Consider the following 381,012-nt stretch of genomic DNA (forward strand, 5'->3'; position numbering starts at 1 on the left):
CCCAATTGCTCTACGCTCTCGAGCTCTTCGACAGCACACAGGCTCACTTCCTGCACTAGCAACTGTGCAACTCGCTCACCGCGTGTCAGCTCAATGGGCTGTTCAGGATCCAGGTTGATCAGGCATACCTTGATTTCCCCGCGGTAGTCCGCATCGATCGTCCCCGGGGCGTTGACGATGGAAAGCCCCTTCTTCAGTGCGAGCCCACTGCGCGGGTGTACCAAACCCACCGTGCCTACGGGCAATGCGATCGCAATGCCTGTCCCGACCAGCTCGCGGTGCCCAGGGGCTATGGTCACATCCTGAGCGGTGTAAAGGTCGATGCCGGCATCCGTCGGGTGGGCGCGTCGCGGCAAGGGCAGCTCCTTGTCTAAGCGAACGATGCGCAGCGGGGCGTCATTTCCATCTAGTCCATTTTGCTTAAGGGTCACGGTCTCCAAGACTACAAGTACCCAACCGAAGTTACGATGTCCGAAACCCCACGGGCTAGAATTACTAGACAGCACGCAAAGCGAACAGATTTATCAGGAGTTATTCAATTGGCATCGGGCACTCAGCAGGAAGAGCTGCTGTATTCGGAGCACCAGCGCGTACCCCTAGTGTGGTGGCTGTTCGCCGCGGGAGTAGTCGCAATCATTGCGTGGCAAGCGCAGATGGGTCGTCCGATGTGGGTCTTTTACGTCGCCCTCGTGATCTCCGGTGCGCTGGCCGTATGGGCATTGATTTACTTCTCCCGCACAAAGGTGGAGGTCAGGGAAGATAGCTCTGGCGAACGGTGGCTGCATGTCGGGCCGGCAAAACTGCCCGCAAGTGTGGTTAGCCGCAGCCTAGTTATTCCCCCGACCGCCAAGCGCGCCGCAATGGGCCGCCAATTGGATCCGGCCGCTTATGTCGTGCACAAGAATTGGATCCCGACGATGGCGATGCTCGTCCTGGACGATCCGGACGACCCCACCCCCTATTGGCTGATCTCCACCAAGGAACCTCAGGAAGTTCTGGAGACGCTTGGTCGCCCGATCTATTAAGGCAGACTGCTAGGCAGACTAGCCAGCTTAAGCGGCCTAAGCACAGTCCTTGCAGATGTACTCGCCGTCGGCGACGGTTTCTGCAATGCAGCTGCGGTGCTGAACCAGGAAGCAGACGCTACAGGTGAATTCGTCGCTCTGGCGCGGGATCACCGAGCCGGACAGCTCCTCGCCGGACAGATCCGCCATGGGTACGTCGAAGGGCTCAACGATCTCTCCATCATCCGTATCGGAAACGGACGGCTCGGCCTTCTCGGCGGCCTTCAGGCCCTCCAGAGAGTCGGTCTCGATGTCGTCTTCGGAACGTCGGCGCGGCGCGTCGTAGTCAGTGGCCATAAGGGGTCCTTACTTACGTCGGTTGTGTCGATCAGATGGAGTGCAAAACAGCCAGCGGGACTGGCTGAAAATTGCCTTAGTTCGTCTCACTGTTCGCGGATCCTAGAGCACATGTACACCCCTTGTCACCTTCACGCGCGCTCTGCCGCTCGATTGGGGTAAAAGGATCCCCCCGTGGCTATTCCACCAGCAGTTCAGCCAGTTCCGCGGCCACCCCCGGCTTCACTGCCAAGACAAGCGCCTTCTCCTCCTTCGTCACGTCGTAATCCGGGGCCACGCTGATAGCCCCGGCACGCGCGGCAATCAGGCACCCCGCCGCGTGATCCCACGGACCCAACCCGTGTTCAAAGTAGGCATCTACTTCCCCGCTGGCCACGCGACACAGGTCCAGTGCCGCCGAACCGATCCGTCGAATATCGCGAACCTTCGGCAGCAGACGGGTCAGCCGTTCCGCCTGGCGGCGGCGATCTTCAGCCACGTACGAAAAGCCGGTAGCAACCAGCGCCTTCCCCAGCGCTCTGTCGGGCGCTGCCGCCCGCTCTACCGGTTCCACGATCAGGGTGTCGACCCCGGTGGCGTTGGCTTTCCAACGACGCGCCGTCCCGCCTGCGTGTGCCACATAGGCCACCTGTGCAGTCACGTCTACCACCACGCCGGCTACTGGCTGTCCATCTACCACTGCGGCAATACTCACGGCGTAGGCCGGAACCCCGTAGAGAAAGTTAACTGTTCCATCGATCGGGTCGACGATCCATAGAATCTCCCCCGGGCCGCTGGCTTCACGGCTCAGCCCGCCTTCCTCTCCGAGCACACAGGCCCCCGGCACTCGGGCCAGCAACTGCTCCATAATGAGATTCTCGCTGGCCTGGTCTACCTCCGTCACGGGATCCACCTCGGAGGTCTTCGTCCCCACCACGCCAACGTGACCATGCTCGTCGGCCAATTCGCTCCGGCGGCGTCGTATAAGAGCGGCCGCCTCGAGCGCCACCTCGAGCGCTGTTTCCTCCAGGTCGGCAGGGCTAAGGTTTTTTTCGTTTTGGGACGCCCCAGCCTCCCCCGCCGTCGACACCTCGTCGAACACTCTCAGGGTTGCCCGCTCGGGCTGTGCCTGCTGCAGAATCGCTGCTACCTCACGCGCCTGTGCGCTCAAGTTTGCTGAACCCGTGGTTTCCATGGTCTCCACCTTGCCATTCTTGATCATTCTTGACAGCCATCCTTGCTGCCGCGCGCCGCCGAATATATTCAAGGTAGTGTTATGGGCATGACTGAGGACATGGCAGAACAGAACCTGAGTTTCGGCGTAGACATCGGTGGATCTGGTGTGAAAGGCGCAGTTGTAGACCTCAACACCGGCGAGTTGGTCACCGAGCGTTTTAAGATCCTCACCCCAAAGCCCTCTACCCCGGACGCAGTGGCGGAAGTCGTGCGCAAGCTGATGGATATGGCCGAGTGGGACGGCCCGGTGGGCGTGACGGTGCCTGCCGTAGTCAAGGATCAGAAGGCACGCTCCGCGGCAAACATCGATGAATCCTGGATCGATACCGATATGCAGGAGCTGTTCAAGCGCCACCTCGGCGAGAGGGAAATCGCTGTTCTTAATGACGCCGACGCAGCCGGCCTGGCGGAGGTGAAGTACGGCGAGGAAAGCGCGAAGCAAGGCGCAGTACTGATGCTCACCTTCGGCACCGGCATCGGTTCGGCCATGCTGTGTGATGGCCACCTGTTCCCCAACTCCGAGCTCGGCCACCTGCCGCACGACGAGAACGGTGACGTCGAGTGGTATGCCAGCTCCGCTGCAAAAGATCGCGAGGAGTTGTCCTATAAGAAGTGGGCCGCTCGCGTGGACGAGGTTCTGCACGCCTACAGCGCCCTATTTAGCCCGAGGACCTTTATCGTCGGCGGCGGCATTTCTCGCAAGGCTGACAAGTGGGTTCCGCTGTTGACCGTCGAAGAAAACGTCATCCCGGCGAAGTTGCGCAACCAGGCGGGCATTATCGGCGCTGCAATGGCCGTGCAGGATGGCATCAAGCCTTAGTATTCGCTAGAAAAGCAACCGCTCTATCCCCGGGATGGTTGCAACGCTGTGCTGATATTTGAGTTATAATGGGCGGTCGATTAGCACAGCAGGGGTTTCAACAACCCTCCTAGACCATCGGTTGTGGGTATGCCGCAACCTGGTGCACCCCAATTCCTCCTCGGAATGTGGCCTTAAAGGGCGGCCATTTCAGTGCACTATGCAATACGAGTGAAAGGGCTTCAGTGGCAGCGAACGACTCGACCACCACCGGCGAAGACAACACCGACGGTGTTGTGCGCAAGGTTGCAAAAAAGACGGCAGCGAAGAAAACTGCCCGAAAGGTGGCGAAGAAGTCGACGGTTGCCAAGAAGGCCACCGCGCGGAAGGCTACGGCAATGGCTGCCGAACCCGCTGCCGATTCGGAGGAGCAGGCGTCCACTCCTGTAAAGAAGGCGGCTAAGAAAACCGCGAAGAAGGCTGCCAAGAAGACCGCACGCAAGGCCGCGAAGAAGACGGCTAAGAAGGCAACCAAGAAAACTGCCAAGAAGACTACGCGTAAGGCCACAAAGAAGACGGCCAAAAAGACAACTGCCAAGCGCGGCACGAAGGCAGCGAAGGCCGCCGGGGAGGTCCTCGAGGAGGACGCAGCTGCAACCGCCACCACCGCTATTTCGGCCCCGGAACAGGATGCGCCGGATACCGCGGAAGAGCGCGACGACTTCGTCGAGGATGCCGACGCTCCCGAGGATCTCGATGCTCTCGAGGACATGGATGAAGACGATGACCTCGACGACCTGGATGACCTCGACGACCTCGACGACGATGACGATGACGATGACGATGACGATGACCTCGATGATGATGACGAGGACGACGAAGATTCCGAGGATTCCGACGAAGAAGCCGACAAGAAGGACGGCAGCTTTGTCTGGGATGAGGACGAATCCGCAGCACTGCGCCAGGCCCGGAAAGATGCCGAGCTCACGGCTTCCGCGGACTCCGTACGCGCGTACCTTAAGCAGATCGGTAAGGTCGCGCTGCTGAATGCGGAACAAGAGGTCTCCCTGGCCAAGCGCATCGAGGCAGGCCTGTACGCTGCTTATCGTCTGCAGGAGCTCAAGGAATCGGGCGAGAAACTCTCCCCGATGCACCGCCGTGATCTGCGCGAGATCGATCGTGACGGGCGCCGCGCAAAGAACCACCTGCTGGAAGCCAACCTGCGCCTCGTGGTCTCGCTGGCCAAGCGCTACACCGGCCGCGGAATGGCATTCCTGGATCTGATCCAGGAGGGCAACCTGGGTCTTATCCGCGCGGTCGAGAAGTTCGACTATGTAAAGGGCTACAAGTTCTCCACGTACGCCACCTGGTGGATCCGTCAGGCCATCACCCGCGCCATGGCAGACCAAGCACGCACCATCCGCATTCCGGTGCACATGGTCGAAGTCATCAACAAGCTGGGCCGCATCCAACGGGAGCTGCTGCAGGACCTGGGCCGCGAGCCCACCCCGGAAGAGCTAGCGCGCGAAATGGATATCACCGTGGACAAGGTGCTGGAAATCCAGCAATACGCCCGCGAGCCGATTTCCCTGGATCAGACCATCGGCGACGAAGGCGACTCCCAGCTGGGCGACTTCATCGAGGACTCGGAGGCCGTCGTGGCTGTCGACGCAGTCTCGTTCACCCTGCTGCAGGACCAGCTGCAGGATGTGTTGCACACTCTGTCCGAGCGTGAGGCCGGCGTGGTGAAGCTGCGTTTCGGCCTGACCGACGGTATGCCGCGCACTTTGGACGAGATTGGCCAGGTCTACGGAGTGACCCGCGAGCGCATTCGCCAGATCGAGTCGAAGACGATGTCCAAGCTGCGCCACCCGTCGCGGTCCCAGGTGCTGCGCGACTACCTGGACTAGTTCTGGTTGTTCTTCACGCAGTCGGAGAACTCCGTGCCGCGTAGATCTTCGCACCCCTCCATGCTCTTCATGGCCACCTGGGTGAAGAAGATCGCGATAGCCATGGCCAATACCCCCAGTATCAAGCCGATAATCGCGTAGCTGCGCTGGGTTCCCCTGCGGTTCGCGATAACCACCGACGTGATTCCCACCAGGATCGCCACCGCGGCCACCACGATGCCGATAAGGGGGAACATCGCGGCTGGGATAGACAGAATGCCCACAATCAGGGCGGCCAGGCTCAGCCCGCTGACCTTGCGCGGCGCGATCTTCTGGAGCTCAGCCTCCTGCGCGTTGGACCTATCCAGATCGATGTAGTCTTCTCGAGCCATCGTGCCGTTTCCTTCCCTCCGAGGTCGCTTGGCATAAAAGCTTCCGGCGATACACCGCCGATATACAACCCGGTGTATCTTACCTCACTTTCCCGGTCTCTCCCGTATCAGTTCTCACCAGTCTCTTAGGTATGCGATGCGGTCGCGCAGCTGCTGTGCGGTGCACAGCGCTGTGGACGGCCCGCCGCAGTTTCTCCGCGCATCGTTGTGGATCTGCCCATGTGGCTTGCCGGTGCGGGCGGACTTCATAGACACCAACGCATTCAATTCCTTGCGTAGAGCCGGAAGCTCCTCACTGGCCACGCGCTTATTGCGCAAGTCCGCGCCACTTCCCTCGGAGGCCGGCTTCCGCTGCTCCTGTTTGCGGCGCAGTTCCTCTTCCTTCGCCCGCGCATCCAGCTGCTCGGCTTGGCGTTGACGCAGCAGCGTGCGCATCTGTTCGGCGTCCAGAAGACCGGGTAGGCCCAAGTATGCCTGCTCCTCCTCCGATCCGCTTAAGGTCGCCGTGCCGTAGGTCGAACCGTCGTAGATGAGGCTGTCGAGCTCGGCTTCGGCACCGACGGACTCGTAGCCCTTGTCTTCTTCCGGCTCGTTTTGCTCCTGGTTAGCCTGTTGTAGGAGCTGGTCGTCCCAGCCCTCGTTTTGTCGGTGGGGCTTGCCGAGCACGTGGTTGCGCTGCTGCTCCATCTTGGAAGCTAGCTCGAGGAGTACGGACACACTGGGGAGGAAGATTGACGCCGACTCCCCCGGCCGCCTGGATCGTACAAAACGGCCGATGGCCTGCGCGAAGAACAGTGGTGTGGAAGAGGATGTCGCGTACACGCCCACAGCCAAGCGCGGCACATCCACGCCCTCGGAGACCATGCGCACGGCCACCATCCACTCGTCAGTGCTGGCAGAGAACTCCTTGATTCGTTCGGAAGCCCCCGCCTCGTCGGAGAGCACCACCGTCACTGGGGTGTTGCTGATCTGCTCCAGAATCCGTGCGTAGGCACGCGCCGTAGTTTTGTCGGTCGCGATCACCAGGCCCCCCGCGTCGGGAATGGTCTCGCGCAGCTGCTGCAGACGCGTCTGCGCGGCGTTGAGCACGGCGGGAATCCAGTCGCCCTTTGGGTCCAGCGCAGTGCGCCATGCCCGGGCAGTTTGCTCTGCGTTCAACGGCTCGCCCAGGCGTGCCTCGAATTCCTCGCCGGCGGAGTTGCGCCAGCGCGCCTGGCCGGAGTACGCCAGGAACACCACTGGGCGAACCACGCCATCCTTCAGCGCGTCCGTGTAGCCATAGGTGTAGTCGGCGGAGGACACGAGCGCGCCGTCGGCGCCCTCCACGGCTTCGTAGCGCACGAAGGGGATCTGGGAATCGTCAGAGCGGAAAGGCGTACCTGTCAGCGCCAGGCGGCGTTCCACGTGCTCGTAGGCCATGCGCACGCCGTCGCCCCAGCTCTTTGCGTCGCCGGCGTGGTGGATCTCGTCCAGGATCACCAGCGCCTTCTTCGCGGTGGCGACCTGGTAGTGCTTCGTGGGCTTCATGCCCACCTGGGCATAGGTTACGCACACGCCGTCGTAGGCGTTGTTGAACGGCGAGGAGTTCGTGAACTCAGCGTCGAGTGCGATTCCCCGCTCCGCGGCGGACTGCGCCCACTGCACCTTCAGGTGTTCGGTGGGCACCACGATAACCAGTCGGTCTACCGCACGGGTATCCAGTAGCAACCGTGCAATCGTCAGGGCGAAGGTCGTTTTACCTGCGCCTGGGGTCGCCACGGCCAGGAAGTCTTTCGGGCTGGCCTCGACGTATTTGTTCAGTGCCTCCTGCTGCCATAGGCGGAGGTGCTTCACTTCTTGCGCAGCCCCTTGTAGATCTGCTCGCAATCCGGGCAGACAGGCGATCCCGGCTTAGCCTGCTTGCGCACAGGGAAAGTCTCGCCGCACAGCGCTACGACCAGCTTGCCCATCACGGCGGATTCGACGATCTGATCCTTCTTCACATAGTGGAAGAACTTCGGTACATCGTCATCCGTCGTCGTATCCGTGTTGACTTCGGGGCGCTCAATCATTGTCGTACTTGGGTTACTCACAGTTCACCATCATGCCCCTGAATCTGCTTGTTTTCCAGCTGCGTACTAGCGTTGGTTCTATGGCTGATGCACGAAAGAAGAAATCGGGAGGTGAATCCCGGGCCAAGCGAGCATCAAAGGTGGAAATCATCACGGATGCCAAGAGTTCGCGTTTGCAGGGATGGCACCACCGTCGAAAGCTCTATGCCGTGCTGCAGCTTCTGCGCATCCCAATTCTCGCCCTCGCCGCACTGGTGATGTTGCTCACCCACAACCCTGCCCTAGCGGTGTGCGTGGCGGCGGTCAGCCTGCCTCTGCCCTGGATCGCCGTGCTGCTGGCCAACGAATCCGGTCAGGTCGACGAGACCACGAACAAGGTCTACAAGCCCGCTCTCGTGCGCGAGCAGCGTCGTGCCCAGCGAGCAGCTCTTGCCGGGGAAACTTCCCGCCCTGTGCTGGAATCGAACTCCTCGCACCCAGACATCATCGAGTACAACCCTGATCAGCCCTCTTCCTAGCAAGGAATCAGCATGTCCTACTTTCCACTGTGCACTCCCGGTAAAGCCACCGAACAGCTAGTTCGCACCCTTGTCGACCGGGGCTACGGATCTGCTCTGATCTTGGAGGCGCTCGGTGTAGAAGGCGTGGCCGCCGCCCAGTCTGGTTCGCCCGCGGCCGCCACGTGGCACCTGTCTCAGCGCGACTCTACGGCTGCCCAGCTCGTCGCTGCTGTTTATTTACGACGCCCACAGCCCGCGGCCTTCTTCCGGGATCTCGTCGGGGCCGAGCTCACCTCCGGCTTGGTGACAGAGCATGCACTGATCCCTGTGGAACAGCAATCCGCGCCAGGCGGAGATTACGATGCCGAGTCGCTGTGCCTGAACCTAGACATCCGGCCTGCCCATCACCCGGCCCACGGCGACGCGGAGGTGCTGGTGCTCTCGGACCCGGATGCTTCCTTGGAAGACCGCGTCCCCGGACCGGGCCACGTTCCCGGAGTCGGCAACGCTCCCCTGTCGCTGCTTAACGCCATCCCGCAGCTGGCTGCTAATGCGCGAGTGCTGGACCTCGGCACGGGCTCCGGCGTACTCGCATTAGTGCTAGCCGCCAACGCTGGGCACAAGCCACTAAAAATCTTTGGCAGCGACATTCACGGCCGCGCCCTGGACTTTGCCCGCGTGGCCGCAAAGGCACAAGGGCTGGAATCGCCACTGGTGAACTGGGTGCAGGGATCCTGGTTTGAACCCTTTAGTGCTGAAACCACCGCCCCTGAGTCAGCTAACACTGGCGCTTTCGACGTCATCGTCGCCAACCCTCCCTTCGTCATCGGCCCTTCCGTGGACCTCGATGCCGATGAAGGGCACGTGTACCGCGACTCTGGCCTGCCACTCGACGCAGCCAGCAATCTGGTCGTCGAACAATCCGTTCAGCACCTGGCACCGGGAGGCCACGCGCACCTGCTGATCGGCTGGGCGCTCGGCGAGGAAGACAGTGATTCCGCCAGCTCTGCCGCCGAGCGGATCCTCGGCTGGCTGCCCGACGAAGGCGCTCGCGCCTGGGTTCTGCAGCGCGACGAGGTGGACGTTGCCACATACGTCACCACCTGGCTGCGCGACGAAAGCATCGACCCCCGCAGCGCTGCCGGCCAGCGTCGCACCACGGACTGGCTGGACTTCTTCGCCCGCCACCAGATCACCCGCATTGGCCTGGGCTGGATCCACATTGAAAAGTTCGAGGGTTCCAGCGAGCTGACCGTCGAATCGCTCGACCATGCACTGCCAGCCGGGGCATACCTCGGCCAGGAGGCCGCCCAGTGGTTCGCCCGCTGCAAATGGATCGATCGGCTCGAGGTGCCGGGCCGGCCCGCTGCTACAGCGGTGGAGGAGAACCGCTACCGGCTGGGACGTGGCGTCATACTAGAAAAAACAGCAACCGCTGCCGACCAGGGGTTCGGCGAGGAGAGAGCGCGGCTAACTCGCACCGATGGTCCGGGTTGGTCCCACGAGGTTGACGGTGTGCTGGCGACGATTCTGGCAGGGCTCAGCTGGGAGGGGCTCAACCTACGTGACGTAGCCGAGTTTTATCACGCGGTACACGGCGACGAGCTGGGGATCAGCGCCGAGGAGCTGGTGGATCAACTGGTGCCGATCGCGGTGGATCTGGTGCGGCACGGGATGATCGTGCCGGAAGGTTTGCGTGAGCAGTACTAGAGCCCCCCGGGGACCTAGAACCCCAGAACAGGAACAACGAGTGATTTTTAGGAAGGCGGATCGACAGTGAAAGCGGTAGTGAGCACAGTCAGCAGCGCCGAGGTGACCGTCGACGGCGAAGTCGTTGGATCGGTACAAGGCCCTGCTCTGCTGGCGCTCGTCGGCATCGGAGTTGGCGACATTGCCAACGAGAGCGTGACCGAGGCGGCAGTGGAGAAAATGGCGCGGAAGATCGCCGAGCTACGCCTGCTGCCCGCTGCTGACGAGCCGTGGGATAGCCCGCGCAATCACTCGGTTGAGGAAGTAGGCGGGCAGGTACTGCTGGTCAGTCAGTTCACGCTCATGGGTGAAACGAAAAAGGGGCGACGACCTTCCTGGGCGAATGCGGCACCGGGCGAGGCCGCGCAACCAGTGTTCAACCACATAGCCGAACTACTGCGCGAGCGGGGAATAGTTGTAGAAACAGGCCGATTCGGAGCCATGATGAAAGTCTCCAGCGTAAACGAGGGGCCATTCACCGTGCTGGTGGAAACTTAGCCAAGCCCGCCATTTCTACTATTGCGCCAGGTGGAGGGGTATATCTGAGACCGCATTTGCGATCAATTACGGCGGCAAACCCTATTGCGGGGGTAAGCGCAGTTCCCTTCTAAGGGGTGGGTCGGGAACAATTCATCGAAGATGTCCGTTAACCCCTTAGAGCTTCGGCAAAAAACGAGAAAATCTTGAAGAGTCTTGAAGAGCTTGAGCGCTATCGAGCCACGGGAGGCACACCAGCACTATGAAAAACTCCATGATTGATGACGAGTACAACGGCATCAACAGCGGTAGGGGTAGGGGCAGCGGCGGTTCGGCCGACGATAGCGATAAGAAAGAAGACAAGGGCCGGCGGCGAGGAAACAACGAGAACCCGTCGGCGGACTTGGTTCGCGTTTACCTCAACGGCATCGGCAAGACCGCGCTGCTGACTGCCGAAGACGAAGTCGAACTGTCGAAGCGGATCGAAGTTGGCCTGTACTCCGAGTACCTGCTGGCCAACGCCGAAAAACTAACCCGCGCAAAGAAGCGCGACCTAAAGGTTCTGGCCCGCGAGGGCAAGGCAGCCCGCAGCCACTTGTTGGAGGCAAACCTGCGCCTGGTAGTCTCCCTGGCGAAGCGCTACACGGGCCGCGGAATGCCGCTGCTGGACCTGATCCAGGAGGGTAACCTGGGGCTGATCCGCGCAATGGAGAAGTTCGATTACACCAAGGGCTTTAAGTTCTCCACCTACGCAACCTGGTGGATTCGTCAGGCCATCACCCGTGGCATGGCCGACCAGTCCCGCACCATTCGTCTTCCCGTCCACCTCGTCGAGCAGGTCAACAAGCTGTCTCGCATAAAGCGCGAGATGTACCAGCAGCTGGGTCGCGAGGCTACGAATGAAGAGCTGTCGGAGGAGTCCGGCATCGAGGAGTCCAAGATCGAGATGCTGCTGAAGCAGTCCCGCGATCCGGTGAGCCTGGACATGCCAGTCGGTAGCGACGAGGAAGCCCCGCTGGGTGACTTCATTGAGGATTCCGAGGCTACCGACGCGGAAACCGCCGTGGTGGCTTCCCTGCGCCACTCCGATGTGCGCGCAGTACTGGGCACCCTGGAGGAGCGCGAGCAGGATGTGATCAAGCTGCGCTACGGATTGGATGACGGGATGCCCCGCACCCTGGACCAGATCGGTCGTCGTTTTGGGCTGTCCCGCGAGCGCGTGCGCCAGATTGAACGCGAAGTTATGGCGAAGCTGCGCGAAGGCGACCGTGCGGATAAGCTGCGCGAGTACGCCGTCTAACCCCGCAGAAAAAGCAAGTACCTACACTTCTGCCCCGTTCCCAATGTGGACGGGGCTATAATCGTGTGAAGTCAAGAAACAAAGAAAGGGCGTAGCGCACGTGAGGGATCTCGTCGATACCACTGAGATGTATCTCCGAACGATTTACGAGTTGGAAGAAGAGGGCATTCCACCGCTGCGCGCTCGTATCGCCGAGAGGCTCGACCAGTCCGGCCCGACCGTAAGCCAGACAGTCGCCCGAATGGAGCGCGACGAGCTTCTGACGATTGAGAAGGATCGCTCTCTCAAGCTAAGCGCCCAGGGGCGTGCACTGGCCACGGCTGTGATGCGCAAGCACCGCCTAGCCGAGCGCCTGCTCACCGACGTAATCGGCCTGCCGTGGGAAAAGGTTCACGACGAGGCTTGCCGTTGGGAGCACGTCATGGGTGACGAGGTCGAAGTGCAACTGGTGAAGGTACTTAGCGAGTACGCCACCTCGCCTTTCGGCAATCCGATCCCAGGGCTCGACGAGCTAATGGAAGGCATCCCGGAAGCCGAGCGCGCGGAGATGTTGGAGAAGGTTAATACCCTGCAGGAGGGTACCTCGCAGCGTGCCTCCGATATCGAGCCTCTGGAGCCGATCCAGGTGAAGATCCTGAGCATCAACGAAATCATCCAGGTAGAGCACAAGTTGATGGCCAAGTTTCATGCGCTTGGTATGCGCCCGGGCAGCGTTGTGAGCCTGGTAGCTACCGAGGACGGTCTGGAGTTCAGCAACGACGACGGTGCCATGGTGATTCCGGAAGAACTCGGCCACGCCGTGCGAGTGGAAAAGTTTAGCTAATCAGTGCGGTAGCGTGGGACATGTGAGTAGCATCGATCTTTCCAATTCCGCCCTGTCCCCTTCCTCCCACATCGTTGTCACCGGTGGTGCCGGATATGTCGGCAGCGTATGTGCCAGTGTGCTGTTGGAGCACGGCTTCCGCGTGACCGTCGTCGACGATCTATCCACCGGTAACGGCTACGCCGTCCCGGAGGGCTCTACCTTTGTCCAGGGTGACATTCGCGATGTCATTTCCGACGTCTTCGCCGACGGTGACGTTGCCGCCGTGATGCACTTCGCCGCCCGCTCCTTGGTTGGTGAGTCGGTGGAGAAGCCGGACATCTACTGGCATCACAACGTGGGAACCAGCTTGTACCTGCTGGACCAAATGCGCGAACACGGGGTGAAGAATCTCGTATTCTCTTCCACTGCCGCTACCTACGGGGAGCCCGAGCAGGTACCAATCACCGAGGATATGCCCACCGCCCCCACCAACCCCTATGGCGCATCCAAGCTGGCGATCGACCACATGATCACCTCCTATGCCAACGCCTACGGGCTGGCTGCGACTTCCCTACGCTACTTCAACGTCGCCGGCGCGTATGGCGACATTGGAGAGAACCACAAGGTAGAGACGCACCTGATCCCGCTGGTGCTGCAGGTTGCCCTCGGCCACCGGGAGCACATTTCCATCTTCGGCACCGACTACCCCACCTCTGATGGCACTGCGGTGCGCGATTACATTCACATTCGAGATCTAGCGGACGCACACCTGCTAGCCGCGGCCTCTAACGCTGCCGGCCAGCACCGCATCTTCAACCTCGGTTCCGGCGATGGTTTCAGTGTGCGCCAAGTGATCGACACCTGCCGCGAGGTAACTGGTCACCCGATTCCGGCCATCGAATCCCCGCGTCGTGGAGGTGATCCCGCCACCCTCATCGCCTCCTCTGCAAAGGCGAAGGCAGAACTCGGCTGGAACCCGACCCGCTCCGACCTGCCCACGATCATTTCGGATGCGTGGGCGTTTAGCGGACAACTGGGTGATAGGTTGCATTCCGCACAGCGTTAACCGCATCCCAGTCCACGGTCTGTAGCAGACGCTCGTACTCCCAGGCGAGGTCCAGTCCGGCGTACTCCCGTACGGTCACGTAGGTGCGCTCTGGAACCCAACCGGGGCCCTCTGACTCGCCCGGGTCTCCCGGCTCACCCTGCTTACGCGGGTCATCTGGGTCGTCCGCTGCGTCCAGATCCATCTGCACATTGGCCATGACAGTACACGCGGCACGCACTGCCTTGGACAGCAGCAACTTGATCTTTCCTCTCTGGTGCGCGTCCAGCGCCGCGATCGCGATGTCCGCGGTGAACTCGTCGAGTGCGCTGAGGCGTGGCTGAATGTCGGAGGCATCGGATTCCTCGACACCGCGCAGCAGGTCTGCCAACGCTTCTTCTGGGTCGACCGCCATCTCATCACACTTCTCAGGCTCGTCCGATTCGGCTACATCGTCGGGATCGCCCGTGCACTCCAGCAGGTCGAGCTTCGCGCACGCATCCTCCGTGTAGAGGTCCGCCTCGAGCTCCTCCAGCAGGCGCGTCAGCGTGTGGTAGGCCAGCACTCCTTCGTCGTTAGCTGACGCCACCAGTGCCAGAATCAACATCACCCGTCGACGCACCCCGCCCGTCGTCCGCCGCGCGGTACTTGCCAGCATCTCCCGCAGAATGGCGCTGTTGGCACCGAGCGACCATGCGATGACGACCGTGTGTAGGAACTCGTCACAACAGATCGCGGCGAGGCTGTCGATCAGGTACTCGTCTTCGCATTCTTCCTCCAGCACTCTCTGGCCTTCCGCCACTGCAGCCACCCCGACTAGCACCTGGATCAGATCGACCGTCGTGGCCTCCCCGCGATCCTGCAGCATCCAATCCGGTACTGCGATGTTCGCGGGGTCCAGCCAGCGTTCCATTTCCTCCCTGGCTCCCATGCGGCGGGCTCCGCTGAGTGCGCTGATGTCCGCCAGCTCGTTGGTTTCCACGCTTGCCACGGTCCCGGCCTCCCCGTCCAACACGTCGGTCCACGCCTCCCCCGTGGCGATGCGCGACACCTCCAGCGCAGATTGGACCTCCACGCATCCATCCTGCAGCTGCTTAATGGCGGAGGCCACACAGGCACGCAGACGATCATCCATGTCGCCGATGGTGAGGATGATGGCCTCTGCCGCTGGGGCGTCACAAAGAATATTGGTGAGACCGCGAACCGCCTCGGTCACGGCTGCGGGGACAAGATCGCAGCGTAGAACGGGACCGATGCGGAAGCGACGATGGTTCACCGGCAGCGGTGCGGAGCCTGCGGTGCTGGAGTTGATCGGTTCGGTGGGTTCGGTGGAGGCGACGAGGCCGATGATGACCATCGAGTCGACAGGTGGGAAGCCCAACAGCGACGGGATGGCCGCAATGAGCTTTCCTTTGTCGGCCCCGAGGTGGACCGAAGGCGCTGGTATCGCGGAGGCGGCGGACGTGGGAATAGATTGTGCGTTCTGGTCGTTGTGTTCTGGTGAGTTACTCATGCCACAGATACTCACCGAGAAGAGTTTTCCCCGCGGTCAGAATGGCCGTTCGAGCGAGTGTTGCCCCAGGGGCCTGTGGATAACTCAGAACTGTGAATACAGGTTTCTGGCTGTTCGACATACGTGCCGTCTCGGCCTGGGTTGTCCGAACTGCCTGATAGGCTTGGCAAACAATGCTTGGTTGGACAAAGGTTCCGCCGGAAGGGAGAGCGAAACTATGCATGGCCGCCACGAAGGGAAGGCTGCGGGCCGGATGTACGAGATGGAGTATCCGGCTCCGATACAGTTCGATCGCCCCTCCATTACGGACGCAACCGCGGGGCTAGATGGCACTGCGGACGGAGCTGAAGAATTGCCGATGCTGGTAGCGCTGCAGGGCTATGCCGACGCGGGTCAAGCCGTTTCCAGCGCCAGCTCCCACCTGCTCGCAGCCCTGGACCACAGCCCGGTGGCCTCGTTCAAGGTTGATGAGCTGATCGATTACCGTTCCCGCCGCCCCGGTGTGATCATCGATAACTCCAAGGTTGTGGATAGCGACGACGTGCGACTGGATCTGCACCTAGTGAAGGACACGCAGGGTCGCCCGTTCCTGCTGCTCAGTGGGCTGGAGCCGGATTTGAAATGGGGCGCGTTTAGCGATGCCGTGGTGGATCTTGCCCGGCGTGGCCAGGTAGGCATGGTTGCCTCCCTGTACTCGGCACCAATGACTGTGCCGCACACCCGGCCGCTGGTGATCTCCGCGCACGCTTCGGATTCCTCGTTGATCCAGGACTTCCACACCTGGGAATCCCGGATGATCGTCCCGGGCGCTGCTGCGCTGGAAACAGAGAAGAAGCTGAACCGACACGGGTTCGAGACGATCGGACTGACCGCCCACGTACCGCACTACATCGCGGCCTCGGACTACCCGGAGGCGACTCTGCGGCTACTACAGGCGTTCGCTGACGTGGCGGACCGGGACCTGCCGTTGAAGGCGCTGGAGAAGGAATTGGAGCGGGTGAAACACCAGCTGCAGGACCAGGTGGAAGACTCCCAAGAGATCGCCACGGTCGTCAGTGCTCTCGAGCACCAGTACGACGCAGAGATGGAGCGCATGCGCCGCAAGCGGGAAAATAACCTGCTAAAGCCGGGGCAAGACATTCCTACCGGTGAGGAGCTGGGTGCGGAGTTCGAGGCGTTCCTGCAGAACATGTCCGATGAAAATGGCGCCGACACCGGCCAGGACGACAACGCTGCCGACACTGACGAGCAAGAGGATAACTAGAACACAGTGGGTATTGCCGCCGAACTCGCAGAGCTGCTTCCGGACCTGGACGAGGTTCCAGAGTCGCTGATCGACGACGCAATCCTGGAGTCCTTTCTCGGCTGGACGCGCGACCGCGGCATAAGCCTCTACCCTGCCCAAGAAGAGGCGGCCACGGCACTGGTTGCCCAAGACAACGTCATCCTGGCCACCCCCACTGGCTCCGGAAAGTCCATGGTCGCCATTGCCGCGCACTTCATCGCCATGGCACGCAAGCAGCGCAGCTTTTACACCGCACCGATCAAGGCTCTGGTGAGCGAAAAGTTCTTCGATCTGTGCCAAACCTTCGGCCCGGAGAACGTCGGGATGATGACTGGTGACGCCACAGTGAATGGCGGGGCACCGATCATCTGCGCCACCGCCGAAATCGTTGCGAACATCGCTCTACGCGATGGCGCGAAAGCGAAGATCGACCAGGTAGTGATGGACGAGTTCCACTACTACTCGGAGCCCGACCGTGGCTGGGCTTGGCAAGTTCCGCTGCTGGAGCTCCCTAAAGCTCAGTTCCTTTTAATGAGCGCCACCCTGGGCGATACGAAATGGCTGGAGGATGACCTCACCGAACGCACGGGTCGCCAGACAACCCTGGTGACGGGTACTACCCGACCTGTGCCATTGGACTTTCACTACGTATACACACCTGTCCACGAGACAGTGGAAGAGCTGATCAACGACGGCAAATCGCCGATCTACATCGTCCACTTCACCCAGCGCGAGGCCATCGAGCGCGCTCAAGCCTTGACCAGCATGAAGCTGGTGAACGACGAAGCAAAGGCCGCCATCGCCGAAGAGATCGGCGACTTCCGCTTTACCTCCGCCTTCGGCAAGACTCTTTCCCGCCTGCTGCGCAAGGGCATTGGCGTGCACCATGCGGGCCTGCTGCCGAAGTATCGGCGCCTGGTGGAGCGTCTATCCCAGAAGGGTCTGCTGAAGATCATCTGCGGCACAGACACCCTGGGCGTGGGCATCAACGTGCCGATCCGCACCGTGCTGATGACAGGGCTGACGAAGTATGACGGGGTGAAGCACCGTGTACTGAAGTCTCGGGAGTTCCACCAGATCGCCGGGCGAGCAGGACGCGCGGGCTACGACACAGAAGGCACCGTGGTGGTACAAGCCCCGGAACACGAGATCGAGAACTTCCGCCTGCGCCAGCGCGCGGGAAGTGACCCGAAGAAGATCAAGAAGCTGCGCAAGCGTTCGGCACCGGAGGGCCAGGCCACCTGGAGCGAGTCGACTTACGAACGGCTTACGCACGCAGAGCCAGAGGAATTGACCAGCCAATTCCGCATGAGCAACTCTATGCTGCTGAACGTGGTCGCCCGCGATCAGTGGACCTTCGAGGCACTCAAGCACCTGCTGCGCACCAACCACGACACGCGTTCGAAGCAGAACAAGGCGATCCTGCGAACGATCGAGCTCTATCGCGGGCTTATCAACGCCGAAGTGGTCGAGGAGTATGCGGCGGACACGCCCAGCGGCACGGATGCACGTCTGACCGCGGATCTGAGCCGCGACTTCGCACTAAACCAGCCACTCTCCCCCTTCGCCCTGGCCGCCCTGGAGCTGCTGGATCCGGAGTCCGAAACCTTCGCCCTGGACGTCATCTCGACATTTGAGGCTGTGCTGGAGGATCCCCGACAAGTGCTTATAGCCCAGCAGAAAGCGGAGCGGGGCGAGGAAATCGCGGCGCTAAAGGCAGAGGGCGTCGATTACACCGAACGCATGGCCATTGTCGAAGACATCACCTGGCCCATGCCGCTGGCCGACGAGCTAGACCAGGCATACGACACCTTCTGCGAAGGAAACCCCTGGGCTCGCGACTTTCAGATCAGCCCGAAATCCATCGTGCGCGACATGGTGGAAAAGGCCATGACTTTCTCCGACTTCGTGTCCACCTACGGGCTAGGCCGTTCCGAGGGGGGCGTGCTGCGCTACCTGACGGACGCCTACCGTACGCTGGAGCACTCGGTGCCGGAAGCCTACCGCTCGGAGGAATTCGACGACATCCTCGTATGGTTAGGCGAACTGATCCGCCAAGTCGATTCCTCTCTTATCGACGAGTGGGTGCAGATGGCCGACCCGGATGCTCCGCTGACCGAGGATCAGGTCGCCGAGCACGCCTATGGGGTAGAGGATACGAACCTGCTGTCCGCCAACCCGCAGGCACTGACCCGCATGGTGCGCAACTACTTCTTCCGCCACGTGGAACTCTTCGCCTTCGAGAAAGAACGCGAGCTTGCGGAGATGGACGAATACCTGGACACGCCGCCGGACTGGCCCGCCGCGATGGACGACTACTTCGACGAGTATGCGGATGTTGGTGTGGACGCCGCCGCGCGGTCGAATAAGAACATTCTCATCAAGCGGGGCACCGGCTCCGAGGCCGGAAGCTGGTTCGTCCGTCAGATCATCGACGATCCGGAAGGCGACCACGGCTGGGCGCTGGAAGGCGTAGTGGACCTCGCTGCGACGGACGAGGCCGGTGAGATCCGCCTGTCGGAGCTCACCATCGTGCAGGGTTAAGCCCGCAAATTTAACCCCGGGCTTAACCCGTTGACTTAGAGGAAGGTCTCCAGCACGCGGCGGCTATCCTTCGCAACGTGGTTGAAGGACTGCGCCACGATCTCACCCAGCGCCGCGTAATCGTCGATGCGCGTAGAGCTGGAACGGTAGGCCATGCCGATCGTGCGGCCGGCCCGTACAGCACCGCCGGCGAACGTCGCGAGGGAAATGCCCGGGCGCTGGCACTCCACAGCCACTGCGGATAGCGGCACGAGGGTGGCGCCTAAACCGGCGGCTACCAGCTGGATTACCGTGGACAGGCTTGCGGCGCGGGTCACAGAATGGCGCGGGTCGTTGGCCATGTCCACGGTGCGGCACAGCTCCAGGATCTGGTCGCGCAGGCAGTGCCCGTCGTCCAGCAGCAACAGCTCGATGTTTTTCAGCTCGTCGACTGCCAGATCCTTCCGACCGGCCAGAGGGTGGCCTTCAGGCAGGACCAGCACGAACTCTTCGGTGTACAGGTCGACGGTGTTCAAGCCGCCTCCCTCGCCTGGCATGCCGAGCACGGCAACATCGATCTTGCCCTGGCGCAGTGCGTCCACCAGCAGCGGGGACTTCTCCTCCACGATCCGCGGCTCCAGCTTGGGAGCCACGTCGTTAACCGTGTGCAGCACGTCGGGCAGGATGTAGGGCGCAACGGTGGGGATCATGCCGATCGCCAGCGAGCCGACCAGGCCGCCGTGGGCGCCGCGGGCGTGGGTGACGAAGGTCTCCAGGCTCTCCAGCGTCGCCTGTGCGAAAGGCAGCAGCCCGCGCCCCACCGGGGTGACGATGACCTTGCGAGTAGACCGTTCGATCAGCTGCACGCCAAGCCCTGCCTCCAGCGCTGCTAGTGCCTGGGAGAGCGACGGCTGGGAGATCCCCAGGTGCGAGGCGGCGGTGCCGAAGTGACCGTGTTCGGCGATGGTCACGAAGGTACGTAGTTGGGCAACTGTTGGTCGATACTCTCTTTGAACCACGTCCTCAACTGTACAGCAATTATTAGAAAAGTATAATTACAACCGGAAAAATAAGTACCTTTGCCCTATATCTAGCTCACCTGTAGTTCAGCGGTTCCCTCGAAGGGAGAAAGCTTGCCCAGGAAAGCCTTCCAATCTCCCTTGAGGCGCACCGTGTACTTGCCGGGCTGTACATCGCTTGTGCCCCACTCGACGGTGGTTCGTGTCTGCCCAAAGGAGTTTTCAAAGGTGATTAGAGTGTTCTCGCTGGAGTCGTCCGCGACCACCTTTCCGCTGGCGTCCTCGATCGTCACATAGCCCTCGCCGTGGCGCATGTCGTTGTTCGGGTTCGCGCCCACAAAAACCACCCGCGCCGGCGAGCCGGCCTTCACCTCTCTGGGTGCCTCCAGCACTTCGCCGAACTTCTTGCCCGGTGGTGGCGCATCCATCCAGTTGTCGCTGCCCGGCACGTTCGGGATCAGCCCCGTCAGGTCACCTGCGGGCTGCCCGACCTCCACCGGCTTGCCCTCCTTGAGCGCTCGCGCCATCTCGTCGAGCACGTCCTGGAACGCGGGCAACTGGTACTGGCCAAAGATTGTCGCGCCACCCTCGTAATTCTGCGCCTCATACTCTTCGGGCGTTGTGATGTAGTGGCCGTAGGCGTTGGTGTATCCCTGCACCACGATCGCGTTCTCCGACACACCCAGCGCCGCAGCGACCGTGCGCTTCATGCGCAAGCCACTGGTGACCGTCGGCTCGAAACCTAGACTCACCAGAACAAACGAGCCCAGGCGGTGGATCGTGAACGGGTGGACCTGCTGAATCATGCCATCGATGTAGCCCATCGGCAGCAGGCCCTCCTTCGGACCGTGGATATCCTTGAGCTCCTGAGGAGAAAGGAAGTTGTTGAGGTCGCGCACCCACGGATTACCGCCGCGCTCGCCTTCATTGAAGCCCAGGATGGGCACCCCGCCGCCATCTTCCTGTGAGGACGCCGCAAAGGCCGCGCCCAGAATCGCCGGACCCAGCTTGTGCTCCTTCTTGTCCGGAGTAAAGCGCGGGCTCGCCACCAACTGCGGGCAGTTCACCCATCGCATACGTCCGTCGATTCCGCCTTCCGACCAATCCTTGCCCAGGTCGTCGGTCGCCGCCATCATCCTCTCGCCGAGGATCTGCGCGGAATCACGCTCATCTGCTCCCGGCCCAGAGTTGGGCGTCAACCCCATATTCGGTGTGATGTCACCAGGCGTCATGTTGGCGAAGGCAGCGACGAAAGGTGCCTCCTCGGGGTAGCGGTGAACCACTCCGTGGGCTTCCTCAGTCGCCCAGGCTGCGTAGCCCTTGTTGTCGCCTGCGATGTGCTTGTACTCCGCGCCGAAGCTAGTCGGGTGCAGCGAGTACCAGTTGATCAGGCCGACCTGTTTGCCACCACGCGATACATGGAGGGTCACACTACGGGTGTCCACGCCGTTGGGTAGTGCCTTCTTGTCCTCTTCGGGGTTACGGTCCCACGAGGTCTTTGACCTATTGACGCCCGCATCAGCAACCTTTGTCTCAGCAACCGTCACGTCTGAAGGTTGGATGTCTGCGTGCGCGCGTTCAATGGCGTTAACAATGCCCGCAACCGTGGCCTCGAAGGTCTTCGGGCGGAAGCCACCGTGGGTGATGTCGACCATCAAATGCTGAGACGTGCCGCCTGGAGCCACGTGAGTGTGGGTGGCTGTGAGCACGACGTTGGTTTGATCGTAAAGATCCCCGAACTTCTCCTTGAGGCGGCGGAGCACCTCCAGGTGGATGGACTGGAACATAAGTCCAACATCGCAGGTGACGTGAACGAAACGAGAGCTGTCATTGTTGGCGTCAACGAAAATGAATGCCCGTGCGTACTGGCGGCGCTGAATACCGACGGTCTTTTGTTCGTCCACGGCATAGCCGAACATGCCGGCGCCCCATGGCTCGCCGGTCATGTCCGCCAGACCGCGTCCTACATGGAAGCCTCCCCCACTGCCGCCACTAGCTTCCTGCGCGCTTGCTCCGGGCGCGCCGGTGGAGGCCCAGAGTACGGTGCCAGATACCGCAGCCATTCCACGGAAGAATGTGCGGCGGCTGAGCTGGGACTTCAGCGGACTCTGCAGATGGTTTGGGGTGGTGTCCTGTCCGTGTTCACACATGAGGTCTCTCGTTTCTCAAAACTACTTAAAAAATTAGATTGTTTTGACTAGCGAAAGACTAGACCGAATCCATGTGACTGCGGGATAGTTTGCATATATTAAGCAAACATTTATGATCCTCTAACCTTGTTTGGGGGTAAAAAGCACACAGGGGTGCAGGTTCCCCTTGTGGGGGCACGTTGCTAGAATCGGCCTGTTCAGCCCCACAAACACGGGGAGATTCTGGCAAGCGAGACGGGTGATTCACACATGACGGACGCGCACGGGTCGGCCTCCCCCACCAACGAGGGCCGTCCTCAGGGCAAGCCGCAGGGGCGCAGGCGCTCCCGGCGACGCTCAAACAAGCGCCGCCGCCCGCAGTTCATCCGGATCATTCCGCCGATTACCTACCCCGACCTGCCGGTCTCCGAGCGGCGGGAGGACATCAAAAAGGCCATCGAGGACAACCAGGTCGTCATCATCGCAGGTGAGACCGGCTCGGGTAAGACCACCCAGATTCCCAAGATGTGCCTGGAACTCGGACGCGGTCGAACAAAGGTTATCGGCCACACCCAACCGCGCCGCATCGCGGCCCGCAGCGTGGCCGAGCGCATCGCGGAGGAACTCGACCAGCCGATCGGCGACGATACTTCCCTGGTCGGCTACAAGATCCGCTTCGACGATACGATCTCCAAGCACACCGCCGTAAAGCTCATGACCGACGGTGTGCTGCTCAACGAGATCCAGCGCGACCGCCTCCTGCGGGACTACGACACGATCATCGTCGACGAGGCCCACGAGCGCAGCCTCAACATCGACTTCCTGCTCGGCTACCTGAAGCAACTGCTGCCGAAGCGGCCCGACCTGAAGGTCATCATCACCTCCGCGACGATCGACCCCGAGAGCTTCGCGGAGCACTTTGCGGACGCTGACGGCTCCCCCGCCCCCATCATCGAGGTCTCGGGGCGTACCTACCCGGTGGAGATTCGCTATCGCCCGCTCGTGACGGAACGGGAGAACCCGAAAACCGGCGAGGTCATCGAGGTGGAGACAGATCCCCTGGACGGACTCGTCGCTGCATGTAAGGAACTGATGCGCGCCGGCGAGGGCGACATCCTGTGCTTCTTCTCCGGCGAACGCGAGATCCGCGATGCCGCCGAGGCACTGGAAGATGAGTTTGCCGGCGCCGGCGGGGCACGCAAAGTAGATGTGCTGCCACTGTTCGGCCGCCTTTCAAACGCCGAGCAGCACCGCGTGTTCCGCACCGGGCCACGCCGCCGCATCGTGCTGGCCACCAACATCGCGGAAACCTCGCTGACGGTTCCGGGCATCCACTACGTGGTGGACACCGGCTATGCCCGCATCTCCCGCTATTCCAACCGCACCAAAGTTCAACGCCTGCCGGTGGAGCCCATCAGCCAGGCCAGCGCCAAACAGCGCTCCGGCCGCTCCGGCCGTATCGCGGACGGCATAGCCATCCGCCTGTACTCCGAGGAGGACTTCGAGGCACGCCCGGAGTTCACCGACCCGGAGATTCTGCGCACCCACCTGTCCAGCGTGATCCTGTCCATGGCCGCACTCGGCTTGGGCGAGATCGAACGCTTCCCGTTCCTTCAGCCACCCGACAGCAAATCCATCCGTGACGGTGTGGCTCTACTGCAAGAACTCGGAGCGTTGGCGTCAACAAAGGACACAGCGCTTACCCCCATCGGCCGCGACATGGCGCGCATCCCTACCGATCCGCGGCTCGCACGCATGCTGGCGGCCGGGCATGCGAACAACATTATCGAGCCCATCGCGGTCATCGTGTCCGCCCTATCCATCCAGGACGTGCGCGAACGCCCCCTGGAAAAGCAGCAACAGGCCGACGAAATGCACGCGCGTTTCAAGTCGAACTCCGACTTTGTGAGCCTGCTGAAGCTCTGGAACTACTTGCAGGAACAGCGGCAAGAGCTGTCCGCGAACAAGTTCCGCAAGCTGTGCCAGAGGGAGTTTATCCACTACGTGCGCGTCCGCGAATGGATGGATTTGGTGCGCCAGATGCTTTCCGTCGTGCAGGACCTGAGCTGGAAAATCCCGAACATCCGCCACGTGAGGGAGCTCGTTTTTGAGTCAGAAGCAATCGACGAGGATCTGGTTCACAAGTCCATACTCACCGGACTTTTGACCCACGTGGGAATGCGCGAGGGCAACTCCAAGCAGTTCACCGGCACCCGCGGTTCGCACTTTGTGGTGCATCCTTCTTCGCATGTGTCCAAGAAGCCCCCGCAGTGGCTTATGGCCGCTGAGTTGGTGGAAACCTCGCAGGTCTTCGCCCGCACCGTGGGGCCTATCGATCCGAGCTGGATCGAAGCGATCGCTCCGCACATGGTGAAGTACAACTATTCCGAGCCGGTGTGGTCATCTTCCCGTGGGGCGGCAATGGTGCACGAAAAGGTGCTGCTTCTGGGGTTGCCGATTGTCGCCGACCGGATGGTCAATGCATCGAAGGTGGATCGGGTCTTGGCGCGCGAGTTGTTCATTCGGCATGCGCTTGTGGAGGGTGATTGGAGAACCCGCCACCACTTCTTCGCCCACAACCAAAAGCTTCTCTCCGAGGCCACCGAGCTGGAGGATAAGGCTCGCCGCCGCGATATCGTTGTCGACGATCAAACGCTCTTTGATTTTTATGACGCCCGCTTGCCAGAGAAAATCGTTTCCTCCCGGCACTTTGATTCCTGGTGGAAGAAGGCTCGCCATAAAGACCCGCACCAGCTGGACTTCACACTCGACGCGCTGATCGACTCGGAGGAGGCCGCGAAGGCCGCCGACGAGTTCCCCGACGTGTGGAGGCAGGGCAGTCTGGAGTTCGAACTTAGCTACGTCTTCCTGCCGGGCGACCCGGACGACGGCATGACGATGCGCGTGCCGATCCCTCTGCTGGCGAACGTCTCCGAGCCGGAGACGCGGTGGCTGGTTGCCGGTATGCGAGAGGAACTGGCCATCGCCCTGATCCGTTCTCTGCCCAAGCCGCTGCGCACGAGTGTGGTACCAGCCAGTAACTTCGCCGCCGCGGCCCTGCGGAAGATGGTTCCTTTCGACGGTGAGTTTGGATTCGCGCTGGCTGAGGCACTGCGCGAGCTAGGTGGCCAGGGGATTTCCGCGCAGGACTTCGACTGGTCCCGGGTTCCCGGGCACTTGCGCATGCAGTTCGCCGCCATCGACCGCCGCGGCAACGTGATCGAGAAGTCGCGCGACCTGCAATACCTGCAGCACAAGCTGGCCGGACAGGTCACGTCTGCCATTGCGCAGGCCGCCGCCCGTTCCAAGACCGCCGCTCCCAGCGAGGCCGCGCAGCACACGCCGTCCCGCCGAAAGAGCTTGAAGAAGCAGGCCGGAACCTCCACCGGTGTGCTAGCCACTGCAGATGGGTGGACCGCGGACGGCATCGGCGTGCTGCCGGAGACAGTGGAGACGGTGGTGGATGGCCAGACCCTCAACACCTACCCCGCGATCGTCATCGCTAAGGGCGGTGCAACGGGTGCAGTGAAGAGCAGGGTGACCTTGAAGGCCTTTCCCACCAAGCAGGCGGCGGATGGCCAGCAATTCACCACGGTTCTGAACATGATGGTCGGTGCTTGCACGGTATCCCCGAAGCAGATGATTAAGGGGCTGCCGCTGCGCCAGCGGGTGGCCATGGAGAATACTCCCGGGGGCGTGGATGGCCTAGTAAACGACGTTGTGGCGCTGGCATGCCGCGATATGTTGATGAAGTTGGGGCCGGTTATCCGCGATCCGGAAATGTGCGAGGAGGTCATTTCAGTTGCTCGCTCCCAAGGCCCCGGACGAGTGCGCCAGTATGTGGTTGCCCTGGCTCCTGCGGTGCTGGCGGTAGCCGATATGTCTGCGGAACTTAAGGGCTGGTCGGGTGAAGCTATCGACGATATGCGCTCACAGCTGGAATTCTTCCTGGGCAAACATGCGATCGCCCGGAATGGCGTTGAGCACATGCGCCATGTTCCGCGCTATGTGGAAGCGATGCGCGCACGCCTGGAGCTGATGAAGACGGATCCGGATAAGGAGGAGGATCTGGACGATGAGGTCCAGGAGGCCTTCGAGTTGCTGGAGAAGACCAAGAAGCGCCTGCCGACGGCGCGGGCTGCCTCGCCGCAAGTTAAGGAGGTGCGCTGGATGATTGAGGAGCTTCGCGTCAGCCTTTTCGCCCAGAATCTCGGTACGGCTCATTCTGTTTCCCTGCAGCGCATCCGCAAGAAGCTGGAGAAGATTCGTTAGTTTTCCTCGCCGCTAGTTTTCATCGTCGCTGGGTTCCAGTTGAGGCTCAGTTAAGGCGTGGCGGTGCGCCCGCAGGGATTCGATCTCCTGCTCGAAGTCTTCGGCGCAGTTGAAGGACTTATACACCGAGGCAAAGCGCAGGTATGCAACCTCGTCTAGGGTGCGTAGTGGGTCGAGGATCGCCAAGCCGATCTGGTTAGCGGGGACTTGTGAGCCATGTGCCACGCGCACTGCCTGTTCCACCTCGTGTGCAAGGCGCTTCAGGGCATCATCAGAGACATCGCGGCCTTGGCATGCCCGCCGAACGCCCTTGATGACTTTCTCCCTACTGAACTCCTCGGTCACTCCGTTTCGCTTGACCACCAAGAGAACGGATCTTTCGATGGTCGTGAAACGAGTCTGACACTCGCTGCACTCACGGCGACGGCGAATGGATACGCCCATTTCGATGGAGCGCGAGTCTACTACGCGGGAGGATTCAGAACTGCAAGAGGGGCACAACACGCCCCCAAGCTTAGCCCTTCACTACACCAGGACAGAAGCTAGAAAAGCTAAATGCTTAGCCACAGGCCTTAAGGAATTAGTATGGGCGCGAGACCAATCAGTGCAGACATTGCACCCAGGGACACCATGGCTGCTCCCGGAGAGTGAACCACGCGGTCCACACGCGCACGAAATGTCTCAACACGACTAGAACGCTCCTCGAACACCCTTTCGTTAGATCCAGCGATCCGCGCCGCTCTATTCCTAGATATCGAACGGACTACAGGTGCTGCAGGGTAACCATAGGTGTTCGATTTCACTTCTACGCCCACTTGCTCCCAATCTGGCTTGAGAACCCGCGGCTGACGCAGAGGTGCTACCCGATCATGCCGCGTTACCCGGTGGCGCGTTGCGGACGGGCGGAACGTTGCAGACTGGCGGAACATCGAAGGACGTACAATTGAGGTGGTCATATGCTAACTCCTTAGTGGATCGGCACCATCTTTTAGGCAGTGCTCAAAACTTGCTTCGCTGTGGTTCACAGTGAACCATCCGCGCCAGACAGGTTGTGGTTAATTATTAGAACGCTAGATCATGTGTTCTAATTTTGGTTACGCTCGTGAATTTAGCACGCCTGTTCGAAGGTGTCTAGTGAAATTCCGAACTTTTCGAACACATACACTAGAAATTCCGGTTTTATCGGGTAAAGTCAGTGGAGACAGCTAAAGCGAACAGCTAATGCCCAGTACCGAATCAACACCGAATACCGAGTGAGGTAGATCCCGTGAGCACCGACGATTCCACCGATAGCTCCACACCGCGCCCACGGCTTGGCCGTCCGCCGAAGTCGGAGGCCGACAAGCGTGCGGAGAAGCAAGCGCAGAAGGACGGCCAGAAGCCAGCCTTGAGCACCCGTCAGCGCCGAATTCTCGAGGTCATTAAGGACTCGACGGTCATCCGTGGCTATCCGCCGAGCATCCGGGAGATTGCGGATGCAGTAGGGCTACATTCCACTTCCTCCGTCTCCTACCACCTCACTCAGCTTGAGAAGCGCGGCTACCTCCGCCGCGACGGCAAGCGTCCCCGTGCCGTTGACGTACGTGCGTTCGACGGCGGACAACTGGACAACGAGGGTACTAAGGGCAACGCAACCAAACCCAAGGCGAACGCTTCAGCCTCGGAGCAGACGGTCGACGGTGAGGCCATGCCAGAGGCAACCTATGTTCCAGTTGTCGGCCAGATCGCTGCCGGTGCTCCAATCCTCGCAGAGCAAAACGTCGAAGCTCACTTCCCTCTCCCCCAGGAGCTCGTGGGCAATGGCGAGCTTTTCCTGCTCCAGGTCGTGGGTGAGTCAATGCACGACGCAGGTATTTTCAACGGCGACTGGGTGGTTGTTCGCTCGCAATCCGTCGCGGAGTTCGGCGACTTCGTGGCGGCAATGATCGACGGCGAGGCAACAGTCAAGGAGTTCCAGAAGGATTCCGACGGCCTGTGGCTGATCCCCCACAACCCGCTATTCGAGCCCATTCCCGCCGAGGAAGCGACGATCCTGGGTAAGGTCGCCGCGGTCCTGCGCAAGATCTAGGTTCCCCCCCCCATTGGTTCTGACGCCGCCGTTTCCCGCCCGCAAGCAACTAAAGTGACGCTTATGGAATCAGCAGAACGGCGCCGTCAAATACTCTCCCTCACCGCCATTCACGGCAGGGTAACTGTGAATGAGCTGGCGGAGAAGTTCGGCGTCACTGCAGAAACAATTCGCCGTGACCTCGCGATCCTCGACGACGGCGGCGAACTCTTCCGCGTCCACGGCGGCGCCGTACCCGTACAAAACTTCCGCACCGACTTCACCACGCTCGCCACCAGGTCAAAGGCCGCCCTCGGGGCCAAGCGCACCATCGCCCAGGCAGCGGTGAAGCTACTTCCGCCCTCTGGCACCATCTTCATAGACGCTGGCACCACTACCGGTGTGTTCGCCGAGGCGATCGCAGATGCCAACGCAACGAACGATCCGAAGCTCATGGCACCGAAGTTGAACATCGTGACGAACTCGTTGTTCATCGCCACTACTCTCGCGGAATCCCCTCGCTGCGATGTGCAGTTGATCGGTGGGCACGTCCGGGCGGCCTCCCAGGCCGTGGTCGGAGACCTAGCCACCCGCGCCCTGGGCGTATTGCATGCGGATGTGGCCTTCATCGGCACCAACGCGCTCACCATCGACCACGGTCTTTCTACTCCTGACGCCCAAGAGGGGGCCATCAAGCGCGCCATGGTCGCCAACTCCGATTCGGTAGTCACCCTGTGCGATTCCACCAAGTTCGGCCTCGATTACCTCGTCAGCTTCGCCAGCATTGACGACATAGCCGCCATCGTTACCGACCGCGGTGCCCCCGAGCCCTATGTCAACGAGCTAAGAAACTTAGGCATCGACGTCACCTTCGCAGACTAGTTACTCGGTGACGACAAACTCCTCCAGCTCCGCCACAACCACCTTCGGCAGACGCACATCCAGACGAGTTCCGTCCGCGTCGTAATCCTCGCCAATAACCGTTCCCAGCTCGTGGACCTTGGCCACCACATCGCCACGGTCAAACGGCACATGCAGGATCACGTGAGAATCCAGCGAGTTGAGGAATAACTCCAGCTGGGCCTCCAATTCCGGAATGCCCTCCCCCGTCTTCGCGGACACGTACACTGCATCCGGTATGCGGTGGCGCAGCTCCGCCAGCACCAGTGGGTCGGCGGCGTCGATCTTGTTGATGACCAAGATCTCCGGCGGAGCCTCCTGCCCGGATTCCTCTACGATCCCACCGATCACGGTGTTCACCGCCTTGATCTGCTCCAGCGGGAACGGGTCGGAGCCATCCACAACGTGCAGCACCACATCGGCGGCCAGTACTTCCTCCAGAGTGGAACGGAACGCCTCCACCAGCTGCGTGGGCAAGTGGCGGACGAAGCCCACCGTGTCGCTGAACACCACTGTGCGGCCATCCGCCAGGCTGGCGCGGCGCGTCGTCGGGTCCAGGGTGGCGAACAAAGCGTTTTCGACCAGCACACCCGCTCCCGTCAGCGCGTTGATCAGAGAGGATTTGCCCGCGTTCGTGTAGCCCGCAATCGCGATCTGGGGAATCGCAGAGGCGTCGCGGCGCTCGCGTTTGATCTCGCGGGAGGTCTTCATCGCCGCGATCTCCTTGCGCAGCTTCGCCATGTCGGAGCGCAAACGACGGCGATCCGCCTCAATCTTCGTCTCACCAGGTCCGCGCAGTCCCACGCCGCCGTTGGATCCCGCGCGACCGCCGGCCTGTCGGGACAGTGTGCTACCCCAACCGCGCACCCGCGTGATGAGATACTCCATCTGTGCCAGAGAGACCTGCGCCTTGCCCTCCTTGGACTTCGCATGCTGGGCGAAAATATCCAGAATCAGCATGGTCCGGTCGATCACCTTGACGTCCAGCGCCTTCTCCAGCGCGATCATCTGACCTGGGCTCAATTCACCGTCGCAGACTACCGTATCGGCGCCGGTTTCCTGTACCACGGACTTCAGCTCCTCGACCTTGCCGCGGCCGATGTAAGTGCCGGAATCCGGCTTGTCGCGCCGCTGGTAGAGCATCTCCGCCACCTCGGAGCCTGCGGTTTCTGCCAGGGCTCGCAGCTCCTCCAGGCTCGCCTCCACCTGCGCGATCGTACCGGTGGTCCACACGCCAACCAGCACGACCTTCTCCAGCCTCAGCTTTCGATACTCAACGTCGTAACCGTCGGACTGCTCGTCTGTGTAGGTATTTACACCGCGGGATAGCCGTCGGAGGCTCGAGCGCGCCTCCAGATCGAGTTCGCCGACCGTGGGCGCCGCATGCGAATCATAAAGGTGTGTAGTGTGTTCGGCTTTATCCGTCTTTTCCGTCATTACGCTCTATTTTTACCTGTCAGGGGCGGTAAATAGGAAATTTGGTGCGGCGGACTAGAGTGGTGGGCATGATTCCTGAACTCCGCAGCATTGGTATGGATTTCCCCAAGTGGCAGCAGGCCCTCGAGTCCGCCTATAGCTCCGGCAACCTGGGCGTGTCGGGTGAGGTCCGCGGCGGCCAGGTTCTGCAGTTCGACGATCCCTCGGGCGCCCGCATGGTTGTGCTCGCCGTTGAGCCCTTCGGCTCCTTCGCCAGCTACACCGGGGGACTACCCGCCACCGCGCATCTGTCGATGCTGAACGACATCATCGGCGTGCTCGATGTAGTGGACGACAGCCCGATGCTGCAGATCTCCGGCCAGCAGGCACCGACGATTGCCTCGCTCACCGCCACCATCGCTCAAGGGCCTTTGCTTGTGGACGCCCCCTCGTTGGAGTACCACCAGTTCCACATTGGGGCTCTGGCCAACTCCGTACGCGTGTATGGGGATTCCACTGAGTTCGCCAAGGACGGCGGCCTGAAGGTTGGCGTGGTGGATTCGAAGGGATTGCAGGACATCAACTCTCCGGCCACTGCCCCGCATGCCACGGCGGAGATCGCGGTGGAGGCCTCCGGCTGGTCCCTCAAGGTCAACTCTCTGACGGGACAGAAGTTCTGGACCGCGACAGTGACCTCTCCCTTCGAGTTCACGGTGGTTCTTCCCGAGGACGCGGTCGACGAGGAGCTCGCACAGTCAGATGCCCCGCTGATCGTGGCCGGTACCGTGCAATTCACCGCCAGCACCGTGGACTCCGCTGGCTGCGGCGGAGCCTGCGGCTCCGGCAGCTGCGGCTGCGGTGGCCACTAGAAAGCCGTTAAAGCACAGTCTTTCCCCAGGCCACGATCGCCGAGGGCCCGCGGAGGATCGAACCGTCCTCGGAGATCTCCACCTGCACGGCTCCCCCTGGAACGTGCACGGTGACGGTGCCTGTGGCCAGTTCGGCGTCAGCAAGGGCAGAAACAGCGGCGGCGACGGTACCGGTGCCACACGAGCGAGTTTCCCCCACACCGCGCTCGTGGACGCGCATGTGCACCGCGTCCGCATCGTCCAGAGGCGTGAGAACCTCCAGGTTCACCCCTGCCGGGAAGAACTCAGGATCGAACTGCACCTGCTGGTCGATCGGCAGCTTCTGCAGCTCCAGCGTCGTGAGGTTGGGCACCACCGCGGCTAGGTGCGGGTTGCCCATATCCACGCCTAGCCCCGCGACCTTCATGTCGCCCACCTGTGCGGTAGAAACACCCAGCACTTCCGGGGTGCCCATCTCCACGCTCACGATCGCGTGTTCCTGGTTTTCTCCACTCAACTCGTGCACTTTCACCAGCTTGCGGCCCGCCCGGGTGCCAATGCCGAACTGTTCGCCGACGGTAACTTTCCCCTGTCGGCACAGCACGTGGGCGAAGGCGCGCACGCCGTTGCCACACATCTCCGCCAGGGAGCCGTCAGCGTTGCGGTAGTCCATGAACCATTCCTGACCGTGCACGCCCGCGGGAAGCTCGGCCAGAACGCCCGCGCTCACCAGGGCGTCACCGGTGGCAATGCGAATCACCCCGTCGCCGCCGATCCCGGCCCGCCGGTCTGTAAGGTGTCGCACGCGATCCTCAGTGAGGTTCACCTCGATTGCCTCGTCCATCAGGACAACGAAGTCGTTCTCCGTGCCGTGGGCCTTGATGAATTCGATCATGCAGAACACTCCCTTGCTTACTGCTGGCTGACAATCCCTAATGCTTCCGTTGCCGCGCGGACCGGGTCGGGTGAGTTGGCGTCAATCCAAATAATGCGCTTATCCCTGCGGAACCAGGAACGCTGCCGTCGAGCATAGCGACGGGTGCCGGTGATGGTGCGATCCACAGCTTCCTCAAAGGTGAGTTCGCCCGCGAAATAATCCAGCACCTGCGAATACCCGATCGCCTGGCCGGCGGTAGACTCACGGACCAGGCCATCGGCAACCAGAGTCCGCACCTCCTCGACTAGGCCTTGGTCGAACATCTGGCGCACGCGTAGCTCGATGCGGGGGTTCAGCCACTCGGCGGGCGCGTTCAGCCCCAGCAGGCGCATGTTCCAGCGGGGCGTGGAGTTCTTCGGTGGCTGTGAGGCCGCAAAGGGCTTGCCGGTCAGCTCGATGACTTCGAGGGCGCGGACGGTACGGCGCGGGTCGTTATCCTCAATGATGCGAGCAGCCTCGGGGTCGATCGTAGCCAGGTACTGATGCATGGCCGCTACCCCGCGGCTGTCGAGCTCGCGCTGCCACTTCTCACGCACCATCGGATCCGTGGGCGGAAAGTCCCACTCGTCCACCAGTGCCTGAATGTACATCATGGAGCCGCCGACGATGATGGGCGTCTTGCCCCTAGCAAGAATTTTTTCCACCGTCTCGATCGCCCCCGTGCGATACTCCGCCACGCTTGCGGGCTTGGTAACCGACCAAATATCCAGCTGGTGGTGCGGAATCCCCTGCCGCTCTGCCGGCGGAACCTTCGCCGTTCCGATATCCATGCCGCAGTACAGCTGCATGGAATCGATGTTCACCACCTCCCCGTCCAGCCGCTTGGCCAGCTCCAGGGAGATCGCCGTCTTGCCAGAGGCGGTGGGACCAACGACTGCGATCGGTCGGATCTCAGTGGAAGAACTCATGGAAACCCAGTCTAGCGGTGCGGCTGGTGTAATAATTACTTCATTGCCCTATACGAGGCTAAAAGGCTACAAGGCGTATAAGGCGATTGGCATGTTTTGGTTTTAGGTAGGAGTACCCGCAATGACTGATCCCACGAATCCTCGTCCGGTCCCGAAGCCCGGCCCAAAGCCGGGTCCCAAGCCAGGCGCCAAGCCTGGGCTGAAGGGAGTGCAGACCGGGGGTGTCAGCATCCCCAAGAACGACCCCGCGAAATTCGGCCGTGTGGACGCTGACGGCGTGGCATGGCTGAAGACCGCCGACGGCGAGCGCCAGATCGGAGAGTTCAAGGCCGGTACCCCCGAAGAGGGGCTGAAACACTTTGGCGCCCGCTACGACGACCTGAGCACTGAAGTGCAGATGCTCGAGGCGCGTCTGCAAAGCCACCCGGAACAAGCCCAGACCATCCGTCACGACGCGAAGATTCTGCAGGATTCCCTTCCCACCACAGCCGTCATCGGCGACATTGCCGCCCTGGAGGCCCGCCTAGAAAAAATTTCCCAGCACGCCCAGACCGCCGAGAAGCAGGTCGCGGAGGCGAAGCAGGAGCGCCGCGATTCCGCGCTGGCGCAGAAGGAAGAGCTGCTGGGAGAAGTCGAGGGCATCGCCGCAGCCGACCCGTCGACGCTGAACTGGAAGCGCTCCGGCGAGCGCATCCGCGCGATCGTCGAACAGTGGCGCGGCATCAAGGGAGTCGAGCGTTCCACCGACGACGAGCTGTGGAAGCGCTTCTCCAAGGCACGCTCCGAGTTCAACCGCAAGCGTCAGGCGCACTTCGACGAGCTGGACCGCAACCGCGAACGGGCACGGCTGAAGAAGGAAGAGCTGATCGAGCAAGCCGAGGCGCTACAGGATTCCACAGAGTGGGGGCCAACCAGCGCTAAGTACCGCGACCTGATGAGCCAGTGGAAGGCTGCCGGCCGCGCACCGCGCAACGTCGACGACCAGCTATGGGAGCGGTTCCGCAAGGCACAGGACGTGTTCTTCGCCGCCCGCAAGGCGGATTCTGCCGAGCGTGACAAGGAGTTCGAGGCCAACGCAGACGCCAAGCAGGCCCTCATCGACGAATACTCCCCCAAGGTTGATCCACAGGCGCACGGTGTGGACAAAGCCCGCAAGGTTCTGCACGAGCTGCAGGAAAAGTGGGAGCAAATCGGCTTCGTCCCGCGCGGTCGTGTGCGCGAGTTCGAGGACAAGATCAAGGCCATCGAAGCCCGCGTGGAGGAGGCTGCGGATGCCGAGTGGCGCCGCACCGACCCGGAGGCTCAAGCGCGCGTGGCCCAGTTTCAGGCGAAGGTGGACCAGTTCAACCGCGAGGCCGAGGCCGCGGAGAAGGCGGGCAAGTCCGCTAAGGCAGAGAAGCTGCGTGGCCAGGCCGCGCAGTGGCAGGAGTGGGCGGACGCCGCCGCTGCCGCCGTGGAGGGCTAGTCCTCCTCGCCCTCCTGCTTTTCGAGCTTGGCCTTGCGCTCACGGCGGGCCTTCGCACGGGCGCGGCGGTCATCCACGATCACCGCATCCTCGCGATCCTCGATACCGGTGCGTAGGCGCTGCTGCGCCAGGCGGGATTCTTCGTCGCGGTGTGCTTCCTCGCGCCGCGCCGCGGCCAGCGCCCGCTGCAGGGGGTTCTTTTGGAACACCACCGCGGACAGCGCATAGAAAAGCACCGTTAGCCCCACCAGGCTGATCAGCAGCGGGATTGCCGGACCGTCACCCGACTCCGTCGGCGGTTGCGTCTGGCGCACCCAGATCGCAAACACGTTGTACCACCAGGCCACACCTGCAAAGGCCCAGTTCACCCAGGCCACAATCCACGACTTCGAAACCAGTGTTCCGATGGTCAAAAGGATCGCCACGAGGCGCAGCCAAGAGAAAATCATCTCCGGCTTAGCCGTCGCGCCGTCCTGCGCCACCTGGGTGTTAAACAGCACGTCGTAGCCGCGTACATCCCCCGCGTGCGTTAAGAAGATCATCACGAGGGGTACCAGGAAGCCGAATACAATCAGCGGCACGTAGCGTCCCAGCACCACGCGCCCGGCAATCTTTCGCTCAGCGCCGCTGAGGTCACCCCGATACTGTGCCAGCGCGTCGTCCGCGACCTCCTGTTCGGAACTCTTGGTGCTGCTCTTGGCGCTCTTGTTATCACTACTCACAGCCGCATCCTCCCGTGCTGCATCCATCCGCCGCGGTCGCCTCGGGCTTCTTTATGCTCGGCATTCCTAGTCCAACGCCCACAGGCGCCGTAGTCGGGGTCTCCCCCAACTCTGTCATGTCCCCCGCCCGGGTGCGCGTGTGGCTCGCGACTCCGCCGTCGGCGATAAGGAAGTGCGGCGCGGCGTCAGTAATAACAACCTCCACTACGTCACCTGCCCGGATGTCGCCTTCGGGCGTGAAGTGCACGAGGCGACCGTCTCGGGAGCGGCCCGAACGGCGGTGGGTGCGGTCGTTCTTTCGTCCATCGGCCTGCACCAGCAGTTCCTGCGTGGTCCCGATGAGTTTGCGGTTCTCCTCTTCGCTGATGCGCTCCTGTAGTGCGAGAAGGCGCTCGTAGCGGTCCTGCACGACGGCCTTGGGTACCTGGTTTTTCATCTCCGCGGCCGGGGTTCCGGGGCGCGGTGAGTACTGGAACGTGAAGGCACTCGAAAAGCGGGCTTTCTCCACTACGTCCATCGTCGCCTGGAAGTCCTCCTCAGTTTCGCCGGGGAAGCCAACGATGATGTCGGTGGTGATCGCCGCGTGCGGGATACGTTCGCGCACCTTGTCGAGGATCCCCAAGAACTTCTTGGAGCGGTAGGAGCGCTTCATGTCCTTCAGTACCTTGTCCGACCCGGACTGTAGCGGCATGTGCAGCTGCGGGCACACGGCGGGGGTCTCGGACATCGCGTCGATCACGTCGTCGGTGAACTCGGCCGGGTGGGGGCTGGTGAAGCGGAGGCGTTCCAGGCCTTCGATTTCCCCGCAGGCGCGCAGAAGCTTAGAGAATGCGGTGCGGTCACGTTCGAGGGTTTCGTCTGCGAAGTTCACGCCGTAGGCGTTGACGTTCTGTCCGAGCAGCGTGACTTCGCTAACGCCTTGGTCTACCAGCGCCTTGACCTCAGCCAGGATCTCGCCGGGACGGCGGTCCTGCTCCTTGCCGCGCAGCGAGGGCACGATGCAGAAGGTGCAGGTATTGTTGCAGCCGACGGAGACGGAAACCCAGCCAGCGTAGGCGGATTCGCGCTTGGCGGGAAGTACGGAGGGGAATTCTTCGAGTGCGTCGAAGATCTCCACTTCTGCCTTGTGGTTGTGCGCCGAGCGCTCCAGCAGCGTGGGCAATGAGCCTAAGTTGTGGGTGCCGAAGACCACGTCGACCCATGGGGCTTTGTCCACCACGGTCTGCTTGTCCTTCTGCGCCATGCATCCCCCCACGGCGATCTGCATGCCGGGGTGCTCGTCCTTGATGGCCTTCATCTGGCCAAGGGTTCCGTAGAGGCGTTTGTCCGCGTTCTCGCGGACCGCGCAGGTGTTGAACACCACGACGTCCGGCGTGGCGCCCTCATTTGCGGGCACATACCCGGAGTCTTCCAGTAGGCCGGACAGTCGCTCGGAATCGTGGACGTTCATCTGGCAGCCGAAGGTGCGCACTTCGTAGGTGCGACCGGCGCCAGAGTTCTCGCTCGTTTGCGTCTGAATCGTCTGTGTCACGTGGATTACCCTACCCCTTTGCCCGCCGCGTTTAGAAAAGTGAGGTCCTTGCTAGTGGCGCCCCACTACAGCTCCTCTATTCGCGCATCCAGCGCGCGGCGTGCGTATGTCATCGCTATGCCCTGCGGGAATCCGCGACGCGCGGCCACGCCCACTACGCGGCGCAGCGCCTTGTCGTATTCCTTGCGGTCGGCGGGGCGGGTCTTTACGCTGCCTGCCTTCTTGGTCACGAGGTATTCCAGGATCTGTTCCTGGGATTCCTCGTCCACTTGTGCCAACGCATCCTCGATCAACGCCTGGGCAATGCCCTTGCGTTGCAGCTCTCGGCGCAGCACTGCGACAGACTTCTTCTGGTTTTTCTCCCGCTGCCGTACCCACTCTTTGGCAAACTCCGCGTCGTCCAGCATTCCATTAGCCCTGCAGCGGTCGATTACCTCCTCCACCCCCTCGGGTTCAAAGTCGGCGTCGAGCAGCCTCTGGCGCAGCTCCGCCGTGGAGCGTGCTCGATGGTTGATCAGCCGCACTGCCTTGGCCTTGATCGGCGCGAGCTTTTCCTCCTCCGCCGCATCCAGAAACACCTCGCCCTCTCCCGGCGAATAGTTGGCGATCGCCTGTCGCAGCGCTTCTATCTTCTGCTCGCGCTTCTTATGCCTTGTCGGCATCATTAGTTGGCATCGTCATCGTCGAAGTTCGGGCTCAGGTCGATGGGCTTATCCTCATCCGACTGGTCTCCAGCAGCTTCCCCAGCCGGCTCGTCCTTCATCTTGGCGTAGGGGCCAATCTTCAGTTCGCGCGCAATGCGATCCTCCAGCTCCGCGGATAGATCCGGGTTGTTCCTGAGGAATTCGCGGGCCTTCTCCTTGCCCTGGCCCAGCTGGTCGCCGTCGTAGGTAAACCAGGAGCCAGACTTCTTGATCAGACCGGTCTCCACGCCAAGGTCGATGATGGAGCCCTCCCGCGAAATACCTTCGCCGTAGAGGATGTCGAACTCCGCGATCTTGAACGGCGGCGAGACCTTGTTCTTCACGATCTTCAGGCGGGTTCGGTTACCCACCACGTCCTGGCCATCCTTCAACGCCTGGATGCGGCGAATGTCGCAGCGCACGGAGGCGTAGAACTTCAGCGCCTTACCACCGGTGGTGGTCTCCGGAGAGCCGAACATCACACCGATCTTCTCGCGCAGCTGGTTAATGAAGATCGCTGTCGTACCCGTCTGGTACAGCGCACCAGTCATCTTGCGCAGAGCTTGGCTCATCAGGCGGGCCTGCAGGCCAACGTGCGAATCGCCCATTTCGCCGTCGATCTCCGCCTTGGGGGTGAGCGCCGCCACGGAGTCCACCACGATGATGTCGATGGCGCCCGAACGGATCAACATGTCCGCGATCTCCAGCGCCTGCTCGCCCGTGTCCGGCTGGGAAACCAACAGCGCGTCCGTGTCTACGCCCAGCGCGCGGGCGTACTCTGGGTCCAACGCATGCTCCGCATCGACGAATGCCGCGATGCCGCCGGCACGCTGAGCCTCTGCGATTGCATGCAGCGCCACGGTGGTCTTACCGGAGGACTCCGGCCCGTAGATCTCCACCACGCGACCGCGCGGGAAACCACCAATGCCCAGCGCCGCGTTAATTGCGATGTTGCCGGAAGAAATTGCCTGGATTGGTGGGCGGGTATCGTCGCCCAGGCGCATGATCGCGCCCTTGCCGAAGTCCTTCTCGATCTGCGCCATCGCAAGCTCCAGCGCCTTCGACCGATCCTTCCCCGCCGCGGCGGTCTGCTTCTTCTTCGGTGGCATAGAGTTGCTGCTCCTTACATCTGCTGTGACGTCCGGTGTTTTCAGTTCCGGTGTGTTCAATATCGTCATCTTCTTCGCACCCCCGATCTACTTAGACCGGCAGTGCTCCGAAAAGGTTCATTGATAGTTGTACTCGACCGCGCGGACAACCATCGTTTCCGACACACACCCTACACGAACCTGTGTTCGATTGTTTAGCTGACCTTCCCACAAGAACGAACCGTGGGCGTCAATAGACAAAAAGCTAGATATCCTCACCCAAGCGACGCTCTTCAGGCACATCGAAGTCATCGCACAGCGCCAACCACACATCACGGGGATCATACCCTTGTTCGATTAGCGCGGCAGGCGTATCCCCCAGCGAGCTCAGCACATGAGTATCTGCAACAAAGGCTCGGAAGCTATCTCCGAACTCGCCCAAAGTCAGCCGATCAAACTCTGTTCTGCGCATGGTCTACCAATCTACACCCCCGCCCAAGAACCCCGCCTTGAACGGTGTTCAAGTTCTGAGATATCTGGGTTATTATCATATTTATGTCACACTCAGAAACTACAAAGATTAAGGCAGTAGACCTCGCATACATCGCCGTGTTCGCCGCCCTCATCATCGTGCTCGGCGGCGTGCAGTTGCCCATCGGCGTAGCCGGCGTACCCATCGTCCTACAAAACATGGGCATCGTCCTGGCTTCCCTCATTCTCGGCTTCTGGCGCGGCGGCCTGGCCACCACCCTATTCATCGCAGTGGGCTTCGTTGGCGTACCGAACATGGCCGGATGGAAGCCCGCCGCCGCAGCCGTCGCAGGCCCCACCGTCGGCTACATCGTCGGCTACGTCATCGCCGCTTTCGTCATCGGCCTTATCGCTCAGTACGCCCCGCGCAACACCAATGCGCGCGCCGCCGTGTTCTTCCTCGCGGGCATCCTGGGCGTGATCATCCAGTACCTCTGTGGATCGATCGGCCTGATGGCGCGCCTCGGCTACGACCTCGGCACAGCCCTGGCAGCCAATACCCCGTTCATCCCCGGCGACCTCATCAAGGTCACGCTCGCCGTCGCCATCGCTCTGGCTGTCACCAAGGCGGTGCCAGACCTGCTGCCAACCAAGCGCAAGGCTTAAAACATGCCCCTCATCGAATTCGAGAATGTGGGCGTCACCTTCGATACCTCTACAGGCCAGCGCACCGTCCTCCAGAACATTAACCTCTCCCTCGACGAACGCCGCATCGGCATTATCGGCGCCAACGGCTCCGGCAAGTCCACCCTGGTGCGCCTCATCAATGGCCTTACGGAACCCAGCAGTGGAAGGGTGCGCGTCGCGGGGCTCGATGTGGCCAAGCGCGGGCGCGAGGTGCGGCGCAAGGTAGGGTTTGTTTTTAGTGACGCCGACAACCAGATCATCATGCCCACGGTCGCCGAGGACGTCGCGTTCTCTCTGCGTTCAACTACCAAAAGCGGCCGCGAAAGGGAGGAAAAGGCAGCTGCAATGCTGCACACCATGGGGCTGGAACACCTAGCGGACGCCTCCCCCCACTTCCTTTCCGGCGGCGAGAAGCAACTGTTGGCGCTGGCCTCTGTACTGGTCGTAGAGCCAGAGCTGGTGATCGCCGACGAACCCACTACCCTGCTGGATCTCGGCAACCGCCGGATGATCGCTCGCAGGCTGGCCGACCTCCCGCAGCAACTGATCGTGGTTACGCACGACCTAGAGTTGCTGGAAAACATGGATCGCGTTCTGTGGATCGCCGACGGCGACGTACGGGGGGATGGCCCGGCCGAACGCGTCATCTCCGACTACGTAGCGAGCTTCGGCGGGTAGGTAAGCAATGGCAAAGTCCCTCCACATCAATGTCCCGCTGTCGGTGTACCACCCAGGACAGTCGATTCTGCACCGCGCCCGGCCGGGGCTAAAAATTTTGTTGCTCTTCTTGTTCCTGGTCGGCAGCGCCATCTGGGCAACTGTGCCGTGGCAGGCAGGGGTGGTAGCCGCCTTCACCATCGCGTGCTATTTGGTGGCGCGCATCCCCGTGGGCTTGGCGCTGCGCCAGTTGTTCGCGCCCGCCGTACTGCTGCTAGCCTTCGCCGCGCTGCTGTGGTGGCAACGGGACTTCCCTACAGCGCTGACCTACTTCGTGGTGATCCTCTCCGCGGTGGCCATGGCAACTCTGCTGACCCTAACGACCACCATCGGACAGCTCATGGACGCTGTCGAGGCCGGCCTGCGGCCCCTGGGCAGGATCGGCCTGCCGGTAGAAACTATCAGCCTACTGGTGGCACTGACCATCCGCCTGATTCCGCTGACGGCACTGACGGTCAACGAGGTACTGGACGCAAGAAAAGCACGGGGCGCGTCGCGCTCCGTGCTTGCCTTCGGCGTGCCGGTGATTGTTCGCAGCCTTTTGCGAGCCCGTCGCCTCGGAGAGGCGCTGAAGTCCCGCGGGGTCGGTAACTAGCCGGAAGAACTAGCTTTCGCCACGCAGCTGGCGCATGCGCTCGGCCACTGCATCCTGGCTGACGTTGCCCGCCTGCGGCTGGGCCTGTTCGATGGCCTCCTGCTGCTGTGCTCCACTCAGCTGATTCTTCGCGCCACCTTGCATCTCTGCACGGATCTGCTCCAGGCGGGAGTGTCCGGCCATCTGGATTCCGGCCTGCTCCACCTCCGCCATGCGGCCCTGCACAGAGTTCTGTGCCAGCTCGGCCTGGCCGAGGGCGTTGGCGTAGCGGCGTTCGACCTTTTCGCGCACCTGGTCCAGGTTCGGGGATCCATTGGAGGTAACGGCATTCATGGACTGCAGGGAGTCGGCAACCTTCTCCTGCATCTTCGCCTGCTCCAGCTGGCTCAGCAGCTTGGTGCGCTCCGCGGCCTTCTGCTGCAGCTGCATGGAGTTGCGCTCCACGGCCTGCTTGGCCTGCGCGGCCTGCTGCAGGGCCTGGTCGTGCAGGCTCTTCATGTCCTCCACCGACTGCTCCGCCGTCACCAGCTGTGCGGCGAAGGCTTCGGCAGCGTTTTCGTACTCCATGGCCTTCTGCTGGTCACCCTGAGCGCGGGCCTTGTCGGCGAGGTTCAGCGCCTGCTTGGTGTTGGCCTGCAGCTTCTCTACCTCTTCGAGCTGGCGGTTCAGCTTCATCTCCAACTGACGCTGGTTGCCGATAACCGCCGCTGCCTGCTGGGATAGTGCCTGGTGCTGCTTCTGCGCCTCTGCGATGGCCTGTTCGATCTGAATCTTCGGATCGGCGTTTTCTTCGATCTTGTTATCGAAGAGCGCCATCAGGTACTTCCACGCCTTCACGAACGGATTGGCCATGAGCTATTGCTCCTTCATTGAGAGGTTAAAACGGGCTAAAAGTATTTCTTTTGCGCGGATAATACTACCAAGAATCCTCCGCGCACCCTTGCACTTAGGCTCGTTCGACGGCCCCCGCTGCCATGTTCGCAGCCAGCTCGGCGGCCGCCGCATCCAGAGCCATCATCGACGCAGCTTCCAAGATCACCGAAGCCACCGAAACGGCCATTGCATGGCACACGCTGGCCAGCAGCTCAGAGGAAACTTCCTTGCGGCCGCGCTCCAGCTCCGAAAGATAGCCCGGGCTGACATTTGCCAGCGAGGCCAACTGGCGCAACGTAAAACCGTTGTTGGTGCGGTATTCCTTCAGGGTCGCACCCAGTGCCTCCCGCAGCAGCGGTTCGTCCGCGGGCATCCGCTCGGACGGACGCTCCACCGCAACCGTATCCATGACCATAGTATTGTGATTCATCAATCATCCCAACGTCTCGGGCGACGAATTTGTTCCCGCCAGTTTACGCGCAAGCCATTTCCAGCGCGCGGTTTACGCTGAACCGGCGAATCTCTGCCCGCAGCTGCGCCGCATCCAGCCCTGCGAACTCGCCTTCGTTAACCAGCCGCGCATACTCTGCGTACAGATTTTCCACCCGCGCTCCCCGCACACTGTCGTAGACGGCAATGAAGACCTCTCCCGCCGGGTGCCCATCTTGTGGGTCGGGACCGGCCACGCCCGTCAGCGCCACGCCAACATCTGCTCCGCAACGCCGCGCCGCTCCCGCTGCTAATTCCGCCGCGGTCTCCGCCGCCACCGGTCCATGTGCGCGCAGGGTTTCCTCGTTCACTCCCGCCAGGTCGTGCTTGAGTTCTGTTGCATAGACAATGACGCCACCGCGTAGGACCGCCGAAGCCCCAGGTACCTCTGCAACCGTGGCCGCGCACAGACCTGCGGTTAGGGATTCTGCCGTCGCGATGGTCAGCCCCCGCCGGGTGAACTCCCGGACTAGGTGTTCGGCGGCGGGGTTCACCGTCATCTAGGCGTTTTCCTTGCGTGAATCCAGGATGTACTGCACCCCGGTCACTACTGTCTGTACCACGGCAACACCCATCACAATCACGGCGATGGTCTGCACCACCCCGCCGAACGGAAGAATGTAGAGGAACACCGCCAGGGTCTGCAGAACCGTCTTCAGCTTGCCGCCCTTGGAGGCCGGAACGACGTTGCCCTTGCGCGCCAGCACCATGCGCCAAACGGTGATGCCCAACTCACGCACCACGACGATCGCGGTAACCCACCACGGCAGCTCGCCCAAAATATTCAAGCTGACGAACGCGGAGATCATCAGTGCCTTATCTGCGATCGGGTCGGCCAGCTTGCCGAAGTCGGTGATGACCTCGTAGCGCCGAGCCAGGTAGCCATCCAGCTGGTCGGTGAACATCAACAGGCTAAAGGCAAGCAGCGCCCACCAGCGGTGAGCCAAATCTGGTTCGGCCCCCGGCACTGCCCAGTCCCCGGAGGTCAGAATCAGCCAGAGGAACACCGGGATCAGAGCAATGCGAATGCACGTGAGTACATTCGGCAAGCTCACGCTGTGGACGAAGGTGCCGAACGAAGATCGCGGTGCTGAAGTGTTCACAAGTACCTATCCTACCGTGGAGCTCTTCTCGTTTTCGGCCTGCTTCTTCTTGCCCACCGTCATGCTCAACACAGTGGTTACGACCAGCACGCCGACGATAACGATAAGCGACAGTTCCACGGAAACCTCGGGAACAGCAACCCCCTCGCCTCCGTTGATAAACGAAAGATTGTTCTCGTGCAGAGCGTGGAGAATCAGCTTCGTGCCGATGAAAGCCAGGATAATAAAGAGTCCATAACCCAGGTACACCAAACGTTCCAGCAGGCCGTCCAAGAGGAAGTACAGCTGTCGCAGCCCCATCAGAGCCAAGGCGTTGGTCGTGAACACGATGTACGGCTCACTAGTGATGCCGTAGATGGCGGGGATAGAATCGAGGGCGAACAGTACGTCCACGAAGCCGATGGCCACCAGGGCGATGAAAAGTGGCGTCAAGACCTTCTTGCCGTTTTCCTTAAACCACAAACGGTCCGACTCGTAGTGATCCGAGACATGGATAAACTTCCGGGTCATCTTGATGACCATCATGTCCTGCGGGTCCTTTTCCTCCTCGCCAGAGACCTCGTCCCACAGCAGCTTCGCCGCGGTCCACAGCAGGAACAGGCCAAACAGGTAGAACACGTCGGACCATGCCTCGATGATCGCCGCCCCCAGGGCGATGAAAATACCGCGCAGGATTAGCGCCAACGCGATGCCGATGAGCAGCACCTTTTGCTGGTACTTGCGGGGGATCTTAAAGGAGCTCAGGATCAGGGCGAAGATAAACAGGTTATCCACGCTCAATGCCTTCTCGGTGATGTAACCGGCGAAGAACTCCAGGCCGTGCTGGTGCGGGTTGCCAGGCTCCCCCCAGGTCAGCCAGAGGAAACCGCCGAAAAGGCAGGCGAGTGCCACGTAGAACAGGCTCCACAGTGCCGACTCCTTGATGCTCGGCTCGTGGGGTGTTTTGACGTGGCTATAGAAATCAAAGACGAAGAACCCGGCGACCACCAAGATGGTGATGGTCCACGTTAGGGCATTTACTTCCATGGAAAACCTCCGGTCGATAAAAACTCATCACTAAATAGACCGGAGGTCTCCCCTGCCCGTTCCATGAAAGTTGCGGGCCGACATGACCGGGAGGTTCGCGGATACTCCGCAACCGGCCGTGCTGACGATCAATGTCGAGGGCACCAAGCAAGCTTGGCGTTAGGGTACTCCCCTCCAACTGCCGACTACTCTACACCCTGCAGAAGCCAGCTGCGCTATAGGGGGCTACACGGCACCGCTCGGCGGGTTAGCTGCGACCACGCGCGTCCCGCCATCGCTGCCACCCTCGGCCGCGTCGGCACCATCAGCATCCGCCTCCATGACTTCCTTGGGAGCGTCCTCAGGGTTTGCTCCCTTAATCATCCAGAGCATCGTGTCGAGCTCCTCAGGCTTGACCAGCACCTCACGCGCCTTCGACCCCTCGGAGGGTCCGACCACGCCGCGGGTCTCCATCAGATCCATCAGTCGTCCGGCCTTGGCAAAGCCGATACGCAGCTTGCGCTGCAGCATGGATGTAGAGCCGAACTGGCTGGTGACCACCAGCTCCACGGCTTGCAGCAGATCCTCCAAGTCGTTGCCGATATCCGGGTCGATGTTCTTCTTCGCCTCGGCGGCCTTGTCCTCGGTAACACCCTCCGTGTAGTCGGGATCGGCCTGGTCCTTGGCGGCCTCCACGACGGCGGTGATTTCCTCATCTGTCACGAAAGCACCCTGAATGCGCTGCGGCTTGCCCGCGCCCTGCGGGATGAACAGCCCATCGCCCATGCCAATCAGCTTCTCTGCGCCGCCCTGGTCCAGGATCACGCGGGAGTCAGTGGAGGAACTGGTGGCGAAGGCCAGTCGGGAAGGAACGTTCGTCTTGATCAGGCCGGTGACCACGTCCACGGACGGGCGCTGTGTTGCCAGCACCAGGTGGATACCGGCGGCACGCGCCTTCTGGGTGATGCGCACAATCGAGTCCTCGATCTCGCGCGGGGCGGTCATCATCAGGTCAGCCAGCTCGTCGACCACGCACACGATGTACGGGTACGGGCGGTACTCGCGCTCCGAGCCCAGCGGGGTGGTGATCTCCCCGGACTTAACTTTGCGGTTGAAGTCCTTAATATGGCGCACGCGGCTGGCCTTCATGTCCATGTAGCGCTGCTCCATCTCCTCCACTAGCCAGGTCAGGGCGGCGGCCGCCTTCTTCGGCTGGGTGATGATGGGGGTAATCAGATGCGGGATGCCCTCGTAGGGAGTCAGCTCCACCATCTTCGGATCCACCAGGATCAGACGCACCTCGTCCGGAGTGGCACGAGTCAGCAGCGAAACCAGCATGGAGTTCACGAAGGCCGACTTACCGGAGCCGGTGGAACCCGCCACCAGCAAGTGTGGCATCTTCTGAATCGAGTGGGCCACGAAGTCGCCCTCGATATCCTTGCCCAGGCCAATGACCATCGGGTCGGCATCCCCGCACACCTTCGGTGCCTCCAGCACGTCGCCGAGGCGCACCATCTCGCGGTCCGTATTGGGCACCTCGATACCGACAGCGGACTTGCCCGGGATCGGGGTCAGTAAGCGCACGTTGTCGGTGGCTACCGCATAGGCCAGGTTGGACTGCAGGTTTGTGATCTTGGAGACCTTCACGCCCGGGCCGAGCTCAACCTCATAGCGGGTAACTGTCGGTCCGCGGCTAAAGCCCGTCACCTGCGCGTCGACGTTGAACTCCTCGAACACTTCAGTGATCGCCTCGATCATCCGATCGTTCGTTTCACTGCGGGTCTTCGGCGCATCTCCATTGAGCAGCAGGTTCGTCGACGGCAGCGCGTAGTCGCTGTCTTCCTTTTTCTCTGTAGCCTTTTTTGTGACGCCCTCAGACACATCCTCTTCCAGCTCCGATTTAGGCGTGGAGGCTGGAACGGCGGCAGCGTCAATCCCCGAGCGGGCGATGATGGCCTGTCGCACCGAGTCACTGGAGTCGACAACGGGATCCCGCTTGGGCTCCGGCTTGGACTCTACCTGGGGCTCCGGGTCGTCGTCCTCCAGCAGCTCTGCGACGTCCTCCACCTGTGGTGCAGGCTTCGGTTGACTGCGCTTCGATTCCGTGCGCTTTGACTGGGTACGCTTGCGCCGCTGCGGCGTACGAGAAGCCGTCGTATCGAGCACCAGGGTCTCGTTGGAATCAGCAGCGACGGAGTCATCCACATCGCCTCCCTGCTCCTCCACCGGATAATTGTCCATCGGCGTCCGGCGAGCAGCACGGGTGATCTGACGGTCGACGTGGCCGTACTGATCGTCCTCATCGACGTCATTTGCGTGGTCTTCGTAGTCGTCGTAATCATCGCTACCGCTGCCCTCGCGCCAGCTGCCCACACCCAGGAAGTCCGCTGCGAGGGTATAGATCTGCTTTACCGTCAGACCCGTGAGCTGCAATGCGCCGTACACAATCGCTAGTAGCAGTAGAGGAACGGCTAGGTAGGCGCTAAAGCCAACGGCCATCGGGGTACCAATGGCCTGGCCAACCAGGCCACCCGCGCTCGCCTTTCCGGCGCTGTCGGTGGGCTGGCCCGCGAAGATGTGAATGAGCCCCAGCATCGGCAGAACCACCAGCGCTAAGCCGATCCACAGGCGGACGGTAGAACGCTGAGTGCGCTCGATGCCAACCATCAGCACCCACGCAGCGAAGGCCATAGCGATCGGGACGACGTATCCGCCCGCGCCGATGATCCAGGTAAGAATCCCCGCGATGCCGTTGCCCACGGCACCGCCCACTCCAAACCACAAGGTCCCAGCGAGGATCAGAGCTACGGCGAACACGCCGATGGCGGCACCGTCATAGGAGCCGCCGATGCGCCTCGATCCGGCACCCTCGTTGGGTTCTTGGGCGTTGAAGTCGGCGTCAAAACCATCGTCCTCGGTGTCTGGCGTCCAGCCGTCGCTAGCGCGCGAACCGCGGCCAGCGTCAAGTCTGTTAGCTTGACCATTGCGGGATTTCCGCTGCTTTCCCCGCTTAGAGATCACCTGGGTTTCCGCCTCCTCTAGAAAATCTGCATCGTCATAAGAATCAAAGTCACCCGCGTTGCTGCGAGTCGTTAGGCGGCGGGTTAAGCCACCAATACCCCGTGCCGCACCACTAAACGCAGACCCCAGCGAATGGCCGACCACGCCAAAGGCGCTGCCGGTGCGTTCGAAGTCCTCGCCCCCGGCATAGCCAGAATAACCGGCACCGACCGGCGCGGAAGATCGCGAGTCTTCGAATCCACCGCGGCGGCCGGAGCTCGGCCGGTTGGCATGTGCACCCCTTCCTCGGGGCGCAGAACTGCGAGAAGGACTAGTAACAGACATGGCCACCACTTTAGTCGCACTGATCACAGTAGTCACATGAGCAACACGCGCTTTGTTCTAAAAAGATGCTCAGATTCGACGGACAATGTCTAAAACACGTGGCGCTTAACGCGTACGGTCGTGTCCTCATCCGCCGGGTTCAGAACAACGTCCACGGCGCCGTCACGTCCATACAGCCACAGCAGCAGCTCCCCGGCTTCGCCGCTTACCCGTACTTCGTCGGTGCTGTCGGCACCCGCACGGACCACAGCCGGCGCGGCGGCGTCGCTACGCTCCAGCACCACGTGAATCGTCGAGGAACGCAGGAAGAACTTCGCCATCTTTGACAGCGCCTTCCACAGGTCATCCCGCGCGGATTGCGGCAGATCGCGGGGAACGTACTCCCCTCCCCCACGGCGCAGATCCTCGTGGTGAACGAAGTTCTCGGCTAGGTTGGCGTACTTGTCCGCCAGGCGCAACGGATTCCACGTCGGCGGACCGTTGCGGTACATCTCCACCAGCTCACCATACGGCTTGGACTCGTAGTCGTGGCTGACGGAATCCAGGCGATTGGCAAGCCCCTTGAAGAACATGCCAGCGGCAGCATCCGGACGGTACTCGCGGATAACGAGATGGACCACCAAATCGCGAGCAGTCCAGCCCGCGCACAACGTAGGTGCGTCGGGACTGGACTGCTGTAGAAGGTTTGCCAGGGCTTCGCGTTCCGCTTGGGAGGTGTTCATGTTGTGTTCCATGCCACCCCAGCGTAGCGAAACCTTAGGCTAGACGGATTCGCGCGACTCTTCTTCCTCGAGTTCCTCGACAATCTCGGAACTCATCGGCACGACGGTCGGCACGATCATCGGCTTGCGGTTCCACTTGTCGGAGATCAGCTTGCCCACCTTGCGGCGGATAGCCTGCGCCATGCGGTAGGGATCGTTCTCGCCTTCGCCGGCCAGGTCGATCATGATGTTGTCGACCTTCTCCTGTATCTCCTTGAGCATGTCGCGGGCATCGTCGGAGAAGCCCTTGGCTTGCACGCTCGGAACCTCCAGCGGACGTCCGGTGCGGTTGTCGATGACGGTGGTAATGGAAATGAGGCCACCCTCGGACATCGCGGTGCGGTCCTCCAGGACGCCACTGTCGATATCGCCCATGCGGGTGCCGTCGACGTACAGGTTACCGACGGTGATCTGGCCGACCACCTTGGCGTGCCCATTGTGCAGATCGACAACCACGCCGTTCTGCGCCAGCGGGATGTTGTTCGGGTTAACACCGGTGCTGATTGCCAGCTCCTTGTTGGCGCGCAGGTGGCGCCACTCGCCGTGCACCGGCATTGCGTTGCGCGGACGGGCGGCGTTGTACAGGAACAGCAGCTCGCCCGAGTAGCCGTGGCCGGAGGTGTGCACCTTCGCGTCGCGGCCCGTGATCACGGTCGCGCCGATCTGGGAAAGCATGTTAATCACGCCGAACACCGCTTCCTCGTTACCCGGAACCAGGGAGGAGGACAGGATGATCAGATCGCCGTCGCGGACGGTGATCTGACGGTGCTCACGGCGAGCCATGCGCGACAGCGCGGCCATCGGCTCGCCCTGCGTACCGGTAGTAATCAGCACGACCTTGTGCGGAGCCATCTTGGAGGCTTCGTCCATAGAGACGATGGTGCCGCGCGGGACGTTCAGGTAACCCATGCGCTCTGCGATCTCCATGTTGCGGATCATGGAGCGGCCGTTGAAGGCAACCTTGCGGTTGGCCGCCACGGCCGCGTCCACGGCCGACTGCACACGGGAGACGTTCGATGCGAAGGAGGCGATGATGACGCGCTGCTTAGCGTCGCGCACCAGGCGCTTCAGCGTTGGCGCGATGTCAGCCTCGGAGCCGGATACGCCCGGGGTGGTGGCATTGGTGGAGTCACACAGGAACAGATCCACGCCCTCGTCGCCGAACCGAGACAGCGCGGGAAGATCCGTCGGACGTCCGTCCAGCGGGGTCTGGTCCAGCTTGATGTCGCCGGTGTGAACCAGCAGGCCAGCGCCGGTCTTCAGCGCGATGCCCAGGCAGTCCGGGATGGAGTGGTTCACTGCGAAGAAGCGCAGGTCAAACGGGCCACGACTCTCGTGGGAGTTCTCGTCGACCTCAATCAGCTTCGGGCGCTGGCGGTGCTCCTGAGTCTTCGCTGCGATCAAGGCGCACGTGAAGCGGGAGGCGATAATCGGAATGTCCGCGCGCTGCTTCAGTAGCCACGGGATAGCGCCGATGTGGTCCTCGTGACCGTGGGTGATGACCAGCGCTTCCACGCGGTCCCACTTGTCCTCCAGGTAGCTGAAGTCCGGCAGGATCAGGTCCACGCCCGGCTCACCGGAGCTCGGAAACAGCACACCACAGTCGATGATCAGCAGGCGGCCTTCGTACTCAAAGACCGTCATGTTGCGGCCGATCTCGGAGATACCGCCCAGCGCGACAATACGCAGGCTGCCCTTCGGCTGCTTCGGCGGCTTCGGCAGGCGCTGCGTCAGGTCCGCGCCCTGCATGGCCTTCAGTGCGCCCTTGCGACGGTCGCCACCGCGACCCCGGCCACGGCCCTTGCCACCGCCGTTGTTCCGGTTGCCACCGTTGTTGTTGCCGTTGTTGCCGCCGATGCCGCGGCCCCGACCACGGGAGCGACGGTTACGGTTGCGGTTCCCGCCACCGTTGTTGTTCTTGTTGCCGCCGTTGTCGGCAGAGTCGTTGTTATCGGTGCCGCCGGAGTTGTTGTTGCTGTTGTTCTTAGCGACGCCACCATCGTTGAAAACCGTCGCAGCCTCAGAGTTAGAGACCGGGGTGTTGTCCGATTGTGCTTCCGCTTCGGCGCTCGGCGGAGCGGCCTTCCGAGTAACCTTGCGGCCTCGGGAACGTTGTTCAGTCATATTTTCCCTATACCCCTGCTGCCTGCAGGTCTTGAGCCAGCTGATCCATCTCAGCGGCTGTTGGTTCGATAATGGGAAGACGCGGTGCACCCACGGCCTTCCCCTTTAGCTTCAGTGCTGCCTTCGCGAATGTCACGCCTCCGAGGCGGGCCTGTGCCTTCTGTAGCGGCTGCAGTTGCACTGCGATGCTACGGGCGGTGGCGATGTCGCCTGCGTCGAACGCATCCCTCATCTGCTTGAGCTGTCGCGTTGCTACGTGGCCAATCACAGAGATGAAGCCAGTGGCACCTGCGGCCAACCAAGGCAGGTTCAACGGGTCATCGCCCGAGTACCAAGCCAGGTCGGTGTTCTCAATCAGTTCCATGCCGGCGGCCAGGTCGCCCTTTGCATCCTTGACGGCTGCGATCTGTGGATGATCGGCCAGTCGGTGCAGGGTCTCCGACTCCACCGGGACGACGGATCGAGAGGGAATGTCGTAGACGCACACTGGAATATCCACCGCGTCCGCAACGGTCGTAAAGTGCTGGTAGATGCCCTCTTGGCTGGGACGAGAGTAATAAGGAGTCACAACCAGCAGAGAGTCAGCCCCCGCCTCTTGCGATGCACGAGACATTTCTACGGTGACAGCTGTGTCATAAGATCCGCTTCCGGCGATCAGTTTTACGCGGTCGCCGAGCTCGGATCGTACTGCTCTGAGCAGGTCAAGCTTCTCGGTCGCACCCGTGGTGGGTGATTCTCCGGTAGTTCCGGCCAAGACCAAAGAATCGCAGCCCTCATCCACGAAGTGGCCAGCAAGTGCCACGCCCGCGTCCAAGTCGATGGAACCGTCCTTCTTGAAGGGGGTCACCATCGCAAGAGAGATAGTTCCGAAGTGCGCGGATCCCCTTGTTGCTGCGTTACCTGTACTCATGACTCCCCAGACTACCTTCCTTCACGAGAAACTCACGTATTTGGGTGTTGTTTTCGGCGGGTTGTACTCAATGGCCCTAAGGTCCGCCATCCTTAAGATTCACCGACGTACGGGCTCGTCGCCATCTCCCCGCCGTCGTGCAACTGCGTGATCGAGAAGTCCTCAAACACGTTCGGCGCTACTTCCTGCAGTTTACGCAAGCACGCGACAGCGATCCGGCGGATCTCCGGATCCGCATGCTCGGCGGCGCGCATGGCGATAAAATGCCGCCAGCTGCGGAAGTTGCCACTCATGACAAAACGAGTTTCAATGCAGTTCGGCAACACTGCTCGGGCCGCCTGCCGTGCCTGCTTCGTGCGCAACACGGCGTTTGGCTCCTCGGCGAAGTCCTCGCCCAAGCCATCCAAGATCTCCCGGTAGGCGTCGTAGGCCACGTCCGCGGTCTGCAGGAACAGCTTCTTCAAGTCCTCATTGCCGGCTACCGCTTCGGGCACTACGACCCGCGCCTCGTCGGCAGGTACGTAGCGCTGCGAAAGCTGGCTGAAGCTGAAATGCCGGTGGCGCATGATCTCGTGACCACACGAGCGAGAAACTCCGCGCAGGTACATCGAGGCACTGGCGTGCTCCAGCAGCGTGGTGTGGCCGACGTCCATGATGTGGCGGACGTACGCCGCATTCGTCGCAGTGTGCGGGTTGGGCTTGTCCCACGTTTCGTAGCAAGCCCTGCCTGCGAACTCGACCAAAGCGGCACTATCATCCACGTCAGTTTGCCAGTTCAGGTCTGGCGCTGAGTCAAAGGCGGTGTGACCCACGAGGTCGATCTGTAGGGGTGCAACAGTAGCCATGAACTAGGCCTTAGCACCGCCGTTGACATCGCCGTCCAGTCCCAGGAACTTCTCCAAACCGATGGTCAGGCCCGGGTTCTCACCAATCTTCTCCACGCCGATCATGATTCCCGGCACGAAGGACTCGCGGTCGTAGGAATCCTGCTTCAGGGTCAGAGTCTGCCCCTTGGTGCCGAAGATGACCTGCTCGTGGGCGACCATGCCGGTCATGCGTACGGCGTGTACCGGCACTCCCTGTACATCAGCGCCACGCGCCCCGTCCAGGGACTGCGTGGTGGCGTCGGGCTGCTCGGCCAGACCGGCTGCCTTACGAGCCCGCGCGATACCTTCCGCGGTGTGCACCGCAGTACCCGAAGGCGCGTCCACCTTGTTCGGGTGGTGTAGCTCCACGACCTCGGCGGACTCGAAGAAGGGCGCGGCAATCTCCGCAAACTTCATGGTCAGCACTGCGGAAATAGCGAAGTTCGGTGCGACGAGCACCCCGGTCTCCGGAGATTCCTGTAGCCAACCGCGGACGGTCTCGAAACGCTCCTCCGTCCAGCCGGTGGTACCGACGACGGCGTGGATGCCGTTGTTGATGCAAAACTCTAGATTGCCCATCACGGCATCCGGAACGGTGAAGTCCACCACGACCTCAGCCTTGTTATCCACCAGCGCTTGCAGGTCGTCACCGTGGTCGATGGCGGCCACCAGCTCGTGGCTCGCGTCAGCCTCAACGGCGGCTACAACGGCGCTGCCAACACGCCCGCGGGCACCCAAAACACCAATGCGAGTCATAGATCAATCGCTCCTTTATAGCTCGAATTTAGCCCGTAGCAAGTGGTTAGTTGTCTTCAACCAGAACCAGGGAGATCTTGCCACGGTTATCGATGTCCGCGATCTCCACCTCGAGCTTGTCGCCCACCGAGACCTCGTCCTCAACGCGCTCGATGCGGCGATCGCCGCCCAGGTTCGAGATGTGAATCAGGCCGTCCCTACCCGGCATCAGAGAAACGAACGCACCGAACGCGGTGGTCTTCACTACTGTGCCCAGGAAGCGGTCGCCCACCTTCGGCTGCTGCGGATTCGCGATGGCGTTGATCTTCTCCTCCGCCTCGCGCGCAGCCTCGCCTCCGACGGCGGAGATGAACACCGTGCCATCGTCCTCGATGGTGATGTTGGCGCCAGTCTCCTCCGTGATCTGGTTGATGGTCTTGCCCTTCGGGCCGATGACCTCCCCGATCTTGTTCTGCGGAATATTGATGCTGGTGATCTGCGGAGCCAAGTCGCTCATATCATCCGGAGAGTCAATGGCCTCGTCCATCAGCTGCAGGATCTCCAGGCGTGCGGTGCGCGCCTGCTGCAGCGCCTCGGCCAGAACGTCGGACGGGATGCCGTCGAGCTTCGTATCCAGCTGCAGGGCCGTCACGAAGTCGGGAGTGCCCGCGACCTTGAAGTCCATGTCACCGAAAGCATCCTCGGCGCCCAGGATGTCGGTCAGCGTGACGTACTTGTCCTTGCCGGTCTTGCCAACCTTTCCAGTCACCAGGCCCATTGCAATGCCGGCCACCGGTGCCTTCAGCGGCACACCGGCGTTGTACAGGCTCAGGGTCGAGGCACACACGGAACCCATGGAGGTCGAGCCGTTGGAGCCCAGTGCCTCCGAGACCTGGCGGATGGTGTACGGGAAGTCATCGCGGCTGGGGATCACGGGCGTCAATGCGCGTTCCGCAAGCGCGCCGTGGCCGATCTCGCGGCGCTTCGGGGAGCCCACGCGGCCGGTCTCTCCGGTGGAGTACGGCGGGAAGTTGTAATGGTGGATGTAGCGCTTCGTGGTCTCCGGCCCCAGCGAGTCGATCTGCTGCTCCATCTTCAGCATGTCCAGCGTGGTCACACCTAGGATCTGGGTCTCGCCGCGCTCGAACAGGGCGGAGCCGTGCGCACGTGGCAGCAGATGGACGACGATGCCCAGGTCGCGGATCGTGGTGCTGTCGCGGCCGTCGATGCGGAAACCGTCCTCCAGGATGCGGCGGCGCACCACCGTCTTGGTGACTTCATTGTGCGCAGCGCGGATCTCCGTCTCGCGCTCCGGGAACTCCGGCAACAGATCATCAACGCTGGCCTGCATGTTCGCAGCCAGTGCCTCGTCGCGCTCCTGCTTGTCGGCGATGGACATGATGTCTTCCAGCGCATCCAGCGCTTCCGCCTGGACAGAGGCGAAAACATCCTCGCCATAGGGCGGGAACAGTTCGAATTCGCGCGTCTCGGCGTCCACAGCCTTGGCAAGAGCGTCCTGCGCCTCACAGAGCGTGGCAATGAATGGCTTAGCGGCCTCGATACCCTGCGCCACAACCTCTTCGGTCGGCGCCGGCGCGCCCTCGGCGATGCGCTCAACGACGGTGTCGGTAGCGCTCGCCTCAACCATCATGACGGCAACGTTCGGCTCGCCGCTACCTGCCCCATTGCCACGACCGCGACCACGGCCACGGGCCGGCTTCACCGGCTCGGTTACACGGCCGGCCACGACCAGCTCGAAGATGGCCTGTTCTTCCTGCTCGCGAGTCGGGAAGGCAACCCACTGACCCTCCGGGTGGTCGGCGTCCACGACGAGCGCCATGCGCACGCCACCCACCGGGCCGGAAACCGGCAGACCGGACAGCTGAGTGGAAGCGGAAGCGCCATTGATGGCCAGCACGTCATAGCGATCCTTCGGATCCATCGACAGGACGGTCACGATGACCTGCACCTCGTTGCGCAGGCCGCGAACGAAGGTGGGGCGCAGCGGACGGTCAATCAGGCGGGCGGCCAGGATCGCATCCGTACCCGGGCGGCCTTCGCGGCGGAAGAAGCTCCCCGGGATGCGACCGACGGAGTACATGCGCTCTTCCACGTCCACGGTCAGCGGGAAGAAGTCGATGCCCTCGCGCGGCTGGCGGGAGGCGGCGGTGGTGGACAGCAGCATCGTGTCCTCGTCCAGGTAGGCCGTCACTGCCCCATCGGCCTGGCGTGCCAGCAACCCGGTTTCAAAGCGGATGCTGCGGGTGCCAAAATCGCCGTTATCAATGGTGGCCTCTACTTCCCACACACCGGCATCCGGGTCAACGAGCTCTGCTTGGATGTTCTGCTTCTTCGTACTCATAATGGAGTTTTGCAATCGCCTTTCTGCGTTACCTTGCGTTGCACTCCACGGCGGTTGCCTGTTCGTCTGGTCTTCGGTGCCGACGCCACCGACGTGGAATTTTCTTAAACTATTCGACTGGCTTTTAGGATTTAACCGGAATCAAGACTAGCACGAAAAAGCACAAACGCCCGCCACCTCGTCTTTTGAGAGGTGGCGGGCGTTTGATTTGAAGCTTTAGCGACGCAGACCCAGGCGCTCGATCAGGGAGCGGTAGCGGTCAACGTTGTTCTCGGCCAGGTACTTCAGCAGGCCCTTGCGGCGACCAACCAGCAGCAGCAGGCCGCGGCGGGAGTGGTGGTCGTGCTTGTGGTACTTCAGGTGCTCGGTCAGCTGACGGATGCGAACGGTCAGCAGTGCGATCTGAGCCTCCGGGGAGCCCGTGTCGGTCTCGTGCAGGCCGAACTCCTTGAGAGTCTCGGTCTTCTGTTCCTTGGACAGTGCCATGGATGAATCTCCTTGATAGTTATTTCAGTCCGCGCGAAAGGTTTAACCAGCGACTACCGCAGACCACAGTCGCTAGACCTGGGGAGTCTAGCACGCCCATGCCCCTGTTCCCAAAACGCTTAGCCCAGCGCCTTGCGGGTTTCGGTGACATCCCGGCCGATGGCCTCGATCAGCTCGTCTAGCGAGTTGTACGTTTCCATTCCCCGCAGGTGGTGTACGAACTCCACGGCGATATCCAGGCCGTATAGGTCGGCGTCGTGATCCAGAATGAAGCTCTCCACACTGCGCGGCTCGTGGCCGAAGGTGGGGTTGGTGCCGACGGAGATCGCGGCCGGCAGCCGCTCGCCCACCGGCATGGTTCCGATGGTCGCCCCGGCGGAAATCCCGTGCCCGGGCAGGATCGTCACATAGCCGGCGTAAACGCCGTCAGCGGGCAGCGCGAACTTCTCGGCGAAGTAGAGGTTCGCCGTGGGGAATCCCAGCGCCCTACCACCGCGGCCAGCACCGTGGGTAACTTCCCCTGCTACCCGGAAGCTCCTTCCCAGCGCCTCGTTCGCGCCGTCCACATTGCCCTCGGCCAGCGCCTGGCGGATCCACGTAGAACAGACCACGTGGTCGCCGTCTTCCAGCAGCTCCAGCACTTCCACCCGCATGCCGCGTTCCTCGCCCAGCTCGCGCAGCGTCTCGGGCGTGCCCGCTGCCTTGTGGCCGAAGGTGAAGTTATCCCCCACCACCACGGCCTTGGCGTTCAGCATCTTCACCAGCACCTGGTCCACGTATTCCTCCGGCGACCAGCTGGCGATCTCTTTGGTGAAAGACACGACGACCACGTGGTCGATGCCGTACTCGTGCGCCAGTTCCGCGCGGCGGCGCACGCTCGACAGCAGTGGTGGCACCGCCTCCGGCCTGAAAACGACGGTCGGGTGCGGGTCGAAGGTGAACATCACGCTCGGCACTCCCCGTTCGCGTGCCAGCTCCACCGCCCGCTGCAGCAGTTCTTGGTGCCCGCGGTGCACGCCGTCGAACACGCCGATGGTTACGACGGTGCCGCCGGCAGCCAAGTGTTCGGGAATTCTGTCCAGTCCGTACCAGATACTCACACGCTGCATGCTAGTCGATAGTCTGTGGGTATGAACCAACGCAGTGCCCGTTCCGTCCTGAGCCGCTCCGGGGTCGTCCTCGTGGACAAGCCCTCCGGCCCCACCTCGCACGACATGGTGGCCAAGCTTCGGCGGATCATGGGTACACGCCGGGTCGGCCATTCGGGCACCCTCGATCCGCTGGCCACGGGGTTGTTAGTTGTGGGCGTCGAAAGAGGGACAAAGTTCTTGGCCCACGTCGTCGCCCACGACAAGCGCTACGAGGCAACCGTTCGTTTGGGCTCCGCCACCCACACCGACGATGCGCAGGGCGACGTGGTCTCCACCGCCCCTCCCCAAGGCCTGCAGGCGCTCACCGAACAGCAGGTCCGCGAGGCTTTCGCCGCGCAGCGGGGCGACATCATGCAGCGCCCGACCTCGGTTTCTTCCATCAAGATTGACGGCAAGCGCGCCCACAAGCTCGTCCGCGAGGGGCACGACGTGGTGCTGCCCGAACGGCCCGTCACGATCTTTTCTCTGGAGGTGCTCGATGTTGTTGTTGATGACGCCAACTCTTGCATCGATGCCCGCATCTCCGTGCACTGTTCCAGTGGTACCTACATCCGGGCAATTGCCCGGGACGTCGGCGAGGCTTTGGGTGTGGGCGGACACCTGACACAGCTCCGTCGTACTGCGGTGGGTCCCTTCGACGTCTCCGAAGCACGCACGCTGGAGCGGCTCGAGGAGGATCCGAGCCTGACACTCACCTTGGACGAGGCGATGGTGCGCTGCTTCGAGACCCGCGAGATCAGCGAGTCGGAGGGAGTAGACCTTTCCCTCGGCAAGTGGCTGGAACCCGTTGGCAACCAGGGAGTGCGAGCAGCGGTCACGCCATCCGGTCAAGCCATCGCCCTGATCGAGGAGAAGGGCAAGCGCGCTTCCAGCGTGTTTGTCGCCCGCCCGGCGGGCATGGACTAGCTGGCTGGAACGGCCGCAGCGGTGATCACGTAGCCGTTGCGGATGGTCCAGCGCCCTTGGATGAACGGCACCGGCACCGGGCGCGCCAGCAGGTACGAGGTGAACGTGCCGTCGGGGCGCAGGTCGATGTCGGCCTGATCGAAGTCCAGGAAGCGGTGCGTCAGCGGGAACCAAGTCTTGTAGGTGGCTTCCTTCGCACTGAACAGCACGGTATCCAGCAGTTGCAGATCCTCGGAGCGCATCGCCTTGTGGATGCGACGCTGCTCGCCCAAATTGGCGATCGTGTTGAACACGCCCTCCGGCAGCGGGCGTGCCACTTCTACGTCGATACCGACGGACGCCCAGCGGTCGGATGGCGCCAACAGTGCCGCACGGAAACCGTCGGTGTGGGTCAAGGATCCGGAGATCCCCTGCGGAAACAGCGGCATCCCGCGCGGCCCACGCAGGATGGGCGGGTGCGCGTCCATGAAGTTCTTCAGCGCCTGGTGGGCGCACCAGCGCGAATCGCCGAAGTCGGCCTTGCGCCGGTCCACTGCCCCATTCACCAGGGCTTGCTCCTCTGCCGGGAGGGCGTGAAACTGGCTCAGATCCCCCTGAACACTGTGCAGCTCTGCGCAGACCGTACCCTGGGGCAGCAATCCGCGCGGAATGGTCGGCTGCTGCGCGCCGAAGGTTTCTACGATCGCCCGATCCCCTGGCGCCGTTGCGAGCGCTCCGTTGTGCCTCATGCTGTCACCTCCTCGACGAGTACTGGGTAGGGCCACAAGTTCTTTTCCAAGCGGGGCGGAAGGCTAACCTTCCTCTCTCTCGGATAACCGAGTGAAACTTCCGCATGTGTTACATTGCCGAGCGAAAATTCTACCGGAATGTGCAAATGGCCATAAATCACTGCACGCGCCCGATAGCGCTCTGGCCATTCCTGCGTGTGCCGAGTTCCCGACCACAAACCGATCTCCTGGTGCCGGACGTTACTCATCGCCTCCCGCGCCAGCGGCCAGTGGTTCACCAGGATGGTCGGCCCCTTCACAGACGCCAGCCGACGTACCGAGTAACGCAACCGTTCACGGCACCACAGAATCACGTCTTCATACGGTGCAATCGCCAGGTCGTCCATCAACACGATGCCTTTTTCTCGCGCTGCCGCCAGCGCGGCAGTGGGCGTCATGGAAGGGGCGCGCCACGAGTGATCGTAGAGGGTAAACAGCGGCACCACGGTGTGGCCCGCAAACATCGGAAAAGGATCCTCTGGGGTGAGCACTCCGAGGCGCTGGGCGATCGCGATCACGGCATCGTACTTCGCCCGGCCGTGGGTGGCATCGCTGGTGCGGCTATAGAGCTCGTGGTTGCCGGGAGTGTAGATGACCTGGGCGAAGCGGCTCTGCAGTAACCCCAGCGTCCGCTCGATGGTAGGCAGGTCCTCTGCGATATCCCCGGCGACTATGAGCCAGTCGCCCGCGTTGGCAGGCCGGACGTGCTCGCGGACCAGATCCAGGTTGCCGGGGGCGCGCACGTGCAGGTCGCTGACAGCCCATAGGGTTCGGGACATCGGGGCGCTCCCCCTCTCTGAACTAGATCACAACAGTTAGCAAGTTTAACACTAGCTAACCCACTTATCACCGGCGAAGCGCCACGTAACAAAAGCCAGGCGGATCAGAATGAAGCTGAAAAGGCCCCACCAGATGCCGACCAACCCCCAGCCAAAGATCCAGGAAAGCCACACCACCGGAATAAACCCGGCCAGCACAGAGACGATGGTGGCGGTGCGCAGGAAGGCTGCATCAGCAGCTCCGAGCAGCACGCCATCCAGGGCAAACACCACACCCCCGGCCAGCACCAACAGCACCAACAACCACCATGGGCCACCGATCGTGGCCAGCACATCGGCATCCGCCGTAAAGATGCGTGGGATTATATGAGCGCCCGCAGCCAGCCCCGCAGCCAGCACCAAGCTGGCACCGACGGAGAAGCGCAGCACGGACACGCCAACCTTCCGGGCCGTCGCAGCCGAACCCGCACCCAGCGCCGCCCCCACCAGCGCCTGGGCGGCGATGGCAACCGAATCCAGCACCAAAGTCAGGAAGTTCCACAGCTGCAGCAGCACCTGGTGGGCAGCCAGCGGCGCCGGCCCCATGCGCCCGGCCACCGCTGCCGCAGAAATGAAGGCCACCTGGAAACTCAGGCTGCGCAGGATCAGATCGCGCCCCATCACAAGCTGCGACTTAATCACCGGCCAATTCGGAGCCAATGATTTGCCGTCCCCCTCCGCGCGCCAGTACACGACCAGCGCTCCCAGGAAACAGGCGGCGATGATGACTTCCCCCAGCACGTTGGCATATGCCGAGCCGACCAGCCCGTATCGTCTCACCGCCAGCGGCACGATCACCGCCATCGGAATCACCCCGGCCAGCGTAAACCACAGCGGCAGCTTCGTATTGGACATTCCTCGCAGCCAACCATTGCCCGCCATGGTGCACAGCGCCGGGATAATCGACGCGCACGTCACCCGCATCCACTTCGTGGCCTCGGAAACGACGGTGGCGTCACTAGAAAAGAAGCCCATGATCGCCGGGGCGAACGCGAAAACAACACCCGCCAACAGCGCCCCCACGGCCAGGGCAACCCACGTCGCCTGCACTCCCTCGTAGATCGCGTTGGCACGGCGACCGGCGCCATAGTGACGCGCGGCGCGGGCAGTCGTGCCATAGGAAAGGAACGTCAGCTGGGTGGTGACGGTGCCCAACACCGTAGCGCCTGCAGCCAGAGCGGCCAGATCGGCAGCACCTAAACGGCCAACGACCGCCGTGTCCAGCAGCAGATACAGCGGCGTGGCCGCCAGTACGACGAGAGCCGGCCAGGCCAGCCCCAAGATAGTGCGGGCATCGGCCTGGCCGGTAGCAGAGTGTGCAGTCACTACGACTTGTACGGATCCTCGTCGCCTGCCGGGCGGGCACCCGCGGACTGCGCACGCAGAGCCTCGTCCTGAGCCTTCGCCCGGGCCAGCAGCTCCTCAAAGTGCGCGGAAGCCTCCGGAACCGTGTCCAAGCTAAAGCTCAAGGTCGGGGTAAAGCGCACGCTCAGCTGATCGCCGACAATCTTGCGTAACTGCCCCGTAGCCTTAGCAAGCGCCGCCTCCGCTGCATCCGTATCCGGTTCCGCATCCACGGTCTTACCACGCACGGTGTAGAACACCGTCGCGTCGTGGAGGTCGCCGGTAACGCGCGCGTCCGTGATGGTCACGAACTCCAGGCGCGGGTCCTTAATCTGCCGCTCGATGGCCGTGGCAACAATCTGCTGAATACGCTTGGCCATGCGCGCAGCACGCGCGTGATCAACCATTAACTTCTCCTTCTAAAGACCTTGGCCACTAAACGGTTTAGGTGCGCGGCACCTCAACCAGCTCGAATACCTCGATGATGTCGTCGACCTGGATGTCAGGGTACGACAGCACCATACCGCACTCGTAGCCTGCGGAGACCTCGGTGACGTCGTCCTTCTCGCGGCGCAGCGACTCGATAGTCGCCTTCTCCGCCACGACGTTGCCGTCGCGCACCAGGCGCGCCTGAGCGTTGCGGCGCACGTTGCCGGTCTCCACCTTGCAACCTGCAATAAGGCCTACGGAGGATGCCTTGAAGATCTGGCGGATCTCCGCGGTACCGATCTCCTTCTCCTCGTAGATCGGCTTCAGCATGCCCTTCAGCGCTGCCTCTACCTCCTCGATCGCCTTGTAGATGATCGAGTAGTAGCGGATATCCACGCCCTCGGCGTTGGCCACCTCGGTAGCCTTGCCCTCGGCGCGGACGTTGAAGCCGATGATCACCGCGTCGGAGGCGGCTGCCAGGTTGACGTTGGTCTCCGTCACTGCACCGACGCCACGGTCGATGATGTTCAGATCCACTTCGTCGTCGACCTCGATCTTCAGCAGCGCGTCTTCCAGGGCCTCGACGGTACCGGCGTTGTCGCCCTTCAGAATCAGGTTCAGGGTGTTGGTTTCCTTCAACACCGCGTCCAGATCCTCCAGGGAAACGCGCTTGCGACTGCGTGCAGCCAGCGCGTTGCGGCGACGGGCGTCACGGCGGTCCGCGATCTGGCGCGCAGTGCGATCCTCGTCGACAACCAGCAGGTTATCGCCAGCACCGGACACGCTGGTCAGGCCGAGCACCTGAACCGGGCGGGACGGGCCGGCTTCCTTAACGTCGTTGCCGTGCTCGTCGATCATGCGGCGCACGCGGCCGTAGGCGTCACCCACAACGATGGAATCACCGACGCGCAGGGTACCGCGCTGGACGATGATCGTGGCAACCGGACCGCGGCCGCGGTCGAGGTGCGCCTCAATGGCCACACCCTGAGCGTCCATATCCGGGTTAGCGCGCAGATCCAGCGACGCATCGGCCGTCAGCAGGACGGACTCCAGCAGCTGGTCGATGTTGGTGCCCTGCTTTGCAGAGATGTCCACGAACATCGTCTCGCCGCCGTACTCCTCCGGAATGAGGCCGTATTCCGTCAGCTGGCCACGGATCTTGTCCGGCTGGGCGCCTTCCTTATCGATCTTGTTCACCGCAACCACGACCGGAATGTCAGCGGCCTTGGCGTGGTTGATTGCCTCCACGGTCTGCGGCATCACGCCGTCGTCCGCGGCGACCACCAGGATCGCGATATCGGTGGACTTTGCACCACGGGCACGCATGGCGGTGAACGCCTCGTGGCCCGGGGTATCCAGGAAGGTGACCAGGCGGTCCTCGCCCTCCATGTTCACGGAGACCTGGTAAGCACCGATGTGCTGGGTGATGCCGCCGGCCTCGCCGGAACCGACATTGGCCTTACGGATCGTGTCCAGCAGGCGGGTCTTACCGTGGTCAACGTGACCCATGACGGTAACCACCGGCGGACGGTGTGCAAGGTCCTCGTCCTCGCCCTCGTCCTCGCCGAACTGCAGGTCGAAGGATTCCAGTAGCTCGCGGTCCTCGTCCTCTGGGGAGACAACCTCGACCTTGTAATCCATTTCCTCGCCGAGCAGCATCAGGGTTTCGTCGGAGACCGACTGGGTTGCGGTCACCATCTCGCCCAGGTTGAACAGCGCCTGGACCAGTGCTGCCGCATCCGCCTTGATCTTCTCGGCGAAGTCCATCAGGGATGCACCACGAGCAAGGCGAATCTTCGCGCCCTTGCCATTAGGCAGCTTCACGCCGCCAACGACGCTTGGCGCCTGCATTGCCTCGTACTCGTTGCGCTTCTGACGCTTCGACTTGCGCCCCTTACGCGGTGCGCCACCCGGACGGCCGAATGCACCTGCGGTGCCGCCGCGACGCCCACCGCGTCCACCGCGCGGGCCTCCCGGACCACCGGGGCCACCGGGACCGCCGTGACGTCCACCGCGACCGCGGCCGCCACCGAAGTTGTCGGACTTCGACGGCATCTGAGCCGGGTTCGGATGGCTCGGCATCATAGCCGGCGACGGACGACGGCCGCCGCCCTGCTTAGCTCCTGGCTTCGGGCCAGACTTCTTGGCGCCACCCGGGCGGTTGCCCGGACGCGGCATGTCGCCCGGACCAGCCTGCCCACCGCGCGGACGCGGTGCAGGACGCTCTGCCGGAGATCCGGAGGAAAACGGGTTGTTGGCCACACGCGGGGCGCGGCCGCCCGGCTTCGGACCCGGCTTGGCTCCTGGCTTCGGGCCTGGCTTGGCACCCGGCTTCGGCCCCGGCTTGGCGGTGGGCTTCGGGCCTGGCTTAGCGCCCGGCTTCGGTACTGGCTTCTCGCCTGGCTTCACAGAGGAGGTGGGCTTGGTGCCAGCGCCCGCGACCGGGTTGGTGTTCTTCACTGGCTTCGGCCCCGGCTTGGGGCCGGGCTTCGGCCCCGGCTTGGCGGCGGCCTTCGGAGCTGTCTTAGCAGCAGGCTTCGGCCCCGGCGTCGTTGCGGGCTTCGGGGTAGCTGCACTCTCCTTGGCAGACTCTTCACCCACCCCGTAGTACTTCTTCATCTTCTTTACGACGGGCGGCTGCACCGTCGAAGAAGCGGTCTTAACGAACTCGCCTTGTTCCTTCAGAGTGGCGAGCAACTCCTTGCTCGTCACTCCGAGTTCCTTGGCCAACTCGTGTACGCGTAGCTTTCCGGCCACTACTCTCCTTCATGTTTGCGGAGCCGTAGTGCGCTCTAGCGTGCAGGTGCGCCTGCAGCCGGGCTACTTACGACTCCCGTACTTGTAGATACTCATCGCTGATGCTGCTTCATCGCGTGCTCATCAGGGCTGGTTGTTCTTCATGTCGACGTAACTTCCTCGTCTTTACTTGTCACTGTCACTGGCAGTGTGACGATGTATTCACGTACAGGGTCTGCATCCACATTGGCGGATACCCTCAACGCACGGCCAAAGGCCCTGCGTTTCACGGCGATTTCCCATGCCTCCACTGTGGGGGTGATCCACGCGCCTCGCCCGGGAAGTTTCCGACCCGGATCGGGGACAACCTGAAGTTCACCCTCGGCATCTTCCGCACGTTTCCGCACAACGCAACGCAACAGCTGATCTATTCCCATCACCTGCTTCGTTGCAATGCACGTCCTTAGCGGAATGTGCTTGCTTGTGGGACACTCATGGAATACCACCAGTCCAGTGTATCGCGCCGGCCCCCGAAACGGTTAACTGGGCGTGTCCTCCGCTGCGGCGTCCGTCTCCGAGCGAATGTCAATCTTCCACCCGGTCAGGCGCGCGGCGAGTCGAGCGTTCTGTCCCTCGCGGCCAATGGCGAGGCTCAGTTGATAGTCCGGCACAACAGCGCGAGCGATCTGCATCTCCGGGTCAGTTACCTTTACACTGACAACCTTCGACGGCGACAGCGCATTGCCGACAAAAGCCGCCGGATCGTCGGAGTAGTCGATGATATCGATCTTCTCCCCACCCAGTTCCTGCATGATGTTGGACACGCGTTGTCCACGCGGACCAATGCATGCGCCCTTGGCGTTCAGTCCCTTGACGGTCGAACGCACGGCGATCTTGGTGCGGTGCCCGGCCTCGCGCGCCACGGAGACGATCTCCACGGAACCATCGGCGACCTCCGGAACCTCCAGGGCAAATAGTCCCTTAACCAGCTCCGGGTGTGTGCGAGACAGGTTGATCTGCACCATGCGGTTGGCGTTGTTGATCACGTCCGTAACAAAAGCTTTCACACGCATGCCGTGCTCCAGCTCCTCACCTGGGATGTGCTCGGCGGGCAGGATCTGCCCGTCTTGGCCGTTAGCCTCGGTACCCAGGTGCACGATCGTCACACCGCGCTCGTTGGCGCGGGCATCGGCGGAAACCACGCCGGAGACCACGCGGTAACGTAGCTCGGCGTACTCGTCGTAGCGGTTCTGCACACGGGCGGAGTTGATGCGGTAGCGAATGGCTTCACGCACGGCCAGCGCACCGTCGCGTCCGAAATCTTGTGGAGTGTCGTCGAGGCGTCCGGTGACGTTGCCCTCTTCGTCCTTTTCCACCTGATAGATGGTGACTTCACCGCTGATCGGGTCGATATCCACATCGACCGATCCGGTGAACTGACTGTTCGCCCGGTAAGCCTCGCGCAGTCCCCGCTTAACCCCCTCCAGCAGATCGTCGAAATCCACCGACTCCTGCTTCTCGACGGCACGCAGTGCGGCCATATCAATATTCACTTGTTACTCCTAGTTTTCCGCGGGACTATCCTGCTGATCTTCTGCACCGGGCAACCCGTAGGCGTCAATAGCCAATCCGACAAGATCGGCCTCGGCGGCGGGTGCCTGTGAGAATTCCACTTCTACCACCGCACCAGCTACATCTGCGAATCGCACGCGACGCACGCTGGGCTGTTTCTTTCCCGGTGTGATCAAAACGACATCGTCACCGTCTACTTGCGCGATGCGCTCCACTCCGTCAGCCAGTCGCACGAGGCGCCCGATGTTGCGCGCCCAGTGGCGTTGCTCCACGAGAGGGAAATCGACGCCAGGAGTCGTCAACTCCAGGGTGTATCCAGCCCCGAAGCTCATCTCCCCCGCTGCCTCGGCGTCATCCAAATGCTTGGAAACCTCGCGGCTCAGTTCTTCCAACTGGTCCAGGTCCGGGCGCTCGGCGCGGGGTTCGGCGGTATCCACTGCGATCCTGATCGCGGACTTCGCTCCCGCCTTCGTGATCTTGATGTCTTCGATCACTAGTCCGAATTCTTTTATCAATCCGCGCAGCGAGTCTTCGAGCTGCTCCTTGTTTGGAAATGCCATGACCATGCAGTCTAGCAGCAGCGGACTTCTAGTAGACTCCTAATCTTGATGAATATGACCAGCTCTCGCCCCCTCCTCACTCGCCGCCGCTTCCTGGGCGCCGGCACGCTTTTTGGCGCCGGCCTGGCGATATCCGCCTGTGATTTCGGCGAGGAGCCCCAAGCAAACGAGCAGCTCATCGAGCTCGCCACTGCATTGCGTAGCGCCCAAAAAAATTCGGAGGCCAAGCGGGCGAAGAAATGGTCCGAGCTCCTCGGCAAGCAATACGATCTGGTCACGGAGGAAACTCTGCGCCAGTGCGGCACCGATAGCGAAGGAAACTCACCCCAGGGCTGCGAAGAGAAAATTTCCGAGACCAAGAACGCGCCCAGGAAGGCTGTTTCCCTAGACAAGGCCTACGCTCGCACCCTCACAAGCGAGATGGGCACCCAGGCCTCCCTCATCGCCGGACTTTTCGCCGCGTACAAGGCGGCCGGCGACAACAAACGCCCCGATCATCCAGCCGAGGTCAAAGCGGAGGTTATCGAGGGCTTTTCTAACCCGGATGTCGATGTGGCAGCAGAGTTTCGTACTTTGTTGACGCTGGCTTACGGCGCGATCTACGCCTCGGGCGTCGCACTGGCCAAGAGCCCAGAGGACAAGACCCGTTCGCGCATCCAATCCTTGGCCGATCAGCTGCGCGTACTACGTGACCTCACGACTGAGGTCTTGGAGGAGCTGGGTTCGGGGGTTCCCTCCCCCGAGGCCGGATACACGCAAAACGAAGCCGACGGGAAGTCAGATGCTGTGGAGTACTTCCACCCCACTGTGCAGCCCATCACCACTCAGCTTCGTCGCATCACGGAGTTGGCCACCAACGAGCAGGCCGTCACCTACGCCGCCGAATGGGTAAAGGCCAACGCCTGGGGCGAAGCCTCCCTAGAGCGGCTCCAGGGGAAGGATCCTAAGGACGTACCTCTTCGCGGAGAGCCCGCTTAGCCTCCGGCAGCGCATTCGCGTAGTCGACCTCGTAGGTCTCGCCGGTCAGGCGGTTACGCAGTTCTACCTTGCCGTCGGCGAACCCACGGCCAACCACGACCACCAGGGGCATGCCCAGCAGTTCAGAGTCCTTGAACTTCACGCCCGGGGAGACCTTCGGACGGTCGTCGAAGAGGACCTCCAGGCCGTCGTTGGACAGCGTCTCCACTAGCTCCGCTGCTGCTTCGCCCGCGGCTGCATCCTTGTTGGCGATTACCACGTGCACGTCGAAGGGCGCGACGGACGCAGGCCAGCGCAGCCCGGAATCGTCTAGCATCTGCTCGGCGATCACGCCCACCAGGCGGGACACGCCTACGCCGTAGGAGCCCATCGTCGGCACGGAACGCTTACCGGACTCGTCCAGTATCTTCACATCGAAAGCCTCGGTGTACTTGCGACCCAGCTGGAAGATGTGGCCGATCTCGATGCCACGAGCCAGCGTCAGGGTGCCGTTGCCATCCGGCGACGGGTCGCCCTCCAACACCTCGGCGGCCTCGATGTACCCGTCCGGAGTGAAGTCGCGGCCTGCAACCAGACCCACGACGTGGCGGTTCTTCGCGTCTGCGCCGGTGATCCAGGAGGTGCCCTCCACCACGCGCGGGTCGGCCAGCACGCGCACGCCGTTGTCTGCCAACCCCTTGGGGCCTACGTACCCCTTGACCAGGAACGGGTTCTTCTTAAAGTCTGCCTCATCGGCGAGCTCCACCTGTGCGGGCTCCATGGATGTCTCGAGGCGCTTCATGTCCACCTCGCGGTTGCCCGGAACCAGCACACCGGCCAGGGACTCGCCCCGCGGCTTGCCGTCCTCGTCCAGTGTCGGGTCGTTGACCTTGATCACGATGCACTTCAGCGTGTCCGCGGCCTCGACAGCGCGGCCGTCGATGGTGATGCCTTCGCTGTTGGCCCAGTCCACCAACGTTTCGATGGTCTCGCTGTCCGGGGTCTCGTAGTCCTTGGCCTCCGGCTGCCCCTCAATTGGCTGAGCCGGCGGGACCTGCGTCACTACCGCCTCGACGTTCGCGGCGTAGTCGCTCTCGGTGGAGCGCACGAAGGTGTCCTCGCCGGTGTCGGCCTCAGCCAGGAACTCCTCGGATGCCGAGCCGCCCATAGCGCCAGAGGTCGCAGAACAGATCGCGTACTTGATGCCCAGGCGGTCAAAGATGTTCTGATAGGCCCTGCGGTGCAGCTGGTAGGACTCCTCCAGCCCCTCGTCGTCCATATTGAAGGAGTAGGAATCCTTCATGATGAACTCGCGGCCGCGCAGGATGCCGGCGCGCGGGCGTTCCTCGTCGCGGTACTTCGTCTGCACCTGGTACAGGATCACAGGGAAGTCCTTGTAGGAGTTGTACTCGGACTTCACGACCGAGGTGAACATCTCCTCGTGCGTCGGCCCCAGCAGGTAGTCCGCGTCCTTGCGGTCCTTCAGGCGGAACAGCGCATCACCGTACTCGACCCAGCGGCCGGTCGTCTCGTAAGGCTCACGCGGCAGCAGTGCGGGGAAGGAAATCTCCTGCGCGCCGATGGCGTTCATCTCTTCGCGCACGACCTCTTCGACGTTGCGCAGCACCCGCAGGCCGAGCGGCAGCCACGAGTACACGCCGGGGGCCACGCGGCGGATGTATCCCGCGCGTACCAGCAGCTTGTGGCTGGGCACCTCTGCGTCTGCGGGGTCGTCACGCAGGGTGCGCAAGAAGAGTTGTGACATCCGAGTAATCATGAGTCATGACTTTACCTTTTCCCCCTTTGACTTGTGTCGTTCGGTAGGGGTTTTGGCTAGTCTGTGGGAATGCTAATCGTGCTTCCCCCTTCCGAAACCAAGGCTCCCGGTGGCTCGCTGCCCGCCGGAGAACCGTTGCACTTCCCGGAACTCAACCCCATCCGCGAGGAGATCACCCGCGATCTGGTCGCCCTGTGCACCGAAGATTCGGAGGCCGCCATGCAGGTCCTGGGCCTTTCTGAGAAGCAGTACGGCGAGGTCGAGGCCAATCAGGTGCTGCGCACCGCCCCGACGATGCCGGCCCTGCACCGTTACACGGGCGTGCTCTACGATGCACTCGATGTGTCTTCTCTTTCTAACGCCACTACGCCCCACCTAGCCATCGGCTCAGCCCTGTATGGCCTGGTCATGGGTGGGGACCCGATCCCCCACTACCGACTTTCAGGCGGCACTAAGCTCACCCCCGGCACGACCATGAAGAAGCGCTGGGGTTCCGCCATCACCGAGGCACTGCAGCGCGCAGAGCAAGAACACGGCCTGGTGGTGGACCTGCGTTCCGGGGCCTACCAGCAGCTCGGCAAACTGAAGACTGCGGTGACTGTGCGGGTGGAATCCGTGCAACCCGATGGCAGCCGCAAGGTCGTCAGCCACTTCAACAAGCACTACAAGGGTCTTCTCGCCCGTGCGTTGGCCCGGAATCCCAGCGGCAGCACCGCCGCCGAGGTTGCCGACATCGCCCGCGCCGCAGGTTTCACCGTGGAGCAGGACTCCACAGAGCTCACCCTCGTCGTCTAGAGGCCAGCGACCTCGCCGATCACGTACACCGCCGGCGAGCCGACCTCGTTAGCTTCGAAAGTTTCGGCCAGTGTACCCAGGGTGCAGCGGAATCCTCGCTGTTGGTCGGTAGTGCCCTCCTGGATCACGGCTGCCGGTGTGTCGGCGGTCAATCCCCCGGCCTGCAGCTCCGCAGCAATCGCGGCCACGTTTCGCACGCCCATGATCACGCACAGTGTGGCCCCCGATGCCGCCAGCGCGCGCCAGTCCACCAGGCTGCTCGGATTATCCGGCGCCACGTGGCCAGAGACCACGGTGAAGGCATGCACTACGCCCCGCTGGGTCACGGGGACACCAATGGCCGCCGGCACGCTCACGGCACTGGTCACGCCCGGAACAACCTCACAGGTCACGCCCACTGCAGCGCACGCCTGCACTTCCTCGAATCCACGCCCGAACACGAACGGATCCCCGCCCTTGAGCCGGGCGACAGTCTTGCCCGCCCGTGCGTGCTCCACCAGTAGCTCGTTGGTCTTCTCCTGGCTGACCTGCCTGGAGTACGGCAGTTTCGCCACGTCGATGACTTCCTTGGTCTCCACGTCGCACAGCTTGTCCAGCTCGCTGGTGGGCCCCAGGTGATCGGTCAGGATCACGTCGGCTGCCTGCAGGGCCCGCATCCCACGCACCGTTATCAGGTCCCATGCCCCTGGGCCACCGCCGATCAGCACCACTTTCCCTGTGTCACTCATGGCAATTCAGCCTACCCCTACAATGGGCAACACCATGAATACGTTCGCCGAGCAATTCCCGGAACTCGCACTCCCCTGCAGTGGGGAGGTCTTCCCCGACCCGCAGATCCTCGTGCTCAACGAGCCCCTCGCCACCGAGCTGGGTTTGGATCCACAGTGGCTCCGCAGTCCGGAAGGCATCGCATTCCTCACCGGCCAGAACGGCGGCCATGCACTTGGCTACGCCGGCCACCAGTTCGGCCAGTTCAACCCGCGCATGGGGGATGGCCGCGCACTGCTGCTCCGCGAGAACGGGTGGGATATCCACGCCAAGGGCATTGGCCGCACCCCCTTCTCTCGCGGGGGCGACGGCCACTATCCCCTCGATGCCGCCCTCAAGGAGTATGCCTTCGCCGAGTCCCTTCACGCCCTGGGCGTCCCCACCGCCCGTTCGCTGGCCGTCCTCTCCACCGGTCGCACTGTGCGGCGCCACCGCCTCCACCCGGGCGCGGTCGGCGTGCGTGTCGCCGGCTCCCACATCCGCATCGGCACCTTCCAATACGCCGCGCTTATGGGCCCGCAGGTCACCGAACGCCTCGTCGACTACACCCTCGCCCGCCACTTCCCGCAAGGCACTTCACCGCTCGATCTTTTTGATGCCACCGTCTCCCGCCAAGCCGAACTCGTCGCCAGCTGGATGCGCTTCGGCTTTATCCACGGGGTGATGAATACCGACAACATCGCAATCTCCGGGGAGACAATCGATTTCGGCCCGTGCGCTTTCATGGATTACTTCGCCACCGACGCGGTGTATAGCTCCATCGACACCCGTGGCCGCTATGCATACGCTCAGCAGCCCGCGATCATGATGTGGAACCTCGCGCGCCTAGCTGAGGCGCTCTTGCCGCTGGTGGATGAGGGCGTCAAAAAATTTACAGAGCAACTACAGCACTTCCAACCGCAATATGCCGCGGCGTGGGACAAACAGATGGCCGCCGCGCTGGGAGCCCCGGACTGCGCCGAGCAGTTACTCGACCTGCTGCAGGTCGCGAGCCCCGACTACGGCGCGCTGCTGGCGAACTTGATCCCCGGCAAGATCCCCCAGGGCTTAGAAACCACCCCCGGTGCCGCCGAGTGGACCGAGCGCTGGACGGCGCAGAAGCCCCACCCGCGCAACCCCATCTACCTACCGCGCAACCACGGCATGCAGGTCGCGCTCGAGCAGGCCGAGGCTGGTGACTTTAGCCGCTACAAGCTAGCTCTGGGGGCGCTTCGCAGCCCCTTCGAATGGGACGAAAAATACAAAAAACTCGGCCTCCATGCGGCGGTGCCGCGTGCGGAAGCCGAGTTCACGACCTACTGCGGTACTTAAACCAGCTTCAGAGTCTTCTGGGAGCGATCCCACTGCTCGTTGAACAGGTTGGCATCCTTAGACAGGCGGGTGCCGTAGGAAGGAATCATCTCCCGCAGCTTCGGTGCCCAGTCGGCGATGCGGCTGCCGAAGCAGCGCTCCAGCACCTCCAGCATTGCGGACGGGGCGATGGAAGCACCCGGGGAGGCACCCATCAGGCCGGCGATGGTGCCGTCGTTGGAGTTGATCAGCGCGGTGCCGAACTCCAGGGAGCCGAACTTCGGCGCACCGATCGGCTTGATGACCTGCACGCGCTGGCCGGCGGTGACCAGCTCCCAATCCTCAGCACGTGCCTCCGGCATGTACTCGCGCAGGGATTCCACGCGGGCTGCCTGGTCCTTCAGCACCTCCTCGATCAGGTACTTGGTCAGGCCCATCTCCTGCACGCCCACGCCCAGGTAGGACGGAAGGTTGCCCACGCGCAGGGACTTGAACAGGTCCAGGTAGCTGCCCTTCTTCAGGAACTTCGGGGTCCAGCCTGCGTACGGCCCGAACAGCAGGCCCTTCTTGCCGTCGATCACGCGGGTGTCCAGGTGCGGAACGGACATCGGCGGAGCGCCGACGGAAGCCTTACCGTAGACCTTGGCCTGGTGCTGCTCCACCAACTCCGGGTTGGTGCAGCGCAGCCACTGGCCAGATACGGGGAAGCCACCGTAGCCCTTGATCTCCGGAATGCCGGACTTCTGCAGCAACGGCAGAGCCATACCGCCGGCGCCGACGAAGACAAAGTTCGCGGTAACCACGGAGGTGTCGCCGGTGTGCAGGTTCTTGGTGGTGATCTTCCACTTGGAACCGTCGCGGTTGATGTTCTTGACCTCGTTGCCGTAGCGAACCTCAACACCCTGAGCGGTCACGGCGTCCAGGTACTGGCGGGTCAGCGCACCGTAGTTGATGTCGGTGCCTTCGTCGAACCAGGAGATCGCGACCGGGTTGTTGAAGTCACGGCCACGAGCCATCAGCGGCAGAAACTCGGCGAACTTCTCGTCAGAGTCGCTGAACTGCATGTTCGGGAACAGCGTGTGGTCCTTCAGCGCCTCGTAGCGGGCCTTCAGGTAGTCCACCTGGTCCATGCCCTGTGCGAAGGAAACGTGCGGAACCTTGTTGATGAACTCGGACGGGTCGCCCAGCACGTTCTGCTCGACCAGGTAGCTCCAGAACTGGCGGGAGACCTGGAACTTCTCGTTCACACCGACGGCCTTGGAGATGTCGATCTTGCCGTTGACCTCGGGGGTGTAGTTCAGCTCGCACAGCGCCGAGTGGCCGGTACCGGCGTTGTTCCACGGGTCGGAGGATTCCGCACCAGGGGTGTCCAGACGCTCGATGATCACCTGGCTCCAGTCCGGCTGCAGCTGCTTCAGCATGACGGACAGGGTGGTGGAGATAACACCCGCACCAATTAGTGCGACGTCCACAGAATCTTTATGTGCCACTATCTATTCATTCCTTCAAAGGCGAAAAAGTCAGACCGTTATTGTGTCACATTTACTCTACGCCTATAGGCCAATGTTTCAATGATCTATGTCTGTTCGTGGCGCTAGCATGAGTACATGCCTAATAGCCCCGTACTCCCTTCCTCCGCTGCCGATCTCGAATTTTTTCCCGATGAACTGGGAGAAGACTTCGGCCAAAGCTTTATCGAGCTGGGCGACGACCCAGATGGTGAGTCCCCCATTCGTTGTACCCTGGTGCGTTACTGCCCGGATGCGCCCGACGAATCCTTTTTCTCTCGCCCCGCCATGCTTTTTGTCCATGGAATGACGGACTATTTCTTTCAGGATCACGTGGCCCGCCATTTCCACGACTCCGGCTTTGCTGTCTATGGCCTGGATCTGCGCAAGTGCGGTCGTTCCTGGCGGGAGGGGCAGTCTTGGCACCATGTCAGCGATCAGTCGCTCTACGACGTAGACCTCTCTACCGCCACTTCCCTCCTCGCCGCCGCCCACACCGCGGTCGTTCCTGTTGGGCACTCGACCGGCGGGTTGGATGTGACGATGTGGGCTCATCGCCTTTTTGACGCCGGCTCCCCCCTCCACAATTCCATCGCCGCCATCGTTTTGAACTCGCCATGGTTTGGCCTGCAGTTCAACCCGGCTGTTCGCTTCATTATCAACCGCGTGCTGCCGGTCGTTCACAAGCTGCAGCCCAACATGCTGCTACCCGGCGGGATCAACCCGACTTACGGCCGCTCCCTGCACGTCACCGAGGCCGGCGAGTGGAATTACAACCTGCGACTCAAGCCCTTGGAGCCCCGCCCGAAGTATCTGCAGTGGCTCCTGGGCGTGGCTCGGGAGATCCGCCGCCTCCACTCCAGCAAGGGCGACACGGGCGTGCCCACGCTGCTGCTGACCAGCCATACCCATCACTTCTCCAAGAAGCTTTCCCGCGAGTCCTACAATGCCGACCTCATCCTCATGCCGAGCCAGATGTGGCAGCAGGCCTCCAACGCTTCTTCCCTGTCCACTACCATCGTCATCGAGGGCGCGCTGCACGACGTGTTCCTCTCTCGCCCCAAGATCCGCGCTAAGGCCTTCGCCGCCACCGACGAGTGGCTTAGCGACGTCTTCAACGAAAGGAAGGTTCACCGTGCCTGATTTCGACCTCATCATCGTCGGCACTGGCTCCGGCAACTCCCTACCCAGCCCCGCCAACGACCAACAGAAGATCGCCATCGTGGAGAAGGGCACCTTTGGCGGCACCTGCATCAACGTGGGCTGCATCCCGACCAAGATGTTTGTCCACACCGCCGACGTCGCTCGCAGCTTCTCTGAAGCCTCCCGCCTGAGCCTCACCGGCGAGCTCCAGCACGTCGACTGGAAGGACATCCAGCGCCGCGTCTTCGCCGAGCGCATCGATCCCATCAGTGAGAGCGGTGCTGCCTACCGCGCGGGCGACGAAACCCCGAACATCACTCTCTTCGAAGGCACCGCCCGCTTCGTTGGCCCCCGCACCCTGCAGATCGGCGACGGCCCCACCATCACCGGCACCAACATCGTGCTGGCCACCGGCGGCCGCCCGCGCATCCACCCCGTCCTCGCCGACGTGCGCTACCGCACCAACGAGGACATCATGCGCCTGGATGAACTGCCGAAGTCCCTCATCGTCGTCGGCGGTGGCATCGTCGCCGTGGAGTTCGCCGCCATGTTCTCTGGCCTCGGCACGCAGGTTACGCTCATCAATCGCTCGGACAAGCTGTTGCGGAAGTTGGACGCCGACATCTCCGAAGCCTTCACCACCCAAGCCAAGCAGCAGTGGACGAACCACCTGGGGCGCACTATCACCGCCGCCGAGGAATCTGCCGATGGCCAGATCACCCTCACCCTTGACGATGGAACTACCGTTACGGCCGAAGAGGTCCTCGTTGCGATGGGGCGCGTCAACAATTCGGACACGTTGGACTGCGAAGCGGGTGGCGTCAAAACCCGAAAAGATGGCCTAATCGAGGTCGACGAGTACGGCCGCACCAGCGCCGACGGCGTGTGGGCGCTGGGCGATGCGTGCAATGACTTCGAGCTCAAGCACGTCGCCAACGCCCAGGCACGGGTGGTGGCGCACAACCTGGCCCACCCCGATGATCTGCAGAAGTTTAACCATGACGTGGTGCCCAGCGGCGTGTTCACGCACCCGCAGATCGGCGTGGTGGGCATGACTGAGCAAGAGGCGCGCGAGTCCGGTCGCCCTATCACCGTGAAGATCCAGAAGTACGGCGACGTGGCCTATGGCTGGGCGATGGAAGATACAACCGGGTTCTGCAAGGTCATCGCCGACCGCAGCACTGGCGAGATCCTCGGGGCGCACATCATCGGCCCGGAGGCAAGCTCGCTGATCCAGTGCTTCGTCACCGCCATGACCTTCGGAATTAATGCCCGCGATTTCGCCGAAAAGCAGTATTGGCCCCACCCCGCTCTGACAGAATTGGTCGAGAACGCCCTGCTTGGGTTAGATCTCGAAAACTAACAAAGGAGCTTTCTCGCCATGTTTGCAGTAGTCACCGGAGCAGCCTCAGGTATCGGCCGGGAGGTGGCACTGCAACTAGCTGAACACGGCTTCGCAATTGCCATCAGCGACCGCGACGAGGAAGGCCTGGCCATTACTGCCAGCGACATCACCTCCCGCGGTGGCACCGTCGCCGACCAGCGCGCCGTGGACGTAACCGACGTGGAAGCCGTAAAAGCCTGGGCGGACGACGTGGTTGCTACTCACGGCGCCCCGGACCAGGTGCACCACGTCGCCGGCATCGCCATCTGGGGTGACGTGCGCCAGATGCCGCACGAGAAATGGCAGCGCGTGATCGACGTGAACCTAATGGGATCAGTGCACATGGTGGAGGCCTTCGCGCCGAAGATGATGGAGGACCAGCCGGTGCGTCGGCGCCGCCGCGACCGCCGGAAGTTGGTGTTCGTATCCTCCGCCGCGGGCATTATCGGCCTGCCATGGCACGCGGCCTACTCCGCTTCCAAGGGCGGCGTGCTGGGCATGTGCGAGGTGTTGCGCTTCGACCTGGCCCCCTACGGCGTAGATGTGCACGCAGTCGCCCCGGGCGCGGTGGACACTCCTCTGGTTCGCACCATCGACATTCACGGCGTGGATCGCTCCAAGAAGCGCATCCAGAAGGCAACCGCACTGTTCCAGGGCCACGCCGTAAGCCCCGCCAAGGCGGCTCAAAAAATTTTGAAGGGCGTGGATAAGGGCAAGTACCTCATCAACACCAGCCCCGACATCCCTGTGGCCCGCTGGGCACAAGTTAACACCCCCTGGGCCTACAAGGGAGCGATGAAGGCGCTTAACGCTGGGTTCCGATGGGCGTCAAAATAAAAAGGGCAACGAGATAGAGGCGAGCAACACGAGCGCAATAAAAGCGAGGAACGCCTTGCCCTGCCAGTGGGCGTAGTTGAAGTCCATGCCGCCCCCGAAGCGCTTGTCTACCATCACGGCCGGATCCTCCGGGTTGTAGTAGAACATGCCCCACTTGTAGTGCTCGTCGTTGTCCCTACCCTCGCCGCTCGTGTTCGCTAGCGCGGACTGTTTCCCCGCCAGCGCCACGACCATGGCCAGGCAAACCCCAAACACGAGCACGAGCGAACCGATCATGGCCGGAGCCACCCAGTCCGTGTGCAGCACGGTCACAACCTGCAGGCTAGCGAACATAATGGCCAGCGCAACGTTCATCACCGCCAGCCACATCGCCGTATGACGCCGAACAATCTTCTGCGAAACCTTCCCCCGCAGCGACGTATCAGCTCGGGCTGGCACGCTGGCCCGTAGCGTTGCGATCGTAATCAGCGCAAAAAGCAGCACCATTCCCATACCAAAGAACGTCGGGAAGAACACCGAACCCACAGACTTGTTATCCCAGCTATCCGGTTCGAAGCCACTGCCGAAGTGAGTGGCGAAGCGCTCCGGAATATCACCCCACCGCGCGGCCACATACCCGGCCGCGACAGCGAGCACAGCCAGCGCTGCCCAGGTGAAGGCCCATGCACGTTGCGGGAATGTGTCCTCTGCCGGCGTGATCTCCCCGGCCACCACCGTGCGCACGTCGTCGAACCAGCCTTCCCGCTGCTTGGCCTCGCGTATTGGCTGCCCGGCCTGGTTGAGATTCCACATAAAGAAGCCCACCGGTACGAGGGTCAGCATTGCGCCAACCACTGGCACCACAGCGGCTGGTATCGCCAGTAGTGCAGAAACCACAGCCGCTGCAACCTGGCGTTTAACGAACGTACCCTCTTGTCGCCGCACAACATCGTCGCCCCAATGTGTCTCCGGCACGCGCACGCCCAACCGTACGCCCGGCGACGACAGCTTCGGCGTGTACACCAGGATCAGCCCCACAAGCAGCGCTGTCAGGCAGAACACTCCTGCAAGGAATGGATCGAATGCAATCATGATGGTTCTCCTATTCCCACTTCACAGTGAGGTCGTCAACCGTCGCGCAAATGTCATCAGTCTTGAAACCCTGCGCGAGCGCCCGCCACACCGTGGCTCGGAGGTCCTCGCGCAGCTGTTCACGCTGCTGTGCACTAGGCCGCTTAGGCCGCGTAATCACGGTGCCCGATCGCGCCGCCGTGAGCACTAGCCCGTCTTCTTGTAGCTGGTCGTATGCCTTCTTCACTGTTGCGGGATTGACGCCATATTCCACCGCCAACCGCCTCACCGAAGGCAAGGGTTGTCCGTCTTGCAGTTCGCCGGAGATAATCCCCGCCACGATTCCGCCGTGGATCTGTTGAGCGATCGGCACAGGCGAGTCGGGCTCCACGATGAGATACATGGGACGAAAACCTCCTTTAGAATCTGTATTACAGATAGTAACACAAACTGTATCGCTATGAGCAATACAAAAGAATCTGCTAGCCCGTTGTTCGATTTTTCTAGCTTCTATGCAAGGGGGGTGTCCGAGGTGGTTTGTATACTGCAAGCACAAGCCAGGAAAATTTTTTGACTACACCACAAAACCACCTCCGAACAGGCAATAAGGGGAAAGACCATGTTCGAGCATTCCACCACACCCTGCTGGCGCATCACCGACCCAAACGATCCACTAAGCGCCGCCGCGTGCGAAGTAAACCGCGGGCACGTAAACCTCGCCGTGGCCTGCACGCCCGAGATGAACGAGTGCGTCATCGACGTATCCACCCGCCTAGCCGTGCGCCTCGGCCTAACGGAATACCGCGCGCTAACACTGGTAGAAATCGGCCACATGTTCCGCCGCTTCCCAACCATCCTCGAGCTCGCCCGTACCGGCGCCTACTCGCTTGACCTGCTGCGATGCATGGCCGAATACCTCAGCCCCGTCAGAACAGACGTCCCCGAAATCTTCGAGGAAAAAATTTTTAAGGCGATCTCCCCGACCATCCCGAACCAGGCCATGCTGGCCAGAGCAACCATCCGCAGCCGCATCGAGAATGTGATCCGCAAGCACGATCCCCAGGCCCTACCGGATGAACCGAAGAATGCGGATGCAGGCTCTTCCGCGCGCCTCGACATCGACGATCGCCCCGATACCACCACTGTTTTCTTCTTGACGCTACCTAAGCTCGAGGGGCTCGAGATACTCAAAGCGGTCAACAGTGTTTCCAAGAGCAGTTCCTGTTCCCGCGCCGAGGCGCTGATGAGGCTCGTGCGCAGGCAGACCACGGCGGAGGTGACGCTAAACCTGTACCGCAGTGTGGACGAACCGGACTCACAGATCTGGGCTGCAGGGGGCTGGCTCAGCTCGCTGGCCACGCCGGCGTGGATGAAGCGGGTGACGCACGTCCAAGTTCCGGGAGCCGCGAGCAACGAGGGCTACTCCCCCACACCCCTGGTGCGGGCCAGCGTGGAAGGCCGCGATGGAACGTGCCGCTTCCCAGGATGCTCGGTGCCTGCACACAAGTGCCAGTTGGATCACGTGCAGCGCTACGACCACGAAAACCCACAGGAGGGTTGCCTAGCGCGGCTCGTCGACTGGAACCCCCATGACGTCCAGCGCCGTGGCCAGACCGTCATAGTTGGTGACCAGCATGACGAACGCAACCTGCTCACGCTCGCTCAGCAGCCCCCGCAGCCGCTGGGCCATGTCGTCGGAAAGCCCGCGGTCGCGGACGAGCTGCTCGGCTGCGTCCAGCAGAGTGCCGTGGCGGCCGGACCGGCCATGGTCGGGCTGGAATAGGGCGTCAATATCCTTGACCCCAACCTTTGCAGCGAGGGCACGGTGCTGGTCGGCTTCGTAGGCGCTTCCGCGCAGGTAGGCGACGCGCAGAATGATCATTTCGGTTTCGACGCGCGAGAGGTAGCCGAAGGGCATCATCGAGCCGCCGTACAGCAGCCAGAAGAAAAATAGGCGCGGAGCGCGGCCGATGGTGGCGAACACTCCGAGGTTCTTCTTCTTGGTCACGCGGGCGCCCACTCGCGTGGCGAAGGCGCCGAACGGGCCGAGGCGGCGCAGGTGTTCAGAACGTTGAGCAGGGCCGGGCCCCAGAGGTGTAGTTTTGTCTCCCATACTTCTGGGAGGTTAGCCGGTCAAGCTAGCCCTCGCTGGGAATTGTCAGAACCTCGTAGCCGTCTTCGGTGACGACTAGGGTGTGCTCGAACTGCGCGGTCCACTGGCGATCCTTGGTCTGGACGGTCCAGTCGTCGTCCCAGACTTCATAGTCCAGGCCGCCGAGGTTGATCATCGGCTCGATGGTCAGGGTCATGCCCGGCTCGAGCAGGTCGGTGTACATGGTTGGGCGGTCGTAGTGCAGCACAACAAGGCCGTTGTGGAAGGTCGGACCAACGCCGTGGCCGGTGAAGTCCTCCACGACGTTGTAGCCGAAGCGCTTGGCGTAGCTTTCGATCACGCGGCCGATGACGTTGATCTGCCGACCGGGCTTCACGGCCTTAATGCCGCGCCACATTGCCTTTTCGGTGCGTTCGACGAGCAGGCGGTGCTCCTCGGAGACGTCACCAGCTAGGAAGGTTGCGTTGGTGTCGCCGTGCACGCCGTTCTTGTAGGCGGTGATGTCGATGTTGACGATGTCGCCGTCCTGGATCACGGTGCTGTCGGGGATGCCGTGGCAGATGATCTCGTTGAGGCTCACACAGCTGGACTTCGGGAAGTGCCGGTAGCCAAGCGTGGAGGGGTAAGCGCCGTGGTCGCACATGTACTCGTGCGCCACGCGGTCGACCTCATCGGTAGTCACGCCGGGGGCAACGGCAGCGCCTGCAGCCTGCAGAGCATCGGCGGCGATGCGGCTGGCCTCGCGCATCTTTTCGATGGTCTCGGGAGTCTGCACCCACGGCTCGCCCACGTTCTCCTGCACGCTGTCCTTCCAGGCGTACTCCGGCCTTTCGATGTGGGCCGGGACGGAGCGGATGGGCGTGGGGTTACCGGGGGTCAAAGGTGCTCGAGTCATGGCTCCCTATCTTACTCTTGACGCCCTTCCGCTTCCGCTTCCGGGCCATCCAGGTTCTTGAAGAAGTCGGCGGTCACGGAGGTAGCGTGCTCCGATCCGCCCCCCAACACAATGAGGGTGGCAAAGGCCAGATCGCCGCGATATCCGGCGAGCCAGCTGTGGGACCCCTCGTTGATCTCGGCCTCACCGGTCTTGGCATAGACCTCGCCGGCGCCGGCGACTCCACTTCCGGAGCCGTTGGTGACCACGGCGCGCATCATGTGGCGGAGTTCCCCGATGGCCTTCGGATCCAGCTTCTTCTTGGCATCCTTCTTGGCCTCGTCGTTCTTGGCTTCCGTGTGGTGGTTCTCGCCAGCGATGAGGTACGGGGTGGGTGCCTTGCCGGCTGCCACGGCTGAAGCAACCAGAGCCATGCCGAAGGGGCTGGCGAGGTCGAGGCCTTGGCCGTAACCAGCTTCGGTGCGGTCAAGCATCTTCTCGCCTTCGGGCACGGAGCCGGTGATGGTCTCCAATCCCTCGATGTCGTAGTCGGCGCCCAGGCCGAACTGCGCTGAGATGTCCTTCAGTTCGCCCGGCTTCAGCTTGGTCGAAATGTCCGCGAAGGTGGTGTTACACGACTTAGCGAAGGCGTTTTCCAGCGGGGTGTTGCCCAGCGAGAAGCTGTTGTAGTTAGTGACGATGCGCCCGCCGATGTCCTGGGTGCCGGGGCAGCCGACGATCGAATCTGGGCTGAGCCCCTGCTTCTGCAGGCCCGCGTATGCGGTGAGCATCTTGAACGTAGATCCCGGCGGGTATTGGCCCATCAGGGCGACGTCGCCGTCCTCGTCGGCCTTCTCCGACTGGGCGACTGCGAGCACCTCGCCAGTCGATGGGCGCATAACCACCATCATCGCCTTGGAATCGGCGCGGGTATCCACGGCCTTCTGAGCGGCCTCCTGCACCTTGCGCGACAAAGAGACGTGGACGCTCGGGGAAGACTTCGGATCCTCGCCGCCGACCTTGGCAACCTCATTGCCCTCGCTGGTGGCGGCGACGACCTTCCAGCCGCTCTCGCCCTGCAGATCCTTCTCCACTACACCCCTGACGCGCGCCATGATGTCGGGAGCGAAGGAGGGGTCAGGGCGCACGAGGGCGGGCTCCTCGTTGAGGCGTACTCCTTCGACGTTGCCGAGGGCGCCCTGCAGACGCTTGCCCTGGCCCTGGTTAACGGTCAGGACGGAGTACTCCCCGTCCACATCAGCGGCCTCTTCGGCCTTCTCCACCGGGTCGATGCGGGGCACAGATTTATCGCTTCCCCGCAGCGAATCCAGCTCGCCGGCGATGCGCTGCATGGCGCTCTGGACGCTGGCAACCTTATTCGGATCGACGAGGACGCGATACTGGGTACCCGGCTCCAGCAGCACCGCACCGTCAGAACCCACCACGTTGGCGACAGTGGCGGGAACGCTGCGCAGTTCCAGGTGCTGGTTGGCACCCAGCTCCGGGTGCAATACCGCAGGCTGCCAGCGCACGGACCAGTCGTCGCCGGTGCGGGTGAGGTTCATCGAGGAGTCATAGGAAAACTCGCGCCCGCCCGGCAGATCCCAGCGCATCGAATACTGCGCGGTGGCCTGGTTGTCCTGGGTATTGACGTTCTTCAACTCCGTCTGCAGGCCCTCAGCCTGCAGAGACTCCCAAGCCTTCGCGATGGCATGGGTTGCCTTGTCGGGGTTATCGGTCTCCCCTCCAGCCTGCGAGGCTTCGCCCGGATTGGACAGGGCGGCGAGGAAGGCCTGGGCGGCGTCATCAGCAACATCGGGTTTCGGCGTACAAGCCGCAGCGCCCAGCACTAGGCCAGCCGTCGTGACGGCCGCGGTGATGCTCCGGCGAGGGGTCCAAGAGGTGGTGCGCATAGGCACAGAGAATAACAGGGTTAATCGATGATTCCGCGTTCCCTCGCCACGGCGACGGCAGCTGTTCTGTTTCTCACATTGAGCTTGGAGAAAACGTGCGCCATGTGGGACTTCACGGTCGCCTCGGTGAGGATGAGGTCCTTTGCGATCGCCCGGTTGGACTTGCCCTGACTGGCGAGGGTGAGCACCTCCTGCTCGCGGTTGGTTAGTGACTCGAAAGGGTTGGCCAGCCGGCCGCGGAGCTTGCCCATGATGTTCTTGTTCATCACCGTCTGCCCGCGAGCGGCCTGGCGGATGCCCTCGGCCAACTCGTCGGGGGCGCAATCTTTGAGGAGGTAGCCCACCGCGCCGGCGGAGATGGCGCCGAGGACATCGCTGTCGGTGGAATAGTTCGTCAATATCAGCACCTGCGGGGCGGGCTTGCGCTTGCGGATCGCGCGGGTGGCACGCACTCCCCCGGACTCTGCGCCCTCGCTGCTGGGGCTTTCTCCGAAGCGCAGATCCATAAGCACCACGTCGGGCTGTTCCTCAGCGCAGATGGTGACGGCGCGGTCGGGGTCGCCGACAGAGGCCACGATCTCCACGTCGCCCGTTCCGCGCAGCATCGCCTCGATCCCGGCGCGCACCACGGGGTGATCGTCGCAGATCAGGACACGTAGCTGGTCTGGCACTGTCTAAACTCCTAACGAATCGGCACCTGGATGGATACACCACAGCCGGCGCCCGGCGAGCTTTCCACGTGCATGGTCGCGCCGATCAGGTTGGCGCGGCGCCGCACGCCCGCCAGGCCGACCGGCGACAGGCTCATCTTGTCGGCGGCGATCTTGCTGACTAGTTCTTCGTCCATGCCCCGGCCGTTGTCCACGACATCGAGGCTGAGCAGGTCGCTCTGGTAAGTCAGGGTGACCCGGGCGCGCGTGGCCTCCGAGTGCTTCACCACGTTAGAGACGAGGGACTGCGCAATGCGGGTGAGCTCCTGCTCCACCTTCTCATCCAGGTCATAGAGCTCACCCTCGACCTCGAAGCTCAAGGCCTCGCCCAGTGGGGTACCGGAGCTCACGCGCGCCAGGGCTATTGGCAGGTCGCCGCCGACCAGCGGGCCGGGTTGCAGTGCGGCGATGATGCGCCGGGTTTCGGCCAGGTTGTCCTCGGCGGTGGTACGGGCAAGACGCAGGTCCTCCAACACCTCCGGGTCCTCCACCCGCTTCTCTACAGCCTGCAGAATCATGTGAATGGAGCTTAGACCCTGCGCGATAGTGTCGTGGATCTCCCCGGCCAGGCGCGTGCGCTCGCCCATTTCGCCTGCGTGACGGCTGGCTGCCTCGCGGGCGCTGGCTTCGTCGCGCAGTTCCTTGAACCCCACGCCGACGACGGTGGCGACCACTGCGGCGACGATCGGCCCCAGTGCCTCGCCACCCTGATAGACCGACAGGGTGGTCACCACTGCGTTGCACACGATCGCCGGCCACAGTGGCAGTACGCCGACGCATAGGAAGAACAGCGCGAATGCCATGAAAACGGCGCTCGGAGCCACCAGCAGCAGGCACGCCCAGGTGGCGATGACCAACGTCAGCCACAGCCAGGTGGGGCGCAGCCACAGGCCCATAACGTAGATGAAGCACAAGGCCACCGCGTTCCACGACCAGCCGTCCCTGATGATGACCACGGCCATCAGCAGGGCCATCAGCAGGTGGAGCCCCATACCCAGGTAAGCCCAGGCACGGTTCAGTGCAACGACTTTGTTTGACTTGGCTTTTTGTATCATGATCGCCACCAAGTCTAGTGGCCGAAAGGTGCTATCCGCCTCCGCCAAAAGTATGAGGCAAAGACTACTCCTTAGCCCGATGTGTTCCTTCTATAACGCGCGAAGAATAGGAACCATGCTAAGTAATAGGTCGTTAACCCCGGTTCGGGGATTCATGTTTCAGGGGATCCGCGAGCTGCGCGTATCCCGTGGCAAGACGGCGCTGATCATCACGACCGTCCTGCTCATCACCGCAATGGTCACGCTCCTGAGCTCCATGTCGGCAGGCCTGAGCTATCAGTCCGCCTCCGCCTTGGAGCACAAGGTCGGCAACGATTGCCAACTCGTGCTGAACGATTCCGGCGGCACTGTGAACTTGAGTACTGGTTCTCTTACTGACGCCCAAGTCAGCGAGGTTGAGAGCCGTGGCGGAGAGGTCGTCACGATGGCCCGCTCGAAGGATGCGGAGGGTCAGGCTTTCATCGCGATGTCCTACGAAGGCGACAAGCCCAGCGAGGACCTCTACCTCGAGCACCAGCCCATCCACTGGATGAGCACCGCCGAGGTGGAGAACCTGCCCGGAGCCTCCGCCTTCGGTGTCGTCGCCGAGGATGCAGAACCGGTCGACGGCGCGGTCATGCTGAAGGGCAAGGATGCACTGGAAGCCAGTGCATCCTACAAAGGCGAGCAGTCTTCCCTGAGCCTCATGATCGTGCTGCTCTACATGATCTCCGCCCTGGTGCTGGGTGCGTTCTTCACCGTATGGACGATGCAGCGCCTGCGCGGCGTGGCGATCACTGTGGCGCTCGGCGGCACGCGCTCCAGCATCCTAAGCGACGCGGTCGGCCAGGCGCTGGTCGTGCTCTTCGTAGGCATCGCCGCAGGCACCCTCCTCACCGTCGGCGTCGGCGGGTTCATGGAAGGAATCCCCATGGACGTCACCGCCAACACCACCCTCGTCCCGGCCGCCATCCTGCTGGCAGCAGGCCTGCTCGGCGCCGGCCTGTCCATCATCCCCGTAATGAAGGTCGATCCGCGAAAGGCAATGAACTCATGATCTTCCCAGCACTCGAAGTAAAGAACATCTCCCTCGAGATCACCGACGGAACCACCAAGCGCAACCTGCTGACGGACGTCACCTTCGACGTGGATCCTGGCGAGGTCGTAGGCATCACCGGCCCCTCAGGTTCCGGTAAGTCCACCCTGCTGTCCATCATCGGCTGCCTGGAGACCGCCACCTCCGGCTCCGCCACCCTGCACGGCGCGGACGCCCTAGAGCTCGGTACCGTCTCCGGCCGCCAGGCCGCGGAGATCCGCCGCCGTCACCTGGGGATTGTGTTCCAACAGCCGAACCTGCTGCCGGCACTGACGGCCAAGGAACAGCTCATGGTGATGAGCCGCCTGGATAAGCCATTCGGCATCAGCGGCAAGACGTGGCGTCAACAAGAAGAAAAGGCCGAGCACCTACTCAAGGAAGTGAGCCTGGAAGGGCGAGAGAATGCGAAGGTTTCCGAGCTCTCCGGCGGCCAGCAGGCGCGCGTGAACCTGGCTCGTGCCCTGATGAACGATCCAGCACTGCTGCTGGTCGACGAGCCGACCGCGGCGCTGGATACCGCCAACGCACAGCGCGTCACCGAACTGATCTTGGACCTGGCCCGCGAGCGCAACACACCGGTGCTGTACGTCTCCCACGACCAGGAGCAACTTGCCACGCTGGACCGCCGCATCGAGCTGGTAGACGGCAAGGCCAGCGAGGCAGAGCTGGCGACTACTTAGTCACCCGCACCTCGGCCTTCTGGCCCTCGACGGCCTCCAGGCCCTCCTCCTCGGCGATGCGCATAGCTTCCTCGATGAGGGTTTCCACAATCTGATCCTCCGGCACGGTCTTGATGACCTCGCCCTTGACGAAAATCTGGCCCTTGCCGTTGCCGGAGGCCACGCCCAGGTCAGCATCACGCGCTTCGCCTGGGCCATTCACCACACACCCCATGACGGCCACGCGCAGTGGGAACTCCATGCCCTCCAGACCCGCGGTGACTTCGTCGGCCAGCTTGTACACATCCACCTGCGCGCGACCACAGGAAGGGCAAGACACGATCTCGAGCTTACGGGGGCGCAGGTTCAGTGACTGCAGGATCTGGTCGCCGACCTTGATCTCCTCCACCGGGTCCGCGGACAGGGACACACGGATCGTGTCGCCGATGCCCTCGGCCAGCAGGGCTCCGAAAGCCACAGAGGACTTGATGGTGCCCTGGAAGGCCGGGCCGGCCTCCGTGACACCCAGGTGCAGCGGGTAATCCGACTGGGCGGCGAGCTGGCGGTAGGCCTCCACCATCACGACCGGGTCGTTGTGCTTCACGGAGATGGCGATGTCGCCGTAGCCGTGCTCCTCAAATAGGCTGGCTTCCCACAGCGCGGATTCGACCAGCGCCTCGGGCGTGGCCTTCCCGTACTTCTCCATGATGCGCTTGTCCAGCGAACCGGCGTTGACGCCAATACGGATCGGAATGCCCGCATCCCCGGCGGCCTTCGCAACCTCCTTGACTCGGCCGTCGAACTCCTTGATGTTGCCGGGGTTCACGCGCACCGCCGCACAACCTGCGTCGATAGCGCTGAAGATGTACTTCGGCTGGAAGTGAATGTCCGCGATCACCGGGATCGGGGACTTCGCGGCAATCGCGGGCAGAGCCTCGGCATCCACCGTCTTCGGGCAAGCCACGCGGACGATGTCGCAGCCGGAGGCGGTCAGCTGGGCGATCTGCTGTAGCGTCGCATTAACGTCGTGCGTCTTCGTGGTGGTCATCGACTGCACCGAGATCGGGTGGTCGCTGCCGACTCCTACCCCGCCGACCATAAGTTGGCGAGTCTTGCGCCGCGGGGCCAGAACCGGAGGCGGACCGTCGGGGATACCCAGGGAAATACCAGACATGTACGAAGACAACCTTTCAGTCGTGAATGCCGTTGAAACTCTCACCAATTCTACGCGCCCATCGGCGGGTGCAGAGGCGGGCGTCAATTAACTAGAAAATACGGATCGGGTTAACCACATCGGCGACGATCACGATAATGCCAAACACCAGCAGCACCGCCGTGGCCGCATACGTCAGCGGCATCAGTTTCGTATAGTCGGCCGGTCCGCCGGGCTGCTTGCCGCGCAGGCGGCGGAAGAAGTCGCGGATCTTTTCGTAAATCACCACAGCGATGTGCCCGCCGTCCAGCGGTGGCAGCGGCACCAGGTTGAAGGCGGCCAGGAAGAGGTTCAGGCTCGCCAAGGTCATGAGGAAGCTCATCCACTGCTGGTACTGCACCAGCTCGCCGCCGACGCGGGAGGCGCCGACCACGCTCATCGGGGAATCGTCCTCGCGGTTGCCGCCGAAGATGGACTCGACCACGCCCGGCACGCGCTGCGGCAGGGCTATCAGGCCGTGGAAGGTGTCGTTGACCATGCCGCCGGTAAAGGACAGCGTGCCGCCCACCGCGCTGGCGGGGTTGTACTGGTTGATCACGAGCTCCGGGCGCTTGGCGCGGATGCCGACGGCGCCGGAGGTCATGGTGTTGCCGGCGGAGTTCATGCGCTCGACCAGTTCAATCTGTAGGTCGAGGTTCTTGTGCCGTCCGTTGCGGTCGACGACTGCCGGGACCGTGATGCGGTCGCCGACCTGCTTACCGTCGTCGGCGGCGCGCTCGGCCTCGGTGGCGATGGCCTTGGTGAACTCCCGGAAGTCTTCTGTCTCTTCGCCGTTTACGGAGAGGAAGGTATCGCCGGTTTGGACGCCAGATTCCGCCGCGGGACCGTCTCCCGAACACTCTTGCAGAGTGCCATCCGAATTTTGCTTCGCCGGTGCACACTGGGTGGATTCGACGGTGGGAGTAAAGACCACGTTGCGGTCCGGCAGCCCCCAGGCCAGCGCCACCCCGTAGAGGATGCCGAGCGCCAGCAGGATGTTCATGATGATGCCGCCGAGCATGACGAAGATGCGCCGATACGCCGGCTTGTCGTACATGGCATACGGGCGCTCTTCGTCGGTCATCTCGTCCAGCTTCGTCATGCCCGCGATGTCGCAGAAACCACCGAGAGGTACTCCCTTCAGGCCGTATTCGGTGTGGCCTTTGCGGAAGCTAAAGATCGTCGGGCCGAAGCCGATGAAGTAGCGCCGCACGCGCATGCCGGACATGCGGGCGGCAATCAGGTGCCCCGCCTCGTGCAGGGCGATGGATAGAGCGATGCCTAGGGCGAAGAGAAGGACCCCTAGTCCAAAAGCCACGTGGCCATCCTTTCGTGCGCCTTGGCTCGGGCTTCGCGCTCCGCAGCCAGGACATCTTCCAGATCGTTGGGTTCGGCAGACAAGTGCTGGCAAGCCTCCATGGTTGCCGCAATCGTGTCCACAATGCGGGGGAAGCTGAGCCTGCCGTTGAGGAACTCGACAGCCGCTTCCTCATTCGCAGCATTATAAACCGCGGGCATCGTTCCCCCGGCAGTGACCGCCTGGCGTGCCAGGATAACGGCCGGGAAGACCTCGTCGTCCAGCGGTTCGAAGTGCCAGTCGGTTGCTTGGGAAAAGTCCAGCTTGGGCTGTGCGTCCGCGATCCGGTCGGGCCAGCCCAGGGCCAGGGAAATCGGCAGTTTCATCGACGGCGGGGAGGCCTGGGCGATCGTCGCCCCGTCAATGAAGGTGACCATGGAGTGGACGATCGACTGCGGGTGAACCGTCACATCGATCTTCTCGGCGGGGATGCCGAACAGCAGGCTGGCCTCAATCAGTTCCAGCCCCTTGTTGACCATCGTCGCGGAGTTAAGGGTGTTCATCTGCCCCATCGACCAAGTTGGATGGTTGGCGGCCTGCAGCGGGGTTACGTCCTCCAGCTGAGCGCGCGTGTAGCCGCGGAAAGGGCCGCCCGAGGCGGTGAGCACCAGCGAGTCCACCTCGTCCACCCGCCCGGAACGCAGGCACTGCGCCATAGCGGAGTGTTCGGAATCCACGGGGATCAGCTGCCCCTCGTCCGCCGCCCTCAGCACCAGCTGGCCGCCTGCGACGAGGGATTCCTTGTTCGCCAGCGCCAGCTTCGCCTTAGTACCCAAGGTGGCCAGGGTCGCGTCGAGCCCCAGAGAGCCGACTAGGGCATTCAAGATAACGTCGCCCTCCCCCAGTTCCGGCCCTATGGCCTCGACCAGCTCACGGGCGGAATCTTTGCCACGGATGCAGTGGGCGCCGAACTCCCCGTCCAGCCACTCCGCCGTGTGCTCGGAGGCCACCGCCACGCGCGCAAGATCCAGTCCAAAGTCGCGGGCCTGCTGCGCCAGCACGTCCGGCTTGGAGCCGTGCGCGGAAATGCCAACCAGCTCGAAGCGCTCTGGGTTATCCGCCATCACCTCCAGCGCTTGGGTGCCGATGGATCCGGTGCTGCCTAGTACTACTACTCGCGTTTTCACGCGGTCCATTCTATTTCTTTTCTTTATGGCGCCCCGTCTCCCCACCTAAATTGGGTACTTTCCTGGCCACGCCTGCGCACGGATAGGGACATTCTTGTCCCGATGTGTCAAAATAGCGGGGATAGAATTTTTTTGACTTTCAGGAGGAAACGGTGGCGCAACACTCTAAGGAAGCTGAAGTTTACAACGGCGTATCCACCGCGGACGTTCCGTCTGCGGCTTGGGGCTGGAGCGAGCTTCCGCGTCGCGGAATCATTACCGCCGGTGTCATCGGCGGCCTGTTCTTGCTGGGCATGCTTTTCGGCAACCACAAGGGCAACGTTGAGAACATCTGGCTGATCGTGTTGGCAGTCGTGGTCTTCCTCGGCGTTGGCCTGTGGGTGGCCCGCCCGACCTTCAAGCAGCGCACGACCGTTACCGCTCGCAACAAGCCCGAGGACCATGTGGAGCCGGTCTGGTCCGCTGACCAGCTGAACCTGACGGGTGCTTACGCCGACCTGAGCGACGATGAGCTGCGCAGCCAGAACATCGACCCGGCTACGCTGAATCGCTAGCTCTGATCCGCTAGTTTTTAGCCCCCAAAAAATTTTTACTGCGCAGGCTGCTTTAAAGCCTGCGCAGTTTTTTTATCGCTCTTCTGCCGCCAGCTGGCCACAGGCCGCGGCGATCTCCTGGCCCTTCGTGTCTCGCACGGTACAGGGCACGCCCTGGGCTTCCACACGGCGGACGAACTCGTCCTGCCGGTCCTTCGGGGAGGCATCCCACTTGGAGCCGGGCGTGGGGTTCAGCGGAATCAGGTTGACGTGCACCTTCGTGCCCAGCGCTCCACGTAGCTTCTTCCCCAGCAGGTCCGCGCGCCACGGCTGGTCGTTCATGTCGCGGATCAGTGCGTACTCAATGGAGACGCGACGGCCGGAGGTATCCGCGTAGTAGCGCGCGGCGTCCAGCACCTCCTCCACCGACCAGCGGTTGTTCACCGGGACGAGCTCGTCGCGCAACTCGTCGTCCGGGGTGTGTAGGGAGACGGCCAGGCGAACCTTCATCTCCTCGTCCGCCAGCTTGCGGATCGCCGGGGCCAGCCCGACCGTCGACACGGTGATGTTGCGCTGGGAAATGCCGAAGCCATCCGGCGCTGGTGCGGACACCTTGCGGATGGTGTCCACCACGCGCTTGTAGTTGGCCAGTGGCTCCCCCATTCCCATGAACACGATGTTGGACAGGCGACCACCCTCCTCCTGCATCGTGCTAGCCGCCGCGCGAGCCTGCTCCACCATCTCGCCCACGGAGAGGTTGCGATCCAGGCCGCCCTGGCCTGTCGCGCAGAATGGACAAGCCATGCCGCAACCCGCCTGGGAGGAAATGCACAGCGTGGCGCGCCCCGGGTAACGCATCAGCACGCTTTCCAGCATCGTGCCGTCGTGCAGGCGCCACAGCGTTTTGCGCGTCTCGCCGTCGTCGGCCTCCATGTTACGCATGGGGTGCATCAGCTCGGGGAAAAGAGCATCCTTTACCGACGCGCGCTTGGGCTCGGGCAGGTCGGTCATCACCATCGGGTCGCCCTGCAGGCGGCCGTAGTATTGACGTCGAATCTGATCCGCCCGGAACTTCGGCAGGCCGAGCTCCTGCACCCGCTCCTTGAGCGTCTCCTCATCGAGATCCGCCATGTGCACTGGCGGCATCCCCCTTTTGGGTGCTGCGAACTGAAGTTTTACTGGTGTAGCCATGATGCGCCCATTATTGCACGTAACGGGGGTAACCCTCACATTGCGAAAATCTGAACCCCACCAGGTTATGCCGTTGAATGGTAGGTATGAGCGACAACAACCGGAAGTCCATACCGCAGCCGACCAACAAGCAACCGGCTAACATTCCTTCGCACCCGCCGACAACGCACACTAAGCCTCCAGCTGGAACCTCGGCGCAGAATCCGGCGTCACCAAAAAAGAACAGCGAGCACCGCGAGGTGAAGAAGACCCTGGCGGGAACGACGTGGGTGGCGCTTATCGTCGGCGTGCTGCTGCTGATCCTGTTGCTAGTGTTTATCCTGCAGAACCAGGAATCCGCCGAGCTGCAGCTGCTGGGCTGGACGATGACCTTCCCGATCGGTGTGGGCATGCTGATCGCCGCGATTGTCGGTGCGCTGATCATGGCGCTGGTCGGCGGCGTGCGCATCGTGCAACTGCGCAAGCAGGTTACGGAATAGCTACACGCCGCTGAGCATATTCAGCACAACCCAGGTGATCATCGCCGAAGGCAACATGCCGTCCAGGCGATCCATCAGGCCGCCGTGCCCCGGCAGCATGCCCGACATGTCCTTGATCCCGAGGTCGCGCTTGAACTGCGACTCCACCAGGTCGCCGAGGGTGGCGCAGCAGGCCAGGCCGGGGCCCAGCAGCAGTCCGACCCAGAACGGGCCGGAAAGCAGCAACGTCACGCAGGCCACGCCAATGGCGGTGGATAGGATCAGCGAGCCGACGAAGCCCTCCCAGGACTTCTTGGGGCTGACCGCGGGCGCCATCGGGTGCGTGCCGAAAAGGACGCCGGCGATGTAACCGCCCACGTCGGAGCCCACAACACACAGCATGAACGTGACGATGAAGGCCCAGCCGTCGATGTGATCGCGCTCCATGCGCGACAGCATGGCTGCGAAGCTGCCGAACAGGGGGATCCACGTCAGCACAAAGACGCCGACCGCCGTATCCCGAAGATAGTTATGCGGTGGCGAGGAGCGCCCATGGTGGAATAGGCGCGTCACCATCAGCAGCAACACGCTGATGACGAAGCCCGCCAGCGCGCCCGTCGGCCCGAAGGGCCACGAGAGCCACACGATCACCTGCGCGCCTAAAAAGAGGACGGGCAGGTTCAGCACATAGCCGCCCTCGTAGAGCCGGCGCCAGACTTCATAAACCGCCAGCGACAAGGCCAAGGCCACCAGCGGATACCATGCGAACGGTGTAAAGAGCCCCGCAATGGCGATGGCGCCCAGAAATACGCCGACAGCGATGGCCTGTTTCAGATCCCGGCCGGGACCATTCTTGGGTTTCGGGCGAGCAACGATGGGAAATCGGCCTTTCGTGCGCGGGGGCTGGCAGGCGCTCGAGTTAAACCTCGAGCAGTTCCTTCTCCTTGGCCTCGACCAGGGAATCAACCTGCTCGACGTAGTTGTGGGTGATCTTCTCCAAGTCCTTTTCGGCCGCGCGAACCTCGTCCTCGCCGGCCTCGCCGTCCTTCTGGATCTTGCCCAGCTGCTCCATGCCCTTGCGGCGGATGTTGCGGATGGCGATCTTCGCGTCCTCGCCCTTGGACTTGGCCATCTTGACCATTTCCTTGCGGCGCTCCTCGGTGAGCTGCGGGATCGTTACGCGCAGTACCTGGCCGTCGTTGGTGGGGTTGACGCCCAGGTCGGAGTTGCGGATAGCGTTCTCGATCGCATCCATGGTGGACTGCTCGTAAGGCTTGATCAGCAGCATGCGGGGCTCCGGAACACTGATGGTGGCCATCTGGGTAATCGGAGTGGGAACGCCGTAATACTCGGCGACAACGCCGTTGAACATGGAGGGGTTGGCGCGACCGGTGCGGATGGTCGTCAGATCCTCGCGGGCGTACTCCACGGAGCTAGTCATGCGCTCTTCGGACTCAAGCAGAATATCGTCAATCATGATTAGAAATTTACCAGCTTAAGGTGTGGATATGGGTTTAGGGATCAGGTTATGTTGGCTCTTTAGCGGGCACCGACGTTGCCATCGACCAGGGTGCCGATGCGCTCGCCGTTGATCGCACGGGCGATATTGCCCTCGGTGAGCAGGTTGAACACCAGGATCGGCATCTTGTTGTCCATGCATAGGGAGAACGCGGTGGCGTCGGCAACCTTGAGCCCCTTCTCGATGACCTCCCACGGGGTGATCTCGTGAAAGAGCTCCGCATCCGGGTTGGTGCGCGGATCGTCGCTGTACACGCCGTCGACGGCCTTGGCCATCAGTAGCACCTCGCAGCCGATCTCCAGGGCGCGCTGGGCGGCGGTGGTGTCGGTGGAGAAGTACGGCATGCCCATGCCCGCGCCGAAGATAACGACACGCCCCTTCTCCAGGTGGCGGGAGGCGCGCAGCGGCAGGTAGGGCTCTGCGACCTGCGTCATTTGGATGGCGGTCTGCACGCGGCAGTCCACGCCCTCCTGCTCCAGGAAGTCTTGCAGGGCCAGGCAGTTCATGACCGTGCCGAGCATGCCCATGTAGTCGGAGCGGGAACGGTCCAGGCCGCGCTGCTGCAGCTCTGCGCCGCGGAAGAAGTTGCCGCCGCCGATGACTACGGCGACTTCCACGCCGGACTTGGAAACCTCCGCGATCTGTCGTGCCACGTTCTGTACGACGTCGGGATCGATGCCGACCTTGCCGCCGCCGAACATCTCACCCCCCAGCTTCAACATGACGCGCTTGTAGCCTTCGCGGTTTTCGGCTGTAGTCACCGGGGAATCTCCTTTGTCGACGTGTTTTGCACTGCTGGCCATACTACCCCACCCAAGACATAGGAAAAGGCCTCGGCACCCTTTCGGGCCGAGGCCTTGAAATGCGAGGCTTCATGCCTGGCGATAGGTGGCTATGCCTGGCCAACCTCGAAGCGCTTGAAGCCCTTCAGGGTTACGCCTGCCTCGTCCATAACCTGCTTTACAGACTTCTTGGACTCGGTGACGGACGGCTGGTCCAGCAGGCAAACGTCCTTGAAGTAGCCCTTCAGGCGGCCCTCGATGATGTTCGGCAGAGCCTTCTCCGGCTTGCCCTCTTCGCGGGCGGTAGCCTCGGCGATCTCGCGCTCCTTAGCGACGGTCTCAGCCGGGACCTCGTCGCTGCTCAGGTACTTAGCCTTCAGAGCGGCAACCTGCATAGCGGCGGCCTTGGCTGCGCCCTCGTCGTCACCCTCGTAGGCAACCAGCACGCCAACTGCCGGCGGCAGGTCAGCGGAGCGGTGGTGCATGTAGACAGCAACCTTGTCGCCCTCGATGGTGGTGGCGCGCTTCAGCTCCAGCTTCTCGCCGATCTTTGCGGACAGCTGCTGCAGAGCGTCGACAGCCTTCTGGCCATCAACCTCAACGGCCTCGAGCTCCTCGCGGGAGTTAGCCTTGACCTCGGCCGCAGCGGCTGCGACCTTGTCGGCGAACTCGATGAATTCGGAGTTCTTGGCCACGAAGTCGGTCTCAGCGTTGACCTCGATCATGGTGTTGCCGGAAACGGCGATCAGGCCCTCGGAGGCGGAGCGTTCTGCGCGCTTGCCCACGTCCTTAGCGCCCTTGATGCGCAGGATCTCAATGGCCTTGTCGAAGTCGCCTGCGGCTTCTTCCAGGGCCTTCTTGCAGTCCATCATGCCGGCGCCGGTGATCTCGCGGAGCTTCTTAACGTCTGCAGCGGTGTAGTTCGCCATGTGGGGCGATCCTCCTTCTGGTGGAAGTGTTCATCGTGGCTGAAATAACAGTTTCTAAATTCAGTCCTGTTTTCCAGCCTAGGTTACAAGTAACGCCCACGCCCGTCGGACACGGGTCTTAAACTGTGTCCCATACGGGGGTGGGCGCTATGTCGCTAGCACTAAAGCAGCTTATGCCTCGGTCTTGTCCTCGGCCTTTGCCTCGGTCTTCTCAGCCTCAGCCGGTGCCTTGTCAGCGTCGCCGGCAGCTTCCTTGGCTGCAGCCTCCTGGCGCTCGGCACGGGCCTGGCGGCCAGCCTCGACTGCGGAGGAGATGATGCTAGTCAGCAGGTTTGCGGAGCGGATAGCGTCGTCGTTGCCCGGGATCGGGTAGTCGACAACGTCCGGGTCGCAGTTGGTGTCCAGGATTGCGACAACCGGGATGTTCAGCTTCTGTGCCTCGGAGACAGCGATGTGCTCCTTGTTGGTGTCGACGATCCACAGAGCGGACGGGGTCTTGGTCATGTCTGCGATGCCGCCGAGGACGCGCTCCAGCTTGTTGCGCTCGCGTGTCAGCATCAGAACTTCCTTCTTGGTGCGGCCCTTGTAGCCGTCCTCAGCTGCGTCCATTGCCTGCAGCTCCTTGAGGCGGTGCAGACGCTTAGCAACGGTTTGGAAGTTAGTCAGCATGCCGCCGAGCCAGCGGTGGTTGACGTAGGGCATGCCCACGCGCTCTGCCTCGTTGGCAACTGCTTCCTGAGCCTGCTTCTTGGTGCCGACGTACAGGATGTTGCCGCCGTGTGCGACGGTCTCCTTGACGAACTCGTATGCCTCGTCGATGTAGGTCAGGGTCTGCTGCAGGTCGATGATGTAGATGCCGTTGCGGTCGGTGAAGATGAAGCGCTTCATCTTCGGGTTCCAACGACGGGTCTGGTGACCGAAGTGGACACCAGCGTCCAGCAGCTCGCGCATAGTAACAACAGCCATGGTGTTACAGGGGCGTATTTCTTCTAGCCGGCCGTGTGGTCGGCGCCGCCCCTTCCTCGCTTTCAAAGTTTAGGGTTTGACGGTTTTCCTCACGATGCACTCGACACTCACTCTACGTGCGTGGCTTATGCACCATCCTGGCAGATAATCCCCGGTGTAGCTGTGGCTCGCCATGTTCGCCCGCTTCTTCTAGCGGGACCGTGCTGGTGAGCCATTAGGTGGGGTGCGAATATCTACGCGTAGTCAGTCGCCTTACTTCGCCTCTCGGTCTTCGCGAAACCGAGTGCACTTCCCTGACATCGTGCGCATCAGGAAATTGCGGCAGACGAATCCGGGCATACTGCGCCTGCTACCCTACCCCCATTCACGCTGCCTAAACAAGTCCAACTTCCGCGCGTTGTGCCGTTTCTGTGGACAACTTTTAGTTATCCACAGCCTCGCCGATTTGCCATTTCTTTTTGGTGACGCCCCCACGCATCATCTTTAGCCATGATCCCACGGCTAAACCGCACCGTATCCTTAATGCTTGCGCTGGCTTTCCTCTGGGTTGGCGCCCCGCCTGTCCCCTTGCCGCTTGCCGCTTCCGAGCCCGCCACTCCTCAATCTGACGCTCCCCAACCCGCAGCGTCCCGCATAGTCCGCTCCCATAGGCTGCCGACTGCGAGGGGTGCACAGGTGATCCGCGCTGCGGACATTCCGGATGCTGTGTGGGAACCGGGACACCGTGGTGTGGATCTGCAGGCATCTCCCGGCCAAGTGATCGTAGCCAGCCGGGGTGGCACCGTTGCTTTCGCTGGTGTGGTCGCCGGCACGCCGGTGGTCTCCATCAGCCACGCAGATGGGATACGCACCACTTATGAGCCCGTCGTGGCGCGCGTGCGCGCCGGTCAAAAGGTGCGCCGGGGCGAGGTCATCGGCGTGCTGGCGGATGTCGCCAACTTGCCTGAGCATGCCCGGAAATCGCCAGGGCTGTCCTGGGGCGCGCGCTTCGAAGGCAAGGGGCGGGTGTACATCGACCCGATGACGCTTCTCGGTTCCGTGCGGGTCAGGCTCTGGGATGCGCCTGATTAAAGACGGCCTTCAGACGCTCGGTGCCGACGTGGGTATAGATTTGCGTGGTGGACATATTCGAGTGGCCGAGAAGCTCCTGCACCACGCGGAGGTCCGCGCCGCCCTCCAGGATTGCCGTGGCCGCGGAGTGCCGCAGCCCGTGGGGAGACAGGCGCGGGCCGGGGCCGGCCTGGGTCACGCGGTTCACCACGGTGCGCACCTGGCGGGGGTCAATGCGCCTACCGCGCACGCCCACGAAAAGAGCCGGGGTTCCCATGGCCATGTCGCCGCGCACCTCGAGCCATTTCTCCAGGGCCGTCACCACGGTGGCTCCGAAGGGAACCACGCGAGTCTTGTTGCCCTTGCCTGTCACGCGGAGGAGGCGGTTGGAAAAATCCACGTCGTCTACGTCGCAGCCCGTCAGCTCGGAGACGCGGATGCCAGTGGCATACAACAGCTCGACCATGGCCCAGTCGCGGATGGTACTGGGCGTGGTGGAGCCCTCCTCGGGCTGCAAGCCGTTGAGCATGTCGGAAGCTTGGTCGGCGCGCAGTACGCGCGGCAGCGTGCGCTGCGGCTTCGGAGCCTTCAGCGCGGCGACCGGGTTGGCCTGCACGAAGCCGCGGTGGGCAAGGAAGGCTCCGAAGCCCCGCATGCTGGAGGCCAGCCGGGAAAGGCTCGCCCGGCTGGCTCCGTTATCCACCGCCCAGCCCAGCACGTCGCGGGCGCGGTCCAGGTCGAACTCCTCAATGCGCTCCAGGCCTTCCAGCGCGCTGTCGAGGTCCCGTCGGTAGGCGCGGATTGTGTTCTCGCTGCGTCCGACGACGTGGCGCAGGTGCTGCTCGTAGTCGTCCAGCGCAGACCACAGCGGTGCTGCAGTACCAGAGGGACGGGAGTTACTCATGTGACCAATCTAGCCGGTCACTCGACCCTAATCCAGCGGTCCGCCTCCCTCCGGAGCCTGCCCATTGCCTCCAGGTCGCGTAGGCAGCGGATCACCGTGCGGGCGGGCAAACCGGTGGCCTCCACCAGCTGCGGCAGTCTGCCTTCGGGACCTTTGCCGCTCGGCAAGGCTGCGGCGTCAATAATGGCGAGGTGCTCCCAGCTAGGCAGGAACGAACGATCCTCCTGGCCTAGCCCCAACGCCATCTGCTCGCCGAGAGGGGTGAGCTCCTCGATCAGGTCACGGGCGCTGACGGCCACCGTGGCGCGGTTGGTGCGGATGCGATCGAGGCATCCGAGGGAAGCGTGGGAGGTGACGGGGCCGGGGACGGCAAAGGTAGGCTTCACCAACGCTTCGGCCCAGTTCAGGGTGTTGATCGCCCCACTGCGCAGCGGCGCCTCGACCACCAGGGTCGCCTGCCCGAGAGCCGCGGCCAGGCGGTTACGGGTGAGGAAGCGATGGCGGGCCGGCGGGGTGCCCGGCGGATACTCGCTGATAAGCATTCCACCGGCGGCGACTATCTGCTCAAACAGGTTCCCATGCGCCTTGGGGTAGGAAACATCGAGGCCACAGGCCATGACCACGACGGTGGGCATCTTGGATTCGAGGGCCGCGCGGTGGGCGATGGCGTCGATGCCGATCGCACCCCCGGAGATCAAGCTAAAGCCCGCGTCCGCCAGGTCTCCGGCGAAGGACTGGGTGACCTGCTCACCGTAGCGCGTGGCGGCGCGGGTGCCCACGACCGTGATCGAGCGGCGCACCAGCGCATCCAGGCGCACGTCCCCGCGCACCCACAGGGCGAAAGGTGCGGCCGCCTGGCCGCGGACGGAGGAATCGTGATCCGCGCCCGAATCGCCCATCCGCACGAAGCTAGCAGTCAACTCGGCGGGCCACTCGTCGTCCTCCGGGGTGACCAGCCGCCAGCCACGGGCGGTGGCCAGCTCCGCGTCGCGGGCAGGGTCCTGCTCGTAGCGCTGCGACGTCGAGTCCGCCAACGCGCCCGGTAGCTCCCCGCCCCGGCGTGCCAATGCGTCCGCGACAGCCTGCACCTCTGCGGGACCGGCCTGCTCCCAGCCGTTTGGCCAGAGCATGTCCAGCACGTCGATGCGCGAGGCTTCTATAACTCGGCGCACGTAGACCCATTCCAAAAAATTTTTCTGGGTCGTCATCGCTGTACCTCCACCAATTCCCTGTCTGCTCCGAAGAGTTCCACCGCATCGCTGATGTGCCCCAGGTGCGGGGCGGACGCCCGGTCGAGATCCGCGAGAGTCCAGGCGACACGGATGGTTCGGTCCACTCCCCGCTGCGTGATGGTGCCGGTCCGCAGCATGTCCTCCAGCAGAACGGAGCCGGATTCATCCACGCCTACCTGCCGCAAAATTTTTCCGGACACTAATGCGTTGCTGGCGGTGCCCCACCGCTGGCGGGCGCGCTCCCTGGCCTCGGCCACCCGTTCGGCCACGGCGGAGCTGGTCTCTCCAGGACTGCTTAGCCCCTCAATCTGGGGCCTGCCCGTGGTGGTGGCGAACACGTCCACTCGGTCACGTAGCGGACCGGATAGCTTCGCCTGATACCGCAGTCGCGCCCCGGAGGGGCAGATGCAGTCAATCGGCAGTTCCGCGCCACACGGACAGGGGTTGGCTGCCATCACCAGCTGAAAGTCGGCGGGAAAGCTGGAGATTCTGTTCGCCCGCATGAGCTCCACGCGGCGCTGTTCCAAAGGCACGCGCAGGCACTCCAGGCTATCCCGGCGCGCCTCGCTGACCTCGTCGACAAACAGCACACCGTGGTGGGCCAGACTCACGGCCCCGGGGACAGGCACGCGCCCGCCGCCGATGAGTGCCGCCGGGGTCACGTTGTGGTGCGGCGCAATGAACGGCCGCTGACCCGCGAGCACTTCCGGCAAGCTCCCCTTTACTCCCGCCAGGGAGTGCACGCTCGCGGCCTCCACCCGCTCGGTATCGGTCATGGGCGGCAGGATCCCCGGCAGACGTTCGGCCAGCATCGATTTGCCGCTTCCCGGCGGCCCCGTCAGCATCAGGTTGTGCCCTCCGGCCGCGGCCACCTCCACCGCCCGGCGGGCAGCGGGCTGCCCCACTACTTCCGCCAGGTCCCCCACTTGCCGGGGCGGGGCATACTCCCCCGGGCACGCCTCCGGCAGCTCTCCTCCGCGCAGCCAGTCGATAACCGTACCCAGATTCTGGGCCACCAGCACGCTCACACCCCCATCGCTCGCTGCTGTCTGCGCAGCCTCGGCTGCCTCGCTTTCGTTTCCCACGGGCACCACGACAGTGGAGAATCCCTCCATCGCCGCGGCCAGCACCAGCGCGAACACTCCCTGCACCGGGCGGATCTGCCCATCCAACCCCAGCTCCCCCACCAGAATCGTCTGAGCTAGCCGTCCCGCTGCTAGCGCATCGTCAGCAACCGCAGAGAGCATCGCGCACACCATCGCCAGGTCATAACCGGCCCCCTGCTTCGGCAACCCGGCAGGCGACAAGCTCATCACGGTCCGCGACCCCGGCCACCCCACGCCGGAATTCTTCAACGCCGACCGGATGCGGTCCTTCGCCTGCACCACCGCGGTATCCCCCATACCCACGATTGATATTCCGGGTAGCCCCCTGCTCACGTCGCACTCGACGGTGATCACCGTCCGTCGGGTCCCCTCCAGCGCTATCGACTGCGCATGCCCCACGGCCATTGGTCACCACACCCCCTCGACGTGCTCGCGCACGCCGTCCGGTCCGACGTCGATCACGTCCACGCGCAGTCCCCCGGAAAACTGCACCCCCTCGCGATTCTGCTCCAGCCACAGTCCGGCCAGCGTGCGGATCCGCCTGAGCTTCCGCGACCCCACCGCCGCCACTCCGCCCCCGTCGGAGTCCGAGGTGCGATACTTCACCTCGATGAAAGCCAGGTCGTCCTCGGGCGTCCGCGCCACCAAGTCCAGCTCCCCATAGCGGGTATAGAAGTTGCGGTCCAGCACCTCATAACCCGCCCGCTGCAGATACTCAGCCGCCAGATCCTCACCCAGGTTTCCCACTGCTCGCTTGTTCGCCGCCGTCACTAGTCGCCCTCCCCTTTTCCGTGATCCGGCACCGGTTCTTCACGCCCGGTACCTGGTTCACAAGTGTGGGGCATCATCCCCGTGGGGTGGCGTCATAAAAAGAAATAGAGACAACAAAAGCCCAGGGGGCTGTGGATAACCCCTGGGCTGTGAATTAGAGGAAAGTCGCAGGTCAGTCGGGCAGTTGGAGCTCGGGCTTGTCGAGCTCCTCGATGTTTACGTCCTTGTAGGTGATTACGCGCACGTAGCGGACGAAGCGGGCGGGGCGGTACATGTCCCACACCCAGGCATCGGACATACGAACCTCGTAGTATACCTCCCCGCCGGAGTTGCGCGGGATCAACTCGACGGCGTTGGCCAGGTAAAAGCGGCGCTCGGTCTCCACAACGTAGGAAAACTGGCTGACCACGTCGCGGTACTCGCGGTACATCGACAGCTCGACGTTTGCCTCGTAGTCGTCTAGTTCCTCAGCGCTCACGGACTTACCCTCGATCCTTCCCTTTAAGCCACTGCTGGTGCGCAGCGGCCACGTTCTTGTAACTGTAACGGTGATAAGGGGTGCCACCATGTAGGCTCACCGCAGTCATGTGCGCCTTGGTGCCATAGCCCTTGTGACTAGCCAAACCATACCCCGGGAACTCCTCGTCGAGCGTTCGCAACACTCGATCCCTGGAAACCTTTGCCAGCACACTTGCCGCGCTGATGCACTTGGCCATCTGGTCGCCCTTCACCACGGGCAGGTGCGGCATAGGCAGGCCGGGGACCTTCACCGCATCCGTCAGCACGTATCCGGGCTGCACCTCCAAAGCTGCCACAGCGCGGCGCATGCCGGAGACGTTCGCGTGCTGAATGCCGAAGCGGTCGATGTCTTCGGCGCTGATGTGAATAATCGAGTAGGAAACGGCGACGTCGCGGATGACGTCATACAGCCGCTCGCGGGTCTTCTCCGTGAGCTTCTTCGAGTCGGTCAGGCGGTCCAGCCCGGCCCCGTCCAGGTCAGAGGGCAGGATGCACGCCGCAATCGAGATGGGCCCGCAGCACGCACCGCGCCCAGCCTCGTCCACCCCCGCGACAGGCCCCAGCCCCGCGGCCTCTAGCTCGCGTTCCAACTTAACTCTTGAGCGACTCTAGCGGCTCTAGTCCTGGATGGGCAGGGGGTCCACGCCACCGATGCGACTGAACGGCAGCAGGATGGACTCGACCTCGCCGACGATGTTCTCCACAGGGATGGTTCCCTGGTGCTCGTCGCCCATGTGCGCGCGGGAATCCAGCGAGTTGGTGCGGTTGTCGCCCATCACCCAGACAGCGTCGTCCGGCACGGTAACGGGGCCGAAGTAGTCGCCCTGGCACTCCTTGGAGCCCGTGGTCGGGTCGATCGGGTTGGCCGGTGGGTCCATCGTGTAGGAATCGTCGACCTTCTTGCCGTTGACCATGATGCCCGGGTCGCCTTCCTGGCACTGCACGGTCTGCCCACCGGTGGCGATCACGCGCTTGACCAGTGTGTTTTCGTCCGGCGCGACGATGCCGATGGTGGCGCCAAGGTTCTGCAGGCCGCGCACCACATCGTTGGAGCTGCGGCGGGAAGTGTATTCCTCGTTCCAAGACTCAGTTCCGACGAAGACGACGACATCGCCCGGGTCCGGCATTTTGTCGCCGCGGTAGGCCAGCTTGTTCACGAAGATGCGGTCGGGTGTACAGCCCACGCAGCCGTGCAGCGTCGGCTCCATCGACTCGGAAGGAATCAGGTACATGCGACCCACAAAGTTATTGAAAGCGCCCAGCACCAGCATCGTCACCAGGATGATGATCGGCATCTCGACCCACCAAGGGTAGGTCTTCTTCTCCTTCTTCTTTTTTGGTGACGCCCCCTGCTCCGGCTGCGCGGCAGCCTCATTGGGCACGTTGGGGTCGTTGGGTTCCTGTCGATGAGTCACAAGGAACGAGGATACCAGTGGGGCGAACAGCAAAAAACCCAGCCACGAAAGTGTGACTGGGTTGATAGCACTTAGGGGGTAAGTACTAGATGCGCTCCTTGATGCGGGCTGCCTTGCCGCGACGCTCGCGCAGATAGTACAGCTTCGCACGGCGGACCTTACCGCGGGACAGGACGTCGATGCGGTCGATGTTCGGGGAGTGAACCGGGAAGGTACGCTCCACACCGATGCCGAAGGAAACCTTGCGGATGGTGAAGGTCTCGCGGATGCCGGAGTTCTGGCGGCGGATCACAACGCCACGGAAAACCTGCAGACGGGACTTGGAGCCCTCGATAACCTTGACGTGAACGTCCAGGGTATCGCCGGCGCGGAACTCGGGAATGTCGTCGCGCAGCTGAGCTGCGTCAACCTTATCAAGAATGTGCATGGATGAAATCCTTTTGCTCGTCTGGATAGAGGATCCTCGCGGCTTTTCGCGTGACGTGCGCGCCTACGGGTTCGTACCCACAACAGAAATTAACTTGAGTAGTATGACACCGACTAGCGGCTTTGTCCAAATCCTGCGTTCTTCAGCGCGGCGGCCATACTGCCCTGCGGGGCCTGATTGCGGGGGTTGGGCTTCCTCCGCGCACCCTTCTTCGGCTTGGACTTGCCGTTGGCTGTGGGGGCCTTGGGTTCGTCCTGCAGGCGCAGGGAAAGGCCAATGCGGTTGCGCGGAACGTCCACGTCAACGACACGCACCTTCACCACCTCGCCAGAGCTGACCACGTCGTGCGGATCCTTTACGAATTGCTCGCTCATGGCGGAGACGTGAACCAGGCCATCCTGGTGCACGCCGATATCCACAAAGGCTCCGAAGGCGGCGACGTTCGTGACCGTGCCCTCTAGCACCATGCCCGGCTTGAGGTCCTTGATGGTCTCGATCCCCTCGGCGAGCGTGGCAGTCTTGAACGTCGGGCGCGGGTCGCGCCCCGGCTTGTCCAGCTCCGCCAGCACGTCCGTGACGGTGGGGATGCCGAACTTCTCGTCGGCGAAGTCCCCCGCACGCAGCTTGCCCAGCACGGCGGAGTTGCCTACGAGCTGCGCAACCTCCACGCCGGTCGTGTCTACGATGCGGCGCACCAGCGGGTAGGCCTCGGGGTGTACAGCTGAGCCGTCCAGCGGGTCGGCAGCTCCGTTGATCCGCAGGAAGCCCGCGGCCTGCTCGAACGCCTTCGGCCCCAGGCGCGGCACCTTCAGCAGTTCCTTGCGGGATTTGAAGGCGCCGTTCTCATCGCGGTAGGCCACGATGTTCTCCGCCAGGGTCGGGGTAACTCCTGCCACCCGGTTGAGCAGTGGCGCACTGGCCAGGTTCACGTCCACGCCGACGGAGTTCACCGCATCCTCCACCACGGTGTCCAGACCGGCGGCCAGCAGCGCCTGGTTGACGTCGTGCTGGTACTGCCCCACGCCGATGGATTTCGGGTCGATCTTCACCAGCTCCGCCAGCGGATCCTGCAGGCGGCGGGCAATGGAAACGGCCCCGCGCAGCGAGACGTCCATGCCCGGGAACTCCTGGGCGGCCACCTCGGAGGCAGAGTAGACCGACGCGCCTGCCTCGGAGATGACAACGGTTTGGGGCTTGGTGCCCTCCGCCAGTCCGGCGATCTCCTTTGCCAGCTTCTCGGTCTCGCGGCTGGCGGTGCCGTTGCCCACTGCCAGTAGCTCCACGCCGTGCTTGTTCACCAGCGCGCTGAGGATCGTGCGGGCCTTATCCCACTGGCCAGAGTGCGGGTAGACCACGACCGTATCCAGCACCTTACCGGTGCCGTCCACGACTGCACACTTCACGCCGTTGCGGTAGCCCGGATCCATGCCCAGGGTCGACCGGTGACCCGCGGGCGCCGCCAGCAGCAGATCCTTCAGGTTCTTCGAGAACACGCTCACGGCGGCCTCGTCGGCCTTCTCCTTCAGACGCATACGCACATCCACCGCGGAGCTGACCGCCAGCTTCGTGCGCCAGCCGAAGCGCACGCATTCGGCGCGAAACTTATCGGCAGGATCGCCCTGAGCCTGCAGGCCGGTGCGATCGGCAATGATGCCCTGGTAGAACTCGTCGTCCTCCCCCGGCGCAAAGTTCACCCGCAGCACGCCTTCGTTCTCACCGCGCAGCAGTGCCAGCACGCGGTGGCTCGGCAGATCCCCGAAGGGTTCGTCGAACTCGAAGTAGTCGCGGTACTTCTGGCCTTCTTCCTCCTTGCCCTCAATCACGGCGGATTCGGCACGGCCTCGCTGGAAGTATTCCTCCCGGATCTCCCCCACCAGATCCGCGTCGGTGGAAATGTCCTCGACCACAATGGCCCTGGCGCCAGCCATCACCGAGGTGGCGTCAGCAAAACCCTCCTGGACGTAATCCGCGGCCAGATCGGGACTGCCTCCGGCGAGCAGCTTCTCGACCAGCTCGCCCAAGCCGGCCTCGCGCGCGATGGCGGCCTTGGTGCGGCGGGACTTCTTAAACGGCAGGTACAGATCCTCGAGGCGGGCCTTCGTATCCACGGCCAGGATCTTCTCACGCAGGTCGTCGGTGAGCTTGCCCTGCTCTTTGATGCTTTTGAGGATGGTCTCCTTGCGGGCGGCGAGCTCGCGCAGGTAGTCGAGGCGCTGCTCGAGCTTGCGCAGCTGGCTGTCGTCCATACCGCCGGTGACTTCCTTGCGGTAGCGGGCGATAAACGGCACGGTCGCCCCGCCGTCCAGCAAGTCGATGGTGGCCTGCACCCGGGGCTGATCCACCCCGAGCTCGTAGGCAATGATGCTAGCGATGCTATCGGTCATTCCCCACATTCTAGAGGGGCTACTGCTTGCCGAAATCCTCGCCCCACTCGGGCCGCATCGCTTCTTGCCCGCTGACTTTTCCTATTCCTTAAACCACCCCGTCACCGCTGGCGCGATGTTGGTGTAGACGTGCTTGTGCTCTTGGTACTCGGCCAGGCCGGTGGGGCCGAGCTCGCGGCCGTTGCCGGACTGCTTCATTCCGCCCCACTCCGCCTGCGGCAGGTAGGGGTGGAAGTCATTAATCCAAATAGTCCCGTGACGCAGCTTACGTGCGACCCTTTCCGCCTTACCGGCGTCAGTGGTCCACACGGCTCCGGCCAGGCCGTACTCGGTGTCGTTGGCGATGGCCACGGCCTCGTCCTCGGTGGTGAAGGTCTCGATGGTCACGACCGGACCGAAGGCCTCGTCGTGCACGCAGTCCATCTCTTGCGTGCAGCCATCGATGATCGTCGGCAGGTAGAACACGCCCTGGGTCAGATCCGTGTTGCCCGTCGCGTGGGAGCCCTGGTTGTCCTCGGCCGTCGGGATGCGACCGCCGCAGAGGATCTTCGCGCCCTGCTCGCGGGCGCGGTCGACGTAGGCCGCAACCTTGTCGCGGTGATCGACGGAGATCAGCGCGCCGGTCTCGGCGGCCTCGTCCAGCGGGCCGCCGACCTTGATCTTCTCGGCCTTGGCCACCAGAGCCTCGACGAACTGGTCGTGGATGGACTCCTCCACCACTATGCGGGAGCCCGCAGAGCACACTTGGCCGGAGTGGACGAACGCGCCGTTCAGTGCGTTATCCACCGCAGCGTCGAACTCCGCGTCGGCGAAGATGACGTTCGGGTTCTTGCCGCCCAGCTCCAGGGCCACGCGCTTGACGGTCTCCGCCGCGTTGCGGGCGATCAGCTTGCCGGTGACCAGGCCGCCGGTGAAGCTGACCATATCCACATCCGAGCTCTGCGACAGCGGGTTGCCGCAGTTGGCGCCCGCGCCGGTGATCAGGTTAGCCACGCCGGCCGGCAGCCCCAGCTGGTCCAGGACCGTCATCAGCATCATGGCGGTGTGCGGGGTAAGCTCCGCCTGCTTCAGCACAAAGGAGTTGCCTGCGGCCAGGGCCGGGGCGACCTTCCAGGCCACCTGCAGCAGCGGGTAGTTCCACGGGGTAATCAGGCCGCATACGCCGACGGGTTCGGCGTCAATACGAGAGCGAACATTTGCATCGCCCGGGTCCACGACGCGACCGGCCTGGTGCTGGGCAAGAGTGCCGAAGTACTCGAAAGAGTTGGCGATGTCGTCCATGTCGATCTCGGACTCGGCCAGGCGCTTGCCCGTGTCGGCGGACTCGGCGCGGGCGAAGGCATCCTTGTTCTCGCGGATCTTGTCGGCGACCTGTAGCAGGAGCTTGCCGCGCTCGGCGGCGGGCACGTCGGCCCACACGCGGGAGTCGAAGGAGGCACGGGCAGCGGCGATGGCCTTGTTCGTGTCCTCGTCGGAGGCCTCGGAAACCAAGCCCACGGTGGAGTTATCGGCGGGGTTTGTGATCGTGCGGGTCTCGCCCCTTTCAGCCGCTCCCCACTGGCCGTTGATGAACAGCGAGGCGGGAGCGCCCTCATTCTTGTGCACCCCGGCCAGCAGTTCGCAGGTGGTGGGGTCGAACAGTACAGCGTTCATGGTTGTGATTCTCGCTTTCTGTATTTGGCCTTTTAGTCCAGTTGGTCCAGGTTTTAGTCTTCGGTCCAGGTGCGCACGGGGTCCGCGCCGTCGGAAATGTCGGAGGTGCCCGGAAGGTCACGCTGCATGTGCAGGAACTCCAGGTGGCGCTCGTAGAGGTCCAGGACGTTATCGATCAGCTGCTCCGTGGTGTAGCCGTAGATGTCGTAGCCCAGCGAACCGGTGTTGTCGAAGACCTCGAGACGGTAGTAGTTCTCCCCATTACTGGTGCTGCGGGTGAAGCTCGGCACCGGGTGCTCCAAGGGGTAGATCTGGTAGCGGAAGTCTTGCTCTTCACCCAGGTGGATGGTGAGGTCCAGCTGGTTTACCGGCAGGTTCGGCACGTCGGCAGCCACCAGCGTAGTGTCGATTCCCTCGTCCTTCAGCTCGCGGGCAACGGCCTCCAGCGCAGGCTGCGCCACGTTAGTGAGGTACTCGTTGGCCTTGGCCTGGCTCGGCCAGGTGGATGCTCGAGACAGGCGCTTGCGCCAGGACTGCTTGTCCCCGCCGGCACCGGAGCGGCCGGACATGGCGCTGTGCAGGGAGATACTGCGAGCCTCAGTGGCGTAGCTCTCCAGGCGCAGGGAGCGCCATAGTCCGAACATGATGAGGTAGATCACGATCGTGAACGGCAGACCCATCACGATGGTTGCCAGCTGCACTGTTTCGACGCCGTTAACTTGCAGCATGACCAGCGTCAGCACGCCGACCAGCACGGCCCAGAAGATACGGGACCACTTGGCACCGTCCTGGCGGGAATCCTCGATCTTGGAGGTGAAGTTGGCGGTCACCAGCGCACCGGAGTCGGCGGAGGTGATGTACAGCAGCAAGCCAATCATGGTGCACAGGACGATCAGCACCGCGCCGCCGTTCATGTCCTGCAGCAGCGCATAGAAGCCCTGCTCCGGAGCTTCCATGGTGTTGTTGGCGAAATCCATGTCGCCACTGACAACGCGCTTCAGGGCGGTGTTTCCGAACAGGCTCATCCACAACAGGATGAACAGGAACGGGATGGTCAGTACGCCGACGACGAACTGGCGCAGGGTGCGGCCGCGGGAAATGCGGGCCAGGAACAGGCCGACGAAGGGTGCCCAGGCTACCCACCAGGCCCAGAAGAACAACGTCCAGGCGCCCATCCATTCCTTGGTGGCCTCCGGGTCCTCGGAGAAGGCAAAAGTATCCATCGTCATGCCCGGGAAGGAGGAGACATAGTCGCCGATGTTCATCACGAGGGCGTCAAGAAGGAAGGCAGTCTGGCCCGTGACGGTGACGTAGAGGACCAGCCCGATGGCCAGCAACACGTTGATCTCACTGAGGCGCTTAATACCCTTGTCTACGCCGGAGATGGCGGATAGGGTGGCGATGCCGACAGCGAAGATGATCAGGCCGGACTGGACGGCCACGCCCTGATCCCAGCCGAAGATGAGGTGCAGGCCGTAGGTCAGCTGCACCACGCCGATGCCCAGGGAAGCTGCGATGCCGAAGACGGTGCCCAGCACGGCAGCGATGTCCACTGCACCGCCGATGGGGCCATGGATGCGCTTACCGATCAGCGGGTAAAGGGCGCTGCGGATGGCCAGCGGCATGTTCAGGCGATAGGCATAGTAGCCGAAGGCCATGCCCATCAGGGCATACAGGGCCCAGCCGGTCACGCCGTAGTGGAACAGAGCCCACACGACTGCCTGCTCTGCAGCCTCGCGAGTCTGCCCATCCCCTACTGGTGGCGCCATGTACTGGGTGACGGGCTCTGCGACGGCGAAGAACATCAGATCCACGCCAATGCCGGCGGCGAAGAGCATCGCCGACCAAGAGAAGAGGCGGAACTGCGGACGGGAGTGGTCCGGCCCCAGGCGAATGTTGCCCGACTTCGAGAAGGCGACCACTAGGACGAAGATCACAGCGACCGTCGCGGTGACGATGTAGAACCAGCCGAGGTTGGTGGAGATCCAGCCGGTGACGGTGCCCAGGGTGTCCTTGGCCTGCTCACGTCCGAAGAAAGCGTAGAGGGCGACGGCCAGGATGCCGAGTGCCGAAACGATAAAGACGGGCCAGTTGGTCTTTGGGTCCGTAACTTCACCCGGCGCATAGCTATCACGGTCGTTAACATCAAAAGAGCCGACGATCACTCGCGGGGCAGAGGCTTTTTTCCTGTTCACGATGCGCCGGGAGGCGCTTTCGGCCGCCTCCGGTTGATGGTCGTTTTCGGGATTTGTCATGTAGTTCTCCTCTTGTTCTCCACGATCGCTACTACGCCAAAGGGAGTTCATTTTCTCAGAAATACAATTTCCTAGAATACACAGGTCTTTCTAATTTTCCAGCATTCCCCCTCACATAGGTGTCTATTTACACTTCACTAGTGAGGTAGATTAATCATGCTTTCTACCTGCCATCTAGAGATCTATAAAAGAAAATGGCATACTAGTTTACGTTCAGTCATTTAACTAGGAGGCGAGTGAAAAGATGAGCTTCATCGACAAGCTGATTCCAGGAAAGAAGAACGACACCACAGGCCAGGTAATCGAAGACCGTCGTCGGGATATCGTCATCGTCGGCGGCGGATCCGCTGGCTCCGTATTGGCCAACCGACTCTCCGAAGACTCCACCAAGGACGTCATGGTCCTGGAAGCCGGTCGCCCGGATTCCCTATGGGATCTGTTCATCCACATGCCGGCGGCGTTTTCCTTCCCCATCGGCGACAAGCACTACGACTGGCAGTACGAATCCGAGCCAGAACCGGAGATGAACGGCCGTCGTATCTACCACGCTCGCGGCAAGGTGCTGGGTGGCTCCTCCTCCATCAACGGCATGATCTTCCAGCGTGGCAACCCGATGGACTACGAAAAGTGGGGCAAGCTGCCCGGCATGTCCAACTGGGGCTGGAGCCACGTCCTGCCCTACTTCAACAAGATGGAAACCGCCCTGGGCGCCGACGCTAACGACCCGCGCCGCGGCCACAACGGTCCGCTGAAGCTGACCCGCGGCCCGGCCACCAGCCCACTGTTCCAGGCCTTCTTCAAGTCCGTCCAGCAGGCCGGCTACAACCTCACCAACGACGTCAACGGCTACCGCCAGGAGGGCTTCGCTCCCTTCGATCGCAACATCTTGGGCGGCAAGCGCCTGTCCGCCGCCCGCGCCTACCTGCACCCAGTCATGAACCGCAAGAACCTGGACGTGCGCACCCGCGCCTACACCACGCAGGTCATCGTCGAAAACGGCAAGGCCGTAGGCGTGGAGTACCAGTGGAAGGGCCAGACCCACCGCGTCTTCGCCGACAAGGTCATCCTCTGCGGTGGCGCCTTCAACACCCCACAGCTGCTGGAGCTGTCCGGCATCGGTGACCGCGAGGTGCTGGAAAAGGCCGGCGTCAAGGTCAAGAAGCACCTGCCCGGCGTGGGCAACAACCTGCAGGACCACCTCGAGGTCTACGTGCAGTACAACTGCACCCAGCCGGTGAGCTCCCAGCCGTATTACAAGATGATCAACCGCCCGTTCATCGGCCTGCAGTGGCTGCTGACCCGCCGCGGCCCGGTTGCTTCCTCCCACTTCGAGGCCGGCGGCTTCGCCCGCTCCAACGAGAACGAGGACTACCCGAACCTGATGTTCCACTTCCTGCCGATGGCGATCCGTTACGACGGTTCCCAGCCGGAGGGCGAGCACGGCTTCCAGTTCCACGTCGGCCCGATGTACTCCGACACCAAGGGCCACGTGCACATTAAGTCGAACGACCCGAAGGACAAGCCGGAGATCCTGTTCAACTACCTGGCCACCGAGCAGGACCGCCGCGAGTGGGTCGAGGCCGTGCGCACCTCCCGTAAGCTGCTGGACACCCCGGCGATGAAGGAATTCACCGACGGCGAGATCTCCCCCGGCTCCGCTGTGGAGACCGACGAGGAGATCCTGGAGTGGGTACGCAACGACGCAGAGACCGCTCTGCACCCGTCCTGCACCGCCAAGATGGGCCCGGCGGACGACGAGATGGCTGTTGTCGACCCGGAGACTATGCAGGTCCACGGTGTTGAGGGCCTGTACATCGCCGATGCATCGGTCATGCCGATCATCACCAATGGCAACATCTACGCACCGGTCATCATGCTGGCAGAGAAGGCCGCCGACCTGATCAAGGGCGACAAGCCCCTGGATCCGATCGACATCCCCTTCTACCACGCTAAGCAGGACATGCCGCTGTACGCAGAAGGCGACGAGCCCCGCGATCACGTCAACGCCATCCCGGGCGCTGACCACTAGTTGCTAGGGCTCTAGCCTGTCCAGATACGCCCGATCTGCCTTGGATAGCTCCACGTTTTCCAACAGGTCCCGGCGTATTTTTTTGGTTCGGGCGAGGGACTGTTCACGCCGCCACTGCGCAATCTTCGCGTGATTTCCACTGAAGAGCACGTCGGGCACGTCTAGCCCGCGCCACTGCCGGGGGCGCGTGTAGCTGGGGCCTTCCAGCAGCCCATCCTGGAAGGAATCCTCCTGGTGGCTGGCTTGGTTGCCCAGCACGCCGGGGATCAGCCGCACCATCGCCTCGGCCATGACCAGCACGGCGACCTCCCCGCCGATCAGCACGTAGTCGCCAATGCTGACTTCTTCCACGCGGTAGCGGTTCTGTGCGTCCTCCACCACTCGCTGGTCGATGCCCTCGTAGCGGCCGCAGGCAAACACGACGTGTTCTTCGGTGCTCCACCGTTCTGCCATGTCTTGGGTGAACGGTTTTCCTGCGGGTGTGGGGACAATAAGCAGAGGTTTTGTGACGCCACCTGCCTCCTCCCCTAAAGGCTCAGCATCGCCATTGGTAGTGGCTGGGCGCAGGTTGCGCTTGTGCTCCGCGGAGCTTTCCAGGTCGCTGACTGTGGCCGCCGGGCCGGTGCCGGCCGCGACGTCGTCAAGAGCAGGCCCCCAGACCTCGGGCTTCATCACCATGCCGGGGCCACCGCCGCACGGGGTGGAATCCACTGACTGGTGGACGTCGCTGGTCCAGGCGCGCAGGTTATGCACGCCAACGCTTAGGATCCCCTGTTCGATGGCTTTACCCAGGAGCGCGTGGCGCAGCGGCTCTAAATATTCGGGGAAGATCGTTACTACGTCTAGGCGCAAAACTAGCTCAGCTCCAAAAGCCCCTCAGGCGGGGTGAGTACGAGGATCTCCTCTTCCAGGTCTACAATCGGGACAATCTGGTGGCGGAAGGGTACGAGCACTTCCTTTCCAGCGGTCGGCAGCTGGGATTCGGCGTCAATTAGAATAGCGAGCAACTGCCCGGCCGGAGTGTGCTCAACGGCAACAACTTCTCCGACCAGATCCCCAAGCTGGATCTCGTCGCCCTTCAGGTCTGTGCTGGGGGCGAGGAGGTAGGCGGTGAGACCTTCGAGTTCGTGGTCGTAGAAACCATCGTCGTCCTCATCGTGCACGGGAGCGGCGAAGAAGCGCACGCCGCGCAGGGACTCGGCAGCCGTGCGGTCGGCGATCTCCTCGAAGGTGACCAGCAGGCGCCCCTGGTGCGGGCGGGAGGAACGGACGGTCAAGGACAGCTCCTTGCCCGCTTGCTTACCCTTCAGAACCTCGCCGGTGGCGAAACGCAGTTCGGGGGTGTCCGTCGTGGGATCAACGACCACCTCTCCCCGCACGCCGTGGGGCTTGATCACCCGGCCGATCTGCAACTCCATAGGCTAGATAACACCCTGTGCCAGCATTGCATCGGCCACCTTGCGGAAGCCGGCGATGTTGGCGCCGAGGACGTAATCGTCTTCGCGGTCATATTCCCGGGCCGTCCTATCGCAACGCTTGAAGATTCCACGCATAATGTCGCGCAGGCGCTTGTCCGTGTAGTCGAAGGTCCAGGAATCGCGGGAGGCATTCTGCTGCATCTCCAGAGCAGAGGTAGCCACCCCACCGGCGTTGGCAGCCTTACCTGGGGCGAAGAAAATCTTGCGCTTGCGGAAAGTCTCTATAGCCTCCGGGGTGCACGGCATGTTCGCACCCTCAGCGACGTAGCGGCATCCGTTGTCGGCGAGCAGTATTGCCGACTCGCCATCCAGTTCATTCTGGGTGGCGCACGGCAGAGCCACGTCGGCCTCAACCTCCCAAATGTTGCCACCCTCGTGGTACGTCACCCCGTCGGTCTCCTTGGCGTAGTCAGAAAGGCGAGCGCGGCGCACCTCCTTGATGTCCTTCAGAAGTTCGATATCCACGCCTTCGGGGGTGCACACATAGCCAGAGGAATCAGACATAGCCACGACAGTTGCCCCGAGCTCCTGAGCCTTCTGAGCCGCGTAGATGGCGACGTTACCGGAACCGGAGACGATGACCTTGGCACCGTCGAAGCGATCGTCGTGGGCACCCATCATTTCCTGAGTGAAGTACACGGTGCCATAGCCAGTGGCCTCGGTGCGAACCAGGGAGCCACCCCAAGTCAGGCCCTTGCCGGTGAGCACGCCGGACTCGTGGCGGTTCGTCATGCGGCGGTACTGGCCGAACAGGTAACCGATTTCGCGACCACCCACGCCGATATCACCGGCGGGAACGTCGACCTCTTCACCGATGTGGGTGTGCAGCTCCGTCATGAAGGACTGGCAGAAGGACATGATCTCGCGGTTCGACTTACCCTTCGGGTCGAAGTCGGAGCCGCCCTTACCGCCGCCGATCGGCAGGCCGGTCAGGGAGTTCTTGAAGATCTGCTCGAAGCCGAGGAACTTGATGATGCCGAGGTTCACCGAAGGGTGGAAGCGCAGGCCGCCCTTGTAGGGACCAAGCACGGAGTTGAACTGCACGCGGAAACCTCGATTGACGCGAACTTCGCCCTCATCCGTGATCCACGGGACGCGGAAGATGACCTGCCGTTCCGGCTCACACATGCGCTCGATGAGTGCGTAGTTTGCGTAGTGCTCGTCCTTCTTCAGGACGTACGTCAAGCTGTCCAGCACCTCCGCAATGGCCTGGTGGAACTCAGGCTCCCCCGCGTTGCGTTGAATGATCTGCTGGTAGTAACCGCTGACGGTTTCTTCGACGTTCATAGAGACTTGCCTCTTTGCCCTCTTGCATAGGTTCAGATTCGGCTTTAGCCGCTTCTGTGATGACAGCTACTAACCTTACTCCCTATGATCGACGACACCTTCACCGCTGTGCATACGGGGGCAATGAGGCCGCATTCAGGCATGCAAAAACCCCAGATGAGCGATGCGCCCACCTGGGGTTAGTTAGCCGCTAGTGCAAAGGAACTCTGCGAACTACTCTGCAGACTCAGCCTCAGCCTCGCCCTCGGAGTCAGCAGCCTCAGCCTTCTCGGCCTCCTCAGCTTCCTTGGCAGCGGCCTCTTCAGCAGCGGCAGCCTCAGCAGCGGCCTTAGCCTCTGCCTCTTCCTTGGCCTTGCGCTTCTTCTCGGTGATAGCCTCAGCAGTCGGGCCATCGGCAGCCTCAGCCAGAGCCTCGTTGAACAGGTCCAGCTTGGACTTCTTCTCCTCGGCCACCTTCAGGGTGCCCTCGGCGCCCTCGATGCCCTTGTGCTTCTGCCAGTCGCCGGTGATCTTCAGCAGAGCCAGAACCGGCTCGGTCGGCTGTGCACCGACACCCAGCCAGTACTGTGCGCGCTCGGAGTCGATCTGGATCAGGGACGGCTCCTGGGTCGGCTGGTAGATGCCCAGATTCTCGATGATCTTTCCGGAACGCTTGGTGCGAGAATCCTGAACGACGACGCGGTACTCCGGGGTACGGATCTTACCCAGGCGCTGCAGCTTAATCTTGACGGCCATGTGATGGCTCCCTTTCTTCTAGTTGGTCACTGGGCAGTTCAGACACTCTGCGAAAAATCTCTGCGGAAACCCGCTGAAAATTCTTCTGGCCAGAGCCGGTTCAACCCTTCGTATTTTTGCTGCGCGTGACCACCGGCCGACCGTGGTCGGGGACGGTGTTACACAGACAACCAGAATAAGTGTAGTAGCCGGCACCCACGGGAACCAAATCCCCTGCTGGAGGTGCCGGCTACTTCGGTAAAGACTACTTCAGTGCCCGCTACTTCTTCGGAAAGTTCATCTTCGACAGGTCAATGCCTTCGAAGCCTGGGGGAAGCTGCTCCTGCATCTTCTCCAGATCCTTCATGCTAGGCATTCCGCCACCCATGCCCGGCATGCCCGGCATCCCCTGGCCGCCGGGCATGCCCCGGCGCATGTTCTTGCGGTTCTTGTTCTTGGCGTTCTTGCCCTTCTTTCCCTTCTTTCCCTTGCGGTGCACCTTCTGCTTCTTGGTCGCAGACCGGCCGCCCATGCCGAACTGGCCAGCCATCTTGCCCATCATCTTCTTGGCCTCGAAGAAGCGGTCCACCAGCTTGTTGACGTCGGAAACGCTCACGCCAGAACCGTTGGCGATGCGCTTACGGCGGGAGGCGTTCAGGATCTTTGGGTCCTGGCGCTCAGCCGGGGTCATACCGCGGATGATGGCCTGGATGCGGTCCAGTTCCTTTTCATCCACCATGTCGGCCATCTTCGACATCTGGGAGCCACCGGGCATCATCTTCAGGATGTTGCCCAAGGGACCCATCTTGCGGATCATCAGCATTTGCTCGAGGAAGTCCTCCAGCGTCAGGTCGCCGGAGGCCATGCGCATGGCGGAATCTTCGGCCTTTTCTGCGTCCAATACCTGCTCGGCCTGCTCGATCAGGGTGAGCACGTCACCCATGCCGAGGATGCGGTTGGCCATGCGGTCCGGGTGGAAGACGTCGAAGTCTTCCTGCTTCTCGCCGGTGGAGGCGAACAGGATCGGCTTGCCGGTGACCTCACGAATCGACAGCGCAGCACCACCGCGGGCGTCACCATCCAGCTTCGTCAGGACGACACCCGTGAAGTCCACGCCATCGCGGAACGCCTCGGCCGTAGTAACGGCATCCTGGCCGATCATGGCGTCAATAACAAAGAGCACTTCGTCGGGCTCCACCGCATCGCGAATGTTGCGCGCCTGGCGCATGAGCTCCTCGTCAATACCCAAGCGACCCGCGGTATCGATGATGACGATGTCGTGCTGGCTGCGGTAAGCCTCCTCGATACCGCGCTGCGCGACGTCGACGGGATCCCCGTGGCTAGTGCCCATCTCGTGATCGTGGGAATCCAGGCTGGTGCCCGGGTCCGGAGCGAAAGTCTTCACGCCGGCGCGCTCACCGACGATCTGCAGCTGCTGCACCGCACCCGGGCGCTGCAGGTCACAGGCCACCAACATGGGAGTATGGCCCTGCTTGGCCAGGTGCAGGGCCAGCTTGCCGGCCAGGGTAGTCTTACCAGCACCCTGCAGACCGGCCAGCATAATGACTGTCGGCGGGTGCTTAGCCAGATTCAGCCGGCGGGTCTCGCCGCCGAGGATCTCCTTGAGTTCCTCGTTGACGATCTTGATGACCTGCTGTGCCGGGTTCAGCGCCTCGGATACCTCTGCCCCGGCGGCGCGCTCCTTGATGCGCTTAATAAAGGCGCGCACCACCGGGAGGGATACGTCTGCCTCCAACAGCGCAAGGCGGATCTCGCGCGCGGTGGCATTAATATCAGCCTCGGACAGCTTGCCCTTGCCACGAAGACCCTTCATGGCAGATTGCAGGCGGTCTGACAAAGACTCAAACACTATTTAGTGCTCCCTTGTAGGTATCGGAGGTTGGCTTATAACTCCCCTAGCTTAGCCAGTGGCCTACACGACAGTCACATTTCACCGGTGTTTTACAGCGTTTTACAGTGCTGCTTTACAGCGCATCCTCTCCACGCTCGCCGGTACGCACGCGGATCACCTCGTCAACCGGGGTGATCCAAATCTTTCCGTCGCCGATCTTTCCGGTGCAGGCAGCACTGACGATCGCGTCGACGATGCTATCCACCGAGGCGTCCGCCGCAGAACGATTGCCATGCAGGCGATGACGCCACCTATGAATCCAATGACGATGGAAGTTAGGGGCGTCAACGTTCCAGCCGCCGGTGTGATCGTCACCAGACCTGCCACGGCGCCAGAGGCAATGCCCAGGGAGGTAGCGGCGCGGTCGCGGATAGTTTCACAGAGCATCCAGCCGAGCATCGCGGCCGCAGTAGCGACCGTGGTGTTGATCCAGGCCAGACCAGTCATGCCGCCGTAGAACAGTGCAAGGCCTGGGGTCATGAGCAGCACCAGCGACGCGCTGATGAGCATCCAAGCCGAATTTCCGGAGGTCAGTACAAGTTGATCTGGGGTTATTTTTCACATCCATATCTGTGAGTCTCAGCACTTGTGCTGCAAAGAATAAAATGCTGAAAACTCGCATTCAGGAAGGAAAAAATTTTTGAGACGCAGATCCCTGAACTTTTGGCCGGTCAACGCGAATAACCCCGTACGCTGCACACATACGGGGTTATTTACGTAAATTTTTTAATTTTTTCCTGTCCGAAGGGGCTTATTTTCTACCCCAGCAATGCATCGACGAAGCTCTCGACCTCGAACGGAGCCAGGTCGTCCGCGCCCTCGCCGAGGCCCACCATCTTCACTGGCACGCCGAGTTCTTCCTGTACCTGGAAGACGATGCCGCCCTTTGCGGTGCCGTCGAGCTTGGTGAGCACCACGCCGGAAATGTCCACGACCTCGCGGAACGTGCGCGCCTGCATGAGGCCGTTCTGGCCCACGGTCGCGTCCAGCACCAGCAGCACCTCGTCGACCTTCGCCTTCTTCTCCACCACGCGCTTGACCTTGCCTAGCTGGTCCATCAGGCCCACGCTGGTGTGCAGGCGGCCGGCGGTATCGACCACGACGACGTCTACGCCGGCATCGATGCCCTTCGCCACCGCGTCGAACGCAACGGAGGCTGGGTCTGCTCCCTCTGCGCCGCGTACCGTTTCTGCCCCCACTCGACGCCCCCACGTCTCCAGCTGGTCAGCTGCAGCCGCACGGAACGTATCCGCCGCGCCGAGCAGAACCTTGTGGCCCATGCCGATGAGCACGCGGGACAGCTTACCGGTGGTGGTGGTCTTACCGGTTCCGTTGACGCCTACGACCATGATCACGGCCGGCTTGCCCTCGTAGGGCATGGCCTTGATGGAGCGGTCCATGTCTGGCTTGCAGGCGTCGATCAGCGCCTCGCGAAGCATGGCGCGGGCTTCTTCCTCGCTGGATACGCCATTGACGGCGATGCGCTCGCGCAGGTCGTCTACGACCTTCATTGTGGTTGGGGTTCCCAGGTCGGCCATCAGAAGGGTGTCTTCGATCTCCTCCCATGCGTCCTCGTCGAGGTCGCCGGCACTCAGGATACCGAGCACACCGCGGCCGATGACGTTCTGGGACTTGGACATGCGGCCGCGCAGCTTACCCAGGCGGCCCTGGACGGGCGCGATCTCCTCGCGCTGTTCCGCGGGGGCTGGCTCGGGCTCTGGCTCGGGCTCCGGATCTGGCTCGGGTTCGGGTTCCGGCTCGGGCTCAGCGACAGGCTCTGGCTCCTCCACCGACTCTGGCTCGGCAGTGGGAGCCGGAGCCGGGGTGGCCTTCGGAGCCTCTGGTTCGGGAGTCGGCTCGGGCTCAGGGGTTGTTTCCGGCTCGGGAGTCGCTTCTGGCTCGGGCGTTGCCTCTGGGGTTGCCTTCGGGGTTTCCTTCGGGGTTTCCTTTGGCTTCTTCAGCTCCTGGTCCGGGCGCAGTTCCGGCTGCTTCTCGGCGGTCGCGGCACCGGCTCCGGCGCCTCCGCCGGCGGTGAAGTTAAACCCGCCCTGGGCCTTGTAATCGCCACTGCTGGGCTTCTTCTGTTCAATCTCCTCCTTCTTCTCGAAGGAAACCTGCTTCGCCTTGTTCCGGCGCAAACCCAGAACGACAAGAATCGCCACCACGATGGCGAGAACCAAAAGTCCAATGAGGACCCACATCAAGACAGTATTCATAGCCTCCAGTGAATCAGAACTTCGCGGCTAATGCCGACTCACGGTTAGACAGTCGGCCCAAACACACCGCGCACCATGGCATCTGCCATGACGATGTCCCCGGTCACTAGGTCCGGCACCAGCCGCGCCATGGCCGCCCATCCCGGATACGCGCTGAGCAGTTTGCCCAGGCTGGACATCTTCTTATGTGCGTACATACGGGTGGCTAAGGCGAAAACCATGGAGATCACGGGCGCCAACGCCCAGCGGTTTTCCGGAGTGTCGGTATCCACACCCTCCAGCCGGTCGAAGCGCACGCGCGCGGAGAGGTACAGCTGCCGGTTCGCGGCCTTCACCTTGCGCAGCAGCGTGACGGCGGTTTTCATCAACTCCGGGTCGCCCAACAGTTCGGAGAGTTCGGCGCGCTTGTCGAAGCTCTCGAACACGGCGACGAGGCGACTGTTCTCCTCGCTCAGTGCGCCCGGCACCACCCCGGCCTTGCCGAAAAACATGTCCAGCACGGCCTTCTGCTGTGCCGGATCCATGTGCGCGATCTGCACGGTGGTGCTGTCGATACATGCGGTATCCAGGGATACGTCGCGGCCAGTATCGACCGTCTGCACAGCGGGCTGCCCGGCGACCTTCTTGAGCTCTTGCCGCAGGCGCTTGTCTTGTTCTTTTTGTTCTGACGCCCCTTCGGGGTCAACCAGCGACATGTCCCCCAGGATCTCGAGTGCTGCGATCCACGGGGTATTCGAACGTTCGGATTCATCCCCCACCAGGGTGGAGTGCACCAGCCCGGACAGGATGAACTGCGCGGGGCGGTCGGCGGCGGGAACCAGGGACTGCGACATCGCGTGGACGGATTCCCGCGGGTTGTTCGTCAGCGCGGTGCGCAGGTTGTCCAGTGCGTCGAAACGTCCGCGCAGCCAGCCGGCCTGCACGTCCCAGAGGGTGGACAGCGTGGCGGTATCGCTGGGGAGCTCTTCGGATTCGCCCGCCAGGAAGGCGGCCAGCTGCACCCACGGGTCTGTGTCGGCGTCTTCCTTGTTGGCTCCGAAGTAGCCCTCGGCTTGTGCGACGGCGGCGTGTTGGCCAGCGGCGACGGGGGCTCGCAGGTAGTTGAAACGATCGCGGCCGAACAGTTGCACACTCAACGGGCCGGCTCCCACAAGCTCGGCAGGCAGGGTGCCCTGGGCTAGAGTGCCCTGCGCCAGGGAGCCCTTCGCACTTGGCGTGGCCTGCAGCTCCACGAAGTATGCGGGTTGCCAGGGCGCGGTGATGGGCCAGACCCACGCGCCGGCGCCCGGTACGCCGAACTGCACCGGGGTCTCCTCGGATTCGTCCTCGCCGTGGATGAACAGGGCATCCCCGTCGACGGAGGCGGTGTAGTCGAATCCGGGCACGATGCGGGCCAGGCGAACGCTTACGCGGCGGTCCTCTACGAACTCCAGCTCGATGGCTCCAGAGGTCAACGTGGCCAGGGCCCCGGCAGCGTTCGAAAGGTCTACAAACCAGGTGACCTCGTCTATCGTTTCCAGCTTCAGGGTGCGCACGGGCGAGCCGTGGTGGTTGCGGATCACCACGCGGGCGTCATCCATCAGCGCCAGGTTCTCCGCCTTGGATCCCATGCCGGGGCGGAAACCGGGGCGTACACGGAAGCGGGTCTGCGTGTCGATGGCACGGGCGGAGACTTCGATGGGGTCGGTGCGCCACATCGGATCCTCCCCCTGCATCGTCAGCTGGTAGCGCAAGCGGGAGGGCTTGACGATGACGGGCAACGCGTCGCCCGCGTCGGTCTGTACGACGGTGGTGCTAAAGCGGTCGGTGGGGCCGAGCTTTTGCGGCGCGATCTTCTCGAAGGGCTTCTCCCCCGGCAGCAGGCGGACCGTCACGGGGCTTAGTCCCCCGGCCATCGGCAGGCGAGTTTGGGTACTGGGCCCGCCGAACTCCATCTCCAGGGAGAGTCCCTCCACCAAGGCGTATTCATGGCGGAAGGATTCGTTGCGAGGGCCGCGCAGGCGCACCAGGTACTCGCCCACCCAGGGGCTATCCCACGCCTCGGGGTCGAAGACGTCGAACACGCCGCCCTCGGCGGGCACCTCTAGCGGTTCCTCGTCGGAGACGGCCTCGCCGGTCTCCCCGGGGCCAGCATAGGCGGAGACAGACAGGTACCAGATCTCGTCCGCGCCGGAAATCGTCGGCGGGAATTCCACCTGCAGGCTCTGGGAATGGATCACCTTGCCCGTGGTGGTCTCCACGCCGCCCACCACGTCATCGGGCTCCACGAACTGGGCGCGCTGGCGCGGATCTACGGCACGCACTCCGGCCATGGACGGGCTGCGCTCACCCGGCTTGGCGATGTGCAGGCTCAGGCATTCGCTCAAGTCCAGCCGGCGGATGACCCACCCGTTCCAGCTCTTCATCGGCTGTTCTTCCAACACTGGGATGTCCGCCCCGGTCACCGGATCCACGGCGGAAGTCTCGGCGGGAACCACCACGTACACCTGCTCGTGATGCAGGGAAACCCGGTCGGTTAGGTCCGTGCCGCGGATGGTGAACACCAGCACCGGATCCTCGGTATCCACCAGCGGCAGCTGCCAGTGCTGGCCGTCGTTGGCGTTACGCACGCTGACCTTGCGCAGCGGCTGGCGCACAGGAATGTCCAGGATCTCGGTCACGGCCCTTCCTGCGTTGTCCGCGTGCATGGTGCGGAAGGCCGCGGGTTCGCCGTCGAAATCCAGGCGCCAACGCACCTCGGTGTGCACCTCCCCCTCGCTCTCCAGGGGCTGCGAGGGCAGGCGCAGAACCACGCGCTGGCGCAGCGTATCTAGCTGCAGGCGCGGCTGGTCTTCGCGGTGTGCCACGCCCACACTGTGACGCCGATCCTGCGTGCCCACCGGCCTTTCCCGCAGCTCTTCAATCACATCCTCCAGAATGAGTGCGGGCAGCTCCACGGCGGGAAGCGTGTACTCCCAGGAGTCCGGGTGCGCGGCGGCGTGGGAGACGATCTCCACGATCGGGGCGATCAACTTTACCGCCGCCTCCGGCAGGGTGGCACACAGCGGACCTACCTGGCGCGGTTCATCGGCTAGCTCGGCCACGACTGCCCGCGCAATACCCGCAGCTTCGCCCCTCTCCCCACTGTCCTCACTGGCTTCACTGTCCGCCTGGTGGTTATCCACCAGCTCGATCAGCTCCGGCACCCAGTCCGAGGCGATCCCCACGTGGGCAAACAGGCGCCCGAGCTCCCCGTCCGGCCCGCCGGATACCGCATCCATGGGATCCAGCCCAGCGGCGGAAAGTAGTTCCCCAAAGCGCCCCTCGATCAGCTGGGTACGTGTGGGCGTCGGCTCCAAACCAAGGCCGTACCAGTACTCGGCTGGCAGTTCCGAGACCTCGTGGAACCGCGCGGCGCGGGAGAGCAACGTGGCGATCGTCAGCGCGGGACAGGCCTGCAGCAGGGCCTCCTCTGTGGAACCGGCGGCGACTTGGCGGGCGATGAAGGTGCCGAAGAATCGGCTGGTGCGCTCCAGCTCGTCACCGTCGATGTCTAGCTCTACGAAAAGTTCCACGTCGGCCAGCTTCCCGGCCAGCGCCGCCTCGGTGGACGAGGCCCACGGCAGGAGCGAATCCTGCATGTCGGAGATCGGGCTGGTGGTAGGTGCTGCGCTGGCTGGGATCTTCTCGCTGGAACTCACGCGACCATCCTACGTCACCGGTCAGGCGGTCTTCTCGGGAGCCATCCTCTGCGAAATCACCCTGGTCACGCCATCGCCGCGCATTGTCACGCCGTACAGCACATTCGCTACGTCCATGGTGGGCTTCTGGTGGGTAATAACGATCAGCTGGGAATCCTTCCGCAGCTCCTCGAACAGGGCGAGCAAGCGCCGCAGGTTCACGTCGTCCAGGGCGGCCTCGACCTCGTCCATCACATAGAACGGGCTCGGGCGCGCCTTGAAGATCGCCACCAGCATCGCCAGCGCGGTCAGGGACTTCTCGCCACCGGACAGCAGCGACAAGCGCTTGACCTTCTTGCCCGGCGGGCGGGCCTCGACCTCAATGCCGGTGGTCAGCATGTCATCCGGGTCGGTGAGCACCAGCCGGCCCGCGCCACCCGGGAACAGGGTGCTGAAGACCTGCGGGAAGGCAACCTCGACATCCTGCCAAGCCTCGGTGAACAGCTGCAGGATCGTGGCATCCACATCCGCGATCACCTCATGCAGGTCATTGCGCGCCCGCTCCACGTCGTCCAGCTGCTGGGCCAGGAAGTTGTAGCGCTCCTCCAGCGCCTTGAACTCCTCCAGCGCCAACGGGTTCACCTTGCCCAGGGAGTTCAGCGCCTTCTCGGCCTTCTTCAGCTCGGCCTTGGTGGCGGCCGCGTCGAAGTCCTCCGGCAGTTCCTCGGCCAACAGCTGCTCGGCGGTGAGCCCCAGCTGCTCCATTGCCCCAGCCACGGCCTGTTCGATCTTGACCTGTGCCTGGGTGCGTGCCAGCTCGGCGGAGTGTGCGTTGTCGTTCATGCGCCCCAGGTGCGCGGTCAGCGCGGAGACCTTGTCGCGCTGCTGTGCCATCGTGGATTGCCACTGCTTGTGCGCCTGCTCGGTGTGCGAGCGGTTGGCCTCGGCGGTGGCCAGCGCGTCGGCGATGCGTTCGGCGATGCGCTGGGCCTGTTCGCGCACGCAGGTGGCCATCTCGCGGGCAGCTGCCCGGCGGGCTTGTTGCTGTTGGTGGTGCTTGCGCGCGGCCTCTTCCGCTCGGGCCTGTCGGCGCAGGTTTTCTGCCCGGCCGCGGGTGGATTGCGCGCGCTCCTCGGCAGTACGCTGCGCCAGGCGGGCCTCCATCTCCATGGCCTTGACCTGCGAGAGGTGCAGAGCGGCGGCATCTCGCTCGGCCGAGGAAGGCTCGGTCGTGTGCTCTTCGTCGTCCACGCGCGCCACGCGGTCGGCCAGCTCGTCGAGTTCCTCGGTGGCCTTAGCCAGGCGCTGTTCGGCGGATTGTTGTTCGGCGGTGCTGCGCTCCAGCTGGCGTTGCGCGGCCTCGCCCTGCTTCTGCAGTGCGCTCAGGCGCTTGGCCGCCGCATCACGCAGTGCCCGATGCTCCTGTTCCGCCGCCCGCGCCGCAGCCGCGGCGGTACGCAGGTCGCTGGCCGCGTCAAGCGCACCGGATAGTGCGGCCTGCAGGTCGCCTAGTTCCTTCTTTTTCTTTGTGACGCCCTCTGTCTCCGCCGCAATCTTATCCGCCAACTCGACAGGAGTTGTCCCGCCGGAGCCGCTGGCGACCCACCCGGCGCCGTAGACGGAACCTTCCTTCGTCACCGCGCGCAAGCGCGGATCCGCGGCCACGACCTTCCGGGCTTCCGCGGCACTGCCCACGGCCACGACGTCCACCAGCAGGGCTGTCAGGGGGCGCAGCAGGTCGGCGGGTACGTCCATCAGATCCAGTAGCCACTTGCCTGCGGAGACGTCCGTATCCAGGCGGAACGTCGCGCTGGTATCCCCCTCCGGGGCTCCCGGGTCCAGCAGCACCGCGCGGCCTTCGCGGGCATCGGTGAGGGCGGAGATGAGGGCGTCAGAAAGAGGGGCAACAATTCCCGAGCTCGCCGCATCGCCCAAAACGGCGGCCGCGGCGGCACCCCATCCGTCGTGAATGTGCAGCTGCTCGGCCAGGCGGCGGGTGGCGATGTCCTCCTTGTCGGCGGCGCGGACAACCACCGCAGCGCCGTCAGTGGGTGTCAGGCGGTCCTGCCAAGCGGCAATGGTGGCCTCGGCGGTGGCGATGTCGCGCTCCAGCTGCAGCTGCTCGGCGCGCAACTGTTCGGCGCGCTCCTCCGCACCGGCGGCCTCGCGGTCGGCCTGGGTGCGGGTTTCCTCCAGGTCGCCGCCGGAGGCTTCGGTCTCGCGCAGAGCCTCCTCCGCCTCGGTGATGTCCTCCATCAGGCCGTCGAGGGTTTCCTGCTGCTCGGCAGCATTTTCTTGCAGGCGCTCGACCTCCGCGGCGGCGTTGTCGCGCTGGGTGGCGGCGGCCTCGTGCTGGGCCAGCAGGCGCACCACGCCCTCGCGCCGGTCGGCAATAGCGCGGACCTGGGCGAAGTGTTCTTGTTCGGCGGCGCGGGCGGCTTCCTCGGCCTCGGCGACCTGCTCAGCGATCGTCTCCAGCTTCTCAGCGGCGATCTCCACGTTCTCTTCCAGCTCCGCCTGCTCCTCGGCAGCGCGCTCGGCGCGTTCCAGCAGCTCTTGCGGGTCGGGGCCCGACCATTCGGCGACCTGAGCCTGATCCGCACGGTCGGTGGCGATACGCAGGGTGGCGGAGTTCTTCTCCTGCACTGCGGACAGCCGGTACCAGAGGTTTTTCGCCGCCTCGGCTTCCTCCAGGGCTGTGCGTAGTTCTTCCTCGGTGACGGCCAGAGTCTCGCTGTGTTCCTCCAGCTCCGCCTGCAGTTCAGCGCGCTGTTCGGCCAGCATTTCACTGCGCCGCGTCGAGTCGTTGAGCTCTTCGGATAGCTGCTTGACCTTGTGCGCAGCCAGCTGCACGCGCGTGCTGCGGATGGTGGCCTGCACGGCGGAGGCCTTCTGCGCGGCCTCTGCCTGGCGCGCCAGCGGCCCGAGCTGTTTGCGCAGCTCGTCGGTCAGGTCGTGCAGGCGGTCGAGGTTGGCCTGCATGTTGACGAGCTTGCGTTGCGCCTTTTCTTTTCGACGCCGATGCTTCAGCACGCCGGCGGCCTCCTCGATGAAGGCGCGGCGCTCCTCGGGCCGCGATTCCAGGATCTGCGATAGTCGGCCTTGCCCGACGATCACGTGCATTTCGCGGCCGATGCCGGAGTCACTCAGCAGCTCCTGGATATCCATCAGGCGGGCCTTGGCCCCGTTGATCTCGTATTCCGACGCGCCGTCGCGGAACATGCGGCGGGTAATGGAAACCTCGGAATATTCGATGGGCAGTTTGCCATCGGAGTTGTCGATAGTCAGAGTGACTTCCGCGCGCCCCAGTGGCTTGCGGTCCCCCGTTCCGGCGAAGATAACGTCTTCCATCTTCCCGCCACGCAGGGTCTTCGCCCCCTGCTCCCCCATGACCCAAGCCAAGGCATCCACAACATTGGATTTTCCGGAACCGTTGGGTCCCACCACAGCGCAGATGCCCGGCTCTAATTTCAGGGTCGTCGCGGACGCGAAGGACTTGAATCCTTTGAGCGTCAACGACTTTAAGTGCATTGCCTGATGCTATCAAACAGCTAGGCGGTTGCCTCGTTGTGAACCTCGCGGCGCTGGCACTCCGGGTCCGTACCATCCCAGCACTCGACGTTCTTCAACTCCGGCAGACTGTCGCGGTGGAAGATCGGATCCATGCCCGCGGCCTTCTGCTTGGAGAAATCTCGCAGCAGCTTGATGGCCACGCCTCCCAGCGGGACGATGGCACAGAGGTTAATCAGAACCATCGTGGCCGCAAAAGTGTCGGCCAAGGACCACACCAGCGGGACGGTACCGATGGCGCCGCCGAACACACAGAGCACGACGAGCACGCGGAAAATGTTCAGCTTGGTCTTGGACTTGGTGAAGTACTCCACGTTCGCCTGGGCAAGGTAGTAGTTGCCCAGCACGGAGGAAAACGCCAGGAAGAACAGAATGATTGTAATGAAGTGAGTGCCCCACTCACCCACCTGCGCCGACAGCGCGCTTTGAGTCAGGTTGGCCGTCTGCACACCCTCGCCATAGGCCGGATTGGACAGCAGGATGATGAAGGCCGTGATGGTACAAACCACCAGCGTGTCGAAATATACGCCCAGGGTCTGCACCAGGCCCTGCTTGACCGGGTGGGATACCGCCGCGGTGGCCGCTGCGTTCGGGGCGGAGCCCTGGCCGGCCTCGTTGGAGAACAGGCCACGGCGCATGCCGTTCATGAACGCCGCACCCAGGGTGGCACCGGCGATCTCCTTGATGCCAAGAGCATGCTCCACGATGGTGGCGAACATCGCCGGAACTTCGCTGATGTTGATGGCCAGCACGATCACGCCCAACAGAATGTAGGCACTGGCCATAAGCGGGACGATCACCTGGGTGGCATTAGCGATGCGCTTCACGCCGCCGAAGATAACCAGCGCGGTCAGAGCGGCCACCAGCAGGCCCGTAGCGATCTTCAGCCAGGTGGCATCGGGCGCAATATTGGGGTTCAGGGAGTGCAGGGAGGAACCCGCGGCCTCCGCGATGGAGTTGGTCTGCACGGCGTTGTACACAAAACCGTAGGTGATGGTGATGGCGATGCCGAAGATCAGCGCCAGCGGCTTCACGCCCAGCCCCTTGGTCATGTAGTACGCCGGGCCACCGACGTAGCCATCCTTATCGCGGGTCTTCCACAGCTGCGCCAGCGTGGCCTCCACGAAGGCAGTCGCGCCGCCGACGAGGGCGACGATCCACATCCAGAACACCGCGCCCGGGCCGCCCAGGGTAATGGCGATAGCCACGCCCACCACGTTGCCTGTGCCCACGCGGGACGCTGCCGAGATGCTGAAAGCCTGGAATGCGGAGATGTTCTCTCCGCTCTTGCCGACCGCCGGTTCCTTCACCGAGCGGAACATGTCCGGCACCATGCGGATCTGCACTACCAGGGTGCGAATGCCGAAGTAAGCTCCGGCTGCGAGCAGGAAGACGGGGATGATCTTCCAAATATTTTCGTTTAGCGTATTTGCCACGAAATTTTCAATTGTTTCCATGCGCAGAAATTTACCCGAAACCCACGCCAGAAAATAAATGCCCCCGATCCTCTTTATCTACCTATCCTTGCAGCTCAGGAAGCTTTAAGGTTTAGCCGTCCACCCGCGCTACCCCTACTTCTGGCACGTCGCGCAATAGTGCGTCGATCGCCCGCCGACGACAACCCGCTTGATCGGCGCCCCGCACCTCTTACAGGGTTCACCGCCGCGCCCGTACACGTTCAGCGAGCGCGAAAAGTACCCCGACGCACCGTTAACGTTCACATACAGCGAATCAAAACTGGTGCCGCCCTGCTCCAAGGCGCGCTCCATCACCTCCGCCGCCGACTGCAACACCCGGTGCAGGGTGGGTCTACTCAGCAGAGCCGCGCTGCGCCGCGGACGCACCCCGGCCAGAAACAGCGCCTCGTCGGCGTAAATATTGCCGATGCCGGAGACGACCTCCTGGTTCAGCAATACCGTCTTCACCGCCGCGCGCTTGGCCTTCATCCGCTCTACCGCCGCCTGCGCGTCGAAGGCAGGCTCTAGCGGATCGGCACTGATGTGGCTGACGTTCTGGGGTAAAAAATTTTTTGGTGACGCCACCCCAGCCCCCACTGCCCACGGATCCGGCACGGCCTTTTCCAACCGCCACTCGCCGAAGGTTCGCTGATCCACGAAGCACAGCTCACGCCCATCGGATAGTCCCGCCCGGATGCGCACGTGCGGGGATTGCACCTGGCCGGGCTCGGCCACGAGCATCTGGCCACTCATGCCCAGGTGCACTTGCAGCAGGAAATCCTCTCCGAAGTCCAACCACAAAAATTTTCCGCGGCGTTTCACTGCGGTGACGGTGGCGTCACGAAGAAAAGAAACAAGAACTTCCGGGTCCCCGGAGCGGACAGCACGTGGGTGACAGACCTCGACGTCGGTAAAGCGGCGGCCGACCAGGTGTTCTTCGAGGCCGCGGCGGACGACCTCAACCTCGGGGAGCTCAGGCACGTTCGTTGAGTTTCTGCACGGCCTGTTTGGCGGCGGCGTGCTCGGCGACCTTCTTCGTGTGGCCCTCGCCGTGGGTCACCAGGTCCTCGATGGTGACGGTGGCATAGAAGGTCTTGTCGTGCTCCGGGCCTTCGCCGCGCACCTCATAGGTGGGCAGGGGCAGTTTCATGTTGGAGAGCTTCTCCAGCAGTACGGTCTTCCAGTCCATCGTCAGGCCGGTGGTGGGAGCCTCGGTGATCTTGTCGGCGAACAGACGCAGCACCGTGGCGCGGGCAACCTCGAAGCCGTGGTGCAGGTAGATCGCGCCGAGCATGGACTCCACGGAGTCCGCCAGGATGGAGTGCTTATCCTTGCCGCCGGTCAGCATCTCGCCGCGGCCGAGCAGGATGTACTCGCCCATGCCGAGGCGACGCGCGACATCCGCCAGGGCGTACATGTTCACCACTCCGGAGCGCATCTTCGAGATGTCGGATTCCGCGCGCTCCGGGAACTGGCGGTACAGCTGCTCCGCGACGGCCAGGCCCAGCACCGCGTCGCCCAGGAACTCCAGGCGCTCGTTGTTCGGCAGGTGGCCGTTTTCGTTGGCGAAGGAACGGTGGGTCAGCGCCAGTCGCAGCAGTTCATCGGGCAGCTCCACGCCCCACGCCTCCAGTAATGGTGCGTGGTCAGACTTGCCATAGGCGGCGTTGAGGGCGGCCTCGCCGGTCAATCGGCGTTTACGAGCCATGTGGTTTCGGGATGCCTTTCTTTAAGGGCTATAAGGGGGCTTCTTGCGGCTTTAGAGGTTCTTGAACTTCTCCAGGCCGGCCCAGCGCGGATCCGGGCGATCCTCTGCCTCGGCTTCCTCGCTGATGCCGTCCGGCGCCGGAGTGTCCTCGCGGCATTCGGCACCGAAGTCGGCGCACACGGGGCTGAACGGTGCGTTCAGGCCGGCCTCGTCGATGACCAGCTGGGTGATGTCGATGGCGTTGTCCTGCACCAGCAGCGGCTCTTCCTCGTCTTCAGCATCGTCGCCCTCGGGGCTGTCATCGGTGATGAAGTCCGGGGTCAGACCGAAAACGTCGCTGATGGAGTACTCCAGGGTGGTGGACAGGTCCTGCAGGCAGCGGGAGCACGTTCCCTCGGCCTCGCCACTGACCTGCAGGTTGGCCATGATTGCCTCGCCCAAGTTCGCCAGGGTTCCATGAACTTCGACGGGTGCGCCCTCTGCCACGCCCAGCATGTTGCCGCCCCACGGTACGGGGGACGCCCCCTGGGCGTCGACCGGCTCGCTGAGTCCAGTTGGGATGTCGCCGACTGCAAGAACGAAGGGGTTACTCATACCCTTCTTTCTACCCGTCTATCGCTGCTGACGGTAACCGTGGGGGTCGGGGTCGTTCTGGTATCCGGAAGTTCCATTCTGGTAGCCGGAGGCACCAGCGCCCTTGCGCAGTGCGGAACGGTCGCGGTTGACGGTGCGCAGTGTGGTGGTGAGGGTGTCCTCAAACTCGGCCAGGGTGGAATCGACGTAGCGATCACATTCGGTGCGCAGCCGGTCGGAGTCCGCATGGGCGGATTCAACAATGCGGTTGGCCTCGGCCTCTGCGTTACGGACGACCTCGGATTCGGAGACCAGGCGGCGCTGCTCGGCCAGACCTTCGTCGACGGAGCGCTGGTAGCTGGCGTTACCGTCGCTGACCAGGCGCTCGGCTTCGTCGGCAGCGCGGGTAGTGACCGTCTCGTACTCGCGGCGAGCGTCACTGACCAGGCGGTCGGCCTGATCCTCGGCCTGGGCGACGGTGTTGGTTGCACGATCCTGTGCATCCTGAAGGATTTGGTTGGCGCGTTCCTGCGCATCCTGCACGATCGCGTCAGCCTCGGAGTTGGCGCTGGAGATGGTTGCGTCGGCCTGATCCTGTGCGTCGGCGATAATGTCGTCGCGGTGGTCGAGGACGTCCTGCGCGTCGTCCATCTCGATCGGGATCGCGTTGCGCATTTCGTCGAGAATGTCGAGCACCTCGCGCCGCGGAACCATGCAGTTGGAGGTCATAGGCACGCCGTAGGCCTGCTCTACCATTTGCTGAAGGTCATCCATACCCTGGAATGTCTTGTACATGGCCTCCACTGTGCCATCACTTGACCTCAACTACAGGTTTAGACACGCCTTGACGGGCGCTAGCCGCGGAACTTCTCCTCCACCGCCGCGACGACCGGCTCCGGCAGCAGCCCGGAGACGTCGCCGCCGTACTTGGCAACCTCCTTGCACAGGGTGGAGGACACGTACCCGTACTCCGGGGAGGTCAGCAGGAAGTACGTCTCCGCACCCGACAGGCGCTGATTCATCTGCGCCATCGGCAGCTCGTACTCGTAGTCCAGGGAGCTACGCAGCCCCTTGACCATCGCCTGAATATTGTTCTCGTTTAGGTAGTCCACCAGCAGCTTGTCCCACGTATCGACCGTGATGTTCTTCGGCCCATTGGGGATGGCGGCGATGGACTTCTCGATCAGCTCGATGCGTTCCTCGGCGGTGAACAGGCCGTTCTTGTTCGGGTTATAGGTCACCAGAACCACGACCTCCTCCCAGTTGGCAGCGGCGCGGGTGAAAATATCCAAGTGACCCAGCGTGATGGGGTCGAAAGATCCGGGGCAAACTACTCGCATGGCACCTAACCTAACCCTCGCCCCGCCAAATCGCCATGTCGAAGCGGGCGATTCCGTAGGTGCGCTTCTTGAGCTTCTGCCCGGTCGGCTCGAAGCCTTCCGGCCACGCGGTTTCGGGTGAGGAACTATTGCGCTCGACCACCACGACGGCGTCACTAGTAAGAACAGGAATCAGCGCCTCCACCATCTCGGCGACAGCCTCGTCGGTGAGCTCGTAGGGCGGGTCGGCTAGCACCATCGTGTAGTGGTTGCGCGGGGCTCCGGCCAGGAAGGACGACGCCTTAGCCTCCACCACCTGCACCTTCGCCTCGGGCACGACGCGCGCGTTGTCCTTGATCGTCTTGACCGCCGCGTCGCTATTGTCCACCAGGGTGACCTCCTTGGCCCCGCGGCTCGCGGCCTCCAGCCCGAGGGCACCGGAGCCGGCGAAGAGGTCCAGCACGACCTCGTCGACGAAGCCAAAGCGGACCTGCAGAGAGGAGAACAGCCCTTCGCGGGCGCGATCCGAGGTGGGACGGGTGCCTTCGCTGGGCACCTTGATGCTGCGGCCGCGGGCGGTTCCGGAGATGATGCGTGTCATTGTGCTTTGCAGTCCTGCCTTGATTTTTGCTCGTGGTCGATACTAGTGCCGGCCTTATTGGGCCTCGACCCGCAGAATCACGTCCCCGCCGTGCACATCCTCATAGTCCTGCGAGTTCGTCCTGCGCACCACCCCGGGCCCCGGCGCGAGCACGGGCACTTCCAGCTTCAGCGATTCCACCGTGCACAGCGCGTCGCCGGTGTCTACGGTCTCTCCGTCGACGACGAGGAAGTGCACAACTCCCGCGAATGGGGCACAGATTTCCATGCCCCAGAGTCTAGCAACTGAGTCGGAGAGTTCTTCTCCCCTAGCTCTTCTCGATGTAGTCCTGGTCGTCGATCTCGATGTCCACCACCAGCGAGCGCGCCAGCTGCTCGTCGTAGGCCACCAGCGCTTCTGCGTAGTCGCGCGCCGATTCGATGATCTCGCCGTCGGTGCTGAGGTCTAGTAGTGACGCCCTTCGCGCCGACCGCCCCGACTGGTCTTGGCCCAGGATGTCTCCTTCGGTGCGCATCTTCAGGTCTTCCTCCGCCAGGCGGAATCCGTCGTTGCTTTGCGCCACCACCTGCAGGCGGTGGAAGGAGGGGCTATCCGGCGCGGCGGTGGTGTGCAGCAGGCACAGCGAGTCCCGGCGCCCGCGACCGATGCGCCCGCGCAGTTGGTGGAGCTGGGAGAAGCCGAAGTTCTCTGCCTCCAGGATCATCATCATGGAGGCGTTGGGTACGTCCACGCCGACCTCGATGACGGTGGTGGCGACCAGCACGTCGATCTTCCCGGCGGCGAAGTCCTGCATCACCTGGTCCTTGTCGGCGGGGTCCATCTTGCCGTGCAGCATCGCCACTCGGCAGCCGGGCAGTTCCTCAGTGGCGATCCGCTCACACCATTCCTCCACACCGGAGCGACCCTCGATGCGGGGCGCGACCACGTAGGCCTGGCCACCGGCCTTGATCTCCTCGCCCATGCGCTCCCAGGCGCGCCGCACCCAGCGGTATTTGTCGGCGGGTACCACCACTGTTTCGATCGCCCCGCGCCCGCCGGGCTTGCCAACCAGCGTGATGGGCGTCAGGTCTCCGAACATCGTCATGCCCACAGATCGCGGGATCGGGGTGGCGGTCATGACCATCATGTGTGGGGTGGCATCCACCGGCGCGGATTCCCGCAACTTATTGCGCTGCTGCACGCCGAAGCGGTGCTGCTCATCAACGATGACCATGCCCAGACGGTAGAACTCCACCGAGTCTTGGATCACCGCGTGCGTGCCGACCACAATGTCGGTCTGGCCGGAGACCAGGTCCAGGAGCGTGCGCTGCTTCTCTGCCTGCTTCTGGCTGCCGACCAGTACGGATACCCGCACGTCGGTGTTTTCCAGCATCTTCACCAAGCTGCGTGCGTGCTGCACGGCCAGGATCTCGGTCGGCGCGATAAAGGCACACTGATAGCCGGAGTCCACGGCCCAGAGCATGCTGATCAACGCCACCATCGTCTTGCCGGAGCCGACCTCACCGTGCAGCAGTAGGTTCGCCGGGGTGGTTCCGCCCAGGCGGGAGCCGATGTCCTCCAGCGCCATCTTCTGCCCCGCGCTGAGGTCGAAGGGCAGCCCTGCGATCAGCTTTTCCACGTTCTCGCCCGGCGCGAGTGCCATGCCGACGCGCTTGGTGGCGTCATTGCGCCGTAGAGCCATGACCAGCTGCAGCTCGAGCGCCTCGTTGAACTTCAGCCTACACCGGGCAGGTTCGGGGCCGGCTTCGCTTGGCTGGTGGATGTGCCGTAGTGCGTCGGCGAAGCTAATCAGCGGGCGGCCCCTTCCATCCGTGGGCCAAGCGGGCGCGCCGGGGTTGCGGCGAGGAAGGGGCAGGAACTCTCCGGGTTCGTCCATTACCCGCAGTACTTGGTCCATCACTCCCAGCATCTCCGCGGTGGAGGTGCCGGGGCGGCGCTTGTATCCGGCCATCCACGGCTTGGCCAGCAGCTCCTGGGCGGCGGTCTCGGAGCCCATGACGTCCACGATTGTCTTCAGCGGCCCGAACATGCCGAACTCCGCATCCAGGGCGGGCAGGATGGATACGTAGCTGGGGTTTTTCAGCTCCCACTGGCCGTTGAATTCGGAGAGCTTGCCGTGCAGCAGCATCATCGAGCCCCGCTTGATTCGCTTTCGGTGGTAGGCCACATTCCCGAATAGCGCGGAGCGGAAGCTCCGCACACCGTCGGTGAAGGTAAAGGTCAAAAATTTTCTGGGCCCCCGCCCGGAGTGGTTGTCTTTCTCCCCCACGCTGAGGATCTCCCCGGCACAGGTGTACTTCTCCCCGACTCGCAGCTCGTCGAGCCCCTGCGGCGAGCCGAGCCGCGCGTAGGTGACGGGGAAGTTCAGCACTGCATCGGCGATGGTTTTGATGCCGGGCTTGTCGGCCAGCCGCTTCGCGCGGTCGTTGGAGATCGCAACCGATAGTGGGCGCGAGTCCTGCCACCCCAGCATGGGCTACTCCACCCCGATCTGCACCAGGCACGGGTCGTAATCGTTGCCTTGAAGTTCGATGTGGTGGTCGTCGATCTGCACGTCTGGGTATAAGTCGGCGAAGGTTGCTTTCAGCCCATTAATGGCGGTCTGGTCAGTCGCCGGGTCGCTCCACAGCAGGGTCACCAGCTCGCCACCGTCGGCCAACATGGTGCTGAGGGTATCGACCATCGTGTCGGGCGGGCACGTGGCGAAGCGTTGCGCCTCTACCGCGTCGATCATTTCCTCGACATTGTCATCCCAGTCCACGGTGGGGTCGTTCACCGCAAGCGCCGCCAGCCCGCCGACCAGCGATTTCGTATCGATGATATCGACCTCTCGCGTCCCGTCTAACCCCTGCAGCGCGGCAACGTTCTGCCCGTTGGTCAACACGGCAACCGGCCCGTCGCCCAGTTCCTGCACCGCTTCGCCCAGGGTTTTGTTGTTTGGTGACGCCACCGCCACCGCCCCCGCAGCCTCGAAAAGTCGCGCGACTCCGCTGGTGGGCGTGAGCGCGACGATGAACGGTCCTTGGCTTTCCGCCCGAGCTTGGGTACCCACGGGGGTTGGTGTAATTGGGGTTCCGCTGTCGCCGGTTTCCCCACCGGCCGGCAGAACCTCGATGCGCAGGTCGGTGACAGTGCCCAGGGCGAAGGCCTTCTCGATGACCTCGCCCGCTCGGTTGGTGTGCACGTGCGCGGTGCCTGCCTCCGGCCCTAGGGGTCCGACGATGACCGAGTTGCCGTGGGCCTCCAGCAACTCCCGCAGGGCGTCCAGGTTCCCCTCGAAGAAGAACATCACCTCGACCTCTTGCTGGGTTCGCTCATGGTCTGGCGTGGGGGCGTCCTCAATAAGACCTGCACCGTCCAGAACATCGACCAAGGCCTGCAGGATCACCACGAGGCCCTGGCCGCCCGCGTCCACCACCCCCGCTTCGGCGAGGACGGGCAGCTGGTTGGGGGTGTTGGCCAGGGCTTCCTCGGCGGCGTGGAGGGCGCGGGTGGCGACGTCCGCGAGGTTCGGCTCGGCTTCGTGGGCGGCGGTGGCGGCGGCATCGAGAACACTGATGACGGTGCCCTCGACGGGCGTGGAAATTGCGGTGCCGACAAAGCCCACCGACTGCGAGAGAGTATCCGCCACGGCTGGGCCGTCGATGTGACCCTGCGAAGCCGCCTCGGCGAGAGCGCGCATCACCTGGCTGAGCACCAGGCCGGAGTTTCCGCGGGCGCCACGAACTGCGCCGGTCGCCAGGGCGATGGTGACCTCGGGGAGGCTGGCGCCTTCCTCCAGCGCCTCGACCGCCGAAACTGCGGTGGTCATGGTGTGCGCCATGTTGGAGCCGGTATCGGAATCCGGGATTGGGAAGACGTTTAGGGCGTTAATAGCCTGGCTCTGCTCGCGCAGCCGGCTGGCCGAGAGGCGAGCCCACTGGGCGACAACACGCGCGTCGAGCTGAGCGGGCGCCTGTTTTATTGGTTGTGCTTCAGCCACCGGCTGCGCCTCTGCCTTCCTGGATTTCACTCCCACTACCCTAGCGAACCAGCCGGACAGCAGGGCGGTTTGCGGGATCGTGGCGCGTTAGGGGGATACGGGCTGGGCTACAGGCACCAGTCGACGCGCGCGCCACCCGATGCCTCCAGGATCGCGTTTGCCCTGCTGAAAGGGTGCGAACCGAAGAATCCACGATAAGCGGACAGCGGCGAGGGGTGTGGGGACATCACGCAGCGCTCCGCGCCGATGAGCGGTGCCAGCTGCTGGGCCTGCTTGCCCCACAGGATCGCGGCGAAGTGCGGGTTGGCGGCGACTTGGCGGACGGCGGCCTCGGTGATGGCCTCCCAGCCGCGGCCACGGTGGCTACCGGCATTCCCCGCCTGGACGGTGAGCACGCGGTTAAGCAACAGCACACCCCGTTCGGACCAGGGCGAAAGATCCCCGCTGGTGGGGGCCGGTAGGCCGAGGTCATCTGCGTACTCGGTGTAGATATTCTTCAGCGACTTCGGCAGCGGTTCGCCTTGGGGAAGCTCCGCGGAGAACGCCAGCCCCACCGAGTGCCCAGGGGTCGGGTAAGGGTCCTGCCCGACGATTAGCACTTTCACCTGGGTGGGGTCGGCCTCAAAGGCGCGCAAAATTCTTTCCGGGGCAGGCAGAATCTGCTCCTGCTGGCCCGCCCGCAGGTGCTGCCCCTCAGCCAGAGCGCCCTCCAGCACCGACTGCAGCCCCGGCAGATACCACGCCGGGTGAATCCGCTCGATCAGCTGGTGCGCCTGCTCCCGTACAGAATTCACGCCTTCTCCCTCGCCTTGCTGTGCCGTTTCAACTACACCGACTGCCAGCCGGATGTAAACGGCGGGCGCCCGCCGTCGACCAGCACATAGTCTCCCTCATCCGAGAGGCTGCGCACAGTCCCGATGCGGCGGTAGCCACTGGGCATGCGGGCGTCCGTAGTTCCCAGAAGAGTATGGTCCTCGCCGCCGGTGTAGATCCATTCCAGTGGATTCTTGCCCGTCATCTGCGCGGCATGCCGCAGCTTCTCGTCGGGCGCCAGAGCCGCCCCGTCCAGGTCCAGGCACACCCCGGAGCGCTCCGCGATGGCGCACAGGTCCACGATCAGCCCATCGGAGTTATCCGTCATGGCGCTCGCACCAGTAGCGCGGGCGACGGAACCGCGGCCCGGCTCCAGGCGTGGTGCGCAGTGCCAATCCACCAGCTCGTTGAGGATCGGATCATTCGCCGGGATCGCCTTGCGCGAACCATAGTGGCGGAGGATCGCAAGGCCCGCCGCGCTATAGCCGATCGGTCCGCTGGCGATGACCCTCTGCCCCACGCCCGCGCCGTCCAAAGTCAGCGCTGCAGCAGGCCCGGAGATCTCGCCCAAGGCGGTGATGGAGATGACCAAGTCCTTGCTGGTCACAACGTCCCCGCCGACTAGCTCCGCCGCCCACGGGGAAGCTCCCTCGTCAATGCCGCGCGCAATATCCGCCACCGTCTGCAGCGGCAAATCCCCCGGCGTGGCGATCGCCATCAGGATCGCGGTGGGGCGTGCTCCCATCGCCTGAATGTCCGCGAAGTTCTGCGTCACTGCCTTCACCCCAACCTCCCACGGAGTCGAGTAGTCGAAGGTGAAGTGACGGTCCTGAACGAGGATGTCCGTCGAGCACACGTGCCGTGAATTGGTGCCTGTGGGTTCCAACACTGCGGCGTCATCGCCATTAAGAGAACTCGGTGCGGCCTGGCGGATCGCCGCGATGGTGGCGGCCTCCCCTGCCTCGGCGACGGTCAGTGAAGTGCGCATGCAGCCTTTCGGTCGAGTGATGCTTGGGGTACCGCGACAAGTCTAATTAAGATAATGCGCTATGAGTGACGAATCCACTTCCCCCGTGTCCGCCCCGCGGTATCTGCTGGTGTTGTCGACAGTGCTGGCCATTCTGCTGATTGTTGTGGTGATCGTGGCGGCGAAAATCACGATGGATAAGAAGGTTTACGCGCCGGTGGCTCTGGGGCCGGTGGATGCTCCGGAGGCATCGTCGCAGGTGTGCGCCGATTTCGTGGCGGCGCTGCCGCGGGACTTGGATCGTTTCCGTTCCGTGGAGGTTCGCGACCCGGCGCCGGATGGGGTTGCGGCTTTTCGTGATTCTTCGGGTGCGGAGTTGTCTGTGCGCTGCGGGGTGAATGTGCCGGATCAGTACACGGTGCTGTCGCCGGTGTTTACTTCTGGTGATGCGCGCTGGACCGCCGTTTCCGATGCTACACCGGGCTCTGACATGCAGACTTGGTACGCGGTCGGGGGTTCTCCTGCGGTCGCGGTGACGGCTTCTTCCGACGTGGGCAGCGCGCTCGAGGGGGTTGGTTCTGCTCTGTCTTCTCTTTATGACGCCGACTCTCCAGCAAAACCCGCCCCCTACCCACTGTCCAAGGCTACGGTGGCCGGCGGCTCCGGAGGTTCCGGCAAGACTGACGGTTCCGGTGAGGCAGGCACATCCGGTGGTGCGACCGAGTCCCCGGTGTGCCGCAAGTTCCTGGAAACTCTGCCGGATTCGCTGGGTGACTGGCGACTGGTTCACATTTCTGCCGGCAGCTCCAAGCTGAAAAACGCAGATGCGCTACCCGAGGGCGTGGACGAGTCGGTGTTCGACAAAGCGCCCAGCGGCTCGGCGACCTACCTGGCTGACGGACACGAGCCGGTGGTCATTCGCTGTGGCCTGGAGATGCCTGAATCCTATGAGCCGGGGGCCAACCTGACGCAGGTAGATGACGTTCCGTGGTTCTCTGACCCCTCGCTGTCGCGCGGGTCGACCATGGGCCACTGGTACGCCCTTGGCCGGGAGCAGATTGTGGGTCTGGCGATGCCGCAGTCCGCCGGCGAGGAGGTTATCTCTTCCGTGACCAGCGCAATGTCCGATTCCCTCAAGAAGACTGAGAAGCAGCCCGCCGCTGCCCAGCAGTAGCGGGCACACCCCACCTGCCACAGGAGCCTCACGTGCACCATGCCAAAAGTGCCAGCTAAGCCAGGGCGCGGGCAATCAGCGCGCTGACCAGGTCGCCGAAGCTCACGCCGTCAGCGGCGAACATCTTCGGATACATCGAGATCGGCGTAAACCCAGGCATCGTGTTGATCTCGTTCAGCACGGGCCCGTTCTCCGTGGCAAAGAAGTCCACGCGCGCGATGCCGTCGCACCCCAGCGCGTTGAATGTGCGAATGGCCAGTTGGCGGATCTCCTTCAAAGTCTCCGCAGGTAGCGGCGCCGGAATGGTGGCGGAGACGGTCGAGTCGACATACTTGGCGTCAAAACCATAGAATCCTTCGGCACCATCCTCAGTGCCGTTCAGCATCGCCGGAACAGAAGACACGATCGAGCCGTCCGCGTGCTGCAGCACACCGCACTCGACCTCGGCGCCGTGGATCATGGCCTCCACGATCACCTTGTTGTCGTGGGAAAAGGCCACGTCAACAGCGGTGTCGAACTCCTCCCAGGTGTCCACCTTGGAGATGCCGATGCTGGATCCGCCGCGCGCGGGCTTCACGAACACGGGCAGCCCCAGCCGCTCCTTCTCCTCGGCAGTCAGCTCGCGGGGCTGGATCAGGATCAGCTCCTCGCCCACCAGAATGCCAGCCTCGCGCGCCAGCCGCTTGGTGAAGTCCTTGTCCATGCCCGCCGCCGAGGCCAGCACGCCGTTGCCGACGTACCGCACGCCAGCCAGATCCAGCACGCCCTGCACGGTGCCGTCCTCGCCGTTCATGCCGTGCAGCACCGGGAAAACAACGTCCACCTGCGCAAAGACTTCGCCTGCCTGCGGCCCGGTCACGTAGCGCATCTCGCCCGCCGCACCAGAGCCCGCAGAGCCGGCCGTACCAGCCCCGCCGAACGTCAGCTGCACGTGCACGCCCCCGTCTTCCACGCGCGGCATGTCCCGCCCGTCGGCGCGCAGCTGCGAGGTGTCGGTCGTCCCGGGCACCCATGCGCCGGCTTCGGTGATCCCCACGGGAACCACCTCGTAGATCTCCGGGTCCAGGTGGTCGATCACCGCACCTGCGCTGATGCAGGATACGGAGTGCTCAGTCGACTGGCCGCCGTACAGGACGGCGACGGTGGTGCGTGCGTGCTTCTTGGCTTCGTTACTCACGGCTTTTTACCTTAGCCGTTTTTATGACGCCACATCCCCACCGCCCCGCCCCTTCAACCGAACTGCCAGTCTGCTTAGGTCTACTCGGCCTTCTTGCTGCGTCCAAGCAGTCCCATCATTACCTGCTGCACGTCCGCGCCTTCGTGGCAGACTCCCACGACTGCGTCGGTGATGGGCATTTCCACGCCGACCTTCTCCGCCAGTTCGGAGACGGATTGGCTGCTGACCACGCCCTCGGCGACTTGTCCCTTGGTGGACGCGGCGGCCTGTTCCAGGGTTTCTCCCTTGCCCAGGTGCTCCCCGAAGCGGCGGTTGCGCGACAGCGTAGATGTACAAGTAGCAACGAGGTCTCCCATGCCCGCCAGGCCGCTGAGGGTGCGTGCGTCGGCGCCGACTTCCAGGGCCAGGCGGGTGGTTTCCGCCAGGCCGCGGGTGATGACGGTGGCGGCGGTGTTGTCGCCGAATCCCATGCCCGCGGCGATGCCCGCCGCCAGCGCGATGACGTTCTTGCAGGTGCCAGCGATTTCGCAGCCGATGACGTCCGTGTTGGTGTACGGGCGGAAGTACGGCGCGGCCACGGCCGCCTGGATCAGCTTCGCGCGGTCCATGTCGGTGCAGGCCACCACGGTCGCGGCGGGTTGGCCCTGGGCCACTTCGCGCGCCAGGTTCGGGCCGGTCAGCACGGCCACGCGCTCGCTGGGCACGTCCGCCACTTCGGAGATCAGCTGGCTCATCCGCAGGCCGCTGGAGTGTTCGATGCCCTTGGCCAGGCTCACCAGGGAGGCGTCCGGGCCGATGAGGTCCTTCCAGTTCTGCAGGTTTTCGCGCAGCGACTGCGACGGCACTCCCAGCACCACGATCTCTGCGCCGTTCAGTGCCTCGGCGGGGTCGGTTGTGCCGGTCATCGCGGCCGGTAGTTCGATGTCCCCCAGGTAGGCGCTGTTTCGGTGGTTGTCGCGCACGTCCTCGGCGACTTCGGTGCGGCGCGCCCAGAGGCGGACCTCGTTACCGGCGTCAGCAAAAACCTTGGCAACCGTCGTGCCCCAGGAGCCCGCGCCCATCACTGCTACTTGCACCATCTGCTTGTCGCCTTCCCGCTTGCACTGCGCTTACTTTTGTACGCTTTCTTGTCTGCCTGAGTTCGGTATAACTTTTGGGTTCGTTATACGATTGTCGGCAATAGTCTATCGAAAGGGATCCCTTTAAAAGTGATCACTCACACAGGAACTGGCGATCTTTCTACGTCCCTGGCCATGTCGCGGCACGATCAGGGGCACGTGACCCGCATCGGATCCCGTCCCAGCGAGGAGTTCGCCCGTCCGACTTTCGCCGCGGGTGCGGTTATTTGGCGTTTTTCTTCGGACGCCGCCGCCTCCACCCCTAACTCCCCCGAGTCCACGGACGTGGAGATCGCGATCATCCACCGTCCCCGTTACGACGACTGGTCGCTGCCGAAGGGCAAAGTCGATCCGGGCGAGAATCTTCCCGGAACCGCCATGCGCGAGATCTGGGAGGAGACCGGCTTCAGCGTGCGCCTGGGCTGGGTTTTGGGCTATGTCCACTACCCAGTTGGTTCGCGCACGAAGGTGGTTTATTACTGGACTGCCCAGCACTTGTCTGGTGAGTTCGAGCCGAATGAGGAGTCCGATGAGCTGCGCTGGGTTTCCCCGGAGGAGGCCAAGGAGCTGCTGAGCTACGAGGCCGACCTGAAGGTCGTGGATGCCGCCATGGGTGTGCTGAAGCTGGGGTGTGACCGCCGCGTGCTGTACGTTCGCCACGCGAAGGCGCACGCCCGCGAAGGGTGGGCCGGCGACGATGACCTGCGCCCGCTGAGCAAGAAGGGCCGCCGCCAGGCGGAGCTGCTGGTCTCTGAGCTGTCGGGGTACCGCCCGGAGACGATTTCTTCGGCCGTGCCGGTGCGTTGCGAGCACACGGCCGCGCCGATTGCTCAGGACTTAGGGTTGGAAGTTACTTTTGACGCCAACTTGGGCGATGCCGGGTGGGCTGCCGATTCGGATGCAGCGGTGGATGCGTTCCACGCCGCCACGGCCGCGCCTGTGTCCATGGTTGTTGCCCAGGGCACGGTGATCCCGGGTGTGCTGGCCCGCGTTGCGGGCGAGCACGACGTGGAGATTGAGGATATGCGCGTGAAGAAGTCCAGCACCTGGGTGCTGCACTTCGCCGGCGACAAGCTGCTGGGGCTGGATTACCTGGCCAGCCCGCTGTCCGTTAAGTAAGCGCTAGCTGGCGGGAATCGTGCGCGGCTTGAAGCTGGCGCGCTGGGATTCGAAGGCCTGGATGGCCTCTTCGTTACGCAGGGTCAGGCCGATGTCGTCCAGGCCCTCCATCAGGCGCCAGCGGGTGTAGTCGTCTACGTCGAAGCCGAAGGTGTGGGTGCCCAAGGTGACCGTGCGGTCTTCCAGGTTCACGGTGATTTCCGCGCCCGGCTCCTGTTCCAACAGCTTCCAGATCAGCTCGATGTCGCTTTGTTCCATCTGGGCGGCCAGCAGGCCGGCCTTGCCCGAGTTGCCGCGGAAGATGTCCGCGAAGCGGGAGGATAGAACCACGCGGAAGCCGTAATCCATCAGCGCCCAGACGGCGTGCTCGCGGGAGGAGCCGGTGCCGAAGTCCGGGCCGGCCACCAGCACGGAGGCGTTCTTGTAGGGCTCCTGGTTCAGGATGAACTCCGGGTCCTTGCGCCAGCCGGCGAACAGGCCGTCTTCGAAGCCGGTGCGGGTCACGCGCTTCAGGTAGACGGCGGGGATGATCTGGTCGGTGTCGACGTTAGAGCGGTTCAGCGGTGCCGCCACGCCAGTGTGGGTGTTGAACTTTTCCATGGTGTTCTCTTCTGCTTTCTGCTCCCCCACCTGCTATTTAGTTCGCTGGCGGGGAGGCTCGAAAAAATTTTTGGGCGGGTCTTGTGCGGGTATCTAGCGGTCTGTTTTACAGATCCGCCGGGCCTGCAAGGTGGCCCGTCACGGCGGTGGCGGCGGCAACTGGCGGGGAGACCAGGTGCGTGCGCCCACCCTTACCCTGGCGGCCTTCGAAGTTTCGGTTGGAGGTGGAGGCCGAACGCTCGCCCGGGGCAAGCTGGTCCGGGTTCATGCCTAGGCACATGGAACAACCTGCGGTGCGCCACTCCGCCCCGGCGTCAATAAAGATTTGATCGAGCCCCTCTTCTTCCGCTTGCATCTTCACCCGCGTGGAGGAAGGAACAACGATCATGCGCGTACCGTCGGCAACAGAGCGGCCCTTGACGACCTCCGCGGCGGCGCGCAGGTCCTCGATGCGAGAGTTGGTGCAGGAGCCGAGGAAGACCGTGTCGATCTTGATGTCGCGCAGCGGGGTGCCTGGCTTGAGGTCCATGTACTCCATGGCGCGCTCGGCGGCGAGGCGGTCGTTGTCGTTGGTGAAGTCCTCCAGCTGCGGGATGGATTCTGCCAGCGGCAGGCCCTGGCCGGGGTTGGTGCCCCAGGTGACGAAGGGGGTCAGCGCGGAGCCGTCGATGTGGACGACGGTATCGAACTGCGCGTCGTCGTCGGTGCGCAGGGACTTCCAGTACTCCACGGCTGCGTCCCAGTCCTCACCCTTCGGCGCGTGCGGGCGGCCTTCGAGGTAGTCGAAGGTGGTCTGGTCGGGGGCGATCATGCCCGCGCGGGCGCCGGCCTCGATGGACATGTTGCACATGGTCATGCGGGCTTCCATGGACAGCTTCTCGATTGCCTCGCCCCGGTATTCGATGATGTGCCCCTGGCCGCCGCCGGTGCCGATCTTGGCGATGATGGCCAGGATCAGATCCTTGGAGGTCACGCCCGGCTGCAGTTCGCCGGAGACTTCGATGGCCATGGTCCTGAAGGGCTTCAGCGGCAGGGTCTGGGTGGCCAGTACGTGCTCGACCTCGCTGGTGCCAATACCCATGGCGATGGAGCCGAAGGCGCCGTGGGTGGAGGTGTGCGAGTCGCCGCAGACGACGGTCATGCCGGGCTGGGTCAGGCCCAGCTGGGGGCCGACGGTGTGGACGATGCCCTGTTCGATGTCGCCCATGGAGTGCAGGCGAATGCCGAACTCTTTAGCGTTGTCGCGCAGGGTGGATACTTGCAGGCGGCTGGTGGGCTCCTGGATTTCCTGCAGGTCGCCGGTCTTCACGCCAATGGTGGGGACGTTGTGATCCTCGGTGGCAATGGTCAGGTCCGGACGGCGAACCTTGCGACCGGCCTGGCGCAGGCCGTCGAATGCCTGGGGCGAGGTAACCTCGTGCACCAGGTGCAGGTCAATGTACAGCAGGTCGGGGCCGCCGTTTTCTCCGGCTGCAACAACGTGGTCGCGCCAGACTTTTTCCGCGAGGGTTAGGGGTTGATTCGTCACGGTCTCTCCTCTGTGTCCGCTATACAGTTCCACTGGATGGAATGTATAGTATCAAATCATGGGACACAATACGGAAATTCCCGCAACAAGCGGCATTCAAGTTTTGGACCGTGCGATCTTCATTCTAACGGTCATCGCAGCAGAACCCCGCAACCTATCCGATCTGTGCGCCATCACCGGCTTGCCACGCGCCACGGCGCACCGTATCGCCGTCGCGCTAGAGAAGCACAGGTTGATCGAGCGCGGGGTGGACGGTGCGTGGGTCACTGGACCCGCCCTGTCCGAGATGGCGCCGTCTACCTCTTCTCGTCTTGAGGACGCCGCAGAGTTCATCCTGCCTGACCTCATGGCAAAGACGGGTGAGTCCGTGCAGCTATATCGCCTCTCCGGGATGGAGCGCGTGTGCATCGCCAATGCTGAACCTGCTACCGGCCTGCGGGATACGGTGCCGGTGGGCCACCGGATGACGTTGACCGCGGGCTCCGCGGCCAAGCTGCTGGTTGCCTATGCACCGGAGGCGTTCCAGAACCAGGTCCTGCCGGATGCCGCGTACACGCGCGAGGACTTGGAGAAGATCGCCGCCGAGGGGATCGCGGAATCCTCCGCCGAGCGCGACCCTTCCCTAGCTTCGGCCTCCGTGCCGGTCTACGGGGCGGACACGCAGAACCGCACCGTGATCGCCTGCCTTTCCATCTCTGGCCCCGTGGCCCGCATGGGCGAGCACCCGGCAGAGAAGTTCGGTGCGGACTTGAAGGAATCCGCCCGCCAGCTGGAGAACTTGCTGCGGAAGTAGCGAAAAAATTTTTAGAGACACAATACCGCACAGCCCCTTAGGAGAATCACAATCATGACCAGCGAAAACCCCGCAAGCCAGAATCCGGCCACCGACGACAAGCGCTACGACGCGGGCATTCAGGTCCGCCGGGAAGTAATGGGCGACGCATTCGTGGATGCCGCCCTGGAGCGCAATGCCGGTTCGGATGGCGAGGCGCTGCAGAAGCACGTCACCGAGACCGTGTGGGGTTCCGTATGGACCCGCGACGGGCTGGCTCGCCGCGACCGCAGCCTGCTGAACATCGGCATGCTGGTGGCGCTGCGCGCGACTGAGGAGCTGCGCGGGCACGTCCGCGGTGCGCTAGAGAACGGCCTGACACGCACGGAGATCACGGAGGCGATCATTCACGCCTCCGGCTACTGTGGCGCGCCCGCTGCCCTGTCGGCGATGAAGGTCGCTCAGGAGGTCTTGGTCGCGGAGCTCGGCCCGCTGGAGAACGACGACAAGTAGCGGCGGGTCGGATGCGCTAGGTACGGGGCAGTTCGCGCCACTCCACGGTCAGCTCGCTGGCGCGGGTGGCACGTTCGGCAAGAAACTCGTAGAGGTTCTGTGTGCCGTCCTCGATTCCGTCGGCCACGTCCTCACCGGCGGAGGTGATGTCCACCAGCGCCGGGCTATTCGTGTCGTCGGGGTTGACCAGCTCGGCGCCCCAGCCTCCCTCGCCCCGCCGGCCGTTCTCATCCGCAGAGAGGGTACGGAGCCAGGCTTCGGCTGAAGTGTGGGCGTCATCACCAAAAAGCGCGGCGCGAACGGTGGCGGGCGTGCCGTCATTGCCGGGCGGGGTGCCCCAGAGCCAGTCCAGGTTTACGCGATATGGAGAGAGAATGGGGGACTCCTTTAGTAGGGTAAGACCATGAGCGAGTACAAGGACAAGCGCTGCACCGACCAGGAACGATCCGCCGCCGTAGACGCGCTGTCCAGGGCGATGGCCGATGGGCAATTGACCCTCACGGAGTTCGACGAAAGGTCGGGCCAGGCGCATGCTGCAACCCAGCGTAGCGAGTTGGTGGACTTGCTCGACGATCTGGTGGACGAGCCTGCGGGGTTGCTCTTTGGACCTGGCGCGGGCACTGCGGTTGCGCACCGCGCGCCGAGTGATGTGGAGTGGGCTACTCACCAGGCTTCGGACGCCCAACGCCACCGCGAAATGGTACTTGCGCGGTCGCGTTCACTGGTGACTGGCGGGGGCTCCGAGACAGGTTTCAGCCTGGCGATATTCGGCGGAGTAACGAAGGCGGCATGGCAGGTACCGAAGGCTCACTGGAACTTCAATATCTTCGGAGGTTCGGACTTCGACCTGCGGGATTGCCGGTTCAGCGGTCCGGTGACCACGCTGTGGCTGAATAGCTGCTTTGGTGGCGCGGATGTGCTGGTGCCGGAGGGCGTGCGCGTTGATATGGGTGGCCTGGGCATCTTCGGCGGCAACGAGCTGGTGGTGGAGAACGGCGCGATCCACCCGGGCAGCTTGCCGGCGGACGCTCCCCTGCTGCAGGTCCGCGGGCTGTCAATCTTCGGCGGCGTGACCGTGAAGGTTGTGCGGGGTTAGGGAAGACTTCGACAGGATTATCGAGACGACCTCATCCAAAAGAGCAACGAATTGCGTAATCAATCTGACACTAGAGCGACCACCAAAATAGTTTTCTTTCAGCGAAGCCGGGGTACAGGAGCTAAAGGACTTTCGCGAAGAGAATGACCGTGTGGGCGCCTACAGAGATCAAGACATCAAAACCGACGAAGATCTTCTTTACAATTTTCCGGTCGTTTATGTCATCAGAGACGAGAAAAGCAGCAATACTAAGCAGTACACCGCTTACGTGGGCGAGACCACTGATATTGTGCAACGCACAATCTCGCATCTGAAGAATACACGAAAAGACGATATAGACTGGACGAAGCTCAAGAATTCTAAGAACAGCAACCTAATTGTGCTCGGCCATGAGCTATTTAATAAGTCGTTGACACTGGACGTCGAAAATCGTCTAATGCTGATGCTCTCAAGTGTAGATGCGGTAAAGAAGCTCGAGAACCGGCGTAGCAACGACCAGCTAGATTACTACACCAAAGAGCGATTCAACGAGGTATTTCACGAAATCTGGGAACAGCTCCAAACCATTGATTCGAATCTGTTTCCAGAGCTGGAGAAAATCTACGATTCCGCACTGTATAAAGCCTCCCCTTTCCACAGCTTGACCGAGGAGCAAGTTAAGGCAAAGCGCGAGATCATGGAAGTCCTCTACGAAAAGGTCCATGCAGACTCGCAAGGCAATCTTGTCATGGTTGAGGGCGAGGCTGGTGCCGGCAAGACGGTGCTTCTGAGCAGCCTGTTTTACGACATCATGCAAAACCCTGTAACCACGAAAGACGGTGGCGAGCATCAGCTGGATGCCTACCTGATCGTCAATCACGACGAACAGGTGAATGTCTACACCCAGATCGCTGAAAAGCTGGGACTCCACTCGAAGAGCAACGAACGGGTCTTGAAGCCGACTAAGTTCATCAACCAGACTCCACTCGGTGAGAAGGTTGATTTGGCGCTGATCGACGAGGCGCACTTGTTGTGGACACAAGGCAAACAGAGTTACCGAGGCGAAAACCAACTGTTAGACATCATCAAACGGGCAAAAGTTACCGTTGCTGTTTACGACGCCAGGCAGGTTTTGCAGGCAAACCAGTGGTGGGAGAAGGAACCCCAAGAACTTGTGCCTGAGGAGAAGCGTTCACAGATTCTCTTAAAGAATCAGATGCGGATGTCTGCTTCCCAAAGCACTCTTAAATGGTTTGAGACTTTCTTCGAAGAACGGAAGATTGATGGTCTGAAGCTAGATACGAATCATCAGGATTCCAAGGGCTATCACGTTGAATTCTTTGCAGATGTCGAAGCTATGCGAAACGCAGTCAACAGGAAAGCCTCCAACACAGATCGTGGCTTAAGCAGAATAGTGGCGACTTATGACTGGCCATATAACGCTGCTAAAAAACCTGATAATGGCGGTTCTTGGGGAGTTTCTATCGGTGACTTCTTTATGCCCTGGAACAGGGAAATCACCATTGACGCTGCGACTAGGCGGAAAAGCTGGCCTGGGCAGAACAACCTCAAACTATTGGCGAGGTTGGTTCAGTTTATACGATTCAAGGCTTCGACCTAAACTACGTGGGCGTCATTATCGGCCCGTCAGTGAAGCTCCGCGATGGACAGATTGAAATCTCGCCGGACGAGAGTTTCTTTAGGGCTGCAACCAATATGCGGACGATGAGCGATGGCTCCGGTAAGGAGGTTCTGTCAGATACGCTCCTGTGGAACCAGCTTTATGTACTGATGACGCGCGGTGTACACGGTCTGTTCGTTTACGCATGCGATAAAGAACTTCGGGATGCACTCCTAGAGGCTCAGAAAACTATGCGTAGCTAAGATATTTCCTTGGAGAATCCGAAAGAATCAAATTCGTGAAGCTCCCTCGGTTCTTCGGCACCCTACATTACGGGTGGCCTCGAGCTCTATATGTTCAAGGAACATGGTTGGGAGCTAGTCCCCAAGACAGTGAGTCTGATAACGGATTCGGTTCATTGGCTACTCGGAGCGTTACTTGCGCGAAATGGGCGTACCGAACTGAAGCGTCCTGGTTTTCGTTCCGCTTATTTAACGCCCAACGTTTGAGCGCCTGATCGTTGATAGTAGGCGTCCTCCATCTCCTGTGGAGTGATATATCCCAGGGATTGATGAAGTCGCTGGTTGTTCCACCAGTGCACCCAGCGAAGAGTGGCGATCTCGACTTCACCGACCGATGTCCACGGCCGGTGGGGATAAATCAGCTCTGTTTTGTCGAACCCGTTGACCGTTTCAGCCAACGCGTTGTCATAGGAGTCGCCAACGGTGCCGACAGATGGATCGATACCCGCCAAGGCGAGCGCTTCACCGTAACGGATCGACGCATATTGCGAGCCGCGGTCACTGTGGTGGACTAGCCGTTCTGAGCGAAGATCATCAGCGTGGTACAGGGCGTGCTCAAAGGCCTCCAGCGGAAGTTCATCGGTACGCATGCTCGCCCGAGTCGCCACACCGACGATCTTCCTGGAGTACACATCGGTGATAAACGCGGTGTAGGCAAAACCAGACAAGGTGCGCACATAGGTGATGTCAGCGACCCACAACCGGTGCGGTGCGGGGGCAGTGAAGTCACGGTTGACCAGGTCAGGGCAGCCATCCGGCACGTTGGCCCGAAGCGTTGTCATCGGTGTGCGGCCACGCCTGCGGCCGTAAATGCCAGCTTGCTTCATCAAACGCGCGGTCTGATCACGACCGATGTTCCAGCCGGCGCGCTGCATAGCCTTCCACATCTTGCGGACCCCGTAGACGCTGAAGTTGTCCTCGTAGACCCTCACCAATTCAGGAATGAGCAGCGCATCCGACAAACTCCTCGCCGACGGCGCTCGTGTTTTCGCTGCTCGGTAGCCACGAGAGGTGATGAACCCACATTCTGTCTCTTTCAATGTGCGACAGATAGCCTCGACCCCGAAGCGATCGCGATACGCATCGATGTATTCGATCATCTTCTGGTGGGACGGTCGAGTTCCGCCGCGAAAAAAGCTGACGCGGTTTTCAAGATCTCATTAGCCCTGCGTAGCTCCTTAATCTCTTTCCGGAGCCGCTTCAATTCGTCAGCCATTGACTCGCCGGCGCCAATCTCAACATCGGACGAGGCCATATTCGGCTTCAACCAGTCGTTGAGCGTGTGCGCTGGAATGCCGAGCTTTTCACCGATCTCTACGGCTGCACCCCATTTCGAGCACTCTTCGAGCTCAACGAGGTCCTCAGCCAAACGCACTGCCTTGGCCTTGAACTCGTCACTGTACTTCCTTGGCATGATTCCAATCCTTCTCTAGAAATGATCGGAACTAAACCCAGGACACTTCGGTGGTCTCCGATTCACGCCACCGCGCAACAAGGATCAGCGGCAGGCCACTGAAGACGGCCAACGTCACCATGGCGGCGCTCCAACTCACGCTGCCCGAGATCAGCAGCAGCAGGCCGCCGCCGACAATCTGTGCGAAGGAGGCCCCTGCCGATTGGATTCCGTTGCCGATGCCGCGATCCTGTGGGTCTAGCAGCCGGGTTGTGGCGGCATCCGTGGCGACATCCTGTGTGCCGGCGAACAGGAAGATCAACGCGAAGACAATCATGATCGACGCGAAGTGTCGGCCCGGGTCGAGGGCTGCGAGTGCCAGGGCGCCGATCGTCAGGGCCGATTGACACGCGATGATCCACCCGCGGTAGTGCCCCAGGCTGCGTGACCCGACTCGGTCGACCAACGGCGCCCAGACGAATTTCAGCACAAGGATCATCGCGACGCCGGTGGCGGCGCCGATGAGTTCGAGGGAGACACCCGCGTTCTGCGCTGCGATCAGGAAGGTGTAGTTGAACGCTGCGAGTGACAGGTTCTGCGTGCTGTAGAGACTCGCGATCAGTGCGAGTCGTGAGCCGCGAGCCATGGTTTGTGATCTCGTGCGGGAGGATCCCGCGGGATCCTGCAGGGCAGTGTTGTCGGCCATCGACTGGTCTCCTGTCGGGCAAGCGCTACGCCGGATCGGGCAGTTGCGACAACCCTAGGCGATGTGGTTAAGTAAGGCAAACCTAAAGTTATGTCCGTCCAGCCCGGAGAACGAAGCGGAGTCCCATGCCTGATCACGTGCAAGCAAGCGGGCAGCAGCGCATCGCCCACACGATTGGCCGACGCAAGGGTGCCCTGATCGCCAGTGCGATCCTGGCCATCGTCGGAGCATTGCTGGGGCTGGCGCCGTATCTGATCGTCCACCTCGTGGCGACCGAACTCTTCCTGAGCGACGAACCGGATCGTTTCGCGTTGATCACGCTCGCGGTCTGGGCAGCGCTGGCGGTCATCGCCAAGGTGGTGTTCAAGGCACTGGCCAATGCTGTGTCGCACAACGCCGCCTACCGGATCCTCGCTGATCTCCGCGTCGCGCTGGCCGAGCGGTTGGCCCGCATGCCGCTGGGCCGCGTTCGCGCTCGAAGCGCTGGTCACCTCAAGAAGGTTCTGCAGGACGATGTGGAACAACTGGAGCTCGGCCTGTCGCATGCCATCCCCGACATCGCCGCGGCGATCGCGGTGCCGGTGGCAAGCATCATCGTCATGTTCATCATGGGCTGGCAGGTCGGTGTGGCGGCTGTTCTCGTGGTCGTGCTGGCTGTTGCGCTGATCGTTTGGGGAGTCAACCGTTCTGCTGGGTTCGCCGAGCAGGAATCGACGATCAAAGCCGACCTCAACACCAGCGTCATTTCGTATTTGCGCGGAATGCGCGTCCTGCGCGGCTTCCTGGCGGGGCGGGCCGGCCACGGTGCCACCGATGCCGCTATAGCGGCGACCGCAGATATCGAGAACCGGAAGGAGGCCCGGGGCAAGTGGCAGGCTGTGGCCAGCACGGCGCTGTCGTCGAGTCCGGTTCTACTCATCCTGCCCGTCGGATTGTGGTGTACCGCGCAGGGCATCATCAGCCCGGCGACGCTGGTGTTCTTCCTGCTGGTGGGTACTGGCTTCGCGCAACCACTTATGGGTCTGCTGATCAGCCTCGCGGTCCTGCAGTATCAGGTCGAGGCCGGGTTGAAGAACATCGCCGAGATCCTTGACGAACCCGATCTGCCGGTGCCGAACGAAGCCCATGAGCCGGAGGGGTTCGCTCTGGAGTTGCGCAATGTGTGGTTCCGGTACGACGACGATGAGCCCGATGTGCTCTCCGATGTGAACCTGGACATCCCGGAGAACACCTCGTTGGCAATCGTCGGCCCCTCTGGGGGCGGCAAGTCGACGCTGCTCGGCCTGCTGGCTCGGTTCCACGATGTCTCCGAGGGCTCCGTGCGCCTTGGTGGTGTCGACGTGCGTGATCTCGACCCGGTCGAGCTGATGCGGCGCGTCGCCTACGTCCAGCAGGACGACTACCTGTTCGCCGACACCATCATGGAGAACATCCGCATGGCTCGCCCCGGGGCCAGTGACGATGAGGTGATCGCCGCGGCCGACCGGGCGCGCGTAAGCCAGTTCGTCGCCGAACTGCCCGAGGGCTGGCACACCGTCCTGCCCGCCGGTGGTGGTCAGCTCTCGGGCGGACAGCGTCAGCGGCTCTCGGTGGCCCGGGCCCTGCTCAAGGGTGCCAAGATCGTGCTGCTCGACGAAGCGACTGCTTTTCTGGATGCGGAGAGCGAATCGGCTGTGAACGAAGCCCTTGCCGAGCTCCGCGCCAGCGCCACGATGATCACGGTCGCCCACCGGCTGGGCACCATAGCCAGCCATGACCGTATCGCCTACCTCGCCGAGGGGTGCATCGTGCATTGCGCCCCCCACGACGAGATGATGCAGGACTGCCCAGACTATGCCGAACTCTGGTCGGACTACCTGGATGCCCAGGGCTGGCAGTTGACCGGTGGCGCGGGCGAAACCGGCATCCACGCTGACCGTTCCGAGCGCTCGAGCGATGCGTCCGACATCGACAGGTCGGCGAACCGTGACCGAGAACTCGGTGAGACGCCTCGTGTCCATGGTCTGGGCTCCATGAATCCGGTACGGCAGTGGCTGGCGATGCTCGGCCACCAACGCCGCGACCTGTGGCGTGGTGGGCTCTGGCTCATCATCGCCGACGGCATGCTCACCAGCGCACCCATCGTGGTCGTGGTGCTGGCCCTGCTCGATGTGCTCGGTGGTGAGCCCTCCGCGGGGGCCTGGTGGCGTCATGGCCTGATGTTGCTGGGGATCTTTCTGCTGCGATGGTTCATCGGCGTTGGGCTGGCCAGCACCTGGTGGCCGAAGGCCAATCGGGCCTGGATGCAGTTGCGTCGCTCGGTGCTGGGACATCTGCGTCGCATTCCGTTGGGTGAATACGACCGCCTCGACGTCGGGCGGACAGCGACGCTCGTCGTGTCTGACCTGCCGCTGGTCGACTTCATCAATCTGCCGGCGAAGATCATCGTGGGCCTGCTGCAGCCGCTGCTGGCAGCCGTGGTCCTGTTCATCTTCGATTGGCGTCTTGCCGTGGCTGCACTCGTGGGCGTGCCAGTGTTCGGGGTCCTGCTCTGGGTCTCCGATCGAGTCGAAAAGAATGTGCTCGCACGTGTGATGCAAGTGCGTTCGCGCGCCAGTGGCGACCTCCTCGAGTTCGTGCAGGGCACCGCTGTGATCCGAGCCAATCCCGACGCGCCCCAAGCGGGTCGTTATCGCGCCACCGTCGAGGAGCTGCGTCGCCGAAGCGTCGCCATGGCCGTGCGTACCAGCCCGCTCACATCGCTGGCGTCGGCCGTGCTGGAGTTGGGATTCGCTGCGCTGATCTGGGTGGTGTGCCTGCGGCATCTCGATGGGGGATTGCCCCAGCAAATCGCGCTGCTGATGCTCGTGGTCTCGTTGAGTCTCTACCGGCCCTACCAGGAAATGTTGGAGCTCTCGAGCTACCGACACCTGCAGGGGCGCATCGCCGAGCACATCGGCGAGCTGTGGGACATCGAGCCGCTACCTGAGGGCCACCTCGAAGCTCCCGTGCACGCCGAGAACGGCGTGCCGGTGGAATTGCGTGATGTCGGCTTCTCCTATCGCGACGGTCACCGGGTGCTCGACGGCGCCAGCATGATTGCTCGACCCGACACCGTCACTGCGCTCGTGGGCCCGTCGGGTTCCGGCAAGTCCACCGTCGCCAACCTCGTCGTCCGTTTCTGGGACGTCGACGATGGATCGGTACGGTTCGGTGACACCGATGTGCGGGACTTGACCTCGGCAGGGCTGGCTGCCCAAGTGACAACCGTGTACCAGGACGTCTACCTGTTTCCCGCGACCGTGCGCGACAACCTCACAATGGGGACAGCCATCAGCGATGACAACCTGTGGCATGCTCTCGAACTTGCCCAAGCACATGATTTCGTTGCCGCCATGCCCGGCGGACTCGACGCGATGATCGACGAGGCCGGTGGAAACCTCTCCGGTGGCCAGCGTCAGCGGCTCTCCATCGCTCGTGCCCTTGTCAAGGACGCCCCGGTCCTACTGCTCGATGAGGCCGTCGCGTCGGTTGATCCCCGGACAGAGGTGCGCATCCAGCGAGCCCTCTCCTCGCTAGTCGCCGGCCGCACGGTGATGATCATTGCCCACCGGCTGAACACCATTCGCTCCAGCGAATGCATTGTCGTGCTCAGCGAACATGGCGTGGAAACAACGGGCACCCACGAACAACTCCTGAGCAGCAGCCCCACCTACCAACGGCTGTGGCGTGCCCACGAGTTTGCCACGGCCTCGGCCGGTGTGGTTTCAACGCCTGCTTTTCCAGTCGGAGATCCAGGGAAAGACCCGCGTTGACGTGGTCCACGGAATGGCCAGCTGGCCTGGATGCCAAAGACTCGCGTACATGCACCGCTGAATGTGCTGGCCTGCGTCGTCGGTGCGGTTCGTTGATGACCCGTCCATCCCGCTACCCAATGGAGGCAATGTGAGCGCCACTGCGAATGCTGCGCGGCTCCCGGGCGTTGGTTCCAAGCCGAGCGGACTCAAAACTCGGCGACCAGCTCTGGGCGCCGTCGGAGCTCTGGTCACCTTGGTTATTCTGGAGCTCGCCTCGATCACTGGAGTGCTTCCGGCCAGCGCGCTTCCGCTAGCGTCAAAGGTGATCGTGGACGTGTTCGGGCTCCTTGTAGATCTGGCGTTCCTCCAAGATGTCGGAGCGACGTTGGTGGCCTGGTTCATCGGGCTCTCCATCGCGTCCGTCTTTGGTATCGCACTCGGGCTCGTGCTGGGGTCTTTTCGTCTCTTGTTCGAGGCAATGGGAGCGGTCATTGAGTTCTTGCGGCCCATTCCATCGGTCGCGCTGCTCGGGTCAGCGGCAGAAATGTGTGTATGGCTGTCGGCGTGTCATGGGTGCCAGCGGCCTGCCCAGCCCTTCTGGATGCCATTGCCGTCTTCCCATGAGAATGCGGTGCCGGGTTGTGGCCCGTCGGGTTCGTCGATGACGCGCCGTGTGGTCTTGGTTGGTGTCCATTGGTGAGGCTGGGCCAGTGACCATGGGTCGTGGGGGAACTGGCACCAGGTGTTGAGGAGCCATTCGATGCCGCGTCGGGCATGGTCTTCGGGCAGGCCCCGGTGGACGCGCAGAAGGTCCTTGATGGCCTTGTTCGGCCCACCCTCGAGCGGTGAGGTGGTCCTCGGCAGTGGGACATTGCCGAGGGTCAGCCAGGTGAACAGTTCGTTGCGGTGGAGAAGGCCGCGGAACAAGGCACGGCATTTGCGGAGTTCGCGGTGGGTGTACCACCAGTGTTGATGGGCGCCGAGCCAAGCAGGGCGTTCCTTGTGGGTTCCGGGGTAGCTGCGGTGTTTGAGGAACTGATCCCACTGGGCTTCCCAGGCCAGGTACTCCACGATCCAAGCTCTGGCCTGGTCAAGGTCTTCGACCTTCATCAACGCTTTCGTCAGCACGCGTAGTTGCTTGCCAGCATCGAGTCGCGGGTTCATTGTCAGGTGCCGGGTGATGGTTTGGAAGATGTGGAAGTAGCAGCGTTGCACCTGGGTGGTGGGCCAGCATTCCGACAGCGCGGCCGCTACCCCGCGGCCACCATCGACGACCACCATCTCCGGGGCCGGGAGGCGCTCCAGCAGTGCGGTCCAGGCCGGCTTGGACTCCCGATCGCACCACTGCCAGCCCAGCACGTGCTGGCCGGAGAACGCGATCAGCAAGCACCAGCCCTGCAGGTAGGTGCCGTCGAGCATGACCGTCGGCAAGACCTCGCCGGTGACCGTCGGCTGGGGTACCTCGACGTTCCAGCACCACGCCGTCGATGCACGAAACGAGCGTCCCGTCCCCCCGAGGCTGCACTGGGGCGAAGGGTTCAGCAACCACCCGACGAAACGGTCGAGCTGGGCACGCCGGGTAACGTCTACGCGGCTGCGTACCGTCGACGCGCCGCATGCTTTGCATCGCCATCTCGTGCGCCCCGCGCTGGTGGTGCCGTTCTTGACCAGCTTGGTGCCACATACACCGCACCGGGGGTGATTCCTCGCAACTTGCACCGAACATGCTCCCAGAGCATGTTCAACCCCGCATCACGCCTAGCCGTCGCACATGAAATCAGTCATTCCATACACACATTCCTGCCTATAACCCCCCATTGTTTTCTAGGAGCTGTCGCGCATGCGTGAACTCTTCATTGACATCGAGACCTTCTCGCCGGTGAACCTGGCGAAATCCGGTGTGTACCCCTACGCCGACCACGACGATTTCGAGCTCCTGCTGCTCGGCTACTCAATCGACGGCGGCCCGGTCGAGGTCGTCGATCTCGCCAACGGACACCAGCTCCCCGAAAAGGTGCTGGCCGCACTCGTCGACCCGCACGTAGTGAAGTGGGCGTTCAACGCCGCATTCGAGCGCATCTGCCTCTCGGCCTGGCTCCACCGCCACCACCCAGAATTCATGACGGGCCGCAGGTTTCTGGATCCTGCCCAGTGGCACTGCACCATGGTCTGGAGCGCGTACCTGGGCTTGCCGATGAGCCTGGAGCAGGTCGCCACCGCCCTTGACCTGCCGGTGCGCAAAGACAGTGCAGGTAAGAAACTCATCCGCCAGTTCTGTACCCCGGCCACACCCAGCGTCTTCAACCTGGGCGGGATGCGTAACCCGCCTGCATCCGACCCGGACGGGTGGGAGCAGTTCATCTCCTACAACCGCCGCGACGTCGAGGTGGAGCTCGCGATCCACGACAGGCTGGCTGACTTCCCGCTTCCAGCGTCCGAGTGGGACACCTACGCCCTGGACCAGAACGTCAACGACACCGGCATCCGGCTCGACCGGGTGCTCGTGGATCACGCGGTGGCGTGCGACCGGCAGCATCGCGCCACCACGCTGGCCCGTGCACAGGAACTCACTGGACTGGAGAACCCGAACTCGCCGATCCAGCTGAAAGAGTGGCTCGCCGCTCACGGCACGCCCCTGCAGTCACTGACGAAAAACGAGGTGGCCGCTGCGCTCGACACCGCTACCGGCGAGGTGCGTGAGGTCCTCCTGCTGCGCGGTGAGCTCGCGAAGTCGTCGGTGAAGAAGTACGAGGCCATGCAGCACGTGGCAGGTCGTGATGGGCGCGGACGCGGGTTCCTCCAGTTCTACGGGGCAGGGCGCACCGGGCGTTTCGCTGGCCGCCTCGTCCAAGTCCAAAACCTGCCCCGCAACTACCTACCAGACCTCAGTGAGGCCAGAAGCCTGGTGCGGGCCGGAGACTTTGAAGCCGTCGAGCTGCTCTACGACTCCGTGCCCGACACCCTCTCGCAGCTCATCCGCACCGCATTTATCCCCGCCGACGGTCACCGGTTCGTGGTAGCCGACTTCTCCGCGATCGAGGCTCGGGTCATCGCCTGGCTTGCAGATGAAACCACCACGCTTCAGGCCTTCCGCGACGGGAAGGATTTGTACTGCGAGACCGTGAGCCGCATATTCGGAGTCCCCGTCGACATGGACGGAGCAAACGCCGAGCTGCGCCAGAAAGGAAAGATCGCTGTGCTCGCCTGCGGCTATCAAGGAGCCGTCGGTGTCCTCAAAGCCATGGAGGCACTGCGGATGGGGCTCGCTGAATCCGAACTCCAGCCGCTGGTCGATGCGTGGCGGGCAGCCAACCCCAGCGTGGTGCAGCTGTGAGCCGACATCAACGCCGCCGTCATCGAGGCCATCTCTACCCGCCAGCCGACCAGTGTTGGTGCGCTGACCTTCACCGTGGAGTCCAGAATCATGTTCATCCGCCTACCCTCCGGACGTCGCCTGGACTACGTCAAACCCAAGCTGGGCGAAAACAGGTTCTGTGGCACCAGCATCACCCACGAGAGCATCACGACGGGTCGCAAATGGGGACAATTGGAAACCTAAGGTGGGAAACTCACCGAGAACATCGTCCAAGCCGTCGCCCGAGATCTGCTCACGTTCGGCATGCACCAGGTCGATCGCGCTGGGCATCGGATTGTCATGCACGTCCATGACGAGATCGTGGTGGAGACCGCCACGGCCACCGTGGACGAGATTTGCGAGCTGATGGCCACCGTGCCCGACTGGGCAGCAGGGTTGCCGCTAGCAGCAGACGGGTACTCGTGCGATTTCTACATGAAGGACTGAGCCAGATACTCACGCACCAGCTCGTAGAGCTCCTGGGCCTGTGGGCGCGGGTCGCAGCGCAGCTGGTAGCTCCACTCGAAGACCATCTCCTCATCCATCAGCTCCAGCACCTGCATCACGGTCGCTTTATCCATAGCGGCGAGTCTGCGTGCCAGGTGGCTTGGTTGTCGGCTGGGTAAACCCGGCCGTCCAGAGCTGCTTCGCGTCTGGTGTCCGGATTCTTACATGCTCAGGGGCGTATGCGTGAGAGCCCGACGCGGCCGCACCCGTGGCTTGCTGGAATTCACGTCAATCCTGGCTCTTAGAAGGAGCCAGACATGGCTACGAGAGATCTTCAGGTATTCACCAACGATGCCTTTGGAACGATCCGAACTGTCGAGCATGAGGACAAGGTGTATTTCTGTGGCCGTGATGTGGCCACCGCCTTGGGCTACAAGGATCCGACCAACGCGATCAAACAACACTGCAAGGGGGTGGCGATTCACCACCCCCTTGAAACCGCTGGTGGCGTGCAGGACACCCGGTTCATCACCGAAGGTGACCTGTACCGGCTCATCTTCTCTTCCAAGCTCCCCGCAGCCCAGGACTTCGAAGCCTGGGTTGTCAACAAGGTCCTCCCCACGATCCGCCGCCATGGCGTCTACGCCATCGACGAACTGTTGGACAACGACGAGTTCCTCGAGCACGCCATCATCCAACTGCGCTCCGAGCGGGCCAAGCGACTGGCAGCCGAGCAAGCCCTGCTCGAGGCCGCCCCGAAGGTCTCCTACTACGACGTGGTGCTCCAGTCGGACTCGCTGCTGACCATCACGGAGATCGCCAAGGACTACGGCCTGTCAGCGAAGAAGCTGAACTTGCTGCTGCACGACGCCGGGGTGCAGTTCAGGCAATCCGGCCGCTGGTTCCTCTACGCCCGCTTCGCCGAGCAGGGCTACACGCAGTCCAAGACCCACGAATACGACGAAGGCAAGACCCGCACACACATGTACTGGACCCAAAAGGGTCGCTTGTTCGTCTACGACTTGCTGAAGAACCAGTTCGGCTTGCTGCCGGTCATCGAGCAGGACGGCGGTGCGGCATGACGACGACTGGTCTCACCACCGACCTGGGTTTCTCGCCCCACAACACGGAGGGCTACCCGGACCCCACCGCATTCACAGCGCTGAAGAATCTCCAGCGCTCTGGCTTCGGCTACCGGCCCGTGGTCTAATTCTGCTCCCCGTACTCCGGTGACATCGAGAACAACGTAGAGCTGGCTCGCGCCTTGTGTGCTCACGCAGTGTTCCGGCACAAGATCCCGCTCGCACCACACCTGTTGTTCCCGCAGTTCATGGACAACACCGACTCGAGCGACCGTGAGCTGGCGATGTTCTTCAACCGAATTCTTCTTAGCAAGTGCGAGGCAATCTGGGTCTACACGGCCCGTGTCTCAGCAGGGATGCGCGCCGAGCTCGAATGGGCCCATCACCTCGAGCTACCGATTACCTATTTCGACGCCGACTTTGAGGAGGTCACCCTATGAAGGCGATAGCGATGTTCACCGCGCAGGTGGCAGGCCAGCAAAACAACGCCCACTACCCACACCCGCACACCGTGACCACGGCAGCCGACCTCGAAGCGGTCGCCAGGTTGGATCATGTGGTTGCCGAGTACGTGGGTGGCAGGCGCTCGGCCGGCAGTTTCGTGGCCTCGAACTGCCTGGTCATTGACGTGGACAACCCCCACAGCGAGGAACAGGCCAAATGGGTTACCCCAGCATCGCTGACTTTGCGGCTGGCGGGTGTGGCGTTGATGACCGCCCCTCCCGCAACCGCCAGAGGCCGAATGGTGCCCAGTCGGCCAGACCCCGCTTTCACGCCTACTTCCCAATTGACCCCGTAGCCGATGCTGAAGCCTATGCGGGACTGAAGAAGCAGCTTGCTGCCAGGTTTGAGTTTATCGACCCCAACGCGATCGACGCAGGCCGCTTCATCTACGGCTACGATGACCCGAGTATCACCGTGGTCGAGGGTGAACGCCCCACCAACGACCCCACCGCTCCCTCAAACCCCAGGCGCGTACCCTGGTGGCCATGAGCGAATTCTTCCCAACCGAAACGTTTAGCAAGCGTCTCTCAACCGTCCGCGACATCGCCGCACAGGCGGGCCTGGACGGCGTGATCGCCACCCCTGGCCCGGACATGGAGTACCTGATCTCGTCGAAGATCAGCACCCACGAGCGGTTCACGGCTCTGGTTCTTACTAAGGACGCCACCCGCATCATCGTCCCCGGCGTGGATGTCGCAGACCTGAAGAAGTCCGTGGCGGGCAAGCTCGGTGTGGAGATCATCGGGTGGAACGACGGCGAAGACCCCTACGGCTACATCACCGAAGGCTCCTACGCCGTCAGCGCTGCCATGACTGCCGACCACCTGCTGGAACTGCAATCCCGCGGCATTTCCACTGTGAATGCCACCCAGGTGCTCGCCCAGGCGTTCATCCGCAAGGACGACGAAGAGCTTGCAGAGCTCCGCCGCGCAAGTGCCGCCATCGACGAAGTTCACCGCCAGGTCCCGAACCTGCTGCGCGCAGACGTGACCGAAAACGACGTGGCCAAGGAACTGGAACGCCTGATCCTCGAAGAACATGAGGTCGTGGACTTCATCATCGTCGGCTCCGGTCCGCACGGCGCCGACCCACACCACGATTACTCCGACCGTGTGATCGAGTCCGGCGACGTGGTTGTTGTCGACATCGGCGGCACCCTGGCCAGCGGCTACCACTCGGACTGCACCCGCACCTACGTCGTCGGCGAGCCCACCGACGAGCAGCAGAAGATCTACGACGTGCTGCAGCGCGCTCAGGAGGCCGGGCTGGAGTTCGCCAAGCCCGGTGTCACGGCAGGCGAAGTGGACAAGGTCGTCCGCGACATCATTGAGGAAGCCGGCTACGGCGAATACTTCATCCACCGAACCGGCCACGGCATCGGGCTTTCCTGCCACGAGGAGCCGTACATCATCGTCGGCAACGACTTTGTGATTGAAGAAGGCATGGCCTTCTCTATTGAACCCGGCATCTACATCCCCGGTCAGTGGGGCGCACGTATCGAAGACATTGTGATCGTGGCGTCAGAAAAGGTAGAGCCCATCAACACAACACCCCACGAGCTAGTGCGCGTGGGGTGAGAGGGGGAAACCTAGTTGGAAGTTAGTGGACGTCCACGAACTTCTTAACGATCCACTTCCGTGCCAAGAGGATCAACGCGCCGAGGGCAATCATGACCGCGAACATCGCCAGGAAGTAGGTGCGCTCCGCGGAGGCATCCTCCGGGTTGTAGAAGCCCGCCAGGCTGCCCGAAAGAGCAGTACCCAGGCTGATGGATAGCAGCCACAGGCCGAACATACGGGTGGGGAACGCCTTCGGCGCCAAACGGGTGGCCATGGAGTTACCCACCGGGCTGAGCATCAGCTCGCCCATCGTGAACAGGAACAGAATCAGCACCATCACCCACATCGGCGTGGAGTTCGCGCCACCACCGGCGAACGGGATGAACAGCAGCAGCGCCACGCCGATCAGGCCAAGGGCCATGGAGAACTTCACTGCGTAGGAAGGCTGCTTGTCCCCCAGCTTCGTCCACAAAGCGCCAAACACGGCGGCGAACAAAATAATGAACAGCGGGTTGATGGACTGCACCATGCCCGGAGGAACCTCGATGCCGAACAAGTTGCGGTTCAGGCGCTCGTCGGAGTACAGCGCAATCACGGTGAACTGCTGCTGGAACAGCGACCAGAACGCGACGGATGCCACGAACATGGGGACAAAACCAACGAGGCGGGAACGTTCAATATCCGTGGTCAGAGGGGAACGGTACATCTGAATCCACAAGACGATGGCGATAACCGCGGCGAGCAGAGCCGCAATGTTGGACAGCTGCGCTACCTTCAGCACGCCCGTGACGAACAGCAGAACGAAAGCAGCCACCGCTACAACAGCACCGAGGAAGACCGGGAGGTACTTCTTGTGCGGTAGCGGGTTCACAACATCGTGACCCGCATCGCGGATGGTCTGCTTACGCAAAGCGGTGTACTGGATCAAGCCGATAGCCATCATCACGGCGGCGGCACCGAAGCCCCAGTGGAAACCCTTCCAGCCCCACAGCGCGTTGGTGATCAGCGGGCCGAGCAGGCCACCGATGTTCACACCCATGTAGTAGATAGAGAAGCCACCGTCGCGACGGGGATCATCATGCGAGTACAGAGAACCGAGGACCACCTGGGAAGTCGTCTTCAGAGCACCGGAGCCAACGGCGATGAACACCAGACCGAGGGTCACACCGACATAGCCCGGCAATAGCGCCAAGCTGATGTGGCCCAACATCACTAGCACTGCGGAGTAGAACAGCGTGCGTTCCGCAGAGAGGATGCGGTCGGCCACCCAGGCGCCCGCCACGCCGGTCAGGTACACCAGGCCACCGTAGGCACCGACGATAGAGAGGGCGGTGGACTTTTCCATCCCCAGACCACCGTCAGCAACGGTGTAGTACAGGTAGTACGCCAGCAGCGCCTGGAGGCCGTAGAAGCTGAAGCGCTCCCACATCTCCACGCCGGAGAGGTTAGCTAGGCCGAAGGGGTGGCCGAAGAGAGTCCGTTCGTTCTGGTGCGCGCTAGAAGAATGCGCGGTTGCTGTGGAGGCTCCATCTGGTGCGGGAGAATCCTCCGGGTTTGCTTGAGAAGTCATTCGTTAATTCCATCACACCCATTGCGGATTAACGAAGCTATTCGCTGAGCTTTCTGTAGATTGGTGGGATTTGGCGGCTAGCTCAGGCACAGTGGCAGACCAAGTAGGGCAGACCAAGTAGCAAGAAAAGAAAAAGCACGGCCCGCAAGCCGTGCTAGAAGATTTGTACCCCGTACGGGATTTGAACCCGTGTTACCGGCGTGAGAGGCCGGCGTCCTAGGCCGCTAGACGAACGGGGCGCGTGCGCCACATGATCGGCGCGCGTGCTTTTGCAAGCAGCAAGAAAGAACTCTACACAGTAGTTCCTTTTCCCACCTAATCCGCAGGTGGCGTGGTTTTTTCAGCCACGCCGGAGCAACACCTACAGCGCACGCAGTTCCGCGACCTTCTCTTCCAGCGCCGCGACCAACGGGTTGTCCGGAATCCGATTGGCCGCCACCTCGCTCACCGCGCCGTACCACCACTGCTGCTTGTCCTTACCGGAGTTGAAACGACCCCACAGCTCGTCGCCGATCTCGGAATGGTCGGCCAGGATCGAAAGCAAGTTGTGCAGCTTGTCAGCCACAGAAACGATCACGGAGCCCTCATCGGCGCCGGAAAGGTGCGCCAGGTAAGCATCGGAGCGTTCCTGCCAGTCAGTGATGCTGTCGTCCTTCGTCACCCCCAGCACCAGCTCCACTACGCGGTCGCCGAAATCCTCCCGCATCTGCGCCTCGGAATACTCCTCCGGCACGTCCTCCAGGACGTCGTGGAACAGCGCAGCAATGAGCACGTCCTCGTCGTCCGTGACCGTGCTGGCCAGGTGCATCACGCCGAAGATGTGAGAAACATACGGAATGTCAGTGCCCTTACGGGTGTGGTTACGGTGCGCGTACGCCGCCACGTTGATGGCGCTCAGCAGTCGCGGCGAGGTCGCCACATCCAGCAGCTGCGCACCCACTTCTGCGCGAGTCGTTGCGTCAGTCATCGTCTACCTTCTTTCCAATCAGCCCGGCACTTCCCGGGAACACTCATGACTATAGGGAGGCACTCGGACACCCCCCTCGCCCGGCGCGTTTCCCTGTTCGATTTCTTTGTGACGCCACCACGCCGCGGCCTGCCACAAAATCACCTATCACCAGGTATCTTCAATAGCTGATGAGTGTTGAAGATTCCCCGGACGAGCATACCGCCGACGAACGCATCGTTCCCACCCTCGGTGGGCAGGTGGCCCCGGAGCTTCCTTCCGGGACGTATCACACAGAGGTCGTGCGGGAGCACCGCTGGCTCGACTCCTCCACGTGGAAGGTGATCGCCAAGCGCCTCTACTTTGAGATCTTCTTCAACGCACTATTCGACAAGGGTGCCACGCTGAGTTTCTTCACCCTGCTCACCGGGCTGCCAACCTTACTGGCCTTTTACGCAATCACGACGCTGGTGCTCGACCAGAACCGCGACCAGGTCACGGCCCTCACCGACGAGTTCATCGCGGAGAACATCCCCGATAACTTCCAAAGCAATGCACAGACCGTGGTCAACACGGTCATCGGCTCCACGGAGCAGTCCATCACCATGTTGGTGATCAGCGTGCTGTTCGCCCTGTTCTCTTCTTCCGCATACGTCCGCGCGTTTTCACGTATGGCCAACGAAATGTACGGGCGGCGCGAAGGTCGCAGCCTCGTCAGAACCTGGGCGGCCATGTGGGGAATCACCTTGGTTTTGGTAATCGGACTGGTCTTCATCGCAGGCGCCTACTTCCTGCGCGAAGACATCGCCCGGCCGCTGCTGGACAAGATCACCGAGCCCCTTAACTGGCAGGGCTTCACTACTTTCGTCCTGGAGCACTTCCTGCCGATCTGGCAATACGTCCGCTGGCCGGTAATCTTCTTGGTCGCGGTGGTACTCATCGCCATCCTCTACAACGGCGCCCCCAACGTGCGCTTCGGGCGCATCCGCTGGCTGACGGTCGGTTCCGTGTTCGCACTAATCAGCATCACCATCGTGGGCCTGATACTGCAGGTTTATCTAAAGAACTTCGGTGCCGTGGGCCTCTACGGCGCGCTGGGAGGCATCATCGTCGGCCTCACCGGCTTGGTGATCAGCAACTCCCTGCTACTCCTCGGCGTAAAGCTGGATGCAGAGATAGCCCGCACGCGCGAGCTGCAAGCCGGCATGAATTCCGAGCACATCATCCAGGTACCACCCCGCTCCTCCGCTGCAGTGGAGGGCTTCAGCCAACTCCACGATCGCATCGAGGAACAGGCCTCGCAGCTGCGAAACGAATCGGCGTCAAAAGAACAGCCCAAAGAACAATCCGAAGAACCTTAACCCCCGCCCCTCGCCCGACCAGCGAGTTCCCCACCAGCACCATAGAATCAGTACCTATGAGCCACGAACTGAACTCCACCACCGTAGGCGGCCACGTCCGCGCCGCCGCCGGCACCAGCCCCGAGCACGCTTCCACCCGCAAGTTCTGGGCAGGCCTGTCCCGCAACATCCAAGAACGCATCGCCGACGATTGGGAACGCACCCGCCAAACCTACAATGCCACCCGCCAGCAGCACTACTTCTCCGCGGAGTTCCTCATGGGCCGCGCGCTGCTGAATAACCTCACCAATTTAGGCCTGGTGGAAGAAGCCCAGGCCGCTGCCCGCGAGCTCAGCCACGAGCTCACCGACGTCCTGGAAGTGGAAAACGATGCTGCCCTGGGCAACGGTGGCCTGGGTCGCCTGGCCGCCTGCTTCCTGGATTCCGCCGTCACGCAGGATTACCCCGTCACCGGCTACGGCATCCTCTACCGCTATGGCCTGTTCCGCCAGACCTTCGACAACGGCTTCCAGGTCGAGCGCCCGGACCCGTGGCGCGAGGAGGAATACCCCTTCACCATCCGCCGCGCCTCCGATCAACTGGTTGTGCACTTCGATGATATGAAGGTCCGCGCGATCCCCTACGACATGCCCATCACCGGCTACGGCACCCACAACGTGGGCACCCTGCGCCTGTGGAAGGCCGAGCCGTGGGAGGAGTTCGACTACGACGCTTTCAACTCCCAGCGCTTCACCGAGGCCATTATCGAGCGCGAGCGCGTCAGCGACATCTGCCGTGTGCTCTACCCGAACGACACAACCTACGAGGGCAAGAAGCTGCGCGTGCGCCAGCAGTACTTCTTCACCTCCGCCTCCCTGCAGGCGATGATCCGCAGCCATCTGGCCCACCACGGGCACCTGAGTAACTTCGCGGAATACCACTCCGTGCAGCTGAACGATACCCACCCGGTGCTGGCTATCCCGGAGCTCATGCGCCTGCTGATGGACGAGCACGGCATGGGCTGGGAGGAAGCCTGGGAGATCGTCTCCAACACCTTCGCCTACACCAACCACACTGTCCTCACCGAAGCCCTGGAGCAGTGGGATCAGCAGATCTTCCAGCAGCTGTTCTGGCGTGTCTGGGAGATCATCGCCGAGATCGACCGTCGCTTCCGCATCGAACGCTCGGCGGAGGGTATTGATGGCGTCACCATCCAGAGAATGGCCCCGATCCAACACGGCGTGGTGCACATGGCGTGGATCGCCTGCTACGCCGCGTACTCCATCAACGGCGTGGCCGCGCTGCACACGGAGATCATCAAGCGCGATACTCTCGGCGATTGGCACGCGCTGTGGCCGGAGAAGTTCAACAACAAGACCAACGGTGTTACGCCGCGCCGCTGGCTGCGGATGATTAACCCTCGCCTGTCTGCGCTGCTTACTCGTCTTTCGGGTGGTGACGCCTGGGTCACCGACCTCGACAACCTCAAGGAACTGCGCAGCTACGCCTCCGACGAGAGCGTCATGCAGGAGCTCCGTGAGATCAAGGCTGCCAACAAGCACGACTTCGCCGAGTGGATCGCCGAGCGCCAGGGTGTGGTGATCGACCCAGATTCCATCTTCGACGTGCAGATCAAGCGCCTGCACGAGTACAAGCGCCAGCTGCTGAATGCCCTGTATGTGCTGGAACTGTACTTCCGTATCAAGGAGGATCACCAGCGCGACCTGCCTCCGCGCACCGTCATCTTCGGTGCGAAGGCAGCGCCGGGCTACACGCGGGCGAAGGCCATCATCAAGCTGATCAACGCGATCGCGGATCTGGTGAACAACGATCCGGTGGTTTCCCCGCTGTTGAAGGTCGTGTTCGTGGAGAACTACAACGTCTCCCCCGCCGAGCACATCCTGCCGGCCTCCGATGTTTCGGAGCAAATCTCGACCGCGGGCAAGGAGGCCTCCGGCACCTCCAATATGAAGTTCATGATGAACGGCGCGCTGACGCTGGGCACCATGGACGGCGCGAACGTGGAGATCGTGGATTCCGTTGGCGAAGAGAACGCCTACATCTTCGGCGCCCGCGAGGAGGAGCTGCCGGAGCTGCGCGCGGACTACAAGCCCTACGAGCTGTACGAATCCGTGCCCGGCCTGAAGCGCGCCCTGGACGCGCTGGATAACGGCACCCTGCACGACGAGTTCACCGGCTGGTTCTACGACCTAAAGCAATCACTGATCCACGGCTACGGCGAGGGCGCCTCCGATACCTACTACGTGCTGGGCGACTTCGCGGACTACCGCGAGGTGCGCGACCGCATGGCCGCCGACTACGCCGCAGACCCACTGGCCTGGGCGCAGAAGGCGTGGGTGAACATTTGCGAATCCGGGCGTTTCTCCTCCGACCGCACGATCCGCGACTACGCCACGGAGGTCTGGAAGTTGGAGCCCGCGCCGATTGACGAATAATCCTCGACCTGTACCAGCGCAGGTTGGGGCGTCAAAAGAAGGTGTAAAACAGGGGCGTTAAGAAACCGTAAAGAGTCATTAGCACGGGGCACCACCGGTGTTGTTATATCTACATGCTTTATGACTTTTTAATGGTTGCAGTAACCTGCGCGCTGTTCGGCGCAATGGGTGCCGCCTTGAAGGCGGTGGACAAGCTATGAGCTGGGAACTGATCGTCGGTGGGATCCTCGGGATCCTGGCCATCATCTACCTTTTGGTTGCCCTGTTGAACCCGGAGAAGTTCTCATGAGCGGGGCCATCACAGGGTGGATCCCTGTCATCATGGTCATCATTGCCCTGGCGGCCTGCTACATGCCGCTGGGCAACTACATGGCCGCCACGTTCACATCCAAGAAGCACAATGCTTTTGAACGTGGCTTCTACCGCCTGATTGGTGTAAACCCCGACGGCCAGCAAAAGTGGACCCGCTACTGCGCGAGCCTGCTGGCGTTTTCCGCCATCAGCGTAGTGTTCGTCTACCTACTGCAGCGCGTGCAGCAGGCGCTGCCCCTGAACCACGGCAAGGAGCCCGTGCACTGGGACCAGGCGTGGAACACCGCCGTATCCTTCACGACTAACACCAACTGGCAGTCCTACTCCGGTGAGACGGCCATGACCATCCTCACCCAGATGGCGGGCCTTGCGGTACAGAACTTCGTGTCCGCCGCGGTGGGCATTACCGTGGCCATCGCGCTGATTCGTGGCCTGGCCAACCGCATGGGCAATGGCCAGATCGGAAACTTCTGGGTCGACCTGACCCGTGCGGTCTTCCGCGTCCTGCTGCCGATGGCGATCATCGGCGCGATCCTGCTGATCTCTCAGGGTGCGATCCAGAACTTCCACGCTCCGACTACCGTGGACACGATCACGGGTGGCCAGCAGACCATCCCGGGTGGCGCGGTGGCCTCGCAGGAGGTCATCAAGGAGCTGGGCACCAACGGCGGTGGCTACTTCAACGCCAACTCCGCCCACCCGTTTGAGAACCCGAACGCGTGGACCAACATGCTGGAGATCTTCCTCATCCTGGTGATTCCGGTCAGCCTGACGCGTACCTTCGGCAAGATGGTGAACGACACCCGCCAGGGTTGGGCTGTGCTGGCCGCCATGGCCGTGCTGTACTTCTCTTCCCTGGCAGTCGTGATGTCCAGCGAAACCTCCCTGGCTGCGTTCCAGGGCGGTGGCATGGAAGGCAAGGAGTACCGTCTGGGCGTGCTTCCTTCCTCCTTCTTCGCCGTCACCACGACGATGACGTCGACGGGTGCGGTGGACTCTTTCCACTCCAGCTACCACCCGTTGGCAGGCGGCATGCTGATTCTGGACATGATGCTGGGCGAGATCTCCCCTGGTGGCGTGGGCACTGGCCTGTACGGCATGCTCATGATCGCCCTGCTCAGCGTATTTGTCGCGGGTCTGATGGTCGGCCGCACCCCGGAGTACCTCGGCAAGCGCATCGGCGTTTCCGAAATCACGAAGGTCAGCCTGTACATCCTGGTCATGCCGACGTTGGTGCTGGCAGGCGTGGGTATTTCCACCATGCTGTCTTCTACCCGCGACTCGGTTTCTGCCGACGGTCCGCACGGCTTCAGCGACATTGTTTACGCCTACACCTCGGCCTCTAACAACAATGGTTCCGCGTTCGCCGGCTTTGGTGCAGACACCCCGTGGTTCAACATCACCCTGGGTCTGTGCATGTTGCTGGGGCGCTTCCTACCAATCATCTTCGCGCTGGCACTAGCCGGAAGCTTCGCTAAGCAAAAGCCGGCTGCCGAAACCGCCGGCACTCTACCCACCCACCGCCCGCAATTCGTGGGAGTGATGGTCGGTATCGCCATCATCGTTGGCGCCCTGACATTCCTGCCCACCCTGGTCCTCGGCCCATTGACGGAGGCACTGTCATGACAACCCTAAATGCTCCTTCGCGCTCCGAAGCGAAGCGTGCGACGGCTCCGGCCAAGCACGATAAAAAGAAAAACGAGGGCGCTTTTTCCGCAGCCCAACTAAAGCAGGCTTTGCCACTGGCGCTGAAAAAGATGGATCCGCGCCTGCTGTACAAAACACCAGTGATGTTCCTGGTGGAGGTCGGCGCGCTGTTCACCTTTGTTTTGGCGATCGCGCATCCTTCCCTGTTCACCTGGTCCATCACCGTGTGGCTGTGGCTGACCGTACTGTTCGCCACCTTGGCCGAGTCTGTGGCCGAGGGGCGCGGTAAAGCGCAGGCGGACGCCCTGCGTGCCACCCGCACCCAGTCGAATGCTCTCAAGTTCACCGGCTCCGACGTGAACGATCCCCACCTGGCACCGGCGTTGGAGAACTCCGGTGCGGGCATGCGAGAGGTTACCGAGGAAGTCTCCAGCGAGTCCCTTCTGCCAGGAGACATCGTGCTGGTCAGCGCCGGTAACGTGATTCCCGCCGACGGCGACGTCATCATGGGCGCCGCCAGCGTCGACGAGTCCGCTGTTACCGGCGAATCCGCACCCGTTATCCGTGAATCCGGCGGTGACCGCTCCGCCGTCACGGGTGGTACCCGTGTGCTCTCCGATGCAATTGCTATCCGTGTAACCAGCAAGCCGGGCGAGTCCTTTATGGACCGCATGATCGGCCTGGTCGAGGGAGCGGAGCGTAAGAAGACCCCGAACGAGTTGGCCTTGGGCACCCTGCTGATCGTGCTGACGATCATCTTCATGATCGTAGTGCTGGCTCTGGCCCCGATGGCTGCGTTCAACGGCGCCGAGCAGTCCCCCGTGGTACTGGTCGCCCTGCTTGTCTGCCTGATCCCCACCACCATCGGCGCGCTCCTGTCCGCCATTGGCATCGCGGGCATGGACCGCCTGGTGCAGCACAACGTCCTAGCCATGTCCGGCCGCGCCGTCGAGGCCGCGGGTGACGTAGCCACCCTGCTGCTGGACAAGACGGGCACCATCACCATCGGTGACCGCCAGGCCAGCGAGTTCGTCGCCATGGAAGGCATCAACCAGGAAGAACTCGTCTACGCCTGTCAGCTATCTTCCCTGGCCGACGAGACCCCGGAGGGCCGCTCCATCGTGCAGCTCGCCGAGAAGCAGTCCGGTCTGGCCATCCCGGAAGAGACCTTCCGCGACGCAGAGTTCATCCCCTTCACCGCGCAGACCCGTATGAGTGGCATCCAGCTGCCCGCCGGCGCCGGAGAGCACACGGAGTGGTCCACAGGCCACCAAGCTGCGCACCGCAAGATCGTCAAGGGCGCAGCCTCCGAAGTTGCGAAGCTCGTGACGAACCTTGGCGGAGACGTCCCGCCGTCCATCACCGACGTGGTCAACGACATCTCCAACAGCGGTGGCACCGCACTGGTCGTGGCAGAAATCGCCCTGGACTCCCAGGGTGAAGACGTCACCGGCCGAGTGTTGGGCGTCATCCACCTCAAAGACGTAGTCAAGCCGGGCATGACAGAGCGCTTCGAGCAGCTACGCAAGATGGGCATCCGCACCGTCATGGTCACCGGCGATAACGCCCTGACAGCGAAGGCCATCGCTGCCGAGGCGGGCGTGGACGACGTCCTCGCGGAGGCAACCCCGGAGCAGAAGCTGGAGCTGATTCGCAAGGAACAGGCCAAGGGTCGCCTCGTGGCCATGACTGGCGACGGAACCAACGACGCTCCCGCCCTGGCCCAGGCCGACGTGGGCGTGGCGATGAACACCGGCACCACCGCGGCTAAGGAGGCCGGCAACATGGTGGATCTGGATTCCGACCCGACCAAGCTCATCGACGTTGTGGCCATCGGTAAGCAGCTGCTGATCACCCGCGGTGCGCTGACCACCTTCAGTATCGCCAACGATATTGCGAAATACTTCGCCATCATCCCGGCGATGTTTGTCGTTGCCTTCCCCGGCCTGTCCGCGTTGAACGTCATGCGTCTACACTCCCCCGAGTCCGCGATCCTGTCCGCCGTGATCTTTAACGCGCTGGTGATTATCGCACTGATCCCGCTGGCCTTGAAGGGCGTGAAGTATCGCGCGGGTTCCGCAGCCTCCCTGCTATCGCGAAACCTGACCATCTTCGGCCTCGGTGGTGTGATCGTGCCGTTCATCGGCATCAAGATCATCGACCTGATTATCTCCGGAGTCTTCGGACTCTAACCCTGCGGGTCTGCTTTTGCCGACCCCTTTTGAAAGGAAACACAGTAATCCCATGGCACGCGCAACATCTGGCAATGGCCTGCGTCTGGCCTCTACAACAGTGCGCATCTTCTTCCTGCTCACCCTGATCCTGGGCATCGTTTACCCTGCGTTCATGGTGGGTGTGGGGCGGATTATGCCCGCCAAGGCGGACGGTTCGATGATCACCAATGCGTCAGGCCAGCCCGCCGGTTCCACCCTTATCGCCCAGGAAGTCACAAAGCCGGGCTTCTTCTTCCCGCGCCCTTCTGCTGCTGGAGATACTGGTTATGACGCCATGTCGTCCTCCGCCACCAACCTGTCCCCCTACAGCAAGGAGTACCAGGAGGCCATCGCCTCCAAGCGCGACGAGGTTGCCCAGCGCGAGGGTGTCTCCCCCGACGAGGTTCCGGTGGACGCCGTGACGTCCTCCGGTTCCGGCCTGGATCCGCACATTTCCACCGCCTATGCGAAGCTGCAGGCTCCGCGTGTGGCGAAGGAGCGCAAACTGGACCAGCAGAAAGTGGAGCAGCTGGTAGCGGAGGCCACCGAGGGCAACTACACCGGTAGTGCCGACGGTGCGCCGGTGAACGTGGTGAAGCTGAACAAGGCGCTGAGTGAGCTGTAACGGGCGAGCTGTAACAGGCGAGCTGTAGCGAGGCTGTAGCGGACGCGGACACGTGCCCGCAAAACCCAGGCGCGGTCGGCCTCAAGGTGTAAAACAGGCACTAGCGCTCGGACGCGTGGCGTCCAAAAAAAATTTTCGGCGCACGATAAAACAGGAGTAACAACAATGACTAAGCGTGGCACGCTGAAGGTGTACCTCGGCTTCGCCCCTGGCGTGGGCAAGACGTGTGCCATGCTTAGCGAAGCGCACGACCTGTACGACCGCGGGCGGGACGTGCTGATCGGCATCGTGGAGGATCACGGCCGCGAGCGTACCCGGAAGCTCACAGAAGGGCTGCCGATCCTCCCGCGCAAGACGGTCCCACACCGCGGTGGCAACTACGAGGAGCTGGATCTCGAGGCGGCGCTCGAAGCGCACCCGGAGATCATCCTGGTCGACGAGTTGGCGCACACCGTGGTGGGCGAGCACAACGCGGATAGCAGCCGCCCGGCCGAGGCAGCCAAGCGCTGGCACGACGTGTACGCGCTACTTGATGCTGGCATCGACGTCATCTCCACGATGAACATCCAGCACCTGGAATCCCTCAACGACGTGGTCTCGGCCGTCACCGGTACGCGCCAGCTAGAGACGGTGCCGGACCAGGTTCTTCGGGACGCCGACGAGATCGAGCTAGTGGACCTCTCCCCCGACGCGCTACGCATTCGCCTGGCCCGCGGTGAAGTCTATCGCCAGCAGCAGGCCGAAACCGCGCTGAACAACTACTTCCGGGTGGGTAACCTGACCGCCCTGCGCGAGCTGAGTTTGCTATGGCTGGCCGACAAGGTCGACGAAGGTCTGGAGAAGTACCGCGAAGACAAGAAGATCGAGGAAAACTGGCCGACCCGCGAGCGCGTGGTAGTGGCCGTACGCGGCGATGAGGTGTCCGAGGCGCTGATCCGCCGCGGGGCGCGCATCACCCAACGCGTAGCCGGGCGAGAGATGCTGGTGGTGTACGTCTCCGGCGCCGATGAGGCTCTGGGGGCCGATCTTCCCCAACGTCTGCGGCGGCTGCAAGAACTCACCGAATCCCTGGACGGCCAGTGGCGGGTGATCGAAGGCGACAATGTTGCCGATACCCTGCTGGAGTTCGCCCGCACGGTGAATGCCTCGCAGCTGGTGATTGGCCTGGGCACACGAATGAGCCGCCTGTTCAACTCCACCAGTCACAAAATCATCGACGGCTCAGGACGCATCGACGTACACATCGTTTCTACATCTAGTGTCTCGTCCGACGACGGTGCCACGAAGATGTCTAAGAGAGTGCTTCGGAAAGCTTCCCAGTTAATGGGGCTCACCCGGGATCGCGGGACGGGCCTGGATACTTCGAAGCAGCTCAGCCCCACTCGCCGCTGGATCGGCTGGTTGCTGGCCGTGCCAGGCCCCATCCTCTTAACGCTCCTCGTACTGCCATTCTTCCGCGAAAACGGAGCCTTGGGTTCGATCCTTTTGGGCTATTTGACGATCGCAGTTTTCGCAGCCCTGGCCGGTGGATTCGGCCCGGCTATCGTGGCGGTGATCATCGGCTCGGTCATGGCCAACTGGTTCTTTACACACCCCTATCACACCCTCACGGTGACCGAGCCGGCAAACCTGGTGCAGATAGTCCTGTTCTTTGTCATTTCTGCAGCGGTGGCGGTGGTCGTGGATATTGCAGAGAGGCGCCGCGCCATTGCCAACCGGCGCCTCGGCCAGGCCGTTGTGCTCTCCGACTTAGCACGCGGTGCGCTGGACGAAGGCGACGACATCCGCAGTCTGCTTGCTCGCTTGCGGGAAACCTTCAACCTGGAGCGGGTAGACCTGCAGCAGTATTCGAAGGAACGCAAGAAGTGGGTCACGATGGCAACCACCGATCCGGGTGGTATCGGTGTGCCGTGGCCTAGCAAGAAGGCACCGTCGCATGTTGGTGCAGGTGATGGCATGCGCTTCGTCCTCGACGGGCGCGACCTGACCCCTGCCGAGGATGCGATGATCGAAGCTCACGGCGCCCGCATCACCGCGATTTACGACCGCGAGGAGATCGATGCAATGCGCCGGGCAACGGCCGCGCTGGAGGCCGGCAACCGTGTGGGCACCGCTCTGCTCACCGCGGTGTCCCACGACTTGCGCACTCCCCTGGCCGGTATCAAGGCCGCAGTCAGTGCGCTGAACATGGACGACATGGAGTTGGATGAAGAATCCCGATCGCTGCTGATGGAAACCATCGAATCCAGCACCGATCGGCTGGAGACCGTCATCGGCAACCTGCTGGACATGAGCCGCGTGAATTCCAACACCGTCGCCGTGCACCGCGCCAAGGTGCACTACAACACCGTGGTCGACGCAGTTCTGGCGGAGCTGCCCGAGGCAGCACAGCACGTCGATTCTTTTATTGACGCCACCGTTCCGCCCGTCTTAGGCGATGCCGGTCTAGTGCAGCGCATCATTGCGAACATTGTGGTTAATTCTCGCACCTACGCGCCGAATTCCCAGATCGAGCTGCACGCCCAGCAGGTTGCAGCGGGCGCCGACGATCTGGCGGGCGCCGACGATAAGACAGGCGCAGAAGCTAGCACCGTGGAGCTTGCAATTGTCGACCACGGCCCAGGCTTCCCCTCGGAGCACCTTACGGACGTGTTCACTCCCTTCCAGCGCCTCGGCGATCAGTCGGCCAACCAGAACGGGCTCGGGTTGGGTTTGGCTGTCGCCCACGGCTTTGCCGAAGCCATGAACGGAACCCTCGAAGCCCGTAACACCCCAGGTGGAGGCGCCACACTGGTCCTTTCCCTGCCAACGGCAACGGGGGAACTGGAAGACGGTGAAGAGCATGGCGTCCAGAAGAAAGTACAAGGAGAAGCGCCATGAGCGGCGAAAAGATTTTGATGGTCGAAGACGACGTGGCGCTGGCTAACGCGGTGCTAGTGACTCTGCGGGCGCGTGGCTACAACGTACAGGTGGCGACGACGGCGACGAAGGCGATTCAGGTGGCCTCGAAGTGGCACCCGCAGGCGGTGCTGCTGGATCTGGGGCTGCCCGATCTGAGTGGCCTGGAAGTGCTGCGCGCGCTGCGGAATTGGACGGATATTCCCGTGCTGGTGGTTTCCGCACGCCACGACGAATCGGGCAAAATCAACGCGCTGGACGAGGGCGCGGACGATTACGTGACCAAGCCATTTTCCGTCGGCGAGCTGCTGGCCCGGCTGCGGGCGGCGCTGCGAAGGGCGCCCGGCGCGCCGATTCCGGAGGAGCCCGTGGTGGAGACCTCCGACGGACGCGTGGTGTTTGATCTACCGAACCAGCGGGTGACCGTCGACGGGCAGGACGTGCATCTGACCCCGCGGGAATGGGGCATTGCCGAGCACATGATCCGCCACCGCGGAACCCTGGTGACAAAGGTGGAGCTGCTGCAAGCGGTGTGGGGGCAGGCCTACAAAAAGGAGACGAACTACCTGCGGGTCTATATCTCTCAGCTGAGGTCGAAGCTGGAGGTCGATCCGAGTAACCCGCAGTATTTCACGACCGAGACGGGCATCGGCTACCGCCTGGTGCTGTGACGGGGTGCCGCCAGCGCCGGCGAAGGGTCAACCAACACCGCGAATGAGTTCACCTGACGGCCATGTTGCCGTAAACCTGGCGCAAAAAAGAGATGGAAACATGTGTCTGGTTTTATTCATAAATTACACATAGATAGGCGCGGCTCTTCATGCAGCTCAACAACTTCAAAAACTCGATCTCCCAGCGTGCACAGCGTGCTCGGCGCTCCCAGCGCAAGGTCGCAGGGATTTCCCTGGCTCTAGCGGTGATTCCCTTCGCCGCAGTCCCCGCAGCGCACGCAACCGTAGGCTCCGAGACCGTGGTCGAATCCACCCTGGGATCTTCCAGTTTCGGCTCCTCGGCTGGGTCTTCTGCTGGGTCTACTGCCGGCTCATCCCTACCTGGTTCCAGCGCACCCGGTTCCAGCGGCCTTGCTGGCTCCTTGCAGCCGGGCAACCCAGGTAACCCAAGCACCCCGGACGCACAGTCCACGTTTGAGCGCACCGCCACCTACCCGGTGTACGAGAACCGTCCCGATGGTGAGGACAAGTCTGCGGAGACCGTGGCGGAGATCTCCACGGTCTCCAAGGACGGCAAGACGCTAATCCACACGGATGCCCTGGCACAGCGCATCGGATTCATCGACATCAGCGACCCGAACGCTCCGAAGGGCCTGGGCACCCTGGATCTGAAGGCACAGGGCCACGCCAAGGACGAGCCGACCTCTGTGGCCGTGTACGGCGATTACCTGCTGGTGGTTATCGACGAGACGGCCGGGGACTTCGCGAACCCGAAGGGGCGTGTGGATATCGTGCGTATCTCCGACCGCACCCGCGTTTCTTCCATCGACTTGAAGGGCCAGCCGGACTCTATCGCCATCTCCCCCGCTGGCGCACCGGGCAAGCCGACGGCCGCGATCGCTATGGAGAACCAGCGCGACGAGGAGCTGAACGACGGCAACCTGCCGCAGCTGCCCACCGGCTTTGTGCAGACCATCGACCTGTCCGGGGATGCCAAGGACTGGAAGGCCACCCCGATCCGCTTCGAGGATGACAACGGCAAGCTGCTGAACGCAGTAAAGAAGGCCGGGCTCGACACCCCAGAGGACCTGGAGCCGGAGTACGTCAGCATTAACGGCAAGAACCAGCTGGCCGTCACCCTGCAGGAGAACAACGGTGTGGCCATCATCGACCTGCAGACCAACCGCATCACCAACGTCTTCAGCGCAGGCAGCGCCGAAGTCAAGGGCGTGGACACCCAGTCCGACAAGCTCATCAACCCCACCGACACTCTGCCAGCCACCCCGCGCGAGCCGGACGCCATCGCCTGGATCGACGATAACCACGTAGCCACCGCCAACGAGGGCGACTGGAAGGGCGGCACCCGCGGCTGGACCGTCTTCGATGCCAGCGGCAAGATCGTCTGGGATGCCGGCAACTCCGTGGAGAACCTGGCCATCCGCCACGGCCTGCACAACAACAAGCGCGCCAAGAAGAAGGGCGTGGAGATCGAGGGCATCGCCACCGCCAAGATGAACGGCACCAACTACGCCTTCGTCGGCTCCGAGCGCTCCAACTTCGTTGCCGTGTACAACGTCAACGATCCGGCGAACCCGCAGTTCGTGCAGATGCTGTTCACCACCAATGGTCCGGAGGGAATCCTGCCGATCCCGGAGCGGAACATGCTCGCTGTATCCAGCGAGGTCGACGAGGCAGACAACGCCGTGCGCAGCGCGGTGACGCTATATCGTCTGGGTGGCCAGGAATCCCAGCCCTCCATTGTTTCCGCTGATGAGGGCGATGCGCCGATCGGCTGGGGTGCGCTGGGTGCTCTGACCGCCGATCCGAAGGACGCCAACCGACTATACGCAGCCTCCGACTCCGCATACGCGAACGGCTGGGTTTACACGGTCGATGCCTCCAAGCAGCCGGCCGTGATCACCGAACGCCGCGCCGTGAAGCGCGACGGTGCCCCGGCTGAGGATCTGGACATCGAGGGAATTTCCGTTGCCGCCGACGGTGGCTTCTGGATCGCTTCCGAGGGCAAGAAGGGCAAGGATAACCGCCTCTTCCACACCGATAAGGACCTCAACATCACCTCTACCGTCGAACTACCTGCCGACGTTGCTGAGCACATCGGCAAGTGGGGACTAGAGGGCGTCAGTTCCACAAAGGACGCCAACGGCGTGGAACAGATCTTCGTCGCCGTGCAGCGCCCACTGTGGAAGGATCCGGAGGCGAAGAAGCTCGAGGCGGCAGAGGGCGAGAACACCACGCGCATCGGCAAGTACGACACGAAGACCAAGACGTGGCAGTGGTTCGGCTACGAGCTGGAGAAGCCCGCTGGCAAGGGCGACTGGATGGGTCTGTCGGAGATCACCGCGCTGGATGACAAGCACCTGCTAGTGATCGAGCGTGACAAGCTGAACGGCCCTGATGCGAAGATCAAGCGCGTGATGAAGGTGACGCTGCCGGAGGGTGCGGGCGCTGGCGAAAACGCGCTGCCGATGGTGAAGAAGGAGCTGGCCGTGGACGTGCTGCCGAAACTGCGTGCCACCAACGGCTGGACACAGGAGAAGCTGGAGGGCTTCACCATTGCGGCGGATGGCCAGATGTACGCGGTGACGGATAACGACGCGCTGGATGATGCCACCGGCGAGACGGTGTTGTTGCGCCTCGGCAAGCTGAAGTAGCGAAGCGGGCCTCGGTGTCGTATTAAGCCGTAGCCTGGGAGTTATGGATCTTCTACTCGCTTCATTTCTGCACCCCAAAATTGGCGACTTCCTGTCCGGCAAGGTTCTGTACATAGACGATGCCGCTTCCGAGATGAGGCAGGCTCCGTTCGCACAGGAAGAACTCAATGCCATCAGGGACGTCGCCGACACGGTGGTTCCCATCACGGTAGCGGCGACAAGCTCCGCTGCTTTCCTCGATGAACTGGATGCTGCGGATTGTATCTACGTAGCCGGAGGCGAAAGTTTTCGTCTGCTCCACGGACTAAAGTCCTCCGGGGCTGACCGGGTGCTCGTTGAAGCGGTTCGGAACGGAAAGCCCTATGCAGGCAGTTCCGCGGGCGCAATTATTGCTGGGCCATCCATCGAACCGGCATCGGTAATGGACGACCCGACTGTGGCTCCGCATCTCACGGACTATTCTGGCCTCAATCTCACTGAATTTGTCGTTGTCCCCCATGCACAGGGCACGACTGGACCATATCCCATTGAGATCATCAGCCAAACAGTGGAAAAGTATGGCAAGGAATGGAAGCTTGTACTGCTTCGGGATGGGCAAGCTCTGCATGTAAGCAGCCGCGGTTCAATGCTGATTTAGTGCCTCGATTACCGGGCGAATCCTGCCCGGTCCCCTGCCGTTGTCCAAAATTATCGAGTTAATGAAAGTAGCATACCTGAAGCTTTTTTCGCGACGCTGTGACCTGCAGGAATAGAATAGTTATATTCTAAGATATGGAATTTTGGACATTTCGCCCGCCGCGGGAAGTCTTTACACTCGCTCCAGCCCCCTGGCCACACCCCATCCCCCGCATCCTCCACAGCCCCTCTCCCGGCGAACGCAAAAACGCCCTCGGATTTCTCCGAGGGCGTCCCATTTTGTACCCCGTACGGGATTTGAACCCGTGTTACCGGCGTGAGAGGCCGGCGTCCTAGGCCGCTAGACGAACGGGGCGCTGGCCTACCAGGACTCGAACCTAGAATGACGGTACCAGAAACCGTAGTGTTGCCAATTACACCATAGGCCATCGTTCGTCGAACAAAACTCGCACGTCACACGCCCTTTGAATGCAGAGCATTTAACGCAGCGAACCTCGTTCGCAACGAGGAATACTATAACCAGAACAGTGAATCACAAGCAAATCAGCTGCTCAGCGCGCCTTTTCTGGCAGTGACCGACCGCGTTTCGGCTATGGCTGCCCGCGTCTCGGCAATGACCGCCCCCTTCTGGCGACAGCCCACCCGCTCCCAGCTTCAGCCAGCCACTTCCCCGCCCGTGGGAACCACCTACTGCTGCGCAGGCGCGAACGGAGTCTGCTCGCGGGCGGCCTTCAAGCGCGCCAGCGTGGACTCCTTGCCCAGCAGCTCCATGGACTCAAACAGCGGCGGGGACACAGCAGCACCACTGATGGCCACACGCAGAGCGCCGTAGGCCTTGCGCGGCTTCAACTCCATCTCCTCGATCAGCTTCGACTGCAGCGCCTTCTCAATGACGTCGGTCTTGAACTCCCCGTCCGCGATTGCCTCCAGCTGAGCGATGGCAACCTCGAGAACCTCCACCGCGTCCTCCTTCAAGTTCTTCCTCGCGGCCTTCTCATCCAAGGACAAGTCGGCGTCAGAAGTAATCAGGAAGCGCAGCAGACCGTCAGCGTCCGAGAGCGTCTTGATGCGCGTCTGCACCAGCTCCGCGGCGAAAGCAAACGTATCCGCGGGGTAATCCGCCGGGAAGCCCTTGTGCTCCTCCAGGTAGGCGCGCAGGCGCTCGGTGAAGTCGCCCAGCTCCAGCATGCGGATGTGGTCGGCGTTGATGGCCTCCAGCTTCTTCTGGTCGAAGCGAGCCGGGTTGGGCTTCACGTCCGCCACATCGAAGTTGTCGATGAGCTGCTGCATCGTGAAGATGTCCTCGTCGGCAGACAGCGACCAGCCCAGCAGCGACAGGTAATTCAGCATGCCCTCCGGGATGATGCCGTTGTCGCGGTGGTTAAACAGATTCGACTCCGGGTCGCGCTTGGAGAGCTTCTTGTTGCCCTCGCCCATCACAAACGGTAGGTGACCGAATGTAGGTACCTGTTTAGCGACGCCCACCCGTACCAGCGCCTCGTAGAGTGCGATCTGTCGCGGTGTGGACGGCAGCAGATCTTCACCTCGCAGGACGTGCGTGATCTCCATCAACGCATCGTCCACCGGGTTAACAAGGGTGTACAGTGGCTGGCCGTTCGAGCGAGCGACCACGAAGTCCGGCACGGTCTTGCCGTCCACGCTCATGTCGCCGCGCACGAGGTCATGCCACTCGTAGATGCGGTCGTCGGGCATGCGCAGGCGCCAGACCGGCTCGCGGCCTTCGGCCTGGAACTGCGCGATCTGCTCTTCGGTGAGGTCGCGGTCGTAGTTGTCGTACCCCAGCTGCGGGTCGCGGCCTGCATCCTTGTGGCGGGCCTGGACTTCCTCGTTGGTGGAGTAGGCCGGGTACACGTCGCCGGATTCCTTCAGCTTCTCCAGGACATCCGCGTAGATATCCATGCGCTGGGACTGGCGGTAGGGCTCGTGGGGGCCGCCGACCTCGATGCCTTCGTCCCAGCCGAGGTTCAGCCACTTCAGGGAATCGATGATGGCCTGGTAGGACTCTTCGGAGTCCCGCTTCGCATCGGTGTCCTCGATACGGAAGACGAGCCTACCTTCGGTGTGGCGGGCATAAGCCCAGTTGAACAGGGCCGTGCGCACCATGCCGACGTGCGGGGTGCCGGTGGGTGACGGGCAGAATCGAACGCGAACTTCGCTAACTTCACTCATGGTCTTTAACTGTACCTTCCCGCCTTCTGGCCTTCGCGTTTGCTCCGCGCGGGCAAATCAAAACCCCCGCGCGGTGGCGGGGGTGCGGGTCACCGTCTAGGCATGGCGGTGGCGCGACAGGAAGTGCCACGCAGCCTTCGGCGAGTCCGGAGTGAAGGCATGCCAGTTATGGCCACCAACGTTTGCGCGCCACAGGACGGTGGAAGCGCGGCAACCGTTGTAGGTGAAGCCACTTGCCAGGGCGTGAGCGCGAACCCCATGCAAAGTCCGCATGTTGCAGGAGTTACGGCGCGCAGCGTTGTCGAAAGTAGCGCGGGCACTGTAGTAATGCATGCCGTGGCGCTCGCCGCCACCGTAGTGCATCAGGGTGTCGTGCACACCGTGGATCAGCATGGTCGGCACGTTGCGCCCACGGCAGTCGTTCATGGTGGCGTCATAGTAAGCACCAGAAACAGACACGACAGCAGCGACCAGATCCGGAGCCTGGCAGGCCAGGTTCAGCGCCATGCCACCACCGTTGGACAGGCCGGCTGCGTACACGCGACGAGTGTCGACGTTGTAGCGCCTAGACAGGGAGCGGACCATCTCGCGGACGAAAGCGACGTCCTCTCCGCGGCGGGTCTTGGAGTACGGGGTACCTTCCCACGATCGGCCAATGCCCTCGGCGTGGACGACGACGGCATAACGGCCAGCCACCGCATTGAGGCGCGACATGTTCTTCATGTCCGCCGCAGATTGGCCGCGACCGCCGAACACAAAGAAGATCGGCTTCTTGCGTTTCGCAGAGTTCACCGGAACATCGACAATGGCCTTGCGAGCCTTCCCCTTGACGTTGAAGGTTTGGTAGTTGTTCAACGGGCGGGGGCTCAGGGAACCGACGATACCACTGACACTGCCGGAAAGACTTCCCACCAGGCTGCTTGTGACGGCACTGGCCTGCGGAGTTGCAGACTCGTTACCGGCGGCAGTATCCAGAGCCGGACCAGCCAGGGAGCTTGCGCCGATACCGAGGGCTACAGCCAGAGACAGCGTGAGCTTGCGGAAACGACCACCACGACGGACCGGGCGGGATGCGAAGGATGCGCCAGAAACTGCAGAATCTACAGAATCAGCGTGAGCAGCCGCGGAAGAAGAGTGAGTGTTCGCGGCTTTCGTGTGAGTAAAACGTGACGGAAATTCTTGCACTGCTCAAACATACACCGGGCGGTTAAAATTAGGAACTTTTTCTTACAAAATCCTAAAACCCGTCAAAGCTCTAGCCAGCCCTAGCTGGCCGCACCCGGCAGCGTCTTGTTCTGGCGAGCCAGGAAGTTCCAGGCCTCATTCGCCACGTCGGGCGCGAAGTGCCAGTTGTGCCCCTGGTCGTTGATGCGCCAGAACACCGCCTCGTCGCGGCAACCCGGGTAGCCAAACTGGGTGACGTTGTTCGGCTTCTGCTCCACCACCGGCTGCGGGGCGCAGCCGCTGCGCAACGCACGCGAGTGGATCAAACGCGGCGCGGGCAGGTAAGGCGCGTTGTGCAGCGTGCCGCCGTTGTAGTGGGTGAGCTCGTCCTGCTGACCGTGGATCAGAAACGTCGGTACGGACTCTGGCGCACAGCCCTCGTTAATAGGGTTGTAAAAGGCGCCGGAGACGCTCACTACCCCGGCGATAAGGTCGGGCGCCTGGCACGCCAGGTTCATCACGAACCCGCCACCGTTGGACATTCCCGCAGCGTAGATCCGGTTGCGGTCGACGTTGAACTTCCTGTCCAGCTCGTTGACGACCTGTCGCACGAAGTCGACGTCCTGGCCACGCGTGCTGGTGGCATACGGTGCGCCCTCCCAGGCGTTGTCGATGCCGCGTGGGTAGACCACGATAGCCTCGCTGGCCGCACCGGTGTTAGAGAAGCGCGAGTAGCTGCGGTAGTTCTCCGGAGTATCGTCGCGCCCACCGAACCCAAACAGCACGGGCGTGGGCTTGTGCGGGTCATAGTTCGAGGTCACGCTGACGATTGCGCTGCGGATGCTGCCGTCGGGTCGGGTGAACTCGATGTTCTCTGGTTGCCCGGGGTGTGCCCTATCAATTGTTGACGCCAGCTTCGGCGCCGGTGCTGTTTTCGGTGCAGGCTTGGGCGCAGGGGCTGGAGCTGGTGCAGGCGCGGGCGCCTCTTGCGCGCTGGCCACACCATTTCCGCCGACAAGCATGGCAGCAAGCATCGTCAGGGTCATGGCGACGGATACGGCCACGACCAGGGCAAAGCGCGCGGCACTTCGGGCAGCTACAAAGCTAGCTCCCTTAACATCTTTAACAGCAGTCGCATGAGTCACAAACGTAACATTAAACACAAGTTCTGCTGCCTACCTGCTGCAACACGCCGAAAAGTGCGCAAACTCTTCAGCTTCTACTCAGCTGGCCATGTTCGCTAGAAGTGTTCGAGAACAACCTCGCCCTCATAGCCAGCCGCACACAACTGGTTAACCCATTCTTCCAGCGGCACTTCGCCAGTCCCCGGCGCCCCGCGGCCTGGGAAGTCCGCGATCTGCACATGCTCCGGCCACATCTCGTTCCCCGGTCCCCGGTCAGCGAGCCAGGTCCAGTCTTCACCATTGGCGGCGAGGTGGTAGGCGTCAAGAAGAAGCCGACCCCCCGCAGCAACTAGGGGCGCAGCCTCCTTAATACTGGTCACAGGATAGTTTTCAATGCCGCTCAGTGGCTCGATCAGGGCCACGCCACCGAAGCGCGCCAGGCGCTTAGCCACTGCGGCGAACGCGCGGACCTGGCGACGCTGCAGCGCGCGGCCACCACGGCCGACCAGCACGTTGAAGCGACGCACACCAGTCAGGCGATGCAGATACTCGACGGCGTTCAGGTGCTCAATCAGCTCCTCGGTGATCGCGGGATCGCCGTCGGCATCCACGTCACCGCCTGCACTGTCAGGGTTCGCCACATCCCCTGCGCGCTCAACCTTGCCAGCCCCATCCTCCGGGGCGACCAAGTGCAGCACTCCCCGATCGCCCGCAGCCAGGTCACCGGCCCACAGGTTCAGTGCCACGAGCTGGCGCGGGTTCTCCTGGCGCCCCTTGGCCAGCGCATCCACCAGCTGGCGCATCTGCTGCTCGGATGGGTGGGGCGTATCCCACGGCCACCACAGCTCCACCTTGTCATAGGGAGAATTCGCAACGGCCTCAAGGGCATCCGCGCCGGTCGGCGCGCCGAGGGAATGGTTTCTCGCGGTGGCGAAACTCACCTGATGTGCACCTGATTCTGTATTCATAAGCATCATCATTCCACGTAGAGGCGCTAATCCAGAATTGAAGTCAGCTTCTTGCCGCGCACAACCCGCATACAACCCGCCCTCAACCCAGGGCGAGGCATCCCGCTGTCTTGCCGGGAAGTAAAATGGCAGCCATGACCCATGAGCAGCGACCGGCCACCGCCCCGGATTTCCTGCTTTCCCGCCCAGATCGCAGTATCCGCACCCAGGGGCGCAAGGCGACCTTCCCGGATCCGTTCGAAGCCTCCACTGCGCTTCGAAACAAGGAAGCAGACTTGATTGTCGGTGCTTTCCCCTTCGATACATCCCTCCGCGCGGCTCTCATGGAACCGGAGACCGTCGTCCGCGCCGAAGGCCCGCTGGAGCCGCCGGCTTTCTTCCGCGGCAGGGACGCCGCCCGCACCCTGACGGTCGAGTCCGTCGAAGCGCAGACCACCGTCGAGGAGCACACCGCGATGGTCGCCGCCGCCGTCGCCACGATCCAGCAGTCCCGCCTAGAGAAGGTGGTGCTGGCCCGCGCCGTGGACATCACCTACGCCGAGACCGTGGACCCGCTGTTGATTGCCGCCCGCCTGATCGACCTGTCCGCCTACCGCGACGGGTTCGCCGTGGACCTCTCCGCCACGGGCCGCTCCGAGTACCAGGGTGCGATGTTCGTCGGCAGCTCGCCCGAGATGCTGATTCGCCGCGATGGCCGCCAAATCTCAGCCTTCCCCTTGGCCGGCTCCGCGCCGCGCACCGGAAGTCTTTCTATTGATGACGCCACAGCCCGCGAACTCGGAAGCTCCGACAAGGATTTACGCGAGCACCACTTTGTAGTGGAGCACTACCGTCGTGTGCTGGAGCCATTGTGCGAGACGCTGGACATCCCGGCCACCCCGGAAATCCATGAGACCAACGAGATGATCCACCTGGGAACCCAGATCTCGGGCACTTTGAAGGATGATGAGTATTCCGCGCTGGATCTGGCCTTGATGCTGCACCCTACCCCGGCTATCGGCGGCACCCCGACGGACGATGCGCTGGGGGTTATTGCGCAGGAGAAGTCCCCGCGCGAGTTCTACTCCGGCGCCGTGGGCTGGTGCGATTCCAGCGGCGACGGGGAGTTTATGCTCTCTATCCGCTGCGCCATCGTGGAGGACAACACCGCCCGCGCCTGGGCCGGCGGCGGAATTGTCGTGGATTCAATTCCCGCCATGGAGGCGGAGGAAACGTCCGCAAAGCTGCAAACAGCGCTGCGGGCACTTAACGTGCCTGCAGCGCTGCGGGAGGTATAGGGGTTGAGTAGTAGACAGTGGAGCGTCCTGGGTTTAATTCCGTTGCTCGATCAACTCGATTTCTAGTAGTCTCGGGCTACGCAAGATGCTTCGCGAGAAAGGGGGCAGTATGGGAAGAAAAGTTGCCGTTATCGGTGCTACCGGAACCATCGGATGCGCTGTTGCCGATCGTTTCGAAAAGCACTATGAGGTTCTTCGCGTTTCTCGACACTCGACTCCACAAGTAGACATGTCTGATGTGAACTCGATTCGTGCCTTTTACAAAGAAGCTGGTCCGCTTGACGCGATAGTAATCTGCGCAGGGTTTGCGCCCTTTAGTCACCTTACGGAACTTTCCCGTGAGGATTTTTCAGCCGCAGCAACTGGAAAGCTGTTGGGACAGGTTAGCTTGGTTACCGAAGGGCTTTCATATCTTAACGACGGTGGATCGTTTACCCTTACGACTGGGATTTTGTCTCAGCATCCTATTGCCGGCAGTGCTGCAGCGTCGATGGCTAATGGTGGTGTTGAATCGTTTGTCACCGCAGCTAGCACTGAGCTTCCACGCGGACAGCGAATTAATGCGGTAAGCCCAACAGTACTCAAAGAAGCTACCGGGTTTCATTCCGCTTTTCCTGGGTTCAAACAAGTTCCTGCGACAGAGGTAGCCGACGCATATGTACGCTCTGTAGAAGGAGTCGAAACAGGTACAGTGTTCCAGGTCTGGAACTAGACAACTTCACCCCATAGTGTTCTGGGCGTTGAAGAACGTGTAAGCGACGCAGTCGTGAGGGTAAACCAGTGCAAGCGGTTTCGCGGAATGCTTCGCCTTGTTTGCAGATTTGGCAGCCTATTTCGCCGCACTGAGCGCCCGAAGGGTGCGTGGAGCATGTGCACCGTGGCGGTCGCATCGGCTATTGCTGCGTGCGCGTCCGGATTGTCCTGGGGTTAGTGCCGCTTCTCTAACCGACGTCCTAGGACCTTGTTAATGAATGGTTTTCAGCCTCGTAGAGTCCGTTGATTGTTTCGGCTAGAACATTGCCACAAAGATCACCAACTGTTCCCACACTTGGCCGGATCCCGGCTTCGGCCAAAGCTGTGGAATACTTCGGTGAAACGTACGGGCTGCCCTGATCGCTGTGGTGAATCAACTGGTTTCCATGAATTCGCCTTGCAGTCATTAACGCATGCTCCAAGACCTCCAATGGCAGCGCATCGGTACGCATTGTAGAGCGTGTTGCAGAGCAAACAATTCTTCGGCTGTAGACATCCACGATAAGCGCGGTGTAAGCAAATCCCGACAGGTTGCGAACGTAAAGAATGCCGGCTCCTCAAAACCTTCCTGGTGCTTGTACTTGGAAGTTTCGCTGTACAAGGTCCGGGCGATGATCCGGTGCCTTCGGGCTGATCGTCGTCACGGGGGCGTCCACTCTGCGGCCTGAAACACCTGCACGGGTAGTGGCTTTACGGTAGCCACGTGAAGTGACGAATTCACGATCTGCTTTTTTAAGGACTCGGCGGATGGCCTCGACCCCAAACTGATCTTTATATGCGTCGAAGTAGAAGATCACCCGGTCGTGGGACGGTCGAGTTACACGTTGCGAAAAAGCCGAAGCAGTCTCAAGAATCCCGTTTGCTCGTCTCACCTCGCGGTTTTCGCGGCGCAGACGCCCGAAGTTCTTCTTCCATTGTTTCGCCGCCTGACGCATCAGAATCATCACGTACTGAGGCGCAGGCACAGTTCAAGCCCGCAGCGTGCGGTGGGATAACCCAAAAAGCTAACCAACCTTCGTGTAAGCACGTTGCAGTAAGCAAGACTCCAGGCGGACCATTTCGATGATCTGATGGACCAATTTCTTCTTGAACTCGACGGAAAACCTTCTACGCATAGTTCAATCCCTCTTTAGCTGAGGTAGAAACGAAACCCTGGAAGCATCGAGGCATACCACTCGCTTCTATACCTATCCCGCAATAACTGGTTGTTTATCTACCTGCAGCCCCACCAAAAGCACTCGCCCCAGCCCGGTAGGCAGCAACTAAGAAAAGTCTTAAAGGCCGGGTTCAACGCTCAACTCAAAACGCATCGCTGATGCACCGTGGCAAAGCAGGAGAACCGCAACGCAAAATGCTCGAGTGGTACCTGCCTCAAAAACAGCCGCCCGACGATCCACTTAAGATCGCCATGCAGTGCAATTTCGGACGGGATCAACTCGCCAAAGTCAACGCCCTCGTCCCTGAAGACCACAACAAAGCCGACCGGTGCTGACCACGCGGCTGGCGAGCCGGGGCGCGCGAGAAGCCACCGGCCGCACGCTGGGCCTACTTGCCGTAGGCCTGAACCGGGTTGGCCAGCTTGCCTAGCCCCGGAATCTCCACCTCAATCCGGTCGCCCGGAACCATCTCTGCGGTGCCGGCGGGCGAGCCGGTGCAGATCACATCGCCCGGCAGCAGCGTGAATGCGGAGGAAACCCACTCGACGATCTCCGGGATGGACTTGATCATCTGGTTGGAGTTGGAATCCTGCTTGGTTTCCGTCTTGCCCTCGTGGGTGAGGTGCGCCAGGATCGGCTGATTGTCGATGTCGATGCTGTCCACAGCCGTTTCGATCCACGGGCCCAGCGGGCAGAAGGAATCCAGACCCTTCGCACGGGACCACTGACCGTCCTGGAACTGCAGGTCGCGAGAGGAAACGTCGTTGACGACGGTGAACCCCAGCACTACGTCCTTCCAGTTGTTCCGGTTGACGTCCTTGCACGGGCGGCCGATAACGATCGCCATCTCGCCTTCGAACTCCACGCGCGTGGCCCATTCGGGGATGCGGATGGGAGCCTCGGGGCCAACGACGGCTGTCGGGGGCTTCAGGAAGATCGTCGGCGGCAGGTGCTCGGCACTCTTGTTGAACACCTCCTCGACGTGGTCAGCGTAGTTGCGCCCGACGGCGATAACCTTCGACGGCAGGATCGGGGCCAGCAGTCGAACGTCTTCGATAGGCCAGGATTTTCCGGTGAATTCGGGCTGTCCGAACGGGTGGCCTGCGATCTCGCGGAGGGTAGCGCCGGTGCCGTCCGGCTGGCCGCCTTCCACGATCGCGAAGGCCATGCCCTCGGGGTGTGCAATTCGAGCAATACGCATGTTTCCATACCCTACTCCATTGCCCCTTCTACCTCTTGCTATGCCCCTTCTTTGCGGTCTTGTACCTGTATTTTTTTATGACGCTCCTTTCTCCCCGCCTATTAACCATGAATTTGTTTTCACGTAATCCGCGGTTTACGCGCTTGCCACGGCTGCGACAGTTTTAGCCGTTAGCTTGGCCACTATGACGAATCGCAGTGTTAATCCACAACTCCCTAATTCCTCAACCCCTTCCCATCCCTCAACTCCTTCCAACTCCCGCAGCACCACCCGCCGCACGTTCCTGGCCGGCGCCAGCGCCACCGGCGCCGCGCTGCTGGGCACGGGCGTGGCGCACGCTCTCGGCTCGCACGCTGGCAGCGTGGCTGGCTCCGCCGCCGGATCGTCGGTAGGTTCCAGCGGGGCAATCGGCTCGATTGGGCTACAGCGCACCCGGCCAGTGATCACTCATGGCGTCGCTACCGGCGATGTACGACCCGACGGCGGCCTCGTCTGGGCGCGCGTCGATCGACCGGCGCGCATGGTTGTAGAAGCATCGACGGACCCAGCGTTTCCGCGACACAAGACCAAGACTTTCCGCGGCGCCACGCTCACCCCGGATAGCGACGGCACTGGGCGGTTGCGCCTGGTCGGCATGGAGCCGGGTCAGAAGATCCACTATCGCGTGACAATGGAGGATCAGCACACTGCGGCGCGTTCCGTGCCGGTGATCGGCAGCTTCACCACCGCGCCCTCCACCAGCCAGGCGCCGAAGAACATCCGCCTGCACTGGTCCGGTGACGTGGCGGGCCAGGGCTACGGCATCAACCCGGACATCGGCGGCATGTACTGCTGGAAGACGATGGCAGACCGCAACCCGGATCTGTTCATCCACTCCGGCGACACGGTCTACGCCGATGGGCCGATCGAGGAAAACCACAAGATGGACGACGGGCGGGTATTCAAGAACCTCACCAGCCCGTACAAGAACAAAGTTGCCGAAACCCTAGAGGAGTTCCGCGGACAGCACGCCTACAACCTGCTGGACGAGAACTACAAGCGCTTCAACTCTCAGGTCGCGCAGGTGGTGCAGTGGGACGACCACGAGACGACGAACAACTGGTATCCCGGCGAGATCCTGGATGACGGCAAGTACCAGGTCAAGGACGTGAACCTGCTAGCACAGCGCGGCTTCCAGGCATTCCACGAGTGGCAGCCGCTGGACCGGAAGATGGCCGTGGATGGTCGGGTTTACCGCAAGATTTCCTACGGCTCCCTGCTGGACATCTTTGTGCTGGATATGCGCAGCTACAAGGACCGCAACCCGGACAGCGGAGCTTCTGCCACCCAGCCGGGACAGATCCTGGGAGCCAAGCAGGAAAAGTGGCTCATCGAGGGCGTGACGAACTCCACCGCCACGTGGAAGATCATTGCCAACGACCTGCCGCTGGGCATCGTGGTTCCGGATGGGGACGACCAGGAGGGCGTGTCCAATGGAGCGGGTGGCAAGGCCGTCGGCCGCGAGGCGGAGATCGGGCGCGTACTCAGCGGAATCAAGGATGTGCGCAACGTGGTGTGGCTGACGGCTGACGTGCACTACACCGCCGCCCACCACTACTCGCCGGATCGTGCGGATTTCCAAGACTTCGCGCCGTTCTGGGAGTTCGTCACCGGCCCGCTGAACGCCGGAGGCTTCGGCCCGAACGACATGGACGGCACCTTCGGCCCGGAGGTCGTGTACGTGCACGCCCCGGCGAAGGATAAGCAAAACTCCTCGCCGTTGGATGACTTTCAGCACTTCGGAGAGGTGGACATCGACGGCGGATCGAAGGATCTCACCGTCCGGCTGTTCACCACCCGGGGCAAGGAGTTGTGGTCGAAGACGCTGCGCGCGCAGTAGTCACAAGCTACAGGCGTGGCAGCAGGGCGCACCGCGAGCGGGCGCGGGCTGCCACCAGCTCGTCGTCGGCCTACTTGAGGTTTGCGACCACGCGGTCGCCGACCTCCGCGGTCTTCACCGGGCCTCCGTCGCGTGAGCCGGCCTCGGCCAGCACGGCTGCCTCGATGCGCTCTGCGTTGGCATCGTCGCCCAGGTGGCGCAGCATCAGCGCCACCGACAGGATCGCCGCGCACGGGTCGGCAATACCCTGGCCCGCGATGTCCGGCGCGGAACCGTGCACCGGCTCGAACATGGAGGGATTCTTTCGCGAGGGGTCAATGTTGCCGGAAGCCGCCAGGCCAATGCCGCCGGTGACGGCGCCCGCCAGGTCGGTCAGGATGTCGCCGAACAGGTTGTCGGTGACGATCACGTCGTAGTCCTGCGGCTTGGTGACCATGTAGATCGTCGCTGCGTCGATGTGGTTGTAATCCACCTGCACCTCGGGGTACTCCTGCCCCACTGTCTCGATGGCGCGCTGCCAAAGAGAACCAGCGTTCACCAGTACGTTCGTCTTGTGCACCCAGGTCAGCTTCTTACGCCTGCTCTGCGCCCGCTCGAACGCATCGCGCACCACGCGCTCCACGCCGTAGTGGGTGTTTTGGGATACTTCGGACGCCACCTCGTGGTCAGTGCCCGCGCGCAGTGTGCCGCCGTTGCCGCAATAGAGGCCCTCGGTCCCCTCTCGCACGACGATGAAATCAATATCGCCCGGGTTGGCCAGGGGGCTGGAAGAACCCGGGTACAGCTTCGACGGACGGAGGTTCACCGCGTGGTCCAGCTTGAAGCGCAGCGGCAGCAGCAGGCCGCGCTCCAGCACGCCGGCGGGCACGGTACGAGGGTCGCCGATGGCGCCCAGCAGGATAGCGTCGTGCTCGCGTAGAGAGTCCAGGTCATCGTCGGTCAGGAGTTCACCATTGCGCAGGTAGCGGCGGGCGCCGAGGTCGTAATCGGTGGTCTCCACGTCGTCACGCAGAGCGTGCAGAACCTTCAGAGCCTCGGCGGTCACTTCGGTGCCAATACCATCGCCGGCAATCACTGCGAGTTTCACTGTATGAACCCCTTTATCTCACTAGTTGGTCATTTAGAACAATAGCATGTCATCCGGACAACACCTGCGAACCAACATAAAATGGCGCGCATGACTTTTCAGCCATATCCCTCACACTCATCCCCCAACGCGGAGATTGGCGACGCAGCGCTAGTCATCCGCAATCTTGTAAAGACATTCGTAGGCAAAGTCGCGGTAAATAGCCTCAACCTGACCGTGCCGAAGGGCAGCTTCTACGGCATCGTCGGCCCCAACGGAGCGGGCAAGACCACTGCCATCCTCGCAGCAACGGGCATCATTCGGCCCGACAGCGGCAACTCCTGGGTCGCCGGTCACCCACTGTGGGCAGACCCCGCTGAAGGCACCCGGGTGGAAGAGGAAGTGCTGGCAGCCAAGCGCAGCTACGGACTGCTGGTCGACGGCCTCCCCGTGTTCGAACGCCTCAGCGGCAAGGAGTATCTGGAATACCTGGGCTACCTACGTGACATCCCCGGCGAAGAACTGCAGCAGCGCATCGCAGACCTGCTGCAGGCACTCGATCTAGAGGATGCCGGCAAGAAGTACATCGCCGACTACTCCGCAGGCATGAAGAAGAAGATCCTGCTGGCCGGCGCCCTGCTGCACAGCCCGGAGGTTTTGATCCTGGACGAGCCCTTCGAGGCCGTGGACCCGGTATCTGGCGAAGTGATCCGCACAATCCTACGGCGCTACGTGGATGCCGGCGGCACCGTGATCCTCAGCTCGCACGTGATGGAGCTGGTCGAGGGACTCTGCGACCACGTGGCAATCATCAACCAGGGCACCGTCGTTGCCGCCGGAACCACCGAGCAAGTCCGCGCCGGCAAGTCTCTATCCGAGCGCTTCGTAGAAGCCGTGGGTGGCAAGCAACTGGACACGGAATCCTTCGGCTGGCTACGCGGCGGACCGCAGTCAGCGCACGGCACGAAGGCGCACGGGCCACACGAAGGGCAGACCGGTGTCGAAGACTAAAACCCTCCTCAAACTCCACTGCAAACTGTGGGCGCACGCGTTCGTCGGCAACCTGCAGATGATCATCGCCTCGGTGGCCATAACCATCACTGCAGTGATGGGCTGCATCGGGCTAGGCTTCAGCAGCTACGGGGTGCTTGTCAACGATGGAGACCCAGCGATGTTCGTGCTGACGATGGGGCTCGGCAGCGTACTCTACCTAGCCATGTCGGCCATCTTCCCCAGCGAGGAACGGATGCTGGACCCGCGCATGTTCAGCTCCCTGCCACTAACCGACCGCGACATCTTGCCGGGCATGGTCACTGCCATGTTCATCAACTCGCGGGCGGCGATCTCGCTGGTGAACACCATCATCATGGCCACCCTTGGATACCTCGCGTTCGCGGAGGTAGCCTCCGCGGGCGCGGGCGCACTGTGGGTACTGGCATGTGTACTCCAGCTGGTAATCACTTTGCTTGCGGGCGAGGCGCTGGCCGCCGCGCTCAGCAGCATTGCCACTAAATTCAACGAACTGTGGGGCAACGTCGCCGGGTTCGTCTTCACCTTTGGCTTCCTGGCGCTGTACCTCTTGCCTCAATTGCTGGCCGACGGAACCGATCCCACCGCGGCCATCAATACCAGCGCCGACATCCTCTCCTGGACACCCTTCGCCGCCGCGGCCGGAGCCGCCGCCGACATGGCCAACATCGGAGGCGGTGGCGTCAATAATGGCAGTACCGGAACCGCCTTCGGCACCGACCTCGGCACCGGCCTCACCAAGGGTGCGATCTGCCTCGTGGCGATCCTCGCCGTGGCGTACATAATGCGCGTGGCCGTCAAGCACGACCTCAACAACCCACTGCCGACACAGCACGCCACCCGAGCGGCGAAGGGCGATAGCCTACTACTGCCGCGCGTCCCCGGCTCCCCCGTCGGCGCCCTCTACTCCCGCGAGATCCGCTACTGGCGCCGCGACAACCGCTTTATGATGAGCCTGATGGTCGTGGTTGTCCTCTGCGGACTGTACCTACTGATGGGAATGCTCGACGAGGCCAACCGCTGGATGCTGTGGTTCGCACTGTTCTTTGTGTCCCTTGGGCCACAGCAGGTCGCGGGCAACTCCCTGGGCATGGACGGCCCATCCAACTGGGTGCACATGGTCACCGGAGTGCGCGGCAAGCAGATCGTCGCCAGTCGCAGCCTCTCCACCGTGACGGTACTACTGCCGATCTGGCTAATCGTCTGCATCGCCGCCGGAGCCATCGACGGCTTCAGCGCCATCTGGCTGCTGGTTAGCCTTCTCACCCTGGGGTGCATCCTCATCGCCTCCGCAATGGCGAACTTCAGCGCCACCCGCTTCCCCGCTCAAACCACCGCGCCAGGCACAAACGCTTTCAAACAGCGCAACGGTGGCAGTAGCGCAATAATCTCCGCGCTGGTGACGATGCTGATCCTGACATTTTCGTTCCTGCCAGGCGGGCTGCTCGCACTGATCCCTCTGGCCATGGCGGACGGAGCAAACAACAGCATTGCCGCCATTCCCCTGCTCAGCTGGCTGGGCGTGTTGCTGCACTGGGTGATCGTCGTCTGCGCCGCCTGGATCATGAATCGTCGCGCCTCCCGCAGGCTCGACCTCGAGTGGCCAGATATCGCGCAGAAGGTGCAGCAGTACCTGTAGCCACGCGGCATGGGGGCGTCCATAAAAGATCAATCCATAAAAGAACGCAAGAAAAAGGCCGGGCAACGACTGCCCGGCCTCACACGTACTGAGCGTGAAGCCCAGCCTCGCGGTTTAGAGGTTCAGAACGAACGCGTTGGAGGCGTCCAGCTCTGCCTTGACCTCTTCAACCAGCTGCTGGTCCAGTTCCTCACTCACGCGCAGAACCAGAGTTGCCGTCTGCTCATCGTCCGTCGGGGACAGTGCAGCGGCGTCGATGTTGATGCCCTTGTTGCCCAGCAGCGTACCGACCTTGCCCAGCGCGCCCGGCTGATCCGGGTATGCCAGGAACAGGTTCGTGCCGGTGGCACGCAGGTCCAGGCCGCGGTGGTTGATGCGGACGATCTTATCCACGTGCTCCAGGCCGGTCAGCGCGCCAGCGACGGTGGCGGTGGTGCCATCGGCTGCGACTACCTGAACCTCCAGGATGGAGCGGTGGCTGACGGACTCGTCCTGGGTCTTCACGTCCAGCTCCACGCCGCGCTCCTCGGCGATCTGCGGAGCATTAACAAAGGTGACCTGCTCGTCGATCACGCCGGAGAACACGCCACGCAGGCCAGCTAGACCCAGCGCGTCGACGGACTCGGTGGACAGCTCGCCGCGGGCGGTGACGGTCACAGTGTTCGGAGCGCTGTTCAGCAGCTCGGAGGCAACGCGACCCAGGTTGGTGGCCAGGTTCAGCCACAGGGCAACTTCCTCGGAGACCTTGCCGCCGGAGACGTTCACGGCGTCCGGGACGAAGTCGCCGGCCAGAGCCTTCAGAACGGATGCGGCAACGTCAGTGCCCGCGCGGTCCTGTGCCTCCACGGTGGAAGCGCCCAGGTGCGGGGTAACGACGACCTCTTCCAGCTCGAACAGCGGGGAGTCAGTGCACGGCTCGGAGGCGTACACGTCGAAGCCGGCGCCGCGGATGTGGCCGGACTTGATGGCCTCCGCCAGGGCCGCCTCGTCCACCAGGCCGCCGCGGGCGGCGTTGATGATGATCTGCCCCTTCTTGGACTTTGCCAGCAGGTCCGCGTCAAACATGCCCGCGGTTTCCTTAGTCTTCGGCAGGTGGATGGTCACGAAGTCGGAGCGGCTCATCAGCTCTTCAAGCTCCACCAGCTCCACGCCCAGCTGTGCGGCACGGGCAGGGTGGGCGTACGGGTCGTAAGCGATGATTTCCGTCTCGAAAGCGGCCAGGCGCTGTGCAAACAGCTGGCCGATGTGGCCGAAGCCGACGATGCCGACGGTCTTGCCCAGGATCTCCACGCCCTTGAAGGAGGAACGCTTCCACTCGCCGTCGCGCAGGGTCTTGTCGGCGGCGGGGATCTGGCGGGCAGTAGACAGCAGCAGGCTAATTGCGTGCTCGCAAGCGGAGTGGATGTTGGAGGTCGGAGCGTTGGCGACGATCACGCCGCGGGAGGTGGCGGTGTCGATGTCAACGTTGTCCAGGCCCACGCCAGCACGGCCGACGATCTGCAGCTTCGGCGCTGCCTCGAGCACCTCTGCATCGACGGTGGTTGCAGAGCGGACCAGCAGCGCGTCTGCGTCTGCGACTGCCTTCAGCAGCTCGGGGCGGTTGGGGCCGTCGACCCAGCGAACCTCGACGGAATCACCGAGGGCATCGACGGTGGACTGGGACAGCTTGTCGGCGATGAGGACTACCGGACGGGTGTTACTCACGAATGTTTCTCCCTAAAGTGCGACATTGCCTCGCCCACGCCGAAACGACCGCGCCGACGCGGGAAGGGACCACGCCATCCAAATGTGACGTGCGACCCTTACAGCATAACTCTTACCTCTGCGTCACTCAGCATTGCCTTAAGGAATTGTTGTACCGCTCTGTCTGTATCGAAATTGACGCCAATAAGTACCACCTCGCTGGAGGGGGTCAGCCCCACTTGGCGCCACCCACCTGCCGGCTGTATCCGCAGGTCGGGGCCCGCTTGGTGCCAGACATGGGCAAGCTCCGGGCGGTCGGCGATCCAGCAGTATCCCTTGGAGCGCACCAGCCCGGTCGTGGAGCGCAGAGCCTTAATCAGGCGCTCCCTGTCGAAGGGGCGGTCCCCACGGAAAACAACAGAGCTGATGCCGTACTCTTCCGTCTCTGGAGTGTGCGGGTTCTCCAACTCGTCGAGGTAGCCCTCGTAGGCACGGGCCGTCGCTTCGTCGTAGAGGTGTGCGCCAAGAATGTCGTCGACCGCCGACCGCCCCTCAGCTGCGCCGTCGGCCGCCACACTCGCAGTATCAGCCGCGTCAGGGGCGTCCGCGCCGGCGCCTGTTGGGGCGTCGGACTGGTGGGCGACGATGCGGCCGTGGAGGAGCTTTTCAATGCGCGCCCGCGGGTTCATTCTGCGCAGCAGCGCTACCGTCGCGCGGTAGCGCTCTTCACTGACGAGGTCCGACTTGGTGACGTAGATGACGTCCGCGAACTCAACCTGATCGACCAAAAGATCCGCGATGGTGCGTTCATCGTCCGCAGTCGCCTGCAGGTCCGCGTCTGTAAGCAGCTTCTTCTGCCCTATTTGTGCTAGGAACTGGGCGGCGTCTACAAGAGTGACCATGGTGTCGATCGGCGCAACGTCCGCGAGGCGAGTGCCGTCCTCCCAACGCCATTCGAAGGTTGCGGCGACGGGCATGGGCTCGGAGATTCCCGTGGATTCGATGACGATGTGGTCAAAGTTGCCGCTGCGCGCGAGCGTGCCGACGGATTCCACCAGGTCTTCACGCAGTGTGCAGCAGATGCAGCCGTTAGTGAGTTCGACGAAGCGGTCTTCGCCGCGTGTGAGGTGGCCTTCGCCTGCGATGAGGGCGGCGTCGATGTTGATTTCCGAGAAGTCGTTGACGATCACCGCGATGCGCCGTCCGCCCCGGTTGGCGAGCAAGTCGTTGAGCAGTGTTGTCTTGCCCGATCCGAGGAAGCCGGACAACACCGTGACAGGTGTGGCGCTCGCGGCGGTGGCAATCGGCGCGACGTCCGCAGGCACCCCACTTCTCTGGCGCAGGGCCTCGCCAGAAGCAGCAACTTCGGAAGCTGGATGGTCGGAAGAATGGCGATGTGTATGTCTCATAGCCCGTCACCCTACACGTTATTGCAAGCCGTTTTCATTAGTGGCTCGGGGGGTGGCGCTCCAAAACATCTAGAGCGGACTTATTTCTGAAGTCTCTAGCGGGTCACTAGCGATACGGGATCGGCAAGACTCTCCCTGTTTCCGGATCCCGCACTTCCAGGCAGGAAATCCCGAAAAGCTCCTCAACGAGCTGCGCAGACATAACTTCCTCTGCCTTCCCTGCCGCCAGCACCTGACCGTCACGCATAGCGACAATCGAGTCTGCGAAGCGGGCCGCGTGCGTCATATCGTGTACGACCATCACGACAGTCCGTCCGGCGGCATTGAGATCTCGCACCAAATCCAGAATCGCGATCTGGTGGGCGGGATCGAGGTACGTCGTCGGCTCGTCAAGAAGCAACACCGGAGTCTGCTGAGCCACGGTCATTGCCACCCACACTCGCTGACGCTGACCGCCCGACAGATCCGTCGCTGGTACGTCCAGCAGGGCGGTCACCCCGGCGCGTTCCGCCGCCTCCTCCACTGCGCGGTGGTCCTCCGCTCCCAACGACGCAAACGCCCCGGTATACGGGTACCGGCCGTACGCGATAACTTCCCGCACGCTCACCCCCTCGGGAGTAACCGGCTGTTGCGGCAAGAACGCAACGTGCCGGGCAAACTCACGCGCGCTCATCTTGCTGATGGAGCGATCGCCTAGGTAGACCTGTCCCTTCGAGATTGGTTGTTGACGCCCCAACGCTCGCAGCAGCGTAGATTTTCCGCAGCCATTGGGGCCTATGAGGGCGGTAATCTTCCCCTCCGGAACCTGGAGAGAGACATATCGCAAGACATCTGGGCCGCCGTAGCTCACCGTGATGGCCTCGGCATGCAGAGCAGGTTCGCTCACCGGGAACTCCTTTCAACTGTCGTGGGCACCGCAGAGGCGCGGGACACTCCCACAGGGGTGCGAGACATACGCAGCAGAAGATAAATGAAATACGGGGCGCCAACAACGGAGATCAACGCACCCACAGGGATTTCGGTGGGTGCAAATGCCCAGCGGCCAAGGGCGTCACAGAAAACGACCAACCCCGCGCCAGCCAGCGCAGACACTGGCAACACTCGCCTGGCAGCACCACCAACCAGCAGTCGAGCAGCATGCGGCACGACTAATCCTGCAAATCCCAACACTCCCGCCGCAGCCACTGCGGCGGCTCCCAACAGGATCGCGAACAGCACCGCCACAGTACGCCACGCTCGCTCACTCACGCCTACTCCCGCCATGGCAGAAGAGTCTAGGTTCAGCATGTCCAAGTGCCTCGAGAGCATGATGGCTACCACTATGACCACAAACACCACTGGCCCAACGACTTGCGCATCCGCGAGAGTGCGGGCGTAAAGCGACCCCTTGAGCCAGGTCATCGCTGCGCCGGCTTCCGGCGCAGCCTTGACCAACAACAGTTGAGTCAGCGCACCCAGACCTACAGAAACCGCTACTCCAGTGAGGGTGAGCCGCACCGGATCCGTTGCTCCCCTTCCCGCGAGCACCAGCACCAGGCCTGCACCCACCAGTGCACCAACAAAAGCCACGGGAGTCAGTGCCTGCGCCGGCAAGGAACCGACACTCAACAGAGCTGCCACGGCCGCCAAGCCCCCTCCTGCGGTGACGCCCACAGTGTCCGGAGCCGCCAGCGGATTACGCAAGGCTAGCTGCAGCAACGCGCCGGAGACCGCCATCGCTGCACCAGCGAGGATCCCCACGAGCACGCGGGGCATGCGGTAGCGCCATATGAGTTTCCCGCCGGTGAAGATGTCATGGATGGTCTCTGCCGGGGGCTTCATGACGGCGCCGACGCTTAATCCCAGAACGATCGCGAACGCCAGCAAAGCCAGCAGCGCTGCATACACCGCTACAACGCGGACCACGCAGGCATTAGTACGCCGCGGCACTGAAGCGACTCCCGGCGGCGCCGCAGTATCACACCGCGGCGCTGCAGTATTACCCTGCGGCGCTACAGTGTCACTCTGCGGCGCTGCAGTGTCATTCTGCGGCGCTGCAGTTCCGGGCTGAAAAACGCCCCTACGGAGAATTCGTTTGCGATTCAGCCTGCGGTTCATCGGCGCTCACCTCCCGGTTGCAAACGATTAATTCCCCACAGCAGCAAAGGCACGCCTGCGATGGCAGTAACCACGCCCACTGGAGTTTCCGCCGGCGCCCACAGAGCCTGCGCAACGGAATCCGCCACCAGCAGAACCGCCGCACCCACCACGGGGGCGATCACTAAGCTCAATCGGTGACGCGGGCCTGCCACCCGATACGAGACAACCGCCGCCATCAAGCCAAGGAAACCAATAGGCCCAGCAGCCGCAACTGCCGGTGCGATCAACAGCACTGCGCCCACCACTGCCAAAATGCGCAGGCGGTGGGGGTTCGCGCCGACGGAAGACGAGAGGGCGTCACCAGCAAAAAGCGTATCCAGCCCCCGACCAGCAGCAATGGTAAACGGCAGGACCACCGCCACCGCAATAATGCAGGGCACTATGTCCGGGAGACGAACCCCACCCAAGCGGCCTGAAAGCCAGGACAGCACGGTCGAAAGCTGAGCCTCATCGATGACCAACGTGATCGCGGTACACGCCGAGAACAATGCAGAAACGGCTATGCCCAGCAAAATCATCCGCTGCACCGACTGAGCACCAGTCGGGTCTCCCACCGTCACGCGCATTCCAATGCCTACCGTGATCAGAGCTCCAAGCGCTGCACCACACAACGCCCCCGGCAGCACAGCTGCGCCCGACACAGATCCCGTGATCGTCGTGCACAGCACAGCGCCAAACGCCGCACCGGAATTCACGCCGGTGATTTCCGGATCCGCCAGGGGGTTGCCTGTAGCCGTGCGAAGCAGCACGCCTGCCGCGCCCAAAGCCATGCCGATCACCGTCGCCGCCAAGAGCCGGTCGCGCATAACGGAGTGCATCTCCCCTGCGAGTTCTGGCGCGTTAGTCGGCACCTCCACGCTGTTCATGCGCCAGACCCATACTGCAAGAATGACAGCCAATCCCAGCGCCAGCAGAATCGCTAGTTGTGTAAGGCGTGGTTTTAGCCCTCGTTGCACTTAACTTCCTTCGGTCGTAAACGCACGAAGGTGCGCCTACTTACGAGCGTTCTCCGTTTCAATGATCTGATCCAGCATTGCCTCTGCGGCCAGCGGACCACGAGAACGAGACCAGGTGTCCTGCTCCACGTCCACGATGTCCTTCACCACATCCTTGTACGGGCTGGACTTGAAGCCCTCGATGTCGTTGTACAAGTACATCCGATCCAGCTTCATTGAGGGGAGCCTATCACCCGTCATTTCGGCAACGTCAGTCTTGGACTCGATAGCGGTACGGGAACCGTCGTAGCCATAGACGTAGCCGGCGTCAGAAAGAAGAGAGCCCGCAAAGGAATCCTTGATCCAGGTGTAGAGGGTGCCCTTCGACCATCCGACCAGCGCTGCACGAGTGTTCGGCTTGACGAGCTTCTTTGCCTCTTCGACCTTGCCTTCGATACGCTCACGCACTTCCTTAGCTTTATCTTCCTTGCCCAGCTTCTTTGCGATGTCATCCATGGAGTCGAGGACGTCGGTGTAGCTGGCGTCACTGTAGGACTTCGTCTCTGCAATTTCCTCCAGCTGCGGCATGATCGATTCCTGCCGCGTTGGGCTAGCGAGGATCAGGTCGGGCTCAAGAGACTGAATGACCTCCAGGTTCGGCTGCTTTGCCTGTCCAACCGATTCGATGCCCTCGAGCTTGCCCTCCAGAGTCTTCGGCCCGGCGGACTTGCCGATCTCTACAATGCCGACAGGCTTTACGCCCAGCGCCTCGAGGATTTCCTCATATCGCCAGTCCAACGCGATCACCCTTGGCTCGCCTTCCTTACCGCCTCCTCCGTTGTCACCGTCACCGGCGCCACAGGCAACAAGGACCGTGGCGCCGAGAATCGTCGCAACAAGGAGGGCCAGGGCGCGACGTAAAGAGCCGCGCTGAGAGTTTCGAGAGTTCATCATTCCCCGAAAGCTACCAGACTTAGGCTACCCTAAGCAAGGTGAACCTACCCTCTCAGGTCGGCTCCGGTTGCTAAGAGTTTCGTCAACCGTTAGCGGTCGTTATCGACCCAGCCGGCGCCGGCCGTTGTTTATCCAGCCGTTGACGGCCGTTGTCACCCCTACCGTTAGCGGCCGTTATTTACCCAACCGCCCGCGGCCATTGCCTATCTATCCGCTAACAAACGTTCTGCGAGCCCTCGTGGTCGGCGTGGCTGACGCGCTCCACCTGAATGGTGGCGTGCGCGATCCCCCGCTCCTGCAGCGCGGCCTGTGCCGCGCATAGCACCGCGGCCGGGTCGCGATCTTCCGGAACCACCAAGTGCACGGAAGCCAACGCGCTCGTGCCGTCCAGCGACCACAGGTGGAGATCGTGCACGTCCAGCACACCGTCGACCTGCCGCAGCAGAGCATCGATCTCGGCAGGCTGGTAACCCGGGGGCGCTTGCTCGAGGAGAATCCGCAGCGCCTGCATCATCAGCTGCCAGGCGCGCGGCAGCACCAGCGCGGCAATCACCAGCGAGGCGACAACATCCGCATACTGCCAGCCGGTCAGAATGATCACGCCGCCAGCCACGAGTACTGCAACCGAACCCAACATATCTGCCAGCACGTGCAGAAATGCGCCCTGGACATTGACCGAATGCTCCCGCTGGTGGTTCAAGATCCACGCGGAAATGATGTTGGCCAGCAGCCCGATCACCGCGACGATCATCATTGGGCCAGCCATGATCTCCACCGGCTCGCTGAGCCGCTGGAACGCCTCGACCACGATCCATGCCGAAATTCCCAGCACAGTGACAGCATTAACAAGCGCGGCGAGCACCTCCACCCGGCGATAACCGAAAGTCGCCTGCGCGGTGGCGGCCCTGCGACCGATGAAAATGGCGACGACCGCAATGATTAGGCCGGCGGCGTCCGAAAGCATGTGCATCGCATCAGCCAGCAGCGCGACGGAGCCGGTGATCAGGCCGCCGATCAGCTCTGCAAAGAAGACTGTGCCAGTGACGCCCAGCACGATGAGCAGCGCGCGCAGCGGAGCATCCGTCGGCGCAGAATGCGAATGCCCGTGGGAGTGTGCGTGACCGGAGTCGTGCGAATGTGCGTGGCCGGAATCGTGGGAGTGTGCATGGCTGCGCGAACGCCCGCGACCACCCTCAGATACGCCGGCGGGCGCGGGCGCGCCGCCAGCAGGCGCGGGCGTGCCGCCAGCGGTCGACGCGGGCGTGCTGCAACGCGCAGGACCGTGGCGGTGCACGTCGGCACCACCACGGTCCTGTGGTTGTTGCTGAGCTGCGCTTGCGGGGTCGTTCATAACCTCACTTTAGCAGCCACATCCCTTATTGACAACTTACTGAAAACAAAGACGGGAAGCCAGAACGGCTCGCCATTGGTGACCGGCACATGGGCTCCCCGCTAAACAGATTCCAAATTCAGAATCCCTAAACTTGGAGATCTAAAGCATTCAGTTATTCAGCCAGACCGCTTTAAGCAGGCTGTTTCGGTCGGGCAGTTTCGACCGGGCTGTTTCGGCCAGACCGCTTCGGCCGAGCCGCCTTAAGCTGTCTCGGCGCGAGCGTCGACCTTGACCCAGCTCATCAGGTCGCGCAACTTGGCGCCCGTCTTCTCGATCTGGTGATCGTTGTAGGAAGCGCGCAACTCCTCCAGCTCCTTGTTGCCCCCCTCAACGTTGGCAACCAGGCGCTTGGTGAAGGTGCCGTCCTGAATGTCGGTCAGAATGTCCTTCATGCGCTTCTTGGTGTCCGCGTCGATGACGCGCGGGCCGGACAGGTAGCCACCAAACTCTGCCGTGTCCGACACGGAGTAGTTCATGTTGGCAATGCCACCCTCGAACATCAGGTCCACGATCAGCTTCATCTCGTGCAGACACTCGAAGTATGCCATCTCCGGCTCGTAGCCAGCCTCCACCAGAACCTCGAAGCCTGTCTTGATCAGCTCCTCGGTGCCGCCGCACAGAACGGCCTGCTCGCCGAACAGGTCGGTAACAGTCTCCGCCTCGAAGGTCGTCGGGATCACGCCAGCGCGTGCACCACCGATGGCAGCTGCGTAGGACAGTGCCAGGTCGCGGCCGTTGTTCTTCGGGTCCTGCTCAACGGCGATCAGGCACGGAACGCCCTTGCCGTCGACGAACTGGCGGCGAACCAGGTGGCCCGGACCCTTCGGGGCAACCATGCCGATGATGATGTTGCCGGCCGGCTCGATCAGCTTGAAGTGGATGTTCAGGCCGTGGCCGAAGAACAGTGCATCGCCGTCGTTCAAGTTCGGCTCGATGTCCTCGGCGAAGATCTTCGCCTGGGAGGTATCCGGAGCCAGCAGCATGATCACGTCGGCCCACTCGGCAGCCTCTGCGTTGGTCTTCACGGTGAAGCCGGCTTCCTCAGCCTTGGCGCGGGACTTGGAGCCCTCCCGCAGGCCGATAACAACCTCCACGCCGGACTCGCGCAGGTTCTGGGCGTGTGCGTGACCCTGGGAGCCGTAGCCGATGATGGCTACCTTGCGACCCTGAATGATGGACAGATCAGCGTCGTCGTCGTAAAAAACATCAATTGCCATGGGGAGCTTCCTTTCGTTGACTGTCTACCTTTATAGCAGACTTTATTTCATTTAGTGAGACTTTCGCGTCCACATAGTGAACTCTGGCGGGGCTGCTGCCCTCTTTCGTAGGTAGTGACGCCCACCCGGCTGCAAGCTGAAGGCGTCACCAAAAAAACCTAGAGATTCGCCGGGTACATGGCGCGAGGACCGCGACTGATCGCAGTCGGCGACGCCTCGACAAGCTCACGAATACCGAACGGCTCCAAAACGTCCAGCAGAGCCTGCAACTTCGACGGCGTGCCGGTGCACTCAATGATCACCGACTCCGGTCCGACATCCACCACGTGAGCGCGGAACAGCTTCGCGGACTCCACCACCTGGGTGCGGTTGGCGTTGTCAGCGGAAACCTTCACCATCATCAGGCCGCGGGAAACGATGGTCTCCGGGTCGTGGCGCGTGACTTTAATAACGGGGATCAGCTTATTCAGCTGCTTCGTGATCTGCTCCACCACGTGATCCTCGCCCTCGACGATGATGGTGATGCGGTTGATGCCCTCGACCTCCGTGCGACCAGAGCTGATCGACAGGATGTTAAACGCGCGGCGGGTAAACATGCCGGAGATACGCGAGATGATGCCGTCGACGTCCTCACACAGGACGGACAGGGTGTGGACCTGTACCTTGTTCGTGCTCATTAGTCTTCTTCACCTTCCTGGGTGACCTCGTGGATCTCCGCGGGCGATTCTGCCGCCGAGGATTCCTCGTCGAACAGCGGCCGCAGGTTGCGTGCGTACTGGATTTCCTCGTTGGACGTGCCGGCGGCGACCATCGGCCATACCTGCGCGTCCTCGCCGACGATGAAGTCGATGACGACGGGGCGGTCGTTGATCTCTTCGGCCTTGCGGATGGTCGGCTCTACATCCTCTGGCTTTGTGACGCGGAACGCCGCGCAGCCCATGGACTCAGCCAGCATCAGGAAGTCCGGCAGGTAGGTTTCCCCCGGCTTCAGGTTGGTGTGCGAGTACCGCTGGTCGTAGAACAGCGTCTGCCACTGGCGGACCATGCCGAGGTTTCCGTTGTTGATGAGGGCGACCTTGATCGGCAGGTTCTCCACCGCGCAGGTGACGAGCTCCTGGTTGGTCATCTGGAAGCAGCCATCACCGTCGATGGCCCAGACGGAAGTGTCGGGCTTGCCGGCCTTTGCACCCATGGCAGCGGGCACGGAGTAGCCCATCGTGCCGAGGCCGCCAGAGTTCAGCCAGGTGCGCGGGTTTTCGTAGTCCACGAACTGCGCCGCCCACATCTGGTGCTGTCCCACGCCGGCGACATAGATAGCGTCCGGGCCGACGGTCTTGGACAGAGTTTCGATAACGTACTGCGGGGCGAGCTTGCCGTTGGGCTGCTCGTCGTAGCCGCGGGGGAAGTCCTGCTTCAGCTTGTCCAGGTAATTCAGCCAGCCGGCGGTGGCGGGCTTCTTCAGGTCCAGGTTCCGCATCGCCTGGTGGAGTGCGGAGAGTACCTCGCGGGCGTCGCCGACGATCGGCACGTTGGCTTCGCGGATCTTGCCGATCTCCGCCGGGTCGATGTCGGCGTGGATGACCTTCGCATCCGGGGCGAAGCTGTCCACGTGGCCGGTAACACGGTCGTCGAAGCGGGCGCCGATAGTAATCAGCAGGTCGGAGCGCTGCAGGGCTGCGACCGCCGGAACACTTCCGTGCATACCGGGCATGCCCATGTACAGCGGGTGGGAGGCCGGGAAGCTACCCAGAGCCATGAGGGTGGTGACGACTGGGATGTCGTTGGCTTCTGCAAACTCCAGCAGTTCTGCGTGTGCTTCCGCCTTGATCACGCCTCCACCGACGTACAACGTCGGGCGCTTCGCCGCGCTGATCATGCGCACGGCTTCCTCTACCTGGCGCGGGTGCGGACTGGTGACCGGCCGGTAGCCGGGCAGCTCGTACTTCGGCGGCCAGTTGAATTCCAGCTCTGCGTTCTGCACGTCCTTCGGAATATCCACCAGAACCGCGCCGGGGCGACCGGTGGAAGCCACATGGAAAGCCTCGGCGATGGCGCCGGGGATGTCCTCGGGGCGGGTCACCATGAAGTTGTGCTTGGTGATCGGCATGGTCACGCCGCGAATGTCCGCCTCCTGGAAGGCGTCAGTACCCAAAAGACCCTTACCAACCTGGCCCGTAATAGCGACCAGGGGCACCGAGTCCATGTTGGCGTCAGCGATGGGGGTGACCAGGTTCGTTGCACCCGGGCCGGAAGTTGCGATGCACACGCCCACGCGGCCGGTGACCTGGGCGTAGCCGGTGGCGGCGTGGCCGGCGCCCTGCTCGTGGCGGACGAGGATGTGGTTCAGCTTCTCGGAGTCGTACAGCGCCTCATAGAGCGGCAGCACAGCACCTCCGGGCAGGCCGAATACGACATCGGTGCCTAGCTCTTCTAGGGAGCGGACTACGGCCTGTGCGCCGTTAATTCGCTCTGGCCGCTTGCCGCGGGGATTGTTCGCCAAGGTGGCGGGGCTGGGTTGCGAGCGTGATGTGTGTGTCACGTTTTCCTTCGCTCCTTGAGTCCTTGAATCCGTCCTGCCTTCAATTCTTTGCCCCCTCCGCTTCCCGGTTGCCTGCCGCAGCAGCGCCGCGACGTGCGCCACGCGCATCAACGTCTGCCTCAGCACGCGCTGCGCATCAACACAGCGCCACGCTGAGCTGACGCAAGCCGCTGGGCGCCTCAATGCGCCTCAACACGCGCTGCGCATTAGCGCAACGCCGCGCATTGCCACGCGGCACACGCCTCAGCGCCTGCCACAGCACATCTCAACGCTGGAGTGCGCGATCCGAGCCGCAGCGATCGCACTTCGGCGAGCTGGCGTCACCAGGAAGCGATAGGGCCGAAAAATCTTCGGTGTGGAATCGCTTGTTCGGTTAGGTGCATGTCCTCCACACAACAAAAGCCCCCAACTTGCCGACGCTGCTGCGTCAGTTGTCGGGGGCGCCGTGTCGAGCTCGACGAGGTAGCTAGTGGCGCCCCTCGATAATGAATACTCGTACTAGTTGCGTGAATTCCATGGCTCTAAATTTAGCGACTTTCCCAAAAGTAGTCAAGCCGTTGACCACTTGTTTCCCAAAGTATGATGCCCCCATCTCATCTACTGGACGGCACAAAACGGCTCCGACCTGTACTTCATCCCGTCCGCGCCCCGCGGCGCGGTAGCCACGATCGCCCGCAAGCCGCAGGGCGCGCGTCTGAACGTAAGCCGTGAATCCGACTGGGAGCCCGACTGGGATCGAATCAGAATCTGGTCAAAATCCCGTCAGAATCCTGGCGGGCGCACACTCCCCGACCTTCCGGGACTACGGTGGGAAAGCATGTTGAAGTTCTTTGCTTTCCAGCTCTGGGAATGGCTGGTCGTCCACGGCCTTCCCTTGGCTGCACTGGTAATTATCGCAATTTTGATCCCCCGCGTGGGGCGTTTGGCGATTCGCATTGTCAGCAACCGTTTCGATGAGGGCGAGGAGGCCACCAAATCCCGCCTCGCCCTGGTCGGTGCACTGGTGTACGTGCTGCAAGCGATTGCGTACTTCGTGATCATCATGCTGGGACTGACCAACCTGGGTGTACCCGCCATGGGCGCCGCCCTGCCCGCAACGGTCGTTTCGGCTGCTATTGGTTTCGGCGCTCAGAACGTGATCGGCGATTTTCTGGCGGGGTTTTTCATCATCTCGGAGCGTCAGTTCGGCGTTGGAGACTTCGTTGCCTTTGACGGCACGTCCAGTGATATTTCGGGCACAGTTGTGGCGCTGACCTTGCGCGCGACGAAGGTCCGTACTGCCTCCGGCGAGGTGGTGACCATCCCGAACGGCTCCGCGGGTGTGATCACAAACTATTCACAGGATTGGTCTCGGGCGGTGGTGAACTTGGCTGTTCCCCTGCAGCCGGGCGAGTCCATGTCGCAGCTGACGGATCGCGTGGAGGCCACGGCTGCGAGGGCTTTGCAGGATCCGACTATCGCCGGGGACGTCACCGGCGAGCTCGAGGTTCTGCCGGCTACGGATATCGTCGCTCCTTCTGCGGCGGGTCAGTCGTGGCAGGTGAACTTCCGAGTGATGGTCGTGGTGAACCCGGCGCGTCAGTGGGCTGTGGAGCGTGTTCTGCGCTCGGCTTTGGTGAATATCTTCTGGGACCGTTATGACATGCCGCGAGTCTTTCTTGATGGTTCTGACGCCCACTCCTCCCCCGCTGCCGATCCCAGAAAGGCTGTGGCTGCGGAATCCGCGCTGGCGCCCACGGAGGTCTTGCCCGCCCAGCACGCGTCGCGCAACCGGTCAGCTTCGGTGGCTGATGGTTCACAGAGCGGCACTGCAGGAATCGCTGATACAGTGAACGGAGACAAGGCGCACGGGTCCGCAGCAGGGAGCGAGGCTTTAGCGGCGCACGGAACCGCGTCGGCGTTTGAAACTGCCGCTATGGATGCCGTGCAGGCTGAAGGGGCTGACCGGGCTGGCCAACTAGCACAGCCCGACCAGGCTGAACCGACTGACAAGTCTGAACAGACTAGCCAGCGCGAAAAGACTAATCTGCCCGCGGAGGCTCCTACGACTGACGGCCCTGGAGTCCGTCCCCTCGACAGCGATGGAACCATCGGCCAAACGCGGGCGGCTCCCTCACAGCACACTCGCTCGGGCGCAAACACTCGCGCTGGCGCGAACGCTCGCATTAGCGCTAATGCCAATTCCGCCTCCGGTTCTGACGAAGACACCGGCCTAACGGAGGCCCACGGCGACGGTTCGGATATCCCCGTTGGTGCGAAGGACACTGAAAAGGACACTGAAAAGGACACTGAAAAGGACACTGAAAAGAAGGAGAAAATCCAGGGCATCTGGCGCAACAAGGAATACTCCTCCAAGTTTAAGAGGATCATGAGTGTCGGTGGCCGCACCCGCCCTTCCACCACCGGACTTATTCTGGCGCTACTTCTAATCGGCGGTCTGGCGCTAGCCTCTTCGAACCCAGAGGGCGGAGACGCCGGCTGGCTCTCCCCCGACCACTGGCGCGACCGCCCCTCCAACAGCGCATCCACCGAAAACTCCGAGAACTCCGAAGTAAACGACCAATCCGGCGATAGCTCCACCGATCAGAACAACCCCACCGGCGACCCAAATTCTGACCCCAATTCCAACGCAAACACCGACTCCAACAGCCAGCCCACTAACAGCCAAAACAGCGGCTCAAACAACGGCTCGCCCAGCGAAGAGACCAACGAACCGACCAGCGACTCCAACGTCAACAGCCCCGAAACGAACTCCGGCGCAGATTCCAGTAGTCAACCCTCGCAACCAGCCGGCCCCCAAAACTCCAACAACAATTCCAACAGCGGCACCGGCGGCAACAGCGTGAACGGCGCTGCACCTCGCGCCATGGGTGCGATGGGTGCGCCCAATGCGACCGACACCACCCACGGCTGATTAAATGAACACCATGAACTCGAAGGTTTTCCACCCCAGCCGCGAACACATCCTCGGCGGGTTCGTCATGTTCCTGATCTGCCTGCTTTTCACTGGCTACAAGGTCGCCTGGTTTTTCTGGGTTCCGCTAATACCACTAGTGTTTATTCTGTGGACTTTGTGGGTACGCACCACCGTCACTGACAGAGCCATCACCACGCGCTACCTCTTCCGCGCAGGCAAAACCATGCAGTGGGAAGACTTCCGCGCGCTCCGCTTCAACCGAGCCGGACGCGCCTACGCTGTGGACAACCAGGAGAACAGCATCTGGCTTCCCGGCGTGACCTTCAACTCCCTGATCGACCTGCACAAGGTCAGCGGCGGGCGCATCCCCGATCCCGTCAGCCCAGCCCGCGCAGCCACGGACGACAAGGTGCAGGTCGTCAACAAGGAAGGCTACGCCGTACTCATGGACAAGGACGAGTACAAGGAATACGAAAGGCAGCGCCGCCGCGAAGCGGGAGTCGACGCGCCAGATGCTGATGCGCCGGACAAAGGCGCACACAAATCCACCACGCCGGGTGAGCGCGCGTCCGGAACCGACGCGCAAAACACAAGCGCCCCAGAAAGGGACAACACCAGCGACTGACCGCCTGGCTCGTGCTGAAACTTTGCCGCGCTAACCAGCAAACGGCAAAAAGAGATCACAGAAGAAGAGACTTTCCGAAATAAGCACTTCAGAGCAAGAACTCGAGAGCAAGAACGACGAGAAGAGAACCGTGAATAGTATGAACGCCATCCCATTGAGATCCGCCGTCACCACCCAAGGCCGCAACGCCGCCGGCGCCCGCGCCCTGTGGCGAGCGACAGGCATGACGGACCAGGACTTTGAGAAGCCCATCATCGCCATCGCGAACTCATACACGCAGTTTGTACCGGGCCACGTGCACCTGAAGGACGTGGGAGACATCGTCGCTGACGCCATCCGCGAAGCCGGCGGCGTTCCCCGCGAGTTCAACACCATCGCCGTCGACGACGGCATCGCTATGGGACACGCGGGCATGCTCTACTCGCTGCCCAGTCGCGAGGTTATTTCTGACGCCGTCGAATACATGGTCAACGGCCACGCCGCCGATGCGCTGGTGTGCATCTCCAACTGCGACAAGATCACGCCCGGCATGCTGAACGCCGCCATGCGTCTGAACATCCCGGTGGTGTTCGTCTCCGGCGGGCCGATGGAGGCTGGCAAGGCCGTGGCAGTAGATGGTGTCGTACAGGCTCCCACGGATCTCATTACCGCCATCTCCGCCTCCGCGTCCGACAAAGTCGACGCGCAGGCACTGCTGGAAGTTGAGTCCGCCGCCTGCCCGACGTGCGGCTCCTGCTCCGGCATGTTCACCGCCAACTCGATGAACTGCCTGACCGAGGCACTTGGCCTGTCTCTGCCGGGCAATGGTTCTACCTTGGCGACTCACGCCAAGCGGCGCGACCTGTTCACCAAGGCCGGCACCACCATCGTTGAGCTGTGTCGCCGCTACTACGGCGAGGGAGACGCCTCCGTCCTGCCGCGCAACATCGCCACCCGCGAGGCCTTCGAAAACGCCATGGCGCTGGACATGGCCATGGGCGGATCCTCCAACACCGTGCTGCACATCCTCGCAGCCGCCCAGGAGGGTGAGGTCGACTTCGACCTGCACGCCATCGACCAACTGTCCCGCGAAGTGCCATGCCTGTCGAAGGTGTCCCCGAACTCCGACTACCACATGGAAGACGTCCACCGCGGAGGCGGCATCCCCGCCATCCTCGGCGAGCTCTACCGCGCCGGCCAGCTGAACGAAGGCGTGCAATCCGTTCACTCCGCCACGCTAAAGGAATGGCTGCTGTCCTGGGACATCCGCTCCGGCGCTGCAACCGAGGAAGCCATCGAGTTGTTCCACGCCGCCCCCGGCGGAGTCCGCACGACCGAGCCATTCAGCACTAAAAACCGTTGGTCCAGCCTGGACACCGACGCAGAAGGTGGCGTCATTCGCGATGTAGAGCATGCGTACACCGCCGATGGCGGTCTAGTTGTCCTCCGCGGCAACCTCGCCGAAGACGGCGCCGTGATCAAGGCCGCGGGTGTTGATCCATCGATCTGGCACTTCGAAGGCACTGCACTGGTCGTCGAATCCCAAGAAGAAGCCGTGCGCGTGATCCTGGACAAGAAGGTCAAGCCGGGCCACGTCGTGGTCGTACGCTACGAAGGCCCCGCCGGCGGGCCGGGTATGCAGGAAATGCTGCACCCGACCGCTTTCCTCAAAGGCGCCGGGCTCGGCAAGGAGTGCGCGCTGATCACCGACGGTCGCTTCTCCGGTGGCACGTCCGGACTGTCCGTCGGCCACATCTCCCCTGAGGCTGCGCACGGCGGCCTGATCGGTCTGGTCCGCGACGGGGATCCGATCACCATCGACGTGCACGAGCGCCTTCTGCAACTGAACGTCTCCGACGAGGAGATCGAGCGCCGCCGCGCCGAGATGGAAGCTTCCGACAAGCCGTGGACTCCCACCACTCGCCAGCGCAAGGTCACCAAGGCGCTGCGCGCTTATGCCGCGATGGCAACCTCCGCCGACCGTGGAGCTGTCCGCGAAGTAAAGTAGCCACCGCGCCGCCCGGTTGCCGACGCGCACGGGGCCGTAGGCGTGCGGTCGCACGTCCCAGCGGGCGCACGCCTTAGCCGGCGGCGCTGACGCCCAACCGGGGCGCTGACTCCCCGCCAAAGCCAGCATCCTCCGGGGTCGCGGCCTCTCGAGCGGCCGTAGGCTGGAGGGCATGCATGATTCACATCTCCAGCCCGATGCAGAGGGCGCAGACTCCAGCGCACTAGAGGCGGACAGCGCTCGCCGGAGCCATAGTGGCGGCTCCACTATCAGCAGCTACCACGCCGGCGGTGTCGGTAGCGCTCGCGGTAGCGGCGCCTGTGACTGCGCCAGCATCGACGAACGTAGCAGCAGAACCGCACACATCGGCGGGGCCGGCGAAGATGGAATGATCCGCGTCCGCGACGCCCACCTGCGCAACCTCAAACACCAAGACGTCTCGCTGCCGCGCAACGCCCTGGTGGCGGTGACGGGCGTATCCGGGTCGGGGAAATCTTCGCTGGCGTTTGGCACGCTGCACGGGGAGGCTCAGCGGCGGTATCTGGAATCGGTCGCACCGTTCGCGCGCCGACTGATCGGCGGGGCCGTCGACCCGCGGGTGGGGTCCGTGGAGGGGCTACCGCCGACTGTCGCGCTGCAACAGGGAGCGCAGGCGGGCGGGGCGCGCTCGACGGTGGGTACCGCATCGAACCTGTCGAACACGATCCGCCTGCTGTATTCCCGCTGCGGCGATTACCCGGCGGAAGTGCGCGAACGCCACGGCGGGCGTCTGGACTCGGATAGCTTCTCCCCTAATACGACAGCAGGCATGTGCCCGGAGTGTCAGGGCACGGGCGTGGTGCATGAGCCGACGGAGGAGTCCATGGTTCCGGATCCGTCGCTTTCGATTGACGAGGGGGCTATTGCCGCTTGGCCTGGCGCGTGGTTGGGGAAGAACTTCCACGATATTGTCGCGGAGCTCGGCTTCCCTATGGACATTCCGTGGCGAGATATCCCGCGGGCCGACCGGGATTGGATTCTCTTCACGGACGAGCGGCCGGTGGTGACGATTCACCCTCACCGGGGTGCAGATCAGATTCAGCGGACGTATGAGGGCACTTGGCGTTCGGTGGCCTCTTATTTGCGGAAGACGTTGGCGGAGACGGGTTCCGATTCCACGCGACGCCGCGTCCTGTCGTTTATGAAGTCTTCCCGCTGTGGGATGTGTGATGGTCGTCGCCTTATTGTCGACGCCCTTTCCGTGGACTACCTCGGCCTCCCCATCGATAGCCTTGGGGCGCTTCCTTTGGAGGAGGTTCTCTCTCGCTTCGCGGAGCGCCGTGCCTCTGTGCCCGCAGACACTGCCCGCGGACAGGCCGGAATCCGCGCCACGCCGGGGCGAAAAGTAACGCAGCACGCGCCAGCGCAGCGAAAGGCCGAGAGGCGAGAGGCAACTGAAACTTCAGTAACTTCAGACACTGAGGCCACAACGTATGCTGCGGAATCCCCCGCCGGCGGAGGTTCCAGCACGGCCGCACCCGCCGGCGGAGGTTCCAGCACGGCCGCACCCGCCGGCGAAGGTTCCAGCCCGTCCGGAACCGCAACTGTGAATTCAGTGCACGGCACGAATCCCGCCGGCGCGGAGGCGGAGCGGATTCTGCTGGACCAGGCGATCCCTACGCTGGAGTCTGTGGTGGATCTCGGCTTGGGACATCTGAGCCTGGATCGTGCCACTTCCACCCTGTCGGCGGGTGAGCTGCAACGGCTGCGGTTGGCGTCTCAGCTGCGGTCGGGACTTTTCGGAGTCGCATATGTTTTGGACGAGCCGTCCGCGGGTCTGCACCCCGAGGAGCGCCGCGCAGTGATGCGGCTGATCCGAGGTTTCCTGGACGCGGGCAATAGTGTCCTTCTGGTGGAGCACGACATGCACCTGGTTGCGAAGGCCGACTGGATCGTCGACGTCGGCCCCGGCGCAGGCGAGCTCGGCGGGGAGATCCTCTACTCCGGCCCGGTCAAGCCCCAGAACCCGACCAAACTCCGGGACCCGAACGCCCCCCAGGCTGAAAGTTGCTGCCCGACCCCATCCCAAGGCTCAGCGACCACTGCTGCCCTGAAAGCAACCCAACATCCAGTTGTACCCCAGAGCCGAGTGACAGCCCGGTACCAGGCAGCAGACGCCAGCCTGGCAGGGGACGCAGCCCCAGCCGGGGGTTCCAGCTCGGCCGGCACTGGAGACACGGACACCGCTGACCGCGCTGATGCTGGCCGTGCTAAAGACTGCCGTTGCTCTGAAACTGGCAGCGCCGGTGGCGCGGACGTCGCCGGCGGCGCCGGCCTGGCGGGCCTGGACTGCCCCACGGGGCAGGCCCTCGCCGCCGGGCCACTGAAACTGAACACCGACGCCGACGCGCGCACCCCCTCCGGCACACTCAGCCTCACGGGCATCAACGAACGCACCCTGAAAAGCCTCGACGTGGAATTCGGCCTCGGCACATTCACCGCGATCACGGGCGTCTCGGGTTCCGGCAAATCCACACTTTTGTACACGCTGGCCAACTCACTGCGCGAACGGGTGAAGACATCGGTCGACGACGGAGACGTGGCGTCAAAAAGTAAGGGCCCCGCAGAGAAAACAGGCTCCGCAAGAGCAACAACGGCCCAACTCAACGCTGACCTCAACTCAGACATTGCCATCAACCGGGTGGTGCAAATCTCACAGAAGCCCATCGGCCGGACACCCAGATCCTGCCTCGCAACCTACACCGGGCTATTCGACCGCGTACGGAAACTCTTCGCGCAGACCGACGAAGCGAAACGGCGTGGCTGGACCGTCTCCCGGTTCTCGTACAACGTCACCCAAGGACGCTGCCCCACCTGCAGTGGAGAAGGGCAAATAGAAGTCGAGCTAGTGTTCCTGCCCGGCAGCTACACCCCCTGTCCCGACTGTCACGGCGCGCGCTACAACGCTGAAACGCTGGAAGTCACCTGGAACGGGCGGACAATCGCGGACGTGCTGGAATTGACCGTCGCTGAGGCGCGGGAGGCCTTCGCCGATGAAAAGGCAATCGCCCGGGCGCTGCAGGCTCTGTCGGCTGTCGGGTTGGATTACCTCCGGCTCGGGCAGCCGGCCACGGAGTTGTCCGGCGGCGAGGCACAACGGATCAAGTTGGCCACGGAACTGCAGCGGGCTCAGCGGGGACACACTGTGTACCTCATGGATGAGCCGACCACCGGCCTACACCCTGCGGACGTGGATCTGCTTGTGACGGAGCTCCAGCGGTTGGTCGACAACGGGAACACCGTGGTGGTTGTGGAGCATGATATGCGAGTTGCCGCGCAGGCGGACCGGGTGCTCGAAATGGGCCCGGGGGCTGGCGCGCGGGGCGGTCAGGTTGTGACAGACGGAAGCCCCGCCGCGGTGGCTCAGACGGACACCGCAACGGGGCGAGTATTGGCGGAAAGAAGCTAGTTAGTTGAACGGGTTGCCTCCGCCGACGCCGAGCCACAGCCCGGCGGTGGTCGCCGCTGCGACTACGAAGAAAATCCATGCAGACGCCAACGGTCGGGTTGCCCATCCCCTACTGCGATCGAGGCTGATTCGGCCGGGGCCGAGGAAGATGAGGCTTATTGACACCACCGTCAACGCCGCCCACAGTTGGACGTGAGGGTTCAGGCCGTATGGCCATAGGGTTCCCTGGAAGCTGTCGAGGTTGTGGAACGCCATGAATCCGCCGACGATAGTGGCGAGTGCCGCACCGAATGGTGTGACGAGGCCGAGGAGCAGTAGCCCGCCGGCGACAACCTCCGCGACGGGGATGCCGATGGCGAGGATGTCGGTGAAGTTGTAGTTCTCCAGCTGGCTCTGGAATACGTCGACGCCCGGGTCTCCGCCGAAGGCGAACAGCGTTTGCAGGCCGCGTACCAAGAGGTACGCGCCCAGCACCGCGCGCAAAATGAACAGTCCGAAGCTGGTGGTACCGCGCTTAACTTCTGCGCCAGCGCCGGCCGCGCCGGCCGTCGCGTCAGCGCCGCCAACTTCAGCACCGGCGGCCGCAGCTGCATCACGATCCCGGTCGGCACCTGCCACTGCGCCCGTGCCGGCCGCGCCAGCCCCAGCGGCCGCAGCTGCATCACGATCCCGGTCAGCGTCTGCCGCCGTTTCAGGGACGGTAACCGCGCCAGTAGCCGATCCCGGCGTGTCGGTGCCGCCAAACTCAGAACCATCAGCGGCACTCACCGTGCCCGCGCCGGCCGCGCCGGCTGCGCCGGTAGCGTCAGCTGCAGCGCCAGCTCCAGTCACACCAGCACCAGCAGCCCCAGCATCCGCGCCGGCAGCACCCGCACCCGCCGTGCTGCGGTCAGTGTCCGCGCCAATCTTCGCCTGTCGGATGAAGGCCTGATCGTTTGTTGAAGCGGTGGCCTGCTCCGCCGGGTTGGCGTCATCAACCTTGCCCCAACGGTCGGACGGACCGTGAGTATCTCCGGCATTAGCGCGAGCGTCAGCGTTTGAGTCAGCCCCAGCCACACCCGCTCCCGCAGCGGACTGGGAGGCGTCCAGCTTCGACAGGTCCACTTCCGGCTCCGGCGGGCGGCTCTCAATACGCTGCGGACGGGCCCGGCCAAGCACTGCATAAATGTCCCGCTTGGCTGGCTTTTCCTCTACAGGGGCCTCAGCCTCTGGGGCCTCAGCCCCTGAAGCTTCAGCCGATGCGCCAGCTGACGGATCCGCCGAAGCACCGTCTGAGCCAGTGCCCTTGTTCGAACCGTCCTCGGCCGCCACAGCTGCCGCAGAGTCCGACTCGACTGGGTCTGACGTTTTCGCCGACTTCGCCCCTGGCTTGGAGGCCGTCAGCTGCGCTGGGGGTTCAGGCTTGGCATCCTCTGCTGCTGACGATTCCACGGTTTCCTCGCCGACAGTTTCCCCGCCGGGCTTGTCAATTTTGGTCGCCTTGGCGGGAGGCGTTGAGTCAGCGGGCTTCTGTGCGTCCCGACGGTAGACGGGCACGTCGATATCGTTGTTCAGGTCATCCGTTAGATCATCCGCGGAGTTGCCGAACAAAGCGTCGTCTGGACTGTTGGGCTTCGCGTTGTTATTCACGCACCCCAGACTATTCTGACCAGCGCGATTTCCGCGGGAGGTCGCTCGGCATGTCTTCGATGGCATTCTCCATCGGCTGTGTTCGCACTGACCAGCTGCTGCTCTGGCGATTCCGGCCGGTCCGATAGTTCCGGCGAGCCCGGCAGGTTCGACAGTTTCAGTCGCAGCTACATTTCGTCTCCGCCGCCTATTAGGCTCAGACGCCGCTAGCTGAGCTTCTTAGCGATCAGCTGGTTCACCTGTGCGGGGTCTGCCTTGCCCTTGGTGGCCTTCATGACGGCACCGACAATCGCGCCGGTGACCTTCTTATTGCCCGCGCGGAACTTTTCGACGATGTCCGGGTTTGCAGCCAGGGCTTCGTCGACGGCTGCTTCAATGGCACTGTCATCGCGCACGACTTCCAGGCCGCGGGCTGCGACGACCTCGTCGACGTCACCTTCGCCCGCCAGCACTCCGTCAACTGCTTGACGTGCAAGCTTGGTGGTGAGCTTGCCTTCGTTTACTAGTGACGCCACCCGCGCCACCTGAGCCGGCGTGATGTCGAGACTGGTAAGTTCTACGCCTTGTTCGTTTGCCTTACCCGCGAGGTAGGAGACCCACCAGGAGCGAGCTTCGTCCGGCTTGGCACCTGCTTCGACGGTGTCGACCACTAGATCCAGGGCACCGGCATTGACCAGGTCGCGCATTTCCTCGTCCTTCAGGCCCCACTCCTCCTGGATGCGGGCGCGGCGGATCCACGGCATTTCCGGCAGGGTGGCGCGGATTTCTTCGACCCACTCGGCGGGGGCGAGTACGGGCGGCAGGTCCGGGTCGTTGAAGTAGCGGTAGTCCGCCATGGTTTCCTTCGGGCGTCCCTTGGAGGTGGTGCCGTCAGTTTCCTGGTAGTGGCGGGTTTCCTGAACGATTTCCACGTCGTTGACGAGGCAGGCTGCTTGGCGCTGCATTTCAAAGCGTACGGCCTGTTCGACGGACTTCAGCGAGTTGATGTTCTTCGTTTCGGTGCGCGTGCCGTATTCGGTGGTTCCGATGGGGCGCAGGGACAGGTTGGAGTCTACGCGCATGGAGCCTTGGTCCATGCGTGCGTCGGATACGCCGAGTGCCTTGACGAGGTCGCGCAGTGCGGAGACGTATGCCTTCGCAACTTCTGGTGCGCGTTCGCCGGCGCCTTCGATCGGCTTGGTCACAATTTCAATCAGCGGCACGCCTGCGCGGTTGCAGTCCACCAGGGAGGCGGTGGCGCCGTGGATGCGGCCGTCTGCGCCGCCGAGGTGGGTCAGCTTGCCGGTGTCTTCTTCCATGTGGGCGCGTTCAATCTCCACGCGCCATTCGGTGCCGTCTTCCAGTACGACGTCGAGGTATCCGTCGTAGGCGATGGGCTCGTCGTACTGGGAGATCTGGTAGTTCTTCGGCTGGTCTGGGTAGAAGTAGTTCTTGCGTGCGAAGCGGGACTTCGGAGCAATCTCGCAGTTCAGCGCCAGGCCGATCTTGATGGCCCACTCCACGCCTAGCTTGTTTACGACGGGCAGCGCGCCCGGCAGGCCGAGGCTGCATGGGTCGACGTTGTTGTTTGGTGCGTCGCCAAATTCCGCGGAGGACGTGGAGAACATTTTCGTCTTCGTGGCGAGTTCGACGTGAACTTCCATGCCCATTACCGGGTCGAAGCGCTCCAGCACTTCGTCGAAGTCCATCACATCATCGGAGTAATCGTAGACAGGCGCAGTCATGCCAGCCATCTTAATACGTCTGCGTAACTGAGTGGCGTTAGGGTCGCTGGGCGCCCGCGGCCGCGCCTCCGCACACCTCCCTCGCATTTCAGCGTCCCTAGTCCTTCCATCCACGATGTCCGCCTGGTTCCCGCTCCCCGCGCCCCGGCGAGCCCGGCGGGCTCGGCGGTTCCCCGCGCCCCGGCGGTCCCGGCGGTTCCCCGCGTCCCGGCGGTCTCGGCGGTTCCGGCGGTTCCCCGCGTCCCGGCGGACTCGGCGGTTCCAGCGGTTCCGGCGGTTCCCCGCGTCCCGGCGAGCCTGGCGGGAGCCAGGTGACGCGCCCGTGCTCGCGCGCCATCCGCCCACGTCCGCGTTGCCCGTTCACGCCATTGTGATACGGGCACAGAAGTGTCATGTTTTCAGGATTCGTTTCTCCGCCTTTTGCAAATTCCTGCAGGTGGTGAACTTGGCATTCACTCGCCGGACGCCCACATCCCGGCCAGGCGCACCGTGACGTTTCGGCTTCCAACATTCGGCGCTGTTTTGATGACGCCAACCGCTTCGCCCTGTACAAATTCACCGGCCCCTGCTCCGGAGCTATCAGGGTGATGCAATCCCCATCCTTCAACATCACGCCTGCCGTCTTCGCCTCGCCCGCAACACCTGCCGCACCCGCTGAACGCGCCGTAAGCGTCATCTCCGCCGGGCCCGCCGAGGTGCTGCCTGCCGCCCCGGCCGAGCCCGCCATATTCGCCACTCTGGCCGCCTCCACCGAAGTGCTGCCTGCCACCCCGGCCGAGCCCGCCGAAGTGCTGTCTGCCACGACAGCGTCGGCGATTGAGGCCTCGGCAATTGGCGTGGATAGCTGGCGGGAAGACACAGCGTCTTCTAAACGACGGGCGACGTATTCCGCCCCGGTGAGGACGGCCCCGTTGGTGGCACACAACTCGATCTCATCCCCTCGGCCGCTAAGTATCTGCATGTAGTCATCCAGGCTGACCACGACGTTGGTGGTCAGCGTGCTGCGTTGAATGGTGCGATTCTCCGTGAGCCATGCCAGTGGGTCCAGACGTGCAGACTCCCAGACCTCGGACATGCGGTGCGACGGCCCCGTGAACTGGATAGTGGTCTTCGTGCCGTGCATGATACGGCGTCCTCCGTCGTCGGGCACCCGCGGCCCCTGCATTTCCCGCCGCAGTTGCGTCGCCCGGCGCGAAATCGCTGCATAGTCTCCAGTGGTGTTGCACAGTGCTTCAGTGAACACGTAACGCTGCTTGATCCCCAGCGCCCGAGCTCGCTCGGCAATAAGTATCAGCACGTCCAGGCCGTGTCCGTTGCGCTGGGCGGCTTCCAGTGCCCGCTTTTTATAGCGCGAGTACGCCGCCCCGGAGAAGTGTTCCGCGGCCCGGGCCACGCTCCGCGCATACTCGCGTTCCAACGGCAGCTGCTCGGCGGGCGTGCCAATGGCTTCTGTCAGCAGCTCCACGCCGTGGCTCTGCGCGTCCGCCACTTGGCGCTTGAGCTCCGCGAGCTGCTGCAACTTTTCCATGCCCCGAACGCTAAACCATGCGCAACATCTTTGCCCCGCACTACGCAACTTCCTGTGGATAACTCGCCCCCTTTGCCAGCGTTTTCCACAGGCATTTCAACTCCCCCTTGACAATTCTCCGCCAGGCGTGCTGCACCGCATTGCAGCACCGCCCGGCGCTGGCTAAACGCCGGCCATACAGCGCGCCCTGCCTGTGGCGCCTGGCTCTGTCGCCATTGCGCCGCGCCAGGCTGCTCGCGCGCCTCCGCCGCCCTGCACCCCTTCGGCGTCCGCGGCGTCTGTGATGTCCGCGGCGTCCGCTAGCCGAACAGCGAGCGCGCCGTTTCGTAGCGCTTCTCGGGAACTTCCTTCAGCGTGCCGACGGCCTCTTCAAAGTCGATCAGCTCGATGCTGCCGCCCTTGAGCGCTACGACCTTGCCGAATTCTCCTCGGATTGCGGCCTTGGTGGCATTCACTGCGAAACGCGTTGCCAGCACGCGGTCAAACGCAGTAGGAGTTCCGCCGCGCTGGATGTGCCCCAGCACGGTGGAACGTACGTCGGTATCCAAGCGGTTTTCGATCTCCTTGGCGATCAGCGCGGACATGTCTTGGAACTTCTCGTGGCCAAACTGGTCCACTTCGCGTTCGGCGACGTCCAGGGTGCCTTCCTTCGGCAGTGCGCCTTCGGCGACGACGATAATGCCGTACTTCTCCCCCAACTGGAATCGGCGAGCCATGCGGCGGCAGACGTCGTCGATGTCGAAGGGGAACTCCGGGATCAGAATTTCGTGGGCGCCGCCAGCCATGCCTGCGTGCAGTGCGATCCAGCCGACGTGGCGGCCCATGACTTCCACGATCATCACGCGGTCGTGTGATTCGGCGGTGGTGTGCAGGCGGTCGATGGCGTCGGTGGCGACGGCGACGGCGGTATCAAAGCCGAAGGTGTAGTCGGTTCCATTGACGTCATTGTCGATGGTCTTCGGCACGCCGATCACTGGCACGCCGTTGTCGTGCAGGAAGCGCGCGCCTTTCAGGGTGCCTTCGCCGCCGATGGGGATCAGTGCGTCGATGCCTGCGTCCGCGAGGTTGGCTTTGACGCGGTCGATGCCGGCCATGAAGTCGTCGGGGTGCAGGCGTCCGGTGCCGAGGATGGTGCCTCCGCGGCGTAGGATCCGGTCGATGAAATCATCGTCGTAGAGTTGCACGCGACGGTCTTCCAGCAGTCCCTGCCAGCCGTCTTCGAATCCGACGACGGTATGGCCTTCCCCGGCCGCTGTCCGTACGATGCCTCGGATGACGGCGTTCAATCCTGGGCAGTCTCCACCACTGGTCAAGGTCGCAATACGCATGTTTTAAAGTTTAGCGATACCCCGCGGGATCTGCTGGGCGGGATTATTTCGCGACGGTTTCGGGGGTTTAGCTGGCCTCTACTGGTTTTTCCGGTCTTTATTGTCTTTATTATTGACGCCTACTCGTCTCCGCGACTGCCCTCTGGCCGAGCCATTCCGGAGGCCACTGCGCCGAGGATCAGCATGATCACCGCGGGCAGCAGGGAGTCGCCGAAGGCTTGGGGGCCGACTACGCTGACGCGTGCTTGGACGACGGCGGCGATAACGGCGGCTCCGGTGACGGCGCCGAGTTGGCGGGTGGCGTTGTACATTCCAGAGCCGGCGCCGGCGAACTGGGGCGGCAGGTCGCGCAGGGTGGTGGTGGAGTTCGGGGCCCAGACGAAGGAGTTTCCGAATCCGAGGATCACGAACGCTCCGATCATCATCCATAGTGGGCGTTCGGGGCGCATGGAGAACACCAACGTGGCCACGCCGGTGGCCATTAGGCAGAACCCGAGGACGGCGAAGCGCCTAGGCTCGTGGCGGTCGACCAGCCGGCCGACGAACGGCGCCATAATTCCAGCGATGATGGCCATGGGGGTCACAACAAAGGACGCCTTCATCGGGCTGAAGAGGTGGACTTCCTGCAGGTACATCATCACTGGCACCATCATGCCGGCGACGGTAAACCCCATGGTGAAGATGGATGCGTTGCCGAATGCGAAGTGGCGGCGTGTGAACAGGGAGATCGGAACCAGCGCGCTGCCGGCGGATAGGCGGGATTGCAGCCAGACGAAGGCCACCAGCAGCGCCACGCCTCCGAGTAGCAGTGCCCAGATCCACGGCGCCCAGCCGGCGGGGTCGCCTTCTTGGATGCCGTAGATCACCATCGTCATCGCCACCATGGAAAGCAGGATCGACGGCACGTTGATGCGTTCGTCGGTCGGCTGGAAACGTGGGACCCAGCGGGCGACCATCACCACGGACAGCACGCCGATGGGTACGTTGATGAAGAACACCCACTGCCAGGTTGTGTATTGGGTAATGAGGCCTCCGAGCAGTGGCCCGGCGAGCGTGGATATTCCCGCCGTGGCGCCCCAGATGCCCAGTGCTGCCCCGCGCTTGTCGCGCGGGAAGATGCGGTTGATCACGCTCATGGTCTGGGGCGTCAATAGAGATCCGCCAATACCTTGCACGGCGCGGGCGGCAATCAGTGTTTCGATGCTGCCGGCCAGTCCGCAGGCAAGTGAGGAGAGCGTGAAGATCGTCATGCCCGCGATGTAGAGGTTTTTCGGGCCGAAGCGGTCACCGAGCCGGCCGGTGACCATCAGCGGCACGGCGAACGCCAGCAGGTAGGCGCTGGTGACCCAGAGCACCTGGCCGTAGTCGGCGTGCAGGTCGGCTTGGAACGCTGGCGTGGCGACGGCGACGATCGTTTGATCCAGCAGGATCATAAAGAAGCCGATGCACAGCGCCACAAGGGCGCGCCATGCTTGTGGCAGTGGAAGCGGCAGCGCGGGGTATTTCACTTAAAGGGAGTCTACTGCTGCCCGGATGGCGGGCAAACTGGCCTTGAACTCCGGCATCAGTGGCAGTTCTTCCAGCTGATCGATGGGCTGCCACAGTAGCTCCAGTGATTCGGCGGTCGGGTGCAGCTCCAGATGTTCGGAGCAGGTGGCCAGGACGGTGGTGTATGTCCACTCGTTGATTTCCGGGTTTTCGTATTGCCACCAGAATGTGCCGCCGAGTCCGAAGATTCCGTGGGCATTTAGCGATGCGTCGAGGCTGGGGTGTCGGACTGGAAAGTCCTGCAGGGCCTTGCGGGGGTCTCCGTTCCGTTCGATGATTTTTTCGATGTCGGCGAAGAGGTGCCACTCGTCGTCGCGGACGGGCAGGCGGCAGTACGCAACCTTTACGGGCACGGTGGAGGTGACGATTTCTTGGTGCACCTTTACCGATGACGCCCCCACGCCTGTCTCTTCCCACGTTTCGCGGAGGGCGCCGTCGGTGGGTGTTTCGCCGACGTCGATGGCGCCGCCGGGCAGAGCCCAGGTGCCGCCGCGGTTGGTCCACTTGGCGCGGTGCTGCATCAGGACGTGGCGGTCGTCGGTGACGAGGAACAGTCCCGCCGCGCCGAGGACTCCCCAACGTCGGGATCCGTAGGGGTCTTCGACGAAGCCGTCGCCTGTGTAAAGTTCGGGAATTTTACCCATGTCCCCCACCATACGCGGATCCGTGGCCTCCGCCGCGGGTCGCCCGGGCCTGACCATTGCCGCACGCCGGCCACGGATGTGCTCGTCGAGGCCTCCGTCGCCGGCAGCTTTACCCGGTCGGTTTGCGGCCGTCCGCCCTGGCCGCCGACTCTGGGGCAACCAGCTATGCGCGACCGGCTAGGCGCGGCCGGCCTCGAATGCCGCGCCGACGCGGTATAGGCGGTCGTCGCCGTGCGCCGGGCCCATGATCTGCAGGCCGGTCGGCAGGCCGGAGTCGCTGGCGAAGCCACCGGGCACGGACATGCCGCACACGCCCGCCAGGTTCAGCGGCAGGGTGAACAGGTCGAACATGTACATTGCCAGCGGGTCGTCGGCCTTCTCGCCGAGCTTGAAGGCAGTGGACGGCGTCACGGGCGCGACGATCGCGTCGACCTGCTCGTAGGCCTTGGCGAAGTTCTGGGAAATCAGGTTGCGGACGCGCTGAGCCTGCAGGTAGTAGGCGTCGTAGTAGCCGACGGACAGGGCGTAGGTGCCCAGCATGATGCGGCGCTTGACCTCCGGGCCGAAGCCTTCGGCGCGGGTCTTGCTCATCACCTGGTCGGCGGAGCGGGTGCCGTCGTCTCCGCGGCGCTGGCCGTAGCGCATGCCGTCAAAGCGGGCCAGGTTGGAACTGACCTCACAGGGCAGGATCAGGTAGTAGGCGTTTAGTGCGTGGTCGAAGTTCGGGCAGTCGACCTCCACCAGCTCAGCTCCCTGGGACTTCAGCTGCTCCAGGTTGGCGTGGTAGGTCTCCAGCACGCCTGGCTGGAAGGCCTCGGCCCGCTCGAACTGCTTAACCACACCCAGCTTCACGCCGCTCAAGTCTCCGGAGGCACCCTGCTTCGCAGCCTCGACAACAGGCGCGACGGCGTGGGAGGAGGACGTCGAGTCGTTGGCGTCGTGCCCCGCAATAACCTCGTGCAGCAGCGCGGTATCTAGGACTGTGCGCGCCGTCGGACCGCCCTGGTCCAGCGAGGAGGCGCAGGCCACCAGGCCGTAACGGGAAACGGTGCCGTAGGTCGGCTTCACGCCGACGGTGTTGGTCAGCGCGGCGGGCTGGCGGATGGAGCCACCCGTGTCCGTGCCGATGGCCAGCGGAGCCATGCCCGCGGCCAGCGCTGCCGACGAACCACCGCCGGAGCCGCCTGGAGTCCGCTCCAGGTCGTAGGGGTTCTTCGTCGGACCGTAGGCGGAATTCTCGGTGGAGGACCCCATGGCGAACTCGTCCATGTTTGTCTTGCCCAAGACCGGGATGCCGGCGGCGCGCAGACGCATGGTGACGGTTGCGTCGTAGGGGCTCATGTAGCCCTCCAGCATCTTGGAGGCACACGTGGTCGGCGCGTCGGTGGTGGTGAAGACGTCCTTCAGGGCCAGTGGCACGCCGGCCAGCTTGCTGGTCGGCTGGTCGCCGGCGGCCAGTGCGTCGTCAACGTTGGAGGCAGCCGCCAGCGCTTCGTCGGCGCCGACGTGGAGGAATGCGTGGATATCGCCGTCGAGCTCACCGATGCGGTCCAGGTGGGCCTGCGTAACTTCCTGGGAGCTGATCTCGCGCGCGTGGATCTTCTCCGCCAGTTCGGCGGCGGTCCAGGTGGTGAAGTCCGAGTCGTCCCGGGAACCGACGATGTACTTGTTCTCAGCCATGAGTGTTCCTACAGTTCCTTTGGTTCTTTAAGTTCTTTAGTTCTAAACGTTCGTTGCTCTAGCGGTCTTTTAGCTTTTTGACGCCACCCGCCGCAACTGTGCCGCAGCCCCAGTGACGCTAGCGTTCCTGAGAGGCTGTCCTAGTCCGCGAGGATCTGCGGCACCTCAAAGCGCTGCTCGCTCTGCTTCGGCGCCTGATCAAGGGCCTGCTCTGCGGTGAGGCTCGGAACGACCACATCTTCACGCATGACGGCGACATCGCCGTCAACGTTCTGAGTGGGGTGGCTCAGTGGCTCAACACCTTCGGTGTCTACCTTCCCGATCGCGGCCACGTGATCGACGATCCCGTCGATCTGAGCTGCGTATTCATCCAATTCCTGCTCCCCCAGGTCCAGGCGGGCCAGGCGGGCCAGGTGGGCAACATCTTCGCGCGAAATCTCAGACATGGGTTCTACTCTAGCCAAGGCAAGTAGCCCCCGTGGACTTCAGGTGGCGCTAGTATCGGTGCCATGTCTTTCCTTATGCGTGTGCGTATGCCCGATACCCCCGGCTCCCTTGGTCTGCTGGCCATGGCACTGGGAACTGTCGGCGGTGACATTCGCGGTGTGGATATTGTCGGACGCCCAGAACAGGATGAGCCCGACTTCGTTATGGACGACATTGTCGTCTCCCTGCCGTCTGGGCATCTCCCCGACAGCCTGATCACGGCCACACAGGAGCTCGACGGTTTCTACGTCGACTCGATTCGCCCCTTTACAGGTTCTATCGACCGACGCGGCCAGATTCAGATGCTGTCCGGGGTGGCGGAGAAGCGGCGTCACAAAGAAAAGGCGCTAGAGATCATGATGCAGGACCTGCCGCGCTCTATGACGGCAGGCTGGGCGGTCGTGCTGGATACGTTGCCGCGGACTCACCGGGTGGCGGCTTCGCCTGCCGCGCCGGAGGACAACGGCAAGGAGCTGGCCCATCCGCCATTGGACGAGGCGCGCGTGCTGAACCCAGAGCGCGAGGATTGGATTCCCGAGAACTGGGTGGTCATGGATTCTGCACTGGCGGGCACGCCAATCGAGGGCACGAGCCTACTGCTGATCATTGGTCGTCCGGGCGGGCCGGACTTTCTGCTCAGCGAGGTTGAGCATTTGCGCCAGCTCGGAGCGATCTTCGGCGCGTTCTTCAGCTAGCGCTGCACACTTCGGCGTACCACCCGCGTGCCGCGCTATTCGGCGCTGATGAAGAAGTCGTAGGCCGGGCTGTCCGTCACGTCCGTGGCATGATAGCCGAGCTGCTGCAGGTGCTCCTGAAATTCTGCGTCGCCGGAGACGTCCTCGAACGCCGCCAGCACGCGGCCGTGGTCCATGCCGAAGCTGCGGTAGTGGAAACCGGTGATGTCCCAGCGGGTTCCCAGGACTTCCAGGAAGTGCAGCAGGGCTCCCGGGTTTTCGGGGAATTCGAAGCTGTAGGCGGTTTCGTCGACGTGCTGGCCGGGGGTGCCGCCGATCATGTAGCGGACGTGTTCCTTGGCCACGTCGTCGTCGGACAGGTCGACCACGCCGTAACCTGCCTCGTGGAGGTCTTCGACTATGGCCTTGCGCTCGTCCTCGCCGTTCTTGAGCTTGACACCCACAAAAATGCGGGCGGGCTTTTCCCCGTCGCGCTGGCCGACTCGGTAGCTGAATTCTGTGACGGCACGGTGGCCGAGGATTTTGCAGAACTCGAGGAAGGCTCCCTCGCGTTCGGGGATGCTCACACCGAAGATACCTTCGCCACCTTCACCAATTTCCGCGCGTTCGGAGACGTAGCGCAGGGAGTGGAAGTTCACGTTCGCGCCGGACAGGACGTGTGCCAGGGTCTCCCCTTCGATCTGGTGGTCGACGGCGTAGCGCTTCAGGCCTGCCAGGGCGACGGCGCCGGCTGGCTCGGCGATGGCGCGTGTGTCGTCGAAGATGTCCTTGATAGCGGCGCTGATCTCGTCGGAGCTGACGGTGATGACGTCGTCGAGGTATTCGCGGCAGACTCGGAAGGTCTCACTGCCGATCTGCTTGACGGCCACGCCTTCGGCGAAGAGGCTGACGTGGTCGAGGGCCACGGGGTGCCCGGCGGCGAGCGCGTGGGTGAGGCAGGCGGATTCCTCGGGCTCCACGCCGATGACCTGGATGTTGGGGTCTAGTTCTTTGAGAAGCACGGAGATTCCGGCGGCCAGTCCACCGCCGCCGACCTGCACGAAGACGCGGTCCACGTCAGGGCGGGATTGGAAGATCTCCAGCCCGGCGGTGCCTTGGCCGGCGATGACGGCTTCGTCGTCGAAAGGGGCGACCCACACCATGCCCTCAACCTCGGAGAGTTCCATGGCCTTGGCCTTGGCTTCGTCGAAGTTCGCACCGTGCAGCAGCACTTCCCCGCCGAAACTGCGGACTGCGTCGATTTTGATGCTGGGCGTCACTTCCGGCATGACGATGACGGTGCGGATGCCGAGTTCCGTGCCGGAGAGCGCTACGCCCTGGGCGTGGTTGCCGGCGGAGGCGGCGACGACTCCGCGGGCGCGCTCTTCGTCCGTGAGCTGGGACATGCGGTTGAATGCGCCGCGGATCTTGAAGCTGTGCACGGGTTGCAGGTCTTCGCGTTTGACCAACACCTCGTTACAGATACGCTTCGACAGCGTTTCCATGTTTTCGAGTGGCGTGTTCGTGGCCACGCGGTAGACGGGGGCGGAGACGATCTTCTTCAGATACTCCGCGCCGGAGATGGCCTCCGTGCCGGAGACCGTCTCTGTACCTACGGTGGAATCAGCACCGGCGGCGGCTCCAGCTGCGGTGGCTTCCGCGCCGGCGTTTTCTTCCGTGTTTGGGGCCTGCCCTGCCGGGGCGTTCCCCCCGCTTACGGGATGTGAAGCTTCATGTGACATGCGCTTCAGTATAGTCCTGCCGGTGATCCCCCTTACGCGGCAGTCCCCCGCTGCCGCGCCCCACCCGGGCTGCTCTTTCCCACCAACCGCCGACCGCGGTCTCCGCCGCCAGCCGGGGCACGGCCAGCGGTCGGACATGCCCAGCGCCTACTGCGCCGTGTCCGAGCCGCGCCCGCCGCGCACCCACACCCGGCAGGTTACCGCCCGCCGCCGGGCTGCTGCTGGCGGTAATCGTCCAGGTTTACCTGCGGGGTGGGCTGCAGGTGTGCCGTGGCCGGGTTCTTCACCGACGGGTATTTGAGGTCGACGTTGTGGTCGTCCCCGGCATCCACGTATGGATCTTCACCGTTCAGCACCCGCTTGACCTGCTCCTTGTCGATGGTGTGCGTCCATTTGCCGACCAGCAGGGTGGCCACGGCGTTGCCGGAGAAGTTGGTCAGCGCGCGAGCTTCGGACATGAAGCGGTCGATGCCGACGATGATGTCCACGCCGCCCAGCAGCTCCGGGCGGTGGGACTGCAGTCCGGCTGCCAGCGTGGCGATGCCCGCGCCGGACACGCCCGCTGCACCCTTGGAGGCGATGATCATGAACACCAGCAGGCTGATCTGGTCGCCAAGCCCCATGTGGATGTTCATGGCGTCCGAGATGAAGATGGCGGCCATCGTCAGGTAGATCGCGGTTCCGTCCAGGTTGAAGGAGTAGCCCGTCGGCACGACGATGCCCACCGTGGACTTGTCGACACCGATGTGCTCCATCTTGCGCATAAGGTTCGGCAGTGCCGACTCGGAGGAGCTGGTGGCGAAGATCAGTAGGTATTCGCGACCCAGGTACTTCGCCAGTTTGAAAATGTTGAAGCCCGTGAATACCCGCAGGATGAGGCCCAGGATGCCGAATACGAAGATCACACAGGTGATGTAGAAGCCGAGGATCAGCACGCCTAGCTGCAGAACTGCCTTGATGCCCGTGCCGCCGACTACGCCCGCCATGGCGCCGAAGGCGCCGATCGGGGCGAGCCACAGGATCCAGGACAGGATCTTGAATACCAGCTTCTGCAGCGTGGCTACGAAGCTGAGGATCGGCTCGCCGGCCTTACCCATCGATTGCGTGGCGAAGCCCACCAGTAAGGCAATGAAAAGCACCTGCAGAATCTGGCCGCTGGTAAAAGCGCCGAAGAAGGTGTCCGGGACGATACCCTGGACAAAGCCCACCAGTCCTTCGGCTTGCTGTTCTTCGCCGTTGCCGAAGGTGCTGCTTCCGCCGGTGCTCAGGTTCAGGCCATCGCCTGGCTGCAGGATGTTGCCGACAACCAGGCCCACTGCGAGGGCGAAGGTGGACATCGTGACGAAGTATCCCAGTGCCAGGCCGCCTGCTTTACCTACTGACGCCGCAGACCTCACCGAACCAATTCCCAGCACAATCGTGCAGAAGATCACCGGTGCGATGATCATCTTGATCAGGCTGACGTAAGTGGTGCCCAGCTCTTTGAATCCCTTGGCGGTATCGGGCGCCACTAGGCCAAAGATGATGCCGGCGATCACGGCGATAATCACGCCGATGTACAGCCAGTGAGTGTTGTCTTTCTTCTCCCTTTTAGACTCGGCGATCTGCGGAGCAGAAGCGACGGCGTATCCAGGGGCGGCCTGCTTCTCCTGGAAACTCTTCCCGGCTGAGCTCTGTCCAACTGAACTCTGCTCGGCTGGAGCCTGTCCCGCCGAGTGCTGTTCAGTGTCGTGCTGCCCACTTGTGTGTTGTGCAGCTGAGCGCCCGTCAGCTGAGTATTGCCCAGTTCCGCTGAGTTCAGCGCCATTGCGCCCTGCGCCCTGGGGATTGTTCTTATCGTCCATGATCCCTAGTGCCCCATTTCGGTGTATTCAGATGTTTTCTGTATTCAGCTGTCTTCTTCAGGCGTTTACCTTCTTGAAGCGTCTGCCTTCTTGAAGCGTTGGCTCCCATCCCCTGCCGCGACAGTGACTTCCCTTCGGGCTCGGCTGGAGCCGAGTGGGCGTCAATAAGAACGTCGATACGAAACAGGGGGAAGAACCACAACACCTTTATTGTGCTCCTAGGGGGAGATAAGAAACAAATGGGCGCTGCGATAGGCTTTCGTCAGACTACTCAGCGAGAGGCCAAGCGGTGTTGACCTGCACTTCTTTACCCTTCTTCTGGAACCACTCTTGCAGCCCCTTTTGGGACTCGTAGAACCATGTGGCCTGGGAAAGCATCAGTTCATCCGCTGGCATCTGCGTTAGCTCGGGATACTTGCGCGCCAGCATCCACGCCACACGGGCGGCGGCCACCGCATCCGCCGTCGCCTCGTGGGCATTGTCCAAATTCACGCCATAGTGCTGGCACACGCTTTCCAGGGTGCGCTTACCCTTGCGGTACTGATCCTTTGCCCTATCAACCACATAGGGATCGAATACCGGGCCGTCGACAGTGAAGCTGGGCTCCAAGGCACGCAGAACGCTGAGGTCATAGGCGGCGTTGTAGACGATCAGCGTGGCACCGGAGCGCCATGCCTCGCGGATGCCCTCGATGGTTTTTGTCAGCACTTCGCCGTGATCCTGGCCGTGCTCGCGGGCGTACTCGGTAGTGATGCCGTGGACGTCGGAAGCCTGCTGGGGAATCTCCACGCCGGGATCGGCGAGCATCTCAATGTCGTTTCGCTCGCGCCCCTTGATGGTCACGAGTGCGCTGGTGACGATACGAGCGGTCTTTGGGTCTACTCCAGTGGTTTCCAGGTCGAAGCTCAGCATGTGTGCCGGGTCAAAATGCGGTGCAGTCATAGTGACCACTTTATAGGCGCCACCGGACACCCCCGTTATCGTTCAAAACAGTACGTTCTTCATGCGGGTCAGAGCTTCTTTTCCTAGTATTTTCTTCACAACAAAATTCTTTTACCGGGAACTTTTTCCGCGCTGGGAACATTATGCGCCCGCGTTGCGTCCCACCCTCGTAAAACAAAACTTCGCAGTAATTAGAAAGGCGCTGATCCCCCTTGCACCCAGCGAGCCACACTCCCAAAGCCACAACGAAACAACCCACCACAGCGAAACAACCCACACCCCGGCGCCTCACCCTCGCACTACTCGCCTTCCTCACCATCATCGCCCTCCTACCCATCCTCGCCGTCAACGCCAACGCCGAAGACAACAACGACAGCGACGGAAACACCAGCAGCAACGGCACCGCCGGCGGCGACAGCAAAGTCGCCGTCGTCCTCGACGCCTCCGACTCCATGGCCGAAAAAGACACCGGCGACGGCGGTACTCGCATGGACGCAGCCAAAAAAGCCGCCAACGAAACCATCAACACCCTCGCCGATTCAGCCCAAACCGCAGTCATCGCCTACGGCTCCGAAGAATCCAACGCCCCCGACAACCGCGAAAAGGGCTGCCAAGACATCACCACCCTCGCCTCCCTCGGCAACAACAAACCCGAAGACCTCGAAGACAAAATCAACGAACTAGAACCCAAGGGCTACACCCCCATCGGCAACGCCATCAAACAAGCCGCCGAAGAACTCGGCGATAACGGCACACGCAACATCATCCTCGTCTCCGACGGCATCGACACCTGCGCCCCACCACCAGTCTGCGACGTCGCCGAAGACATCGCCGGCGACGGCATCGACCTCGCCATCCACACCGTCGGATTCAAAGTCGACGACAAAGCCCAAAAAGAACTCGAATGCATCTCCGACGTCTCCGGCGGCACCTACACCTCCGCAGACGACACCGAAGCACTCACCGAAGCCCTCACCGACGCCGCCCAACGCGTCGCCGGAAACTACGAATCCGCCGGCACCCCAGTCCAACTCGCCGACAACGCCACCGACGGGTTCTACCTCGGCGAAGGCCTCTACCAAAGCACACTGCCCTCCCCTAAGGGATCCAACAACGACGGCGACGACAAGTGGTTCAGCATCAGCGTCCCAGAAGGCAAGAAGGCACAGGTAACCGCAAACCTGGTTCCCGTAGGCTTCGAGGGCGGCGACCACATCTACTACAACATCAACGTTGAATATAAGAACGACAGCTGCAGCGACAAGGGCTCCGGCTACTTCGGAAGCTCCAATTGGCCCGGCCCGCCGGAAGCGGAGTCCGTCACTATCGACCCTGAAGAGGACTGCGATCCGACGAAGTATCGCGTGAAGCTGAACCACTCCGGCACCGAATTGGATCGTGACCTGCCGGTTGAGATCATGGTCGGGTTCGCACCTCAAGTCGATGGCTCCGATGCCGGCCCGGAGAACGACCGAGAGACCCCGGAGGGCAAAGACAAGGATAAGGTCAAGGTGCCCAGCACCACTCCGAAGCCAACCCCCGGTGGCAACTCCTACAACAACGCAACCGAGATCACCCCGGGTACTGTATCCGACACCCTGGTTCCCGGAGAGACGAAGTTCTACCGCATGAACGTCGACTGGGGCCAGCGCCCCATCGCGGAAGTCGAGTTCGACAAGAAAAACACGGATGACTCCCGTAACGGCGACATCTACGTAGCGTCGCCGCGCCGCGAAGTCACGTCTGAGGAGACCACACAGACCCTCGACAAGGATGTCCCCACCACCGCACGTGCCGTAGGTACGCCGTACGTTTTCTACCGCAACCGTGAAGAAAATGTGGCACATCAGGAAGCTTCGGATGCCGGCCAGTGGTATGTCATGGTCACCCTAGAGGGCTACAAGGACAACGGAAAGCAAGCAAAGGACATCGAGTTCCGCCTGTCCACTGCGGTGGAAGGTAACAAGGTCGATGGACCGGAGTGGCGTCAAACCCTAGAGCCCGGACCGGAGCCCACCCCCGAGCCGCCAGGAACCAACGACGACGGCAACGACGGGCAGGAGAACAACGGCAACTCCAGCGACGAGTCCGACGCCCAGGCCAAGGACATCGACAACGCCTCCCAGAGCAACACGATCCTGTACATCGGCCTGGGAGTCCTAGTCCTCATCTTGCTCGCCGCCGTAGCGGTCTACTTCACCGCCGTCCGCCGCAAGTAGATCTCCCGCAAGTAGACTAGCGGGGGTGAGTACTCGATCCCGCTGGCAAGAACTCGCTGACCAGGTGCGCCACCACCGGCAGCTCTACTACTACGGCGAACCGGAGATCTCGGACGCGGACTTCGACGCCCTGCTGCAGGAGCTCAAAGACCTAGAGCAGACCCACCCGGAGGTCGTCACCGGCGCGTCCCCCACCGAGGAAGTCGCCCCCGCCCCGCCCACCAGCAGTCCGTTCCGCAACGTCGACCACCGCGAGCAGATGCTCAGCCTGGACAACGTCTTCGATACCGAGCAACTCGCCGGCTGGCTGGACCGCACCCCCGCGAAGACATACCTGACGGAGCTGAAGATCGACGGGGCGTCAATAAACCTCCTTTACATCGACGGCCAGCTGGAACTTGCGCTGACCCGCGGCGACGGTACGACGGGCGAGGACATCACCCACAACGCGCGGACCCTCGACGACATCCCGGATACCCTCCACGGCACGGACGAGTTCCCCGTCCCGGCTCTGGTGGAAATCCGTGGCGAAGTGTTCATCGACGTCGAAGATTTCGCCACCATGAACGCCCAGCGCCAGGCCGAGGGGCTGAAGATGTTCGCCAACCCTCGCAATGCCGCCGCCGGCGCGATGCGGCAGAAGAATGCTGCGGATACGGCCAAGCGCCCACTGAAGTTGATTTGCCACGGTATCGGCGCGCGCGAGGGCTTCTCCCCCGCGTCCCAGCACGATGCGTACCGCGCGATTGCCGCGTGGGGACTGCCAGTCAGTCCGTACACCAAGCAGGTTCACTCCGCCAAGGAGGTCCAGCAGCAGGTCGAGTACTGGGGCAAGCACCGCCACGACGCGGCGCACGAGATGGACGGGCTGGTCGTCAAGGTCGATTCCTTGGAAGAGCAGCTGGAGCTGGGCCACACCAGCCGCGCCCCGCGCTGGGCGATCGCGTATAAGTACCCGCCGGAAGAGGCGATGACCACGCTGCACAACATCCGCGTCGGCATTGGCCGCACGGGTCGCGCCACGCCTTATGCCGTCATGGCGCCAAAGTACGTCGCGGGCTCCACGGTTTCGATGGCCACGCTGCACAACCCGACGGAGGCCCACCGCAAGGGCGTGATGCTGGGCGATACGATCACCATCCGCAAGGCCGGCGAGGTCATCCCGGAGGTGCTGGGCCCGGTCGAGGACAAGCGCACGGGCGCGGAGCGGCCTTTCCTGTTCTCGACGTTCTGCCCCGAGTGCGGCACCCGTTTGGCTCCTTCGAAGGTTGGTGACGCCGACTGGCGTTGCCCCAACACTCAATACTGCCCTGGCCAGTTGCATACCCGCTTGACGTATCTGGCTTCCCGCAAGGCGTTTGATATCGACGCTTTGGGCGAAAAGGGCGCTTACGATCTGATCCATTCCGGTGTGTTGGTCGACGAGTCGGAGCTGTTCGACTTGAGCGCAGAGGATCTGGAAAAGACCAGTTCTTATGCGACGAAGGCCGGGAAGCTGAATAAATCCGGTGAGACGTTGCTGGAGAAGCTGCAGACTGCAAAGGAGGCGGACCTGTGGCGGGTGCTGGTTGCGCTGTCGATCCGGCACGTGGGTCCGACTGCGGCGAAGGCTTTGGCGAAGCATTTCGAGTCCGTGGAGGACATCGCCTCTGCTTCCGTTGAGGAGATGGCCGGCATAGACGGTGTGGCCGAGACGATCGCGGAGTCGATCTCGGATTGGTTCACGGTGGATTGGCACCGCCGGATCGTGGACCGCTGGGCGGCAGCTGGCGTGCGGATGCGTCAGGAGGCCGGGGCAACTTCCGGCGAGGCAGATGGCGTGAATTCCGCACTGCTGGAGGGCTTGACGATTGTGGTTACCGGCTCGCTGGAGGACTTCGACCGGACGGCGGCGAAGGAGGCCATCGAGGCTCGTGGCGGCAAGGCGGCGGGCAGCGTGTCGAGAAAGACGGACTTCCTGGTGGCGGGCGAAAAGGCTGGCTCCAAGCTGAAGAAGGCTGAGGACCTGGGCGTGCCCGTGCTGGATGAGGCAGCCTTCAAGGAGCTGCTGGAAAACGGCGCCCCAAGTTCCGGCGATGATGCAAGCGCCAGCGCCGATGGCGTGGACGGGTAGACACAGAGTTCTTGTGCAGGCCACGAACAACACAGACCGAACAGATGCGAAAGGTAGAAGCGAATGACTGAAACTACAGCTCTTTCCCTCCCGGAGATCGGGCTCGGCACCTACAAGATGCAGGGCCAGGCGGGCGCGGATTCCGTGGCTGCGGGCATCCGCGCAGGCTACCGTCTGATCGACACGGCCTACAACTACGAAAACGAAGGCGCGGTAGGCTCTGGCATCCGCGCTGCGACCGGTGCCACCGGGGTCGGAAACCCAGCGCCCGGAACCTCAGGCGCGCCTGAGGCCGCGTACCCCGCCAGCGTGATCCGCCGCGACGAGGTGATCGTCACCTCCAAGCTGCCCGGCCGCTATCAGCGCCACGACGACGCTGTCGCCTCCGTCGAGGAATCCCTCTTCCGATTGGGCCTGGACCGCATCGACCTGCACCTCATCCATTGGCCGAACCCAAAACAAGGCCACTACGTAGAAGCCTTCGAAACGCTGCTGGAGCTGCGCGAGCGGGGGCTGATCCGCCACGTGGGCGTGTGCAACTTCCTACCCGAGCACCTGGAGGCCGTCCACGCCGCCACCGGCGAGTACCCGGTGGTCAACCAGATCGAGCTGCACCCGCACTTCCCGCAGGCCGAGGCCGTCGCGGCACACCGCGAGCTGGGCATCGTGACGCAGGCCTGGTCGCCACTGTTGCGCGGTGCGGTTTTGGAGGAGCCGGTCATTGCCGAGATTGCTGACGCCCACTCCGCAACCCCCGGGCAGGTCGTCCTAGCCTGGCACCGTGGCCGCGGAGTGCTGGCGATCCCGAAGGCTGCCTCGGAAGCTCGGCAGCGTGAGAACCTGGACTCGCTGAACGTGACGCTGAGCGACGCGGAGATCGAGGCGGTCACCGCGCTGGGCCGCCCGGATGGGCGCCGGAAAAACCAAGACCCGGCGGTCTACGAGGAGTTTTAGCGCGGCTAGCGTGCACCGCGCTCAGGCGCGCCGGGTCCGCGCTAGAGCAGCACCAGTTGCACTATCAATTGCGCCAGAGCAGGGCCGCCGCGTGGCGCGCCCGAGCCGCCGCCACGGAGGCCTGCGCGGCGCTGCGCTTGCCCTCGGGCACCACAATGTCCACCAGCCCCGGCAGTTCGTCAGCGGGCAGGGTCCACTGCTCCCACTGGCGCAGAACGTCGCGGGCGATGTCGCCCGCGGCGGCCTCCACGTCGGCTCCGCTGACGTCCTCGGCAGGGGCGCCGGCGGTATCCCCACCGGCTGGCCCCGGATGCGCAGCAGTATTCCCTGGGGCACCGACGGTCTCCCCGCCGGCTGACGGCGCCGTCTGGGGCACCGCCCAGCCGATCCCCTGGCCGCGTCCGATCATCCCGCCAACCAGGTCTTTGCCGCTGGTTGTCTGCAACTGATCCGCGGACACCACGATGCGATGGAAGCCGGGCGCGTGCGAGAGGGCGTCATCGATAGAAGACCCCGTGTCCAGCACCACCGGGCGCGCGACCTGCTGCTGAAAGCGCTGCCACACCCCGTAAATGAACTCGCGGTCGACGGCGGGGATGGTGTCGAAGCGGGTGGCGCCGGGCAGGCCACCCATCACCTCGCGGACGCGCGGCTCGTGGAGCGCAATGATGACTTCGCAGCCGAACGCCGCCGACAGCGCATCGGCGACCTGCTCCACGCCGAAACCCAGGTGCAGGGCGCAGTCCTTAAACGCCGGGCGGTCGCGCAAAACTGGGTGGCCGCGGAACTCCACGTCCGCGCCGAAAGTCCACGGGCCGGTGACGTGCAGCATCAGCCGCTCGACCTTGCCCGTCAGCAGCTCCTCGGCAGCATCCGTGGCCTCGCGTACCCAGCCGTCCATGCGCCGGGATTCCAAGCTCGGGTGGGCAGTCAGCTCCCAACCACGGGGATTAGCGCGAATAGGCAGCTGCGCGAAGCTGGCCATCAGCGCCGTGAGGTCCCCCGCCCGCCCGCAGCGAGGGAACGACAAGACCGGCGGCACGCCTGTGTCCTCGTCCACGTCGCACGTACGAGTCAGCGCGGACTGCATCGCGGCGCGCACCTCCGCGTGGTCCGTGACGGTGTTCTCCCACCACCCCAGGCGCCCGATCGGCACCGGCTGCACGGTGTTGCCTGCCATCGCCGTGCTACGCCTCTGTTGGCGTTGCGCGCTCACCCGCGCTGCCAGCGGCTTCGGCATTCGCCGCGCTATCCCGCGGCGCAGGGGCACCCGCATCGCTCCACGGCGCGGTGGCGCGGATGGTGCCGCTGCCCAGCAGGATGTCGCCGTCGGCGTCCGGCTGGTAGATCACGGCGGCCTGACCGCGCGCCACGCCCTGCAACGGCTCGTGCAGGTCTAGCTCCAGGCGCCACGGGCTCTCGCCCTCCTTCTTGACGCGCCCCGCCGGCGTGGTCCTCTCTGGGTCGTCCACCAGTCGCGCAGTGGCGGGCACTACCCCACCGTGGGCGCGCACCTGCACCTCGCACTCAAACTCGTGTCCGTGCACGGAAGGGTCCAGGCGCTTCAGTCGATCAGCCGTGATCCCGCCGACCCGTAGGTCGTCGCGCTGGCCGATGGTCACGGTGCCCGTGGCGGCGTCAATATCCGTCACATAGCGCGGCTTTCCGTCCAGCCCCTCGCGTGGCAGCCCCAACCCCTTGCGCTGGCCGATGGTGAAGCCGTACACGCCGTCGTGTTCGGCAACAGTCGAGCCGTCCTGGTCTTTCATCAACCCCGGCCGCAGGCCGATCTGCTTGCCCAGAAAAGCCTGCGTCTGGCCGTCGGGGATGAAGCAGATGTCGTGGGAATCCGGCTTGGAGGCCACACCAAAACCGCGGTCCTTCGCCTCCTCGCGGATCTCCGGCTTGATCGTGTCGCCAACCGGGAACATGCAGTGCGCCAGCTGCTCGTCGGTCAGCACGCCCAGCACGTAGGACTGGTCCTTGTTCGCGTCTACGCCGCGGCGCATCACGCCGTCGTGCAGGCGGGCGTAGTGTCCGGTCACGACGGCATCGAATCCCAGTGCGATGGAACGGTCCAGCAACGCCTCGAACTTGATCTTCTCATTGCAGCGCAGGCACGGGTTGGGGGTCTCGCCGATGGCGTAGGAATCCACGAAGTCGTCGATCACGTCGGCCTTGAAGCGGTCGGAGAAGTCCCACACGTAGAAAGGGATCCCCAGCTTGTCGGCCACGCGCCGCGCGTCCGCGGAGTCCTCCAGGGAGCAGCACCCGCGCGAGCCCGCCCGCACAGCCTCGGGAGACTGGGACAGCGCCAGGTGTACGCCGATCACTTCGTGTCCAGCCTCGAGCGCTCGGGAGGCCGCCACGGCGGAATCCACACCGCCACTCATTGCTGCTACTACTCGCATGTTTGGCACCCTACTCGCGTACCGGCCTCTTAGGCCATTCCTGCGGCGCGGGCCTGCTCGACCACACGCGGGAGGAAGCCCGCCAGGTACTCGACCTGGTCGTCGGTGATGTCCGCGCCCAGAGTTATCCGCAGCGCGCCACGGGCCACGTCCACTGGCACGCCCATGGCGGTCAGCACGTGGCTGGCGCGGTTCACCCCGGCGCTGCAGGCAGAGCCCGTCGAAGCATCTACCCCGGCGGCGTCCAAAAGCATGATCAGTGAGTCGCCCTCCGCGCCGGGGAAGCTCATGTGCAGGTGCCCGGGCAGTGCGCCGACCTCGGGAGTCCAGATCCGCACGCCGTCGATGCCCTGCGCCGCCGCCCGTAGCCTCTCACGCGCCACGCGCATTCTGGCGGTTGCTTGTTCTAGTTCTTTAATTGATGACGCCAACGCCGCCGCACATCCCACCGCACCCTGCACGTTCACGGTGCCGGAGCGGAGCTTTCGCTCCTGGCCACCTCCGCGCACGGGGCTTAAGATGTCCGCGTCCCGGCGGGCGAGCAGAAGGCCCGTGTTCTTCGGGCCGCCGAACTTGTGAGCGCTGGCGGCGAGCGTGGTGGCGCCGAGAGCGTGGAAGTCGACGGGGATGTGGCCGACGGCTTGCACTGCGTCGGTGTGGAAAGGCACGCCGTTGTCGCGGGCGAAACTGGCGAGTTGCTCCACCGGCTGGATAGCGCCGGTCTCGTTGTTGGCCCACATGCAAGTCAGCAGCGCGAGGTCGCTAGGCGCGCCCCCGCTGCCTTCTAGGCCGGCAATCCAGTCTTGGTCACGGATGCGGCCGGCGGCGTCCACAGGAAGAACCGAACGTTCAAAACCCAGGTCGAGCGGCCCGGCCGTGAGCCAGTCGACGGACTCGACTACGGCGGGGTGTTCGATGTCGGAGCTGGCGATCACGTGTGCGCCTCGGTGGGCCTTCGAGCCGTATGCGAGCCCCTGGATGGCGATGTTGTCGGCTTCCGTGCCGGAGCCGGTGAAGATCACCTCTGTTGCATCCGCGCCGAGGAGTTCAGCGATCTGCTCGCGGGCGTCCTCGAGGCTGCGGCGGGCATCGCGGCCGGTCTTGTACTGGCCAGCGGGGTTCAGCAGCCCCGCGGCGCGCTCCATCGCTTCCTGCGCTTCGGGGCGCAGAGCTTGAGACGCCGCGTTGTCCACGTACAGGCGCCCTCGCGTACCTGCTGCACCAGTCGACGATCCTGGCACTGGGCTCTTCGCTGCGTGGTTGGTCTTGTTCACGCCCCTACCCTACTTCTTGGGCACCGCACACCGCGCACGGGACCGTTGCTTCTTGATACCCTTCAAGTACTCAGAGCCGATCGCGACAGGAGTAATCGCACATGGGTCTCGCAGAGTGCCTATTGATGGTACTGATCGCGCTTCTTGTCCTTGCGGTTCCTGGCCTTCTCATCGCGATCATCTATATGCTTCGGAAGAACAAGAAGGACACAGACACAGCCGGATCCAGAAATCTCAGGTCTAACACTTCTAACAAACCCACCGAGATCTAACAGATCTAACAAAAACGCCAAGCTTTCGCTATGGTGTGAGACATGTCCGAACCCTCATTCCAAGCCGCCGTACCCGGCCAGCGAAACCCCTTCCGCCCCAGCTTCGGCACGTCGCCGTACTACCTGGCAGGCAGGGCCGAGCTGCTGCAGGATTTTGAGCTCAGTCTCGCCGAAGGTCCCGGCTCCCCACACCGCACGATCTTGGCCAGCGGTTTGCGTGGCGTGGGCAAAACGGTACTGCTCAATGAGATCGAGGACAAGGCCCGCGCCCAGGGTTGGATCACCCTGCGCGCCTACCCCAATATCGACATGATCTCCGAGCTGGTCGAAACAACGATCCCCACCGCCATCACTAGCATCGAGCAGCCACCGGAGCGCAAGCTTTCCGGGGCCTCCATCACCGGCGTGGGCAGCTTCCGCACGGAAGCACACTCGCGGGCCGAGGAACTCCGCAGCGTGCCGACGCTCATTACCCGCCTGCGCGAACTCTCCGACGTAATCACCGGCACTGGCATCCTCATCACCCTCGACGAGCTGCAATCCGCCGACCTCGACCAGCTCCACCGCCTGGCCACAGCGGTCCAGGACCTCATGCGCGATGAGCGCGACATCGCCTTCGTCTGCGCGGGTCTGCCCCACGGTGTGGACACGCTGCTGCAGCACGAGGGCACCACGTTCCTCCGCCGCGCCTTCCGTGTGGACCTCCACGCTGTGCCGACTGAGGAAGTCTCGAAGACCCTCGCCATCACCGCCGCGGATTCTGGCCGCCCTTTTACTGATGACGCCCTGGGCCGCGCCACCGACATTTGTCGCGGATACCCGTACCTCATACAAGTAGTTGGCGCACTGTCCTGGGCGGCCGCCGGGATCGACGATTCGGACAGCATCGAGGCCACACACGTGGAGACTGCCTCCCAGCGGGCTATCGACCGCATGACCAGCCACGTCCACCGGCCCGCGTTCAGCCGCCTGCCAGAGGGCGAAATGAACTTCCTCCGCGCGATGGCTGCGATAAGTGCCGACGAGGGGGCGTCCGAACCAGAACCGGTAAGCACAGCAGCACCGGCAACGAGAGCTGTCAAGACTGGCGACATCGCCGCTCACCTGGGCGTAGAGCCAAGAGGCCTGTCCACCTGGCGAAGCCGCCTGATTACCCGCGATCTGATCGAGCCGGCGGGATTCGGCCGCGTGCGATTCACGCTGCCATACATGGAGGACTACATCCGACAGCAGGACGGGTAGCGCAGAAGATGGCACAAAAACCGGCGCCCTTCCGCCTGCGTAAAGCTAAGCGAAAGGGCGCCGGTTAATGGCTGCCGCCCGCGCCAGTAGTGGCGACAGGGCGACTGTTAAAGCCTAGGGTGAAGAACTACTTGCGGTTCTTCAGCTCCTCGGTAGCCTGCGGCGCAACCTTGAACAGGTCGCCGACAACACCGAAGTCTGCGATCTCGAAGATGGAAGCCTCTTCATCCTTGTTCACAGCAACGATGGTCTTGGAGGTCTGCATACCAGCCTTGTGCTGGATAGCACCGGAGATACCCAGTGCGATGTACAGGTTCGGGGAGACCGTAACACCGGTCTGACCGACCTGGAACTTGCCCGGGTAGTAGTCGGCATCCACAGCCGCACGGGAAGCACCAACAGCGGCACCCATGACGTCGGCCAGCGGCTCGACAACGTCGGTGAAGCCCTCGGAGCCACCAACGCCACGGCCACCGGAGACCACGATGTTGGCCTCGGTCAGGTCCGGACGGTCGCCAGCCTCAGCCGGGGCGAAGGAGGTGATGGTGACGGCGGTCGGGCCAGCGCCCGGCAGCTCAACCTGCTGGACGTTGCCAGCGGCAGCCTGCGGTTCCGGATCCAGGGAGCCCGGAGCCAGGGTGAAGACCGGGGATGCGCCAGCGGCGGAAGCGGTAACGGTGTAAGCGCCACCGAAGATGCTGATCTCAGCGGACTTCTCGGCGGTGATGCTGCTGGTGTTGTACAGAACACCGGAAGCAACGCGGGCGCCTACGCGGCCTGCAACCTCGTTGCCGGTTGCGGTAGCGGAGACGATAACCGGAACCTGCAGTTGTGCTGCCAGGCCGGACAGTGCGTCGACCTCCGGGGTAACCAGCAGGGACTCTGCCTGATCGGACTCTGCGGCGTAGATGGTCTCTGCGCCGGCCTCGGCCAGTGCGCCCTGCAGCTTCTCGGTGGTGCCGGGAGCGCCAACAACAACGGCGCCGACGGTGCCGAACACGCGTGCAGCGGTGATCAGCTCGACGGTGGAGTTCTTCAGCTGACCCTCACCGTGCTCAACCAGTACTAGTACGTTGGTCATGTCCTTAAATCCCTACTTCCCTTAAACCAGCTTTTCCTTGACCAGGAACTCGACCAGCTGCTTGCCGCCCTCGCCCTCGTCGTTGACGATCTCACCAGCCGACTTCGGCGGCTTCGGGGTGGAAGCGGAAACGGAGGTGGTGGCGTTTGCCAGGCCAACGTTTGCAGCGTCCACGCCAATCTCTTCCAGAGACAGCTCTTCGATGGTCTTCTTCTTGGCAGCCATGATGCCCTTGAAGGCAGCAAAGCGCGGGGTGTTGGACTTCTCAGTCACAGACACGATGGCCGGGGTCGGAGCTTCCAGGCCGAACACGCCCTCTTCGGTAACACGCTTACCGGTGACCTTGCCCCCCTCAACGCTCAGCTCTTCCATGTGGGTCAGAGCCGGGATCTGGCGGTACTCAGCCAGCAGGCCCGGGATGGAGCCAGCGCCACCATCGGTGGAGGCGTTACCGGCGATAATCAGCTCGATGTCCTCGATCTGGTTCAGAGCATTGGACAGGGTCCATGCCGTGCCCAGTGCGTCGGAGCCGGCCAGGTTCTCGTCGACAACCAGCTTGGCCTCGTCGCAGCCCAAGGACAGTGCCTTGCGCAGCGCCTCGGTTGCGCGCTCCGGGCCGACGGACAGAACGATGACGTTGCGGGAGCTGTCTGCTTCCTTCAGCTGCAGTGCAGCCTCAACAGCGTTTTCGTTGATTTCGTCCAGGACAGCGTCTGCACTGTCGCGGTCGAGGGTGAAGTCATCGTCGGTGAGCTTGCGCTCGGAGTAGGTGTCCGGCACCTGCTTAACCAGAACAACGATGTTCGACATTCGTTGACCTTCCTGCTTGGGTATTGTGATTTGGCACCATAGTACCTACCACCAGGTGACCACCGCCACAAATTTCTTATATTGTTTTAGAACTACCCCCGCGAGCTGCGGCGAGCCCTACAGATAAAGGCCACAGCCTTGGCAGCGCCGCCCTCGCCGATGCGCGTAACCACTACTGAGTAGGCAGAATCCGCCGCCGCGGCACCGCTTCCGCCCGCGTTGCCCTTCTTCAGCTTCCATTTCTTCCGCAGCTCGTCGGGGTCCACATCCACGCCGCGCACGAGGATTTCCACGCTCCTCGCACCTAGCGCCACCAAAGCGGGACGCGCCTTCTTCAGCGGCACTTCTTCGACAATCTCAAAGCCACGCACGCCCGCGGGCAGCTCGTCGCCTGTCAGGTACGCGATGTGCGGGTCCAGTTGCCACAGCCCGTGCCGCGCCGCGTACTGGCGCACCAGCCCGGCGCGCACGATGGCACCATCGGGGTCCACGATGTAGCGCCCTGCCCCATCCACGCGGTCCGCCTCGGGTTCGTCGCTTGTCACTGTTTCTTTCACTGATGACGCCCCCATCACCACCGCCCGGCGTCCCCGCCCCAGAATCGCGGGTGAATACAGGCACGTCTCCTTTACTCCTCCATCGACGGAAACAACCTCCACGTGGCCGTCGAACTCGGAGTAGTCGATGCCTGGCGCGCATTTGACCACTAGATTTTCGTAGCAGTCCATGAGTTCGGGCAGCGGCGGCTGCAGGTCTTCCAACTTGGCGATACGCCCCGAAGAATTCCGGCGTGCTGGGTCCGCCACCACCACGCCGGATTTCAGTGCGCCGGATTTCAGGTCACCGGCGAACGCGGGACGCAGCGCATCCATGCGCGCGACCGGAACTTCCGGCACGTTGAAATGGGCCATCCGCAGGCGCTGGTGGTCCAGATCTCCGCCCAGCACCCGCAGCCCCGCGGCAGCAAGCGCGTGCAGCTCAGTGCCGACACTGCAGGTGACATCCACGGCGGCCTCCACCCCGGCGGACTTCAATACCTCCGCGCGCCACGCGGCGACTACCGGCGGGGTGGCCTGCTGAACCGATTCGCTATCCATCAGCCAGTTCTCCGGCAGCTTGCCCGCGCGGCGGGCCTGTACCAGTTCCACCAGGGCACGAGCGTGCTCGCCGTGTGCCTTGCGCAGGTGGGAAAGATCCTGCACGAGGGATTTCTTGGTCAGCTGATACGTAGTGGCGTCATTAATAAGGGGCGAGCCAGCGGCACACTCGGCGAGCAGAAAATCCAGCTCGGCAGCAGAAAAAGCCATTCTTGCGCGCGCCCTACTGCTCGTAGGAGTCGGGGCGGATGGCGAAAGGGTTCTCCGGCATCTCGGCAGGGTCAACGACGAACTTCATGCCCGGCGCGAACTGGCGGGCGGGCGCGCCGTACATCTGCTGTTCCATCAGGTAGTACTCAGCCATGTACGGCTCGTCGACGGGCTCCTCGAGCACCGGATCGACGGAGAGGCTGGAGGAAAAATCCAACACTTCCTCGACGGTGCGAAAGGTATCCAGCAACTTCAGCTGTGCCCACGTCGGCGGCATCAGAGAAATCTTGCGGGAGCGCCACCCGTCCAGCAGCGTGGAAGGACGGAACCAACCCGTCGAAGTAGCCTCCGGAGTATCAGCCCTCGTCTGCTGTCCCTCCGGCATGGCTGCCACGAAGAAGGCTGTGTCGTAGCGAATCGGCTGCTCCACTGGAGTAACCCAGTTGGCCCAGGGGCGCAGCAGATCAGAGCGCAAGACCAGATTGTTGTTGCTCATGAAGTCGGAGAAGCTCAGCTGGTGGTTCTCCAGCAGCTTGCGTTCCTCCTGGTAGGGCGTGGTGTCCACGACCGGTGAGCCATCGCGGTGGGTGGCCAGCAGCGTGCCGCACTCCTCGAAGGTCTCGCGCACCGCGGCACAGACCAGGGCGCGAGCCATGGATTCCGGCTTCTGCAGGCGCTTAGCCCACCACTTGACCTCCGCACCCTGCCAATTGATGGCCGGCGACATGTGGCCATCGCCGTCGACGTCTCCCGGCATATCTCGGGAATCCACACCGCCACCTGGGAAAACCGTCATCTCCGCGCAGAACTTCATGGTCGAGGCGCGCTCCTGGACGTACACCTCGATACCCGACAACGTGTCGCGCAACAGAATCACCGTTGACGCGTGACGTGGCTGCACTGGGCCCAAACGGTTTTCCTTCATGCGTCAGAGTCTACCGATCTTCCTGTCGGCGGTGGTCGGCTCCATTGGCGCCACTGGCTCCACTGGAACGGTGACTTCCCCTGCGCTGGCGGCTGCGGCGGGCGAACCAGCGGCCGTCTTCGTGCTTGACTTCGATCGGCTGGTGGAAGGTGCGGGTGAGGTTCTCGCTAGTCATTACGTCTTCCAGGATTCCCTGGGCCACGACCTCACCCTCGTCCAGCAACAGGGCGTGGGTGAACCCCGGCGGGATTTCCTCCACGTGGTGGGTGATCATCACGATCGCCGGGGAGTCCGCATCCGCCGCCAAGTCCGACAGCAGCGCCACCAAGTCCTCACGGCTGCCGAGATCCAGGCCCGCGCCCGGCTCGTCCAGCAGTAGCAGCTCGGGGTCGTTCATCAGGGCGCGGGCGATCAACACGCGCTTGCGTTCGCCTTCGCTTAGGGTTCTCCAGTTCTGCTCGGCCAGGTGGTAGGCGCCGACGCTTTCCAGGATCTCGATGGCGCGTTCGTAGTCCAGCTCGTCGTAATCCTCCCGCCATCGGCCCAGCACGTCATAACCGGCGGAGATGACGATGTCCGCGACCTTCTCATCTCCCGGCACGCGCTGTGCCAGCGCCGAGGAGCTCATGCCGATGGCGGTGCGCAGCTCGCGCAGATCCACCTTGCCCACCTGCTCGCCGATGAGCTTCACGGTGCCAGTGGTCGGGAACACCTGCGCCGATGCCAGGCGCATCAGGGTGGTCTTGCCCGCCCCGTTGGGGCCGACGATGATCCAGCGTTCGTCCAGCTCCACCTGCCAATCCATCGGCGCCAGGATGGCCCGTCCGTCGCGCACGACGGAGACGTTGCGCATGTTTACGATCAGGTCGTCCTCGTCAGCCTGCGCGGTGGCCGGGGTGGAAATCAAGTTCGTCACGTTCTCGCTCACTCCCCCATGGTGCCTCAAGATCCGCGCGAAGTGTGCCAACAACATAGGCTTGCTGTGTAAGCACCAACGCGAACTGCCAACGGATCCCCCACTGCCATCTAAAGGAGCTTCCCTATGACCGGCCGCCTCGGCATCGACTGCATCTCCCCCGTCATCTCCCACGGAGCCACTCCCGCCAAGGCCATCGTCGGCCAGGTGTTCCCGGTCAGCGCGAGTGTCTGGCGCGAGGGGCACGACGCTATCTCCGCCACCCTCGTCGTCCGCCGCCCCGCCGGCGCTGAGGGTGGTCGCGCGAAGATCACGATGTCGCCGGATCCCGAGGACGTCGACCGTCGCCATGCGGTTTTCGTTCCGGATGTGCCGGGTATGTGGACCTTTCGTGTTGACGCCTGGTCGGATCCAGCGGCCACATGGTTCAACGCAATCACCAAGAAGGTAGCCGCAGGCCAGGATGCCCAGGCCCTGGCCAATGATTTTGAGCTCGGCGCGCGTCTGTTCGAGCGGGCAGCGGAGAAGGCCTCCCGTAAGCACCGGGAGCTGGTGGCCTCCGTACCCGGCCAGCTGCGCGATCAGTCTTTGAGCATCGACGAGCGCCTGGCCACCGCACTGTCTCCGGAGATCAAGGAGGCCCTGGGCAAACGCCCGCTGCGCGACCTGCTGACCCGCGGCCCGGAGTTCCACGTGCTGGTGGAGGAGAAAAGTGCTGGTGTGGGTGCCTGGTATGAGATGTTCCCCCGCTCCACCGGCGGCTGGGACGCCGACGGCAACCCGGTGCACGGCACCTTCGCCACCGCCGCCGAGGACCTGCCACGCATTGCGGACATGGGCTTCGACGTTTTGTACCTGCCGCCGATTCACCCGATCGGCGAGATCAACCGCAAGGGAAAGAACAACACCCTGACCCCCACACCGGAGGACGTCGGCTCCCCGTGGGCCATCGGCTCCAAGGACGGAGGCCACGAGGCCGTACACCCGCGCCTAGGCACCGTCGAGGACTTTGAGAACTTCGTCGCCGCCGCTAACGACCAAGGCCTGAAGGTGGCCCTGGATCTGGCGCTGCAGTGCGCCCCCGACCACCCGTGGGCGCAGGAGCACCCGGAGTGGTTCACCGTGCTGCCGGATGGCACCATCGCCTACGCCGAGAACCCGCCGAAGAAGTACCAGGACATCTACCCGCTGAACTTCGACAACGACCCGGAAGGCCTGTACCGCGAGGTACTGAAGGTAGTGCGCCTGTGGATCGGCCGCGGCGTTCGCATCTTCCGCGTGGACAACCCGCACACCAAGCCCACGAACTTCTGGCAGTGGCTGATCGCCGAGGTCCACGCCACAGACCCAGACGTGGTCTTCCTCTCCGAGGCTTTCACCCGACCGCCACGCCTCTACGGCCTGGCCAAGGCAGGATTCACGCAGTCCTACAGCTACTTCACCTGGAAGACCACCAAGGAGGAGCTGGAGGAATTCGCCGGGGACATAGCCAACTACGCCGATGTTTTCCGCCCGAATCTGTTCGTGAACACCCCGGACATCCTGCACGAATCCCTGCAGACCGGCGGCAAGGCCATGTTCGCCATCCGCGCCGCCCTGGCCTCCACCCTCTCCCCGCTGTGGGGTGTGTACTCCGGCTTTGAAATCTACGAATCCACGCCGGTTCACGCGGGCTCGGAGGAATACCTGGACTCCGAGAAGTACGAGCTGCGTCCGCGCGACTACTCCGTGGACAATTGCGCTGAATGGATCAGGGATCTGAACCTGTGGCGTCAAGAAAACCCGGCGCTGCAGCAACAGCGCACCCTGCGCTTGCACGAGACCACGAGCGACGACCTGCTCGCGTATTCGAAGGTCGACGGAGTTGCCGGCAACGCGGTGCTCGTGGTGGTGAACCTGAACCCCAACGCGATTGTCGAGGGGTCTGTGAACCTGGATACCGAAGCGCTCGGCCTGGGCGCGCCGGAAGATGCGTACTTCGAGGTCACAGACCTGCCAACGAACCAGACCTACACCTGGGGCGCCAGCAACTACGTGCGCCTGGATCCGGATTTCCAGGTTGCGCACATCTTCCGGCTGCCCACCCTTGGTGAGGGTGAGCGCGAGCGAGCCTGCATGCGAGCCCAGGAAGAATACGATCCCCGCAGGTAGAATCGGCGAGTATGAACCACGATTACCACCGGCTCGCAGAACGTAGGCACCACGCCCCACACGACGTACTTGGGGCACACGAAAACGGCGACGGAACCACCATCCGCACTGTCCAGTGCGGGGCGGAGTCCGTCGCTGTGCGCATCAACGGCGGCGAGCCGGTGCAGATGCAGACGGCAGCGGAGTATCCGGCGCTATTCACCGCGACGGTGGACTACTTCGTAGACACCTACGTCTTCGAGGTCACCTGGGCCGGCGGCACCACCGCCACCCTGGAGGACCCCTATCGGCGCTTGCCTACCGTCGGCGACCTGGACCGCTACCTCATCGGCGAGGGCCGGCACGAGGAGCTGTGGAAGGTCCTCGGCGCCCACGTGCTGGACGGTGGCGTGGCTTTTTCCGTGTGGGCGCCGCATGCTGCGGGCGTTTCCGTGATCGGTGACTTCAACGGCTGGAACGCTAACCAGCACCCCATGCGCGCGCTGGGTAGCAGCGGCATCTGGGAGCTGTGGATCCCCAGCGTGGGCGCCGGGGCGCACTACAAGTTCTCCATCACCACCGGCGACGGCATGCGCCTGGACAAGGCCGACCCGATGGCGCGCCTGGCCGAACCCGCCCCCGCGACCGCCTCCATCGTCGTAGCGGACAGCGACTACGCCTGGGGCGACGACGAGTGGCTGGCCCACCGCGCTGCCGTGGGCGTGGACGAGACCATGAGCATCTACGAAATGCACCTGGGCAGCTGGCGCAAGGGGCGCAACTACCGGGAGCTGGCCGCGGAGCTGGTGGAGTACGTGCAGAAGCTGGGCTACACCCACGTAGAGCTGATGGGTGTTTCCGAGCACCCCTTCGAGCCCTCGTGGGGCTACCAGGTGACCAGCTACTACGCGCCGAACAATCGCTACGGCGGCCCGGACGATCTGCGCTACCTGATCGATTCGCTGCACCGCGCAGGCATCGGCGTGATCATGGACTGGGTTCCGGGGCACTTCCCCAAGGACGGCTGGGCTCTGGGCCGCTTCGACGGCGAGGCCTGCTACGAGCACCCGGATCCGCGCCGCGGCGAGCAGCCAGACTGGGGCACCTACGTGTTCAACTTCGGCCGCAACGAGGTGCGCAACTTCCTGGTGGCCAACGCTCTGTACTGGTGCAAGGAGTTCCACATCGACGGCCTGCGCGTGGACGCTGTGGCCTCGATGCTGTACCTGGACTACTCCCGCGATGACTGGCTGCCCAACGAGTTCGGCGGCCGCGAGAATCTGGACGCGGTGGAGTTCTTGAAGGAAATGAACGCCACCGTGCACCGCGAGTGCCCGGGCTCGCTGACTATCGCCGAAGAGTCGACCTCTTGGCCGGGCGTGACTGCCCCCACCAGCGAGGGCGGCCTGGGGTTCAGCCTGAAGTGGAACATGGGCTGGATGCACGACAGCCTGGAGTACGTCCAGCGCGATCCGGCCTACCGCAGCTACCACCACAACGAGATCACGTTCTCGATGGTCTACGCCTACTCTGAAAAGTATGTGCTACCGATCAGCCACGATGAGGTCGTGCACGGCAAGGGAACCCTGTGGTCGCGTATGCCCGCCGGTTCCGCCTGGGACAAGGCGGCGATGGTACGCAGCTACCTGGCGTTCATGTGGGCGCACCCAGGCAAGAAGCTGCTCTTCCAGGGCCAGGAATGGGGCCAGACCGAGGAGTGGAACGAGTCCCGTGGCCTGGACTGGCGCAACCTCGAAGGCTGGGAGGGCGAGTTCCACCGCGGCATCAGCGCCCTGACCAGCCAGCTGAACAAGCTCTACCACTCCGAGCCCGCTCTGGGGCAGGACCACGCGCTGGAGGGCTTCCAGTGGATCGCCAGCGACGACTCGGCGAATAACGTTCTTTCCTTTATTCGACGCCACCGTGGGCGCGAGCTGGCGTGTGTAATTAACTTCTCGGGCACCACCCAGGAGAACTACCGCATCGGCCTGCCACAGGCCGGCACGTGGCGCGAGGTGCTAAATACCGACGACGTGCAGTACGAGGGCGCCGGGCGCGTAAGTGGCGACCTGCACACGGAACCCACCGGCTCCCACGGCATGGACACCTCCGCCGTGCTGCAGATCCCGGCGCACACCGCGCGCTGGTTCGTGCTGGAGGGCTAAGCCCGGCTCAGCTCTCGCGGCCGGAGCATCTTGGGCCGACCCGGCCCAGCTTCCGAGCCTGAGCGGATCTGGCGCCTAGAACAGTGCCGAGGCCATGCGGGTGCGGCCCGCGATGACCTCCGGGTCCGCCGGGTCGAACAGGCTGAACAGCTCCAGCAGGCGAGCCTTCGCCTGCTTCTTGTGATCTGCGCTGCCCTCTGCGGACGGGCGCAGCTCTTCGATCAAAAGGTCGAAGGCCTGGGGCTTGTCGCCCGCCAGCAGCAGGCGGTCGGATTCTGCGAACTCATCCCCGCCCGTGGACAGGCGCTGCATCAGCAGCGCGTTGGCACGCGCCGCGCGGGCCTCCCCTACGACCTCTTCATCGGCCTGGGCGGAGTTGGCAAGGATGGCGTCATACTCCGCAATAGCGCCCGCGTAATCCTCTGCCTCCAGCTTCTCGGCGGCGGCTGCCAGGCGCGGGTCACCCGCATCCTGGTTCGCGTCAGCACCGTCCGAGTCGGCGCCTGCGCCACCGCCGGCCGCATTAGCCGGATCCTCTTCCGGAGCGAGCCCGCGCAGCTTGCCGTCTACGGCCTGCACCACAGCATCTACCCACCCCTGCAGCTGCGCGGCGGGCTGGCCGCCCTCGAAGTTGGTCAGCGGGCGACCGGCTGCCAGCGCGATGACGGTAGGGATTGCCTGCACGCCGAAGGCCTGAGCGACCTCCGGGGTGGCGTCGACATCCACATAACGGAAGAGCCACTTGGTCGGCGCCTGCTGGGACTCAGCCAGCTTGGTGAAGTCCTTGCGCATTTGCTCAGAGGCTTCCGAGCGGGCAGAACCCAACAGCGTGACCACAGGCACCTGAGTAGAGCGAACCACAAGGTCCAACTCGAAGTTCTCCGGGGTGATGGTACTAACGAAAGCTGCCGGAGCTCCAGCGCCCCCAGCGCCGACTCCACCAGCCGAACCTGGCTGGCCTGCCGGTGCGCCTGCCGCGCCAGCACCTCCAGCGGCTGCGCCAGCCTGGGCAGCGCGAGCCTGCGCCTGCGCCCGCTGCTCGGCTTGCTGCTTTACAGCCCCCAGGTCCACTGCCCCAGCTACAAAACGGGACGGAGGGGTATTAGAAGGATTCGTCACCTTGAAAGTGTCCTTTCTTACTTGCCCTCCCACGCGCTGGCCGCGCGGGAGTAATTAATCGCCTGTTGAGGACTAAACCCGACAAAGAGCGCTGAGTCTTTTAGAAAAGCCGCAGCTCCGAGGAGTCGGTCCCTCGCATTGCTTCATAATCCAGGGTAACGCAACGAAACCCGCGGTCCTCCGCCAGTGTGCGAGCCTGCGGCTTGATCTCCTGGGCAGCAAACACGCCCGTCACCGGAGCCAGCAGCTCGTCCCGGTTCAGCAGTTCCACATAGCGGGTCAGCTGCTCCACACCATCGATGCCACCGCGGCGCTTGATCTCCACAGCCACCGTCGCTCCAGTTGAATCCTTAGACAGAATGTCCACCGGCCCGATAGCCGTCGGGTACTCCCGGCGGATCAAGGAGTAGCCCTCACCCAAAATCTCAATCTGCTCAGCCAACAGCTCCTGCAGGTGTGCCTCCACGCCATCCTTCACCAGGCCCGGATCCTCCCCTAGGTCGTGCTCCGTATCTGAGTAGATCTCGAAGATCTGAATCCGCAGCTGCTCCCCCTTTGGATTCGTGACGATCCACAACTGCTCGACCCCCTCATTGCCTAGCTCCGAATACTCCGTAGGGGCGTCATCACCATCAAGAGAACTAGCCTCGACGGCCTCGAGGGAACACGGCGGCATCATCCAATTGAGCGGCTTATATGCACGATCGTCGGCGTGGATAGAGACCGAACCATCGGCCTTCACCAAGATCAAACGATCGGCGGGAGGCAGGTGGGCCTCCAGGCGTCCGACGTAATCGACACAGCAGCGAGCAATGACTAAGCGCATGGTTGTTCAGCCTACGCTACCGAAGCTGACGGCTACTCAATGACGGGGTATGCGACGCTCCGACGGGGCGGACTCGAGCCAGGACACTAGCGCGGTATCCCCTGCGCTATCCAGGGCGATCTCCCAATGTGTCTTTCGGTGAACCACCTCGACGACGTGAACGTTGTCCTCCAAGAAAGCGGACTCCCGCGGAGTGATTTCACGGCGGGACACAATCGAGGTGCCGAGGCGCGTCAACACCACATCCGAGGCAGGACGCAGGCTGCGCAGCTTGTAGAACTTGGCGGATTGGCCCGAATACTTCAAAATCCCGTGGCGCCAGTGCCGGCCATCAGAATTCGGCAGGCGTCGGACGACCACGGGATACCCCTGGGAACGCAGCGCGAAGAAACGCCACACAACGGCGATGACGACAACCAGCGTCACCGCCGCAAGAAAATACAACAACCACGCCATATACCTAACTTACAGGCATGAAGAGGGTTTCGAAAAAGCGAAACGGGCCCCACTGGTAAATCAGTGGAACCCGTTCGTCAGGGAAGCTGAAAGCTAGATAGCTTTAAGCTTCCATACGCTTCACAGCGCGCAACTCGGACTCTGCGACGGCCTTGTCGTGCTCAGTCTCTGCAGACTGCTTGCGGGACTCGGCATCCGCAACGTTGACCTCGCCGGCCCACGATGCAGAATCCGCCAGAATGGTGATCTTCTTGGAGGACACGGACAGGAACCCGCCCTGCACCGCGGCCACCAGCTTCTCACCGGTATTCGTCCGAATGGTAACGACGCCGTTCTCGACCAGCTGGCCGAGCAGAGGCTCGTGACCAGGGAGCACGCCGATCTCGCCCTCAGTGGTCTGCGCGGTAACGGACGTTGCGGTACCAACCCACAGCGGACGTTCCACGGAGACCAGTTGTGCGGCAATCTCAGCCATGTGCTTAACCCCTTACTTTTCGGTCATCTTCTTGTAAGCAGCCTCGACATCGTCCAGGCCACCCAGACCGTTGAAGGCCTGCTCCGGGTAAGCGTCGAACTCGCCGTCGCAGATGCGCTCGAAGGCATCGATCGTGTCCTTCAGCGGCACGTAGGAGCCCGGCAGGCCAGTGAACTTCTCCGCCACGAAGAAGTTCTGGCCCAGGAAGCGCTCCAGGCGACGTGCGCGCTGAACGGTGATCTTGTCCTCTTCCGAGAGCTCGTCCATACCCAGGATGGCGATGATGTCCTGCAGCTCCTTGTTCTTCTGCAGGATGTGGATCACGCGCTGGGCAACCTCGTAGTGACGCTCGCCGACGATACCCGGCTCGAGGATACGAGAGGTAGAGGTCAGCGGGTTCACTGCAGGGTAAATACCCTTCGAGGCAATCGAACGATCCAGCTCGGTCGTCGCATCCAGGTGGGCGAAGGTCGTAGCCGGTGCCGGGTCGGTGTAGTCATCGGCCGGCACGTAAACAGCCTGCAGGGAGGTAATGGAACGACCCTTGGTCGAGGTAATACGCTCCTGCAGAACACCCATCTCATCAGCCAGGGTGGGCTGGTAGCCCACGGCAGAAGGCATACGACCCAGCAAGGTCGAAACCTCAGAACCAGCCTGGGTGAAACGGAAAATGTTGTCGATGAACAGCAGCACGTCCTGGTTCTGAACATCGCGGAAGTACTCCGCCATGGTCAGACCGGACAGAGCCACGCGCATACGGACTCCCGGCGGCTCGTCCATCTGGCCGAACACAAGCGCGGTATCCTGCAGCACGCCCATCTCTTCCATTTCCAGGAAGAGGTCGGTGCCCTCACGGGTACGCTCACCAACACCGGCGAACACGGAGGTACCGGAGAACTCGCGGGCGATACGGGTAATCATCTCCTGGATGAGAACCGTCTTACCCACACCTGCGCCACCGAACAGGCCGATCTTGCCGCCCTTCACGTACGGGGTCAGCAGGTCGATGACCTTAATACCGGTCTCCAGGATCTCGGTCTTACCCTCGAGCTGGTCGAATGCCGGTGGCTCGCGGTGGATACCCCACTGCTCGCCGTCGCGGCCCAGGCCCGGCTCGTCCAGGCAGTCGCCCAGAGCGTTGAAGACGTGGCCCTTGACAACGTCGCCGACCGGTACGGAAATCGGCTTACCGGTGTCGGTAACCTCAGCGCCACGGATCAGGCCGTCAGTCGGTGCCATGGACACGGCGCGCACGAGGTTGTCCCCGAGGTGCTGTGCAACCTCCAGGGTGATGGTCTTTGCCACTGCCTCGAGGTCAACCTCGACGGTCAGTGCGTTGAACAGTGCTGGCTGCTGGCCGCGCGGAAACTCCACGTCGACGACCGGGCCGATAACTCGCACGACGCGGCCCGCAACAGCCGATTCAGCAGAAGGCTGAACCTGGTTTGCTGTAGTCATACTTAATCACTTTCTCCGCTATCGGCGAGCGCGGATGCGCCACCGACGATCTCTGTAATTTCCTGGGTAATCTGGGCCTGACGAGCCTGGTTGGCAACTCGAGAAAGCTGCTTGACCAGGTCGGTCGCATTGTCGGTTGCGGCGCTCATCGCGGTACGACGCGCTGCGGATTCCGACGCCGCAGACTCCAGCATTGCTGCGAAGATGCCTCGGGAGACATACTGCGGCAGCAAAGCCTTCAACAGGGTGTCTGGGTCGGGCTCGAAGTCGTAGTCGGCGGAAACCTGGTCAGCCTTGTCGGAGACCAGATCCTCACCGAGCTCGAACTTCTCTTCCTCAACCACAGTCTCGATCGGCAACAGTCGGTGTGCCTCTGGCTTCTGGCTCAACATGGACTCGAAGCGCGTGTACACGATGTGTACCTCGTCGAACCCCTGTACAGCCTGCCCCTCTTCCGCGTTTAGGCCTTCGCGCCATTTAGCGGTTCCTTCGGAACCGGCGACGAAGCCATCAATCAGGTGGCGACGTACATCGTGGGTAGCCGCGTAGTCGGGGTCCTGAGAGTAACCCGACCAGGAGCCTGCGATGTCCTCGCCACGGAAGTTGTAGTAGGAGATGCCCTTGTTACCAGAGACGTACAGAACAACGTCCTTGCCTTCGTTCTCCAGGCGCTTGCGCAACTCTGCAGTCTTCTTAAAGACGTTGTTGTTGTAGCCACCGCACATGCCACGGTCACTTGAAACCACGAGGATTGCAGCGCGGGAAGTATCCGTCGGCTCCTGCAGGATCTTGTGATCCAGGGTGCTAGCGGAAGCCAGGCGCTGAACCACACGGGTGATTTCTTCCGCGTAAGGCTCCGCATCGTCGACACGTGCCTGAGCCTTCGTGATCCTCGAGGTGGCGATGAGCTCCTGGGCCTTCGTGATCTTCTTAGTCGAGTTCACGGACTTGATGCGTGTCCTCAGTTCGCGAAGACTAGCCATAACTATCGCCTCCCTTCTGTTTCATTAATGGTTTTGGTGGTCACTGTGCTCACTTACCTTCCGCGCCTACTGGGTTTTGCGGGAGACAGTGATCTGGGACTTAGTGACCTCGTCGTCGCCAAGCGGGCGAGCTTCCGGCTCGTTGATGACGGGGGTGCCGTCGGTGGTCTGGAAGCCCTGCTTGAAGTCCTGGACTGCGCCAGCCAGCTCGGCCTTGGATTCGTCGCTGAACGGGGTGCCACCCTTGATCTGCTCGAACACGCCACCGTGGGAAGCGTGCAGGTTCTCCAGCAGCTCGGATTCGAAGCGGCGAACGTCCTCAACCGGAACGTCGTCGAACTCGCCCTCGCCGGCCAGGTAGATGGAAACCATCTGGTCCTCGACGGACTGCGGCTCGGTCTCCTTCTGCTTCAGCAGCTCGACCAGGCGCTTACCGCGCTCCAGCTGTGCCTTGGAGGCCGGGTCCAGGTCGGATGCGAAGGCAGCGAATGCCTCCAGGTCACGGTATGCGGCCAGGTCCAGACGCAGGGAACCGGACACCTTCTTCATGCCCTTGGTCTGTGCGGCACCACCAACACGGGAGACGGACACACCAACGTTGATAGCCGGTCGGACACCCTGGTTGAACAGGTCGGACTCCAGGAATACCTGACCGTCGGTAATGGAAATAACGTTGGTCGGAATGAAGGCAGACACATCGTTTGCCTTCGTCTCAATGATCGGCAGTGCCGTCAGGGAACCGCCGCCCAGCTCGTCGTTCAGCTTCGCTGCGCGCTCCAGCAGACGGGAGTGCAGGTAGAAGACGTCACCGGGGTACGCCTCGCGGCCCGGCGGGCGACGCAGCAGCAGGGAGATCGCACGGTAGGCCTCAGCCTGCTTGGTCAGATCATCGTAGATAACCAGGACGTGCTTGCCCTGGTACATCCAGTGCTGGCCCAGTGCGGCGCCGGTGAACGGTGCCAGCCACTTAAAGCCGGCCGAGTCGGATGCCGGTGCTGCCACGATGGTGGTGTACTCCAGCGCGCCGTGGTCCTCCAGGGTCTTACGGATCGAAGCGATCGTGGAACCCTTCTGGCCAACAGCAACGTAGATGCAGCGAACCTGCTGCTTCGGGTCGCCGGTTGCCCAGTTGTCGCGCTGGTTCAGGATGGTATCGATGCAGACCGAGGTCTTACCGGTCTTGCGGTCGCCAATGATCAGCTGACGCTGACCACGGCCAATCGGGGTCATTGCGTCGATAGCCTTGATGCCGGTCTGCATCGGCTCCTCGACGGGCTGGCGCATCAGAACGGAGGGCGCCTGGAGCTCGAGGGCACGTTCTTCCTCGGACTCGATGTCGCCCAGGCCGTCGATGGCCTGACCCAGTGGGTTGATAACGCGGCCGAGGAACTTCTCCCCAACCGGAATGGACAGGACCTCGCCGGTCCTCTTGACCTCGTCGCCCTCCTTGAGGGTCTCGAAGTTACCCAGGATCACGACGCCGACGCTGTCGGTGTCGAGGTTCTGTGCGACGCCAATCACGCCGCCTGGGAACTCGAGTAGCTCGTTAGCCATCACAGAGGGCATGCCGCTTACCTGGGCAATACCGTCTGCAGCCGCCGTGACCACGCCGACCTCCTCACGGGAGGCCTCCGGGGAGTAGCTCGAGGTGTAGTTCGCAATCGCGCTACGGATCTCATCGGAGGAGATCGTCAGCTCCGCCATGTTCTTCCTGCTCTCGGTTTCGTCTTCCAGCATCTATTTTCTTGCTTGGTCTTTGTCGGTTTCTTGGGACGCCTTTTTATGACGCCCTAAGCGATCGACGCGCGGAGGCGCCGCAGGTTACCTGCAGTGCTGCCGTCGATAATCTCGTGTCCGACGCGGATCACGGCACCGCCGAGGAGGCTGGTATCAACCTCGGAGTGGACCGCAATCTTGCGACCGTAAATCTTCTCCAGCTTGTCCGACAGAGTGGACTTCTGCTGTTCACCCAGGGCAGCTGCGGCACGAACGCGCGCTACGGTGCGTCCCTCCTGTGCAGCTACCTCGTCAACCAACGAGTCAAGTTCCTCGACTGGACGCTGACGCAGACGGCCAATTGCCTGCAACGCCAGTGCCTCGGTCGTAGAAGTGACCTTTCCATACAGAACCTTTGCCAGCAGGTCGCGGCGTGCATCCGGGGATGCGGCGCGGTCGGCCAGCTTCAGCTCCAGCTCCGGCTCACGTTCGATGATGCGGGCCAGCTGGAACAGTTCGTCTTCAACGCGGTCCTGCTGACCTTGAGCGTCGGCGGCGCGCAGCAGGGCCAGGCGGCCCAGCTTCACCAGTCCGTCGCGTAGGTCGCGAGTGTTGGACCACGACTGGGATACAGCAGCAGACACGATTTCTTCCGTCGAGGCAGACACCTTGCCGCCGAACAGGCTCTTGGCCAGTTCCACGCGGGTGTTGGCATCCCTCGCCGGGTCGATCAGCGCGACACGTAGGCCGCGGTCACTGTCGAGCAGCTCGACGACGTCGAACAGCTCGGTGCCGGTGTTCACACCGGTGCCCACTTTGTCGGAGGTCTCGTTGAGACCCTGGTCTAGGGTCTGCTCGAGGCGCTCAATTGCCTCTCGGCTCGCTGCGTGCATACCGATCACTTCCCGGATGCGCCGACGTTGTCCAGTCCGGCGAGGAAGTTATCGATGGTGCCCGAGCGCTTCACGTCGTCCGACAGCTGCTCGCCCAGCAGGCGCTCAGCCAAGTTGATTGAGTTTTCACCCATCTCCTTGCGCAGGTCGGTGACAACGGCGGAACGCTGTGCCTCGAGCTGCTTGTGGCCCGACTCGACGATACGGTTGGACTCTTCGGTTGCCTGAGCCTTCATGTCCGCGATGATCTTCTGCCCCTGGGAACGGGCATCGTCACGAATCTGAGCGGCCTCAGTGCGTGCTTCAGCAAGCTGAGCGTTGTACTTCTCCAAGGCAGCCTTAGCCTCTGCCTGAGCGGACTCGGCGCGCCGAATGCCGCCCTCGATCTGGTCCTCGCGCTGATTCAGCACTTCCTGGAACTTCGGAAGCACGAACTTCCAAAAGACAAACAGGATGACTGCAAAAGGAATGATGGACCAGACGATGTCGTACAGCGGAGGAAGCAGCGGATTAACCGACTCCTCCATCGGCAGCTTCTCAGCTGCTAACAAAAAGGTGTTCGTCATAGTCTCCAGCTTTCGATTCTGGTGCGGTGGTTAGAAAGTGCTCTTAAAGAGCGGCCAATCGCACTGAAATTAGAACAGGAAGCCGGCGACGAAGCCGATCAGAGCCAGTGCCTCGGCGAAAGCGATACCCAGGAACATGGTGGTGCGCAGCTGGCCGGCCATCTCGGGCTGGCGAGCCATTGCCTCAGCGGTCTTACCTGCAACGTTGCCCACACCGATAGCGGAGCCGATAGCAGCCAGGCCGTAGCCGATGGTGCCGAAGCCCTGGAACTTGGTGGTGGTGTCCTGCGCGATGAGGAAGATGTCGTTCATTTGGTTTCCATTACCTTTCTGAGAACCAGCCGGTTGCAGCTTTTCTTTTGTTGTTATCCGGCTTGGTCATTTGAGTACTTAAAAAGGGGCGAATTAGTGCTCGTCTGCGTGGAGGGACAGCTCGATGTACACGGCGGTCAGCAGGGAGAAGATGTATGCCTGCAGGAAGATCACCATGAGCTCGAACAGGGTGAAGGCGATCGCGAAGAGGATCGTGCCGCCAGCAGCCACAGTCCAACCGCTCATCTGCCAGAAGAAGAAGTTCGTGGCACTGAACAGCATGACGAGGATGATGTGTCCAGCCAACATGTTCGCCATAAGACGAATCGTCAGCGTTACCGGACGGAGGACGAATGTGGAGAATGCCTCAATCGGCGCCACGATGAAGTGGAGCCAAGAAGGCAAACCAGGAATGATCAGCGAGGACTTGATGTACTTGCCGAAGCCATAGCGCTTCACTCCCGCGTAAATGAATGCGATATACGCAACAACAGCCAGCACCAGTGGCAGACCCACTCGAGCGCTGGCTGAAATGTTCATAAACGGGATGATCGTCGACATGTTGACGGCAAGGACGGTGAAGAAGATAGCGGCGATGATCGGCAGGAACCGGCGCCCCTCCTTCTTGCCCAAGATATCCTCCGCGATGTGAATCCGAACGAAGTCCAAGAAGTACTCAGCAACGTTCTGCACGCCGCTCGGAATCAGCTTCGGCTTCCGCATTGCAAAGAAAAAGAATGCGGAAACCAGAAGAATCATCACAATACGGATGACCATGAGGCGGTCGAGCGCGAAGGCTCCACCAGCAAACTCACTGAACCACAGCTGGTTGCTATCCACTTGCCCCGGGAAGAATTCGTGTTCCAATGAAGGTACGTGAAACTCGCCCTTCATGGCCAAGGTTGTTACGCTCAGCGTTCTCTCCCGTGATTGGGCCGCAAGATTGCACAGAATCACTGCGGTGCGATGGAGGTCTCTTTTCGAAGAGTTAGGCTGATGCTGAGGGACTCCGTCGCACGTCCCTACATAATCAGCCGGTGCCGTATCTACTGTTCACACATACGTGTGCCAATAAATGGCCCGATAGAACAATATCAGCTTTAACTCGCGAATCGCTAAGTGAAACACGTTGCGGGTCCCCCCGCTTGGTCGTGGATTTCAAAGTTTTTGGTTCCAGAATCATTTGTATGTCTTTATTGTGTTGGCACACCCCCCGCCTACTGCGTTTACCCACAGTGCTCGTCGGGTTCAAGCGTCGACTCGCTTCCTGCAAAACACAACACGCCCCGGTCTGCAATGACTTTGCAAACCGGGGCGCGGGCTATCGCTAGAACTGCACTAGAACTAGCTGATGTAGAGCTTTTGGGAACGCGTAACCGCAAGCGTCTCAATCACAAGGACTGCGATCATGCTTAGCATCACAGTCACGGCCAGCGCGGCAGTGTCGTAAAAGGTCTTGTCCTTCAGGAAGAAAAGAATACCCAGCAGCACAGCTGCCTTAACCAGCCAGCTGCCCAGGATCAAGCCCATCGTCATCGAGGGCGAGGTGTTGGAACTAAACAGCACAATCACTACCGTCAACAGCATAAATCCACCGCCGACCAGCCACCCGATGCCTGCTCCCCACAGCCCTTCGGTGCCGCTGATGAGCCCCCACACCAACAGGGAAAGCGCCCCCAGCACCAGCAGCGCCAGGGCTCCGGAACGCATGGCAGCCTTCAGCGGGCCGACGTGGTCGCTAGCTTGGGATACGTCGTTCAGCTCGGGCAGCTCTTTAGCCCCCGCACCGTTGTTCTCAGTCGCCTCACTCATGGCGATTAGCTTACCTGAGCCGTGTTCGACTTCCGATTCTCCCGCCACAGTGGCACCACCGTTGCCGCGATGGCTACGATAACCAGCAAACTAAAGGAGCCCGCCATCACGTGCAGAGGCAGCACGGTCAGCCCCACTGCACCAAAAGCCACTACCCCAACCCAGGTGTACAAAACCAAAACCACGCGCTTCTGGCTGTGGCCTATGTGTAGCAGCCGGTGATGCAGGTGTTTCTTATCCGGGGAGAACGGGCTCTTCCCCTGGGAAACGCGCCGTACCACTGCCATCACGAGATCCAGCAGCGGAATCGACAGGGCGGCCAGAACCACAATCATCGGCGATAGTAGGGCCATCATATCCGCCGGTCCGTATAGCGCCGCGTTGATGCGCCCGGATGCCGACGTGCAGGCTGCGGACAACAGCAGGCCGATCAGCATCGCGCCGCTGTCCCCCATGAAAATGCGCGCGGGCGAAAAGTTATGGGGCAGGAACCCCATGCAGATTCCTACCAGTGCTGCCGAAATGATAGCCGGCGGGTAAGCCGCCACGGTGCCGCCCTGATCGTGGAGGATGGTCAGCGAATAGATCAGAATCGTTCCGGCGGCGATCGCTCCCAATCCCGCGGCCAGACCATCCAAGCCGTCGACAAAGTTCATGGCGTTCACGATGGTGACGGTCAGAAGCGCCGTCAGGATCGTGGACTGGACCTGGTCCAGGATCAAGGTGGTGCCGGCCCCGAACGGCAAATAGAAAAGGTACCAACTCAAGCCCATCAAGCTCATCACCACGGCACCCACGACCTGCCCGCCGAGTTTCAGAACCCAGGAGATGTCGTAGAGGTCATCCACTACGCCGACTACGACAATCACGAAGGCGGCCATCAGCACCGCTGTCATATCAGGGGTTCTCGGCGGGAACCCGCGCGTCAACGCGGGCAGCTGGTTCGCCACTACAACCGCCACGACTAACCCCGTGAACATTGCCACTCCACCCAGACGCGGCATAGGAACTTGGTGCACGTCGCGCTCGCGCGGAGCAGCCATCCGGCCATAGCGCAGAATCACCGAACGCACCACGCCCGTCACCAGATACGTCACCGCACAGGCAATGAGCAGCACCAACACCAACTCGCGCAGGGGAATTCCTGCGCCGATAGCCGGCTGGGTAAGGACTGTCATTAGACGTCTCCCCGCAGCTCCGCACTGCTCATACCCAGCACCTCGGCTACCCGCTCGGTGGTGGCCGCACCCTCGCGCAGGATGCGCGGGCGACCGGAGGAAAGATCAACGATGGTGGAGGCCACGCCGTGGTGAGCTTCCCCACCGTCGATGTAGGTTGTTACGTCCGCGCCCAGCTGATCCTCGGCCATCTGCACGTTCGTCGCTGGCGGCTGGCCGGAAATGTTGGCGCTGGAAACGGCCATCGGGCCGGTACCCTCCAGCAGCTCCAGCGCAATGGGCTGGTTGGGCATGCGCAGCATCACGGTGCCGCGCGTATCCCCCAGGTTCCATGGCAGGCTCGGCGCCTGGTGGACGACCATCGACAGCCCGCCCGGCCAGAAGGCCTCGACGAGCTTACGCATGTTGTAGGTGTACTCGCGCACGAGCCCTTGGATGGTTGTCCAGCTGGGAACCAGCACGGGCACGGGCATGTCGGGGCCGCGCCCCTTTGCTCGTAACAGGGCGGCCACGGCCTCGTTGTCGAAGGCATCGCAGCCAATGCCGTAGACCGTGTCGGTCGGCAGCACGACCAGCCGTCCGCCCTGCACCGCATTCGCCGCGGCGTCTAGTGCGGCCTCGCGGTTCTGCGGATCGGTTGCGTCTACGGTTCTCGACATTGCGGCCCTTTCTTGCTTATTTATTACGTGCTCTACCTTAACCCCATCGCCGGCACTACTGCGGCAGCAGGGCGGTGACGAAGCGTGGCCGACCGGCCAGGTCGCGGTGCTGAGTGATCTCTCGCCAGCCGCGTTGCTGCATCATGGTTGCTACCTGCGCGCCGTTGGAGTCGTCGTGTTCTATTCCGACGCCACCACTTGCGCGCCCCAGCGCCTCAGCCCACTGCAGCACCCGTGGCATGAGCTCCAGTCCGTCCTCCCCGGAGAACACGGCTGCGTGCGGGTCGGCGGCTACCTCGGGGGAAACCTCCGCGGATTCCGGAACGTACGGAGGGTTGCAGACGACCACGTCCGCGGGCGCGAAAGCCTCGGGGGAAACGCCCGCTGTCGCCGTCAACTCCACGGGATCATCTACAGCCAGATCGGCCTGAACGAAAGTAGCTTCAACCTGCGGAACAAGTCGAGCATTCCATTCAGCCAGGCGCAGCGCAGCGCGCGACACTTCGACCCCAGTAAGGGAGATGGGGGCGTCATAAAGAAAAGAAACCCCGAGCCCCAACGTGCCGGGACCGCAGCATAAATCGACCACGCGCGGTGTAGCTCGCCCTTTGAGGAAGCGCGTGGCCCAGTCGGCGAGCAGCTCGGTTTCGGGGCGCGGGACGAAGCAGCCGGGCTCCACAAAAAGGTCCAGGCCGCAGAAAGGCGCGGACCCCACAATGTGCTGGAGGGGTTCGCGCGCGGCGCGGCGGGCCGCCCAGTCGGCATAGGCGCTGGGGGCGGGATCGTCGGCGCGCATAAAGAGAGTACCGGGGTCGACTGCTGTGCGGGGCATAGCAGGGTCAGAGCCGGTGCCGGGCGCAGCTGAGCTAGTGCCGGACTCCGCGAGCAGGTAGCGCATCAGCAGGCGCGCGTCGACTGCGGCGGAATCAATGCCCGCCGCGTTCAACTGTGCAGTGGCCTCGCGGATCGCCTGGTTAATGTTCAACGTCCCACCGTTCTGCCGTCCTGTTGTTTTGCCCGTCCTGCTGTTCCGCCCCAGGGCTACGGAAAGGCTAGTCTTCCGCCTCGAGGCGACGTGCGCGGTCGGCTTCCTTCAGCGCCGCGAGCAGCGCCTCCAGGTCGCCATCCAGGACGGCATCCAGGTTGTTGGCCTTGTAGCCGATGCGGTGGTCGGAGACGCGGGACTCGGGGAAGTTGTAGGTGCGGATACGCTCGGAGCGATCCATGGTGCGGATCTGCGCTGCACGGCCCTCCGCTGCCTCTGCCTCGGCTTCCTCTTCCTTCATCTGTTGCAGGCGCGCAGCCAGAACCTGCATCGCACGGGCGCGGTTCTGAATTTGGGAGCGCTCCTTCTGGCAGGTCACCACAATGTTGGTCGGCAGGTGGGTAATACGCACCGCGGAGTCCGTGGTGTTCACGCCCTGGCCACCCTTACCGGAGGAACGGTAGACGTCCACGCGGATGTCCTTGTCATCAATGTGCACGTCCTCGACCTCGTCGGGCTCCGGGTACACCAGCACACCCGCCGCGGAGGTCTGGATGCGGCCCTGCGACTCGGTGACGGGGATGCGCTGCACGCGGTGCACGCCGCCTTCGAACTTGAACTCCGACCACGCGCCATCGCGGGAGGGCTGCTTGGAGCGGATGGACAGGGTCATGTCCTTCACGCCGCCCAGGTCGGTCTCGTTCAGCCCCAGGATCTCGGTGCTAAAGCCGTGGCGCTCAGCGTAGCGCTGATACATGCGCGCCAGCTCGCCGGCGAACAGCGCAGCTTCCTCGCCGCCGGCACCGGACTTGATCTCCATGACGATGTCATCGCCGTCGTGCGGGTCGCGCGGGGCCAGCAGGTCGGTCAGCTGCTCCTCCAGCTCGCCAATCTCCTCCTCCAGACGCTTAGCTTCCTCGGCGAACTCCTTGTCCTCGGATGCCATCTCGGACGCGGCCTCGTGATCCTCACGAGCCTGCTCGAGCTTCTGGTGCGTCTGGATAATCGGCTGCAGCTCGGAAAAGCGCTTGCCGACCTTGCGGGCAGCTGCCGGGTCGTTGTGCAGCTCGGGATCACTCAGCTGCATCTCCAGCCCCTGGTACTCGGCCAGGATGTCGTCGATGACTGACGGTGATTGGCTCATGGTTTAATCCTCCTCGTCCTCGCCTGCCAGGGGCGCGGAGCTGGCAACCTGCAGCATGAACTCCCGGTTGGTCTTGGTCTTACGCAGCTGTTTGATCAGCAGATCGATGGCCGCCTGCGAATCCAGCGCGGACAGGATGCGGCGCAGCTTGTGCATAATGCGTGCCTCCTCTGGGCTGAGCAGCAGCTCGTCCTTGCGCGTGCCCGACGGGTTCACGTCCACTGCCGGGAACACGCGGCGCTCGGAGATCTTACGGTCCAGCTTCAGTTCCGCGTTGCCGGTGCCCTTGAACTCCTCGAAGATCACCGTGTCGCCGGCCGAGCCGGTCTCCACCATCGCAGTGGCGATGATCGTCAGGGAGCCGCCGTTTTCAATATTGCGGGCAGCACCCAGGAAGCGCTTCGGCGGGTACAGCGCATTGGAATCCACACCACCGGACAGGATTCGGCCAGAGGCCGGCGAGGAGTTGTTGTACGCGCGCCCCAGACGGGTGATGGAATCCAGCAACAGAACAACGTCCTTGCCTTGCTCCACCAGGCGCTTTGCGCGCTCGACGGCCAGTTCGGCAACGTTGGTGTGTTCCCCCGGCGGGCGGTCGAACGTGGAGGCGATGACTTCGCCCTTGACGGAGCGTTGCATGTCCGTCACTTCCTCCGGGCGCTCATCCACCAGCACGACCATGAGGTAGCACTCGGGGTTGTTCGTGGAGATCGCGTTGGCGATGTCCTGCAGGATGGTCGTCTTACCGGCCTTCGGCGGGGAAACGATCAGTGCGCGCTGGCCCTTGCCGATGGGCATGATCAGGTCGATCACACGGGTGGTCAGCGTCTTCGGGTCGGTCTCCAGGCGCAGGCGCTGGTTCGGGTACAGCGGGGTCAACTTCGCAAAGTGCGGGCGCGCTGCCGCCTGTTCCGGGGTCAGACCATTAACGGTCTCCACCTGGTAGATCGGCGTGTACTTCTGGCGGTTTCGCCCGCGCCCGCCGCCGTTATTGTTGTTGTTCTTCGGACGGATAGTGCCGACGATCGCGTCGCCGTGGCGCATGCCGTACTTGCGCACCGTGTTGATCGGCACGTACACGTCCGTTGAGCCCGCGTGGTAGCCAGTGGTGCGGATGAATGCGGTGTTCGCATCGACGAAATCGAGGATGCCCGCGACAGGCGTCAGCTCTTCCGGCTTCGGTTCGCGGTTGTTGTTGCCGCCGTTGTTGCCGCCGCCATTATTGCCATCGCCGTTATTGTTGTTGCCGCTGTTATTGCGGTTGTTATCACGGTTGTTGTCGCGATTATTGTCACGGCCACGGTTACGGCGGTTACGGCGATTGCGACGGTTGCGGCGATTGCCGCGGTTATTGTCATCGCGGTGACTGTCGTCGCGGTGGTTGTTTTCGCGCTCGTTGTCGCCACGCTCGTCACGGTTCTTCTCGCGATCTTCGCCGCGTTCTTTACCGTCACCCTTACCGCGCTTTTCGGCGCTTTCTGCGGTTTCTTCTTGGTGCTTTTCTTGGTGACGCCCCTCCCGCGCCTCCTCAACCGGCTTTTCCTTCGGTGCGGGCTCTTCGGCAGCCTGCGGCTTCCGGGGCGCTCCACCGCCACCAGATGCACCACCGGACTCGATAACGGCGATCAACTCACCTTTGCGGAGACCAGAGGTGCCCTTCAGCCCCTGTGCCGCTGCAATCTGTCGCAGCTCCGGCAATTTCAACGAGGCGAGGCCATTAGCTTGGCCACGAGCCAAAATATCGGACAGGCTCACAAAAGTCCTTTCACGTCTGACTTCTTCATCGACCCTTCAAAAGCCTGCGAAGCCCCAGGGTTGGCCAGACATGCGTATTCGACAACAGTTTTTAATTTAACCCAAAGATTGCGGGAATCTTCCAGAAAGATTGCCGCCTTAACGTCCCACGATGCGACTGGCGGCGGGTGTAGCGCGGGGTGGCGTCGTAAAAAGAAAGAAAGAGAAAAGAAACGAGCCTCACATCCGGCTTCCGTAGCTAACCATAGCACCTCCCACACCGCGAGTACCTAACGGCTAGGCTGAAATGCATGAAGTCGACGATGCAGGAGATCCCACTATCCGTAGCGAGGATCCTGGAATACGGGGCCAGCGTTCACCGAAACACCACCGTGACCACGTATTTTGACGAAACTGCGGAACAAACCAGCTTCCTGCACATCGGTATCCGCGCGGCCGCAATGGCCAACATGCTGCGCGATGAATTCGGCATTGAACGGGGCGACCGCGTGGCCACCGTGCTTCCGAACTGCACCGAACACTTGGAGGTCCTGCTCTCCGTGGCGTCGATGGGCGCGGTTTTTAACCCCATCAACCGGCACCTCATGGACACCCAGATCACGCACATCATCAACAAGGCGGCACCAAAAGTGTTGGTGCTCGACCCGACCTGTAGGGAACAGATTGTCCCGCTGCTGGCTGACTGCCCCTGCGTGGAGGCGGTGCTGGTGATCGGGCCGAACCTTGCGGATACCGAGGCAGTGCAGCGGCTCGTCTCCGCACGGGGCGAACAAGGCAAGCCAGGTTTTAGCCACTTGCGTGTATTGAACCTGGAAGCCGTACTCGACGGGCGTAGCGCCGACTTCGACTGGCCGCACATGGAGGAAACCGAACCGGCGGCCATCTGCTTTTCCACCGGCACAGAAGGCCCACCGAAAGGCGTGGTCTACTCCCATCGCGCGCTCTGGCTGCACTCCATGCAGCTGCGCGCCGCCGATAGCTTCAGTATTCGCAACGGCACCAGCTTCCTGTGCTGTGTGCCGATCTATCACGTCCTCAGCTGGGGCGTGCCGCTAGCCGCTTTCATGGCCGGCGCTCCGATCGTGTTTACCGGGCGCAGCGCTACCCCGGAGCACCTGGCACATGTGATCGCAGACGCCATGCCCCGCCAAGCCCACGGCTCGCCGGCCGTATGGACTGGCCTACTGGTTCACTACGCCAAAAGGAACCCGAAGAAGATGAGCTTGCAGGAGATCTACGTCGGCGGTTCGCAGGTCTCCCCCGCCATGATCGACGCCTGGGAGGAACGCTTCGGCGTGGACATCATCCACTCCTGGGGTATGACGGAGACCGGCCCGGTGGGCACCGTTGCCCACCCGCCCGCTGGCGTGGCCGGTGCTGCCCGCGCCAAGTATCGCGAAAGCCAGGGACGCTTCCACGCAGGTATGCGTTACCGCATCGTCGACGACAACGACAATGTGCTGGAGGCTAACGACCGCAACGAAGGCGAACTGCAGGTACGCAGCAACACAGTAACGGCTTCGTACTACATGGACGACAGCCCGCGCTTTACCGATGACGGCTGGCTGCGCACCGGCGACATCGCCACAGTGAACAAAGACGGCTACCTGACGATTCACGACCGCAAGGCGGACATCATCCGTTCAGGCGGCGAATGGATCTACTCCGCGGCGCTGGAAAACTACCTGTTGGAGCCCACAGCCGTGATCGAGGCTGCAGTGATCGGTATTCCATCGGAGAAATGGGGGCAGCGCCCGCTCGCAGTAGTAGTGGTTGCCGAGGGGACCCCCTGGACTGTGGAAACCGCACAAGAGCTGGCCGAGGATCTTCGCCAACGCGTGCCCGGCTGGATGGTGCCAGAGAACTGGACCTTCGTGGATCACATCGACAAAACCAGCGTGGATAAGTTCGACAAGAAAGACCTACGCCAGCACTTCCGCGAAGGGAAGTTCGAGATCATCACGATTTAGAGGCGCATACGGCTGCGCTCTGAGGCCTGCTAGAGCGAGCTTGGGGCGCGCAAGGGCCGATCTAGGCTAGTTTGAGGTAAATTCACCAGGTTTTAACAGGAACCATTCCAACTATTGCGGGAGAAAGTAGAGTAGCGTTTTCCTGCATGACCGATGTAACTGTGCTGGCCCTCGGGCCGCAGTGGTTCGACCCGATGTATTTGCTTTCGGGTTCCGGACCTTTCGGCGCGGCGATCTTGCCCGCCATTTTTGCGATTATCTTTATCGAATCCGGGCTGTTCTTTCCTTTCCTGCCCGGTGATTCCCTGCTCTTCACAGCGGGCCTTCTGGCCAGCCAGCCTGATGGCTTCGCACCGCTGTGGCAGGTACTGCTGATTACCCCGATCGCGGCGATCCTAGGTGACCAGGTGGGCTATTGGATTGGCCATCGCTTCCACCCCGCGCTACGCAACCGGAAGGACGGGCGGTTCTTTAAACAAGAGCACCTGCACCGCTCCGAAGCGTTCTTTGAAAAGTACGGTTCGATCACGATCATCCTGTGCCGCTTCGTGCCTTTCGTGCGCACCTATGCCCCCTTGGTGGCCGGAATGTCGGGCATGCGCTACCGCACGTTCATTCTTTTCAATGTGCTTGGCGGTGTGCTGTGGGCCAGCGGCATTGTCTACCTGGGGTCGCTATTCGGCGGGGTGGAGTTTGTGCGGAACAACATCGACGCCATTTTCCTCGGAATTGTCGCCTTCTCGATTGTCCCGATGCTATTCGGGGTAATACAGAAAAGCCGGAGCGAGAGGAAGCAATCTCCCGCCCCGGCTAGTGCCCAGGACTAGTTTCCGGTCTTATCCGGTGACATCCACCTCGACCGGACCGGCGATGTCCAGCTCTAATACCTTCATGCCGCGGCCACGGGCTTCTTCCACCAGCGCGTTATCCACCGGCTCGGTGCTCAGCACCAGGATCGTTGGGCCGGCACCGGAAAGGAACGCCGGGTAGCCCAGGTTGCGCAGACGGTTTACCCACTCGGCGGTCACCGGCAGTACCTCGGCCCGGTAGGTCTGGTGCATGCGGTCACGCGTGCCCTCCCATAGAAGGCCCGGATCGTCGCGCAGCGCGACGGTCATTACTGCGGTGCGGGAGACGTTAAAGCGGGCGTCCACGTGGCTAATGTCGGAGGGCAGCACTCGGCGGATCGCCTCCGTCGAGGCGTGAAAGTCCGGGATAAACGCGGTGGCCTTAATCTCCGGGTGCACGCCGATGCGACGGGCGTGGTAGGCCGGTGCGGACACTCCATCGATAGGCGTGTTCGTCCACGAGACCACGCCCGCGCCCAACACGGAAGCACCTGCGTTATCGGGGTGCCCCTCAAAAGTGGAGGCGATCTGCACCTGTGCCTGCTTGTCCAGGGTGAACCCTGCCAGGCCATTGCCCGCTGCCACGCCTGCCGTCGCCGCAGCCGCCGAAGACCCCAGGCCACGGGACTGCGGAATGGAGTTCGTGCAGCTCACACGCAACCCCGGAACCGTCACGTCGGCCTCCTTCAGCGTTGCGCGCAGAGCCCGCACCACCAGGTGGCGCTCGTCCAGCGGAACCTCGCGCTCGCCTTCACCGGTGACCTCGACCTCCAAGCCGGACTCGATGACCTCGGCCGTCACATAGTCGTACAGGCCCAGCGCCAAGCCGAGGGTATCGAAACCAGGTCCCAAGTTTGCGGTCGACGCGGGAACTTTGACGGTGGCCTTGCGGCCAACGGGGATCTCGACGCCCATTACTTCAACCCCAGCTTGTCTGCAACGGCGTGCGGATCCACGTCGGTGACGGTGGGCTCCGGCATCTGGGACAGGGCGGTCGTCGGATCCTTTAGGCCGTGGCCGGTGACGGTACACACTATGCGCTGGCCGGCGGTCAGTTCACCGTTGGCGTGAGCGTCCAGCAGCCCTGCAACGGAAGAGGCCGAGGCCGGCTCGACGAAGATGCCCTCGCGGCCAGCGATGGTGCGGTAGGCCTCCAGGATCTGCTCGTCGGATTGAGCGCGGAAGTCGCCGCCAGACTCTTCCTTGGCGGCAACGGCCTGCTGCCAGGAAGCCGGGTTGCCGATGCGGATCGCGGTGGCGATCGTCTCCGGCTCCAGCACGGGCTCACCCTTGACCAGCGGGGCAGCTCCGGCGGCCTGCACGCCCTTCATCACGGGGCGCTGGGTGGAAACGCCGTCCTCTGCGTATTCGGAGTAGCCCTTCCAATACGCCGTGATGTTGCCCGCGTTGCCGACTGGCAGGAAGTGAACATCGGGGGCGTCACCAAGGCAATCCACGATCTCGAACGCAGCAGTCTTCTGTCCCTCGATGCGCATCGGGTTCACGGAGTTGACCAGGGCGATCTCCGGGAACTCGGTGGTGGTCTTGCGAACCAGTTCGAGGCAGTCGTCGAAGTTGCCGCGCACCTGGATGATCTGCGCGCCGTGCATCACAGCCTGCGCGAGCTTGCCCTGGGCGATCTTGCCCTCTGGGATCAGCACGGCGGACTTCAGGCCAGCCCGGGCCGCGTACGCTGCAGCGGAGGCCGAGGTGTTGCCCGTCGAGGCGCACATCAGGACCTTCTGGCCCTTGTGGTAGGCGTCGGTGACGGCAACGGTCATACCGCGGTCTTTGAAGGAACCGGTGGGGTTAGCGCCCTCGATCTTGAGGTAGACATCGCAGCCGGTGAGCTCCGACAGGTAGTTCGCGCGCAGCAGCGGGGTGCCACCCTCGTTAAGGGTCACCGGCTCCCAGTCCTTCGCGAACGGCATCCGATCGCGGTACATGTTGATCAGGCCGGTCCAGTGGTTCAGAACCTTGTTCTTCATAGCTTCCCTGTCGTTTCTTCCCAGTTGTCGGTCTTAGCTTAAAGCGCTCTTAGATTTTAGCCTTCCATGCGGATGACGGAGTCAATTGCCTTGACTGCGTCGAGCTCCTTCAGCTTCGCGACGGTCTCTTCCAGGTTCTTTTCCTTCGCACTGTGGGTGATGACGACCAGGCGCGCGCCGTCGTTCAACCCTTCTTGACGCACGGTCTTCAGCGACACACCCTGCTCTGAGAACACGGAGGCCACCTCGGCCAGTACGCCCAGGCGGTCATCCACCTGCATATCCACGTGGTAGCGGGTACGAACATCACCAAAGTTGGCAATCGGCAGGGAGGCATAGGTGGACTCCCCTGGCCCGCGGCCGCCGAGCACGATGTTGCGGGCTACAGCCACGACGTCACCCAGAACGGCGGAAGCGGTCGGGCCGCCGCCGGCGCCGTTGCCGTAGAACATCAGACGACCGGCAGACTCCGCCTCAACGAAGACTGCATTGTAGGACTCGGACACGCTGGACAGCGGGTGGCTGCTAGGGATCAGCGCCGGATATACGCTTGCGGACACGGATTCCTTACCTTCCTCATCTACCAGGCGCTCACAGATCGCCAGCAGCTTAATGGTGGAGTTTGCGGCCTTTGCCGCTTCGATGTCGGCGACGGTGATGTCGCGGATGCCTTCGGTGTGCACGTCCTCACCGGACACGCGGGTGTGGAACGCCAGGGAGGCCAGAATGGCGGCCTTGCTGGCAGCGTCAAAGCCGTCGACGTCGGCGGACGGGTCGGCCTCCGCGTAACCCAGCTCGGTGGCTTCTGCCAGCATCTCGTCGTAGCTGGCACCCCGGGTGTACATCGCATCGAGGATGAAGTTGGTCGTGCCGTTGACGATGCCCATCACTTGGTTGACCTTGTCGCCGGCCAGGGAGCGACGCAACGGACCCACTACCGGGATGGCGGCGGCAACAGCGGCCTCGAAAAACAGGTCCACTCCGGATTCGTCGGCAGCGGCGGCCAGCTCGTCCGCGTGAGCCGCGATGAGCGCCTTGTTGGCGGTGACCACGGACTTGCCAGCGCGCAGTGCGGCCAGCACTACCTCGCGCGGGTACTCAATGCCACCGATGACCTCGATGACCAGATCGATGTCGTCACGGGAAACCAGGGACAACGCATCGTCGGTCAGCTTCTCCTGGTCTACCCCCGGGCGGGGCTTGGACAGGTCGCTGACGGCGATGCCCCGGACCTCCAGAGGGCCACCGATGCGGGCTGCGAACTCATCGCTGCGCTCCTCCAGCAGCCGCAGCACTTCTGCGCCAACGGTACCCATGCCCAGCAGAGCCACACCTACGGTCTGGCCGATTCCCTTGCCTGCCTTAAACTTCTGCTCGGTCATGTCGCTCCTTGTCTCTCCTTTGTAAGGTCTCAGTGAGAGGAAAGTTGGTAATTTTTTCTTAGGTTATCGCACCAACCTACCGTACGACTAGACAAAGCTGTCCGTTACCCCTGCTTTGCCCCGTATCCAGGGAGGTTACTCCTCCAAAGCCAGCACGTCGTCGATGGTTTCGCGGCGAATCATCAACCTTGCCTCGCCGTCGGCCACACGCACCACTGGGGGGCGGGTCATCATGTTGTAACGAGAAGCCATTGCGTAGCAATAGGCACCCGTAGCGCCGATCATCAACAGGTCTCCAGGGCAGACGTCCTCCGGCACCAGCGCGTCATTGACCAGTACATCGCCCGACTCGCAGTGAGAACCCACAATGCGAGTCGGCATCAACTCGCCGGCAACCTCACGGTTGGCCACGCGGCAATCGTATTCCGCCTGGTAGAGGGCCGGGCGGATGTTGTCGCTCATACCGCCGTCGACAGAGATGTAGCGGCGGGTGATGCCCTCGGCCACCTCGACATCCTTTACTGTTCCCACCCGGTAGAGCGTGATCATCGACGGTCCGGCAATTGCCCGGCCTGGCTCGACGTTTAGCTTTGGCTCGGGCACGCCGGCCGCCTCTGCTGCTTTGCGCACCTTGCTCTTGAGTTCGGACGCCACCTCTTCCACGTCCAGAGCCTCCTGATCCGGCATGTAAGCGATACCGTAGCCACCACCGAGGTCGAGCGTATCCAGAGACGTGGGGGCGCCCGAAAGAGTCGCGGTGGAATTCAACAGCTGCTTCCACAGGCCCAGCAGACGCTCAGCGGCCAGGGCAAAGCCGGAGGCCTCGAACACCTGGGAACCGACGTGGCAGTGCAGCCCGCGCAGGCGCACACCTTCAGCGGCGTGGCAAGCCATGACCGCATGATGAGCCGCGCCGGAAGCCAGGGAGAATCCGAACTTTTGATCCTCGTGGCTGGTAGCGATGAACTCGTGGGTATCGACATGCACGCCAGGGGTCACACGCACCAACACATCCTGAGACTTCCCCAGCTCGCGAGCCACGGAAGACAGCGACTCGATCTCCTGCAACGAATCCACGACGATCAGCTCCGCGCCCTCGGAAACCGCCAAGTGCAGGAACTCCGGGGACTTGTTGTTGCCATGCACAGTAATGCGCTCGGCGGGGAATCCCGCGGCCAGCGCAACCTGCAACTCCCCGAGGGAGGCAACGTCCAGGGACAGTCCTTCTTCCATCACCCAGCGGGCGACCGTCTTCGACAGGAAAGCCTTAGAGGCGTAGTGCACGAAGTGCCCGCCGCCGAAAGCCCTCGCCAGACGGCGGCAGCGAGTGCGGAAGTCTTCCTCGTCCATTACGAACACGGGTGTTCCGAACGTCTCGGCGATCTCGGTGATCGGCACACCACTGATGGTGACCTCACCCCGATTCTCCCCTGCTGTCTCGCGGCGAAGGGTCTGCGGGTAGACATGCGCGGGAATCGCATTGAACTCCGCGGTATTGGCCGTGCGACGGCGCAACGGCGTGGAGTTCAGGTGAGTCTCCGGATCCAAGGGAATCTCCTAGGTAAGTGGTTTATGGGCAGGGGGCGGGACATGTCGGCGTCACAAAGAAAACAACAACTACATGCGCTCCGGGGCGGCCACACCCAACAGCTCGAGCGCATTAGCCAGGGTCTGGCGGGAAGCCGCAGCCAGGGACAGCCGGGCAGCGAACAGGGTCTGATTCTCGGCCACAGTCTGTTCGTCGTCGCTCGGCTTTGGCAGGACCTGGCAGGCGTCGTAGAAACGGTGGAAGGTACCGGCTAGGGACTCGGCGTAGCGGGCCACACGGTGGGGTTCACGCAGCTCGGCGGCGGTCTTCACCACGGCTGGGAACTCGCCGAGGGTGCGGATCAGGTCGCCTTCGCGGTCGTGAGTCAGCAGGGAAAGGTCGGCACCCTCGCGAGTAACACCGAGGTCCTCGGCCTTGCGCGCCAGAGAGCACAGGCGGGCGTGCGCGTACTGGACGTAGAACACCGGGTTGTCGTTGGACTTCGAAGCCCACAGATCCATGTCGATATCCAGGGAGGAATCCACGGAGCTGCGGATCATGGCGTAGCGGGCAGCATCCACACCGATGGCTTCAACCAGGTCGTCCAGGGTGATGACGGTGCCGGCGCGCTTCGACATACGCACGGCCTTGCCATCCTTGACCAGGTTCACCAACTGGCCGATGAGCACCTCCACCTGCTGTGGGTCGTAACCCATGGCGGCAGCCGCCGCACGCAGGCGAGCGATGTAGCCGTGGTGGTCGGCACCCAGCATGTAGATGCACAGGTTGTGACCACGGTCGAACTTGTCGGCCGCGTAGGCGATATCGCCGGCGATGTATGCCGCGTTGCCGTCGGACTTGATGACCACACGATCCTTATCGTCGCCGAAGTTGGTGGAACGCAGCCACCAGGCGCCATCGGCCTCGTAGAGGTTGCCGTTGTCCTTGATCTTCTGGATCGCAGCCTCCACCGCGCCGGACTCGAACAGGGAGTTCTCGTGGAAGTACACATCGAACTCTGTGCCGAACTCCGCGAGGGTGCGCTTGATGTGGGCGAACATCAGCTCCACGCCCTGGGAGCGGAACAGCTCCTGCGCCTCGTCCTCGCCGAGCTGCTGCCAATCCGGGTTGGCCCCCACGATCTGGGAGGCGATGTCCTGGATGTAGTCACCGCCGTAGCCGTCCTCCGGGGTGGGCTCGTGCTTCGCGGCGGCCACCAGGGAGCGGGCGAAGCGGTCGATCTGCGCGCCGTGATCGTTGAAGTAGTACTCGCGGGTGACCTTCGCACCACGCGCGGTAAGCACGCGCCCCAGGGAGTCGCCGACGGCCGCCCAGCGGGTGCCGCCCAGGTGGATCGGGCCAGTTGGGTTGGCGGAGACGAACTCCAGGTTGATGGCAGAACCCGCGAGCTCGTCGCCGTGGCCGAAGTCTGCACCGGCGGCGAGGATGTCCTCGACAATCTTGCCCTGCGCAGCGGCGGCCAGGCGGATGTTGATGAAGCCCGGGCCGGCAACGGAGGCTTCGTCGATGCCCTCGTGTGCGCCGAGGGATTCCGCTAGCCAGGTGCCGAACTCACGCGGGTTCGTGCCGGCTTTCTTGGCCACCTGCATGGCGATGTTCGTTGCGTAGTCGCCGTGCTCCGGGTTGCGCGGGCGCTCCACCGTGGCACTCTCCGGCACCACGGAGGAATCCAGACCGTGGGCATCCAGGGTCGTGCGGGCAGTGTCGGTAATCAGTTCAGACAATTCAGCAGGAGTCACAGCATTAAACACTAGCAGTGAGGCCGGACACCTCACGCAGTGGCGGAGGTGATTGAACTACTGCCCCGGTGCAGTGCTAGACTTTCAACCCGTATTGACGTGAACACAAAGTGAACCGCCGATACGCGCCTTCGTAGCTCAGGGGATAGAGCACTGGTTTCCGGTACCAGGGGTCGTGAGTTCGAATCTCGCCGAGGGCACGCTTTCTTTATTTCTGCCCTATTCGGATCCATCGGATTTATTTGGATCGAACTGTATCGAGTCGATGATCGCCTCGATCTCTTCCTCGGACAGGGTAAGCGCCAAGATTTCAACCCCAGCGGCGCCAGCGTTTCCAGCGGAGACGAACACCCACGCTCCTTGCAAAGTCTTGCCGGACTTTTCGTTTGTTGTCCATGTGGTCAGTTTGGCTTCGTCAGCGTTTTCGATATCCAGGTCGCGGGACTCACCTAATTCGAACTCTTTTCCGTGTGTGGTTCGGAACTGGGCGTTCACTTCGAAATACCCCATCGTTGCGGTTGCCGTGGGGCCTTGCCCCTGGTCAGAACTCAGACGAATCACGTCCGTTGGTTCCTTGCCAGCCTCTTTGTCCTCGTTAGACCACGATGTGGTGAAACCATTCTTTGTCGGTTTGAAGTCCTCGGTCTCTACCCAGTCGTCTGGAAGCTCGACGGAGATCCGTCCTTCCTCGACGCGCTGCATTCCCTCGGCCGCGGACTGACCCGAATTCTCAGCCTGATTCGACTCCTCAGAGGTAACAAGGCTGCACGACCCCAGCAAGGCAACTGAAGTGATTACCGCGGCGATCTTTACGGGCAGCGAACGGGACTTCGAGCAGGATTTCATGGGAGTACTCCTAAGTGTTCTCTACTGTGGCGATAATGACGTCGCTGTGGGCCACTCGCTGGGTATTCTTAAAGAGATTCTTAATGAACTCAAGGGACTCAGAGACTAAGTCTCCGGCACCCACTGCGGGTGGTTCGCAACAGACGAACACCACCGGTGAGGTGGTCATTGGCCACACTGAGGCTCCTGGGCAGGCGAACCCGTCCGTCATGAATAAGACGATCGCCTCTTGCGGGGATCCCTCGATGCACGAGACCGGCACAACTTTCTTTACCGATGGAACGTCGGGGTGGACGTTGACGTGTGCCAACAAGATGATGGCCGCCCGTCCGGCGGAGCCCGCCCCCGCGCCGGATGATTCTTACTACGAGGGATACCTCGACGGTTACGACGACGCGCAGTATGACTACTACGACGATTACGACGGCTATGACGACTACGACGAGTACAGCGACTACTAAGTCTTTTTAGGTCGCAGCCCTCCCCGTAGCTCCCGTTTTCTTTACGCTGTCGATGCTCTGGAAGTTCACACCCGGGATCCTAGAGAACCTGTCCTTGTCGCAGGTCAGGATGATGATCTGGTTATCCCGCCCCAAGGCGCCAAGCACCTTGTTCATACTCTTGGCTCTGTCGGTATCGCTGAATCCCAGCACGTCGTCCAAGAAGATAGGCACCCCGCTGCCGTCGTGCCCCACCAGGCGCGCGATGGCGAGCAGCTGCAGGATCTCCACCTGCTCCTGTGCACCGCCGGAAAGCTGTTCCTTTTCCAAGCGCACGTTGCCGATCGCACGGCTGGAAACCTGGAACTTCTCATCCACGTCCAAATCAACATCGCTACCGAAGACGATTCCAGAGAGCTTGTTCAGAGCCTTGCGGTATGGCTCGGAATACTTTTCCTGCATCCGCCGACGCGCCGCCTGAACCACCTGGTGAAGCAGCTCCGCGGCATCCGCCTGCCTGCGCAGCCTAGCGACCATGCCCTTGAGGCGCTCCACTTCCGCCTCTGCCTGCTCCCTGGTTTCTGCGGAACCGCGAGCCTGCCCGAGCTTGGCGTTCAGGGCGGCAATATCCACGCGGCATTCCTGTACCTGCTGGTTCAGCATGTTTAGCCGGCTCCGAGCGCCCTCAAAGCTCGCTTGCACGTCCTCCACGTCGCCGAGCTCGCCTACTTCCCGACGCTTGGAATCCAGCTTTTCCCGCGCCACATCCACGGCCTGCGTTGCCTGGGTGCACTTCGTGTTCAGGTCCCCGTCCGAATAGCGCTCGCGGGCTGCTTCCAAATCCTTCGCCGCCGCATCCAGCTGTTGTTGCAGGTTATCCACCTTCGCCTCGTGCTGGATCTTCCGCTCGATTGCGTCGCTGTTCTGCAGGGAAAGCAGCTTCTCGTTGGCTTCGTTACGGGCTAGGGTGGCTGCGTCCAGCGCGGTGGTCGCTTCTGCTTCGTCGATGTCTTCGCCGGTATCCACGTTGGCGTCACTACGCAGGGCGCTACAGGTTTCCCGCAGCTTTTCGACCTCGGCGGTGAGGCTTTCAACCTGGCCGTTCAGGTCGGACAGCGCGCGCTTGCCGAGTACGGCCTTGAGGCTCGCACGCTGGTCGCGCAGGCTTTCCTCATCCTCGTTCCGAGCCCGCACAGCACGCCCGAAATCTTCAAGGATCGCCGTGCGAGGGTCCTCGAGCGCAATGGGTTCGAGGCCGACAGCCGATAGCTCCGCATTGACTTTCTGCAGTGCCTCGTCGACGTTCAAGTCGAGGTTGCTGGAATCCTGCGCCGGGGTGACGCGTACCTCGTATTCACCCAGGCCAACAGTCCATTCAGAGGTGACCTTCTTCTCCAGGCCGCTCTCCCCCAGAGTTGCTACTTCCCCGTCGTCCATGACGGTGCCGCCGGCCGGCCCTGTGATGTGCACGGAGGTCGCACCCGCATCGCGGATCTTTATCTGCGCGTCCAGATCCGTCATCGCCTCGCGGATTCGCTGCTCCGCTTTCGGCGTGGCAGGGTTGCGATCGACCTTCTGCGCCAACTCCGCAACCTTCGCATCCAGCTTCACTGCACTATCCCGCTCCTCCTTCGCGGACTCCAGTCGCCCCTGGACCTCCGCCGCGTTCTTTAGCGCAGTGGCCAATTTGGCACGCTTTTCCGCACGCACATACGCGGCGTGGGCACTATCGAAGGCTTTCTTCGCTTCGTTCCGCTCGGCTTGTTGTTCCTCGGCTTTTTTCTGGACGCCACGTAGCTCCTCCGTCGCGGTTTTAAGCGACTGCTCTAGCACCCCCTGCGCTAGCTTTTGCTTCTCCCGCGCCTCGCTGGCCTCTTGCCATCGCCCGACCTGGTCTTTCTTCAGCTCCAGCTCGTTTTCCAGGGAGCTTAAGGTCTCTGCCACCTTCTTCGCTGCCTCTAGCCGCTCGGCACATTCGTCGAATTCTTTCTGCGCATCCGGTAAATCGTCTTCGGCATCGGCACGTTGAATCTGCTTGGATTCGATTTCGCGGATCGCTGCCTGCGCATCGTTATATTCAAGCTTGGCGGCCGCTAGGACTTCCTGCGCGCGAACCAGATCGGCTTCGGCGGCGGCCAACTCTCCCTTGGAGTTTCTGTTGGCTCGACGATCCCGTAGCTTTTTGTCTTCTTCGTCGATCAGACGGACCAGAAGCTCGGCGGCTCCCTGGTCACCTTCGCTGATGCCACCGGCGGCGTTCACTGGGACGTCACTAGTTTCGCCGCTCTCACCCGCAGAATCATCCGCAGCATCGCTCACAACAACATCCGCAGCGCCGTCATCAGCGGTGCGCAGGGCCGAGGACAGGGAGGGAATGGCCGTGAAATCGAGGGCGTCCAGGCGCTGCCCCTGGCTGACGAAAAGTGCCTCGCGCAGCGCGGAATCGATGCTCCCGTTCAGCAGCTCATTAAACTTCTGCATTGCCTGGTCGCCGGTGTAGTTATGCACGGAGGGACGCAGCACATCCAGTAGTACCTTCTTTTTCTCGAAGTCCTTGGTGTACTCCACCAGGTTCTCGCCCAGCTGCATACGGGCGGTGATCTTTGGCTTGGTGCCACTGCCCACGGGGAAAAAGCCGCTGACTTTCTTGGAGGTCGTCGAGACCTTCCAATCCGAAAGCAGCAGGCTAAAGGCGTTCATCAGGCTGGATTTTCCGGCCTCGTTACTGCCGTGGACGACGGTCACACCCGTGGCGCTTGGGGCGAAATGCGCGGATTCGATGCCCGCGAAATTGTGCACATCCAGGCTTTCCAAGACGAAGCTGACCTTCGGCGATGCCTTGGTAAAAAGTGTCATTCTTCTGTCGTCCCTCTCCCCTAGTTAGCCTTTTCCGCCTGATGCGCCAGGCGCACCAACAACCTCAGGGCATCTTGCGCCTGCTGTGTCCGCTCTACCCGTTGCGGATCCTTGCTATCGGTATCCGCTAGCTGTTGTAGTTCCTCTACAGCCTCACCGATAAAACCTTGGGCGAGCAGGCCCTCGGAAAGCTCGTCTTCATCGGGAATAACGTGCAGCTTCATCAGCCGTTCGCGCTCGTATAGTGCCGCGAAGGTCGGCGCGATCTTGGCCAGCCGGTCGTCCAGGTACGCGGCATCGTGGACGGACAGCGTCCCCTCCAGCGCGTACTTCACCACGGTGGTGCGCTTCGCGTCGAAGCCCTCCAGCCGTTCCAAAAACTCGTCGATATCCGCCACCGAGTTCACCGTCGCGTTCAGCGCCTTGAATGCCCAGCGCCCGACTGGGACCTCCTCTACCTGGACTTCCGCCTGTTGTGCTGGTCGCGCCGGATCCACCGCAATGTCCACCACCAGCACGTTTCCGGAGTTCGCCTCGCCGCGTCCGTCCTGCTCGACGAAGTCCGTAACCTCCTGTGCACCTGAGTACCAAACCCGCGCGCGAGATGCGTCCGCATCCAGCGACATAGTCGAGTGCGTGTCGCCCAGCGCCACGTAGTCCACCTTCCGCTCGCGGCACGCCCGGGCTGCGTTGTCCACGTCGATGCGGTCTAGATCATCCTTGTCGCCGAAGGAACCCACTGCACCGTGACCCACCAGCACGCGCACGCCCGCTCCCTGCACTGGCTCCAGATCGCGCAGCGCGGCTGCCACCAGGTCCTCGTCCGCGTTCTTCCCTCGAAGCGGGGCACCCACAATCTCCAGGGGAGCCCCAGATGCATCCGCACCACCGGAATTCGGCACTGCGACTGGGGTCGAATCCTTAAGCACAAAGACATTCGCCAGATCTGTGAACTCTTCCCGGTGGTATACGCTCGCCGCGTCCAGCGGGTCGTGGTTTCCGGGCAGCAGGAACACCGGTACTTTAGTTCGCTTCAGCACGTCCATCGCACGCCCGTAGATCTCTGGTTTCAGCAGATTGTCGTCGAAAACGTCACCGGCCACCACGATGGCGTCACACTGCCTTTCCTCCGCGAGCTCCAACAGCGCCTCGACCGCTGCCAACCGGGATTCATCGAAACGCGATTGCGCCTCACTGCTCAAGAAGCGGCGCTTCATTCCCAGTTGCCAATCCGACGTGTGCAAGATCCGCACCCGGTGCGCCGATGTTGCTGCCATAGGTTGTGCCATGTCTTACCCCTGCCCGTTGTTGCTGTCTACTTCGCCACTTGTCTCGTCTGCAGTTCTATCAGCGCCTCCAGACAAGACACCCTCATAATAGAACAAAGGTTCGACACTCTCTAGGGTTTCATAGCAAACCTCCAGCTCATGCATGGCCTTCAGCTGATCTACGGCATGCCAGGTCACCGATCGCATAGCCTCTTTCAAAGCCTTCTGATCCCCCTGCTCCAGCCCCGATTCCCAATGCATCGGCTCCCATTCCACCGGCTCTGCCGCCGTCCCCCAGAACTCGGCCGAATCCACCTGCTCGGGTTGGTCGGCCTGCCCCTCAGCAGGGGCTGGTACTTGCTGTTGCCTAATTGGTGACGCCCCCACGCCCCCGCCACCCCAGCCCTGTACTGGGCGCAGCAGTTCCTGCGCGTTTAGCCCCCGCCATTTCAGCAGAATGCTGGCGTCCCTATCCAGCTTCTCCGCTGCAGAGTAGGCCAGCGCCACCACGTGCTTGCAGACCGCGGACTTATCCGGACAACTGCAGTACACACGGTTGACGTGCCCGGGATGCATCAGCACGGAGGCAACGTCCAAGCCCGGCGTGCCACCACTTAAGAGGGAGCGGATGTGCGAGCTATCGGAAAGCATCTCGTGGTAAACGAAATCCCTCTGGCGATCCGTGAGCTTCCGCAGGTGAATGGACGTTTCAAACGGCTCCAGCTGCGAGCCGTGGATCAGCCCCGCAACCACATTCTCCGCAAACTCAACGCTCAACACTTTCCCGCCGCGGAAGTACTCGCGGCCACGCGCAAGTCGTCCAGAGTCGGCGGACCTGGATATGGCCTCCATCAGCTGCGAGCTGGCCCAGCTATCCTCCCCGCGGATGTGGGTGCCGTACTGATCCCGCAGGCGGTTCATCTCTTGGCGGCGCTTGGCCCCAAAATCGGCGAGAACCACATTGTCGCCCCAGGTCGCGCCTGTGCGAGTGCGCTTCCTCGGTTGCTTACTAGCCATCGTTTTCCTCCAGCTGAGTGGACTCGCGCAACTGCAACAGCTCGCTCAGCTCCTCATCGTCAAGGTTGGCGATCCACCCCTCGCCCGCACCGACGATGTCTCCCGCCAGCTCGCGTTTGCCCATGATGATGTCGTGAATTCTTTCGTCGATGGTGCCTTGCACCACCAGCTTATAAACCTCCACGGACTTGTTTTGGCCGATTCGATAGGCCCGGTCCGTGGCCTGGTCCTCCACTGCCGGATTCCACCAACGGTCGATGTGGATCACCACGGAGGCTTCGGTCAGGGTGATACCGGTACCGCCAGCGCGTACTGAGAGGATCATGATCGGCGGCCCATCGGCGCTTTGGAAATCGCGGACCATCTGCGTGCGCTTCGCACGCGACAGCCCTCCGTGCAGCACGGGAACCTCCACACCGAAGGTGCTCTGCAGTTCCGGCGCCAGCATCTTGCCGAACGTCGGAAACTGCGTGAACATCAGCACCTTCTTGCCCTGTCCCAGCGCCTGACTGGTGATCTCGAAGATACGTTCGATCTTTGCCGAGCGGTGCTTACCATCGGCCAAAATTCCGGAGCCGTCGCCCGCGAAGTGTGCCGGGTGGTTGCAGATCTGCTTGATCTTCACCAGCGCCCCCAGGATATTGGCGCGCCGCTTGCCACCGGGTAGCTGCAGGCGCATCTCCATGTCCTTAATAAAGGTCTCGTACAGCGCCGCCTGCTCCCTAGACAAAGGCACTCGTTCCACGATGTCCTGCTTCTCCGGCAAGTCCAAACCAATCGCCGCGTCGTCCTTCAACCGGCGCAGAATAAAGGGCTGCACCAGCCCGCGCAGGCGCCGTTTCGCCTCCTCGTCCCCGTAGCGCTCAATGGGGATGGCCAAGCGGTTTTGGAAGGCTGCGGCTGAGCCGAGGATTCCGGGGTTCGCGAAGTCCATGATCGCGTACAGATCACTCAGCCGGTTTTCCACCGGGGTGCCCGTCAGCGCAATGTGGGTCTCTGCATTCAGCGAGCGCACCGCCCGGGACTGCTTCGTCGCCGGGTTCTTGATGGCCTGCGCCTCGTCGGCCACCACTCGCCCCCACTGAGCCTGCTGGTAGCGCGCAGGATTTCTGGCCACACGCCCGTAGGTTGTCACCACTAGATCCGGCTTCTTTTGCTTACCCTCCAGCCCCTGGGACGTGGCGTCACCAAACTCCTCATCAGTGAGCAACCCCGAACCGTGATCAACCAGCACCTCCAGGCTCGGCACGTGCAGCGCAGCCTCCGCCCGCCAAGCCTCCACGACGGTGGTGGGCGCAACCACCAGGGTGGGGCCTGCGCAATCGTCGACCTCGCGCTCCCAGGCCAACAGCGCGAGCACTTGCAGGGTTTTACCCAGACCCATGTCGTCGGCCAGGATCGCGCCAATACGGTGACGGTGCATCCAGGCCAGCCAGCTTAAACCGCGGCGTTGGTGGTCGCGCAGGGTGGTCTGCACCGTGGCGGGAGGCTCTACCGGCTCCGGCGGATCCACCTGCGCCTCGCCGTCGAGCAGTCGTTCCACCCAACCGTCAGCCACCACGCGGAATTCGTGGTCGGTATCTACCGTCTCGCTGGCGCTCAACAGGTCGGCTTCCAAAATGTCGCGCACGCTGACGGTGGCATCCCCCACTGGCTTGTCCTGCTCCTTGGTTACTTCCGCGAACCACTTGCGGGCGCTCGAGAGGGCCTCCTGATCCAGGTAGACGTACTCGCCGTTGATGCGCACGATCGACTCGGCCGCGTTCAACAGCTCCTGGCGGGTGGCCTCGTCCAGCCCCTCCCCGACTCCATCGGAGCCGTTGCTTCCTGCGGGGCCTCCGCCGTCACCCAGACTGACCTCCCAGGAGAAGTCCATCAGCTGGTCCATCCCCAACTTTCCCGACCCAGGCCCTTGCCCGACCGGGGTGACCTTCGCCTTTACCCGCGGGCGCACTTTGCCCCATCCACGCGGAATCATCACGCTAAATCCTGCCTTGCGCAGCGCCTCCGCCCCGTACTCTAGGAAGCTCGCAAGCTCGGTGATGTCCAGGTTCGTACCCAGGGTTGGTTGCGCGCTCGGCAGTTCTTCTGGACGCCACCATTCCCGCCCCAGCTGGTTCGCGCCGATATTTACCCACGTCAGCAGGCTTCGTACGTGCGAATTAAACTCTTGCCAAACGTCTTCCACCCTGTAGAGACTGCGAATAACCTGCTCTCTCAGACCTTCGTTCATGGTGGCAGGGTTAAGCGACTCGAAAGGGCCACCATTCTGGGAATAGGCGATCTGCAGCCACCAAGTTGGCTCAGCATCAGCTTCTTCCACTTCGGAGGGCGTAGACAGCAAGAACACCAACTGCCCCGCCTGGGCCTCTGCCTCGCGCCGCCACTGACTGAGGCTTGCCACGGTGCTGGCCCCGCCCCGCCGGGTCGCCGTTCCCGTCGCCAATGCGCGCACGAAGTCCGAGGTGAACTCGCCCAGCTCACGGCGCAGGTGAGTCACGGCGATCCAGTGCGCAAACTCGTCGGCCATGCGATCCACTACGTCTGCGCCACCGTTGCGTGTCAGCACTCCCGGCACGCGGTCACGGAACTGCTGCAGCACGCGCATGTGGCCGCCTGCGGGCGCAAGCGTCCATCGTGGGAACCACTGATCATCCACTCGCTCCATCCGCACCATTACGCGCCCGGCTCGCACAGCCCCCTCAACAAACGAGCACAGATTCATAAGGAATTTGAGCTCCGACCCCAGCCCGTCGATCAAGCCACGCCTATCCGTAGTTCCAGCATCGATACTTTTATTCACATACTCGCATAATTCCCCCATGACAGAAACAGATTCTTCGGGCGTCAAAGCCACCGCCGGCACTGGCAATTCCTTAACTCTCCCCCGGGGCGTAGACAGCCAAATCCCACCCCTATTGCGCCACGGGCGCGACCCCAGAATATCCATACAAACAGCAGGTAGATCGCCGGTTTCCAGTTCATCGATATCGAGCACCACCCCGTGCCCCTCGACACGCTCTACCCACAACCACAGCCCGCCCGACGTGGGTGCAACAACGTGCATTTGATGCGTGAATCCCATGCTGGAAGTTTTACCACGTACCCCAGACACCCTTCGAAGTATGACCACGTTCGCTAACGTGGATAGCGAGTTGTGCGCGTCACACATGCGCGCGCCTTCTGCACTTCGGAGCACAGAGAGCCCGAAAGCTGACGTATAGAACTTATACATTCAACTTGAGGAGATGACTGTTCATGGCTGACCAAACATGGTTTGTCATAGCCATGGTGATCTATTTGATCGTCATGCTGCTGATCGGACTTTATAGTTTCAACCAGACCGACGAGTATGAGGACTACATGCTCGGCGGACGTAACCTGCACCCCTTCGTCGCCGCCCTATCCGCCGGCGCCTCAGACATGTCCGGCTGGCTACTCATGGGGCTGCCGGGCGCGCTCTACATGGTTGGCTTCTCTGAGATGTGGATGGCCATCGGCCTACTGATCGGTGCCGCAGTGAACTGGATCGTTACCGCACCGCGCCTGCGCTCCTACACCGAGGTGGCGAACAACTCCATCACGATCCCCTCCTTCCTGGAGAATCGCTTAAATGATCGCAGCCACTTCCTGCGCATCGCCGCCGGCATCATCATTCTGGTGTTCTTCACCTTCTACGTTTCCTCCGGCATGGTCGCCGGTGGCCGCTACTTCGAGTCCACCTTCGAAGGTGACTACCTGACTGGCATGATCATCATCGCCGCCGTTACCGTGGGCTACACCTTCATCGGTGGCTTCCTGGCCGTCTCCTTCACCGACACCGTCCAGGGCTGCATCATGTTCGTCTCCCTGCTGCTGGTGCCGGTCATGGCACTGCTGCACATGGATGACCCAGGTGCTATCTGGACCTACCAACTGGAAAACGCTTACGCCCTCGAGACCATTGAGCCGAACCCGGACTGGTTCTCCCTGTTCACCGGCGTCTCCTTCGTCACCATCATCTCCAACTTGGCATGGGGACTGGGCTACTTCGGCCAGCCGCACATCATCGTGCGCTTCATGGCGCTGCGCAGCCCGTCCGATGCCCGCGCAGGTATGCGCTACGGCGTGGGCTGGATGTTCCTATGCCTTGTCGGCACCGTCATGGTCGCCATCATCGGCCCGGCATTCTTCGGTATGGATCCGTCCATCGCCATCACTGACCAGGAGAACTTCGAGACAATCTTCCTGGACATGGGCCGCATCCTGTTCCACCCACTGATCGCTGGTCTGATCCTGACCGCAGTCCTGGCCGCAATCATGTCCACCATTTCCTCCCAGCTGCTGGTTGTTTCCTCCGCGCTGATTGAGGATATCTACAACGGCCTGATCAACAAGAATGCGTCCGACCAGTCCCTGAAGAACCTCTCCCGCATCTCCGTGCTGGTGGTCGCTATCTTCGCCGGTGTGATTGCTCTCAACCCGGAGTCCGGCATTCTGGGCCTGGTCGAGTTCGCCTGGGCGGGCTTCGGCGCCTCCTTCGGCCCGGTCATTCTGGCTTCGCTGTACTGGCGCCGCCTCAACGCTCCGGGAGCCGCCGCGGGTCTGGTCACCGGCGCCATCGTCGCCTTCATCTGGGGTGGCCTGCCGCAGTTCGGTGTTATGGACAAGCCCTTCGACCTATACGAGATGATCCCGGGTGTCGCCCTGAACATCATCGTGATGGTCACGGTTACCCTACTGACCAAGGCACCATCCAAGGAGATCACCGACACCTTCGACGAGGCAGCCAAGCTCTCCAAGGTCGCTATCAAGAAGGACATCGACTTCGAGGAAGCCGCAGAGGTTACCGCCAAGTAGTCCAACCGCTATCTTGAGCGAACCTTTCTAGCGCCGCTGCAGTCTAAGACTGCATGCGGCGCTTTTTCCTGTCTCAGCCCTTCACGTTCTATTGCCTGTTCCTGGTTGTCTTGGTCTGTGCTGTTTCTTGGGTGACGACGCCACATGGTCATCACCCACAGGACCAGAAAACAGTTAGGGAGTACCTGCAACACATTCGCCAGATCTCCGCCCGCCCACGGGTGCTGGGGTACTCCCGAGCCCGCTTCGGCGACGACTGGGGCATGCAGATCACTGACCGTGGCGTGTGCGATACTCGGGACTTACTACTGGTACAGGCTTTCGGAGGTTCGGCCGGTGGGTGCGCCAACGACGATAGAGACGGAGCGGCGGGGGAACGAAGGGGCGTCGATCCCTATACACACCACCCCATGGACCGCCACGGGGTGGACATAGACCACATCGTCCCGCTGGCGGCCGCATGGGACCTGGGAGCTTATGCGTGGCCGGAAGCACAGCGGCGGGCGTTTGCAAACGACATGCAGCGAAATCTGGTGGTGACGGCGTCCGAGGTGAACCGGGAGAAATCCGATTCCACATTGAGCGAATGGCTGCCCCCGGTGGAACGCTGTGGCTACTGCGCGCGCTTCGTGCGGGTAGTCGGCGACTATGGATTGGCACTTTCGGGAGCCGATGTGCAGGCGGCTCAGGAAGCCTGCGATCTATAGGACGCGCGGCTTTTAAAGGTGACAAAGCCCCTGTTCATCTGTGAGGATAGAGGACATGTCTACTTTTATTGTTGCGCTTCACGTTCTGACGGCGATCCTGTTGATCGGCCCCGTTGCTATCGCTTCCTCCATGTACGCTCCCCAGTTCCGCAAGGCACAGTCCGGTGACCCAGCAGCTGTAGGCGCCCTGCGACTGATACACCGCATTACCCGCTCTTATGGCTTCATTTCCCTGCTGGTACCGGTACTGGGCCTCATCGCATTCTTCGTCGTGGACGGCGCAATGAAGAACACCGCGCTGCACTTCGCCCTGCTGCTGGCCATCGCTGCTTGGGGTGTTCTGATTGCTCTGGTTATCCCCCGTCAGCGCCAGGGTCTGGTTGCACTGAACGCTGTCGAGGCCGGTGATGCTCCGGCTTCCGAATCAGAGGCCGCCAAGGCCGCAAATGCGGACACCTCCAAGATCCCGGGGCAGGCGGCAATGTTCGCGGGCATCTTCAACCTGCTGTGGCTGGTTACGGCGATCCTGATGTTCATCTAATGCCCGAAGCTTTTAAAGCTTTAATTACAACCCGCGAATAAAATCGCGGGTACACAAAAACGCACCCCGGGCCCGGGGTGCGTTTTTATTTGCGTGGACGTTGCCGCTAGCGGCGGCCCCCACGGTGCCTGCGGTCAGACTTGAAATCCCGCTCGCCACGACCACCACGATCGTTCCGATCTCCACGATCATCCCGGCGGTTGCGTCCGCCACGGCCACCACGATCATCGCGATCGTCGAAGCGGTTGCGTCCGCCACGATCTCCACGTCCGCCGCGATCCCCGCGGTCATTTCGGTGCTGGCGCTTGTGGCTGCCCGGGCGGCCAGCCGGGGCACCCGGATCCGGCTCAATGTTGATCAGCTGGCCAGACACGCGGGTCTGATCCAGCGCGTGGAAAACCTCCATCGGCAGATCCGCCGGCAGCTCCACCAGGGAATGCTCCGCGAAGATGCTGATGCGACCGAAGTCCCGGGAGTTCATGCCACCCTCGTTGGCCAGGGCGCCGACGATGGCTCCCGGGCGCACACGCTGACGGTGGCCCACCGACAGGCGGTACACTGCCAGCTCCTTACCGTTGTGATCCGTGATGCGCGGAGCTTCCTTATTGAAGCGTTCGTCGAAGGGCTTGTATGCTCCGCCTCCGCTGCGATTGTCGTCACCATAGCGATCGCGGCGGCGCGGGCGCTCCTCCTTCGGCTTCTCCTTCATCAGGAAGTCCTCGCCGGCCTGCAGCTGAGCTGCCAGAGCCGCCGCAATGTCCGCCAGCTCCACTTCATTGGAATCCGCGTATTCCTTCACCAGGTCACGGAAGATGCCGATCTGCGGGTCCGCCAGGGACTCCGTCAGGCTGTCGCTGAACTTCTCTTTGCGAGCCTCGTTCACCGCGTCCACCGTCGGCAGCTCAATCTCATTCAACCGAGACTTGGTTGCCCTTTCGATAGTCTTCAGCAGGCGGCGCTCACGGGGCGTCACGAACAAAATAGCGCGACCCTTACGACCTGCACGGCCCGTGCGGCCAATGCGGTGCACATAGGACTCGGTATCGTGCGGAATGTCGTAGTTGAACACGTGGGTGATGCGGTCGACATCCAGACCACGGGCGGCAACGTCGGTGGCCACGAGGATGTCCAGGCGGCCATCCTTAAGCTGATCCACAGTACGCTCACGTAAGTTCTGCGGAATATCGCCATTGATGGCGGCCGCGTTGAAACCGCGGGCACGCAGGCGCTCCGCCAGCTCCTCGGTCTCGTTCTTCGTGCGCACGAACATGATCATGGCCTCAAACTCGGTGACTTCGAGGATGCGAGTCAGCGCGTCCAGCTTGTCGCGATGGCTGACCAGCAGATAATCCTGCTCGATGTTTTCGCTAGTCCGCTGGGTGGCCTTAACCGTGATTTCCTGCGGCTCGTTCAGGTACTGCTTCGACAGGCGGCGAATGCCGGAGGGCATCGTCGCAGAGAACAGGGCAACCTGCTTCTCACTGGGGGTATCCTCCAAGATGCGCTCGACATCCTCCTGGAAGCCCATGTTCAGCATCTCGTCGGCCTCGTCGAGCACCATGAAGCGCAACTCGGAAATATCCAGGCTGCCCTTCCTCAGGTGGTCGATCACACGGCCGGGTGTGCCGACCACAATGTGGGCACCTCGGCGCAGGCCGGACAGCTGCACGCCGTAAGCCTGGCCACCGTAGATCGGCAGCACGTGGATGCCGCCCACGTGCTCAGAGAAGGATTGGAAGCTCTCGGCAACCTGCAATGCAAGCTCGCGCGTCGGCGCCAATACGAGGGCTTGGGGGTGACGCTTCGACACGTCAATGCGCGACAGAATCGGCAACGCAAACGCGGCCGTCTTACCGGTACCGGTCTGTGCGAGGCCGACCACATCGTGCCCCTTCATCAGCACCGGAATGGTTTCTGCCTGGATTGGGGAAGGTACTTCGAAGCCGACCTTCTTGACTGCAGCTAATACATTTTCGGGCAATCCCAGCCCGTCGAAAGAGGGCTGCCGCTCTTCGCCCTGTTGGTTTTCTTTTTCTGGAACTTTCGCTTCGGCGTTCTCAGACTCCACTGCCTCATTAGTCACATCTCGTGGCTCTTGATTCTCCACGGCAGAATCCTGGGAAGAATTCTCCGTGATGCCACCCTGCAGTTCATTCTGAGATACCGACTCGTCATTAACCGGCTGGTTTACGTCGCCGGTGACGTTTTCAGTATCACTCATCGTTGCCCAAGCTTACGCTGCCTTGACCGATAAAGCGATTCATGGAAATACTCGGACAATCCCCCCGGGGGTCTCGTCGCCGACAGCGCAAGCTACTGGTCAAGCTGGGCGATAACGTGATTCGCTGCCCGCTGCCCACTACGCAGCACACCATCGATGCTCGGCGTAGCGTGCTGGGCGCCGGCTAGGGCAATACGACTGCCTTGAAGTTCCCGCTCCCCCAATTCCTTGCCTATGCGTTGCAAGCTTTGAGGGAGGATGAGCGGGATGGCGTCAATAAACTTCTGCTCCGTAACCAGTTCCCAACCGGAAGAATCTACACCGAACAGCGAGCCCAAACCGCGCTGCACATCAGCCACCGACGGCTCCTCGGCGGGGTTGGAACCGCGCGGGTGCACGTGGTTAGCTGCCACCAGATGCCTGCCAGGCGCATAGCTCGGGGCGGCGGCGGTGACCTCCGTGGCTGATGTAATTGGGGTGCTGCGAGTGCCATCCACGGTCAGCAACCCCTCGTCCATCACCGGCTCGTCTGAGACGAACCACCAGGAAGAAACGCTGGTCGTGGGCACTTCCGGCGACCCCAGCAACTCGGTTTCCCGCTGCGGATCGACAGCTACGATGACATGCGAGAAGTGTTCGGTCTCCGCCCCGTTGACCGTCACTTTTACCCCGGAATGATCCTCCTCGATGGCGGTCACGAGCGAGTTCAGATGGAACTCTACCCCCGGTACGCGAGCGAGCGCCGCCGAGAGTTCGCCCATACCGTTTTCCAGCACAGCCAGGTTGCCGCGCAGCATCGTGGCGACCATCCACTTGGCGAAAATCGCGGAAGACTCGCTTTCAGCGTCGAACAGGAATGCGCGCAACAACGGGTCAATCGCCACGGCGCGAGTGCGTCGGTGCACACCCCGCTGGTCCAGCGATTCGCAGGCCTTCACATCCTCGTCAATGTGTTTCTGCTTGATGCTGCGCAGTTCCAGGCTAGAGCGGTGGGATAGCTCGGACTTTAGCCAGCGGCGAAGGGCTAATAGATCTCGGAAGGATAGAGCGCTGCGCGCCTTCGAGCGCATGAGATTGGGAATTAGATGCGGTGCTCGGATCGGGTCGCAGATCAGCGCCAACCCGTCGTCTGTGAGCGTTTGGATTGCTGGCTGGAAGTAGCGGATCCCCAGCGCGGCGTACTCCCCTGGCTGCAGGATTTCTTTCACCGCCGGGTACCAGGAGTTGAAGGTCTGCAGTCCGTTGTCGATGATCACACCGTCGATCTTTTGGCTACGCATACGCCCACCTAGACCGTCGCTGGCTTCGAAGACAGTGCAGTTCATGCCACTCTTGTGCAGGGTGCGTGCTGCGGCGAGTCCGGCTAGCCCGCCTCCTACGATGGCTACATTGGCTTCGTTTTCCGCCATGTCGCTGCTCCCTAACCTGTCTTTACCGGCCTGCTGTTTCTGCCTGCGCTCGCGCACCTACTGTGCCCATGCTATCGCACAGACTATTGCGTACGGTCGCTCGCAACACCTTCCCTTATTCGATTATGTGTTCTATTATTTTCTTAATGACGCCACCCGTGTCCAACCCGTTGCCTACTCTGAATCCCTGAACGCAGACCACTGGTGGCGGGGCTCTTCAATGGAGGTCCGCCACAACTGATCAACACAAGAACACTCAATCTAAGAACATTCATGTAAGGAAGTGAGCAACCATGAAGTCCCGCATCACCACTCGGCGAGCAACGGTTCCCCGCCCAGTCGCTGGGCGTCCGGCACCCCGGCGCACGGACGCTACCCCGCCTTCTCTGCGGAGTTTCGCTCTGAGCGAGCCCCACCGTGCGGCGGTAGAGGCGCGCGCTATGTTGCGTCATCCGCGCAGCCTAATCCGCATCACTCCCGGCTGGCAGGCACCTCGTTTCGCTGTGGAGGCCGGCGATTCCACCGCGTTAGTGCATGTTTCACGACGGCGAATGACTCCGCTGCTGTGGTCCAGGCTCAGCGGTCAACAGGCACCCGAGGGGCAGGATTTGTTCCTGGTCACGGTATCCGTGGAGTGTCCGCGCTGGATGCACCATGAATCCATCCGCTTGCTAGAGCTCATCCTGGGCCAAGCGTGGACGGTGCGGGAAGATCCGCAGGAATTTCGGGATCGCCACCACCAGGCTCAGGTCGGCCTGACATGGCACGCGTTGGTGACGCAGGAGGATCTGCAGGCCAGCAACGCTCCGGCTCCCCACGCCGCCTGAGCTAGCCCTCGTCCTCTGTTGCGTCCTCGTTGTCAAACTCTTCGTCGTAGTAATCGAACTCGTCCTCCAGCGGGACCAACAGCTCTTCCCACTCGGTAGCCTGCACTTGTGCGACCGCTAAGGCGTCAAAGAGTTGATCAAAGTCCGTGAACGTGCCCAGTTCCAGAACCTCTTGGGTCATCTCGGCGGCGTCCTCAAGGACGTTCTGGTACATCACTTCGCGCTCGAAGTCACTGAGGGTCTCGTCGCTATCCAGCTCAGCCTCAGCTTGGGCTACAAGCTCGTCGTACTCTTCGCCGAAGGTCACAAACGTCACGGTCGCTTCGGGTTCATCAGTACCGGATCCCAGCATCACTGTGATGAGGGAACCGTTGCCCACCTCTGCGCGCACCAGCATCGGCTCAATAAGATCTTGCTCAAACTCGAGGTCGGAGATGCGATCGTCGGTGCCTTCCAGCAAATCGTGCAACACGGTAATGCACTGGTCAGTCGCGATGTACTGTGCCACCACTGCAACGGCGGCTTCAACGGAAAACACCACGCCGACCAGAGTGTCCTCGAACTCTTCAATACCTGCGACCTCGTCGAGCTCCCCCTTGGCCATGAACACATTCGCTGAGTTAATCCCCGCCGTGGTGCTCGTTTGCTCGATCTGCTGGAAATGAATCTCCAGTTCCGGAGCGATCGGTACGAACAACATGTCGTCGTTTACTCGCGACTCAATACCCTCAGTATCCAGCGCCTGAGCAATGTCCTCGTAGAAACCCACAGCCAACGTCTCCCTAGTATTTCCTAGTGTTTTATGAGGTGTTTCAGTCCGAAGCGAACGTGCATTCCGAGACTTGGGCACCATAGTAACCCGATCCCGGACAACACGTCTCCATGCAAAACCAATTGGGTGCCTCTCCACCTCATGAGCCCACCGTGAGCCCCCCTTGTGGACCCGTATAGTCCGTCGCTATCTCACACCAGAACTAGCGCCCGGGCCTAGGCATCGCCACGGAGCTCTCGTCGCCCTCCCAGCCCCGCATGTCGAACTTCTCCCATACCCGGCGAAACTCCGCACGGGGATCTTCCTCCAGCCTCACTTCCCGCTCAAACACCTGCGTCGCCCGGTTTTCTAATGTGTAAGGCGCCCACCCCGGGTTGGCATCCCAGATAAACGCCTTCCAGGCCCTTTGCATGTGTTCAGAGACCACAGCCATCTCCCCGCCTAAAACGAAGCTGGCCTTCGAGGACTTGGCGTCACCAAAAAGAGCCGACAGCTCCATCGAATGCATCGCCCCCACCCCGAGCCGCCGCAACATCGCGGGGGTATAGTCGAAGCGATACATCCATACGGGTGCCCCGGCCGCCTGGTGCAAATCGGCGAGCCGGATGGACTGCGCCCAGAACACGGCGTCGGTGAGCATTTGCGCAAAAACCCCGCGGCGCCCAATGTCCCCGTAGGCGGTCTCGATCTGTTCGGCCAGCGCCGGATCGTGGGCACGCAGCATTGTCCGGGCCGCCTTTATCCGAGCAGTCTTAGAAAAGAACAGCACCTGTGCGGCCGACAGTTCGTCATTGTTAGTGCCAATGAGCAGCGGGATCTGCCGATGCTCGGCACGCTCGAAGATTCCCAAAGGGTGGTCCGAAAGAAGTTCACCGTCGATGGCGATGCCAAAGGCCATATTCATTTCCCGTAGTCCGCCACCCCGCCACAGCATCTGCTGCCCAGCGCGCACCACGTCGGCGAAGTGCAAAGCGCGTAGTTCGGCGATGGACGTCGTGCGCGGAACCAGTCCGGAATATTGCGTGAGTTTGCGTGCCCATAGGTTCGACTGAGCGTTGGTGTGCACGCTCATCACGGGTGCCGACTGCAGAATTACCCGGTGGAAGAGACCCCGTGCAGCGGGAATGGTCATCAAAGTGGCAGCGGAAGTCCCGCCTGCGGATTCACCCATTAGAACCACATTGGCCGGGTCGCCCCCGAAGCCCGCGATGTTCTTCCGCACCCATTCCAGCGCCAGGATCTGGTCGCGGGTCGCGGGGTTGGGTTCGCACCCGGCGGTGTCGGGGACGTCCAGGGAGCTCATATCCACATACCCCAGCGCGCCGAGCCGGAAGTTCAAAGCGACGTACACTACGTCCAATTCTTTGGCGAAGTTATGCCCCCGCAGTACTGCCGTGTGGGAGGCCCCGGCGAAGAACCCTCCACCGTGCAGGAACACCACAACTGGCAACTTGGCGTCGGTGTCTGGCCGGACGATATCTAGGTTCAGGCAGTCCTCGTCGCCGATGACTTCGTCTTTCCAGTTGTAAGCCGTCTGTGGAGCGACGTTTCCGTACTCTTCCGCTGGCCACTCCCCCTGCCAGCGCACTGGACGTGGGGCTTTCCAGCGTTCCGCGGAGCCGAATGGAATGCCGCGCCACGTCCGCACGCCATCGACCCGGACGCCCCGGACGAATCCGCCCGTGGTCTCTACGCGTACGCCATCCTGATTCATCATTTCACTATCCTAAGCACTAGCGCCTACCGACGGTCGGGCAAGCGCATCCCCTACCATCGGCGAACTTTTGCCCTACTGTTGGTGCCCATGGGAATTCTCAACTTCGGCACGTCCAATCAACCGCGCGACGAGGCCACGGCTACCACTGATCTCATTCAGCAGGCTCGGCATGCACCGTACCCCTCCGGCCCAATCGCTCGCCGCTTCTTCGGAGCCATCGACCGCACGGTCTCTATCCAGGAGCCGCTGATCCGGTCCTATGTGGCAAAGATTGAGCAGAAGCATGGTGACGCCACGCCGCAGCGCCGACAGGAAATTCTGGACACGCACTTTAAGAATCTGGCCACGGGTTCCGGCGCGGGCACCGGTGGCGTGGCCGCCGTTCCGGGCGTGGGTACTTTGCTCTCCTTGGCGGGAATTGCCGCGGAATCCGCGTTGCTCATTGAGGTTTGTGCACTTTACGCCCTGGCATCAGCAGAGTTGAATGGCATCGATATTTCCAAGGAAGAGACGCGCCGTGCGGTGGTGTATCTGGCGATCTCCGGGGCTACGGCCAAGGAGTTGGTACAGGCACTGGCCGAGGACCGCACCTTAAGCTCGCTGCAGGCAGCTAACCGGCTGCGAGGTGCGCGCAAACTGCGCAAAACCAGTTCCGTCGAGTTAAAGCAGGCCAACAACATCCTCGGACGCTTCGCATTTCGCCAGGTGCGCAAAAGCTTCGGCGGCGCAATGTTTAAGAAAGTTCTGCCGTTTGGCGTCGGCGCCTACCTGGGAGCTAAGGCCAACCGGAAGATCGCGGAGCGCATGATCGACAACGTGCACGTCTTCATCCGCGAGGCCGACGAGATCTTCTAGCTCGCCGGGGGATGTCCAACCCCCGCGTTAAAATCATCGGCGTGCTCAGAATCATCCGAGAATCCGCCCGGCACCACCGGTGGCTATTCACCGCCGTGGTGGTTTTCTCCGTGCTCTTGCCCACCATTGAGTTGCTACTGCCACTGCTCGCGGGCGCGTCCGTGGATGGCAGTACGCGCGCGATCGGGTTGCTGGTGGCGGTAGCCTGCGCGCGTTTCGTTACGCAGGCGTTGCGGCGTTTTCTATCTGGCACGTTTAGTGTGCGCGCTCAGCACAGCCTGCGCACCCGGATGTTTGCGGCGATCCAGGCGGTCGACGAGAACGCAGCGCGGTCTTTCGGCACCGGCCAGGTGATTTCGCGCACCATCACGGACCTGACGAAGGTGCAGGGCATGGTCGCGATGCTCCCACTGATGGCTTCCAGCATGCTCGAGCTAGTGCTGATCTTCGCCGTGGTGCTGTGGATTTCTCCGCCCATCGCCGGGATTATTGCGGTACAGATCCCGCTGCTCCTCACCGTGGCTTATGCTTCGCGCAAGAAACTATACGGCCCGTCCTTGGCTTCGCAGCGCCAGGCGGCGGTGGTAGCAGAGCAGGTTGAGCGCACTGTTTCCGGCGTACAGGTGATGAAGAGCTTCGCTCAGGAGCCACGCGAAATCGGCCGCTACCGGCGGGAATCCGCCCGGCAGTATGGCATAAACATGCGCGTAGGCAAGCTCAGTGCAATATTCCAACCTGCACTTTCCGCCCTGCCAAACGTGGCGTTGGTGGCGGCGATTGCACTGGGCGGCTGGCTGGCCATGCACGATGCGATCAGTGTTGGTGACTTCCTGGCGGTCTCCACGTTCATCACGATGCTCGCCCGTCTTACTCGCATGGCGGCGGGGATGCTGGTCAATGTGCACATCACCCAACCGTGTGCGGATCGCATTTTCGAGATTATTGACGCCCCGCCGCGCCCCACCGGCACCACTTCTGTGCGCGCCCCCATGGGGTTTTTCGGCAGCGTATCCATCAGCCCGGGGCAGCCCCCGATTCGGCTGAACATCCCACCGTCGAGTACGACGATCGTGGAAGGCCCAGTGGCTTCGGGAAAGACCCGCCTAGCCCACGCCTTGGCTGGCTTGAACACCCAGGATGCGGCGGACATCCAGGTGATGAATTCCGGCGATGGCACACCGATCCCGCTGCTGGAGGTGCGAGAATCCGGCCGGCCAGCGCTGGTGATGGACGAGGCGTTCCTTTACTCCGGGACGATTCGGGAAAACATTCTGCTTGGATACTCGGCCACGGACGCAAAGGTCTGGGAAGCCGCTCGGCTGGCCTGTGCCGATCACTTCATCTGCGAAGCGGGCGGGTTGGATACCGTCGTCGGCGAGCGCGGCATCACACTATCCGGCGGGCAGCGCCAGCGTATTGCCATCGCACGCGTGCTACTGCGAGCCCCGCACACGATAATTTTCGATGACGCTACCTCGGCCATCGACCAGGCCACCGAGGCTCGGATCCTGGCTAACCTCCGCGCCGCGGTGTCCCAGCCTACGGTGATTTACATAAGCCACCGCGCGGACGGTGGCTTCCGCGATCCGGACCAGACGATATCCCTGCCTGCAGCACTGCCGACGGTTGCGGCTGAATCAGCCTCAGTCGCAGCCGAAACCGCCCCTGTCTCCGACGGTGCTGCCGACCCCGCGAGTCACCCATCCGTAGAACCTCGAATCGCGGACCTCAACGACAGCGGAAGCTTCCGCCTGCGCACCCTGTTCGCCATGGTGCCCGGTCTCATCGCAGCGGTGGTCGTCACGCTGTTCCTCTCCTCCGCCGCCGACATCGCCCTGCCCACCTTTATCCGCCACGCCATCGACGGCGGAGTGGCGAACAACGATATGGGGGCACTGTGGATCACTTGTGGAGCCGCCCTGCTCGTAGTGGCGCTTTCGTGGGGCGCACAGAGCGCCAATACCGTGCTCACCACGCTGACTGGTGAAAGGCTGATTTTCACCTTGCGAAACCGGCTGTTCCGACACATCACCAGGATGGATCTTCTGTGGTTCCACCGCCAGTCGAGCGGCAGGATCATGACCCGCCTCACGACCGACATCGACTCTCTTTCGAACTTCCTGCAGTCTGGGCTTTCCCAAACAATCGTGTCGGCCACCCTGGCTTTAGGCATCCTTGGAATGCTTATCAGCACTGATCTCACGCTGGCTGGAATAGTCGCGCTATTCTTACCCGTGATCGTGGTGGCGACGGTGATATTCCGCATGATTTCCCATCGCCTCTACACCCGGGCAAGAAACCAGATCAGCCAAGTCAATGCCACGTTCCAGGAAGCTCTCATGGGACTGCCCACTGGCCAAGCTTTCGGCTACGCTGCGGCATTGCAGGCTCGCCTGGATAACGAATCCCGTGAATACCTCCGCCTGCGCACCCATTCCCAAACAGCGGTAAGCCTTTATTTTCCCGGCATTAATCTGCTCACTCAGCTCGCGCAGGCCGCGATACTCAGTGCCGGCGGAACCCTCATTGCCAATGGCCAGACCTCCGAGGGCGCGCTGGTTGCATTCAGCCTCTACCTGACAATGCTCTTCGGCCCGATTCAACAGCTTTCCCAAGTATTCGATCAGTTCCAGCAAGCCAGCGTCAGTGCCTCCCGGATCCGCGAACTACTTAACGAACGCCCGGCAATCACCGCAGTAGCAGACGGAGAAGTACCGGCTTTCGTGAATGGCCCGGCGATTGGGTGTGAGGGCGTCATATATAAATACAGAAGCGACAAACCAAGCAAGCACAGCGAACAAGGCGAACAGAGTGAAAACGCCGAGCCCACCCTAGATATCGCCCACACTTTCCGCGGCACAACAGCAGTGGTCGGTGTAACGGGCGCGGGCAAAACCACCCTGCTGCGGCTAATAAACCGGTTCATGGATCCCACGGAGGGGACGATAAGGGCGGACGGCACAGATATCCGAGCTTTCGATGTGCGCGGCTGGCGGCGCTGCATCGGCACGGTGCCTCAAGAGCCGTATTTGTTCGCCGGAACTGTGGCCGAGAACATCGCTTATGGCGCAGACGAAACGAGCAAAACCGACCTAGCCCAGGTGCAGGCGGCCGTAAAGCGAATTGGCGGCGAAAAGATCCTGCAGACCATACCCGGCGGGCTAAGCGCCCGCGTCTTCCCCGGAACGAGCACGCTCTCGGCTGGGCAAAAACACATGATCGCGCTAGCACGGGCGGAATACATCCGGCCGGCCATCATGTTGTTAGACGAGGCGACGGCCAACATCAGCGACGACGAGGAAGCGCAGATCATCGAAGCGATCAACCGCGTGACCCGCGACCGTACCGCACTCATCGTCGCGCACCGGCTGCGCACTGCCGCCCGAGCCGACACAATCGTCGTAATGGACCACGGCCGTATCGTCGAAATAGGCGAACATAACAACCTACTACAAAACGACGGCCCATATGCCGAATTGTGGAATGCCGCACCAAGACCCACAACGGGTTTGTAGTAGGGTGGAACGACGAGACTTAAAGTCATAAAGGAAAGAGGCGAGGACCTGCTGTGAGCAGCGCAAATTTCGGTCAAAACGAGTGGCTGGTCGATTTGATGTACCAGCAGTACAAGGAAGACCCAAAGTCTGTCGACGCTGAATGGCGCGATTACTTTGAGAAAAATTCCTCTCCGGTAAATTCGTCGAGCAAAACCCAGGCTGCGACGGACAACGGAGCACAAAAGACCACGGGCGGCCAAAGCTCCACCAAGAACACCGTCACCCCCACCCGGGATACGACGGCGGGTGGCAAGCAGCCTAAGGGCTCTGCATCCCAAAACCAGGACAGCAGCGTAAAGCCCACCCCGAAGCGCACCGCTCCGCCTACTCCGAAGCAGCCGGTAGAGGCGCCAGAACCCGGCGAGTCCCCCATTAAGGGCGCCGCAAGGGCCGTAGTTAAGAACATGGACGCTTCCCTGGAGATCCCGACGGCTACGTCCGTGCGCGATATGCCGGCGAAGCTGATGTTCGAAAACCGCGCGATGGTCAACGAAACCCTGCGTGCACGCGGCGGCGGCAAGATTAGCTTTACTCACATCATCGGCTACGCCCTGGTGCAGGCAGTCAAGGCTCACCCGGATATGAACAACTCCTACGAGGTTGTCGACGGTAAGCCGACCCTCGTTACCCCGGAGCACATCAACCTGGGCCTGGCTATCGACATGGTGGGCAAGAACGGTCAGCGTTCCCTGGTGGTTGCAGCCATCAAGGAAGCCGAGAACATGTCCTTCGGCGAGTTCGTGGAAAAGTACGAGGACGTTGTTCACCGCGGCCGCGAAGGCAAGCTGACGATGGACGACTTCACCGGCGTGACCATCTCCCTGACCAACCCGGGCGGCATCGGCACCCGCCACTCCGTGCCGCGCCTGACAAAGGGCCAGGGCGCCATCATTGGCGTGGGCTCCATGGACTATCCCGCCGAGTTCGCGGGCGCATCCGAGGATCGCCTGGGCGAGATGGGCATCGGCAAGCTGGTGACCATCACCTCCACTTATGACCACCGCATCATCCAGGGTGCAGAGTCCGGCGAGTTCCTGCGCACCATGAGCCGCCTGCTGATCAACGACGAGTTCTGGGACGAGATCTTCCACGCCATGCGCGTGCCCTACGCTCCGACCCGTTGGAGCCAGGACCTGCCGAACATCGGCGTAGACAAGTCCACCCGTGTGATGCAGCTGATCGAGGCCTACCGCTCCCGCGGCCACCTGATCGCCAACGTCAACCCGCTGCAGTGGACGCAGCCGGGTCTACCTATCCCGGACCACTCCGACCTGGACATCGAGTCCCACGGCCTGACCCTCTGGGACTTCGATCGCACCTTCCACGTTGGTGGTTTCGCCGGTCGCGAAACCATGACGCTGCGTGAGGTTCTTGCCCACCTGCGCAAGGCCTACACCCTCAAGGTTGGCTCGGAATACACCCACATTCTGGACGCCGAAGAGCGCACCTGGCTGCAGGAGCGCATCGAGGCTGGCCAGGAGGGATTCAGCCCGGCACAACAGAAGTACATCCTGCAGAAGTTGAACTCCGCCGAGGCTTTCGAGAACTTCCTGCAGACCAAGTACGTCGGCCAGAAGCGCTTCTCTCTGGAGGGTGCCGAGACCCTAATCCCGATGATGGATGCCGCCATCGACCGCGCTGCCGACGCAGCCCTGGACGAGGTCATTATCGGCATGCCGCACCGTGGCCGCCTGAACGTGCTGGCCAACATCGTGGGCAAGCCTTACGCACAGATCTTCACCGAATTCGAGGGCAACATCGATCCGGGCGCCGCTGGCGGTTCCGGCGACGTGAAGTACCACCTGGGTCAGCAGGGCCACTACCACCAGATGTTCGGTGACAACGAGATCGACATCTACCTGGCGGCCAACCCCTCCCACCTGGAGGCCGTCAACCCAGTCATGGAGGGCATCGCCCGCGCCAAGCAGGACCAGCTGCACGAAAAGCACACCGTCATGCCACTGCTGCTGCACGGCGACGCTGCCTTCACCGGCCTGGGTATTGTGCAGGAGACCATCAACCTGGCTCGCCTGGAAGCCTACGAGGTCGGCGGTACCATCCACATCATCGTGAACAACCAGATCGGCTTCACCACCACCCCGGATGCCGGCCGTTCCACCCACTACGCCACCGACCTGGCTAAGGGCTTCGACTGCCCGGTGTTCCACGTCAACGGCGACGACCCAGAGGCAGTCGTGTGGGTTGCAAACCTGGCTGTGGATTACCGCAACCGCTTCGGCAAGGACGTATTCATCGACCTGGTTACCTACCGCCGTCGCGGCCACAACGAGGCCGACGATCCGTCGATGACCCAGCCGCTGATGTACAAGCTGATTGGCGAGACGAAGAGCTCCCGCGATCAGTACACCGAGACCCTGCTGGGTCGCGGCGACCTGACCGAGGAAGACATCGAGCGCGTGCAGCGCGACTTCCACGAGCAGCTGGAGACCGTGTTCACCCAGGTGCGCGAGGCGGAAAAGGGTGCCACGCCGAAGGAACAAAGCGGCATTACCGGCTCCCAGGATCTGCCGCACGGCCTGGATACGTCCGTGGATCGTGAGCTCGTTGAGCGCATCGGCGACGCGTTCGCTGACATTCCGGAGCACATCACCCCGCACCCGCGCGTGCAGCCAGTGATCAAGCGTCGCAAGGAAATGTCCCGTAACGGAAAGATCGACTGGGGCTTCGCCGAGCTACTGGCATTCGGCTCCCTGGTTCACGGTGGCAAGCTCGTGCGCCTGGTCGGTGAGGATTCCCTGCGTGGTACCTTCACCCAGCGTCACGCTGTGCTCTTCGACCACACCGACCACGACCGCTACAGCCCGCTGGAAGAGCTGGCACGCGAGTCCGGCAAGGGCGGTGGCTTCGAAGCCTACAACTCCGCTCTGACCGAGTACGCGGGAATGGGCTTCGAGTACGGTTACTCCGTGGGTAACCCGGATGCCCTGGTGGCGTGGGAGGCTCAGTTCGGCGACTTTGCCAACGGCGCCCAGACCATCCTCGACGAGTACGTCTCCTCCGGAGAAGCCAAGTGGGGTCAGATTTCCTCCCTGGTGCTGCTGCTGCCGCACGGCTACGAGGGTCAGGGTCCGGACCACTCCTCCGCCCGCATCGAGCGTTTCCTGCAGATGTCGGCTGAGGGCTCCTGGACCATCGCCCAGCCTTCTACCCCGGCAAACTACTTCCACTTGCTGCGTCGCCACGCTCTGGGCTCTCTGAAGCGCCCGCTGGTTATCTTCACCCCGAAATCGATGCTGCGCAACAGGATGGCTGTTTCCTCTGTGGAGGACTTCACCGAGGTGAAGAAGTTCCAGTCCGTGATCGACGATCCGAACCAGAATGGTAAGAACGAGAACGTCAAGACCGTCCTGATGTGCTCGGGCAAGATCTACTGGGACCTGGAGAAGAAGCGCCAGGCAGACGGCCGCGACGATGTCGCCATCGTCCGTGTGGAAATGCTGCACCCGATTCCGTTCAACCGCATCAAGGATGCGCTGGATAACTACCCGAACGCAGAGGTGCGCTGGGTTCAGGACGAACCGGCCAACCAGGGCCCGTGGCCGTTCCTGGCTCTGCAGCTACCGGAGCACATCCCGGGTATCCAGCTGAAGCGCGTATCCCGCCGAGCACAGTCCTCCACCGCCACCGGTGTTGCGAAGGTGCACCAGCTGGAGCAGAAGCAGCTGCTGGAGGAGGCTTTCGAGTAAAGCGATCCCCCGCCAGGCGCTAGTCCCGCGCTAGCGCCTAAGCTGGCCAAGAGCCCGCCACAAACCTCCAAGGTTTAAGTGGCGGGCTCTTTCTCTTTTGCGTTTAGGCCCCGAGCATCTCCATCGACGTCCCCAACGCAACGGAGTTCAATTTTCGGAGTTTATCGCGCCCAACCACCCGCTTCGCATAAAGCACCACTGCGTTCTGCGGTAGCGAACTATCCTCACATGGGGTGGCATCCCCGGGCAAGGTCGCTCCAACTTCCTGCGGCAGTGAACTCAGCAATTCGTCGTAGACGAGGTACTTCTCATCCACTTTTTCCCCGCTACCGCCTTCCCCGCCTTCCTTCTTCAGCTCATGTCGCAGTTCCATCGCCCGGTTGCGGTCCAGCAGGTCTAGCAGCTCTCCCGTACAGCCGAAAGTTGCGTCTATCTCCCCGGTGCGTAGCTGCCGTGTCCGTTGGTCCGCGGGCACCGGCTGACGCTCCCCCTTGCGATCATCACCATTGAGTTCTCGCACCAGGTAGCGTCCGAAGGCCTCGGAGTAGCGCTCGGGCATCGGCGCGTGCCCCACATGCTTTTCCGGCACTCCAATCAGGAAGGGCTCGGGCTGTTCCTCGGCACAGGCCGTCAGGCCACCGATGGCTGCCAGGCAGGTCGCTGTCGCGATTATTGACGCCACGTTCCGCCTGCCCAGCATTCGCATCTCTACCTTGCCCCTTTCGTTCGCTGTAAGCCTTCTAACTCGCCACATTCTACCCCGTGAGGGCGATGAAGTAACCTAAGTACCCATGAGTACTAGTCGTGTTTATGCAGGACGTTTGGCCGGCCTTGTCGTGCTGGGGCCGGATGGCGAGTCCGTCGGCCGTGTCCGCGATGTCGTCATCACCATCCACGGCGACAATGCGACTGCCTTGGGCTTGGTAGTGGAGATTGCGAATAAGCGCAAGATCTTCCTCCCTATGCTCCGCATCGCAACGATCACCGGCACGGACATCACCACCACGTCCAGTTCCGTGAACCTGCGCCCCTTTAAGTCCCGCTCCGGGGAACTGACGATCTTCGAGGACCTCGTTGGTTCGAAGGTGCACACCGACGATCCGGGGCACGAGGATCTGCACGGCAAGGTTGTGGAAATCACGGACGTGGAGTTGACCCGTAGCCGTCGCCGGGAATGGAAGATCCGCAATCTGGCTGTGACCCAACGCAGCCGCCTTGGGCGTAAAACGTCAATCGACATCATCCCTATCGAGCACATTCAGGGGCTCCACGCCTCGGGCACGGGCGCGGTGAACCAGGATGCCGAGCTCATCGCCTCGTTCCAGCAGATGCGCAACGCCGACGTGGCGAACGCCCTGGTGGAGATGGACGATGCGAGACGCAACAAGATCGCTTCCGAGCTGGACGATGAGCGTCTGGCGGATGTGCTGGCGGAGATGCCGGACGACGATCAGGCGGCGATTCTTGAACACCTGAACATCGAACGTGCCGCGGACGTTCTGGAGGAGATGGATCCGGACGATGCCGCCGATATTCTGTCCGAGCTGCCGGAGGACACCTCTGACGTCCTGCTGGAGCTGATGGACCCCGAGGAGTCGGAGCCGGTCCGTCGCCTCATGGACTTCTCGCCCGAAACTGTTGGTGCGTTGATGACGCCCGAGCCGATCATTTTGACGCCCCAGGCTACCGTCGCCGAAGCTCTCGCCCACGCGCGCAACCCAGAACTGCCGACGTCCCTGTCCTCCCTGGTCTTTGTTGTGCGTCCTCCCCAGGCGACCCCGACGGGAAAGTACCTGGGCTGTGTCCACCTGCAGAAGTTGCTGCGCGAGCCCCCGTCTTCTCTGATCGGCGGCATCCTGGATCTGGAGCTGCCGGCGTTGTTCGCCGAAGACAGTCAGGAGACCGCGGCGCGTTACTTTGCGACATACAACCTGGTATGCGGCCCGGTGCTGGACCACGACCAGCACCTGCTAGGCGCAGTGAGCGTCGATGACCTACTGGACCACATGCTGCCGGAGGACTGGCGTGAGGAAGACTGGCGCGTCGAATCTCCAGCAACGCCTGCACCGTCGGAAACACAGGCTAAGTCTGAAGTGAAGGAGGCATAGGCACACCATGGCTCGTAAGTTTTCCCGCGCGGATCTCGATACACCAACCGATGCCACGCGCCAGAAGAAGAAGTTCAACCTGGATGGCGACGGAGTGGGCCGGGTAGCCGAGAACATCGCCCGCTTCCTGGGAACCGGCAAGTATCTCTTCTATCAGACCGTCATCGTGATCGCCTGGATCGCTTTGAACCTGGGCGGCATGTGGTGGAACTGGGATCCCTACCCTTTCATCCTGCTGAACCTTGCCTTCTCCACCCAAGCCGCATACGCTGCGCCGCTGATTCTGTTGGCACAGAACCGCCAGGATGACCGCGACCGCGTCAGCCTGGATGAGGACCGCCGCCGCGCCGCGGAAACCAAGGCCGATACGGAGTTCCTGGCCCGCGAGGTCGCCAGCGTGCGCATTGCCGTCGGCGAAACCGTCACGCGCGATTACCTACGCCGCGAGCTGGAGGAGCTCAACGACATCCTGCGACGCATCGACGACAAGATCGATGACTCCCGCCGTGACGAAAAAGCCCGCGGGGATGCGCGCGAGGACTAGCCCGCGCGCCCGCAAGCGAGGCCAAATTAGCGTCTCGCCGGTCGTTCGATAGACTGAAACCCATCATGTCCCAAGTCACTGAATCCGCTGTACGCAGCGCGCTATCCCGCGTAGAGGATCCTGAACTAAACCGCACGATCACGGATCTCGGCATGGTGAAGTCCATCGACATCAACGGTAGTGATGTCGCCGTGGAGATCTACCTGACGATCGCCGGTTGCCCAATGAAGAACCACCTGACGGAGAAGACGCGCGAGGCCGCGGCTTCCGTCGAAGGCGTGGAAAACGTCACGGTCACCACCGACGTTATGAGCGATGAGCAGCGCCGTAATGTCCGCCAGATGGTGCGAGGCGACTCGGCCGACCCGGTGATCCCCTTCGCCCAGGCTGATTCCACCACCCGAGTATTTGCAGTCGCCTCCGGTAAGGGCGGCGTGGGCAAGTCCAGCGTCACCGTAAACCTCGCTGTCGCTTTGCAGAAGCGCGGCCTTAAAGTCGGCGTAATCGACGCTGACATTTACGGCCACTCCGTCCCCGGCCTCATGGGCTCCACGGACAAGCCGCACCAGGTGGACGAGATGATCATGCCGCTGCAAGCGCACGGCGTGAAGCTGATCTCCATCGGCCACTTCATCGGCGATAACTCCCCCGTCGTGTGGCGTGGCCCGATGCTGCACCGCGCGATCCAGCAGTTCCTGGCTGATGTTTTCTGGGGCGACCTGGACATCCTGCTGCTGGATCTGCCCCCGGGCACCGGCGACGTGGCGATCTCGGTGGCACAGCTGGTGCCGAATGCCGAGCTGCTGATCGTTACCACCCCGCAGGCCGCCGCCGCAGAGGTTGCTGAGCGTGCCGGCTCGATCTCCCAGCAAACCCGCCAGCGCATCGGCGGCGTGATCGAGAACATGAGCTGGATGGACATGCCGGACGGCTCCCGCATGGAGGTCTTCGGCTCCGGTGGTGGCCAGTTCGTCGCCGACCGCCTATCCCAGATCACTGGCGCTAAGGTGCCGCTGATGGGCCAGATTCCGCTGGATCCGAACCTGCGCGTCGGCGGCGACCTGGGCAACCCAATTGTGTTGTCCGAACCGAACTCGCCGGCCACCATCGCTTTCGGTGGGATCGCCGATCAGCTGGCGGTGCGCCGCAGTTCGCTGGCAGGTAAGTCGCTGAATCTCGGCGTCACAAAGAAGTAGGCGAAGCAGAAGGAAAACCCGAGCAAAGAGCTTAGGTCACGTCCTCCCACCCGTAGCCGGGTGCGGAGGGCTTTTCTTTAGCTGTGTCCGGGTTCCCCGCGTCACCCGTCAGCTGCTCGGCGGCTTCGGCGACTGGGGAATCGAGGCTAGAGCGGGACTCGCCTGCGTTGGACTGCTGGGTCACGGCAATACCGCCGTTATCCGCGCTACCACTAGCAGGGGCGGGTTGGGGCTCCGCAGAACTCTTGTTCTTGTCGGCTTTGAGGGCCTCGCGCAGGTTCGGCTTGCGCACGGTATCGACGGTGTCCTTCACATCCTGCTTCGTCTCATTGAAGGAGGTCAGGAAGCTATCGTCATCATCCAGAAGAGTCTTGCTGATGAAGCCCTTCGCTCCCATCTGGCGCACCGAGTTGAGCTCCTGCAGTGGCTTGGAGAACTCCCGGAAGTCCTCCCCCAGCTCTCCGTCGATCTGCTCCTTCGCCTGCGAAACGGCCTTCCGCACCGCCAGTAGCATTGCGCGGGCTTCCTTGATGAGCCCCGGCAAGCGCTCCGGGCCGATCAGGAATAGCGCAACGATCAAGAGTACGAGGACTTCGCCCCAACCTACATTGGAAAACACCTGTCTAACCTAGCTTACTCCGTAGAGACTTTCACTTTACTTACCGCGGAAGGGGAGCTTTCTCAGCAGGAGGTCGACGCGGTCGACGAGAGTTTCCGGGCGGCGGCAGCCATCGACGGAGAAGCGGTGCGGAGCCTCGTCTTCGTCGCACTCGTCTGGAATGCGCTGCAGCTTTTCCATCAGTCCGCCGGGGGTGTACACCGCCGAGGCGTGCTCACGCAGACGGTGCGCTGCACTGCGTTGAGCGCGCACCTCCGCACGGCAGGTTTCGCAGTGCACCAGGTGGATCTTCGCTCGGTGTTCGGCTCGGCGGGATAGTTCCCCATCAACCAGCGCGGCGATGGCTTCGGTGGACAGGTGGTCTACGGACAACTCCCCTGGAAAATTCTCTACGAAAGATGTCACGTGCCCTACCTGCCTTTCTGCATGTCCTAGTTGCGGTTACGCTCTAAGCTGCTTAGCTACCAGTAGCAGCTCAGCCAGACCTAGACCGCGCTAAGCCTGGCCAGTGAAAACCAGTTCGCCTTGGTTACGCTCCAGGTTACCCCGAAGTTGCGCGCGGGCGCGGTGGATGCGGGAGCGGACGGTGCCCATCTTGATACCGAGAGTTTGAGAAATCTCGTCGTAACTCATGCCCAGCCCGTCGCACAGAACGACTGCCACGCGGTATTCGGGAGCCAGCTGATCCAGCGCCTGCTCCAGTGCCGGGTCGAGGTTGTTGAGTTCGAACGTGGCCGCGGGGTCGGCGATACCGCCTTCGATGCGGTCGTAATCCTCCGGCAGCGCCTCCATGCGGATCTTCGCGCGGCGCCGAACCATGTCGAGGAACAGGTTGGTGGTGATGCGGTGCAGCCAACCTTCAAAGGTTCCCGGCTGGTAGCTCTTCAGGCTACGGAAAACACGCATGAACGTATCCTGCGTAAGGTCTTCTGCATCTTGCTGGTTACCCGCGAGCCGGTAGGCCAGGCGGTACACACTGTCGGCGTGCTCTGCGACCAGTTCCCCCCAGGTCGGAAGATCACCCGTTCCTGCGTCGAACTCGGCGGTGGTTCGCGGAACGGGGTTCTGGTCTGCGTTCATGACCGTAATTATGGCTAATCGTCCTCAAAAAGTTGTGCTGCTCACCTGGCAGTTTCCTGTGAGGATTTTACCCCTATCTGGGGAGCAAAGAAAGTTCGTCACTTCGGTCACTTCTGTTTACTCTCTTTTCTATTTTTGACGCCACCGCCTGACATGCCGAGGGCAAGCTCAACATCAACGCATTCCTGGCCTATCGTGTGGAAGCGTGAATGCTGCATCATCTTCCCCCATTGAGGCCATCCGTGAGCACGTCCGGGCGACCACCGAGCCGGACGAGGTGACCACCGCTGCCGTAGAGGCAGCAGAAGAGTTTGGTCTGCTCACTCCCGATGCGATGACTGCCGAGTTCTTGGAGTTCATCGCCACCCGCGCTGGCGCGAACGCCGCTGCCCAGGGGCACACCCCCACCGGCATTATCGTTTCTCCCGCCAGCGGTGTGATTGGCCTGCACCTGTTTAAGGGACTGAACGCAGCACAGGTAGAAGGTCACCTGACGTGCATCGAGCCGGAGGTGCAGCACCAGCAGTTAGCCAAGCAAGCTTTCGCCAACGCAGGACAGCGTCCCAATACCTTCCGTTTCCTCCCCAGTGCACCGCTGGACGTCATTCGCCGGCTGGCGAACGATAGCTACGACATCGCGGTCGCAGAGGCAGCCACGGAGGAGTTCACGGCCATTGTGGAATCCACCCTTCCAGCCCTGCGCACCGGTGGTTTGCTGATCCTGCTGGACAGCCTGATGGACGGCCTGGTCGGAGACGATAACCACACCGATCGCCAGACCGTGCGCGCCCGCGAGGCAGATCAATTCTTTCGCGAGCTGGACAACGCCAAGGTCTCCCGTCTCCCCCTTGGCGCCGGCGCCACGCTGATCACCAAAACCAGCTAATCGGAAATCCCCGCGCCCAATCTGAAGGCGCGGAGATTTTCCTGGTGCGGTTCTTCCCAGTGCGGTTCGCTTTTTACGGCCGCACTCGACGACAGCGTTAGACGACCACGTTCTTACCGATGCAGACTACGCCACCCTTGGAGATGGTGAAGCGATCCTGGTCGCGGGCGCGATCCACGCCGATGATCTCGCCTGCGGAAACCTGAACGTTCTTGTCGATGATTGCGTGGCGCACTACGGCTCCGCGGCCAATGCGCACGCCTGGCATGATCACACAGCCTTCGACAGAGGCGCCCTCTTCCACAATCACGTTCTCGCTCAGAACGGAGTTACGCACCGTACCGGCGGAGATGATGCAGCCCGCCGAAACCATGGAGGACTGAGCAATACCGCCCTTGACAAACTTCGCGGGCGGAAGGTTACCCGTCTCCGCAGTGTGGATCGGCCACTGCTGGTTGTACAGGTTAAAAACCGGGTGCACACTGATCAGGTCCATGTGAGCCTCGTAGAACGCATCAACGGTACCCACATCGCGCCAATAGCCTTTGTCGCGCTCAGTCTCGCCCGGGACGTAGTTGTTGGAGAAATCGTAGACGTATGCCTCCCCGCGGTCGACTAGGCGCGGGATGATGTCGCCGCCCATGTCGTGGTTGGAGTTCTCGTCCTCGGAGTCCTCCTTCAGCGTGTCGATCAGCGTCTGCGCGGTGAAGACGTAGTTACCCATGGAGGCAAAGGAGACCTCTGGGTCGTCCGGCACGCTCGGCGGCTCCGCAGGCTTCTCCAGGAACTGCTCGATCTTGTTGTTATCGTCCGCCTGGATCACGCCGAACGCCGTTGCTTCGTGACGCGGAACGCGCAGACCAGCGACGGTCACTCCAGCGCCGCTGTTGATGTGCTCCTGCACCATCTGCTCCGGATCCATGCGGTAGACGTGGTCCGCACCGAACACGATGATGTAATCCGGCTGCTCGTCGTACACCAGGTTGAGGGACTGCAGAATTGCATCCGCAGAACCGGTGAACCAGCGCTTGCCAAGTCGCTGCTGTGCCGGAACCGGGGTGATGTATTGGCCGGTCAGGCCGGACAGCTGCCACGACTGGGAGATGTGGCGGTCAAGGGAGTGCGACTTGTACTGAGTCAACACGCAGATCTTGTAGTAACCGGCGTTGACCAGGTTAGATAGCACGAAGTCGATCAGGCGATAGTTACCGCCGAAGGGAACGGCGGGCTTAGCGCGGTCAGCGGTGAAAGGGTAGAGGCGCTTCCCCTCGCCACCGGCAAGGACAATGGACAGGACGTTTGATCTGCTCTTCACACTTTCCAACCTAGCGACACAGCTTTACTTTTGCTTGCCAAGCAGCTAATCGGGTAACCACCCGGTGCCCCCTAATTCGTCACCCGTGATGAGCAGCCCATTTGCTTGCCAGGACACGCAGTGCCCCGCGTGGTTAATCTGGAGGCATGCGTATCGCCATGCTGACAAAGGAATATCCCCCAGAGATTTACGGTGGTGCCGGCGTGCACGTCACCGAGTTGGTTCGTTACATGCGGAAGCTCGAGCACGTGGACGTGCACTGCATGGGCGGGCCGCGCGAGGAGCAGGATGTCTACGTCCACGGCGTAGATTCGGAGCTCGCCGAGGCCAACGGTTCCATCAAGACCCTTTCCACCGGCCTGCGCATGGCGAACTCTCTGGGCGACGCCGAGGTTGTCCACTCCCACACCTGGTACACCGGCCTGGGAGGCCACGTCGGCGGCCTGCTGAACGGAATCCCCCACGTGGCCACCGCTCACTCCCTGGAGCCACACCGCCCGTGGAAGCGCGAGCAGCTCGGCGGCGGATACGACGTCTCCTCCTGGTCGGAGAAGAACGCGATGGAGAACGCGGATGCCGTCATCGCCGTGTCCGCGAAAATGAAAGAATCCATCCTCGACGCATACCCGGCCATCGACCCGGACCGCATCCACGTCGTGCTCAACGGCATTGACTCCGAGCTGTGGCAACCCCGCCCAACCTTCGAGGCGGCCGTGGAGGCTGGCAATCGATCCGTACTCACGGAACTGGGCGTCGCCCCCAACCGCCCCATCGTCTCCTTCGTCGGACGCATCACGCGACAAAAGGGCGTGCCCCACCTGCTCAAGGCGGTCGCGCACCTCGACCCAGAGATCCAGGTTGTGCTGTGCGCCGGCGCGCCGGATACCCCGGAGATCGAGGCCGAGGTCACCGCGCTTGTTGAGAAGCTGCAGGCAGAGCGCGACGGCGTGTACTGGGTGAAGGAAATGATGGACAAGCCGAACCTGCAGGAGATTCTGTCGGCCTCCGATGCGTTCCTGTGCCCCTCCATCTACGAGCCGCTGGGCATCGTGAACCTAGAAGCCATGGCCTGTGGCACGGCCGTTGTGGCCTCTGACGTGGGCGGCATTCCTGAGGTTGTCGTAGATGGGGAGACCGGCACCCTGGTCCACTACGACGAGAACGACGCCGAGACCTTTGAGCGTGGCTTGGCCGACTCGACGAATGCACTCGTGGCGGATCAGCAGAAGGTGCGAGCCTTCGGCGAGGCCGGCCGCCAGCGCGCGGTGACGACCTTCAGTTGGGCCACCATCGCCGAGCAGACCGTGGACGTTTACAGGTCTCTGCTTTAAACAGAATCCGCTGGTATGAATGGGAGCATGCACTCTTCCTCCCATAAGCACCGCCCGGAACTGCACGTCACCGCAGAAACGGGGGTGCTGGAAGCCCCCGCAGGCGCCGTCTTCACGGGTCACGCCCTGCATGTTTTCCACCAGTTCCGCCCCCGCGCTGCCGAGGGATCGCGCTGGGCACACCAGGTGGCCTCGGAGGCGACATACGACTGGGACATCTGCGACGACGTCGTAGTCCCGAACCAGGGGCTCCCCGCGCAGGACGATGCTGCTCAAGATGCCGGCACTAATGTCTCCAACGGCCCCGAGGTGGACGTCCTCGCCGGCGCGGCGGTTCCGATGGGGCTGGGAGCTGAGCTGTTCTTCGTCACCACCCGCGCCACGGACGAGGCATCCACAGACCAGGCTCTGGCAGCAGACATCCCCCATGGTCAGCGCGGGCCGCGCACCTTCACCATCGAGCGCGCGGAAATCCCAAACCTGATGGAGGCCACGGAAGTTTCGGACGATCCGAGCCTACCGGACCCCCACGTCCGTCGCCTGGGTCCCATCGACATCGACGACTCCGCCTTCCCCGTAGAAAACCTGGTGACCCCCAGCGTTATTCGCCACGAGGATCCCGCCAACCCGGACGAGGAATGGCTGATGGTCGCGCTCTCTCTCAACGGCGACAAGGACGCACAGATCGTCGTCCTGCGCTCCGCCGACCGCCAGCACTGGCGCGTTCTGGGGCCCATCGAGCTGCCGGCCGAGGCCGCCCTGCGCCCCGGCCGCCCGTTCGCGCCGCGCATTGTTTCTATGGTGGACGCCGACTCTTCCGTCCGCCGCGATGTCCTGTTCGTGACCTTCCCCGGCGACGCTGGGGAATCCGATGAGGTCGCGGGGTACATCGTCGGCAACCTCAGCGGCACGTCGTTCAACCTGACCAGCCCCTACACCGTCATCGACTTTGGTCATGACTTCACGCGCCCCCGCGTAATTGACCACACCACTCCGGTGATGTTCGGCCTGGTTGGCGCCCACCCTTCGCTGGATGGGCAATGGGCGAACTGCCTGTCAACACCGCGTTACCTCACGCTGGTAGACGGCGAGCTTTTCCAGGACATCGTCGGTGCCCCGACCGCCGTGCGCACATTTTCGGACTACGCATTCCTCTGGACCACCCAGCTGGATGTCGCACAGGGCAGTGTCGACGTCGACGTGACGGACGACTCCGGGCAGGTCATCGCAACCATCAGCTACACCAACGACTCGGTCTCCATCACCCGCCTGGGCGTGGACACGCGCACCGCTCCGTTGAAGGATGCGGATTCGGATACGCTGACGATCTTCCTCGACGGCCCGGTGTGTGAGATTTTCGCCGACGGAGGCGCCGTGACACTGACCAGCGCAATTCCAGCGCACTCGCAGATCTCCGACATCGACGTGCGCGCCACAGGTGGAGCAAAGATCATCTCGTCCATGCAGACCGCCGGTCGGCATCTCATGCGTATGCAGGCGGGCCTGACCTCTCCGGAAGAGCAGGAGCGTTACATGGCTGAGGCCCTCATCGCGGACCGCGACGTGGCCGAGGGGATCCTCGACGAGGAGGACTAGCGGCCGCTCGCTAGCGCGACTCTAGCGGTTAGCCTTCGCCAGGCGCGTGATGGCTGCGCGAGCCGTGACCTCCATGGTCTCCGGCAGCGCGGCGATACGCTCTTGCAAGACGTCCGGGTGGATGTGGCGCGCCGAGGGGCTCATGCCGATCTGGGCGGCAATGGAAGCCTGATCCAGTTGCATCGGGAACTCGATGTGCTCCGGGTCCCCCACCGGCACCAGGTGGCCCGATGCCTGGTTGATCATCCGCTCCACCTTGCCTTCTTCCACATCCAGAATGCCCAGCGGTTCACGCAGCTCACCCAGGTGGCCGACCTCCGCGGTCAGGACAACCACCTGTCCCTCCGGCGTAAGGATACGGGCGAACTCTGCCGCATTACGCGGGGCGAAGACAACCATGATCGCGTCAACACTTTCCGAAAGAATCGGTAGGCGCGACCAGGCGTCGGCCACAACGGCCCCGACCCGAGAGTGCGAAGTGGCCAGGCGCTTCGCCGCCGCAGTAGAAACGTCGATACCTACGCCGCGGGAGCGCTCGATCGTGTCGAGAGTGTGCGCTAGGTAGTAACCCGTGCCGGCGCCGATCTCCACGATGGACGGGGCGTGCTCGGCAGCGACATTGCCGTCATCCAGCACATTTTCAACATTGGTGGTCACGGCCTCCACGAAGGGGGCGAAATGCCCACCGGACAGGAAGGTCTCGCGAGCGTCGATCATTGACGCATCGTCGCCCGAGTAACGCAGGCCGGAGCCTCCTGCGAGAGTCACATACCCCTGACGCGCGACGTCATAGCTGTGACCGGATTCGGAAACCAGAGTGCGCCACTCGTCATCACCGGCGCTCAAGCGGGAACCGTCTACGGGGTCGGCAAGGAGGTCAATGACATCTGCAAGCACGAACAGATTCCTTCCTGAAAAATTGTGCGAGTCTCCCGCGGGCGGGAGCTAATAAACGACCACCCCATCGTAAACCGTCCACCGCCCGAAATGTATATCGGGCAGGCGTGTATCCGCGGGCAGTTAAATGCGCCACTGGAACTAGCGCATCAACCAATTAGTGCATCAACCACTGCACCAGAGTGCGCGCGCCGAAGCCCGTGCCTACCGGTGTGACTTCGTCGTAGGTGGATTCCGCGCGCCCCGGGCCGGCGATATCCAGGTGGATCAGCGGTACGGCACGGGTGAAACGGCGCAGGAACATCGCAGCGGTGGTCGCACCCGGCCCCTTCGGGGTCTGACGTACGTCGGCAATCTTGGAGGTTACGTTTTCCTCCAGGTAGTCCTGCATCGGCATCGGCCACCAGCGCTCGCCTACGATAGCGCCGCGACGGGCGAGCTTGACGCCCGCACCCCAGTTATCGGAGAACACAGCACCGGTGCGCAGGCCCAGCGCCACCTTGGCGGCCCCCGTCAGCGTCGCTACGGTCACCACGGCGGCGGGCTTGTATTTCTTCGCTCCATAGCTCACCGCATCGGCCAGGATCATGCGCCCCTCGGCATCGGTGTTCGTCACTTCGGAGGTCAGCCCGCCGTAGTGTTCCACCACATCGCCGGGGCGGTAAGACTTTCCATCGATCATGTTCTCCGCCGTCGGAATCAGTGCCACAACCTTGCGCGGCACCTGCTGCTCGGCCAAAGCACGGAAGGCAGCAATGACACTGGCTCCGCCAGTCATGTCGGTACGCATCGTGTCCATGCCCGCAGCCGGCTTCACGCTAATGCCGCCTGTATCGAAGGTCACGCCCTTGCCCACCAGCACAACGGTGCGACGGCGGCGGCGCTGATCTACCTTCTGCGGATCCCACACCAACTCGATCAGCATAGGCGGTCGGGAGGAACCCCCACCGACGGCCAGAATGCCACCGAAGCCCTTGTCCTTGAGCCAACCCGCGTCGCGCAGACGCACCTTAACACCGTCCAGATCCTCCACGGCCTTCTTGGCTCGGGTGGCCAGCCACTCCGGAGACTTTACGTTGGCAGGCGCGTTCGCCAGATCGCGCGACAGGCAAGTCGCCTTGCCCAAGGCTTTACCTTCGGTCACTGCGGCAACGTAGTCGGCAGTGTCGAAACCGTTGAATTCGTAGCCTTCCGGCAGCACGATGTGAACGTCGCGCACGCGGGCGGGCTTGCGCTTGTTGGTGGTGACGAAGCTGTGGTTGCCGACGATCAGACCGATGACCAGGGAGCGCACATTGGCGGGCGTGAACTCCCCCGGCAAGTGCACCTGCACAATGTGCTTCTTTGCGCGCACGGGGTGGCCGTCGACAACCTTGCCGATGCGACGCACCAGCCGGGCGCCGGCGCCCCGCCAACCGTCTTCCAGGAACTCGCGGCCATCGCTAAGGTCCAGCGGGCGGCTCGGCTCGTTCGGCACCCACGCCACCCACTGGCCGGTGGCGTCCAGCTCAATCTCGCTCGGCGCATTCGCGCCAGGTGCAACCTTCACCTGGGTTTCGATGATTTCGGATCCCTCCGCGCGCGGGCCGATCGTCACACGGGTCACTTTCTGGGGAATGCTTGGGATCGGTGCCATTGCTTAACGCTCCTGTTCACGGGGTTCTGCGATGTCTGTTTCTGCAGCGTGGTCTTCTACAGCGTGTCCTTCTGTAGCGTGGCTCTTAGTAGCGTGAGCCGCGCCACCGACTTGCTGCTCCAGCTCCCCGATGCGTCCAGCGAGCCGGTCGATGTAGAAGTCCACTTCAGCCTGGTTGTAACCGCGAATCTCCAGAGAGAATCCGGCATCCCGGATCCCTTCGGCGGTAAGCGAGCCGTTCTCCAGGTTCTCCCAGTGCTGTTGCTTTGCGTTTCCCGCGGTCACGGGAGGCAGGGCCTCACCGCGGCCGAAGACAGTACCGAGTAGATAAACCAGGAGCGCACCGACGAGGAACGCTCCGACGAGAGACAACAACCAAAACATACCTATTAATCTACCGCCTCAAGGGTTCGTTTCGGCGGCTTGTGGGGGGCTTATTTGGTTCCCGGCTCCGCCTCGTCGCCGAAGCGCTCCAGCTCTGCGTCAATTCGCTCTTGCTCCAGCGCCAGCTCCTCCTGACGGATCTTGAGCTTCTGGACGTGGTTATCGTGTGCGTCCACGCAGATACGCACGGCCTCGGCTGGATCATCGGTTACGTAGAACAGATCCACATCCTCTGGGGAGATCATGCCCTCTTCAACCAGTCGATCGTGGATCCAGTCGACTAGCCCGCCCCAGAACTCCTTGCCAATCAGGATTATCGGGAACTTCCGGATCTTCTCCGTCTGTACCAATACCAGCGCTTCGAACAGCTCATCCAAGGTGCCGTAGCCACCGGGCAGGCAAATGAATGCCTGCGAGTACTTCAGGAACATCGTCTTGCGCACGAAGAAGTAGCGGAAATTCAGCCCCAGATCCACCCATTGGTTCATGCCCTGCTCCATGGGGAGCTCGATGCCCAGGCCGATGGACATGCCGCCGGATTCCTGCGCACCGCGGTTCGGGGCTTCCATCAGGCCCGGCCCGCCGCCGGTGATCGTCGCGTAGCCGGCTTCGTGGATCAGCCGCCCCAGCTCCCGGCCCTTTTCGTAGTATGCGTGGCCGGGCTTCACACGCGCGGAACCGAACACAGTGATCGCCTTCGGGATTTTCGCCAGCGCGCCGAACCCATCGACGAATTCGGACTGGATGCGCATCACGCGCCACGGATCAGTGTGCAACCAATCAATGCTGGCCTGCTCCCCCAGCAGGCGCTGGTCCGTAGTGGACTTCTGCTTCTGGCTGTGCTTCTTGCCGCGCAGCAGCATCGGTCCACGAAGCCGGAAGTCTCGGTTGTTCTCGCTGGTAGTCATGCGTAAGTGTGCCTTAAATGTCTGGTCGATCTTTATACTTCTTTATGCTTCTCACGCTACTGGTTGCGGGCTCGTGGCGCTCGTCAGCGAGAGAGAAACTGAATCAACTGGCGGCTAACCTCTTCGATCTGTGCCACCGGACAACGCTCGTCCTTCGTGTGGCACAGGCCCGGGTCGCCGGGACCGAAGTTCACAGCGGGGATGCCCAGCTCGGTGAAACGGGCCACGTCGGTCCAGCCGTACTTCGGGCGCCCCCGTCCTCCGGTGGCCTCCACCAGCTTCGCCGCGAAGGGTTGGTGCAAGCCCGGGGCGGCTGCGGCTGCGGCGTCATCAAGAAAAACAGAGAAACCTTCGGCAGGGCTATCGGGCGTGCCGACCTGCAGCACCTCGTACAGGTGCGCCAGAGCCTCCTCCACGCTGCGGTTCGGGGCAAAGCGGAAGTTGATGAAAGCCCACGCCTCGTCAGGAATGGTATTAGTGGCCACGCCGGACTCTGCCACAACGGCGTTGAGCCCTTCCTTATAGGTCAGGCCATCGATCTCCACGTCCTGCGGCTCGTAATCCGCCACGCGTACCAACACACGAGCCAGCTCGTGGAGTGCATTGTGGCCGAGCCAGCTGCGGGCGGAGTGTGCACGAGCACCCAAGGCTGTTACCTTCACGCGAATGGTTCCCTGGCATCCGGCCTCGATCATTGCCCCGGACGGTTCGCCCAGCAGCGCCAGATCCCCCTCCAGCAAGTCGGGATTAGATTGCACCAGGTGGTTCAGGCCGTTGTACTTGGTGGCTACTTCCTCGCCCTCGTAGAGAACCAGCGTCAGATCACAGGCCAGATCCGGGGAGTTGGCCAGGGTGGCGAAGGCATGTGCATAACAAGCAGCGCCAGATTTCATGTCCACAGAACCGAGACCGAAGACGGTCTGCTCCCCCGTCTCCGGATCCGGCCCCAGACGCGAGGGCAGATTATCCGCCGGCGGCACCGTATCCAGGTGCCCCGCCAGGACTACCCGATCCCCAAGATCGCGGTGGGTGCGGGCAACCAAGGTGTTGCCCCGGCGCGTGACCTCCACGTTCTCGATGACCCGGAGGGCCGGCTCAACAGCGTCTGCGATCTCCTGCTCGTGGTGCGACTCGCTATAGATGTCAACGAGTTGGCGGGTCAAGGGTACCGCCCCGGCGAAAAGATCTATTGGAGTCTCAATGGAGGATTCTGAAGATTCTGCAGTACTCATTGCTTGCGATCCTAGACGAGCCCACTACCTACCGTCGGGGGCGGGCGGGTGGTCTGCGGGGTGAAACCTACCCGCCACAGGGGCTAAAAGTACCCATGCTGGCTTTTAGCAAGAGCGGTTGTGTTCTAATTTTCGGTATGAAGACTCGAAACTCCGATTCAGGTGCCGCGGAAGGCACCTCTAACCAACTGGGTCACAGTCTAGAGACCCGGCACCTAACCATGATGGGCTTGGGCTCGGCCATTGGCGCTGGTCTTTTTCTCGGCACGGGCGTGGGCATCCAGGCGGCAGGCCCGGCCGTGCTGCTTTCCTACATTGTCGCCGGCATTGTGGTGATCGCTGTCATGCAGATGCTGGGTGAGCTCGCCGCCGCTCGCCCAGCCTCCGGTACCTTCGCCACCTACGGCCAGATGGCTTTCGGCCGCTGGAATGGCTTTGCTCTGGGCTGGCTGTACTGGTTCATGCTGATCATGGTGATGGGGGCCGAGATTACCGGCGCGGGAGCGATCATGGGCGCGTGGTTCGGCGTAGAAGGTTGGATCCCCGGCCTGGTGTGCGTGGTGCTGTTCACCATCGTGAACCTGGCTGGCGTACGCGGTTTCGGCGAGTTCGAATACTGGTTCGCCTTCATCAAGGTCGCCGTCATCGTCATCTTCCTGCTTATCGGCACGACTCTACTGCTGGGGCTGTTTCCCAGCTACGACTCCCCCGGCCTCAGCAACTTCTCTGACTTCGCTCCCAATGGCATCTCCGGTATGGCGGTAGGCCTACTGGCTGTGGCTTTCGCCTTCGGCGGCATTGAGATCGTTACGATTGCTGCCGCGGAGTCGAAGGACCCGGCGAACTCCATCGCCGCCGCCGTGCGCGCCGTCATCTGGCGTATTTCCATTTTCTACCTGGGCAGTGTCTTCCTGATCACCGCCCTGCTGCCCTTCGACACCCTGGGTGAGGCCGAATCCGCCGAGGAGTCTCCGTTCACCCGCATCTTGGCTCTCGCCCAGATGCCGGGCATCGTCGAGATCATGGAGGCCGTGATCGTCCTGGCTCTGCTGTCGGCCTTCAACGCGCAGATTTATGCGACCAGCCGTCTAATGTACAGCTTCTCCCAGGAGCGCAATGCGCCGCGCTGGTTCCGCAAGACCAACGCCCAAAAAGTGCCTTACCGCGCCGTGTGGTGCTCCCTGTTCTTCGCCTTCGTCTCCGTTGCGCTGCAGGTGTGGGGGCCGGAGGACCTGATAAAGATCCTGTTCAACGCCGTCGGCGGCACGCTACTGGTCATCTGGATGTTTATCGTGCTGGCCCAGATCAAGCTGCGCCCCACCTTCGAACGCGATGGCAGCCTTTCCGTGCGCATGTGGGGCTACCCTGTGCTGCCCTGGCTGACATTCTTGGCACTCATCGCCCTGACGGTCTTGATGCTCTTCGACGACGACGCTCGCTTGCAGGTCCTCACCGTCACCATCGCCTTTGTGGTCCTGAGTGTGATCGGTCTGGTGCTGCAGAAAATGCAGGGGTCGCAGGTGGCCGATGACACCACGGTGGGCAGCGACTCCAACGCATAGGTTCAAACACATATGTAGGATCGGCAACCATGACTTCTGCCTATGGACATGGATTTGCCACTCTGACCGATTCTGGCGACGTGCTGGACACCTGGTTTTTCGAGTTCGACCTCGGCACAGCTGATGCCCGTGCCACTGAATCTGGCACCGCCGGTTCCACCGAGTCGGGCACGCAGGTGCTCGATCTTTCTGACGCCACCGCCTCCGCCCCTGAACCCTTCCGTCCCCTGGTCAATCTGGCTAGCAAGGACGAGTTCCGCGGCACTCGCCGCGTAGCGGTGACCACTACCATCGCCGATCTGGACGCTGCACCAGCCGATGCGCACGACGCTTACCTGCGCCTGCACCTGATCTCCGGTCGCAAGATCCAACCCCACGGCTGCAACTTGGATGGCCTGTTCGGCCTGCTTAGCAATGTGGTGTGGACGAACTACGGCCCGTGCGCCGTCCCCGGTTTCGAGTCTGTCCGCGCCCGCCTGCAGGCCGAGCGCGGCCCGGTGACGGTCTACAGCGTGGATAAGTTCCCGCGCATGGTGGATTACGTGGTCCCCACGGGTGTGCGTATCGGCGATGCGGACCGCGTGCGCCTGGGTGCTCACTTGGCCGAGGGCACGACCGTTATGCACGAGGGCTTCATTAACTTCAATGCAGGCACGCTGGGTTCCTCCATGGTTGAGGGCCGCATTTCCGGTGGCGTGGTGGTGGGCGACGGCTCCGACATCGGTGGCGGCGCTTCTGTCATGGGCACTCTGTCCGGTGGTGGCAAGGAGGTCATTTCCATCGGCGAGCGTTGCTTGCTGGGCGCGAACTCCGGCGTGGGCATTTCCCTGGGCGATGACGTTACGGTCGAGGCCGGCCTGTACATCACCTTCGGCACCAAGGTGACCCTCACCGACGAGGTAGCCAAGCAGTTGGGTAAGCAGGCAGGCGTATCCGTCAAGGCCTCCGAGCTTTCGGGCGCCAGCGGGCTCCTATTCCGCCGCAATTCCGTCTCCGGCGCAGTCGAGGCCGTCGCGAATGCCTCCGCTGTCGAGCTCAACGAGGCTCTGCACGCCAACTAGGCGCGTGCACTAACTAGGCCAAGCTCCCCCACTGGGACCACGGCTTTTCCAGGCAGTGCTCGATCTCGATGCGCTGCCTGTTTTTTGATGACGCCACCAGTGCCAGCTCAATAGCGACGGCACGCAAGCACAGGGCGCCCTCCCCGGGACGGTATTCCGGGTACGTGTCATCGCCGTTAATAGGAGCTCCCAGATGATTCATCAGTACCCGCAGCTGGTGTGTATACCCCGTCAAGGGTTGTAGTTCGTACACGGCCGTGGGGGTGCCCCCACGTATGGCTTCCGCGGGTGTGACTTCCGCACCAGCACGGCTGGCGAGCTTCCGGATGCGCGTGACGGTCGGCCGAGCCTGCTCCCCGCCCACAACCTTCACCTGCGGGTCGCCCTTAATTTTCAGCATCGGCAGCTGCACTTCCTGCCACTGCGTCATGATCTCCGGAATGTCCGCGGCCAGCGCCTGATACGTCTTGGTGACCTCGCGGCGCTGAAATTGTGTCTGTAGGAACCCACGGGTGGCCGGGTTGCGCGCGAGCACCAGCAGGCCGCGGGTATCCCGGTCCAGCCGGTGGGCTGCCACCAACTCGGGTTCCTGCCGACGTACGCGCATCAGCGACTGTGCGGTCGCCCGCAGCAGTCTGCCGTTGGGGGTGGACGGCAAACCGTGGGGCTTATCCACCACCACGGCATCCGGGCCGGAATACAACACAGGAATGTCCGCCGCCAACAGCTCTGCGGGTTCTTCTGGGAAGTCGGGATAGACCCATGTGGGCGTCCGCCTCGCAAGAACAAGCCCCGGAGCCAGCGAGGTGCCAGGGGCGTAGGGTGAATCGCCCGCAGCAGCGGCCAGATAGGTGCGGCCATCGTCGGGAACGCGGCCGCTCAGCATGGCTTTAACGGCGGATACGCCGTGGCGCGGCGGCGGGCGCCAGCGTTGCAAGGCGGGGATGAGGCTCAGAGCTCCCGCTACCGGGCGGCTGCGGGATCTTCGCCGGTCAAGCGGCGGGCGGCAGCCTCAATTCGCTCGTCGGTGGCGGTGAGGCCCACGCGGACAAAGTTCTTGCCCTTCGGGCCGTAGAAGTCACCCGGAGCAACGAGGATGCCCTTATCGGCCAGCTCAGCGACAGTTTCGCGACCGTCGCGCCCCTGCGTGGCCCACAGGTACAGGCCACCGTCGGAGTACTCGATGTCGAAGCCAACCTCCAGCAGGGCAGCCTTCAGCAGATCGCGGCGGTGGCGGTACAGCTGCTTCTGCAGAATCTCGTGACCATCCTCCACCAGCGCGGCCACCATGGCGGACTGGATCGGCCCGGGGTTCATCAGGCCCGCGTGGCGGCGGATGCCCAGCAGCTCCTGGATCAACTCGCCGTCGCCGGCCAACCAGCCTGCGCGATAAGAGGCGAGGTTGGAGGTCTTCGACAGCGAGTGCACGGCAATTAGGTTGGTGAAGTCTCCCCCACACACCGCCGGATCCAAGATCGACACAGGGCGCTCCTCGCCCCAACCCAGGCCCAGGTAGCACTCGTCGGAGACGATGATGGTGCCGCGTTCCCGGGCGAACTCCACGAATTTGCGCAGGTGATCCACGCCCAGCACCTGGCCGTGCGGGTTCGCCGGGGAGTTCAGGTAAATCAGCGCCGGGGTCTGCGGCCCCAACTTCAGCAGCGAATCGCTGCGCAGCACATCGGCCCCGGCCAGGCGGGCGGAGACCTCGTAAGTCGGATAGGCCAGCTCCGGGATCACCACCGTGTGACCCGCCCCGATCCCCAGCAGGGTGGGCATCCAGGCGATGGCTTCCTTAGTGCCGATCACCGGCAGCACCTGGGTATCGGCATCCAGCCCCCGCACCTGGAAGCGGCGCTCCATCGCCCCCACGATGGCCTCACGCAGCTCCTTGGTGCCCTTCGTCTGCGGGTAGCCAGGCTCCGCGGCGGACTCCGTTAGCGCCAGCTGAATGGCCGGGGAGACCGGATCTACAGGAGTGCCGACCGACAAATCCACAATCCCATCTGGGTGGCTGGTCGCCTTGGCCTTAGCCTCGGCAAGCGAATCCCACGGGAAGTCGGGCAGTCGGTCGGCTACTTTGGTGCGCTTGAAGGTCATGCTTGTACTCTATACCGCCTGTTTGGTACCCCCGGCGCTAACCGGTGCAAGCGTGGGAGTCAATAAAGAAAAAGCGGTTAGGCCTGCGGCGGCAGGTTGGCGATCAGCTCCGCGTCGAAATCCTGCGGCCCCAGCTTGGCGGCACCGCCCGGGGAACCCAGATCGTCAAAGAACGCAGCGTTGGCGTCGTTGTACTCTTCCCACTCGTCCGGCACGTCATCTTCGTAGAAGATGGCCTCAACCGGGCAGACAGGCTCGCAGGCGCCACAGTCCACGCACTCATCCGGGTGGATGTACAGCATGCGCTTGCCTTCGTAGATGCAGTCAACAGGGCACTCTTCTACGCAAGCGCGGTCCAATACGTCTACACAGGGCTGCGCAATCGTGTAGGTCATTGTCTAAATACCTACCCTTTCTGAAAAGTTCGTCATACTCCACAGAGCTCTCTTTGAGCTTCTATTCTGTCACTTCACCGGTTCCAGTGGAAACTGAGGGCGAAGTGGCCACGCGGCCGCTGCCATACCGACCACCAACAGCAGCATAGACCACACGGTCTGTGGCATTAACGTCGCCTCGCCGACAGGCAGCTCCGGCCACATCACCGCCAGCAGATAGCCGGCCAGCCACACGAGCGCGGGAATGCCCGCTATCAGCTTGTTATCGGTCCACAGAAGGGCGGTTTTCGTCACCGCGCGGTTGAAGAAGAACGCAAACAGGATTGTCCACGGCAGCGGCACCAGCGTGTCCCCCACCGTAATGCGCGAGCCGATGTATAAAACGCTGATGAACAGCCCGAACAGCGCGCCGATGGAGAGCCAGACGATGCCGGAAATGCGCTCAGCGCGCGTCGTATCTTGGCGTGCCTGACTCTTGGTGGGGTGGCCCCAGTTGGGCTCGTCTTTCTTCGCGTTCACGTCGAACCATCCTAGTGCCCTACCCCGTAGGACCTCCAAGGCCACGCGGTGTGGAGCCTAAGTGCCCCGCCGTCTCAGACCAGCTTTTCCCCCAGCGCGCGGGCAAAGAAATCCTCGGGCACGCCGGGGGCCGTCCAGCCCAGGCGATAGCTTTCACTGTCCAGCAGCGGCTGCGTAATAAGGTTCGACAGGCAGAACAGGGCGGTTGCTGTAGGCGCCGGCGGGTTAGAGTCCCGCACCTGGTCATTGACGTCCGAGGCCGTGCCATCAGCCACCCAAATCTGGGTGGCGTGGGCACGCATGGCGGCCTGCTTGGCCGCCACGTCCTCTGCGGTTCCGTGAATCACCAGATCGACCTCCACAGAGGGCACGGTCGCGATCTCCCCTGCAGCAGGCAAGGTCCAGCCTTCGGGCACGGCCGCCGGGTCCTCCTCGAGACCCTGCATCCCCTCGGCGAACTTCTCTTCCTCCGTCACGCACCACAGCACCTGGCTGGGAACGAAGACGTCTGCGTCTGCCTCCTCTGTACCCGCGCTACTCAGCCGCCGCACGGCCTCGTGCACAATGCGATGCGCCTGCTTGTGGTCCGGGTGCCCGTAGCCGCCGTCGGCGGCATACGTCAGGATCACCTCCGGCCGGATGCGCTGAATCTGCTGGATCAGCTGCTCTACCTGCGTATCCAGCAGTTTCTGCGCTGCCTCGGTCTCGCGCGCAAAAGCCCGCGAATGGCGGATGGACTCACTGCCCTCCATGCCCGAATCCCGCCACGCACCGCAGCCGCCCAGAAGGTTCGGTCCGTGCTGCACCCCCAGCGCACTGAGCGCCCGCTGCAGTTCCGCGATGCGGTAACCACCGAGCATTCCCGTGCCGCGTTCGTACTGCTGGGCGTCCATAAGAGCTAGGTACTTCTCCCCGATCACCTCGCCTTCCTCGCCGAGGGTGCAGGTGACAACGGCAACGTCGTGGCCCAGCCGCCGCGCCTTGGCTAGCGCCAGCCCCGTCCACAGGGTTTCGTCGTCCGGGTGCGCATGCACCGCCATTACGGTGATCTTCTGCGCTGCGGCGGGGGTTCTGATCACGGGTTAATCCTCCTGGAGGGCGTTTTCTGCAGCGTTGCGCTTGTTTTCCTCGATGGGGCTTAAGGTCCATCGCGGTGCCGAGATCAGCACCGAGCTGCTGTTATCCAGCGGCCAGTCTTCCAGCCCCGGAGTCGGCCCGTTGAGCCTGTCGGACGTCACCACGGTGAAGCGGTCGGACAGAATCGGCAGTACTGTGGAGATTTCCGCGATCCGATCGTCCAGCTTCTCTCGCTCGTCGTTAAGGTCGGCGTGGCCTTCGCTGAGTTTGTTTAAGCGTTCTTCCAGGTCACGGTCGCAGGTACCGCTGAGGTTCCCACCCCTGGGGATGTTGGGGTGTGACGCCCCTTCGTCCCCGCTGCCGTTACCCTCAGCTGGGTTCTTCGAGTCTGCGTCGCCGGACGGATCTGCAGAACCTTCCTCCTCGGGAGCGGTGGTGCAACCGTACTGTTCCACATAGTCGAAGGTGGCCTGCGGGCTGCGTTGCCACGTCACCACGCCGTCGACTTCTCCCTGCTCCACAGCCGAACCAAGAATCTCTCCCGCGTAGTCAGTGCGCACAGTAGCTGGAATTCCGGCGTGCAGCAGCTGGTCCACGACGGAGCGGGCAGCATCCACTGCCATCTGATCATCAGTGACCGCGCCGATGACGATGCCGTCTGGGCGCTCGTCAGACTGCAGGTCACGAGGCATCTCCGCGGCAGTCTTCGGGGTGGCGTTCCAGCGCGGCGCCTCTACTTCCGGATCCTGGGAGACGATCCGCGCGATTCGCTCCGCGTTGATCGCCCCCAGTACCCGTCGGCGGGTTTCCTGGTCAGAGAAAATCGGGCTGGCCTGGTTGAGCTGCAGGTTCAGCTGCACGCCCCGGGCGGTGTTGCGTATCTGCGTGTAGGGCAGTTGGTTAAGAGCCAGATCGGTGGTGGCCGAACGGTGCGTCATGTACATCTGGATCTGCTCGGTGCGCATCATCTGCGCACCTGTGGATTCGTTAGGCACGGCGCTGAAGCGAATAATATCCGTCTTGGCTGCCTTCGAACCCCAGTAGCGGTCGTTGCGCTGCAATTCCAGCAGGCCGCGCCCCTCGTCCACGGACTTCACGGAGTACTGCCCCGCAGAAGCGACGGATCCCCCGTCCATCATCGTGCTGAAGCTGCGCCCCTCCGCCCGGTAAATATGGCTGGGCAAAAGGTGTGTGAACAGTCGCTTCCAGTTGTTCAGCGGCTTATCGAAGGTAACCTTGAAGCTCTTTTCCTTCTTCTCCGGCTCGATGGAGGTGATGTGGCGGTACAGCCCCTTCGCCTCCGCGAGGGGTTCGTCCACAATCGCTTTACGCAGGTATTGGAAGTCGGAGATAGTGATGGGCGTGCCATCGGACCACTGCGCCTCCGGCTGGAGGGTATAGACCACTTCAGTCGGGTTCTCCCGGTCGTTTAGCTTGACCTCGCTGATCAGATCATCGTTGAGGTTCTCCCCCATCGAGCCAGCTGTGTAGACACTCGGCAGGGTCAGGTCGGCAACCGCCGCCACCACCGGGTTGCGGTTGCCCACCAGGTGCGGGTTGAGGTTGCCAGTGAAGCGATCCACGCCCACCGTGATCTCCCGCAGGCTCTCGTCAACCGGCTGCGGCTGCTGGGTTTGGGTGGAGGCGGAAGGGTCCTCCACCGTCGGAGCCTCGCCCGGATTCGCCTGGCAGGCGGCCAGCGTTAAGGCGAGTGTCGCCGATGTCAGGGCGGTCGCAGCTGTGGGCGTCACACTCCAAAAACCGCGACGGCGCGCGCCGGAGGAACGGCGCGCCGGCGAGCTAGACAGTGGAAAGAGCGGGAACAAGGGCAACTTTAGGAGTTGTTATTGCGCTGCTTCTCGCGGGAACGGGCACGGGCGCGATCGGTGGCGTTCAGGATTACCTTGCGCACTCGGATGACCTCCGGGGTCACCTCAACACACTCGTCGAAGCCACAGAACTCCATGGCCTCTTCCAGGGTAAGGGTCCGGGCCTTAGCCAAGGTCACCGTCGCGTCCGCGGTTGCCGAACGCATGTTGGTCAGCTTCTTTTCCTTGGTGATGTTGATGTCCATGTCTTCGTCGCGGTTGTTCGCGCCGACAACCATGCCCTCGTAGGCCTCTGCGCCCGGTTCCACGAAGAAGGTTCCGCGGTCTGCCAGCTGGATCAGCGCGTAGGCCGTGATCTGGCCAGAGCGGTCGGCAACCAGGGAGCCGGAAGCGCGGCCCTTAATCTCGCCCGCCCAAGGCTCGTAGCCTGCGGAGTAGCTGTTGGCAATGCCGGTACCACGGGTTTCGGTCATGAAGACGGTGCGGAAGCCGATCAGGCCGCGGGCCGGGACGATGAACTTCATGCGGATCCAGCCGGTACCGGTGTTGTCCATGGACTCCATGCGACCCTTGCGGGCGGCCAGCAGCTGGGTGACGGCACCGAGGTGCTCCTCCGGGACGTCGATGACCAGGTTTTCGTAGGGCTCGTGAACTGTGCCGTCGATGGTGCGGGTAACCACCTGCGGCTTACCGACGGTCAGCTCGAAGCCTTCACGGCGCATGGTCTCCACCAGCACGGACAGAGCCATCTCGCCACGGCCCTGAACCTCCCAGGCATCCGGGCGTTCGGTGGGCAGCACGCGCAGGGAAACGTTACCGATCAGCTCCTGGTCCAGGCGGGCCTTGACCATGCGGGCAGTCAGCTTGTCGCCGCCGCCGCGGCCGGCCATTGGGGAGGTGTTCACGCCGATGGTCATGGAGATCGCGGGCTCGTCGACGGTGATGCGCGGCAGGGCAACCGGGTTCTCGGGATCGGCCAGGGTATCGCCAATCATGATGTCTTCGATGCCGGAGATAGCGGCGATGTCGCCGGCGATCATTTCCTCGGCCGGCACGCGGGTCACGCCCTCGGTGCGCAGCAGCTCGGCCACCTTGGCGGTCTTGACGTGCTCCTTGCCGTCCTCGTCGTAGTGGATCCAGGCGACCTGCTGGCCCTTGCGCAGTCGGCCGGCGTGGATACGCACCAGGCCAATGCGGCCCAGGAAGGAGGAGGAGTCCAGGTTGGTGACGTGCGCCTGCAGCGGACCATCTACGTCCGCGGAAGGCTCCGGCAGGACGTCGTAGAGCACGTCGAACAGCGGCTGCAGATCCTCGGAGTCCGGGACGTTGCCGTTGCCTGGGTTCTCGGTGGACGCCTTGCCCTCGCGGCCGGAGGTGTACAGCACCGGCAGGTCCAGCAGCTGCTCGGCAGCCTCCGCAGCCTCGTCATCTTCCAGGGTGGAGGCCAGCTCCAGCAGCAGATCCTGGGACTCTTCGACGACCTCGTCGATGCGGGCGTCCGGGCGGTCGGTCTTGTTCACACAGATGATCACCGGCATCTTGGCAGCCAGGGCCTTGCCGAGCACGAAACGGGTCTGTGGCAGTGGACCCTCAGAGGCGTCAACAAGAAGAACCACGCCGTCCACCATGGACAGGGCGCGCTCGACCTCACCGCCGAAGTCGGCGTGGCCGGGCGTATCGATCACGTTAATGATCAGGTCGCTGCCCTCTTTACCCAGACCCTTGCGGTGGATGGCGGTGTTCTTCGCCAGGATCGTGATGCCCTTTTCCCGTTCCAGGTCGCCGGAGTCCATCACGCGCTCTTCAACTTCGCCGTGCGAAGAGAAGGCGCCGGACTGGTGCAGCATGGCGTCGACGAGAGTGGTCTTGCCGTGATCGACGTGCGCGACGATGGCGACATTGCGGAATTCAGTCAAAGACACAGATCCGAACTTTCCTTTACTTGGGTATTTAAGGTCTTGGGTTCAAGCTAGTTGTGCAGCATAGGCACTTCAGGGGAACCTTTCACAGCCTACTCCTTTAGTACTCCACAATAACGCATAGGGGGCGAAGAAGTTTTTCCCAAAACCTTGAGAAAAGCTTGCAGACCGATGTTATTGTTTACAAAAGGTTCCTACCGAACGTTACCAGCGTGACAAATGTGACAGATGTGACTAATGTGATTCCCATCTTCTATTTAAAACGCATCTGAGTTGACTAAATAAACCCCGAAAGGTTCACCGTGGCTTTCTCTCGACGCTTGACCCGTGCCGCCGCTGCACTGACCACTGCCTGCGCACTGGCAGTCCCGACCGTGGTGGCCCCTACTACCGCCGGCGCCCAGGTACAGGGCTCCATCGATCACCTGGGCCGCCCCGCGCCGCACGTCCTGAATCAGATCGAAGCTTTCGCCAACAACCCGCAGCTGCCACCAAACGTGAAGGCTTCCCTGAAGAAACTGGTTGGCTTCTTCCGTGGCGATGGCAAGCCGGGCGTTGACATTCCGGAGAACGCCCCGGCGTTCACCCAGTTCGGCTGGCCGACCGTTTCCGGCAAGTGCATTGGTGGCAAGAACAAGGCCGTCGGCACCGCAATGGGCGTGCCCGGCCCGGCGAAGCTCCCGCTGCCAGGCGTCGGCGCAGGCGAGGTCAACTTCGTCTTCACCGCAATGGGTACCGGCACGGTAGCTAAGAAGCAGACCACCGCGATGAACGTCCACTGGATCAACATCAACACCGGCAAGATGGGTCGCACCCCGCTGGGCTACACCGGTATCAACCCGAAGGGCCCGGCCACCGTCAACGGTGTTGCCAAGACCGGCAAGGGCACCGTCATTGCCCTGCTCGAGGGTGGCGTGACCACTCACGAGAAGGAGTCCGGCAACTCCAACTGCAGCTTCTTGCCGACCGCGGCACTGCTGCACGTCTAGTAGCCTTCGCCTAGACCTCCGGGCTGCAAGCCCCCTCGGCCGCGCTTTCCTGCGCGGCCTTTTTCATACCTTCGGCCTTTACCCACACCTCGCCGTATTCCCCCGGACTCCGCTCCCACCCGCTCACCACATTAACCTGAAACGATGGCTGACCTGCACAAAGTAAAACAAGAGACCTTCGACCTCTCCCGCGCGATCAACATCGACCCGAAGGGCTTCGAACGCGCCGTGGACGCCTTCGAGCTGTCCCCTGCCCAGCCCGCCGCTGTGCAGTCTGGCACTGCCCACCCCAACCCAGTGCTCTACATGCGCCGCCCCACTCCTGGCCACCCACGCTTCCATTATCTCGAATCCTGGCTAGTCCCCCACCTGGACATTCGCCTCAACAAATTCCACTTCTTCGACGGGATCGAGCCCAGGCAGGACCTCTATATAGACATCGCCTTTATCGAGATTGATGACGCCACCACCCCAGCAACCTGGCGAACCCGCGATATTTACGTGGATGTGGTGACGCACCTCCGCGAGTCCCCTTCTCCGGAACAGGCTCAGGCGAGCTCTAGCTACGTCCCGGGCACATCTTCAAAGACGAAAGTCCAGGTGCTGGACCTGGACGAGTTGGGCGAAGCACTCCTGGCGGGTTACATCACCGCCGACGAGGCCCGCCGAGCTCTGGACTCCACCCAGCGGCTGCTGGATGGGCTGCACGAGTACGGCAGCGTGGCAGAATGGCTGGCCACTCAAGGCGTGCGTTGGGGCTACTAGCGCCCCTCGACAGTGATGCCATCAACCTAAAATCGAGGGTGCTGTTGCAAAGTTGGGCGGAGAGCAGCGAAGACTCAGTGTCTCATTTCCTGATCGCCGCTGCGTGTGGGCGTTGTTAGGCCGTCTCGAAGACCCGGTTGACGATCACCGCGTCCGGGTTCGGTTGCCCGTAGGCAAACATCGTGCCTTGCCCTTTCCGCAATGAGTGCATCGCCTCCATCCCTTTCAACGTCCGATATGCAGATGTCCGGTTCTGGCCACCGGCGGTGATCGCCCGAAAGAGGTAGCACCACCTGCCGCCGACCCGGATATAGGTCTCATCCATCCGCCAGGAACTGGCCTGCCAGTCAGGTAACTGTCGGTACCTCCGTGTTTGCTTGTCCAGCTCAGGGGCGTATTTCTGGACCCAGCGGTAGATCGTGGTGTGATCGACCGGCACGCCCCGCTGAAGTCATCATTTCCTCCAGATCGCGGTAGCTCACTCCGTAGCGGCAGTACCACCGCACTGCCCACAGAATGATGTCACGGGGAAATGACGACCGGAGAAGATACCCATGGTTGTGATTATTTCACGTCGCTCTTCCTACTGCCCCAACTTTGCAACAGCACCTCTTCAAGTCATTGCTCCCGCATCTTCTGTAGGCGCCACTGGAAGCCCGCTAGAGGCATCCACGTGTAGACGACCGGTATGAGAGCGATAATGAAACACGTGATTTCAACGCCCCTACTCCAGTCGACCAATTTGAGCAGCGCATAGACAGCGAGAAGCACAAGCGCCGTGATGATGCTGTAGCGGATGTAACTGTCGCGCTGCTGCTTAACTTCCGCAATCTGATCGATCCCTTCGGTACGCAGGGGCGTTGCACCCGGTGCGGCACGGAAAATATGGAGCGCTTCGCAGCTGAGCACATGCGACCACCCCGCGCCCCGGCACAGGTCGAAAAACTCCGGGTCGGGATCAGCCTCATAAGTTATCTGATAGACCCAATCCTCGGCCGGCCCATCACGGAACGACCATCCATGTCCCATCAAAGCAGTTCCGTCCAGGTGTTTGCCCCTGCGGGCCATGTCCTGAAAAAGCTTTGTTTCCCGGTCCTGATTGAAAGCCAAGCCGTTACTAAGACGAGCGGTCATTGCTGTACCTCCTGGAGTAGTTGTTCTGCCCAGACCATGAACTGTCTGCGCTTGGTGACGTTTCTTTGGGCCGCTACTGCCCCCGCCTCAGTAATGCGATAGAGGCGGCGACGGCTATCCGACTCGACTTCCTCAATGAGTCCCGCCTCGTTGAGCTTCTTAAGCGTCGTGTATGCCGACGCCGGCCCCAGGGTCAACGCGCCTTCCGTGTTCTCCTGCAGGTATTGCATGATCGAATACCCATGCCTCGGTTCTCCGAGACTGAGAAGAATGGCTAACGCGACATCAGGAACACTCCCGTCGCCAAACGGCGGCTTCTTTCCCACCTTATATCACCTTCAATTATATCTAGATGCGATATATCATCTTATGACAAGAGTAGGGGTCGTCCATCGATTTCGCAATCTAGTGGCCCTATCTCAAGGAACATGCCGGAGAGACTCGGCGCCCCGGCGCCCGAATGGATAAATTCCCCAGCAGGCCAGACGCCTGTTTCGGTAGGTGGTTCCCCTTCGCCACACTCATTCCACCGCAAAATCTGACTGTCCTGGCCAGGGCTTCTCTTAAATTCTTGCCTACAGCTCCATCCCATCGTCGCGGGTGTTAGTGCCCCACTCCTGCTGGTTGTTCTGGCCTGTCTGGCGACGTGGCTGGCCAAGCTGGGCAGACAGTGCATCAGAGAAGTCCTGCCCGCCCATCAGGTGATCCCGCACCAGCGCGTGATCAAACCCGGTGATCGGTCGGCTCGGGTGGTTCCACAGTCCGGCATCGACCATCTCCTGCCACTGACGGCGCAGTTCCCCGGTCTCCGGGTTCTCTCCACCAGCCTGCATGGCCTGACGGTCTGCCGTCTCGGCGGCCACCTCGTCGGGGTCGCTAAGCTGCTGCCACAACGCCACCCGGCGATCTGCTGACTGGCCGTCCTTGCCAGTCACCGCCACGTGGGCCTTGATCCCGTGCTCGGCGGCTACCGCGCGCATCTGTACCTCGATGTCCTGCTTGGCCTGTCGCAGGGAAGCGATCTGTTCGCCCAGCGCCATCCGCTGGTCGGCCTCGGCGGAGTTCCCGCCAAACAGCTTGCCAAACAGTCCCTTCTTCTTCGGGGCCTGTCCCAGGCCTCGGCGCTGGGCCTGGCAGGCCTGGAGGTCTTTACCGGTCTGCGTGGCTTGCTGATCCAGCTGGGTCCACTGGTCTACCGCCTGGCTGTACCGGTAAATAGCCTCCTGGTTGTCACGTGCGTGCTGGTAACCGGATTGGGCCTGGCCGGGGTTGTCGTGTAGCCAGGCCAGCAGGTGGCCCGGCACCATCTGCAATGGCCTGTCCTCATCAGCCCGTACCACCGGGGTGGTGCAAACATTGCGGTCGTCAGTCATCCACCGTTGGGTGCGCTTGTCTTGGCGCTGGGGCATCACCTCGGCCATCCGGGTGCCAGCAAACGGATCTGGCCTTGTGTCCTGGTTCGACGACAGCCGCTCCAAACTCCACTCCCGGCAGGCGGTCTCCCACACCTGGTGCGGGGTGGCATCCGACCGGTCACACTGGCAGGCTGCCGTGAGAAGATCCGCCGCGTACTGGGTCGATTTCCTGCGCTGGACTGGGGTGGGGTTGTGTCCGTGCCCGGTCTCGGAGCCACCGGGGCACGTTCCACCAGATACAGCGAGTTATTGTCCCGACCTCGGATCATGGGCACATACACCGCTGCCCGGTCGGCCTGGCCGACATTCATAACCACTCGGGATGAATCGACCGTGACCCCATGGCTGGAATGCCCGGTGGTGGCATACCCCAGCTGGCCATGGTTGGCGAGATACTCCCGTGGCACGACCACGCCCTGCTGGTCGTCGTCACAGCTGCGCAGCGTGACCTCACCTGCGCCGATCTGTTCAATCCTTCAGCGTTGACCGTTGCGCACCGGTGACCCGTCCTGGGTGGTCAACGAGTAGTCATTGCGGCGGGTGATGACCACATCACCAACAAAGCCCGTCTAGGGGTTGTTGGTCGTGCTCAGTCCACTCGCCGGCCCCCGTCGGGTCGATCCGGCCGAAATCAACAAGCACGCGCTGGGCCGCACGGTTCAGCGCGTCCACGGTGTCTTTATCCCCGGCGATCAGCAGGCTATCCAGCCCAGCCAACGTATCGGCCTTCCACCCGGCCATCGCATCGTTGAGCATGGCCGTGGGGTTACCGGCGTACAGCCTGTTTTCCTCGCCATAGCATTATATACACACGTACGCAAGTCACTACCCAGGTAAATCCTTCCTGAATCTATTCTTTTTGTATGACTCGAGTAATTTCCGTAATTCAGTCGAAGGGTGGTACGGGAAAGACCACACTTTCAGTAATGCTCGCAGAGGCAATTCGGAAGATGGGCTATACGGTCGCAGTCGCAGACGGCGACCCCCAGCAATCTGCCACCCGATGGACAACCAAAGTGAAGGATTTTCCATTTCCTATCGAATCTGTCCGCAGCTCAAGTGATTTCTCTGGAATTGTCAGAAGGGGGAACAATCCGGACTTTCTTATAGTCGATACCCCTCCAGGTGGTTTAGCTTTCATAACCGAAAGCGTCGAAGCTGCCGATTTAGTCCTTCTTCCCACTGGTGTGTCCCCGATGGATATTGATCGAACTCAGGTAACGCTTTCTTGGCTAATAGAAATGGGGATACCAACAGCAGTTGTTCTGTCGAATGTCGACAGGAGGGAAAAGCTTCTAGATGAAGTCCATGCCGAGCTGGAGGGTGACGAGACTGCAGCGCTTGCTGAAACAGTCATCCCAACGAGGGCGGCTACACGTCGTGTTTTCGGAACAAAGCCCTGCAGCACGAAGGTGTGGGATTCTTTGGCTCGAGAAGTAGTCGCAGCATTTGAGGATTAAGGGGTAAACGATGGAAATTCCAAAGGCTAAGAATAAGGCGCGGGAAGAATTGAACTGCTCCCCATTAGTTGGACTGAGAAATCAGTTTCTAACTAGTGGGGAGTTCTTTTTATGAGAGCACGAAGTTCTTTGAGTGAATCTCAGCGTGAGCAGCTCGTTGATTTGTTTGAGCAAGGGCTGGGCTATGCGGCGGCGGCTCATCGGTTGGGAGTTGGCCTTTATTCTGTAAAAAAATTTGAGCGTCGTTTCAAGCTGCATGGCAGACTATGTCTTGTGGAGAGACCAACTAAGCAGCACTTTTCCTTCGAGGTGAAGAAGGAAGTTGTCGATCGGTTCATTGCCGGCCAGTCCAAGATGGAACTGGCTAGGGAGTTTGGTTTGTCATCGGATCAACTTGTCGCTAATTGGGTGAGGGCTTGGCGTGCGGGTGGTGATGAAGCGTTGCAGCCGAAACCGAAGGGACGACCGAAAGGCAGCGCCCGCTCGACACCGTTGACCGAGGAAGATCGGCTCCGCCGTGAGGTGGAGAAACTACGGGCAGAAAATGCGTACTTAAAAAAATTGCGGGACTTGAGGAACCAGCGACGAGGCTGAAAGTAGAAGCTATCGTCATCCTCAAGTCAACCCACCGCCTGGAGGACCTACTGGTTGCGGCAGGTCTTGCCCGGTCAACGTTTTTCTATCACCAACAACGCCTCACCATGGCTGATAAACATGCCCAGCTCAAGCAGGCAATCGTCGATGTCTTTGAGCGTATGAACCGTCGTTATGGTTACCGGCGGGTGCATGCTCAGCTACGCCGGGAAGGATGGGTGGTCAACCATAAGCTGGTCTACAGGCTCATGGATCAACTAGGGCTTAAATCCAAGGTCAGGGCGAAAAAGAAGTACAACTCGTACAAAGGCACTGTCAGTCACATCGCAAGCAATGTGTTGAATCGATGTTTCACGCCTGATGAGCCAAATACGGTGTGAGCAAGTGACGTCACGGAGTTTCGCGTTGCTGGCACCAAGGTCTACCTGTCGCCGATCATGGACTTATGCGATCGGTCGATCGTGTCGTACAGCGTTTCAACCTCACCGAATACGGCGTTTACGTCGCAATCTTTACGCGATGCCATCGCGCAAGAATCACCAGATAAAGGTTTGCTTGTACATACCGACCAAGGATTCCAATATCAGCATTCCAGCTGGCGCACACTCATCACAGGTATCGGTGGCACACAATCGATGTCAAGGAAAGGAAACTGTTACGACAATGCGGTAATGGAAAACTTCTTCGGACACCTCAAATCAGAGATGTACCACGGGGAATCATTCACCAGTCTGGAGGCGTTCTACCACGCAATTGATGACTACATCCGTTGGTACAACCATGAACGCATCCAAAAACGACTCAAGGGCCTGACTCCGATGCAATACCAACCAGACCCTAAAGCCTCTAACCGCCTAGAATAAAACCAGTCCAACTTTCGGGGGCCAGTTCATTTGTAGTCGGGGAAGGGCCATTTAAAACTTTAATTCAATTAAATTGATGAATATGATTACTGTCTATGGATACACCCACGGTATGGACAGAAAACCATTGAAGCAACCCCGGCATACTATTTAGAGGTTATGGGCCCCTACGGGACCGCTCGGCACAAAGAAGCAATGGAATATGTTAAAGCAATAGCCTTCCGTAACTTTGAAGATGACGACTTCACGATTTACGGTCTTGCCCTTGATGATCCGCTTACAGTTGATGAGAACCTACTGCGCTACCGCGTTTGTCTGCTATGTAGCGAGCTGTCCCTTGAACAAGATAGCCAGGGCGAGCTCGGGATGATGCAAATTCCACCACATCATGTGTTGGCTGTAGAGGTGGACCATACGCGCGAGGCTATCGCGCAGATGTGGGAGAAGATGCCTTTGATACTTGCCGAGCAGGAAGTGTCCAAAACAGGTTTTGTCGCCGAGCGGTTTAGAAGATCGAAAGTCGCAGCAGGAAAAAGCGAATTCCTTATACAGCTTACTTAACCCCTCATCGGTTAGTGATCCTTATTCACTACGGTGGGCGGCAAGGCGCAAAACGACGTGGTGAACTTGTTGCTTCTCGCCGCCTTTCATAAAGCGTTAAAGGCTGACAGAAAGAGAATGCGGATATCGCGCAGAAAATGATGTTTGAGACATACTAGGCACAGTCCCCAGCCCTTCCTTGGCTGGGGAAGATCTAAACTCAATCACTTCATCTCATCAGATGTATCACCTATAGACGGTAATTGTGTTTTGGTCATATATTGGTGCTAGGAGCAGGTTTCTCGCCAGAGGGGGCTACCGCATGGGCGCGTTGATCACCTTGGGGCGTCGGGCTAACGAGACAGTGATGAGGAGAACAAGCACGGTGCAAGCAGTATAGGCGGCAACGCCACCAGCAAGGGCTCCACCCCAAGGGAAGCCGTAATCTTTGCCTAATAGTGTTAATCCGATGCGGTAGGGCCAAGCAGTGGGTAAGGCCCACGCGAAGTCGGCGCTCATTACGACCATAGTGGCCATACTGACACCTACTCCCATGATATTTACCATCACGACGTTGCGTGTCAGTACACATAGGGCGGCGCTGAGAAAAACCATAACTAAGAAAATGCCGCCCTGGAGGGTGAGGTAGGCAAAGATCATCTGCCAGATCTCTGTACGTGCGCCGTTACTGAGCATTAGACCGATCATTAGTGCTGTCGAAAGTGCCACAAACGACGCGAGGATAGTGGCGATGGCGAAGAGTTTTGCCATGACGAGCCGTGTTGTGTCATGCGGTTGCGTAAGCCAATCGAACCAGGTGCGGTTGCTCAGTTCGACGTGGAAGCCGACACTGGTGACCACGCAGGCCACGATTCCGGTGACGAGCATGGACTGATTGTGCAAAATGAAATAGAGTGACGGTCCGGTGGTGGTAGCACCTATGAGGGCTGCAATGGTTACCATCATCCAAGGGGTAAGATGCAGGGCTAGGGCGAACCATAGTCCTCTTTCTCTGCGGAGCTTTTGCCACTCGATATGAATAAGGCGAATCATCAGTTGTCCTTGTCCATAAGATGTATGTAGAGATCTTCCAGATCCTGCTGGGTTCCTTCGCTTCTGCAAACGGAGTGGATTATGCGCCCAGCCTTGAGGAAGGTCAATCGGTCTGCCAGTGCCGCTACCTCGGTCAAGTTGTGACTGGAGATGGCTATAGACACGTCACGTTCATCACACACACGTCTTAATAGTTCCCGACATTCACGAATACCTTTCGGATCCAACCCATTGGTGGGCTCGTCTAACAAAAGTAGTTGCGGATCACCAATCAAACTTCGCGCGATCCCAAGACGCTGTCGCATTCCCAGCGAGGTCTGGCTGCAGGGAAGCTCCATGTGTTTGTCGAGTCCTACGAGCGATAACAATGGCAGTAGCTGATCGTGGGGGGCATCCAGGTAGTCGGCGTGCAGTTGCATGTTTTCGAGCACGGTCAGGCGCGCGTAGAAAGCGGGGTACTCGATTAGGTGCCCTATCCTCAATGGCTGAGGATCGGTATGGATCACCCCTTCGTAATCTACAGCGCCGAGGATTGCCTTGAAGATAGTGGTTTTGCCAGCCCCGTTCGGACCGAGCAGTGCATGAATACTACCGCGGTCGAAGGTGAGATCGACTCCAGACAGAGCCGACGAATCACCGAACTTTACTTTAAGGTCACTGATATTAATCATAGGTTTGATAAGGCGATCCAAATAGTGAAAGTGATGACGTATAGAGCAAAGAAGACCGAAGGTACACGATTTACAGCCTTGAGGCCGTCCTTGATGATCTGTGCAAGTAGGGCGACTAGGGATGCTGCCAAGAACAGCAAGCTTGCCACCAGCAAGACGTTGGATACGGTTTCCACTAATTCCTCCTTGATGTAAAGGTGGCGACGTTTGCCACAACCACGTTAGGAGAATGAAGAACGGATGGGGTTGCGCAATCGGTCAGTCTGCAAGCAAAAAGACCAAGAAATGTGGCCGGCTAGCGCCAAATTTGGCCGAAAGATACCCGAGGTAGAAGATAACCTACCCATTAAGATGGGGGAATGAAGATTTCGCCAAACGCTAGTGGCATGTTCTTTGGAACAACCAGCGTCCTGTTTGTGCTTCTGTGCGCACTCGATAGTTCTGTCGGGAACCAAGTTACTGTACCGGCATGGTGGCTCCTGGGTGATGCTGTGGTCGGTGTCCTAGCATTGATACAGGCTCGCCAGGGTCGTACGGGAGTTGGGTTGGCCTTATCAGTCGTATCCACTGCGGCCTGTGGAACGGCGCTTTTTCACGTTTTTAGATCCACTAGCGCTCGTGGATTCTGGTGTGGTCAGGCTACAGGGGTGGTCTACCTTGTGTTGGCTGTAGTGCGCTGGCAAATGCCGTGGATAGTGGAAGCAGATTACCAAAGATCCTGGTGGGGGATCATCTTTGTCGGGGTAAGTGTTGAGTGTTTCGTCGCGTGGGGCAGTTTCATTGCGTCTCGCCGAAGCCTTGTTCGTTCCCTACGAGAGCAAAACGAGGCTCTAGCCCGTGAGAAGCAAAGCGCCGTTACTGCTGCTCAGTTCCAAGAAAGGCTGGACATCGCCCGCGAAATGCATGATGTCCTAGCCCATCGGCTTAGTCTGATCAGCATGTACTCCGCAGCATTGGAACACCGCACCACGATGGTAGACCACGAACGTATACAGGTAGGAGAACTGATCAGAACCAACGCTCGTGCATCGTTGTTCGAACTCCGTGACATCCTTAGTGACCTCCGGGAGGAACAGTCACAAGCCCCACAACCGGATATCGCCGATCTTCCTCAACTCGCCATTGATGCCAGTACTACAGCGAATCCCATCCAGCTCGACATGGAATCAGATGGCCGTGGCCTAGCCCCCGGCGTCGGTCGACACATATTCCGAATAACTCAGGAAGCCATCACAAACGCACAAAAGCATGGCAGTCCTGGTCATGTAAACATCAGCCTGCGACAAGAGGACGGTCACTATCTTCTTAGCGTGACCAACCCTGTGGCGGGGCCCAGTTCAACTCCGCCCGGATTCGGCCTCCAGGGGATAACTGAGCGTGTTCATCTATGTGGGGGTAACCTCACTTACGCCATTCATAACAGCACCTACATCCTCGAGGTCACCATTCCCATGCAGAGGAACCCATGATCCGTATTATTGTGGTCGACGACGACGCCTTCGTTCTCACCGGCATCAAACTCATGTTAGCCGAGCAGAGGGACATCGAAATTGTGGGGACCGCCAGTGATGGCAAGGAGGCTATCAATCAAGTTAAGCATACCAATCCCGATGTCGTTCTCATGGATCTACGCATGTCTGGAATCAACGGTATTGAGGCGACGCGCACGATCAAGCAGGGGTCATACACCCCTCGCGTGCTGGCACTCACTACCTGGGATACCGACAACTTGATCCGCGATGCGCTGGCAGCTGGCGCCGACGGATTCTTATTAAAAGATGCCCACCCACAAGAGCTTGCCTCAGCTATCCGCCGGGCTAAAAATGGCGAACCTGTTCTGGCGCCAGCCGTTACCCGAAAGCTTATAGCCGCTTTCGCTCACGACTCCGAAGACAAACAGGAAGCTTTTGATGCACTTGCCCTACTGAGTGAGATGGAAACCGAAGTAGCACTGTCCATCGCCCAGGGGTTAAGTAACGCTGATATCGCACACAAGCTCTACATGAGTATGGGCAATGTAAAAGCGTGTGTCTCACGCATCCTGACCAAATTGGGTCTCTCCAACCGAGTGCAGATCGCGACCCTAATCGAGAGAGGACAACCGCGTCGCAATTCTGGATCTTAATTAAATGCTCTCTTCAACCTTAGCTATCCTAGTTCTCGGCTGACCACGCCGTTGAACAGGTTAGATTTAAGAGAGCAATCTGCCCGTATCTCAGCCTGCGACTATTTTTAGACATTTAGCCGACTGTATGACAGGCGTGACCGAGTACAGAATTACTGCAATGGGAGACTTACTTCTCCAGTTTAAGACGCAAACATTTAAGGGCAGTGCGTAGCCTTCTTCTCTGCACCCTTGTTCAAAATGAACCACACGACCTGAATAGCAAAGGGGACGAGGTAGGCAAATACGGTGCTGTTGCAAAGTTGGGGCAGTAGGAAGAGCGACGTGAAATAATCACAACCATGGGTATCTTCTCCGGTCGTCATTTCCCCGTGACATCATTCTGTGGGCAGTGCGGTGGTACTGCCGCTACGGAGTGAGCTACCGCGATCTGGAGGAAATGATGACTTCAGCGGGGCGTGCCGGTCGATCACACCACGATCTACCGCTGGGTCCAGAAATACGCCCCTGAGCTGGACAAGCAAACACGGAGGTACCGACAGTTACCTGACTGGCAGGCCAGTTCCTGGCGGATGGATGAGACCTATATCCGGGTCGGCGGCAGGTGGTGCTACCTCTTTCGGGCGATCACCGCCGGTGGCCAGAACCGGACATCTGCATATCGGACGTTGAAAGGGATGGAGGCGATGCACTCATTGCGGAAAGGGCAAGGCGCGATGTTTGCCTACGGGCAACCGAACCCGGACGCGGTGATCGTCAACCGGGTCTTCGAGACGGCCTAACAACGCCCACACGCAGCGGCGATCAGGGAATGAGAAACTGAGTCCTCGCTGCTCTCCGCCCAACTTTGCAACAGCACCACAAAAACATAGGGACACCCCCTTGGGAACGGGCTGCGGCCCGCTACGCCAGGATCTGGCGGCCCATCACCATGCGGCAGATCTGGTTGGTGCCCTCGTAGATCTGGGTGATCTTGGCATCGCGCATCATGCGCTCCAGCGGGAAGTCGCGGGTAAAGCCGTAGCCGCCGAGTAGCTGAACCGCGTCCACCGTGACCTCCATAGCGATGTCGGAGGCGAAGGCCTTGGAGCCTGCCGCCATGAGGCCCAACTTGGCACCATCCTCAGCCACGCCACGCTCCGCGTTGGAAGCCGCAGTGTAGATCATCAGGCGGGCTGCGTCGATCTTCATCTTCATGTCAGCCAGCATGAACTGGGTGTTCTGGAAGTCGGCGATAGCCTTGCCGAACTGCTTGCGCTCCTTCACATACGCAACAGCCTGGTCGAACGCACCCTGGGCAATGCCCAGCGCCTGCGCGCCGATGGTCGGGCGAGTGTGGTCTAGGGTCTGCAGAGCAGTCTTGAAGCCGGTGCCTTCCTCGCCGATCATGCGGGAAGCCGGAACGCGGCAATCCTCGAACAGCAGCTCGGCCGTGGGGGAACCCTTGATGCCCAGTTTGTGCTCGTAACCGGAAACGCTGAAGCCCGCGTCGTCCTTGTTCACCATGAACGCAGAGATGCCGCGTGCGCCAGCCTCCGGATCGGTCACGGCCATCACGGTATACCAGGTGGACTTACCACCGTTGGTGATGAAGCACTTGGAGCCGTTGATAACCCACTCGTCGCCGTCACGGACTGCGCGGGTCTTCATCGCGCCGGCGTCAGAACCAGCCTCGCGCTCCGTGAGCGCGTAGGAAGCCATCGCACCGTTTGCAATATCCGGCAGTACTTCCTTCTTCAGCTCCTCGGAGCCCTGCAGGATCAGGCCCATGGTGCCCAGCTTGTTCACGGCCGGGATGAGGGAGGAAGAACCACATACGCGGGCAACTTCTTCGATGACGATGACTGCGGCGAGGGAGTCGCCGCCCTGGCCGCCGTACTCCTCCGGAACGTGGATGGCGTTGAAGCCCGCGGCGTTCAGGGCCTCCAGAGCCTCCTGTGGAAAGCGCTCTTCTTCGTCAACGTCCTTGGCGTGCGGAGCGATCTGCTGCTCAGCCAGGTCGCGGATGGCCTCGCGCAGTGCGAGGTACTCGTCGGGCAGACGGAATGGTTCGAAATCAGGGTTGAAGCCCATGGTTAATTCTTCGCCTCTCTAGCAGTGAAGTTGAGAACGTTCTTTCCCACCGAGTGTAATGTGCTCCGGCGATTCGGTGATCTGAAAGCGATATTTACATAAAGAACCTTACATACGGCTACGGCCACCCCCTCAGCACTACCCTCCCCGGATACGGCTACATCACTTTCCGCTCACCATTCGGTAACAAAACGCCAATCTCATTGGCCACATACATACCTTGTGTTTACAGTGTTATCCATGAAGAGCCTTCGCCGTCGTCCGGTTATCTCCCGATCCCGCGCTCCCCGCTCCGCCCTGGCCGCGGGTGCAGCCGCCCTGCTACTTGCCGGTGGTTCACTCACCCTGACCGCCTGCGACGACGAGGAGACCACCCCCTCCAACGCAGCGTCTACCCAGGAATCCGCAGACGAAAGCTCTGCCCAGTCCCTCACTGATCACAGCACTGCCAGCACCGGCGCAGCCAACAGTAAGGCCGAAGACGGCTCCGTGGGCAAGGGCGGCATGTGTGCCACCAATGATCTAGAGATCACCACCGCCGACTCGCAGGGCGCAGCCGGCTCCACGCTAGTCAACGTCGTCTTTAAGAACACTTCCTCCAAGCCGTGCTCGATGCGTGGCTTCCCGGGCGTATCCATGGTCGCAAACCACAACGGCACCCAGCTGGGCAAGCCCGCGCAGCGGGAGAAGGACGTGCCCAGCAAGGACGTAAAACTCGACCCCGGCGCATCGGCCATCGCGCCCGTAAAGATCACTCAGGTCGGCGCCCTGGATCCCCAGGAGTGCAAGCCCCAGGATGCTGACGGCCTGCGCGTCTACCCACCGGAGCAGACCAAGGCCGCCTATGTGCCGATGAAGAACCTGGAGGGTTGTTCCGGGGAAGTCGAGTACCTGTCAGTGCAGCCCATCAGCATGGGCGACCAAAGCGGCCAGACCGGCACCCGTCAAGGCGACCAAGCCGGCGAGTAGCGCCGCCCACAAGCCCACGCCCGCCCACCGTGCCTTCCCCTCACAGCTCTTCCCGCACCGCACCCCGCCGGTTCACCGCATGGCTGGCTGCGGTGGCTTTGCTCTCCCTCCTCGTCCGCGGCTTCCAGCTGAGCCAGCGCACGTTCTACTGGGATGATTTCCTCATCCCCGCCACCTTCAGCGGCGGTTCCCTCGGCGACTATTTCGCCAGTTACGATGGGCATCTCATGCCCGCCTCCGCACTCGTGCAGGTACTGGCCCATCGAATTGCGCCGCTCAGTTGGTGGCTCCCCGCCACTGTGCTGATGCTGCTCAGCGCCCTCGCCGCGGCGCTCTGGGCGAAGGTATGCGTGCAACTCATCGGCCGCAGCCTCGCTACTCTGGGGCTTTACACAGCACTTCTTTTTAGTCCTTTCCTCATGGACGCCGCCGGTTGGTGGTCCGCAGGTATCAACGCCCTGGCTTGGCAGATCGGCATGGCGGGATTCATGGTCTGCCTGCTCTCCGCGCGCCGAGCACTCCCCCGCTACTCCTTGTTCGCCACCGGGTTTCTGCTTTTAGCCCTGCTGTTCACGGAGAAAGCCCTCACGATCGGCCCGGCCGCCGTCGCCCTCGCTGTGCTGGCAGGCATGGCCCGGCGCGACATCGCCCGCTTCTTCGCTGCGCCCGGTGCGCTCTTCGTGGTCTGGTCGCTGCTCTTCTTCACCCTCTCACCCCTGCCGCACGAGGAGGCGAATAGCCAGTCGCTGTGGTCGGCGCTGCCCAATAGCCTGTTCACCACCGTGATCCCCGGCGCGCTGGGTGGCCCGTTGTCGTGGGATCGTTGGTCGCCCTCCAGCACTTTCGCCACCGCTCCGACGTGGTGGAGTGTCGCCAGCGCTATCCTGCTGCTCGTCCTCGCCGCTTTTTGGCTGCGCCGCGATACTCGCCACCGTCTTCTCGGCCTGTTCCTGGTGCTCGGCTACCTGGCCGCCATCTACATGCTGCTGGGCCGCGCCCGTAACAGCACCGGCACCTCTGGTCTGCTGCTTTCCTCTATGCACTACTTCGCGGACTGGTTCACTTTCGCCGTGCTGGTTGTGGGTTGTTGCGCCCTTTCTTATGGACGCCCCCACGTCGCCAACCGCCCCACCTCCAGCTTCGCGGCCGCGCGCTCCCGCTGGGTTGGGGTGGGCGCGATTCTCAGTGCTGTGGCCATCAGCCTCGCCTCTACCTACACCTGGGTGGGCACGTGGAGCAATGACCGGACCGCCGACTACCTGGCCAACCTGCGCGCCTCCACGGGGTTGGACGGCTCGGGGGAACCTCCGCAACTGTTGGATCAGCCGGTTCCTCTGGACATCCTCACCCCGGTGGTGCACCCGTACGACCGCGTCGCCACGCTGACGGGTCAGCCGGCGGTAACGCAGGTAGACGAGCCGCCACGGATCATCGACGAGTCGGGGAAGATTGCGGAAGCGGAGGTGGTGGCGTCCGCAACAAGCACCGCAGGTAAAGAACCCGAATGCGGGGTGCGCATCGCCGCGGGGCGCTCCCAGGCCATCCTGCTGGATAACGCTCTGCCGTTCGGGGATTGGACGTGGCAGCTGAACGCGACGGCAAGCACGGATATGACGCTGACCATCACCACGCCCAACGGGTTGGAGGATGCCAAGGAAACGAAGAGTCGCGCGGTCGATGTGCCCGTTGGTACGGAGCTAAAGCCCCGTTGGGTGCGAGTTTCCGGTGGCGGCGGAATCCTGTTGGTGCGGGCAGAAGCGGATTCCGGTGCATCTGACGAATCCGTATGTATCGGGGCGGGCGGGATCGGTCCGCTCGTGGCGAAGGAAAGCTAAAGCTGGAATAGTGCATCTTTCCGTACCGTTGAAGATAGCTAGGAACGAACCAAAACGCACTTCTAGGAGGCACTGACAAGATGTCGACCCAGAAACCCCAACACGCACGGAACGCACAGAACGTCATGATCCTCGGAGGCCACGGCAAGGTGGCGCTGTTGGCGTCTCCAAAGCTCGTAGAGGCCGGCCATACCGTCACTTCCGTGGTGCGCAACCCCGATCACGTGGCGGACGTGGAGGCTACCGGCGCGAAGGCCGTTGTGCAGGACATCGAGCAGCTGGATGTGGCTGGCTTCGAGAAGCTTTTCGCCGATCAGGATGTGATTGTCTGGTCCGCGGGTGTAGGCGGTGGCGACGATGAGCGCACCCTCCGTGTGGACCGCGATGCGGCGATCCGCTCCATCGACGGTGCCGGAACCAAGCGCTTCGTCATGGTCAGCTACTTCAACTCCCGCGCCGACCACGGCGTGCCGGAAGACCACTCGATGTTCACCTACTGCGAGGCGAAGGCTGCCGCGGACGACCACCTGCGCGCTTCTTCGACCCAGTGGACGATCGTCGGCCCGTCCGCGCTGACGATGGACGAGCCAACCGCTAAGATCGAAACACGTTCCCCGAAGGCTGATGGCACCGCCAACGGCGACGACGGGCTGCAGGCCAGCCAGGTCTCCCGCGCCGACGTGGCCGCCGTCATCACTGAGGTTGTGGATCGCCCGAACCTGGTCGGCCACTTCATCGAGTTCAACAAGGGCGACACCCCCATCACCGAGGCGCTCGACGCACACGCCGAGAACCAATCGGCTTAAGAGAAAGAGAATTTCATGGCAGCTGGCCTTGCGGCACTACTAGACGACATTGCGCTTATCGCTAAGAAGGCCGCGGCCACGACGGATGACGTCGCTGCCATTGCCGGGCGTACCTCGACGAAGGCGGCTGGGGTTGTTATTGATGACGCCGCTGTCACCCCGAAGTTCGTCGCTGGGGTATCCCCGGCGCGCGAGCTGCCGATCATTTGGAAGATCACCAAAGGCAGCCTCGTCAACAAGCTGATCATTATCCTGCCGATCATCTTGCTACTGAGTTGGCTGCTGCCCGGCGCGCTGACTCCCCTGTTGATGCTCGGCGGATTCTATCTTTCTTTCGAAGGCGCCGAGAAAGTCCTGGAGAAGGTCGGCCTGGGCGGCCACGGTGAGGGTGAATCAGACGATGGCGATGAGGAGAAAGACCAGTCCGAGAGCGCACTGGTGCGCGGGGCAATCTTCACCGACCTGATTCTTTCGGCGGAGATCATGGTGATTTCCCTGAACGAGGTTTCCGACCAGCCACTTTTGACCCGCGCCCTGGTGCTGATTCTGGTCGGCCTCATGGTCACTTTCGCCGTCTACGGCGTGGTGGGCGTGCTGATCAAGATCGATGACATTGGCCTGGCTATCGCCCACAAGCAGGGAGCCAGCGAGGGGATGAAGAAGTTTGGCCTGTTCCTGGTCAAAGGAATGCCGAAACTGCTGACCGCCATCGGCATCATCGGCACCCTGGCCATGCTGTGGGTCGGTGGACATATCCTGCTGGTTGGCTTCGATGAGCTGGGGCTGCACTGGCCGTACCAGGCGGTGCACCACGTGGTGGAGAACTTTGAGCACCTCGGGGGCGCGGTAACCTGGCTGATGGAGACCGGTTTCAGCTTGCTGTTCGGCCTGCTAGTCGGCGCACTCATCGCCGTGGTGGTCGGCGGGGTAAAGAAACTGCGTGCCCGCTAGGCGCTGCAGGTGCGCTACACATGTAAATACAGAACTCCGCTAGAAGCCTAAGGAGGCTCACCTCTTGTCTGCGAAGGACGTAGCCCTCGTGCTCGAGGGCGGTGGCATGCGCAACAGCTACACCGCCGCCTGTATTGACCAGCTGTTGGAGCACAATATCGAGTTCGGCTGGGTCGGCGGCATCAGCGCCGGTGCTTCCCATACTGTGAACTTCCTTTCCGGCGATAGGAAACGCGCCCGCGAGTCCTTCGTGGAATTCGGTGGACACCCAAAGACCGGCGGGTTTAAGTCCCTACTCAAGGGCACCGGCTACTTCAACGCCGAGTACATCTACGAGGCCGCTGGCGCGCCCGGCAACGATCTGCCCTTCGACTGGGAAACCTTCCAGAGTTCGAACTCCCAGGTGTGCATCGGCGCGACCCGTGCAGACAACGGCGAGTCCGTCTATTGGCGTCGTGAGGACATCAAGGATCTTCCGGACCTTATGCGCAAGGTCCGCGCCAGCTCCACTCTGCCGGGTATCATGCCCGTACCAACCATCGACGGGGTGGACTATGTCGATGGCGCCCTCGGCGACTCCGGTGGCCTGCTCATCGATGCCGCCATCGAGGATGGCTTTGAGAAGTTCCTAGTGCTGCGCACCAAGCCCAAGGGATACGTCCGCCCCGCGCTACGGAGCCCAAAGCTAGTTAAGTCCCTACTACGCTCTCGCCCGGCCGTAGCTCAGGCAATGATCGACCGGCCGCCGAAGTACAACCTGGCCTCCGACAAGATCGCGGAGTTAGAGGCCAAGGGCCAGGCGTTGGTGTTCTACCCGGAGAAGATGAACGTCAGCAATACCGAGCGCCGGTTGGATCGCCTGAAGCAATCCTGGAGCGACGGGTTGGAGCAGACCAAGCGCGAATGGGACACGTGGATGGAGTTTCTGGGCGAGTCTAAATGATGCTCAGCAGGCCCAGCACGATGAGCATCGCCGCCACCACGTAGCCCGCCAGCGCCACCATCTGTTCCTTCCTATGGCGTAGTCCGTCAATAAAACGAGCCAGTGCGCTTTCCGGCTTACGCAGAACAAAGCCCAACGCTAGGCCAGACAGCGCCGGCAGGCTCAGTGCGAGCGTGGCGTAGAGGAATACGGCAAAGTACTTCGCCGCAGAGCTGATCCCCACGGTGCTCAAGTACGCCAGGCCGGCGAAGAAAGGCGCGGACGTCGCGGATTGGACGATTCCCAAGGCCATTCCCGCGAGGAACGTTCCCCACGACGCTTTGCGGAGGGGACGGGCCAGGCGATTGATCATGGGGGTGGGATCGCCGCCTCGTAGCGTCAAGAAGGCACTTAGAAGACCCACGGCAATGAGGACCAGGCCAAATACCGGTGAGGCCAAGGCGGTCTGCACTGCGTCAGAAATCCCGTTGAACAGAAGCAACACAGCCAGCGACAGCAGGAACACTCCGAACCAATCCCCCGCCACCAGCACTGCGGCGATGGGCGCGTAGCGGCGCGGCTTCGGGTGCATCACCGCGACAGCGAAAAGCACGCCGATGAGCAGCACGTTGACGGAATCGGCCAACGCGAAGCTCACGGCGTGCAGCATGCGGTGAATCCTTTCGGTGGATCCCACAGCACCTGAACGATCTACCTAAACAATTTTGGGTCAGGGCGCGGGAAGGAGGGGGGTGGAACTCTAGCGAACTCTAGCGAACCTTCCGGCCGTGAACAAGGAAGTACACGGCGGCGCTGACGACGACCAACCCAGCAAGCATCGTGTACATCGCCTGGTAGCTGGTGGCAGAAACGATCATGCCCAGCAGGATCGGGCCAAAGCCCACGCCGACATCCAGCAGCAAGAAGAGCGTGGAAATGCCCGCGCCCATCTGGTGGGGCTCGACAGCCTTGACGGAGATCGCCTGCGCGGCTGGCATTAGCGAACCGTAGCCCAAGCCTGTCAAGGCACCGGCCAAGACCACCATCCAGTCCTGAGTAGAGAACGCGAGGACAACCAGTGCGATGGCGAAGGTAACCAAGCCCAGGTAGATAACGATGTTGTCGCCCTTCTGGTCCTGAATCTTGCCCAGAACGAAGCGCATAACAAGGGTCACCAGTGCATAGGCCAGGAAGAAGTATTTGGCGCCGGTGACCAGGTCGTTGTCCTCGGAGTAGCTGTTCAGGTAGGTGATCACACCTGCGTAGCACACACCGACCAGCAGCATAAAGAAGCCGATGGGGGCAACCTTCGGGTGCACGATGGCCGAGAGGCTAAAGGTCGGCCGATGATGGTGCGCATCCGCCCCCTTGGGCTCTGGGGAACGCACCAGCAAGGACAGCAGGAAGGCCACGATGGACATGCCCACCACGACCTGGAACATGGTGGTGTAGCCAACGGAACCCACCAGCCATAGGCCCAGCGCCGGGCCGATCGCGGTGGCCAGCGTGGTACCCAGAGCGAAGTAGCCGGTGCCCTCCGCGCGGCGTGCATTGGGAATCACGGACTGGGCGACGGCCATCACTGCGGTGCTGGCGAAGGCATACCCGATGCCGTGGATAATGCGCACGGCGATCAGCAGCCCCAGGGAGTTCGCGGGCATGTAGAAAGCACAGGTCACGATGACCAGCACCAGCGCGGTGAACAGCACTCGCCGCCGCCCCACCGCGTCCACCAGGAATCCCGAGAATACGCGCGCCCCCGTCGCGCCGATAACGAATGCGCTGGAGGCCAGGCCCGCGCTCGCGTTATTGGCCGCAAACTCCTTGACGGCGTAGCCCGCCATGGTCGTCACGAGGACGTAGAAGATCATGAACTGGGCGAAGTTAACTAACCATGCAAAGACAAAAGCCGGTGTGACAACCGGCTCTTTCGTTGGTGCGGACGTTAGGAACACCTTCTTCATTTAATTATTTTTATGTTTTATACCGCGGAGCACGTTACCAAACATCTGCAGCCTCGGTGAGACAGGGGCCACTTTTCTGTGTTCTTTCTTTGTGACGCCCCTACGCATCCAAGCCCCGCTTGCACTCGTCAGGCAAGAACCACGCGCTCCCCCACGCTTGGCCTCCAATATGCCGCCTCAACTGCGGTGATGGACTTAAACTCTCGCGGCGTGATCTGAGACAGGGCGTCAATATAAGAAGGAACGATATCCCGCGGCAACCTTAATCCGACCGTGAGGTGCGGAACCCAGCGCGGGCCGCGACCGTCCGGGTTGAGCGCACTGAGCTCGCGGGCGGCGTTCTCCAGCTCATCCGTGGCTTCGAGCAGCCACGCCACCGTCTGTTTCTTTCCTGTGCCGAAGACGACCACGCCCCGGCGGCTAAGCTCCGAGGGCACGGCGGATGGCAGGATCTCGCGGGCGCGCTCCACGACGTGCGGGGCCATGTTCGGGGAGAACGTGACCGTGATGTGCGGCGTCTGCCGCTGGGCCGGGAACCCGCGGGCGGCGAGCTCGTCGAAGATGCCGCGGACGGTGGCGGCCTGCTCGTCGGGCAGGTTCAGCAGGATGTTCTCAGGGGAATTGACGGACATTGCTCCCTATCCTAGCTGGCTGCACCGGGAGCGCCGGCGCATCGCTTGGCGGCGCACAACTCGGCGACGCAGAACCCGGCGGCGCGCTACTTGAAGGACACGTACTCCGGAAGGTCAGCAGGCTTTTCCAACGGCTGCTTCTTCGGGTTCATGTCCAGCCCCAGCTCCTTGGCGAATACCAGGCGGGTGGACTTGTAGGCTCGCTCGTCGGCCTCGTCCAGCTCGAACACGCGGGCGCCGCGCAGGGTGTGCATGGACCAGGTGCCGTCCTTCAACCCATAGGGGCCGAAACCGGTTCCCGGGCAGTAGCCCAGTTCTACCCCGAAGTAGTTGCCGTTGAAGGTGTTGATGTGGTCGTGGCCGCAGTAGATACCCAGGACGTCGCCGCGCTCGCGGACGGCGGAGTAGATGCCGGGGTTGAAGGCGCCGACGTAGACGTCCTCGTTCTTCACGCCCTCGATGCCGTGGCGCTTCTTGGCCTCGCCATGCTTGATGAGGTCGTTATTGTATGGCCCGCCGAACCACATATCGCGGTGCTCGTAGGTCGGGATGTGGAAGTACATCAGGCCTGGAATCTTCTTGCCGTAGCGCTCTTCGTAGCCCCGGGAGGTATCGCGGTACCACTGGATTTGGTCGCTGTGGATGTAGTCGTAGCCGGGGATCTCCTTGGTCTCCTGACCCGCCAGTTCCTCGCCGATGTAGTTCCCGGAATCCAGCAGCCAGATGGCGAATGCTGGGTTCGGGTTTGCGTTGCCCTGAACCAGCAGGGATACGTTGGATTCGCCGTGGATCGGGTCGTCCGCGACGTTGAGGTTGTACTTGTACTTGCGCACGAAGTTCAGCAGCGCGATCTCGTCGGCTTGAGTGCCGTCCTCCATGGAGTCTTCGTCGTGGTTACCGAAGGTGATGGCCCATGGGATCTTGCGGGACTCCATCGGCAGCACCACATTGTTTACCGCCTGGAATGCCTGTTCGGTGGTTTTGGGGCCAGAGGAGATCACGTCACCGTTGATCAGCGCAAAGTCCGGCTTCTCCTGGTCCAACACCTTGCCCATGAACTCGATGGTGCGGCGATCAGTGAGGTGATCGTCTTGAGTGTCATTGAACTGGACGATCTTGAACTTGCCGTCGCCGTTGAACTTCAGCGGCATGTCCGCGCCGCCGTTGTTGTCGCCACCGCCGTTTCCGCGCCCCGGGCCGAAGCTGGATCCGGCCAGCGAGCCTGCTGACGAGTTCCACGCCTGTGCCTGCGCTGCTGGCGCAAGTGCAGCGGTGACGCCCAACGCTCCGGTTCCCGCCAGGAAGTTACGGCGGTTCACATTGAACTGCTTGGGCGCATTCTGGCCTTCCAGCTGCTGCGATTTTTTAGATGAATTACTAGACAAGGTAATTGAGTTCCTTTTCCTGCGAGAATTGAACTTCCACAAGCTATCGGCCGCAGGTAAGCGCAAGGTTTCCTGAAGATGAATTCATAACAACTTCGCGTCTTCCCTCTCCACCGCTTGACCACTTCGCTTGACCTTGCCGTTGCGGCAACCGAAAGGATGTAGCCCATGACCGAATACACGATTGGTGATGCTGCAGATTTTTTGGGTGTGACGCCCAAAGCCCTGCGCCATTGGGATTCCATTGGGCTACTCAGCCCACAGTGGCGCACACTGGGCGACTACCGCCTCTATACCGAGGAAGATCTGCGCGTCGGCGCGGCCATTGTGCTGTACCGGGACATGGGTTTCAAGCTGGCGGAGATTCCCGACCTGATTGAAGCGCCTTCCGACGCTGCCCTTGACCGTGCCCTCCGCGCCCATCGGGAAGCCTTGGCGCGCAAGCGCGACGAGGTGGAGAGCCAATTGCGTGCGGTCGAGGATTTGATAACAACAACCCGAGTGGAGGGATACACCATGGAACAAATGGACAAGATCAAGCAGTACTTCGGCGAGCAGATGCCCGCCTACCAGGAGGAAGCTCGCGAGCGTTGGGGCGACACCCCTGAATACCAGCAGTCCCAGGAAAAGCTGGCCTCTATGGGTGACGGCGACTTCCAGGAGGTTAAGGCCAACCACGACCGCTTCGTGGCGGATCTGGTAGCTGCCCGAGATGGTGGCGTCACCCCCGATAGCGAAGAAGCACAAGAACTCGTGGAGCGGCACCGCGCAACGATTAACCAGTGGTACGAGGTTACGACCTCGCGGCAGCTGATTCTGGCACGGATGTACGTGGACGACGAGCGTTTTGCCGAGGCATACCAGGGCGCACAGGATTACCTGCTTTCGCTAGTGGAACACCGTGCGAAGCAGGAGGGAATCACCAATCCCAGCTGGGATGACTAGCCGGGGTTGCTACGATTGCGCCATGAAAGGCTACCGCACCGGAGAACACGCACTGGCTATCTACCTATCCTCTATCGCAGGATTCGTAGATACGCTGGGCTTTTTGTATCTGGGAGGGTACTTCCTGTCGTTTATGTCGGGTAACACCACGCGCCTGACTGCGGCGGTCAATGCGGGGAAATGGGACGTCGCGATGACGGCTGGCGGGGTCATGGCGCTGTTCCTCATCGGCGTGGGAATCGGGGCGCTTATCAGTCAACTGGGGCGGCGCTATTTGCCCCCGACGCGCACGCGCGAAGCGATTCTTCTGTTTATCTGCACCACCTCAACGATTGCCTCCGTACTGGTCTTAACCGGGCACGAACAGTTGGCGGTGTACAGCCTGTCATTCACCGTGGGCGCTATGAATTCCACGTTCGAGCGCGACGGCGAGGTGAGCATTTCCCTGACGTACATGACGGGCACGCTGGTGAAGATGTCTCAGCGGTTCGTGGCCGCACTCTTCGGTGGCCCGCACTTGGATTGGCTCCGCTATTTCGCTCTGTGGATGGCGCTAGCCTGCGGGGCACTCCTGGGCGGCTGGATGTATGTCCAGGTGGGTCTGCACGCGGTTCTGGTGGTGACGGGCATGCTGTACGCGGGAACCGTGACTGCACTGGTGTACCGCCAATGGCGGCGCAACCGTGGGCTGGCGGTTTAGCGCTAGTGGACTAGAGCTCCCAGGGGTTCAAATTGAGCATCCTCGCGGCTCGAAGTCCATCCGTTCGTCCTCGAGGTCAATGTCCTCTTCCATTTGCAACCGCGAAGCCCAGTCTTCATTCGAGCCGGAGATCTTCCTGTAGTCATCAATGGAAAGCAATACGAAGGCCGGCTCACCTCGATCAGTAATAACAACGGGCTCCTCACTGACCTTCCTTTTCGCGTAACTCACATCCTGATTGAACTCACGCGCACTCACGCTAGTCATGAGAACCCTTCTTTTGTAGCAACGTACCTACATTCTGACTAACCAGCCAACACTTTCAATATCCACAGTTAGAAACACTCTGTTTTTATCTTGGCAACACATTGTTGCTAAAGTCTGTGTAGCGATTGATCAACCGCTCACCTCCCCAACCTCAACCCCAGGGATTTTCATCATGTTTCTAGCCTTGCGCGAAATGCTTTTTGCGCGCACCCGATTCCTTCTCATGAGCGTCGTGTAGGCACTCATATCCTTGCTGGTCGTCATCATCTCCGGCCTCACAGCCGGATTGGTTAACGACGGTGTTTCCGGTCTGAAGGCAATGGATAGTGACGTCATCGCTTTCGCCGATGGCACCCAGACCGATTCGGCCTTCACGCGCTCCATCGTTGACATCACAGAGGCCGACAAGTTCGCCAACATCGACGGGGTGGAAGAGGCCGCCCCACTGGGCCTAACCATTGCAAACGCTCACAACCAGAACGGCAAGGCCGTCGACCTCACCCTCCTCGGCGTAAAGCCCGGTTCTTTCATCGCACCGGAGGGCCTTCCAGAACAAAGCACCACCCCTAACGGCGGCGCCCCTACCAAAACCAAGCACGAGATTGTCGTGTCTTCCACCCTCCAAGACGAAGGCATCAAAGAAGGCGACACCATCACGATCGATCGCCTGGAAATCCCGTTGAAGGTCGTCGGCTTCACCGATGGCCAGCGCACCTTCGGCCACGTCGATGCCGCTTACCTACCCCTCGACGTCTGGCAGGAAATCCACGCCGGCGCACGCAAGGGCGAAAAGGTAAGCCCAGAGGCGTACAAGGAAATCTCCGTCATCGCCGCCCGCACGCAGGACAAGCCAGACACTGAGGCGCTCTCCGACGCCTCCGGCCTGGACGTCCGCACCCTCAAGGAAAGCTTCGATTCCTCCCCTGGCTACACCGCCGAAATGATGACCCTTTCCATGATCAAGTGGTTCCTTTACGTCATCGCCGCCCTGGTGACCGGCGCCTTCTTCCTAGTGTGGACCATCCAGCGTGCCGGCAATATCGCCGCACTGCGCGCGATGGGAGCCACGAAGGGCTTCCTGCTCCGCGACAGCCTGGGCCAAGCCGTCATCATCCTGGGCGCGTCCGTCATCGTCGGTGCGCTTATTGCCGTCGGCCTCGGCAGCCTCCTGGAAACCACGGCGATGCCCTACGCCACCGAACTCGGATCCGTCCTCAGCGGCAGCGCGATCCTCTTCGTATCTGGCCTGATCGGCGCGCTGATCGCCGTCGTCCGTGTCACCCGCACTAACCCGCTTGCAGCCCTAGGAGAAAACCGATGAGCCCCGCCCTGGAACTTAAAGACGTCACGGTGACCTACACCGACGGCGATTCCCAGATCACCGCGTTGGACAAGGTGAACCTGACCGTCGAGCCCGGAGAGTTCGTCGCCGTCGTCGGCCCCTCCGGTTCCGGTAAGTCCACGCTGTTGGCCGTCGCTGGAGCGCTGACCAACCCGGCCGCGGGTGGCGTCACAATCGGCGACGAAGACATCACCAACTACGACGACAAGGAACTAGCCCGCATTCGTCGCGACTACATCGGCTTCGTCTTTCAATCCTCCGGCAGTCTGCCGGGCGCCCTCACCGCCGAGGAACAACTGGAGCTCGCCGCGCGCGTTATGGGTAAGCACGGTCGTTACTCTGGTGCGGAGCTGTTGGAGAAGGTTGGTATGACGCCCCGAGCTAAGCACCGTCCGGGAAATCTGTCGGGTGGCGAGCGTCAGCGGGTGGGCATTGCCCGAGCTCTCGTCGGCGACCCACAGGTGTTGCTGGTCGACGAGCCCACCGCGGCTCTGGATCGCAAGAGATCACAAGAAATCGTGGAGCTGTTGGCCCGCGAATGTCACGAATTCAACGTCGCGGGCGTGATGGTCACTCACGATCACGAGGTCTTGAACCACTGCGACAAGGTCTACGAAATGGTCGACGGACGCCTGAGCGCTGCCTCCATCTAGGCATCCAAATAGGCCTGTACGCAGGCCGAAAAGCGGGTAGTAAACTAGGGAACCATGCCGAAGATCACGGAGACGACAGTAGCGGAGCACCGCGCGGTTCAGCACCGCGCGGTGCTGGAGGCCGCCGAGCGGCTGATCGTTGCTGGCGGCGGCAAGGTTCCCTCACTGGCAGAGGTGGCAGCCGAGGTTGGCCTAGCCCGCCCCAGCGTCTACCGCTACGTCTCCTCCCAACATGATCTGATGGTTCAACTGCTGGTACTTAACAGCGAAACCTGGCATGACCAGCTGGAGGACAAGGTAAAAGCCGCCCCGCCAGAGCACGAAGAGCGCATCTGCGCCTATGTGGACGCGATGCTCGATCTCTTCGTTCACGGCTCCCACGGCCCCCTAATGGCCGCCGCCCAGCACTTCCCGGAAGCGTTCGCCGAGGAAAAGGTGCAGAAATCACACGCTGGTTTTAAGGAGATCGTGGATAGCTTCTGCCCCGGCGTTTCCTCCATCGATATTGGATTGCTGAATGCGGCGGTGGTGAGGGCGTCAGAAATGGCAAAAACCCCCGAAGACCTAGAACAGGCGACGGCAACACTGCACCGCATGGCGCGCGCCATCGTGTCGGGATAAACCGTCGCAACGAGCCCCCAATTCCTTAGTTCGGCGGGGACAATCCCCGGCGACGTTGTACGCTTAACCTCATGCGAAATCGCCTTGTTGCACTCTCCGTTGCCGCATTGACGGCCCTCTCGCTTGCAGCCTGTTCGGATGACGAGACTCCGCCTGAGCCGAACGCTGCTCAGTCTTCTAAGGAGTCCGGCGAAACTTCCGCCGCCGAAGGACAAGGAGACACTTCGGAAGAAGGGCAAGATGATGAGGCCACAGATAACAAGGCTCAAAAGCGCCCCAACCCCACAGCACCCAGCACTCCGAAGCCCGACAAGGTCGAGCTCGCTCCGAATGAAGCAGCCCTGGAGGGCGAGCTGATGAAGGTGCGTTTCAGCGACATGACCCCACCGGAGGACTTCGCACGAGTGGCGGACATCGTGGACGATAGCGTGGTCTACTACGCGATCAAGCTCGATCCGAAGAAGCCCGTAACGGCGAAGCTGGGGGCGGGCATTGGCACCCAGACTCCCGAATGGGCCATCGTTGGCAGCAGCAGTATGCCGAATGAAATGAACTGGGACTCTATGGTCGGGCGCAAAATCCGCGCCATCGCGCACCGGGATAACATGACCTTCGCGACGGACCCGTCTGCTCCCCCGACGGCGGTGACGGTCGAGAACTCGGACTACAAGCCAGAGATCCTCGACTAAGGGGTATGCCGCTATATTCCCATCAAGTTTTCGGCAGATGCATCCAGAGTTCATGAGATCATGTACCTGGAAAGCTGCTGGTTACTCCGAGGTGAAAAATGGGATTCCTATCTAAATTGCTCGGCCTGCAACAAGCCAAGCCGAAGCCGCAGAAACGCGAACCTGCACGCAAAAATGGTAACTTCCTGAAACCATGGCCCGCCAAACCACAAACTAAGATTCTGGAGTTACCCGGCGGGTTCGACCGCACGCTCTATGTTTACGATGACTCACCTTTCTCCACCGCCAAACGCGGCGACACTATTCAGGTTGAATTCTTCCCTGGCGAAGCAACTCTGTTGAGTAAAAAGTCAGGGTCGGCGGTGGATACCCATAAAGACGCGGCGGTTTGCCTGCTCCACAAGGGCCGGCCAGTCGGCGTGGTTTTCGACTATCGGAACGACGTTCGGCTCGCTTACGACAAAGGAATTCGGCTTTTGGCTACCGCAACGGTCGGCCGCCAATTACCTGATTATGGCAATATCCGCGCTCTAACTCTTCACCTTCCAACCAGCCGAAGCACTACTAGACAATTAATTGAGAACTATGAGGTAAACAGCAAAGTTCCCAAGAGTGCACAAAGGATTCAATTTAACGAATGGGACGAGCAGGACTTCGAACAGCTCACTGGAAGAAGTAGTTGGGCCTTCGAAAATGCAAGATTGGAGTTTCTCCCTGTCCCCAAGGGATCATCCGCGAAGCCCCACATTCTTGCTTCCTCAGCGGAGGGGCGAAAGGTATTCCGTCTAACTGCACGTAACTCGGTCTACAAGGATGTAGCCTCAGCCATTGAATCCAGCGCAGAATTCCTGATTCTTGCTGAACGGCGAACTGCTGGAGATGGGCGAGTGGGCTACAACATCACACTCGCTCATTGGTAACAGGCTAGTTTTAAGTTTCCCTTCACCCTGACCAAGGGAGTTGGCCCCATATCCTTCACCACCCTCGCGTCACTTAGTGCCCAGCAACTCCCGGATGCTGACAACCGACCTCGACACCTTGCTCACGTCTCTGGCCTCGACGGTGGACGGCGGAGGGTAGAGGGAAATGCCCTGTGACAGCGCCAACGGCGCCACCTCGTCTTGCCAGCCAGGCCAGCGCAGCCCCTCGAAAACCACCCCCAGTCCGCCGCCCAGCGCAGCCATAAGGAACGCCGAGTAGCCTCCACCGAGCCCGTCCCATGTGAGGGTGTCCGGCCCGAAGTAGCAGACTTCGCCGGGCGAGACACCCAGCGCGCCGCCGTCAATGGCGAATAGGCCACCGAGGACGTCATGTCCGACGATGAGCGCACCAGGCGGTGCCGAAACGGAGCCTCCCAGCCCGTTTGTTTCAGCGATGCTAGGCAGGCTCTCACTACCGCCGCCGTACAGACGAACCCAGCCGTGCTCCGCGACGATACCGCCGGTGTGCAGCGCGACGGCTCCCATCATCGACGCGGCAGTGACCTGCAACTCCCACAGCGAACGCTGCCCTTGCTCTGAGGCGACGGACAGCGCGATAGCCTCAGATTCAGCTAACGCCTTCTGAAGGTGGGGCCAGGCCGGATCGTCGACGGCGATGAGGCTTTCGGTGTCGCGCATTAGGGCTCCTTCGCTTGTGGTAGTCACATATCCAATTGGAGGGCGGCCTGTTCGTCGTCGACGATGCCCGTCAGGTAGTCGACCATTCCGAGCATGCCCATCTCCCAGTGAATAGCTTCTGACAGGTATTGCAACGGAATTCTAGAACAGAGTTCTCCTAAGCTCAGCGCAGTCGCGCCTGGGCGGATCGACCTTGTCCGTGGCGATCGCAGTTCTATGCCGAGGCAGCTTGGACCGGCTGAATCTGCTCAATCTCGGTGAGGATTTTATCCTCGGCCACATCCAAGTCGTACTGGGTCTGTAACCCGAGCCAGAACTGGGGGCTCATCCCGAAAAACTTCGCCAAACGAAGGGCCGTGTCCGCGGTAACAGCGCGCTTTCTATGAACGATCTCATTGATCCGACGAGGGGGAACGCCGATAGAAACAGCAAGCTTGTGCTGCGTAATCCCCATCTCCTTGAGAAAATCCTCCATGAGGATCTCGCCGGGGTGAACCGGAGGGAGCTTGTCAGTGGTAGTCAACGATCTCAACCTCCTCTGGCCCTGCGGCGGACCACCGAAAACAGATCCGCCACTGGTTGTTGATTCGAATACTGTGCTGACCCTGACGATCGTCTTTCAATGCCTCGAGACGGTTTCCCGGAGGAATCCGCAACTCTTGAAGGCTCTGTGCGTAGCCAAGCTGGCGCAGTTTACGCAGCGCCACTGAGTGAATGCGGGGATCAATCGAGGGCACACGCTCTCGATTCCACAAACGCTCAGTGTCCTTGTTGGCGAACGACTGGATCATGCTTCACCCTATCCCCCATAACGCGAAGCGTCAATAACGCTACACGTTAAACTTGAACTCCACGACGTGTCGTTGCTAAATACACTTTACCCTATGGACATACAGTAGAAGCTGCTAGAGATTGAGTAGATACAAGAAGTAAAAAGCGATAGCTAGGATCGCAGTACAACCTTCGAGACCGCGACGACGGCTGCTACCGTAGGCCTCGTTGCCTAACTGACACCAACGCCGTGTCCACTACTCGGAGGACACCCCCAACATTAATGCTGCCCTGCCGGCAGACCAGGGCGGCCGTGTGAGTATCGGACAATAATGCGTAGTCCTCCAAGGGTCTGGACACAGGGGCTTTCCCCTTTCCTCAGTGGTGCGACCAGAGGGAGTAGAAACATCCACCCCGGTGCACCCGCTGCGGTGACAACGACCCATCGCCCGCAGCAGGTGGCAATCGTCACGGTTATCCCTCTTTTTCAGATTCCTGTCCTCGGGATCAGAAAAAGACGGGGACCTGTCATAGGTCAGTGAGCATTTGCTGCATCTGGGCGATCTCGGCCTCCTGGTCGTTGATAATTTGTTCGGCCAGGGTGGTTGCATGGGGATTCTGGCCGTCAGCCACCTCGTCACGGTCCATGTCGACCGCACCTTCGTGGTGGGCGGTCATCTGCTCCAGGTAAAGGCGGGCGGCGCCGGTGCCCTGGGCTTCCTCAAGGGCTGTCATGTCCTCCTGGCTCATCATCCCGCTCATGCCACCCATCTCGCCGTGATTCATTCCACCTATCTCATCCATGGTCCCCATGCCCCAGAGTCGGTGACCGGCTGCTGGCCCCAGGCCTCGAGCATGGCGTTCATCCGGTCAATCTCCGGTCCCTGGGCGTCAATAACCCCCTGGGCAAACTCCACGACCTGGGCGGGGATGCCCTCCTTGGCCAGGAGCATCTCACTCATTTCCACGGCCTGCTTGTGATGGGGGATCATCATCTGGGCAAACATGATGTCCGCGTCGTTGTGATCGGCGGAGATCTCCCCGTCCTCCTCAGTCGCCGCCCTGGTGGTCTCGGTCGTCTCAGCGGTAGTCGTCACAGTGCTGGTGCCGAGGTGGTGGCGTCGGTGTTGCCTGAGTCGGTGGCCTCACCGCAGGCGGCCAGCGCCAGGGTGGAGGCTACGGCGAGAGCGGAAAGAACAAGGGTGCGCTTTATGGTGGAGCCCTTTCAGGGGCATATGGGGGCAGTGGAGAGAAGTGATGGATCAGTGGACGGCGGTGGATTTCGGAATAGGCGTGGTGTGTTACTCCTTCGGACTGGTGGGAGCCAGGTGGGCCGGGTCCAGATCAATCCGGCGCAACAGCTGGGCGTTCAGGGCCACCACGATGGTCGAGGCAGACATCAAGATCGCGCCCACGGCCGGGGATAGCACGAACCCGATCGAGGCGAGCACTCCGGCGGCCAGCGGCACGGCAAGGATGTTGTAGCCAGAGGACCAGACCAGGTTCTGGATCATCTTGCGGTAGCTGGCCTGGGACAGCTCAATCATCGACAGCACTGCCCGCGGGTCATCACTGGCTAGGACCACCCCGGCAGATTCCATGGCCACATCCGTGCCGGCACCGATGGCGATACCGACCTCCGCGCGGGTCAGAGCGGGGGCGTCGTTGACACCGTCGCCGACCATGGCCACGCTCAGGCCACGCTCCTGTAACTGGGTGACCTTGGTGTCCTTGTCCTGGGGCAGGACCTCGGCGAAGACCTCATCGATCCCCAGGTCCTGGCCAACCGCCTGGGCCACCTGCTGCGCGTCACCGGTGATCATCGCGACTTTCACCCCGCGGTCCTGCAGGGCTTTCACGGCGGCGTGGGATTCGGGGCGGATCTTGTCCTCGACGGCCACCGCACCGATGATCTGACCGTCGCGGACAATATGGAGCACACCGGCCCCACGCCCGGTCCAGGCGCTGGTGGTGTCGGTGAGCTCGGCCGGGGTGGTGAGGTTGAACTCGCGCAGCATGTTCGGCCCGCCCACGAGGATCTCAGCGCCATCGACAGTGGCCCGGACCCCCCGGCCGGAGGCGGCGCTGAAACCAGTTGCACGGATTTGCCGACGGGAGGCCTCGGGATGGGCGGCCGCGGCCGCCACGATGGCGCGGGCCACGGGGTGCTCGCTGTCGGCCTCCGCGGCGGCGGCCAGGGCCAGCAGCTCGCCCGCGGTGACGCCGCCAGCTGCCGCGACACCGGTGACCGCGTGCGCTCCCTCGGTCAGGGTGCCGGTTTTGTCGAAGAGCATCACGTCGATGGTGCGCATCCGCTCGAGCGCCATCCGGTCCTTGATGAGCACCCCGGATTTCGCGGCCCGCTCGGTGGAGATCGCAATGACCAGCGGAATCGCCAGGCCCAGGGCGTGCGGGCAGGCGATGACCAGTACCGTGACCGTGCGCGCCACGGCATCGTCCGGGCTGCCGATGATGGTCCACACCACCGCGGTGATCAGAGCGGAGATCAGCGCGAACCAGAACAATAACGCCGCCGCCCGATCCGCCAGGGCCTGGGCCCGGGAGGAGGACTCCTGGGCGTCGGCAACCAAGCGTTGGATCCCGGCCAGGGCGGTGTCCCCGCCGGTAGCCTCCACCCGGATGCGGACGGTGTTGTCGGTGGCCACAGTACCGGCGACCACCTTGTCACCGGTGTCGCGGAAGACGGGACGGGATTCGCCGGTGATCATCGCCTCATCGAATTCGGCGGCTCCGTCGAGGATGGTTCCGTCGGCCGGCACCCGGGCACCGGCCCTCACCAGCACGACGTCGTCGACGGCCAGCTCGGAGATGGCCACGGTGCGGGTGGTCCCGTCGATGACTTTCTCGGCCTCATCCGGCAGCAGGGCAGCCAGCGCGTCAAGCGCGGAGGACGCGGCCCCGAGAGCGCGCATCTCCAGCCAATGGCCCAGCAGCATGATGGTCACCAGCAGAGCCAGCTCCCACCAGAAGTCCAGGTCAAAACCGCCCAGCCCCAGAGTGGTGACCCAGGAGGCGACAAACGCCACGGTGATGGCCATGGCGATCAGGAGCATCATCCCGGGTTGGCGGGATTTCAGTTCGTTCCATCCGCCCTTGAGGAAAGGCGTTCCGCCGTAGACGAAGATGATCGTGCCCAGCACCGGGGGGATCCAGGTGGATCCGGGGAATGCCGGGAGGTGGTAGCCGAGCAGCTGGGCGACCATGGGGCTGAAAATAACGACGGGAATGGACAGAATCAGCGACCACCAGAAGCGTTCCCGAAACATTGCGGTGCTGTGTCCGGCGTGTTCGCCGTGACTATGAACGTGGTGGTCGTCGTCCATGGCGGAGTGCGGGTGATCGTGGGGCATCGCCTGGCCGTGGGTGTCGGCATCTGTGTGGTGTTCGTGGCTGGCATGATGCGGGTGGTGGGTGTGGTCTGTTTCCGGAGCGGGGTGACCACCATGGTGATCACCGGAATGGTGGGGAGTGCTCATGACGTTCCTTTCGCTCAACCCGGTCGGGGTCGAGATGATGGGTAAAACTGATCAGGATAAGACGGTGTAGCCGGCCTCTTCGATGGCCCGGCGAACCATCTCCGGAGGTACGACACCGGTGACCGTGACGGTAGAAACACCACCAGCAGCGAGATCAATCTGGACGTCGTCGACCTGGGGGAGGGCCTGAAGGGCCTGGGTCACGCTTTTCACGCAGTGCCCGCAGGTCAGGCCGGTGACCTGGTAGCTCGGGGAGGATCCTCCTGCTGACGAGTCGCTGGCGGCAGGGATGGAGGCGGTGTCGGCACGTGAGGCAGGTCCGCAACAGCTGCAGCCGTGGGAGTCCATCGGCAAGAGGCGGGGCGGGGAGGTGATCATAGGAAAGCTCCTTCGGTTCGGTGGGGTTCGGCGATGCCGCTCTCTAGCGTATACCCCCAGGGGGTATATTTTCAGCATACCCCCCGGGGGTATATTTTCAAGGGTGGAGGGCGCGGCCCTCACGCGGGGCAGGGTGTGGTCACCGAGCAGCCTCCTCACTGTCGGGAGGGGACAGCGGGAGGCGGAGGGCAAACACCGCTCCGCAACCGGGTCCGGGGGAGGTGGCTGTGAGAGTGCCGCCGTGGGCCTCAATCAATGCCTTGGAGATGGTCAGACCGATACCGGCCCCGGCGGCGTCCCGGCTGCGGGCGGCATCTCCCCGGTAGAAGCGTTCGAAGATGTGTCCGAGCTGGTCAGGTGGGATGCCCTCGCCGTCATCGGCGACGTGGATGAGCGCGGTGGACGCCCCCTGTCGGTGGACGCTAATCCGGACCTGCCCGCCGGCCGGGGTGTGCCGTAGCGCGTTCGACAGGAGATTGCTCATTACCTGGCCGAAGCGTTGCCGGTCCACGAGCACCCGGGCGGTTTCTGTAATGGTCTCGACCTGTAAATCGACGCCTTTGTCAGCATAAGCTTCCCCCGCGGCAGCAGCGGCGGTATGGAGCAGATCCCCGAGCCCTTCCTCCGCCAGGTCCAAATCGATCCGGTGTTCCTGGGCCCGGGAGACATCGTCGATGTCTTCCATCAACCGGGTCAGGCGGGTGAGTTGGTCAGCCATGATCGTGTGGGTGGCATTATTCCAGTCCACGACCCCGTCCTGGAGACCATCGAGGTAGACCGTGAGCACCGATAAGGGGGTGCCCATTTCGTGGGCCAGATCAGAGAGCATCTGGCGGCGGACCTGTTCGGTGTGTTCCAGCCGGTCGGCCATGGTGTTGAAGGCATGCGCCAGGGTGGTGACCTCGGGGCCTGCTTTTCCGGCGGGCACGCGGATACGGGAGTTGCCGGCCGTTAGGCTGGTAGCGGCGCGGGTGAGATCCTGCAGGGGGGTGCGCAGACGACGCGATAACCACAGGCTGGCCAGCAGGGCACTGATCAAGGCGGTGGGTAGGGCGACGGCCAGGGTGATCAGGTTGGCGCCCCGGTAGGCCTGCTCGGCATGGAACAGCTCCAGCGAAGGGTCCTCCCGGCCGGTCATCAACATATGATCGTGGAACAGGGTCGGGCCCACCATCGTGGCCACGGCCGCGGCCACCAGCAGGCTAATCACCACGACCAACACCTGGGCGGCCAGGAAGCGGAAGGTCAGGCCGGGTCCGTGATTCATGGCTGCCCCACCCGGTAGCCCACGCCACGCACGGTGTCGATAAACCCCCGGCCCCGGGTGTCGGTGCCGAGCTTGCGACGCAAGTTGCCGATGTGGACATCGACGATGCGTTCATCACCGACCCAGGTGGTGTCCCAGACCTCGGTGACCAGGTCGTGGCGGGTCAGCACCTGGCCGGGGCGCAGGGCCAGGGCAACCAGCAGCTCGAACTCCGTGCGGGTGAGCTCCACGGTCGTCTCCCCCACCCGTACCTCATGGACGACGGGGTCAAGGATGAGGTCACCAACGATCAAGGGGGTGGTCACCTGCGGTGGGGTGGTGCTGGTGCGTGGACGGCGCAGCACCGCATGCACCCGGGTCACCAGTTCCCGGATGCTAAAAGGTTTGGTGATGTAGTCATCCGCCCCCAGGGTCAAACCGCTGATCTTGTCGTCCTCGCTGCCACGCGCGGTGAGCATGAGGATGTAGCAGTCCGAGAAGGTGCGGATCCGTCGGCACACCTCCAGGCCGTCGAGTTGGGGCAGCCCCAGATCCAGCACCACGACATCGGGGGAAAAGCGACGGGACTCGTCCACGGCCTGGGTGCCGGTGTGCGCCTGGCGGGTATCGAAGCCGGCCCGGATGAGGTAGGAGGCCACCATCTGAGCCAGGGGTTGTTCATCATCGACGACCAGCACCCGCCCCGGGGGCGTGGCGGTGGTCGGTGTGTGGTCAGCCATAGACCCCAGTATCGCTCCGGTCAGGGGGGGGGAATACCATCCTCGCTCAGTGCCCGGCGGGGAATCTTCATCAAATCTTCAAACATCACCCTTCGACCGCCGTCACCCCTGTGCCCCGCCCCGGGCCGGCGGCATCGCCTCCCCTGGTCGGTTCAGCAGGCGCCACCAGGGATTTCACTGTCTGCACCGCATACCCGGGGCGGGTAGAAGGCCATAGCCCACGGCTGTGGGGTGGTGTTCCGGTGGTGACCCAGCCCACCGAATTCACCCCCCTTTTCGCCCTGTTATAAGACTGTGAGCAGGGTTTTTGAATTCTAGTCCGTCAGGCACCCGTGCTAGATAAAGGTATGGCATCGACCTTGAGGCGGTGTCTTCTCATGGCCCAGCCACGATCCAAGGAGATTGACGTGAAACGAGCAGCGATCGCAGCCGCCGCCCTTGCCCTCGCCCTCACGGGGTGTTCGGCCGCCGACCCGGAACCCACCGCCGATGGGACGGTGTCCCAGGACACATTCCTGACTACCCATGGCCTGGCCGGCATGGACGCGGTGGAGATTATTGATCACCTCGACCGGCAGAAGGTCACTGAGCGTCCCACGGATCTGATCGCCTCAGTGCGTAACGATGAACTGCTGCTCTCGAGCGATGACCAGGAAGTCGTGGTTGATCTTCCCGACAATCAGACGTATGTCTCGATCGCACCCTATCTCACCTCCACCCACGACTGCTTCTACCACAGCCTCACGACCTGCCAGGGGGAACTCGACAATGAGGATATCCAGGTCACGATCACCGATGAGGCGACCGGTGAGGTGCTGGTGGACGAGGCGACAACCACCTTCGACAACGGGTTTGTCGGCTTCTGGCTTCCCGATGATGTCACCGGCCTGATTGAGGTCAGCTACCAGGGGCGTACCGGCACCACGGAGTTTTCCACCACCGACGACGGTGCCACCTGTGTCACAGACCTGCGCCTGACGTGATGGCTCAGCAGGATCCTCACCTGCGCCTGTCTCCCGTGTCACTGAAATCTTGCACCAAGAAAGGTTAAATCATGACGAACGCGTTTTCCCGACGACAGTTTCTGCTCGGCGGGCTCGTCCTCGCCGGCACCGGGGCCGTGGCCGCCTGCACCAGCGCCCCTGGACCCGCTGCCTCGGCACCAGGTCCCTCCCTTCGCCCCACCCCCACTGCGCTCGGTGAGCCGACGGTGCGCAGGACACTGACCGCCCGGCCCCTCTCTCTGGATATCGGCGGTATCGAAGCCAAGACGTGGGGATACGTCTCTGACACCGGGGATGCGGCCATTGAGGCCACCGCCGGCGACGTCCTCCAGGTCGATATCACCAATGAACTGCCTGAGAGCACCTCCATCCACTGGCATGGCATCGCACTCCACAACGCAGCCGACGGTGTGCCCGGCATGACCCAGGACCCCATTGAACCTGGCGAGTCTTTCTCCTATGTTTTTGAAGTCCCCCACGGTGGCACCTACTTCTACCATTCCCACTCCGGCCTGCAGCTTGATCGCGGCCTCCACGCCCCACTGATCGTCCGTGACCCGCAAGACGCTGAGGACCAGGACGTCGAGTGGACCATCGTGCTCGACGACTGGGTCGACGGCATTCAGGGCACTCCCGACGATGAGCTCGACAAGCTCACCAAAATGGGTTCGGGCGACCATAACGGGAAGAACGGGATGGGAGGTCACGGCCATATGATGCACGGCACCCCGGACCGGGTACTGGGCGGGGACGCCGGCGATGTGATGTATCCGCACTACCTCATCAACGGACGTATCCCCCGTGCTCACCGGACCTTCGAGGCTCGCCCGGGCGACAAGGCCCGCCTGCGGTTTATCAACTCCGGCGGTGACACCATCTTCAAGGTGGCCCTCGGTGGTCACCGCATGACCGTCACCCACACCGACGGCTTCCCCGTCCAGCCCCGGGAGACCGAATCGATCTACCTGTCGATGGGCGAGCGTGTCGACGTCGAGGTCATCCTCGGCGACGGCATCTTCCCGCTCACGGCTTTGGCAGTGGGTAAGGACGACCGCGCCTTCGCTGTCATCCGCACCGCCGGCGGCCAGGCCCCCCACCCCGATGTCGACTTCCCCGAGTTGTCGTCCACCGGACTGCTTCTGTCCTCCCTGAAGCCAGCAGACCGTGCACTCCTACCCGAGGACACACCAGACCGAGAAGTCAGCATCGACCTGGGCGGGCAGATGATGCCGTATGAATGGAGCATTCTCACCGACGGCCAATCCTCCTCCGCGACCGTGCAGGAGGGCCAGCGCCTGCGGATGGTCATGCGCAACAGGACCATGATGCCCCACCCCATGCACATCCACGGCCACACGTGGGCGCTGCCCGGCAGCGGCGGACTACGCAAGGACACCGTCCTTCTCCGCCACGGTGAAACCATGATCGCCGACCTGATCGCTGACAACCCCGGTGAGTGGGCATTTCACTGCCATAACGCCTATCACATGGCAACCGGGATGCTCAGCTCGCTTCGCTACGAGTAACCCCCACAGCAGGGTATCGAGCGAGATGCGGAGGTAAATGGCAGCACGTGTTGTTATACGACTAACACTAGCGCGCCTTAGGTTACGTTGAACTTGAACTCCACGGTATGTAGTTGCAAAGTTACTTTCTCGAGAACCTCGCCGCCCACGTCGCTCCCGCGTTGGGTGGCAGCCGAACCACAAAGGATCAGTCATCTGCTATCCCATCGACTAATTCTTGCAGGTCGCAGGACCTTTGCGTAACTGTCAGTTCAGCGCATTTTGAATAGCTCAGCACACGATGTATTGTTCAGCATATGCTGACTATTGCTTCACGCCTCGACGTCATGAACCGGCTCGGCCGGGCCATGGCGGATCCGACGCGCTCCAGAATCCTAATCACCCTACTCGACGGCCCGAGCTACCCGGCCGTGCTTTCGCGCGACCTGGACCTGACCCGCTCGAACGTCTCGAACCACCTGACCTGCTTGCGTGACTGCGGCATCGTCGTCGCCGAGCCGGAGGGCCGCAAGACACGCTACGAAATCGCCGATCCGCACCTCGCGACAGCGCTCAACGCGCTAGTGAACGCGACGTTGGCTGTCGACGAAAACGCCCCGTGCATCGACCCTGAGTGCTCGGTGCCCGGCTGCGACGGAAAAGGAGCGGACGCATGAGTTCAGCATGTGGATGCGAACACGAACCCGCCACAGAGATCGAAGATCTCGATCGGCCATGGTGGAAGGACCCCGAGTTGCTACTGCCGATCTTCTCCGGCGTAGCCCTCGGCATAGGCCTGGCGCTGGACTGGTCCGGGCTAGAGACACCCGCGACAGTACTGTTCTGGGTCAGCCTGCTGCTAGGGGCGTATACGTTCGCGCCCGGCGCGATCCGAAACCTTGTCACGAAGCGCAAGCTCGGCATTGGTTTGCTGATGACGATCAGCGCGGTCGGCGCGGTGATCCTCGGTTACGTCGGGGAGGCCGCGGCGTTAGCGTTCCTGTACTCGATCGCCGAGGCACTGGAAGACAAGGCGATGGACCGGGCCCAGGGCGGACTGCGGGCACTGTTGAAATTGGTACCGCAGACCGCGACGGTGCTGCGCGACGGTACGGCGGTTGAGGTCTCAGCGAAGGACCTCGTGGCTGGCGAGCTAATGGTCGTGCGCCCCGGGGAGCGGATCGCCACGGACGGCATCATTCGGTCCGGACGCTCCAGCCTTGACACCTCAGCGATCACCGGAGAATCCATTCCGGAGGAGGTTGCGCCCGGCGACGAGGTACCCGCGGGAGCGATCAACTCCGCCGGTGTGCTGGAGGTCGAGACGACCGCAGCTGGAACGGACAACTCGCTGACCACACTCGTCGACCTCGTCGAGCAGGCGCAGGCGGAAAAGGGCGACCGCGCCCGGATCGCCGACCGAATTGCCCAACCCCTAGTGCCCGGGGTGATGATCCTGGCGGTGCTGGTCGGCGTGATCGGCTCGCTGCTGGGCAACCCCGAGACGTGGATCACCCGAGCGTTGGTGGTCCTGGTCGCAGCATCCCCGTGTGCGCTGGCAATCTCCGTGCCGCTGACGGTCGTAGCCGCCATCGGCGCGGCCAGCCAGTTCGGCGTGGTCATCAAGTCCGGCGCGGCGTTCGAGCGACTCGGTGGCATCCGTCACCTGGCGGTGGACAAGACCGGAACCCTTACCCGCAACCAGCCCGAGGTTACCGACGTGGTCCCGGCAGACGGATTCGATCCGGCGCAGGTGCTTGCCTTCGCGGCGGCAGTTGAGCAGCAATCGACGCACCCCCTCGCTGCGGCGATCGCGGCAGCGGTGCCCGAAGCGCCCGCCGCCCAGGACATCAGCGAGGAAGCCGGACATGGCATCGGCGGCACTGTCGAAGGTCGACGGGTGCTGGTGGGCAGCCCCCGGTGGATCGACGCCGGGCCACTAAAGGCAGACGTTGAGCGCATGGAGTCCGAGGGCCAGACCTGCGTCCTTGTCACCGTCGATGACGCCCTCTCTGGGGCGATCGGGGTCCGCGACGAGCTGCGGCCCGAGGTGCCCGAAGCCGTGCAGACCCTGCACGCCAACGACGTGGAAGTGAGCATGCTCACCGGCGACAACACTCGCACCGCCCGGGCGCTGGCTGAAATCGCCGGAATCGACGACGTGCGCGCCGAGCTTCGCCCAGAGGACAAGGCAAGCATCGTCGCCGAACTCTCCTCCAAGACGCCGACGGCGATGATTGGCGACGGCATCAACGACGCTCCTGCGCTGGCGAGCGCGACGGTGGGCATTGCGATGGGAGCGACCGGCTCTGACGCCGCGATCGAGTCCGCTGACGTCGCCTTCACTGGCCACGACCTCCGACTGATCCCGCAGGCGCTGCAGCACGCCCGTCGAGGCAGCAGGATTATTAACCAGAACATCGTGCTGTCTCTGGCCATCATCATCGTGTTGATGCCGCTGGCGATCAGCGGTGTGCTGGGCCTGGCCGCAGTCGTGTTGGTTCACGAGGTCGCCGAGGTCATCGTGATTTTGAACGGCCTGCGGGCTGCGCAAGCGAAGCGCTGAGACACACCTTCGCCCAGCGCGCTGGCTCTCCAGCGCGGATCTTGGAAGGATCGAGCTGCTTAGGGACCAAGCGTCGCCTCAAAACTTTTGCTGCCGAGCTTCATCGACACGGTCCGCGACTACCTGGGCAGTGTGTTTGGCAAAGAGCCCCACACCCATCAGGGTTGCCGATCCGTCGCCGGTCCAGTTGCCATAACCGACTAGATGCAGATTCTTCACTGCGGTTTCGCGGCCACGCATGAGGTGGCGGAATGGACTGAGGGCCGGACGGAAACCAGTGCACCAGATCAGATGGTCGTGGTCGAGCTCGCTCAAGCTATCGAAGATGGGGGTAGCGGTGAGCTGGCCGGAGTCGCGGAGCTCACGTAAATGAGGAAGCGCGACAATGTCCCCGAGGTTCGGGCCGGAATCGCCACCGAGAATCCGGCGGTGGCTGCCCGCGTTAAACGTTGAACTTGAACTCCACGGATTGTCGAAAGACTATAACCTCCCCCGAGCCGCCAAGCCCTTTTCCGTATTACGATTATGTTCATGAAAACTATCAACGGAAAGCCAGTCAGCGAAGAGCAAATCGATGCGTGGGTAACCGAAGCCGAGAAAGGCTACGACGTAGAAATACTTCGTCGACGAGGAAGGAAACCTCGCAACGAAGATACTGCGAAGGTTATCTCCATTCGGCTCTCTCCTCGCGAAATCTTGGACCTCGACAAATACGCAGCCGCCCACGGATGGTCACGGTCCCAGGCAATCCGCGAAGCGCTAAAGAAAGCTATTTAGAAATGCACGTAGCAAGCGTCAGATCCCATCCTCATAATAGAGACCATGAATGATGCCAATCTCACGATCCGGCAGATCACCTTCGACTGCCACGATCCCTCAAAGCTCGCCAAGTTTTGGTCCGCCGCAACCGGATGCGAAATCGCCGCGGATTACGGCGATTTTGTGATGGTTGATTCCACCCCGGCGCTGGGATTTCAGCGCGTCAAGGATCCGACACCTGGGAAAAACCGCATGCACATCGACGTTGGCGGGGCGGAGCGCGAAACTTTAATAGAACGCCTCAAAGACCTAGGCGCTACCGAACTCACCACCCACGAGGCGCCGGGATTGGTGTGGACTGCCATGCAGGACCCGGAAGGCAACGAGTTCTGCGTGGGTAACCCCGGGGACTAGCTACACTACGCGGAGCGTCTCTAGGTCCAAGGCTGGCGTCAATCTGTGATGTCGCTAGCGGGAGACACAGTCAATGTCGCGAACTGCGCCCGTCAGGCTGCGGTGGATCAGGCGCAGAAAGCCACCGAGAAAATTCGCGACATGAACGACGACCGGCTACTTGCGAAGGCCGCTGAAATCGAAGCCCGACGGGAGAAGGAAGAGCAAAAAGCACTCGACTCAACCGACGACGAGAATAATTCTGAGGCTGAACCCCGTCCGTCGCGACGCGGCCTCCGCTTCCGCCGAGACAAGAACGACTCGTAGGGCACCTAGACTGGGCTGCATGAAAGACCTGACCATCGCGCCCGGCCCGGGGATCCCCGACGGTGCAGTCATCGCCGCTGCCGACCTAACGGAGCGGTTCGCGAAGTCGTCGGGTCCGGGCGGCCAGGGCGTCAACCCGACCGACAGCAAGGTCCAGCTTTCCATCGATATCGCTGAAAGCGCATCGCTTACCGACGCCCAACGCCGCCGCATCTTGCGCAACCTCGAGCACCGCTTGGACGGCTCCGTCCTCACCGTGTCTGCGTCGACCCAGCGGTCGCAGGTGCGCAACCGAGCTGAGGCACGCGAACGCATGGCCGCCCTGTTGCGCGAGGCCCTAGCTCCGCCCCCTCCCCCGCGGCACAAAACGAAGCCGACGAGGGGCTCGGTACGGCGCCGTCTCGAAGCAAAGAAGCGGCGCTCGGAGCTGAAAGCGATGAGGCAACGGCCCCAAATTCCCTAGGTGCGGCCTACGCCGAAGCAGCTTGGACCGGCTGAATCCGCTCGATCTCGGCGAGGATTTTGTCTTCTGCCACATCCAGGTCGTACTGGGTCTGCAACCCGAGCCAGAACTGGGGGCTCATCTCGAAAAACTTCGCTAGACGAAGGGCCGTGTCAGCGGTTACAGCGCGCTTACCGTGAACAATTTCGTTGATCCGGCGGGGCGGAACGCCGATGGAGACGGCGAGCTTGTGCTGGGTGATCCCCATTCCCTTGAGAAAGTCCTCCATTAGGATCTCACCGGGGTGAACCGGAGGGAGCTTGTCAGTGGTAGTCAACGATCTCAACCTCCTCTGGCCCCGCAGCGGACCACCGAAAACAGATCCGCCACTGGTCGTTGATTCGAATGCTGAACTGACCCCGCCGATCACCTTTCAACGCCTCAAGCCGGTTTCCCGGGGGAATCCGTAACTCATCAAGAGTCTGCGCGTACCCAAGCTGGCGAAGCTTACGCAGCGCTACTGAGTGAATGCGGGAATCGATCGAGCGAACCCGCTCTCGATTCCACAGACGCTCAGTGTCCTTGTCAGCGAACGACTGGATCATGCTTCACCCTATCCCCCATAACGCGAAGCGTCAATAACGTTACACGTTAAATTTGAACTCAACGGTATGTCGTTGCAAAGTTACCCCCTCTCGTTAACACCATCAAAAGGAGTGTTATTCAATGAAAGCGATCGGCTTCTTAAGCTTCGGGCATTACGCCTTCGGCAGCTAGTGCGGGCCATCTGCGGAAAAGATCGCCAAGACTCGTCTGGAGATCACCCAGGCTGCGGACGAAATCGGCGTGAACAACGCGTCCTTCCGAGTCCACCACTTCGCGCTGCAGGCCTCCGCCCCGATGCCGCTGCTGTGTGCTATCGCGGCCACCACCAAAATCATCGAGGTGGGCACCGGCGGCATCGACATGCGCTAGCGCATATCGGGGTTGTAGCGTTTGAGTCATTGACTCCCGCCGTCTACAAGTACCTACACACTTGATCGGTGCTGCACGTTTCAGGATCCGGGTGCGCGGCGTCCTGGCTAAGGTCCGCGATAGTGTCGCGCAGCACGGAGAGCTGCGCGATCTGCTGCTCGATCTCAGCGAGGCGCACGTCAAGCAGGTCGCGCACGTGCCCGCAGGGCGCATGGCCGCCGTCGCGGATGTCGAGGATCTGGCGGATCTGGGCGAGGGTGAGGCCCGCGGCCTGGCCGCGGTGGATGAAGTCGATCCGGGCGACCGTCTCGGGCGCGTAGTCGCGGTATCCGGACGGCGTGCGCTCGGTCGGGGGTAGAAGGCCCTGTTCCTCGTAGAAGCGAAGGGTCTTCGCGGTAGTGCCCGCCCTCTCGGCGAGTTCTCCGATCCGCATTGCTGTCTCCCTCCGTGGCCGCGCTTGACCTTCCCCTGCACTGGAAGGTCCAGTATGGCTGAGACAGAGCAGAAAGCCAAGAGTTGACAGGAGTAGCGATGCCTACGAAGTACGATCTCGCCATCATCGGATCGGGAGGCGGCGCGTTCGCCGCTGCGATCCGCGCCAGCACGCTCGGGAAGTCGGTGGTGATGATCGAGCGCGGGACGCTCGGCGGCACCTGCGTGAACACGGGCTGCGTCCCGTCGAAGGCGCTCATTGCCGCGGCCGGCGCGCGGCACGTCGCGGTCGACGCCGCAACCCGGTTCCCCGGGATCGCGTCGACGGCGGATCCCGTCGACATGCCCGCGCTGATCGCTGGGAAGCAAGCGTTGGTGGAGTCGCTGCGCGGCGAGAAGTACGCCGACGTCGCCGACTCCTACGGCTGGCAGGTCCTCCGCGGCGACGCCTCGTTCGTGGGCACCCCTGATGCGCCGGTTCTCGATGTTGCCGGATCCGACGGAAGCGTCGAGACCATCGAGGCCCACCACTACCTGGTCGCGACTGGTTCTCGCCCGTGGGTACCGCCGATCGACGGCCTGGAGGAGACCGGATACCTGACCTCGACCACGGCGATGGAGCTGACGGAGGTCCCCGAGTCGCTGCTGGTGCTCGGCGGCGGCTACGTCGCCCTGGAGCAGGCGCAGCTGTTCGCCCGCCTCGGCTCGCAGGTCACGCTGCTCGTGCGGTCCCGGCTCGCCTCGAAGGAGGAGCCGGAGGTGTCGAAGGCGCTCCAGGAGGTGTTCGCCGACGAGGGCATCCGCGTCGTCAGCCGCGCAGTGCCCACCCGGGTCTCTCGCGGCACGGGAGGCGAGGCCGTCGTGACCGCCGCCTTGTCCGGCGGCTCGCAGGAGTTCCGCGCCGACCAGGTCCTGGTCGCCCTCGGACGCCGTCCCGTCACCGATGGCCTGAACCTCGATGCGGTCGGGGTGAAGACCGGAGACTCCGGCGAGGTGGTCGTCTCCGACCGGCTGCAGTCCTCGAACCCGCGGGTCTGGGCCGCGGGCGACGTGACCGGGCACCCCGAGTTCGTCTACGTCGCCGCCCACCACGGCACCCTCGTCGCCGAGAACGCGTTCGCCGACGCCGACCGGTCCGTCGACTACGCCCGCCTGCCGCGGGTGACGTTCACCGGGCCCGCGATCGGCGCGGTCGGGATGACCGAGAAGGACGTCCTCGCCGCGGGGATCCGCTGCGACTGCCGCGTCCTGCCCCTGCACCACGTGCCCCGCGCCTTGGTGAACCGCGACACCCGCGGGTTCATCAAGATCGTCGTGAACGCCGAGACGAAAGAGATCCTCGGCCTGACCGCCGTCGCCAAGGACGCCGGGGAGCTCGCCGCCGCAGGCGTCCACGTGCTCGGCAGGACCGTCGCCGAGGTCGCCAACGCCTGGGCCCCCTACCTGACCATGGCCGAGGGCATCCGGATCGCCGCGAAGGCCTTCACCACCGACCCGTCGCTGCTGTCGTGCTGCGCATGAACGGCAACGCAGGCAATCGGGGAGATCTCATCCTGAAGCAGACGATGAGCGCCGATCAGGACCGCGACGAATGGCGCGCCGGTCCCGTCGTCGCTGCAGTGACCGGGCTGCTCTTGCTGGCATGCTGCGCGCTTCCGTCGCTGCTCTGCTGCGGCCTGCCGTTCATCGCGGCGGGCGGAGCACTCGCAGGCGTCGGTGGGCTCCTCGGTAATCCCTGGATCATCGGTGCCGGGACCGCCGTCGTGATGGCCGTCATGGCGGGGATGCTCGTCAGGCTACGGCGGCGGCACCGGCGCCGCAGGTCCGGCTGCTGCGAAAATCCTTCGACCGCTGATCGGAACCGGTAGTTCGAGCGGATCCAGCGATCACTGCCACCTGCGGAGGCCGCTGAAATCGAAGCCCGACGGGAGAAGGAGGAGCAAAAAGCGTTCGAATCAACCGGTGACGAGGATAATACTGAGGCTGGATCCCGGCCGTCGCGACGCGGTCTCCGCTTCCGCCGAGACGAGAAAGGGTTGTGGGCACCTAGGCTGGGCGGCATGAACGACCTGACCATAGCGCCCGGCCCGGGGATCCCCGACGGTGCGGTCATCGCCGCCGATCTCGCGGAGCGTTTCGCGAAATCGTCGACTCCAGGCGGCCAGGGCGTCAACACGACGGACGGCAAAGTCCAGCTTTCCATCGATGTCGCCGAATGCGCATCGCTTACCGACGCCCAGCGTCACCGTATCTCGCGCAACCTCGAGCACCGCCTAGACGGCTCCGTCTTTACCGTGACTGCGTCGACTCAGCGGTCTGTGTTTCGCTCCTGGTCCTCTCGCTTGCACCTGCGACACAGCCTCGTGTCCCCGGGCCGTAGCGTTCGGGGGAGCACAATAGCCCCAGTCCTCATCACGTCCCGGGATCAAAGAGTTCATCGCAGAGGTTAAGCACTACACGTTAAATTTGAACTCGACCACGTCGCCGTCGACCATCACGTAGTCCTTGCCTTCCTGGCGAACCTTGCCGTGGGCGCGGGCCTCTGCCATGGAACCGAGCTCGTCCAGATCCTCAAAGGCCACGATCTCGGCCTTAATGAAGCCCTTCTCGAAGTCCGTGTGGATCACGCCGGCAGCCTGCGGGGCGGTATCACCCTGGTGAATCGTCCACGCACGAGCCTCCTTCGGCCCAGCAGTCAGATAGGTCTGCAGGCCCAGCGTTGCGAAACCAGCCTTGGCCAGGGTCTGCAGCCCCGGCTCAGTCTGCCCGACGGATTCCAGCAGCTCAGCCGCCTCCTCGTCGTCCAGCTCCAGCAGGTCCGCCTCCGTCGCGGCGTCCAGGAACACGCAGTCCGCAGGAGCCACCAGCTCGCGCAGCTCCGCCTTCTTATCCTCGTCGGTCAGCACAGACTCATCGGAGTTGAACACGTACAGGAACGGCTTGGCCGTCAGGAAGTGCAGGTCGCGCACAGTCGCCAGGTCGATCTCCCCCTGCGCCGCGGCACTCGACAGAGTGCGGCTATCCTCCAGGATTTCCTGCGCCTTCTTAGCCCCCTCGACCTGCTCGGCTAGATCCTTGTTCTTGCGCGCTTCCTTCTCCAGGCGCGGCAGAGCCTTCTCCACCGTCTGCAGGTCGGCCAGGATCAGCTCCGTCTCAATGACGGAAATGTCGCTGGCGGGGTCCACACGCCCATCGACGTGGATCACGTTGTCGTCGGAGAACGCACGCACCACCTGGCAGATCGCGTCCGCCTCGCGAATGTTCGCCAGGAAGGCATTACCCATACCCTCGCCATCGGAGGCGCCCTTCACGATGCCGGCGATGTCCACGAAGGACACAGTCGCGGGCAAGATGCGCTCGGATTCGAAGATCTCCGCCAGGCGCGTCAGGCGCGGGTCCGGCAGCTCCACCAGCCCCACGTTGGGCTCGATGGTTGCGAACGGGTAGTTCGCGGCCAGAACATCGTTGCGGGTCAGGGCGTTAAACAGCGTGGACTTGCCCACGTTGGGCAGGCCAACAATTCCAAGAGTAAGAGTCACGTGCCCCATCCTATCGCCCGGCCGTCGCTGCCTCCAATGCGCCCTTTCTATTGCCTCTATTGCCATACTTATTGTTTCTTTTTGACGCCCACCGCTGCCCACTCACGTCCGCCCCAGGTACCCCCACATACCCCAGAC

At 62.3% G+C, this 381,012-nt stretch carries 329 protein-coding genes, 4 tRNA genes and 11 pseudogenes (1 of these 344 running past the window's edge); 127 read left to right on the forward strand and 217 right to left on the reverse strand.

Annotated features, from left to right (window positions below; genetic code table 11):
* Window positions 1–431, reverse strand: partial view of a dUTP diphosphatase gene (gene dut, locus MHX63_RS01095; RefSeq protein WP_239386851.1) — the 5' portion only. Its footprint begins 46 nt before the window's first position; 431 of the gene's 477 nt are visible here — the first part of the coding sequence; it begins with the start codon at window positions 429–431; its stop codon lies off the left edge, out of view.
* Between the two features lie 108 nt (window positions 432–539).
* Between dut and MHX63_RS01100 the strand changes: the two genes are divergently transcribed.
* The gene (locus MHX63_RS01100) at window positions 540–1,025 is read left to right on the forward strand and encodes a DUF3093 domain-containing protein (protein ID WP_239386853.1); all 486 of its coding nucleotides are present in this window, start codon (window positions 540–542) and stop codon (window positions 1,023–1,025) included.
* 36 nt (window positions 1,026–1,061) lie between these two features.
* Here MHX63_RS01100 and MHX63_RS01105 read toward each other — a convergent pair whose 3' ends face one another.
* Both MHX63_RS01105 and MHX63_RS01110 read right to left on the reverse strand, forming a co-directional pair.
* A complete protein-coding gene (locus MHX63_RS01105) occupies window positions 1,062–1,361 on the reverse strand; it encodes a DUF4193 domain-containing protein (RefSeq protein WP_005295036.1) in 300 nt (99 codons plus the stop codon).
* 178 nt (window positions 1,362–1,539) lie between these two features.
* The gene (locus tag MHX63_RS01110; RefSeq protein WP_239386855.1) at window positions 1,540–2,562 is read right to left on the reverse strand and encodes an inositol monophosphatase family protein; all 1,023 of its coding nucleotides are present in this window, start codon (window positions 2,560–2,562) and stop codon (window positions 1,540–1,542) included.
* 54 nt (window positions 2,563–2,616) lie between these two features.
* Here MHX63_RS01110 and ppgK point away from each other — a divergent pair, with 54 nt between their 5' ends.
* Window positions 2,617–3,396, forward strand: coding sequence for a polyphosphate--glucose phosphotransferase (ppgK, locus tag MHX63_RS01115; protein ID WP_239386857.1), 780 nt, complete (start codon window positions 2,617–2,619; stop codon window positions 3,394–3,396).
* Between the two features lie 224 nt (window positions 3,397–3,620).
* Window positions 3,621–5,285, forward strand: coding sequence for an RNA polymerase sigma factor (locus MHX63_RS01120; protein ID WP_239386858.1), 1,665 nt, complete (start codon window positions 3,621–3,623; stop codon window positions 5,283–5,285).
* Here MHX63_RS01120 and MHX63_RS01125 read toward each other — a convergent pair.
* From MHX63_RS01125 to MHX63_RS01135, 3 genes are all read right to left on the reverse strand, one after another.
* Window positions 5,282–5,656 (reverse strand): DUF308 domain-containing protein, encoded by a 375-nt coding sequence (locus MHX63_RS01125; RefSeq protein ID WP_239386860.1) that lies wholly within the window; start codon window positions 5,654–5,656, stop codon window positions 5,282–5,284. The genes MHX63_RS01120 and MHX63_RS01125 overlap by 4 nt on opposite strands.
* A gap of 114 nt (window positions 5,657–5,770) precedes the next feature.
* Window positions 5,771–7,489, reverse strand: coding sequence for a DEAD/DEAH box helicase (locus tag MHX63_RS01130; protein WP_239386861.1), 1,719 nt, complete (start codon window positions 7,487–7,489; stop codon window positions 5,771–5,773).
* Entirely contained in the window at window positions 7,486–7,728 is a 243-nt protein-coding gene (locus MHX63_RS01135) for a DUF3039 domain-containing protein (RefSeq protein ID WP_239386863.1), read from the reverse strand. Before MHX63_RS01135 ends, MHX63_RS01130 begins: the two co-directional genes overlap by 4 nt.
* Window positions 7,729–7,787: 59 nt before the next feature.
* On the opposite strand from MHX63_RS01135, the gene MHX63_RS01140 reads away from it, so the two are divergent.
* The 6 genes from MHX63_RS01140 (at window position 7,788) to galE (ending at window position 13,604) form a co-directional block, all read left to right on the forward strand.
* On the forward strand, window positions 7,788–8,225 hold the full coding sequence (locus MHX63_RS01140) for a DUF3099 domain-containing protein (protein ID WP_239386865.1): 438 nt from the start codon (window positions 7,788–7,790) through the stop codon (window positions 8,223–8,225).
* Between the two features lie 12 nt (window positions 8,226–8,237).
* Entirely contained in the window at window positions 8,238–9,917 is a 1,680-nt protein-coding gene (locus MHX63_RS01145; protein WP_239386867.1) for a class I SAM-dependent methyltransferase, read from the forward strand.
* Between the two features lie 66 nt (window positions 9,918–9,983).
* Window positions 9,984–10,454, forward strand: coding sequence for a D-aminoacyl-tRNA deacylase (gene dtd, locus MHX63_RS01150; protein ID WP_239386869.1), 471 nt, complete (start codon window positions 9,984–9,986; stop codon window positions 10,452–10,454).
* Between the two features lie 241 nt (window positions 10,455–10,695).
* Window positions 10,696–11,733: a sigma-70 family RNA polymerase sigma factor gene (locus MHX63_RS01155; RefSeq protein ID WP_239386870.1), complete on the forward strand. Its 1,038-nt coding sequence runs from the start codon at window positions 10,696–10,698 to the stop codon at window positions 11,731–11,733.
* 100 nt (window positions 11,734–11,833) lie between these two features.
* A complete protein-coding gene (locus tag MHX63_RS01160) occupies window positions 11,834–12,556 on the forward strand; it encodes a metal-dependent transcriptional regulator (protein ID WP_239386872.1) in 723 nt (240 codons plus the stop codon).
* A gap of 13 nt (window positions 12,557–12,569) precedes the next feature.
* Window positions 12,570–13,604 carry a UDP-glucose 4-epimerase GalE gene (gene galE / locus MHX63_RS01165; RefSeq protein ID WP_239386873.1) on the forward strand — a complete coding sequence of 345 codons (1,035 nt, stop codon included), beginning with the start codon at window positions 12,570–12,572 and terminating at the stop codon, window positions 13,602–13,604.
* On the opposite strand, the gene MHX63_RS01170 is transcribed toward galE, so the two are convergent.
* Window positions 13,561–15,096 (reverse strand): DUF4192 family protein, encoded by a 1,536-nt coding sequence (locus MHX63_RS01170; RefSeq protein WP_239386875.1) that lies wholly within the window; start codon window positions 15,094–15,096, stop codon window positions 13,561–13,563. The genes galE and MHX63_RS01170 overlap by 44 nt on opposite strands.
* Window positions 15,097–15,313: 217 nt before the next feature.
* Here MHX63_RS01170 and MHX63_RS01175 point away from each other — a divergent pair, with 217 nt between their 5' ends.
* Window positions 15,314–16,360 (forward strand): PAC2 family protein, encoded by a 1,047-nt coding sequence (locus MHX63_RS01175; protein WP_239386877.1) that lies wholly within the window; start codon window positions 15,314–15,316, stop codon window positions 16,358–16,360.
* 6 nt (window positions 16,361–16,366) lie between these two features.
* A complete protein-coding gene (locus MHX63_RS01180) occupies window positions 16,367–18,925 on the forward strand; it encodes a DEAD/DEAH box helicase (RefSeq protein WP_239386878.1) in 2,559 nt (852 codons plus the stop codon).
* A gap of 35 nt (window positions 18,926–18,960) precedes the next feature.
* Here MHX63_RS01180 and MHX63_RS01185 read toward each other — a convergent pair whose 3' ends face one another.
* Window positions 18,961–19,923: a hydrogen peroxide-inducible genes activator gene (locus MHX63_RS01185; RefSeq protein WP_239199544.1), complete on the reverse strand. Its 963-nt coding sequence runs from the start codon at window positions 19,921–19,923 to the stop codon at window positions 18,961–18,963.
* A 71-nt stretch (window positions 19,924–19,994) separates the two neighbouring features.
* Entirely contained in the window at window positions 19,995–22,073 is a 2,079-nt protein-coding gene (locus MHX63_RS01190) for a neutral/alkaline non-lysosomal ceramidase N-terminal domain-containing protein (RefSeq protein ID WP_239386880.1), read from the reverse strand.
* A gap of 249 nt (window positions 22,074–22,322) precedes the next feature.
* Here MHX63_RS01190 and hrpA point away from each other — a divergent pair, with 249 nt between their 5' ends.
* Window positions 22,323–26,324, forward strand: a complete 4,002-nt coding sequence (gene hrpA, locus MHX63_RS01195; protein ID WP_239386881.1) for an ATP-dependent RNA helicase HrpA — start codon at window positions 22,323–22,325, stop codon at window positions 26,322–26,324.
* Window positions 26,325–26,336: 12 nt separating this feature from the next.
* Here the strand turns inward: hrpA and nrdR are convergent, their stop codons facing one another.
* Window positions 26,337–26,828, reverse strand: a complete 492-nt coding sequence (gene nrdR, locus MHX63_RS01200; protein ID WP_239386883.1) for a transcriptional regulator NrdR — start codon at window positions 26,826–26,828, stop codon at window positions 26,337–26,339.
* Between the two features lie 763 nt (window positions 26,829–27,591).
* On the opposite strand from nrdR, the gene lexA reads away from it, so the two are divergent.
* Together lexA and MHX63_RS01210 are read left to right on the forward strand one after the other, a co-directional pair.
* Complete coding sequence (gene lexA / locus MHX63_RS01205; protein ID WP_239386885.1) at window positions 27,592–28,392, forward strand: transcriptional repressor LexA; 801 nt, start codon at window positions 27,592–27,594, stop codon at window positions 28,390–28,392.
* A gap of 63 nt (window positions 28,393–28,455) precedes the next feature.
* Window positions 28,456–29,253 carry a DeoR/GlpR family DNA-binding transcription regulator gene (locus tag MHX63_RS01210; RefSeq protein ID WP_239386887.1) on the forward strand — a complete coding sequence of 266 codons (798 nt, stop codon included), beginning with the start codon at window positions 28,456–28,458 and terminating at the stop codon, window positions 29,251–29,253.
* Here MHX63_RS01210 and hflX read toward each other — a convergent pair whose 3' ends face one another.
* A complete protein-coding gene (gene hflX, locus MHX63_RS01215) occupies window positions 29,254–30,708 on the reverse strand; it encodes a GTPase HflX (RefSeq protein WP_239386888.1) in 1,455 nt (484 codons plus the stop codon). It lies immediately after the preceding gene.
* Between the two features lie 68 nt (window positions 30,709–30,776).
* On the opposite strand from hflX, the gene MHX63_RS01220 reads away from it, so the two are divergent.
* Complete coding sequence (locus tag MHX63_RS01220; RefSeq protein ID WP_239386889.1) at window positions 30,777–31,556, forward strand: hypothetical protein; 780 nt, start codon at window positions 30,777–30,779, stop codon at window positions 31,554–31,556.
* A gap of 7 nt (window positions 31,557–31,563) precedes the next feature.
* On the opposite strand, the gene dapF is transcribed toward MHX63_RS01220, so the two are convergent.
* Together dapF and miaA are read right to left on the reverse strand one after the other, a co-directional pair.
* Window positions 31,564–32,430 (reverse strand): diaminopimelate epimerase, encoded by an 867-nt coding sequence (dapF, locus tag MHX63_RS01225; RefSeq protein WP_239386890.1) that lies wholly within the window; start codon window positions 32,428–32,430, stop codon window positions 31,564–31,566.
* A gap of 17 nt (window positions 32,431–32,447) precedes the next feature.
* Entirely contained in the window at window positions 32,448–33,380 is a 933-nt protein-coding gene (gene miaA, locus MHX63_RS01230; RefSeq protein ID WP_239386891.1) for a tRNA (adenosine(37)-N6)-dimethylallyltransferase MiaA, read from the reverse strand.
* A 121-nt stretch (window positions 33,381–33,501) separates the two neighbouring features.
* Between miaA and MHX63_RS01235 the strand changes: the two genes are divergently transcribed.
* On the forward strand, window positions 33,502–34,845 hold the full coding sequence (locus MHX63_RS01235) for a DUF349 domain-containing protein (protein ID WP_239386892.1): 1,344 nt from the start codon (window positions 33,502–33,504) through the stop codon (window positions 34,843–34,845).
* Here MHX63_RS01235 and MHX63_RS01240 read toward each other — a convergent pair.
* The 5 genes from MHX63_RS01240 to MHX63_RS01260 form a co-directional block, all read right to left on the reverse strand.
* Entirely contained in the window at window positions 34,842–35,567 is a 726-nt protein-coding gene (locus tag MHX63_RS01240; RefSeq protein ID WP_239386893.1) for a hypothetical protein, read from the reverse strand. The genes MHX63_RS01235 and MHX63_RS01240 overlap by 4 nt on opposite strands.
* A complete protein-coding gene (gene miaB, locus MHX63_RS01245; protein ID WP_239386894.1) occupies window positions 35,560–37,098 on the reverse strand; it encodes a tRNA (N6-isopentenyl adenosine(37)-C2)-methylthiotransferase MiaB in 1,539 nt (512 codons plus the stop codon). The genes MHX63_RS01240 and miaB overlap by 8 nt, the downstream gene beginning before the upstream one ends.
* A 65-nt stretch (window positions 37,099–37,163) precedes the next feature.
* On the reverse strand, window positions 37,164–37,760 hold the full coding sequence (gene recX / locus MHX63_RS01250) for a recombination regulator RecX (RefSeq protein WP_239387142.1): 597 nt from the start codon (window positions 37,758–37,760) through the stop codon (window positions 37,164–37,166).
* A gap of 2 nt (window positions 37,761–37,762) precedes the next feature.
* Window positions 37,763–38,890, reverse strand: coding sequence for a recombinase RecA (gene recA, locus MHX63_RS01255; RefSeq protein WP_239386895.1), 1,128 nt, complete (start codon window positions 38,888–38,890; stop codon window positions 37,763–37,765).
* A gap of 244 nt (window positions 38,891–39,134) precedes the next feature.
* Complete coding sequence (locus tag MHX63_RS01260) at window positions 39,135–39,341, reverse strand: DUF3046 domain-containing protein (protein ID WP_239386896.1); 207 nt, start codon at window positions 39,339–39,341, stop codon at window positions 39,135–39,137.
* 83 nt (window positions 39,342–39,424) lie between these two features.
* On the opposite strand from MHX63_RS01260, the gene MHX63_RS01265 reads away from it, so the two are divergent.
* Genes MHX63_RS01265 through MHX63_RS01275 form a run of 3 tightly spaced genes read left to right on the forward strand, consistent with a single transcriptional unit; the run spans window position 39,425 to window position 41,339 of the window.
* Window positions 39,425–40,006 (forward strand): biotin transporter BioY, encoded by a 582-nt coding sequence (locus MHX63_RS01265; protein ID WP_255710132.1) that lies wholly within the window; start codon window positions 39,425–39,427, stop codon window positions 40,004–40,006.
* Between the two features lie 3 nt (window positions 40,007–40,009).
* Entirely contained in the window at window positions 40,010–40,705 is a 696-nt protein-coding gene (locus tag MHX63_RS01270; protein WP_239386897.1) for an energy-coupling factor ABC transporter ATP-binding protein, read from the forward strand.
* Window positions 40,706–40,712: 7 nt separating this feature from the next.
* Window positions 40,713–41,339, forward strand: coding sequence for an energy-coupling factor transporter transmembrane protein EcfT (locus MHX63_RS01275; RefSeq protein ID WP_239386898.1), 627 nt, complete (start codon window positions 40,713–40,715; stop codon window positions 41,337–41,339).
* A 9-nt stretch (window positions 41,340–41,348) separates the two neighbouring features.
* Here MHX63_RS01275 and MHX63_RS01280 read toward each other — a convergent pair whose 3' ends face one another.
* From MHX63_RS01280 to MHX63_RS01345, 14 genes are all read right to left on the reverse strand, one after another.
* Complete coding sequence (locus MHX63_RS01280) at window positions 41,349–42,191, reverse strand: PspA/IM30 family protein (RefSeq protein WP_239386899.1); 843 nt, start codon at window positions 42,189–42,191, stop codon at window positions 41,349–41,351.
* A gap of 94 nt (window positions 42,192–42,285) precedes the next feature.
* On the reverse strand, window positions 42,286–42,642 hold the full coding sequence (locus MHX63_RS01285) for a helix-turn-helix domain-containing protein (RefSeq protein WP_370643952.1): 357 nt from the start codon (window positions 42,640–42,642) through the stop codon (window positions 42,286–42,288).
* A 43-nt stretch (window positions 42,643–42,685) separates the two neighbouring features.
* A complete protein-coding gene (locus tag MHX63_RS01290; RefSeq protein ID WP_239386900.1) occupies window positions 42,686–43,201 on the reverse strand; it encodes a CinA family protein in 516 nt (171 codons plus the stop codon).
* A complete protein-coding gene (pgsA, locus tag MHX63_RS01295) occupies window positions 43,202–43,804 on the reverse strand; it encodes a CDP-diacylglycerol--glycerol-3-phosphate 3-phosphatidyltransferase (RefSeq protein ID WP_239386901.1) in 603 nt (200 codons plus the stop codon).
* 6 nt (window positions 43,805–43,810) lie between these two features.
* Complete coding sequence (locus MHX63_RS01300) at window positions 43,811–44,830, reverse strand: TerC family protein (protein ID WP_239386902.1); 1,020 nt, start codon at window positions 44,828–44,830, stop codon at window positions 43,811–43,813.
* Window positions 44,831–45,055: 225 nt separating this feature from the next.
* Window positions 45,056–48,154, reverse strand: a complete 3,099-nt coding sequence (locus MHX63_RS01305; RefSeq protein ID WP_239386903.1) for a DNA translocase FtsK — start codon at window positions 48,152–48,154, stop codon at window positions 45,056–45,058.
* Between the two features lie 89 nt (window positions 48,155–48,243).
* Window positions 48,244–48,888 (reverse strand): TIGR03085 family metal-binding protein, encoded by a 645-nt coding sequence (locus MHX63_RS01310; RefSeq protein WP_239386904.1) that lies wholly within the window; start codon window positions 48,886–48,888, stop codon window positions 48,244–48,246.
* Window positions 48,889–48,915: 27 nt separating this feature from the next.
* Complete coding sequence (locus tag MHX63_RS01315) at window positions 48,916–51,039, reverse strand: ribonuclease J (protein ID WP_304504253.1); 2,124 nt, start codon at window positions 51,037–51,039, stop codon at window positions 48,916–48,918.
* A gap of 7 nt (window positions 51,040–51,046) precedes the next feature.
* Window positions 51,047–51,949, reverse strand: a complete 903-nt coding sequence (gene dapA, locus MHX63_RS01320) for a 4-hydroxy-tetrahydrodipicolinate synthase (RefSeq protein ID WP_239386905.1) — start codon at window positions 51,947–51,949, stop codon at window positions 51,047–51,049.
* A 92-nt stretch (window positions 51,950–52,041) separates the two neighbouring features.
* The gene (gene thyX, locus MHX63_RS01325) at window positions 52,042–52,794 is read right to left on the reverse strand and encodes an FAD-dependent thymidylate synthase (RefSeq protein WP_239386906.1); all 753 of its coding nucleotides are present in this window, start codon (window positions 52,792–52,794) and stop codon (window positions 52,042–52,044) included.
* Between the two features lie 3 nt (window positions 52,795–52,797).
* On the reverse strand, window positions 52,798–53,571 hold the full coding sequence (gene dapB, locus MHX63_RS01330; RefSeq protein WP_239386907.1) for a 4-hydroxy-tetrahydrodipicolinate reductase: 774 nt from the start codon (window positions 53,569–53,571) through the stop codon (window positions 52,798–52,800).
* A gap of 46 nt (window positions 53,572–53,617) precedes the next feature.
* Window positions 53,618–55,912, reverse strand: a complete 2,295-nt coding sequence (locus MHX63_RS01335) for a polyribonucleotide nucleotidyltransferase (RefSeq protein WP_239386908.1) — start codon at window positions 55,910–55,912, stop codon at window positions 53,618–53,620.
* 216 nt (window positions 55,913–56,128) lie between these two features.
* Window positions 56,129–56,398: a 30S ribosomal protein S15 gene (rpsO, locus tag MHX63_RS01340; protein WP_005295163.1), complete on the reverse strand. Its 270-nt coding sequence runs from the start codon at window positions 56,396–56,398 to the stop codon at window positions 56,129–56,131.
* A gap of 119 nt (window positions 56,399–56,517) precedes the next feature.
* The gene (locus tag MHX63_RS01345; protein WP_239386909.1) at window positions 56,518–57,498 is read right to left on the reverse strand and encodes a bifunctional riboflavin kinase/FAD synthetase; all 981 of its coding nucleotides are present in this window, start codon (window positions 57,496–57,498) and stop codon (window positions 56,518–56,520) included.
* A gap of 30 nt (window positions 57,499–57,528) precedes the next feature.
* Between MHX63_RS01345 and truB the strand changes: the two genes are divergently transcribed.
* Entirely contained in the window at window positions 57,529–58,455 is a 927-nt protein-coding gene (gene truB, locus MHX63_RS01350; RefSeq protein WP_239386910.1) for a tRNA pseudouridine(55) synthase TruB, read from the forward strand.
* Here truB and MHX63_RS01355 read toward each other — a convergent pair.
* From MHX63_RS01355 to rimP, 8 genes are all read right to left on the reverse strand, one after another.
* Window positions 58,452–59,183 carry a 4'-phosphopantetheinyl transferase gene (locus tag MHX63_RS01355; protein WP_239386911.1) on the reverse strand — a complete coding sequence of 244 codons (732 nt, stop codon included), beginning with the start codon at window positions 59,181–59,183 and terminating at the stop codon, window positions 58,452–58,454. The genes truB and MHX63_RS01355 overlap by 4 nt on opposite strands.
* Complete coding sequence (locus MHX63_RS01360) at window positions 59,180–60,001, reverse strand: metallophosphoesterase (RefSeq protein WP_239386912.1); 822 nt, start codon at window positions 59,999–60,001, stop codon at window positions 59,180–59,182. Before MHX63_RS01360 ends, MHX63_RS01355 begins: the two co-directional genes overlap by 4 nt.
* Window positions 60,002–60,052: 51 nt before the next feature.
* The gene (locus MHX63_RS01365; RefSeq protein ID WP_239386913.1) at window positions 60,053–61,366 is read right to left on the reverse strand and encodes an MATE family efflux transporter; all 1,314 of its coding nucleotides are present in this window, start codon (window positions 61,364–61,366) and stop codon (window positions 60,053–60,055) included.
* A complete protein-coding gene (gene rbfA, locus MHX63_RS01370; protein WP_034986324.1) occupies window positions 61,366–61,791 on the reverse strand; it encodes a 30S ribosome-binding factor RbfA in 426 nt (141 codons plus the stop codon). The genes MHX63_RS01365 and rbfA overlap by 1 nt, the downstream gene beginning before the upstream one ends.
* A gap of 37 nt (window positions 61,792–61,828) precedes the next feature.
* Window positions 61,829–64,570, reverse strand: a complete 2,742-nt coding sequence (infB, locus tag MHX63_RS01375) for a translation initiation factor IF-2 (RefSeq protein ID WP_239386914.1) — start codon at window positions 64,568–64,570, stop codon at window positions 61,829–61,831.
* Window positions 64,571–64,710: 140 nt separating this feature from the next.
* Window positions 64,711–65,055, reverse strand: a complete 345-nt coding sequence (locus MHX63_RS01380) for a YlxR family protein (RefSeq protein ID WP_370643954.1) — start codon at window positions 65,053–65,055, stop codon at window positions 64,711–64,713.
* A gap of 33 nt (window positions 65,056–65,088) precedes the next feature.
* A complete protein-coding gene (gene nusA, locus MHX63_RS01385; protein ID WP_239386916.1) occupies window positions 65,089–66,102 on the reverse strand; it encodes a transcription termination factor NusA in 1,014 nt (337 codons plus the stop codon).
* A 9-nt stretch (window positions 66,103–66,111) separates the two neighbouring features.
* Window positions 66,112–66,687 carry a ribosome maturation factor RimP gene (gene rimP / locus MHX63_RS01390; protein ID WP_239386917.1) on the reverse strand — a complete coding sequence of 192 codons (576 nt, stop codon included), beginning with the start codon at window positions 66,685–66,687 and terminating at the stop codon, window positions 66,112–66,114.
* Between the two features lie 42 nt (window positions 66,688–66,729).
* Between rimP and MHX63_RS01395 the strand changes: the two genes are divergently transcribed.
* The gene (locus tag MHX63_RS01395) at window positions 66,730–67,659 is read left to right on the forward strand and encodes a ferritin-like domain-containing protein (RefSeq protein ID WP_239387145.1); all 930 of its coding nucleotides are present in this window, start codon (window positions 66,730–66,732) and stop codon (window positions 67,657–67,659) included.
* Here the strand turns inward: MHX63_RS01395 and MHX63_RS01400 are convergent.
* The gene (locus MHX63_RS01400; RefSeq protein ID WP_239386918.1) at window positions 67,625–69,415 is read right to left on the reverse strand and encodes a proline--tRNA ligase; all 1,791 of its coding nucleotides are present in this window, start codon (window positions 69,413–69,415) and stop codon (window positions 67,625–67,627) included. The two genes, MHX63_RS01395 and MHX63_RS01400, sit on opposite strands and share 35 nt — an antisense overlap.
* 69 nt (window positions 69,416–69,484) lie before the next feature.
* Here MHX63_RS01400 and yaaA point away from each other — a divergent pair, with 69 nt between their 5' ends.
* Complete coding sequence (gene yaaA, locus MHX63_RS01405; protein WP_239386919.1) at window positions 69,485–70,210, forward strand: peroxide stress protein YaaA; 726 nt, start codon at window positions 69,485–69,487, stop codon at window positions 70,208–70,210.
* On the opposite strand, the gene cobA is transcribed toward yaaA, so the two are convergent.
* Window positions 70,207–70,938, reverse strand: a complete 732-nt coding sequence (gene cobA / locus MHX63_RS01410; protein WP_239386920.1) for a uroporphyrinogen-III C-methyltransferase — start codon at window positions 70,936–70,938, stop codon at window positions 70,207–70,209. The two genes, yaaA and cobA, sit on opposite strands and share 4 nt — an antisense overlap.
* On the opposite strand from cobA, the gene MHX63_RS01415 reads away from it, so the two are divergent.
* Window positions 70,937–72,289: a protein adenylyltransferase SelO family protein gene (locus tag MHX63_RS01415; protein WP_370643955.1), complete on the forward strand. Its 1,353-nt coding sequence runs from the start codon at window positions 70,937–70,939 to the stop codon at window positions 72,287–72,289. The two genes, cobA and MHX63_RS01415, sit on opposite strands and share 2 nt — an antisense overlap.
* On the opposite strand, the gene mqo is transcribed toward MHX63_RS01415, so the two are convergent.
* The gene (gene mqo / locus MHX63_RS01420) at window positions 72,286–73,758 is read right to left on the reverse strand and encodes a malate dehydrogenase (quinone) (protein WP_239386922.1); all 1,473 of its coding nucleotides are present in this window, start codon (window positions 73,756–73,758) and stop codon (window positions 72,286–72,288) included. The two genes, MHX63_RS01415 and mqo, sit on opposite strands and share 4 nt — an antisense overlap.
* 117 nt (window positions 73,759–73,875) lie before the next feature.
* Here mqo and MHX63_RS01425 point away from each other — a divergent pair, with 117 nt between their 5' ends.
* From MHX63_RS01425 to MHX63_RS01435, 3 genes are read left to right on the forward strand one after another with little or no spacing between them, the layout of a single operon-like run.
* Window positions 73,876–74,919: an alpha/beta hydrolase gene (locus MHX63_RS01425; protein ID WP_239386923.1), complete on the forward strand. Its 1,044-nt coding sequence runs from the start codon at window positions 73,876–73,878 to the stop codon at window positions 74,917–74,919.
* Window positions 74,912–76,282 (forward strand): mycothione reductase, encoded by a 1,371-nt coding sequence (gene mtr / locus MHX63_RS01430; protein WP_239386924.1) that lies wholly within the window; start codon window positions 74,912–74,914, stop codon window positions 76,280–76,282. The genes MHX63_RS01425 and mtr overlap by 8 nt, the downstream gene beginning before the upstream one ends.
* Before the next feature lie 18 nt (window positions 76,283–76,300).
* A complete protein-coding gene (locus MHX63_RS01435; RefSeq protein ID WP_239386925.1) occupies window positions 76,301–77,140 on the forward strand; it encodes an SDR family oxidoreductase in 840 nt (279 codons plus the stop codon).
* Here MHX63_RS01435 and MHX63_RS01440 read toward each other — a convergent pair.
* The 7 genes from MHX63_RS01440 to MHX63_RS01470 all read right to left on the reverse strand — a co-directional run bounded on the left by MHX63_RS01440 (window position 77,132) and on the right by MHX63_RS01470 (window position 84,855).
* Complete coding sequence (locus tag MHX63_RS01440; protein ID WP_239386926.1) at window positions 77,132–78,211, reverse strand: DUF5808 domain-containing protein; 1,080 nt, start codon at window positions 78,209–78,211, stop codon at window positions 77,132–77,134. The genes MHX63_RS01435 and MHX63_RS01440 overlap by 9 nt on opposite strands.
* A 10-nt stretch (window positions 78,212–78,221) precedes the next feature.
* Window positions 78,222–78,593, reverse strand: a complete 372-nt coding sequence (locus MHX63_RS01445) for a GntR family transcriptional regulator (protein WP_239386927.1) — start codon at window positions 78,591–78,593, stop codon at window positions 78,222–78,224.
* A 1,158-nt stretch (window positions 78,594–79,751) separates the two neighbouring features.
* A complete protein-coding gene (locus MHX63_RS01450; protein WP_239386928.1) occupies window positions 79,752–80,303 on the reverse strand; it encodes a carboxymuconolactone decarboxylase family protein in 552 nt (183 codons plus the stop codon).
* A gap of 25 nt (window positions 80,304–80,328) precedes the next feature.
* The gene (gene map, locus MHX63_RS01455; RefSeq protein ID WP_239386929.1) at window positions 80,329–81,198 is read right to left on the reverse strand and encodes a type I methionyl aminopeptidase; all 870 of its coding nucleotides are present in this window, start codon (window positions 81,196–81,198) and stop codon (window positions 80,329–80,331) included.
* 11 nt (window positions 81,199–81,209) lie between these two features.
* Window positions 81,210–83,090, reverse strand: a complete 1,881-nt coding sequence (locus MHX63_RS01460) for a penicillin-binding transpeptidase domain-containing protein (RefSeq protein ID WP_239386930.1) — start codon at window positions 83,088–83,090, stop codon at window positions 81,210–81,212.
* Between the two features lie 20 nt (window positions 83,091–83,110).
* Window positions 83,111–83,761 (reverse strand): response regulator transcription factor, encoded by a 651-nt coding sequence (locus tag MHX63_RS01465; RefSeq protein ID WP_239386931.1) that lies wholly within the window; start codon window positions 83,759–83,761, stop codon window positions 83,111–83,113.
* A gap of 11 nt (window positions 83,762–83,772) precedes the next feature.
* The gene (locus tag MHX63_RS01470) at window positions 83,773–84,855 is read right to left on the reverse strand and encodes a sensor histidine kinase (RefSeq protein WP_239386932.1); all 1,083 of its coding nucleotides are present in this window, start codon (window positions 84,853–84,855) and stop codon (window positions 83,773–83,775) included.
* A gap of 154 nt (window positions 84,856–85,009) precedes the next feature.
* Here MHX63_RS01470 and MHX63_RS01475 point away from each other — a divergent pair, with 154 nt between their 5' ends.
* Window positions 85,010–85,891 carry an FtsX-like permease family protein gene (locus MHX63_RS01475; protein WP_239386933.1) on the forward strand — a complete coding sequence of 294 codons (882 nt, stop codon included), beginning with the start codon at window positions 85,010–85,012 and terminating at the stop codon, window positions 85,889–85,891.
* A complete protein-coding gene (locus tag MHX63_RS01480; RefSeq protein WP_239386934.1) occupies window positions 85,888–86,610 on the forward strand; it encodes an ABC transporter ATP-binding protein in 723 nt (240 codons plus the stop codon). The genes MHX63_RS01475 and MHX63_RS01480 overlap by 4 nt, the downstream gene beginning before the upstream one ends.
* On the opposite strand, the gene ispG is transcribed toward MHX63_RS01480, so the two are convergent.
* From ispG to dxr, 3 genes are all read right to left on the reverse strand, one after another.
* A complete protein-coding gene (ispG, locus tag MHX63_RS01485) occupies window positions 86,603–87,763 on the reverse strand; it encodes a flavodoxin-dependent (E)-4-hydroxy-3-methylbut-2-enyl-diphosphate synthase (protein WP_011273699.1) in 1,161 nt (386 codons plus the stop codon). The genes MHX63_RS01480 and ispG overlap by 8 nt on opposite strands.
* A 91-nt stretch (window positions 87,764–87,854) precedes the next feature.
* Window positions 87,855–89,099: an RIP metalloprotease gene (locus tag MHX63_RS01490; RefSeq protein WP_239386935.1), complete on the reverse strand. Its 1,245-nt coding sequence runs from the start codon at window positions 89,097–89,099 to the stop codon at window positions 87,855–87,857.
* Window positions 89,084–90,274, reverse strand: a complete 1,191-nt coding sequence (gene dxr / locus MHX63_RS01495; protein ID WP_239386936.1) for a 1-deoxy-D-xylulose-5-phosphate reductoisomerase — start codon at window positions 90,272–90,274, stop codon at window positions 89,084–89,086. Before dxr ends, MHX63_RS01490 begins: the two co-directional genes overlap by 16 nt.
* 143 nt (window positions 90,275–90,417) lie before the next feature.
* On the opposite strand from dxr, the gene MHX63_RS01500 reads away from it, so the two are divergent.
* Window positions 90,418–90,819, forward strand: a complete 402-nt coding sequence (locus MHX63_RS01500) for a DUF2631 domain-containing protein (RefSeq protein ID WP_239386937.1) — start codon at window positions 90,418–90,420, stop codon at window positions 90,817–90,819.
* A gap of 72 nt (window positions 90,820–90,891) precedes the next feature.
* Here the strand turns inward: MHX63_RS01500 and rlmN are convergent, their stop codons facing one another.
* Complete coding sequence (gene rlmN / locus MHX63_RS01505; RefSeq protein WP_239386938.1) at window positions 90,892–91,989, reverse strand: 23S rRNA (adenine(2503)-C(2))-methyltransferase RlmN; 1,098 nt, start codon at window positions 91,987–91,989, stop codon at window positions 90,892–90,894.
* A gap of 86 nt (window positions 91,990–92,075) precedes the next feature.
* Here rlmN and MHX63_RS01510 point away from each other — a divergent pair, with 86 nt between their 5' ends.
* Entirely contained in the window at window positions 92,076–92,468 is a 393-nt protein-coding gene (locus MHX63_RS01510; protein ID WP_370643956.1) for a lipopolysaccharide assembly LapA domain-containing protein, read from the forward strand.
* Here the strand turns inward: MHX63_RS01510 and MHX63_RS01515 are convergent, their stop codons facing one another.
* From MHX63_RS01515 to rpsB, 5 genes are all read right to left on the reverse strand, one after another.
* Window positions 92,469–93,323, reverse strand: a complete 855-nt coding sequence (locus MHX63_RS01515; RefSeq protein WP_239387146.1) for a phosphatidate cytidylyltransferase — start codon at window positions 93,321–93,323, stop codon at window positions 92,469–92,471. It abuts the gene before it with no gap.
* Window positions 93,324–93,366: 43 nt separating this feature from the next.
* Entirely contained in the window at window positions 93,367–93,924 is a 558-nt protein-coding gene (gene frr / locus MHX63_RS01520) for a ribosome recycling factor (RefSeq protein WP_239386940.1), read from the reverse strand.
* Between the two features lie 62 nt (window positions 93,925–93,986).
* On the reverse strand, window positions 93,987–94,769 hold the full coding sequence (pyrH, locus tag MHX63_RS01525; RefSeq protein ID WP_049050452.1) for a UMP kinase: 783 nt from the start codon (window positions 94,767–94,769) through the stop codon (window positions 93,987–93,989).
* Between the two features lie 89 nt (window positions 94,770–94,858).
* Window positions 94,859–95,677, reverse strand: a complete 819-nt coding sequence (tsf, locus tag MHX63_RS01530; protein WP_034986351.1) for a translation elongation factor Ts — start codon at window positions 95,675–95,677, stop codon at window positions 94,859–94,861.
* A 171-nt stretch (window positions 95,678–95,848) separates the two neighbouring features.
* Window positions 95,849–96,643 (reverse strand): 30S ribosomal protein S2, encoded by a 795-nt coding sequence (gene rpsB / locus MHX63_RS01535; RefSeq protein ID WP_239386941.1) that lies wholly within the window; start codon window positions 96,641–96,643, stop codon window positions 95,849–95,851.
* A gap of 675 nt (window positions 96,644–97,318) precedes the next feature.
* Here rpsB and MHX63_RS01540 point away from each other — a divergent pair.
* Window positions 97,319–97,714, forward strand: coding sequence for a peptidoglycan DD-metalloendopeptidase family protein (locus MHX63_RS01540; protein WP_239386942.1), 396 nt, complete (start codon window positions 97,319–97,321; stop codon window positions 97,712–97,714).
* Here MHX63_RS01540 and MHX63_RS01545 read toward each other — a convergent pair.
* From MHX63_RS01545 to betT, 11 genes are all read right to left on the reverse strand, one after another.
* Window positions 97,689–98,597 (reverse strand): tyrosine recombinase XerC, encoded by a 909-nt coding sequence (locus tag MHX63_RS01545; RefSeq protein ID WP_239386943.1) that lies wholly within the window; start codon window positions 98,595–98,597, stop codon window positions 97,689–97,691. The two genes, MHX63_RS01540 and MHX63_RS01545, sit on opposite strands and share 26 nt — an antisense overlap.
* 17 nt (window positions 98,598–98,614) lie before the next feature.
* A complete protein-coding gene (dprA, locus tag MHX63_RS01550) occupies window positions 98,615–99,805 on the reverse strand; it encodes a DNA-processing protein DprA (RefSeq protein WP_239386944.1) in 1,191 nt (396 codons plus the stop codon).
* Window positions 99,802–101,340 carry a YifB family Mg chelatase-like AAA ATPase gene (locus MHX63_RS01555; protein WP_239386945.1) on the reverse strand — a complete coding sequence of 513 codons (1,539 nt, stop codon included), beginning with the start codon at window positions 101,338–101,340 and terminating at the stop codon, window positions 99,802–99,804. Before MHX63_RS01555 ends, dprA begins: the two co-directional genes overlap by 4 nt.
* Before the next feature lie 3 nt (window positions 101,341–101,343).
* Complete coding sequence (locus tag MHX63_RS01560) at window positions 101,344–101,706, reverse strand: YraN family protein (protein WP_239386946.1); 363 nt, start codon at window positions 101,704–101,706, stop codon at window positions 101,344–101,346.
* A gap of 172 nt (window positions 101,707–101,878) precedes the next feature.
* Window positions 101,879–102,184 carry a DUF2469 domain-containing protein gene (locus tag MHX63_RS01565; protein ID WP_005295294.1) on the reverse strand — a complete coding sequence of 102 codons (306 nt, stop codon included), beginning with the start codon at window positions 102,182–102,184 and terminating at the stop codon, window positions 101,879–101,881.
* A 4-nt stretch (window positions 102,185–102,188) separates the two neighbouring features.
* Window positions 102,189–102,815 carry a ribonuclease HII gene (locus MHX63_RS01570; RefSeq protein ID WP_239386947.1) on the reverse strand — a complete coding sequence of 209 codons (627 nt, stop codon included), beginning with the start codon at window positions 102,813–102,815 and terminating at the stop codon, window positions 102,189–102,191.
* Window positions 102,816–102,842: 27 nt separating this feature from the next.
* On the reverse strand, window positions 102,843–103,607 hold the full coding sequence (gene lepB, locus MHX63_RS01575; protein WP_239387147.1) for a signal peptidase I: 765 nt from the start codon (window positions 103,605–103,607) through the stop codon (window positions 102,843–102,845).
* 118 nt (window positions 103,608–103,725) lie between these two features.
* Window positions 103,726–104,067: a 50S ribosomal protein L19 gene (gene rplS, locus MHX63_RS01580; protein ID WP_005295302.1), complete on the reverse strand. Its 342-nt coding sequence runs from the start codon at window positions 104,065–104,067 to the stop codon at window positions 103,726–103,728.
* A gap of 113 nt (window positions 104,068–104,180) precedes the next feature.
* Complete coding sequence (locus MHX63_RS01585; RefSeq protein WP_239386948.1) at window positions 104,181–106,451, reverse strand: Tex family protein; 2,271 nt, start codon at window positions 106,449–106,451, stop codon at window positions 104,181–104,183.
* Window positions 106,452–106,532: 81 nt separating this feature from the next.
* Entirely contained in the window at window positions 106,533–108,104 is a 1,572-nt protein-coding gene (locus MHX63_RS01590) for an aldehyde dehydrogenase family protein (protein WP_255710134.1), read from the reverse strand.
* Between the two features lie 53 nt (window positions 108,105–108,157).
* On the reverse strand, window positions 108,158–110,359 hold the full coding sequence (gene betT / locus MHX63_RS01595; RefSeq protein ID WP_239386949.1) for a choline BCCT transporter BetT: 2,202 nt from the start codon (window positions 110,357–110,359) through the stop codon (window positions 108,158–108,160).
* 244 nt (window positions 110,360–110,603) lie between these two features.
* On the opposite strand from betT, the gene betA reads away from it, so the two are divergent.
* Window positions 110,604–112,388, forward strand: a complete 1,785-nt coding sequence (betA, locus tag MHX63_RS01600; RefSeq protein ID WP_239386950.1) for a choline dehydrogenase — start codon at window positions 110,604–110,606, stop codon at window positions 112,386–112,388.
* A gap of 3 nt (window positions 112,389–112,391) precedes the next feature.
* On the opposite strand, the gene trmD is transcribed toward betA, so the two are convergent.
* From trmD to MHX63_RS01710, 22 genes and pseudogenes are all read right to left on the reverse strand, one after another.
* On the reverse strand, window positions 112,392–113,240 hold the full coding sequence (gene trmD / locus MHX63_RS01605; protein ID WP_239386951.1) for a tRNA (guanosine(37)-N1)-methyltransferase TrmD: 849 nt from the start codon (window positions 113,238–113,240) through the stop codon (window positions 112,392–112,394).
* Window positions 113,241–113,242: 2 nt separating this feature from the next.
* Window positions 113,243–113,806 (reverse strand): ribosome maturation factor RimM, encoded by a 564-nt coding sequence (rimM, locus tag MHX63_RS01610; RefSeq protein ID WP_239386952.1) that lies wholly within the window; start codon window positions 113,804–113,806, stop codon window positions 113,243–113,245.
* Between the two features lie 3 nt (window positions 113,807–113,809).
* On the reverse strand, window positions 113,810–115,153 hold the full coding sequence (gene gdhA, locus MHX63_RS01615) for an NADP-specific glutamate dehydrogenase (protein WP_239386953.1): 1,344 nt from the start codon (window positions 115,151–115,153) through the stop codon (window positions 113,810–113,812).
* A 213-nt stretch (window positions 115,154–115,366) separates the two neighbouring features.
* Window positions 115,367–115,888 (reverse strand): 30S ribosomal protein S16, encoded by a 522-nt coding sequence (gene rpsP / locus MHX63_RS01620; protein WP_239386954.1) that lies wholly within the window; start codon window positions 115,886–115,888, stop codon window positions 115,367–115,369.
* A 259-nt stretch (window positions 115,889–116,147) separates the two neighbouring features.
* Window positions 116,148–117,737 carry a signal recognition particle protein gene (gene ffh / locus MHX63_RS01625; protein ID WP_239386955.1) on the reverse strand — a complete coding sequence of 530 codons (1,590 nt, stop codon included), beginning with the start codon at window positions 117,735–117,737 and terminating at the stop codon, window positions 116,148–116,150.
* A gap of 115 nt (window positions 117,738–117,852) precedes the next feature.
* A pseudogene (locus tag MHX63_RS01630) lies at window positions 117,853–117,993 on the reverse strand (P-II family nitrogen regulator); the annotation flags it as partial.
* A 2-nt stretch (window positions 117,994–117,995) separates the two neighbouring features.
* A pseudogene (locus MHX63_RS01635) lies at window positions 117,996–118,229 on the reverse strand (ammonium transporter); the annotation flags it as partial.
* Window positions 118,230–118,537: 308 nt separating this feature from the next.
* Window positions 118,538–119,995 (reverse strand): signal recognition particle-docking protein FtsY, encoded by a 1,458-nt coding sequence (ftsY, locus tag MHX63_RS01640; protein WP_239386956.1) that lies wholly within the window; start codon window positions 119,993–119,995, stop codon window positions 118,538–118,540.
* A gap of 44 nt (window positions 119,996–120,039) precedes the next feature.
* Window positions 120,040–123,675, reverse strand: a complete 3,636-nt coding sequence (locus MHX63_RS01645) for a hypothetical protein (protein ID WP_239386957.1) — start codon at window positions 123,673–123,675, stop codon at window positions 120,040–120,042.
* 21 nt (window positions 123,676–123,696) lie between these two features.
* Window positions 123,697–127,185 carry a chromosome segregation protein SMC gene (gene smc / locus MHX63_RS01650; protein WP_239386958.1) on the reverse strand — a complete coding sequence of 1,163 codons (3,489 nt, stop codon included), beginning with the start codon at window positions 127,183–127,185 and terminating at the stop codon, window positions 123,697–123,699.
* Between the two features lie 20 nt (window positions 127,186–127,205).
* Window positions 127,206–128,681, reverse strand: a complete 1,476-nt coding sequence (locus MHX63_RS01655) for a sodium:alanine symporter family protein (protein ID WP_239386959.1) — start codon at window positions 128,679–128,681, stop codon at window positions 127,206–127,208.
* Window positions 128,682–128,795: 114 nt separating this feature from the next.
* The gene (gene mutM / locus MHX63_RS01660) at window positions 128,796–129,662 is read right to left on the reverse strand and encodes a bifunctional DNA-formamidopyrimidine glycosylase/DNA-(apurinic or apyrimidinic site) lyase (protein WP_239386960.1); all 867 of its coding nucleotides are present in this window, start codon (window positions 129,660–129,662) and stop codon (window positions 128,796–128,798) included.
* Window positions 129,655–130,389, reverse strand: a complete 735-nt coding sequence (rnc, locus tag MHX63_RS01665; protein ID WP_239386961.1) for a ribonuclease III — start codon at window positions 130,387–130,389, stop codon at window positions 129,655–129,657. The genes mutM and rnc overlap by 8 nt, the downstream gene beginning before the upstream one ends.
* Before the next feature lie 51 nt (window positions 130,390–130,440).
* Window positions 130,441–130,983 (reverse strand): DUF177 domain-containing protein, encoded by a 543-nt coding sequence (locus MHX63_RS01670; RefSeq protein ID WP_239386962.1) that lies wholly within the window; start codon window positions 130,981–130,983, stop codon window positions 130,441–130,443.
* Window positions 130,984–131,001: 18 nt separating this feature from the next.
* Window positions 131,002–131,757 carry a DivIVA domain-containing protein gene (locus MHX63_RS01675; RefSeq protein ID WP_239386963.1) on the reverse strand — a complete coding sequence of 252 codons (756 nt, stop codon included), beginning with the start codon at window positions 131,755–131,757 and terminating at the stop codon, window positions 131,002–131,004.
* A 59-nt stretch (window positions 131,758–131,816) separates the two neighbouring features.
* A complete protein-coding gene (coaD, locus tag MHX63_RS01680) occupies window positions 131,817–132,302 on the reverse strand; it encodes a pantetheine-phosphate adenylyltransferase (RefSeq protein ID WP_034986378.1) in 486 nt (161 codons plus the stop codon).
* 10 nt (window positions 132,303–132,312) lie between these two features.
* Window positions 132,313–132,882 (reverse strand): RsmD family RNA methyltransferase, encoded by a 570-nt coding sequence (locus MHX63_RS01685; RefSeq protein WP_239386964.1) that lies wholly within the window; start codon window positions 132,880–132,882, stop codon window positions 132,313–132,315.
* A 54-nt stretch (window positions 132,883–132,936) separates the two neighbouring features.
* Window positions 132,937–133,149: an acetyl-CoA carboxylase biotin carboxyl carrier protein subunit gene (locus MHX63_RS01690; RefSeq protein ID WP_239386965.1), complete on the reverse strand. Its 213-nt coding sequence runs from the start codon at window positions 133,147–133,149 to the stop codon at window positions 132,937–132,939.
* A gap of 40 nt (window positions 133,150–133,189) precedes the next feature.
* Window positions 133,190–135,355, reverse strand: coding sequence for an ATP-dependent DNA helicase RecG (locus MHX63_RS01695; protein ID WP_239386966.1), 2,166 nt, complete (start codon window positions 135,353–135,355; stop codon window positions 133,190–133,192).
* Window positions 135,356–135,358: 3 nt separating this feature from the next.
* Window positions 135,359–136,894, reverse strand: a complete 1,536-nt coding sequence (locus tag MHX63_RS01700; RefSeq protein ID WP_239386967.1) for a DAK2 domain-containing protein — start codon at window positions 136,892–136,894, stop codon at window positions 135,359–135,361.
* A gap of 77 nt (window positions 136,895–136,971) precedes the next feature.
* On the reverse strand, window positions 136,972–137,658 hold the full coding sequence (locus MHX63_RS01705) for a uracil-DNA glycosylase (protein ID WP_239386968.1): 687 nt from the start codon (window positions 137,656–137,658) through the stop codon (window positions 136,972–136,974).
* A gap of 32 nt (window positions 137,659–137,690) precedes the next feature.
* A complete protein-coding gene (locus tag MHX63_RS01710) occupies window positions 137,691–138,665 on the reverse strand; it encodes a thiamine-phosphate kinase (RefSeq protein WP_239386969.1) in 975 nt (324 codons plus the stop codon).
* 61 nt (window positions 138,666–138,726) lie between these two features.
* Between MHX63_RS01710 and MHX63_RS01715 the strand changes: the two genes are divergently transcribed.
* Entirely contained in the window at window positions 138,727–139,818 is a 1,092-nt protein-coding gene (locus MHX63_RS01715; protein ID WP_239386970.1) for a DUF3515 domain-containing protein, read from the forward strand.
* 55 nt (window positions 139,819–139,873) lie between these two features.
* Here MHX63_RS01715 and MHX63_RS01720 read toward each other — a convergent pair whose 3' ends face one another.
* Together MHX63_RS01720 and MHX63_RS01725 are read right to left on the reverse strand one after the other, a co-directional pair.
* Window positions 139,874–140,995, reverse strand: a complete 1,122-nt coding sequence (locus MHX63_RS01720) for a D-alanine--D-alanine ligase family protein (RefSeq protein WP_239386971.1) — start codon at window positions 140,993–140,995, stop codon at window positions 139,874–139,876.
* Between the two features lie 80 nt (window positions 140,996–141,075).
* Window positions 141,076–142,074 (reverse strand): NAD(P)H-dependent glycerol-3-phosphate dehydrogenase, encoded by a 999-nt coding sequence (locus MHX63_RS01725; protein ID WP_239386972.1) that lies wholly within the window; start codon window positions 142,072–142,074, stop codon window positions 141,076–141,078.
* Window positions 142,075–142,248: 174 nt separating this feature from the next.
* Between MHX63_RS01725 and MHX63_RS01730 the strand changes: the two genes are divergently transcribed.
* Window positions 142,249–143,232: a bifunctional NUDIX hydrolase/histidine phosphatase family protein gene (locus MHX63_RS01730; RefSeq protein ID WP_255710199.1), complete on the forward strand. Its 984-nt coding sequence runs from the start codon at window positions 142,249–142,251 to the stop codon at window positions 143,230–143,232.
* 3 nt (window positions 143,233–143,235) lie between these two features.
* On the opposite strand, the gene leuD is transcribed toward MHX63_RS01730, so the two are convergent.
* Window positions 143,236–143,832, reverse strand: coding sequence for a 3-isopropylmalate dehydratase small subunit (leuD, locus tag MHX63_RS01735; RefSeq protein WP_239387149.1), 597 nt, complete (start codon window positions 143,830–143,832; stop codon window positions 143,236–143,238).
* A 106-nt stretch (window positions 143,833–143,938) separates the two neighbouring features.
* Window positions 143,939–145,360 (reverse strand): 3-isopropylmalate dehydratase large subunit, encoded by a 1,422-nt coding sequence (leuC, locus tag MHX63_RS01740; protein WP_239386974.1) that lies wholly within the window; start codon window positions 145,358–145,360, stop codon window positions 143,939–143,941.
* Window positions 145,361–145,418: 58 nt separating this feature from the next.
* Here leuC and MHX63_RS01745 point away from each other — a divergent pair, with 58 nt between their 5' ends.
* A complete protein-coding gene (locus MHX63_RS01745; RefSeq protein ID WP_239386975.1) occupies window positions 145,419–146,153 on the forward strand; it encodes an IclR family transcriptional regulator in 735 nt (244 codons plus the stop codon).
* 54 nt (window positions 146,154–146,207) lie between these two features.
* Window positions 146,208–146,645 (forward strand): carboxymuconolactone decarboxylase family protein, encoded by a 438-nt coding sequence (locus tag MHX63_RS01750; protein ID WP_239386976.1) that lies wholly within the window; start codon window positions 146,208–146,210, stop codon window positions 146,643–146,645.
* 16 nt (window positions 146,646–146,661) lie between these two features.
* Here the strand turns inward: MHX63_RS01750 and MHX63_RS01755 are convergent, their stop codons facing one another.
* Complete coding sequence (locus MHX63_RS01755; protein WP_239386977.1) at window positions 146,662–147,135, reverse strand: hypothetical protein; 474 nt, start codon at window positions 147,133–147,135, stop codon at window positions 146,662–146,664.
* On the opposite strand from MHX63_RS01755, the gene MHX63_RS01760 reads away from it, so the two are divergent.
* The 3 genes from MHX63_RS01760 to MHX63_RS10380 all read left to right on the forward strand — a co-directional run bounded on the left by MHX63_RS01760 (window position 147,121) and on the right by MHX63_RS10380 (window position 149,604).
* Window positions 147,121–147,741, forward strand: a complete 621-nt coding sequence (locus MHX63_RS01760) for a DUF1707 domain-containing protein (protein WP_239386978.1) — start codon at window positions 147,121–147,123, stop codon at window positions 147,739–147,741. The two genes, MHX63_RS01755 and MHX63_RS01760, sit on opposite strands and share 15 nt — an antisense overlap.
* A gap of 151 nt (window positions 147,742–147,892) precedes the next feature.
* Window positions 147,893–149,341, forward strand: a complete 1,449-nt coding sequence (locus tag MHX63_RS10460) for a DNA/RNA helicase domain-containing protein (RefSeq protein WP_370643958.1) — start codon at window positions 147,893–147,895, stop codon at window positions 149,339–149,341.
* Window positions 149,323–149,604, forward strand: a complete 282-nt coding sequence (locus MHX63_RS10380) for a DNA/RNA helicase domain-containing protein (protein ID WP_370643983.1) — start codon at window positions 149,323–149,325, stop codon at window positions 149,602–149,604. Before MHX63_RS10460 ends, MHX63_RS10380 begins: the two co-directional genes overlap by 19 nt.
* A 224-nt stretch (window positions 149,605–149,828) precedes the next feature.
* Here the strand turns inward: MHX63_RS10380 and MHX63_RS01770 are convergent.
* Together MHX63_RS01770 and MHX63_RS01775 are read right to left on the reverse strand one after the other, a co-directional pair.
* Window positions 149,829–151,057, reverse strand: a protein-coding gene (locus tag MHX63_RS01770; RefSeq protein ID WP_239386979.1) for an IS3 family transposase whose coding sequence is annotated in 2 segments (ribosomal slippage) — window positions 149,829–150,781 and window positions 150,781–151,057 — 1,230 coding nt in all. Because the reading frame shifts where the segments join, the coding sequence is not laid out codon by codon here.
* A gap of 31 nt (window positions 151,058–151,088) precedes the next feature.
* Window positions 151,089–151,742: an MFS transporter gene (locus tag MHX63_RS01775; protein WP_239386980.1), complete on the reverse strand. Its 654-nt coding sequence runs from the start codon at window positions 151,740–151,742 to the stop codon at window positions 151,089–151,091.
* Window positions 151,743–151,867: 125 nt separating this feature from the next.
* On the opposite strand from MHX63_RS01775, the gene MHX63_RS01780 reads away from it, so the two are divergent.
* The gene (locus MHX63_RS01780) at window positions 151,868–155,536 is read left to right on the forward strand and encodes an ABC transporter ATP-binding protein (protein ID WP_239386981.1); all 3,669 of its coding nucleotides are present in this window, start codon (window positions 151,868–151,870) and stop codon (window positions 155,534–155,536) included.
* Between the two features lie 549 nt (window positions 155,537–156,085).
* On the opposite strand, the gene MHX63_RS01785 is transcribed toward MHX63_RS01780, so the two are convergent.
* Window positions 156,086–157,237, reverse strand: a complete 1,152-nt coding sequence (locus tag MHX63_RS01785) for an IS1249 family transposase (protein WP_204099129.1) — start codon at window positions 157,235–157,237, stop codon at window positions 156,086–156,088.
* A gap of 121 nt (window positions 157,238–157,358) precedes the next feature.
* Here MHX63_RS01785 and MHX63_RS01790 point away from each other — a divergent pair, with 121 nt between their 5' ends.
* The 3 genes from MHX63_RS01790 (at window position 157,359) to MHX63_RS01795 (ending at window position 159,320) form a co-directional block, all read left to right on the forward strand.
* A complete protein-coding gene (locus MHX63_RS01790) occupies window positions 157,359–158,852 on the forward strand; it encodes a DNA polymerase (RefSeq protein WP_239386982.1) in 1,494 nt (497 codons plus the stop codon).
* Window positions 158,853–158,942: 90 nt separating this feature from the next.
* On the forward strand, window positions 158,943–159,077 hold the full coding sequence (locus MHX63_RS10385; protein ID WP_255710136.1) for a hypothetical protein: 135 nt from the start codon (window positions 158,943–158,945) through the stop codon (window positions 159,075–159,077).
* Between the two features lie 60 nt (window positions 159,078–159,137).
* Window positions 159,138–159,320 carry a hypothetical protein gene (locus MHX63_RS01795; RefSeq protein WP_239386983.1) on the forward strand — a complete coding sequence of 61 codons (183 nt, stop codon included), beginning with the start codon at window positions 159,138–159,140 and terminating at the stop codon, window positions 159,318–159,320.
* On the opposite strand, the gene MHX63_RS01800 is transcribed toward MHX63_RS01795, so the two are convergent.
* Window positions 159,305–159,454: a hypothetical protein gene (locus MHX63_RS01800; protein ID WP_239386984.1), complete on the reverse strand. Its 150-nt coding sequence runs from the start codon at window positions 159,452–159,454 to the stop codon at window positions 159,305–159,307. The genes MHX63_RS01795 and MHX63_RS01800 overlap by 16 nt on opposite strands.
* A gap of 183 nt (window positions 159,455–159,637) precedes the next feature.
* On the opposite strand from MHX63_RS01800, the gene MHX63_RS01805 reads away from it, so the two are divergent.
* The 5 genes and pseudogenes from MHX63_RS01805 to MHX63_RS01820 all read left to right on the forward strand — a co-directional run bounded on the left by MHX63_RS01805 (window position 159,638) and on the right by MHX63_RS01820 (window position 162,483).
* Complete coding sequence (locus MHX63_RS01805) at window positions 159,638–160,402, forward strand: phage antirepressor KilAC domain-containing protein (protein ID WP_239386985.1); 765 nt, start codon at window positions 159,638–159,640, stop codon at window positions 160,400–160,402.
* Window positions 160,399–160,530 (forward strand): hypothetical protein, encoded by a 132-nt coding sequence (locus MHX63_RS10390; protein ID WP_255710137.1) that lies wholly within the window; start codon window positions 160,399–160,401, stop codon window positions 160,528–160,530. Before MHX63_RS01805 ends, MHX63_RS10390 begins: the two co-directional genes overlap by 4 nt.
* Before the next feature lie 15 nt (window positions 160,531–160,545).
* Window positions 160,546–160,842: pseudogene (locus MHX63_RS01810) on the forward strand (DUF4406 domain-containing protein); the annotation flags it as partial.
* A complete protein-coding gene (locus MHX63_RS01815; protein WP_239386987.1) occupies window positions 160,839–161,201 on the forward strand; it encodes a hypothetical protein in 363 nt (120 codons plus the stop codon). The pseudogene MHX63_RS01810 and the gene MHX63_RS01815, both read left to right, overlap by 4 nt.
* 190 nt (window positions 161,202–161,391) lie before the next feature.
* Complete coding sequence (locus MHX63_RS01820) at window positions 161,392–162,483, forward strand: Xaa-Pro peptidase family protein (RefSeq protein ID WP_239386988.1); 1,092 nt, start codon at window positions 161,392–161,394, stop codon at window positions 162,481–162,483.
* A 22-nt stretch (window positions 162,484–162,505) separates the two neighbouring features.
* On the opposite strand, the gene MHX63_RS01825 is transcribed toward MHX63_RS01820, so the two are convergent.
* The 3 genes from MHX63_RS01825 to MHX63_RS01835 all read right to left on the reverse strand — a co-directional run bounded on the left by MHX63_RS01825 (window position 162,506) and on the right by MHX63_RS01835 (window position 165,002).
* The gene (locus tag MHX63_RS01825) at window positions 162,506–164,035 is read right to left on the reverse strand and encodes a peptide MFS transporter (RefSeq protein ID WP_239386989.1); all 1,530 of its coding nucleotides are present in this window, start codon (window positions 164,033–164,035) and stop codon (window positions 162,506–162,508) included.
* Between the two features lie 166 nt (window positions 164,036–164,201).
* Window positions 164,202–164,274: transfer RNA gene (locus MHX63_RS01830), tRNA-Glu, on the reverse strand.
* A 122-nt stretch (window positions 164,275–164,396) separates the two neighbouring features.
* Window positions 164,397–165,002 (reverse strand): HD domain-containing protein, encoded by a 606-nt coding sequence (locus tag MHX63_RS01835; protein ID WP_239386990.1) that lies wholly within the window; start codon window positions 165,000–165,002, stop codon window positions 164,397–164,399.
* A gap of 170 nt (window positions 165,003–165,172) precedes the next feature.
* On the opposite strand from MHX63_RS01835, the gene MHX63_RS01840 reads away from it, so the two are divergent.
* From MHX63_RS01840 to MHX63_RS01885, 10 genes are all read left to right on the forward strand, one after another.
* Window positions 165,173–166,342 (forward strand): YihY/virulence factor BrkB family protein, encoded by a 1,170-nt coding sequence (locus tag MHX63_RS01840; protein ID WP_239386991.1) that lies wholly within the window; start codon window positions 165,173–165,175, stop codon window positions 166,340–166,342.
* A 56-nt stretch (window positions 166,343–166,398) separates the two neighbouring features.
* Entirely contained in the window at window positions 166,399–168,777 is a 2,379-nt protein-coding gene (gene malP, locus MHX63_RS01845; protein WP_239386992.1) for a maltodextrin phosphorylase MalP, read from the forward strand.
* Window positions 168,778–168,973: 196 nt separating this feature from the next.
* On the forward strand, window positions 168,974–169,066 hold the full coding sequence (gene kdpF / locus MHX63_RS01850) for a K(+)-transporting ATPase subunit F (protein WP_034964313.1): 93 nt from the start codon (window positions 168,974–168,976) through the stop codon (window positions 169,064–169,066).
* A complete protein-coding gene (gene kdpA, locus MHX63_RS01855; protein ID WP_239386993.1) occupies window positions 169,063–170,715 on the forward strand; it encodes a potassium-transporting ATPase subunit KdpA in 1,653 nt (550 codons plus the stop codon). Before kdpF ends, kdpA begins: the two co-directional genes overlap by 4 nt.
* On the forward strand, window positions 170,712–172,928 hold the full coding sequence (gene kdpB / locus MHX63_RS01860; RefSeq protein ID WP_255710138.1) for a potassium-transporting ATPase subunit KdpB: 2,217 nt from the start codon (window positions 170,712–170,714) through the stop codon (window positions 172,926–172,928). The genes kdpA and kdpB overlap by 4 nt, the downstream gene beginning before the upstream one ends.
* A gap of 52 nt (window positions 172,929–172,980) precedes the next feature.
* Complete coding sequence (gene kdpC, locus MHX63_RS01865; RefSeq protein WP_239386994.1) at window positions 172,981–173,574, forward strand: K(+)-transporting ATPase subunit C; 594 nt, start codon at window positions 172,981–172,983, stop codon at window positions 173,572–173,574.
* A gap of 165 nt (window positions 173,575–173,739) precedes the next feature.
* Window positions 173,740–176,454 carry a DUF4118 domain-containing protein gene (locus MHX63_RS01870; RefSeq protein WP_239386995.1) on the forward strand — a complete coding sequence of 905 codons (2,715 nt, stop codon included), beginning with the start codon at window positions 173,740–173,742 and terminating at the stop codon, window positions 176,452–176,454.
* Window positions 176,451–177,143, forward strand: coding sequence for a response regulator (locus tag MHX63_RS01875; RefSeq protein WP_239386996.1), 693 nt, complete (start codon window positions 176,451–176,453; stop codon window positions 177,141–177,143). Before MHX63_RS01870 ends, MHX63_RS01875 begins: the two co-directional genes overlap by 4 nt.
* A gap of 149 nt (window positions 177,144–177,292) precedes the next feature.
* Window positions 177,293–179,815 (forward strand): esterase-like activity of phytase family protein, encoded by a 2,523-nt coding sequence (locus MHX63_RS01880; protein WP_239386997.1) that lies wholly within the window; start codon window positions 177,293–177,295, stop codon window positions 179,813–179,815.
* Window positions 179,816–179,858: 43 nt separating this feature from the next.
* Window positions 179,859–180,452 (forward strand): Type 1 glutamine amidotransferase-like domain-containing protein, encoded by a 594-nt coding sequence (locus MHX63_RS01885; RefSeq protein ID WP_239386998.1) that lies wholly within the window; start codon window positions 179,859–179,861, stop codon window positions 180,450–180,452.
* A 281-nt stretch (window positions 180,453–180,733) separates the two neighbouring features.
* Here MHX63_RS01885 and MHX63_RS01890 read toward each other — a convergent pair.
* From MHX63_RS01890 to MHX63_RS01915, 6 genes are all read right to left on the reverse strand, one after another.
* Window positions 180,734–180,806, reverse strand: a tRNA-Glu gene (locus tag MHX63_RS01890).
* Between the two features lies 1 nt (window position 180,807).
* Window positions 180,808–180,879, reverse strand: a tRNA-Gln gene (locus tag MHX63_RS01895).
* 259 nt (window positions 180,880–181,138) lie between these two features.
* Window positions 181,139–182,641 (reverse strand): glutamate--tRNA ligase, encoded by a 1,503-nt coding sequence (gene gltX, locus MHX63_RS01900; protein ID WP_239386999.1) that lies wholly within the window; start codon window positions 182,639–182,641, stop codon window positions 181,139–181,141.
* Between the two features lie 96 nt (window positions 182,642–182,737).
* Entirely contained in the window at window positions 182,738–183,826 is a 1,089-nt protein-coding gene (locus tag MHX63_RS01905; protein ID WP_239387000.1) for a PHB depolymerase family esterase, read from the reverse strand.
* 80 nt (window positions 183,827–183,906) lie between these two features.
* Complete coding sequence (locus MHX63_RS01910) at window positions 183,907–184,950, reverse strand: alpha/beta hydrolase-fold protein (protein WP_239387001.1); 1,044 nt, start codon at window positions 184,948–184,950, stop codon at window positions 183,907–183,909.
* Between the two features lie 95 nt (window positions 184,951–185,045).
* Entirely contained in the window at window positions 185,046–185,897 is an 852-nt protein-coding gene (locus MHX63_RS01915) for a TIM barrel protein (RefSeq protein WP_239387002.1), read from the reverse strand.
* A gap of 134 nt (window positions 185,898–186,031) precedes the next feature.
* Here MHX63_RS01915 and MHX63_RS01920 point away from each other — a divergent pair, with 134 nt between their 5' ends.
* Together MHX63_RS01920 and MHX63_RS01925 are read left to right on the forward strand one after the other, a co-directional pair.
* A complete protein-coding gene (locus MHX63_RS01920) occupies window positions 186,032–187,174 on the forward strand; it encodes an isochorismate synthase MenF (protein ID WP_239387003.1) in 1,143 nt (380 codons plus the stop codon).
* 85 nt (window positions 187,175–187,259) lie between these two features.
* Window positions 187,260–187,886 carry a short chain dehydrogenase gene (locus tag MHX63_RS01925; RefSeq protein ID WP_239387004.1) on the forward strand — a complete coding sequence of 209 codons (627 nt, stop codon included), beginning with the start codon at window positions 187,260–187,262 and terminating at the stop codon, window positions 187,884–187,886.
* A 216-nt stretch (window positions 187,887–188,102) separates the two neighbouring features.
* Here MHX63_RS01925 and MHX63_RS01930 read toward each other — a convergent pair.
* A pseudogene (locus MHX63_RS01930) lies at window positions 188,103–189,042 on the reverse strand (DDE-type integrase/transposase/recombinase); the annotation flags it as partial.
* Window positions 189,043–189,090: 48 nt separating this feature from the next.
* Here MHX63_RS01930 and MHX63_RS01935 point away from each other — a divergent pair.
* Window positions 189,091–189,413, forward strand: a pseudogene (locus MHX63_RS01935) (IS256 family transposase); the annotation flags it as partial.
* Window positions 189,414–189,472: 59 nt separating this feature from the next.
* Here the strand turns inward: MHX63_RS01935 and MHX63_RS01940 are convergent.
* Window positions 189,473–190,285 carry a fumarylacetoacetate hydrolase family protein gene (locus MHX63_RS01940; protein ID WP_034985515.1) on the reverse strand — a complete coding sequence of 271 codons (813 nt, stop codon included), beginning with the start codon at window positions 190,283–190,285 and terminating at the stop codon, window positions 189,473–189,475.
* Between the two features lie 184 nt (window positions 190,286–190,469).
* On the opposite strand from MHX63_RS01940, the gene MHX63_RS01945 reads away from it, so the two are divergent.
* Window positions 190,470–192,164: an alkaline phosphatase gene (locus MHX63_RS01945; RefSeq protein WP_239387005.1), complete on the forward strand. Its 1,695-nt coding sequence runs from the start codon at window positions 190,470–190,472 to the stop codon at window positions 192,162–192,164.
* 70 nt (window positions 192,165–192,234) lie between these two features.
* Here the strand turns inward: MHX63_RS01945 and MHX63_RS01950 are convergent, their stop codons facing one another.
* Window positions 192,235–193,251, reverse strand: a complete 1,017-nt coding sequence (locus tag MHX63_RS01950; RefSeq protein WP_239387006.1) for a 3-isopropylmalate dehydrogenase — start codon at window positions 193,249–193,251, stop codon at window positions 192,235–192,237.
* A gap of 81 nt (window positions 193,252–193,332) precedes the next feature.
* Between MHX63_RS01950 and MHX63_RS01955 the strand changes: the two genes are divergently transcribed.
* The gene (locus MHX63_RS01955; protein ID WP_239387007.1) at window positions 193,333–194,241 is read left to right on the forward strand and encodes an ABC transporter ATP-binding protein; all 909 of its coding nucleotides are present in this window, start codon (window positions 193,333–193,335) and stop codon (window positions 194,239–194,241) included.
* Complete coding sequence (locus MHX63_RS01960; protein WP_239387008.1) at window positions 194,228–195,898, forward strand: ABC transporter permease; 1,671 nt, start codon at window positions 194,228–194,230, stop codon at window positions 195,896–195,898. Before MHX63_RS01955 ends, MHX63_RS01960 begins: the two co-directional genes overlap by 14 nt.
* A gap of 114 nt (window positions 195,899–196,012) precedes the next feature.
* On the opposite strand, the gene serA is transcribed toward MHX63_RS01960, so the two are convergent.
* The 10 genes from serA to MHX63_RS02010 form a co-directional block, all read right to left on the reverse strand.
* Window positions 196,013–197,602, reverse strand: coding sequence for a phosphoglycerate dehydrogenase (gene serA, locus MHX63_RS01965; protein ID WP_239387009.1), 1,590 nt, complete (start codon window positions 197,600–197,602; stop codon window positions 196,013–196,015).
* Window positions 197,603–197,700: 98 nt separating this feature from the next.
* A complete protein-coding gene (locus MHX63_RS01970) occupies window positions 197,701–198,990 on the reverse strand; it encodes a GTP-binding protein (RefSeq protein ID WP_239387010.1) in 1,290 nt (429 codons plus the stop codon).
* A 106-nt stretch (window positions 198,991–199,096) separates the two neighbouring features.
* Window positions 199,097–199,876 (reverse strand): ABC transporter ATP-binding protein, encoded by a 780-nt coding sequence (locus MHX63_RS01975; RefSeq protein WP_239387011.1) that lies wholly within the window; start codon window positions 199,874–199,876, stop codon window positions 199,097–199,099.
* Window positions 199,873–201,087 (reverse strand): iron ABC transporter permease, encoded by a 1,215-nt coding sequence (locus MHX63_RS01980; RefSeq protein ID WP_239387012.1) that lies wholly within the window; start codon window positions 201,085–201,087, stop codon window positions 199,873–199,875. The genes MHX63_RS01975 and MHX63_RS01980 overlap by 4 nt, the downstream gene beginning before the upstream one ends.
* Complete coding sequence (locus MHX63_RS01985; protein WP_239387151.1) at window positions 201,084–201,995, reverse strand: iron ABC transporter permease; 912 nt, start codon at window positions 201,993–201,995, stop codon at window positions 201,084–201,086. Before MHX63_RS01985 ends, MHX63_RS01980 begins: the two co-directional genes overlap by 4 nt.
* Window positions 201,996–202,121: 126 nt before the next feature.
* Window positions 202,122–203,018 carry an ABC transporter substrate-binding protein gene (locus tag MHX63_RS01990; RefSeq protein ID WP_239387013.1) on the reverse strand — a complete coding sequence of 299 codons (897 nt, stop codon included), beginning with the start codon at window positions 203,016–203,018 and terminating at the stop codon, window positions 202,122–202,124.
* A 214-nt stretch (window positions 203,019–203,232) separates the two neighbouring features.
* Window positions 203,233–204,369 (reverse strand): cation diffusion facilitator family transporter, encoded by a 1,137-nt coding sequence (locus MHX63_RS01995; RefSeq protein ID WP_370643959.1) that lies wholly within the window; start codon window positions 204,367–204,369, stop codon window positions 203,233–203,235.
* Window positions 204,370–204,611: 242 nt separating this feature from the next.
* Window positions 204,612–205,628: a ketol-acid reductoisomerase gene (ilvC, locus tag MHX63_RS02000; protein WP_239387014.1), complete on the reverse strand. Its 1,017-nt coding sequence runs from the start codon at window positions 205,626–205,628 to the stop codon at window positions 204,612–204,614.
* A 158-nt stretch (window positions 205,629–205,786) separates the two neighbouring features.
* Entirely contained in the window at window positions 205,787–206,305 is a 519-nt protein-coding gene (gene ilvN / locus MHX63_RS02005; protein WP_034973946.1) for an acetolactate synthase small subunit, read from the reverse strand.
* Entirely contained in the window at window positions 206,305–208,167 is a 1,863-nt protein-coding gene (locus MHX63_RS02010; protein ID WP_239387015.1) for an acetolactate synthase large subunit, read from the reverse strand. Before MHX63_RS02010 ends, ilvN begins: the two co-directional genes overlap by 1 nt.
* 817 nt (window positions 208,168–208,984) lie before the next feature.
* Between MHX63_RS02010 and MHX63_RS02015 the strand changes: the two genes are divergently transcribed.
* From MHX63_RS02015 to MHX63_RS02030, 4 genes are all read left to right on the forward strand, one after another.
* Window positions 208,985–211,081 carry a mechanosensitive ion channel domain-containing protein gene (locus MHX63_RS02015; protein WP_239387016.1) on the forward strand — a complete coding sequence of 699 codons (2,097 nt, stop codon included), beginning with the start codon at window positions 208,985–208,987 and terminating at the stop codon, window positions 211,079–211,081.
* A 13-nt stretch (window positions 211,082–211,094) separates the two neighbouring features.
* Window positions 211,095–211,709, forward strand: a complete 615-nt coding sequence (locus MHX63_RS02020; RefSeq protein ID WP_239387017.1) for a PH domain-containing protein — start codon at window positions 211,095–211,097, stop codon at window positions 211,707–211,709.
* Window positions 211,710–211,848: 139 nt separating this feature from the next.
* Window positions 211,849–213,696, forward strand: coding sequence for a dihydroxy-acid dehydratase (ilvD, locus tag MHX63_RS02025; RefSeq protein ID WP_239387153.1), 1,848 nt, complete (start codon window positions 211,849–211,851; stop codon window positions 213,694–213,696).
* Window positions 213,697–214,084: 388 nt separating this feature from the next.
* On the forward strand, window positions 214,085–217,144 hold the full coding sequence (locus MHX63_RS02030) for an excinuclease ABC subunit UvrA (RefSeq protein WP_239387154.1): 3,060 nt from the start codon (window positions 214,085–214,087) through the stop codon (window positions 217,142–217,144).
* Here MHX63_RS02030 and MHX63_RS02035 read toward each other — a convergent pair whose 3' ends face one another.
* From MHX63_RS02035 to gatC, 8 genes are all read right to left on the reverse strand, one after another.
* On the reverse strand, window positions 217,145–218,773 hold the full coding sequence (locus MHX63_RS02035; RefSeq protein WP_239387018.1) for a DoxX family protein: 1,629 nt from the start codon (window positions 218,771–218,773) through the stop codon (window positions 217,145–217,147).
* Between the two features lie 206 nt (window positions 218,774–218,979).
* Window positions 218,980–220,497, reverse strand: coding sequence for an Asp-tRNA(Asn)/Glu-tRNA(Gln) amidotransferase subunit GatB (gene gatB / locus MHX63_RS02040; RefSeq protein WP_239387019.1), 1,518 nt, complete (start codon window positions 220,495–220,497; stop codon window positions 218,980–218,982).
* Window positions 220,498–220,594: 97 nt separating this feature from the next.
* On the reverse strand, window positions 220,595–222,025 hold the full coding sequence (locus MHX63_RS02045) for an HNH endonuclease signature motif containing protein (protein ID WP_239387020.1): 1,431 nt from the start codon (window positions 222,023–222,025) through the stop codon (window positions 220,595–220,597).
* 299 nt (window positions 222,026–222,324) lie between these two features.
* Window positions 222,325–223,353: an ATP-dependent 6-phosphofructokinase gene (locus tag MHX63_RS02050; protein ID WP_239387021.1), complete on the reverse strand. Its 1,029-nt coding sequence runs from the start codon at window positions 223,351–223,353 to the stop codon at window positions 222,325–222,327.
* 119 nt (window positions 223,354–223,472) lie between these two features.
* The gene (locus tag MHX63_RS02055; protein WP_239387022.1) at window positions 223,473–224,861 is read right to left on the reverse strand and encodes an MFS transporter; all 1,389 of its coding nucleotides are present in this window, start codon (window positions 224,859–224,861) and stop codon (window positions 223,473–223,475) included.
* Window positions 224,862–225,545, reverse strand: coding sequence for an NUDIX domain-containing protein (locus MHX63_RS02060; protein ID WP_239387023.1), 684 nt, complete (start codon window positions 225,543–225,545; stop codon window positions 224,862–224,864).
* A gap of 177 nt (window positions 225,546–225,722) precedes the next feature.
* Window positions 225,723–227,225, reverse strand: coding sequence for an Asp-tRNA(Asn)/Glu-tRNA(Gln) amidotransferase subunit GatA (gatA, locus tag MHX63_RS02065; protein ID WP_239387024.1), 1,503 nt, complete (start codon window positions 227,223–227,225; stop codon window positions 225,723–225,725).
* A 140-nt stretch (window positions 227,226–227,365) separates the two neighbouring features.
* Window positions 227,366–227,671, reverse strand: a complete 306-nt coding sequence (gene gatC / locus MHX63_RS02070; protein ID WP_034985553.1) for an Asp-tRNA(Asn)/Glu-tRNA(Gln) amidotransferase subunit GatC — start codon at window positions 227,669–227,671, stop codon at window positions 227,366–227,368.
* A gap of 63 nt (window positions 227,672–227,734) precedes the next feature.
* Between gatC and MHX63_RS02075 the strand changes: the two genes are divergently transcribed.
* Entirely contained in the window at window positions 227,735–228,406 is a 672-nt protein-coding gene (locus tag MHX63_RS02075; protein ID WP_239387025.1) for an amino acid-binding ACT domain protein, read from the forward strand.
* Window positions 228,407–228,441: 35 nt separating this feature from the next.
* Here MHX63_RS02075 and ilvA read toward each other — a convergent pair whose 3' ends face one another.
* The 3 genes from ilvA to MHX63_RS02090 form a co-directional block, all read right to left on the reverse strand.
* Window positions 228,442–230,127 carry a threonine ammonia-lyase, biosynthetic gene (gene ilvA, locus MHX63_RS02080; RefSeq protein WP_239387026.1) on the reverse strand — a complete coding sequence of 562 codons (1,686 nt, stop codon included), beginning with the start codon at window positions 230,125–230,127 and terminating at the stop codon, window positions 228,442–228,444.
* 197 nt (window positions 230,128–230,324) lie between these two features.
* Window positions 230,325–231,971: a cation:dicarboxylate symporter family transporter gene (locus MHX63_RS02085; protein WP_239387027.1), complete on the reverse strand. Its 1,647-nt coding sequence runs from the start codon at window positions 231,969–231,971 to the stop codon at window positions 230,325–230,327.
* A gap of 267 nt (window positions 231,972–232,238) precedes the next feature.
* Window positions 232,239–232,913 carry a 3'-5' exonuclease gene (locus MHX63_RS02090; RefSeq protein WP_239387028.1) on the reverse strand — a complete coding sequence of 225 codons (675 nt, stop codon included), beginning with the start codon at window positions 232,911–232,913 and terminating at the stop codon, window positions 232,239–232,241.
* A 212-nt stretch (window positions 232,914–233,125) separates the two neighbouring features.
* On the opposite strand from MHX63_RS02090, the gene MHX63_RS02095 reads away from it, so the two are divergent.
* From MHX63_RS02095 to MHX63_RS02105, 3 genes are all read left to right on the forward strand, one after another.
* Window positions 233,126–235,132 (forward strand): VWA domain-containing protein, encoded by a 2,007-nt coding sequence (locus MHX63_RS02095; protein WP_239387029.1) that lies wholly within the window; start codon window positions 233,126–233,128, stop codon window positions 235,130–235,132.
* 25 nt (window positions 235,133–235,157) lie between these two features.
* Window positions 235,158–237,245 carry an NAD-dependent DNA ligase LigA gene (gene ligA, locus MHX63_RS02100; RefSeq protein ID WP_239387030.1) on the forward strand — a complete coding sequence of 696 codons (2,088 nt, stop codon included), beginning with the start codon at window positions 235,158–235,160 and terminating at the stop codon, window positions 237,243–237,245.
* 63 nt (window positions 237,246–237,308) lie between these two features.
* A complete protein-coding gene (locus tag MHX63_RS02105) occupies window positions 237,309–238,199 on the forward strand; it encodes an aldo/keto reductase (RefSeq protein WP_239387031.1) in 891 nt (296 codons plus the stop codon).
* A gap of 64 nt (window positions 238,200–238,263) precedes the next feature.
* Here the strand turns inward: MHX63_RS02105 and MHX63_RS02110 are convergent, their stop codons facing one another.
* From MHX63_RS02110 to MHX63_RS02120, 3 genes are read right to left on the reverse strand one after another with little or no spacing between them, the layout of a single operon-like run.
* Window positions 238,264–239,379 carry a hypothetical protein gene (locus MHX63_RS02110; protein ID WP_239387032.1) on the reverse strand — a complete coding sequence of 372 codons (1,116 nt, stop codon included), beginning with the start codon at window positions 239,377–239,379 and terminating at the stop codon, window positions 238,264–238,266.
* A 7-nt stretch (window positions 239,380–239,386) separates the two neighbouring features.
* Window positions 239,387–240,610: a tRNA 2-thiouridine(34) synthase MnmA gene (mnmA, locus tag MHX63_RS02115; protein WP_239387033.1), complete on the reverse strand. Its 1,224-nt coding sequence runs from the start codon at window positions 240,608–240,610 to the stop codon at window positions 239,387–239,389.
* A gap of 29 nt (window positions 240,611–240,639) precedes the next feature.
* Complete coding sequence (locus MHX63_RS02120; RefSeq protein WP_239387155.1) at window positions 240,640–241,851, reverse strand: cysteine desulfurase family protein; 1,212 nt, start codon at window positions 241,849–241,851, stop codon at window positions 240,640–240,642.
* 347 nt (window positions 241,852–242,198) lie between these two features.
* On the opposite strand from MHX63_RS02120, the gene MHX63_RS02125 reads away from it, so the two are divergent.
* Window positions 242,199–243,398, forward strand: coding sequence for an ATP-binding protein (locus MHX63_RS02125; protein WP_239387034.1), 1,200 nt, complete (start codon window positions 242,199–242,201; stop codon window positions 243,396–243,398).
* A 127-nt stretch (window positions 243,399–243,525) separates the two neighbouring features.
* Here the strand turns inward: MHX63_RS02125 and MHX63_RS02130 are convergent, their stop codons facing one another.
* From MHX63_RS02130 to MHX63_RS02150, 5 genes are all read right to left on the reverse strand, one after another.
* The gene (locus MHX63_RS02130; RefSeq protein ID WP_035012055.1) at window positions 243,526–244,479 is read right to left on the reverse strand and encodes an electron transfer flavoprotein subunit alpha/FixB family protein; all 954 of its coding nucleotides are present in this window, start codon (window positions 244,477–244,479) and stop codon (window positions 243,526–243,528) included.
* A 21-nt stretch (window positions 244,480–244,500) separates the two neighbouring features.
* On the reverse strand, window positions 244,501–245,289 hold the full coding sequence (locus tag MHX63_RS02135; protein ID WP_034985575.1) for an electron transfer flavoprotein subunit beta/FixA family protein: 789 nt from the start codon (window positions 245,287–245,289) through the stop codon (window positions 244,501–244,503).
* Between the two features lie 92 nt (window positions 245,290–245,381).
* Window positions 245,382–246,596 carry an SAM-dependent methyltransferase gene (locus MHX63_RS02140; RefSeq protein ID WP_239387035.1) on the reverse strand — a complete coding sequence of 405 codons (1,215 nt, stop codon included), beginning with the start codon at window positions 246,594–246,596 and terminating at the stop codon, window positions 245,382–245,384.
* A gap of 13 nt (window positions 246,597–246,609) precedes the next feature.
* Window positions 246,610–247,521 carry an NUDIX hydrolase gene (locus MHX63_RS02145; protein WP_239387036.1) on the reverse strand — a complete coding sequence of 304 codons (912 nt, stop codon included), beginning with the start codon at window positions 247,519–247,521 and terminating at the stop codon, window positions 246,610–246,612.
* Between the two features lie 10 nt (window positions 247,522–247,531).
* On the reverse strand, window positions 247,532–248,494 hold the full coding sequence (locus MHX63_RS02150) for an ABC transporter ATP-binding protein (RefSeq protein ID WP_239387037.1): 963 nt from the start codon (window positions 248,492–248,494) through the stop codon (window positions 247,532–247,534).
* A 69-nt stretch (window positions 248,495–248,563) separates the two neighbouring features.
* Between MHX63_RS02150 and MHX63_RS02155 the strand changes: the two genes are divergently transcribed.
* Together MHX63_RS02155 and glgB are read left to right on the forward strand one after the other, a co-directional pair.
* On the forward strand, window positions 248,564–250,588 hold the full coding sequence (locus MHX63_RS02155; protein WP_239387038.1) for an alpha-1,4-glucan--maltose-1-phosphate maltosyltransferase: 2,025 nt from the start codon (window positions 248,564–248,566) through the stop codon (window positions 250,586–250,588).
* A gap of 11 nt (window positions 250,589–250,599) precedes the next feature.
* On the forward strand, window positions 250,600–252,732 hold the full coding sequence (glgB, locus tag MHX63_RS02160; protein ID WP_239387039.1) for a 1,4-alpha-glucan branching protein GlgB: 2,133 nt from the start codon (window positions 250,600–250,602) through the stop codon (window positions 252,730–252,732).
* Window positions 252,733–252,807: 75 nt separating this feature from the next.
* On the opposite strand, the gene MHX63_RS02165 is transcribed toward glgB, so the two are convergent.
* From MHX63_RS02165 to rho, 17 genes are all read right to left on the reverse strand, one after another.
* Entirely contained in the window at window positions 252,808–253,851 is a 1,044-nt protein-coding gene (locus MHX63_RS02165; protein WP_239387040.1) for a tetratricopeptide repeat protein, read from the reverse strand.
* Window positions 253,852–253,951: 100 nt separating this feature from the next.
* On the reverse strand, window positions 253,952–254,677 hold the full coding sequence (nucS, locus tag MHX63_RS02170; protein WP_239387041.1) for an endonuclease NucS: 726 nt from the start codon (window positions 254,675–254,677) through the stop codon (window positions 253,952–253,954).
* 36 nt (window positions 254,678–254,713) lie between these two features.
* Window positions 254,714–255,133, reverse strand: coding sequence for a DUF2550 domain-containing protein (locus tag MHX63_RS02175; RefSeq protein WP_239387042.1), 420 nt, complete (start codon window positions 255,131–255,133; stop codon window positions 254,714–254,716).
* Between the two features lie 103 nt (window positions 255,134–255,236).
* Entirely contained in the window at window positions 255,237–255,608 is a 372-nt protein-coding gene (locus tag MHX63_RS02180) for a F0F1 ATP synthase subunit epsilon (RefSeq protein WP_239387043.1), read from the reverse strand.
* A gap of 12 nt (window positions 255,609–255,620) precedes the next feature.
* A complete protein-coding gene (atpD, locus tag MHX63_RS02185) occupies window positions 255,621–257,066 on the reverse strand; it encodes a F0F1 ATP synthase subunit beta (RefSeq protein WP_035003546.1) in 1,446 nt (481 codons plus the stop codon).
* A gap of 2 nt (window positions 257,067–257,068) precedes the next feature.
* Window positions 257,069–258,049: a F0F1 ATP synthase subunit gamma gene (locus tag MHX63_RS02190; protein WP_239387044.1), complete on the reverse strand. Its 981-nt coding sequence runs from the start codon at window positions 258,047–258,049 to the stop codon at window positions 257,069–257,071.
* Window positions 258,050–258,115: 66 nt separating this feature from the next.
* Window positions 258,116–259,753, reverse strand: a complete 1,638-nt coding sequence (atpA, locus tag MHX63_RS02195) for a F0F1 ATP synthase subunit alpha (protein WP_034985862.1) — start codon at window positions 259,751–259,753, stop codon at window positions 258,116–258,118.
* A gap of 86 nt (window positions 259,754–259,839) precedes the next feature.
* Window positions 259,840–260,658, reverse strand: coding sequence for a F0F1 ATP synthase subunit delta (locus MHX63_RS02200; RefSeq protein ID WP_239387045.1), 819 nt, complete (start codon window positions 260,656–260,658; stop codon window positions 259,840–259,842).
* A 5-nt stretch (window positions 260,659–260,663) separates the two neighbouring features.
* A complete protein-coding gene (locus MHX63_RS02205; RefSeq protein WP_034985593.1) occupies window positions 260,664–261,224 on the reverse strand; it encodes a F0F1 ATP synthase subunit B in 561 nt (186 codons plus the stop codon).
* A gap of 69 nt (window positions 261,225–261,293) precedes the next feature.
* Entirely contained in the window at window positions 261,294–261,536 is a 243-nt protein-coding gene (locus MHX63_RS02210) for an ATP synthase F0 subunit C (RefSeq protein WP_005292984.1), read from the reverse strand.
* A 93-nt stretch (window positions 261,537–261,629) separates the two neighbouring features.
* Entirely contained in the window at window positions 261,630–262,430 is an 801-nt protein-coding gene (gene atpB / locus MHX63_RS02215) for a F0F1 ATP synthase subunit A (RefSeq protein WP_034985596.1), read from the reverse strand.
* Between the two features lie 450 nt (window positions 262,431–262,880).
* Window positions 262,881–263,348 (reverse strand): hypothetical protein, encoded by a 468-nt coding sequence (locus MHX63_RS02220; RefSeq protein WP_239387046.1) that lies wholly within the window; start codon window positions 263,346–263,348, stop codon window positions 262,881–262,883.
* A gap of 5 nt (window positions 263,349–263,353) precedes the next feature.
* On the reverse strand, window positions 263,354–264,526 hold the full coding sequence (locus MHX63_RS02225) for an MraY family glycosyltransferase (RefSeq protein ID WP_239387047.1): 1,173 nt from the start codon (window positions 264,524–264,526) through the stop codon (window positions 263,354–263,356).
* Window positions 264,526–265,185: an L-threonylcarbamoyladenylate synthase gene (locus tag MHX63_RS02230; RefSeq protein ID WP_239387048.1), complete on the reverse strand. Its 660-nt coding sequence runs from the start codon at window positions 265,183–265,185 to the stop codon at window positions 264,526–264,528. Before MHX63_RS02230 ends, MHX63_RS02225 begins: the two co-directional genes overlap by 1 nt.
* A 55-nt stretch (window positions 265,186–265,240) precedes the next feature.
* Window positions 265,241–266,170 (reverse strand): HemK/PrmC family methyltransferase, encoded by a 930-nt coding sequence (locus MHX63_RS02235; protein WP_239387049.1) that lies wholly within the window; start codon window positions 266,168–266,170, stop codon window positions 265,241–265,243.
* Window positions 266,171–266,237: 67 nt separating this feature from the next.
* Window positions 266,238–267,314, reverse strand: a complete 1,077-nt coding sequence (gene prfA, locus MHX63_RS02240; protein WP_034985602.1) for a peptide chain release factor 1 — start codon at window positions 267,312–267,314, stop codon at window positions 266,238–266,240.
* A gap of 3 nt (window positions 267,315–267,317) precedes the next feature.
* Window positions 267,318–269,069 carry a transcription termination factor Rho gene (gene rho, locus MHX63_RS02245; RefSeq protein ID WP_239387050.1) on the reverse strand — a complete coding sequence of 584 codons (1,752 nt, stop codon included), beginning with the start codon at window positions 269,067–269,069 and terminating at the stop codon, window positions 267,318–267,320.
* Between the two features lie 290 nt (window positions 269,070–269,359).
* Here rho and MHX63_RS02250 point away from each other — a divergent pair, with 290 nt between their 5' ends.
* Both MHX63_RS02250 and MHX63_RS02255 read left to right on the forward strand, forming a co-directional pair.
* Window positions 269,360–271,039 (forward strand): long-chain fatty-acid--CoA ligase, encoded by a 1,680-nt coding sequence (locus MHX63_RS02250; RefSeq protein WP_239387051.1) that lies wholly within the window; start codon window positions 269,360–269,362, stop codon window positions 271,037–271,039.
* Window positions 271,040–271,185: 146 nt separating this feature from the next.
* Window positions 271,186–271,866, forward strand: coding sequence for a DedA family protein (locus MHX63_RS02255; RefSeq protein WP_239387052.1), 681 nt, complete (start codon window positions 271,186–271,188; stop codon window positions 271,864–271,866).
* A gap of 9 nt (window positions 271,867–271,875) precedes the next feature.
* Here MHX63_RS02255 and thrB read toward each other — a convergent pair whose 3' ends face one another.
* From thrB to argS, 5 genes are all read right to left on the reverse strand, one after another.
* On the reverse strand, window positions 271,876–272,802 hold the full coding sequence (thrB, locus tag MHX63_RS02260) for a homoserine kinase (protein WP_239387053.1): 927 nt from the start codon (window positions 272,800–272,802) through the stop codon (window positions 271,876–271,878).
* On the reverse strand, window positions 272,802–273,875 hold the full coding sequence (thrC, locus tag MHX63_RS02265) for a threonine synthase (RefSeq protein ID WP_239387054.1): 1,074 nt from the start codon (window positions 273,873–273,875) through the stop codon (window positions 272,802–272,804). The genes thrB and thrC overlap by 1 nt, the downstream gene beginning before the upstream one ends.
* A 56-nt stretch (window positions 273,876–273,931) precedes the next feature.
* Window positions 273,932–275,257 (reverse strand): homoserine dehydrogenase, encoded by a 1,326-nt coding sequence (locus MHX63_RS02270; RefSeq protein ID WP_239387055.1) that lies wholly within the window; start codon window positions 275,255–275,257, stop codon window positions 273,932–273,934.
* A 135-nt stretch (window positions 275,258–275,392) separates the two neighbouring features.
* Complete coding sequence (gene lysA, locus MHX63_RS02275; protein ID WP_370643961.1) at window positions 275,393–276,805, reverse strand: diaminopimelate decarboxylase; 1,413 nt, start codon at window positions 276,803–276,805, stop codon at window positions 275,393–275,395.
* Window positions 276,806–276,874: 69 nt separating this feature from the next.
* Window positions 276,875–278,545, reverse strand: coding sequence for an arginine--tRNA ligase (gene argS, locus MHX63_RS02280; protein ID WP_239387056.1), 1,671 nt, complete (start codon window positions 278,543–278,545; stop codon window positions 276,875–276,877).
* A 127-nt stretch (window positions 278,546–278,672) separates the two neighbouring features.
* On the opposite strand from argS, the gene MHX63_RS02285 reads away from it, so the two are divergent.
* Window positions 278,673–278,745, forward strand: a tRNA-Arg gene (locus tag MHX63_RS02285).
* Between the two features lie 19 nt (window positions 278,746–278,764).
* Here the strand turns inward: MHX63_RS02285 and MHX63_RS02290 are convergent.
* On the reverse strand, window positions 278,765–279,391 hold the full coding sequence (locus MHX63_RS02290) for a hypothetical protein (protein ID WP_239387057.1): 627 nt from the start codon (window positions 279,389–279,391) through the stop codon (window positions 278,765–278,767).
* An 83-nt stretch (window positions 279,392–279,474) separates the two neighbouring features.
* On the opposite strand from MHX63_RS02290, the gene MHX63_RS02295 reads away from it, so the two are divergent.
* Window positions 279,475–279,852 carry a hypothetical protein gene (locus tag MHX63_RS02295; protein WP_239387058.1) on the forward strand — a complete coding sequence of 126 codons (378 nt, stop codon included), beginning with the start codon at window positions 279,475–279,477 and terminating at the stop codon, window positions 279,850–279,852.
* A gap of 6 nt (window positions 279,853–279,858) precedes the next feature.
* Here the strand turns inward: MHX63_RS02295 and MHX63_RS02300 are convergent, their stop codons facing one another.
* From MHX63_RS02300 to MHX63_RS02315, 4 genes are read right to left on the reverse strand one after another with little or no spacing between them, the layout of a single operon-like run.
* Window positions 279,859–282,687: an AAA family ATPase gene (locus MHX63_RS02300; protein WP_239387059.1), complete on the reverse strand. Its 2,829-nt coding sequence runs from the start codon at window positions 282,685–282,687 to the stop codon at window positions 279,859–279,861.
* Window positions 282,688–282,707: 20 nt separating this feature from the next.
* On the reverse strand, window positions 282,708–283,964 hold the full coding sequence (locus MHX63_RS02305) for an exonuclease SbcCD subunit D (RefSeq protein ID WP_239387060.1): 1,257 nt from the start codon (window positions 283,962–283,964) through the stop codon (window positions 282,708–282,710).
* 15 nt (window positions 283,965–283,979) lie between these two features.
* Complete coding sequence (locus MHX63_RS02310; protein ID WP_239387061.1) at window positions 283,980–284,972, reverse strand: SWIM zinc finger family protein; 993 nt, start codon at window positions 284,970–284,972, stop codon at window positions 283,980–283,982.
* Window positions 284,965–288,057 (reverse strand): DEAD/DEAH box helicase, encoded by a 3,093-nt coding sequence (locus MHX63_RS02315; protein ID WP_370644164.1) that lies wholly within the window; start codon window positions 288,055–288,057, stop codon window positions 284,965–284,967. The genes MHX63_RS02310 and MHX63_RS02315 overlap by 8 nt, the downstream gene beginning before the upstream one ends.
* 173 nt (window positions 288,058–288,230) lie before the next feature.
* On the opposite strand from MHX63_RS02315, the gene putP reads away from it, so the two are divergent.
* From putP to MHX63_RS02330, 3 genes are read left to right on the forward strand one after another with little or no spacing between them, the layout of a single operon-like run.
* Window positions 288,231–289,811 carry a sodium/proline symporter PutP gene (gene putP / locus MHX63_RS02320; protein ID WP_239387063.1) on the forward strand — a complete coding sequence of 527 codons (1,581 nt, stop codon included), beginning with the start codon at window positions 288,231–288,233 and terminating at the stop codon, window positions 289,809–289,811.
* A gap of 53 nt (window positions 289,812–289,864) precedes the next feature.
* The gene (locus tag MHX63_RS02325; RefSeq protein WP_239387064.1) at window positions 289,865–290,518 is read left to right on the forward strand and encodes an HNH endonuclease family protein; all 654 of its coding nucleotides are present in this window, start codon (window positions 289,865–289,867) and stop codon (window positions 290,516–290,518) included.
* Window positions 290,519–290,573: 55 nt separating this feature from the next.
* Window positions 290,574–291,059, forward strand: coding sequence for a hypothetical protein (locus MHX63_RS02330; protein ID WP_239387065.1), 486 nt, complete (start codon window positions 290,574–290,576; stop codon window positions 291,057–291,059).
* Between the two features lie 106 nt (window positions 291,060–291,165).
* Here the strand turns inward: MHX63_RS02330 and MHX63_RS02335 are convergent, their stop codons facing one another.
* Both MHX63_RS02335 and MHX63_RS02340 read right to left on the reverse strand, forming a co-directional pair.
* Window positions 291,166–293,280: a DEAD/DEAH box helicase gene (locus MHX63_RS02335; RefSeq protein ID WP_239387066.1), complete on the reverse strand. Its 2,115-nt coding sequence runs from the start codon at window positions 293,278–293,280 to the stop codon at window positions 291,166–291,168.
* A 92-nt stretch (window positions 293,281–293,372) separates the two neighbouring features.
* Window positions 293,373–294,689 carry an NAD(P)/FAD-dependent oxidoreductase gene (locus MHX63_RS02340; protein ID WP_239387067.1) on the reverse strand — a complete coding sequence of 439 codons (1,317 nt, stop codon included), beginning with the start codon at window positions 294,687–294,689 and terminating at the stop codon, window positions 293,373–293,375.
* Between the two features lie 293 nt (window positions 294,690–294,982).
* Between MHX63_RS02340 and MHX63_RS02345 the strand changes: the two genes are divergently transcribed.
* Window positions 294,983–295,516: a hypothetical protein gene (locus MHX63_RS02345; RefSeq protein WP_239387068.1), complete on the forward strand. Its 534-nt coding sequence runs from the start codon at window positions 294,983–294,985 to the stop codon at window positions 295,514–295,516.
* 1 nt (window position 295,517) lies between these two features.
* Here MHX63_RS02345 and MHX63_RS02350 read toward each other — a convergent pair whose 3' ends face one another.
* Complete coding sequence (locus MHX63_RS02350; protein ID WP_239387157.1) at window positions 295,518–296,285, reverse strand: hypothetical protein; 768 nt, start codon at window positions 296,283–296,285, stop codon at window positions 295,518–295,520.
* 205 nt (window positions 296,286–296,490) lie between these two features.
* Window positions 296,491–298,005 carry a carboxylesterase/lipase family protein gene (locus MHX63_RS02355; RefSeq protein ID WP_239387069.1) on the reverse strand — a complete coding sequence of 505 codons (1,515 nt, stop codon included), beginning with the start codon at window positions 298,003–298,005 and terminating at the stop codon, window positions 296,491–296,493.
* Window positions 298,006–298,092: 87 nt separating this feature from the next.
* On the opposite strand from MHX63_RS02355, the gene MHX63_RS02360 reads away from it, so the two are divergent.
* The 3 genes from MHX63_RS02360 to MHX63_RS02370 are packed head-to-tail and all read left to right on the forward strand — an operon-like array spanning window position 298,093 to window position 306,124.
* Window positions 298,093–298,860, forward strand: coding sequence for a hypothetical protein (locus MHX63_RS02360; protein ID WP_239387070.1), 768 nt, complete (start codon window positions 298,093–298,095; stop codon window positions 298,858–298,860).
* 41 nt (window positions 298,861–298,901) lie between these two features.
* Window positions 298,902–302,375 carry an ABC transporter ATP-binding protein gene (locus MHX63_RS02365; protein WP_239387071.1) on the forward strand — a complete coding sequence of 1,158 codons (3,474 nt, stop codon included), beginning with the start codon at window positions 298,902–298,904 and terminating at the stop codon, window positions 302,373–302,375.
* Window positions 302,376–302,428: 53 nt separating this feature from the next.
* Window positions 302,429–306,124: a multifunctional oxoglutarate decarboxylase/oxoglutarate dehydrogenase thiamine pyrophosphate-binding subunit/dihydrolipoyllysine-residue succinyltransferase subunit gene (locus MHX63_RS02370; protein WP_239387072.1), complete on the forward strand. Its 3,696-nt coding sequence runs from the start codon at window positions 302,429–302,431 to the stop codon at window positions 306,122–306,124.
* Window positions 306,125–306,227: 103 nt separating this feature from the next.
* On the opposite strand, the gene MHX63_RS02375 is transcribed toward MHX63_RS02370, so the two are convergent.
* Entirely contained in the window at window positions 306,228–306,824 is a 597-nt protein-coding gene (locus MHX63_RS02375; protein WP_239387073.1) for a hypothetical protein, read from the reverse strand.
* A 91-nt stretch (window positions 306,825–306,915) separates the two neighbouring features.
* Between MHX63_RS02375 and MHX63_RS02380 the strand changes: the two genes are divergently transcribed.
* The 3 genes from MHX63_RS02380 (at window position 306,916) to MHX63_RS02390 (ending at window position 309,972) form a co-directional block, all read left to right on the forward strand.
* Entirely contained in the window at window positions 306,916–308,232 is a 1,317-nt protein-coding gene (locus tag MHX63_RS02380; protein ID WP_239387074.1) for a magnesium transporter MgtE N-terminal domain-containing protein, read from the forward strand.
* Window positions 308,233–308,239: 7 nt separating this feature from the next.
* Window positions 308,240–308,776, forward strand: coding sequence for a DUF1003 domain-containing protein (locus MHX63_RS02385; protein ID WP_239387075.1), 537 nt, complete (start codon window positions 308,240–308,242; stop codon window positions 308,774–308,776).
* A gap of 65 nt (window positions 308,777–308,841) precedes the next feature.
* On the forward strand, window positions 308,842–309,972 hold the full coding sequence (locus MHX63_RS02390) for an Mrp/NBP35 family ATP-binding protein (protein WP_070488153.1): 1,131 nt from the start codon (window positions 308,842–308,844) through the stop codon (window positions 309,970–309,972).
* A gap of 31 nt (window positions 309,973–310,003) precedes the next feature.
* Here MHX63_RS02390 and tatB read toward each other — a convergent pair whose 3' ends face one another.
* The 3 genes from tatB to sigE all read right to left on the reverse strand — a co-directional run bounded on the left by tatB (window position 310,004) and on the right by sigE (window position 311,671).
* Window positions 310,004–310,591 (reverse strand): Sec-independent protein translocase subunit TatB, encoded by a 588-nt coding sequence (tatB, locus tag MHX63_RS02395; protein WP_239387076.1) that lies wholly within the window; start codon window positions 310,589–310,591, stop codon window positions 310,004–310,006.
* Window positions 310,592–310,627: 36 nt separating this feature from the next.
* Window positions 310,628–310,996 carry a zf-HC2 domain-containing protein gene (locus MHX63_RS02400; protein WP_239387077.1) on the reverse strand — a complete coding sequence of 123 codons (369 nt, stop codon included), beginning with the start codon at window positions 310,994–310,996 and terminating at the stop codon, window positions 310,628–310,630.
* Between the two features lie 90 nt (window positions 310,997–311,086).
* Entirely contained in the window at window positions 311,087–311,671 is a 585-nt protein-coding gene (gene sigE / locus MHX63_RS02405; protein WP_239387078.1) for an RNA polymerase sigma factor SigE, read from the reverse strand.
* A gap of 205 nt (window positions 311,672–311,876) precedes the next feature.
* On the opposite strand from sigE, the gene MHX63_RS02410 reads away from it, so the two are divergent.
* Entirely contained in the window at window positions 311,877–312,557 is a 681-nt protein-coding gene (locus MHX63_RS02410; RefSeq protein ID WP_239387079.1) for an O-methyltransferase, read from the forward strand.
* Between the two features lie 97 nt (window positions 312,558–312,654).
* Here MHX63_RS02410 and glgC read toward each other — a convergent pair whose 3' ends face one another.
* Window positions 312,655–313,872, reverse strand: a complete 1,218-nt coding sequence (gene glgC, locus MHX63_RS02415; RefSeq protein ID WP_239387080.1) for a glucose-1-phosphate adenylyltransferase — start codon at window positions 313,870–313,872, stop codon at window positions 312,655–312,657.
* 146 nt (window positions 313,873–314,018) lie between these two features.
* Here glgC and glgA point away from each other — a divergent pair, with 146 nt between their 5' ends.
* Together glgA and MHX63_RS02425 are read left to right on the forward strand one after the other, a co-directional pair.
* Window positions 314,019–315,203, forward strand: a complete 1,185-nt coding sequence (gene glgA, locus MHX63_RS02420) for a glycogen synthase (protein ID WP_239387081.1) — start codon at window positions 314,019–314,021, stop codon at window positions 315,201–315,203.
* 27 nt (window positions 315,204–315,230) lie between these two features.
* A complete protein-coding gene (locus tag MHX63_RS02425) occupies window positions 315,231–316,799 on the forward strand; it encodes a GH32 C-terminal domain-containing protein (protein ID WP_239387082.1) in 1,569 nt (522 codons plus the stop codon).
* Window positions 316,800–316,820: 21 nt separating this feature from the next.
* On the opposite strand, the gene MHX63_RS02430 is transcribed toward MHX63_RS02425, so the two are convergent.
* The 5 genes from MHX63_RS02430 to dapE form a co-directional block, all read right to left on the reverse strand.
* Window positions 316,821–317,696 (reverse strand): methyltransferase domain-containing protein, encoded by an 876-nt coding sequence (locus MHX63_RS02430; protein WP_239387083.1) that lies wholly within the window; start codon window positions 317,694–317,696, stop codon window positions 316,821–316,823.
* 157 nt (window positions 317,697–317,853) lie between these two features.
* Window positions 317,854–319,332, reverse strand: a complete 1,479-nt coding sequence (locus MHX63_RS02435; protein ID WP_239387084.1) for a M17 family metallopeptidase — start codon at window positions 319,330–319,332, stop codon at window positions 317,854–317,856.
* 3 nt (window positions 319,333–319,335) lie between these two features.
* Window positions 319,336–319,716, reverse strand: a complete 381-nt coding sequence (locus tag MHX63_RS02440; protein WP_239387085.1) for a DivIVA domain-containing protein — start codon at window positions 319,714–319,716, stop codon at window positions 319,336–319,338.
* 50 nt (window positions 319,717–319,766) lie between these two features.
* Window positions 319,767–320,624 (reverse strand): TIGR00730 family Rossman fold protein, encoded by an 858-nt coding sequence (locus MHX63_RS02445; RefSeq protein WP_239387086.1) that lies wholly within the window; start codon window positions 320,622–320,624, stop codon window positions 319,767–319,769.
* Window positions 320,625–320,707: 83 nt separating this feature from the next.
* A complete protein-coding gene (dapE, locus tag MHX63_RS02450; RefSeq protein WP_239387087.1) occupies window positions 320,708–321,856 on the reverse strand; it encodes a succinyl-diaminopimelate desuccinylase in 1,149 nt (382 codons plus the stop codon).
* Between the two features lie 137 nt (window positions 321,857–321,993).
* Between dapE and MHX63_RS02455 the strand changes: the two genes are divergently transcribed.
* Together MHX63_RS02455 and dapD are read left to right on the forward strand one after the other, a co-directional pair.
* Window positions 321,994–323,418 carry an amino acid permease gene (locus MHX63_RS02455; RefSeq protein ID WP_239387088.1) on the forward strand — a complete coding sequence of 475 codons (1,425 nt, stop codon included), beginning with the start codon at window positions 321,994–321,996 and terminating at the stop codon, window positions 323,416–323,418.
* A 29-nt stretch (window positions 323,419–323,447) separates the two neighbouring features.
* On the forward strand, window positions 323,448–324,479 hold the full coding sequence (gene dapD, locus MHX63_RS02460; RefSeq protein WP_239387089.1) for a 2,3,4,5-tetrahydropyridine-2,6-dicarboxylate N-succinyltransferase: 1,032 nt from the start codon (window positions 323,448–323,450) through the stop codon (window positions 324,477–324,479).
* A 13-nt stretch (window positions 324,480–324,492) separates the two neighbouring features.
* Here dapD and MHX63_RS02465 read toward each other — a convergent pair whose 3' ends face one another.
* The 7 genes from MHX63_RS02465 to typA form a co-directional block, all read right to left on the reverse strand.
* Window positions 324,493–325,416, reverse strand: a complete 924-nt coding sequence (locus MHX63_RS02465) for a pseudouridine synthase (RefSeq protein WP_239387090.1) — start codon at window positions 325,414–325,416, stop codon at window positions 324,493–324,495.
* 26 nt (window positions 325,417–325,442) lie between these two features.
* A complete protein-coding gene (gene dapC / locus MHX63_RS02470; RefSeq protein WP_239387091.1) occupies window positions 325,443–326,579 on the reverse strand; it encodes a succinyldiaminopimelate transaminase in 1,137 nt (378 codons plus the stop codon).
* 77 nt (window positions 326,580–326,656) lie between these two features.
* Window positions 326,657–326,974 (reverse strand): ferredoxin, encoded by a 318-nt coding sequence (gene fdxA, locus MHX63_RS02475; RefSeq protein ID WP_011273859.1) that lies wholly within the window; start codon window positions 326,972–326,974, stop codon window positions 326,657–326,659.
* 69 nt (window positions 326,975–327,043) lie between these two features.
* Window positions 327,044–327,538 (reverse strand): hypothetical protein, encoded by a 495-nt coding sequence (locus tag MHX63_RS02480; RefSeq protein ID WP_239387092.1) that lies wholly within the window; start codon window positions 327,536–327,538, stop codon window positions 327,044–327,046.
* Between the two features lie 29 nt (window positions 327,539–327,567).
* Window positions 327,568–328,572, reverse strand: coding sequence for an N-acetyl-1-D-myo-inositol-2-amino-2-deoxy-alpha-D-glucopyranoside deacetylase (mshB, locus tag MHX63_RS02485; RefSeq protein WP_239387093.1), 1,005 nt, complete (start codon window positions 328,570–328,572; stop codon window positions 327,568–327,570).
* A 3-nt stretch (window positions 328,573–328,575) separates the two neighbouring features.
* A complete protein-coding gene (locus MHX63_RS02490; RefSeq protein ID WP_239387094.1) occupies window positions 328,576–330,321 on the reverse strand; it encodes an ABC transporter family substrate-binding protein in 1,746 nt (581 codons plus the stop codon).
* A gap of 83 nt (window positions 330,322–330,404) precedes the next feature.
* On the reverse strand, window positions 330,405–332,321 hold the full coding sequence (gene typA, locus MHX63_RS02495) for a translational GTPase TypA (RefSeq protein ID WP_239387095.1): 1,917 nt from the start codon (window positions 332,319–332,321) through the stop codon (window positions 330,405–330,407).
* A gap of 299 nt (window positions 332,322–332,620) precedes the next feature.
* Here typA and MHX63_RS02500 point away from each other — a divergent pair, with 299 nt between their 5' ends.
* Window positions 332,621–333,307, forward strand: coding sequence for a hypothetical protein (locus tag MHX63_RS02500; protein WP_239387096.1), 687 nt, complete (start codon window positions 332,621–332,623; stop codon window positions 333,305–333,307).
* Window positions 333,308–333,451: 144 nt separating this feature from the next.
* Entirely contained in the window at window positions 333,452–334,072 is a 621-nt protein-coding gene (locus MHX63_RS02505; protein WP_239387097.1) for a DUF402 domain-containing protein, read from the forward strand.
* Between the two features lie 115 nt (window positions 334,073–334,187).
* Here the strand turns inward: MHX63_RS02505 and MHX63_RS02510 are convergent.
* From MHX63_RS02510 to MHX63_RS02525, 4 genes and pseudogenes are all read right to left on the reverse strand, one after another.
* Window positions 334,188–334,628, reverse strand: a pseudogene (locus tag MHX63_RS02510) (IS6 family transposase).
* Between the two features lie 62 nt (window positions 334,629–334,690).
* Window positions 334,691–335,206: a DUF2812 domain-containing protein gene (locus MHX63_RS02515; RefSeq protein WP_239387098.1), complete on the reverse strand. Its 516-nt coding sequence runs from the start codon at window positions 335,204–335,206 to the stop codon at window positions 334,691–334,693.
* The gene (locus MHX63_RS02520; RefSeq protein ID WP_370643963.1) at window positions 335,203–335,532 is read right to left on the reverse strand and encodes a PadR family transcriptional regulator; all 330 of its coding nucleotides are present in this window, start codon (window positions 335,530–335,532) and stop codon (window positions 335,203–335,205) included. Before MHX63_RS02520 ends, MHX63_RS02515 begins: the two co-directional genes overlap by 4 nt.
* Before the next feature lie 249 nt (window positions 335,533–335,781).
* Window positions 335,782–336,615, reverse strand: a complete 834-nt coding sequence (locus tag MHX63_RS02525) for a hypothetical protein (RefSeq protein ID WP_239387100.1) — start codon at window positions 336,613–336,615, stop codon at window positions 335,782–335,784.
* Between the two features lie 347 nt (window positions 336,616–336,962).
* Here MHX63_RS02525 and MHX63_RS02530 point away from each other — a divergent pair, with 347 nt between their 5' ends.
* A complete protein-coding gene (locus MHX63_RS02530; protein WP_239387101.1) occupies window positions 336,963–337,124 on the forward strand; it encodes a hypothetical protein in 162 nt (53 codons plus the stop codon).
* A 49-nt stretch (window positions 337,125–337,173) separates the two neighbouring features.
* Here MHX63_RS02530 and MHX63_RS02535 read toward each other — a convergent pair whose 3' ends face one another.
* The gene (locus tag MHX63_RS02535; RefSeq protein ID WP_239387102.1) at window positions 337,174–337,377 is read right to left on the reverse strand and encodes a hypothetical protein; all 204 of its coding nucleotides are present in this window, start codon (window positions 337,375–337,377) and stop codon (window positions 337,174–337,176) included.
* Between the two features lie 107 nt (window positions 337,378–337,484).
* On the opposite strand from MHX63_RS02535, the gene MHX63_RS02540 reads away from it, so the two are divergent.
* From MHX63_RS02540 to MHX63_RS02550, 3 genes and pseudogenes are all read left to right on the forward strand, one after another.
* Window positions 337,485–338,081 (forward strand): ParA family protein, encoded by a 597-nt coding sequence (locus MHX63_RS02540; protein ID WP_239387103.1) that lies wholly within the window; start codon window positions 337,485–337,487, stop codon window positions 338,079–338,081.
* A gap of 157 nt (window positions 338,082–338,238) precedes the next feature.
* Window positions 338,239–339,533 (forward strand): annotated as a pseudogene (locus tag MHX63_RS02545) (IS3 family transposase).
* 200 nt (window positions 339,534–339,733) lie between these two features.
* Complete coding sequence (locus MHX63_RS02550) at window positions 339,734–340,099, forward strand: hypothetical protein (RefSeq protein WP_239387104.1); 366 nt, start codon at window positions 339,734–339,736, stop codon at window positions 340,097–340,099.
* Between the two features lie 294 nt (window positions 340,100–340,393).
* Here MHX63_RS02550 and MHX63_RS02555 read toward each other — a convergent pair whose 3' ends face one another.
* From MHX63_RS02555 to MHX63_RS02565, 3 genes are read right to left on the reverse strand one after another with little or no spacing between them, the layout of a single operon-like run.
* Window positions 340,394–341,131 carry an ABC transporter permease gene (locus MHX63_RS02555; RefSeq protein ID WP_239387105.1) on the reverse strand — a complete coding sequence of 246 codons (738 nt, stop codon included), beginning with the start codon at window positions 341,129–341,131 and terminating at the stop codon, window positions 340,394–340,396.
* On the reverse strand, window positions 341,131–341,802 hold the full coding sequence (locus tag MHX63_RS02560) for an ABC transporter ATP-binding protein (RefSeq protein ID WP_239387106.1): 672 nt from the start codon (window positions 341,800–341,802) through the stop codon (window positions 341,131–341,133). Before MHX63_RS02560 ends, MHX63_RS02555 begins: the two co-directional genes overlap by 1 nt.
* Window positions 341,799–341,978 carry a hypothetical protein gene (locus tag MHX63_RS02565; RefSeq protein ID WP_239387107.1) on the reverse strand — a complete coding sequence of 60 codons (180 nt, stop codon included), beginning with the start codon at window positions 341,976–341,978 and terminating at the stop codon, window positions 341,799–341,801. The genes MHX63_RS02560 and MHX63_RS02565 overlap by 4 nt, the downstream gene beginning before the upstream one ends.
* A gap of 507 nt (window positions 341,979–342,485) precedes the next feature.
* Here MHX63_RS02565 and MHX63_RS10465 point away from each other — a divergent pair.
* The 3 genes and pseudogenes from MHX63_RS10465 to MHX63_RS02575 all read left to right on the forward strand — a co-directional run bounded on the left by MHX63_RS10465 (window position 342,486) and on the right by MHX63_RS02575 (window position 344,709).
* Window positions 342,486–343,271 (forward strand): sensor histidine kinase, encoded by a 786-nt coding sequence (locus MHX63_RS10465; protein WP_370643984.1) that lies wholly within the window; start codon window positions 342,486–342,488, stop codon window positions 343,269–343,271.
* Window positions 343,268–343,927, forward strand: coding sequence for a response regulator transcription factor (locus tag MHX63_RS02570; protein ID WP_239387108.1), 660 nt, complete (start codon window positions 343,268–343,270; stop codon window positions 343,925–343,927). The genes MHX63_RS10465 and MHX63_RS02570 overlap by 4 nt, the downstream gene beginning before the upstream one ends.
* A gap of 341 nt (window positions 343,928–344,268) precedes the next feature.
* Window positions 344,269–344,709, forward strand: a pseudogene (locus tag MHX63_RS02575) (IS6 family transposase).
* Window positions 344,710–344,830: 121 nt separating this feature from the next.
* On the opposite strand, the gene MHX63_RS02580 reads toward MHX63_RS02575, so the two are convergent.
* A complete protein-coding gene (locus MHX63_RS02580) occupies window positions 344,831–346,000 on the reverse strand; it encodes an acyl-CoA dehydrogenase family protein (RefSeq protein ID WP_239387109.1) in 1,170 nt (389 codons plus the stop codon).
* A 240-nt stretch (window positions 346,001–346,240) separates the two neighbouring features.
* On the opposite strand from MHX63_RS02580, the gene MHX63_RS02585 reads away from it, so the two are divergent.
* The 5 genes from MHX63_RS02585 to MHX63_RS02605 all read left to right on the forward strand — a co-directional run bounded on the left by MHX63_RS02585 (window position 346,241) and on the right by MHX63_RS02605 (window position 351,504).
* Complete coding sequence (locus MHX63_RS02585; RefSeq protein WP_239387110.1) at window positions 346,241–346,969, forward strand: DUF4232 domain-containing protein; 729 nt, start codon at window positions 346,241–346,243, stop codon at window positions 346,967–346,969.
* Between the two features lie 29 nt (window positions 346,970–346,998).
* Window positions 346,999–348,804: a hypothetical protein gene (locus MHX63_RS02590; protein WP_239387111.1), complete on the forward strand. Its 1,806-nt coding sequence runs from the start codon at window positions 346,999–347,001 to the stop codon at window positions 348,802–348,804.
* An 80-nt stretch (window positions 348,805–348,884) separates the two neighbouring features.
* Window positions 348,885–349,610: an SDR family oxidoreductase gene (locus MHX63_RS02595; protein WP_239387112.1), complete on the forward strand. Its 726-nt coding sequence runs from the start codon at window positions 348,885–348,887 to the stop codon at window positions 349,608–349,610.
* A 15-nt stretch (window positions 349,611–349,625) separates the two neighbouring features.
* The gene (locus MHX63_RS02600; RefSeq protein ID WP_239387113.1) at window positions 349,626–350,561 is read left to right on the forward strand and encodes a DUF808 domain-containing protein; all 936 of its coding nucleotides are present in this window, start codon (window positions 349,626–349,628) and stop codon (window positions 350,559–350,561) included.
* A gap of 64 nt (window positions 350,562–350,625) precedes the next feature.
* Entirely contained in the window at window positions 350,626–351,504 is an 879-nt protein-coding gene (locus tag MHX63_RS02605) for a patatin family protein (RefSeq protein WP_239387114.1), read from the forward strand.
* Here the strand turns inward: MHX63_RS02605 and MHX63_RS02610 are convergent.
* The 4 genes from MHX63_RS02610 to MHX63_RS02625 form a co-directional block, all read right to left on the reverse strand.
* The gene (locus MHX63_RS02610) at window positions 351,497–352,153 is read right to left on the reverse strand and encodes a hypothetical protein (protein ID WP_239387115.1); all 657 of its coding nucleotides are present in this window, start codon (window positions 352,151–352,153) and stop codon (window positions 351,497–351,499) included. The two genes, MHX63_RS02605 and MHX63_RS02610, sit on opposite strands and share 8 nt — an antisense overlap.
* A gap of 100 nt (window positions 352,154–352,253) precedes the next feature.
* Window positions 352,254–353,447 carry an MFS transporter gene (locus MHX63_RS02615; RefSeq protein WP_239387116.1) on the reverse strand — a complete coding sequence of 398 codons (1,194 nt, stop codon included), beginning with the start codon at window positions 353,445–353,447 and terminating at the stop codon, window positions 352,254–352,256.
* Between the two features lie 128 nt (window positions 353,448–353,575).
* Window positions 353,576–354,079 (reverse strand): 2'-5' RNA ligase family protein, encoded by a 504-nt coding sequence (locus tag MHX63_RS02620; protein ID WP_239387117.1) that lies wholly within the window; start codon window positions 354,077–354,079, stop codon window positions 353,576–353,578.
* Window positions 354,080–354,165: 86 nt separating this feature from the next.
* Window positions 354,166–355,464, reverse strand: a complete 1,299-nt coding sequence (locus MHX63_RS02625) for a metallophosphoesterase family protein (RefSeq protein WP_239387118.1) — start codon at window positions 355,462–355,464, stop codon at window positions 354,166–354,168.
* A 168-nt stretch (window positions 355,465–355,632) separates the two neighbouring features.
* Between MHX63_RS02625 and MHX63_RS02630 the strand changes: the two genes are divergently transcribed.
* Complete coding sequence (locus MHX63_RS02630; protein ID WP_005293171.1) at window positions 355,633–356,409, forward strand: MerR family transcriptional regulator; 777 nt, start codon at window positions 355,633–355,635, stop codon at window positions 356,407–356,409.
* Between the two features lie 22 nt (window positions 356,410–356,431).
* Window positions 356,432–357,109: a YoaK family protein gene (locus MHX63_RS02635; protein ID WP_005293173.1), complete on the forward strand. Its 678-nt coding sequence runs from the start codon at window positions 356,432–356,434 to the stop codon at window positions 357,107–357,109.
* 27 nt (window positions 357,110–357,136) lie between these two features.
* On the opposite strand, the gene MHX63_RS02640 is transcribed toward MHX63_RS02635, so the two are convergent.
* Complete coding sequence (locus MHX63_RS02640; RefSeq protein WP_239387119.1) at window positions 357,137–357,376, reverse strand: type II toxin-antitoxin system Phd/YefM family antitoxin; 240 nt, start codon at window positions 357,374–357,376, stop codon at window positions 357,137–357,139.
* A 244-nt stretch (window positions 357,377–357,620) separates the two neighbouring features.
* Between MHX63_RS02640 and MHX63_RS02645 the strand changes: the two genes are divergently transcribed.
* The 5 genes from MHX63_RS02645 to MHX63_RS02665 all read left to right on the forward strand — a co-directional run bounded on the left by MHX63_RS02645 (window position 357,621) and on the right by MHX63_RS02665 (window position 361,601).
* On the forward strand, window positions 357,621–358,697 hold the full coding sequence (locus MHX63_RS02645; protein ID WP_239387158.1) for an ABC transporter permease: 1,077 nt from the start codon (window positions 357,621–357,623) through the stop codon (window positions 358,695–358,697).
* Window positions 358,694–359,371: an ABC transporter ATP-binding protein gene (locus MHX63_RS02650; RefSeq protein ID WP_239387120.1), complete on the forward strand. Its 678-nt coding sequence runs from the start codon at window positions 358,694–358,696 to the stop codon at window positions 359,369–359,371. Before MHX63_RS02645 ends, MHX63_RS02650 begins: the two co-directional genes overlap by 4 nt.
* Before the next feature lie 54 nt (window positions 359,372–359,425).
* On the forward strand, window positions 359,426–359,992 hold the full coding sequence (locus MHX63_RS02655; protein WP_034979309.1) for a TetR/AcrR family transcriptional regulator: 567 nt from the start codon (window positions 359,426–359,428) through the stop codon (window positions 359,990–359,992).
* Between the two features lie 71 nt (window positions 359,993–360,063).
* On the forward strand, window positions 360,064–360,681 hold the full coding sequence (locus MHX63_RS02660; RefSeq protein WP_239387121.1) for a hypothetical protein: 618 nt from the start codon (window positions 360,064–360,066) through the stop codon (window positions 360,679–360,681).
* 98 nt (window positions 360,682–360,779) lie between these two features.
* The gene (locus MHX63_RS02665; RefSeq protein ID WP_034973757.1) at window positions 360,780–361,601 is read left to right on the forward strand and encodes a hypothetical protein; all 822 of its coding nucleotides are present in this window, start codon (window positions 360,780–360,782) and stop codon (window positions 361,599–361,601) included.
* A 69-nt stretch (window positions 361,602–361,670) separates the two neighbouring features.
* Here MHX63_RS02665 and MHX63_RS02670 read toward each other — a convergent pair whose 3' ends face one another.
* The 8 genes and pseudogenes from MHX63_RS02670 to MHX63_RS02705 form a co-directional block, all read right to left on the reverse strand.
* Window positions 361,671–362,300, reverse strand: coding sequence for a DUF2625 family protein (locus tag MHX63_RS02670; protein ID WP_239387122.1), 630 nt, complete (start codon window positions 362,298–362,300; stop codon window positions 361,671–361,673).
* 214 nt (window positions 362,301–362,514) lie between these two features.
* Window positions 362,515–362,775 carry a HigA family addiction module antitoxin gene (locus MHX63_RS02675; protein WP_051893987.1) on the reverse strand — a complete coding sequence of 87 codons (261 nt, stop codon included), beginning with the start codon at window positions 362,773–362,775 and terminating at the stop codon, window positions 362,515–362,517.
* 34 nt (window positions 362,776–362,809) lie between these two features.
* Window positions 362,810–363,091: a type II toxin-antitoxin system RelE/ParE family toxin gene (locus MHX63_RS02680; protein ID WP_034973762.1), complete on the reverse strand. Its 282-nt coding sequence runs from the start codon at window positions 363,089–363,091 to the stop codon at window positions 362,810–362,812.
* Between the two features lie 508 nt (window positions 363,092–363,599).
* Window positions 363,600–364,284 (reverse strand): annotated as a pseudogene (locus MHX63_RS02685) (DUF305 domain-containing protein).
* Window positions 364,285–364,372: 88 nt separating this feature from the next.
* Window positions 364,373–366,568, reverse strand: coding sequence for a copper-translocating P-type ATPase (locus tag MHX63_RS02690; RefSeq protein ID WP_239387123.1), 2,196 nt, complete (start codon window positions 366,566–366,568; stop codon window positions 364,373–364,375).
* 51 nt (window positions 366,569–366,619) lie between these two features.
* Window positions 366,620–366,946: a heavy-metal-associated domain-containing protein gene (locus MHX63_RS02695; RefSeq protein ID WP_034973767.1), complete on the reverse strand. Its 327-nt coding sequence runs from the start codon at window positions 366,944–366,946 to the stop codon at window positions 366,620–366,622.
* 139 nt (window positions 366,947–367,085) lie between these two features.
* Window positions 367,086–368,213 carry a cell wall metabolism sensor histidine kinase WalK gene (locus MHX63_RS02700; RefSeq protein WP_034978281.1) on the reverse strand — a complete coding sequence of 376 codons (1,128 nt, stop codon included), beginning with the start codon at window positions 368,211–368,213 and terminating at the stop codon, window positions 367,086–367,088.
* Window positions 368,210–368,932, reverse strand: a complete 723-nt coding sequence (locus MHX63_RS02705) for a response regulator transcription factor (RefSeq protein ID WP_239387124.1) — start codon at window positions 368,930–368,932, stop codon at window positions 368,210–368,212. The genes MHX63_RS02700 and MHX63_RS02705 overlap by 4 nt, the downstream gene beginning before the upstream one ends.
* Before the next feature lie 407 nt (window positions 368,933–369,339).
* Between MHX63_RS02705 and MHX63_RS02710 the strand changes: the two genes are divergently transcribed.
* The 4 genes from MHX63_RS02710 to MHX63_RS02725 all read left to right on the forward strand — a co-directional run bounded on the left by MHX63_RS02710 (window position 369,340) and on the right by MHX63_RS02725 (window position 374,007).
* Window positions 369,340–369,915, forward strand: a complete 576-nt coding sequence (locus tag MHX63_RS02710; protein WP_034979744.1) for a CueP family metal-binding protein — start codon at window positions 369,340–369,342, stop codon at window positions 369,913–369,915.
* 71 nt (window positions 369,916–369,986) lie between these two features.
* On the forward strand, window positions 369,987–371,462 hold the full coding sequence (locus MHX63_RS02715; RefSeq protein ID WP_034979331.1) for a multicopper oxidase family protein: 1,476 nt from the start codon (window positions 369,987–369,989) through the stop codon (window positions 371,460–371,462).
* 296 nt (window positions 371,463–371,758) lie between these two features.
* Complete coding sequence (locus MHX63_RS02720; protein WP_012359887.1) at window positions 371,759–372,118, forward strand: helix-turn-helix transcriptional regulator; 360 nt, start codon at window positions 371,759–371,761, stop codon at window positions 372,116–372,118.
* Entirely contained in the window at window positions 372,115–374,007 is a 1,893-nt protein-coding gene (locus tag MHX63_RS02725; RefSeq protein WP_239387125.1) for a cation-translocating P-type ATPase, read from the forward strand. The genes MHX63_RS02720 and MHX63_RS02725 overlap by 4 nt, the downstream gene beginning before the upstream one ends.
* A gap of 78 nt (window positions 374,008–374,085) precedes the next feature.
* Here the strand turns inward: MHX63_RS02725 and MHX63_RS02730 are convergent.
* Window positions 374,086–374,424: pseudogene (locus MHX63_RS02730) on the reverse strand (pyridine nucleotide-disulfide oxidoreductase); the annotation flags it as partial.
* Between the two features lie 114 nt (window positions 374,425–374,538).
* Between MHX63_RS02730 and MHX63_RS02735 the strand changes: the two are divergent.
* The 4 genes from MHX63_RS02735 to arfB are packed head-to-tail and all read left to right on the forward strand — an operon-like array spanning window position 374,539 to window position 375,949.
* The gene (locus MHX63_RS02735; protein WP_239387126.1) at window positions 374,539–374,784 is read left to right on the forward strand and encodes a ribbon-helix-helix protein, CopG family; all 246 of its coding nucleotides are present in this window, start codon (window positions 374,539–374,541) and stop codon (window positions 374,782–374,784) included.
* Window positions 374,785–374,829: 45 nt separating this feature from the next.
* Window positions 374,830–375,180, forward strand: coding sequence for a VOC family protein (locus tag MHX63_RS02740; RefSeq protein ID WP_239387127.1), 351 nt, complete (start codon window positions 374,830–374,832; stop codon window positions 375,178–375,180).
* Between the two features lie 45 nt (window positions 375,181–375,225).
* The gene (locus tag MHX63_RS02745; RefSeq protein ID WP_239200233.1) at window positions 375,226–375,486 is read left to right on the forward strand and encodes a hypothetical protein; all 261 of its coding nucleotides are present in this window, start codon (window positions 375,226–375,228) and stop codon (window positions 375,484–375,486) included.
* A gap of 19 nt (window positions 375,487–375,505) precedes the next feature.
* Window positions 375,506–375,949: an alternative ribosome rescue aminoacyl-tRNA hydrolase ArfB gene (gene arfB / locus MHX63_RS02750; RefSeq protein ID WP_035005746.1), complete on the forward strand. Its 444-nt coding sequence runs from the start codon at window positions 375,506–375,508 to the stop codon at window positions 375,947–375,949.
* 7 nt (window positions 375,950–375,956) lie between these two features.
* On the opposite strand, the gene MHX63_RS02755 is transcribed toward arfB, so the two are convergent.
* Both MHX63_RS02755 and MHX63_RS02760 read right to left on the reverse strand, forming a co-directional pair.
* On the reverse strand, window positions 375,957–376,217 hold the full coding sequence (locus MHX63_RS02755) for a HigA family addiction module antitoxin (protein ID WP_049049231.1): 261 nt from the start codon (window positions 376,215–376,217) through the stop codon (window positions 375,957–375,959).
* 34 nt (window positions 376,218–376,251) lie between these two features.
* Complete coding sequence (locus MHX63_RS02760) at window positions 376,252–376,533, reverse strand: type II toxin-antitoxin system RelE/ParE family toxin (RefSeq protein WP_005290974.1); 282 nt, start codon at window positions 376,531–376,533, stop codon at window positions 376,252–376,254.
* Between the two features lie 121 nt (window positions 376,534–376,654).
* On the opposite strand from MHX63_RS02760, the pseudogene MHX63_RS10395 reads away from it, so the two are divergent.
* A pseudogene (locus MHX63_RS10395) lies at window positions 376,655–376,900 on the forward strand (alkane 1-monooxygenase); the annotation flags it as partial.
* Window positions 376,901–376,946: 46 nt separating this feature from the next.
* On the opposite strand, the gene MHX63_RS02770 reads toward MHX63_RS10395, so the two are convergent.
* Window positions 376,947–377,336 carry a heavy metal-responsive transcriptional regulator gene (locus tag MHX63_RS02770; protein WP_239387128.1) on the reverse strand — a complete coding sequence of 130 codons (390 nt, stop codon included), beginning with the start codon at window positions 377,334–377,336 and terminating at the stop codon, window positions 376,947–376,949.
* Window positions 377,337–377,434: 98 nt separating this feature from the next.
* Between MHX63_RS02770 and merA the strand changes: the two genes are divergently transcribed.
* The 3 genes from merA to MHX63_RS10470 all read left to right on the forward strand — a co-directional run bounded on the left by merA (window position 377,435) and on the right by MHX63_RS10470 (window position 379,785).
* The gene (gene merA / locus MHX63_RS02775) at window positions 377,435–378,856 is read left to right on the forward strand and encodes a mercury(II) reductase (RefSeq protein ID WP_239387129.1); all 1,422 of its coding nucleotides are present in this window, start codon (window positions 377,435–377,437) and stop codon (window positions 378,854–378,856) included.
* On the forward strand, window positions 378,853–379,203 hold the full coding sequence (locus tag MHX63_RS02780; RefSeq protein WP_005293255.1) for a hypothetical protein: 351 nt from the start codon (window positions 378,853–378,855) through the stop codon (window positions 379,201–379,203). The genes merA and MHX63_RS02780 overlap by 4 nt, the downstream gene beginning before the upstream one ends.
* Window positions 379,204–379,395: 192 nt before the next feature.
* Window positions 379,396–379,785, forward strand: coding sequence for a class I peptide chain release factor (locus tag MHX63_RS10470; RefSeq protein ID WP_015381421.1), 390 nt, complete (start codon window positions 379,396–379,398; stop codon window positions 379,783–379,785).
* Window positions 379,786–379,788: 3 nt separating this feature from the next.
* Here the strand turns inward: MHX63_RS10470 and ychF are convergent, their stop codons facing one another.
* Window positions 379,789–380,874 carry a redox-regulated ATPase YchF gene (ychF, locus tag MHX63_RS02790; protein ID WP_035009760.1) on the reverse strand — a complete coding sequence of 362 codons (1,086 nt, stop codon included), beginning with the start codon at window positions 380,872–380,874 and terminating at the stop codon, window positions 379,789–379,791.
* Window positions 380,875–381,012: the final 138 nt, after the last annotated feature.

It is taken from the genome of Corynebacterium sp. ACRQK (genome assembly GCF_022345965.1).
Taxonomy (GTDB): Bacteria; Actinomycetota; Actinomycetes; order Mycobacteriales; family Mycobacteriaceae; genus Corynebacterium.

Bases quoted from the DNA above. Each gene is read 5' to 3' on its own strand.
- MHX63_RS01105 (WP_005295036.1), bottom strand. From the start codon at position 1,361: ATGGCCACTGACTACGACGCGCCGCGCCGACGTTCCGAAGACGACATC.
- MHX63_RS01110 (WP_239386855.1), bottom strand. From the start codon at position 2,562: ATGATCAAGAATGGCAAGGTGGAGACCATGGAAACCACGGGTTCAGCA.
- ppgK (WP_239386857.1), top strand. From the start codon at position 2,617: ATGGGCATGACTGAGGACATGGCAGAACAGAACCTGAGTTTCGGCGTA.
- MHX63_RS01125 (WP_239386860.1), bottom strand. From the start codon at position 5,656: ATGGCTCGAGAAGACTACATCGATCTGGATAGGTCCAACGCGCAGGAG.
- MHX63_RS01140 (WP_239386865.1), top strand. From the start codon at position 7,788: ATGGCTGATGCACGAAAGAAGAAATCGGGAGGTGAATCCCGGGCCAAG.
- MHX63_RS01145 (WP_239386867.1), top strand. From the start codon at position 8,238: ATGTCCTACTTTCCACTGTGCACTCCCGGTAAAGCCACCGAACAGCTA.
- MHX63_RS01155 (WP_239386870.1), top strand. From the start codon at position 10,696: ATGAAAAACTCCATGATTGATGACGAGTACAACGGCATCAACAGCGGT.
- MHX63_RS01170 (WP_239386875.1), bottom strand. From the start codon at position 15,096: ATGAGTAACTCACCAGAACACAACGACCAGAACGCACAATCTATTCCC.
- MHX63_RS01175 (WP_239386877.1), top strand. From the start codon at position 15,314: ATGCATGGCCGCCACGAAGGGAAGGCTGCGGGCCGGATGTACGAGATG.
- MHX63_RS01190 (WP_239386880.1), bottom strand. From the start codon at position 22,073: ATGTGTGAACACGGACAGGACACCACCCCAAACCATCTGCAGAGTCCG.
- hrpA (WP_239386881.1), top strand. From the start codon at position 22,323: ATGACGGACGCGCACGGGTCGGCCTCCCCCACCAACGAGGGCCGTCCT.
- MHX63_RS01210 (WP_239386887.1), top strand. From the start codon at position 28,456: ATGGAATCAGCAGAACGGCGCCGTCAAATACTCTCCCTCACCGCCATT.
- hflX (WP_239386888.1), bottom strand. From the start codon at position 30,708: ATGACGGAAAAGACGGATAAAGCCGAACACACTACACACCTTTATGAT.
- MHX63_RS01220 (WP_239386889.1), top strand. From the start codon at position 30,777: ATGATTCCTGAACTCCGCAGCATTGGTATGGATTTCCCCAAGTGGCAG.
- dapF (WP_239386890.1), bottom strand. From the start codon at position 32,430: ATGATCGAATTCATCAAGGCCCACGGCACGGAGAACGACTTCGTTGTC.
- miaA (WP_239386891.1), bottom strand. From the start codon at position 33,380: ATGAGTTCTTCCACTGAGATCCGACCGATCGCAGTCGTTGGTCCCACC.
- MHX63_RS01235 (WP_239386892.1), top strand. From the start codon at position 33,502: ATGACTGATCCCACGAATCCTCGTCCGGTCCCGAAGCCCGGCCCAAAG.
- recX (WP_239387142.1), bottom strand. From the start codon at position 37,760: ATGCCGACAAGGCATAAGAAGCGCGAGCAGAAGATAGAAGCGCTGCGA.
- recA (WP_239386895.1), bottom strand. From the start codon at position 38,890: ATGCCACCGAAGAAGAAGCAGACCGCCGCGGCGGGGAAGGATCGGTCG.
- MHX63_RS01260 (WP_239386896.1), bottom strand. From the start codon at position 39,341: ATGCGCAGAACAGAGTTTGATCGGCTGACTTTGGGCGAGTTCGGAGAT.
- MHX63_RS01265 (WP_255710132.1), top strand. From the start codon at position 39,425: ATGTCACACTCAGAAACTACAAAGATTAAGGCAGTAGACCTCGCATAC.
- MHX63_RS01270 (WP_239386897.1), top strand. From the start codon at position 40,010: ATGCCCCTCATCGAATTCGAGAATGTGGGCGTCACCTTCGATACCTCT.
- MHX63_RS01275 (WP_239386898.1), top strand. From the start codon at position 40,713: ATGGCAAAGTCCCTCCACATCAATGTCCCGCTGTCGGTGTACCACCCA.
- MHX63_RS01280 (WP_239386899.1), bottom strand. From the start codon at position 42,191: ATGGCCAATCCGTTCGTGAAGGCGTGGAAGTACCTGATGGCGCTCTTC.
- MHX63_RS01285 (WP_370643952.1), bottom strand. From the start codon at position 42,642: ATGAATCACAATACTATGGTCATGGATACGGTTGCGGTGGAGCGTCCG.
- MHX63_RS01290 (WP_239386900.1), bottom strand. From the start codon at position 43,201: ATGACGGTGAACCCCGCCGCCGAACACCTAGTCCGGGAGTTCACCCGG.
- MHX63_RS01300 (WP_239386902.1), bottom strand. From the start codon at position 44,830: ATGGAAGTAAATGCCCTAACGTGGACCATCACCATCTTGGTGGTCGCC.
- MHX63_RS01305 (WP_239386903.1), bottom strand. From the start codon at position 48,154: ATGTCTGTTACTAGTCCTTCTCGCAGTTCTGCGCCCCGAGGAAGGGGT.
- MHX63_RS01310 (WP_239386904.1), bottom strand. From the start codon at position 48,888: ATGGAACACAACATGAACACCTCCCAAGCGGAACGCGAAGCCCTGGCA.
- MHX63_RS01315 (WP_304504253.1), bottom strand. From the start codon at position 51,039: ATGACTGAACAACGTTCCCGAGGCCGCAAGGTTACTCGGAAGGCCGCT.
- dapA (WP_239386905.1), bottom strand. From the start codon at position 51,949: ATGAGTACAGGTAACGCAGCAACAAGGGGATCCGCGCACTTCGGAACT.
- thyX (WP_239386906.1), bottom strand. From the start codon at position 52,794: ATGGCTACTGTTGCACCCCTACAGATCGACCTCGTGGGTCACACCGCC.
- dapB (WP_239386907.1), bottom strand. From the start codon at position 53,571: ATGACTCGCATTGGTGTTTTGGGTGCCCGCGGGCGTGTTGGCAGCGCC.
- MHX63_RS01335 (WP_239386908.1), bottom strand. From the start codon at position 55,912: ATGAGTACGAAGAAGCAGAACATCCAAGCAGAGCTCGTTGACCCGGAT.
- rpsO (WP_005295163.1), bottom strand. From the start codon at position 56,398: ATGGCACTGTCCAAGGAACAGAAGACCGAGACTCTCAAGGAGTTCGGC.
- truB (WP_239386910.1), top strand. From the start codon at position 57,529: ATGAACCAACGCAGTGCCCGTTCCGTCCTGAGCCGCTCCGGGGTCGTC.
- MHX63_RS01355 (WP_239386911.1), bottom strand. From the start codon at position 59,183: ATGAGGCACAACGGAGCGCTCGCAACGGCGCCAGGGGATCGGGCGATC.
- MHX63_RS01360 (WP_239386912.1), bottom strand. From the start codon at position 60,001: ATGTCCCGAACCCTATGGGCTGTCAGCGACCTGCACGTGCGCGCCCCC.
- rbfA (WP_034986324.1), bottom strand. From the start codon at position 61,791: ATGGTTGATCACGCGCGTGCTGCGCGCATGGCCAAGCGTATTCAGCAG.
- rimP (WP_239386917.1), bottom strand. From the start codon at position 66,687: ATGGTCATGGCATTTCCAAACAAGGAGCAGCTCGAAGACTCGCTGCGC.
- MHX63_RS01395 (WP_239387145.1), top strand. From the start codon at position 66,730: ATGAATATGACCAGCTCTCGCCCCCTCCTCACTCGCCGCCGCTTCCTG.
- MHX63_RS01400 (WP_239386918.1), bottom strand. From the start codon at position 69,415: ATGATTACTCGGATGTCACAACTCTTCTTGCGCACCCTGCGTGACGAC.
- yaaA (WP_239386919.1), top strand. From the start codon at position 69,485: ATGCTAATCGTGCTTCCCCCTTCCGAAACCAAGGCTCCCGGTGGCTCG.
- MHX63_RS01415 (WP_370643955.1), top strand. From the start codon at position 70,937: ATGGCAATTCAGCCTACCCCTACAATGGGCAACACCATGAATACGTTC.
- cobA (WP_239386920.1), bottom strand. From the start codon at position 70,938: ATGAGTGACACAGGGAAAGTGGTGCTGATCGGCGGTGGCCCAGGGGCA.
- MHX63_RS01425 (WP_239386923.1), top strand. From the start codon at position 73,876: ATGCCTAATAGCCCCGTACTCCCTTCCTCCGCTGCCGATCTCGAATTT.
- MHX63_RS01435 (WP_239386925.1), top strand. From the start codon at position 76,301: ATGTTTGCAGTAGTCACCGGAGCAGCCTCAGGTATCGGCCGGGAGGTG.
- MHX63_RS01440 (WP_239386926.1), bottom strand. From the start codon at position 78,211: ATGATTGCATTCGATCCATTCCTTGCAGGAGTGTTCTGCCTGACAGCG.
- MHX63_RS01445 (WP_239386927.1), bottom strand. From the start codon at position 78,593: ATGTATCTCATCGTGGAGCCCGACTCGCCTGTGCCGATCGCTCAACAG.
- MHX63_RS01450 (WP_239386928.1), bottom strand. From the start codon at position 80,303: ATGGGAGACAAAACTACACCTCTGGGGCCCGGCCCTGCTCAACGTTCT.
- map (WP_239386929.1), bottom strand. From the start codon at position 81,198: ATGACTCGAGCACCTTTGACCCCCGGTAACCCCACGCCCATCCGCTCC.
- MHX63_RS01460 (WP_239386930.1), bottom strand. From the start codon at position 83,090: ATGCGCACCACCTCTTGGACCCCTCGCCGGAGCATCACCGCGGCCGTC.
- MHX63_RS01470 (WP_239386932.1), bottom strand. From the start codon at position 84,855: ATGATACAAAAAGCCAAGTCAAACAAAGTCGTTGCACTGAACCGTGCC.
- MHX63_RS01475 (WP_239386933.1), top strand. From the start codon at position 85,010: ATGTTTCAGGGGATCCGCGAGCTGCGCGTATCCCGTGGCAAGACGGCG.
- MHX63_RS01480 (WP_239386934.1), top strand. From the start codon at position 85,888: ATGATCTTCCCAGCACTCGAAGTAAAGAACATCTCCCTCGAGATCACC.
- ispG (WP_011273699.1), bottom strand. From the start codon at position 87,763: ATGTCTGGTATTTCCCTGGGTATCCCCGACGGTCCGCCTCCGGTTCTG.
- dxr (WP_239386936.1), bottom strand. From the start codon at position 90,274: ATGGACCGCGTGAAAACGCGAGTAGTAGTACTAGGCAGCACCGGATCC.
- rlmN (WP_239386938.1), bottom strand. From the start codon at position 91,989: ATGGCTACACCAGTAAAACTTCAGTTCGCAGCACCCAAAAGGGGGATG.
- MHX63_RS01510 (WP_370643956.1), top strand. From the start codon at position 92,076: ATGAGCGACAACAACCGGAAGTCCATACCGCAGCCGACCAACAAGCAA.
- frr (WP_239386940.1), bottom strand. From the start codon at position 93,924: ATGATTGACGATATTCTGCTTGAGTCCGAAGAGCGCATGACTAGCTCC.
- pyrH (WP_049050452.1), bottom strand. From the start codon at position 94,769: ATGGCCAGCAGTGCAAAACACGTCGACAAAGGAGATTCCCCGGTGACT.
- tsf (WP_034986351.1), bottom strand. From the start codon at position 95,677: ATGGCGAACTACACCGCTGCAGACGTTAAGAAGCTCCGCGAGATCACC.
- rpsB (WP_239386941.1), bottom strand. From the start codon at position 96,643: ATGGCTGTTGTTACTATGCGCGAGCTGCTGGACGCTGGTGTCCACTTC.
- MHX63_RS01545 (WP_239386943.1), bottom strand. From the start codon at position 98,597: ATGAGTAACTCCCGTCCCTCTGGTACTGCAGCACCGCTGTGGTCTGCG.
- dprA (WP_239386944.1), bottom strand. From the start codon at position 99,805: ATGACGACCCAGAAAAATTTTTTGGAATGGGTCTACGTGCGCCGAGTT.
- MHX63_RS01555 (WP_239386945.1), bottom strand. From the start codon at position 101,340: ATGGCCGTGGGGCATGCGCAGTCGATAGCGCTGGAGGGGACCCGACGG.
- rplS (WP_005295302.1), bottom strand. From the start codon at position 104,067: ATGCACATTCTTGATAAGGTTGACGCAGCTCAGCTGCGCGACGACATT.
- MHX63_RS01585 (WP_239386948.1), bottom strand. From the start codon at position 106,451: ATGACCGATAGCATCGCTAGCATCATTGCCTACGAGCTCGGGGTGGAT.
- MHX63_RS01590 (WP_255710134.1), bottom strand. From the start codon at position 108,104: ATGAACGCTGTACTGTTCGACCCCACCACCTGCGAACTGCTGGCCGGG.
- betT (WP_239386949.1), bottom strand. From the start codon at position 110,359: ATGACAAATCCCGAAAACGACCATCAACCGGAGGCGGCCGAAAGCGCC.
- betA (WP_239386950.1), top strand. From the start codon at position 110,604: ATGAGCTTCATCGACAAGCTGATTCCAGGAAAGAAGAACGACACCACA.
- rimM (WP_239386952.1), bottom strand. From the start codon at position 113,806: ATGGAGTTGCAGATCGGCCGGGTGATCAAGCCCCACGGCGTGCGGGGA.
- gdhA (WP_239386953.1), bottom strand. From the start codon at position 115,153: ATGAACGTCGAAGAAACCGTCAGCGGTTACTACCAGCAGATCATTCAA.
- rpsP (WP_239386954.1), bottom strand. From the start codon at position 115,888: ATGGCCGTCAAGATTAAGCTGCAGCGCCTGGGTAAGATCCGTACCCCG.
- ftsY (WP_239386956.1), bottom strand. From the start codon at position 119,995: ATGAATACTGTCTTGATGTGGGTCCTCATTGGACTTTTGGTTCTCGCC.
- smc (WP_239386958.1), bottom strand. From the start codon at position 127,185: ATGCACTTAAAGTCGTTGACGCTCAAAGGATTCAAGTCCTTCGCGTCC.
- MHX63_RS01655 (WP_239386959.1), bottom strand. From the start codon at position 128,681: ATGGAAACAATTGAAAATTTCGTGGCAAATACGCTAAACGAAAATATT.
- rnc (WP_239386961.1), bottom strand. From the start codon at position 130,389: ATGGCTCGTAAACGCCGATTGACCGGCGAGGCCGCCCTCAACGCCGCC.
- MHX63_RS01670 (WP_239386962.1), bottom strand. From the start codon at position 130,983: ATGAGTAACCCCTTCGTTCTTGCAGTCGGCGACATCCCAACTGGACTC.
- MHX63_RS01675 (WP_239386963.1), bottom strand. From the start codon at position 131,757: ATGTACAAGACATTCCAGGGTATGGATGACCTTCAGCAAATGGTAGAG.
- coaD (WP_034986378.1), bottom strand. From the start codon at position 132,302: ATGCGAGTAGTTTGCCCCGGATCTTTCGACCCCATCACGCTGGGTCAC.
- MHX63_RS01685 (WP_239386964.1), bottom strand. From the start codon at position 132,882: ATGACACGCATCATCTCCGGAACCGCCCGCGGCCGCAGCATCAAGGTG.
- MHX63_RS01690 (WP_239386965.1), bottom strand. From the start codon at position 133,149: ATGGAAATCTGTGCCCCATTCGCGGGAGTTGTGCACTTCCTCGTCGTC.
- MHX63_RS01695 (WP_239386966.1), bottom strand. From the start codon at position 135,355: ATGCTGGGGTGGCAGGACTCGCGCCCACTATCGGTTGCGATCTCCAAC.
- MHX63_RS01710 (WP_239386969.1), bottom strand. From the start codon at position 138,665: ATGCGCACTTCACTGACCGTCGCCGAGGCAGGGGAGGCCGCCACCATC.
- MHX63_RS01715 (WP_239386970.1), top strand. From the start codon at position 138,727: ATGAGTGACGAATCCACTTCCCCCGTGTCCGCCCCGCGGTATCTGCTG.
- MHX63_RS01725 (WP_239386972.1), bottom strand. From the start codon at position 142,074: ATGGTGCAAGTAGCAGTGATGGGCGCGGGCTCCTGGGGCACGACGGTT.
- MHX63_RS01730 (WP_255710199.1), top strand. From the start codon at position 142,249: ATGTCGCGGCACGATCAGGGGCACGTGACCCGCATCGGATCCCGTCCC.
- leuD (WP_239387149.1), bottom strand. From the start codon at position 143,832: ATGGAAAAGTTCAACACCCACACTGGCGTGGCGGCACCGCTGAACCGC.
- MHX63_RS01745 (WP_239386975.1), top strand. From the start codon at position 145,419: ATGGGACACAATACGGAAATTCCCGCAACAAGCGGCATTCAAGTTTTG.
- MHX63_RS01750 (WP_239386976.1), top strand. From the start codon at position 146,208: ATGACCAGCGAAAACCCCGCAAGCCAGAATCCGGCCACCGACGACAAG.
- MHX63_RS01760 (WP_239386978.1), top strand. From the start codon at position 147,121: ATGGCCGATGGGCAATTGACCCTCACGGAGTTCGACGAAAGGTCGGGC.
- MHX63_RS01775 (WP_239386980.1), bottom strand. From the start codon at position 151,742: ATGGCCGACAACACTGCCCTGCAGGATCCCGCGGGATCCTCCCGCACG.
- MHX63_RS01780 (WP_239386981.1), top strand. From the start codon at position 151,868: ATGCCTGATCACGTGCAAGCAAGCGGGCAGCAGCGCATCGCCCACACG.
- MHX63_RS01790 (WP_239386982.1), top strand. From the start codon at position 157,359: ATGCGTGAACTCTTCATTGACATCGAGACCTTCTCGCCGGTGAACCTG.
- MHX63_RS10385 (WP_255710136.1), top strand. From the start codon at position 158,943: ATGTTCATCCGCCTACCCTCCGGACGTCGCCTGGACTACGTCAAACCC.
- MHX63_RS01795 (WP_239386983.1), top strand. From the start codon at position 159,138: ATGCACCAGGTCGATCGCGCTGGGCATCGGATTGTCATGCACGTCCAT.
- MHX63_RS01800 (WP_239386984.1), bottom strand. From the start codon at position 159,454: ATGGATAAAGCGACCGTGATGCAGGTGCTGGAGCTGATGGATGAGGAG.
- MHX63_RS01805 (WP_239386985.1), top strand. From the start codon at position 159,638: ATGGCTACGAGAGATCTTCAGGTATTCACCAACGATGCCTTTGGAACG.
- MHX63_RS10390 (WP_255710137.1), top strand. From the start codon at position 160,399: ATGACGACGACTGGTCTCACCACCGACCTGGGTTTCTCGCCCCACAAC.
- MHX63_RS01815 (WP_239386987.1), top strand. From the start codon at position 160,839: ATGAAGGCGATAGCGATGTTCACCGCGCAGGTGGCAGGCCAGCAAAAC.
- MHX63_RS01820 (WP_239386988.1), top strand. From the start codon at position 161,392: ATGAGCGAATTCTTCCCAACCGAAACGTTTAGCAAGCGTCTCTCAACC.
- MHX63_RS01825 (WP_239386989.1), bottom strand. From the start codon at position 164,035: ATGACTTCTCAAGCAAACCCGGAGGATTCTCCCGCACCAGATGGAGCC.
- MHX63_RS01835 (WP_239386990.1), bottom strand. From the start codon at position 165,002: ATGACTGACGCAACGACTCGCGCAGAAGTGGGTGCGCAGCTGCTGGAT.
- MHX63_RS01840 (WP_239386991.1), top strand. From the start codon at position 165,173: ATGAGTGTTGAAGATTCCCCGGACGAGCATACCGCCGACGAACGCATC.
- malP (WP_239386992.1), top strand. From the start codon at position 166,399: ATGAGCCACGAACTGAACTCCACCACCGTAGGCGGCCACGTCCGCGCC.
- kdpF (WP_034964313.1), top strand. From the start codon at position 168,974: ATGAGCTGGGAACTGATCGTCGGTGGGATCCTCGGGATCCTGGCCATC.
- kdpA (WP_239386993.1), top strand. From the start codon at position 169,063: ATGAGCGGGGCCATCACAGGGTGGATCCCTGTCATCATGGTCATCATT.
- kdpB (WP_255710138.1), top strand. From the start codon at position 170,712: ATGACAACCCTAAATGCTCCTTCGCGCTCCGAAGCGAAGCGTGCGACG.
- kdpC (WP_239386994.1), top strand. From the start codon at position 172,981: ATGGCACGCGCAACATCTGGCAATGGCCTGCGTCTGGCCTCTACAACA.
- MHX63_RS01870 (WP_239386995.1), top strand. From the start codon at position 173,740: ATGACTAAGCGTGGCACGCTGAAGGTGTACCTCGGCTTCGCCCCTGGC.
- MHX63_RS01875 (WP_239386996.1), top strand. From the start codon at position 176,451: ATGAGCGGCGAAAAGATTTTGATGGTCGAAGACGACGTGGCGCTGGCT.
- MHX63_RS01880 (WP_239386997.1), top strand. From the start codon at position 177,293: ATGCAGCTCAACAACTTCAAAAACTCGATCTCCCAGCGTGCACAGCGT.
- MHX63_RS01885 (WP_239386998.1), top strand. From the start codon at position 179,859: ATGGATCTTCTACTCGCTTCATTTCTGCACCCCAAAATTGGCGACTTC.
- gltX (WP_239386999.1), bottom strand. From the start codon at position 182,641: ATGAGTGAAGTTAGCGAAGTTCGCGTTCGATTCTGCCCGTCACCCACC.
- MHX63_RS01915 (WP_239387002.1), bottom strand. From the start codon at position 185,897: ATGAATACAGAATCAGGTGCACATCAGGTGAGTTTCGCCACCGCGAGA.
- MHX63_RS01920 (WP_239387003.1), top strand. From the start codon at position 186,032: ATGACCCATGAGCAGCGACCGGCCACCGCCCCGGATTTCCTGCTTTCC.
- MHX63_RS01925 (WP_239387004.1), top strand. From the start codon at position 187,260: ATGCTTCGCGAGAAAGGGGGCAGTATGGGAAGAAAAGTTGCCGTTATC.
- MHX63_RS01940 (WP_034985515.1), bottom strand. From the start codon at position 190,285: ATGCGTATTGCTCGAATTGCACACCCCGAGGGCATGGCCTTCGCGATC.
- MHX63_RS01945 (WP_239387005.1), top strand. From the start codon at position 190,470: ATGACGAATCGCAGTGTTAATCCACAACTCCCTAATTCCTCAACCCCT.
- MHX63_RS01955 (WP_239387007.1), top strand. From the start codon at position 193,333: ATGGCGCGCATGACTTTTCAGCCATATCCCTCACACTCATCCCCCAAC.
- MHX63_RS01970 (WP_239387010.1), bottom strand. From the start codon at position 198,990: ATGAGACATACACATCGCCATTCTTCCGACCATCCAGCTTCCGAAGTT.
- MHX63_RS01980 (WP_239387012.1), bottom strand. From the start codon at position 201,087: ATGAACCGCAGGCTGAATCGCAAACGAATTCTCCGTAGGGGCGTTTTT.
- MHX63_RS01985 (WP_239387151.1), bottom strand. From the start codon at position 201,995: ATGAACAGCGTGGAGGTGCCGACTAACGCGCCAGAACTCGCAGGGGAG.
- MHX63_RS01990 (WP_239387013.1), bottom strand. From the start codon at position 203,018: ATGATGAACTCTCGAAACTCTCAGCGCGGCTCTTTACGTCGCGCCCTG.
- MHX63_RS01995 (WP_370643959.1), bottom strand. From the start codon at position 204,369: ATGAACGACCCCGCAAGCGCAGCTCAGCAACAACCACAGGACCGTGGT.
- ilvC (WP_239387014.1), bottom strand. From the start codon at position 205,628: ATGGCAATTGATGTTTTTTACGACGACGACGCTGATCTGTCCATCATT.
- ilvN (WP_034973946.1), bottom strand. From the start codon at position 206,305: ATGAGCACGAACAAGGTACAGGTCCACACCCTGTCCGTCCTGTGTGAG.
- MHX63_RS02015 (WP_239387016.1), top strand. From the start codon at position 208,985: ATGTTGAAGTTCTTTGCTTTCCAGCTCTGGGAATGGCTGGTCGTCCAC.
- MHX63_RS02020 (WP_239387017.1), top strand. From the start codon at position 211,095: ATGAACTCGAAGGTTTTCCACCCCAGCCGCGAACACATCCTCGGCGGG.
- ilvD (WP_239387153.1), top strand. From the start codon at position 211,849: ATGAACGCCATCCCATTGAGATCCGCCGTCACCACCCAAGGCCGCAAC.
- MHX63_RS02030 (WP_239387154.1), top strand. From the start codon at position 214,085: ATGATCCGCGTCCGCGACGCCCACCTGCGCAACCTCAAACACCAAGAC.
- gatB (WP_239387019.1), bottom strand. From the start codon at position 220,497: ATGACTGCGCCTGTCTACGATTACTCCGATGATGTGATGGACTTCGAC.
- MHX63_RS02045 (WP_239387020.1), bottom strand. From the start codon at position 222,025: ATGGAAAAGTTGCAGCAGCTCGCGGAGCTCAAGCGCCAAGTGGCGGAC.
- MHX63_RS02050 (WP_239387021.1), bottom strand. From the start codon at position 223,353: ATGCGTATTGCGACCTTGACCAGTGGTGGAGACTGCCCAGGATTGAAC.
- MHX63_RS02060 (WP_239387023.1), bottom strand. From the start codon at position 225,545: ATGGGTAAAATTCCCGAACTTTACACAGGCGACGGCTTCGTCGAAGAC.
- gatA (WP_239387024.1), bottom strand. From the start codon at position 227,225: ATGGCTGAGAACAAGTACATCGTCGGTTCCCGGGACGACTCGGACTTC.
- gatC (WP_034985553.1), bottom strand. From the start codon at position 227,671: ATGTCTGAGATTTCGCGCGAAGATGTTGCCCACCTGGCCCGCCTGGCC.
- MHX63_RS02075 (WP_239387025.1), top strand. From the start codon at position 227,735: ATGTCTTTCCTTATGCGTGTGCGTATGCCCGATACCCCCGGCTCCCTT.
- ilvA (WP_239387026.1), bottom strand. From the start codon at position 230,127: ATGTCACATGAAGCTTCACATCCCGTAAGCGGGGGGAACGCCCCGGCA.
- MHX63_RS02085 (WP_239387027.1), bottom strand. From the start codon at position 231,971: ATGGACGATAAGAACAATCCCCAGGGCGCAGGGCGCAATGGCGCTGAA.
- MHX63_RS02090 (WP_239387028.1), bottom strand. From the start codon at position 232,913: ATGACTGCACCGCATTTTGACCCGGCACACATGCTGAGCTTCGACCTG.
- MHX63_RS02105 (WP_239387031.1), top strand. From the start codon at position 237,309: ATGACTGAAACTACAGCTCTTTCCCTCCCGGAGATCGGGCTCGGCACC.
- MHX63_RS02110 (WP_239387032.1), bottom strand. From the start codon at position 239,379: ATGGCAGGCAACACCGTGCAGCCGGTGCCGATCGGGCGCCTGGGGTGG.
- mnmA (WP_239387033.1), bottom strand. From the start codon at position 240,610: ATGCGAGTAGTAGCAGCAATGAGTGGCGGTGTGGATTCCGCCGTGGCG.
- MHX63_RS02125 (WP_239387034.1), top strand. From the start codon at position 242,199: ATGTCCGAACCCTCATTCCAAGCCGCCGTACCCGGCCAGCGAAACCCC.
- MHX63_RS02130 (WP_035012055.1), bottom strand. From the start codon at position 244,479: ATGACCAACGTACTAGTACTGGTTGAGCACGGTGAGGGTCAGCTGAAG.
- MHX63_RS02135 (WP_034985575.1), bottom strand. From the start codon at position 245,289: ATGTCGAACATCGTTGTTCTGGTTAAGCAGGTGCCGGACACCTACTCC.
- MHX63_RS02140 (WP_239387035.1), bottom strand. From the start codon at position 246,596: ATGGCTTTTTCTGCTGCCGAGCTGGATTTTCTGCTCGCCGAGTGTGCC.
- MHX63_RS02145 (WP_239387036.1), bottom strand. From the start codon at position 247,521: ATGAAGGAAAACCGTTTGGGCCCAGTGCAGCCACGTCACGCGTCAACG.
- MHX63_RS02150 (WP_239387037.1), bottom strand. From the start codon at position 248,494: ATGTTGTTGGCACACTTCGCGCGGATCTTGAGGCACCATGGGGGAGTG.
- MHX63_RS02155 (WP_239387038.1), top strand. From the start codon at position 248,564: ATGACCGGCCGCCTCGGCATCGACTGCATCTCCCCCGTCATCTCCCAC.
- glgB (WP_239387039.1), top strand. From the start codon at position 250,600: ATGAACCACGATTACCACCGGCTCGCAGAACGTAGGCACCACGCCCCA.
- nucS (WP_239387041.1), bottom strand. From the start codon at position 254,677: ATGCGCTTAGTCATTGCTCGCTGCTGTGTCGATTACGTCGGACGCCTG.
- MHX63_RS02175 (WP_239387042.1), bottom strand. From the start codon at position 255,133: ATGGCGTGGTTGTTGTATTTTCTTGCGGCGGTGACGCTGGTTGTCGTC.
- MHX63_RS02180 (WP_239387043.1), bottom strand. From the start codon at position 255,608: ATGGCTGAGATTGCCGCACAACTGGTCTCCGTGGAACGTCCGCTGTGG.
- atpD (WP_035003546.1), bottom strand. From the start codon at position 257,066: ATGACTACAGCAAACCAGGTTCAGCCTTCTGCTGAATCGGCTGTTGCG.
- MHX63_RS02190 (WP_239387044.1), bottom strand. From the start codon at position 258,049: ATGGCTAGTCTTCGCGAACTGAGGACACGCATCAAGTCCGTGAACTCG.
- atpA (WP_034985862.1), bottom strand. From the start codon at position 259,753: ATGGCGGAGCTGACGATCTCCTCCGATGAGATCCGTAGCGCGATTGCG.
- MHX63_RS02200 (WP_239387045.1), bottom strand. From the start codon at position 260,658: ATGCACGCAGCGAGCCGAGAGGCAATTGAGCGCCTCGAGCAGACCCTA.
- MHX63_RS02205 (WP_034985593.1), bottom strand. From the start codon at position 261,224: ATGACGAACACCTTTTTGTTAGCAGCTGAGAAGCTGCCGATGGAGGAG.
- MHX63_RS02210 (WP_005292984.1), bottom strand. From the start codon at position 261,536: ATGAACGACATCTTCCTCATCGCGCAGGACACCACCACCAAGTTCCAG.
- atpB (WP_034985596.1), bottom strand. From the start codon at position 262,430: ATGAAGGGCGAGTTTCACGTACCTTCATTGGAACACGAATTCTTCCCG.
- MHX63_RS02220 (WP_239387046.1), bottom strand. From the start codon at position 263,348: ATGAGTGAGGCGACTGAGAACAACGGTGCGGGGGCTAAAGAGCTGCCC.
- MHX63_RS02225 (WP_239387047.1), bottom strand. From the start codon at position 264,526: ATGACAGTCCTTACCCAGCCGGCTATCGGCGCAGGAATTCCCCTGCGC.
- MHX63_RS02230 (WP_239387048.1), bottom strand. From the start codon at position 265,185: ATGTCGAGAACCGTAGACGCAACCGATCCGCAGAACCGCGAGGCCGCA.
- prfA (WP_034985602.1), bottom strand. From the start codon at position 267,314: ATGAGCCAATCACCGTCAGTCATCGACGACATCCTGGCCGAGTACCAG.
- MHX63_RS02250 (WP_239387051.1), top strand. From the start codon at position 269,360: ATGAAGTCGACGATGCAGGAGATCCCACTATCCGTAGCGAGGATCCTG.
- MHX63_RS02255 (WP_239387052.1), top strand. From the start codon at position 271,186: ATGACCGATGTAACTGTGCTGGCCCTCGGGCCGCAGTGGTTCGACCCG.
- thrB (WP_239387053.1), bottom strand. From the start codon at position 272,802: ATGGGCGTCGAGATCCCCGTTGGCCGCAAGGCCACCGTCAAAGTTCCC.
- thrC (WP_239387054.1), bottom strand. From the start codon at position 273,875: ATGAAGAACAAGGTTCTGAACCACTGGACCGGCCTGATCAACATGTAC.
- MHX63_RS02270 (WP_239387055.1), bottom strand. From the start codon at position 275,257: ATGACCGAGCAGAAGTTTAAGGCAGGCAAGGGAATCGGCCAGACCGTA.
- MHX63_RS02290 (WP_239387057.1), bottom strand. From the start codon at position 279,391: ATGAAATCCTGCTCGAAGTCCCGTTCGCTGCCCGTAAAGATCGCCGCG.
- MHX63_RS02295 (WP_239387058.1), top strand. From the start codon at position 279,475: ATGAACTCAAGGGACTCAGAGACTAAGTCTCCGGCACCCACTGCGGGT.
- MHX63_RS02300 (WP_239387059.1), bottom strand. From the start codon at position 282,687: ATGACACTTTTTACCAAGGCATCGCCGAAGGTCAGCTTCGTCTTGGAA.
- MHX63_RS02305 (WP_239387060.1), bottom strand. From the start codon at position 283,964: ATGGCAGCAACATCGGCGCACCGGGTGCGGATCTTGCACACGTCGGAT.
- MHX63_RS02310 (WP_239387061.1), bottom strand. From the start codon at position 284,972: ATGGCTAGTAAGCAACCGAGGAAGCGCACTCGCACAGGCGCGACCTGG.
- MHX63_RS02315 (WP_370644164.1), bottom strand. From the start codon at position 288,057: ATGGGATTCACGCATCAAATGCACGTTGTTGCACCCACGTCGGGCGGG.
- putP (WP_239387063.1), top strand. From the start codon at position 288,231: ATGGCTGACCAAACATGGTTTGTCATAGCCATGGTGATCTATTTGATC.
- MHX63_RS02325 (WP_239387064.1), top strand. From the start codon at position 289,865: ATGCGGCGCTTTTTCCTGTCTCAGCCCTTCACGTTCTATTGCCTGTTC.
- MHX63_RS02330 (WP_239387065.1), top strand. From the start codon at position 290,574: ATGTCTACTTTTATTGTTGCGCTTCACGTTCTGACGGCGATCCTGTTG.
- MHX63_RS02335 (WP_239387066.1), bottom strand. From the start codon at position 293,280: ATGAGTGATACTGAAAACGTCACCGGCGACGTAAACCAGCCGGTTAAT.
- MHX63_RS02340 (WP_239387067.1), bottom strand. From the start codon at position 294,689: ATGGCGGAAAACGAAGCCAATGTAGCCATCGTAGGAGGCGGGCTAGCC.
- MHX63_RS02345 (WP_239387068.1), top strand. From the start codon at position 294,983: ATGAAGTCCCGCATCACCACTCGGCGAGCAACGGTTCCCCGCCCAGTC.
- MHX63_RS02355 (WP_239387069.1), bottom strand. From the start codon at position 298,005: ATGATGAATCAGGATGGCGTACGCGTAGAGACCACGGGCGGATTCGTC.
- MHX63_RS02360 (WP_239387070.1), top strand. From the start codon at position 298,093: ATGGGAATTCTCAACTTCGGCACGTCCAATCAACCGCGCGACGAGGCC.
- MHX63_RS02375 (WP_239387073.1), bottom strand. From the start codon at position 306,824: ATGCTGGGCAGGCGGAACGTGGCGTCAATAATCGCGACAGCGACCTGC.
- MHX63_RS02380 (WP_239387074.1), top strand. From the start codon at position 306,916: ATGAGTACTAGTCGTGTTTATGCAGGACGTTTGGCCGGCCTTGTCGTG.
- MHX63_RS02385 (WP_239387075.1), top strand. From the start codon at position 308,240: ATGGCTCGTAAGTTTTCCCGCGCGGATCTCGATACACCAACCGATGCC.
- MHX63_RS02390 (WP_070488153.1), top strand. From the start codon at position 308,842: ATGTCCCAAGTCACTGAATCCGCTGTACGCAGCGCGCTATCCCGCGTA.
- sigE (WP_239387078.1), bottom strand. From the start codon at position 311,671: ATGAACGCAGACCAGAACCCCGTTCCGCGAACCACCGCCGAGTTCGAC.
- glgA (WP_239387081.1), top strand. From the start codon at position 314,019: ATGCGTATCGCCATGCTGACAAAGGAATATCCCCCAGAGATTTACGGT.
- MHX63_RS02425 (WP_239387082.1), top strand. From the start codon at position 315,231: ATGCACTCTTCCTCCCATAAGCACCGCCCGGAACTGCACGTCACCGCA.
- MHX63_RS02435 (WP_239387084.1), bottom strand. From the start codon at position 319,332: ATGGCACCGATCCCAAGCATTCCCCAGAAAGTGACCCGTGTGACGATC.
- MHX63_RS02440 (WP_239387085.1), bottom strand. From the start codon at position 319,716: ATGTTTTGGTTGTTGTCTCTCGTCGGAGCGTTCCTCGTCGGTGCGCTC.
- MHX63_RS02445 (WP_239387086.1), bottom strand. From the start codon at position 320,624: ATGACTACCAGCGAGAACAACCGAGACTTCCGGCTTCGTGGACCGATG.
- dapE (WP_239387087.1), bottom strand. From the start codon at position 321,856: ATGAGTACTGCAGAATCTTCAGAATCCTCCATTGAGACTCCAATAGAT.
- MHX63_RS02455 (WP_239387088.1), top strand. From the start codon at position 321,994: ATGAAGACTCGAAACTCCGATTCAGGTGCCGCGGAAGGCACCTCTAAC.
- dapD (WP_239387089.1), top strand. From the start codon at position 323,448: ATGACTTCTGCCTATGGACATGGATTTGCCACTCTGACCGATTCTGGC.
- dapC (WP_239387091.1), bottom strand. From the start codon at position 326,579: ATGACCTTCAAGCGCACCAAAGTAGCCGACCGACTGCCCGACTTCCCG.
- fdxA (WP_011273859.1), bottom strand. From the start codon at position 326,974: ATGACCTACACGATTGCGCAGCCCTGTGTAGACGTATTGGACCGCGCT.
- MHX63_RS02505 (WP_239387097.1), top strand. From the start codon at position 333,452: ATGGCTGACCTGCACAAAGTAAAACAAGAGACCTTCGACCTCTCCCGC.
- MHX63_RS02515 (WP_239387098.1), bottom strand. From the start codon at position 335,206: ATGACCGCTCGTCTTAGTAACGGCTTGGCTTTCAATCAGGACCGGGAA.
- MHX63_RS02525 (WP_239387100.1), bottom strand. From the start codon at position 336,615: ATGCCCCAGCGCCAAGACAAGCGCACCCAACGGTGGATGACTGACGAC.
- MHX63_RS02530 (WP_239387101.1), top strand. From the start codon at position 336,963: ATGGCTGGAATGCCCGGTGGTGGCATACCCCAGCTGGCCATGGTTGGC.
- MHX63_RS02535 (WP_239387102.1), bottom strand. From the start codon at position 337,377: ATGCTCAACGATGCGATGGCCGGGTGGAAGGCCGATACGTTGGCTGGG.
- MHX63_RS02540 (WP_239387103.1), top strand. From the start codon at position 337,485: ATGACTCGAGTAATTTCCGTAATTCAGTCGAAGGGTGGTACGGGAAAG.
- MHX63_RS02550 (WP_239387104.1), top strand. From the start codon at position 339,734: ATGGAATATGTTAAAGCAATAGCCTTCCGTAACTTTGAAGATGACGAC.
- MHX63_RS02555 (WP_239387105.1), bottom strand. From the start codon at position 341,131: ATGATTCGCCTTATTCATATCGAGTGGCAAAAGCTCCGCAGAGAAAGA.
- MHX63_RS02560 (WP_239387106.1), bottom strand. From the start codon at position 341,802: ATGATTAATATCAGTGACCTTAAAGTAAAGTTCGGTGATTCGTCGGCT.
- MHX63_RS10465 (WP_370643984.1), top strand. From the start codon at position 342,486: ATGCCGTGGATAGTGGAAGCAGATTACCAAAGATCCTGGTGGGGGATC.
- MHX63_RS02570 (WP_239387108.1), top strand. From the start codon at position 343,268: ATGATCCGTATTATTGTGGTCGACGACGACGCCTTCGTTCTCACCGGC.
- MHX63_RS02580 (WP_239387109.1), bottom strand. From the start codon at position 346,000: ATGGGCTTCAACCCTGATTTCGAACCATTCCGTCTGCCCGACGAGTAC.
- MHX63_RS02585 (WP_239387110.1), top strand. From the start codon at position 346,241: ATGAAGAGCCTTCGCCGTCGTCCGGTTATCTCCCGATCCCGCGCTCCC.
- MHX63_RS02595 (WP_239387112.1), top strand. From the start codon at position 348,885: ATGTCGACCCAGAAACCCCAACACGCACGGAACGCACAGAACGTCATG.
- MHX63_RS02600 (WP_239387113.1), top strand. From the start codon at position 349,626: ATGGCAGCTGGCCTTGCGGCACTACTAGACGACATTGCGCTTATCGCT.
- MHX63_RS02610 (WP_239387115.1), bottom strand. From the start codon at position 352,153: ATGCTGCACGCCGTGAGCTTCGCGTTGGCCGATTCCGTCAACGTGCTG.
- MHX63_RS02615 (WP_239387116.1), bottom strand. From the start codon at position 353,447: ATGAAGAAGGTGTTCCTAACGTCCGCACCAACGAAAGAGCCGGTTGTC.
- MHX63_RS02620 (WP_239387117.1), bottom strand. From the start codon at position 354,079: ATGTCCGTCAATTCCCCTGAGAACATCCTGCTGAACCTGCCCGACGAG.
- MHX63_RS02630 (WP_005293171.1), top strand. From the start codon at position 355,633: ATGACCGAATACACGATTGGTGATGCTGCAGATTTTTTGGGTGTGACG.
- MHX63_RS02635 (WP_005293173.1), top strand. From the start codon at position 356,432: ATGAAAGGCTACCGCACCGGAGAACACGCACTGGCTATCTACCTATCC.
- MHX63_RS02640 (WP_239387119.1), bottom strand. From the start codon at position 357,376: ATGACTAGCGTGAGTGCGCGTGAGTTCAATCAGGATGTGAGTTACGCG.
- MHX63_RS02650 (WP_239387120.1), top strand. From the start codon at position 358,694: ATGAGCCCCGCCCTGGAACTTAAAGACGTCACGGTGACCTACACCGAC.
- MHX63_RS02655 (WP_034979309.1), top strand. From the start codon at position 359,426: ATGCCGAAGATCACGGAGACGACAGTAGCGGAGCACCGCGCGGTTCAG.
- MHX63_RS02660 (WP_239387121.1), top strand. From the start codon at position 360,064: ATGCGAAATCGCCTTGTTGCACTCTCCGTTGCCGCATTGACGGCCCTC.
- MHX63_RS02665 (WP_034973757.1), top strand. From the start codon at position 360,780: ATGGGATTCCTATCTAAATTGCTCGGCCTGCAACAAGCCAAGCCGAAG.
- MHX63_RS02670 (WP_239387122.1), bottom strand. From the start codon at position 362,300: ATGCGCGACACCGAAAGCCTCATCGCCGTCGACGATCCGGCCTGGCCC.
- MHX63_RS02675 (WP_051893987.1), bottom strand. From the start codon at position 362,775: ATGGAGGATTTTCTCAAGGAGATGGGGATTACGCAGCACAAGCTTGCT.
- MHX63_RS02680 (WP_034973762.1), bottom strand. From the start codon at position 363,091: ATGATCCAGTCGTTCGCCAACAAGGACACTGAGCGTTTGTGGAATCGA.
- MHX63_RS02690 (WP_239387123.1), bottom strand. From the start codon at position 366,568: ATGAGCACTCCCCACCATTCCGGTGATCACCATGGTGGTCACCCCGCT.
- MHX63_RS02695 (WP_034973767.1), bottom strand. From the start codon at position 366,946: ATGATCACCTCCCCGCCCCGCCTCTTGCCGATGGACTCCCACGGCTGC.
- MHX63_RS02700 (WP_034978281.1), bottom strand. From the start codon at position 368,213: ATGAATCACGGACCCGGCCTGACCTTCCGCTTCCTGGCCGCCCAGGTG.
- MHX63_RS02705 (WP_239387124.1), bottom strand. From the start codon at position 368,932: ATGGCTGACCACACACCGACCACCGCCACGCCCCCGGGGCGGGTGCTG.
- MHX63_RS02715 (WP_034979331.1), top strand. From the start codon at position 369,987: ATGACGAACGCGTTTTCCCGACGACAGTTTCTGCTCGGCGGGCTCGTC.
- MHX63_RS02720 (WP_012359887.1), top strand. From the start codon at position 371,759: ATGCTGACTATTGCTTCACGCCTCGACGTCATGAACCGGCTCGGCCGG.
- MHX63_RS02725 (WP_239387125.1), top strand. From the start codon at position 372,115: ATGAGTTCAGCATGTGGATGCGAACACGAACCCGCCACAGAGATCGAA.
- MHX63_RS02735 (WP_239387126.1), top strand. From the start codon at position 374,539: ATGAAAACTATCAACGGAAAGCCAGTCAGCGAAGAGCAAATCGATGCG.
- MHX63_RS02740 (WP_239387127.1), top strand. From the start codon at position 374,830: ATGAATGATGCCAATCTCACGATCCGGCAGATCACCTTCGACTGCCAC.
- arfB (WP_035005746.1), top strand. From the start codon at position 375,506: ATGAAAGACCTGACCATCGCGCCCGGCCCGGGGATCCCCGACGGTGCA.
- MHX63_RS02755 (WP_049049231.1), bottom strand. From the start codon at position 376,217: ATGGAGGACTTTCTCAAGGGAATGGGGATCACCCAGCACAAGCTCGCC.
- MHX63_RS02760 (WP_005290974.1), bottom strand. From the start codon at position 376,533: ATGATCCAGTCGTTCGCTGACAAGGACACTGAGCGTCTGTGGAATCGA.
- MHX63_RS02770 (WP_239387128.1), bottom strand. From the start codon at position 377,336: ATGCGGATCGGAGAACTCGCCGAGAGGGCGGGCACTACCGCGAAGACC.
- merA (WP_239387129.1), top strand. From the start codon at position 377,435: ATGCCTACGAAGTACGATCTCGCCATCATCGGATCGGGAGGCGGCGCG.
- MHX63_RS02780 (WP_005293255.1), top strand. From the start codon at position 378,853: ATGAACGGCAACGCAGGCAATCGGGGAGATCTCATCCTGAAGCAGACG.
- MHX63_RS10470 (WP_015381421.1), top strand. From the start codon at position 379,396: ATGAACGACCTGACCATAGCGCCCGGCCCGGGGATCCCCGACGGTGCG.